The following is a 453,382-nucleotide window of genomic DNA, read 5'->3' on the forward strand; positions in this document are numbered from 1 at the left end:
AAGGAGTCTACGAATGAGCCGTTCGCGGATGAGGCGCCCCCGGCGCGGCTCAGCGCTCGATGTCGACCACCAGGCGGGTCGGGTTCTGCAGCAGGAAGGCGGAGAATGCCCGGTCCGAGCCCTCGAGGCCGATCACGGACTGCGCCTGCCCCTCGAACTGTCCCGTGAACGCCACGCCCGCCACCCCGGTCGCGTCGTCGCCGGCCACGGTGCCCACGGGGACCTCCTCCATGCCGGTCTGGGTGGGCAGGACCTGGCCGCCGATCGTCACCTGCAGGAAGGAGTCGCCCGGCACTTCCACCGGAAAGCCGCTGCCCTGCTGGGCCGGGCTGTCCACATAGTCCACGGAATAGCTCGGGGTCCCGCGGCCGTCGAGTTCGAAGACCACACGGTCCTTGCCCTGGAAATTGCCCATGCGGATCTCGGATACCACCAGTTCTGCGCGTCCGGCGGCAGCGTCCGCCTCCTCGCGCTTGGGGGCGGAGTCCGTCGGGCCGGCGGTGGGGTCGGCGGCCTCGGTCTCCTCCGGCGCCAGAGCCTGCGCCAGGGCGGCCGGGGAGGATCCCGCAGTGGTCGTCTGGCTGGTGGCGGGGGCGTCGGTCGAGGTGTCGGCCCCGCAGCCCGCCATGGCCAGGGACGCGGCGGCGGTCAGGGCGGCGGCCGCTGCGAGGCGGCGATGTCGGGTACGCATGGCCCCAGCTTAAGTCCCTCTCATCACTTTTGTCCCACGAGGTGGCTACAGTTACACCACGTCGCGCGGTGGGGCACCATGGGGGCGTGTCAGTCATCGATCCCACCCCACTCACTGCCTGGTGTTCCCTCCAGTCGGCCGATGAGCCGCCCGCCGGTACCGCGGCCCACGAGGAATCGTGGGTCCTGTTGGAGGTTCCCGCGCGCTGGGGACGCGATATCTTCGACGGCGAAGCCCTGGGCGAGGAGCTGTCCGAGCGACTCAAGGAACATGTCTCGGCCTGCGGATCCCGGATGCTCTTCATCCGGCGCCCGGGCCGCGAGGGCCAACGCATCGACCGTCACCGTTTCTACCTGTGCGACACCAGGCCCGGCCGGCGGAGTATCCGGGTCGGCCGTGTCGACCGTCCCGCGGACATGCTCGACCTGGACCTCTCGCCCGGTGGGCACGTGGCGGGTACCCGCGAGATCTCGGCCCCGGTGCCGCTGGTGTGCACCCACGCCAAGCGTGACCAGTGCTGTGCGGTCCGGGGGCGTCCGGTCGTGGCCGAACTGGATGAGCTGGTCGGAGCCCGCCTGTCCGCGCTCGATCCGGACGCCGCGGTGTGGGAGTGCTCCCACACCGGCGGGCACCGCTTCGCCCCGGTCCTGCTGCTCCCCGGCACCGGCTACACCTACGGACCCGCGGAGGCGGATCTCGCGGCCCGCATCGTCGAGGCCGAACTGGACGGTCGGGTCGTCACCGAGCACCTGCGGGGTCGCAGCACGTGGGCGCCGGCCGGGCAGGTGGCAGAGGTCGCCGTCCGGGAGTCCGGCGTGGAGGCGGGGATCGACGATCTCATCGTCGACGTCGACCCGGATGACCCGCTCGTGGTCGTCGTCCGGCACACCGACGGACGCGCCTGGCGGGTCGAGGCAGGGAAGCGACCGCTCCCGCCACGCCAGCAGAGTTGCCGCAAGCCCGCCGGCGAGGCCTCGGCGTGGGTCGTGGAGTCCCTCACCCTGCTCTGAATCGACCCACCGACACCGGGCGGGTGAGCACCGGTGAACTGGTACCACGGACCCAGGACGTGGTCGGAACTCGAACGGGTGCTCTCCGGACGACCGGGCCCGCGAGGGGCCGAGAACCCGCACCCCGGCGACGGCAGCGACGCCCCCGCCTGGTCACGCAAGCGTGGCGGGTACACGGCCCCTCCGCGGGCCCGCGCCCGGGGGCGAGTGCCGTACGCGGAGCTGCACGCCCACACCGCGTTCAGCTTCCTCGACGGGGCCTCCTCTCCCGAGGCCATGGCCGAGGCGGCGGCGGAACTGGGGCTCACGGCGCTCGCGATCACCGACCACGACGGGTTGTACGGGGTCGTGCGCTTCGCCGAGGCCGCCTCCGAGCTGGGACTGGCCACGGTGTTCGGGGCGGAACTCTCGCTACCGGGCGGCGAGCACCTGCTGGTCCTGGCCAGGGGTGAGGAGGGCTACCGGCGGTTGTCGCGCTCGATCGCCCACGCCCACCTGCGGGGTGGGGCAAAGGGCGAACCGCGGTACGAGATGACCGAGCTCGCGGAGGCGGCCGGCGGTCACTGGTATGTGCTCACCGGCTGTCGTCGAGGCCGGGTCCGTCGGTCCCTGGAGCGCGGCGGGACGGGGGCGTCCGACTTCGACATCCCCGCTGCCGGTGCGGCCCTGGACCAGCTCGTCGAGCTGTTCGGTCAGGACAGGGTGGTCGTGGAGCTGACCTGTCACGGGGTTCCCGAGGACACGGAACGATGCGACGCGTTGGCGGGTCTCGCCGCGCAGGCGGGCCTGCCCGTCGTCGCGACCACCGCTGCCCACTGCGCCGGGCCGGAGGACGCGCGACTGGCCTCGGTCATGGCGGCGCTCGGTGCGCGCGACGCACTGGAGACCCACGCAGCGCACCTGCCCGCCGCGGGCGGGGCGCACCTGCGCTCGGGCGAGGAGATGACGGAACTGTTCGACCGCTGGCCCGATGCCGTGGCCGGGGCGGACAGGCTGGGCCGGGAGTGCGCGTTCGACCTCCGGCTCATCGCCCCGCAGCTACCTCCGTTCGACGTCCCCGAGGGTTACACCGAGGACACGATGCTCGCCGAGCTCGCCTACGCCGGCGCCGCCCGTCGCTACGGGACACGCGAAGAGGCCCCGGAGGCGTATGCGCAGATCGACCGCGAACTACAGGTGATCGCCGAACTGGGCTTTCCCGGGTACTTCCTCGTCGTCCACGACATCGTCGAGTTCTGCCACCGCGAGGGCATCCTCTGCCAGGGCCGCGGCTCGGCCGCCAACTCGGCGGTCTGCTACTCGCTGGGGATCACCAACGTCGACCCGGTGGGCGCCCAGCTGTTGTTCGAGCGGTTCCTGGCGCCGGAGCGAGACGGTCCGCCGGACATCGACGTGGACATCGAGTCGGGCCGTCGGGAGGAGGCCATCCAGTACGTCTACTCCCGGTACGGCCGGAACCACGCCGCCCAGGTCGCCAACGTCATCACCTACCGCGGACGATCGGCCGTGCGGGACGTGGCCCGGGCCCTGGGCTACTCCCCGGGGCAACAGGACGCGTGGTCGAAGAGCGTCGACCGGTGGTCGGGGTTGAAGAACCACGAGAGGGAGGCCACCGAGCACACCGTCCCGCCCGATGTGCTCGCGCTGGCACGGCGGCTCGTCGGACTGCCCCGCCACCTGGGGATCCACTCGGGAGGCATGGTGATCTGCGACCGCCCGGTGGCGGACGTGGTACCCGTCGAGTGGGCACGCATGCCGGGACGGACGGTCCTGCAGTGGGACAAGGACGACTGCGCGGCGGTCGGGCTGGTCAAGTTCGACATGCTGGGCCTGGGCATGCTCACCGCACTGCATCACGCCATCGACCTCGCGGCGGAACACAAGGATCTCGACGTGGACCTGGCCCGGTTGGACCTCGCGGACCCGAAGGTCTACGAGATGCTGTGCCTGGGCGACTCGGTGGGTGTGTTCCAGGTGGAGTCCCGCGCACAGATGGCCACCCTGCCCCGGCTCCGACCGCGGACGTTCTACGACCTGGTGGTCGAGGTGGCGCTCATCCGTCCCGGCCCCATCCAGGGCGGGTCCGTGCACCCCTACATCCGTCGCCGCAACGGCCGGGAGAAGGTGGTGTTCGACCACCCCGCGCTGGAGGAGGTGCTGGGACGCACGCTGGGGATCCCGCTGTTCCAGGAGCAGCTCATGCAGATCGCCACCGTCATCGCGGGCTTCACCGGAGCGGAAGCCGACCAGTTGCGCCGCGCGATGGGGTCCAAGCGGTCACCCGAACGGATGGCCCGACTGAAGGAACGGTTCTTCGACGGGATGCGCGACCTGCACGGGATCGGCACCAGCCCGCCCGGGACCCCGGTCACCGGGCCGGAGGTGGGGGAGCGGATCTGGGAGAAGATGTGCGCCTTCGCCAACTACGGCTTCCCCGAGAGCCACTCCCAGTCCTTCGCCGCCATCGTCTACTACTCCGCATGGTTCAAGTGCCACCACCCGGCGATCTTCTGCGCGGCGCTGCTGCGCAGCCAGCCCATGGGCTTCTACTCGCCGCAGTCGCTCGTCGCCGACGCCCGCCGGCACGGTGTCACCGTGCACCGCCCGTGCGTCAACCGCTCACTCGGTGGGGCCACCTGCGAGAACGATGGTGCCGAGGTGCGCCTCGGACTGGAGTCGGTCCGGGCGATCGGTGAGGACCTGGCCACCGCGATCGCCGATGAACGCGACACCCACGGCCCGTACACCTCCGCCGCCGACCTCGCCGGCCGCACCGGCCTGTCCGTCCGGCAGATGGAGGCACTCGCCACCGCCGGGGCGCTCGACTCGCTCGGCACCGGGGGCCGTCGGTCCGCCCTGTGGTCGGCGGCCACCGCGGCCCGCGAGAAGCCCGGCATGCTGCCCGGGCTCAGCCAGGTCGACGCCCCGGCCCTGCCCGGCATGAGCGTCCTCGAACTCACCTCCGCCGACCTGTCGGCCACCGGGATCAGCCCCGAGGAATACCCGACCGTCCACGCCCGGCCGTGGCTCGACTCCCGCGGCGTATGCACCACCGCCGGGCTCGCCCACGTCCCCGACGGCAGCCGCGTCGAGGTCGCCGGAGCCGTCACCCACCGTCAGCGTCCCGCCACCGCGGAGGGCGTGACCTTCCTCAGCCTCGAGGACGAGACGGGCATGACCAACGTCGTGTGCTCGGTGGGACTGTGGGCGCGATACCGGCCGATCGTCTCCGCGTCCCCGGCGCTCATCGTCCGCGGCACCGTGGAGAACCGCTCCGGCGCGGTCAGCGTGGTGGCGGACAAGATCGAACGCCTGCACCTGGGTATGGCCATCGGTCGCAGTCGGGACTTCCGGTGAGCCGCCCCCGGTCAGGCGGCCCGCGCCCTCGCGATCGCCCGCACACTGGCGACCGCGCACAGCGACCAGATGACGATCAGCACCATCACCGTGAACACACTCGCCGCATCCCAATCCAGGTAGAACGACCCCAGGGCGCACGTCGACAGCGGGTACGCCATCGCCCACCACCCCGGATTGAACGGCATGCGCGCCAGGAAGCCCCTGATCGTGGAGAACACCGCGTAAGCGCCCAGCCCGGCCCCCGCCACCAGCACCGAGGCGGCATAGGCCCGGGCGACACCCCCCAGGGTCGCGCCGAACAGCACCTGCGCGGCGGCCGCGGACTGACCCACGATCCCCAACGGGATCCACGTCGTGGTCGCCAACTCCACCGGGACGGGAGTCCGAAACCAGGCGTGGTGATACGTCCTGGCGATCACCGCGCCGCCCAGCACCAGGGCCAACACGAAGCACACCGAGCACGCGCCCACCAGAACCGACCGGACAGCCTCCGAATCGACGTGCCTGGACATCAGGCCCCCCGCACCCGCGGACACCATCGGCGGCACCACCGGCAACGCCCACGTCGGCAACGGATGGTCGGGACGGGCGGTGACCAGCCACACGGTGAACCTCAGCGCGGTGGCCAACCCCAGCACGGTCCCCGCAGCCCACAACGCCGCGTCCACCCCGAACGCGATGGTCGACAGCGCCGGCGCGCGGGCATCGACCACCACAAAGGACGCGGAGCCCACCGCGAGCAACCCCATCGAGACCATGCCCCACAGCGGCAGCATCGCCGCATCCCGGACCGAGGACGTCCACATGTCCGGGGCGCGCGCCACCGATCGCGCGAACCCCGCGCCGAGCCCCAGCAACAGAACCCAGCCCAGGATCACCATGACCACCGCGGCCGGCGCGAAACCCGGAACCCGCACCGCGTGGATCTGCAGGAGCGTCGCCAGACCACCGGTGCCCATCACGGCACCGAACCAGGCGGGGCCGGGCCCCGGGACGGACGGGGCCGCGGGCGCTGATCGCGGTCCCCGGCTCGTGGTCACCAGGACACTATGCCCGCACCTCGTCGTTGCCCGAAAATCCGGGGGGGACAACGACATCCGCCGCTCCGTCGCGCCCCGGCGAGCGACTGCCCGGATCCCCGACGCCCACGGGCACGACACCGTACGTTCGATCCCATGAGCGCCCCGACCGCCTCCCGTGGCCCCGATCCCGCCGCCCCGCTGGATGAACTGCGAGCCCGACTCGACACCGCGCGGATACTCACCGACCCGGACCTTCTGGAGGGCTACCGCCAGGACTGGGCCAAGGCCCCCGACCCGGGCCTGCCCCTGGCGGTGGTCCGGGCCCGCACCACCGAGGACGTGCAGGAGGTCCTGCGCTGGGCGAGCGCGCACGGCGTCCCCGTGGTCCCGCGGGGTGCAGGATCCGGCCTGTCCGGCGGCGCGACGGCGGTCGACGGCGGGATCGTGCTGTCCACCGAACTCATGCGCGACATCGACGTCGACCCCGTCACCCGGACGGCCACCGTCCAACCGGGGCTTTACAACGCCGAGGTCAAGCAGGCCGTCGCAGAGCACGGTCTCTGGTACCCGCCGGACCCGTCGTCCTACGAGATCTGCTCGATCGGCGGCAACATCGCCACCAACGCCGGGGGCCTGTGCTGCGTGAAATACGGGGTGACCACCGACTACGTCCTGGGGATGACGGTCGTGCTCGCCGACGGTACGGCGGTGCGCCTGGGCGGGCCGCGCCTCAAGGACACCGCCGGGCTGAGCCTGACCAAACTGTTCGTCGGCAGCGAGGGGACGCTGGGGATCGTCACCGAGATCATCCTCCGGCTGATCCCGGAGCAGCCGCCGCGCTCGACGGTGGTGGGGATCTTCCCCGACGTGGTCGCCTGCAGCGAGGCCGTGCTGGCCATCACCCGGCGGATCCGCCCGGCGATGCTCGAATTCATGGACACCGTCTCCATCCGGGCCGTCGAGGCGGACCTGCGGATGGGCCTGGACACCACGGCGGGGGCGATGCTCCTGGCCCAGTCCGACCTCACCGGCCCCGACCGCGCGGCCGAGACCGGGTTCATGGCCGAGGCGTTCCGCACCCACGGTGCGACCGACGTGTTCGCCACCGACGACCCCGACGAGGGTGAGCAGTTCACCATGGCCCGCCGGGCCGCGTTCACCAGCCTCGGCAAGACCGGCACCCTGCTGCTCGAGGACGTGGGCGTGCCCCTGCCCTCGCTTCCCGACCTGGTGGCCGGGATCGAGGAGATCTCCGCCCGCCGTGACATCCCGATCGCGCTGGTCGCGCACGCCGGGGACGGCAACACCCACCCCATCATCGTGCTGGAGGACGGCGACCCGGACCGGGCCGAGCGTGCCCGGATCGCGTTCGGCGAGGTGATGGACCTGGCGATCGGGATGGGCGGGACGATCACCGGTGAACACGGTGTCGGTCGGCTCAAGGCGCCGTGGCTGCCCGCCCAGCTGGGGGAGGACGTCATGGAGCTGAGCCGGCGCATCAAGTCCGCCCTCGACCCGCAGGGCATCCTCAACCCCGGGACGATGCTGTAGCGGCCGGGCGGGTCGGGCGGCCGGGCCGCCCCGGCTGCGCGGGCGACGCGAGCCGCGGGAATCAGGTCCGATCCCGGGGATCTCCCCGATGTGCGGCCCTCACCGGTCGGCGAGTATCGGGTCCATGGCCACCGACCGACTCAGCCTCCTGCTCTATCGGGCGTTGCTCCTGTCGACCGCGGCGATGGCGCTGGGTCTGGGGGTCGCCGCCGGGCTCGAGGCACCCACCATCACCCCGGAGTACCAACTCACCGCCTACTGGCGGGCCTACGGCCTGCTCGTCTTCGCCGCCCTGACCGGCTACCTGGGTGCCACCCCGCCCGGGGCCACCGTGCTGTGGGTGGTCGTGATCTTCCACAAGGCGTCCATGACCATGACCGCTGTGCTCCTGCTGCGCCACGACGTGACCGGGGCACCGGCCGCCGCCGCGGTCGACGGGGCGATCGTCCTGGCCACCCTCGTCGCACTCGGCCTGCGGTGGCCGGCCTCGCGGGCGGCCCACCCTGACCGCTCGGCGAACGCCACTGCTACCCGCACGAGAGCACCGGCCACCGTCCCCGACGCGGCGTGAGCGACCGCGGGCGGTGGGTCCGCCGCGGACCTCGTCGTCGTGGTCGGCTCAACCGTCGTCGTCGGATCCCGTCCCGGCGGTGACCCGGACGCGCACCGCGGCGGCCACCGGCGTCCCCACCTGGACGATGCGCCCGCCCAGGGACACCCCGATGATCCCCAACTCCACCTGGCGCGAGACCACCTCGACGGGCGAATCGGGGCGCAGGCCGATCTCCGCGAGGTGGCGCAGGACGGCGTTGTCGCGATCGGAGACCCGGGTCACGACACCTGTAGCGCCTTCCGGGGCCTGATCCAGCGGCACGTCCCCGAGGGGGTCGACCCGCCCGTCGCGCGTGGGGATGGGGTCACCGTGCGGGTCGCGGCGCGGGTGGTCGAGGAACTCGTCCAGGGCGTCGACGAACCGGTCCGACACCACGTGTTCGAGCGCGTCGGCCTCGGCGTGGACCTCGTCCCACGGGTAATCCAGGCACCGGGCCAGGAACGTCTCGATGATCCGGTGGCGGCGCACCATCGCCACCGCGAACGACCGCCCGGCCTCGGTGAGCTCGACGGGCGCGTAGGGGCGGTGCTCGGCCAGGCCCAGCGCGACGAGTCTACGGACGCCCTCTGTGACCGAGGAGGGAGACGCTCCGAGGCGCTCGGCCAACGCCCCGGAGGTCACGGGGTCGCCGCCGGCTCCCAGTGCGTGCGCGGCCATGAGGTAGGACTGGGTTGTCGGGGTGAGATCTGCGAGGTCTCGGGGGGGATCGACGGTCATGCGGGCATCATCCCTGATCGTCGTGACCGCGCGCTCGCCGCGGCCCGGGGGATCACCCCGCGACCGGGCGCGAACAACTGTGCTGCCGCGAAGATCACCGCCTGGGTGAGGACCACGACGGGACCGGGCGGGAGGTCGGCGTAGTAACCGACGTACAGGCCGACCACGCCACCGAGAAGTGCGACGACGACGGAGAGGATCATGGTCCCCCGCATGGTGTCGGCCAGCAATTGTGCGGTCGCGCCCGGGATGATGAGGGTCGCCACCACCAGGATCACACCGACCGACTGGACTCCCGCCACGGTAGCCGTGGCGAGGGTGGCCAGGAGGAGTGCGGTGAGCGCGCCGGTCCGCAGTCCCAGGGTGTGGGCGTGGAGGCGGTCGAACGCCACCATGATGAGGTCGCGACGGAATGCCAGCAGCACGATCACGGTGAACACCGACACCGCCAGCACCTGGTAGAGGTCGGAGTCACGGACTCCGAGCACGCTGCCGAACAGGATCGAGTGGAGATCACGCTGACTGGGGAAGCGGGCGATCAGGACCAGGCCGAGGGAGAACAGGGCCGTGAAGACGATGCCCATCGCGGCGTCCTCCCGGACCGTCCCGCTCCCGCGCACCGCTCCGATGAGCGTGACCGCCACCAGCGCCGCGATGAGCGCTCCGGCGGCGAACGGGATGCCCGTCATGCCGGCGATCACCACACCCGGGAGAACGGCGTGTGAGACCGCGTCGCCCATGAGAGACCAGCCCATGTGCACCAGCCAGCAGCTCAGCAACGCCCCGGCGATCCCTGACGCCGTCACCACCAGGAGCGCGCGGCGCATGAACTCGTACGTCATTGGTTCGACGATCAGGTCGATCACGGTAGGGCCCCCTCAGTGGTCGCGACGCGCTCGGTGGGATCCGGCACGCGGGCGCCGAGCAGGGTGGTCAGTATCTGCGGAGTGGTGGTCTCGTCGACCGGGCCGTGCGCCACGAGCCGGACGTTGAGCAGTGCGACCGAGTCGGCGAGTTGTGCGATGGTACCCAGGTGGTGCGTGGAGACCAGTGCTGCCCGCCCTGAGGCGGCGAGTTGGCGCAGCACGTCGATGTACACCGACTCGCTGCCGGCGTCCATGCCGTTGAACGGCTCGTCGAGCAGGAGGAGTTCGGCCTCCTGGGCCAGGCAGCGCGCGAGCAGCACCCTGCGTCTCTGGCCGCCCGAGAGTTCGCCGATTCGCCGACCGGCGATCGCGGACAGTCCGACCCGGTCCAGCGCGTCGTCGACGGCCAGGCGGTCGACGGTGGACGGGCGGCGCCACGGACCGGTGAAGCGTCGGCGGCCCTGCATGACCACTTCTGCCCCGGTCACGGGGAAACGCTCGTCGATGCCGTCGGACTGGGGGACGGCCGCCACCCGCCCCGTGCGCAGGGCGAGCGCCACGGGGGCGTCCAGGATGCGGACCGTCCCGCTGCTCGGAGTGACCAGGCCCAGGATCGCCTGGATCAGGGTTGATTTTCCCGACCCGTTCGGGCCGAGCAACACGGTGATCTCCCCGCGGGGGACGGACAACGAGACCGAGTCGAGTGCGCGGACCTGGCCGCGATCGACGGTGAGGTCCGTGACCTCGATGGCCGGCGGGCCCGCGGACGTGGCCGAGGGCTGCGGCTGTACGGTCACGACGCCAACTCCCGGGTGATCGTCTCGAGGTTGTGGTCGAGCAGGTCCAGGTAGGTGGGCACCGGACCGGAGGGGGTGGAGAGGGAATCGACGTAGAGCATCCCGGCTAGTCGGCTGCCGGTCTCTGCCGCAACCTGTTCCATGGCTGCGCCGGAGACCGTCGACTCGCAGAAGACGGCGGGGATATCACGCCCGCGCACCTCCTCGATCATGCTCGTGACCTGCCGCGGCAGCCCCTGGTTCTCGCTGTTGACCGACCACAGATATAGCTCGTCCAGGCCTATGTCTCTGGTCAGATACGAGAACGCGCCCTCACAGGTCGTCAACACCCGGCGTTGCTCGGGCACGGAAACCACGGCCGTCCGGGCGCGGCTGGCCAGGTCGACGAGGTCGGCCACGTAGTCCTCGGCGCGGGCCGTGTAGGCGGCGGCACCGTCCGGGTCGAGGTCAGCGAGTGCCCGGGCGATCGCCCGGATGTATTTCGCGCCCTCGACGGGCGACATCCACGCGTGGGGATTGGGGCGTCCGGTGTACTTGCCGGAGCGGACGGGCAGGGGATCGACTTCGCTCGAGGTGATCACGTGCCGGGCGTCGGTCCCGTCGATGAACCGCAACAGCCAGTCGTCCATGCCAAGCCCGTTGCTCACGATGAGGTCGGCGTCCTCGACCCGCTTGAGGTCGTTGACTCCCGGCTCGTACAAGTGCACGTTCGCACCGGCGGTCGTCACGGACTCCACGCGGACCCGATCGCCTCCGATACGGCGCGCCATGTCGGCGAGGATCGTGAAGGTCGTGGCCACGACCACCCGGTCCCCCGGACCTGCGGACCGTCGGCCGTCGTCCGTGAATGCCACTTCGTCACTGGTGTCGGTCCTCACGGACGTACACGCGGACGTCGCGAGGACGACCAGCAGGGCGAGAGTGAAGACGGGAACGACGGCGGTGCGGCATGTGCGCGGGCCGCCCTCTTTACGGTTCACTGCTGGACAAAAGTTAAGCATGGCGAAATCTTAAATCATGGCGCCGGAAATACCACACTGTCGACGTAATCCTGTTGCCGCCACGCCTCGTAGACCACCACCGCGGCCGCGTTGGAGAGATTCATCGAGCGCCGGCCCGCCAGCATGGGGATGCGCACCCTCGCCGTCACCCGCGCGTCGGCCAGGACGTCGTCGGCCAAGCCGGTGGGCTCGGGACCGAAGAGCACCACGTCACCGGGCGTGAACCGCACCTCGGACAGCGAGAGTTCGGCATGAGCGGTGAACGCCCACACCCGGGCGGGGAGGAGTCGCGCATATGCGGCCTCCAGGTCCTCGTGGACCTCCACGTGGGCGAGGTCGTGGTAGTCGAGACCCGCTCGGCGCAGTTGCGGCTCGGACAGGTCGAAGCCCAGGGGGCCGGCCAGATGCAGTTCACAGCCCGCGCCCGCCGCCATCCGGATCGCGTTTCCGGTGTTGGGCGGGATGCGGGGCCGGTCGAACAACACGCGTACGCCCGCTCCGGTCATAGCGGACATTCTCGCAGTGCGCTGCGGCCGCGGCGACGCCGAGTGGGATACTGGCACCCGTGACCGCGATCAAGCTGGACGGCAAGCTCACCCGCGACGAGATCGTCGCCGACCTCACCACCCGCGTTGCTGCGCTGCGGGACAAGGGTGTCACCCCAGGACTGGGTACCGTCCTCGTCGGCGACGACCCGGGCAGCCGCTCCTACGTCAAGATGAAGCACCGCGACTGCGAACAGGTGGGCATCTCCTCCATCCGGCGTGATCTGCCCGTAGAGACCACGCAGGCGGAACTCGAGGCCGTGATCGACGAACTCAATGCCGACCCCGCGTGCACCGGCTACATCGTGCAGCTGCCGCTTCCCGAGCACCTGGACGAGAACGCGGTCCTCGAGCGGATCGACCCGGCCAAGGACGCGGACGGACTCCACCCGGTCAACCTCGGCCGGCTGGTCCTGGGCGAGCCGGCGCCGCTGCCGTGTACCCCCAACGGGTGCATCGCCCTGCTCCGCCGGTTCGGGGTCGAGTTGAACGGTGCGCACGTCGTGGTGATCGGCCGCGGCGTCACCGTCGGTCGGCCGATCGGGCTCATGCTCACCCGGCGCAGCGAGAACGCCACCGTCACCCTGTGCCACACCGGCACCCGCGACCTGGCCGCCGAGACCCGGCGCGCCGACGTGATCGTGGCCGCCGCCGGCGTGGCGCACATGCTCACCGCCGACATGGTCAAGCCCGGTTCGGCGATCCTTGACGTGGGCGTGTCCCGGCTCGACGGCAAACTCGCCGGCGACGTCCACCCCGACGTGTGGGACGTGGCGGGTGCCGTGTCGCCGAACCCGGGCGGAGTCGGCCCGCTGACCAGAGCGTTTCTTCTGACCAACGTGGTCGAGCGCTGCGAGCGGCTCGCCGCCGACGCCTGAGACGCCCGTGACCCATCCCGCCCCCGGCTGGTCCCGGCCCTCCGGTAGCCAGCCCGCCGGCAACGAGGCCACCGACACCCAAGCGACCGACGCCCGTCCGCGCCGGGCCCGCCCGGCGCGCCTGAGGTGGTCGCAGCTCCGGGCCCAGTGGCCACTCGCCCTGGTCGTGGTCGGGCTCGCGGTGGCGCTGGGGTTCGTGATGTTCGAGCGGTGGCGCCGCGGGGCCTTCCTGCTGGGGCTTGTGGCGCTGGCCGCGGCGGTCCTGCGCGGCGTGGTCCCGGAGCACCGCGCCCGCTTGCTCGGGGTCCGTGGGAAGGGCTTCGACGTGGCGTTCTACTCGGCGATCGGCGTGGTCGTGCTGTGGCTGTCGATCTCGATCGACGCCCTCGGGACTGGCTGAGGGCGAGTCCGCGCTCGATCGGGCTCGTCGCGCGGGGCCCCGCTGGGTCAGCGAAGCCGCAGAGGAACGCCCTCGCGGACGTGCTCCCGAATGCTGTCCGACGCGAGCAGATAGCCCATCGTCACCAGGACCAGCAGGGAGAAGATGCTTCCCACCACGGAGATGAACGTGAGGCTGTCCAGCACGACTCGTGCCAGTGAGTTCGCAGCCAGGAGCGCCACCGCCGCCCCGAGGACCACCCGGGACCAACGGTGGGCCCGCCACAGGAGCACGCCGCCGACGATCAGCAGTATGCCCAGGGCAGATGAGGACACGGCGGTCACAGCCATCGGCCGGTACCGGGTGATGTCGTTGCCGCCGCTGGCGGTTGCGGTGATACCCAGGAGGGTGGCGAACCCGACGGCCACCCCGATGGCCCCGAATCCCACGGCGAGACCCGCAAGTCCGAGGGCGGCAGGCCGGGGGGTGCGATCGAATTCGGTCATACGTGTCCTCGTGTCCGGTCCGTGGATCCCTGCTCGGCGAGTTCCAGGGTCCGCTGAAGCATCGGTCCCACCACGTCGGATTCGGTGAGGAACCCGTCGTGGCCGGCCGGGCTGTCGATCACCACGAGTGGGTCGGCAGCCGGGAGCAGCGCCGCCAACTCTCGCTGCTGCCGTAGGGGGTAGAGCCGGTCGGTGGTGACCCCGCCGATCACGCACGGGACCGGGCACGACCGCAGCGCTTCCTCGACGCCACCGCGGCCCAGGCCCACGTCGTGCCGGTTCAGGGCGTCGGTGAGCAGGACGTACGAGCAGGCGTCGAACCGTGAGACGAGCTTGCCGGCCTGATGGTCGAGGTAGGACTGGACGGCGAACCTTCCGGACATCGACAGGTCCTCACCGCGGGGATCCTCCCCGGGCTGCGGGCGGTTGGAGAACCGCTCGTCCAGTTCCTGCTCGCCCCGGTAGGACAGGTGAGCGATGCGCCGGGCGATGCCCAGCCCGGTGACCGGGGTGCGGCCGGTGCCGTGATAGCCGCCCTGCTGCCAGTGCGGGTCGGAGGTGACGGCCATGATCTGCGCGGTCTGCACCCCGATCTGGTCCGCGGAGGCGCGGGCGCCGACGGCCAGCACGCACGCCGCGCGCACGCGGTCAGGGTAGGAGACCATCCACTCCAGGGTCCGGGCGCCGCCCATGGACCCGCCGATCACGGCGGCCCACCGTTCGACGCCCAGCAGGTCGGCCATCACCCGCTCCGCCTCGACCATGTCGCGTACGGAGACGGCCGGGAACCGGGCACCCCAGTAGTGACCGTCGGGGTGGAGCGAGCTCGGGCCCGTCGAGCCGCGGCAGCCGCCCAGCACGTTGACGGACAGGACGCAGTAGCGGTCGGTGTCCAGCGGCAACCCGGGCCCGACGAGCCCGTTCCACCACCCTGGGGTGGGGTGCAGGGAGTCGACCGAACCCACGAGGTGGGAGTCCCCGGTGAGCGCGTGCTCGACCAGGACGATGTTGGACAGGTCGTCCGCGATCCTGCCCCACCGCTGCACGGCGAGCGTCACCCCCGGGATGACGACACCCGTGACCAGGGTCAGATCGCCGATGGCGAGGTGGCCGAGGGTGCCGTCGCCCGGGGGCAGCAGCGCGAGTGGATCGGAGGACCGGATCATGCGGACGGTCCCTCAGTCGAGCGCGGCGAAACCGAGCACGAGGTCGGCGAGGATGTCCTCGACGGCCTCGATGCCCACCGACAGGCGGACGGTCGCCAGGGTGACCCCGGCGATCGCGTTGCCCTCTGCGGTGCCCTGGGAGTGGGTGGTGGTGGCGGGGTGGGAGACCAGCGAGCGGACGTCGCCGATGTTGACCAGGCAGGAGTGCAGCTTGAGCGCGTCGATGAACTTCCACGACTGCGCCTTGACGTCCTCGTCGGACGCGCCCTCCGGGACCGCGAGGTCGAAGGTGACGATCGCGCCGGCACCCTTGGGCGACAGCTTCTTCTGCAGCTCCTTGTACGGTGACGAGGCCAGGCCCGCGTACTGCACCTTGGACACGTCCTGGCGAGCCTCGAGCCACTCGGCGATCCGCTGCGCGTTGGACACGTGCCGCTCGACCCGGAGGCTGAGGGTGTCGATGCCCTGGACCAGGGTCCACGCGTTGAACGGCGAGGCCGCGGCGCCGGTGTCGCGCAGGAGCGTGACGCGGGCCTTGAGCGCGAGGGCGGGTGCACCGAGGTCGGCGTAGACCAGGCCGTGGTAGGCCGGGTCGGGCGTCGTGAAGGACGGGAAGACGTCCTGACCGTCGCGCTGGACGCGCCAGTCGAACTTGCCGCCGTCGACCAGGACGCCGCCGAGCGAGGACCCGTGGCCGCCGAGGTACTTGGTGGCGGAGGAGACCACGACGTCCGCACCCAGCTCGAGCGGGCGGATGAGGTACGGGGTGGCCACGGTGTTGTCGATAACGAGCGGCACCTGGTTGCGGTGCGCGACCTCGGCGATGGCCGGGATGTCCAGGATGTCGTTGAGCGGGTTGGAGATGGACTCGCCGTAGAACAGCTTGGTGTTGGGCCGGACCGCCGCCTGCCAGGAGGCGGGGTCGTCCGGGTTCTCCACGAACGTGGTCTCGATGCCGTACTTGGGCAGCGTGTGCCGGAGCAGCGTGTCGGTGCCGCCGTAGAGGCGGGGGGAGGCCACCACGTGCCCGCCCGACTGGGCGATCGCCTGGATGGCGGCGGTCTCGGCCGCCTGGCCGGAGGCGAACAGCAGCCCGGCGACGCCACCCTCGAGGGAGGCGATCCGGTCCTCGGCCGCGGCGACCGTCGGGTTGGTGATCCGGGTGTAGATGGGACCCATCTCGGCGAGGGCGAACCGGTCGGCGGCCTGCTTGGCGTCGGCGAAGACGAACGAGGTGGTCTGGTAGATCGGCAGGTTGCGTGCCCCGGTGTCGGAGTCCACGGGCTGACCGGCGTGGACCTGGCGGGTCTCGAAGGCCCAGTCGGGGTTGGTGTTGTCGTAGGTCATAGGGGCGGAGCCCCTCCTCTCGTCAGAAGGGTCCGACCGCTTGACGACAGCGGACCCGCGCTTGCCTGCCACCCGAACGGGTGAGGGCCAGGTCGTCTCCCGGGGCACCCCACCGCGGTGGAGGGTTGCCGCCCAGCAAGCCGGGGCTCGATGCTGGGACTCATGACCTGGGGACAGGCTAGCCTAAGCCGCCGCTCGCCTGCAACGAGCGGAAACGGCTGGACAGGCCGCCTCTGAGCAGGCCACGCCGGTAAGATGAGGCCCACGTCACGATCGGTACCGGAGAAAGAGGGCCCGATGTCCAAGATCAAGGTCGAGGGGACGGTCGTCGAGCTCGACGGCGACGAGATGACCCGCATCATCTGGAAGTTCATCAAGGACGAGCTGATCCACCCCTACCTCGACGTGGACCTCGAGTACTACGACCTGGGCATCGAGAGTCGGGACGCCACGGACGACCAGATCACCGTCGACGCCGCCAACGCCATCAAGAAGCACGGCGTCGGCGTCAAGTGCGCGACCATCACCCCGGACGAGGCGCGGGTGGAGGAGTTCGGCCTCAAGCGGATGTACCGCTCGCCCAACGGCACGATCCGCAACATCCTCGGCGGGACGATCTTCCGCGCCCCGATCATTATCTCCAACGTGCCGCGCCTGGTTCCGGGCTGGACCAAGCCGATCATCGTCGGCCGCCACGCCTTCGGCGATCAGTACCGGGCCACCGACTTCACGGTTCCCGGAGCCGGCACGGTCACCATCACCTTCACGCCGGACGACGGCTCGGAGCCGATCGAACACGAGATGGTGACGTTCCCGGAAGACGGCGGCGTGGTGATGGGCATGTACAACTTCACCACGTCCATCGAGGACTTCGCGCGCGCCTCCTTCAACTACGGGCTGCAGCACGAGTACCCGGTGTACCTGTCCACCAAGAACACGATCCTCAAGGCCTACGACGGAGCCTTCAAGGACATCTTCCAGGACGTGTTCGAGCGCGAGTTCAAGGCCGAGTTCGACAAGGCCGGCCTGACCTACGAGCACCGGCTCATCGACGACATGGTGGCCTCCGCGCTCAAGTGGGAGGGCGGGTACGTGTGGGCCTGTAAGAACTACGACGGCGACGTGCAGTCCGACACCGTGGCCCAGGGCTTCGGCTCGCTCGGCCTCATGACCTCCGTGCTGCTCACCCCGGACGGGAAGACCTGCGAGGCCGAGGCCGCTCACGGCACCGTCACCCGCCACTTCCGCCAGCACCAGCAGGGCAAGCCCACCTCCACCAACCCGATCGCCTCGATCTTCGCGTGGACCCGTGGCCTGGAGCACCGCGGCAAGCTCGACAACACCCCCGAGGTCATCGAGTTCGCCCACCAGCTTGAGGACGTGGTCATCAAGACCGTCGAGGACGGCCAGATGACCAAGGACCTCGCCCTGCTCGTCGGCGAGGACCAGGAGTACCTCACCACCGAGGAGTTCCTCGCCGCGCTGGACCAGAACCTGAAGAAGGCCCGGGCCTGACCGGCACCCGGGGACCCACCGGCGGCGGGCGTAGCCTGCTTCGGTGACCACCAGCCCGGCTCCCGCGACCGAGCCCACGGAGCCGACTGAGCCCACCGCCCCCACCACCCGACGCGTGACGCTGGCGATCCTGGCCCTCGCGCTGGGCGGGTTCGGGATCGGGGTCACCGAGTTCGCTGCCATGGGGCTGCTGCGCTCGATCGCCGATGACTTCGGGCTCACCGAGCCGCAGGCCGGCCACGTCATCACGGCGTACGCGCTCGGGGTCGTCGTCGGCGCACCCCTTCTCACGGTGTGGACCTCGCGCTGGCGGCGGCGCACCCTGCTGCTGGTCCTCATGTTGCTGTTCACCGCGGGCAACGTGGCCGCCGCCTTCGCGCCCACTGCGGAGACGCTGATCGCGGCCCGGTTCGTCGCGGGCATCCCGCACGGGGCCTACTTCGGGGTCGCATCGCTGGTCGCGGCCTCGCTCGCGGGTCCGGGGCGACAGGCGCGGGCGGTGTCCCAGGTCCTGCTGGGGCTGTCCGTGGCGACCGTGATCGGCGTCCCGGCCGCCACCTGGATGGGCGAGGCGCTGGGCTGGGGGTCGGCGTTCCTCGCGGTCGGGGTGATCGGCGCCCTGACCGTGGTCGCCATCCTCGTCGTCGTCCCCGAACCGGCCGGCGGGGTGGTGGTCAGGGCCCGCGAGGAACTGGCCGCGCTGGCGCGGCCGCAGATCCTGGCCACCCTCGCGGTGGGGGCGGTGGGTTTTGGCGGCATGTTCGCGGTCTACACCTACGTCCAGTGGACGATGGTGGACGTCGCGGGGATCGATCGCGGGTGGATGCCGGCGGTGCTGGCCCTCTACGGGCTCGGCATGGTGGCGGGCAACCTGGTGGGCGGGGTGGTCGCCGACCGGGACCTCGACCGCGGGCTGGTGGTGATCGCCACGGCGATGACGCTGATCCTCACCCTGTTCGCGGTCGCCGCGTACCACCCCGTCACGGCGGTGGTGGGGCTGTTCCTGGTGGGGACGACCGGATCCGCGCTGGTCCCCGGCCTGCAGTCCCGGTTGATGCGGCACGCCGGCCGCGGCCAGACCCTCGCCGCGGCGCTCAACCACTCCGCGCTCAACGCCGCCAACGCGCTGGGGGCGTGGCTCGGCGGGGTGGTGATCGCGCTGGGCTTCGGCTACACGTCCCCGGCGCTCGCGGGCGCGGCCCTGGCGGCGGTCGGCCTGGCGATCCTGGTGTGCGCGGTCCGTGCCGCCCGGCGCGCCGAGGGTGGCTAGCCTGTACGGCGTGAGCCTCACCGTCAGCACCGTCAACGTCAACGGGATCCGCGCCGCCGTCAAGGAGCGTTCGGAGACCAACCTCGGATTCCTCCCCTGGCTGGAGAGCAGCGGGGCGGACGTGGTCGCGCTCCAGGAGGTGCGCGCCGACGAGGACCAGGCCCGCAAGGCGCTCGCCCCCGCCCTCGACGCCGGGTGGCACCTCATCGGCTCGGACTCCTCGCTCAAGGGCCGGGCGGGCGTGGCCATCCTGTCCAGGCAGGAACCCGCCGAGGTCCACATCGGCCACGGCGACCCGGAGTTCGCCGAATCCGGCCGCTACATCGAGGCCGTGTACCCGGGGGCGCTCGAGGGCGAGACCGTCACCGTCGCCAGCCTCTATCTCCCGTCGGGCACGGCGAACACGCCCAAGCAGGACGAGAAGGACCGCTTCATGGAGAGTTTCCGGGAGCATCTGGCCGAGCGGGCGGGCCTCGTCGCCGCCCGCGACGGCCACGAGATGATCGTCTGCGGCGACTGGAACATCGCCCACCACGAGGTCGACCTGAAGAACCACAAGGGCAACCACAAGAGCTCCGGCTTCCTGCCGCACGAGCGCGAGTGGCTGACCGACGTCTTTGCCGACGGCAGCGGCTGGACCGACATCGTCCGCCACCGCCGCCCCGACGAGGTCGGCCCGTACGCGTGGTGGTCCATGCGCGGGAAGGCGTTCGACACCGATGCGGGCTGGCGCATCGACCTGCAGGTGGTCAGCGACGGGCTCGTCGAGCGGGCCGTATCCGACCGCGTGGACCGCGCGTCCGCCTGGGACATGCGGTGGTCCGACCACGCGCCCGTCACGGTCGTCTACGAGTGAGGCGGGCGTCGTGAGGGGTCCCCTGTGAGCGGCACCGTGAAGGCCATCCTGGCCCTGGTCGCCGCGCTGCTCCTCGCCCTGGGCGTGGCCGCGTACACCGGCGGCGGGTCCGGGGACGCCGGCCTCGGGACCGTGGGGGACAGGGGGACGACGACGAGCTCGGCGACCTCGTCCGATCCCGCCGTGGACGAGTCGTCCGATCCGCCGGGAATGGTCAGGTCGGCTGCCGTTCCGGCGCACGTCCTGGACACTTTGGCCCTGATCGATGCCGGGGATTGGCCCGACGCCGCCGACGCCCCCGGCACGCAGGGCGGCGACCGCTTCGGCAACCGCGAACGCCTGCTCCCCGAGGTGGCCGCCGACGGCTCCCGGCCGGACTACCGCGAATGGGACGTCAACCCCAAGCAGCAGGGCAGTGGCCGGGACGCGGAGCGGATCGTCACCGGCAGCGACGGGTCGGCCTGGTACACCGGCGATCACTACTCCTCGTTCGTCCGCATCCGATGAGCCGACCTGTCGCGATCCACGCTGCCGTGATCCAACCCGAGAGGAGCGCATGATGCTCGACTTCCGGGCGCTCGTCGCCGAGGCCGACGCGGGCGGGTCCGTCGTCCACGAGACCGGTGAGCCGCTGCCCGAGGTGCCCGCCGACCTCGCCCCCGCGGCCGGCGTCCGGCGGCTAAGCGGCATCCGGATGGCCGACCTGGGCGGACTGTACGACGAGACCTCGGCGGCGCTGCAGTTCCCCGACCACTTCGGCCGCAACCTGGACGCGTTCGACGAGTGCCTCCGCGACCTGGACCTGCCCGAGGCGCCCGGCGGGATCGTGATCCTGGTGGTGACCGATGCCGCAACCATGCTGTCCGCGGAGCCGGGCCGGAGAGCCTGGTTCGGCGAAGCCGTCGCCGACGCCAACCAGATCCGCGCCGGGCGGGGGACAGGACCCCTCGTCGTCGTCTTCTCCGTCCCTTCCGGCACCGACCCCGTGGACCGCTGGTGGTGCTGACCCGGCGCCCGTTCGCCGCGCTGAGTCACTGCTGAACTAATTCGTTGCAGAGCCGTACCCTCGGGCCCATGACGAAGTTCGCGACCGCCGACCGACCTGACCGCGCCGGGCTCGATTCCTTCCTCCGACCCCGCCACCGCGCCGTACTGATCACCCGGCGGGGGTCCGGCGGTCTCCAGACCTCGCCCGTGACCTGCGGGATCGACGAGGCGGGCCGGCTGGTGGTGGCCACCTATCCGCAGCGGGCCAAGGTGAGCAACATCCGCCGCGACCCGGCCGTGAGCGTGTGCGTGCTCTCTGACGAGTTCAACGGCCCGTACGTGCACCTGGACGGCACGGCGGAGATCGTGGACCTGCCCGAGGCCGTCGAGCCGCTGGTCGAGTACTTCCGCTCGGTGGCCGGCGAGCACAGCGACTGGGACGAATACCGGGCGGCGATGACCCGCCAGGGCAAGTGCCTCATCCGGGTGACGATCGACGACTGGGGACCGGTCGCCACCGGAGGGTTCCCGCCGGAGAAGGCGCCGCCCGCCGACCGTTGAGGGCGTGACCGGTGGCTCGGCGGCATCGTGGGAGAATGGACGCCATGTCTGAGCAGTCCACCACCGCCGCCACCGCGACCTCCCCGACCGGGGCGCCCGCCAAGCGCCAGCGGGTCCTGTCCGGGATCCAGCCCACCGCCGACTCCTACCACCTCGGCAACTACCTGGGGGCCGTGCGACAGTGGGTCGACCTGCAGGACAACTACGACGCCTACTACTTCATCCCCGATTTGCACGCGATCACCGTCCGGCAGGATCCCAAGGAGCTGCGCGAGCGGGTGTTCCGCGGGTGCGCGCAGCTGCTCGCCCTGGGCGTGGACCCCGCGCGATCCGTGCTGTTCGTGCAGTCGCACGTGCCCGAGCACGCCGAGCTGTCCTGGGTGCTGGGCTGCATCACCGGTTACGGCGAGGCCGCGCGGATGACCCAGTTCAAGGACAAGGCCGCCAAGCAGGGAACCGACGGCACCACCGTGGGGCTGTTCACCTACCCGGTCCTCATGGCCGCCGACATCCTGCTCTACCGCCCGCACCTGGTGCCGGTGGGCGAGGACCAACGTCAGCACCTCGAGCTCACGCGGGACCTCGCGATGCGGTTCAACTCGCGCTACAAGAAGACCTTCGTGGTCCCGGAGGGCAAGATCCTCGAGGGCTCGGCCAAGATCTACGACCTGCAGGAACCCACGGCCAAGATGAGCAAGTCGGGCGAGAACCCCAAGGGCATCGTCAACCTGCTCGACGACCCCAAGGTGTCCGCCAAGCGCATCCGCAGCGCCGTGACCGACTCGGGCGGCGACATCCGCTACGACCGCGAGATGAAGCCCGGAGTGTCGAACCTGCTGACCATCCAGTCGGCGTTCACCGGGCGTCCGGTCGCCGACATCGTGGCCGACTACCAGTCCGCCGGCGCGGGCTACGGGGCGCTCAAGACCGACACGGCGGACGCGCTCGAGGCCTTTGTGACCCCGCTGCGGGGCCGGTTCGACGAGTACATGGCCGACAGGGGTGAGCTCGAGCGGATACTGGCCGACGGCGCGGACCGGGCCCGCGCGGTGGCCGGGCCGGTGCTCTCGCAGGTCTACTCGGCCGTCGGCTTCACCGCGCCCCGCCGAGGCTGACCCGACCCGGCCTGGCGGGGTCCGCGTCAGCGGAGTCGGTTGGCGGACACAGATCTCCAGTTGGCGACAGCGCTAGTTGGCTGGCGGACATCGCTGGTCGACTGGCGGACTCACCGTGCGATTCTGAGGCCCAGATCGAACCTGGTGCCCGCCAACCGGCATGCGATGTCCGCCAACCGGGTGGGGGTGTCCGCCAACGGGCAGGCGCTCAGGCTTCGCGAGTCCCCTGCTGGTAGACCTGTTTCCAGTCCGAGCCCGTCCGCTGCCAGATCGAACTGCGGAGCGAGGACACCCCGTCGGGGCCCGATGCCCGCCACAGCAACAGCACCACGTCGTCGCCGAGCCGCCGCGTCTCCAGCACCTCGAGGTCCACATCCTCGAGTGAGCCGCCCTCCTCAGAGCCGCCCTCCTCAGAGCCGCCCCCGTCGCCGAGTTCGCGGCGCGTCTGCACGCGGCCCGCGTTGTCGACCTGCCGCCACCGCACGTCCAGCAGGCGGGTGAGCTTCTTGCGGTCCCCGCGGACGGCGTCGGTGAGGAGGGACCGTTCGAGGTCGACGACGAGGTCCTCGATCGCGTGGCCGGCGGGTGAGGCCGCGGGCACGGAGTCCGCGGGACGGGCGGAGGAGTGCGCGTCCACCGAGAACAGGTCGGGCTCGTCGGCGGGGCCAGAACTCGTCGTCGTCGTCGACTTTCGCCCGTCGCCATCCCCGCCCGCGGCGGGCGGAACGGAGGGGTCGTCACCTGCGCCGACGGACCGCGCGCCGGGGAACCCCGGCCCGGGCGCCGGCTGCTGACGCGACGCGTGGGCCTTGGCCGCGCCGTTGGCGAGCACGTCCGCCTTCTCGTTGAGCTCATGCCCGGCGTGGCCCTTGACCCACTCGAAGGTGACCTCGCGACCGCGCATGGCCTCGTCGAGAGCCTTCATCATCTCGACGTTGAGCACCGGCTTGCCGTCGGCCTTCTTCCAACCCTTGCGCTTCCAGCCGGCCATCCACTTGGTCACCGAATTGATGACGTACTGGGAGTCGCAGAGAATGTGGAGGGGCTCGGGGGAGTGGGCGGTCTGCCGGAGCAGGTCCAGGACCGCGGCCAGTTCACCCTGGTTGTTGGTGCCGCGCTTCCAGCCGCCGCACCGCCACCGCTCGTCGTCGATGTACCAGGCCCAGCCGGCGGGGCCGGGGTTTCCGAGGGCGGAGCCGTCCGCGGCGGCGATGATCGTCACGGTAGGCGATCCTGCCACCGTGACGACCGCCACCGCCCACCGGACCCGCGCCGTGGCGGCGGGGGATCGGTGGGCGGCAGCCGGTGTTCGTCTATCCGTACAGCTCGTCCGGCTCGATGCCGTCGAGGTCGATCTCGGGGGAACGCTTGGCCTCGTCAAGCCGCGAGGCCCGGGCGGCCTCCCGCATCTCGATGCTGTCGGTGACGAAGTCGCCGATCTCCTTGGCGATCGAGCCGATCGCGTCCGTGATGATGACGGCGATACGTCCCACCAGCGACGCGCCCGCCTGGACACCTGCCTGGACCTGGTCCTTGTTGCGTTCGAAGTCGCTCATGGACCGCTCCCTTCGTCGGTGATGCCCTTAGACGGTACCCGCGGCTCAGGCGGCGACGGGAGTCTTCCTGCGCTCGATGATCACCGCCGGCGTGTCCGCCGCGGTGGGAGGCAGGGGCAGCGCGAGGCGGAACATCTTGGACCAGACATTCGCGACCTGCTTCCACAACGGGCCGGTCGTGTACGGCAGGCCGTGCTCCTCGCAGATCGCGCGCACCTCGTCCGCGATCTCCGGGTAGCGGTGCGCGGGAAGGTCCGGGAACAGGTGGTGCTCGATCTGGTGCGAGAGGTTGCCGGTCGCCAGATGCATGAACGGGCTGCCCGAGATGTTGGCCGACCCCAGCATCTGCCGGACGTACCACTCGCCGCGGGTCTCCTCGGCCGTCTCCTCCTGCGTGAACACCTGGGCGCCGGACGGGAAGTGGCCACAGAAGATCACCGAGAACGCCCAGATGTTGCGGACGACGTTCGCGGTGAGGTTGCCGGCGAACGTGAGCGGGAACAGCGGGCCGGTCAGCGCCGGGTGCACGATGTAGTCCTTGGCCACCTGGCCGCGGACCTTGTTCCACCAGCCGGCGAGCAGGCCCTTGACGTCGGACCACTTGCGCTTGCCCTTGAGGACGTTGTCGTACTCGAGGTCGTGCATCATCACGCCCCACTCGAACAGCATCATCAGCGCGAACGCGTACACGGGGTTGCCCAGACGCAGCGGGGTCCACTTCTGCTCGTACTCCATCCGCAGCAGGCCGTAACCGATGTCGCGGTCCAGGTCGAGGATATTGGTGTACGTGTGATGCATGTAGTTGTGCGAGTGCCGCCACTGGTCCGACGGGCACACGTTGTCCCACTCGAAGCTCGAGGAGTGGAGCATGTCGTCGCGCATCCAGTCGTACTGGCCGTGCATGACGTTGTGGCCGATCTCCATGTTGTCGAGGATCTTGGACGCGCTCAGCGCGGCGACGCCGGCCAGCCAGGCCGGGGGCAGGAAGCCGAGGAACATCAGCCCGCGGCCGGCCAACTCCAGGCGGCGTTGGGTGCGCACCACCCGCAGGATGTAGTCGCGGTCGGCGGTGCCGAGGTCGGCCCTCACGCGGTCGCGGATGGCATCGAGCTCGCGGCCGATGATCTCGACCGACTCGGCCGACAGCACGATCGGCTCGGGCCCGGGGGTCTTCGCGGTCTTCGCGTCGGCGGCCTTGCTGGCCGCCTTGCCGGCCGCCTTGCCGCTGGCCTTCGGCGGCTTCGCGGCCTTCGGCGCCTTCGGGGTGGTGGACTTCTTCGGGCGGAGGCCGGGCAGTTGCAGGAGGGTCATGATGGGGTCCTTCCGGGTCGTTCCGGGCGGGTGGTGGTGAAGGTGGTCAGAGCTCGATCTCGACATCGCCGACGGGCGCGTTGACGCAGATCTGGACGTGGCAGTCAGGAGTGGCGTCGATCTCGCCGGTGCGCAGATCCCGGGTGGTGCCGGAGACGCGCACGGCCGTGCAGGTGTGGCAGATGCCCATCCGGCAGCCGTGCTGGGGGCTCAGGCCGGCGGCCTCGGCGCCCTCGAGCAGGGTGGTTCCCTCGTTCCGGGCGGTGATGCCGCTGCGCAGGTGGGTCACGGTGCCGCCGTCCCCGTCGGGCACCGGCCCGGTCGCGGAGGTGAAACGCTCACGCAGGACGCCGGAGAACCGCTCGGCACCGAGGACCTCCTCGAGGCCCCGGGCCAGCGGCTCGGGGCCACAGAGGAACACCGCGGCGTCATCGTGCCAGGGGGCTGTCTCCTCGAGATGGTCGGCGGAGAGGTGACCGGCCAGGCCGCTCGGGGTCGTCCCCTCGGCGGTGGGGACCACCGTGACCGTCACCCCGGACCGGGCCAGCTCACGGAGCTGGTCCCGGAAGGGCACGTCCTCCACGCGGCGGGCGTAGTGCAGCCACGCCACGCGGCCCGGCGCCCCGTCGGCACAGTGGCCGTCCGAGGCGAGCGTCGAGGCGATCGCCAGCATCGGGGTGATGCCGCTGCCACCACTGACCAGCAGCACATCGGCGGGGCGGGCCTCGGGCAACGCCATCTCGCCGACCGGGTTACCCAGGAGAAGTCGCATCCCGGGCGCGGCCTCGTCCCAGAGATGGTTCGAGACCACGCCGTCCGGGTGCCTGCGGACGGCGATGGTCGCCAGCCCGTCACGGCGGGACGCCGGATCGACGGGGGAGTAGTGGCGGCGGTGGACGACGCCGTCCACCACGACCCCGATCTCGAGCGCGGCGCCGGGGGCGGGGCGGTCGACCCCGGCGGGCAACCGCAGGGTGAGGACCGTGACGTCGGGGACCGGCCGGTCGACTGTCGCGACGGTCGCCCCGGTGGGGTCGTCGGACCAGTCCACGCCCAGGGAGCGGACGTAGTGTTCGACCGGATGGGGAGTGAGTAGGGTGCGCGTGACCCTGCGGGAGAAGAGTCTGCGGATGGGCGGGGCGGTCATGTGGACCTCCGTCGAGGATATGGGTCGGTGTGGTCGGACGCCGTCGGATGCGGTCGCTCCCCGGCGGTCGTCGCGCCTCGCACCGGGTCGGTGCCGTCGCGGTCGGGGTGCGCATCCGTCCGGTTCGACCACCGGACGTTTTTGAGTGTACAGCCGTTCTCCGAAATGGGAAGAGGGTCGATTTGTGGCCCGGCCCACACCCTGCGCACGGGTGGTCTCCGGCGCGTCATCCCTGGCTGGCGATAGGATGGCGAATGTGACGACGCCCAGGACACGTGCGGATCAGAAGCGGCACACCCGTGCACTCATCGTCGAGGCGGGCCGGAACGGGGTGGCCACGCGCGGCTTCACCGGGCTCGTCGTCCGCGAACTCGCGCGCGAGGTCGGCATCGTCCCCACCGCCTTCTACCGGCACTTCGAGTCCGTCGACGACCTCGCATCGGAACTCGCGTCCGGCGCGGCCGACGCCCTCGGGACGTTCATCGACGAGCTGATCTCCACCGCGACCGACGACCCCGCGACCGACTGGCCCCGCCTGGCCTCTGCCGCCGCCACCCGGGATCCGCAGACCTGGGCCATTCTCGCCCGCGGCCTGGTCGACACCGCGCATCCAGACCACCGGATCCTCGCGGCCGCCGTCGATTCCGCCCGCCGCCGGCTGGGGATCACCCTGGGTCGGCTCGAGACGCTCTCCGGAGCGGACGACACCTCCATCGACATCGCGGCCGACCTCGTCGTCGTCGTCCTCCTCCGCGCCCTCGTCGAGATGGCCGACGATTCCGACGCCCGCACCACGGTCGACGAGTGCGCCGGGCGACTGCGGGTCATCCTCGCCGGCGCCGGCGCCGGCGCCGGCGCCGGCGCCGTCTCCTGACCGGCCGCTCCCCGGCCGTTCCCCGACCGTACGCACCGACGCGGCGGCCGCTACGGACGTGGGGCCGGGCCCCGGGCTAGTTCCGTGACCGCAGTGTGAGGACCGCCCCGGCCACCACGACGAGTCCCGCCGCGCCCAGCGCCAGCCACGTGCTGTAGCGCTCGAGCACCGAGCCGCCGACGATCGCCGTCTCCGGCGTGCCCGCCCCGCCGAGGCCGCCGGCCAGGTGTTCGGTCGCATGATCGGTCGAGTCCTGCGGCCCGGCCTCGAGCACGCCCACAGGGTCCGAGTCGCCCGCCGCGTACCCCGCGTCCAGGAGTGCGGCCGCCTGCTGCCACGGCGGGCTGGGCACACGCGTGCCGTCGAGCAGCACCACCGCGAGCCGCCGACCGTCCCGCTCGGCCGCCCCGATGAACGTGTGCCGGGCATCGTCGGTGAAACCGGTCTTGCCGCCGATCGCGCCCGGGTAGTTGTGGAGCAGCAGGTTGTCGTTGCCCAGCACGAAGCCGGGGTTGATCAGGACCCCGTCCGCGCCCATCGTCGGGCCGGTGTGCTCCGGTACCGCCGCCGGATCCGGTGGTTCGGTGCCCGGACCAGCGGGGTATCCGGGGAAGCCCGTGGACGGGGTGGCGACGATCTCCGCGAACGCCGGGCGGGCCATCGCGTCCCGAAAGATCAGCGACATGTCGTAGGCGGTGGACATCATGCCCGGGCCGTCGAGGCCGTTCACGGTGGCGACATGCGTACTGCGGGCCCCGAGCGCGACGGCGTGCGCGTTCATCGCGGCGCGCGTCTCTTCGATGCCTCCCAGCTGCCGCGCCAGGACGACCGCGGCGTCGTTGCCGGAGGCCATGAGCAGCCCGCTGAGGAGCCGTCCCACGGAGTACTCCCCGCCCGGCCCGATGCCCACGAGGCTGCCCTCGGCACCCTCAAGATCAGCGTCGGCGACCTCCACGACCCGGTCCAGGTCGAGCGAGTCCAGCGCGACGGAGGCGAGCAGTGTCTTGATCACGCTCGCGGGACGGTACCGGCCGTGCGGATCCTTGGCCGCCACGATCTCCCCGGTGTCCAGGTCGGAGACCAGCCATGCGCTGGCGGTGACGTCGCGTGGCACCTCGAATCCGTCGGTCGCCACGACCTCGCAGCCGGCGAGCCCATCCCCGCCCGGAGGGGTGTCGGGCACCGGGGGAGGGGTCGGGGACGTCTGCCCGGGGATCGGGACCTCGGACTCGTCGACGGGAGCGGGCGGGCTGGTGCGGTACGGGCACCCGGTGATGTCACGCGGGGTGTCGAAGTACGACGGCGACGTGGTCGACGGCAGCACGGCGGCCGGCGGCGGCTCCGTCAGCGGAACGTCGGGAGCCGGCTCCACTGCTGTCACGGGTGCCGCTGCCGCGAGCGGTACCAGTGCGACCAGGGCTGCGGTCACGAGGCCGGCGGCTCGCTGGACGGGCCGTCGTCGGGTGCTGGTCACGGGGGTCGAGTCTACGTCCGGTCGACGTCGTCTCGGGTCGGACCCGCTGGCCCGGGTCTGACCCGCGCTCGCCCCGCAGCCGCTCCCCGGGGTGGCGTCTCGCACCCGCTCCGGGGCAGGCGAGACGCCATCTCGGCGTGCGGCTGTGGCCCGGGCGTGCGGCTGGGGTCGCAGCGGGCAGGCGCGTGTGCGGATGCCGGGGGCGGCGGGGAGGGTCGGGGCCACGAGGGAAGGAAACGGCGGAGGGGCCGCATTCTCCGTCTGTGGAGAATGCGGCCCCGGCCGGTGCTGCGAGGCGACGTCGGAACGACGCGGGTCAGCGTGGTGGCTACCCGGTGATCAGCGCGCGAACAGCAGGGCGCGCTTGACCTCCTGGATCGCCTGGGTCACCTGGATGCCACGGGGGCACGCGTCGGTGCAGTTGAAGGTGGTGCGGCAGCGCCACACGCCCTCGGCGTCGTTGAGGATCTCGAGCCGCTCGGCGGCGCCCTCGTCACGCGAATCGAAGATGAACCGGTGCGCGTTGACGATCGCCGCCGGCCCGAAGTACGACCCGTCGGCCCAGAACACGGGGCAGGAGGTCGTGCAGCAGGCGCAGAGGATGCACTTGGTGGTGTCGTCGAAACGGGCGCGGTCCGTCGGCGACTGGATGCGCTCGGCGGTCGGCTGGTTGCCGGAGGTGATGAGGTACGGCATGACGTCACGGAACGACTTGAAGAACGGCTCCATGTCGACGTACAGGTCCTTCTCCACCGGCAGCCCGCGGATCGGGGCGACCGTGATGGTGATGGACTTGCCGTCCTTGGGCAGCATGTCCTTCATGAGGACCTTGCACGCCAGTCGGTTGACGCCGTTGATCAGCATGGCGTCCGAGCCGCAGACGCCGTGCGCGCACGAGCGACGGAACGCGAGCGAGCCGTCGATGTAGTTCTTGACGTACATCAGCAGGTTGAGCAGACGGTCGGACGGCAGTGCCGGGACCTCGTACTCCTTCCAGCCGGCCGAGTCCGGATCCTCCGGGTTGAACCGGGCGATTTTCAGCGTGACCATGGTCGAGCCGGGCGGCACCGGACGGTTGGCGCCGGGGTCCTTGCCGTCGTTGGCCTTGGTGGTGTCGACTGCGGTGCTCATCAGTACTTACGCTCCATCGGCTCGTAGCGGGTCTGCACAACCGGCTTCCAATCCAGCCGGATGTCGGAGAGCAGGTCGAGACCGCCCTCCTTGAACGCCATCGTGTGTTTCATGTACGTGGCGTCGTCGCGGTCCGGGAAGTCCTCGCGGGAGTGACCGCCGCGGGACTCCTTGCGGTTGAGGGCACAGACGACCGTGACCTCCGCCAGCTCCAGCAGGAAGCCCAGTTCGACGGCCTCCAAGAGCTCGGTGTTGAAGCGCTTGCCCTTGTCCGAGACGGTGACGTCGGCGTAGCGGGCCTTGAGGGCGCGGAGCTCGTCACGGGCCTCGGTGAGCGACTGCTCGGTGCGGAAGACCGACGCCTTGTCGTCCATCATGGCCTGCATCTCGCTGCGGATGTCCGCGGCGTTCTCGCTGCCGTGCGGGGCGAGCATGCGCTCCATCCAGTCACGGACCATCTGCTCGGGCTCGGCGGGCAGCTCGACGAAGTCATGGCCCGCGGCGTACTCGGCGGCGGCGATGCCGGCGCGGCGGCCGAACACGTTGATGTCCAGCAGCGAGTTGGTGCCCAGACGGTTGGAGCCGTGAACGGACACGCAGGCGCACTCGCCCGCGGCGTAGAGGCCGGGAACGACGTCCTCGGAGTTGCGCAGCACCTCGCCCTGCACGTTGGTCGGGATACCGCCCATGACGTAGTGGCAGGTGGGGAAGACCGGCACGAGCTCGGTCACCGGGTCCACACCGAGGTAGGTGCGCGAGAACTCGGTGATGTCGGGCAGCTTCTCCTCCAGCACGTCGGCACCGAGGTGGGTCACGTCGATGTAGACGTAGTCCTTCTCGGGGCCGGCGCCGCGGCCCTCGCGGACCTCCAGGACCATCGAGCGGGCGACGATGTCACGGGGCGCGAGGTCCTTGATGGTGGGGGCGTAGCGCTCCATGAAGCGCTCACCGTCCGCGTTGCGCAGGATGCCGCCCTCACCGCGGACGGCCTCGGAGATGAGGATGCCCAGGCCGGCGAGGCCGGTCGGGTGGAACTGGTGGAACTCCATGTCCTCCAGCGGCAGGCCCTTGCGGAACACCACGGCCATGCCGTCACCGGTGAGGGTGTGGGCGTTCGAGGTGGTCTTGTACATGCGGCCCGAGCCACCCGTGGCGAAGACCGTGGCCTTGGAGTGGAACACGTGCAGGTCGCCGGAGGCGAGCTCGTAGGCGACGCAGCCGGTGGCGACGGGGCCCTCGGCGGTCTCGGTGAGGCACAGGTCCAGGACGTAGAACTCGTTGAAGAACTCCACGTTGTGCTTGACGCAGTTCTGGTAGAGCGTCTGCAGGATCATGTGACCGGTGCGGTCGGCCGCGTAGCAGGCGCGACGCACGGGCGCCTTGCCGTGGTCACGGGTGTGGCCGCCGAAGCGCCGCTGGTCGATCTTGCCCTCGGGCGTGCGATTGAACGGCAGGCCCATGTTCTCCAGGTCGATGACGGCGGTGATGGCCTCCTTGGCCATGATCTCCGCGGCGTCCTGGTCGACGAGGTAGTCGCCGCCCTTGACCGTGTCGAACGTGTGCCACTCCCAGTTGTCCTCCTCGACGTTCGCGAGGGCGGCGCACATGCCGCCCTGGGCGGCGCCGGTGTGGGAGCGGGTGGGGTAGAGCTTGGTGAGGACCGCGGTGCGGGTACGCGGGCCCGACTCGATGGCCGCGCGCATACCTGCGCCGCCGGCGCCGACGATCACGACGTCGTACTGATGCTGGTGGACCTGACGATCGGTCATGGGTTACTCAGTGCTCGCTTTCGGAAAGGTGAAGTCCGCAGACGAAGACGGCCGCGGTCAGAGGTCGTAGGCGAGGCCGAAGATGGCGTAGGTGCCCAGGACGAGGACGAGGCCGGTGGCGACGAACAGGATCGAGTTGAGCCAGAACCGGGTCGAGTCCTTGCGCGAGTAGTCCGCGATGACGGTGCGGACACCGTTGCCGCCGTGGAGCATGGCCAGCCAGAGCATGAGGAGATCCCACACGGCCCAGAACGGGCTCTGCCAGCGATCCGCCACGTACGCCCAGTCGATGCGCTGGACGCCCTCGTCGATCATCAGACCGACGGTGAGGTGACCGATCGTGAGGATGACCAGCGCGACGCCCGAGTAGCGCATGAAGATCCACGCCGAGCGTTCGAAGTTGCCGCGCGAGCGCAGGCGGGGCGAGCGCGGCTGCGCCAGGGAGGCCGGCCGGTCGTAGGACGTCTGGAGAACAGGTGCGTCTGCCATGGTGATCGTTCCCCTTAGAGGTGCTGGAAGAGAAGGAAGAGGAGGCGGGCGGTGGCCGCGGCGAACACCACGACCCAGATCGCCAGGACGGCCCACAGCATCTGGCGCTGGTACTTGGCGCCCTTCGACCAGAAGTCGATGAGGACGATCCGGAGACCGTTGAGCGCGTGGAAGAGCACGAGCGCGACCAGACCGATCTCCATGAGGCCGACGATCGGGGTCTTGTACGTGTCGATGACCGCGTTGTAACTCTCCGGGCTCACCGTGACGAGCGCGGTGTCGAGCACGTGGACGAAGAGGAAGAAGAAGATCGCGACGCCCGAGATGCGGTGCGCGACCCAGGACCACATCCCCGGGTCACCCTTGTAGAGGTTGAGCTTCTTTGTGGGGGCCGGACGCGCCGGCGCCTGCGCAGTACTCATGGGCTTGTCGTGCCTCCGAATCGTCTGGGCCTGATGCCATCGGCGCGCGTTCCGGCCCGAGAGCACAGCGGGCGCCTACTAGGACTTTAGACCTGAGATCTGACTAGGCGAAAGCAGGGTGGGTACCGTGGACCGAGCGGGTTCTCCCAGTTAGGGAAGCCTAAAAGATGTTACCGAGGGGTAAGCCAGGTGTCCCAGGACGAAACCGCAGCACAACACAACGCGATCGTCGCCGGCCTCGCCGACGCCGCCCTCGCCGCCGCACGGGGTGCCTACCGTCCGTACTCCGGGCTGGGGGTGGGGGCCGCCGCGCTGGCCGTCGGCCCGGACGCGGATCCGCCCGCCGGCGACCCCGACGGGCGGGTGCGGATGGTCGTCGGGTGCAACGTCGAGAACGCCTCCTACGGCCTGACCCTGTGCGCCGAGTGCTCGCTCGTCTCCGACCTCTACCGCACCGGGGGTGGGAGACTGCTCGAGCTCGTCGTCGTCTCCCACACCGGGGAGCCCCTCGCGCCGTGCGGGCGCTGCCGACAACTCCTGCACGAACACGGCGGCCCCGGGCTGGTGGTCCACACCGCGCGAGGCGCGGTTCCCCTCGCCGAGCTCCTCCCGGACGCCTTCGGACCGGGGGACCTGCGGTGAGTGGATCTGGTGTGAGCGCGCGACACGACGCCGTGCGGATCATCGAGGCGAAGAGGGACGGGCGGGAGCTCGACGACGACGAGATCGACTGGATCGTCGACGGGTTCACCCGCGGGGTCGTCGCGCCCGAGCAGATGTCCGCGCTCGCGATGGCGATCTACTTCCGTGGGATGACCGAGCGGGAGATCTCCCGGTGGACCACGGCGATGGTGGGCTCCGGAACCCGGATGGACCTGTCCGGCCTGACCCGCGGCGGCAGGGTGGTGCCCACCGTCGACAAGCACTCCACCGGCGGCGTGGGCGACGCGATCACCCTCGTCCTGACACCGCTGTTGGCGACGTGGGAGGTGGCGGTGCCACAACTGTCGGGCCGGGGGCTCGGCCACACCGGCGGCACGCTCGACAAACTCGAGTCGATCCCCGGGTGGCGCGCGGACCTCGACGCCGACGAGATGCGGGCCGTCCTGACGCGGACCGGGGCCGTGATCTGCGCCGCCGGGGCGGACCTCGCCCCCGCCGACCGGGCCCTCTACGCGCTGCGGGACGTCACCGGCACCGTCCCGTCCATCCCGATGATCGCGGCGTCCATCATGAGCAAGAAGATCGCCGAGGGCACCGGTGCGCTGGTGCTGGACGTGAAGTTCGGTTCCGGCGCGTTCCTGGCCGACCCCGCCGACGCCGCCGAGTTGGCGCGGGTGATGGTCGGGATCGGCGCCGCCGCCGGTGTGCGGACCAGCGCCCTGGTGACCGCCAACCACACGCCCCTCGGTCGCGCCGTGGGCAACGCGCTCGAGGTGGCCGAGGCGCGGGAGATCCTCGCCGGCGGGGGGCCGGCCGACATGGTCGACCTGACCTGCGCGCTGGCGCTCGAGGCGCTCGCCGCGGTGGGGATCCCGGACGCCGACCCGCGTGCCCGGCTGGCGGACGGGCGGGCCATGGACTCCTACCGGGCGATGATCTCCGCGCAGGGCGGGGACCCGGACGCGGTCCTACCGCGGGCGGCGCACGTCGAGGAGGTGCGGGCCCCGGCGTCGGGTCCGATCAGGTGGGACGCGCTCGGGGTCGGTCGCGCGTCGTGGTTGTCCGGGGCGGGGCGTACCCGCCCCGGCGAGGCGGTCGACCCGGGCGCGGGCGTGATGCTGCACCGCGTCGAGGGCGAACACGTCCGCGTCGGCGAGGTGGTGGCCACCGTCCACGCGGGCGACACCGCACGGTTGCCGGCCGCACTCGACGAGGTGGCGGCCGCGTTCGGGACGGGCCCGGATCGCGGTCCTGCCGGCGTGGTGACCGAGCGACTGCGCGGCTGGTGACCGTCCGGGAACGGACGCCGGGGGCGACGCATCCCCGGATCAGGCGAGGTCGGGCGTGGTGACAAGCTTCTCGACGTCGTCGACCAGGTCACGCCACTCGGACGCCTCGTCGTCGTACGGTGCGGTCGGCTCGAGCAGCTTGGCGTCGTCGGGGTTGAGGACGTAGTGCAGGTAGCGCCGTAGCGCCGACCCGCGCCCGGTCACCGACGCCTCGAGTTCGGCGTCGCCGACGTAGTTGGCCAGGTCGGTGACGAACTCGACCGCCAGGCCGAGCTGGTCGGAGTCCACCATCTCCGGCCCGACCTCGATGTCGCGGTCGAGCCCGGCCAGGACGTACACGTTGTCGTCTGTGACGTGCACGTCCAGGCTGCCGTCGGTCGCGGCGATCTTGACGCGCTCGTAGGTGGCCACCCGGCTCAGGGTGTCGTCGTCGTTGTCGGCCAGGTAGCGGGACAGGCCGCGCGCACTGGTGAAGACGTACGCCTGGTCACCGTCGCCGAGGAACACCGGCCGGTCACCCAGGTAGCAGCGCAGACTCAGGTACTCCTGGTCGGCGAACACGATCCTGACGGGGTCGATCCCCACGCTCTCCCAGAGCGAGCCCTCCGGGTACCCGGTCGGGGCGGGCTCGGGCTCCGGCTCCGGCTCGGGGAGCGCGGCCTCGGCGGTCTCCAGGTCGTGGCGCGCACGCTCGACCTCGGCGCGGTCGATCTCCGGGGTGGTCATGACGTCCTGGATGGCGTCGAGGACGTCGTCCCAGCCCTTGGCGACCGTCTTGCGGATGGATTTCCACAGCTTGAGCCCGTCGCGGCCGTAGAACTCGTCCATGCCGTGCGTGACGGACGCGAGCACCGGGTTGCCGTTGAAGAACTTGGTGACGGTGTCCAGTTCGCACACCTCGCCGATCGAGCGGGCGATCGCGAAGGACTGATCGATCTCGTCGACCGACGACTCGGTCGGATCGTCCCCGAGGAGCTCGAGGACGCCGACGAGGTCGTAGCAGTTCTCCTCCGCGGCGCGGAAGGCGAGCACGTCCGATCCGGCGAACTCCTCCCACGAGGGGTGGTCCTGCAGATCGTGCTCCGCGCCGCTGCGGACCAGGGCGAGGAGTTCGGCCGTCGAGTCGAAGGCGTAGAGGTCCTCGTCCAGCCCGAGGAACGCCTCCCAGTCGTCGTTGTCCTCCCGCCAGCTGGGTGCCCAGAGGGTCGTGACGTCTCCCTCCGGGAGACCGAGCTCGATCGGGACGATGTCCTTGGCCATGCCGGTCAGCATATCCACGGCTCGTCAGGCGGTGCCACGGCCCGCCGGGGCGGGGTCGGTGTGATGACGGGCGGCGTTCTCGGCTGCCCGCCTCCGACCGCTCACGGCGAGGGCCACCGAGCCCGAGACCAGCTCCGCGCGACGGGTGTTGGCCTGCTCCACGGCAGCCGACGTGGCCTCGAGGATCGACGCCGCGACCACCTCGGACCCGTGCCTGCGCAACCCGGGCGCCAGCACGAGGTCCACCACGCTCCCGCCGGAGTCCGCGGTCGCGGTGGCGAGTCGGTCCCGGCTGGTCGTCGAAATGCGCAGGGTCTCCAGCTGGTCGTGTGCCGACTCCCACTCGGTCGCGATCCCGCGCAGACGATCGAGGAACGCCTCGACGTCCAGTCCTCCGGCGCTCACCTGACAGACCCGCCCGGCTCGTCGTCCCAGTCCCGCTCGTCCCAGTCCCGCTCGTCCCAGTCGTCGGCGGCGAGGCGTTCCAGCAGATCGCGGGCGTCGCCGGCGGCCGCGGTGAGGCTGCGCAGGACCGCGCGCGCCACCTCCGCGGGCGTGCGGTCGAGGAGGGCTTCCGGAAGGGCCAGGCCCACCGGGACGCCGTCGGTGCCGACCTCGGCGACCACCCCGGTCATCGGGTCGGTGTGCCGGCAGCTGTCGGGTGCCATCAGCCGGTCGGACGGTAGAAGCCGTGGAACGACATGCCGATATTGTCGGTGCGGAGCCCGGACACCGCTACAGGGTCCCCGGCCTCCACGATCTGACCGTTGCCGATGTACATGGCGACGTGGCCGTCCCACACGAGCAGGTCACCGGGCAGGACGTCCTGCGGGGACACCTGGACACCCACGCCCTGTTCCTGGGCCAGGCGGGGGATCTCCACACCGGCGTCCCCGTACGCCCACTGCGTCAGGCCACTGCAGTCCAGCCCCTGGCCGGGAGAGGTGCCGCCCCACACGTACGGCACACCCTGCTGACTGAGCGCGTTGCGGACAGCGCCGGCGGCCTGCTCGTTGGGGGCGGTGACGACCGAGCCGTCGGGCAGGGTCACCTCGGTTCCGCCGCCGATCACCCCGGACCCGGCGTCACCGAACCCCGCCGTCCCGGGCACGGACCCGGACCCGGCGGCGGACTCCGCCGCGACACCCGACGAGCCACTGTCGAACGAACCGCCGTCAAACGAGCCGCCGCCCGCGCCGCCCGCGCCGCCGCCCGCAAGGAAAGCCGCGCCGCCCGCGCCGTCCGCGCCGCCGCCCGCAGCCAAGACCGCGCCGCCCGCGTCGCCGCCCGCAGCGAAGACCGCGTCCGGACCGGACTCGGTGTAGGCGACCATGGTGGCGTCGATCGCGCCGCCGGTGCCGGAACCGGCCCCGACCGTGCCCGGCATGCGGGGGGCCGGGGGGATACCGGCGGCGATGGCCCGCATCTCCGCGGTCGGCACCCTCAGCTCGGTCTGGACCCGCTCGGCCACCTGGATCCCACGCGCGAGGTGCTCGGCGGCCAGCCCGAGGAGGCCGGCCTGTCCCGGCGGGGTGAGGAGGGCCGGCCCCATGGCGGCCGCACGGGCGAGGAACTGCTGCACGATCCCTATCACCTCGACAGTCCCCCGGACCACGATCTCAGCGGCCACGGCGGTGACCCGCGCGATCTCCGCGGCGGACTCGCCGAGCGCGCCCATCGTCCGGCCGACCTCGGCGATCGAGTGCGCGGCCCCCAGGGAGGCCAGGGAGTCCCACGACTCCGACAGCAGACGTTCCAGCGGCGGGCCGAGTTGCTGCGCGGCCTCGAGTCCGTCACTGACCGGCCGCATGATGTCCTGCGCCTCGGCGGGGACGAACTCCTCCGCGGACAGCAGATCGAGGATCTGTTTGATGGGGCCGGCGTAGGCCAGCGCGTCGGCGATCACCGGATCACACCCACTTCCCGGTGAGATCGGCGCCGGCGGCGCCGGCGGCGCCGGCGGCACCGGCGGCACCGGCGGCGCCGATCGCCGCAGCGCCGGCGGCGTCGGACTCGTCGAAGAGCCTGGCCGTCTCCAACACGAGCTCCCCGGCGGCGTCGGTGACCCGCGTGAGCCCGGCCAACACCTCGCGGTGCCGCGCGGTCGCCGCCATGAGCGCGGACATGAAGTCGGCGCCCACGGGCCCGACCACGGGCGTCACCGCCTCGATCGGCAGCCCGTCCACCGCCTCGAGCGCACCCCCCAGCGTGTCGGCCAGGGTGGTCAGCCCCGCTCCCAGTTCGCGTAAACCGTCGACATGGACGTCGATCGCCCCGTCCGTCATGTCCTGCGTCCCCTCGTCGTTCTCTCTTGTCCCGTCACAGGGTTCGACGCGTCGAGAAGACGATCCGGTTCCAGCCGGTCCGGGATTTCCTCCGTATGGAATCCTGACGGGCATGGACATCACCGTCGTGGATCACCCGCTGGTCGGGGACCGGCTCCGTACGCTGCGCGACTCCGCCACCGACACGGCCGGGTTCCGCGCCGCGATGGACGCCCTCGGCACCATGCTCTGCTACGAGGCCTTCCGGTCGGTACCGACCACCGAGGTCACCGTGAGCACCCCGATCACGGACACGACCGCGGTCGCGGTGGACGGCGTGCCGCTCGTGGTGCCGGTGCTGCGGGCGGGCCTGGGCCTGTTGGATCCGGCCACTCGTCTGATGCCGGGCGCGCAGGTCGGGTTCATCGGCCTCGCGCGCGACGAGGAGAGCCACCAGCCGGTGTCGTACCTGTGCTCGCTGCCCGAGGACCTGGCCGGACGTCACGTCGTGGTCCTGGACCCGATGCTCGCGACGGGCGGATCGCTGGTGTCGACGCTGGAGACGCTCGCGGCGCGCGGCGCGACCGGGGTCACCGTGGTGTGCGTCCTGTGTGCGCCGGAGGGGATCGAGGCGGTGCGCGCCTCCGGGCTGGCCGCGACCCTGGTCACCGCGACGATCGACGAGCGCCTCGACGAGAACGCCTTCATCGTCCCCGGCCTCGGCGACGCGGGCGACCGCCTCTTCGGCCCCCGCTAACCGGCAACCGCCAACCGCCCACCGGCAAGCGCTGAGCGCTAGCCGCCCACCGCGCCTGCGACCGCATCACCGAGCCGCGCGAGCCGGCGTGCGGCGTCGCGGCGGTCCGACGCGGAGGGCCCGGGCGGGGTCCACGCCTCGACGTACGTCTTGAGCAGCGGCTCCGTGCCCGAGGGCCGCACCACCGCGCGCGCACCATCCGAGTCCACGCGGATGCCGGCGGTCCCCTCCAGCGGTCGGACCTCGCCGACGGTGGTGAGAAGCCCGGCCGCCCGCCTCAGCGCCGCCGCCGGGTCCGCGTCGTCCGCCAGGGGCAGCGACACGTTGCGCCGGAGGTGCGCCCCGAACTCCGTGGCCAGTGCGTCGAGTCGCGCGCCGACCGTCGGTCCGCCTGATCCGACCATCGCGCACCACACCGCGGCCGCCGAGACCCCGTCCTTGTCGGCCACGACGTCCGGCAGGACACAGTGCCCGATGGCCTCCTCGTAGGCGTACCGCAGCGGCTCGCCGGCCCGCACGAGCCACTTGAACCCGGTCAGCGTCTCCACGTGCCGACCGCCGCGCGCCGGGACCAACAGCGACGGCACCCGCGAGGAGACGATCGTCGACGCGACGACCGGCACACCGAGCTCGTCGCCCGCGGCCGACCCCGGAAGCGGCGCGCGCAGCAGATGGTCGGCGAGCACCGCGCCCGTCTCGTCGCCGTCGAGCATCCGCCACCGCCCGTCCGGGTCGGCGAACCCCACGGCGCACCGGTCGGCGTCCGGGTCGAGCGCGATCGCGACGTCGGCATCGATCCGCGCCGCTAACGCCAGCAGCCGCGCGGTCGTCCCGGGCCGTTCGGGGTTCGGCGAGGCGACGGTGGGGAAGTCCGGGTCCGGGTCCGCCTGCTCGGCCACCAGCGTCACGTCGAGCACGCCGATCCCGGCCAGGACGCGGCGGCAGAGATCGCCTCCGACCCCGTGGACGGGGGTCAGTACCACGCGGGGCGGCCGGGCGGGCCGTGGCAGTGCCGTGACGACGGAGGCCACGTAGTCGTCGACGAGCACGGGGTCCACCCGCACCGATCCGGGTACGGCCGTGGGAACGGCGACCCCCTCCCGCGCTGCGGCGTGCAGGTGCCGCTCGATCCGGGAGTCGGTCGGCGGCACGATCTGCGCGCCGCCGCGTCCGTAGACCTTGATGCCGTTGTCGCTCGCGGGGTTGTGGGAGGCGGTCACGACGAGCCCGGCCACCGCGCCGCGCGCGCGGACCGCCGCGGCCACCACCGGGGTGGGGACGGGCGCGCCGGGGACGACGACGACGAGGTCGTGCGCCGCCAGCACCGCAGCCACCACGTCGACGAATCGGGCCGACCCGTGCCGGGCGTCCCCGCCCACGATGACCGTCGACCCGGCTGGTTCATGTTCCCGCAGGTACCGGGCGACGGCGGTGGCCACGAGGGTGACCGTCTCGTCGTTCATCCGGCCGGGCCCCGGCCCCAGGGGAGCGCGGACGCCCGCGGTGCCGAAGGTCAGCGGTGCGGGATCGGGAACGGGCGCGGTCACGGGTGTGCCCCTCAGCAGCGGGCGACGGCGGGGACGAGGGCGCGCAGGGCCCCGGTGAGGCGGGCGGATCCGGCGGCTCCGGCGGCGAGCACCTCCGAATGGTCCAGCGGCTGCCCGGTGACGCCGGCGGCGAGGTTGGTCACGAGCGACACCGCGACCACGTCGAGGCCCAGCCCGCGGGCGGTGATGGTCTCGGGCACCGTCGACATGCCCACGAGGTCGGCGCCGAGGGTGCGGAGCATGTTGATCTCGGCCGGGGTCTCGTACTGGGGGCCGGGCATGGCGGCGTAGACGCCCTCGGAGGGGCGGCCCACGTCCACCGCGGCCATCGCGTCGGCGGCCGCCGCGCGCAGGCGTGGGGAGTAGGCGTCGACCATGTCCACGAACAGCGGCCCGGTGAGCGGCGAGCGAGCGGTGAGGTTGAGGTGGTCGCGGATGAGGACGAGGTCACCGACGGCGAGGTCGTCCCGCAGCCCGCCGGCGGCGTTGGTGAGCACGAGCGCCCGCGCTCCGGCGGCGGCCGCGACGTGGGCGGGGTGCACGACGGGTCCGGTACCCCGGCCCTCGTAGAGGTGGGTGCGCCCGGCCACGGACAGCAGCGGCACCCCGTCGACGAGGCAACTGGTGACGGTCCCGCGGTGCCCGGCGACCGCGGGGGTGGCGAACCCGGGGAGGTCGGCGGAGGCGATGGTCACGGCGGAGCCCGGGTCGGCGAGTCCGGTCACGACCTCGGACCAGCCCGACCCCAGGACCAGGGCCACGTCGTGGTGCCCGCGGCCACTCAGGTCGGCGATCCGGGCGGCGGCCGCGCGGGCCTCGTCGGTGGGCGTCAGCAGGGGCGCCATCCGCGTCAGGCGCCGGGGCCGACGTTGCGCGACGGGCGGGTGCGCAATTCGTGCACGTACTTCTCGGGGGCCCCCGCGCACTCGGCGGCGTCCGCGAGCAGGCCGAGGTAGCGCGCGGACGGCAGACCTCCCTCGAAGGCGTCCATCACGTACAGCCATGCGAGCACGGTGTCGTCGGTGCCGGCCGGGGCGATGTCCACGGCGAACTCGGACTCCTGCGCGTCGACCGGGGGACCGTCGGGCACGGTGGGCCGGCGCGTGATGCGGACCCGGATCTTGCGGGCGGGCATCCGGTCCGTGCCCTCCCAGCGGTCGAGGGCGCGGACGTCCTCGTCGGGGACGTCGTAGAGCACCACGAACACCCTGGAGTCCGGGTCCTCGACGACGGTGGCGACGGCGCCCTCCCACGTGGGGTCGTCCCCGGCGAAGGTCAGGCGCCAGCCCTCGAGCCAGCCCGTCCCCGCGAAGGGCGAGTGCGGCGCGCGGGTGTTCATCTGATCGGGATACATGTTCGTCCCGTACGCGGCGTAGAGAGGCACGCCCACAACCCTAGCCCCTTCGGCGGTGGCGGCCAGATGTCCCGGCGTCCCCGATCGAGGCGTTCGACTACCGTGTACGGCGGACGTGACGCGATCCGCCACAGCGGGCTGCGGCGCCCGGCCCTTACCCCTGTGAGCCGTGGAGGACATGTGACGCAACGCATCATCATCATCGGCGGCGGCCCCGCCGGCTACGAGGCCGCGCTGGTCGCGGCCCAGTACGGTGCGGACGTCACGATCGTCGACTCCGACGGCATCGGCGGCAACTGTGTCCTGAGTGACTGCGTGCCGTCCAAGACGTTCATCGCCACCACCGGCGTGCGCACGGACATGCGCCGGGCCGAGGAGATGGGCGTCCAGGCGCACTTCGATCCCACCGCCTACAAGCTGGGTCAGGTCAACGGCCGGGTCAAGTCCCTGGCGCGCGCCCAGTCCGCGGACATCCGGTCGCAACTCCAGCGCGAGGGCGTGCGGCTGCTGTCCGGACGGGCCCGTCTGCACGACTCCCAGCCCGGCATGGCCTCCCACCGGGTGGCCGTGACGTTCGATGACGGCCAGGAGAAGATCTTCGACGCCGACGTGGTCCTGGTGGCCACCGGGTCCAGCCCCCGCGTGATCTCGGGCGCGGAGCCCGACGGCGAGCGGATCCTCAACTGGCGTCAGCTCTACGACCTCACCGTGCTCCCGACGCACCTCGTGGTGGTGGGATCGGGTGTGACCGGTGCCGAGTTCGTCTCGGCGTTCACGGAGATGGGTGTCAAGGTCACCATGGTCTCCAGCCGCGACCGTGTGCTGCCGCACGAGGACGCCGACGCCGCCCTGGTGCTGGAGGAGGCGCTCAGTGAGCGGGGCGTCTCGCTGGTCAAGCACGCGCGCGCCGACGCGGTCGAGCACTTCCAGGACGGCATCATCGTCCGCCTCGGGGACGGTCGCACGGTCAAGGGGTCCCACGCCCTCATCTGCGTCGGTTCCGTGCCCAACACCGAGGGCCTCGGACTGGAGAGCGCCGGTGTCGAGTTGCAGCGCAGCGGCCACATCAAGGTCGACCGCGTCTCGCGTACCACCGCGCCGGGCATCTACGCCGGCGGCGACTGCACCGACTTGTTCCCGCTCGCCTCCGTGGCCGCCATGCAGGGGCGCATCGCGATGTACCACGCGCTGGGCGAGGGCGTCAGCCCCATCAAGCTCAAGACCGTGGCCTCGGCGGTGTTCACCCGGCCGGAGATCGCCACCGTCGGCATCTCGCACGCGCAGATCGAGAGCGGCGAGGTGCCGGCGCGCGTGGAGGTCATGCCGCTGGCCGGCAACCCCCGGGCCAAGATGCGCAGCCTGCGCCGCGGGTTCGTCAAGCTCTTCTGTCGCCCGGCGTCGGGCGTGGTGGTCGGCGGCGTGGTCGTCGCCCCCACCGCCTCCGAGCTCATCCTGCCGATCTCGGTGGCGGTGCGGAACCAGCTCACGGTGGGCGATCTCGCGGGCTCGTTCTCGGTCTACCCGTCGATGACGGGCACGATCACCGAGGCGGCGCGCCAGCTCATGCGCCACGACGACCTCGACTGACAGGCATCCGGCGCCCCGGCATCCGGTGCGATGGAGACGATGTCGCGTGCCCTGCGCACTGTCCGGAAGGGTCGTTCAGGTTAGGCTAAGCTCCGTCGACGTCGACGACACGGCGTCGGGAACCGCTAAGGAGCCACAATGAAGCTGCGTCGTGTTGCAGCCCTGGCCGCCGCCGGATCCCTCGTACTCGGGCTGGCGGCCTGCACCTCGGACTCCGACGAATCGGACGCACTGGTGCTCTACTCCGGTCGCAGCGAGAGCCTCGTGGCCCCGCTGATCGAGCAGATCTCGGACTCCACCGGGGTGGACATCGAGGTGCGGTACGCCTCCACCCCGGAGATGGCGGCGCAGATCGCGGAGGAGGGGGAGGCCAGCCCCGCGGACGTGTTCTTCTCACAGGACGCCGGGGCCCTCGGTGCCCTCGACAACGCGGGCCTGCTGCAGCAGCTCGACGAGTCCGTGACAGAGGCCGTCCCCGCGGAATACCGCGCGGCGGACGGCACCTGGGTCGCGACCAGCCTGCGGGCGCGCGTCCTGATCTACGACTCCCGGACACTGGACGAGGCCGAGGTGCCCGACACCATCGACGCGGTCCTGGCCCCCGAGTGGAAGGGGCGCGTGGGCTACGCGCCCACCAACGCGTCGTTCCAGTCCTTCGTCACGGCGCTGCGGGTGGACCGGGGCGACGAGGCCGCCGAGCAGTGGCTGCGGGACTTCCTCGCCAACGACCCGCAGACCTTCGAGAACAACAACGCGCTCCTGCAGGCCGTCGACGCGGGCGCCGTCGAACTCGGTCTGACCAACCACTACTACTGGTACAACTCGGCCGCGGAGAAGGGTGCGGAGAACATGCGCGCCCGCGTGAAGTACATGGCGCAGGGCGATCCGGGTGCGCTGGTCAACGTGGCGGGCGTCGCGATCCTCGCCTCCACGGACCGCCCCGACGACGCCCGCCGCGTCGTCGAGGCGTTCCTGGCCGAGCCGGCCCAGACGTATTTCGTCGAGGAGACAAGCGAGTACCCCGTGGTCCCGGGGATCGCCACGGACGCGGCCGGCCTCCCTCCGCTGGACACGCTCGGCGGCCCGGACATCGACCTCGGTCAGCTGGACGGTCTCGAGCAGACGCAGGCCATGCTCGCCCGCGTCGGCATGATCTGACGGACCGGACATCGACCTGCTGACGCGACTGCGCGGCGGCCGGCCCCTCCTCGGGGCGGCCGCCGTGCTGGCGTGTGCGGCGACCCTCATCCCGCTGGTCTACCTGGTCATCCGGGCGGGCGAACGGGGCCCGGCGTCCGCCGCCGAGGTGCTCGGCTCCGGTCGGACGCTGACCCTCCTCGGCAACACCGTCGTGCTGGTCGTGTTGGTCACCACCGCCAGCGTGATCGTCGGGGTGGGGATGGCGTGGCTCGTGGTCCGCACCGACCTACCGGGGGCCCCGGTCATCGGTGCGCTCCTGTGCGTTCCGCTGGCCACGCCGTCGTATGTCCTCGGCTACCTCTGGGTGGCCGACTTCCCGGAGGTCCTCGGGTTGCCGGGGGCCGTCGCGGTGCTCACCATTTCCTGCTACCCGTACGTGTTCCTCCCCGCCTCCGCCGCCCTCCGGCGGGTGGACCCGGGGCTCGAGGAGGTCGCGCGCACCCTCGGGCACGGCACCACCCGCGCCGTGTTCGGGGTGACCTTCCGACAGATCCGACCGGCGGTCGCCGCGGGCGGACTCCTGGTGGCGCTGTACACGCTGTCCGACTTCGGGGCGGTCGCGATGCTCCGCTACGAGGCGTTCACACTGGGCATCTACCACTCCTACCGGGCGGCGTTCGACCGTGTCCCGGCGGCTGTCCTGGCGTGCGTCCTCATCGTGTTGGCCCTGGTCGTGATGGTCGGGGAGCGGCGGGCCCGACGCGGCGAGGTCGCGAGGGTCGGCGCCGGGGTCGACTCGGCGCCCACCCGGCTACCGCTGGGTCGCCTGAAGGGGCTCGCCCTCGTCGTCGTCGCCGTCATCCTCGCGGGCGGGGTGTTCGGCCCGCTCGCCGGCCTCGCCCGGTGGGTGCGCGCCGCGGCGAGCGTGGACGTCTCGTGGGCGCCGGTGTTCCAGGCCGCCGGCACCACCGCCGGGGTCTCGGCCGTGGCGGCGCTGGCCACCATCGTCCTGGCGCTGCCGATCGGGATCCTCGCGGCGCGCTCGGACGGGATCGTCGCGCGGTCCACCGAGACCATCGCCCAGGTCGGTTTCGCGCTCCCGGGCATCACGGTGGGCCTCGCGGTGGTGTTCGTGGGGATCCGGCTGGTGCCGGGGCTCTACCAGCAGACACCGATGCTGGTGTTCGCCTATGTGGTGCTGTTCCTGCCGCTCGCAGTGGGAGTGGTGCGCTCCTCGGTCAGCGCCATCCCGGTGAGCCTCGAGGACGTCTCGGCCGGCCTGGGCTCCGGGCGTCTGCGCACGTTCGCCCGGGTGGTCGCGCCACTGGCGATGCCGGGGATCCTCGCGGGCGCGAGCCTCGTGTTCCTCAGCGTGGCCAAGGAACTGCCCGCCACGTTGTTGTTGCGGCCCACGGGCACGGAGACCCTCGCCACCGCGATGTGGTCGCACACCGAGGTGGCGGCCTACTCGCAGGCGGCCCCGTACGCCGCCATGCTGGTCGTCGTGGCGGTCATCCCCGCGTTCGTGCTGAGTCGGTCGTTCGGCTGGGGCGCGGGCGGCCGACGCGACCCGGGCACGGCGACCGCGGCCCCGGGCCGGGCGAACGAGACCGAACGGAGCGCGACGTGACCTGGAAACCCAGCCCCGGCGGGGTACTCGAACTCGACTCCGTCTCGGGCGGCTACGACGGCTCCCCGGTGGTCCGCGGCGTCGCACTCCGGGTGGAGGCGGGAGAATCGGTGGCGGTCCTGGGCGCCTCCGGATCGGGGAAGACCACGATGCTGCGCATGATCGCGGGCCTGCACCCGGTGTCGTCCGGCCGGATCCTGCTGGACGGCCGCCGCATAGACCGGCTCAGTGCCCAGCGGCGCGGGATCGGGCTGGTCCCCCAGCAGGGTGCGCTGTTCCCCCACCTGGACGTGGCGCACAACGTGGGGTTCGGACTGGTGCCGCCGGGCCCCCTGGCGAGGTGGCGCGGCCGCGCCGAGCGTGCCGAGCGCGTCCGCGAGGTGCTCGACCTGGTCAGGCTGGCGGACCGGGCGGGTGACCGGCCGTCGCAGCTGTCGGGCGGTCAGCAGCAGCGGGTGGCGCTCGCGCGGGCACTCGCCCCCGGAGCCGGGCTGATCCTGCTCGACGAGCCCTTCAGCGCGCTCGACGCGGCCCTGCGCGGAGCGGTGAGAGCGGAGGTCGCGGCGTTGCTCGCCGAGGCCGGGGCCACCTCCATCCTCGTCACGCATGACCGTTCCGAGGCGATGGCGACGGCTGACCGCGTCGCGGTCCTCATCGACGGCGAGCTCGCCCAGGTCGACACCCCCGAGCGGCTTTACCACCATCCGGTCAGCCGCGGGGTCGCCGACCTCTCCGGCGAGACCGTCGCCCTGCCGGCCACCGCGACCGGCGCGACCGCGGAGACGGTCCTCGGCACCGTGCCGCTGGACTCGCCTGCCGAGGGACGGGGGACCGTCCTGTGGCGCCCCGAGAGCCTGGAGATGCGGGGAGTCGAGGCCGCCGGGCTCGATGTCGGGTACGACGACGAGGAGATCCGGGGTCACGCCGTGTGCACCGCCGTCGAGTTCGGGGGTGCCCGGACCCTGGTGCGGATGCGATTCGACGGCACCGACCAGATCTGCGCCGTGCCGGTACCCACGGGTCAGCGCGTCGGGACGGGCTCCCGACTGGCCGTGCGTCCGCTGCGGCCGGCGGTCTTCCACGCCGTCTGACACCCCGTCGACCGCACCCGCCGACCGCACCCGTCGACCGCACCGGTCGCCGCCGGGTCAGCCCTCGACGTCCGCCCAGCCCAGCGTCCGCTCGACCGCCTCGTCCCACCGGTTGATCAACCGCTGACGTTCCTCCTCGGGCATCTGCGGCGTCCAGCGGCAGTCCTCCCTCCACAGCTCACGGAGCCGGTCGGGGGAGTCCCACTGACCCACCGCCAGCCCGGCGGCGAACGCGGCACCCAGTGCGGTGGTCTCGGTGACCTCCGGCCGGATCACGTCCACCCCGAGGATGTCGGCCTGGAACTGCATGAGGAAGTCGTTGACCACCATCCCACCGTCCACCCGCAGCGAATCGGCGGACTCCCCGGCGTCGGCGACCATCGCGGCGGCCATCTCGCGACTCTGGAAGGCCGTGGCCTCGAGCGCGGCCCGCGCCAGGTGCGCCCGGGTGTGGAAGCGGGTCAGGCCCACCATCACGCCGCGGGCGTCCGGCCGCCACCGCGGGGCGAGCAGCCCGGAGAACGCCGGCACCAGGTAGCAGTCGCCGTTGTCCTCCACTGACATCGCGAGGTCCTCGGTCTCGTCGGCGGTGGAGATCACCCCGAGGTTGTCGCGCAGCCACTGCACCAGCGACCCGGCAACCGCCACCGAGCCCTCCAGGGCGTACACGGGATCCGCATCGCCCAGTTGGTAGCACACGGTGGTGAGCAGACCGTTCTCGCTGAACTGCGGCGTCGTGCCCGTATTGAGCAGCAGGAACGCGCCCGTGCCGTAGGTGTTCTTGGCCTCGCCCGGCTCGAAGCAGGTCTGCCCGAACATCGCGGCCTGCTGGTCGCCGAGGATCCCGGCGATGGGCGTGCCGCCGAACATCCGCCGTGTCGTCACGTGCCCCAGCACGCCGGAGGAGGGGACGATCCGCGGCAGCATCGCCCGCGGGACGCCGACCTCACGGCACAGCTCGTCACCCCACTCCAGGGACCGCAGATCCATGAGCAGGGTCCGCGACGCGTTGGTGACATCCGTGACGTGGAGGGCCGCCTCGCCGTCGTCGCCACCCCGGCGCCCACCCGTGAGGTTCCACACCAACCACGAGTCGATGGTCCCCGCCAGCAGTTCCCCGGCCTCGGCCCGCTCGGTCCCGCGTTCGCCCCGCTCGTCCAGGTGCTCGAGGATCCACCGGATCTTGGGGCCGGCGAAGTACGTCGACAGGGGCAGGCCGGTGGCGGCGCGGAACCGGTCGTCGCCGTCCGGGTGGGCCTCGGACAGTCGTGCGCAGATGCCGGAGGTTCGGGTGTCCTGCCACACGATCGCGTTGTAGACCGGATCGCCGGTCTCCCGGTCCCACACCACCACCGTCTCGCGCTGATTGGTGATGCCGATGGCGGTCACCGCCGCCGGTTCGAGGTCCACGCTGCTCGCGACCTGGGCCATGGCGGCGCGGACGTTCTGCCAGATCTCCAGCGGGTCGTGCTCGACCCAGCCCGCCCTCGGCAGGATCTGCCGGTGCTCGACCTGCGCAGTCGCCGCGGGCACCGGCATGCCCCGGTCGTCGAAGAGGATCGCCCGTGTCGAGGTGGTGCCCTGGTCGATCGCGAGGATGTAGGAGCTGCGAGTCACACGGCCAAGACTACGTCCGCGTTCGCGTGGACACGTCCGCCTCGCGCGTAGAGTCGTCGGCAACGGGCCGGAACCCGCGCACGGCCCCGGAGGGAGCGCCCATGCCCACGACCAGGTCCCGATCCGTCCTCGGCCCCGACCGCCGCGCCGAGGCCTGGCGCAGACTGTCGGAGGACACCTTCGACATAGTGATCGTGGGCGGCGGTGTGGTGGGCACCGGCAGCGCGCTCGACGCGGCCACCAGGGGGCTGAACGTGGCGCTCGTCGAGGCCCGCGACTTCGCCGCCGGCACGTCCTCCCGCAGTTCGAAGATGTTCCACGGCGGGTTGCGCTACCTCGAGCAGCTCGATTTCGGCCTGGTGGCCGAAGCCCTCCACGAGCGCGAACTCAGCATGACGCGCCTGGCCCCGCACCTGGTCACGCCGCTGAAGTTCCTCTTCCCGCTCACCCGTCGGTTCTGGGAACGCCCCTATATGGCCGCGGGATTCGTGCTCTACGACGTGATGGGCGGCTCCAAGAGCGTCCCGCCGCAGAAGCACTACAGCCGCGCGGGAGCGCGCCGCGTGGCCCCGGGGCTGCGCGAGGACGCCGTCGTGGGCGGGATCCGTTACTGGGACACCCTCGTCGACGATGCCCGCCACACCCTCACCCTGGCGCGCACCGCCGCTCACCACGGGGCGGTCGTGGCCAACTCCACCCAGGTGATCGGCTACCTCCGCGACGGCGACCGGGTCACCGGGGTGCGGGTGCGTGACGCCGAGACCGGTCGCGAGACCGACGTCCGGGCCAGGGCCGTGCTCAACGCCGCCGGCGTGTGGACCGACCAGCTGCAGAAGATGCTCGGCGAGGAGGGCGGCTTCACCGTGCGGGCGTCCAAGGGCGTGCACATCGTGGTGGACCGCGACAAGGTGGACTCCGAGGCCGCGCTCATCCTGCGCACCGAGAAATCCGTGCTGTTCGTCATCCCGTGGGGCGAGTACTGGATCATCGGCACCACCGACACCGACTGGCAGCTCGACCTGGCCCACCCGGCGGCCACCGGCGCGGACATCGACTACATCCTCGGCCACGTCAACTCGGTGCTCACCACCCCGATCCGGCGCGAGGACGTCCGCGGCGTGTACGCCGGCCTGCGCCCGCTGCTCTCCGGCGGCGCCGACTCCACCGCCAAGCTCTCCCGCGAACACGCCGTGATGACCGTGGCCCCCGGCGCGGTGGTCGTGGCGGGCGGCAAGTACACGACCTACCGCGTGATGGCCGCCGACGCGGTGGACGCCGCCGTGGCGGAACTGGGGGAGCGGGCCGCCGAGGTGCCGCCGTCGACGACAGAGCGGATCCCGCTGCTGGGCGCCGACGGTTACCCCGGGATGGTCAACCGCGCCGACCGGATCGCCGACCAGTACGAGATCCGCGACGACCAGATGCAGCACCTGCTCGGGCGGTACGGAACGCTCGCCGAGTACGTCCTCGAGCTCGCCGCCGACCGGCCCGACCTCCTCGATCCCGTCGGGGGAGCCGAGCGCTACCTGCGTGTGGAGATCGTGCACGCCGCGCTCGCGGAGGCCGCCCTGCACCTCGAGGACGTCCTCGTGCGCCGCACCCGGATCTCCATGGAGTACCAGCACGGTGGCGTCGACTGCGCCCGGGAGGTCGCCGAGTTGATGGCGGGCGTTCTCGGCTGGGACGACGACCGCATCGCCAGGGAGGTGGAGCTGTTCGAGCGGCGGGTCGCCGCCGAGGAGGCGAGCCAGGTGGCGGAGTCCGACGACGAGGCGGACGGATTCCTCCGGCGTGTGCCCGAGGTCCGGGAGTTCCTCGCGGACGCGACCTTCGATCCCGCCAGCGCCCAGCCCGTGGTCGACAGCTCGACCGGCTGACCCGGCCCCGTACGGGCGGGCCGGCCGGGTGGCCCGGCCGCGGTTGGAGTGGCCCGGCCGCGTCCGCGCAGGCCGGCCGGGTGGCCCGCCCGCGGGTGGAGTGGCCCGGCCGCGTCCGGACTCCCTGACGACGAATCCGCCCCTCGCATCTCGACTCGCTCCCGGGGGCCGGGGCGGAGATCGAGATCCGAGGGGCGGATTCGAGTTCGACGCAGATGCGCCAGGGATTCGGCACGTGGTGGGCGCGAGAACGCCCACTACGTCACGAGGTCACTTGATCTCGCAGAGGACCGTTCCCTGGGTGACGGCGGCACCGGCGTCGACGGCGAGGTCGGTGATGACGCCGTCCTTGTGCGCGGTGACCGGGTTCTCCATCTTCATGGCCTCGAGCACGGCCACCAGGTCGCCGGCGGAGACCTCCTGGCCCTCCTCGACGGCGACCTTCACGACCGTGCCCTGCATCGGAGCCGACACGGCGTCACCGGACGCGGCCGCACCTGCGGCGCCGCCACGGGTGCGGGACTTGGCCTTGCGGCGGACCGTGCCGCCGGCATGGGAGCCGCCGAAGGCCAGGTCACCGGGCAGGGAGACCTCGACGCGACGTCCGTCCACCTCGACGACGACCTTCTTGCGCTCGACGGGCTCGTCGTCGTCGGCCGGCGCACCGGTGGGCGACCACGGCTCGATCGGGTTGTCCCACTCCTCCTCGATCCACTTGGTGTAGATGTCGAAGCTCTTGCCGTCACCGACGTATGCCGGGTTGGTGACGATGTGCTGGTGGAACGGCAGGACCGTGGCCATGCCCTCGATCTTGTACTCGGCCAGGGCGCGGGCCGAGCGGGCGAGTGCCTGGTCGCGGTCCTCGCCCCACACGATCAGCTTGGCGAGCATGGAGTCGAACTGGCCGCCGATCGTGTCACCCTGCTCGACGCCCGAGTCCATGCGCACGCCCGGGCCGGTGGGCTCGTGGTAACCGGTGATGGTGCCGGGGGCGGGCAGGAAGCCGCGACCCGCGTCCTCGCCGTTGATGCGGAACTCGAAGGCGTGGCCACGCGGGGCGGGGTCCTCGGTGAACTCGAGCACCTCGCCCTCGGCGATCTTGAACTGCTGCAGGACGAGGTCGATGCCCGCGGTCTCCTCGGTGACCGGGTGCTCCACCTGGAGGCGGGTGTTGACCTCGAGGAAGGAGATCGTGTCGCCCTGGACCATGTACTCGACGGTGCCGGCGCCGTAGTAGCCGGCCTCCTTGCAGATGGCCTTGGCGGAGTCGTGGATCCGCTTGCGCTGGTCGTCGGTGAGGAACGGCGCGGGGGCCTCCTCGACGAGCTTCTGGAAGCGGCGCTGCAGGGTGCAGTCGCGGGTGCCGGCGACGATGACGTTGCCGTGCTGGTCGGCGAGGACCTGGGCCTCGACGTGGCGGGCCTTGTCGAGGTACTGCTCGACGAAGCACTCGCCGCGGCCGAACGCGGCGACGGCCTCACGGGTGGCCGACTCGAAGAGCTCGGCGACCTCCTCCATCCTGTGGGCGACCTTCATGCCGCGACCGCCACCACCGAAGGCGGCCTTGATCGCGATGGGCAGGCCGTACTGCTCGGCGAACTTCACGACCTCGTCGGCTCCCGCGACGGGGTCCTTGGTACCGGCGGCCATCGGGGCGTTGGCCCGCTCGGCGATGTGGCGGGCGGTGACCTTGTCGCCGAGGTCCCGGATGGCCTGCGGCGGGGGGCCGATCCAGATCAGGCCGGCGTCGATGACGGCCTGCGCGAAGTCGGCGTTCTCGGAGAGGAAGCCGTAGCCGGGGTGGATGGCGTCGGCGCCGGACTTGGCGGCGGCGTCGAGGATCTTGTCGAAGACCAGGTACGACTCCGCGGAGGTGGTTCCTCCGAGAGCGAAGGCCTCGTCGGCCAGCTTGACGAACAGTGCGTCGGCGTCGGGCTCGGCGTATACGGCCACGCTGGCCAGGCCGGCGTCCTTCGCCGCACGGATCACACGGACGGCGATCTCGCCGCGGTTGGCGACGAGGACCTTGGTGATGTGAGAGCTGGCATGACTGGGCACTCAGGGCCTCCTGGAGGTAAACGTCTCTACTGTCGATCGGCCGTGGGGCCCACCGAGTTCTTCCGCAGTCTAATGAGAGGCCCCCCTCATGTGTGGTGTTGGGGGTCCAAGGGCTGGCCCGCGGGGGCGGGCCCGCGAGGCGTCGGGCGGCCTGACCTGCGAGGTTGTTGTGGCCGTCACGTCCCCGGGTGGGGAAACCCGGGTGGATTCACGTCCGGAGCTCGGGTCGCCAGACGCGGTGGGCGTTGATTCCGGCACCCTCGAGGAGTCGTCTCAGCAGAGGCAGGCTGAGCCCGATCACGCTCGACGGGTCGCCCTCGATCCGGTCGATGAACCAGCCGCCGAGTGACTCGATCGTGAACGCGCCCGCGCACTCGAGCGGCTCCCCCGTGCGCAGGTACACGTCGAGGTCGGCGTCGGAAGGTGCGCCGAAGTGCACGGTCGTGTCGGACGTGTCGGTCTCGGAGAAGGTGACGGCGAGGGGGTCGTCGCCGGTGAGATCGGCCACGATCAGCGCGTGGCCGGTGAGCAGGACCCCGTGACGCCCGCGCATCCTCCGCCAGCGCTCCATGGCGCGCTCGTAGGTGTGGGGTTTGCCCTCGAGGTGGCCGTCGACCAACAGCATCGAGTCGCACCCGACCACCACGAGTGTGTCGGCACCGGCCGACCTCGGCTCGGTCGCGAGAGACTCGCCCTCGCGCTGCAGGACGTCCTCCGCCTTGGCGCGGGCCAGTTCCTCCACGACCCGCACGTGCGGGGTCCCCGGCGGCAGGGCGGCCTGCAGGGCGTCCTCGTCGACCTGAGGGTGGCGGATGAGCGGGTCCACCCCCGCCTGCTCGAGGATCCGCAGTCGGGACGGGGAGGCGGAGGCGAGGACGAGCGCGATCATGGGCCTCAGCGTAGCCACCGGGTCAGGACCGCGGCAGCAGCATCGTGATGGTCAGCGTGGTGGGTTCGAGTGCCCGGACCCGGTGACGGAGCTTGGCGGTGAGGTGGAGGATCTCGCCGGTACGCAGTTCGAGTGTGCGGTCCGGCAGGCCGAACTCCACGCGTCCCCGCAGCAGCTGGATCAGGATGGGGTGGAACGCGGCGTGGTCGGGCATCTCCTGGCCCTCGTCGAACTCGAACGCGACGATCTTGGCGGTCTCGTCCCGGTGGACGACCGTGGCCCCGGGGCGGGTGGCGGACGGCGCCGCCCTCCCGATGACGTCGGTGTGGTGCGTGGCGGTGCCCTCGTCGGTGCCGGCGCGGCGGCCGTGATCGCGATCCTCGGCCGCGGGGTCGCGGGTGGGACCGCCGGATGCCCCGGCGTCCCGCCCGTCGGAGGTGGCTTCCTCGGACATCGACGATCCTCCTCGAGAACTGCCCGCCGACCGGTCCGGCGGCGGTCCCACCACCCTACTTGTCCGGCACAACGGCCCTGATCCGACGCAGCCGCCCCCGTGCCCGTACTCCGGAGTGTGCATCGGCATACGCGGGGGACGGGGACGGGGGCGGCTCGTGGTGTGGTCGGTCCTCTGCGCTCAGTACTGGCGGCGGTTGAGGAACGAGCTAGGGCTGTATCCGAACGGCGGACGCAGGCGGTCCTCGTAGGATCCCCAGTCGTCCCGGACGCCGGTTTCGTGGTCGCTCGCGTGCGCGGCGTTCCCCTGCGCGGTCGCGAAGACCGCGGACAGGATGCCCACCTCCGTGGGAGTGGGGTTGCCGCCCACGATCTCGAAGAACGGCTTCTCCGGCTGCCCGGCGGGGTCCTGCTGCTGCTCGCCGGTCACAGCGGGATGTTCCCGTGCTTCTTGGCCGGAACCTCGACGACCTTGCGGTCGAGCAGTCGCAGTGCCTGGGCGACCTGCAGACGGGTGTGCGAGGGCGGGATGACCGCGTCGACGTAGCCACGCTCGGCGGCGACGTACGGGTTGACGAGGGTGTCCTCGTACTCGGCCTGGAGCTTGAGCCGGAGGGCGTCGACGTCCTCGCCGTTGGCCGCGGCCTGCTTGAGCTGGTCGCGGTAGACGAAGCCGACGGCTCCCGAGGCGCCCATGACGGCGATCTCGGCGGTCGGCCACGCGAGGTTGATGTCGGCACCCATGTGCTTGGACCCCATGACGTCGTATGCGCCACCGTAGGCCTTGCGGGTGATGACGGTGACCTTGCCGACGGTGGCCTCGCCGTAGGCGTAGAGCAGCTTGGCGCCGCGGCGGATGATCCCGTCGAACTCCTGGCCGGTCCCGGGCAGGAAGCCCGGGACGTCGACCAGCGTGAGGATGGGGATGTTGAACGCGTCGCAGGTGCGGACGAAGCGTGCGGCCTTCTCGGAGGCCTTGATGTCCAGGCAGCCGGCGAACTGGGTGGGCTGGTTGGCCACCACGCCCACGCTGCGGCCCTCGATGCGGCCGTAGCCGACGATGACGTTCATCGCGTACTGGCCCTGGATCTCCAGGAACTCGCCGTCGTCGACGATGTGCGAGATGACCTCGTGCATGTCGTACGGGCTGTTGGAGGAGTCGGGGATGATCGTGTCGAGATCGTGGTCCTCGAGCGTGAGGTTGTCCTCGATCGCACCCTCGGCGATGGGGAACGGGAACCGCGGGGCCTCGGCACGGTTGTTGCTCGGGAGGTAGGAGAGCAGGTCCTTGACGAAGTCCAGGGCGTCCTGCTCGTCACTGGCGGTGTAGTGGGACACGCCCGACTTGGTCATGTGCGTGGTGGCGCCGCCGAGTTCCTCCTGCGAGACCTCCTCGCCGGTGACGGTCTTGATGACGTCGGGGCCCGTCACGAACATCTGCGACGTCTTGTCGACCATCACGGTGAAGTCGGTGAGGGCGGGGGAGTAGACGTGGCCGCCGGCCGACGGGCCCATGATCAGGGAGACCTGCGGGATGACACCCGAGGAGAGCACGTTGCGGTGGAAGATCTCGCCGTACAGGCCGAGCGAGACGACGCCCTCCTGGATCCGGGCGCCGGCGCCGTGGTTGATGCCGATCATCGGACGGCCGGTCTTGAGGGCCAGATCCATGACCTTGACGATCTTCTCGCCGTAGACCTCGCCCAGCGACCCGCCGAAGACGGTGGCGTCCTGCGAGAAGACGCAGACGCTCCGGCCGTCGATAGTGCCGTAGCCGGTGATGACACCGTCGCCCAGCGGCCGGCGCTCGGCGAGACCGAACGTCGTGGCCCGGTGGCGGGCCAGCGCGTCGATCTCGACGAACGAGCCCGGGTCGAGAAGGTTCTCGACGCGCTCGCGGGCCGTCATCAGGCCCTTGTCGTGGGTTTTGTCCACCGCGGCCTGCCCCATCGGGGCCCGGGCCTCGTCGAGGCGCCGACGCAGCTCGGACAGCTTCCCGGCGGTCGTGTGGATGTCGGGGGTCGCGGATGCCGTCGGTACGTCGTTAGACAGAGCCGAGTTCACGTCCGGTTCTGAGGCAGTCGTCATGTTGCAAGACTCTAACCAGTGACCCGCCTCCGTGGCGACGTGACCCGGCGTACATCCCCCGGCGGCGACCCCGACCGATGTCCGAGCGGCGACATACGCTGGGGGTCGTGCACGCAGATCCAGGTATCGAGACCCCGCCCAGGTTGGACGCCGACGCGCTCCGTCGCGCTCTGGTGGAGGGCCCGGACGCGCCGTACTCGTCTCTCGACGTCGTCGACGACATCGGTTCGACGAACGCCGAGTTGATCTCCCGCGCGGCCGGGGGTGCGCCGGACCGCAGCGTGTTGCTGGCCGAGCACCAGGCGTCCGGTCGCGGTCGCCTCGGTCGCGTGTGGACCGCCCCGCCGCGCACGCAGGTCGCCGTGAGCGTCCTGTTGCGCCCGGGGGCGATCTCGCCGACCCTCTTCGGGTGGTTGCCCCTCGTCACCGGCCTCGCGGTGAGGGACGGGCTGCGGGAGGCCGGTGGCGTCGACGCGACGCTCAAGTGGCCCAACGACGTCCTGGTGGACGGGCGCAAGATCGCCGGCATCCTCGCCGAGATGACGACCGTCCCGGGCGGCGGGGACTTCCCCGTCCGCCTACCGGCCGTCGTGGTGGGGGTCGGGATCAACGTCTCGCTCACCGGCGAGCAGTTGCCGGTGCCCCACGCCACCTCCCTCGTGCTCTCTGGCGGGTCCGACGACCGGGACAGTGTGGCCCTCGCCGTTCTCGAGGCGTTGGCCCTGCGTCAACGCCAGTGGCGCGAGTGCGAGCGCGGGAGCGGATCGACCGTCTCGGACCTGCTCATGGCGACCTACACCGAGGCCTGCTCCACCGTTGGCACCGAGGTGAGGGTCGAACTGCCGGGGGGCGTCATCAGGACCGGGCGCGCGGACAGGGTCGACCGCGACGGCCGCCTCGTCGTCGTCGACCCCGACGGTGAGTTCGCCGTCGCCGCCGGCGACGTCACCCACGTCCGTGGCGCCGGCGGTCGGTGGGGCGGCTGAGCCGTGGGTTTCATCCGATCGGTCCTTGCGCCGGGGGAGACGCTCATCGTCCACACCCACCCACACTGGCGCGCCCTCGTCCGCCCGGCCCTGGTCACGGTGGTCGGGGCCGGTCTCGCGGGGATCGCCGGCGGCTTCATCGAGGTTCAGGTGGTCCACGCCGGGGACCGTACGGCGACCTGGGCCATGGTCGCGGTGCTGTACGCCCTGGTCGTCCTCCGGTTCGGCCTCTGGCCCCTGACCCGGTGGGCACGGACCGACCTCGTGGTCACCGACGAGAGGGTGCTCTACCGGCCGGCCGGGTCCGCGCGGCGGTGCGTGGACGTGCCGCTGCGCAGGATCAGCGCCGTCAGGTTCCGCCACACCCTCACCGACCGCGCCCTGGGCACGGGATGCCTGATCCTCGAGCTCGGTCACCTGCCGCCGGTGGAGATCGACCACGTCCCGGAGGTCGCCCGCGTCCACGCCGCCGTCTACGACGAGCTCATGCGGCTGCCACCCCCGCCCCCGCCCGCTCCGGTCGCCGCGGCGCCACGGTTCCGCTGGGGGCTCCCGGGGCGGCGGTGACGACCTCGCCCCGCGTGAGACCATGGGCGACGTGAACGACGACTCGCGCATCCGCCGCAATCCCCTCGGCACGCCCGTCGTGGCGATGATCGGCGGGGGACAACTCGCCCGCATGACCCACCAGGCGGCCGTCGCCCTCGGCCAGACGCTCCGCGTGCTCGCCGCCGACCCGCAGGACCCGGCCGCCCAGGTCACGCCGGATGTGGTGATCGGCGCGCACGATGATCCCGACGCCGTCCGCGCCGCCGCGGAGGGCGCCGACGTCATGACCTTCGACCACGAGCACGTGCCCCCGCAGATCCTGCTCGAGCTGGAATCCGCCGGGGTCGCCGTGCGTCCCCGTGCATCTGCGCTCATCCACGCCCAGGACAAGTTGGTCATGCGGCGCGCGCTCGCGGAGATCGGCGCCCCTGTCCCGCCGTTCACGGGCGTGGACTCGCTCGACGACGTCCGACGTTTCCACGACGAACAGGACGGGAACATCGTCCTCAAGGCCGCGCGGGGCGGGTACGACGGTCGGGGCGTCTGGATGCCGGGCTCGCTGGAGGAAGCCGAGCGGATCGCCGACGAGCAGCTCGCCGCCGGGGTGCCGATGATGGCCGAGGGCCGCGTCCCGTGGACCCGGGAGCTGTCCGCGATGGTGGCCCGGTCCCCGTTCGGGCAGGGGGCGGTGTGGCCGGTCGTCGAGACCGTCCAGCGTGACGGGATCTGCTCGGTGGCGATCGCGCCCGCCCCCGGGCTGCCCGACGACCTGCGCTCGGCCGTGCAGGCCACCGCGTTGCGATTGGCCGAGCACCTCGACGTGACCGGCGTGATGGCCGTGGAGCTGTTCGAGGTGATCGGCTCGGACGGTCGCCCGGGAGTACTGGTCAACGAGCTCGCGATGCGACCCCACAACTCCGGCCACTGGACGATGGACGGGGCCACCACCAGCCAGTTCGAGCAGCACCTGCGGGCGGTACTCGACTACCCGCTCGGCTCCACCGTCCCGACCGCGCCCCTCACCGTGATGGCCAACGTCCTCGGCGCTCCCGAGACGCCGGAGATGAGCATGGACGAGCGCGTCCACCACCTCGCCGCGCGGTTCCCGCACGCGAAGGTGCACCTCTACGGCAAGTCGGAGCGGCACGGCCGCAAGATCGGCCACGTCAACGTCCTGGCCGACCCGGGTGTCGACCCGGACGACGCGGACCAGGTGGCCTCCGTCCGCGCGGTCGCGGAACTCGCGGCCCACTGGCTCTCCCACGCGCAGTGGGCCGACGGCTGGGACCCCCACACGGGGGCTGCCGTCGGGGACTTCGAACGCTGAGTGCACCACCGCGACGTTGAGCGCACCACACCGAGGAAAGGCGACGAGATGACCGAGCGACAGGACGGGCCGCAGGTCGGTCTGATCATGGGCAGCGACTCCGACTGGCCCACCATGGAGGCCGCGGCGGAGGCGCTCGCCGAGTTCGGGATCACCTTCGAGGTCGGGGTGGTCTCGGCACACCGCACCCCGCAGAAGATGCTCGACTACGCCCGCTCGGCGGCCGGCCGGGGCGTCCGCGTGGTGATCGCGGGTGCGGGCGGCGCCGCGCACCTCCCGGGGATGGTCGCCTCGGCCACGCCGCTGCCGGTCATCGGTGTCCCCGTGCCGCTCAAGCACCTGGACGGCATGGATTCCCTGCTGTCGATCGTGCAGATGCCCGCCGGTGTCCCGGTGGCCACCGTGTCGATCGGCGGGGCGCGGAACGCGGGTCTGCTCGCGGTGCGGATCCTCGCCGCTTCCGACCCCGCCCTGCGCGAACGAATGGAGGCGTTCCAGGCCGAGCTGGAGGCGATGGTCGAGCGCAAGGACGAGGCCCTGCGCCGCCAACTGCTCGGCTGATCGCCATCGCGGGGGCGCGGCGGGGCCGACGGCGCCGACGGGGACCGACTTCCGACTGGTAATTTGAAGGGCCGGACGCGGCCTCGCGTCTCCCGCGGCGATACTGGCGGCCGACGAGCGTCAGTGGCCCCTCCGCGAGAACCTGGCCGGCGCCCGCCGCGCGATCAGCACCGACGAATCCCTCATGGAGGCCCGCATATGTCCGGTAACCCCGACTTCGACCTGTACCGCCCGGCGGAGGAGCACGAAGAGCTCCGGGCCGCGATCCGAGCCCTGTCGGAGAAGGAGATCGAGCCCCACGCCGCGGCCGTCGACGAGGACGAGCGGTTCCCCCAGGAGGCCCTCGACGCGCTCAACGCCTCGGGTTTCAACGCGGTCCACGTGCCGGAGGAGTACGGCGGGCAGGGTGCGGACTCCGTGGCGGCGTGCATCGTGATCGAGGAGGTCGCCCGCGTCTGTGGGTCGTCCTCGCTGATCCCCGCCGTCAACAAGCTCGGCACCATGGGCCTGATCCTGGCCGGTGGGGAGGATCTCAAGCAGAAGGTCCTTCCCGAGATCGCCGAGGGCAAGATGGCCTCCTACGCGCTGTCCGAGCGCGAGGCCGGCTCCGACGCGGCAGCCATGCGCACCCGCGCCCGCCAGGACGGCGACGACTGGATCCTCAACGGCAGCAAGGCGTGGATCACCAACGGCGGCAAGTCGACCTGGTACACCGTCATGGCCGTGACGGACCCCGAGAAGGGTGCCGGCGGGATCTCCGCGTTCATGGTCCACGCCGACGACGAGGGCTTCGGCGTGTCCAAGACCGAGAAGAAGCTCGGCATCAAGGGTTCGCCCACCGCGGAGCTGTACTTCGAGAACGTCCGCATCCCGGGCGACCGGATCATCGGCGCGCCGGGCACCGGCTTCAAGACCGCCCTGCAGACCCTCGATCACACCCGCCCGACCATCGGCGCGCAGGCCGTCGGTATCGCGCAGGGCGCCCTGGACGCGGCGATCGCCTACACCAAGGAGCGCAAGCAGTTCGGCCGCGCGATCTCGGACTTCCAGAACACTCAGTTCATGCTGGCCGACATGGCGATGAAGGTGCAGGCCTCGCGCCTGATGGTGTACACGGCCGCCGCCAACGCCGAGCGCGGCTCCGCGCCCGGTGGCGAGAAGCTGGGCTTCATGGCCGCCGCCTCCAAGACCTTCGCCTCGGATGTCGCGATGGAGGTCACCACCAACGTCGTGCAGCTGTTCGGCGGCGCCGGGTACACGCGTGACTTCCCGGTCGAGCGCATGATGCGCGACGCCAAGATCACCCAGATCTACGAGGGCACCAACCAGATTAACCGCATGGTCATGGCTCGCCAGCTCCTCGCCTGATGCCCGGGGCGCCGGCCCGCTGACCGGTACACCCTCTACGAATCCGCTACTCCGATTCCGAATCTGCTACCCGCATCAGGGGAGCGGATCCGGAATCGGAGTAGCGGATTTTCGCGTCGCTGGGGCGCTGGCGCGCTGGGGCGCGGCGTCGCTGGGGCGCGTGTCGCGGGCGCCGGGCGATCAGAGGGTGAGCGTGGTGCGTTCGGTGGCCGCCACGTCGGCGACCGCGGGATCGTCCGCGTCTGCTCCCGTGACGAGCACCGCCGTGCCACCGGAGGCGAACACCCGGGCCAGGACCTGCACCACGTCGTCGCGACCGGAGCCCGCCACGAGGGCGCGGCCCGCCAGGGCGGGATCGGCCAGCTCGGACAGCGGAGCGCCGTCGAGGGCGAGCGGACCCCCGCCGGAGGGCACGAACGCGTCCGGGTGGATGCGGCAGGCCTCGGCGAGGTCGGTGACGCCCGCGGGCACCTCGACGCCGGCGGCCGCCAGCGGGCGGCCCATCGGGTCGGTGGTCATGAGGAGGGTCTCGATGTCGGTGGGGTGGCGGTCGAGGCGGTCGGGGACGGTGACGACGGCGACGGCGTCGTCCGCGGCCCCTGTGCTCACCTCGGCGCCCGCCCACCAGGCGCCGAGGAGGACGCCCGCGGTGAGCCAGTGCGCGGGCAGGTCGCACACGATCACGTCGCCCGGCACCACCCCGAGTTCGTCGCGCAGGAGTCCGGCGATCTTCGCGGCCCAGTTGGCGGTGGAGGTGACAGACAGTTCCACTCGTGACGGGGCGGCCTGGTTGTAGTGGGTGACCATGGGGGTTCCCGGGTCGAGTGCGAGGAGCGGCTGCAGGACGGTGTCGGCGGCGGTGGTCACTCTGGGCCTCCCGGGTGGTGGTCGGTCAGTGGGCGCAGTCAGTCGGTGGGCGCAGTCGGTCAGTTGACGCAGGGCACGTCCGAGCCGGCGTCGAAGGTCGGGCGATCCGCGATGGACGGCGGCAGCGGCGCATAGGAGGAGGTGGTGGGGGAGTAGGACTCGGTGCCGGCGGCGTCGCCGGTGGGGCCACTGTAGTCCTCTGCCAGCACGACGCGGACGGAGCCGTCGGGCAGCGCGGGGTCGACCTGCACGGGCAGGCCGCCGAGGGCCTCCGACACGGCGAAGGCGGCGTCATCGTCGGCGGAGGCTGCGGCGACGTGCGAGGTGTACGCGGCGGCCGGGTCGGTGAGCAGGTCGCCTGCGGTGTAGCCGAGTTCGGTGAGGGCTCCGGAGACCTGCGCGGCCAGACCGTCGATCGCGGTGGTGTTGACCACGGAGACCGTCACCTCGGCGGGGTCCGGTCCCGGCGCGTCGGTGGGGGTCTGCTCCGGATCGGTGGTGGCGTCGGCGTCCGCTTCCCGATCCTCGGTGCTGGCGAAACCGGCCACGAACTCCGACACCTCGGCGGGGTCGGCGGTGACGATGGACTCGCCCCACTCGGTGAACGAGTCGATGCTGGTGACCGGGATGGTCTCGAATCGGACTTTGCCGCCGCTGATGTCCTGGAGCTTCATGGCGAAGTCGACGAAGTCCCAGTTCTCGTCGATGACGAAGGACCGCTTGGCGGCGTCGACCAGCGCACCGAGTTTCGAGGGGTCGGCCAGGGTGCCGGCGGAGAGGATCTTCTTGACCAGCTGGGACATGAACACCTGCTGACGGACGATCCGGTCGAGGTCGCCCGCGGGCAGGTCATGGCGTTGGCGCACGAAGCTCAGGGCGTCCGATCCGGAGACCGTCTGGACGCCGGCACGGAAGTTCGCGCCCGACAGCGGCTCGTCGACCGGCTCGTTGAGGCAGACGGGGACGCCGCCGACTGCGTCGGTGAGCAGCACGAACCCCAGGAGGCCGATCTCGGCGTAGTGGTCGGCCTGGACGCCGGTGAGATCCTCGACGGCGCCGATGAGGCCGTTGCGCCCGGCCTTGACCGCGGCGCGCTGGTCCTCCTCGGTCAGTTCACCGTCCGGGTCGGACGCGACGGCACGCTCGAGATGGGCCTCCTTGTTCGCGGCGTAGACGCCGTTGATCTTGCTCCCGCCGACCGAGCTGGTCTCCACGTAGACGTCGCGGGGGATGGAGATCGCGGTGGCGGAACTGCCGTCCTCGGGGATCCTGATGAGCAGGATCGTGTCGGTGTTCTCGCCCTCCTCCTCGCCGGTCCGGATCGTGGCCAGTTCCTCTTGGCTGAGGGGGTTGCCCTGCGCGTCGGTCCGGTTGTCCGTGCCCACCAGAAGGATGTCGACGGCGCCGTCGAGGCCACCGTCACCCACGTCGAGACCGCCGGCGGAGGTCAGGTCCGAGCTGAGTCCGTTGAACAGGGTCCACCCGACGCCGGTGACCAGGAGACACAGGGCGGAGACGAGGGCGGCCACGACGCGACCGACCCGGTACGCGACCGGGCGGGCCGGGGTGGCGTGACGCCGTCTCCGTGCCCGGCCGGAGGCACGACGGGGAGTCGCTGGCAGCTCGGCGCTCATCCACCGTCCTTGTCGTCGAGTAGGGCCGCTCGAGGCCGCCGATGATGATCAACGGTACCGCGCCGCGCGCCGGGCGTCGGAATCCGTGGGGTGCGTCGTAGGGTGTTTCGCGTGACGACCCGACTACCCGTCGTGACGGTGACGTACTCGCCGGGCGACCACCTCCGCAGCTTCGTCGAGACCCTCCCCGCGGCCACGACCCGGCAGGTCGGCCTGGTGATGGCGGACAACGGGTCGACGGACGGGGTGCCGGAGGCGGTCGCGGCGGAGTACGGGTTCGCCGAGTTCTTCCCCACGGGCGACAACCTGGGGTACGGCACCGCCATCAACCGGGCGGTGACGCAGATCGCTGGCCGGCCGGAGGATTTCGACCAGGAGTTCGTCCTGGTGGTCAACCCGGACGTGACCTTCGAACCCGGGTCGGTGGACGAGCTCCTCGCCGCCGCCGCACGCTGGCCGCGGGCCGCCGCGTTCGGCCCGCGGATCTCCGAGACCGACGGGTCCGTGTACCCGTCCGCCCGGGCGGTGCCACGTCTGGGCGCGGGGATCGGCCACGCCCTGCTCGGCCAGGTGTGGCCGCGGAACCCGTGGACGGCGGGGTACCTCGACGACGCGGACATGGAGACCGAGCGGGCCGCCGGGTGGCTGTCGGGTTCGTGCCTGCTGCTGCGCCGGGCGGCGTTCGATGCCCTGGGCGGGTTCGACGAGCGGTATTTCATGTACCTCGAGGACATCGACCTGGGCGACCGTCTCGGCAGGGCCGGGTGGCAGAACGTCTACGTGCCCGCCGCCGTCATCCACCACGACCAGGGTCACGCTGCGAACGCGGTGCCGGAGTTCACCCTCCGGGCGCACCACCGCAGCGCGTACCTGTTCCAGGCGGACAGGCACCCACACGCCTGGCAGGCACCGATACGCTGGGCGCTCAGAGCGGGCCTGGAGTTGCGGTGTCGCCTGGCGATCCGGTCCGCCCGGCGCGCCGCGGGCTGAGCCCGACACCCCGGAACCGAGACCCATCCACCGGCCACCGGAGCGGGGCGAGCGCGCCCCCGCCCGCGGCCCTTTCGACAGCAGGAGCCTTCACCGTGACCTCGACGACCCCCGGGAGTGCCACCGCCGACGACGACCTGATCGCGGACACCGAGGCGGTGGTGCTGGTCGGCGGCAAGGGCACCCGATTGCGGCCCCTGACGATCTCGGCGCCCAAGCCGATGCTGCCCACCGCGGGCCTGCCCTTCCTGACCCACCTGCTCTCCCGGATCCGGGCGGCCGGCATCCGGCGCGTCGTGCTGGGGACCTCCTTCAAGGCCGAGGTCTTCGAGGAGTACTTCGGCGACGGGTCGGCCCTGGACCTGGACATCTCCTACGTCGTGGAGACCGAACCCCTGGGCACCGGCGGCGGCATCCGCAACGTCCTGTCCGAGCTCACCGCCTCGACGGTCATGGTGTTCAACGGCGACGTCCTCGGCGGGACCGACCTGCGGGAGATCCTCGCCCTGCACCGCGAGAAGAACGCCGACCTGACGATGCACCTGGTCCGCGTCTCCGATCCGCGCGCGTTCGGCTGCGTCACCACCGACGACGACGGGCGCGTCCAGGACTTCCTGGAGAAGACCCAGGATCCGCCGACCGACCAGATCAACGCCGGCTGCTACGTGTTCCGCCGTGAGCTCATCGAGCAGATCCCCGAGGGCCAGCCGGTGTCGGTCGAGCGTGAGACCTTCCCCCAGTTGCTCAGTGAGGGCCGGCGCGTCTACGGGTTCGTCGACTCCGCCTACTGGCGGGACATGGGCACGCCGGAGGACTTCGTGCGCGGCTCGGCGGACCTGGTCCGCGGCATCGCCCCGTCGCCGGCGCTCGACGGCCACGCGGGGGAGTCCCTGGTCCACGAGGGTGCCGGGATCGGGGCGGGCGCCGTCCTGGTCGGCGGGACCGTCGTGGGGCGCGGCGCGGAGATCGGGGCCGGGGCCAGACTGGACGGCGCGGTCGTCTTCGACGGTGCCCGCATCGAGGCCGGGGCGACGGTCGAGCGTTCGATCGTCGGATTCGGCGCGAGAATTGGCCACCGGGCGCTCATCCGGGACGGCGTGATCGGTGACGGCGCCGACATCGGTGCCCGCTGCGAGCTCCTGCGCGGTGCCCGCGTGTGGCCGGGGGTGCAGATCCCCGACGGCGGGATCCGCTACTCCACCGACATGTAGGCCCGGCCGGCCTTCGCCACCCATCCGATGTCTCGCCACCCATCGGATCCGGCAGGTGGCGCGACATCGGATAGGTGTCGCTCATGGCCGCTACCGAGACTCACTCGACCGTCAGGTAGGCGTCGCCTGCCGGCCGCGGCTCCCGTGGCGGGACCGTCTCGGCGGGCACGCCCACCGCGACCGCACCGAGCGGCCGCCACGAGCCCGGCAGTCCGAGCTCGCGGCGGGTGGTGTCGGCGGCGAAGATCGTCGACCCCACCCAGCACGAGCCCAGGCCGCGCGCGGCGAGCGCCACCAGCAGCGACTGCACCGCGGCACCTCCGGCGACGGTGAACATGGTCTCCTCGCAGGCGGCGCGGCGGGCGTCCGGGTAGTCGTGTGCTCCGGCGTCGTCGTCGACGAACGGCAGGATCAGCTCGGGGCAGGTGCGCAGCAGGTCGCCGCGCCCGAGTCGACGGGCCAGGATCTCGCCGGTGTGCCCGTCGGCGCGCAGGTCGCGTTCCCAGTCCGCGCGCAGGGCGTCCAGCAGCCGCATGCGCGCGCGGCCCGCGACGCGCACGAACCGGACGGGCGTGGAGTGGTGCGGTGCGGGGGCGGTGAGCGCATCCGCCACGGCGCCGGCCAACAGGTCCGCGTCGACGGACTCGTCGGAGAACCGTCGCACCGAGCGACGGGCGGGAACGGCCTCCCGCCGCCCCAGCGCCACCGCTTCGGCGGTGCCCAACCGGAACAGGTCCGAGGACCCGTCCCTGACCAGGTCACGGGCCCGCCGGGGGACGTCCACCTCGTCGTCGTCGTTGTTGGTGTCGTCGTCGTCGCCGTTGTCGTGACCGTCGTCCAGCAGCAGGTGCCCGATCCCGCGCACCACGGCCACGGGCCGCGCCCCCAGCTTGCCCTTGACCAGGTCCGCCGCTGACGCGATCTCGTCGGCCACGGCGACGTCGGTCACCAACAGTTCGTTGCCCTGGCGGTCCACGGCGCCGTCGTACCCCACCGACACCCGCAGTCCGGCGGCGCCGATGGCCATGTCGATCTGGCCGGTGCGCCAGGCCCGCCCCATCGTGTCGGTGACGACGACGGCGACGCGCGCGCCGGTGAGGCGTCGGAGTTCGCGGGCGAGCGCGGCGGCGGAGGCGTCAGGATCCTCGGGGAGCAGCGCGAGCTCGCGGGCCTCGACGTTGGAGCCGTCGACCCCGGCGGCGGCCTGGACGATCCCCAGCCGGTTCTCCGTGATGAGCGTGCGGTTGACGCGCGCGACCACGCGGACCGACTCGGCGTCCACGAGCCGCCGGCGCAGGGCGTCGCGCTCGTCCGGGTCGGTGGGGGCGGGAACGATCCGCCCCTCGGTCTTGGACAGCACCTTGGAGGTCAGCACCACCACGTCGCCGTCGACGAGGCCGTGCCGGTCGGCGGTGAGCGCGTCGGCGAGGGCGCGCGCGAGGTCGTCACCGGGCCGGAACTCGGGCAGGCCGTCGGGTGCCCACATGACGACGTCCGCGGGCGCGGCGTGTTCGACGGTCCAGCGGCGGATCTCGGGGAGCGCGCCGTCGGTCATCGGTCGGTCCGGGCGGGGACCTCGAGGCCGGCCAGGTCGATCGCGGCGGCGACCATGTCCGCGGTGGCGTCGGGGTCGGTCATGAGCAGCGGGACCTCCCGGATCGCGACGCCGTCGACCGCGCCGGAGCCGTCGGCGGGCGCGTCGCCCGGGGCCACGAGCCAGCCGTCGAGCAGGCCGGTGCCGGAGCGGGCGCCGTAGTGGCGCGCCACGGCCGTCGCGGAGGTCTCGACTCCGATCGCCGTGAGGCACGTGTCGGCCATGCCGCGCAGCACCGCCCCGCCGATCACCGGGCTGATGCCCACCACGGGGGCGGGGGTGGACCGCAGCGCGGCGCGGATCCCGGGCACCGCGAGGATCGCGCCGACGGAGACCACGGGGTTGGAGGGGGCGACGACGACGAGGTCGGCCGTCTCGATCGCCTCGAGCGTCTCCGGGGTCGGCGTGGCGGCATCGGCGCCGACCTGCACGAAGCCGGAAGGCGTCAGTTGCGCCCGGTGCTTGACCCACCACTCCTGGAAGTGGATCGCCCGCGGGCCGGGGGCGTCCGCGTCAGGGCCGTCGCCGGGGGTCGCCGCGTCGCCCGCGCCGGTCCCGTCGTCGGCCGTGCCGCCGGTCACGACCACGTGCGTCTCGCAGCGGTCGTCGGTCACGGGCAGCAGGCGTACGCCGGGGGACCAGCGGGTCGACAGCGCCTCGGTGACGTGGGTGAGCCGGTAGCCGGCGTCGAGCATCTGCGTGCGCACCAGGTGGGTGGCCAGATCCTTGTCACCCAGCCCGAACCAGTCGGGCTGCACGCCGTATGCCGCGAGTTCGTCCCGGCAGTTCCACGTCTCCCCGGCGTGGCCCCAGCCGCGCTCGGGGTCGATGCCGCCGCCGAGGGTGTACATGCAGGTGTCGAGGTCGGGGCAGATGCGGACCCCGTGCATCCAGGCGTCGTCGCCGACGTTGACCACCGCGTCGATACGATGCGGCGAACCCGCTCGGGCGGACTCGGCGTCCAGTCCGAGTAGTCGGCGGGCGCCGAGCAGGAAACGGGCGCCACCGACGCCGCCGGCCAGAACACAGATCTTCACACGGACGAGAGTAGTGACGGTGCGTGCGACGCCGCGCCGGTGGGCCGGACAGGCCCGGCCCGGGAGGGTGGCGGGCGCGCCGGGGACGTGTCCCACGCCACAATCGGGGCGGCGTGTCACCGGCCGCGGCGGGTGGGGAAAATGGTAGGTATCCCCGATTTCGCTTGACCTACGCGGCTTGCATGTGTGTAATCACAGGTGTGTCATTCCCTGGTGGGTGACGGTAAACATCGCACAGACATCAGACAATCCGCGATCCGGCAGGGCTCCCTCGGCCGTGTCGGCGACGGGCACTCAGACGCGGACCATCGCGCACGAACATGCAACACGAAGGGATGACCGTGGATCGACAGTCACGCACCATCGCGGGACCCGAGCTGGCCCTGGTCGACCTCGGTGTCTCCGGCCTGTTCGTCGAGGACGAGCAGGAGAGCTGGCAGGAACGGGCTCTGTGCGCGCAGACCGATCCCGAGGCGTTCTTCCCGGAGAAGGGCGGGTCGACCCGCGAGGCCAAGAAGATCTGCACCGGCTGCGAGGTCAAGGCCGAGTGCCTCGAGTACGCGCTGGCCAATGACGAGCGCTTCGGCATCTGGGGCGGGCTGTCCGAGCGTGAGCGGCGGCGCATCAAGCGCGACGCCGTCATGTGAGCCGCGTGCGGGTCATCCCAGCCCGTCACCCGGCCCCGTCTTCCGGCGCCACCTCCCACCCCTGACCGCCCCGTACCGGGCGGTCAGTTCTCGTCGGGGCCGGCCTCGACCTCGTCGGGGGAGAGTTCCAAGTGCTGGGAGACCAGTTCGACCAGCACGGAGTAGATGAGGTCCCGCAGGTCATCGCTGTCCGGCGCGCGCCGGGACAGGGGCTTGCGGAACAACACCAGCCGCGCCCGGGTCGGCTGCCCCGAGCGGTCGACGCCCGCTGGCACCAGGCGGGCGAGCGGGACGTCGCCGTCGGCCACGACCTCCTCGGGCCACGTCTCGCCGGGACGCAGTCGCATGCGGGGCACCATGTCGACCGCGAGGTCCAGATGCACCAGTCGGGAGTGCCAGTGCTGGTCGATCTCCGCGAACGCCTCGAGCGCGGCGGCGTCGAACTCGGCCGACCGGCTGCGCCACCTCGGCACCTCCGGGGGCAGGATCGGGCCGCGGGGGCCGTGCCCGCGTCGGTCCGCCCGCCGGGAGGTGACCACACGCGGGCCGCGACGCCCCGGGTCCCCGGGGAAATCTCGGACCGAGATCCGGCTGCCGGCGCACACGTCGCTCTGGCCGGCACCGGGGATCGCGGTGCCGGTGGGCGGTCGGCCGGGTACCGGGGCGGTGGGGGTCATGGCGCGAGGATAACCCCGCTCGTGGCGGGTGCGTCGAACCGGCGTGGGCGGGTCGCGGCCCCTCCGCCCCGGGTGCGGGACTACCCTGGGGCCTCGTGAGTGAGAACCGTCGTTGCTGCCGTCCGGGATGTCCCAACCGCGCGGTCGCCACGCTCACCTACGTCTACGCCGACTCGACGGCCGTCATCGGCCCGCTGCCCGCGGTCCGCGAGCCGCACGCCTGGGATCTCTGCGCGGCCCACGCACTGCGCATCACCGCCCCCCGGGGCTGGGACCTGGTGCGCCACCCGGACATCGACACCTCGGCCGAGGACTCGGACCTCACGGCGTTGCTCGACGCGGTCACCGGCGGCCCGGTCGGCGGGCGCAGGACCGGCGCCGCACTGGTCGACGCCGATCGCCTGCGTCGTCTGGGTGTCTCCGATCCCGGGCCGGTCCTCGACGACGCACGGAGCCGCACGGAGGAAGGGTCCGGCCCCGCCACCGGCCCCTCCGGCGCGACCGGACGTCCCCACCTGCGGGTCGTGCCGGACATGGCCACCGCACCCGACACCGGTACCGGCGGGTCCGGCGACGGCCGACCGGAGCCGGGCCCCGCCCCCCGCTGAGCCGCGGCCCGCGAGGTCGGTCCGCCGCCAGTACGGCGCGGGTAGTGTCAGGCAGAACACCGACCGACCCGTCTCACACCCCTGGAGCAACACGTGGCACGTAGCGCCGAGTCCGTCCGAGCAGTCATCAAGGCGTACGACGTCCGTGGTGTCGTCGGCGAACAGATCGATGAGGACTTCGTCCGCGAGGTCGGGGCGTCGTTCGCCCGCCTCATGCGTTCGGAGGGTGCCCGCACCGTGGTGATCGGCCACGACATGCGGGACTCGTCCCCGGGCCTGTCCGCCGCCTTCGCCGACGGGGTGACCGCCCAGGGACTGGACGTGGTGACCATCGGCCTGGCCTCCACCGACCAGCTCTACTTCGCCTCCGGTTCACTCGACTGCCCCGGTGCCATGTTCACCGCCAGTCACAACCCCGCCGCCTACAACGGCATCAAACTGTGCCGCCCCGGCGCCAAGCCGGTCGGGCAGGAGTCCGGCCTGCGGACCATCGCGGACGAGGTCATCGAGGGGGTCCCCGCTCACGACGGCGAGGCCGGCACCGTCACCGAGCGGGACGTCCTGGACGGTTACGGCGAGTACCTGCGCGGACTGGTCGACCTGTCGGGCATCCGCCCGCTCACGGTGGCGGTGGACGCCGGCAACGGGATGGGTGGCCACACCGTGCCCGCCGTCCTGGGCGGGTTGCCGCTCGAGATCGTGCCGCTGTACTTCGAGCTCGACGGCAACTTCCCCAACCACGAGGCGAACCCGCTGGAACCGGCCAACATCGTCGACCTGCAGGCCCTCGTCAGGGAGAGCGGGGCCGACATCGGCCTGGCGTTCGACGGCGACGCCGACCGCTGCTTCGTGGTGGACGAGCGCGGCGAGCCGGTCGCGCCGTCGGCCATCACCGCCCTCGTCGCCGAGCGTGAGCTGGCCAAGGACCCGGGCGCCTCGATCATCTACAACCTCATCACCTCCCGGGCCGTCCCCGAGCTCGTCGAGGAGAAGGGCGGCGTCGCCGTCCGTACCCGGGTCGGGCACAGCTTCATCAAGGCGCAGATGGCCGACACCGGTGCCGTCTTCGGAGGGGAGCACTCGGCGCACTACTACTTCCGCGATTTCTGGGGCGCCGACTCGGGCATGCTCGCCGCGATGCACGTCCTGGCGGCGCTGGGCGGGCAGGACGGGACCCTGTCGGCGCTCATGGCCGAGTACACCCGGTACGCCGCCTCCGGCGAGATCAACTCCACTCTCGACTCCGCCGAGGCCCAGACCGAACGGATGGAGGAGGTCGTCACCGCGTTCTCGAAGCGCGCCGAGTCCATCGACCGGCTCGACGGCGTGACGGTGGACCTCGGCGACGGATCGTGGTTCAACCTGCGCGCCTCCAACACCGAGCCGCTGCTGCGTCTCAACGCCGAGGCGCCTACCAGGGAGGACGTCGCCGCCGTCGTCGACGAGGTCCTCGCGATCGTCCGTGCCTGACCTGACCAGCGACACCGGGGCCGGTCGGGTCGACCTCGACGACCCCGGGGCGTTGCGCGCCGCCGACGCCACGGGTGCGCTGCTCCACGCGTCGATGGCGGGAGCCCAGTTGCGCACCGTGGCCACCGCGGCGGGCGGTGGCGCGCTGGACTCGCTCGACCGATTCCGTCCGAGGGCGGTGGTCTGGGTGTCCGGGCGGTCGGACCGTGCGCGCCACGCGGCCGGCGTGGTGGCCGCACTGGCGGAGATCGGCGGCGGCCCCGCCGTCCCCCCGCTGGTGCTCGCGCGCACCCTGCCCGCGTGGGTCGGCGCTCTCGACGTGGTCCTCGTCTCCGGGGACGACGCCGGCGACCCTCGACTGGTGACCGCGATCGACTCCGCCGCCGGCCGCGGCGCGACCGTCATCGTGGACGTACCCCGGGAGGGCCCGGTCGCCGAGTCCGGCCGCGGCCGGGCCACGTGGCTCGAACCGCTCCCGTACGTGCCGCCCCACCGTGGTGTGCTGCGCCACCTGGCGGCCGGGATGGCCGTGCTCGCCGCGCTGGGCGCCCGGGGCCTGGACGTGGCCGCCGCGGCCGACGCCGTCGACATCGAACTCGAGGGGCTCGGCCCGGAACTGGCCACCCCGGTCAACCCGGCGAAGCTGCTCGCGACATCGGTGGCGGGCCGTGATCCTCTCGTGTGGATCCACTCGGACCCGGTGTCCGCGGCCTACTGTGACCGCGCGGTCGCCGCGTTCTGCGACGCCGGCAGGGTCACGGCCGCGTCCTCGGTCCCCGACGCGGTGCGTGCGCACGCCGAACGAGCCCAGGGTCGTCCGCCGACGGATCCGCTGGCGAGCCTGTTCCACGACGAGGAGTTGGACGGACCACGCGACGATCTGCCCGTCAGGTACGTCGGTATGGTGTTGGGCGCGGACGAGGAGATCGTCCGGCTGGCCGCGGGCCCGCTCGCGGATGTCGAGTGGATCACCGATCGCGGTCGGGACACGGCCGGCGACGCCCCGGCCCCGTTGAGCGGAAAGGTGGCAGCGCTCATGGCCCGCACGGAACTGGCCGCCGCCTACCTCCTCGTCGGAGGTCTGTAGGTCCGTGGTCGCACTCGAACCGGTGGTCCAGGCCTACGCCTGGGGCTCCCGGACCGCGCTTCCCGAGCTGTGCGGGATCACCTCGCCGGCGCCCCACCCCGTCGCCGAGCACTGGTTCGGCGCGCACGACTCCGGCTCCTCGCGGTGCTCCGACGGTCGCGGCCTCGACGCACGGATCGCCGCCGACCCCGAGCGCGAGCTGGGCCCGCGGGTGCTGGCCGAGCACGGCGGGGGACTGCCCTTCCTGGTCAAGCTGCTCTCCGCCGAACAGGCACTGTCGCTCCAGGCCCATCCGTCCCCGGAGAAGGCGCGTGAGGGTTTCGCGGCGGAGGACGCGCGCGGGATCGCCGTCGACGCGCCGGACCGCAACTACCGCGACGTCAACCACAAGCCCGAGATCCTCGTCGCGCTCACCGAGTTCCACGCCCTCGTGGGCTTCCGCCCGGTGGAGCGCACGGTGGCACTGCTCGACGCGCTGGGCGTCGCGTCCCTGAAGCCCTACCGGGACATGCTCGCCGGGCAGCCCGACGCCGAGGGTCTGCGCGCGGTCTTCACCACCTTCGTCACGATGCCGCACGTCGTACTGGCCGGCGTCGTGCCCGACCTGGTGACCTGTGCGGTGTCCTACCTCACCGACCACGGGGTCGAGGGGCCGTGGTCCCCGGTGGCCGCGACGATCACCGAACTCGCCGAGCGGTACCCGACCGATCCGGGGGTCCTGGGTGCGCTGCTGCTCAACCGGGTCGTCCTCCAGCCGGGCGAGGCCGTCTACCTGGGGCCCGGGCAACTCCACGCCTACCTACGGGGCGTCGGTGTGGAGGTCATGGCCAACTCGGACAACGTCCTGCGCGGCGGCCTGACCCCCAAGCACGTCGACGTCCCCGAACTGATGCGGGTGCTCGAGTTCAGCCCGCTCGCAGACCCCACCGTCCGGGCGGTCGAGGCCGACCGCGACATCCCCGGCGAGGTCGACTACCCCACGCCCGAACCCGATTTCGCGTTGTCGCGCATCGACGTGCCGGCCGACGGCGACCCGGCCGCCTGGCGACCGGAGGGCCCCGAGGTGCTGCTGTGCACCTCCGGCGAGGCGGTCGTGGACTCCGACGGGACGAGCGAGGCCCTCGCGCCCGGGCGGGCCGTGTGGGTACCGGCCTCGACCTCCCGGGTGTGTCTGCGCAGTACCGCCGGGGCCACCGTGTTCCGGACCCGCGTCGCCGGCGGGTGACGGGGCCGACACCCCGGCGGGCCGTCCCGCTAGTGTGGGGCGGAAGTCTTTCGCGAGTCAACGAGGAGCTGGTCGAGGAACATGTCCGCTGATCTGCAGGTTCAGTCCGTCAACGGTGTCGAGTTCAAGGTGGCGGATCTGTCGCTGGCGGAGGCGGGCCGCAAGCAGATCCGTCTGGCCGAGCACGAGATGCCGGGTCTGATGGCGCTGCGCGAGGAGTACGCGGCCGAGCAGCCGCTGGCCGGCGCCCGGATCGCGGGGTCGATCCACATGACGGTGCAGACAGCGGTGCTGATCGAGACGCTGACCGCGCTGGGTGCGGAGGTCCGGTGGGCCTCGTGCAACATCTTCTCCACGCAGGACGAGGCGGCCGCGGCGGTCGTGGTGGGCCCGGAGGGGACCCCGGAGGCTCCGCAGGGCGTGCCGGTGTTCGCGTGGAAGGGCGAGACCCTCACCGAGTACTGGTGGTGCACCGAGCAGATCATGACCTGGCCGGAGACCGAGCCGAACATGATCCTCGACGACGGTGGCGACGCCACGATGCTCGTGATCAAGGGCAAGGAGTTCGAGCAGGCCGGCGCCGTGCCCTCGGACGACTCGGCCTGGTCCGCGGAGGAGAAGGTCTTCCACGCGCTGCTGCGTGAGTCCGTTCCGGCCAACCCGGGCAAGTACACGGCGATCGCCGAGTCGGTCCAGGGCGTGACCGAGGAGACCACCACCGGCGTCCACCGCCTGTACCACTTCCACAACGAGGGCGTGCTGCCGTTCCCGGCGATGAACGTCAACGACGCGGTCACCAAGAGCAAGTTCGACAACAAGTACGGCACCCGCCACTCGCTGCTGGACGGCATCAACCGCGGCACCGATGCCCTCATCGGCGGCAAGAAGGCCCTGGTGTGCGGTTACGGCGACGTGGGCAAGGGCTGCGCGGAGGCGCTGGCCGGGCAGGGCGCGCGCGTGCAGGTCACCGAGATCGACCCGATCAACGCGCTGCAGGCGCTGATGGACGGCTTCGACGTGGTCACCGTGGACGAGGCCATCGCCGATGCGGACATCATCATCACCGCCACGGGCAACAAGGACATCATCACCTTCGAGCACATGACGCGGATGAAGAACAAGGCCATCCTGGGCAACATCGGCCACTTCGACAACGAGATCGACATGGCCGGGCTCGAGTCCGCCGAGGGCGTCACCCGCATCAACATCAAGCCGCAGGTCGACGAGTTCGTCTTCGACGACGACGGCCGCTCGATCATCGTGCTGTCCGAGGGGCGCCTGCTCAACCTGGGCAACGCCACCGGGCACCCGTCGTTCGTGATGTCGAACAGCTTCTCCGACCAGGTCATCGCCCAGATCGAGCTGTTCACCAAGGCCGACCAGTACCCGATCGGGGTGCACCTGCTGCCCAAGATCCTCGACGAGAAGGTCGCCCGCCTGCACGTGGAGGCGCTCGGAGGCTCCCTGACCACGCTGGCCAAGGACCAGGCCGAGTACATCGGCGTGGACGTCGAGGGCCCCTTCAAGCCCGACCACTACCGCTACTGAGCGACGCCGGGGATGGTCGCACGGCTGGTGGTCGTCGAGGGACTCGACGGCGCGGGGAAGAACACGCTGACGACGGCGCTCGTCGCCGAGCTCGCCTCCCGCAGTCTCTCGGTCGGCCGCCTGGCCTTCCCCCGGTACGGCACCCTGCACGCCGACCTGGCCGCCGACGCACTGCACGGTGGCCAGGCCGGCACCGCGGACTCGCCCCACGCGATGGCACTGCTGTTCGCGATGGACCGGCACGCCGCGCTGGGCGAGCTCGCGCAGCTGGGGTCCACCCACGACGTGGTGCTGCTCGACCGGTACGTGGCCTCCAACGCCGCGTACACCGCCGCCCGGCTCGGTCCGGACCGCGAGTCCGAGGTGGTCGAGTGGATCGGCACCCTCGAGTTCGACCGGCTCGGGCTGCCCGTCCCCGACCTGCAGATCCTGCTCGACACCCCGGTGGAGCTGGCGGCACGGCGCGCGGGCTCCCGGGAGGCCGCCGATCCGGCGCGCGTCCGCGACCGCTACGAACGCGACGCGGAGTTGCAGGCGGCGACCGGGCGGGTCTACCGTCGGCTCGCCGCCGCAGGGTGGCGTTCGCCCTGGCGCGTGATCGGGGCGGACCCCCACGTGCGGGAGTTGGCCGACCTCGTCGTCGTCCCCCCTCCGGCCGCCGCGCCGCACCCCGGTCCGTCGGGTCGGCCGGGTAAGGTCTGAGAGGGCAGGAACACGACCCGCGGTGCGTGCCCACGGGTGGTGAGCCTGACGACGCCTACACGACACGCCGACACAAGTGGTGACCATGACCCCGAAGATCCTCGTCGTCGACGACGACGCCGCACTGGCAGAGATGCTCACCATCGTCCTGCGGGGCGAGGGGTTCGAGACCGAGATCGTCGGCGACGGAGTCCGGGCCATCGAGACGTTCCGCGCGGTGCAGCCCGACCTGGTTCTGCTGGACCTCATGTTGCCGGGCAAGAGCGGGATCGACGTGTGCCGCGAGATCCGCGCCGAGTCCCGGGTGCCGATCGTCATGCTCACGGCCAAGACCGACACCGTCGACGTGGTGCTCGGCCTGGAGTCCGGCGCGGACGACTACATCATGAAGCCCTTCAAGCCGAAGGAACTGGTGGCCCGCATCCGGGCCCGCCTGCGTCGCGGCGAGGACGAGCCCAGCGAGGTCCTGCACATCGGCGACGTGACGATCGACGTCCCCGCGCACACGGTCACCCGCGAGGGCACGCCGATCCCGCTCACCCCGCTCGAGTTCGACCTCCTGGTGGAACTGGCCCGCAAGCCCCGCCAGGTGTTCACGCGTGAGGTCCTGCTCGAGCACGTGTGGGGCTACCGCCACTCGGCCGACACCCGGCTGGTCAACGTCCACGTCCAGCGCCTGCGGGCGAAGATCGAGAAGGACCCCGAGAACCCGGAGGTCGTCCTCACCGTGCGCGGTGTCGGCTACAAGGCCGGCCCGGTCTCGTGACCACCGCTCGTCCCGACGACGCGGTGGCGTCCACCGGGGACGAGCCCGACACCCGGGACGTGACCGACTCGTCACCGACCCTCCGGGAGCGACTGTCCGAACTCGACCCGGCCGCCATCGGCGGTCGGATCGCGCGGCTGTGGCGGCGGTCGCTGCAGCTGCGGGTCGTCACCTCCACGCTGGCGCTGTCGATGGGCGTGATCCTCACGATCGCGTTCATGTTGCAGAGCCAGATGGCAGCCCAGCTGCTGTCGACCAAACTCGACGCGGCCATAGAGCAGGCCAGCAGGCTCCGCCTCACGGTGCAGGCGCAGATCGCCGCCACCGACGAGGGCACGAGCGAGCAGTCCCGGATCGACCAGGCGCGCAGCGCCATCAGCGACCGCGGACTCGCCTCCGACGGGGACTCCGTCCACGCCGGCACCTTCGACCCGATCCTCGTGGTGCCGGACCAGACCGGCCGCGGCCAGGTGGTCAGCCCCTCCGGGGCGCAGGTGCCACCGGAGCTGCAGTCCCTGGTCCAGCGGGGCAGGATCGCCTCCCAGTACGTCACCGTCGACTTCCGCGGCGAGCAGGCCAAGGCGCTCATGCTCGGCACGCCGACGGACTCCTCCATCCCCGGACTCGAGCTGTACCTCGTCTACCCGCTCACCGCGGAGGAACAGACCCTCGGGATCATGCGGGGGATCGTCGCCACGGCGGGCCTGGCGATCATCGTCCTGTCCGCGGCGATCGCGTGGATAGTGGCCCGGCAGGTCGTCCTGCCCGTGCGGCAGGCGGCCTCCATCGCCCAGCGCTTCGCCAACGGCCACCTCAAGGAACGGATGGTCATCCGCGGCGAGGACGACGTCGCGCGCCTGGCCATGGCGTTCAACGACATGGCGCAGAGCCTGTCGGACCAGATCACCCAGCTCGAGGAGTTCGGTGACCTGCAGAAGCGGTTCACCTCAGATGTCTCCCACGAGCTACGCACCCCGCTGACCACCGTCCGGATGGCGGCGGACATCATCTCCGACTCCGCCGCCGACCTGGACGCCCCCGCCAAACGCGCGGTGGAGCTGCTCGAATCCGAACTCGACCGGTTCGAGAGCCTGCTCACCGACCTGCTCGAGGTCTCCCGCCACGACGCCGGCATGGCCGAGCTCGCGACGGCCGAGATGGACGTGCGTACCTCCGTCGCGGACTCGGTCGGCACCGTGGCCCACATCGCCGAGGCCGCCGGGGTGGAGGTCGAGGTCGACATGCCCGACGAGCCGGTCATGGCCGAGGTCGACTCGCGGCGCGTCGAGCGGATCCTGCGCAACCTCGTGGCGAACGCGCTCGACCACAGTGAGTCCAAGCCGGTGAAGGTCACCCTGCGGTGTTCGGACGCCGCCCTCGCCGTCTCGGTCCGCGACCACGGGGTGGGGCTCAAACCCGGGGAGGAGACCCGGGTGTTCAACCGCTTCTGGCGCGCCGACCCCTCACGGGTGCGACGTTCCGGCGGCACCGGGCTCGGCCTGGCGATCGCCCTCGAGGACGCCAAGCTCCACGGGGGCCGGCTGGACTGCTGGGGCAGCCCGGGGGAGGGGTCCTGCTTCCGTTTGACCATCCCGCGGCGCCGCGGCGGCACCCTCACCTCCAGCCCGCTGCCCCTCACCCCCGAGGACGAGGCCAGGCTCGTGCGTACCGGCTCGCCGACCCCCCTCGAGCGGGTCCCCGGGGCAGGGGAGAGCCGGCCATGACCCGGCCCCGGCCCCGGTCCCTGCTCGTGTCGGTGGCGCTGGCCTGCGCGACCGGGCTTGCGGCGACCGGGTGCGCCACGCTGCCCTCGTCGTCGTCCCCCCAGGTCATCGACACCTTCTCGCCGGAGGGCAGCGAACTGTCGGTCCCCACACCGGTACCGGACCAGGAACCGGACCTCCTGGTCCGCGACTTCCTCAAGGCCGCGGCGATCGCCGATCAGCGGCACGCCGCCGCCCGTCAGTTCCTCACCCCGGACGCCGCCGAGAACTGGGACGACCTCGCGGAGACCATCATCGTGCTGCGCGCCGACCTCAGCGCCGAGGGCGGCCGGTCGGCCGACCGCGCCGAGTACACGCTGCGTGCGGAGAAGGTCGGCACCCTCGACCCCGGCGGCATCTTCCGCGAGGACGTCGGCCAACTCGAGGTCACCATCGGCCTGACCCGCACCGACGGCCAGTGGCGCATCGACGAACTGCCGCCCGGGGTGGTGATCGAGAAGGCCGAGTTCTTGTCGACCTACGCGCAACGGGACCTGTTCTTCCTCTCCGGATCCGGTGACGCGCTCGTCCCGGACCCGCGCTGGACGGCCGCCGACCGCACCGATCTCGAGTACTCGCTCGTCAATCTGCTCGCCACCGGCCCCCGGCCCGGACTCACCGACGCGGTCCTGTCCCGCGTACCCGCCTCCGTCTCCGTCCGCCCCGACGAGGACGAGGACGGCGCCGACGCCGCGGGCACCACCATCGACTTCGCCGGATTGCCGGTCCTCAGCAGCCAGGCCACCACCCAGTTCGCCGCGCAGGTCGTGTGGACCCTCGCCCGCGCCGACGTCCCCGGCCCCTACCGCCTCGAGCGGGACGGCGCCCCCCTCGACGAGCGATACGCGACCGGGTGGACCACCGAGGACGTCCGTGACTTCGACCCCTACCCGCCGGCGGAGCCCATGCGATACGCCCTCACCGCCGCGGACGGGTTGGTGCGGCTCGAGGCCGGCGGCGCACGACCGGCCTCGGGGCCCTGGTCGGAGGTGCGCGGCGGCACCAACGCGGTGATCTCCCACGACGGACGCAACCTCGCCGTGGTGACCGGGGAGGGGGAGATCGGACCGCGCCGTGTCCTGGTGGGGCCGATCGACGGCGCGCCCGCCGAGGCCCTCACCGCCGGGACGGTGGCCGGCCCGACGTTCCACCCGGTGACCGGGCGGGCCTGGGTGCTGGTCGACGACGCGCGACTGCTCCGTATCGGGATGGGCGAGAACGCCCCCGCCGTCCAGGAGATGGACGCCGGGCCGCTGCTCGCCCTCGGGGCGAGGGTGACCGGCCTGCGTATCGACCAGTCCGGAACCCAACTGGCCGTGGTCGTCGACGGCAAGGTGTTCATCGGCGCGTTGTCCGCCGAGACCGGACAACCGCTGCCGGGCACGTTCCGCCAGGTCGGCCGCGCACTCGGGGAGACCGTCACCGCCGTGGCGTGGCGGGACCGGTCCACGATCGTCGTGGGTCGCGACACCACCGAGGCCCCCGTCGCGACCGTCTCCGTGGACGGGGCGATCGCCGAGCCGTTGTCCCAGCGCAACATCTCGGGGCCGGTGACCGCGGTCGCGGCGGCCGGGCGCGAGATCTACGTGGTGGACCGGCGGTCCCTGCTGCGACTCGACACCAGTGCCGACACCGGTGACAGGTACTGGCGGGAGATCGCCGGACTGGCCGCCATCCGCGCGGACCCGGTGGTGGCGGGCTGAGCCGGTGACCGCCGGGGACGAGGGTGCGCCGGCCCGGTGGCGCGGCGGGGAGACCTGGACCGCGGCTCTCGCCGACCTGGTCGTACCCGTGGAATGCGCCGGATGCGGCCGCCCCCGTCACCGGTGGTGCCCGGACTGCGCCGCCACACTCGCGGGCGCCCCGCTGGGAGTGCGGACCCGCGCCGACCTGCGGGTGCCGGTCTGGGCGCTGTCCCGGCACGCCGGCCCGGCCGCCCGGGCGGTGTCCGCCTACAAGGACCGCGGGCGGGCCGACCTGGCACGGCCACTCGGAGCGGCACTGGCCGCGGCCGTCGACGTGCTCCGGGCAGACGGGGAGATCGCGGAGGCGGGCGACCGCCCCACCGTGCTGGTGCCCGCGCCCGCGTCGGCGCGGGCCCGGCGGCGGCGGGGGTTCGACCACGTCCGTGGCGTGGTGGACGTCCTCGCCGCCGAGCTCGCCGGCTCGGTGCCGGGCGGGCCGGTGGTGGTGGCCCCGCTCCTCGAGGTCCGGGGACGGGTGCGGGATGCGGCCGGGCTCGGCGCGCAGGCCCGCGCGGACAATCTCTCGGGGCGGATCCGCCGCCGCCCGGTGGGCGCAGGGTTGCGGGCGACCCCGGGGGCGCCGGCGACCGTGCCCGCCCTGTTGGGGACACCGTCGACCGTGCTCCTCGTCGACGACGTGGTCACCACGGGCGCCACCGCCGCGCAGTGCGTCGCGGTCCTGGACGCGGGCGGGTTGCGCGTCACGGGTGTGCTCGCCGTGACCGCCGCCTGACGGCGGACGACTCCCCGTGGGGGAGGGGTCGACGCGACCTTCGCGGTCCGCGGGTCCGCGCCCACGCGAGGGGGTAGGGTGGGTTTTGGACGCGTTCACCAGCACGTTCGCCGCCTGGCGGCTCCGGTGGACAGCGTCTGCAGAGTATCCACTCAGCCATGTGGGTGGCCCCTTCGGCCGGGATTCCGGGCGGTTACCGGATCGGCCGCAGCGGTCCGCCGCAGGCCCGATGAGGAGGAGCTTCGATGGCGAAGACCCCCGCAGTCCTGCTTGATCCCGCCACCTTCGACGGTCCGTCGACGGACGACCCCGGTACGCCGGAGGCCCCGGTCACCATCCGTGGCCGCAATGTCGAGGTCCCCGAACACTTCGCGAGCCGCATCAACGCCAAGCTCGCGAAGATCGAGAAGATCTCGCCGGCCATCCAACGGTTCGACGTGATCCTGCTGCACGAGAACAACCCGCGGCTGTCCAAGGTGAGCCAGCGCATCGAGATCACCCTCAAGGGCAAGCCCGGCGTCGCTCGCGCGGAGGCGGCCGAGGACACCTTCTACGCGGCCCTCGAGTCGGCGGTCGCCAAGCTCGAGCGTCAGATGCGCAAGGCCCGCACGCGGCGCAAGATCAGCCACTCCGGCCACCGGCGCCCCCAGTCCGTCGCCGAGGCGACCGCCGAGCTGACGGCCGACGCCGCCCCGGCCGAGATGCTGGACGGGGTCGACGGCGCCGAGTACGACGACGGGGTCGACGAGCAGATGCCGGGACAGATCGTGCGGAAGAAGGAGCACGACGGCGCCCCGATGTCGGTCGACGAGGCACTCGAGAAGATGGAGCTGGTGGGCCACGACTTCTATCTCTTCCGGGATACCGAGACCGGACGCGCCACCGTCGTCTACCGCCGGCACGCGTTCGACTACGGGCTCATCACCCTGAGCGACGAGGGCTGACGGCCCCGTCCCGTAACCCCCGAGGGCGGTCCGGTCCCCCCTGACCGGACCGCCCTCGGCGTGTCACGACGGCCCACAGCGCCTAGGATGAGGACGGGCCCGCGTGTCGCCACGCAGGTCGCCGTATCCACGACCACTTCCCCGACCACGAGGACGTTCGAGACTGTGTCGATTCTTTCCAAGCTGCTCCGTGCCGGCGAGGGGCGAAAGCTCAAGAAGTACACCGCTCTCGCCGACTACGTGGACACACTCGCCGACGAGACGGAGAAGCTGAGCGACGACGAACTGCGGGCAAAGACCGACGAGTTCAGGCGTCGCGTCGCCGACGGGGAGACGTTGGACGAGCTCCTCCCGGAGGCCTTCGCGGTGGCCCGCGAGGCGGCCCACCGGGTCCTCGGTCAGAAGCCCTACAAGGTGCAGATCATCGGCGCCATCGTGCTGCACACCGGCTCGGTCGCCGAGATGAAGACCGGCGAGGGCAAGACCCTGACCTGTGTGTTGCCGGCCTACCTCAACGCCCTCGCCGGGAACGGCGTGCACGTGGTCACCGTCAACGACTACCTGGCCAAGCGCGACGCGGAATGGATGGGTCGCGTCCACCGCTTCCTGGGCCTGTCGGTGGGAGCGATCCTCGGCGGGATGACCCCGGCGCAGCGCCGCGAGGCCTACCACGCCGACATCACCTACGGCACCAACAACGAGTTCGGCTTCGACTACCTGCGCGACAACATGGCGCACGACACCGCCGACCTGGTCCAGCGCGGCCACAACTACGCGATCGTGGACGAGGTCGACTCGATCCTCATCGACGAGGCGCGGACCCCGCTCATCATCTCGGGACCCGCCGACGGTTCCAGCAAGTGGTACGGCGAGTTCGCACGCATCGCGCCGCTGCTGGAGGAGGGGACCCACTACGAGGTCGACCGCAAGAAGCGGACCATCGGCGTGACCGAGCAGGGCGTGGAGTTCGTCGAGGACCAGCTGGGGATCGACAACCTCTACGAGGCCGCGAACTCGCCCCTGGTGAGCTACCTGAACAACTCCATCAAGGCCAAGGAGCTGTTCACCAAGGACAAGGACTACATCGTCCGCGACGGTGACGTGATCATCGTCGACGAGTTCACCGGCCGAGTCCTCGACGGGCGTCGCTACAACGAGGGCATGCACCAGGCGATCGAGGCCAAGGAGCGGGTCGAGATCAAGGCCGAGAACCAGACGCTGGCCACCATCACCCTGCAGAACTACTTCCGGCTCTACGACAAGCTGGCGGGCATGACGGGCACGGCCGAGACCGAGGCCGCCGAGCTCTACTCGATCTACAAGCTCGAGGTCATGCCCATCCCGACCAACCGGCCGATGGCCCGCGAGGACCAGGCGGACCTCATCTACAAGACGGAGGAGGCGAAGTTCGCCGCCGTCGTGGAGGACATCGCCGAGCGGGTCGAGAAGAAGCAGCCGGTGCTCGTGGGCACCGCCTCGGTCGAGCGCAGTGAGCACCTGTCCAAGCTGCTCACGCGCAAGGGCATCAAGCACCACGTCCTCAACGCCAAGTTCCACGCCTCGGAGGCGCAGATCATCGCGCAGGCCGGACGGCCCGGTGCGGTCACGGTCGCCACGAACATGGCCGGCCGCGGCACCGACATCGTCCTCGGCGGCAACGCCGACATCATCGCCGACCTCAACCTGCGCGAGCGCGGACTCGACCCGGTCACCACCCCGGAGGAGTACGAGCAGGCCTGGGACACCGAGATCGAGCGGATGCGCACGCTCACCAAGGAGGAGGCGGAGCGGGTCCGCCAGGCCGGTGGCCTGTACGTGCTCGGCACCGAGCGGCACGACTCGCGGCGCATCGACAACCAGCTGCGCGGGCGCTCGGGACGTCAGGGCGACCCGGGCGAGTCACGCTTCTACCTCTCACTGGGTGACGAGCTCATGAGGCGCTTCAACGGTGCTGCCGTCGAGGCGATCATGAATCGCCTGAGCCTGCCCGACGACGTGCCGATCGAGGCCGGCATGGTCTCGCGGGCCGTGAAGAACGCCCAGACGCAGGTCGAGTCGCAGAACTTCGAGATCCGCAAGGACGTCCTCAAGTACGACGAGGTGATGAACCAGCAACGCACGGTGATCTACCGTGAGCGCAAGCGGATCCTCGAGGGCGAGGACATCACCGACCAGGTCGAGTCGATGATCTACCAGGTCGTCAGCGCCTACGTCGACGGTGCCACCGCCGAGGGGTACGTCGAGGACTGGGACCTGGACAAGCTGTGGGACGCGCTCCACCAGCTCTACCCGGTGACGATCGCGGCGCAGGACATCATCGACGGCGACGAGTACGGGTCGTCCGGCGACCTGTCCGCCAAGAACCTCAAGGACGCCGTCCTCGACGACGTCTTCGCCCGCTACGACGAGCGTGAGGCAGAGATCGAGGGCATCGGTGGCGAGGGTGCCATGCGTCAGCTCGAGCGGTCGGTCATGCTGCAGGTCCTCGACCGGAAGTGGCGCGAGCACCTCTACGAGATGGACTACCTCAAGGAGGGCATCGGCCTCCGCGCGATGGCCCAGCGTGACCCGCTCGTCGAGTACCAGCGCGAGGGCTACGACATGTTCTCGGTGATGATGGACGGCGTCCGTGAAGAGACGGTGGCGTTCCTCTTCAACGTCAAGGTCGAGGCCAACCAGCAGCAGAAGGCGATGGCCGGTCCCTCCGCGTCGCAGGCGGCGGCACTCGCCGGCGCCAACCCGATCCTCCGGGCCGCCGGTACCGGCCGGGATGTGAGTGCGGACCAGATGCAGTTCTCCGGCCCGTCGGAGAGTGGCGACCCGGAGCTGGTCGACGAGGGTGCCTCCGCGAACCGGGCGGAGCGGCGGTCTCAGGAGCGGCAGCAGCGCGCAGAGCGCCGCGAGAGGGCGGCCAAGGCCGCCACGAGGGGCCGCCGGGACTGACCCGGCACCCCCGCGCGGCCCGCGGGATGGTTCAGACCAACCTGAGGGCCACGCAGCCGGCACCGGTGGGGGTGACCCGAATGCGGGCCGCGACGGCGAACAGTCGCGGCCCGCGGGCGTACGTGGCGCAGACCTCGTAGTCCACCGCCTCCGCGTCCGGCGCTCGTCCGGGGTCGGCCGTGCGGCCTTCCGACCTGCCGGGCTCCGACCTGCCGGGCTCCGACCTGCCGGGCTCCGACCTGCCGGGCTCCGCCCGACCGGGGTCGGCGGCGTGGATGTGCAGCCGGTGAACCCTGGCCGGTCCCAGGTGCTGTCCGGGCACACCGTCACGCGCGAGCGTGCGCAGCATCTCTGCGAGATGGGGCGGGAACGCGCCCCTGGTGTGGTGCGGGGCCCGCCTGCGATCCACGACTTCCAGAGCCATGACGACCAGGGCGTGTGCGGCCCGCCGCGCGGGGACCGGGACGCCGCGTTCCGGAGCCGGCACCGGCCTGGCGGGCGGGGTGACGACGCACTCCCGATCCGTCGTCCCCGCGGCCCCCGGCACTCCCGGCGCGGGTTCGGTGGAGGGTAGGGGCCGGACGCGGCCGGCCTCCCGATCGGTTTCGGCCGACCGGTGAGGCCGCACCGTCGTGGGTGGCGAAACGGGCGTCGGTGCCATCTGGGGTCTGCTCCCTCCCGCGCCGGACCCGGGGTGGTCTGGCGTGCTCTACCCCTCATGACGCGCCGGAACGGGCGCCCGGTTCCACCTCGCCTACTGCACCGTGCCCGGGTGTTGCCTAGGCTGTCCCCATGCGTGGACTGATAGTCGACTACTTCGGGGTGCTGGACGGCACGGAGGAGGACCGTGAGAACTGGCGGTCGATCCTGACCGGTGCGAGGGCGAATGACGTCCGTCTCGCCGTGCTGAGCAATGAACCCGAGGGGCCGGGGGCGGACCGTGTCCGGGAGGACGCCCGCGATCTCGGGATCGAGCACGTGGTGCTCAGCGGTGTGACCGGGGTGGAGAAGCCCGAGCCCGAGGCGTTCCTGGAGGCGGCGCGCCGGCTCGAACTCGAGCCGCGGGAGTGCGTGATGGTCGACGACGCCATCGAGAACGTCCTCGGCGCCGTGCGGACCGGCATGATCGGCGTGTTCTACCAGGTGTTCGATCGTGCGGCCGTGGAGATCCGGGGACTCCTCGGGTTGGACGAGGTGGTCTGACACCGTGGCGACCAGGTTGGCCACCGCGGACGCGGATCTGCTCCTCGGTGACGCCGCGCGTTCCCGGAGCAGGCACTCGTGCTCGTTGGCGCTGGTCGCCAGGGACGAACCGTGGGACATCGACCGCGTCATGGAGTTCGTCGACGCCCGCCTGGCCGACGCGCCCCGGTACCGTCAACGGATCCGGCACATCCCCTTCTCCCTGGCCAGGGCCGTGTGGGTGGACGACCCGGACTTCGACCTCAGTTTCCACGTCCGGCGGTCGGCGCTCCCCGCTCCCGGCGGGATGCGGCAGCTGGCCGACCTCGTGGCGCGGCTCGTCGACAGGCCACTGGAGGCGGATCGCCCGCTGTGGGAGCTGTACCTCATCGAAGGGCTTCCGGATGGACGGTTGGCGATCCTCACCAAGACGCACCATGCGCTGCTGGGCGGTCCCCACGCCGTGGATCTCGCCCAGGTGCTCGTGACGGACGAGCGGGCCTCCGCGGATGTCGACGAGGTCGCCACGTGGACCCCGGTGCCGGCGCCCGGGGACGGGGTCCTCGTCCTGGACGCGCTCATGACCATCGCGACCGACCCCCTGGAGCTGGTGCGCCGCTCGGCCCGCCTGGCTCACGCGCTGGAGCGGGCCACCCGCGGACTGGTCGGCGCGGCGAATCTGTCGGTGCTCCGTCCCGCAGGCGGTCTGGCGGAGATGTTCCGCACCACCCGTCCCCGCGGGAGCCGGGTGGGGTTGGCGTCCTTCCCCCTCGCGCAGGCGCGGGAGATCGCGCGCGAGCACTCCTGCAAGGTGAATGACGTCGTGCTCGCCGTGCTCTGCGGGGCTCTGCGGTCCTGGATCCTGTCGTGCGGCCACCCCCTGTCCACCTCGGACACGCTCAGGGCGATCGTGCCGATGGCGGTGACCTCGGAGGCCGACGGGTCGGAGAACCAGAGCGAGGCCACCTCGGCGGAGATCGCCTCGGCGCTCATCGGCATGCCGGTCGGGGAGCCCAATCCCCGTATGCGTCTGGCGCAGATCGCCCGCGAGACGGCCACCCAGCGTCATCCGCGTGAGGCCGTGGGGGCCAAATCCCTGGCGCGGCTGTCCGGGTTCGCTCCGCCCACATTGCACGCGCTGGCCTCCCGGGCGGCGATCATGTTGCCGTCGGAGAGCTACGACCTGGTCGTCACCAACGCGCCCGGCCCCCAGCGCAAGGTGTTCTGGGGCGATGGCGAACTCGTCGAGGTCTACCCCGTCCCGGCCCTGCTCGAGGGGCAGGCGCTGGCCGTGTCGATGAGCAGCTATGCCGGGACCGTGTACTGCGGGTTCACCTCGGATCGCCAGGCCGTCCCGGACGTGGAGGAGATCGGAGAGCTCATCTCGTCCGCGTTGGACGAGCTCACCGGCACCGCCGGTTGAGCAGCACCGCCTGCTGACCATCACCCGCCCGAGGAGAGTCCATCATGCGTTTGTTCGTCCCCGCCACCATGGCGATGCTCGAGACCCTGCTCGAGGCAGGGGAGATGCCCGTGCGGAGCGGCACCGCGTTCGCGGCGACCCCCGCGCTCATCGAGTCCTACGCCGAGGGCGACATGGAGGAGATCGAACACGTGGCGTTCCTCGAGGCCGCGCGGGCGTCGCTCCGGCTGCTCGGCGGTGAACTCGACTCCGGCGCCGCGCACGAGGCCCACCCGTACCGGCGGGTCGTGGTGAGCGCGGACGTCCCCGACGGGCGGGTGCAGCCGCGGCCGGACCTGGACACCGCCGTGGTGCGGCTGGACGGTGCCACGGTGGGGACCGCGGAGATCGCCGCCGTCCACGTTGATCTGGCCGGGGCCGTGGACCTGGTGAAGGACGCGGTCGAGGTGGTGGACCGTGCGGATCTGGGGGACGAGGACGCCGAGCTCACCGTCGGTGACGCCCTCGACGTGGACCTGGCGTGGTACGACGCGGTGGAACTGCCGTTCCTGCTCACGCTGCTCTAGGGGTGCGGGCGCACCCGGGCCGGACACCGCCCGGATGCCGGGACTGCCCCGATCGCCTGCGGACCCGGGTCGACGGCGTGGAGAATCGGCCCGGGGGATCCCGCCGGACGGGAACCTACGCTACCGTAGGTTCATAGTCCGGAAGCGGCGGTCCGACCCCCGGGCCGCGGGGATCCGTTTTCAAGGAGGCACCAGTGTCCGAGTCGAGAAGTGGGCTCAATCGCGTCCTGCGTGCGGCGGCCGCGCGGGTTCCGGAGCCGCGGGGGGCGCGTACGTTCCTCAACCGCCTCACCCACCCGCTGCGGATGGATGACTACTCGTCGCTCATCTACCCGCTGTGGTCGTCCCGCGAGCTGCGCGGCGAGATCGTCTCCGTGCGCCGTGAGGCCGACGACGCGGTGACCCTCGTGATCAAGCCGGGCTGGGGCGCCACGCCCGAGTACCGCCCCGGTCAGTACCTGGGGATCGGCGTCCTGCTCAACGGCCGGTGGACCTGGCGCTCGTACTCGTTGACGTCGGCGCCCACGACGGGGCGTGGCGAGTACTCGGTGACGGTCAAGGCCCTGCCGGAGGGGCTGCTGAGCAACCATATCGTCGGAACGGTCGAGCCGGGGATGATCGTCCGGCTGCAGGCGCCGGCCGGTGATTTCCACCTGCCCTCGCCCACGCCCGAGAAGCTGATGTTCGTCACCGCCGGCTCGGGCATCACCCCGGTGATGGGCATGCTGCGGTCGCTGGACCGCCGCTCGGCCGACGAGGGGTTCCCCGACGTGGTGCACGTCCACTCGATCCGCGACCGTGATGACGCGCTGTTCCACGACGAGCTCCTCGCGCTGGAGCGCACCCAGCCGGGTTACACGCTGCACCTGCGGGTGACCAGCGAGGACGGCCGCATCGACTCCGAGCAGATGTCGGCGCTCGTGCCGGACTGGTCGGAGCGTCCCACCTGGGCGTGCGGGCCCTCGGCGATGCTCGACGAGCTGACCGAGCACTTCGAGGCAACGGGACGGGACGACCTCCACATGGAGCGTTTCACCGTGGACCGCAACGCGGGCGCGTCGGGCGGGACCGTCAAGTACGGCTCGACTGACAAGACGGTGGAGCTCGACGGGGCCACCACGATCCTCGAGGGCGGGGAGAGCGTGGGCGTGCAGATGCCGTTCGGCTGCCGGATGGGTATCTGCCAGACGTGCGTCGTGGGCCTGGAGGAGGGCCACGTCCGCGACCTGCGCAACGGCACCGACCACGGTCCGGGGGAGCGGATCCAGACCTGCGTCTCGGTGGCGCTGGGGGACGTCGAGATCAAGATCTGATCGGCCGCCCGGCCGGCGCCCCCGTGAGGCCCGGGTGCCGGCCGGGCCACACCCGGCCGCCGGGCCACGCCCCGCCGCAGTCCACCGGATCAGTCCTGGTCGAACCCCAGCGCCCACGGGTCGTTGGACTGTAGCGCCCCGAGGAGTTCCCGCACCGCGAGCGCCCGCCGGTGCACGGCGGGGTCGGTGACGGCGTCGAAGGCACACTCGGGGTCCGCGGGCGGGCCCTGGTGGGTGCATCCGCGCGGGCACGCGCCGGCGATCTCGTCGAGGTCGGAGAACGCGGCCACCACGTCGTCGGGGGAGACGTGGGCCAGCCCGAAACTGCGGATGCCGGGGGTGTCGACCACCCAGCCGCCCGTCGCCAGTTCGAGGGCGACCGATTGCGTGGAGGTGTGTCGCCCCTTTCCGACGCCGGAGACCACGCCCGTCGCCCGGTAGGCATCGGGGACCAGGCGGTTGACCAACGTCGATTTGCCGACGCCCGAGTGCCCGATCATCGCGGAGATTCGGCCGTCGATCAGGTCGTGGAGATCGTCCAGCTCGTCGTCGACCCCCACCCGCAGGACCGGCACGTCGAGTTCGGCGAACTCGGCGGCGAACACCGACGGGTCGTCCAGGTCGCCCTTGGTCAGGCACAGGACGGGGTCGAGCCCCCCGGTGTAGGCGGCGACGAGGGCGCGGGCGACGAACCCGGCGCGCGGCGGGGGGTCGGCGACGGCCACGACGATGAGCAGGAGCTCGGCGTTGGCCACCACGACCCGCTCGTAGGGGTCGGAGTCGTCGGCGGTCCGGCGCAGCACCGTCGAGCGTTCCTCGACGCGGACGATCCGGGCGAGGGTGTCGCGCGCGCCGGTGAGGTCGCCGACGACGCCCACGTGGTCACCCACCACCACGGGGGTCCGGCCGAGCTCGCGGGCCCGCATGGCGACGACGCGGGTCCCGGCGGTGTGGTCGGGGCCGTCGTCGAGCAGCACGCAGCCCCAGCGCCCGCGGTCCACGGCGACGATCATCGCGGCGGCGGCGTCGTCATGGCTGGGCCGACGTTTGGTCCTGGGGCGTGAGCCCTTCCCGGGCCGGACCCGGACGTCGGACTCGTCCCATCCTCGTGCGCTGCCCGCACCCCGTCCGCTCGGCATGGCCGCCCGTCAGCCCTGTCCGGCGAGCATGTCGGCCCACATCGCGGTGAAGCCGGGCATGGTCTTGGAGGTGGACTCGACGTCGTCGACCCCGACGCCCGGGGCCACGAGGCCGATGATGGCGCCGGCGGTGGCCATGCGGTGGTCGGCGTAGGCGCGCCACGGCGCGCCGTGCAGCGGGGCCGGGGTGATCTCGAGGCCGTCGGCGAGTTCGGTGACGCCGCAGCCCACGGCGCCGAGTTCCGCGGCGAGCGCGGCGAGGCGGTCGGTCTCGTGTCCGCGCAGGTGTGCGATGCCGGTGAGCCGGGAGGGGCCGTCGGCGAGCGCGCACAGCGCGGCGACGGTGGGGGTGAGCTCGCCGATGGCGGACAGGTCCAGGTCCACGGGGGACAGGCGTGAGGGGCCGACGACGACGAGGGTGCCGTGGCCCGCACCGTCGGCGTCCTCGAGGGTGACCGACGCACCCATGTCCCGCAGGATGCCGCGGATGGCGTCCCCGGGCTGGGTCGTCGTGGCGGGCCAGTGCGGGACGCGGACGGTCCCGCCGGTGACCGCGGCGGCGGCGAGGAACGGGGTGGCGTTGGACAGGTCCGGTTCGACGACCCTGTCGACGGCCGCGATCGCACCCGGCGCGACCCGCCACGAGGACGGGGTCGGCTGGTCGACGGCGACGCCGGACTCGCGGAGCATCTCCAGGGTCATCTCGATGTGCGGCCCGGAAGGGACCGGCGAGGCGCCGACGTGGACCAACTCCGCGCCCTCGTCGAACCGCGCGGCGGAGAGCAGCAGGCCGGAGACGAACTGCGAGGAGGCGGAGGCGTCCATCTCGACGCGGCCGCCCCGCAGAGAGCCGGTGCCGTCGACGGTGAACGGCAGGCTGCCCCCGGTGATGGCGGCGCCCAGTGCGCGCAGGGCGTCGAGCACGGTGGCCTGCGGGCGGACACGGGCCGCGGGGTCGCCGTCGAAGGTGGACCGGCCGGTCGCCAGGGCGGCGACCGACGGGACGAAGCGCATCACCGTGCCGGCCAGTCCACACTCGACGTCGGCGCCCCGCAGCTCACCGGGGGTGATGACGAGGTCGGTGTCACCCGGGCCGAGCGGTCCGGACGGTCCCTCGATGCGTGTCCCCAGCGCCTGCAGCGCGCCGATCATGAGATCGGTGTCCCGACTGCGCAGCGTGCCGACCAGGCGGGAGGGGCCGTCGGCCAGCGCCGCGAGCACCAGAGCACGGTTGGTCAGTGACTTGGACCCGGGGATGGTGACGTCCGCGTCGACGGGGCCGGCGGCGACGGGCGCGTTCCAATGACTCACCTGGTCATTGTCGCCCATCGCGGCGGCATCCGCCGGACCCGGGTGCGAGGATGTCGGCATGTGTGGACGGTTCTCCCTCTCCTCGGACCCGGCGCTGCTCGCGGTGGAGCTGGACGCGGTCGACGAGGCGACGTCCCCGCCTCCCGGCCTGTTCCCCGCCAGCGCGCCCCGGGCCCCGCGGTTCAACATCGCGCCCACCACCACGATCCCGGTTCTGGCACTGGACGTCCCGCGGTCCGAGAGGCTCGTCGAGCCGGCCGGAACGGCGGCGACGGCGGGTCAGGGCGCGACCCCGGGCCCGGGCGCGGCGGCGGGCACGGCGACGCCCCGGCGGGTGCTCCGGGCGATGCGGTGGGGGCTCGTTCCCTCGTGGGCGGGGGACTCACAGCGGCTGCCGAACCTGTTCAACGCCCGGGTGGAGACCGCGTACTCCAAGCCGTCGTTCCGGTCCGCGGTCGCCCGCCGGCACTGCGTGATTCCGATGGACGGCTGGTACGAGTGGGTGGCGGGCGAGCCCGCGACCCCCGGCGGGAAGGCGGGGCCCAAGCAGCCGTACTTCATGAGCCTGCCGGGGGACCGCGGCCTGCTCATGGCCGGGTTGTGGGAGGCCCGACGGGACCCGGTGGACGAGACGGTCACCCAACTGTCGTGCACGATCCTCACCACGGAGGCGCTCGGGTCGCTGCGCCGGGTGCACGACCGGATGCCGCTGGTGGTCCGCCCCGAGGTGCTCGGGGACTGGCTCGATACCGCCGTCATGCGTGACCCGCGTGCCCTGGTGGACGGCGCGGGCGGTGACCTGGGCGAGTGGGCCGAGTCGGTGGAGATCAGGCCGGTGTCGCGGGCGGTGTCCACTGTCCGCAACGACGGCCCGGAGCTGGTGCGGCCGGTCGACCCCGCCGAGGGGATGCTCTTCTAGGCGGTCGTGACCGGGCGGCCGTGTCCGGGCGGCCGTGACCGGGCGGTCGTGACCGGGCGGTCAGCCGGCCGTGATCGGGGCGGTCACCGCCCGGGTGATCGCCACCAGATCCACGGGGGCGAGCTCGATCTCCCACCCGCGTCTGCCGGCGCTGCACAGGATCGTGGGGTGGGCCAGGGCGGAGGCGTCCACCACCGTCGCCAGGGGGCGCCGCTGGCCGACGGGCGACACGCCCCCGACGACGTACCCGGTGCTCTTCTCCGCCACGTCGATCGGCGCCAGGGTGGCTTTGCCGCACCCCAGGGCGGCGGCCGCGGCCTTGAGGTCCAGCGAGGAGGTCACGGGCAGGACCGCCACCGCGTGCGGGACCCGTGACCCCTCGGGAGGTCTGCCGGTGGCCAGGACCAGTGTCTTGAACACCCTGTCCGCGGCCACCCCCAGTCGGTCGCCCATCACGCGGGCCGCCTCGTCGCCGTAGGCGGCGTCACCGGTCACCTCGTAGGTGTGCACGGTGTGGTCGATGTCGGCGTCGCGCAGCGCGACGATCGCCGGGGTCGCCGCGGCGCCGCCTCGTCCCTTCCTGCTGCCCACGGGACGGGAGCCTAGCGGGTGACGGGGTCCGGAATACCGCGGCGGTCCACCGCGTTGATTCCCAGCAGGTACCCGGGGTAGGTCCCGGGTCGGAAGGGAGGGTGCGATGCGGACCGCGGTCCTCGACGCCCCGGGCGTGCGGTTAGACTCCGGGACACCGACAGGTGAGGAGTTCCGGTTGCCGACCGAGTTGCAGCCCGACGAGGCCGACCAGCGCGCAGAGAAGTTCGAGGAGCTGGCGATGCCACTCCTCGACCAGCTCTACGGCGCGGCCTTGCGGATGACCCGGAATCCCGCCGATGCGGAGGACCTGGTGCAGGAGGCCTACGCCAAGGCCTTCGCGGGGTTCCACTCGTTCAAGCCGGGGACCAACTTCCGTGCGTGGATGCATCGCATCCTCACCAACGCCTACATCAACCACTACCGCAAGCGTCAGCGCCAGCCCGCGCAGTACCCGACCGATGAGATCACGGACTGGCAGTTGGCCGCCGCGGCCGAGCACACCTCGACGGGCCTCCGCTCGGCGGAGGTCGAGGCGATGGAACTGCTGCCGGACGACGAGATCCGGGCGGCCCTCGCCGAGCTGCCGGAGGAGTTCCGGATGGCGGTGTACTACGCCGACGTCCAGGACCTGCCGTACAAGGAGATCGCGGAGATCATGGACACCCCGCTGGGGACCGTGATGTCGCGTCTACACCGCGGTCGCAAGCAGCTGCGCGAGCTGCTGCGCGACGTGGCCACCGAGCGGGGTTTCGGCCGCGACCGCGAGGAGGGGGCGAAGTGATGAGGGAGCACGACCCACGACTCGACGAGATCGACTGCCGGTCGGCGAAGCGCGACCTGTCCCTGCTGGTGGACCTCGAGTGCGACGACGCCTGCCGCTCTCGACTCGAACATCATCTCGCGGGGTGCCCGGACTGCCGGGAGTTGTTCCTCTCGGAGCGCCGCCTCAAGGCGAAGCTCTCCAGTTCGTGCTGCGAGAAGGCTCCGACCGGGCTGCGGGAACGCCTGATGGTGGAGATCCGACGCACGACGGTGACCACGACGGATGCGGACGGCACCACCGTGGTTCACAGACACACGACCGTCGAGAGACGCGACTTCGGCTGATCCGCGGACGCGGTGACGGACGACGAGGGGGCGGGCACCGGTCAGGTGCCCGCCCCCTCGTCGTCCACGGCGTCCGGACTCAGCTGTTCGGACGCTTACCGTGGTTGGCGTTCTTCTTACGGCGATCCCGCCTCTTGCGGCCACGCTTGCTCATGGTCGCCTCCTTTCGTCGGTGTACAAGTCTTCCATGCGCGGGCCCGTGTGGTTGCATTGGAGGTGTCCGGGGGCCGTTGTCGAGGAAGCAGAGGAATAATCCATATGACTGAACAGGTCCGTGCCGAGATGGTCGCGAACGTCTTGGAGGTCGTCGCGGCGGTCGGCACCGAGGTCGCCGAGGGCGACACGATCGTTCTCCTGGAGTCGATGAAGATGGAGATCCCGGTGCTGTGTGAGGGCTCGGGAACCGTGACGGAGGTCGCGGTGAAGCCCGGCGACGTCATCCAGGCGGGCGATCTCATCGCCGTCATCGACTGACCGATCTGCCGCCACAACGGCGGGAGGCCGGTTCCCACCCTGATCGGGTTGGGAACCGGCCTCTCGTACGCTGGCCGTCCTGGGGTCGGACGACGGCCGCGTCAGACGGTCGGGGTCAGACCGTGGTCCGGGTGCGGGCGCGGCGACGCTTGAGGGCGCGACGCTCGTCCTCGCTCATGCCGCCCCACACGCCGGCGTCCTGGCCGGACTCGAGGGCCCAGGTCAGGCACTCGGCGGTGACGGGGCAGCGGTTGCAGACGATCTTCGCCTCGGCGATCTGCGCGAGGGCGGGGCCGGAATTGCCGACGGGGAAGAACAGCTCGGGATCCTCGTCGCGGCAGATGGCCTTGTGGCGCCAGTCCATGGGAACTCCTTCGTCGTGAGACCGAGGTCGGGTGCGCCGGGCAGCACGAAAACGCGCCGTTCAGGCGTGGACCTGTACGATCGACGTGAGAACGTGCGTATTCGGTGACACCCGACGGGGTGGTGGGGGTTGTACCCGCTCCGCGGGCTCGCTCCTGCTGGAGTGGCTCCCGGTTAAGGCAAGGCAAACACGGTGTGTCTGCGCTGTTACAACTGATCGTCCCACGATTCCCTGACAAGTCAACCCTCTTGAACCTCGATGTGGTAAACGTCACGCGCTTTGTCAAATCGGCGCGAAAGCGCACACCAGAGGCTGTTATCGACTAGGTGGAGCGCGCTCCACCAGGGGTGTGGGGCCCGGTGGATCCGGTGCCACATAGTCTTGAGAGGTGAACGTGAGACGACAGGACGAGCCCCGTGTTCCGGCAGACCCGCGGATCGCGATCCCCGGCCCGGTCCGCCTCGCCGGCTGGATCGCCTCTGCTCAGGGGCTCATCGGCGTGGGCATCGCGGTGGTCCTGTTGGTCCGTGCGATCGGCGGCCACCGCGAGGAGACCGTGGTCATCAGCGGGTACGGGACCGCCGTGTGGTTCGCGATCCTCGGGGGCGGGTTGTTGGCCGCCGGGCTGGGATTGCTGCGCGGTCGGCGGTGGGGCCGCGGTCTGGTGGTGATCGCCGAGCTGCTGCTGCTCTTCGTCGCGTGGTACGTGGGGGTGGGGTCGCACCAGTACCTGGCCGGGATCGCCCTGGCGGTGGTGTGTGCCTCCGCCCTGGTGGCGTTGTTCCGGCGCGACGCCGTGGAGTGGTACGCCGCCTGACCGACTGGTACGCCGCCTGACCGGCCGTCCGCGGCCCGGTCAGGCCAGCAGCTTGTAGGCGTGGATCGAGCCGCCGCGGCGTTCGTAGAGGATGTCGCCGATCTGCGCCAGCCCGGTGACGCCGTCGCCCTCCGCGGAGGTGGCACCCAGCCGGAGTGTCTCGACGCCCGAGTCGTGGTCGAGGAGACCGAAACCGCCGGCGACGGGGAGCAGTACCCAATCCCGCGCGGTGGTGACGTCGGGGTCGGGTGACCACCCGCCGGTCAGGCCCGGGCCGGTCGCCCCGCCGGCGGTCCAGGTGTGCTGGCCGGTATCGGTCCGGAAGGCGTGGGTGGCGCCGCCGTCGAACCACCGTGCCTGGGTGTCGTCGCCGGAGAGTGTGGTGGCGCCCGGTTTCGCCGCGGGTTCGGAGTCCAGTCGCAGGACGGGGGAGTACTGGCGCGGGGAGGTGAACCATTCGACGGCCCAGGCACCGTCGCGGTCGGTCAGTGCGAGGACGCCGTCGTCGGTGACGTCGATGATCCACAGGCCACGGGCGCCGGTGGTCTCCGAGGCGATCTCCTCGGGCTTGCGGCTGTCCTCGGGGACGGTCTCGGCGAGCGTGAGCCGTGTGGAGTCGTCGCCGGGGCAGCGTTCGGCGACGGCGAACCGGTCGTCGGTGAGGTCGGCCGTTCCGAGGGTGCAGCCGGTACGTGGTTGCATGTCGGCTTCCTGGGGCGCCTCGACGGCGCCGTACTCGACGGTGCGGACGAGGTCGTCGCGCCAGATCTCGAGCCGCTCGGGGCTGGAGGCCAGCGCGTGCCGCCAGGTCGAGGTCAGTTCCATCGCGTCGGGGAAGGCGCTCTGCCGGGTGCTCGTGTACTGCTGCGTCGTCGGATCGAGGGCGGTGACGTCACTGCACCCGGCGGCCCCGTCGAACGCCGCGGCGAGGATGTCGGCATAGAACGTGGCCGCGCAGGGACGTCCGGCGTGCGAGTAGGTCCACCGCGGCTCGCCCGAGCCCGCGTCGCGGCCCACGAGGGTCCCGTCGTCGTCGATGGTGACGAGGTTGCCCTTCGTGGTCAGTGGGGCGCCCGCGCCCCCCGACGCGTGGGACCACAGGGGCTGGAGGGAGGTGGGGCGTTCGACCGCGGGGCCGTAGACGGGCTGCTCGTCGTCGGCGGCGCGGAAGTGCGAGCGGTTCGCGCTTCCCGATAGCAGGACGGCGGCGGCCACCACCGCCATGACGAGGACGATGACGGCCGCGGTCGCCAGATCGCGGCGTGTCCCCCGTTCGGAGGGCACACCGGGGAACCGTCGGCCCGGGCCGCCGGTGGCGTGTCTGTCTGCGCGCACGTGCCGTGTGTGGGGAGGTGGTGGCCCGGTCAGTCCTGACCGGCCTGGTCGGGCGACGACGACGAGGGGCGCCGACGGCGACGGCGGCGCCGCGGGGGTGCGTCCCCGGGGGTCGCCGAACCGTCTGCGCTGTCGGTCCCGGGAGCGGGGTCACCGGACGTGGTGGGCGTCGAGGCCCCGTCAGCGCCGGAGGCCCCGGTCCGGGTACGCCGCCGACGGGGTCCCGATCCGGTCCCGGACTCCCGGGCGGGCCCGCGGGAGTCGCGGTCGGCCGGGCGGCGGCCGGAGCCGGTCCCGGTGGGGGCGCCGACGCGTCCGCCGGCGCTCTCCGGGATCCCGAGATCGGACCGCAGGTGCGGGGACGTCGAATAGGTCTCGGCGGGCTCACCGGACCCGAGTCCGAGGGCCTTGTCGATCAGGCCCCACCGGGGCAGGTCGTCCCAGTCCACGAGGGTGACGGCGACACCCGTGCGTCCGGCGCGGCCCGTGCGGCCGATCCGGTGCACGTAGGTCTTCTCGTCCTCCGGGCACTGGTAGTTGATGACGTGGGTGACATCGTCGACGTCGATCCCGCGGGCCGCGACATCGGTGGCGACGAGGACGTCGACGTCACCGGAGCGGAACGCCTTGAGGGACTTCTCACGCGCTCCCTGGCCGAGGTCGCCGTGGATGGCGCCCACCCGGAAGCCGCGCTCCGCGAGATCGTCGGCCAACTTCTGGGCGGTGCGCTTGGTGCGGCAGAAGATCATGGTGGCGCCACGGCCCTCGGCCTGGAGGATCCGGGAGACCACCTCGGGCTTGTCGAGCGAATGGGCCCGGTAGACGTACTGGGTGGTGTTCTCGTGCGTGGCGCCGGAGTCGGCGGCCTCGGCGCGGATGTGGGTGGGTTTGGTGAGGAAGGTGCGGGCCAGGGTGATGATCGGGCCGGGCATGGTGGCCGAGAACAGCATGGTCTGGCGCTTCTCCGGGACCATGCGCAGCAGCTTCTCGATGTCGGGCAGGAAGCCCAGGTCGAGCATCTCGTCGGCCTCGTCGAGGACGAGGGCCTCGACCTTGCCCAGCACGAGCTTCGACTGGTTCGCGAGGTCGAGCAGGCGGCCGGGGGTGCCGACGACCACGTCGACGCCCTTCTCCAGGGCCTCGGTCTGCTGCTCGTACGGCGTTCCGCCGTAGATCGCGAGGACCTTGAGCGGGCGGGTGCCGGACCCGGAGGCCGCCGGCGCGGTGAGGCCGGTCGCGGCGATCTTGAGGTCCTGGGTGACCTGGACGCACAGCTCGCGGGTGGGGACGATGATCAGCGCCCGGGGGGTGCCGTCGAGCGTCCTCGTCGCCTCGCCGGTGGCGATGCGGTGGAGGAGCGGGACGCCGAACCCGTAGGTCTTGCCCATTCCGGTCCGGGCCTGACCGATGAGGTCGGATCCGGCCAGTGCCAGCGGGAGGGTGAGTTCCTGGATGGCGAACGTGTGGGTGATCCCGCGCTCGGCGAGCGCGGTGACGATCTCCGGGCGGACGCCGAGTTCGGCGAAGCTGGGGGAGGAGTCGGAGGACGGGGCGTCGACGACGGCGGTCGTCGTGGCCATGCCGTCGACCTCTTCGGTGGTGACATCTGTGGTGGACAGGGCGGTGCCTTTCTCGTCTCGCGCGCGGATGGTTCGGGCCGCACAAGGTCCGGCCTCGCGAGCGGGGCGCGCGCACATTTCCACGGGACCTGTCACGCCCGGCGCCGGAGCGATCCGGACCCGGGGAGTGATCCACGTGCACACATCCTATCCCGTGCCGCCGCCTTTCGAGCGCGTCGGGCTAGCCTGGATCGCACGCACCGCCGATGACGGCGTGACATGCGCCTACGACGAGAAGGGCAGGCACCGTGGAGGTCAAGATCGGCATCGCCGACAGCAACCGTGAGCTCGTGTTCAAGACCGGGATGACGCCGGAGGACGTGTACAAGCGCGTCGAGGCGGCCCTGACCGCGGAGGCCAAGGCGGTACTCGAGCTCGAGGACGAGAAGGGGCGCCGTTACCTCGTGTCCACCGATCGGGTGGCGTACGTCGAGATCGGCGAGACCGCGCGCCGCGCGGTCGGGTTCCTCTCCTGAGGGAGTGAACCCCGGGCCGGGGGCCGCCCTCGCGGCCCCGACCCCCGGGGGTCAGACCTGGTTGTCCGGGTCGGTCCGGTCCCCTCCGTGACGCGGGATCTTGGACAGGCCGCCCCAGCACAGCGTGACCGTCGTCGAGACGGCGTCCGCGCGGGGGATCGGCCGGCCGGCGTCGAGCCAGTGCCCGGCGCTGACCCGGCTGGCCCCGACCAGTCCGACGGCCAGCAGTCGCGAGCGGTGGGCGTCGAGCCCGGAGTCCCCGCGGACGAGGTCGTGGACCGCGTCGATGCACCCGTCGGTGGCCCTGTCGAGTTCCCGCCGGACGTCCTCGTCACCGGACTCGGAGTAGAAGACCAACCGGAACCCGCGGGTGTCGGCGTCGGCGTACGCGAAGAACGTGTCGACGGCCGCCTCGACCCGGCGCCGGTTGTCGGAGGTCGAGTCCAGCGCGGCACGGATGCGCCCGAGCAGTTCGTCGACGTGGTGGCGCAGCACCTCGATGTACAGGTCACGTTTGGAATCGAAGTGCTGGTAGAGCACCGGCTTGGAGACGCCGGCCAGGACGGCGATGTCATCCATCCCGGAGGCGTGGAAGCCCTGGTCGACGAACACGGTCCCGGCGGCGTCGATCAGCTGGCTGCGCCGGGCCCCGCGGGGGAGCCGGGCCGCTCGGGTGCGGCCCGGTGCGGCCGGGAAGGGTCCGTCCGGGCTCGTCATCTGCTGGCTCCTTCTCCGCCCGGGCGGGAGTCGACAGGCGTCCGGGCCAGACGGACAATACCCGCAGCCGCGGAGTGCGGGAGGAGGCGCCTCACCCCTCATGTGGGATCGTGTAGGCCTTGACTTCAGGAGTGGACGTGGAGGTGTACGGATGAGCGACGGCCGTCGCCGGACGCCGGGCGGTGCGGACGCCGAGGGTCGTCAGCGACCCCCGTACTACCCTCCGCACGGCGAGCCGCTGCGCGCGCCGTGGGACCCGCAGGAGTCGACCCCGGGGCGCCGCCGGTCGGTGCCCGGATCCCGGGACCACCTGCGTCGGCAGACCCCGGTCGGCAGGTTCTTGGCCACCTGGGGCTGGCGCGCGTACGCGATCCCGGTGCTCGTGGTGCTCACCGCCCTGGTGATCGGGGACGCCATCGTCTCGCCGGGCGCGTCGGACGAGGACCGGGTGGTCCGGGCGGAAGAGACCCCGGCCGTGGTCGGGGTACCCGCGGCGGGTGAGGTCCCGCCCAGTGGTGAGTTACCGGAGGGCGGCTCCTTCATCGGGGCCGCGAGCGGGGAGTTCAGGATCGTGCCCGGCGGCACCGATCCGGTGGGACGCCCGACGGCCGAGCAGTTCAGCTACACGGTCGAGGTCGAGGACGGGATCGACACCGTCGACTTCGGCGGGGACGACTCGGTCGCCAGGATGGTCGACGCGACCCTGGCCAACCCCAAGAGCTGGACGGCCGACGGCGCAGTCGCGTTCCGGCGGATCGCCGGTGACGAGCCCGCGTTCCGGGTCTCGCTGGCGAGCCCCGTGACGGTCCGCGAGAACTGCGGGTACGACATCGAACTCGAGGCGAGTTGCTACAACTCGGCCACGGGTCGCGTCTACCTCAACCTCGCGCGCTGGGTGCGGGGAGCGAGGTCGTTCCAGGGCGACATCGGGTCCTACCGGCAATACCTGGTCAACCACGAGGTCGGCCACGCGATCGGCTACCCGGCCCACGAGCCGTGCCCCGCGGACGGCGCCCTGGCGCCGATCATGATGCAGCAGACGTTCGGCGTGAACAACGGCGACATCCACCAGTTGGATCCCGAGGGCGTGGTCCCGGACAACGACGACACGTGTCGATACAACGCGTGGCCGTTCCCCGACGGACCCCCGGTGGCGGGATGACCGCCGCGGGCGGACCGGGGGACCGCGGCCTTCCCCCGCTGGTGGAACCGGTACCGGAGCTCACGAGGGACGAGCGGGAACGGTACTCGCGGCACCTGTTGCTCGGCGCGATCGGCGACGAGGGGCAGCGTCGCCTGCGCGCCGCGTCGGTGTTCGTCGTGGGTGCCGGCGGCCTGGGCGCCCCGGTGCTCCTGTATCTCGCCGCGGCGGGTGTCGGGCGGATCACGGTCGTCGACGACGACGAGGTGGACCTCGGCAACCTGCACCGGCAGGTGATCCACTCCGTCGGGGCCGTGGGCCGACCCAAGGTGGACTCGGCGAGGGACCGTCTGGCCGAGTTGGCGCCCGGGGTCCGGGTCGACGCGATCCACGCCCGACTCGACGCCCTGAACATCGAGTCGCTTCTCGAGGGCCATGATCTGGTGATCGACGGCAGCGACAACTTCGCGACCAGGTACCTGGTCTCCGACGCCTGCGAGATCGCGGGGATCCCGCTCATCTGGGGGACCATCGACCGCTTCCGGGCGCAACTCGCCGTGTTCTGGTCGCGCCCACCGGCGCCCGCCGACCCGGTGACCCTGCGCGACCTCTACCCGTCCCCACCGCCTCCCGGGTCGGTGCCCAGCTGTGCCGAGGCCGGGGTCGTGGGTGCGTTGTGTGGCACGGTCGGGTCGATGATGGCAATGGAGGCGGTCAAGCTCGTCACGGGAGCGGGCCGGCCCCTACTCGGACGCCTGGTCCTGATGGATCTGCTCGAGTCGACCCACCGGGCGGTGACGATCCGACCGGACCCGTCGAGGGAGCCGGTCACCCGACTGCCCGACGGGGCCGACGACGTCTCCTGCGAGATGCCGGCGGCCGTGCCGGTCGTCACCGCCGCCGAGCTCGCGGAGGAGTTGACGCAGGCGGGGTCCCCCGGCGCTGCCGCCCCGGTCCTCGTGGACGTCCGCGGGGCGGGTGAGCGGTCCATCGCCCGGATCGAGCCGTCGGTGTGGGTGCCCCTGGACTCGGTCGCCGAGGACGCCGCGGACCCCACCGGTGTCCTCGGTCGCGCCGCCGCCCGGGGGCGCCTGGTCCTCTACTGCAAGTCCGGTGTGCGCTCCGCGCGCGCCGCCACGACCCTGTCCGGGGCCGGATTCACCGGCGTCCGGTCGTTGGCGGGCGGAATCGACGCGTGGACACGCGACGTCGACCCGTCCCTGCCCGGGTATTGACCGAGGAGGTGGGTAGCGTGGGCGGCGTGAACGATGCGAGGGTCCCCGAGCACGTCCGTGGCGCGTTCGGCGTGACGGACGGCCCGGCCGTCCCCGTGGTCGCCGGCTCCGGGACCGGCTGGCTGGTGTCCACCTCCGGTGCCGCCGTCGTGCTCCGCCCCGTCGCGGACACGGCGCTGGCGAACTGGTCCGCCCGGGTCCGGGAGGAACTGGACGTGACGGGGCTACGGGTGGCCCTCCCCGTCCGCTCGACCGATGGACGCCACGTCGTGTCCGGCTGGCGCGCCGACCGGGTGGTGTCCGGTCGCCCCGAGGCGCGCGCCGACGAGACCATCGCGTGGTCCGCGCGGATCAACGCGGCGCTCGCCGACGTGGAGCCCCCGCGGCCCGCCACCCGCCCGGCGAGGCGGCCGTGGGCCGAGACCGACCTGTTCGCGTTCGCCGAGGCGGCCGCCTGGGACGGTGACCCGGAGCACGACCTGGCGCCCGGGATGGAGGACCGCGGTACGCCCTTCGCGACCCACCGTGCGGCCGCTCTGCTCGGTGCGACGGGCCTCATCCGGCACCGCAGGCCGGTCGGGATCCCCGTGACCGGCGTCGTCCACGGGGATCTCGCCCGGGGTCTGCTCTTCGACTCGTCCGCCGAACCCGCACTGACCGACGTCGTGCCCTATGCCCGGCCGACCTCGTGGTCGGCCGCGGTCGTCGCCGTCGACCACCTGTCGTGGGGGACGGCCGACATCGGGGTCCTCGGCAGATGGCGCCATCTCGAGCAGTGGCCCCAGATGGTGTTGCGCGCTGCCGTGTTCCGGTTGGCGGTACACGCGCTGCACCCCGGTTCGCGGCCGCACGCGATGGACGGGTTGCAGTCCATGGCCCGCGAGGTCGGCGAGTTCGTGGGGGACACGTCGGCATGACCCCTCGTTCCCCGCGGGCATCGTCCCGCCAGGGTGCCCTCGCGTTTCCGCTCGTGGCCCTCGTCGGCGTCGTCCTCGTCTCGCTGAACCTCCGGACCGCCGTCACCTCCCTCAGCCCGCTGCTCGGGGTGATCGACGCCGAGATCGGCCTCGGCGCCGCCGGGATGGGGCTGCTCGGGATGGTCCCGACCGCCATGTTCGCCGTCTGGGGTGTGCTCACCCCGATCGTCCTACGCCGGGTGGGTCTGGAGATGCTCACGGTCCTGGCGATGGTCGCGGCGGCCGTCGGGCAGCTCATCCGGGCCGCCGCCCACGACCCCTGGGTGATGGGCGCGGGATCACTCATCGCGCTGGCGGGGATGGGGATCGGCAACGTCGTCGCCCCGCCCCTGGTCAAGAAGTACTTCCCCCGGCACGTGGCCGCGGTCAGCATGGCCTACATCACCGGTCTGCAGCTGGGCACCGTCGTCCCGGCGCTGGTGGCGGTGCCGGTCGAGGAGGCCGCCGGGTGGCGGGTCTCCATCGGGTGGTGGGCGGTCCTCGCCGTCGTCGCCGCGATCCCCTGGATCGTCGAGGTCGTGCGGCCGGGCGTCCCCACCGACTCCCCTCGTGCCACCGGGTCCCCCCGCCCCGCCGACGGCTCCACCGGCAGCGCCCCCACCAGCGCCCCCACCGGCGCCCCCGGCGGCTCCGCCGCGACCCCCACCCGGCGCATCCGCCCGTGGCGTTCGCCCGTCGGCGTGGCGCTGGCCCTGTTCTTCGGAACCAACTCCTTGTGCACGTACGCGTTCTTCACCTGGCTCCCGGCCGTGGCCGAATCGATCGGGATGACGCGCGCGGAGGGCGGGTTGGCGTTGGCGGTGTACTCGGCGATCGGCCTCGTCGCGGCGTTGGTGGTGCCGTGGGCGGCGGGCCGCTTCGAGGACCCGTACGCCGTCGTCGTCGTCTCCGTCGTGTCCTACCTGGCCGGGTTCGCCGGCCTGCTCTGGGCTCCCGGCGCGGCGTGGGTGTGGATCTGCCTGCTCGGCGTGGGACCCAGCACGTTCCCGCTCTGCCTCACGCTGATCAACCTCCGCACGCGCACCCAGGCCGGCTCCGCCGCGCTCTCCGGGTTCTCCCAGGGCGTGGGGTACACGGCCGCGTCCCTCGGGCCGCTCGTGTTCGGCATGCTGTTCGACGGCCCCGGGCTCGGGGCGGGCCTGGCGTTCCTCACGGTGGTGTTGGCGATCATGACGGTCGTCTCGCGGACCGCCTGCCGCCCGAACATGCTCGAGGACACCCTGCGCTGACCCTCGCGGCGGGGCGATGTCGTAGGCGTGTGGTCTCATCGAGCCGTGACAGAGCCCGTCGACACCCCGACCGCCAGCCGCGCCGCCCGCGCCGACCGCGCGGTCGGCCGTCCCGGGACATCCTGGCCGGCGGATCTCGACGACCTCCTCGGTCGTGACTGGTCGGGCGCCCGGACCGGTCGGCAGGATCGGTGGGTGGTCCGCGGGGGCCCGGGTAGCGGGAAGACCTCGCTGATCGTCGACGTGGTGCGTTCGGCGGTGGCCGGCGGGGTGGGCATGGACGGCGTCCTGGTCCTCACGGGTTCGGCGACGGCGGCGGCCGCCCTGCTCGAACAGTCCACTCGCGGCCTGCCTCCGGAGCTCGTGGTGGGCACCGATGCGCCGGTCCGTACCGTCCACTCCCTGGCCCACGCGGTCGTTCGGTTGGCGGCCGCGCGGGCCGACGCACCGCCCCCGCGGTTGCGCACCGGGGCCGAGCACGACGCGGTGGTGCGGGAGACCCTGTCGGGCGAACTGGCGGACGGGGCGCCGCACTGGCCGGAGCAGATGCGTCCGGCCCTGGCCACGGTCGGGTTCGCTCGCGAACTGCGCGACCTGCTCCTGCGCTCGCTGGAGAGGGGCATCGGACCACGCGAACTCGCCCGGTTGGGACGGACCGCGGGTCGGCCCGCGTGGGTCGCCGCCGCCGGGTTCTTCCGCCGCCACGAGGAGCAGATGGCATTGCGCTCCGGTGTGCGTTCCGGGCAGTCCGACATTCCGGAGGCGCTCAACGCCGCGGAACTGGTGGGGGCCGCCCTCGACGCGCTCACCGCCGATCCCGATCTCCGTGAGATCTTCCGGTCACGCCGGCTCGTCGCGGTGGACGACGCGCAACACCTCGATCCTCTCGCCGCCGAGTTCGTCGCGACGGTCGGTGGCGGCGCGGATGTGCTGCTGGTGGTCGAGGACGGCGACCAGTCGGTGTTCCGGTTCCGCGGGGCGGACGGCGGGCTCGCGCGGGCCGTGGTGGACCAGGGCGGCCGCGCCGTCGACCTCCACGCCGGACACCGCATGTCGCCGGCGATCACGGCGGTCGCGGCGCGTGTCGCGTCGCGGCTCCCCGGGGCCGCGCGCCACCGCCCCCGCGAATCGACCGGTGGTGCCGAGGGCTCGGTGGGGGTGACCGTCGCGGGCTCGGCCGCCGCGGAGGCGGCCGTCATCGCGGATTTCCTCCGCCGCCGCCACGTCCTGGACGGTATCGACTACGGGGAGATGGCCGTGGTGAGCCGCTCCCTGCCGCGGGTGGCGGATGCGGTCCTGGCAGCCCTTGACGCCGCGGACGTCCCCGTCGTCGACGCGGGTGCGGAGATCCCGCCGGCCCACGATCCCGTGGCGTCCGGGCTGCTTCTCCTGGTGCGCTCCGCGGTGGAGGGCGAGACCGGGACCGACGCCGAGCGGACCCTGGCCATGCTCTCGGGCCCGATCGGTCGCGCCGACGCGGTCGCGATGCGTCGTCTCCGGCGCGGCCTGCGGCGCTCCGGGATAGGCGGCACCGAACCGAGCGCGGACACGCTGCGTCGTCTGGTCCTCGCGGCGGAGGACCAGATCCCGCCGGGCCTCACCACCGTGGAGCTCGCGCCGGTGACGAGGATCCGACGGGCCCGGGCGGCTGTCCTTGCGGAGCTCGAGGCGGGCGGGACCGCGGAGGAGGCACTCTGGGCGGCGTGGTCGGCGTCCCGGCTGGAGCGGCGGCTCGTCCGTCAGGCGGTGGCCGCCGACCCGTGGTCCCGGTCAGCGGACCGCTCGCTCGACGCGGTCGTGTCGCTGTTCGACCACGCCGCCGACTTCGTCGACCGGGTGCCCGGCGGATCCGTGGCGCTCTTCTGCGACATCGTCTCCGGCGAGGACCTGCCCGCGCCCGGTCGTGCGGACACCAGGGCCCGCGGAGGGGCGGTCAGCGTGCTGTCTGCGCACGCCGCGGTGGGCAGACAGTGGCGGGCCGTGGCCGTGTGCGGCGTGCAGGACGGGGTGTGGCCCGCGCCCCGCCGGCGGTCCGGGCTGCTCGGGGTCGACGAACTGGTGGATCTGACCGAGATCGCCGGCGACGGTCCCGTGCCGTCCGAGGCCGAGCGGGCCGTGTCCTCCGCCGCCGCCCGCTCGGCCGAGGAACGGCGCCTGTTCTACGTCGCCTGTTCCCGCGCGAGCGATCATCTCCTGGTGACCGCGGTCGAGTCACCGGAGCAGGGGGATGTCGCCCCGTCCCGGTTCATCGACGAGATCTCCGACCTGGCCACCGTGGCCCCCACCACAGCCCCGACCGGGCAGGTGGCGGGCCTGCCCCCGCACGCGCCCACCGTGTTCACCCTGCCGCACCTGGCCGTCGATCTGCGGGCAGCTCTGCACGACCCGGCGACCGACCCGGAAGACGCCCGTCACGCGGCCGGGCTCCTCGCCGGCCTCCGCGACGCCGGGGTGGGGGTCGCCGATCCGCGGACCTGGTTCGGCGCCGCCGAGCCGTCCACGGCCGAGCCGGTGGTCACCGCGACGCCCGGAGTGCCCCTCGCGGTCCTCTCGCCGTCCGGTTTCGGCGCCCTGGAGGAGTGCCCCCTCCGGTGGTTTCTCCAGAAGGTGCGTGGCGACTCGTCGGACGCCGGATCGGCGGCGCCGCTCATCCGGGGCTCGGCGGTCCACGCGCTGACACAGGCGGTGGAGGGAGGGATCTCCGAGGACGCGGTACGCGCGGCCGTCCTGCGCCGAGCCGAGGCGCTCACGATGGCCCGCGGGTGGTTCGCCGAGCGGGGAGCGGAATCGATGGTCGAGATGGCCGAGACGTTCCGACTGTGGCGCTCCTCGACCCGCGACGAGTACTCCACGGCCGGGGTCGAGGAGCCGTTCGAGTTCGAGGTCGAGGGCCCCGTGCGCGTCCGGGGTCGGATCGACCGGCTCGAGGCGACCACGGCGGGGCAGGTGATCCCGGTCGACGTGAAGACCGGCGGTGCCGTGGCGAGCCAGGCCGATGCAGCGGTCCACCCGCAACTCGCCCTCTACCAACTCGCCCTGGCCAACGGGGCGGTCGACTCCGCCGCGGGGCGGGAACCGGGCGGAGGCCTCCTGCTCTATCTGGCGGGTCGGGAGGGTCGCATGCCGGCCGAACGGACCCAGGACCCGCTCGGTGCCGAGGCGGCCGAGGCGCTCACCCGGCGGGTGACGGAGGCGGGCCGCGCGACCGTCGGGCCGTCCTACTCGGCGAGAGCGGGCCGCTGGTGCGACCACTGCGACGTCAGATCCAGCTGCCCCGCGCAGCCCGAGGGAGAACAGGTGATCGGATGACCGCGACGATCGAGCCCGATGCCATCGCCGACGCGCTCGGGATCCACCGGCCGACCCGCGAGCAGGCCGAGGTGATCGCGGGTCCGGCGGAACCGACGCTGGTCCTGGCGGGAGCGGGTGCCGGAAAGACCGAGACGATGGCCGCCCGCGTGGTGTGGCTGGTGGCCAACGGGTACGCACGACCGGGGGAGATCCTCGGCCTGACCTTCACCCGTAAGGCCGCGCAGCAGTTGTCCCGCCGGATCCGCCGGCGACTCGACGCGCTCGCACGCAGTCCTCTGTGCACGGGCCCGGGAGCCGCCCCCGGGGTCGCCGAGGCGATCCGCACCGAGGATCCACAGATCTCGACCTACCACGCGTTCGCCGGGACACTGCTCGGGACGTACGGACTCCTCGTCCCCGTCGAACCGGACTCGCGGCTGCTCACCCCCACCGCCGCCTTCCAGCTCGCGCACGACGTGGTGTCGAGGTGGGAGAGCCCCCTGACGACCGGATCGACCCCCGGCCGGGTGACGCGCGACGTGCTCACGCTGGCAGGACAGCTGTCCGACCACCTCGTCACCACAGACGATCTGCGCACACACCCGGACCTGGTGACCACTCTCATCGCAACCCTGCCCCCCGGCCCGCGGCAACGCCAGACCCCCACGCTGTGGCTCCAGGAGACGGCCGACGTGCAGGGGCATCGCGACGAACTCGCGGACCTGGTGGACGCGGTCGCGGAACGCATGCGCGCCGAGTCGGCTCTCGACCACGGTTCGCAGATGGCCCTGTCGGCCACGGTCGCCCGCGACCACACCCAGGTCGGACAGGTCGAGCGCCGGGCGTTCCGGGTGGTCCTGCTGGACGAGTACCAGGACACCGGGCACTCGCAGCGCGTGCTGCTCGCGTCCCTGTTCGGAGGCGGGGCAGGGCCGGTGCCGGCGGTCACCGCAGTCGGGGACCCCATGCAGTCCATCTACGGTTGGCGCGGGGCCTCGGCCTCGAACCTCGACCGGTTCCGTGAGGACTTCCCCCTGGCCGGCGGTCAGCGCTCGCACCTCCGCGAACTCACCACCTCGTGGCGAAACCCCCCGGAAGTACTCACACTGGCCAACAGGATCACCGAGCCGCTGCGGGGCCGACCGGGGTCGATCCCCGTCCCCGAGCTGCGAGCCCGGCCCGGTGCCGAGCCTGCCGACCTCAAGGTCGCGGTCCTGGACACCGCGGCGGACGAACGGGAATGGCTGGCGGACGCGATTGCCGAGCGATACCGTGCGGCCGCCCGGGACGGGCACACACCGACCGCCGCGGTTCTGGTCAGGCGCAACGGGGACTCGGCGGCGATCGCCGACGCACTCGAAGCGCGCGGCCTGGCCGTCGAGGTCGTGGGCGTGGGAGGACTGCTCGACGTCCCCGAGGTCGCAGATGTGGTCTCACTGCTCACGGTGATCGCACGCCCGGGGGCCGGAGCCGCGCTGTTACGCCTGCTCACCGGCTCACGTTTCGCACTGGGAGCCGCCGACCTCGCCGCGCTCGCCCGGCGTGCCTCCCGCCTGTCGCTCCGTCGGACAGCGACCCCGAGGGGGGCGGTGACCGAACTGGATCAGTTGGAGGACATCCTCGACGCGATCGCCAGGGGAGAGGAGACCGACTCGGCCGGGCTGGCCGACGCCCTCGCGGACCCGGGTCCGGCGCGCGACTACAGCCCCGCCGGCACGGCGCGCATCGGCGAACTGGCGGGGATCATCTCGGGTCTGCGCGCCCGCTCCTCCGCACCCCCGCCCGCCTGGTCGCTGCCGCCGAGCAGGCGCTGGGACTCGACGCGGAGGTGCGTCTCCGCCAACGCGCCGGGGCCGGGGAGGCTCGCGAACAACTCGACGCGCTGCAGGAGGTGGCGGCGGGATTCCGACCGGACCGGGGAACGGGGTTGGATGCGTTCCTGGCCTACCTCGACCTCGCGCGCACGGTCGACAGCGGACTGGCGCGCGGTGAGGTCGCCGCGACCCCGGGGCGGGTGCAGATCCTCACCGTCCACTCCGCCAAGGGGCTCGAGTGGGAGATCGTGGCCGTTCCGCACCTGGTACACGGGGTATTCCCCTCCGACCAGGCACCCGAGACGTCGGTACGCACGGCGACCCAGTTGCCCGAGCAGTTGCGGGGGGACCGCGAGTCAGAGGACAACCCGGGCGGCGTCCCGGTGCCCCGGCTCGACGACGTGACCGACCGGAAACTCCTCCAGAACGCGCTGGAAAGCCACATCAAGCGGGTCAAGCGACGCTCCCTGGACGAGGACCGTAGGTTGTTCTACGTGGCGGTGACACGAGCGGAGCGGACGCTGCTGCTCTCCGGGTCGCACTGGATCGGAGCGACCGCGAAACCCAAGGGGCCCTCCGAATTCCTCGACGAGGTCGTCGAGGCGTGCGGGGGAGACGACCCACTAGGCGAGATCGACCACCTCGTCGTCACACCCTCGCCGATCAATCCCGCCACGGCGACTGCCGTGGAGGCCACGTGGCCGCGACCGGCCGCGCCGGACCGCGTCACCGTGGCCCGTGCGGTCGAAGCGGCCGCGCCGGTGGACCCGGAAAACGAGGACCCACCGGAAGCGGGACCGGCACGTCGCTGGCACCTGGCCGCGGCACCGTTGCTCGCCGACGCGCGGCGGGCGGCCGAACAGCGGGACGAGGTGGTGTTGCCCCGTCGGCTCACCGCGGGCCAGATCGTCGCCCTGGCGTCGGATCCCCAGGAGTTCGCGGACCGCCTGCGCAGGCCGGTCCCTTTCCGCCCCGACCGCTTCGCGCGGCGCGGCACCCGGTTCCACCTCTGGCTGGAGCACCGCTTCGGTGCCACCCACCTGTTGGACATCGACGACCTGCCCGGCGCCGGCGACCAGGGTGCTGTCGACGGGCTGTCCGAGGCGGACCTGACCGAACTGCAGGAGGCGTTCGAGTCGTCCCCGTGGGCACGGATGACTCCCGATGCGGTCGAGGTGCCCTTCGAGGTAGGACTCGGCGACCACCTGCTGCGCGGCAGGATGGATGCCGTGTTCGGGGCCGCCGGGGACGGCGACGGGTGGATCATCGTGGACTGGAAGACCGGACGCGTGCCTGCCGAACGCGACATGCCCGCTGTGGCCCTGCAGTTGGCGGTCTACCGCTACGCCTGGGCGAAGATCGCCACCGCCCGCCTGGGACGACCCGTGGAGCTCGAGAGTGTGCGCGCCGCGTTCCACTATGTGCGATCCGGGCGAACGATCGAACCAGCCGACCTGCCGGACGCCGACGAACTGCTCCGTATCCTCTCGGAGGGCCCCGGGCGGGGTCGGTTGTTGTCCCGGGGCGTGCGATAGGCGACTATTCATCTCGAAGATGGCAGGGTCCCCCGAGGGACACGTCGCGGAAACGGAGTCCCATGGTCAACAAGCGCGCACTGGCGTCGCGATTCCGTGGCCATGACCCGCTGGACGAGAGCCCCGACCACGCCCTCGTGGGCGTGGTGAGCATCCCGGAACACAGTGAGACGCCCTGGCGGCTGATCGGGAAACGCGTCGCGATGGCGCTCGCGGCGCTGTGTCTCGGGGTCCTCGTGGTGTGGCTCGACCGCGGTGGTTACACGGGTGGCGGCGGACCGGGCGGTGAGATGACGCTCGTCGACTGCTTCTACTACGCCACCGTCTCCCTCTCGACCACCGGGTACGGCGACATCACCCCGATCACCCAGCAGGCGCGGTTGATCAACACCATCGTCGTCACGCCGCTGCGCCTCGTGTTCCTCATCCTGCTCGTCGGCACCACATTGGCCGTGCTGACAGAGCAGTCCCGTCAGGCCTTCAAAATCCAGCGATGGAGGAGTCACGTGCGCAATCACACCGTCGTCGTCGGGTACGGCACCAAGGGCAGGTCCGCCATCGCGGCGATGCTCGCCGACGACACAGCCCCGGACGACATCGTCGTCGTCGACACCGACCCCCAGGCGCTCAAGGCAGCGGCCGCCCACGGATTGGTCACCGTCCACGGCTCGGCCACCCGATCCGATGTACTCAAACTGGCGGGACTCACGCGGGCCTCCGCGGTCGTGGTCGCCACCAACTCGGACGACACGGCCGTGCTGGTCACCCTCACCGCGCGAGAACTCGCGCCCAACGCCAAGATCGTCGCGACGGTCCGCGAGAGCGACAACAAACACCTGCTCAAGCAGTCCGGCGCGGACTCCGTGGTCGTCTCCGCCGAGACCACGGGACGGCTCCTCGGCCTGGCCACCATCACCCCGACCGTCGTGGGGATGATGGAGGACCTGCTGACCCCCGACGAGGGCTTCTCCATCGCGGAGCGGCGGGTCGAGGAGTCCGAGGTGGGCGGCTCGCCCCGACACCTCGCCGAACTCGTGCTCGGGGTGGTGCGCAAGGGGCAGCTCATCAAGGTCAACGAGTCCGAGGCGGACGCACTCGAGAGCGGCGACCGGTTGCTCTACATCCGGATGGTCTCCGGCTGAGGCACGGGCAGCGCGAGGATGCCGAGGGGACCGGGCTACGCTCGGTGGCGCCCGTCACGCCGCCGCGAAAAGGACCCCACACGATGCCGCTGGACTTCACCCTCGACTCCGACCCGGTGCTCGCGGTGGCGGCACCCGACAGGGCTGCGCCCCTGCGGCAGGACACCGACGAACTGACCAGGGGATGGGCGACGGCTCGCGTCATGAAGGTGGACCGACGCAACAGGTTCGCCGTCGAGCCGGCGCCAAGTGACCGGCAGCGGATCCGCCTGGAACCGGCCGTACATCTCGCCGACGCGCTCCCCGAGGAGGCCGTGTTCCTCGGGCGGACCGAGGACGCGCGGCACATCTGGGCGGTCCCGGTCGAGGAGCTCCCCGCCGACCCCGCGGTGACCTCGCTCCGATCCTGCGGGGCGGACCTGGTCGAGGGTGACGGGTCTCTGGCCGCCCAGGCCATGGCCCTGCTCGGATGGCATCGCGACAACGTGCGTGGGCGCGACCGCACCCACCACCCGCGCAGGGTGGACGCGGGATGGGCGATCGAGGACCCGTTCCACGGCGGCCTCGAGTACCCACGCACCGACCCGGCCGTGATCTGCCTGGTCCATGACGGGGGGCGCCGCGTCCTGCTGGCCCGCCAGCCGATCTGGCCCGCGGGCATGTACTCACACGTCGCCGGGTTCGTGGAGGCGGGCGAATCCCTCGAGGGCTGCGTCCGCCGCGAGGTCGCCGAGGAGGTGGGCGTGGTCGTCGACCGCGTGCGCTACCTGGGCAGTCAGCCCTGGCCGTTCCCCCGGTCCCTCATGGTCGGCTTCCACGCCATCGCGGACCCGGATGCGCCCATCGTGCTCGAGGACGAGGAGATCAGCGAGGCCGCCTGGTTCGACGTCGACCGGGTGCGTGACGCGCTGGCCGGCCGTGGCGACCTCATGGTGGCGCCGGCGGTCTCCATCGCGCACGTGATGCTGCGCTCCTGGGTCGCGGCGGTCGACGGGGACGGCGACGCCTGAGACCAGGGTCTCCGGCGTCGCCGTCGGGCCCGGGTGGGCGGGACGGTCCACGTGTCAGACCCCGGCGAGCTCCTCCAGCTTGGCGCGCACCTGCGACGCCGGGGGATTGGTGGCGGTGGTCCCGTCGGAGTACAGCGCCGTCGGGACGACCCGGTTGCCGCCGTTCACGCTCTCGACGAAGGCTGCGGCCTCGGCATCGGCCTCCACATCGATCTCGGTGTAGCCGATCTCCTTCTCGTCGAGCAGCTTCTTGAGCCGCGTGCAGAAGGGGCACCACGTGGTGGTGTACAGGGTCAGGGCGCCGGCATCGTCGTTCGTCGTCTCATCGCTCATGACGGGGTGTAACGCGCGCGACCGTGGGAATCATCCCGGGGGGAGGCCTCCGGCGCGTTGTCGGAGCCGGATGCCACGATGGGGGCGTGAGTGACATGCGGCGCGGCGCGGGGTCAGGCCCGACAACAGGCCCGACAGCAGGCCCGACAGCAGGCCCGGGTTCCGGTTGGGCTGTCGGACGGGGAGGCGGTGCGACGTCCGCGCTGGAGGGCCTCGACCCGCAGCAGCGGCACGCCGTGCTGGCGCCACGTGGACCCGTCTGCATCCTCGCCGGCGCCGGGACGGGGAAGACCCGCACGATCACCCGACGGATCGCCCACCTGGTGACCACCGGGCACGTCCGCGGCGACCAGGTGCTGGCGGTGACGTTCACCGCCCGCGCCGCCGGGGAGCTGCGCATGCGGTTGGCGGGGCTGGGAGTCGCGGACGCCGGGACGGGACCCGTACAGGCCCGGACCTTCCACTCGGCCGCCCTGCGGAACCTGTCGTACTTCTGGCCACGGGTGTACGGGGAGGAACCCTGGCAGCTGTTGGACGGGCAGTTCCGCGCGGTCGCCCAGGCGGTGCGCCGGGTCGGCCTGGACCCCGCCACGGAGACCATCCGCGACGTGCTGACCGAGATCGGCTGGGCCAAGTCCAGCCTGCTCACCCCGGACACGTACGCGGAGCAGGCCGTCGCACTGGGTCGCGACCTGCCGGTGCCGGCCCCCGAGGTCGCGCGCGCGTTCCGGGCATACGAGGACCTCAAGGTCTCCGGACCGGTCCGGATGCTCGATTTCGACGATCTCCTGAGCCACATGGCCGAACTCGTGGAAGAGGTCCCGGCGATCGCCGAGGAGTTCCGGGACCGCTACCGCTGCTTCGTCGTCGACGAGTTCCAGGACGTCACGCCGGCCCAACAACGGCTGCTCACCGCGTGGCTGGGCAGGAGGGACGACCTGACGGTGGTCGGTGACGTCAACCAGACCATCTATTCGTTCGCCGGCGCAGAACCGGACTTCCTGCTCGGCTTCGCGGACCGCTACCCGGGTGCCACCGTCGTGCGCCTGGAGTCCGACTACCGCTCCACGCCTCAGGTCGTGGACCTGGCCAACGCGGTGATCAGCGCCGGCAGCGGCCGGTTCCGCAGCGCCGGGCTCACCCTGCGGGGAATGCGGCCGCCGGGCCCCGAGCCGGTCCTCGCCGAGTACCCCGACGAGGACGCCGAGGCGGAGGCGGTGGCGGGGGCCGTCGCCGATCTCGTCCACGGCGGGATGGACCCCTCGGAGATCGCGGTGCTGTACCGCATCAACGCCCAGTCCGAGCGGGTCGAGGCGGCCCTGGACGAGGCCGGGATCGGATACCGGCTCAAAGGGGGAGAGGGCTTCTTCGAGAGGCCGGTGGTCCGTCGGGCCATGTCGGCGATCGACCGACTGATCGACGGCTCGGACGAGGCGCGGGCGCAGGCGTACTCCCAGCTGTCGGACCCCACGGAGATCGTCGCAGTCCTCAGGCAGGCGCTCGAGCCCCTCGGTCTCACCGCCGCCGAGCCGTCCGGTGCCCAGGCCAGGGAGACCTGGAACGCACTGAACTCGCTGGTGGGTCTCGCGGAGGAGATCGCCACGGCCGAGGCTCGCGAGGGCCTGCTACCGGTGGTCGCGGGGCTTCGAGAACGGGCGGCGGCACGTCACGCCCCGGACGAGCGGGGTGTGACGCTGGCGTCGTTCCACGCCGCCAAGGGGCTCGAATGGGACGCGGTGTTCCTCATCGGAGTCCACGAGGGGAGTCTGCCGATCAGCCACGCGATCAACGCCGGACCGGACGCGATCGAGGAGGAGCGGCGCCTGCTCTACGTGGGCGTCACCCGCGCCCGCGAGCACCTGACGGTGTCGTGGAGTCGGAGTCGACGCGCCGGTGGCCGGGCCAGCCGACGCCCCAGCCGCTTCCTCGACCCCGTTCGCCCGGCCCAGTCCCCGGTCGGACCGCGCGGGTCCACCGACACCTCGGACAAGGGACGGTGCCGCGGGTGCGGGGAGAAGCTCACCGGGCCCATGCACCGCGCGCTCGGGCTGTGCCCGGAATGCTCGGTGGAGGTCGATACCGGCCTGTTCGAACGACTGAGGGACTGGCGCAAGGAGACCTCGGAACGGATCGGCAAACCCGCCTACACGGTGTTCACCAACGACACGCTCGCCCAGATCGCCCGGGAGCGGCCCGCCGACACCCGCGCACTGGGCCGGATCGGCGGGATCGGGGCGCACAAGCTGAGCGAGTACGGCGACGACGTGCTGAAACTGATCCGCGCCACCTGAACCCGCCCCGCGCGGGAGGCTCCCCGAGCCCGGGGCTGGTCAGCCCTCGTCGGGGAAGATCTCCGGCATCCAGCGCTGCACGATCTCCCGGTACGGGGCGGACGCCTCGAGTTGGCACAGCATGCCCACCGACGCGGACAGCACCCGGTGGATCAGGACGTACTCGCGCGGAAGGGTGAACGAGCGGGAGGTCCGGAACTCCCGCCCCGACACGTCACCGTAGACGGACATGATGCTCTGCATCCACGCGCGGCTGAAGTGGAAAACAGGCTCGCGCATCGGCTCGATGAACGGGTTCAGGAACGCCATCGCGTCGGCGGGGTCGAGGCCGTTCCGGCCGACGTATCCGGCCCGGGTCATCAACCGCACCAGTTCATCGGAATCACCGGCCAGGGCGAGCCGCATCATGGAGGTGAGAACCTCCGGCACGCCCTCGGGCAGGGGGATCGACGCGCCGAAGTCCAGGACCACCAGTCGACCGTCATCGGCGAGCAGGAAATTTCCGGGGTGGGGATCGCCGTGCATCATCCGGGCACGGGTGGGTGAACTGAACTGGAACTCGGTGAGGAGCTCGCCGGCCCGGTTGCGCTCTGCGGGGGTGCCGTCGCTGGAGATCCGGCTCAGGGCCCGCCCGTCCACCCACTCGGTGACCAGCACCTTGGGCGACGAGGCCAGCACGGAGGGCACCCGGACGAGGCGATCGTCGCGATAGGCGGCCGAGAACACCCGCTGGGTGTCGGCCTCCGCGCGGTAGTCGAGTTCGCTCACGGTGCTGTCGTAGAGCTCGTCGATGATGCCCCTGATGTCGGTGCCAGGGTTGAGCGGCCGGAACAGGGGAGCCAGTCGCCGGAGTTGCCGCAGGTCCGAGCGGAGGGCCTCATCGGCGCCGGGATACTGGATCTTGACGGCCACCTCCCGACCGTCGGACCAGACGGCGCGGTGGACCTGCCCGATGGAGGCGGCCGCGGCGGCGTCACCGTCGAACTCGGCGAAGCGTTCACGCCAGCGCAGCCCGAGTTGGGTGTCGAGGACTCTCTCCACCTTGGCGGCGGGCATGGGGGGTGCCTCGGCCTGGAGCTTGGTGAGGGCCTCCCGGAACGGCTCGGCGTACTTGTCGGGCATCCCGGCCTCGAACACGCTGAGGGCCTGGCCGACCTTCATGGCGCCGCCCTTGAGTTCCCCGAGAACGGCGAAGACCTGCTCGGCGGCCTGATCGGCCAGTTCCTCGCTCAGATCCCCGTCCCCCCGCCCGAGGGCGCGTCGACCGAGTGAACCGGCGGCGCGACCGGCGATGCCCAGTGGGAGTCCCGCGAGGCGTGCTGCGCGGCGGGACGAGGTGCGGGGTAGGTCGGACACGCCTTCAATCATGACAGAGGACGGACATGCGGGGCGGCGCCACAGTCGCAGCCTGCGTCGGCCTGCCATTCGAGCCGGCGCCACAGTCCCTCGGACGGATTGATCTCCACGGTGGCACCGATGGTCTGGAGCCTGGTGCGGGGTTCGCGGCTGGCGGCGACCTCCGCCAGCACCAGGGCTGCGGCGGCGGTGAGGGCGGGAACGGCCGCGTCAGGGCTGTGTCCGATGAGTTGCGCGGCGACGAACGGCCACCGCGGGTCCCGGCGGGCGCGGTACAGGTCGGTGCAGCGCAGACACGGGGTGACACCCGGCACCACGGTCGGGCCCACCACCACACGGCCGTCCCGGCAGTACACGTGCATGTGCGCCTGCCCGGACCGGGCGAGTGCGGTGGTGACCACCGGATCCACCGAGACGGTGCCGGTGAGGATGACCAGGTCGGGGGCCCTGCCCCGGCGGAACCAGGGCGGCCGCTCGGCGTCGAGCGTCAAGCCCGGGCTGGGGCCGGTGGTCACACGACAGCCGTTGACCGACAGCGGCCCCCGAAGCACCTCCGAGATCTGGCCGACCCCCAGGATGTGGACCCGACGCACCGGCGCGGGCCTAGGAGTGGGGCCCGTCGTGTGCGCGTCTGCGTCCGTGTCTGCTCCCGGTTCCGTCGGGTCGAGTCGTAGATGACCGAGGTCGGCCAGGTGGACGAGGATCCGGGCCACGGTGGACATCCCCGACGCGTCGATCCCCGCGCGGGCGGCCACGTCGTCGAGATGGGCCCCGCCGTCGAGGCCGCGGAGTAGTGCAGTGAGGCGGCGGGCGCCCACAACGGCGGGGGCGTCGACCACCACCGCGCGGTCAGGTGCCAGTCCCACCTGGACGGTGTGGTCATCCCGCGCGACGACCACGGTGCCGGGACGCAGGGTGGCCCGGACCCGGGAGACCGGGGCCTCGGCCTGAGCGGCGATGACGGGGGCGGCGGTGCGCGGGGAGACGGGCGCCACCGCCGCGGTTCCGGTGCCGGCCTCGGTGGCGGCGCGTGGCGGGTCGTCGGCAGGAGCGGTCACTGGGGTCACGGGGCACATCGTGGCACGCGGCGGTCCTGCCCGGGCCCTGCTCGGGCGTCGTTGTCCACAGGCGCCGGTCTCGTCGGTGCCTGTGGATAACCGCGCCGTGTGGGGTGGTCTACCGTGGTCCGCGTGTCGCCAGCCCCACGCCCCGCCGCCGTGTCCGCGAGCCCACCGTCACCCGGCCCGGGCCCGGCACCGGCGCTGCCCACCGAGCCTGATGATCCTCGGATCGAGGTGCGCCGCTCCACACGCCGCAGGAGGACGGTGTCAGCGCGGGTGGAGGGCGAGACCGTGGTGGTCCTCATGCCGGCGGGGCTGCCACGCGCGGAGGAACGACGCCTCATCACCGACATGCTCGGCCGGCTCGCCCGGTCCGGTCGCCGCAAGGGTCACCGGGCGTCCGATGCGGACCTGATGAGGCGCGCCACGGAACTGTCGACGACGTGGCTGGAGGGTCGGGCGCGGCCGGCATCGGTGCGCTGGGTGCCGGCGATGACCACCCGCTGGGCGTCCTGCTCACCGGATTCCGGGGAGATCCGGATCAGCGAGACGTTGCGGGACGTGCCTGCCTACGTGCTGGACTACGTCGTGGTGCACGAGCTGGCCCACCTCGTCGTCCCCGGGGGTCACCCGCCCGAGTTCTGGGAGGCGGTGCGCGGGTATCCGCGCACCGAGCGGGCGATGGGGTATCTGGAGGCCTACTCGCGGGTGCTCCGGTCGGGGGCCGGGTCGGACGCCCCCGGTGGCGCGGGAGAACCGGGGGTCGGGGGCGAGGGCGTGGGCGACCTGGTCGAGGGCGACGACGACGAGACCGGCCAGTACTAGGTCGGCCCGCCCGTCACGACGCCCGCCGATCAGGCCCCGTCGTGCGGCCCCTCTGAGCCTGAACCCTCGGAGCCTGACCCCTCCGGAGTCTGAACCCTCGGAGCCTGACCCCTCGGAGCCTGACCCCTCGGAGCCGGAACCTTAGGAGCCGGAGCCGTCAGAGCCGGAACCCGGGCCATTCGGGCCTGAGGCCTCGGGTCCGCCGTCGCCTGTCCCGCCGGCCTCTCCGGTCCCGCCACCCGATTCGCGGAGAAAGCGCTCGATCTCGTCGACGCCGCTGGAGTCCCCGGTCGACTCGTCGAGGAGCCGGTCGATGACGGCGGCGGGGTTCTCGAGGTCCTCGCCGACGGGCAGCAGGTCGGGGTGGCTCCACAGCCCGTCGCGGCGTTCGGTGCCCACGGCCTCCCCGACCCGGCGCCACAACTCGGAGGCCTCACGCGCCTTGCGCGGACGCAGTTCGAGTCCGACGAGCGAGGCGAAGGCCTGTTCGGCGGCGCCGCCGGTCGCCCGGCGTCGCAGCCACATCTCGCGGAGCTTGTCGGCGCTGGGCAGCCGGTCGCCGACCGCCGCGGCGACGACGGCGTCGACCCAGCCCTCGACCAGCGCGAGCAGCGTCTCGAGCCGGCCGAGCGCGGCCTCGTTGACGTTGGTCACCTTGGGGCCGATCGCCCCGGCCCCGCCGGAGAGCAACTCCTGGAGCTTGGTGGGGTCCTGCAGGATGGACGGGTCGAGCCCGGAGGCGAGGTCGTCGAGCCCGGAGGTGTCCACGCGGATGCCGCGCGCGTACTCCTCCACGGTCGCCAGGAACCGGGCGCGCAGCCAGGGGGCGCCGGCGAACAGTCGCAGGTGTGCGGCCTCGCGTGCCGCGAGGAAGACCACGACCTCCTGCCGGGGCAGTTCCAGCTCGTCGGCGAACTCGTCGATCGCGGCCGGGCTGAGCGCGGCCACCCCGTCGTCGCCGAACGGGATCCCGACCTCGGAGGAGAAGAGCACGGCCGGCGCGAGCTTGCCCAGCCCCTGCCCGAGCTGCATGCCGAAGCCCATGCCGCCCATCTGGTCGAGCATGCCGAGCAGCGGGCCGGCGAGCTGGCGGGCCTCCTCGGGCATGGCGCCCTTGGTGGCCGAGTTCATCTGTTCGGCGACGGGCGTGCAGATCTTCTCCCAGGTGGGCAGGGAGTGCTCGACCCACTGCTGGGGCGTCCACACCTCGGTGCGGTGCACTCCGGAGGGGAACTGGGTGGTCTCGTCGAGCCACAGTTCCGCCAGGCGGACCGATTCCTGCGCGGCGGTGCGCGAGGCGTCGGTGATCACGGGCGTGCGACCGAGGGACTGGAGGGCGACCGTCCGCGCCAGTTGGTAGTTGACGGGCCCCGAGCTCCCCGGGCCGGACATGGCCGACCCCATGGAGCCGAGCATCTGTCCGAACTGGGAGAGCATCTGGCCGAAGTTGCCGAACTGCGAGGGGTCGAAGCCGCCGGGACCGCCGGGACCGCCCTGGCCGCGGTCGCGGTCGTCGTCGCGCCCGTCGTCGTCGGAAGCGGAGAAACCGAAGGGCTGGTTCATGCCACAACGGTACAGCGTGCAGGGGTGGGGGGTCCGGCCGCGACGCGGCCGGCAGCGGGTGCGGTCTACCCTTGCCCCGTGAGTCGTCGCCTGTTCACCGTTCTCGCCGCGCTGGTACCGGCGGTGCTGCTGCTCGTCCTGGCGACGTCGGCCACCGTCCCCCTGGTGTCGATGGGGCCCGGACCCACCTACGACACCTTCGGCACGGCCGAGGTGGAGACGGAGGACGGTGACACGGAGCGGGTTCCGGTGGTCGACGTAGCGGGCAGGGAGGCGGACGAGACCGCCGGCTCCCTGTTCATGACGACGGTGGCGGTCCGCGACCGGCTGACGCTGCTCGACGCGATGCGGTTCTGGGTGGATCCGGCGCAGGTGGTGGTACCGCGCGACCAGGTGTTCCCTCCGGACCGTTCACGCGACGAGGTGCGCGAGTCCAACGCCGCGGAGATGGTCGGTTCGGAGAACTCCGCCGAGGCCGCCGCCTACCGGTTCCTGGGGATCCCCATGCAGCCGCGCGTCGAGGGGGTGGAGCCGGACGGTGCCGCCGCCGGGCGCCTGCGCCCGGGCGACGTGTTGACCTCCATCGACGGGGAATCCGTCGACGACGCCACGGCCGTGGTGGAGCGGGTCGGTGAGCGCCGCGCGGGTGACGAGGTCCGCATCGGGTTCACCCGTGACGGGCGTGAGGAGACGACGACGGCGACGTTGCAGTCCGCCGGACCGGACGGCGATCCCGAACAGGGCCGACTGGGCATCCTGGTCGGCGACACCCCGGCGGACGGCACCGACGTCGACATCACGGTGGACCCCGCGGTGGGCGGCCCCTCGGCGGGCCTGGTGCTGGCCGTCGCGATCGTCGACAAGCTGTCGCCGGGTGAGGCGACCGGGGGGACGCGGGTGGCGGGGTCGGGCACCATCCGTCCCGACGGGACGGTGGGGCCCATCGGCGGTATCCGGCACAAGATCCGGGCGGCCCACGACGCGGGGGTGAGCGAGTTCCTGGTCCCCGCGGCCAACTGTGCGGAGGCTGTGCAGGGCCCGCCGGAGGGCGTCCGGCTGATCGAGGTGGAGACGCTGGAGGGCGCGCTGGAGGCGCTGGAGACGGCGGCCTCCGGGGGCCAGCCACCGACCTGCGGCTGAGGCACGGCTTTTCCGTAAGGTGGGGGTCACGAGCATGTCCGCCCCAGCAGTGCAGGAGCTTTCCAGGTGTCCGTCCGCCCACCCGGCAATTCCCCCGGTCGGCCGATCGCGATCTCTCGTCGCGGTCGGGCCGTCGCCGTCGCCGTCGTCGTCCTCATCCTCCTCATCCAGGTCCTGCCCAGACTGAACACCGCGTACACGGACTGGCTGTGGTTCGGCAGTGTCGATGCCACCAGCGTGTTCCGGACCGAGTTGCTGGCGCGGCTCGGTCTTTTCGTGGCGGTCGCCCTCCTGGTCGGCCTGGCGGTGGGCGCCGGCATTCTGCTGGCCTACCGGTATCGCCCGGTGTTCCTGGCGCAGGCGGGCATGCCGGACGCGCTGTCCCGCTACCGGGCGGCCATGGGGGCCTCGCCCGGCAGGACCGTGCTCTGGATCCCGGTCGTCCTGGCGATCCTGGCCGGGTCGGTCGCGCAGACCGGGTGGCAGACCGTGCTGGCGTTCTTCAACTCGACGCCGTTCGGTGAGACCGACCCCCAGTTCGGTCTGGACATCTCCTTCTACGCCTTCGAGCTCCCGATGTGGCGCGCGATCGTCACCTGGCTCATGGTGGCCGTCGTGCTGGCCCTCCTGGCCAACCTGTTCACCCACTACCTCTTCGGCGGACTGCGACCCGGCGCCCGCGAGGGCGCCCTCACCCGCGCCGCCCGGATCCAGCTGGTGACCCTCGCCGGGCTGTTCGTGCTGGCCAAGGCCGCCGCGTACTGGCTGGATCGCTACGAGCTGTTGTTCAGCGAGAACAGCACGTTCACCGGCGCCAGCTACACCGACGTCAACGCCCTGATGCCGGCGAAGATCTTCATGTTCTCGGTGGCGCTGGTGTGCGCGGCCGCGTTCTTCTCCGCCATCGTGATCAGGGATCTGCGGATCCCCGCGCTGGCCACCGTCCTGTTGCTGTTCTCCGCGCTCGTGGTGGGGTCGGCGTGGCCGCTGGCCGTCGAGCAGTTCTCGGTGAAGCCCAACCGTGCCGAGAAGGAACGGGAGTACATCGCGCGGAACATCGACGCGACACGCGCCGCGTACGACATCGGTGAGGAGCGGGTCACCTACATCGACAACTGGGGGGCGGCCGATCCGAACCCCCGCGAGGCGGCCTCGGATCTCACGACACTGTCCAACGTCCGCGTGCTCGACCCGAGCGTCCTGGCGCCGACGTTCACCCAGCTACACCAGTTGCGCAACTTCTACGGTTTCCCCGAGACGCTGGGCATCGACCGCTACACGATCGACGGCGAGATGCGGGACTTCCTCGTGGCCGCGCGTGAGCTCAACCCCGAGTCCCTGCAGGCCAACCAGCGGGACTGGATCAACCGCCACACGGTGTACACGCACGGCAACGGGTTCGTGGCCGCACCGGCCAACCGGGTCAACGAGATCGCCGACGACGCCGGCTCGGACCGCGGCGGCCTGCCGAATTTCCAGGTCTCCGACCTCGAGGCGATCTCCAGTGGTCAGGAGATGATGATCCCGGTGACCCAGCCGCGGACCTACTTCGGTCCGCTCATCGCGCAGGCGGACCCCGACTACGCCATCGTGGGGGACAACGGCGACGGGCCCCGTGAGTACGACACCGACACCGAGCAGTACACCTACACCGGCGAGGGCGGTGTCCCCGTCGGTGGCTGGGTCAACCGGATCGCCTACTCGCTCAAGTTCGCCGAGCGCAACATCCTGTTGTCCAGCATTCTCGGGGACGACTCGAAGATCATCTACGACCGCGACCCGCGGGACCGGGTGCAGAAGGTGGCCCCGTGGCTGACCACGGACACCAACACCTATCCGGCGGTGATCGACGGCCGTATCAAGTGGATCGTCGACGGGTACACGACGCTCAAGACCTACCCGTACGCCGAGCTCAGCTCGCTGGAGGCCATGACCTCGGACTCGCTCAACGACGCGAACGGCCGGGTCCTGCCGGACGAGGAGGTCTCCTACATCCGCAACTCGGTCAAGGCGACCGTCGACGCGTACGACGGCACCGTCGACCTGTACGCGTTCGACGAGTCGGACCCCGTGCTGCAGACGTGGATGAAGGCACTGCCGGACATCGTCCAGCCACGCGAGGCGATCTCCGAGGAGTTGGAGGAGCACCTGCGCTACCCGGAGGACCTGTTCAAGGTGCAGCGTGAGCTGCTGGCCAAGTACCAGGTCGACGACCCGGGTCAGTTCTTCACCAATGACGCCTTCTGGTCGGTGCCGTCCGATCCCACGGTGACCTCGTCGATCCAGAACCCGCAGGGTCCGCCCGTGGGCGGGCCCGCCGGTGGTCCGGCCGGCAGCCCCGCCGGTGGTCCCGCCGGCGCCCAGACCGTCGACCGTGACGGGCCGGCCCAGCCGCCGTACTACGTGGTGGCCTCCGATCCGACCGACCCGGAGTCCGACGAGCCGTCGTTCCAGCTCATCTCGGCGTTCCGCGGCTATGAGCGTGAGTTCCTCGCCGCGCACATGACGGCGAGCTCGGACCCCGAGACCTATGGGCAGATCACGGTGCGGGTCCAGAGGCCGACAGAGCCGCTGTCGCAGGGGCCCAACCAGGCGCAGGACATCATGATCGCCTCGCCGGCGATCGCCGAGGACCGGCGACTGTGGGGTGAGACCGCCGAGATCACTGAGGGCAACCTCCTGGCGCTGCCGTTGGCGGACGACTCGGTGCTCTACGTGGAGCCGATCTACACCCAGCGCAAGGACCAGGACTCCGCCTTCCCGAGGCTTCTGCGCGTGATGGTCTCGTACGACCGGGCGGTGGGTTACGCGCCCACGCTGTACGAGGCGCTGCGACAGGTCGGGATCGAGGCAGACCCGGACGTCGTGCGGATCGACGAGAGCGGGGAGGCGGAGGCCGAGGCAGAGGAAGGCGCCGCGCGGCCCGCCGAGGGCGCCGCCCCGCGACCGTCGTCGCCGGCCACTGGGGGAGGCGCTGACGACTCCGAGCGGGCGGCCGCCGTGCGCGAGCTCAACTCGGCGCTGAACGCGGTCCGCTCGGCCCAGAGCGGGGGAGACCTCTCCGATCTGGGGCAGGCGCTCGAGGACCTGCAGGCCGCCGTCGACGCTTATCAGGGCCTGGGGAACTGACGTGACCTGGGGCGATGGGTGCGGGGGTGTGAGTTACGTCATCTTCTAGTCGTCGAGCGTCCACCGATTTGCAATGTCCGGTGAATGGCACGTAGTGTCATAGACGCAAACGACGCGGGGTGGAGCAGCTCGGTAGCTCGCTGGGCTCATAACCCAGAGGTCGCAGGTTCAAATCCTGTCCCCGCTACCACGCACCAGGCCCGGTTCCCGAAAGGGAGCCGGGCCTGAGTTTATTTCTGGAGTTGTCTCGCTCGAGTATGCCGACGCCGTGGTCGGGAGTGCGGACGTCGTAGATGCCTCCGGAGCGATCGTCGCGCCTGTCCGTGTGTTCCGGCCCACACAGTGGTTCGGTCCTCGTATGGTGGACAGGTGTCTGTTCGCATGTCCGATGCGGCCACGACGACGCCCCGTGACGGCAGGAGAGCCACATGACCACCTCACTCGACCGCGATGCCCTGTTGATCGGCACCCAGTGGCGTTCCCCCGCCACCGATGACGTGATCGAGGTGATCAGCCCGCACACCGAGGAGGTCGTCGCCCGGGTACCCGAGGGATCGGTGGCGGACATGGATGCCGCGGTGGCTGCCGCGCGCGAGGCCTTCGACCACGGCCCGTGGCCCCGCATGAGCCCCGACGAGCGGATCGAGGTCGTCGCCAGGCTGTCCGCCCTGTACGCGGCGCGGCTCGACGACATGGCGACCGTCATCTCCACGGAGATGGGCTCCCCGATCTCGTTCAGCAAGCTCGCCCAGGCGCCCGCCCCGTGGATGCAGATCGAAGCCTTCCTCGCCATCGCGCGTGAATTCCCGTGGGAGGAGACCCGCCCCGGCGTCCTCGGCGGGGAGGTGCTGGTGCGACACGAGCCCGTGGGCGTGGTCGCGGCGATCCCGCCGTGGAACGTCCCCCAGTTCACGGTCCTGTCGAAGCTGATCCCGGCGCTGCTGACGGGGTGCACGATCGTGATCAAGCCGGCGCCGGAGACGCCGCTGGACACCTACCTGCTGGGCGAACTGCTCATCGAGGCGGGCGTGCCCGAGGGCGTCGTGAGCATCGTCGCCGGCGGCCGCGAGGTGGGCGAGCACCTGGTGCGGCACCCCGCGATCGACAAGGTGGCGTTCACCGGATCCACCGCGGCGGGCCGGAGAATCGGCGCGATCTGCGGCGAGCAGCTCAAGCGCTGCTCCCTCGAGCTGGGCGGCAAGTCCGCGGCGATCGTGCTCGACGACGCGGACCTGACGACCGTGGTCGAGGGGCTCAAGTTCGTGGGCGTGATGAACTCCGGCCAGGCGTGCGTGGCACAGACCAGGGTGCTGGTGAGTCGCGACCGCCACGACGAGGTGGCACAGGCGCTGGCCGACGGCATCGGGTCGATGGTGGTGGGGGACCCGCTCGACCCGGCCACGGAGATCGGGCCGATGGTCGCCCGTCGCCAGCAGGAGCGGGTGAACTCCTACATCGAGATCGGGCAGCAGGAGGGTGCGACGCTGCTCGCCGGGGGCTCCGACCGCCCCGACGGCCTGGACACCGGCTGGTACGTACGACCCACGGTCTTCGGTGGCGTCGACAACTCGATGCGCATCGCGCAGGAGGAGATCTTCGGTCCCGTCATCTCCGTGATCGCCTACGACGACGTCGACGACGCCGTCCGCATCGCCAACGACTCCGAGTACGGACTGGCGGGCACCGTGTGGACCGCCGACCGGGAGGCGGGGCTGGGCGTCGCGCGACGGGTCCGGACCGGCACCTACGGCGTGAACACCTACACGATGGATTTCTCCGCCCCGTTCGGCGGCTTCAAGGCCTCCGGGGTGGGTCGCGAGTTCGGCCCCGAGGGGTTGGCCCAGTACACCGAGCTCAAGTCCGTCTACCTGGAGCAGAGCTGACCATGGCGCGAGACGAGAGGACGACGGGCCTGTCAGTGTGCGATGCGGACCGGGTCCGCACCCTGACACTGGCGCGCACCGATGCCCTCAACGCCTTCAACGAGGCGCTGTACGACGCGGTCACCGAGGCGTTGCACGCCGCCGCGGCGGACCCCACGGTCGCGGTGGTCCTGCTCACCGGTGAGGGCCGGGCGTTCAGCGCGGGCACCGACCTGCTGGAGATGGGTGAGCGGATCACCAACCCCGATTTCGTCCCCGGCGAGCACGGATTCCTGGGTCTCGTGGACGCGCTCACCGGGTTCGACAAGCCGCTCGTCCTGGCGATCAACGGGCTCGGACTGGGTATCGGCATGTCGATCATCGGGTTCGCCGACCTGGTGTTCATGGCCGACGACGCCCGGCTCAAGTGCCCGTTCACCCGCCTGGGAGTGGCGCCCGAGGCGGCGTCGAGCTACCTGCTGCCCAGGCTGGTGGGTCGGCAGAACGCCGCGTGGGCCCTGCTGTCCTCGGAGTGGATCACGGCCCGCGAGGCCCACGAGATGGGACTGGTCTGGCGGCTGTGCGCCCCCGCTGAACTCCAGCAGGTCGCCGGCGAGCACGCCGCTCGGTTGGCGCGGCTCCCGATCTCGAGTCTGCGGGCGGTCAAGCGGACGATGACCGAACCGCTGGCGCGCCAGATCGCAGACGCCCGCGAACGGGAGAACCGGGCCTTCGCCGACCTCATGGGTGGACCGGCGAACGCGGAGGCGCTGGCGGCATTCGCCGAAGGGCGCACGCCGGACTTCGCCTCGTTGCCAGACGGGTGCTGACCCCGGCGTCTGCGACGATCCCGCGCCCGCCCGTCCTCGCCGGAGCCGCATGGCCCACCATGGTGGCGTGACGCCCGATCAGGAGAGCCCCACCCGTCCGGTCGACGTGGTGGTGATCGGCGCCGGCCAGGCCGGACTGTCGGCCGGCTACCACCTCAGGCGGCGGGGGTTCGCGCCGGTCGGCCGTGCCGAGGCGGGGGAGCGCAACTTCGTCATGCTCGACGCCGAGGACGCCCCCGGCGGGGCCTGGCGGCACCGCTGGGAATCCCTCACCATGAGCACGGTCAACGGCATCTTCGAACTGCCGGGCCGACCCGTCCCCGATGTCGACCGCACCGCCCCGAGTCGGGACGTCCTGCCGCCCTACTTCGCCGACTACGAGAACCGATTCGGGCTCGACGTCCGGCGGCCGGTCCGCGTGCGCTCGGTCCGCAGACCCACGCCCGGGCGGGACGGGCCGGAGTCCGACCACCTCGTCGTCGTCACCGATCCAGGCGGTGACACCCGCCCTGAGGCCTGGGCGGCGCGCTACGTCATCAACGCCACCGGCACCTGGACCCGACCGTTCTGGCCGTACTACCCCGGCCAGGAGACGTTCCGCGGCCGACAGCTCCACGTCCACGACTACGTCGACGCCGAGGAGTTCGCCGGACAGCGCGTCGTGATCGTCGGCGCCGGCATCTCCGCCACCCAGCTGCTCGAGGAGATCTCGCGCGTCGCCGACACCCTCTGGGTAACCAGGCGGGAGATCGAGTGGGAGACGGACCCCGCCCCGGAGAACTTCTCCGCCGCGATCGACCGGGTCGCCGATCGCACCGCGCAGGGACTTCCCCCGCAGAGCATCATCCGCGTCACCGGCATGTACCGCGCCCCGTGGATCGAGCGCGCCGACGAGCGCGGCGTCCTGGTCCGCCACCCCATGTTCACCCGCATCGAACCCGACGGGGTGCGGATGCCCGACGGGCGACTCGAACGCGCGGACGTCATCCTCTGGGCGACCGGGTTCCGACCCGCGGTCGCCCACCTCGCGCCCCTGGGCCTGCGCACCCCCGAGGGGGGCATCCGGGTGGCGGAGGGCCGGGCCCTCGACGAGCCGAGTCTGTTCCTCATCGGCTACGGCCCGTCCCAGTCGACCGTGGGGGCCAACCGGGCGGGCCGTGACGCCGTCCGGGCGATCGTCGCCGAGCTTTAGTTGTCGCCGACGAACTCTAGAGGGTCCGCGAGATGAGCTCCTTCATGATCTCGTTGGTGCCACCGTAGATCTTCTGCACGCGGGCCGAGGCGTACATGCGGGCGATCGGATACTCCGTCATGAAGCCGTAGCCACCGAAAACCTGCAGGCAACGGTCGATGATCTCGCACTGCTTGTCGGTGCAGAAGTACTTGGCCATCGACGCTGTCGACGGGTCCAGTTCACCCTTGAGATGCAGGCCGATGCAGTGATCCAGCAGGGTGCGCGAGGCGAGCGCCTCGGTCTTGCACTCGGCCAGCTCGAAACGCAGGTTCTGGAACTTGAGGATTGGCTTGCCGAACGCCTCGCGCTCCTTGGCGTAATCCGTCGCCAGCGTCACGGCGGTCTCGGCCGCCGCGACCGCCGTCACCGCGATGATGAGGCGCTCCTGCGGGAGCTGCTGCATGAGCTGGATGAACCCCTGGCCCACGCCCTCCTCGCCGCCCAGGATGTTCCCGGCGGGCACCCGCATGTCGTCGAAGAACAACTCCATCGTGTCCTGGTACTTCAGGCCGATCTTGTCGAGCTTGCGGCCCCGGTCGAAGCCGGGCAGGTCGGTGGTCTCCGCGACCAGCAGGGACAGGCCCTGCGCGCCCTCGCCACCCGTGCGGGTGACGATGACGAGCAGGTCGCAGTGCATACCGTTGGAGATGAAGGTCTTGGCACCGTTGACCACGAAGTCGTCACCGTCGCGCACCGCCGAGGTGCGCAGCGCCTGCAGGTCGGACCCGGCGCCCGGCTCGGTCATCGCGATGGCGCCGACCATCTCGCCGGTCGCGAGCTTCGGCAACCACCGCTGCTTCTGCTCCTCGGTGCCGTACTGGACGATGTAGTGGGCCACGATCGTGCTGTGCACCGAATTGCCCCAGCCGTCGTCGAGGGCGCGGGTCTGCTCCTCGGCGATCACGGCCTCGTGGGCGAACGTGCCGCCGCCCCCGCCGTACTCCTCCGGGATGGAGATGCACAGCAGGCCCGCGTCGCCGGCCTTGTTCCAGAACTCACGGTCGACGGCGCCCTGCTCGGCCCAGCGCTCGAGGTGCGGCACGGTCTCCTTCTCCAGGAACGCACGCGTGTGGGCGCGCAGTGCATCCAGATCGTCGGTCATCCACGGGGATCGGAAGGGGGCGGTCTCTAGCACGGGGGACTCCAGCGATGGGACGGGGCCGGTTGACGGCCATGACGATCCCCACCATACAACTGCATTGTCTGACATGCATGTGTATGGTCGACCTTCCGGCGGCGCCCTCGGGCGTCGCACGTCGCGGCGAGACGAGGTGGGGCGAGTGAGCGCAACGGAACCCGGGTCGGGGGACGGTGTCCCGCGCTCTGCTGACGGTGACCTCACCGCCCGCGCGCGAATCCGCTACGCGGCGCTGGAGCTCTACTCCGATCACGGCGAGGACCGGGTCTCGATGCGACGGGTCGCCGCCCGGGTGGGGGTCACCATCGGGTTGATCCAGCACCACTTCGGCACCAAGGAGGGGTTGCGCCGCGCTGTCGACGAGCTCGTGGTGGAGCAGGTGGTCGCCGCACTGGCGACGGTCGAGCACTCCGGATCAGCAGCGGAGGTCGTGGCGGCCCGCGACGCCGCGGTGCGGGAGATGCTCGAGCGCAACCCGATGTTGGTGAAGTACATCAACCGGGCCCTCCTCGAACCCGACGGCCGGGGTGTCCCGCTTCTCGAGGCGATCGTCGAGCTCACCACCAGGGAGGTCGACAGTCTGCGGCGCGGTGGCCACGCCTCGACGCGGGCCTCGGACAAGGTCCAGGTGGTCCGCACGCTCATGGGTCAGGTGGGCGAGCTGTTCCTCGAGCCCGTCGTCGCGGGGATCTGGGCACAGATCGGCGGAGACCCCGACGAGCGGCCCTCCATCCGCATCATCGTCGAAGGCCGCTGACCGGGGGATCGGCCGGGATCCGACGTGTCGGGGCCAGCGCCGCACGGGTGGTGGGGCTCCAGCCGGCCCGCGCGTGGTGCACCGGCGGCTGATCGCCGCTACGCTGTCGAGGGCGTATACCCGGGCAGTCCGCCCGGGGTGGGAAGGACACATTCATGAGGCTCACCCGTGTGGCGAAGCTCGCCGCGACGGCCGTGATGGCCGGTGCCGCCACGTTGATGGCGCCCGCAGCTGCCCAAGCCGCCGTGCCCGTCGGGGGTGCGACCCCTGTTCTGGTCGGGGGAGTGGCCGGATGCACCATTACCGCCGCCGGGTACGACGACTCCGGAGCGCCAGTCGCGTTCACCGCCGCCCATTGCAGTGAGCGGATCGACGCCCCGGTGATCCTCCGCGACGACCCGGGTGCCGGCGTGATCGGCACCATCGCCACCCGCAACGAGATCCTCGACTACTCCGTGATCCGTCTGGACCCGGGCGTCGCCGTCCCCGTCCGACAGGCGGGCATCGTGGGCCGCGGACCCGCGCCGCAGTTCGGTGACGTCGTCTGCAAGGACGGGCTGACCACCGGACACACCTGTGGCATCACGTGGCAGCGCGAGGGCGACCGGTTCTGGACCCACACCTGTGCCGGTTACGGCGACTCCGGTGGCCCCGTGATCCGCGAGGGGCGTCTCGTCGGGCTCCTCTCCGGCGGGCACATGCCGCCGGACGCGGGATCGGCCGGCAGCATCGGCCCCATCCTGCCCTCGTGTATCCACCCGGCGCAGACTCCGTTCTTCCTGCCGGCGGTGGCGTACTCGTTCGACGCGATCGTCGCCGACGCCACCGCGCGCGACTGGCCGGGGAGCGGCTTCCGGATGGCCTGACCGCCCGGCACCCCGCCCCGTGGGCGAGAGGCGGACGAGGGCCCGGTACCGACGCGGTCGGTACCGGGCCCTCGTCTGTGTCCGACCCCGTCGCTACCGTCCGCTCCATGTTCTGGACCGAGGACGCGCCTACCCACTGCCCGTATGGACATGAGCTCGGTCCCGACCGGGTCCTCGTCGGCTGGGATGCCGCTCGCAGCGGCAGTCTCGACCACGGCCACCGTGTCCACATCTGCCGGCAGTGCGGAACCATCATGTCGTGGGCACCGAACAGTAGACTGGAGTGAGTCAGCTGAAATGGGCGGCGCCCCGCGGACATCGGGTCCGCGGGGCGCCGCTCAAATCAGTGATCGCGTCAGTGATCGTGATCGCGCCGGGGTCGGCTCACTTCAGCTCGGCGCTTGACAGGTTCAGGATCCGGCGCGCGATCACCAGCTGCTGGATCTGCTGCGTGCCCTCGAAGATGTCGAGGATCTTGGAGTCGCGCGACCACTTCTCCAGGAAGCTGCGTTCGGAGTAGCCGTAGCTGCCGGCCAGCTCGACCGCGCCCAGGGTCACGGCGGAACCGGTGCGCCCGGCCTTGGCCTTGCACATCGATGCCTCCTTGGTGTTGGGCATCTTGTTGTCTGCCATCCACGCCGCGCGGAGCGTGAGCAGGTAGGAAGCCTCCCAGTCGGCTTCGAGGTCGAGGTACTTGGCGACGGCGGCCGGCTGGCTGGTGGCCGGACGGTCGTAGTCGATCTCCATGCCGGCCTCCTCGAGGAGGGTGCGGATCTCCTCGAGCGCGGCCCGGGCGACGCCCACGGCCATGCCGGCGACCAGCGGCCGGGTGTTGTCGAAAGTCTGCATGGCACCAGCGAAGCCCTTGTCCACGCGGACCTCCGGATCGCCCAGAAGATTCTCTTTGGGGACCCGGCAGTCGGTGAAGCTGATCTGCGCCGTGTCCGAGGCCCGGATGCCGAGCTTGTGCTCCAGCCGGTCGACGGAGACGCCGGGATGGTCCCGGGGCACGACGAAGGACTTGATCGCGGCGCGGCCCTTGCTCTTGTCCAGGGTCGCCCACACCACGATGTGATCCGCGCGCTGGCCCGAGGTCACGAAGATCTTGGTGCCGTTGATGACGTACTCGTCGCCGTCCAACCGCGCGGTGGCCGAGACGGCGGCCGAGTCGGAGCCGAATTCGGGCTCGGTGATGGCCATCGAGGCCCACACCCGGCCGAACTTCTGCATCTGCTCGTCGCTCGCCACGGCGGCGATGGCGGAGTTACCCAACCCCTGGCCGGGGACGGACAAGGTCAATCCCGCGTCGCCCCAGCAGGTCTCGATGGCATTGAGCAGCGACTTCATATTGCCGCCGTTGGACACGCCCTCGCGCCGGGGTGCGCGACCTGATCCCATGGTGGCGCCGGAGGCCGCCTGACCGGCGTCCTCCATGGCCTCCATCATGGCCTTGAGGGTGTCCAGCTCGACGGGGTACTCATGCTCGGCGAGGTCGTACTTGCGGGAGATGGGTCGGAAGATCTGCATGGCCACCTGGCGGGCCTGGTTTGCACCCGCCTGCAGCTTCTTGGGGATTTCGAGATTGATCATCGCTTCAGGTCCTTGGTCCGGTTCGGGAGTGTGGCGGAGCGGGCGGACGTCACAGGACCACCACGCCCTCGGCCACTCCCACGGCGCGCAGGTCGCGATACCACCGCTCGACCGGGTGTTCCTTGGTGAACCCGTGGCCACCGAGCAGCTGGACACCGTCGAGGCCGATCTTCATACCTTTGTCCGCGGCGATCTTGCGGGCCAGCGCGGCCTCGCGGGCGAAGGACAGTCCCTGTTCGGCGCGGGCGGCGCCGCGCCAGGTGACCAGGCGCATGCCGTCGAGTTCGGTGGCCATGTCGGCCACGGCGAACGCGACCGCCTGCCGGTGGGCGATGGGCTCGCCGAAGGCGTGACGCTCCTTGACGTACGGGGTCACGTAGTCCAGGACGGCGTGGGAGGTGCCCACGGCGAGGGAGGCCCAGCCCAGACGCGACAGGCGGATGACGTCGGCGTAGGCCGAGGACCGGTCCTCCGGCGAGACGTCAGCGCCACCGAGGATGGCGTCGGCGGGAAGGGAGACGTCGGTGAGGACGAGTCGGCCGAGGCCGGCGGCGCGCAGGCCCATGGACGGGTCGGCCTCCACCACGAGTCCGTCGGTGTCGGATTCCACGACGAAGAAGGTCGGCGCGCCGTCGAGGGAGGCGGCGACGACGAAGAGTTCCGCGCTGCCGGCCGTGGGCACCATCGACTTGACGCCGCTGAGCGTGAACCCGCCGACGGTGCGGGTGGCGGTGGTCTTGAGATTGAACGGGTCGAAGAGTGGCTGCGGCTCGGCCACCACGACGGCGGCGGCGGGGACCTGCTCGGAGGCGAACGCCGGGAGGTATGACTTCTGCTGGGTGTCCGAGCCGAACTGCGTCAGGGTGGTGGCCACGCCGGAGGGGGCCAGGATCGGCAGGGCCAGGCCCATGTCGCCGTAGGCCAGGGCCTCGGCGACCAGCGAGTTGGTCACCACACCGCGCTCGGACGCGATGCCCTCGAACTCCTCGGGCACGTTGAGCATGGTGGCGCCGATCTCGGCCGAGCGCTCGAGCAGCGACGCGGGTGCCTCGGCGGCGGCGTCGGCGTCGTGCGCGGCCGGCCGGATGACCTCGGCGGCGAACTCTCGCACGGTCTGCGAGATCATCTGCTGGTCCTCGTCCAGCGTGAGGTCGAACAGGTCGGGCCGGGCCTCGGAGTCGGGAAGACGCTTGGGTGCGCCGCCGCCGGAGACCTTCTTGAACGACTTGGTCGCTGCACCGAGGGTCTTGAAACCGGTCTTGGTGGCCTCGTAGGTGACCCGGTCGACCTTTTGCCGCAGGCCGAAGCGCTCGGCGAACTCCGACCCGGTAATGGTGGTCAGCGCGCGCATGGCGGCGCCGATGGCGTCGATGCGCGCGGGGTTCTTACCCGGTGTCGAGGTCTCCGCGCGTCCGGTCGTGGACGGGGCTGTGGGGTTCTTGCTCATCATCACCAGCTGTTCTCGTGACGGACGGTGGACGGTGCTGTCCCTGACACCTTACTTCGGAGTAAGTTCCGTGCGCCACTCTTTCCTCGAACCCGTCCGTCCCGCCGGTGGGTCGGACGGGTGTCAGCCGCGCAGGAGGTCGACCGTCTGCTCGACCGCACCCGGGCGGCCGGCCACGAACCAGTCGTAGCCGCCCACCTCGACGGTCGCGCACACCCCGCCCGCCCCCTCGACGAGTGCGCGGCCGGGTAGCCAGTCCCACTCGGGGCAGGAGTGCTGACACCACACCGTGTGGATCCCACACGCGACGGAGGCCAGGTCCACGGAACCGGACCCGAGCATTCGGATGGTCGCCGCGCCACGGCTCACGCGGTGGAAAGGCTCGGCGAGTTGGGGATCGTCGAAGAACGGCGGGTGCAGGTAGGTGGCGAGGCTGCCGGCGGCCAGGTCACCGGGGGCCAGGCGCGCGACGGGTACCCCGTTGCGGCGCGTCGGCACGTCCGAACCGCCGACGAAGGTCTCCCCGGTGACCGGTCGGTGGACCGCGCCGAGCAGATAGTCTTCCTCACCGGTGACCGCGACGGCCGAGCACCAGTAGTCGGAGCCGGAGACGAAGTTGTAGGTGCCGTCCACCGGGTCCACGACCCACCGTCGTTCGCCGTCGCCCGCGACGAGGGAGCCCTCCTCGCCCAGGACGCCGTCGGACGGACGGTGGGCGGCCAGGAGTGCGGTGATGTGCCGCTCGGCCGCATCGTCGGCCTCGGTGACCACGTCGGAGACGGAAGTCTTGCGCCGGACGTCGAGCCCGTGCTCGCGCAGTCGCCGCGCGAGGTTTCCGGCGTCGACGACGAGGCGGGCGGCCAGATCGGCGTCGGTCATCCCCCCGGTGGACTCGTCGTGCAGGGGGCCCGGTTGTCGGGTGTCCATGGACGTTCACTTCCTCCACTTGGTCGTAGCGGCTCACTGACCACGAGCGGTAGCGGGTCCGAGGCATCCGACGCTACCGGCGGGGGGTGACGATCGGAGGCGCGGCAGGCCACGCGGAAGGGGCGGGTGGGCAAACGCTGGAAGGCGCCCGGGCCGCGTAGAGTCGGATAACGTGCACCCTGACGTTTCTGCCGACATCGCTGCCCTCGACGCGACCCTGACCACGGTCGAGAAGGTCCTCGACATCGAGGAGCTGGCCCGACGCGTCGACGAGCTCGAGCAGATGGCCGCCGACCCGGACCTGTGGAACGACCAGGACCGGGCGCAGAAGGTCACCAGCGAGCTGTCCTACATCCAGGCCGACCTGCGCCGCTGCCGGGATCTGCGGCAGCGGATCGAGGACCTGCCCCTGATGTACGAGCTGGCGGAGGAGGAGGGCGACGGCGCCGTCGAGGAGGCGGACTCCGAACGCGCCAGCCTGCGTGAGGACGTCGAGGCCATGGAGGTCAAGACGATGCTCAGCGGTGAGTACGACCAGCGTGACGCCGTGGTCAACATCCGTGCCGGTGCCGGTGGCGTGGACGCCGCGGACTTCGCCGAGATGCTCATGCGCATGTACATCCGGTGGGCCGAGAAGGCCGGCCACAAGGTCGAGGTGTACGACACCTCGTACGCTGAGGAGGCGGGGATCAAGTCCGCCACCTTCGTGGTCAAGGACCCCTACATGTACGGGACGCTGTCCGTGGAGCAGGGAGCGCACCGGCTGGTGCGGATCTCCCCGTTCGACAACCAGGGCCGCCGCCAGACCTCCTTCGCCGAGGTCGAGGTGCTGCCGGTCGTGGAGACCGTCGACTCCATCGAGGTGCCGGAGAACGAGGTCCGGGTGGACGTCTACCGCTCCTCGGGTCCCGGTGGCCAGTCCGTCAACACCACCGACTCGGCCGTCCGCCTCACCCACGTCCCGACCGGGATCGTCGTGACCTGTCAGAACGAGAAGTCGCAGCTGCAGAACAAGGTCGCCGCCATGAAAGTGCTGCAGGCCAAACTGCTCGAGCGCAAGCGCCAGGAGGAGCGGGCCGCCATGGACGCGCTCGGTGCGGGTGGCAACGCCTCCTGGGGCAACCAGATGCGGTCCTACGTTCTGCACCCGTACCAGATGGTCAAGGACCTGCGCACCGAGTACGAGGTGAACAACCCGTCCGCGGTCCTCGACGGTGACATCGACGGGTTCATCGAGGCCGGTATCCGATGGCGCATGCGGGAGGGGGCGGACGCCTAGTGGCCTTCCGGACAGACTTCAGCGGAGTCCTGAACTGGCTCAGCAACGACGGCCTGGAGGTCGTCCTCCTCGTCCTGGGAGCCGCCCTGATGACCCGGGCGATCGGCAAGATCGCCCGGATGTGGACCGGCCGGATCGACGCGAGGAACGCCGACAAGGAGTTGTGGTCGGAGGAGTCCAAGCACCTCCACTCCCTCGTCCAGGTCGTCTCCTACGTAGCGGTGGGAATGCTGTACATCCTGTTCGGCATCCAGATCCTGCTGAGGTTCGGCGTGAACCTCGTCACGCTGGTGGCGCCGGCCACCGTCCTCGGCGCCGCGCTGGGTTTCGGCGCGCAGAAGATCGTCCAGGACTTCCTCGCTGGCTTCTTCGTGCTGGCCGAACGTCAGTACGGTTACGGTGACATCGTCGAACTCACCACCGCGACCGGCGTCGCCGCCGGGACGATCGAGGACGTCACGCTCCGGGTCACCCGGCTGCGCACCCTGGACGGCGAGGCGGTCATCGTCCCCAACGGTCAGATCGTCACCGCGATCAATCAGTCCCAGGACTGGGCTCGTGCGATCATCGACGTCCCCGTGCCCAACAATGCCGACATGGACAAGGCGCACGAGGTGCTCGCGGAGGTCTGTCGCGACATCGTCCACGACGATCGTGTGGGCGAGTACGTGCTCGACGAGCCGTCGGTCATGGGTGTGCAGTCGATCAGGCTCGAGCAGACCGTCATCCGACTGCTCGCCCGGACCAAGCCGGGAATGCAGTGGGAGGTGGGCCGTCGGATGCGTGCCGTCATCCTCCGCCGCTTCCGCCAGGAGGGGATCGTCCTGGAGCCGGAGGCGCTGGCCGCCATCCGCGCCGGGATGCTGCGACCGCAGACCGGAGAGGGGAGCGTCTGATGGCCCGGCACAGGGATGATGACACGGTCCGGCCCGACGAGACGTCCCCGCAGGGCGCCGCGATCGACGACGACCCGATCCTCGACCGGCCCGATCCGCTCGGGTTGGGGGGGACCCCACCACCGGACGCACCCTCGCGGCGTGCGAGACCGTGGATCGTCGCACTGCTCGTCGAGTTCTTCAGGATGTCTCGGACGACCGCGATCCTCCTCGGCGCGTTCGTCCTGGCAGGCGTGCTGTATCTGCTCGTCCGCGACGAGCCGGTGGTCGCTTTCGGGCCGCAACCCGCGCAGGACCCCACCGGGACCTCGGAACCGGCCGAACCGGCCGAACCGGCCGAACCGGTCGACCCGTCGTCCACGCCGACGGATCAGACCACCGAGACCACGGCCCCGACCCCGAGTTCGTCTCCGACTCCGACGGGAACGGGCTCCCGCACGACCAGCACCACGGTGACGGGAGGGACCGCGACGACGGGTCCCGATGCCGAGGGGTTCCCCGGTGGCGCCGATCCGCAGGCCCCGCAGCAACAACAGCCACAGCAGTCGCCGCAGCAGCAGCCTGACCAGCAGTCGCAACCGCAGCTGCAGCAGGAGGCCCCGGGCGCCGGGGAGACCTCGGTGCCCGGCGGCGCCCTCGAGGGGTAGCGCCACCGGGTGGCCGCGCCGCGGCCGCCGCCGCGTTGTTCGACCGCTCCCGTGCCTGTGGCCTGCGTGGCGTTAGGCTATCGGAGTGATCACTGGTTCCCGTGTGACGAAGTCGTACCCGTCCTCGACGCGTCCGGCGCTGTCCGACGTGAGCGTGGAGATCGGTGACGGCGAGTTCGCGTTCCTCATCGGTGCGTCGGGATCGGGCAAGTCCACGTTCCTGCGGCTCGTTCTCCGCGAGGACCGCCCGGATTCGGGCACCCTCACCGTCGCCGGCCACGACCTCACGCGCATGAAGGGCTCCGACGTGCCCGTGCTGCGACGCTCTCTCGGCTGCGTGTTCCAGGACTTCCGTCTGCTGGAGAACAAGACGGTCGCGGAGAACGTCGCGTTCGCGCTGCAGGTGATCGGCAAGTCCCGCCGGACCATCGACAAGGTGGTGCCGGAGACCCTGGACATGGTCGGGCTGGGCGGGAAGGCCGATCGCCGACCTCACGAACTCTCCGGTGGGGAACAGCAGCGGGTCGCGATCGCGCGGGCGTTCGTCAACCGCCCGGTGCTGCTGCTGGCGGACGAACCGACGGGCAACCTCGACCCCGAAACCAGCGAGGACATCATGCTCCTGCTCGACCGGATCAACAGGACGGGGACCACCGTGCTCATGGCGACCCACGACAGGCACATCGTGGACCGCTCGCGGCGCCGCGTGGTGGAACTGGTCGACGGCTCGGTCGTCCGCGACGACGCCCGCGGAACCTACGGGGTGGACCGCTGATGGCCGCTACGTTCGTCGCCTCCGAGGTCGGGCAGGGACTGCGCCGCAACCTGTCCATGACGTTGGCCATGATCATCACCACGGCGGTGGCCCTGGGCATGCTGGGGGCGGGCCTGCTCGTGGCCATGACCGCGTCCGCGAGTCAGGACAAGTACGACTATCTCAACGAGTTCCGCGTCTACGTGGACCGGTCGATCTCGCTGGAGGATCCGGACTGCGCGGCGGAATGCGGCCGGATCCTCCAGCGGCTCGAGACGACGCCGGGCGTGGCGTCGGTGGAGTACAAGAATCCCGAGCAGACCTACGCCGAGTTCGTCGACCTGTTCTCCTCGACAGACCCGGTGCTGGTGGAGTCGACCTCGCCGGACGCCCTCGGCTCGCGGTTCACCCTCACACTGACCGACCCCACGCGGGCCGAGGCGGTGGCGCGTGACCTGGCGGAGGTGGACGGCATCGAGATCGTCCAGGGGCAGGGCGAGCTCGTCGAACGGGTCTTCTCCGTCCTCGACGGCGTCCGCAACGCGGCCTTCGCGATCGCGGTCGTCCAGCTGCTGGCGACCGTCCTGCTCATCGCCAACATGACGCAGATCGCCGCGTTCACCCGGCGGACCGCCCTGGGGATCATGCGACTGGTGGGCGCGAGCCGCTGGTACACGGAGTTGCCGTTCGTCCTCGAGGCGGTGATCGCGGCGGTGGCCGGCGCCCTCCTCGCGGTGGGGGGCCTGCTGGTGGCCAAGAACGTCTTCCTCGACAGGGTGCTGGCGGAGGCCTACCGCGCGAACCTGGTCGAGCGGATCACCACCCCCGACATCCTCCTCCTCGCACCGGGGCTGGTCGTGGCGGGCGCGGTGGTCTCCGCGCTCACCGCCTGGATCGCCCTGAGGCTCACGGTTCGGCACTGAACGCGCCCTCCATCTAGACTCTGGGGGCTGCGGAACGGCGGCGAGGGCACGGCAATCAGGAGGTGACGCGACGTGGCCAAGAAGAACAAGAAGAAGGGCGCGTCGTCCCTCGGCTCCGACGGGAGCATCGTCGCGAGTAACCGCAAGGCCCGGCACGACTTCCAGATCCTGGAGACGCACGAGGCCGGCATCGCGCTGGTCGGGACCGAGATCAAGAGCATGCGTGAGGGCAAGACCTCGCTGGTCGACGCGTTCGCGACGGTCGACGACGGCGAGGTGTGGCTCCGCGGGCTACACATCCCCGAGTACTCGCACGGGAGCTGGACCAACCACGCCCCGAAGCGTGCCCGGAAGCTCCTGCTGCACCGCCGCGAGATCGACTCGCTCGTGGGCAAGGTGCGCGACGGCAACGCCACCCTCGTCCCGCTGTCCCTCTACTTCGTGGGTGGCCGGGTAAAGGTCGAACTGGCCGTCGCACGGGGCAAGCAGGCGCACGACAAGCGCCACGACATCGCCCGCCGGACCGCCGAGCGTGAGGCCGTGCGTGAACTCGGCAGGAAGATCAAGGGCATGCGGGCATGATGCCGGTCGCGCTGGCGTCGACTTCGGCGGTGGCGTACGGCATCAGCGACTACCTCGGCGGCGTGGCCTCCCGCCGCGCCCGCGTGCTGCGCGTGGTCAGCGTCTCCTATCCGCTGTCGATCGTGCTGGTGGGCGTCGCGGCCCTGGTCGCCGGTGGGTCGCCGACCGGGGTCGGTCTGGGGTGGGGCCTGGCCTCCGGGTTGGCCTCGGGTGTCGCGGTGTGGTCGTTCTACCTGGCGCTCTCCCGCGGGCCGATGAGTGTGATCTCGCCGATCACGGCGGTCCTGGCGGCGGCGGTTCCGCTGGCGTTCGGTCTGGCGGCGGGGGAGCGGCCCGCGCCCGCGGCGGGGGCGGGCATGGCGCTCGCGCTGGTGGCGACGGTGTTGGTCTCTATGGAGAGCCGGGACGGCTCGTCCGCCCTGCACGGGCGCCTCACCCGTCGTCTCCTGGTGCTCACGCTCTTCTCCGGGCTGGCGTTCGCCGCGTTCTTCGTGTTGTTGGCGCAGGTGCCGCCGGGCCAGGGCCTGTGGCCGGTCGCGGCCTCGCGGATCGGGGCGACGGTGATGCTGCTGGTCGCCGCGGTCGCAGCCCGTGAGTCGTTCCGTTTCTCCCGGCGTCTCATCGCGATCGGCGTGGTGATCGCCGTGTTCGACGCCGTCGCCAACGGTGCCTTCTACTTCGCCTCGCAGGCGGGGATGCTCTCCCTGGTCAGTGTGATCGCTGCGCTGTACCCCGCTTTCACCGTAGCGCTGGCGATCGCCCACGGCGGGGAGCGGATGCGTGCGGTCCAGATGGTCGGACTCGTCCTGGCGGGGGTGGCGATCTCCCTGCTCGCACTCGGCTGAACGGGGTGCTCGGCTGAACCGGGTGCTCGCCTGACCGGGGAGAGCGGGATCACCCTGGCGGGCGGCGTGTCACCGGGGTAGGGTGGGGAGTCCGTCGGCGGAAGTCGGCGGTCCTGACGGGGCTGACTTGGTTTCGACTACGTGAGTTGACGCAGGGGAAGCGTGCCGGTGCAGGCCAGAGACCACCGTAAGCGTCGTGGCAACCAATTACGCGCCGATACCAATCAGCGCGACTACGCCCTCGCTGCCTGATAGCGAGCCCGTAGTCTGTCGGCCCGGGGTCGCTCTCGCCCCGGTCACCGGCATCATTCAGAGAGATCACCGGCTCACCCGGTCACGGGGTGGGTCGGGACATCACACAGTGACTGGGATCGTCATCACCGACATGTCCGCATGAGGGTGAGATCCGAGTAGAGGCCAACGCGGACTGCGCACGGAGAAGCCCTGCCGATGCTGCGGAGGACCCGGGTTCAATTCCCGGCAGCTCCACCATTCGGGCCACACCCCCGGTCGACACCGACCGGGGGTGTGGTGCATTTGCATCGATGGTGCGCGCGCGGGGTCGCTCCCGCCGCTTCGGTACCCTTTGGCGTAGTGCCGGTCACCCGGAAGAGGTCGACGGTCTCCCAATAGAGAAAGGCCTGCGTACACGTGAACGCCAAGCCCAACAAGAACACCAAGGTCCTCCAGACCAAGTCCAACAACGGGATGATCATCACCGTGGTCGCGCTCATCGCGGTCGCCGTCGTGGTCCTCGGTGGCGTCGTCTGGATGGCCCAGCGGGGCGGAGAGGCCAACCCCATCACGTTCGGCGAGACCAACGACGAGCTGATCGACATCACCGAGGCCGGCGTGGTCGTCGTCGGCCCGGACGAGGCGCCGACCGTCCAGATCTGGGAGGACTACATGTGCCCCGCATGTGGCTCCTTCGAGGCGCAGTACGGTGAGTCCATCTCCGAGGCCGTCGAGGCCGGGGACCTGCAGGTCGAGTTCTACGCCCTGAACTTCCTCAACGGACAGTCCGGTTCCGGTGAGTACTCCACCCGCGCGCTCGCGGCCATCCAGTGTGTCGCGGCCAAGGACTCCCTGCCCGTGTTCTTCGACGTCAAGAATGCGTTCTTCGCCGAGCAGCCGGGGGAGGGCGGCGGCGACCTCTCGGCCCGCGAGCTGGCGGACATCGCGGAATCGGCCGGCGCGAACGCGGACTCGGTCGAGTGCATCGGCAACGTCGAGTCCAACGGCGGCATGGACAAGGCCTCCGACAGTGCGGACAACGCCCAGCAGAGCATCCGCGAGATCACCGATCGCGTGTCCACCCCGACTGTCGCCTACGAGGGCGAGGTCGTCGACATCGGCAACGCGGCCTGGCTCCAGGACATCATCGCGTAACTCGTCCGGCGAACCGCCCGGTGCTCGTGCCGGGTGCGCAACTGTGGCCCGGCCCCGCCCCTCCCGGCGGGGCCGGGCCCGATTTGGAGGCCCGAACCGTGGTGGTGTAACTTAGGTCGGGCCGGTCACCGAGAGGTGAGCGGCGGACAAATGGATACGGGGCTATGGCGCAGCTGGTAGCGCACCACACTGGCAGTGTGGGGGTCAGGGGTTCGAGTCCCCTTAGCTCCACCGAGGACGAGATCCCGGGACAACGGAAACGATGTCCCGGGATCTCGCCATGTGGCGCCTTCCGCCATCCGGTCCGCGGTCGTAGTGTCGGGGTATGGCGGGGCCAGGGGAGATCACGGACGTCGTCGACGTGCTCGACGCGCTCGTCGACCACGGTCGGCTGGTCGGGTACGTCTGTGGCGTCCGCGAGAGCGGGCGCTCCAGGATCGTCTCCGGCGGAGCCCGCATCGTGGGCGGACCCGCGCTGGGGGAGGACGCGGTGTTTCCACTGTCGTCCAACACCAAGCCGGTCGGCGGGATCCTGGCGATGCGTCTCGTGGAACGCGGTGTGCTGACCCTCGACGACCCGGTGGACACGTTCTTGCCCGAGCTGGCGGACCCTCCAGTGCTGGCCACGCCGGACGCCCCGCTGGACCGCACGGTCCCGGCCGAGCGGCCCCTCACACTGCGGCACCTGCTCACCATGACCGCGGGTGCCGGCTGGGTGGGGGAGAACCCCGCGTTGTCGGAGGCGATGTCCGACCGTGGGGTCGCCCCGGGGCCGTACGCCCCGGCCGTCGCGCCGGACGAGTATCTCCGTCGGCTGGCGGAGCTGCCCTTCGCGGGCCAGCCGGGCCAGCAATGGTGGTACCACACCAGCAGCGATGTCCTCGGGGTGCTCCTCGCCCGCGCCACCGGCTCGTCCGTGACCGAGTTGCTGGCCGAGTACGTCACCGGGCCACTGGGGCTGGCAGACACGGGGTTCACGGCCGACCTCTCCCGTCTCCCCACCTCGTACGGCCTCGGGCCCGACGGCAGGGTTTCGCCACTGGACACCGCGGGCAGGTTCGCGGTGCCGCCGGTCTTCGAGTCCCTCGCCTGCGGCCTCGCCGCGACGGTGGGCGATTATCTGGAGCTGTTGGGTGTGCTCGTCGACGGTGGCCCGGTGCTCGACCCGGAGAGTGCTCGGCTGATGGCCACCGACCACCTGACAGCGCGGCAGCGGGCGAGCGCGGAGGATTTCCTCGGGCCCGGCTGCGGCTACGGGTTCCAGGTGGAGGTGCGCCCGGGCGGCGTGGTCGGCTGGGCCGGGGGACTGGGGACGATCGGGTACGTCGACCGCGGCACCAGGCGGGCCGCGGCGGTCTTCACCACCCAGTCCTTCGACGTCCCCGGCACGACCGAGGCGCTCGAGACCGTCTGGTCGCTGCTGCGCTGACGACCCGTCCTCGCGGACCGGTCAGCGCCACCACGTGTCGAGCGGGGTGGCGGGCACCGTGCGCTTGTGGCGCGAGCCCAGGAACAGCTGCTCGATCCGCGCGGAGGCCTCGGGCGGGACGCCGTCGCGGCCCTCGAGGTAGTCGTCGATCTGGGCGTAGGTCACGCCGAGGGCGACCTCGTCGGGCAGGCCCGGCCGGTCGTCCTCGAGGTCGGCGGTGGGGACCTTGCGCCAGGTGGAGTCCGGCGCGCCGAGGTGGCGTAGCAGTGCCGCGCCCTGTCGTTTGGTGAGACCGGTCAGGGGGGTCAGGTCGACCCCGCCGTCGCCGTACTTGGTGAAGAAGCCGGTGACCGCCTCGGCGGCGTGGTCGGTGCCGACGACGAGGAGGTTCAGTTGCCCGGCCACGGCGTACTGGGCGATCATCCGCTCACGCGCCTTGACGTTGCCGCGGACGAAGTCACGGAGCGGCCCCGCCTCGTCGGGCAGAGCCGTGAGTGCGGCGGAGGCGGCCTCGGAGGCGGCGTCGGACGCGGGGCGGACATCCACCGTGAGACTCTCGTCCGGACGGATGAACTCCAGGGCCGCCTGCGCGTCGGCCTCGTCGGACTGTTCGCCGTAGGGCAGGCGCATCGCCACGAACCGGGCGCGCGACATCCCCTCGTCCCGCAGTCGCTCCGCGGCGAGCTGACAGAGCCGGCCGGTCAGGGTGGAGTCCTGCCCGCCGCTGATCCCCAGGACGAAGCCCGTGGCGGGGGTCGAACGGAGGTAGTCGGCCAGGAACGTGACCCGCGTTTCGACCTCCTCCGCGGGATCGATGTCGGGACGGACGCCGAGTTCGGCGATGATGGTGGCGCGCAGGGCGGCAGCGCGGTCTGTCGTGGTCTCGGTCATGGCGTCAGCATAGGAACCACGTGTGACGACCGCGTGACATCTCCGCCGGTGGCCGCGAGTACCCGGAGCGCGGTCGGGGTGCGGTCGGGGTGCGGGCGGGGCGCCCTCCGTCGCCGGTTGGAGTTCTGGTCGGGCAGTCCGTTACGATGGACCAGTTGTGTGTCGTACATCCGGCCTTTCGGGACGGACGTGTCGCACAGTGATCCCCAGTCGTGTCGGCGGCCATAGCGGCCGCCCCGAGAGCCTAAGGAGCGCCAGATGAAGGTCCGCAAGTCCCTTCGGTCGCTGAAGAACAAGCCGGGCGCCCAGGTTGTCCGTCGTCGCGGCAAGGTCTACGTGATCAACAAGAAGGACCCCCGTTTCAAGGCCCGCCAGGGCTGACATGTCCGCGTGAGTCCTCACGCACCCTCGAGGGCCCGCCACCGGTTCGCCGGCGGCGGGCCCTCGTCGTCGTCGTACTCTTCCCGGCGCCCACCACGGCCCCGTGGGGACGACTCGCGCCCGGCGGTGAACCGTCCCCGGCCCGCCACATCCGTCCACGCCCCGGGCGCACGATCATCCACGTGCTTGTGGAGGGCGTGGGGACAATCTGTGGGGTCCCTGGGGAGGTCCTGTGGGATGCCGACCCGCCGCTCCGGGACGGTGATCGGCGTGCGACCGTGGGTGTGCGCGGCGCCGGATCGACGGTCCGGGGACGGGGTTCCCACCGGGGGCCCACGGTGTCCACAAGGCGGGATCGCGACCTGGGAATACCAGCGATGTAAGACCAAAATGTTGTGGTCGATTGACTCGCTGGCCACTAGGGGTAGTGTCTAGAAGCGTTGCGGCCCCAATGAATGTCACTCGTGGGATTCGGACCGTGACCCCCGACAGACACCGCGGTCATCCACAGGCCGGGCGAGAGCCCGGGCCCGGGAGGCCGCTACGAGAAGAGTCCCTCGCGCCGTCCGGGCGCCGTGCCGAAAGAGGTCCTGAGACACATGGTCACCGTCTACACCAAGCCCGCCTGCGTCCAGTGCAACGCCACCTACAAGGCGCTCGACAAGCAGGGCATCGAGTACGAGATCATCGACATCTCGATGGACGACGAGGCTCGGGAGTACGTCATGGCGCTCGGGTACCTCCAGGCGCCCGTCGTGGTCGCGGGCTCCGACCACTGGTCCGGCTTCCGCCCGGACCGCATCAAGGCACTCGCCTCCGTGGCGGCCTGACTGCGCGGTCGTAGTCCGACGGCGCGGTAACACCAGGATTCCTTCGACAAGGGGGCGGCGATGGCGGCTCCGATACCGGCCGAGAAGCCGGTGAGGATCGTCTACTTCTCCAACATCTCCGAGAACACCAAACGATTCGTCGACCGGCTCGGTCTCCCCGCACTGCGTATCCCGGTGCGGAGGACCGAGCCCGTCCCGACGGTGTCGGACCCGTATGTTCTGATCGTTCCGACCTACGGGGGAAGCCTCGAGATCACAGGCAAGAACGGCGCCGCGGTCCCGCGGCAGGTGGTCGCGTTCCTCAACAACGCGCACAACAGAAGTCTCTGCCGGGGAGTCATCGCCGGCGGCAACACCAACTTCGGACGGGATTTCGGTCGCTCCGGCGACGTGATCGCCGAGAAGGTGGGGGTCCCGTACCTCTACCGCTTCGAGTTGATGGGCACACACGAGGACGTCATCCGCGTCCGAGAGGGATTGGAAGAGTTTTGGCAGCACCAACCGTGAACCCCGAGAGCATCACCGCGGGAGAGGCGGGCGACGGTCAGCGTCTCGACTACCACGCCCTCAACGCGATGCTCAACCTCTACGACGCGGACGGGAAGATCCAGTTCGACGCGGACCGCCGGGCGGCGCGGGAGTACTTCCTGCAGCACGTCAACCAGAACACGGTCTTCTTCCACAACCTGGACGAGAAGCTCGACTACCTGGTCGAGAAGGACTACTACGAGCGCGAGGTGCTGGACCAGTACGCGCGCAACTTCGTCCGCGAACTGTTCGACCACGCATACGCCAAGAAGTTCCGCTTCCCGACCTTCCTCGGCGCCTTCAAGTACTACACCTCGTACACGCTCAAGACCTTCGACGGGAAGCGCTACCTCGAGCGCTACGAGGACCGCGTGTGCATGGTGGCGCTCACCCTCGCCGCCGGCGACCAGGTGCTGGCCCGCCAGCTGGTGGACGAGATCATCGACGGTCGATTCCAGCCCGCCACGCCCACGTTCCTCAACTCCGGCAAGAAGCAGCGCGGGGAGCCCGTCTCGTGCTTCCTGCTGCGCATCGAGGACAACATGGAGTCCATCGGCCGCAGCATCAACTCCGCGCTGCAGCTGTCCAAGCGCGGCGGTGGCGTGGCATTGCTGCTGTCCAACCTCCGTGAGCACGGCGCGCCCATCAAGCACATCGAGAACCAGTCCTCGGGCGTCATCCCCGTGATGAAGCTGCTGGAAGACTCGTTCTCCTACGCCAACCAGCTCGGGGCCCGCCAGGGTGCCGGCGCCGTGTACCTGCACGCGCACCACCCGGACATCTTCAAGTTCCTCGACACCAAGCGTGAGAACGCGGACGAGAAGATCCGCATCAAGACGCTCTCCCTGGGCGTGGTGATCCCGGACATCACCTTCGAGCTCGCCAAGCGCAACGACGACATGTACCTGTTCTCGCCGTACGACGTCGAGCGGATCTACGGCAAGCCGTTCGCGGACGTCGACATCTCGGAGCACTACCACGAGATGGTCGAGGACAGCCGGATCAAGAAGACCAAGATCAACGCCCGGCACTTCTTCCAGACCGTCGCCGAGCTGCAGTTCGAGTCCGGCTACCCGTACATCATGTACGAGGACACCGTGAACCGGGCCAACCCGATCGCCGGCAAGATCACGCACTCCAACCTGTGCTCGGAGATCCTCCAGGTCTCCACGGCCTCGGAGTTCAACGAGGACCTGAGCTACTCCGAGGTGGGCAAGGACATCTCCTGCAACCTCGGTTCGCTCAACATCGCCAAGGCCATGGACTCGCCGGACTTCGGTCAGACCATCGAGACGGCGATCCGGGGACTGACCGCGGTCTCCGACCAGACCCACATCGACTCCGTGCCCTCGATCGAGCGGGGCAACTCGGAGTCGCACGCGATCGGCCTGGGGCAGATGAACCTCCACGGCTACCTCGCGCGTGAGCGGATCCACTACGGATCCGAGGAGGGTGTCGACTTCACCAACATCTACTTCTACACCGTGCTCTACCACGCGCTCCGGTCGTCCAACGCGATCGCGCGGGAGCGCGGGACCTGGTTCGCCGGGTTCCCGGAGTCGAAGTACGCCTCGGGTGAGTTCTTCGACAAGTACACCGACCAGGTGTGGGAGCCGGCCACCGACCGGGTCCGAACGCTGTTCTCCGAGGCCGAGGTGACCATCCCCACGCAGGAGGACTGGCGCGCGCTGAAGGCCGACGTGCAGAAGTACGGCATCTACAACCAGAACCTCCAGGCCGTGCCGCCGACGGGGTCGATCAGCTACATCAACAACTCGACCTCGTCGATCCACCCCGTGGCGTCGAAGATCGAGATCCGCAAGGAGGGCAAGATCGGGCGCGTCTACTACCCGGCGCCCTACCTGACCAACGACAACCTGGACTACTACCAGGACGCGTACGAGATCGGCTACGAGAAGATCATCGACACGTACGCGGCGGCTACCCAGCACGTCGACCAGGGCCTGTCGTTGACCCTGTTCTTCAAGGACACGGCCACCACCCGTGAGGTCAACCGAGCCCAGATCTACGCGTGGCGCAAGGGCATCAAGACCCTGTACTACATCCGCGTGCGTCAGCTCGCGCTCGAGGGCACCGAGGTCGAGGGCTGCGTCTCGTGCATGCTCTGACCGCCCGGCCGCAGGCCTGCGTCCCGAACCCCACACGTCCCCAGGAGGAGATCCGATGACCGCCGAGCTGCACGCTCCGGGATCCCACAGTCCCGCCGCCGGCATCCAGCCCAAGCTGGTCGACCGGGTGTCGGCCATCAACTGGAACCGCGTCCCCGACGAGGTCGACGATCAGGTGTGGGGCCGGCTCACCACCAACTTCTGGCTGCCGGAGAAGGTGCCGGTCTCCAACGACATCCCGTCGTGGCAGACCCTGACCGAGTACGAGCAGCAGCTCACCACCCGCGTCTTCACCGGCCTGACCCTGCTGGACACCCTGCAGGGCACGGTCGGCGCCGTCAGCATGATCCCCGACGCGTCGACCCCGCACGAGGAGGCGGTGCTCACCAACATCGCGTTCATGGAGTCGGTGCACGCCAAGAGCTACTCGACGATCTTCTCCACGCTGTGCTCGACGCCCCAGGTGGACGACGCGTTCCGCTGGGCGGAGGAGAACCCCTTCCTCCAGAAGAAGGCCAAGATCGTGCTCGGCTACTACGCGGGGGACGATCCGCTCAAGCGCAAGATCGCCTCGGTGATGCTCGAGTCGTTCATGTTCTACTCGGGCTTCTACCTGCCCATGCGGTGGTCCTCGCGGGCCAAGCTCACCAACACCGCCGACGTCATCCGGCTCATCATCCGCGACGAGGCGGTGCACGGCTACTACATCGGGTACAAGTACCAGCGCGCCCTCGAGCACGTCACCCAGTCAGAGCGGGACGAGCTCAAGGACTACACTTTCGAGCTGCTGTTCGAGCTGTACGACAACGAGGCGGACTACACCGAGGATCTCTACGATCCGGTGGGGTGGACTGAGGACGTCAAGAAGTTCCTGCGGTACAACGCCAACAAGGCGCTGATGAACATGGGCTACGAGGGCATGTTCCCGAAGGACGAGACCGACGTCGATCCGGCGATCCTGTCGGCCCTGAGCCCCAACGCCGACGAGAACCACGACTTCTTCTCCGGCTCCGGCAGCTCGTACGTCATGGGTAAGGCCGAGGCCACCGAGGACGAGGACTGGGACTTCTGACGCACCGGTTCTGACCCACGACGCCCCTGCGACCGAACACGGTCGCAGGGGCGTCGTCGTCTCACGGTCGTGGAGGGACTGCTGGCTACCCGTCCGGTGCGACCCCGTTGATCGATCCCCGGATGTCGTCGAGGACCGCCCGCGCCGCCACCGGGCCCGTGCCCTCCCACACGGCACGGTCCACCACGAACACGCGCTGCGATCCCACGGCGTCGAGGTCCGTCCACCTGTCCGAGGCGAAGACCTCCCGCGCCTCGTCCTCGGAGCCGGGCCCGCCTCCCACCACCGCGAAGATCACATCCCCGTCCAGTTCGTCACCCACGGCCGGGGACTGCGGCAGGGGCGGGAGGCGCTCGCCGTCGCGCGTGCGTTGCGCAGGGGGCGCTCGGCACCCACGGCCTCGAGCATCAGGGAGCCCAGCGTGTCCGGCCGCTGCACCTCCACGCCGTCACCGTCCCCTCCGGTCACCGACACCAGGGAGACCCGGGTGTCCGACGGGGTGGTCGCGTCGGCAGTGCGCTGCGCCCGCTCGATCACATCCAGCAGCAGATCGCCGCCGGCGCGGGGCCGACCGTAGGCGTCGGCGATCGCCTCGGTGGCCTCTGTCCAGGCGAGGACGTCGGCGTCGTAGACCACGGTGGGGGCGACATCAGTCATGGCGGCGACGACGGCCGGGTCCACCTCGTCCGACCCGGCCAGCACGATGAGGTCCGGACGCAGTTCCCGCGCGGCCCGCGCGACCTCGTCGGGGTCCGCGCCGATGAGGGGGCCGACCGTCGGGAGTCCGGTCAGTGAGTCGGGCAGGTAGACGTCCGCACCGTCGGGTAGGCCGGACGTGCCGACGACGAGGTCCTGCAGCCCGAGGGCACAGGCCGTGTCCACCGCACCTGTGCCGAGCGCCAAAATCCTCTCCGGCGACCGCGGAACCTCCACCCGGTCCGGACCCGGCCCCTCCGTGGGGACCCGGCGGTCACCCGACCCGGGGAACTCCCCGGGGACCGGTGCCGGGGCGCACGACTCCTCGGGCTCCGCCGAGCGCTGCAGCTCCTCACCGGCCATCCGCGACGGGGTCGTCGTCATCGGGTGCTCGACCATGTCGACGGGGGAGGGGCCACACGCCACGAGCGTCAGCCCGGCCGCCAGGGGGACCGCCGCCCTGACGGCGCGCCGGGCATACCCCCGCGCGGGGTGTCGGCGGGGGGCGGTCACGGAATCGGTCATGGGACAACAGCCTAGGAGATCGGCCGAGAAGGGCCGCTCATGCGGAGGTCGCGGGCGGGCGGCGGGTGCCCGTCCCGGCGTGCCGGACCACGGCGTGATTAGCGGGGGTGACCACCGGTGACGAGTTCGACGGGGCGGGTGGGCGTCTCTCTCAGGCGGGGGTTAGGATTGCGGTCACGCACTATTCCTATGCGTTCGACGTGGGGTCGGTGGTTCGACCCGCGACGTCGGGTGAGGCGTTCAGGAGGACCCTTATGACCGCAGTGGCCCCCAAGCCGGTCCACGAACTCGACCACCCGCCGGGTGAACCCACGGGTGATGCCCGGCCGGGCTCGTTCGTGTGGAAGATGCTGACGACGACCGACCACAAGTTGCTCGGCATCATGTACATCGTCACCTGCTTCATCTTCTTCTTCGCCGGCGGCCTCATGGCGCTGCTCATCCGGGCGGAGCTCTTCCTCCCGGGTATGCAGTTCCTGTCGAATGAGCAGTTCAACCAGCTGTTCACCATGCACGGCACGGTGATGCTGCTGCTCTACGGAACCCCGATCGTCGTCGGGTTCGCGAACTACATCATTCCGCTGCAGATCGGCGCCCCCGACGTGGCGTTTCCCCGGCTCAACGCGTTCGGCTTCTGGCTGTTCGCGGCGGGCGGCACGATCATGCTCTCCGGCTTCCTGACCCCCGGTGGCGCGGCGTCCTTCGGCTGGACCATGTACATGCCGCTGGCGGACAAGATCCACTCGCCGAACGTCGGCGCGGACCTCTGGATCCTCGGTGTCGGCATCGGCGGCATCGGCACCGTCCTCGGTGCCGTCAACTTCGTCACCACCATCATCTGCCTGCGCGCACCGGGTATGACCATGTTCCGGATGCCGATCTTCACGTGGAACATCCTCGTGGCGTCGGTCCTCATCCTCCTGATCTTCCCGCTGCTCACCGCGGCCGCGCTCGGCGTCTTCTACGACCGCACCTTCGGTGGTCGCATCTTCGATCCGGGCAACGGTGGCGCCATCCTGTGGCAGCACCTGTTCTGGTTCTTCGGTCACCCCGAGGTGTACGTCCTCGCGCTGCCGTTCTTCGGCATCGTCTCCGAGGTCTTCCCGGTCTTCTCTCGCAAGCCGCTGTTCGGCTACGCCGGCCTGGTCTTCGCGACCCTCGCGATCGCCGCACTGTCGACGGCCGTGTGGGCGCACCACATGTACGTCACCGGCGCGGTGCTGCTGCCGTTCTTCTCGTTCATGACGTTCCTCATCGCGGTCCCGACCGGTGTGAAGTTCTTCAACTGGATCGGCACGATGTGGCGCGGCAAGATGACCTTCGAGACGCCGATGCTGTTCGCCCTCGGCTTCATCATCACCTTCCTCTTCGGCGGTCTGACCGGCGTGATGATGGCCTCGGCGCCGATCGACTTCCACATCTCGGACACGTACTTCATCGTGGCGCACTTCCACTACACGCTCTTCGGCACCATCGTGTTCGCCACGTTCGCCGGCGTGTACTTCTGGTTCCCCAAGATGACGGGCCGGATGTACGACGAGCGGCTCGGCAAGATCCACTTCTGGTTGATCTTCATCGGTTTCCACACGACGTTCCTGGTACAGCACTGGCTGGGCAACCAGGGCATGCCGCGCCGGTACGCCGACTACCTGGATTCGGACAACTTCACGGTTCTCAACCAGATCTCCACGGTCGGTTCGTTCATCCTCGGCATCGCGATGCTGCCGTTCATCTGGAACATCATCAAGAGCTGGCGCTACGGGGAGATCGTCACGGTCGACGACCCGTGGGGCGCGGGCAACTCCCTCGAGTGGGCGACCTCGTGCCCGCCTCCGCGCCACAACTTCGTGACGCTGCCCCGGATCCGCTCCGAGCGCCCCGCGTTCGAGCTGCACTACCCGCACATGAGCGAGCGGATGCGGGCGGAGGCCCACGTCGGGGGCCGTCGCAAGGCACAGGACCCGGACTCGGCCAAGGATGTGGCCGACCGGGGACCATCCCCGCAGAAGGGCTGATCGCCCGCCCGTACTCACCCACGGGCGTAGGTCCCGGGAACCCCGTCGGCGGCTCGTCCACCGGCGGGGTTTCCGCTTGTCAGGCCCCGCAACATCAGCACCGCCCTCCCCGATCACCTGTCAGGAGTACATGTGAGCACCACCGGCACCCCGGCTCTCCTCACCGTCACCGGGCCCGACCGCCCGGGCGTAACCGCGCGGGTGATGTCCGTCCTCGCGTCCCACCACGCCGATCTGGTCGACGTGGAGCAGGTCGTCGTCAACGGCCATCTGTCCCTGGGGCTCATGGTCCGGGTGGACGACGGCGCCGATGTGGTCACCGTCGTGCGGGAGCTCACCGAGCAGGTCCACGACCTCGGGATGCAACTCGAGGTCCAGTTCGACGACATCGCCCCCGCGGCCCCGCCCTCGACGCACGCGGTCGTGATTCTCGGCAGCCCCGTCCCGGCCTCCGCGTTCTCGGCCGTCGCCGGCTCGCTGGCCTCCATCGGCGCGAACATCGACACGATCCGCGGGATCGCCGACTACCCGGTCACCGGTATCGAGTTGCACGTGTCCACCGCCGGCCGGGACTCGGCCGACGATGCCCGCCTGCGCGAGACCCTCGCCCCCCTCTCGGACGCCCACGGCGTCGACATCTCGGTGGACCGGGCCGGGCTCGGCCGTCGGTCCAAGCGACTGGTGGTGTTCGATGTGGACTCCACCCTCGTCCAGGGCGAGGTGATCGAGATGCTCGCCGCGCACGCGGGCAAGGAGGACGAGGTCCGGGCCGTCACGGAGCGTGCCATGCGCGGAGAGCTCGACTTCGCCCAGTCCCTGCACGAGCGTGTCGCGACGCTGGCAGGTCTGCCCGCCACCGTGCTGGACGAGGTCGCCTCGAGCATCGTGCTCACGCCCGGGGCCCGCACCACCATCCGCACGCTCAAGCGGCTGGGGATCCGCTGCGGGGTGGTCTCCGGCGGCTTCATCCAGGTGATCTCCGGCCTCGCCGAGGAGCTGGGACTCGACTTCGCCCGCGCCAACACCCTCGAGATCGTGGACGGCACGCTCACCGGCCGGGTGGTCGGCGAGGTGGTGGACCGCGAGGCGAAGGCCGCCTACCTCCGCGAGTTCGCCGACGAGGTCGGTATCTCGCTGAGCCAGACCGTCGCGGTCGGTGACGGTGCCAACGACATCGACATGCTCACCACCGCCGGGCTGGGAATCGCGTTCTGCGCCAAGCCCGCCCTCCGCGAGGTGGCGGACGCGTCATTGTCCAAGCCGTTCCTCGACACCGTTCTGTTCGTGCTGGGGATCACCCGCGACGAGATCGAGGCCGCGGACACCGCCGCCGGCACGTACCGCCGCGTCCCCCTGACGTGACCGGCACGCCCGGGGCGGGGGAGGGCGGTCCCGAGACCGGTGGGCCCGTGATCGGCGGCCCGGCGACCGGCGCCGCACTCGACTGGTGCCACGCCCGGCTCCGGGCGGGCTCGGCCGGCGCGGAGGACCCCGAGGATCGTGCGACCGTTCGGTCGATGCCGATCGTGCTGCACCTGCCCAAGGCGGACCCTCCGGCCCGGACCCCGCTGCTCGAGTCGGTGGCCGGCGCGGTCGCGGCGCTGTGCCTCGACGAACGGGTCGCGCCGGGAGGGCCGTGGCACGAGGCCTACGCCGCGTGGTTGGACGCCCGGATGCGCAAGATCGCCCGACGTGCCCGCGGCGCCCAGTGGCGGGCCTCGCTCGAGGTCCCCGGGGTGACCCGGGAGATCGACGGCGCCGCCGCGAGGGCGTTCGTCCCCGGCCCGGTGGACGAGGTGGACCCGCGGCTGGCCAGGCTGCAGATCGGCGGCACCGACCTTGAGCGTGACGAGCCCGGCGCGCCGCCCGAGGGGACGCCGGTGGTGTGGATCGACGGTGCGCTCGAGATGTCGACGGGAAAGGCGGCGGCGCAGGTCGGCCACGGGGTCATGCTGCTCATCGCCGCGATGGAACGCGATCGTCTCGATCGCTGGTTGGCCGACGGGCTCCCGGTCGCCGTCCGCGAAGCCGATCCCTCCCGGTGGCAGGACCTGGCCGAGGCGGTGGCCGCCGGGACACCGGGAGTCGCCGCGGTGGTGGACGCCGGCTACACCGAGGTGGCGCCGGGGTCGCTCACGGTCATCGCCGTCGACGCCTGAGCGGCGCCCCGGGGAGCGTTCAGGCGTCGCGCAAGCGCTCCAGGGCGCCGGTCACGACGTCCTTGTCGGTGGTCTGCCAGAACGGCGGCAGCGAAGCGCGTAGGTATCCGCCGTACCGCGCGGTGACCAGACGGGAGTCGAGCACCGCCACCACGCCGCGGTCCTCGGTGCGGCGGAGCAGCCGGCCCACGCCCTGTGCGAGCAGGAGGGCGGCGTGGTTACCGGCGACGGCGAGGAACCCGTTCCCCCCGCGGGCCGCCACCGCACGCTGACGCGCCGAGAGCAGCGGATCATCGGGACGGGGGAACGGGATGCGGTCGATCACGACCAGCGACAGGGTCCGTCCCGGGACGTCGACGCCCTGCCACAGCGACAGGGTGCCCACGAGGGTCGTCTCCTCGTCGTCGGCGAACGTCGCGACGAGGTTGGCCGTGGAGTCCTCGCCCTGGCAGAGGACGGGGGTGTCGAGTCGTTCGCGGAGCAGTTCGGCGGCGGCCTTCGCCGCGCGCATCGACGAGAACAGTCCGAGCGTGCGGCCCCCGGCGGCGGTGATGAGATCGACCAGTTCCTCCTCGGCCGCGGGCGACGGGCCCTCCCGGCCGGGCGCGGGGAGGTGAGCTGCCACGTAGAGGATGCCGTTGCGCCGGTAGTCGAACGGGGATCCCGCGTCGAGGCCCGTCCACCGCAGGGCGCTCGCGTCGTCGTCGGAGGGCGGTTCGAGCGACACCGCGCTCGCGGTGTCCGGGCGTGCCGACGAGGCGGGCGGCAGTCCCCAGGTGGCGGCGAGCCCGTCGAACTTCCCGCCCGTGGTGAGGGTCGCGGAGGTGAGGATCACCGTGGACTCGGCGAACAGGCGGGCACGCAGGAGCCCGGCGACGGACAGGGGAGCGACGCGCAGGATCCGTCCTCGTCGTTCCTCCACGCTCATCCATACGATCTCTAGGCGCTCGGTGACCGGCCGCTCGAACGAGGAGAGGATGCGGTCTGCGGCGTCGGCGATCTCGTCCAGCGCGGCGAGGGTCTTCTGACGGTCGGAGGCACCCTGTGGGTCACCGGCGGCCTCTCCGGGCTTGGGACCCGGGACCGCGCTGCGACAGTTCTCGGCGGTGTGGCGGACAGCGGCCAGCGCGAGGTCCGCGCCCTCGGGCATGAGGTCCCATCGCGCCTCGGGACAGATCTCCAGCAGCGTGGCGAGACCCTCCCCGGCGGCGACCATGCGGTCCGCGGTCTGCTGGTCGACGAGCTTCGCCGCCCGGCGCGCGGCCTGGATCACGGCCGCGCCGGTGAGTTCGGCGGTGGTCACGCCGGTCACCCGGTCGGACAGCTCGTGGGCCTCGTCGATCACCACCGCGTCGTGTTCGGGCAGCACGGAGACATCGGTCATGGCGTCGATCGCGAGCAGCGCGTGGTTGGTCACCACCACGTCGGCGCGGCCGGCCTCCTGGCGTGCCAGTTCGGCGAAGCATTCGGAGAACTCGGGGCAGACCTGCCCCAGACACTCGCGACTGGTCACCGACACCTGCCGCCACGCCGCGTCGGAGACACCGCGGGGCAGGTCGTCGCGGTCGCCGGTGTCGGTGTCCTGCGCCCAGTCGTGCAGGCGGGCGATCTCGCGGCCCAGCCACGAGCTCGGGCCGGTGTCCCGGGGGTGGCCTCACGTGGGGTGCGCGCGGCCGTGGACTCGCCGCCGAGGGGCAGGTCGAACAGTTCCTCGGTCTCCACCTCCTCCGGGTCGGCCTCGTCGACCGGCCCCGAGCTCACCCGGTGCAGGCACAGGTAGTTGCCCCGGCCCTTGAGGATCGCGTGGGAGGGACTCACGCCGAGTTCCGGGCGGAGCGCCTTGGACAGCCGCGGCAGGTCGCGGTCGACCAGCTGGTTCTGCAGCGCGATGGTCGCGGTGGAGACCACCACGGTGTTCCCGGTGGCCACGGCGTGGCGCAGCGCCGGCACCAGGTAGGCCAGGGACTTACCGGTGCCCGTCCCGGCCTGGACTGCGAGGTGTTCCCCCGTCGCCAGGGCGTTGCCCACGGCCTCGGCCATCGTCACCTGGCCCGTGCGTTCGCTGCCGCCCAGGCCCGCGACCGCGGTGGCGAGCAGGTCGGAGACGGGGGGGAGCGAGTCGGTCACGCGGATACCCTAGCGGCCGCACCGGACAGTGGCCCGGGCCGCCGGGCGGCTCGGGGGCAGACCTGGCCGGCTCGGGGGCAGACCCGGTCGGCTCGAGGCCCACCCGGATGCGTCGGCGGACGACCGACAGCTCCGCTCAGCGGGTGGCCGGGGGGATGACCCTCACGGGGATGGCGGGGTCGCCCTGACTCAGCGCGAGCCCCTCCCACGGCAGGGACACCATCACGGCGGCGTGGTGGGCGCGTGACTGCTCGAGGGTCGGGAGCCCGGGGACGGTCTCGCCGCCCCGGATCAGCGGGACCATGAGATCGCGCGTCTCGAGACCGGGCTCCTCGGGGGCGTCCCCGGACCACGGCAGCAGCAACTCCTCGACGGCGGTGCCCGAGCGGCGGTGGTGGCGGACCGCGCGCTTGGCTCCGGGCAGGGACTCCTTCTGTGCGGAGCGTTTGGCCACGGGGATCCCGTCGACCTCGACGAGTTTGTAGACCATGCCGGCGGTCGGGGCGCCCGAGCCGGTCACGAGCCGGGTGCCGACGCCGTACACGTCGACCGGCTCAGCGCGCAGAGCGGCGATCGCGTACTCGTCGAGGTCCCCGGAGACCACGATCCGGGTGTTGCGGGCGCCGAGGGCATCCAGCTGGCTGCGGACCTGCCGGGCGAGCACCCCCAGGTCGCCGGAGTCGATACGGACGCCGCCGAGTCCGTGCCCGGCGACCTCGATCGCCGTCGCCACGCCCGTCGCGATGTCGTAGGTGTCCACCAGGAGGGTGGTGTCCACACCGAGGGTCTTCACCTGCGAGCGGAAGGCGGCCGCCTCGTCCGGACCCTGCGGGCCGGTGTGCAGCAGGGTGAACGAGTGGGCGGACGTCCCGGCGGAGGGCACGCCGTGCCGGCGCGTCGCCTCCACGTTGGAGGTGGAGTCGAACCCGGTGAGGTAGGCGGCCCGGGCCGCGGCGACCGCTGCTTCCTCGTGTGTGCGGCGGGACCCCATCTCGATGATGGGGCGGCCGTACGCCGCGGAGGTCATCCGCGCGGCGGCGGAGGCGATCGCGCTGTCGTGGTTGAGCACGGACAGGACCAGGGTCTCGAGTACGACGCACTCCGCGAACCCGCCCCGGATGCTCAGCACGGGCGAGCCGGGGAAGAACAGTTCGCCCTCCGCGTAGCCGTCGACGTCACCCGTGAAGCGGAAGTCGCGGAGCCAGTCGGTGGTCCGCTCGTCGAGCGAATCCGACAGCGCCTCGATCTCCTCGTCGTCGAACCGGAAGTCCGCCACGCGTTCGAGGAGCCGACCGGTGCCTCCGACCACCCCGTACCGACGGCCGGAGGGCAGGCGTCGGGCGAAGACCTCGAACACACACGGCCGGTCGGCGGTGCCGTCCGCCAGGGCCGCCCGGATCATGGTGAGCTCGTACTTGTCCGTGAGCAGGGCGGTGGACGGTCGCCCGGTGGGGGGCGTGACATGGGAGGGAGTCGGCGGGGTCACGGGGGCGACTCTACGGCGTGGCCTACCCGGCGGGAATCCGTATCCTGGGTTCCATGCACCCTGTGACGACACCGCTTGCGGCCGTCCGGAGCACCGCCCCGGTGATGGCGATGCCGTCGGCCGCGCCCGTGGAGTCCACGGACGCGGACCTCGACGGTGGGGTGGACAGCCCCTGGCTCACCGTGGTCTGGGACGACCCGGTGAACCTGATGAGTTACGTGACGTACGTGTTCCAGCGGGTGTTCGGCTACAGCAGGGAGAAGGCGCATGGCCTGATGCTCAAGGTCCACAACGACGGTCGGGCGGTGGTGTCGTCCGGCAGCCGCGACAAGGTCGAGAACGACGTCCGCAAGCTGCAGGAGGCCGGACTGTGGGCCACGATGCAGCGGGATGCGTGAGGCGGTGAAGGCGTGGCAGCGCAAGGCGTCCCTCGGTGGGGCGCGCATCAAGTCGGTCATGGAGAACCATGAGGTGCAGATCCTGCACGCCCTGGTCTCCAACGTGGTGGACATGCTCGAACAGCGCCGGGACTCCGCCCCGCGCGATGAGCTGGCCGAGATCACGGGGATGCGCAGTGGCCACTCGCAGGTGCCCGCCGAGGCGCCCCTGGCGCGGTTGTTGCCGGACTTCCACCGCCCTGAGGCGGCCGACCGTGCGGACGGGTCCGACACGGACGGTGCGGCCGTCGCGCGGGCCCACAACTCGGGCATGCGGATGATCCACGAGCCGGCGATCATCGACGCGAAACTCGGCTGCGCGGGCGTGGTGTTGCGTTCGTTGCCGTCGCGGGGCGGGACGGTGTCGCTGACCCTCGAGCAGGCGAACTCGTGGATGCGGTGTCTCAATGATGTGCGACTGGGGCTGGGCGCGGTCCTGCTGGAGGCGGGCTCGTCCGACGGGGTCGCCGCCACCGATATCCCCGAGTACGTGCCCGACGATGACCCCCGGTCCGCCCAGTTGGACGTGTACCACTGGCTGACCTTCATGCAAGACTCCCTGTGCACGGCCCTCGACGGGCAGTGAGGAGAATATCGTGAACCGAGACCCCCGTTCGCCGTGGCCGGGGACCGGCGCCGGCCCGGTAGACCCGGGGCCGCGGCGCTGGCCGGCCCTGGTCCTGCTGTGGTCGTTCGTCGCCCTGATGTGGGTGGTCGAGGCGGCGGACCAGGTGATCATCGCGGCGATCGGACCCCAGCAGACCCTCGACGGCTACGGGGTCCAGCCGCTGGCGACGGACGGGCTGCTCGGCATCGTGTTCCAGCCGTTGCTGCACGGGGACTGGGCGCACCTGATCGGTAACTCGATCGCCCTGCTCGTGCTGGGGTCGATCATCGCCCTGTCCGGGATCCGGCCGCTGGTCACCGTCACCCTCGTGTCGTGGCTGATCTCGGGAGTGGTGTCCTGGTTGCTCGGCGGCACCGGGACCGTCCACATCGGGGCCTCCGGGATCGTGTTCGGCTACATCTTCTACGTCATCGTCCGGGGCTTCTTCTCCCGGCGCATCCTGCACCTGGTGATCGGACTGGTCATCGGCTTCTACTACGGGCTCGAGGCGCTGGCGGGCCTGTCGCCGATGCTGGACGGGGTGTCCTGGCAGGGCCATCTCGGGGGCGCGATCGGCGGCGTGGCGTCGGCGTACGGCCTCAAGCGCGACCGGAAACCGCAGCAGCAGCTCGCCACCCAGCCGCGGTGGTCCGCCGGACCGCGGAGGTGACGCGCCCCGACCCGCAGGCTCCCATCGGGGTGTTCGACTCCGGCGCCGGCGGTCTGACGGTGGCCCGGGCGATCGTGGACCAGTTACCCGATGAGTCGGTGGTCTACGTCGGTGACACCGCCAACGGGCCGTACGGTCCGTTGCCGCTGGCCGAGGTCCGGGCGCACGCCCTCGCGGTGGCGGACCAACTCGTCGACCGCGGGGTCAAGGTGTTGGTGATCGCGTGCAACACGGCGTCGGCGGCGATGCTCCGCGACGCCCGCGAGCGCTACCCGGTACCGGTCGTGGAGGTCATCCAGCCGGCGGCCCGGCGCGCGGTGGCCACCACCCGGTCGGGCCGGATCGGGGTCATCGCCACCCGCGCGACGGTGGCGTCGCGGGCGTACGACGACGCGGTGGCTGCGGCCGCCGGGATCGAGCTGACGTCGGTGGCGTGTCCGAAGTTCGTCGAGTTCGTCGAGCGCGGTATCACCAGTGGCCGTCAGGTGCTCGGGTTGGCGGAGGCGTATCTCGCTCCGATCCGCGACGCCGACGTCGACACCCTGGTGCTGGGGTGCACTCATTACCCGTTGCTGTCCGGTGTGGTGCAGTTGGCGGCGGGGGACCACGTCACGCTGGTCTCGAGCGCGGAGGAGACCGCCAAGGACGTGCTGCGGGTACTCACCGCGCAGGACCTGTTGCGGCCGCACGACGCGGCCGAGCCGGCGACCCACGAGTACCTCGTCACCGGTGATCCCGACGCCTTCCGCCGGGTGGCGTCACGGTTCCTCGGCCCCGGTCTGGTGACCGTCGGGCGGGCGGTGGCGGACTGATGGACGGTGACACGCATCGCGGGCACAGCCGCGAACACCACGACACGCGGTGCGACGTGGCACGATGGTGCCCATGTTTCTGACTGTCCTCGGGTGCTCGGGAAGTATCGGTGGACCCACCTCGCCGGCGTCCGGGTATCTGGTCGAGGTCGACGGTCTCGCCCCCGTGGTGATCGACATGGGGCCCGGTGTCCTCGGCGCGCTGCAACGACACGTGGCCCCCGAGGACGCGACCGTCCTGCTGTCCCACCTCCACGCCGACCACTGCCTGGATGTCCCGAGTCTGTTGGTCCTGCGGCGCTTCGGCCCCGGTGCGAAGGGCGCGGGCCGCGTGCCGCTGGTCGGGCCGTCCGGGACGGCCTACCGGATCGGGGTGGCGTCGGCGGAGGAGCCGGGGACGGTCGACGACCTATCGGACTCGTTCGACGTGGCCACGTGGGACGTCGCGCCCGAGGTGGAGATGAGGGGCGACGACGACGAGGTGGCCCTCAGGGTGCGGGCCGACCGGGTGGAGCATCCTCCGGAGTCGTACGGAATGCGCCTGACCTCCCGTAGCGGCCGGGTCCTGGCGTACAGCGGGGACACCGCCTATTGCGATGCCCTGGTCGAGCTGGCGGTCGGCGCGGACGTCCTGCTCTGTGAGGCGTCCTGGACGCACGAGGAGGGACGCCCGCCGGGCATCCACATGTCGGGGGCGGAGGCGGGCCTGACCGCTCACCGCGCCGGCGTGGGTCGTCTCGTGCTGACCCACATCCCGCCGTGGGTGGACCGCGAGGCGGTCCGCGCGGAGGCGGCCGCCGAGTTCGGCGGGGAGATCCTGCTGGCGGAGCCGGATCTGCGGATCACCGTCTAGGAGTCGGTCGACGGGGGCGCGGCGCGGCTAGGATCGGCGGTCGTGACCTCATCGAACAGCAGCAGAGCAGACGGACGCGGGGACGCCGACCTGCGTGACGTGACCATCACGCGGGGATTCACCTCGCACCCGGCTGGGTCTGTCCTCGTCACCTTCGGGCAGACCCGCGTCATGTGTACGGCCAGCGTCACCGAGGGCGTGCCGCGGTGGCGCAAGGGTTCGGGCCTGGGGTGGCTCACGGCGGAGTACGCGATGCTGCCGGCCGCGACCCACGAGCGCTCGGGCCGGGAGTCGGTCCGCGGCAAGGTGGGCGGACGCACCCACGAGATCAGCCGCCTGGTGGGCCGCTCCCTGCGGGCCTGTATCGACCTGTCCGCGCTGGGGGAGAACACGATCGCGCTGGATTGCGACGTCCTGCAGGCCGACGGCGGGACACGGACCGCGGCGATCACCGGCGCGTACGTGGCCCTGGCGGACGCGATCACGTGGCTGCAGGCCAAGGGCGCGGTCACCGGCAACCCGCTCACCGGGGCGGTCGCCGCGGTGAGCGTCGGCGTCGTCGACGGCCGCGTCCTGTGCGACCTGCCCTATGAGGAGGATTCGCGGGCCGAGGTGGACATGAACGTGGTGTGCACCGACGGCGGCAAGCTCATCGAGGTCCAGGGGACCGCCGAGGGCGCGGCGTTCGGCCGCGACCTGCTGGACGCGATGCTGGACTCGGCGCAGGCCGGCTGCGAGCGGCTGTTCGAGATGCAGCGCGAGGCCCTCGCGGCGCCGTACCCGGGCGAGTTGCCGTCGCCGCCGGCTGCACGGAACCGGGGGCGGTAGTCGTGACCGTTCGCCTGGTGGTCGCGAGCCGCAATGCCAAGAAGCTGGCCGAGCTGCGCCGGGTGCTGGAGTCGGCGGGGATCGTCGGCATCGAGCCGGTGGGACTGGACGAGGTGCCGGAGTACCCGGAGGAGCCCGAGGACGGCGCCACCTTCGCGGACAACGCGCTGATCAAGGCCCGATCCGGTGCGCAGGCGACCGGCCTGCCGTGCCTGGCGGACGACTCGGGACTGGCGGTGGACGCCCTCAACGGCATGCCCGGGGTCCTGTCGGCGCGCTGGGCCGGGCGGCACGGCGACGACGCCGCCAACAACGAACTCCTGCTCGCGCAGTTGTCCGACGTCCCGGACGAACGCCGGGGGGCGGCGTTCGTCTCGGCGTGCGCGCTGGTCGGACCGGGCGTGCCCGGCGAGGTCGTCGAGGAGGGGCGCTGGCCGGGGCGCGTGCTGCGGGAGCCGCGCGGGGAGGGCGGGTTCGGGTACGACCCGCTGTTCCTGCCCGAGGGGTCGGACCGTGCGGCAGCCGAGCTCAGCTCGCAGGAGAAGGACGCGGACTCACACCGCGGCCGTGCCCTGCGCGCCCTCGTTCCGGCCCTGCGCGTGCTCGCCGAACGCGGCTGACAGCACCGCGGCCTGACAGCACCCCGGCCGGACATCACTTCGACGAGAAGGACGTTCCGCCCACGTCGCCCGCGACGGGAGGGTGCGGAACGTCCTTGTCGATGAGGGGGTGGGTCAGACCGCGTACTCGGTGCGCACGTCGCGGGTCCGCCTGTGCTCGAACCAGAACGACAGGAACGGGATCGTCCCCGCCAGCGCGGTGAGCAGGGTCCGAGACGCGGGCCAGCGGGCCTTGATCGCCAGGTCGAGCGTCATGAACAGGTACAGGATGTAGAACACTCCGTGGGCCTGACCGATGTAGGTGAACCAGTCCGGGGCGTCGGACGAGTTCTCCAGGATCAGGTACTTGTAGATCATCTCCACGGTGAGCACGAGCAACCACACGCCGGTGATCCAGGCCAGGACCCGATAGCGCTTGAGCGCGCCGGCGATCCTGCCCCCCGGATCAGGCTTGCGGTTGTCGGTCTGCTGGGTGGCTGCGGCGGTCATGAAGCAGGCTTCTCCTGGTGGGTGCCGTCGGCCCGGTCTTTCCGGGCGAGTTCGGCGAGATAAGAGTTGTAGGCGTCCAGACCTTCGTCCCGGACCGCCTCGTCCCGGGCGGGTCGACGCGTCGGCAGCAGGTCCGAGGGGATCTCCGTCATGACGCCGAAGCGGTCCCGGCCCGTTCGGTTCTTCCCGGCGGCCGGATGGTCGGGCGCGCGGTGGTCGGCCTCGTCGTCGTCCTCGTTGTCGGTACCCGGTCCGTCCGCGGCACCCGCCGAGGCGGAGGCCCAGTCGTCCTCACGGGCCTCCATGCGCACGTACTTCAGGTACGCGTAGACGAGGAACCCGGCGAGGAACGGCCACATGAACGTGTACCCGAGGTTCTGCGCGGTCCCGGTGGCCTCCTGGTAGCGGGCGAGCTGCCACAGTCCCATGCCCATGCAGAAGATCGCGCCCAGGACGACGAACGCGATCCACCCCGGGCGGTGCTTGACCCTGGTCCGCGCCGGGTCGCCGGAAGCCGTTGCACTTCCGGTCGCGTGGGAGCCAAGGGTGTCGGACACGCCTCCACGGTACCTCTGACCACACGGTAAGCTCATCTCGCCCGGTACCCCCGGGTGACGCGCCCGTGGCGGAATTGGCAGACGCGCTGGATTTAGGTTCCAGTGTCTACGGACGTGGGAGTTCAAGTCTCCCCGGGCGCACAGGTCTTCCCTCGGATCGGGTGATCAGGATGAGGAACCGGATGGCCGCGAGAGCATCGGCCGCGTCGCTGATCCTCGCGGCCTCGACGATGGTGGCCGGCTGCGCGCAGGTGGATGTCGCGGTGGACCGGGGCCTCTCGTCGAAGGCCCCCGGGGGTCAGTCTGCGGTCGAGCCCCCGGCGGAGCCGTCCCCGGTCGAAGGGGAGACGAACGTACAGCGGAGCGAGAACGGCCTTCCGCCTCTGGACGCCAGCGAGAGGCTCCGCGACAGTGCCTGCGCGAAAGCGGACGACATGATCGCGAGGGACTACTGGGGGCACACCGCGCCTGACGGCAGCGGCGGCCCGTCCACGTTCATCCGGGAGGCCGGTGTCGACTACTCCAGGGCTGCCGAGAACCTGTTCTATTCGTCCACGGGCGGTCCGGATCCGGTCGCCAACTGGATGCAGAGCCCGGGCCACAGGGAGAACATCCTCGACCCGGACCTCACCCGCGTGGGTGTCTGCCTGCGGACGGCCGCGTACCAGGGTCTCCCGGAGGCTCATCTCTACGTCCAGCACTTCGCCACCCCGATGTCGGAGAGGTAGAAGGAACCGTCGTGGTCAGTACGGTTCGGGCATGTGGTTCGACAACTGGTCCGACATACTCCGGATACTCCTCGTGGGCACCGCGGCGTACATCTTCCTCGTGGTGGCGATCCGGGCGTTCGGCAAGCGCACCCTCGCGCAGCTCAACGCCTTCGACTTCATCGTCACCGTCGCGCTGGGTTCGACGCTGGCGACCATCATCCTCAGCTCCGACGTGTCGTGGACCGAGGGCGCGGTCGCCCTGGCGCTGCTCGTCCTCCTGCAGTACGTCGTCTCCCAGTTGAGGCGACTGCCGGGCGGGCGCAAGGCCCTCACCGCACAGCCGACTCTGCTCGTCCGCGACGGGATCATCCTCGACGACCAGCTGGCGCGGCACCGGCTCACGCACGCCGACATCCGCCAGACCCTCCGCTCCTCGGGTATCGGGGACCTCGGCGAGGCCGCCGCCGTCATCCTGGAGAGCGACGGGAGCAGGAGCGTCATCACCGGTTCGCAGCTGGGCAACGGCTCCGTTCTCGACGACGTCCCGGGGTGGCCGCGACGCGACGCGGACTGACCCGCCGGCGGGGCGCGGAGTGACCCCCCGGCGAGGGGGCGCGTCAGAGGGCGGCGAGAACAGGGTCAGAGAGCGGCGAGGACCTCGTCCGCGATCTCGGACGCCGGCAGCGTGATCGGGCAGACGATCCCGGTCTCGTCGGCCTCGAGCGGCTCCACTGTGCTCAGCTGGGACTCGAGGATCCGCTGGGACGCGAAGTGCCCCCGGCGGGCGGCGAGTCGGGCCGCGATGAGCTCGGGGTCGGTGCCGAGTTCGACGAAGAACACCGGGCGCTCCACCTGCCGCAGTATGTCGCGGTAGGCACGTCGCAGCGCCGAACACGCGACGACGAGCCCCGGGCCGCTGCCCGTCGACCGGTCGCGTTCCCGCATGCCGTCCCGGACCGCGGCCAGCCAGGGCGCGCGGTCATCGTCGGTCAGGGGCTCACCGGCGCTCAGCTTCCGGCGGTTGGCGGGCGGATGCACGTCATCGGCGTCGAGGAACGGCGCACCGAGGCGGACGGCGATCACACGGGCGACCGTCGATTTCCCGGCACCCGAGACGCCCATGACGACGATGTGGGGTCCGGACACGGGCGACGGCGGCGTCAGATGGTGAAGGCCAGCGACCCGAGGATCGTCCGGCCCAGGTCCTCGTCGCCACTGATCTCCACGCCGCTGCCCGGCTCGGCGACGATCCGGCCGGTCGCCGCGCGGACGAAGGTCGGGGTGTCGAAGACCAGCTCCACGGTGGGCTGCGCGGTGTCGTCGACGTCGGCGAGGGCTGCGCGTCCGTCCACGACGACATCGGTGGCCAGCGGCAGATCGGTGCCCGCATCACCCGTGACGCGGAACCGGACCCGGGAGCCGTCCGGCGCGGCGGCCTTCTTGCCGACGATGCGGGGCAGGGCGTTCACGATCTCCCCGACCGCGAACCGGCCGATGTCGCCGCCGAGGTGATGCTGCATCCCGATGGCCTGCCGGATGTCGTCCTCGTGGATCCAGCAGTCGAAGACCCGCACACCCATGAAGCGGCGGAACGGAACGCGGCCGACGGGGGAGTCGGTCTCGGCCTCGAGGTCTGCGGCGCTCATCTCGGAGAGCTGCTCCGTGCGCTCGGCGACGACGTCGCGGAAGTCCTCGAACGCGTCCTCGACAGCCAGCGGGCGCGCCTCCTGGACGAACTTCTCGTTGAGCTCCGCGATCGGGTTGAGCACGTACTCCCGGGCGGAGGCGGGCACCTCGATGTCCGGGACCTCCTCACCGGCGAGCAGGTGCTCGGTGCCCGCCACGTGCGCCACCACATCGCGGACGGTCCACCCCGGAAGAGGGGTCGGTGCGATCCAGTCGTCCCTCTTGAGCCCGGCGAGCAGTTCGTCGAGACGCTTCCACTGTTGGATGAGGTGACGGATCTCCGCGGGGGCCTGCCCGGCGGGCTCGGCGGCGGGGGCGTCGGTCGTGACATCGGGGCTGTTGGTGTCCATGGTCACACGCTACTGCGGCGCCGCCCCGCGGGTAGCGTCTGCGGCATGTCGCCGACCACGACCGACCGTCCCACCCTCGCGATCCTGGGAGCCGGTGGCGACCTCACCGAGCGACTCCTGCTCCCCGGGTTGGGGACCCTGCTCGCCACGGATCCCGACCGCGACGTCACCGTCATCGGCTCCGGGCGGTCCGGGATGGACGACGGCGACTGGCGCGACCTCGTCCGCAGTGCATTGCGCGCCGGGGACCGCTCCCCGGAGCAGATCGACGGGATCGTGGACTCGACCCGGTTCGTCGAACTGGACGTGACGGACGCCGACGCCTTCTCCGACTTCGTCGACGGGCTGGACGGACCGGTGGTGCTGTACTTCGCCCTCCCTCCGGCCGTCACGGCCGCAGCGTGCGAGGGCCTGCGCGGACTCCCACTGCGCGACGACGTGCGGTTCGCGCTGGAGAAACCGTTCGGCGACGACCTCGCCTCGGCGCGCAGGGTGAACGCTCTGCTCGCGGACCTCGTGCCCGAGGACCGCGTGTACCGGGTCGACCATTTCCTCGGGGAGGCGACCGTGCTCAACATCCTCGGCATGCGGTTCGCCAATCGCATCCTGGAGCCGGTGTGGACCGCGGAACACGTGGAGCGCATCGACGTCGTCGCCGACGAGACGCTCGCCCTCGAGGGCCGCGCCGGGTACTACGACTCCGCGGGCGCGCTCGTCGACATGCTCCAGTCCCACCTGCTGCTGGTGATGGCGCTGGCGACGATGGACGCACCCGCGCGCCTCGACGCCACCGAGCTCCACGACCTCATCGTCACCACGCTGCGTGCGACGCACGTGTGGGATGACGATCCGCTCGCCTCCTCGCGCCGGGCCCGCTACACCGCCGGGCGGACGGGCGGCAGGGACGTGGCGTCCTACGCGGAAGAGGACGGCGTCGACCCGGCTCGGGGGACCGAGACGTTCGCCGAGGTCGTCCTCGAGATACGGAACCAGCGGTGGGCCGGGGTACCGGTGCGCCTGCGGTCGGGCAAGGCGCTGGGCGAGGACTCGATGCGGGTGACGGTGACGTTCCGGCCGCCGCGCCACGTGCCCGGGGCGTTCTCGGGGGATGTTCCGCCGACCCGCCTGACGATCGGGATCGCGCCCGACCGGGTGTCCCTCGACCTGGCGACGAACGCGGCCGACGACCGTTTCACGCTCGGAAGGACCCGCCTGGCCGCTGACCTGGGGGACAGCGAGCTGCTGCCGTACGGGGAGGTCCTCGGACGCATCCTCGACGGCGACCGACTGCTGACGGTCCGCGGTGACGTGGCCGAGGAGTGCTGGCGGATCCTCACTCCGGTGATCGAGGCGTGGGAGGCCGGCGGGGTCCCGCTCGAGGAGTACGAGGCGGGTTCCGACGGCCCGGCGGTGGGCGACCGCCGGGAATGACCCGGCCCCGGGTCCGTGGGCGGAACCGGGGCCGGGAGCTGCGGTCGGGCGGGGTCAGCCCCTGCCGCGTTCCGCCGCTTCTCGGACGGCACCCTCGTCGACCCCGTCGGGGTGGCCCACGTAGTGGACGATGCTGGCGACGAGTCCGCCCCAGATCACGAGCAGGAACAGGACCATCATGATGATCGCGGGAGCATCCATTGCTCAGGCCTCCTTGGTCTTGCGCGGGGACGCCGTCGCACCGGACGGGCGGTCGGCGGCGGGAGGGGTGAGGCCCTCCTCGTAGGCGAAGTCGCTCGGGTCGTCGTCGACCGTCGGGGGGCCGTCGAGCTGACGGGACCCGCGCCACGGCAGGAGGGACAGGACCACCGACAGCACGAGGATCGTGGCGATCATGCCCCAACCCCAGACGCCTAGGACGGACGCCTCGTACCCCTCGTACGGTTCGGCGATCAGGGTCATGATCTCGCGGATGAGGGAGTAGCCGAGCACGAGCGGCGTGATGACGGCCAGGCACACGATCCAGAACGTGCCCACCCTCCACGAGGACACCGAGTTGAGGTGATCGCGCAACCGCGGGGCGAGGCGCATGCCGAAGATCACCACGACCAACGCGATGAGCGAGATGCCGACGATGCCCAGACTGTTGACGAACTTGTCGAGGATGTCGAGATTCTGCAGGCCGGTCTCGGTGGGCATGAGAAGCAGGGAGATGGCGGCCATCGGGACACCCACCGCCAGCGTGGCCGCGGTGCGCGAGGACCCGATCTTGTCCTGGAAGGACGAGATGACCACCTCGGTGATGGAGATCAGGGAGGTGAGGCCCGCCAGGATGAGGCAGACGAAGAACACGACGCCCCAGATCGGCCCGCCCGGCATCTGAGAGATGAGGGCGGGGAAGGCGATGAACGCCAGGCCCGGGCCGCCCCCGACATCGTCCCAGCCGGCTCCCGCCGACGTGGTCACCAGGAAGCCGAGGGTGGCGAAGACGCCGATGCCCGCGAGGACCTCGAACGCCGAGTTGGAGAAGCCCACGACCAGGCCGGAGCTGGTGAGGTTGGTCTTGCGCTTGAGGTAGGACGAGTAGGTCAGCATGATGCCGAAGCCGACCGACAGGGAGAAGAAGATCTGACCGTAGGCGGCGATCCACACGGACGGCTCCGTGAGGACGCCCCAGTCGGGCGTGAAGAAGTTGTTGAGACCCTCGAGCGCGCCGTCGAGGAAGAGGGAGCGGACCACCAGGGCCGCGAACAGAGCGACCAGGAGCGGGACGAAGAACATCGCGGTTCGTCCGATGCCCTTCTGGACGCCGGCGAGGAGGACGCCGAGGGTGGCGATCCAGACCACCGCGAGGACGATGGCGATGCCCGGCACAAAATCGATGCCGAACCCGCTGCCCGCGCGGAGGAAGTCCTCGGCGAAGAAGGTCGCGGACTCCTCGTAGGTCGAGCCCCACCGCTCATCGAGGGAGAACCAGGCGTAACTGGCAGCCCAGGCGATGATGACCGCGTAGTAGACCGCGATGACGAAGGAGACCAGGACCTGGATCCACCCGATGGGCTCGGCGAACCGGTTCATCCGCCGGAAGCTCAACGGGGCGGATCCGCGGAAGCGGTGACCGATGGCGTAGTCGAAGAACAACAGGGGGAGACCCGCGGTGAGAAGTGCCACCAGATAGGGCAGCAGGAAGGCGCCGCCACCGTTGTCGTAGGCGACGAAGGGGAAGCGCCAGATGTTGCCCAGGCCGACGGCGGAGCCGATGGCGGCGAAGACGAAGACGGAGCGACGGGAGAACGTCTCCCGGGGCTTCACCCCGCTCCGGGTGGTTGGTCGTGTCATGGGACGACTCCTTGTCGACGGGCGGGCCCGCGGGCCCGCGCGGTCCTGTCATGGGACGGTGCGTGCGTCCCCGGCGTGTACCAACTTCTAGCCCGGCCGTTGCGTGTTGGTGACCGGATCGACGCAATCTCTGCATCGAGATGTGTGACTCGTGGGAATACGGTAAGCCCATGAGGACCGATATCGGCACACGAAGCGCGGAGAATCGCACGTCTGCATTCCGCGCGGTGGTGTCGGCGGTCGTCGCCGGTGTCCTCGCCGTGGGGGCGGTGAATCCCGCGATCGCCTCCGCTCCGAGCACAGCAGGCCCGGCAGGCCCGGTCGGCTCACCGGCCCCCGTGGTGGCGCCGGTCCCGGTGGCGACGCCGGTCCCGGGGCCTGCGGACCTCGTGGGGGAGACGGGGTCGTGGTTCGCGCACGGATACACCCTGGATCTCCGCTCGGACGGGACGGGAACCTTCGCGGTGTGGGTCGGCGCCTTCGACGGGACCCGGATCGACGTGAGCCTCATCCCCGCTCCGGGACCCGCGACCGTCGCAGAGGTGGTGGGTGTCGAGACGGTCGGCGCCGGCGCCCTGGGGCCGGACGGGACACCGGGCATCGGGGGACTGGTGACCATCGCCTTCGGCGCTCCGGTGCGGACGGCGCACGTCGAGTGGACGTCGGGGCCGCGACGACTCTCCGCCGATCTGTGTCCCGCTGAAGGCCTCGACGCGGTCGCCATGGCGATCCTGCGCTGCGGCGCCTGACGCAGACGGGCCCGGGCCCGGCCCGCGACACACTGCGGGCCCGGCCGCGGCACGCTGCGGGGGTGTCCGCGACACGCCGTGGGGGGTCGGAGAACCCCTGAGAACGAGATAACGATCGGATAACGGGGGCGTTGGGAAACCTGAGGGGCCCCTCACCTGTCGATATGAGGTTCGCGTCATGTCTTGATGTGGTGCGGATCACTCGGCGCGCGGCGAAAGAGCCCCCTGTTCCGGTCGCGCGTACCCCCTCAAGCTGAGGAACCCCTCAAGTTCGTGTGGCAATCTGTGTCCTGCGCCGAAACCGCTGGCCGGTCGACGCGATGTCCCTGACGCAGTGCCCAAGGAGTTCCCCACGTGACGATCGATGACCGCGACCTCACCCCCCGCCCGCTCGAGACCGGCTTCGCCGCCCGCCGCGGCGCCCCCGCGCTCGCGGACGAGCTCCGTGAGGGCACGGCCTATGCGCTCGCCTTCGGCGGACAGGGCATCGCCTGGCGCGACGCGCTGAGCGACCTCATCGACGGCACGGGCATCGGCCCGGAGCTCCAGGACCTGGTCGACGCCTCCGTCGCGTTGACCGAGCCCGTCCACGACGAGATCGCCGTCGTCCGCACGCACGGTTTCCGGCCCATCGAGTGGGCCAACACCACCACCGGTGAGGACGAGGACGGCGCGGACCTGCCCGACGACGCCTCCCTCTCCGCTGCCGCGGTCTCGCTGCCCGCGGTGCTGCTCACGCAGATGGGTGCCCTGCGCGCTCTCGCCGCCGAGGGCTTCGACGTCAATGACACGACCCCGGCGGCCGTGGTCGGCCACTCCCAGGGCATCCTCGCCGTCGAGTCGGTGGAGACCTTCGGGTCCATCGACGACCGGCTGCTGGCCGTCGCCGAGCTCATCGGCGCCGCCGCCACCCTGGTCGGACGGCGCGTCGGTCTGTTCCGCCGCGGAGAGGCGAGCCCCATGATGGGCGTGTCGGGGATCGACGGCGAGGACCTGCGCACGCTGGTCGACGAGCTGTTCGCCGGCGTCGACGCCACGATCCGCCCCACCGTCTCCATCCGCAACGCGCAGCGCCGCCACGTCGTGGTCGGTCGACCGGATGATCTCGAGGAGCTGCGTCGCCACTGCGCCGACCTCGAGGCCGAGTCGCGTCGTCGTCGCGAGGCCAAGCTCACCGGCGGCGAGATCTTCGCCCCCGTCTTCGATCCGCTCGACGTCGAGGTCGGGTTCCACCACCCGGCGATGGCCCCGGCAGTCGACGTCGTCTCCCGCTGGGCGGAGCGCTGTGGCCTGGACGCCGACCGCGCCGCCCACCTCGCCCGCCAGGTCTTCGCCGAGCCGGTCGACTGGGTGGAGGAGATGGCCGAGACCCTGCACGCCGGGGCCCAGTGGATCCTCGACATGGGTCCGGGCGAGGCGCTGACCCGACTCAACCGCTCCGTGATCCGCGGCCAGGGCGTCGGCGTGGTCGCCGCCGCCACCCGCGGCGGCCTGCGCAACCTCTTCACCCCGGGTGCGACCCCGCCGATCGAGCGGCCGTGGACCGCGTTCCAGCCGCAGCTGGTCACCCTGCCCGACGGCAGCGTCCACGTGGAGACCTCCTTCACCCGCCTCACCGGTTGCTCGCCGATCCTTCTCGCCGGAATGACGCCCACCACCGTGGATCCCGCGATTGTCGCGGCCGCGGCCAACGCCGGCCACTGGGCCGAGCTCGCCGGCGGCGGCCAGGTCACCGAGGCGATCTTCGCCGAGAACACCCAGCGCCTCACCGAGCTCCTCGAGCCCGGACGCAGCGCCCAGTTCAACTCCCTGTTCCTCGACCCCTACCTGTGGAAGCTGCAGGTCGGCGGAAAGCGCCTCGTCCAGCGTGCCCGCGCCGCGGGCGTGCCGTTCGACGGCGTGATCGTCACCGCCGGCATCCCCGAGCTCGACGAGTCGGTCGCCCTCATCGAGGAGCTCACCGAGGCCGGACTGCGGCACGTGAGCTTCAAGCCGGGCACCGTCGCCCAGATCCGCCAGGTCGTGCGCATCGCCGCCGAGGTCCCCCACATGCCGGTGATCGTGCAGGTCGAGGGCGGCCGCGCCGGCGGACACCACTCGTGGGAGGACCTCGACGCCCTCCTGCTGGCCACCTACGCCATGCTGCGCGAGCGGCCCAACGTCGTCCTCTGCGTCGGCGGCGGCATCGGCACCCCCGAGCGGGCGGCCGACTACCTGACGGGGTCCTGGGCCAACGCCCACGGCTACCCGGCCATGCCCGTCGACGGCATCCTCGTCGGCACCGCCGCCATGGCCACCCTCGAGGCCACCACCAGCCCCCAGGTCAAGCAGATGCTCGTCGACACCGTCGGCGTCGACGCCTGGGTCGGTGCCGGCCAGGCCTACGGCGGCATGGCCTCCGGCCGCAGCCAGCTCGGTGCGGACATCCACGAGATCGACAACACCGCCGCGCGCACCGGGCGCCTCCTCGACGAGGTCGCCGGTGACGCCGACGCCGTCGCCGCCCGCCGCGACGAGATCATCGCCGCGATCAACGGCACCGCCAAGCCCTACTTCGGCGACCTCGACTCCATGACCTACGAGCAGTGGCTGCGCCGCTTCGTCGAGCTCTCCCTCGCCCCCGGCGCCTCCGTCGACGGGTCGAGCACCCACACCACGGACGACTTCGACCTGGGCGCCGACTTCGGCGGCGACGTGGCCGACGACACCCGCTCGGTGTGGCTCGACCCGACCATTCGCGAGCGCTTCCACCGCATGGTGCAGCGCACCGAGGCCCGCCTCGACGCCGCCGACACCGGTCGCATCGTCTCGGCGTTCCCTCGCGAGGAGTCCATGGAGCGCCCGGCCGAGGTGATCGCCGCCCTCGCCGCCCGGTACCCCGGGCTCGCCGACGCCGTGCTGCACCCGGCCGACGCCGCCGAGTTCTTCGACATCTGCCGTATGCCCGGCAAGCCCGTGCCGTTCGTGCCCGTCATCGACGGTGACGTGCGCCGCTGGTGGCGCTCGGACTCGCTGTGGCAGGCCCACGATCCGCGCTACGACGCCGACGCCGTGTGCATCATCCCCGGCACGACCGCCGTCGCCGGCATCACCCGCGCCGACGAGCCGGTGGGCGACCTCCTCGACCGCTTCGAGGCCGCGACCGCCGACCGGGTGTCCGGCTACCTCCCCTCCACCGAGGCCGTGAGCAGCCGCCGCCGCGGGATCGTCACCACCGCCAGCGGGCCCGTCGCCGACGTGCTCAACAGCCCCGACGTCACCTGGGCCGGCCGTCTCGTCATCAGCCCCGTCCACCGCCTCGGCGTGCTCCACGCCTGGGAGATCGACGCCGAGGGCGTCGGCCGCCACCCCGTCTCCGGCGCCGTGCTCACCCCGGCCGCCGACGGCCGGACCGTCGACCTGACGCTGCCCGTCGGCCCGACCGAGATGACCATCACCATCACCCTCGGCGACGCCGTGGCCACCGGTGCCGCGCCGGTCGTCACCGACGCCGCCGCCGAGGCCGCCATGCGCACCCTGCTCGCCACCGCCGCCGGCGTCGGCCGCGGCGGTGCGGGTGGCTCCGTGATCGATGCCCTCCCCGAGGTCGACGGCAACACCGCCACCGCGCGCTTCACCTTCGAGCCCACCCTCGTCGTCGACCACACGGGCGTGACCGCGGGCAGCCTGCCCACCTCGCTCGTGCCGTCCGCCGGCGTCCCGGACGCCCTCGTGGGCGCCGCCTGGCCCGCCGTGTTCGCCGTGCTCGGCGAGACGCGCCGCCCGAGTGGCACCGGCACCGTCGTCGAGGGACTGCTCGATCTGGTCCATCTGGACCACGGTGTCCGCATGCACGCGGCGCTGCCGCAGCAGGAGACCGACCTCGTCGTCGTCGCACGGTCCGGCGGCGTCCGCGACACCGACCTCGGCCGCGTGGTCGAGGTGTCGGTCGAGGTGGCCGCGGAGGAGTCCGACGGCACCCGCACCCCGCTGTGCACCCTGTCCGAGCGGTTCGCGATCCGCGGCCGCACGGGCCGCGCCGAGGTGGGCGACCCCCGCCCCGCCGGCGGCGCCCTCGTCACCCCGTCCGGTGGGGCCGCGGAGCCCGCCGAGACCTCCCGCCAGGCGCGCGTGTCCACCACGATCACGGCGCCGCACGACATGACCGCGTTCGCTCTGGTCTCGGGCGACCACAACCCGATCCACGTCTCCGACACCGCGGCCGAACTGGCCGGACTGGGCGGCGTGATCGTCCACGGCATGTGGCTCTCGGCCGCCGCGCAGCACGCGGTGCAGGCCTCGGACGGGAAGACCCCCGCCCTGCGGATCGCCGGCTGGACCGCCCGCATGCTCGCCCCGGTCCGTCCGGGCGACCACATCAAGGTCCGTGCCGTGCAGACCGGCCGCCACGCCGGCGGCCAGGTCCTCGAGGTCACGTGCACGGTCGACGGCGCCACCGTCATGGCCGCCACCGCGCTGACCGAGGCCCCGCGCACCGTCTACGCCTTCCCCGGCCAGGGCATCCAGGCCAAGGGGATGGGCATGGAGGGCCGCACCCGCTGCCCCGCCGCCCGCGAGATCTGGGACCGCGCCGACAAGCACACCCGCTCCGCGCTCGGCTTCTCGATCCTGGCGCTCGTCCGCGAGAACCCCACCGAGGTCACCGTCCGCGGTGAGGTCCACCGGCATCCCGACGGCGTGCTCTACCTGACGCAGTTCACCCAGGTCGCCATGGCCTGCCTGGCGGTGGCGCAGCGCGCCGAGCTCGAGGCCGACGGCCTGCTCATCGAGGACGCGTACTTCGCGGGTCACTCGATCGGCGAGTACGACGCCCTGGCCGCCATCTCCGGTGTGCTGGCGTTGGAGCCGCTGCTGGAGATCGTCTTCCAGCGCGGGTCGACCATGCACCAGCTGGTGCCGCGGGACGCCCAGGGCCGCTCGGACTACCGCATGGCCGCGATCCGTCCGTCCCAGATGGGGATCTCGGACGACGAGGTCGCCGACTGGGTGGCCGGCGTGTCCCGCGAGTCCGGCGAGTTCATCGAGATCGTCAACTACAACCTGGCGGGCTCGCAGTACGCGCTCGCCGGGACCGTCGCCGGGTGCAATGCACTGGAGAAGGCCGTGGAGCGGGAGCTCGCGGTCTCGGGCGGCAAGAACGCCTTCATCCTGGTGCCCGGCATCGACGTGCCGTTCCACTCCACCGTCCTGCGCGGCGGCGTCCCGGACTTCCGGGCCACCCTCGACGAGCTGATCCCGCACGACATCGACATCTCGGTGCTCGTGGGCCGCTACGTGCCGAACCTCGTGCCGCGCCTGTTCAGCCTCGAGCGCGGCTTCGTGCAGGAGATCGCCGATCTCGTGCCGGCCGACTCGCTGGCCGAGGTCCTCGCGAACTGGGACGAGTGGGCCGCCACCCCCACGCGACTGGGCCGCCTGCTGCTCGTGGAGCTGCTGGCCTGGCAGTTCGCCAGCCCGGTCCGGTGGATCGAGACCCAGGAGCTGTTCTTCACGCCCGTAGAGCGTGGCGGACTCGGTATCGAGCAGTTCATCGAGGTCGGTGTCTCCAACGCCCCGACCGTCGCGAACCTCGCCTCCAAGACCCTCGACCTGCCCACGCACCGCGGCCCCCGGGCCCAGGTGATCAACATCGAGCGCGACTCGGCGACGTTGTACGGCACCCTGCCGCCCAGCGTGGAGGTCGACGACGACGAGCTGGACGCCGGCGACGGCTCCGCCTCCACCGGCTCCACCACCACTGGTTCGACCAACACCGCGGCTGCCGACCAGGCAGCCCCCACAGACCCCGCACCGGCCGTCAACACCCCCGGCACGGCCGGTGCGGACCGATCAGACGCGGCTCCGGCCGCGACCGCCGCCCCCGGTGCACCCCGCCCGGACGACCTCGAGTTCGGCGCGCCCGCCGCCACCCGCATGCTGGTGGCGCTGCGCACCAAGGTCCGTCCCGAGCAGATCGCGTCCGGCGACTCCATCGAGACGCTGTGCGACGGCGTGTCCTCGCGGCGCAACCAGCTGCTGCTGGACCTGGGTACCGAGCTGAGCCTGGGCGCCATCGACGGCGCCGCCGAGGCGGACTTCCCGACCCTCGCCGACCAGGTCTCACGACTGGCGCGCGGGTACGCCCCGTTCGGCCCCGTCCTGTCCGACGCGGTCGGCGAGGCGCTGCGCGCGGTCCTCGGCCGCACCGGCAAGCGGGCCGCCTACATCACCGAGCGCGTGACCGGCCCCTGGGAGCTCGGCTCCGGCTGGGCCCAGCACGTGATCGCCGAGATCGCGCTGGGCACCCGTGACGGCGCCTCCATCCGTGGCGGCGACCTGGCCACCCTCGACGCCTCGGGCGTCAAGGACGTGGCCGGCCTGGACTCGCTCATCGACGCCGCCGTGTCGGCCGTCGGTGCCGCGCACGGTGTGGCCGTCGCGATGCCGTCGTCCGGCGCCGGAGGCGGCGGAGTCGTCGACTCCGCCGCGCTGACCGAGTTCGCCGACGAGATCACCGGCGCCGACGGTGTCCTGGCCCGCGCCGCACGCGGAGTGCTCACCCGCCTCGGACACCTCGAGCCCGAGACCGTCGACCTGCTCGCCGAGGCCGACCCGGACTCCGAGCTGGCCGACCTCGTGGCCGCCGAACTCGGCGCCGACTGGCGCCGCGTGGTGGCCCCGGCCTTCGACGCCGGCCGCGCCGTCCTCATGGACGACCGCTGGGCCTCGGCCCGCGAGGATCTGGCCCGCCTGTGGACCCGGTCCGACGTGCCCGCCGACGCTGCGGACGCCTTCCGCGGTGCCGGCGAGATCGTCGCCGAGCAGGCCCGCTGGTGGGCGGCCCGGGCGACCGATGCCCGCCGCGACGCCCTGGCGAGCGCCTACCGGGAGATCTCGGAGGTCGCCTCCGAGGAGTTCGTCGGCGAGTACGCGAACGACGTCGCCGTCGTCACCGGCGCCGGCAAGGGTTCCATCGCCGCCGCCGTCACCGGACGCCTCCTGGCGGGCGGGGCCACCGTGGTGGCCACCACCTCCAACCTGGACCAGTCCAAGCTGGCCTTCTTCAAGGACCTGTACCGCAGCAACGCCCGTGGCGGCGCGGCGCTGTGGGTCCTGCCGGCCAACCTGACCTCCTACTCGGACGTCGACGCGCTGGTCGAGTGGGTCGGGTCCGAGCACGCCGAGTCGGCCGGTGGCCAGACCACCGTGCTCAAGCCGGCCCTCACCCCGACGCTGCTGTTCCCGTTCGCGGCTCCCCGCGTCCAGGGCTCGATGGCCGACGCCGGCCCGCGCGCCGAGACCGAGATGCGCGTCCTGCTGTGGGGCGTGGAGAAGCTCGTCGCCGGACTCGGTGCGATCGGCGCCGACACCGACGTCGACTCCCGACTGCACGTGGTCCTGCCGGGCTCGCCCAACCGGGGCATGTTCGGCGGCGACGGCGCCTACGGCGAGGCCAAGGCCGCGCTCGACGCCATGATCGCCAAGTGGGGCTCGGAGAAGGCATGGTCGGAGCGCGTGACGTTCGTCCACGCCATCATCGGCTGGGTCCGCGGCACCGGACTCATGGGTCACAACGACCCGCTCGTCGAGGCCGTCGAGGCCGCGGGCGTGTCCACCTGGTCGACGGCCGAGATGGCCGCCGAGCTGCTGCGCTGGTGCACCCCGGACTCCCGTTCCGCGGCCGGTGACGCCCCCGTCACCGTCGACCTCACCGGCGGACTCGGCACGGCCGACCTGGACATGTCGGCCCTCGCGGCGGACCGTCCGGCCGCCCCCACCGAGGCCTCGACCGAGGACGCCGCGGGCACGATCGCCGCGCTGCCCTCGCTGCCGACGATCACCGCCGACGAGCGTCCCGAGTGGGGCGAGGTCACCCAGCAGCTCGAGGACATGGTCGTGATGGTGGGCGCCGGCGAGGTCGGCCCCTACGGCAGTGCCCGCACCCGCTTCGAGGTGGAGACCACCGGCGACCTCACCGCCGCCGGCGTGGTCGAGCTGGCCTGGTCGACCGGGCTCATCACCTGGGAGGACTCGCCGCGCGCCGGCTGGACGGTCACCTCCTCCGGTGACCCGATCGACGAGGCCGACATCGCCGAGCGTTTCCATGACGAGGTCCTCGCCCGGGTGGGCGTGCGCACCTACGCCGACGATTCGCGGGCGGAGATGTTCGACAACACCTCGCCGCAGCTCACCTCGGTGTTCCTGCCGGAGGATCTGTCCTTCGTGGTGGACGACGAGGCCCAGGCCCGCGCCTACCAGTCCGACGACCCGGAGAACACCGTCGTCACCCGCAGCGAGGACGGCGAGTGGACGGTCACCCGCAAGGCCGGCACCGAGATCCGGGTGCCGCGCCGCGCCACCCTGACCCGGGTGGTCGGTGGGCAGATCCCCACCGGCTTCGACCCCACGGCGTGGGGCATCCCCGCCGACATGGTCTCCGGTATCGACCGGGTGGCGGCGTGGAACCTGGTCGCCACCGTGGACGCCTTCATCTCCTCGGGCTTCACCCCGGCGGAGCTGCTGGCCCACGTCCACCCGGCCGACGTCGCCAACACGCAGGGCACCGGCATGGGCGGCATGACCAGCATGCGCTCGCTGTACATCGACGGCATCCTCGGCCGCAGCCGCGCCAACGACACGCTGCAGGAGGCGCTGCCGAACGTGGTGGCCGCGCACGTCATGCAGTCCTACGTCGGCGGCTACGGTTCGATGGTCCACCCGGTGGCGGCCTGCGCCACCACCGCGGTGAGCGTCGAGGAAGGGTTCGACAAGATCCGCGCCGGCAAGGCCGAGTTCGTGGTGGCCGGCGGGTTCGACGACCTGTCCACCGAGGGCATCCAGGGCTTCGCCGACATGTCCGCGACCGCCGACTCCGCGGCCATGGCGGCCAAGGGGATCGACGAGCGGCACTACAGCCGGGCCAACGACCGGCGGCGCGGCGGGTTCGTCGAGTCGCAGGGCGGCGGCACGATCCTGCTGGCGCGCGGCGACGTCGCGGCCCGCATGGGCCTGCCGGTCACGGGCGTCGTGGCCTGGGCCGGGTCGTACGCGGACGGTGCGCACACCTCCATCCCGGCCCCCGGCCTGGGTGCGCTCGGTGCCGGTCGCGGTGGGCAGCGCTCGCCGCTGGCCCGCGGGCTCGCACAGCTCGGCCTGACCGCAGACGACGTGGCCGTGGTGAGCAAGCACGACACCTCGACCAAGGCCAACGACCCCAACGAGTCCGACCTGCACGAGCGGCTCGCCGCCGCGATCGGTCGGTCGGAGGGCAACCCGCTGTTCGTGGTGTCGCAGAAGTCGCTCACCGGGCACGCCAAGGGTGGCGCCGCGGCATTCCAGCTCATCGGGCTGACCCAGATGCTGCGGTCGGGCACGCTGCCGCCGAACCGCGCCCTGGACTGCGTCGACGACGTCCTGGACCGCCACCGCCACCTGGTGTGGCTGCGGGAGACCCTGCAGCTTGGCGGTGACCTGCCGCTCAAGGCCGGTCTGCTGACCTCGCTGGGCTTCGGCCACGTCTCGGGCCTCATCGCCGTCGCCCACCCGGAGGCCTTCCACCGGGCGGTCGCCGCGGAGTACGGGCAGGACGAGTCCGAGCGCATCCGCGAGGCCGGCCTGCGGCGCGAGCGTGAGGGCGCCCGTCGCCTGACCGATGCCATCTACGGCGGAGAGGCGCTCTACGCCCGTCCCGAGGCGCGTCGCCTGGGCGAGGGGTCGGCCGACGAGGTCAAGGAGCGCGAGGCCGCGGTCCTGCTCGACCCGGCCGCGCGGCTCGACGCCGACGGCATCCTCGCCGCTGCCGGGTCCGCGGACACCGGGGCCGCGGGCACCGGGGCCGCGGAGACCGCCGGCCGGTGACGGCCGGGCAGTGACGGCCGGGCAGTGACGACCGGGGTGAGAGGCGTCGGGGTCGACATCGTCGACCTCGGCGCCTTCGCCGCTTCTCTGGCCGAACCCGGCACGCGGCTCACCAGGGCGTTCTCGGCCACCGAACGCAGGCAGTGTCGCGAGCGCGCCGAATCCCGCGGGGCGAGATCGGGGGAGGACCCGCTGGCGCGTCACCTCGCTGCCCGCTGGGCGGCGAAGGAGGCCGTGGTCAAGGCGTGGTCGGCGGCGCTGTATGGCGCGCCCCCGCCCATTGCGCCGGACCTGCTGCGGTGGTCCGAGATCGAGACCGTGTGCGACAACTGGGGTCGGCCCTCGGTGCGGCTCGGGGGCGAGGTGGACCGTCAGGTGGCCGCGACCATCGGCGAGGGCGCTCGTTGGAACGTCTCACTCAGCCACGACGGTGGATCGGCGATCGCGTTCGTGGTGCTCGAGGGCCCGGGCGTGCAGTAGCGGCCTCCAGCCGCAGTGCGAGCCGGGCCACCGCCTGCGCCCGGCCACCGCCTGCGCCCAGCCACCGTCCGTCCTGCGGCTCGCCGTCGTGCGGCCCTGAGGCCCGATCCGCCCCTCGGAATTTCATTCGCCCGCGGGAAGCGCCGCTCAGCGGGGCCCGCGACCCGATCCGCCCCTCGGCATTTCCTACGCACGCGGGGCCCCGAGGGCGGATCGAACTCTGAGGAGTGCCTCGGTCCGGTGGTCGGGACGGACCGGATTCCTCTGCACGTCCGACCTGCCGGGTGCGAGAGGTTCTCACCGTGGCTCGGGGCCGCAGCCGGGCACATCTCGCTTCGCTCGTCGACCTCGCCGGCTCGAGCCGAGGTCGGTGGGAGGCGCGATGTTGTCCACAGGTCCCGGCGCGTCCACAGCGGGCCGGCTCCGCCTACGCGATCCGGCGGACCCGGCGATGTTGCGCGAGAGTATCGCCGCATGACCAGCATCGATGAACTACGTTCCCGAATCCTGACCGCCGAAGGGTTGATCGCCGCCGGGCACAGCACGCAATCGCTCGCCCGGGCGGTGACGACAGGAGAGCTCGTGCGACTGCGGCCGGGTTTCTACGTGGAGGGCAGCGCCCGCGAACTCGAGAGGGGAGCACGTCATCTGCTGTCGGTTCTCGCCACGGACGCTGCACTGCACGGCCCCGTATTCACTCACTGGTCGGCCGCCATGATCCACTCGCTTCCGGATTGGGGGCTCCCACTTCGCAGAGTCGCGGTCTCCCGGCACGGACATGCGCAGCGGTCCAGGACCACCAGACTCCTGAGGCATGACCTGTGCCCGATCGCCCCGGACGAAATCGTCAATGTTGAAGGCATGTCCGTCACGTCTGCTGACCGGACGATCATCGACATCGCCCGGGGCTGTGATCCGGTTCCCGGCGTCGCGGTGGCTGACGCCGGACTGCAGCGGGAACTCGTCACAGAGGTCTCTTTGCAGGAGGCGCTGGACCGCGCCTCGGGACGGGCCGGTGTGAGGAGGGCTCGTACTGTGATCGGGATGACTGATCGGAGAAGCGAGAGCATCGCGGAGACGCGGAGTCGCCTCTACTTCGGTGAGTACGGGCTGCCGGAACCCGAGACACAGGTCGAGATCTTCGACGACAACGGCCGCTTCATCGGCCGGGTGGACTTCCTGTGGCGGGAGCTCGGGGTCATAGGAGAATGTGACGGGTTCGGGAAGTACTTCGACGGCGCCGACGAGATGGAAACCCGCCGCAGGCTCGGCGTGGAGAAGGACCGCGATGCGATCCTGACTGCCCTCGGGTACCGGGTGATCCACTGGCGATGGGCCGACTTCGAGCGACCTTGGCTACTTGTTCAGAGGATCCGGGCCGTCCTGCTCGCGGCAGAAGCCGCCTGAACTGGTCGCCGTCCACACCCGGGGGCGGGTTTCGGGTCAGTCGGACTGGGCTTCCTTCTCGGCCAGCCACAGGTAGGCGGTCATCATCCGCTTGAGCTCGGTGACGGTGGCGTCGTGGATGTCCTCGCCACCGGCCGAACCGGTGCTCGCGCCGCCGGAGACCCCGCCGTCGTCCCCGGGGTCCGCGCTGGCGTGGCCCGGGGCCACGTGGCCCGCGCTGACCGAGAAGTTGAGCATCGAGTACGCCACGTGGACCAGCACCTCGGCCATGAACGCGCGGCGCTCACGCTCGGTGGCGGGCATGAGCGGGGCCAGCACGCTGGCGATCATCCGGGCGATCTCGCGCTCGTTCACCGCCGCCGTCGCGCGGGTGGCGGGAGTGGCCTGCGTCGCGAGCCAGACCGCCCGACGGGAGGGGTCGCGCAGCCACAGGTCTGCCAGGTGGTCGAGGAAGTCGTTGAGCAGTTCGGGCCAGTCCAGCGCCGGGATCTTCTGGGCGAATCGCTCGACCTCCTCGATCACCCCGTGGGCGTCCTGGCGGTCGAGCTCGCACACCAGCACGTACTTGTTGGCGAAGAACTGGTAGAGCGTGCCGATCGGAACGCCTGCACGTGAGGCGACCTCCTCGCACGTGAACGAGTCGAACCCCACCTCGACCAGCACTTCCCGGGCCGAGGACAGTAGCGCCTGGAACTTCTTGCGGCTGCGCTCCTGGATGGGCCGACGGCGGGGGACGAGGATGTTCGGTTCGTCCTGGACGGCCTCGTCGGTGGGATCCTGCGGCGGCTCCTGCGCGCGTTCGGACGGGTCGGTGGTCATGGGTGGGTCAGCCCTCCGCGGGATCGGATTCGGGCAACTCGATCTCGAGCAGCTTGGCGACCATCGCGACGTGACCCTTGGCACGGACGTTGTACCGGGCCATCGACACGGTGCCGTCGGAGTCGACGACAAAGGTTGAGCGGATCACGCCCATCACCGTCTTGCCGTAGTTCTTCTTCTCGCCGAAGGCTCCCCACTCGGTGAGCATCGTCTTGTCGGGATCCGACAGGAGGGGGAACGTGATGCCGTACTTGTCGCGGAAACGGGCCAGCTTCTCGGGGGCGTCGGGGGAGACGCCGACCACGCCGAGGCCGGCGTCGTTCAACTGTTGCAGCGCGTTCTCGAAGTCCACGGTCTCAGTGGTGCAGCCCGGTGTCATCGCGGCCGGGTAGGCGTACACGAGGACCTTCCCGTGCTCGTCGAGGAGCTCCCGGAGCGACGTGGGTGTGCCGTCGGCGTCGGGGAGGGTGAAGGCGGGGGCCGTCTGGCCCACCTCGAGCCGTGGTGCGGTCACCGGTGCTCCTGGGGGTCGGGTCGGGGCGGCGGACCATCCCAACCTATCCGATGCTTCGGCGCACGGGCGCGGATCCACGCCGGGTGCAGTAGCGTGGGCGGGGTCAAGAACCCGCGGGGCGCCCGCGGACGAGCGATCGACGGAGGTCTCGTGTCCAGGAGTTACGACAGCATCGAAGGCGACATCGCCAAGGCGCGTGACGATCTCGCGACGACCTTGGACGAGATCATCGACCGGGTGAATCCGAAGAACCTCGCGTCCGAGGGCAAGGAGCGCGCCACCGCGGCACTCAAGGACCCGCGCGTCCTGGCGGTGCTCGGGGGCATCGCGACGCTGGTCGTCGGCGGGATCACCGTGTCAATGGTCAACAAGCGCAAGGAGCGCCAGCGCATCGAGGCCTACCTGGCGGCCCGTCGGGCCCTCTGAGGCGACCGGCCTCACGCGGGCGTCCGGAGCCCCGCCCGGGGATCCTGCCCGGCAGGGTCATCCCCGCCCGACTCCCGAGAGCGTTCCGCCCACCCCTGTCACCGGGGGCGTGTGCGGGACGCTCTCGTCGTTTCTGTTCGGCTTCCCGGGTCGCCCCGTCCGTTCGGCCACCCGCATCGCCCCGTCCGACCGGGCACCAGTCGAGCCCCGCTCTGACGAGGCGATCCGGCGCGCCTCAGGCGGCCCGGCACACGAAAAAGCCCCGGGTCGTGGACCCGGGGCTTTCTCTCTTGTGCGCCATCAGGGACTCGAACCCCGAACCCGCTGATTAAGGTTCACGACTTGCAACAATGGGTCAACTTTGCGCATCGTGGCCGTTTACCTGGCACTACGCGGGTGGTGTGATTGGTCTAGATTCGTCTGAAACTGTCGGCCTATCCGTCAATGTGTCGGGTAAGTGGTGGGTCGACAGTTCGCCAACAGAGCACAACGCCCCGACACCGTGATGGTGCCGGGGCGCTGCCCAGCTCAACTACTACTGGGCATCCGTGGCCGACCTGCGGCGACCACGGGGGTCTAGGGGTGGCGGGCTACGTTGCCCGTCCACGCAGGCGGTCGAGGTCCTGCCGACGCTTCGACCGATCCGAGTTGTGAGGCAGGCGCTCACCCTCCACCGCCATCGGTGAGTACTTGATCCCGTTCCACGTCGGCCACGCACGACCACCATCCGCCACGACCACGTGGTCACCCTCGGCGGCGCGAGCGTTGATCGGCTGGACAGTCGGTGCCCCGGCATCCCGGCAGGCGCGTGCCAGCTCGGACACGGCCTGGTTGTGGGGCCGACATTCGGCGGCGACCTCTTCGACAGTTCGCAAGTACTCCTCGTACGCCTCTCTCATCCGCGCGTATCCGTCAGCGAGCGCGTCCGGGTTGATCGTGGCGGCGATCTCGTCGGCGCGGGCGGCGGCGGCGTCCTGGGCCTTGCGAGTCCGGCGACTCTCATGGGCGGTACGGCGGGCGGTCTCGACCTCGGTCTCGGCGTCGGCCTTGGTCCGCACCTCGGCCAGCTCTTCGGCGTCCACGTCCTCACCACGACCAAGCGCGGCCATGATCTTGTCCAGGAGGTCACGCCAGAAGCGGCGCTCGGAGTACTCGTCGTCGGTGGTGGTGTCGGGGGTCGGGTTGGTCATGATTCCTCCGTGGTGGGGTTGGGGTCTTCGGTGAAAGCGGCTTCGAGGATCTGGGAGTCGATTGCTTGCATGAAGTCGTTGGCAACGGACATGCCGTGGTTCTCCACCTCGGTGGGAAGCGACGAGGACAACAGCACGCTCTTGTCGGTGGCAATACCTGCGGTGGTGGCAACAGCTCGGAGGACAACGGGGTCCAGTAGCTCGGCCTGGAGTTCGACGCGGACCCGCCGCACTGCCAGTTCGGCGATCTCCACCCATTCGACGGCGAGGCCAGCGCGTGCTTGTTCCGCCTGCCGTGCCCTGGCGGTGGTGGCCGCTTCCGTCACCGAGTTGTCGAACGTGACGCCCGCGATGCCGGCGGCTTTGGTGACGAGGGATGGTGCGACTTTGAGTCGGCGCGAGATTTCGTTTCTGCCGATTCCCTGCCCTGCCAGTCGTGCGACTTCGGGCGCGATGCGTTCTGCCAGGGGCGGAGGTTTTACCGGGTGCCCGGTCTCGTCGCTGTTCATGTGTCGGCGTCCGGGAGTGCGTCGAGTTCGGCGAGTGCGAGGACGATGGTGGCGGCCTGGGCTACGGCGCGGGAGAGGTCCGCGATTAGACGGGGCTGGTTGATCATCTGCTCGGTGATCCGGTCGATGATGTCGTCGTGCGACGGGGCCGGTTCGGGTGTCGGCTTGGTCATGACTTGTCCTGCCATTCAATCGAGAAGGTTTCGGCGATCGGTGCGGTACGTCGCCGGCGTCGCCGTAGGTGGTGGCGTTGGTCGGGTTCGTCGTCGGGCCGGTCGGGCGGGGTGGCTTTCATGGCGGCTCGCTCTTCGGCGGTCCATCGTTCACTGACGACGGCCACAATCAGCGCCGCTCGGGCTTGGTCGTCTGACAGTCCGCGAACGATGCGCAGGGCACGGCCGGGGTGGTCGCCTGCCACGGCGGCGCGGAGTTGGAACACGAGGTCGTGGACGCCGGCGGCGCGGGTGCCGGGTTCGGGGCGCGTCGAGGACGTCATGCGGCATCGCCTCGGAGCCAGGACGGGGCGGTGATGTCCACACGGACGCTGCTGCCGGGGTTGTAGTCGGAGCCTGTGACGAGGATGTGCCAGCCGGCCTTACGCAGGGTTGCGAGGTCATCCAGCGCTTCACCGTCGAGCCCGTACGGGTGCGCGCTGTACGTGGTGTTTCCGCTGACGCTCCACTTGTCGCCGTGGTCCGCCCATCGGCGTCGGATGCCCTCACCGTCGTTGTCAGGGTTGGCGTAGTGGTCCGGGTCGAGGGTGCGGAAGATGGGGTTATCCCATTCCCACTCGGTGCGGATGGCGGGGGCACCTGTATGTCCGGGGGTGCCAGCGTAGGAGGTGCTCATCGGGGGTCCTCTTCGATCATGTCTGCGATGGTGCGGAGGCTTGCGGCGAGTGCTGCGCGGTGCCTCTTCGGGTGTTCGATGTCGAGGCCCGCGAAGCTGTGGAGGATCTGTGTGGTGGCGGCGACGATGGCGCGGTCGCGGTAGTCCCAGCAGATTCCGCCGAGGGCTTCTTCGAGGATCGGTTCGCGGTGTGCGTAGTAGTCGGCCCAGTCGCTCGCCGGGTATGCGTAGCGGCGACCGGGGTGGGCACGGTTGCAGGCTTCGATGAAGCGCAGTTGCAGCTCGGGTTGTAGTCCGGTGGCTGGACGGCGACGCCTCGGGGTGCTGGCGGTCATGCTGCGGTCTCCTTGAGGGTGGCGGCGGCGCGGTCGTGGACGCACTCAACACACTTTCCGGTGGCGCCGATGATGGTTCGGTGGGTTGGGCATCGAGGCTCGTCGTCGTACGGGGCCGTAGGCGGTTCAGCTAATTCAGCAGAATCAGCAATATTCGGATTCTGCTGATTTCGCTTAATTTGCTGAGGGGGGTTGGCGTCGAACACGCTGTGGTGAACGCGGTACTTCTTTGCCGGTGGCCTGCCCGGTCCGGGCTTCCGTTCCGGCTCAATCTCGAAGAGGTAACCGAGGTCGACCAGGAGGTCCACGGCAGGCTGAGCGACTTCCCTGGTCGGTAGCCAAGTCGGTGCCGCGCCGATCAGGTCTCGGACGGAGAACCAGTCGAGTTCCTTGCGGCGGATGAGGCTGACGACGCGGCGTGCGAGTGCGTGGGATGCCGCCCCATCGGAGAGTCCGTCGAAGACTCTGGTGGCGTGGGCGGTGAAGTACTTGGCGAGGACGATCCCGGCGTCCATCGTGTCACCGGAGATGGTGGTCGAGTCCCGCTCGGTGGCTGCATGAAAGAGTCCGGCCATTCGCACGGCTGCGCCTACAACCTTGGAGGCCCACGCTTGCATGTGTGCCAGCGATCCACCTGGGCCTAGCTCGTGTTCGATCTGTTCGGCGTATACGAGCCGCGCCTCATCGGCTTCTGGGGACAAGTAGAGGGTTGTAGTGACCCCAGCCTTACGGGCGTCGCAGGCGAGCGAATAGAGGGCATCCCGGTAGCCCTGAGTGATGTGCGCAGATACCGGCTCGGGGTCGACGCTGCGGCGGCCCACCATTGACGGGGGCCACGAGTACATGAAGCGAGCCATAAGACCGGACCCCATAAAGGCGCGGTTGTTCATCGCCTCGGCGAGGATGGGCGGCTGAATCATGATCCCCACCGTCAACGCCGGGTCTTCAACGAACTCCGATGGGCGGCCTTTGCGGTCGACGCGGATCGGGTCGCCAGCGTGCGCCATCAACACGTTCGTGATGTCAGTGTTGGGTGAGTATCTGCCCGATAGTTCGGTGAACAGTCCACCCTCGGACGACAGGATGGCGAACCGCCCGCCCTGCTCTGCCATGAGCGAGTCGAGCGCTTCGACGGTTACGTCGTCGCCGATGATGCGGGGCGGGGCCATAATCTTCATGGCTTCGGCTTGGCCGGCTGCGGAGATGGCTGCCGACATGAGTTCGTCACGCTTCGCCGGGTCGGATGCGTTGCCCGCTTCCCGCTTGGCCTTCTCGGCATAACGCTCGGCGATGTCTCGCTGTGTGGCCTGTTCAAGGAGTCCTGGCGCTAGTTCCTGGTAGAGGTCTCGCTCTACCTCACGAACGGGCGCGGTGGCCGCCTTCATCACGGAGGACTTCCGTTCACCTGAGCCTGCGATCACGGCAATGAATAGGTTCACGGGCTCGCTGTATCCGGGGCGAACCTGGACCTGGTAGAAGCCTCCAGCGGCGGCGGATAGTGCGGCGAGGGCTGCGCCACCGGCTAATCCGGGTGCGGTTTGGGTGGACTCTGCGAGGGCGTGAACGAACGCGCCTACCGGCTTGGGTAGTGCGTAGAACGGAAAGTCGGGAGTGTCGACCTCACGCGCCAGCGGTGTCGGGACCCCTTCAGCAAATTCAGCGAAATCAGCATTATTCGGGTCAGTTCGATCTTCGAGCATGAGGTACGGTGCGGCCTCGCTCGGCACGTGGCCGTAGTCATCATCGGATCGGTTGCGGGTCACTGTGCGACCTTTCGGAGCCGTGTCCTGGTATGATGGACACAAGGTTTCGGAGAAGGTGCCCTCGCTACGACTGTCGGGTCAGCGGGGGCATCGCCCTTTTCATAGGGCGTAACCGAGGGGCGTAGTGGCCTCCAGAAGCGTCGTAGGCGGGCGTTATACGGGGCGGGGTACCAGGAGTTCTTGCAGCCGGTCCACGTCCACGTACGTCCGGTTCAGGGACTTGTACCGTGCGAGGTCACCACGGGCGAGCAGATACCAGACGTGGCGCGGGGAGCATCCGGCGCCGAGGGCGGCATCGGGGACCGGGGCGAGGTTCTTTGCGTCCATGTGCACATGGTTGCACCAGTTTTGGGGTACGGAACTTGTGCAGGTCAGGGCATGTTTTCCGCCGCGATCCGCAACGATTCCCCCAGCGCGCGGGCCTGCTCGGCGTCCAACTGGAGCGACCAGTTCTCCACCGCCCCGGTCATCGACGTCATCTCGATGAACGCCATGTCGCCGCGGTAGGCGATCACCCGGATGCGCGAGTCCGCCGGCCAGTCGGGGCGCACCACGTCGATGAGCGCGTGCCGGTAGCCGCTCATGCCGCACCGCCGGCGGTCTCCACCGTCTGCGCCTCGATCCACGCGTTCACGTCCTCGGGGCGATACCGGATGAGTCGGCCAGCGCGGATGAAGCGCGGCCCGGTCCCCTGGTGTCGCCACTCGGCGAGGCGCTGGACGGTGACGCCGATGTACTCGGCGAGCTGGGGTGGGGCGATCAGCCCGGTCGTCTCGGTCATGCTGTCCTCCCAATGGACTAGATACGGCTTGCTTGTCCATAATATGCACAGTAAGTTTGTGTTGGCTAGCGGCCAGCCGGAATACGCGTACATTCGCCACGTGGCGGACAATGACAACGGCTGGGCCGAACAACTCACGGCGAGAATCGGGGCAGGCGTGAAGCGGCGACGAACAGAACTCGGACTATCGGCGCAAGCGGTCGCGGACCGGACAAGCGAACTCGGGCATCCCATCGGCAGGGGAGCGATCGCACGGCTGGAGACCGGGGCGCGCGGCATGGTCGAGGTCGCGGAGCTGTTCGTCCTCAGCGAAGCACTGGAAACGTCGCCGGTAGCCCTGTTGTGGTTCGACGCGCCCGATACCCCCACCGCGTACCTGCCGGGGTACGAGTCCTACGCCGGCGACGGGTTCCTGTGGACCATCGGCGAACGACCTCCGAGTACCAACAGCGACCGAGGCACCCCCGGAGAGAGCGAGCGACAGTTCGCCCGGTTGGGTGCCCTGCGGCGACTCATCGACGCCAGGCGAGCGCTGGTACGACTTTCTCAGTCGCGGCATCCGTCGCGGTCGGGTCAGCAACGTGTCGAGGTCGACATGACCACGCTGTACACCGAGTTGGAGCGGGCCGAAGAAGAAGCCATCGCGCACGGCTGGACGGTGCGGCGCAATGGGTAGGCGCGCAACCCCGGTAGGCGAGCTGGGGCGGATCAACTTCACCAAACTCAACCGCGACAAGAAGGGCGACGGCATCGCGCGAGGTCGTGTGAAGGGCGCTGACGGGCGGCTACACGCCGTCGAGGCTTACGGCCCATCGCGCGACAAGGCGGAAGACAACCTGCGCGCCCGCGCTCGGGAAGTGACGGGAATCTACGCCACGGCGGAACTGTCACCAGCAACCCGGCTAAAAGATCTTGTCGCACAACATCTCGATGATCTGGACCGTGTAGGCGACCAACGACCGCAGACACGCGCCCTATACCGGCTCGTCCTCGATGACTTGGACTCCGATAAGGGCGGCCCCGGCGAGTTGCAGTTGGCCGATTGCACACGGGGCAGGATGCGGGCGTGGCTTGAGTCGGTCGAGCGTGAGCACCCGGCGAAGGCTCGGCGGATCCGCGTGGTCTTAGACGGGGCGTTCTCGCTCGCTGCCGACGCCGACGCGCTCGGCGGCAAGGCATCCCCACTCGCCGGCTACCGCATGGCGAAGCGTGACGCGGCGGCGGTACGTGCTGCTACCGAGGGCGAGATTCGGGAACTGCGCCAGCGGGCCGAAGATTGGGTGAACGATGTTGTCCGCGACGATGACGGCAACCCCGTGCCCACCGGACGGCCGGGTCGAGCGAGGACGGCGACGATCATCCCGATCATCGAGTTGCTCATCTCCACCGGGGCGAGGATCTCCGAGGTTCTCGCCATCCGCGCCGAAGACTTGGACCTTGATTCCGAACGGCCCACGGTGGCGATCCGAGGCACGCTGGTACCCATCGACAACAAGTGGGTTCGGCAACCGCTCACAAAGTCGGCACGTGGTCACCGCACCCTCACCCTTACCCGCCGTTGTGTCGACGCGCTAAGGGAGCATCTGGAGGCCAATCCGGCACGCCGTGGTGAGCTGGTGTTCAGAAGCGAGGCCGGAACGATTATCCCGCCGTCGAACGTGCGGCGACAGTGGCGCGCGATCCGGGGCGACGACATGGCCTGGTTGATCCCTCGGTCGCTACGCAAGACGGCCGCGACGATGATCGCTCGGGAGCACGGGGCAGAAGCGGCGGCGGCGCAACTCGGAAACACCAGATACGTGGCGGATCGGCACTACGTCGAGCGGGCCGATGTAGCCCCGGACCGAACCAACATTTTGGAGATGATTTAGGGGCAACTGTTGGGTATCTGTCGGATCGGCTGACGGTAGCCCGCCAATGAGAAACCCCCGGCAACCTGTTAATGCAGGTCACCGGGGGTTTTTATTGTGCGCCATCAGGGACTCGAACCCCGAACCCGCTGATTAAGAGTCAGCTGCTCTGCCAATTGAGCTAATGGCGCTTGCTTGGTGCGACAGAAACAGTAACAGCAGCCGGGCTGGTTCACGAAATCGCCTGGTCAGAAGGGGTGAGACGGGGTTGAGGTCCCTGCGGCCCCAGGAGTTTCGATATGGAGTGCGGCCATGTGACCAGGCATACTGGAGGGGACATCTTCTCGGCCGCGGCTGCGTCCGGGGGGAAGCGCACGTCGGAAGGGGCATCAGTGAACGTGAGCACAACGGATCGGACGGGGCGGCGAGCGACCGGAATCTGGTCGAAGGCCCGCCTCGGACTGGCCGTGGCGTTCACGGGGACGCTCCTGCTCACCGGCTGCACCATCGGCGACGGCGGTGCGCAGGACACCCAGGTTGCCGAGGCACCGGCGGAGCCCTCCGCCGTGATCGACCTGTCGGTGGCGGAGGGTTCCACCGACGCCAACCCGGTCGAGCCCATCGTGCTCACCGCGACGGACGGCCGGTTCGATTCGGTGGTGATGCGCAATCCCGAGGGCCTCCAGGTCGAGGGCGAGTTCAACCCCGAGTTCACCGAGTGGCGCACCACCGAGGAGCTCGGCTACGGCCGCCAGTACACGCTGGAGTCGACCGCCACGGACGAGGCTGGCCTGGTCACCCGGAGGAACGCCAGCTTCACCACGCTGACGCCCACCATCATGACGGCGGCCTACCTGACCACGGGTGAGGGATCCGTGGTGGGCATCGGACAGCCGGTCGCGGTGATGTTCGACGAGCCGATCGCGGACCGTCGGGCGGCTCAGGACAACATCCACATCACGACCGAGCCCGCGGTCGAGGGCGCGTTCTACTGGGTCTCCGACCAGGAGGTCCGCTGGCGTCCGGCCGAGTACTGGGCGCCCGGCACCAAGATCGACGTCCACGTCGACATCTACGGCCAGGACCTCGGCGGCGGGATGTACGGCCAGCAGGACGCCCAGAGCAGCTTCGAGATCGGCGACGCCGTGATCTCCCGGGTGGACGACTCCACCAAGCAGATCGTCATCGAGCGCAACGGCGAGGTCGTCAAGACCATGCCCACCTCGATGGGCAAGGCCGCCACCCCGACCCCCAACGGGGTCTACGTGATCGGTGAGAAGCACGCCTCGATGATCATGGACTCGTCGACGTACGGCGTGGCCGTGGACTCGGCCGAGGGGTATCGCACCCCGGTGCAGTACGCGACCCGGATGTCCTACAGCGGCATCTTCGTCCACGCCGCGCCGTGGTCGGTCTGGGCGCAGGGAAGCCAGAACACGAGCCACGGCTGCCTCAACGTCACCACGGCGGACGCGAAGTGGTTCTACGACAACGCCAAGCGCGGCGACGTCTTCGAGGTCACCGGCACGGTGGGCGACACGCTGCCGGGATGGGACGGCCTGGGCGACTGGAACGTCCCGTGGGAGACCTGGAAGGCCGGCAACGCCGATCAGGGCGCGGCCTGAGCCGATGGATTCCTCCCGGCTGGGCCTGTGGATCGGCATCGGGATGGGGATCGGCGTGGCGTTCGGTGCCGCGCTGGACAACATCGGGCTGGGCGTGGCCCTGGGCCCGTCGGTCGGTGTCATGATCTGGGCGGTGGAGGCCGCTCATCGCGAGTCGCGCGGCCGCGGTGGTGACGAGCTCGACGCGGGGACCGGCGACGGCCGGGACCTCGAGTAGAACCCCCGGGCGACCGGCGGGCCCCGAGTGCAGTGGTGAGAACCCCGTGGCGGGGTTCAGGACGACTTCAGGACGACGACGACGAGGTGGGCGACCGCGGATCGCGCTCTGCGGCCGCCCGGAACAGCGCGCGTCCGGGTGCGGCGGTGAGGCCGTGCGCGACGGTACTGGCCACGACGATCAACGTGCCCGCGCCGAGCAGTACCGGGTCCGCACCCGCGCGGGAGGCCTCCTCCGTCAGGTAGAAGACCGCCGCGACGCCGACGGGCCCGAACCAGCCGAGGTAGGCGGCGCCCCGAGGTTTCAGCCCCAGCGGCTTCATCACGGCGAGGATCAGCGGCGGCCTGCGTAGCAGCAGCACCGCGGCCGTGAGCCACACCGCCCCCCATCCGAGGCGGCCCCACTCGGTCCACGGGATCATCGCGCCGAGAGCGACGAAGAAGGGGATCACGGCGAACTGGTTGACGGCCTCGTCGATCTCCACCTCGGTCCGGCGTTCGCCGCCGGAGCTGGTGACGTTGAACGCGAGTCCGGCGACGAACGCGCCGAAGATGCCGTTGACCCCGATGATGCCCGCCACTCCCAGGACGAGCAGCGCCAGGAGGAGTGTGTACAGCAGAATCGGCCCGGTCTCGGTGACGTGGTGTCGTTCCGAGAAGTGCAGCGCCTTGGCGGCCGCCACGCCCGCGATGATCCCCACGACGAGGGCGCCCGCGATCTGCCAGGCGGCCTCACCGGCCGCCTGCCCGGCGGTGAGCGGGGTGGCGACCGCCAGGGCGACCAGGACGAGTGGGAGGGCGAGCCCGTCGTTCGCGCCCGATTCGAGCGACAGAAGCTGGCGGTCGTGCTCCGGCAGGTCCTCCTCGGCCTCCTCTCCGGTGACGACGCTCGACGCGAGGACGGGGTCGGTGGGGCAGATGGCGGTTCCGAACAGCAGGGCGAGTGCGAAGGGGATGCCGAGCACCCACATCGCCAGCCCGGTGGAGACGAGCGCCATCCCGGGCAGGACGAGCACCAGCAGCAACGCGAGTCGACGCCAGTGCGTCCTGATCGCTGAGAAGGGGTACCGCAGGGCCACGCCCATCACCGAGATGGCCAGGAGGATCTCCGCGCCGTGGTGGAGGGTCGAGTGCTCGGCCACGATGTCGGGCACGTCGAACACCCCGAGGACTGCCGGCCCCAGGACGATCCCGGCGACGAGCGCGAGCAGTGGCTCCGTCACGGGCCACTGGCGTAGTCGCGCGGAGAAGGCCACGATCACCACCCCGAGCGCCCCGACGATCGCCAGCAACACATCGAGCGTGGACAACGGTTCCTCCCCGGGTCAGTCGGATCACCCCGCACCATAGGAGAGCCCGGGCGTTTCCGCATCCGTGCCCTCCGCCCGTCGCCGCCCTCCGCCCGCCGCGGCGCGGGCACCTGCAAGAGTGATCCCATGACCGAGCGCGAGATCACCCGGCCCGTCGACCTGGCCCGCGGCCGCCGGCTCAACCCGGAGGCGGTGGGCTGGTCCCGGTCGCCCGTGCACCGCACGCGGATCGCCGGCTGGGGCCGCACCAAGCGCTGGGAGTACTGGGGGATCGTCACCGACCGTTTCGTGGTGGGACTGACGGTGGCGGGCCTGGACTACCTGGCCAACTGCGCGGTCTACGTCCTGGACCGCCGGACGGGCCAGGAGGCGACCCGCAGTGGCATCCGACCCCTGCACCGGCCCCGCTTCGGCGACGACCCCGGTGACGGGACCCTCCACGCGTCGGCCGGCGTGGGTGCCGGGCGCGTGGGGATCGGGATCGACGACGACGAGGGCCGCACCTCCATCCGTGTGCAGGCGCGGGAACTGCAGGTGAGCCTGGAGGTTTCCCGGCCGGGACATGACGGCCTCGCGGTGGTGGTGCCGTGGAGTGAGCGCCGGTTCCAGTACACGCTCAAGGATCTCGCCAATCCCGTCACCGGCACGGTGACCCTGGACGGCACGACGCACGACCTCGGCACGGGGTGGGCGGTCCTGGACCGTGGGCGGGGCCGCTGGCGCTACGCGACCACCTGGAACTGGGGGGCCGGCAGCGGGGTCGTGGAAGGCTCGACGCGCGCGATTCAGGTCGGCGGGAAGTGGACCGACGGCACCGGTTCGACCGAGAACGGGATCCTGATCGACGGCCGGTTGCACAAACTCGGAGAGGACCTGCGGTGGACCTACCACCTGACCGAGCCGGGGGGACCGTGGCGGGTGCGGGGTGAGCGCCTCGACGCCACGCTCACGCCGTTCCATCTGCGCCGCGACGTCACCGAGCTCGGTGTGCTGGCGGTGAAGACGCACCAGGCGTTCGGCGTCTGGCACGGCACCGGGGTGCTGGACGACGGGTCGGAGGTCTCGCTCGACGGGCTGGTCGGCTGGGCGGAGCAGTCCCGCAACCGCTGGTAGCCGCCGGAGCGGCGATGCCCGCGAGAACTGGAGGCGAATCGGGAGAAAGGGGCAGGGCCCGGACCGTGAGGTCCGGGCCCTGCGCTCGGGGTGGCTGACGGGGCTCGAACCCGCGACATCCAGAATCACAATCTGGTGCTCTACCAGCTGAACTACAGCCACCACCGCCGTCCTTGCGGACAGCGCTGACGACTTTACCCCGTGGGCCCCGTCGCCGAGAAATCCGCAGGTGGGGTCAGTAGCCGCGACCCGGGCGGGGGTCAGTCCACCGGGGGCATATCGGCGGCGGCCTGCTTCACCTCGTCGCTGGTCGGGCCGGGCTGGGGCACGAACGCGGTGGCCCGGTAGTACGCGAGCTCGCGGATGGATTCCTTGATGTCCGCCAGGGCCCGGTGCGACATGCCCTTCTCCGGCTGGCCGAAGTAGATGCGCGGGTACCAGCGGCGGCACAGTTCCTTGATGGAGCTGACGTCGATCATCCGGTAGTGCAGGTACGAGTTGAGCTCGGGCATGTCCCGGGCGAGGAACCCGCGGTCGGTGCCGATCGAGTTGCCCGCCAGGGGAGCGGACCCCGCCACCGGGACCCACTCGCGGATGTAGGCGAGAACCCGCTCCTCGGCCTCGGCGACCGTCACCGTGGACTCGCGGATCTCCTCGGTGAGGCCGGAGGAGGCGTGCATGTCGCGCACGACCGGCACCATCGCGTCGAGCTTGGCGTCGGGGGCGTGGATGACGATGTCGATCCCGTCGCCGAGCACGTTGAGCTCGGAGTCGGTCACCAGCGCGGCGATCTCCACGAGCGCGTCGGACTTGATGTCGAGGCCGGTCATCTCGCAGTCGATCCAGACGATGCGGTCGTTCTTGGACTCCTGGTGGGGCGTCGGCGAGGACGTGGGGGCAGGGGTCTCGGCGGAGGTCGGCTCTGGCATCACTCGACTATATCGCCGCAGGATCGCGGCCCCCGCGCGGGACGATCAGGCCCCGCCCTGCTGCCCTTCGCCGAGCTTGGCGTAGAACTTTCCGACGATCGGCGCCATGATCCCGCGCGGGGTGTAGTTCCCGGCCACGGACATCGCCTGGCTCAGCGGGCCGGGGACGATGCGCATCTTGTTGCGGGCGAGCGCGTCCAGTGAGACGCGGGCGGTGTACTCGGTGTCCACCCAGAGCCGGTCGGGGACGAGGCGGTCGACGAAGGTCTTCTCCTCCTCGGCGATCTCCTCGGTGCGCACCGGGCCGGGCGCGAGCAGCGTGACGGTGACGCCGGAGCCCTTGAGCTCGCCCCGCAGCGACTCGGAGAAGGTGTTGAGGAACGCCTTGGATGCGGCGTAGGTGGCGTTGTTGGGGATCGGCATGTTGCCAGCCGCCGAGCCGACGTTGAGGATCGCCCCGGAGCGCCGCTCGACCATCCCGGGCAGCACCGCCAGCACCAGGTCGTGGCACGCCACGGCGTTGACCTGCACCTGGTGCTTCTCGTACTGCGGGTCCAGCGAGGCGACGGGGCCAAAGGTGGCGATGCCGGCGTTGTTGCACAGGACCGAGATCTCGCGCCCGGCCAGCTCGTCCAGCAGCGGCTGCCGTGCGGCGGGGTCGGCGAGGTCGCACGCGCGGACCTCCACGGTCACGCCGAACTCGCCCTCGAGCCGGGCGGCCAGCTCCTGCAACACGGCCTCGCGTCGGGCCACCACGATCAGAGAGTGCCCACGCCGGGCGAGTTCGGTAGCCAGGGCCATGCCGATCCCCGAGGAGGCGCCGGTGACGACTGCTCGGTTCGACGCGGTGGGCGTGGGCAGGGACATAGGGCTCCTCGGGTCTTCCACTCGGCTCGCCCGCGTACGGCGGGTGTGGCAGCGCTGACCTTACCCGCGTGCCGCCCTCCGGAGCGTGGTGGAGGTCCTAGCCTGATCGGCGTGAGCAGCATCGGAACACCGCCCCCGTCAGCGACCACCTCGTCGTCACCATCGCGCCGTGGCGTCGCCCGCGGGCAGGTCCTGGCGTGGGGGATGTGGGACTGGGGGGTCGGCGGCGTTCAACGCGGTGATCGTCACCTTCGTCTTCTCCGTCTACCTGACCGACTCGGTGGGCGCGGATCTCGACGGGCCGTTCTCGGCGGCCACGTGGCTGTCGATCTCCATCGCCGTGGCCGGGCTGGTCATCGCGCTCACCGCGCCGGTGATGGGGCAGCGCGCCGACCGCGGGGGCCGGCGTCGCCGCGCGCTGGGCCTCTGGACGTATGCGACGGTCCTGCTCACGGCGCTGATGTTCCTCGTCGACGCCGACTCGCCGTACCCGTGGTTCTTCGTCGGCCTGGTGCTGCTGGCGGTCGGGTCGATCACGTTCGAATTCGCCGAGGTCGCGTACTTCGCGATGCTGCGGCAGGTCTCCACCCCGTCCACCGTCGGCCGCGTGTCCGGGTTCGGCTGGGCGATGGGGTACTTCGGCGGGATCTTCCTGCTGCTCGCGGCGTTCGTCGGCTTCATCTACGGTGACGGCCCTGTGCGCGGCGTATTCGGCGTCACCACCGACGGCGGACTCAACGTGCGACTGGTCTGCCTCGTCGCCGCCGTGTGGTTCGCACTCTTCGCGCTACCGGTGCTGCGGTCGGTGCCCGAGCACCGCCCGGGGGCGGGGAGGAGCGACGACGACGCCCTCGACAGCGACGACGACGAGCCCGGCTTCCTCGAGTCGTATCGCATCCTCTGGCGCGACCTCAAGGCTCTCTGGCGGCGGGATCCGCGGACGGTGAGGTTCCTCCTCGCGAGCGCGATCTTCCGGGACGGGCTGGCGGGGGTGTTCACCTTCGGGGCGATCCTGGCCGTGACGGTCTACGGACTCGCCCCGGGGGACGTCCTGATCTTCGGCGTCGCGGCCAACGTCGTCGCGGCGCTGGGGGCGGCTGTCGCGGGACTGATCGACGACACGGTGGGCCCCAAGGCGGTGATCATCGGGTCGCTGGTGGCGATGATCGCGACCATGACCGTCCTGCTGGTCGTGGACGGCACGGGCATGTTCTGGATCTTCGGGCTGCTGATGTGCCTGTTCGTGGGGCCCGCGCAGTCCGCGTCCCGGTCGTTCCTGGCCAGGCTCGCCCCGCCCGGCGGCGACGGCCAGATGTTCGGGCTCTACGCCACCACCGGGCGCGCGGTCTCGTTCCTCGCACCCGCCCTGTTCGGGCTGTTCACGTGGGCTTTCTCGGCCGACCGCGCGGGCATCGCGGGGATCGGGCTGGTACTGCTGGTGGGGCTACTCCTGCTGCTGCCGGTGCGCACCCCGAGCCGCGCCGAGGCGGAGAGCACCTGGGAGGACGCGGAGCCCGCACGCTGAAAGGGCCGGGGAGTGCGGTCAGAGCCGGCCGGCATTCAGCAGGTCCAGCACCGCGGCGGCGTCGTCGGCGATCTCCGAGAACCCGGCGGCGCGGAACTCGGAGTCGCCGATGCCGCCCGTGCGCACCGCGACCGAACGTATGCCCAGCTTGGTCGCCGCGATCGCGTCCCAGGTCGCGTCGCCGACCATGACGGCATCCGCGGCGTCGACACCGGAGCGCTCCAGGGCGATCTCGACGATCGTGGGATCGGGCTTGGCCCGGTCGACGTCCTCACCGGTCGTCACGGCGTCCACGTAGTCGTCGATGTCGAGCAACTCGCGGGCCTCGGCGAACTCCGACGGCGGCGCGGACGTGGCCAGCACAGTGATCCACCCCTGCTCCTTGGCGCCGCGTACGAGGTCGCGGGCACCGGGGAGCACCCGCAGCGACTCGGCCTGTTCGGCGTAGTACTCACCGTGCAGGTCCTTGGCCCGGCCCGCGATGCTCTCGCGCTCCTCGTCGTCGTCGATCCCCGCGATATCGAGCAGCTCCTCCACGATCGTCGAACCGTCCTTGCCGATCCGACGGTGGACGTCCACGAACGGCACCGGCGCACCGGCCTCGGCGAGAGCGCGGACCCAGGTCCAGACATGCACGTAGGTCGAATCCACGAGAGTGCCGTCGACGTCGAGGAGAAGAGCGCGCTGGGTAGTCATGTGTTCGACGGTGCCGCGCCCCGGGCCGGGCGGCAACCGCTTGGGGGTGTGGGGAGCCAGGCACGTGCGGCGGCGTCGATCCGACGCGGGGACCGGTGGCATCGCGGGACGGCCGCGCGCACGATCGATAGGCATGACGCGATTCGGATACACCCTCATGACCGAACAGTCCGGCCCCAAGGAACTCGTGCGCTACGCGGCCAAGGCCGAGCAGGCGGGGTTCGACTTCGAGGTGGCCTCGGACCACTACTTCCCCTGGCTCAGCTCGCAGGGGCACGCGCCGTACGTGTGGAGCGTGCTCGGAGCGGTCGCGCACGTCACCGAACGGGTCGACCTGTGCACCTACGTGACCTGCCCGATCCTGCGCTACCACCCGGCCGTGGTGGCGCAGAAGGCCGCGACGATGCAGATCATGTCCGACGGCCGGTTCATGCTCGGCATCGGCGCGGGGGAGAACCTCAACGAGCACGTCGTGGGGCAGCGCTGGCCGTCGGTGGACGAGCGCCACGAGATGACCGTCGAGGCGCTGGAGATCATCCGCGAACTGTTCGACGGCGGGTTGGTCACCTACTCGGGCGAGCACTTCCGCGTGGACTCCGCCCGACTGTGGGACCTACCCGATAAGCGCGTGCCGATCGGCGTGGCCGCCGGCGGCGAGAAGGCCCTCGCGCACCTCGGACCGCTGGGCGACCACCTCATCGCCACCGAGCCCGAGAGCAGCTACATCGAGAAGTGGAACGGCCTCGAGGGCCAGACCCGGATCGGTGACGGCGCCCGCGCGATCGCACAGATCCCCATCAGCTGGGACCCCGACTCGGAGTCCGCCGCCGTCGAGCGCGCGCACGACCAGTTCCGGTGGTTCGCCGGCGGGTGGGCCATGAACTCCGACCTGCCCACCACCGCCGGGTTCGCCGCCGCCACCCAGTTCATCCGCCCCGAGGACGTGGGGGAGCAGCTGGCGTGCGGGCCCGACCTCGACGCGATCGTCGAGAAGGTGCGGCCCTACTGGGAGGCCGGGTACACCGACATCGCGCTGATCCAGATCGGCGACTCCACCCTCGACCGGTTCCTCGAGGAGGCGGCCGAGCCGCTGCTGGCGCGGCTGCGGGAGGCCGCGGGCTGATCGCGGGGCCACGCAGTGGCTGTCCGGCCGGTCGGGGCGAGTACCTCGGTCGGCCGGGCCCTTCGCGACGTCCCGCGGTCAGTGCTCGGCGCGGCCCTGCATGGCGGAACTGCCCAGATCGCTGCCGGTGAGCTCGGCCCCCGACGAGACGGACTCGACCCAGGCGTCGGTCGTGGCGACCGCGGCGAGATTCGAGTTGAGCACTGCCATCAGCGTCTCGTGGACCTGCTGTGCCGGGACCGACCCGGCGGAGTTGGAGATGTGGATCGCACCGGTGGCGTCGGAGAGGACCTCCACGGCGATGCCCAGCGGTTCCGCGGTCACGGCGGTGCCGAGAATGCAGTTGTTGGTCATGTAGCCGACGAGCGTCACCCGGTCGACGCCCTGCTCCCGAAGCCAGTCGACCAGCCCGGTGCCGTCGAAGACGCTGGCATAACTCTTGGTCACGCGCTTCCACTGCGGCTGGAGGCGGCTCTCGAGGTCCGCGTGCAGGGACCACCCGGCGCTGCCGTTCGCGAACACCGGAGCGCCCTCCGGCAGGTCGTGCTGGACGACCACCACGGGCATGCCGGCCTCGCTCGCCGCGTCGACCGCACGGACGATCTGGGCGAGCGACTCGTCACGGGGTGGGTACTGGATCTCGAGCGGACCGTCGAAGTACTCCTGCTGTACGTCGACGACGATCAACGCGCGATTCTGCGAACTCATGTGGATCCTCCGGATAGGCGGTACGGCCGGGAACTCGGCCGTCACCCCGATCCTCGCGGGCCGACTGCGCTACCGTGAGTGGCAAAAAGGAACACTTTCGATGGAAATGGGCCAACCTGTGCGTATCGCCGTCCACGTCTTCGACGGCATCACGATGTTCCACCTCGCGGCGCCCCTCCTCGTCTTCGGCGAGGTGACCCGGCTCGGACTCGCGGACGGGTGGCAGGTCGACACCTGGAGCACAGACGGCGGAGACGTCAACACCGCCGAGGGGATCGTGCTCGGCGACCTCGACGGGCCCGCGACGGCGGAGCAGGCCGACATACTGGTTTTCCCCTCATGGTCTCCGGAACTCCCCGACCGGGATCCGTGCCTGTTATCGATCGTGCGTGGCGCCCATTCCCGGGGCAGCCTGGTGGCGGGGTTGTGCCTCGGTGCCTATCCCGTGGTCGCGAGCGGAGTGCTGGACGGTCGTACCGTCGTCACCCACTGGGAGGGTGCGGCGGAGCTCGCCCTGCGGTACCCGGCGGTCGACGTCCGCTCGTCCGACCTGTACATCGACCACGGGGATGTGATCACCTCCGCGGGGACGGCCGCCTCGCTCGACGCGTGCGTCCACATCGTCCGATCCCGGCTCGGTGCCGCGAAGGCCGCCGTGCTGGCCCGCAGGATCGTGGTGGCGCCGCACCGCGAGGGTGACCAGGCGCAGTACGTGGAACTGCCGGTGCCCGACGGGGGAGACGACGGGGAGATCGGGGAGACGATCGACTGGGCGCTGGCCAATCTCGACCGGCCGCTCTCGGTGGACGACCTCGCCGGACACGCCTGCATGAGCAGACGCAGCTTCGCCCGGAAGTTCCGGGCGACCACCGGCGCGAGCCCCGGGCGATGGGTGCTGTCGCGCCGGCTCGACCACGCGCGGACGCTGCTCGAGACCACGACCCGCTCGATCGAGGACATCGCCCGCGACTGTGGGTTCGGCAGCGCGGTGACGTTCCGGCAGAACTTCGACAGGAAGTACTCGACGACACCGTCGTCCTACCGCGCCCGGTTCGGGGAGGCGCAGGAGTGAGTTCCACCAGGCCCGTCGCCCCGGACCATGCGGACGCGTCCCGACTGGTAGGAACGGCGCCTGCCCGGTGCGGAACGCGGCCGCAGACGTCATGGCCACGATCTGCGTGACCAGACCATCTAGCCGCCGGACAGGGGCAGGTAGTCGTTGGTCATGGCTGCGGCGCCGTCGACCTCGGTCTCCAGCAGTCCGTTGTCATGCATCCACGACGCGTAGGCCGCCCAGTCCCGGGCTGTCTGCCGCCCGAAATCCTCCTCGGGTAGAAGCGCCAGCGTGGCGTCGATCATCTTCTCCAGCATGTCGGGCTCGTAGGAGCCCTCGGTCACCGGGGTGAGGGACTCGAGGGCAATCCGGCGGTCCGCCAACGCGGCCTGCTGCCCGGCCTCGGTTCCGGTGAGGAAGTCGCCCACGCGCTCGGCATAGTCGGCGTCGCCGGCGAGCCGATTCGGGTTCGCGATGATCACCAATTCCGCGTAGTCGGGCACCCCGAGTTCGGTGACCGGCATGATCTCGAAATCGTCCCGGGCGCCGAGTTCCACGCCTTCGATGTTGCGGAACGCCCCGAAGATCGCGTCCGCCTGGTCGGTGAGCAGCGACTGGTTGAGACTCTGCTGCACATTGGGGGTGGATATCGAGTCAGGATCGATTCCGGCCTCACGGGCGATGAAGTCGAGGGTCGGTTCCTGGGACGCCAGCCCCGACAACCCGACGGTCTTGCCCTCCAGATCGGCTGCGGAGGTGATGCCGGACTCCGTCCTGGCGATCAGGGAGGTCAAGGACGTCGGGATCAGTGCCGCGACCGAGATCACGTCGAGTCCCTGTTCGACGGCGATGAGCGTGTCGGGCTCGTAGGAGATGGCCAGGTCGACCCGCCCCAGGGACACCTCCCGGGCGGCGTCGGCCGTGTTGGACGGCGTCGTGAACGTCACGTCCACGCCGGCGTCGGCGTAGGTGCCGGTGTGCTGCGCGGTGTACAGCGCCACATGGTCGGGATTGGGGCTCCAGTCGAGCAGAACACTGACCGGGGCGTTGTCGGTGGCTCCCGACTCGGCGGCTCCGGGCGCGGCGGTGTCCGGGGCCGCCTGACACCCGGTCAGAGCCACCGTGGCTGCGGCCGCGATCGCGAGCACGCTCACCCCGGGTCGCGAGAGAGTCCGGCGTCGGATCCTGCTGGGTCGTGTGTCCGTCATGATGGGTTCCTTTCCCCGGTGGGTGTGTTCCACGGGCAGATCAGGCGTTCGAGGATGGTCACGCTGGCGAGGAGGACGCTGGACATGATCGTCAGCACCGCCACCTGGGCAAAGACGAAATCGGTCTGGAGCCGGGGGATCGCCTGGAGCATGAGGTAGCCCAGGCCGTTGGTGGAGCCGGTGTACTCGGCGAAGACGGCGGCCACCGGCGCGAAGGTGACCGAGACGCGCAGCCCGGCGAAGCCGCGAGGCGCGGCGAAGGGCAGACGCACCCGCCAGAAGAGCGACCACCTGGTGGCGTGCAGGCTCCGCAGGGTGTCGATCATTCGGGCGTCGACCGAGCGGATTCCGGAGAGGAGATTGAGGGCGACCGGGAAGAAGCACAGCAGGGCCACCACGATGACCTTCGGCGCCATGCCGTAGCCGAGGGAGATCGTCAACAGTGGGCCTATCACGATGACCGGGATGGCCTGGGAGGCGACCAGCAGGGGGGTCATGGCCTGACCGACGGCGGGCACGAATCCGCTGATGACGACCACGGTCACCGCGACGACCACTCCGAGGACCACCCCGACGACGGTCTCCGTGGCGGTCAGCAATGTGGCCGAGCCCAGCCGGTCGGGCCAGGTGGTCACGAGCGAGTCGAGCACGGCGCGGGGTGCGGGAATGACGTACTCGGGCACGAGCTCGAGCGAGGTGACCGTGATCCACGCGGCGAGGACCAGCAGGAGCGTGACGCAGGCAGGGGCGGCGGACCGAAGGAGTCGCACGGTCATCGGTCGGTCCCTCCCTCGGTGAGGTGCGATTCCCGGGCCAGGGCCTGGAGCACTTCCCGGCGAGCTGTGGCGAAGTCCTCGTCGCCGAGGAGGACCTCGCGGGGGCGGTCGTCACCGAACCATCCCGGCCAGGTGGAGACCACACGCGCCGGGGCGTCGGGCTCGTGTCGTGCGAGCAGGACCACGCGTTCGGCGAGGAGCAGCGCCTCATCGACGTCGTGCGTGACCATGACGAGGGTGGCCGAGGTGTGGGTGATGGTGTCGCGGAGCCACTGCTGGACCTCCGCACGGGTGATCGCGTCGAGCGCGCCGAGCGGCTCGTCGGCCAGCAGCACGGGTTTGCGCGCCAGCAGAGCCCGCGTGAGAGCGGCGCGCTGGCGCATGCCCGCGCTGAGAGCTGAGGGACGGGCATCGGACCAGGCGCCCAGTCCCACGCGGTCCAGCATGCGCTGGGCCTCGGATCGGGCCACGCGCCGGCGCACTCGTTGGTTGCGGAGACTGATCGCGACGTTGTCGAGCAGGGACAGCCAGGGCAACAGGCTGTCGCCCTGGGGCATCAACGCGCAGGACTCCAGGCGTCGTGCGGGCCGGCGTTCATCGAGGACGGCGGCGGTCCCGGTGGTCGGTTCGACGAGGCCGGCGATCACCGACAGCAGCGTCGACTTACCGCATCCGCTGCGTCCGACAACGGCGATGTGCTCGCCTACCGGAACGGACAGGTTGAGGTCTGCGAGAACCGGGCGGAGCGCGCCCGGATAGGTGTGTCCCAATCCATCCAACGCCACTGCCGTGGTTCCTGGGCGGCTCACGAAAGCGCATGCCAGCGCATCTGACATCCCTCCGCTCGTGTGAACGAGTTCAGGTTCAGCGGGTGTGATCTCAGCCCCGTTCGGTAGGGGCACCCCGTGTCATCGAAGCTGATCTTGCGAATCAGCTCGAAGTCCGAACGTACCATCGGCACATCTCGGGATCTGATGTGCGTCCATGGCTGGAGCGAGGAGCGGGCGGGCCGCCGTCAGTGGCGTGCGGACCGCCGGTGAGGATGACCGATGGATCGCCAGTGTGACGAGTGTTCGGCGGGGTTTATGGCCCGGTCGCCGCGGCAGCGGTTCTGTTCGGATCGGTGTCGGTACCGGGACAAGGACCGCGGTCGGATGCTCGCGTGTTCGGTGTGTGGCGAGCCGATGCACCGGGGGCCGACGGTTCGCACGGACGGACGGCACCGACACAACCGGTGCGTACACGAAGAGGTCTAGGGGTACCCCCGCTAGGTTGCTCGGGTTAGTCTTGGAACGCCCAGCAACACCGGATAACGCCAGACAACATCGACCAACGATGTGCTATCCGCGACGGAAGTGGCGTATACAAGAGGCAAGCCCGGTTGGGCAGGTTCTGGAGGTGGACTATGACAACGACGTTTGACAGCCGTAACGATTACGTGGACCTCACCGAGCCGTGCGCCCTAGCCGATATGGCCGGGGACACAAAGCGCTACGTAGCGCACAAGGACGCAGACGGAGTCATCACGTTGATCCCCTCAGGGAACCTTGGTGAGCGGGAGCTCTTCCTGCTTGAGAACCCTCAGTTGCTCGCTGCGGTCAACCGTGGAATCCAGGACATCCAGGACGGGCGCTACTCCGTCATCGAGTTCTGACAGCCGGTTTGTGGCGCCCCCGTTCGTCCTAGCGTTCTCTGTTGAGGCCCAGCAGACGCTGGTTGACCTGAAGAGGCCCCAGCACGGCAAAAAGAAGAAGAAGGTCGACAAGGCCCTGAAACTTCTTCAGGATGCTGGCCCGGGGTACCCGGGGCTCAACTCCCACAAGCTGAACGGCCTCACTGGCCCGGGTGGTGCAGACCTGTGGGACTCCTACGTCGAGAACAACACCCCCTCGGCATGGCGCATCTACTGGGTGTACGGGGACAACGACTACATTTTCGTGGTTGAGATCGGCCCTCATAAGTGACCGGTTGGGCCTACATGCCGCGCAACCAATCGAACCCCTACGGGGTGCTGGTGCTGATCCCCTTCCCCAGAGTTTGCCCGGTCACCATGTCGGCATAGACCATCTGCCCACGACGAGTAGCCCGCCCTGTGAAGGTGCGAGCTTTGTCGTGACCCCCTGGCATGTCCGGCCGGACACCATCCAGGGAGCGCCCACGCCGGTTCGTGGGTGTGCACACCGGAGACGGTTGGTTAGGGGCGGAACCGTCCTGAGAACGCCCTAGATCGCACGCTGAGCGATCACCGCGCCAACCGTGGACAACGTAGGGCCACGGTTGGACGGAAACGGCTCAGGGGCGCTGCTGGGCTGTCTTCACGGCGTCGATGATCGCCAGCGCGAACCGTTCCGCCTCGTCGGGCGTGAGGTCGCACTCAGGATCGAACACCCGAATGAAGGTGGGGCCGGCGTCGAGGCCGTCGAGGGACAGGCGATCTTCCGCGAAGACGCCCACGTCCCAGGTGACGCCCTTGGGGGTGAAGTACCGCGCCCAAGTGACGATCTGCGCGCCGGTGGCCGTCTCGATCATGGGCTCTTCCGGTTCGGATGCTTGGCACCATGCGGGCCGCTGGCCGGGCGCCCTCATCGCAGGGACTCCCAGTGAGCCTTGAGCGCCACGGCGTAGGCAGCGCGGGCCGCGGTGAGCGCGTCGGCGATCTCGACGGCTTGGTCGGTGCTCATGTCGAGCTCGCCGTGGACCGACAGGATCGGCGGGGATGCCTCGCCGTTATCGACCAGGCTGACGACCTCGACGGTGATCTTCTGCCGGTCGTTGCCCGGTCCGCCGGCGATGATGCGCCGGAAGTGAGTGATGTCGTCGCCTGTGAGCGGTGGCGGTGTGGGATGCTGGCTGTTGGCCATGACGCTTACCTCGTCTTGGTCGCTGGCCCCGAGCGTTCCCGCGCTACGGGGCCATTTCTATTGACCAACACAAGGCAACTTGTACGCCAGTTGCACGACCTGCGGACCGCACAGCATAAATGCCGCTTGAACTGCGTAAACCTTGCGCCCCCGAGAGGATTCGAACCCCTGACCAGCCGGGTAGAAACCGGTTCGAGGGATGATCTGGCCTGCGCGAAATCGGCCTTGGCCTGCGGTGGAGTCTGCCGGACTCAGTTTCGATCAGTCTCGAATCGCGGTAAGTGTGGGCAGAATGTGGGCAAAGGTTCTCGAATCCATGTTCTACACTTCGCCCATGCTCTGGACTGAGGATGCGCCCACCCATTGTCCCCACGGGCACGAACTCGGCCCCGACAGGGTCCTCGTCGGCTGGGACGCCGGCCGCGCCGGAAGCCTCGACCACGGCCGACGCATTTTCATCTGCCGCCAATGCGACACCATCATGCAGTGGAAGCCGAACTGTCGACTCAAGTGATCGTGCAACGCAGAAGGCCGCCCCCACCGATAAGGCGGGGGCGGCTCATTCGTGCGAGTGAGGCGGTTTGGCCTCACAGGTCTGGGCTGATTTCAGGTGGTGGGGTCTCGATGTCCTCCGGGTCGACGTGCAGCTGCAGTTGCCGGACGATCCTGCGGATGTAGGCGATCGCCGCCTTGTACTTCGCTTCCACGAGGTTCAGCCGTTCCTCGAGGCGGTCGATTCGGCGGTCCCGTTCGGCGAGCTGCTGCTCGGTGCGCTCGTCCTGCTCCTTGAGTTGGCGCTCGGTCCACTCCCGCTGTTCGGCCATGAACGCCGCCCAGTCCGCAGTCCTTGCCTGGGAGGCCGTGGTCTCGTTCGCCTCTTGCCCTGTCTTGCGCGTGAACCTAGCAGTGATCCAAGTGCCGATCACCAGGATTACGGCGCCGCCCAGCGTGACGACGGCCTCCCCCCACGTCACCCGTCGCCCCTCGGCTGAAGGATCACCGGCTCCCGCGACGGGCCCACGGTGTCCGCCAGGGCTGCGACGATGATCGTCAATCCCGCCACGTTCAGGATCAGCGCCCCAGTGACCCATCCCCGTGAGGCGTCACCGAACAGAGTGGCCGTCATGTAGGACAGTCCCCAGATGCCCCACAACATCGACACGAACGCCAGCGCGTACCTGGCGATGATGCGGTCCCACATGCCGACGAGGACGGTCACTCCGGATGCGATCCAGACGAACGCCCACACGTGCAGCGGCACCAGGGCGTCGATGAAGTGGGTCAACCCGCCAGTACTGGGCTGGTCGACGTAGGCCACCCCGCGAGCGATAGCCCCCGCCGAGACGATCGCGAGGGCCGCGACCCGCAGCCTGGGGTGGAGCGGCTCGAACGCCCGCATCACTCGACCAGCCGGTGCTCGCCGACGTAGGACTCGGGCAGCCACGGCGCCTGGTCCGGGACGTACTCGATCGTCCCGGTCGGCGTGTGGCCGGTGGCCTCGACGGCCTGGCCCTCAACGGTCTCGCGCAGACGGCGGAGCTCGTCGAGGATGACGGGGATGTTCTCGCGGCCGATCGCGGCCCACTCGAGGACCTCGGGCCCGTGGCCGCGGTCGGCCGGGGTGATATTGCGGACGGCGGTGACACCGCCACCGACTGCCAGGAGGCCGCCGACGGTCGGGAGGATCGCGTCGACGAGCTCCTGGGTGATCACGCCCCAGGCAGCGAGGATCGCGCCGACTGCGGCGACGCCGATGTACAGGGAGATGCGGACGCGGGAGTCGAGGTGCTTGGCGGTCATGTCGATCAGCCCTTCAGCTTCGGGTTGCGGGCCCCGGCCGGGAGCTCCGGCAGGGTGTCGGTCATGCGGGGGACGCCGAGCTGCGCGCCCACGGCGGCGACGGCGTCGATGAACGAACGGTGCCCGGTCTGCTTCCAGCCGGGGACCTTGCCGAACCCGGCGTCGTCGGCGTCCATGCCCATCTGCACGGCCAGGCGCTTGACGTCGTGCCCGATGGGTCCGCAGTACGCCGCGATCTCCTCGCGCACGATGCGCCTGAGGTCTGCTTCGGTTGCCATTGTCAACCAGTCCTTTCCTTGGCCGGCGGGGCCGGTCATGTGTTCGGTGACGTAGCGCAGGAACACGTCCCACGGGAAGTTCTTGCCGGGGTCGGTGTGGTCTGATTCGCGGAACGCGACGCTGATGTCGCCGTGCGTGCAGAAGCCGCGGACCCGCTTGGTCTGGACCTCGGGGATCGACAGGCGTCGCACCTCGTGCCCGTACTCCTGGCACCACTCGGCGCAGATCCGGGCGGCCTCGCGCAGCTGGTCGTCGTGGGCGAGCCACGTCTCGCGGGAGTCGGCCGCGTACCCGAGGAACCCGACGTGGAATCCGAGCCGGTCCCCGGTAGGCAGGGACGCGCACGGGATGTAGTTGTCGTCATTGGCGCGCAGGCTCTTGCCGTCAGCGGAGATGAGCACGGTGTACGAACCGGTGCCGCTGGTCTGCTGCCACTCGGCCCGTGCGCGCAGCGCGCGTTCGCCGGACTCGCGGGGGCACTCGTAGGTGTGGACCGCGATCAGCGGCACGGTCGACGGATCGCGTGGCCCACGGTCGACGGTGGTCAGCTGGGTGTAGGTGGTGGACGGCTGGCCGGCACCGCCCGGCGCCGGGGCAGGTGCGGGGGCCGGTGTCGCCCCGGGCCAGCGGGCGCCGGCCAGTAGCGGCATCGGGTCGAGGCGGTTCGGGCCCGGCGGGGACCACACGTAGCGGTGCCACTCGAGGTGCAGGTGTGGGGCGACGCCGCCGTTGGTGCGGGAGTCGGGGTTGATGCGCCCGATCCGCTGCCCCTCATGCACGGCCTGGCCGACGCTCACCTCGGGAATGATGTGGCCGTAGACGGTGAGGCCACCGCCGACGGATGCGGGGTGGTCGACGTTGATCCACTGACCGAACCCGGACGCCGGGCCCGCCGCGGTGACGGTGCCGTCCTTGACGGCGTAGATCGGGTGGCCGCCGGACCCGCCGTCGCGGCCGAAGTCGGTGCCGAAGTGGACAGTGCCCCAGCGAGGGCCGAAGCCAGAGGTGACGTAGAAGCCACGGTCGACGGGCATGGTGGGCATGGTCTCTCCTAGATGATCTGGCGGCGGTCGCCGCAGCGGCAGCGCAGGACGGTGCCGACCGGGGTGTCGTACGGGCGGCCGACGGTGACGCGGTGCCCGCGCGCGGCGTGCGTGAGGAGCCAGAGTGCGGCCCTCACCGATGGGACACCTTCCATGCGACGGTGTCGGCCAGACGATGCGCGAGCGACAGCCCGCCAGCGTGGGGCCGCGTGTAGGCCAGGGTGTGGGCGCCGGTGAGGTAGCCCTCGATGTCCCGGCGGGCGCGGTCGAGGCGCGGGCCCAGGCCGCGCAGGTATGCCAGCGGGTCGCGGCGCCACAGGCCCATGTAGGTGGCGAGCTGCCAGTCGCGCTGACGCAGGTGACCGGCGAGGTCGACGAGAAGTGCGCCGGGGATCTGGTCGGACAGGTCCGCCGCGGTGCGCAGCGGCGAGTCCGACAGGCAGGACGAGATGACGTCGCCGGGGGCGGAGGTCCAGAACGTGCGATCGCCGATCGGTCCGACACGACTGCCGGCGATGCCCGAGCCGCCCGGGTCGGGTAGGCCTCCCTTCCAGTTGTCCTGCCACCGGGTCGAGGGCCGGTACGGGTCGGACATCAGCCCGACCGCCGCCACGCGGTGGTGCTCCTGGGGACGGGTGGCGAGCCAGTCGTGGATCACGCGGCAGCCGCCGGAGTAGCCGAGCAGGACCAGGTCCTCGCCTGGGTGTTCGGCTGCGATGCGGTCCAGGTCGAGCACGCCGATGTGGGCGGACACGGCCCACGATGTACGGCCGCCGATGCCGACCATCGCCGCGGGCCAGTGCACCGGCACGACCTGGTGACGCGCGGTCTTCTGGGCAAGGCGGGCGGTGACGTTGCCGATGATCGACCGGGAGTCCCCGGGCACGATGCCGGCCGATCCGATCCCGTCCGCGGTGACGATGAGCATGGGGCCTCCCTGGACATGGGGAAGGCCCCCGTCGAGTGGCGGGGGCCGAGGGTTGTTCGAGTTGTTGGGGAGTTGTTTCAGGCGGGCTCGTACATCAGGTCGAACACCTCGGCCGCGCAGATCAACAGCTCCCCGCCGGTGGCGCGCAGGAGCCAGTCGCCGGGGCGGGCGGTGGTGGTGCCGCCCGACGGCGGGATCTCCAGGACGCCGGCCGGGTCGCACTGGCCGGGCGGGTGCAACTCGTGGCCGATGAACTCGCCGACCTCCGCGCAGTTCGTGCCGGGCAGGTACTGCACCGCCTCGAAGGTGGGGCGGCGCTGGTGGACGGTGATCGGCATGATGCCTCCTAGATGGGGAGCGGGCGGTCGGCGATCACGTGGCCGGCGAGCTCGTCGACGAGCATCCCGAGGAAGTGCACGAACGCCTCCTCGGCGTCGGTCATGTCGTCGTCGCCGTCGGGGATGGGCAGGCCGCGCCGCACGAAGGTGTCGATCGCGGCGTGGCCGGCCTCGTGGACGAGGATCGCCAGCTGCGGCGGTCCGCCGAAGTAGAACGTCCCGTCGTGCTGCCCGGCCGGGTCGGGGAAGAACGCCGAGTGCGGGGAATCGAGTTCGGCGCCCGGGTGGTCTGCGAGGATCGCCGCGGCCGTGGCATCCGGGTCCGGGCAGATGACCACCTCGTAGACCGTCGAGTCCGGCAGGGTGCCGGCATCGGCCTGGGGCCACGAGGTGGCCATCTGGAATCGCCGCACGATCGCTCCTTTCAGCCGCCCATAATCGGGAAGTACCAACCGTTCAGATGGCGGCTGCTACGGTTGGCCCCGCAATCTCTCGTGATCGGAAGCGGATAATCTATGGCCCAAGCGCCGGCAAACGTCCTCTGGACTGGTGGGTGGGATTCCACATTTCGCGTTGTCAGTTTGGTGCTGAACGACCAGCGGGAAGTCCAACCTTGGTATGTGGCCGACCCGAAGCGCGGCGGCACTGAGAAAGAAGTTCAGACCCAGGGCCGGATCAGATCTGAACTCGCGAGGTTCGATAGCGGTGTCGCTTCGCGCTTGCTTCCGACAATCACTCGCGAAGTGAGCACCATCGCCCAATCTGCCAAATACACGGAAGCTCGACGTCGACTTGCCAGCGGGCAGCACCTCGGCAGCCAATATGAATGGCTGGCCTCCTTTGCCGAGAACGAAGGAATCGAGCTGGAACTCTCGATTCACAAAGACGATAAGGCCCACGCAGTGATGCGAGGACACACCGTCACGGACCGTGACGGTGTCCACCGCGTACGTCCTGATGCGCCCTCCGATGTCGTGACCCTGTTCGGCCAGTTCGCATTCGGCTTATTCGACACGACCAAGCTGGAAATGCTCGAAGCCGCCCGCGATGCCGGTTTCGCCCCGCTGATGGAGATGACGTGGTTTTGTCACACTCCACTGTTCGATGGGAGACCTTGCGGGTTCTGCCCTCCATGCACCTATACGAGGGAAGAAGGGCTCGGTCGACGAGTCCCTCCTCCGACCCTGCGTCGCCGCGTGCACTACGACGGATTCCGAGCGGTCCGACGGCTCAGGAAGGCAATCTCACCTCGTAGATAGTGCCCCCGATCCGGGCTTTCATCGCTGTCACGAGGTGGGTTTCCCCGTCCAGTCGCACCTTCATCGCTACCGGTCGGCCACGGAACGGCGGCACTTTCGGAGGCGGGGGAGTCGGTGACACCCTCGTGGCCGCGACGACAGGCTCCGGCCCGTCCGGGTCGAACAGGAACGGCAAGAGCGCCCACTGGGCCTGCGCCATCGGTACTGTCACCTTGCCCGCCACATCGGTGTAGTCCAGGCCGAACACCTCTAGGTGGTCCGGCGCTTGCCCGTGGAACGTGTACGCCAGCGGCGGCGGGTTCAGGACCGTGGTGTTGAGGTTGAACGGCACGTCGCGGGCGGTGCCCCGCCGAACCATCTCGGCCTCGCCAGCACGTTTCGCGGCCCGCGCAGTCGCGATGTTCGCGCCCGACCACGCCAGCACCGCATCGCGGACGACCTTGTACCAGCGGAACCGCTCCCACTTGTGGATCGTGTCGTTCAGGGCCGGGGTCTCCACCAGCAGGAACGGAATGTTCCGCAGACCGCACATGCTACGCAACACCCACGGGTCGTCTGTCTCGACCGAGTACGGGCCGTGCTCGATGGACTGCGCATCCAGCGCCGACTGGACCGCCGCGTGGAGCGACAGGGACTGCTCGGTCACTACGGGCGCCGACATCGGGTGTCTGCCCGGCAGCATCTCCACGCGAAGCGTGGTCGGGGATGAGCCGAACTGCTCGTGGCAGTCCACCACCAGCGCCGGGTCGAGGTCCGTGATCGCCTGCTGGACGAACCTCGACTCGATCACCGACAGTGACAGATGCTCTCGGTTCATGTTCGCGCCACCCGAGGCGGGGATGGTGCGGTACAGCGGGAAGCCGCCAGGGTTCGCGGTGGGGATGAAGTAGAACCGACACGCCCCGAGCAGGGCGAGTGAGGCAGGGTCGGTGGCCTCGGCGAAGTCACGGATCGTAGACAGGAGCGTCTCGCGGCCGACAGGCTCGTTGCCGTGCTGCATCCCCACGAACAGCACGCACGGAGCGTCATGCGGGGTGGACGGCAGATCGACCGTCACCAGACGGACGGGAAGGTTCAAGTTGGTCGACAAGCCGAGGAGGGTCGTGGTGACTCTGCCTGTCCCGGCGAGTGCCGTGTACAGGTCGGCCTCATCAGCCAGCGTGGTCAGTTCCTCGCCGCTGGTGGACTCGAAGCGGGTCAGCATCTACACCGCCTCCGTCGGTGCGGGCACACCATCAACGCCGACACCCACCCAATCCACGTACTGCTCCCCGACGAGGGAGAACACGCGAAGCCCGACCCAGCCAGGGCCGGGGATGGCGGTGTCGGTGACCTGGAAATCCCACGCCGTCGGTTCAGGGGTGGAGTCCAGCCACGTTCGAGAAGATATGACGGACCCCTCCGCCCGGAGCCGGGTGATGTACCACGTGTTCGCGGAGAATGTGCGGGCGGCCGTTCCCAGCGTGGTGAGGGTGGCGCTTGCAGGATGCGACTGCAAGGAGTCCGTGGTCGCGTTCTGCGACCCGCCCACGTAGCCGGTCGGGGTGGCGGCGGTACCGGCCCCTCGCACAACCGGGCGCACCGGGACAGCGGCGCTGTTGCCGCTCCACCGCAGCACGACCTCCACGTTCGAGTGCCCGCTACCGATCGCGTCCCACGCCAGGACCCGGTTCGTTTCCCCCGTCGGGGCAGGTGCAGTGCTTTTCAGGATCACCCCACCCAGCCCTGCCGCGTCGGCCTGCACGGTCCACATGTTCGTGTCGCGCCACCGGGTCGACCAGCCTGCCGGGGGCTGGCCGATGGTGTTCTCAGAGAAGTCGGTGAAGAACTGGGTCTCCGGTGGCGGGGTGCCGCCGAGGATGAGCACCAGCGTGCCGTCTTCGGCGGGTTCGTAGGCGGCATCGAACGTGGCGACCGCCCGCTTGAGGGGGCCGCCGTCGAACACGTCGGACAGGCTCGCGTAGGTCGCGGATGCCTCGATCTTGTCGAGCTTCGCAGAATCCAGGTCTTCCACCTCAGCCTTGGTCCCATAGGTGGCATTAAGTTCCGACTGGGTGAGGTACGGCGCGACGTTCGACTGAGCCGCCTCGTCGAGCGTCTGGCGGATCGCATCGACGTGGGTGCGGTGCCCCTCGGCGACCGATGCCGCGCCCTCGGCGTCGGACTTCGCGGTCTGCGCATCGCCCGCCGCGGTGACCGTCTGGCTCCGCAGCTGCACCATCTGCGACTCCACCCAGGATCGGGTCGGAGACATTTCCTGCAACGCCTCGGTCAGCAGGGTCATGTCGGCGGTGACACCGAGCTCGTACACGTCGCGCAGGCCCTCGCCCTCCACGAGCATGACCGCCGGCCCCGGCTCGAGCTCGACGGAAATCTCCCCGGTGGGGGAGACCTCCACGGGGACCGGGACCGACGCCACGAGGCGCACCTGCTCGGTCAGCGACGAGCGGCGCGAGGGGGCGCGGACCGTGACGCGCAGCGTGGCCAGCGGGACCCGATCGGGCAGCGGGGAGCCCGTGACGTCGTCGATGGTGCCGGTAAGGATGGGCACAAGAGCCTCCAGAGGTTTCAGGGCCCGGTACGAGCGGGCGAGGAAGGAGAGGGCCAGGCAGGGCGGCTGGTCAAGCGGTGTCGTCGATCGTGCCGCCGGGGTCGTCGCTGGTCGCCGCGTTCTCGATGTCGTCGGACCACTGCACCACCGAGAACTGCGACAGGCGAGCGCCACCCTTGACCGTGCGGATACCGACCAGCACGTTGAACTTCCACCGCACCTGCACGTAGTAACCCGGCGCCGGGGTGACGAAGAACTTCGACAGCGACACCGGCACACCGACGTTCACGTCGGAGACAGTGCCGCCGTCGGCGTGCGCCCTTGGGGCAGGCAGAGTCGTGTACGAGTACGGGGTCAGGTCCGGCTTGAGCACCACGATCTCGCCCTGCGCACGGTCGAATCCATCGCCGGCGTGGACGAACGAGGCGTTGGCGTGCCACAGGCCGGCCCGGTCCAGGCGGATGCACCATTCGCTGAGGACGGTCGACGGGTTGGTCGCCTCCGGGTGAGGACGGGACACCTGCACCAGCTCGGCGTCGTTGTTCGGGCCGATCTGCGAATCGAACGGCAACGCCCGGTTCCGGCCCGGGCCCAGCCGCAGATTGTTGTACATGTACGCCGCGCAGTACGCGGAGGTACCCAGCAACTCGAACCGCTCGTTCAGCTCGAGCTGCCCATCGACCAGCGCCGGAATGTCACCGTCGTAGCGGCCCAGGACCATGTCGACGATTCCCGAGATGATGCCGTTCAGCCCGTTGGCGAGCGCCTCACCGATCCCGCCGACGGATTCGACGGCGTCTCGGATCGCCTGCAGGATCCCGCCCGGCGCGCCCGGCGTCGTCGGTGCGGTCCCACTGAGGTTGACTCCCACCGGTCACGCCTCCTTCGCGGTGCCGGCACGCTTGGCCACCAAGGCGGCCTTCGCGTGGGTGATGTACTCAGCGAGCTCCGCCTCGTCCATCTCGGTGAGATCCTTCTCCGGGGTCGTCACCTGGACCGTCATCCGGTCGTCCTCGGCCTTGATCCACACCCCGAACTCGTGCGGAGCCCCGGACCCGCCGAGAGCGTCGTACTTCACCGTCGGCGGCGCCGACGTGCCTGGGCCGGCGCAACCGAGATGGTCGAACACCCACTTCGCCATCGCGTGCGCGCCGTCGGCGTCCACCGCGAGGTGCGGCATGTTGAAGAACAAGCACGCCAACGGGTGAAACTTCGGGTCGCGCGGATACGGGTACAGCTCGTCGAGCACCTTGTCGTCGGGCATGGTCTCTCCTCACATGATGAAGGTCTTGACGCGGTCGACCGAGTTCTGGATCGTCTTGATCGACCGGGCGAACAGGGCGGTCGGGTTCTCCCGGACACGCGGGTCGCCGAGCTCGATCGCCGAGCGGAGCCGCTTGTCGCCCTTCTTCTGACTGATCACCGTCTTGGAGGCGTAAGTGGCGAAGATGATCCCGCGGTGCACCACGCCCTGTTGGTCGCCGGCGCGGTAGTCGATGCCCCACTGGAACGGGGCGCCGCCGTCGACGGTGAACCCGATCGAGATGCCGCCGGCGCCCTGGGCGAGCATCTGGTACGCCTGCTGGTACGCCTCGATCGTCCAGCCGTCACCGGCCCCGACCGAGTCGCGGTTCGCGAACCGACCGTGCCACTCCCTGCGCTTGAGGTCAGCAGCCTCGGACCAAGCGAACAGCTTGTCCTTGAGCCCTTCGCCGACCACGTCGCCAAGGAAGTCCGCCGCCGCGACGATGACCGGACCGAACACCGGGATCGCCATCGCCAGCGCCGCACCCAGCCCGCCGAAGACGGCCTTAGCGCCGAGACCGAGCATGTTGTTGATCGCCTCGGGAGAGCGGCCACCGACCGTGACGTGCCAGACGTCCGACTTCGCGATCGTCAGCTCCGAGGTCACCGCCTCCATGTGCTCGGGCTGCCACAGCACCCACGCCGGCACTCCGGCCGCGGTGGACGGGGTGTCGGCCAGGCCGATGCGCGGGGCGTTGGCCTCGGTGTCGAACGTGCGGATGAGGCCCTTGAGCAGGTCCCCGGCATGTCCGGTGGTGGAGGTGTCCCACTGTCGGGGCACGATGTCGAGGACGATGGTCGGCTTGGTCAGGATCGTGTGATCCGGGAACGGTTGCGGATCGCCCTCGAGCCACACGTCCAGGGTCAGCAACAGGCCGGCGGCGTCCAAGGTCTCCTTCACCGCCGCGAGGCCGGAGTCGAACCGCATGTCGAGGATCGTCATGGCGGTGGTGACCGGGGCGTTGATCGGGTTGACGATGCACGCCCATTGGTCGGCCACGACGTTCTCCCACGACTCGGGGGCCCACAGGTCCCAGCCGTCGATCGCGCCCGGCTGGAACTCGCGCATCGTGTTGACCAAGAAGTACTCCTTGACCACCTTCAAGCTCTGCCCGGCGCGGATGTCGCGGTACTTCGGCTGGGCGATGATCGGGAATCCGGGACTAGCCTGGAAGGTGATGTGCGCGGCGTACCGATGCAGGCTGACGGCCTCGATCTTCACCCGCGCGCGCTTGGAACCGTGGCCGTCGGTGATCCGCATGACCCGGTAGAACAGCCGATGCGGCTTGCCCGTGACGGGATCCTGCCCGGTCTCGATGAGCACCCACTGCGCCGCGTGGATCAGCTCGGTCCACGTGTCCTCCGGCTTGGAGGGGTCCAGCGACCCGAGCGGGATGAGCGTGTCGACCACGGGGTGGTTCACCGGATAGGAGCCGACCCACGTCGCCTCCTCGTTCGGCACCTCCGGGCCTTCCCACTCGATGAACCCGTGCAGGTCGTCGACCGGTTCGATGTGCCGGTCGAGGAGCTTCATCACCACGCCACCCGCGGCGGTGGTGGCCAGACGTTCAGCGGACCAGTCCGACACGACTCACCTCCCCCACGGGTTGAGGAACAACGGCTGCACCACTGCGGTGCAACCGGTGAACGTCCACGGCGCGGTCGTGCCGGGCTCGATCGGGACCGGGGCGACCCGGCCCCGCATCTGCTGACGCAACGCCGTGGCGGGCTGGCCGTCGATCGTCACCATCCCGCCGGTCGCAGGATCGGTGTCCCACACCGCCGGCACCGCAGTGGTCGGCAGAGTGAACTCCGGGATCCCCGGCCCGGACACCGTCGCGCCCGACCCGACCCACTCGATACGCGGGTAGTCGTCCAGATCCCCGGCATTGAGCACCTGCACGGCGCCGGTGTACGGCGCCGACTGCGGTCCGATCCACAGCCCGTCGAGGCACTGCACCGACATCGACAGCGCCACCCGCCGCACCGGCTGACCCGGCGCCCGCTCGGTCGGGGACCGATCAGGCATCGGGAACCCACCCGAGGCGAGCCGCGCCCGCGTGCGCATCAGCACGCCGCGGTCCGAGACCCACGTCAGCTCCCCGTCGACGAGAGGCGACCACGCGCGCGCGAGCGCGTCGAAGATCTCGTCGAGCTCACGAGTCTCGCCGTCGACCAACTGCGAGGACACCGTCAGGTCGAGGGTGCCGGTCATCGGCGGCACCGTGAACCCCGACACCACGTGCCCGGTGCGGGCAGGGCGCGCCTCCACCGTCGTGTCGGGGGAGGCGATGAAGCCGGACACCTTCGCCGCCTCCGCGCCCTGAGCGCCCTGCCTCTCACCGACGAGAGTCCATTCCGAGGAGTCGACTCCCACGTATGCCAGGGTGATCACAGGCAGCCCCCTTCCACGGTCAGACGATCCCGGACACGCCCGCACCGAGCGGAGCGGGCGCGTTGTCGGAATCGGTCACACGGATCTCCAGGTCGTCGACGCGCTGGTCGAGCTCGTCGAGCATCTGCTTGACCTCCTCGTCCGTGTACGCCGTCTTGCCGGCGGGCAGCGCCACGGTCACCGAGGTGCCCGCGGGTAGCTGCTCGGCCGAGATGTCGGCCTCACCGTCGACCGACGGCACCACCGGCGCCGACAGGTCGAGGCCGCTGAGGTCGTTCGGCACGGCGGCGGCGGGGTCGTCGAGCTTCGTTCCGATGACCCGGCCGTCGTCGTCAAGGATCGCGGCCTCGCCACCGATAGGCCCGTCGACGATCGCGTGCAGCAGATTCCGGGTGGACTCATTGAGCTGACCGCCCAGGATCCCGCCGAGACCGACCATGCCCAGGGCACTGTCGGCCACGTCGAGACCGAGTGCGGTACCGAAGTGCTGCGCGAACTCCTCCGCCGACCCCATGCGGCCCTGCTCCGTGCTCGCGGACGCCCACGCGGTGAAGCCCTTCTCCGCCGCATTGGCAAACCGCTCGAGCTCGACCAGGCCCTCGTCGACCCACCGCTTCATCTCGGGGGTGAGGAACTGCAGCTCGTGCACCAGCGCCGAAACGTCCCTCCACTGCTGGTTGGTCAGGATCGCCTCCGGCTTGCCGGAGGCGTTGACCGCCATGGTGATGCCCTCCTCGAGGACACCGCCCTGGTCGTAGCCACCCGCCCGGTCGTACGCGGCCGAGATGGACCCGTACTTGTCCAGGGCGTAGTTCATCGACGCACGCAGGTTGGCCTCGGGGTCCCAGATGTTGTCGAACCCGGGATCCTTGTACGACTGGAACGTGGGGTCGATGGTCTGCATGAGACCCTTCGACGGGATTCCCGCCGCAGCGTTGGAGTCCCACAGGTTGATCGCGTTCGGATCGCCCCCCGACTCCTGCTGCATACGCCGCAGCACCGACCCGACGAGCGCCTGCGACTGGCCCTTCTCCGCCAATAGCCGCTCCACCAGACCGCGGAACTGCTCCACACCGGGGGTGCCGACCCAGTCGCCGTGCGGCGACGACCCGCCCGACTGGCCCATCAGGAACTCCTTAACGGAGTCGACCAGCTTTGTCGCCATACCCTTCGCAACCCCACCGAACAGGCCCGGCCCCTCCGGGATCATGCCCATGATCGGATCCATGATCGACGAGAACGCCTTCGCGACCAGAGACCGCACCGGGGACACCCCGCCGCCGCCCGGCCCGTCCATCGAGATGACGTCGCCGGTGTAGGGGTCGATGATCTCGGCCATTGCCCAGTGCACGTGATTGGAGTGTCCACCGATCGCGCCGGTCGGGGCGCCGCCGACCATGTTCGGTCCCGGATCCCAGAACAGCTCGAGGACAGACGGCCCGTACTCTCGGGCGATCCACGACGCGAGCGGGCCACCGGGGAGGTCGAAGTCGACGGCCCGCTGAGCCATGTGATTGTCGAACCCGGAGCCGACGTCCTCGTAGCGGGTGCCGGACGTGATTCGCTGGTTCGGGAACGCCTGCGCCACCGACGCAGCCATAGCGCGCTGAATGTCGGAGGTCAGCATCTCCCAGCCCGGCAGCACACCACCGGCCGCGTAGCGCCCGGCGTGACCGAGGGGGAGCCCCTTGCGAGCGCGGGCGTTGAGCTCGTCAATCCCCTTCGGTCCACCGACGGCGTCGACGAACTCCGGGCGCATGATGCCCTCGCCGCCGCCCAGATCGACGCGCACGCCGGTCTTGGGGTCCACGAAGTTGTAGATGTCACGGCCCGGCGTGTACCCGGGCAGCACACCGCCGCCTGCGTATGCGCCGAGCCACTCGGGGTTGTACGGGTCGAGCGTGCCCAGACCAAGCCATCCGGCGACCTTGTTCCACACCTCACGGATGCCGTTGTTGTAGACGGTGTCGATGACGAACTTCACCGGCTTGGCGGTGATGCCCTTGATGCGGTCCCACATCTGGCCGATGAAATCGACGGCCTTCTGGAACGCGGTCTCAACGAATCCGAGGCCGGTCTTGAGACCGTCGAACACGGGGTGCACGACGTTGTCGGCGACCCAGGCGATCCCCGCGCCGAGGGCATCCCAAGCCGGCCTGATGACGCTATTCCACACCCAGGAGAAGAAGTCACCGACCGCGCCGAGGGCCCACTTAAGCGCGTCCCAGTTGGGGCGGATAACGTTCTGCCACACCCACGCGATGCCCGCGCCGAGAGCGTCCCAAGTCGGCTTGATCACCGAGTTCCACACCCAGCCGAAGAACGCGCCAACCGCGCCGAGCGCGGCCTTCAGCGCGTCCCAGGCGGGCCGGATAATCGCGTTCCAGACCCACGCGATCCCGGCACCTAAGGCGTCCCATGCAGGCTTGATCAGGGAGGTCCACACCCAGCCGAAGAAGGCGCCCAGGGCGGACAGGGCGGCCTTCATCGCATCCCACACGGGCTTGATGACGTTCTGCCACGCCCAGGCCGCCGCGTTCTTGATCGAGTCCCACAGGCCGATCCAGAAGCCGCGGAAGGCCTCGGACTTGTTCCACAGGATGACGAACGCGGCGACCAGTCCGGCGATGGCTAGAACTACCCACGTCCACGGGTTCGCGAGCATCGCGGAGTTGAGAAGCCACTGCGCGATCGTCAGGTTTCGGACCCATGTCAGAAGCGAACCGGCAGTGAGGATGCCGGAGGCGATCGCTACCCCGCCGAGCGCGATGGCGGTCACCCCGAGGACGATGCCCAGGTCCTTCAGCAGGTCGATGTTCTCCGACACCCAGCCGATGAACCCGCCCGCACTGTCGATTGCGAACTGCTGCGCCGAGCGCTTGAATGCCTCAAGCCGGGTCGCGGCATTGTCGTTGAGGGTGTCGCCCATTTCTGCGGCCGCGCCGCCGACGTCACCGAGCGCCTGGACCGCTGTAGACGGGTCCAGATCGAACAGGGCCCCGCCCAGGTCCTCGGCCTGGGTGCCGAACAGTCCGACGGCGGCGGCGTTGCGCTCGACTGGATCTTCCATCGCCCGCAGGCCATCGAGGACCTGATCGAGGCCCTCGCGGGCCCCCTCGCCGCCGGCTGCGATCTTCGCGGTCATCTCCTCGGCATTGAGGCCGATGGCCCCGTATGCCTCCGCCGACGCCTTCGACCCGTCGATCGCACGGATCTGAAACTCCTTCAGGGCATCCGCGACCAGGTCTGCGCTACGGGCGCCGCCAGCCATGCCCTGAGCGATGAGCCCCGTCGCGGTCTGCCCGTCGATACCGAGCGCCTGGAACAGCGCCGGGTACTCCGTCATGGTGTCGAGGAGGTCGCCCGCCTTATCGGCCCCCTGCTGGAAGCCGCGGGTAAGGATGTCCATGGCCGCGTCGGCGTCGGGCGCGAGCCCGGTCTTGAGCATGGTGCCAACCGCACCCGTGGCGCCCGCGAGATCCTGATCGAACGCCGTGGTCAGGTCCAGCACCTTGGCGGTGATCGACTCGATCTGCGCGTTCGTCGCGTCCTCGTCGACCAACCCCTGCTGCCACACGCCGCGCAGTGCGTCGTTGACGTCCTCGAACGAATCGCCGTACGCCTGCGCGTACAGGCTGCCCGCCATGTCGCCGAACTCTGCGGCCATCTCGGGGGTCGCCCCGAGCTGCGCTGCGAGCTTGTCGCCCAGGCGGTCCTGGTCGAGACCTTCCATCATGGCGTCGGCCGAGGCGACGATGCCGCCCAGTCCGGCAGCGAGGCCGCCGAGCTTGCCGACCAGGCCGTCGATACCGCCGCCGAAGCTCGACATCGACCCTTCGCCCATCTCGAACGCGTCGGCCTGCTCACGGGCCGCGCGCGCTGAGTCGTCAGTCGCCCGGGCCAGCTTGTCCCGCTTCGACGTCAGGGACTTATCCGCGTTCTCAGCCGCGGTCGTCGCCTCGGACACGCGTCGCTGGGCAGTCGCCAGCTGCTCCTGCGCACGCGCGATCTTCAGCGTGTCGCCAGAATCGCGGGCCCGGGCAAGCTGCTCCTCGGCGATGCGCACCTTGCCTGCTGCGTCCGCAACCTTGTTGTGCGCCTTTTCCGCGACCTCAGAGGCCTTGTCGACCGCGGCCTTCGATCGCTCGACACCGGAAGCGATCTCCTTGCCGACACGCTCGCCGACCTTGGTGCCCGCGCCCTTGGTGCCCTTGTCGAGCTCCTTCGCGAAGTCCGACAAAGAGGGCAGCGTCGGAACCCATACGACGTCACTGTCCACAGCCACCAACGCCACCCCCTTGCTAGTCGGTTGACACCTTCACGCCCGCCGCCGGGGCATCTCGCCCGGCGCCACCACCGGGGCGTAGCGACCGCAGCACTTCCAGCGCCTTGCTGGCCGATTTGCCGCCGAGGTTGCCGAGCTTCTTCTCGTCCTTCGACCACGGGTACGGACGGAACTTCGGCATCTTCGGCTTCTTGCGCTTCTGCCAGACCAGGCGCTGGTCGATCACCTTGAGCAGGTGGATCTGCTGCCACTGCAGCGCCTCGTTCCACGTCCACAACTGGCCGTCGTTCTGAGCCCGATGCAGCGCCGACGTAGGTGGCAGGCCATTGATCAGAGAGACGAGCATCCGCACGGTGATCTCGCCGCGCCAGAAGGCGGCGACGGGATCACCGAGCGACGGATACTGAGCGATCAGCGCCGATTCGCACGCCTCCGGGTAGCGCGCGAGGACCTCCGGGTAGGGTCCGCCTGCGTATCCGCGTAGGCCTCGAGAGCGGCGTTGATGTGCTTCATCTGGCCGCCGGTGGCACGGAACTTCTCGCCCTGCTCGTCGCCGAGGTACAGGTCAATCAGCGCGGTCCGGAACTCCGAGGAATCGATCTCCCCGTCGTCCAGATCGTCGCGCAGATCCTCCAGGTCGTACTGGAGAGAGTCGTCCGCGAGACGCGGGTCGATGCACCACCACGTCTCACCGAGGGCGATGAACGGGAACCGGTCGGCGCTTCCGACAACCTCCTCACGCTTGGCGAGCATCGCGTCGATGTCGATGGGCTTGTCGGAGAACTTGTCCATGGCCACGGTGGGCCTCCTTCATGTCGGGCTGTCGGGCATGAGGTGGCCCCGGTCGCGCGTGCCCGACAAGGCGCACGACCGGGGCCGTCAGTGGGGCCGCCCGAGGGCGGCCGAATGGGGAGGACGGATCAGGGGGTGGCCGGGGTCGGCAGGTCCCAGCCCTCGAGGAACTTGCGCTTGCAGGACCAGCCCTGCGCCGTGAGGTAGCCCTTGATCGTGATGGGGTACCCGATCAGCGAGCCCTTCGTGTACGTCTGGCCGCCCCGCTCGGAAATGCCGCCGTTGGGGATCTCGATGCGGCGCCGGTACGGGTCGTCGATGACGTCGATCCCGAAGAACACGCGGTGCTTCTTCGGGATGTTGCCGTCGACGAACTCGATCGAGCCGTCCGCGTTGCGGGTCATGTCCGCTTCCTGCTTGCGGAAGTACAGCGCGATAGTGTCGTACGACGTGGTCCACAGGGTGGTCTCCCACGTGATCAGCACGCTGGTGATGTCCTCGCGGACCTCTGCCGTGGCCTGCCACGGGGTGAAGCCCTCGGAGGACTCGTCGACCGACTCGGTGATCCCCTCGTCGGAGATCCAGCCCAGGTCGATGAACTCCTCGGCCCACTCGGCCATCCCGTCGGGGGCGATCGTGCCCAGGGGTGCGTACATCAGCTGCCCGGTCACGCCCATGCGGACCAGTTCGTCGTCGTAGTTGTCGCCAATCGGGGTGCTCATAGCGTTCCTTCCTGAAATGCGTGAAGCCCCCGAGGACTCGGGGGCTTCGTCGGTGGTGGGTCCCGCTACGAGCGGGCGAGGAAACTCACGGCCGCGCCGTAGCGGCGGACGTTCTCGTTCCTGTCGGGGCGGGGTGTCAGGGCCGGACGACGGCTAATCGTCGCGGCGCGCGAGGCCAGCGGCACCGCCAGCCGCTCGCGCACGGCCTGCCCCACGTCCCGGGCCGTGACCTTCTTGGCCGCGTAGACGTCGACGTCGGCGTCCAGGCGGTCGAGGGACAGCCGCCCGTCCCACGACTGGAGCTCCTGGGTAGCCGGCAGCGCGGTCACCTGAATGAACGGGAGCGGACTGTCCGGGCGCATCTCGGGGCCCACCCCGGCCGCCCCCAGCTCATCGAGGACCGGCTTGAAGTGGGCGACGAGCTCGGACTCGATGTCGACGTCAGCCATGGCCTACCGCTTCCGGGGAGCCTTCGCGGCCGGCTGCGCAGAGTCGGCCGCGGCGACCGCGTCGTCCAGGGCCGCCCCATCAGCGTCAGTGTCGGCGGCGGTCTGCGGCCGCTCGGCTTGGGCGGACTCGTCGCCGTCCTTACTCTTGGCCTTCTCCAGCGATGCCGCGCGGGTGTTCATCGACGGCCGGGCCGGAGGTACGTCCTTCTCGCTGACGTACTGCGCCTGCCCGGTGCGGACCGCGGCGCGTGCCTCCCGCGGCCGCAGTTCCTCGGTCTTGCCGACCTTGCTCGGGTCCGAGTGGGCCGCCCACTTGACCTTGATCGTCTCTTCCTTCGTTGCCATGGTCATGCCTCTCTGATTGCGCGCCCCAGGGCGCGGATTCTGGGGGTCGACTCCGAGCCGTACTCCTCGATGGGGGAGTCCGACACGATGTTCACGTAAGCGCGGCCACCGGGCCGGATGCCCGACTTGACCGTGATGCGGGCCTTGCCGCCCTCAGCGTTGGTGATCGCCTGAGCCCGTGCCGCCTTCGCCCGCGCCACCTTCATCAGGTGGGCGCGGACCTGCCGGTTGCGGTTGATCTGGTCGAACATCTTCTTCGACATCGCCATCAGCCGGACACCCTCTCGAGCATCGCCTCGACGTGATGGACCCCGTTCGGCTTCATCGGATGGGGGAACCGCAGGATGTCGCCGATGACCGCGAACACGAGCCCCGAGGGGATGCGGATCCGGTCGATCGGCCGCAGCGGTAGGTCCCTGCCGGGTGGCGAGATGAGCTGCCACCCGGTGACGACCTGCGGCCGCTCCGCCGGCCCCTCGGACGAGCTGAGCGGCTGCACCGACACCATGAAGTCGACCGGCACGGGCTCCGGATCGGACCAGTCCAGGACGTCCGTCCCGAACTCGTCCTCTTCGACCGTCGGCCGCAGGATCGTGATCGTCGTCGTGAACCCCGGCCTCATCCGACCTCATCTCCAAAGTGCCACGACGGGGAGAGCGCACTGGGCGCCCCGAACATGGCCAGATGCCAGTCCAGGAGCCGCAGCGCGCCCGCCGTGGCGACGAGCGTGCCCGAGCCCGCGAGTGCCCCGTTGCGCCACGAGTAGGACTGGTGGCCCCGGTACTCGCCCGGGGCGAGCGCCTCGGCCACCATGTCGACCACGACGATCTTCGCGAGACCCATCTGCTCGGGGTCTGAACGGTCGATCGTCACGTACTGATCCAGTAGCCGCGACGCCGCAACGATCAGAGACCCGGCCCGGTGGGTGTCCACATCCGAGAACGGGCGCTCCACCTCGTACCCGACGTCATGCGCCTCGGCGTACATGCGCGGCTCCTTCCTGTGCCAGCCTCCGGCGCACCACTACGAGGTGATGCGCCGGAGGGGCGCCCGGGGTCACCCGTACAGGGCGATCAGATCGGCGCGAGTGGCGTCGTCCGCCTCGGCGGGGTCGTGCCCCTGGGCGACCGCGTACTCGCGCCAGGCGGCCACGGGGCCGGTCTTGGCCGGCTTCTCGACCGTCTCCTGAGTGGAGTCGTCGGGATTCTGGTCGCCGGCCTCGTCGGCCGGGTTCTGGTCCCCCTGGCCGTCACCGTTGTCGCCGCCTCCGTCGCCGTTGCCCTCGTCGGTCTTCGGCTTCTCCGGGGGCGGCTTCTGCTCGGTCTTGGTCGACTTCGCAGCCGCGCGCTTGATCGGCTCGACGGCCCCGATGCGCAGGAGCCGGGCCTCGTCCGCTCCGGTGATCTCGACGGTGGCCCCCTTGCGGTGCCGGACGAACCGGAACTGCTCGGTGGGCTTGGAGATCACCTGGTCCCACTGGTCAGCGAGGAGCTTGTACTTCGCCATCGGATCAGCCCCCCTGCACGCCGGTGATCCAGCACGCCGCGAGCGGCTGGTCGACGCCCTTGACCCGCTTGCGGGAGGTGTCCGAGCGCCACGACTCGGTCGGGCCGCCGTTGGGTCCACCGCCCTCGGGGTACATGTTCGTCGACTGCAGCACGCGGGTGTCGGAGTAGAACCCGACCGTGCGGCGCTCGACGACCAGGACCCGGTCCAGCGGCCACGAGCGCGACTGCAGCGCAGCCATGCCCATGATCTGGTTGGGGAGCTTGCCGGTGTAGCGGATGTCCTCGGCGGCGAGGGTGTCCTTGTACACGTCGATGAACTTGTCGTTGTCCATCAGGACCGGGGTGATCGAGGCCGGCAGAACGACGGTGTCGGCCACGAACCCCATGGTGTCGTCCCCGTCGGTGTCGCCGGACAGGGACGCCGAGCCGATCTTCTCCATCGCCGCGGCGATGTCGTGACGCGGGTTGCCGGCACCGTCGGTCCAGGCGGCCGACGCGGGGATCTCGGGGATCGCCGAGTTCGACAGCAGGTGACGCAGCGCCCGGTCGTCGTTGCGGATGAACGTGTTGACGAGCTGCGTGATCTGCATCTGCGCCAGATCGAGCCGACCCTCGTCGATCATCTCCTTCGAGACTCGGATGCCGCGCGCGATCTTCTGCGAGACCGCGATCTTGGGCAGGCCGATCGCGCCGGCGGTCACCGGGATCTCGGCGAACTCGGCGACCGGCTCCGGGCCCTCCTCGAGGTACAGCGGCGTGGACTCGTTGTAGGAGACCAGGCCGTTGACGTTGGGGCCCGCGTCGCGCAGCAGCGACTCGGAGAGGAACTGGTTGGCGAGCAGTTCGATGATCTTCGTCGGGACCAGCTTGGGGTTCCCGACGAGATCGTTGATCGTGATGCGGGGACCGTCGTTGACGCTCACCACTCCTGTGGGTGCCATGATGGCGATTCCTTTCTGGGGGTCAGAGGGTCCGGACGAGCCCGGACTGATCGGCCGCCGTGACACCAGCGGGTTCGGTGACGTAGCCGAGGATCCGGCCAGTGGGGGACGCGCCGGCGGGCTTGACCTTGCCGTCGCCAGCGGAGACCACCGCCTCGCCGAACGCGGCGGCCGCGGAGAACACGCACCGCACTTCGATGCCGCCGTAGGCCACGGCCGTGTACTCGGGAACCGAGACAGCCGAGACGAGCGGGTTGCCGAACGCGTCAGCGCTCGAGGCGGAGCTCGGCGGTGAGGCATCGCCGATCGACACACCGAGGACGGTGCCCGAGTCGGCGGCGGCGACACCGACCTTGCCGCCGGTGCGCGCCTCGACGACCTGTCCGCCGCGGACGGTCTCGGTGACGTGGAAGGTCTTGGGGCCGTGCTTGGTGACCATGGGGATCGCGGACATCAGAAGCTCCAGTTCTTGAAGAGGTCGGACTCGGTGACGTCGGCGGAGGCGCCGACCTCGTCGCCGTTGTGGCCGATCTCAGCGACCGGCACCATGTTGTCGGGCAGGGACGCCAGCACGTCGGCCATGCCGGCGTCGTGCTCGATGACCGAGCACCAGTGGTCCTTGCGAGAGGGCGGGATCTTCCCGGCGCGAATGGCGGCATCGACCTTGCCTTCTCGGTCCTGGAGCTCGAGCTTCTTCTGCGCGGCGGCACCCGCCGCGGCCTGAGCCTTGATGCTCTCCAGCGTGGAGGCGTCGACCATGGTGAGACCCTTCTTTTCGGCTGCTGCGCGGATCTGCTCGACCCCCAGAGCGGCGGCGGAGACCGGCGCGGCGTCTTCGCCCTCGCCGGCGGCCGCCGCGGTGGAGGTGTCCACGAGCGCAGTCAGCGCTTCGAGAACATCCTGAGCTGTGGCTTCTTCTCCCAGGCTGAGCAGGCTGAGCAGCTCCGCGGCCTGGGTGTCGTCGAATTCCATCGACGTTCCTTCCTCTTCGGTATCACCGACCGCGGCGGCCGGAGCGTTGGGGCGGGACTCCTCACGGGAGGCCCACGCAATGGCGGGGGTCCGGCCGGACGCTGCGACGTACTCGCGCTTGACCAACTCGGCTTCCCCCCACGTGATGCCGGTGTCGGCGGCGGTGAACGGGACCCGGTACAGGTCCCCGGTCTCGTCGTCGACCGCAATGACTTCGCCCGGGTCGACGTAGATCTCTTCGATCCACCACCAGTTATCGGCGGCGGGTCCCTCGTAGAAGCTGCGCCGCACGTCCTCCACCGACTGCGACGCGGCGACCTTGATCGCCTGTGGCATGGGGGTTCCTTCCCTCGTGACCGGCATGGTGAACTCCGCCCCGGTCGGATCGGCGGATTCTGCGGCGGACACCCCGTACAGGGCCGCGATGTCCTGGAGACTGCCGAGCGTGCCGACGCCCGGCGCCGTCACTCCCAGCAGGGCTACGGCGGTCAGGACGAACGGGTGCTCGCGTCCGGTCTGATCGGTGAACCCGTACTGGCCCTCGATGGACCGGTCGGGGAACGCGGACGCCAGGACCGTGGCCAGCCACTCGGGGACGCCCTTGTAGTCGCCGACGAGAGTCGACCCGTCATCGGAGACCCGCATGTTGTCGACCCACCCGACCGCAGGTTCGCCGTCGAACCGCGAGTCACTGTGGCCCAGCTTGAGCACCGGCCGGCGGATCGCCGGGGAGTCGAGCGCGGACACCGCGGCGTACAGGTCGTCGGAGGTGACCGTCCACATCCCCGTCGAGATCGGCCACGTGCCGACCTTGATCAGCTCGACGTTCGGGATCGTCTTGAGCACCGGCCGCGGTGGCACCACCACCTCAACCATCGCCGCCACCCCCGTCCGTCTCGCTCGCCCCGGACCGAGAGCCCGGGTCGGGTGCGCCGAGCGCCCGGCGCAGCCACACCTCAAGGTCGTCGTCGACCGTGATCGCGCCCGAGTCGATGAGCGTGCGGACCGCCTGAGCGACCGCCATGTCGGTAGAGCCGATCGTGTCGAACGTCAGCGTCGGGGCGAGTACGTCGGTGCCGAACTGCCAGTCGACGAGATCGTCGATCACGTGCTGGTTCGTCGTGTCGGCGACCATCTGGGCGATCGCGTTCAGCGACGTGATGAACAGGTCCGCCTGCGTGGAGGCCAGCGCGTACGAGCCTCCCTTGCCGTCGAGGTTCAGGAAGTGCGCGAGCGCGGTGCGGGCGATCTGCGCGTCGTGGTACTCGATGACGGTCCTCGCCGGGACCAGCATGCCGTTCACACCCTTGAGGTCCAGCTTGGCACCGAACGGCAGTCCCGCACCGGCGGAGTCGCCTGCGCGGTACTCGTTGGCCATCTTGCGGCCCTTGGCGATGTCCTCGGAGCTCGCCCCGTCGGGTGCGGTGTAAACCGGAACGCCGACACCGTTGCGGCGCACCGAGATCGCCTCGATGCGCAACAGCTGGTCCTTGAGGAGCCAGTGCTTGTAGGCGCCCCGTAGGAGCGAGGTGCCAGCCCAGTCCGCTCCCTCCCGCTCGTTGACGTACGCGACCAGGCGGTCGACCGGGATGAACCGCCGGCCGCCGTCGCGGGCCTTGACGGTCCGGCCCGCAGGGGATGCCTGCTCGATGCCGACCAGGCCGCCGTCGTCGGCGACCTTGATGTCGGTCAGCGTGGACGGCATCCGGGGGGCCAGCTTGCGCAGCTCGACGTCCCCGGTGACCGGGTCAACGGTGACGACCTGCTCGAAGAACATGTGTCCCAGCGGCAGCGACAGCAGCGCCAGCCGCAGATGCTCGGTCCACGAGAACCGCGACTTCCGGCGCCGGGGGGCCGGGTTGTCGCCCGTGGTGAGCGGTAGCCCGAGCTGCTCCGCGACATACGCGGCCACCTCGGGTTCGGCGTCGCCCGGGTCGATCCGCCACTTCGTGGACCGGATCGGCAGCGTGACGGCCTTGAGCACCGAGATCGTCTGAGCATCCGCCCGGCGCATCCGGTTGAACACCGTGACCGACTGGGGCCACCGCAGCTCGGGGACTTCCTCAATGTCGGCGTCGATGGACCAGTAGCTGCCCGGGCCCGTCAGCATCGGCGACTGGGCCGACACCACGTACCCGACCTCGCCCACGGGCGCCGCAGCGGGCGCGGCGGCCTTCACAGTCTCGGTCATCAGCGCCCCCTTCCTCGTCTAGAAATTCGCGGTCATGAAGTCGATCCCCTCGCCCGGACCCGACGGCGAGTCCGCCGACGTCGGAACATGCTCGGGCGCCGGCGGCGGCGCATCGGCCGCGACGTCGAACTTGTCCAGCCCCCAGGCCGCGTTCGTCAGCACGATCAGCGGAGAGATGTCGTCGTTCTTCAGCCGCTCCCACGCCGCCCCGCCGGACTGCCCCACGTCGCGCAGCTGCGCGTGTTCGAGCAGCGGCGCAACGCGCGGGTCGCCGTCGTGGGTGAGCGTCTGGTTGTCGACCGCCTGGAGGAACCCGTTGGTCGCCTCGGAGAGCTGACCGGACTTGACGAACTCCGGCTCGATCTCCAGATCGGTGAGCGGCTTGGTCAGCAGGTCCTTGGCGATGCTCTTGTCGTCGAGCACGACCGCGACCGGATCGTTGGCGGCCACGGCCGCCGCGACCTTCGCCGCGATCTCGGTGGGCGAGCCCGGGCCGCGGTAGCCGATCTGCACGTGCTTGCCGGTCGCGGTGCGTACCGCCGCGCCGATCGTCCACCGCCGCGACTTGCGCATCGCCGGGTCGCGGATCGGTTCGCACTCCACCGCCAGGCAGACCGCGCCGGTCGCGACCGCGGCGAGGTCCTTGAGGGCGCTCCACGCGTCGGGGTCGATCACCGGGGGCAGGTCCTCCGGGCCCTCCGTCGGCCAGTCGCCGATCCCGAGGTATTCGCAGGCGAACGACTTCCGGCCCGCCTCAGTCTTGCGGAACGTGCGCCACTCCGCGCCGAGCTTGGCGTCGGTCTGGATCACTCCGTAGGACGGATTGGCCTGCCTCCACGTGGACGGCTGGTCGAGCTGGACATCATCCGGCGCCCGCCACTCCGCGTAAAAAAGCCGGTCCTCGCGTTCTCGGCCTCGAGCGCGCACCGACGCCAACTGCATCCCGTTCGGGTGCTGATCAGCGTTGACCGCGCTCGAGGTGTAGATCTTCTGCGGATCGGCGGCCGCCATCTGCGTCGGCGACAGCGCGGCGAGGTCAGCGAGGTCCAGGTCGTACGCTTCGTCGTAGATCGTCAGGTCGATCCGGTCCAAGCCGCGGGCCGCGTTCGGCGATCGCGTGGTGAACACGACTTGCGCCCCGGTCTTGAGGACGATCGTGCCGCGACCCTGCGAGCAGGTCTTCGACTCGACCAGTGCGAGGAGGTCACCGTGCGCTTGCACCATGTTCCAGGTGCGCTTCCACAGCGACTTCGCGGTCTCCCACTGCTGCGCCGAGAAGATGATCTGCTCGCCGAGCTTGAACATGCGGTAGATGACCAGCAGCGACAGGATCAGCGACTTGCCGTTCTGCCGCGGGACGATCAGACAGCACTCCGGATGGGTCCACGTGCCGTCGGGTTCCTTGGCCATGATCTTCTCGATCGACCATGTCTGCCACGGCATCGTGCGGACCTTCATCCGGCGCGCGAGGGTGACGACCTTCTCGCCGAGCTCCCAGAGCCCGATCTGGAACGACTGCTCGAACGGCGTCTGCCGGCCGGTGAGTTTGGGGAACTCTTCCGCGATGATCTCGGCGAACCGGGCGTCGATGTCCTCGTCAGAGGTCGTCGAGGATGTTGCCGATCTTGGCGCCGAAGCTACTGCCTCCATCACGCCTCCTCCGGATCTCCGCGAGCGTCTGCCTGAACACCGTCGTGAGCTGACGGGCCTCCTGCATCACCGAGTCGACCCGGACCTCCAGCACCGTTCCGGTGCGCCCCTCGGTCAGCTGCGCCCACAAGTCGGTGTCGCCGCGCAGGATCGCGTCGAGCTGGTCGAGGCGATCCTTCGTTCGGCCGGCCTCTTCGATCAGCGCCACCAGGTCCGCCGGGTCGTCGTCCTCGGCCAGCGCCGCGCGCAGTCGATCGCCGCCCGACCGTTCGTCGGCGGCCCGGTCCTCGTCGGCCACCGCCGCCACCTCCTGCACGTGAGTTTCGAGCCCGGCAAAAACTCCTGACTGGCACCGGCGCAGGGAGTCAGGAGGGCGGGGGTCCGGATATTTTCGGGGTGGGGGTCCTATCCCCAGTACAGGACGTGGGCGCGCGGCTCCGGCGGCCCGGTCAGCTCGACCATGGCCACCGCGGGAGCGCCAGCCGGGGGCGGCCACACTCCGGTCACTGCCGGGCGGAGCTCGTCCTTCGATCCGTCCCCACGCTGACGGTTGCAGGTAGAGTGCATCAGCCGGTCAGCCTTGCGGCCGCCGCGGCTGCGGGCCTCCGAGTGGTCGCCCTCCAGGGTCTTGCCATCGAAGTTGCGAGCTGGATCCTTGAACATCGGACGCTCACACCACCAGCACGCGGTTCCTTCCACGTGACGACGACGCAGGCTCTCGACGTCCTGCTGGTGCCTCCACCCGAGACCGCGCTCGGTCGTCGAGCCTGACATCAGGTGAGCCGGTCGAGGATCTGTGCCTTCGCGAGGTCCAGCATCCCGAGCATCGTCGTCGCGGCCAGGTCGTCGTCCGCCTCGACGAGGACGTACTCGGTGCCGCCGTCGGTCGAGAGGGTGATCGTCAACGCTGCGAGATGCAGCCCGTCGGGTGCGGCGTCCATGAGGGCCTCCCGGTGGTTGAGCCCGGCCGTGCGCCACGCGGGGGATGCGCGCCCTCGCATCGAAGCGGGGCCAGTTGGGAGATGCGCGCGGGCGGCTACGGCCGGGAGACTAGATCCACGCTCGATGCCGCGGCGTGGGCTCACGGGTTCCGCACGCCGACCACAGGGCGGGAACGACGAAGCGCGGCGGTCCAGTGGACCCACCGCGCTCGCAAGGCGAAGCCTAGCACGTCGTGCTGGACAAGCCAGTCACATCTTCCGTTTCGCGTGTCGCACGTGATCGAGCACCTCGCTCACCGCGTACATGCGGCAGCGAGGCGGCCCGTACACCGACACCTTCCCTCGCTGGCCCCACTTGCGGATCTGCTCGGCCGTCGGCTGGTGCTGGCCTTCGGTGTACTCGTCGACCAGCTGCGCGCACATCTCGGCCGACACCTGCGCAGTCGCGAGCCCCTGGGCGCGCTCGGCGGTGGAGTACTCGTCCAGGCGCCGAGCCGGCGGCGGGGTAGTGATCCCGAGGATCGTGGCGGCCCACGTGCCGATCTCATCCGCGCAGTCCTGGCCCCATGGCTGCTGGGCGATCCGGTGGGCATGGACCCGGAGGTGGAGTGCGAGGGACCGGTCGTCGTCGTGATCGGGGAGATGCACGCCGGTGTTGTCGCGCAGGTTCTCGGCCCACAGCTTCAGGCAGGTGTGGATCTCGAGGGACGCGGACAGGGCGGTCAGGTTGAGGGGCGGCCGGGAGTCGGGCACCCGCGGGTTGCGGGCAGACCTGCCACCGGGCGGGCTGGTCTCCCGGCGAGCGATGCGCAGCAGCTCGGCGGACGAGTCGGCGATGATCTTGCAGTCGGTCGCCAGCGTGCGCACGGTGTGCCGGTCGAGGAACGTCTCGGTCACGAAGTCTCCTGGGATGCGGGGTCGGACGGGTCGAGCAGGATCAGCGGCATCAGCCCGCCTCGCTCTCGGTCTTGCACTTGCGGCAGGGCTCCGGCAGACCATGGCGATCACAGTCCGAGCCCTCTACCAACAGCGGAGGCCCGGCATGGCCGTAGTAGGGAGATCCCCACCTGCCAGCCACCTCCACCTCCGGACAGGCCCCAGCAGACGGGACACCTTCACCAGCGGCCGCAGGACGACCACCACCACGACCACGCCGCCGCCGCTTCCTGGAACCGGACGGCTTACCCGAACCCTGGCCCTCGCCCTGGCCCTTCCCCACACCCCTACCCACTCCCTGCCCTGACCCTGCCCGGCCCGGGTGCGCGCGCGTCGCGCGTACGGGGACACAATCTTCTTCGGGTTCTGGGTGGGTTACCCGATGGGTTTGTGATCGGGTCGGTGGCGGGTCGGCTGGTCGTTCGGCGGCGGGTACACGCGGCCCCTGTGCGTCCTGCGGTCCGTTGTCGACGGCGCCGGGCGTCCCGGTCACGGCGGCCTCGTGTGGCGATCCCTGGGGTTCTGCGGCGCGGTGCGGCGACCGGGTGTGGCCTGCGGCGCGGTGCGGCGATCCGGTGGGGTCAGCGGTCACGTGGGGGCGTCGTGCCGGGCCTGCGGCCGGCGGCGTCTGGTCGGGTCCAGCGGAGGACGGGCGGGTGGGGCCTGCGGGCGTGCCCGGCGTACGGCCGGCGCTGTGGGCAGGGGGCGGGGCCAGGGTCATCCCGGCTTGGGCGGGGGTGCGTTGTCCCTTGCGGCGGTTGCAGTCCCCGCATGCGAGGACGACGTTCTCCGGGCCTGCGGCCTTGGTGGGGTCGACGTGGTCGAGGTGCGCCTTCTTGGCTCCGCGGTGGTCGTACTTCTTGAGTTCGCATCCGCAGTACCGGCATGCCGCGACCGTCGGATCGGACGGGTCGAGGCAGTCGCGCGCCCACACCTGGGCATGCAGCTTGGAGTCCTTGAGTTCGCGCCGCTTGCGGCGGGTGGTCTTCACCTGGTCGGCCCGGTCGTAGCCGAGGTCCCACCAGTCGTGGAAGATCCAGCCCTTCTCCGGCGGCTGTTCGCAGCGTGGGCAGTCGTGGCCGGGCTCGTGCCATAGGCCAACCCCGACGAGGATGCCGGCGAGCTCGATCGCCAGTCCAGCGTCCGGCAGGAGCCGGGCGATCTGGGAGCGAGTCACCATTCCGTCGGACAGGGTTGCTTGGCAGTCGGCGCCGGCCATGGTCCACAGGAACCCGGCCGCGGGGCCGCGGAGGTCACCGTCCAGAACGGAGTCGGCCAGGTCCCGGTGCTTCTGGGAGTTGGGGAGCTGGTCGTCGATCTGGAAGAACACGGGTGGCCTCTCGGGTCAGGGGTACGCAGGACGGGACAGGGGTCGGGTGGTGGCGAGCGCGGGAGCGGGCGACGGGTCATGAAGGCTCCCTCGGGGTGGTCTTGCCGTGACGCTCGTCGTGGTCCGGGCGTAGGCAGACGTGGGGCCGATCAGTGCGCATCACGCACGGATCCGGGTCCGGGTATGGGCGGACGGTCTGGCGCTCGTCATTCGTCATCGCTGCGCGCCTTGCGCGTGTTGACGCAATCCGTGAACCCGGCCACGAACACAGCTATGCCGAGAACGACCAGCGCCACGTACCAGCCGAGGTTGGAGGCAGCGAAGAACGCGGTCACCAGGTACGTGCCCAGGACGGTCTTGACGAGGATGTCGCCGCGCCGCTTCTGGGCGGCGGTCGGAGCGCGTTGGTCACTCATCGCCCGTCACCCGTCGTAGTCCGCGGCGATATGCACGGCCGTGGTCATTGGGGCGTTGTCTCGCCAGACGACTCCCGTTTCGACGCTGACGGCCCTGGTGTCGCGCCATTCGCCGAGTTCCTCGTCCAGCACCAGGACGTCGAGGTCTCCATGCTCATCCGCAGCGTTGTGAAGGGCTGCTATGAGTTCGCTGATCTTCATGCCTTCTCCTTGGGTGTTGGTCGGGCGTGCCGCTGCTCGTGATCCGGCCTCAGGCACACGCTTGGACGGTCGGGGCGGACTACACACTCGTCGGGGTGGAGTTGCCGGAGCTCTGGCGGGAAAGTGGCAGGATCCGCCGGCCCGGGGATGTAGCCGCCTTGGGCGAACTCCGTCACGTTGTCTCCTTGGGGGTTGGTCGGCCGTGCCGCTGATCGTGGTCGGGGCGTAGGCAGACGTGCGGGTGCTGGGGGCGCATGACGCACGGGTCCGGGTCGGGGTGCGGGCGGGCTGCGGGCGGCCACTGACGGACACCTGTGCCGCCTTCCCTGAATGTGATGGTCACAAAGTCGGTGGCCCACTTCGCGTTGTGCTCGCCGTCGTGCCCCTCGTCGAGGAAGCACTTGTCCGGGCCGAGCCACCACGTGCAGCTCCCCATCCCGCTCATCGCTGTCCCCATTCGTAGCCGCAGCTGGTGCAGGTGCGGATGACGTCGTACGGCCGTTCGTCCCAGCGGTCGTAGATGTCGGGGTCGACCCACTCGCGGACCACGCCGCCGCCGAACCTGAGCACCTGGTGCACGGTGCCGTCGGACGGCTGGACGATCCGCGGGGCGGCCGGGTTCGGGACGCGCATCGGGTGCACGTCGCAGACGTGGCAGTGGGGGCACATGGCGCCGGCGGTGAACGGGCCACCGTCACGCTGACGATCCGGCGCGCTCACGGCGCGTACTCCAGGAGAGCGACCCCGACCACGAAGAACACGCCGAGCAGCGGTGCAACGATCCAGAAGCGCTTCGTGGACAGTTCGCCGTCGAACCTTTGAGCCATGAGGATGACGGTTAGGGAGACAGCCACCACCAGGGCGGCTCGTCCCGCACCGGTGATTGACGCGGTCACTGGACTGCCCCTCTGTCGTCCCACTCCGGGGTGGCGTGCTGGACGGTCCAGTCGGCCAGCCCGCCGTCGGTGGTGGCGGCTTGGTTGAGGGCGTGGGCGCGGCCCTGCGCGTGATCCCGGCGGGTGGTGACGAGGACAGTGCGGCGGCGGGACGGCGAATGCACCCGATACACGTCGGTCACAGGACGGCCCTCCCGTCACCCTCGGCGGGGTCCATGGCGTAGACGTCGAGGTCGTCGCGGGCGATCCGGTCGAGGAACCCCTGCACGCCTTCGAGGGCCACGACGTCCACCAACGATCTGCGATAGTCTCGGCAGCTGATTCGGTCCCCGATCCGCTGCACCTTGCGAGCGAAGTAGGCGGCAGTCTCTCGGACGGTGTGCTCGCTCTGCCGGCCCTCGCGTAGTGGCGCGGGGGCGAGGAGGCCAGCCTCGGCTAGGGCGAGTGCCATGTGGCGAATGCCGAGGCTCATCGCGTACTTGCGATCCCCGCCGGAGATTCCGAGGCGCGCCCCGCAGGAGCATTCGCACCAGGCGACGCCCGCAGTTCCGCCACGCGGCCCGCCGAGTTGATGCGCGGCCAGCACCCGCGCCGCTTGTTCGATCGCGTGCTTCATGCCGGTCACCGCGTGGCCTCCTCGAACCCGAGGGGGTTACCCTTCTGGTCCCAAACGGCCCGGCAGGACTGGCACTGCAACACGAACTCGTTGGCCTCGCCTGAGACGCTCATCATCGTCATGGCCACCCGGCCGTCACACTCGGGCTGCGGGCAGTCGTATGTGGTCTCAAGGGCCGCGATAATCCGGTTCGCGTCACTCATCACTGGTCGCCTCCGAGGGGAACAGCATCCCGGCCCGCACGACACGCTCGAGCACGCCGCGCATCTGGTCGGTGACCATCTCGTCGCCGTACAGGATGTCGGCGAGGGCATCCGTCTGCTCCTCGACCGGGTCGGCGGTCTGCTCAGCCTCGATGCCCAGCAGGTTGCACACCTCCCGGGTCTGCGCATGGGCAGTAGCGGCCCACATGCCGTCGGGGTCCGACATTGGCAGCGTGTCCCGGATCGTCTTCTTGATGTCGGCGCGTGTCACGGCGGACTTGCGTGCCTTCACCGCTTCGGCGACGATCTCGGCGCGGAAGGTGGCGAACTGGTCCGCGATCTCCTCACGTTCCTGTTCGGCGCGGACGGCCCGGTCGACCATCTCGCCCTTCTTCCGCAACGCCTCATCACGCTCACGACGCCAGCGGGCCGCCTCCGTGCCCATCGGGTGCCCTGGCTTGGGGTGGTGCGCGTTCAGGTGGGCCAGCGCCGCCGTGCGGTACGCGGCTGCGCCCTCGCCACGCTCGTGGGTCGTGATCTCGCCCAGTACGTTGGGCAGGCTCGGCAGGTCGTCGCGGGTCCACTGCCCGCCGGCGGCCGTGGGGTTGGCGAGGGTGGCGCGGAGCCGCGCAAGGTCAGCGAGAGTCCACCCCTGACGGCCAGGGGCGAGGGCGTCAGCCAGTGCGGACCGCTGCTCGTGGGACAGGCGCGCCCAGATCGACGCGATCCCCTCAGGGTGGTCGACGGTGATGCCGAGCTGGCCAACCTGGATCTCGGCCCCGTTGTCGGCGGTGATCTTCGTGCTCATGGTCGGAGAACCCTTCCGGTCTGGTAATTCCACGTGCGGTTCATGTGGTCGCGCTCCCGGTTGAGCTTCTGCTCGGCGATGCGGAGAGCTCGGGTGGCGCGGAGGTAGCGGACGACCGCCACCACGGCGGCGGCTGCGGCGCCGAGGACAACGAGTACGGTCATGCCGCCACCTCGCCGATGACGTCGATCTCGGCAGACGTCGACAGGCGGCGGTGCCAGACACCGCCCACCATCAGCGAGTACGACCCGGTGTGCCGGCAGTAGTCGTCGAGCCGCCCACAGACGCGCTTGCCGGCGGCGTAGAAGGCGACGGACCGGCCGATGTGGTCGACGGTGAGGTGACAGGCCAGGATGCTGTTCATCGGAGAGCCCCGTTCGTCCAGGCTTGCTGGGCGAGGTGCCGCATGGTGGCCCAGCCGGACCACGCGGGCAGGTACGGGATGTGGGAGAGCCAGTGCGTCATGCCGGTTCCTTCCGTGCGGTGGTCGCGTCTGCGGCGTTCTGGAGGCGGTTGCGGATCTCGTCCCGGACCGCCGGCAGGAGTGGGGAGTCGGGACCGAGGGCGGTGATCGCGTCGATCAGGTCGATGTCGCTCATGTCGGCCGCGGCTTTCGCGCACGCCTTCATGGCGCCCATGGCGCTACCGCGCCTTCGCTTGGGAGTGCAGGAGGCGGGACGCCTCCGCGGTGGCGCGGGCGTCTCCGAGCGCGGAGTGTGCTTCGGCGTTCGTGACGCCGAGGGAGGCGAAGAGTTCGGCGGACGACGTCGGTTCGGCCGGGTCGATGTCGAGAACGCCGGCGGCGTAGGTGGCGAGGTCGCGGAGCTGGTACCGGCGGCGGCACTCCACCTTGTGGTACTCCATCGCCGCGTCGATGAAGCGGGCGTCGAACGCCGGGTTGACCCCGGCGAGGATGTTGCCGTCGAGCATCGTGCCGAGGTCTTCCCACCGCTTTCGGGTCGTCTCGAGGTCGACCTGGTGGGCGTAGATGCCGCGCTCGAAGTAGCGGTTGACCTTCATCGCGCCCGGGTGAGCGTCCTGGAGCCAGGTTGCGCGGATCGGGGCGGGGACGAAGTACAGCTCGTCGCCGGCGGTGAGGTCGATGGCGGCGACCTCGAGGACGTCGTGGACGTTCGGGTCGAGGCCGGAGGTCTCGACGTCGACGACGATCAGGTGCGGCAGGGTGCTGGTCACGGGGCGTGCTCCTTCAGGGTGGGGACGAGCGGTCATGACGCCTTCTTGGCGGGGGAGTAGACCGCGGTGATCTCGTCGCGGACGGCGCGCGCGGCGAGGCGGAGGACGTCGCCGACGGTCTTGTTCTGGGACATCGCCTGCTGCTCCATGCGGACGGCGAGCGCCTCGAACACTTTGCGGTCCCGGTTGCGGGCGTCGTCGCCGGCGTGGGCGGTGGCGTGGCCGACGGTGTCGAGCTTGCGGCGCAGCTCGCGGACGTCGCGCTGGGACTGGTTGAGGGCGTCTTTCTCGGCGGCGAGGGTCTCGCGGGTGTTCTCGAGGTCGCGGGTGGTCTCGGCGATCTCGGTCTCGAGTTCGACGACGCGGGCTGTGGTGTGGTCGTGCTTCTCACGCTCGGCGGCGAGGGCGGTGGTCGACTTGGCGAGGAGGTCCTGGGTCTGGCCCAGGTCGGACTCGAGGTGGCTGATGCGCTGCTCGGCGTCGCGGGCCTTGCGGCGCTCGCGCGGCGAGGGGGCGGTGTCGGTCTGGTGCGGGGTGAGGATCTCGGCGAGCTGGTCGCGCACCGCGGGGTCCTTGACGATGTAGGTGCTCATGGTCTGGTCCTGTCGAGTTCGGCGAGGAGGTCGGTCTGCCCGGGGATGGGCGGGTGGTCGAGGGCGGCTTCGCGGCCGGCTATCCAGCGGAAGATCTGGGCCTGCCGGTCGGGCGGGAGGGAGGCCCACCAGGCGTCGGCGAGACGGGCCTGCGGGTCAGTCATCCTCTGCGGACTGGTCGGCGTCGGCCATGAAGGCCTCGTACTCGTCGATGTGGGCTTCCTCGACGGTGGAGAGCGGGTAGTCGTAGTCGTCGACGAGACCCTGGAGGTAGGCCACGGTCCCGTCGTCCCACGACTGGGCGACTCCGAGCGCGTCGTGGTCGCGGTCGTGGCCGATGTGGATCCACCAGGCGGCAAAGATCAGACGGTCGAGAGACCAGCCGGCGGGGTCGAGGGCCGGGTCGTCGCCGTCGAGCTCGGCGTCGGGGCCGGCGATGATCGGCGCCAGGCGTTGCCGGTTGCTGGCCATCCTGTACCCGTCGGGGTCCTCGGCGACGAGGTCGCGCAGCTGCCGCTCTCGTACTCCCGGCTCGGCGCGCATTCCCTCGCGCCACTTCTCGTGCAGCCACCGGAAGCGGGTGGCCTGCGCGGTCTCCCGGTCGCGGCGCTCCTGCCGGTACTTGTCGTTCTGCTCCTCGCGGACAGCGCGGGCCGCGGCCTCGCGCGCCTCCTCGGCGGCAGTGTCCTCTTCGTTGTCCTCCGGGACCTTCTCGGCGCTGACGAACGTGGTGCCCTCGGTGGGGTCTTCCTCGGCGCGGGGGCGGATCTGCACCCACTGGACGCGCGGTGCGGAGTTGCCGCCCCACGGTTGGTACTCGGCGACGTACACGCTGACCGTCGGGTCTGTGACGTCGTCGGGGCGCTGGGCGAGGAACAGGCGGACCTCGTCGGGTCCGGCGGCCGCGGGCCCGTCGGTGATGGTGGCGCCGGTCTCGGTGAGTTCGGCGAGGATGGTGTCGCGCTTGCGGTTGAACTCGGCCTCGGCGAGGGCCTTCTCCAGGGTGTAGCGGAAGTTCGGGGTCCCGATGAACCTCTCGACGCGCTCGGCGAGCTCGTGGTCGCCGTCGAGCTTGGACAGGTGCAGCGCGTCGGAGATGGTGATCTGCCCGTCGTCGACGGCGGTGCGGGCCTTCTCTGTGAGGCCGGCGATCTGGGCGCGGTCCTTGACGTGCTTGGAGGTGCGGCCGATGGCCTTGGCGATCTTCGCGGGGGTGACGTCGAGGTCGAGCAGTGCCTGGACGGCGTCGCCTTCCTCTGTGGGGGTGAGGTCGGTGCGGGCCATGTTCTCGGCGAGCATCGCCTCGAGGACTGCGGCTTCGGTGTCGAGGTCGTAGCGGATCACGCACGGCACCTCGGCCCAGCCGAGGGACTGGACGGCGGCGAGGCGGCGGTGCCCCATGACGAGGGTGTAGCCGGCCGCATCGTCGGCGGCGGCTGGTGCGACGACGAGGCGGCGGTGCCCCATGACGAGGGTGTAGCCGGCCGCATCGTCGGCGGCGGCTGGTGCGACGACGAGGGGCTGGTGCAGGCCTCCGGACTTGATCGAGGCGGCGAGCTCGTCGACGCCCGTGACGGTGCGGCGGACGTTGCGCGGATGCGGATGGACGTGGTCGATGTCGACAAGCGCGAACTCGGACGTGGTCGGAGTGGTGGTCATCGGGTGGTCTCCGTCAGGTGTGGTCGGCGAGCCGGGCAGGTCGCGAAGTGCGGCACCCACAAGCGGCTGGCGCGGTCGGCGGGGTAACGGCGGGCCCGGTCGCGGGCCTCGTCCAGGTCATGGCCGGACAGTTGCACCACAGTCGAGGTGCGGCGCCCGGTCGGTTCGGTGATGAAGCGGCGGTGATAGATGCCCAGCTCCGGGTCCGGAGACACGTCGAGCGGCACGGCCTTCCCCGAGGGGATGAGCGTGGCCCACGCGATCTCGTGGCCGCATTCGCGGCACCAGGCTGGGCGACCCATCAGGCGCCCTTGGCCAGTTCGGGGTGGACAGGCCACCAGGCCTGCACCGGGAACTCGATCGTCGAGGTGTCGCACAGGCCGCCGTGCCCGGCCCAGTACACGCCGCCCGCGAGGGGCGACGACGCGCGCTGCGCGAGGGTGCCGATCTGGCCCCGGGCGTCAGCGATCACCGTGTGCGGCGGGCAGTCGCGCAGCTCCACGAGCGTGTCCACGGTGCGGACCTCTCCCTCGGTCATGACGCCACCCCCATGAGGGAGAACCCGAACTCGATAGCGAAGAACAAGACCGTCCCGGCGACACTCATGAGGAGGGCATGCCAGAACGCTCCGGCCATTGCCTCGCGCAGCGAGAAGCCGAACGAAAGCCCCAGCCCGGCACTGAACGCGAAGAGGGCGCAGAACGCGACGGCGAACCAGTAGAGGACGATGAGCACACTCACAGCAGGTCCTCGATTGGGAGCTGGGACAGGTTGACCGCGTCGCGGCGGGCGTCGAGCTCCTCGTACAGCTCGTGCAGGGTCTCGTCGACCTCCTGGTAGGAGGTGACCGGCTGCCAGTCGCGGCCGTCGATGTGCAGCTCGACGGTCTCGCCCCGGTCCAGCGCGCTGCGGGCGACGCTCTCGAGGTAGGCGAGATCGCCGTTGCCGATGGTGAAGCCGCTGCCGGAGCGTCGTAGGTAGATCATCGGATTCCCTCCTTGTGCTCGGCGAGCAGGGCGAGGGCCTGCTCGGTTTCGGCGCGGAGTTGGTTGACGTCGATCACGGCGAGGACCTCGCGCGCCTCGGGCACGGTGCGGGCGTAGGAGGGGGCGGCGGTGATCGGGGTGGGGGCCGCGACGGCCGGCATCCCCTCGGCGCGGGGGCCACGTGCGGCCTGTCGCTCCGTTCCGGCCGTCGCGGGGTTCTGGAGCGCGTCGGCGGCGGCGGCCCACAGGGCGGCGCGCATCCGGGCCTCGCGCGGGGTGGTGCCGGCGGGGGCGACGATGCGGTCTGATCCTGCGGAGCGGACGTCGCCGGCGGCGTCGATGTAGACGGCGACCATCACAGACCCCCGCGTGAGGCGATGATCATCATGATGAGCACGTAGATCACGATGATGCTGAGGGTGACGTACAGGCTGTACTCGTCCTCGCGCAGAAGCGGCCCGTCCGGGACCTCGGGCGTGGCGGGCGGCGCCGGGCGCGGGGCGGGGATCTCGCCGCGCCCGGCCTCGGTCGCGTACGGGAGCGGGGCCGGCAACGGCCGGTCTGGGCGGGTGTCGGTGCTCATCGGATCCTCCGGGGCAGGTGGCGGGACGGCTTGACGCCGGTCGCGCGTTCGATCTCGCAATGGTTGTGGCCCGCCGCGACCAGGGCCGGGATGTAGTCGGCGATGTCGTCGGGGCCGCAGATGTCGTCGGGGACGGGCAGCCCGGCGACGATCAGTTCGCGGATCCGGCCGAGGACCACCCAGTCCGGCACGTCGGCGGTGAGGTCCCAGTGGATCGAGTTGGACGGGGCGAGACTGGTGACCGTGGTGGCGGTGGTCATGACGTCCTCCCGGGGAAGAGCTGGATGTCGTCCAGCGCGACGGGCGCCAGAATCGTGCGGTGGTTGTGGTCGCGGATCCACACCATCGCCGCCCGTTCACGGGTCGGCAGGTGGGTGAACCGGTCGATGCCGCGCACCACGTGGTAGCGGCCGTAGGCGCGCGCGTAGGCGTGGTCACCGGTGGTGATCTCGGTGGCGGGACGCATGTCGGGGGTCATCACTGCTCACCGCCTTCGGGGTTGAGCGCGGTGGCGGCCACGACCCAGTGCCACGACCCGGCGCGGATGCAGGCCACGCGGTGCTGGTCGTCGCCGTCGCCGTCGTAGAACCGGAGTTCGGTGCCTTCGGGGCGGGCGTAGGTGGTGTGCCGCTCGGCCAGGACGCGGATGTCGGAGCCGTTGGAGCAGCGCACGATCCACGCGGTCTTGCCGCGATCGGTGTGGGCGGGCATCGCCGCCGGCGACGGCAGGTTCTCACCGAACGAGGGGACGGAGCAGTCGCGGTGCTCGGCGGTGAAGTCCTCGAGCATCCGGTGCTCGGCGTCCAGGGCGTCGGTGTCGACATCGTCGTCCGCGGCAGGCGCACCGGCCGCACCGCAGCCGGCGCCGCACTGCGTGCAGTCGGCGTGCCAGTCGCCGTTCGACTTGGAGACGACGACGACACTGCCGGTCTTGGTCATCTGGGACGGCACGGGCAGGACCATCGGTCCGCCGGCGAACTCCTCGGCCTCCACGACCGCGGCGAGGGTGTCGGGTGTGGTCATGACGAGACCTCCAGAATGTGAGTGAGGGAGCGGCGTATTTCGCGAGAGTCGCTGTCGGTGGTGTCCTCGTCGGACAGGATCGAGGCGATAGCGGTGAGCAGGCCGACGGCCTTGATGCGGGTGGGGGCGTGGCCGCCGACGACGACCTTGAGGGCCTTGCCGGTCTCGCGGCCGCAGGTGCAGTCCGCGGGGTGATCGACGGCGGGCAGGTCCTCCAGCGTGGCCACGAGTACGAGCGGATGCTCGGCGGTGTCGAGGAGTTCGTAGAGCATCACGCCGCCGCCAATGGCTGGCCCGCCGCGATCCACGCGTCCAGCGAGGACCTCGGAATCCGCCACAATCCGCCAGGCCTGTCACGCCTGGCCGAGATGACGCCCAGCTCGCACAGCCCAGCGATCGTGTTGTGGTCCCGGCCCACGAGAGCGCCGGCTTCTCGGGACGTCAGCACCAACTTGAACGCCGCCCGAGCCACATCAACCGGGGCGCTCACGACGCCACCGCCTCAGACATCGGCAGTGGATCGATCGCCAGGAGCCCGAGCTTGCGCTGGATGAACGCGATCCCCGACGGCTGCACGTACGTCGTGTACGACGTGCCCTGCTCGCCGTTCGAACGTTCGAACGTGTGGGCCTTCACCTCGAAGTGGTGCATGTACTTCTGGTAAGGCGTGTTCCGCATCGGTCCCTTCGCGATGAACACCCCGGCGTTCCTCAGATCGCGGAACAGTTTGTTCTGCGACGAGCCGAGCATCTTCGCCACCGCGCCGACGCCGTACTTGCCGGTCGCGTCGAGGAAGTCGTCGTACGCCTCAGCCTTCGGCGCCAGGGCCTTGTTCTCGGCCTCGAGCGCGAGCCGCTCCTCCTCAGCGTTGAGAGCGAGCCGCAGGATCTCCTGCCGCGACAACGACGCCGGATCGAACGCCGGAGCGCCGTAGCTGCCAGTGCGGCGGATCTCCGGCAGGACGGTCCCGGTGATCCAGCGGCGGAACGCCGCCGCCTCCGGCTTATCGGACCGGATCACCACCTCGTACATGCCCGGCTCGGACACGACGGTCGCGTTCTGGTGGCGACCGAGGGCGTCACGGATGGGGTACGTCTGGCGTACCCCATCCTCGAGTCGCTCCGCGATCTGCGAGGGCCCCCGGGTGAGACCGAGCACTCGGCAGAGGTCGGCGAGCACGAACCACGGCTCGCCCTCGATCGAGACGACACGTACCTGCGCGTCGCCGTAGTTGAACGGGACCAGCGTCCCGGTAGCATGGTGTTCGGACATTGTCTCTCCTACGAGTTGGTGTCATGCCCGCCGCGAGTACCAGTCGCGGCGGGCTTCTCGTTTCCGGAGGCGGTCGGGACCGATGAAGCGGCCCCGACCGCCGGGGACTCTCCTACGCTCGAAGCACCACACACCGAGCAAGGAGAAGACTGATGGGGAACTGGGACGAGCTTCGCGAGCAGGTCGCGGAGACTGCGGAGAAGTTCCTGCAGAAGGCCGACACTTTCCCCTACGAGGCGACGGCGTCGAAGGCGCTGATGTCCCGCCAGGCCGCGATCCTGTATGACCTGGTCGACGGAGAGGGTGCGCCGAATTCGCTCCTCAAGTCGGTCCTTGACCTGTCGATCGCGCAGCTTCACGCGGTCACGGACCTCGAAGGACGCCTGATCTCCGTCGAGCGGCATCTCAAGAGACTCGACTTCGGAATCGATCCGGCCGAGTAGAGCTTCGACCTCGGCGGACGCGACGGCAGCTCCGCCGATTAACTGGCCGTCCCACTTCAGCCACGTCATGACGCCACCGCTGTCTCGCTAGCGCTGCCGATTGCCACATCGGGCATGGCGACGACCTCGTGGGCGACGAACAATTCCTCCCAGTCGCGACCGAGCCGCGCGGCGATTGCGCACGCCAGGTCCTCGCTGATGTTCTTCAGTCGGCCGGACTCTAGCGCGTAGATCGTCGTGTGTGAGCGGCGCACCAGGAAGGCGAGCTCGCGTTGCGTGTAGCCCTTGGACTTGCGGCACCGGCGCAGGGTGCCCGGGTCCTTGACTTCCATCCAGCACTCCAATCGTCGTCCGCGCCGTCTGGCGCGCTGCTGCGTCCTCATGTCTACTCCTCGGTCCACTGGTTGGCAACTGCTAGCGCTAACGGTAGGCGTGCGGTTGCCAGGGTGTCAATAGGCATTTATCGACGTCATGCGGCTAGCGTCGTAAACCTGGTTGACAGCGCACTCGCTGAGGCGCTGGCGCAAGGAAGTCGTGACGAAGGAGAGTTCAGGCCGTGAACGCACCCCGCACCCTTCGTGAGCTGCTCGAGGAGGCCTCCGGATACGGAGAGCTCTCCACGCGGCAGCTCGAGGCGAAGGTGCACAGCGCTGTCGAGAAGGGCGACCTTCGCGGCAAGCTGAACCGGGCGACGATCGCGCAGATCCTCAACGGCAGCTATCGAAAGCGCCCGACAGACGACACGATCCGCGCCATCGCCTACCTCGCCGGCGTCAACGACGAGGTCGCGTTCACAGCAGCAGGACGACGCACCCCAGGAAGGCCCTTCGCAGAAGACCTCCCCGACGGTGTCGACGACCTGACCCCAAAGGAACGCGAGGCCGCCGTGTACATGCTGCGCGTCCTCGTCCAACAGCGACGGGAGCTCAACCAGAATGAAGACCAGGACACGCAGGACCCGCAGGGCGATCCGAAGGCTGATGGAGAAGCTGGGACTCGCGGAGCCCCCATGAAGCCCGTCTTCTACCTCGAGGACCGCCGCGCCCCCGACGTCGACGACATGCTCGACCGAGTCACCGCGGAAGCCCGCCGGCAGGAAGAGGGGGAGCAGGAGTCTGAGGAGCCGCTGCCGTTCGACCCGACCGCAGTGCACGCAGCACGCGACGTCGACGGACCGTCCCAGGGCGAGCTCCGCCGCCGGCCTGGGAAGAACGCCGGCGAAGAGAACCAAGAGCCAGGCGACGACTGGGAAGGTGCGTGATGACGACATACGGGTTTCGACTTTTTCGGTTCACCGTTCATCAAGGACAGAAGCGCAAAGAGCAGGACCTCGTGGTGCACGAGGACGGTAAGGCGCCCTGGAGGTATGTGGACCACTTGCACTCGGCGGCTGCGGCGCGTGAGGGCACCTCCAATTCGGGGCACCCGCCCAAGCCAGACGGCAGTCCTTACAAGTCCTACGGCGAAAGTCCAGTATTCGAGCTTCGCAAGGTCATCCGCGGTGGCGGTCACCTGGCTGGTGCGTTCAGATTCGGGCGGGACGGAGGGCACGAATGGGCCTACCCGATTAAAGCGGACGATGACCGCGATCCAGTCGACATCGAGGGGATGGCGCCAGCGCGGAGATACAGGTTCGCGATGCTGTTTCCCGATTCGGGCAACGAGGGCGTGCTTATGCTCGAGTCCGTCGGCGGGGCTTGCCCCTACCAGTCGTTCATGCGGTGGGTTCGATACTGGTCGCAGCAGGCGACGGCCGGGACCGATGATGCGTGGTACCGCATGAAGGTGACTCCGATAGCCGACAAGGACCAGGTCGACGAGTTTCTCAAGGGCGCGAGGGTCGACGAGTTGGTTCTGTCCAGCGAAAAGGCAAGTAGGTCTCGTCGAATTTCGGAGAAGGGCTTCAAGCTCACGACGAAACTCGACGCGAGTTCGAAGCGAGCCGCGCTCAGCAAGCTGACCACGGCGATCACCGCCGGTAAGCCGGAAGATGAGCTCGCCGATGACTTCGCCAAGCTTGTCGGGGGAGGGGTCGACGCGCTCGACTTCGAGGACGCGTGGCTGCATGTGGACTCGCCGACCTTCGGCTCGCAGACGATCAGTCCCAGCCGGCTCCCCGAAGTCTTCACCTACCGGATCGGCACCGAACGACCGGACGAGGATGTACTGCATCAGGAGGTGAAATCACGCCTACGTAAGCTCGACAAGGTGCCAGCGGTGACTACTATCAAGCACACAGGCTGGCCGACTGGAGTTGACGATGTTTGATCGGTTCGATCTACGTTCCATTTTCCGGGCTCAGTGGCGGTCTTTGTCCTACTTCGGCGATCGCGGGGCGGACGGCACGAGGGCGGTTCACCCAGACATAGTGGCTCGAGTAGTCCTACTCGCGGTGCCGATCGCAGTCTGCGGGGCAATGTGGATCTTCGACGGCGTACTCCGAAACGCGGCCGTGTTCCTCACCGCATCAACGCTTTTCTCGGCAGTTCTGCTGGGCGTCTTCGCCCAGCTAGCCTCGCTCCGTTCACGCTTCACCGTGGACGAGCCAACACCGCAAGACCAAGACCAGCGAGACGTCTTGGATGAGAGCGTAAACCACGTCATGGCGGCAGAGATTGGGGCCATCGCCGCGTCGATCTTGTTGGCGGTAGGGCTAGGGACTTCGGGCTCGTCCACGATCTGCGGCCCACTGGCGTGGGTAGTCAGTGGCACGTTGGCTTACGTCGCCGTTGTTATCCTGATGCTTCTGCCGAACCTGCTCTACGCCTACACCAGGACGAACAACGTCGACAGCGCCCTGAGTGGGTTCGGGCGGTAATCACACGACTGTAATCCCAGCTCAGGTGGGGTGCATGTCGTACCTGCGTGGTCCTATTCGGTTCATGCGTGAACACCGATACCATCCGTGGCGAGTCCTCCGAGACCTGCCACACATCACCCTCCGGTGGTCCGCGGCCGTCGCCAGGGGAAGGGTCGATGGCCACACGATCATCCTGCATCCGCTACTCACTCAGGCCGAACGACGCTCCACGCTGGCGCACGAACTGGTGCACCTCGAGCGCGGCCCGGCACCACCACACCTGACCGCCCGCGAGGAACTGCTCGTCGAGGAGATCGCAGCCCGTCGTCTCGTCGACCTGGACGACCTTGCCGACGCGATCGTGTGGCACGACGGTCACGCCCATGACGAGATGGCGGACGACCTGTGGGTCGACCGGGCCATCCTCGTCGCCCGCATCCGGGCCCTCGACCCCGGGGAACGCGCCTACATTGAGCAGATCCTCGCCAGACGAGAGGGGAGCGCATGACCGAAGACGAGCACCGCATCATGCGGTTCGAGTCCCGCTGGTGGCGGCTGGCCGGATCCAAGGACACCGCGATCCGCGACGAGCTCGACCTCGCCCCGACCCGCTACTACCAACGGCTGCACCAGCTCATCGCCCGACCAGACGTCCACGCCGCCTACCCGGTCCTCGTGAACCGACTCAGGCGCCGCACCACCCGCCGACCCGCACGCCCCGCCGTGGGCACCCTCAACCTCGACTAGGAGACCGCGTGGCGACCATCAAGCCCTACGACACCGCGTCCGGGCGCCGGTACAGGGTCCGCTACCGGCGCCCCGACGGCCGGCAGACCGACAAGCGCGGCTTCACCACCAAGAAGGCCGCCGAACTGTGGGCCGCCGAGAACACCGTCGACCTCGCCACCGGGGCGTGGCTGTCACCCGAGGCAGGCAAGACCCCCCTCAGCGCCGTGGCGGACGCGTGGCTGGCGTCTAAGAACCGCGTCACCCCGAAGACCCGCGCCGGCTACACCACCACCGTGAAGATCCACCTCGGACCCTTGCGGGCCCTGCCCGTCGTCAAGGTCACCCCGGCCGTCGTGCAGGACTGGGTCGACACCCTCGAAGGGTCGCCGAAGACTGTCCGCAACGCGGCGTCCATCCTCCACTCGATCATGGGCCGAGCTGTCCGTGACCGACTGGTGCAGGCCAACCCGTGCGACGGCATCGACCTGCCGAAGGTGTCGGCCGGGACACGTAACTACCTCACCGCCGCCCAAGTCGAATCCCTCGCCCAGGTGTCGAAACGGCCCACCCTTGTGAACACGCTCGCCTACGCCGGGGTCCGCTGGGGGGAGCTCGCCGCCCTCCACGCATCCGACATCGACCCCGCGGCCCGGCGGATCCTCGTCCGCCGGTCCGTCACCGAGGTGTCCGGCACCCTGCACTGGGGTGAGACGAAGAACCGCACCGTCCGCGAGGTGCCGATCCCGACGTTCCTCGCCGACCAACTCCGCTTCGCCATCAAGGACAAGGACCCGGACGAGTTGGTGTTCACCGCGCCGCAGGGGGGAGTGCTGCGGTACCGCAACGCACGCCGCTGGTGGGATCCCGCGGTGGTCAAGGCGGACGTCCCCGCCGGGCTCACGCCGCACGAGCTCCGGCACACGTGCGCGTCGCTGGCGATCCGGTCGGGGGCGAACGTGAAGGTCGTGCAGCGGATGCTCGGCCACTCGTCCGCGGCGCTGACGTTGGATCGGTATGGGCATCTGTTCGATGACGACTTGGACGCGGTGGCGGACGCGCTCGAGGGTTTGCGTTCGCGGGAGTGTGGGCAAAATGTGGGCACGGCGACCGGATAGGGACCGGTCGCCGTGCCGGAAATATGCCCTGACCTGGGCGCCCCCGAGAGGATTCGAACCCCTGACCAGCCGGGTAGAAACCGGATGCTCTATCCACTGAGCTACGGAGGCCTGCGACGCGCGCGTGGGGCGTCGCCGGGAGAATGGTAACCGATCCGGGGGGTGGGTCCGACAGTGGCGAATCGGCCCGGGGGCGCCGCGGTTCCTACGATGGTGGTCATGACGTCGTCGAAGACCGCCCCCGCCACCGCCGGGCGGTTCGGAACCCGCAACATCGTCGCCCTGGTACTGCTCCTGGCGGCGGTGGCGGCCGCGGTGGTCATCCCACTGTCGGCCATGTCCGCCGAGGTGGCGCTCGAGCTGGTGGGCGTGCCCGATCCGGGTCCGCTCACCACGGCCGGCCTCCCGGCGCTCCGGTCGATCGCCGAGCTCCTCGCCGCCGTGGCCGTGGGGGCGGCGCTGTTCGCGGCGTTCTTCACCCCGCCGCAGAAGGACAAGACCCTCGACGTCGACGGCTACCGCATGCAGCAGATCTCGTCGTGGGCGAACATCGCCTGGGCGATCGCCGCGGCACTGCTCATCCCGCTGACCCTGTCGGACGTCTCCGGGCGCACCTTCCTCCAGTCGCTCCCGCCGGACCAGTGGTTGGTCGCGATCAACCAGATCGACATCGCGTCCTCGTGGCGCTGGGCGGCGATCATCGCGCTGGTCGCCGGGATCGGGCAGCGGCTCACGCTGAGCTGGCGATGGTCGGTCATCTGGCTGGCCGTCTCCCTGCTGTCGCTGCTTCCGGTGGCGGCCACGGGCCACGCGTCCGGCAGCACCGCGCACGACCTAGCCACCAATTCGCTGATGATCCACCTGTTCGGCGCCGCGTTCTACGTGGGTGGGCTCGTCGCGCTGATCATCCACACGTGGCGCGGCGGCTCGCGCGTCGCCCTGGCCCTGCGCCGCTACTCGGTGGTGGCGACGGTCGCGATCGTCGCCCTCGGGTTCACGGGCGTGATCAACGCGCTCGTCCGCCTGCACCCGGGTGACCTTCTCACCTCCACCTACGGACTGTTGGTGGTGTCCAAGGCTCTCCTGCTGTGCCTGTTGGCTCTGTTCGGTCTGGCGATCCGCCGCCGGATCATCGCCAAGATCGAGTCGACGGGGGCCAACGCGCCGGTCGACCGGCCCACGCTGCTGCGGATCATCGTGGTGGAGGCCGTCGTCATGGCCGGCACCCTGGGGCTGTCGGTCTCGCTCGGCCGCACCCCGCCGCCGGCGCCGCTGTACGTGCCCACGAGGCAGGAGGCGCTACTGGGCTTCGAGCTGCCCGGGCCCTTCGCGTTCGGAACGGTCTTCGGCACCTGGCGCTTCGACCTGGTCCTGGGGCTGGCCGCGGTGGTCCTGCTCGGCCTGTACCTCTGGGGCCTGGTGCGGCTGCGCCGCCGTGGGGATGCCTGGCCGCTGAGCCGCACCGCGTTCTGGGTGGCGGGCTGCGTGATCCTGTTCCTCACCACCAGTTCCGGCATGGGGATGTACATGATGGCCGACTTCGCCAGCCACATGGTGGGCCACATGCTCATCTCGATGCTGGTGCCGGTCCTCCTGGCGCTCGGTGGCCCGTTCACGCTGGCCCTGCGCGCGCTCCCGGCCGCCGGTCGCGGCAACCCTCCCGGGCCCCGCGAGTGGCTGGTGGAGTTCATCAACAACCCGCTCTCGCACTTCCTCACCCACCCGATCGTGGCGTCGGTGCAGTTCGTGGCCGGTTTCTACCTCATCTACTTCGGCGGGTTCTATCAGACGTTGGCCTCGGAGCACCTGGGCCACATGTTCATGAACGTGCACTTCCTCATCAGCGGCTACCTGTTCTACTGGGTGATCATCGGCGTGGACGCCGCGCCGCGGCACTTCTCGCCGATGTACAAGCTCATGGTCCTGCTGAGTTCGCTGCCGTTCCACGCGTTCTTCGGCATCCTGCTCATGAACACCAAGACCGTGCTGGCCGAGCCCTGGTATTCGGGCATCGGCCTGCCGTGGATCCCGGATCTGCTGCAGAGCCAGCAGGTCGGCGGTGGCGTCGCGTGGGCGGCGGGGGAGATCCCGCTGGTGATCGTCATGCTGGCCCTGGCGTGGCAGTGGTACCAGAGCGACATGCGCGAGGCGCGGCGCGGCGAGCGGCAGGCCGACCGCGACGACGATGCCGAGCTCAAGGCCTACAACGAGATGCTCCGGGAGATGTCCCGCGCCGACCGCCGGCCCTGAGACCGAACACCTCGTCGTCGTCACAGGCGCCGGTTCTCCACACCCCCCGCCCCCCTCCACAGGGCGGCCACCGCGGGCGGTGGGAACGAGGGGTGACGACGACGAGGTGGGGCACGCTGCAAGTCACGAGGCCGACGCACGGTCGGCCGAACGTGACAGGAGTGACCCCATGAACGAGACCCACACGACCGTCCGCGGAACCGTGATCACCGACCCCACCACCCGGCGGGTGGGCGACGACCAGGTGTTCACCTTCCGGGTGGCCAGCAACAGCCGCTACCAGGACCGGCTCACCGGCGAATGGAAGACCGGCGGCACTCTGTACTTCTCGGCCAACTGCTGGGGACGCCTCGGGCAACGGGCGTCCGGCGCACTGTGCAAGGGCGACGGCGTGATCCTGCACGGTCGGCTGCTCACCAACGAGTACGAACGCGACGGTCGAATCATGCGCGACCTGGAGATGCGGGTTAGCGCCGTGGGGCCCGACCTGTCCCGCATGGACGTCACCGTGCGCCGCGCCAGGACGGACGCCCCGGTCGAGGGGGCCGGTGTCGACGGGGCGGGCGTCGACGAGGGCGGCCTGCGGGGAGCTGCCGAGGACTCCGACGCCATGGCGCTCGGGTCGCTGGACCCGGATGAGCCGGGGTCCGAGCAGAGCGAGGCGGGCGAGTTCGTGGGGGCGGCCGGCGCCTGATGCTCCCGGGGGTGGGGCCGGCGTCCGCCGCGGACGCCGGGGCCGCGGGCGGACACGTAACATGGGGGTCGTGCCCGCGGCCGACCCGCGGTGAAGTGAACTATATGCGCAGGTGAGAGGGTAGAATGGCCGAGTTTATCTACACGATGAAGAAGGTACGCAAGGCGCACGGGGACAAGGTGATCCTCGACGACGTCACGATGTCCTTCTACCCCGGTGCGAAGATCGGCGTCGTGGGCCCCAACGGCGCCGGCAAGTCCTCCATCCTCAAGATCATGGCCGGGATCGACCAGCCCTCCAACGGCGAGGCGTTCCTCGATCCCGAGGCGACCGTCGGCATCCTGCTGCAGGAGCCGGAGCTCGACCAGTCCAAGACCGTCAAGGAGAACGTCGAGGACGGCCTCGGCGAGACGATGGTGCAGCTGCGTCGGTACAACGAGGTCGCCGAGGAGATGGCGACCGACTACACCGACGAGCTCATGGAGGAGATGGGTCGGCTGCAGGAGCAGCTCGACGCCGTGGACGCCTGGGACGTGGACTCCCAGATCGAGCAGGCCATGGACGCCCTGCGCTGCCCGCCGGGCGACTCGCCGGTGACGAACCTGTCCGGTGGCGAGGCGCGTCGGGTGGCGCTGTGCAAGCTGCTGCTGAGCAAGCCCGACCTGCTGCTGCTCGACGAGCCCACCAACCACCTGGACGCCGAGTCCGTCCTGTGGTTGGAGCAGCACCTGGCCGCCTACCCCGGCGCCGTCCTGGCCGTCACACACGACCGGTACTTCCTCGACCACGTCGCGCAGTGGATCTGTGAGGTCGACCGCGGTCAGTTGCACCCCTACGAGGGCAACTACTCCACCTACCTGGAGAAGAAGGCCGAGCGCCTCGAGGTCCAGGGCAAGAAGGACCAGAAGCTGCAGAAGCGGCTCAAGGCCGAGCTCGAGTGGGTGCGCTCCGGTGCCAAGGCGCGCCAGTCCAAGTCCAAGGCCCGTCTGGCCAAGTACGAGGAGATGGCCGCGGAGGCGGAGAAGCACCGCAAGCTCGACTTCGAGGAGATCCAGATCCCCACGCCGCCGCGGCTCGGCAACGTGGTGGTGGACGTCGACAAGCTGACCAAGGGCTTCGACGACCGGGTCCTCATCAAGGACCTGTCGTTCACGCTGCCGCGCAACGGCATCGTCGGCGTGATCGGCCCCAACGGCGTCGGTAAGACGACGCTGTTCAAGACCATCGTGGGCCTGGAGGAGCCGGACTCCGGCACCGTCAAGGTGGGCGACACGGTGAAGCTGAGCTACGTCGACCAGAACCGCGCCAACATCGACCCGGAGAAGTCGGTGTGGGAGGTCGTCTCCGAGGGCAACGACTACATCGAGGTCGGCCAGAACGAGATGCCCTCGCGTGCCTACGTCAGCGCCTTCGGCTTCAAGGGCCCGGACCAGCAGAAGAAGTCCGGCGTCCTGTCCGGTGGTGAGCGCAACCGCCTCAACCTGGCGCTGACGCTCAAGGTCGGCGGCAACCTGATCCTCCTCGATGAGCCCACCAACGACCTCGACACCGAGACGCTGGGCAGCCTGGAGAACGCACTCGAGGACTTCCCGGGCTGCGCCGTGGTCATCTCGCACGACCGCTGGTTCCTGGACCGCACCTGTACCCACATCCTCGCCTGGGAGGGCAACGTGGACGAGGGGCAGTGGTACTGGTTCGAGGGCAACTTCGAGGGCTACGAGAAGAACAAGGTCGAGCGTCTCGGCCCCGACGCGGCGCGCCCGCACCGGGTCACGCACCGCAAGCTCACCAGGGACTGACCGCAGATGGCCACGCCGACCACCCAGGGCTCGGACGCCCCGACCACCGGAACCTCACCCGGGGCCGCCACCGTGGCGGGGGCCGTGCACCGGGTCCGGATCCCGTTGCGCATCTCCGACTTCGTGGGCATGCACGTCAACAACGTGCGGTTCCAGGAGTTCTCGCAGGACGCCCGCCTGATGTGGTTCCGCGAGAAGTTCGGGGTGCCGGGCTCCCGGGTGCCGAGCGCGCTGGCGCGGTGGATGGAGATCGACTTCCGTCGCACCATCGCCATGGGCGTGCCCGAGGTGTGGGTGGACGTGCAGGTGGTGCGGGTGGGCCGCACCTCGTTCACGATGCGGACCTCGATCGGCTCCGAGTCGACCGGTGCCGAGCCCTGCGCGGTGGTCGACACCGTGATGGTGGTGACCGCGGATGACGAGACCACGACACTGGAGATCACCCCCGTGGAGCGCGCGGCGCTGCTCGGGGACCGGGAGGAGGCGGGATGACCATGCGCGACGCCGTGGACGCCGGGACGTTCCGTTGCACCCTGCAGGTGCGGTGGGCGGACTTCGACCAGTACGGCCACGTCAACAACATCAAGTACCTCGAGTACGCGCAGGAGGCGCGGATCCTGTTCATCCGCAGCCGGTTCGGGCCGTTCGGCCTGGGCAACCTGCCACAGGTCGTGCGGCGCACCGAGATCGACCACCTGCGGCCCGTCCTGCGTGACTCGACCTCGGTGGACGTGGAGATCGACGTCGAACACGTAGGGACCACGTCGTACCAGATCCGCCAGACCATCCTGGACGCGGCGGGCGAGATCTGTTGCACGCTGCGGGTGGTCATGGTCGCCTACGACTCCTCCACCTCGACCGCGGTGGAGATTCCCTCCGGTGTCCGCAACGTGCTGGAGGCGGCCTCACAGCCGGCGGCGATCACCGACCAGGGGCCCGCCACGTGACCGACCAGCTCGTCTACGAGACCGGCGGCCCCCTGGGCGTGTCCGGAGAGCCGGGCCGCAGGGTGTTCACCTCGGCGATGCCGGTCCGGTGGTCGGACCAGGACCTCTACCACCACGTCAACCACGCCCGGATGATCACGCTCATCGAGGAGGCGCGGATCCCGTGGCTCTTCTCCGAGGGCATGCCCACCGCGACGCTCACCGCGGGTGCGGTGATGACCGACCTGGCGGTGAAGTACCGGGGCCAGGTCAAGCACGCAGACGGCCCCATCCGCGTGCGCATGTGGTGCGAGAAGGTCGGCGGGGCGATGTTCGTGGCCCGGCACGAGGTCCGCGGCCGCATGACGCCGGACTCGGCGCCGCCCGCGGTGGACTGCACGGCCACCATCGCCGCGTTCGACTTGGCAACCCAGCGCCCGCGCCGGTTCACCCGCGCCGAGCGCGACTACCTGCTGGAGTTCCGGCACGAGGACCCGGCGTGATGGCACCCGGACCGGACGCCGGGATGATCCGCGTGCCCGACCCCGCCGACCGCGACGACCTGCGCACCCTCCTCCGGCGCATCCTCCGCCTCGACGAGGCCGCCGTGGTGCGGCTGACCTCCGGGGCCGGGGGCCGGATGCGCGTGTGGGCCCGCACCCCCTTCGGGGCACTGGTCGTCCGCGGACTCGGCGGCGACTGCCCCGGCGGCGACGTCGTGGCAGGTGCGGACCACCTGCTCACCGAACTCGACGTCCTGCCGCGCGGAGACATCGACGGTCGGATCGACCCCGGCATGCCGCTCCTCTCGGCATGGCAGGGACTGCTGCCGCCCGCCGACGGGTTCCAGCCCGTCGAGGACGTGCCGGCCCAGGTGCTGCTCGACCTCACCCGGTCGGGCCGGGAGGCCGCGCGGGAGAACGCCGGGCCCGCCGGCTTGCCGCCGTCGCTGCTCGACCAGGTGGCCCTCACCGTCCGAGCGGACACCGCCCACCCCGTCGGCGTGGACATGCGGACGGTGTTCTCCATGGTGATGTGCGGGTTCGTGCCGGAGAAGGCCGGTTCCGCCCCGGAGGGCGAGCCGGTCCGCGTGAGCGAACGCGGCGCCTGGCTCCGCCTGGACGCCCGGTACGGCACGGTGTTCCGCCGGACCGACTCCCTCACCCTCGAACCACTGCGGTGACCGCTCCCGACTTCTCGATCTCCTGGCCCGGGCGGGGCCGCGCCGCGGCCTCGGGTGCCGACGGACCGGTCCCGCGGATCGAGGCCCTCGTCACCGGCGACGCGGATCGCGCTGACGGGGCCGGGGTCGTCACCGAGGGGGCCGTGCTGGTCGGCGACGGCGCGCGCATCGCCGAGGCCCACGACGCGCTGGACGCGCACGGCCTCGCGCCCTGCGGCGCCGCGCAGGTGGTCTACCTCGACCCGCCGTACAACCGCGGGGGCCGGTTCGACGCCTACCACGACAACATGCCGCGCCACGAGTGGCTCGACTACATCGAGACCCGGCTCGTGGTGGCCCGCGACCTGCTCGCCGAGACCGGAACCGTGTGGGTACACCTCGACGACGCCGAAGCCCACCGGGTGCGTTGCCTGCTCGACGAGATCTTCGGCGCCGACGCGTTCATCGCGGACCTCACGGTGGAGAGCAACCCCAAGGGACGGCAACTGGACCGCTTCTTCGCCGGTTCGCACGACCGTCTGATGGTGTACGCCCGTGACCCCGAGCACGTGCGGCTGGCGGGCGGGGTGGCCTCGGCGGTCGATCCGGCGGACTTCCCGCACCGGGGCGTCGACGGGGTCAGCTTCCGGCTCCTACCGCTGCGCAACACCAACAAGCGTTTCAACCCGCGGACCACGCCCACCATGACGTACCCGCTCTACGGCGACCCGGTCACCGGCGAGGTGTCGGTGGAACCGGGCGGGGGACTGGAGGAGATCCTCCCGGTCTTCGGCGATCTCACCCCTGCGGTGTGGCGGTGGTCGCGAGAGCGGGCGCGGGAACGCGTCGGCGACCTGGTGTGCCGGACGGTGAAGGGTCGCTCGGGACCCCGGGTCGACATCTACCAACGGGACCGGTTCGAGGCGGGTCGGATCAAGAAGCTCAAGACCATCTGGCTGTCCCAGGAGGTCGGCTCGACGGACACCGCGCGAGCCGAACTGAGGGCGGCCGGGGTCGACGGGTTCCGCACCCCCAAGCCGGAAGCGCTGATGCGGCGGGTCGTCGAACTGGCCACCGACCCCGGCGAACTGGTCGTGGACCTGTTCGCCGGGTCCGGGACCACGGCGGTCGCGGCCCGTGCACTGGGCCGGCGCTGGGTGGTGGTCGAACGCAACCCCGAGACGGTCCGCGACGTGCTGGTGCCGAGGTTGCGCGTCGGCTCCGACGACGGTTAGCGGAGCATGAGCCCGCCGCCGTCGACCATCATCGTCTGGCCGGTCATGTACGACGCGTCGTCGCTGGCCAGGAAGACCGCGACCCGGCCGATGTCGGACTCGGGATCCCCGAAACGGCGCATCGGGGTGCCGGACAGGAGCCGCTTCTCGATCCCCGGGTTCGCCTCGATGTAGGCTTCCACGCCCTCGGTGAGCGCGAGGGGGGAGATGACGTTGACGTTGATCCCGTCGCGCGCCCACTCGTTGGCGGCCACCCGGCTGATCGCGCGGATCGCCTCCTTCGCCGCGGCGTACGACGCCTGGGTGGGGCTGCCGTCGATGCCGGCGCCGGAGGCGAAGTTGATCACCGACCCGTCCCGCCTTGCCAGATGCGGGTGCGCGGCCTTCATCAGCCAGAACGTCGGGTAGAAGCCGGTGGAGAAGGACAGGTCCATCATGTCGCCGGTGGTCTCGAGCAGTGGTGCCTGTCGGGACGCGTGGGCGTTGTTGACCAGGACGTCGAGGTGCCCGAACGCCTCCACGGCGGCCGCGACGATCGATGCGGCGTTGGCCTCGACCGAGATGTCCGAGTGGAGGTAGCGCACCTGCTCACCGAGCTCGGCGGCGAGCGCGTCCCCGGCGTCGTCGTTGATGTCCACCACGAGGACGTTGGCGCCCTCCTTGACGAACGCACGGGTGATGCCGCGGCCGATCCCGCCGGCACCGCCGGTGACGATCGCGGTCTTGTCGGAAAGTCGCACGTCGAAGCCCTTCAGGAGTCCTGCAGCCACACGGCGGTGTCCGGTGGCAGATCCCTCCCGTCGAGTGGGCCGGAGGCGAGGATGATCTCGCCGTCGGGCAGGGGCACCGTCCGAGGGGATGTATTGATCATGCACAGGATTCCGCCGCCGTCGCGCCGAAATGCCTGACACCCGTCAAGTTCACTTTCCCAGACGATCGCTTCCGTGTCCGCCGTCGGCCAGGATTGCCTGATCCCGATCGCCGTCCGGTACAGCGACAGCACGGAGTCGGGGTCCTCCCGCTGGGCGGCGACCGTGAGGTGCGACCATCCCTCGGGCATCGGCAACCAGGTGTCGTCGGCGGTCGAGAACCCGTACGGGGGCCGGTCGCCCTCCCACGGGATCGGCACGCGGCAGTGGTCACGGCCCATCTCAGCGTGGCCGGTCCGTTCCCAGGTGGGGTCGGTGAGTCGATGGTGGGGGATCGCAAAATCGCTGGGCAGGCCGAGCTCGGCACCGTTGTAGACGAACGCGATCCCCGGCAGCGCCAGCGTCACCAGGAGCATGGCGCGGGCCCGGGCCGTACCGACGGCCCCGTTGCCGTAGCGGGTCACCTCGCGGACGACGTCGTGGTTCGACAGCGCCCACGTGGGTGCCGCCCGCGAGACCCGTGCGGCCTCGAGCGTGGAGTCGATCGCCTCGCGCAGGGCGCGCGCGTCGAACGGGGCGCCGGTGAGGGCGAAGTGGAACGCGAAGTGCAGTTCGTCGGGCCGGAGGTAGCGCGCGAACCGCTCGGTCGGTCCCACCCACACCTCGCCGAAGGCGGCGGCGCCCGGGTAGTCGTCGAGGACGCGGCGGATCCGTCGGTGGATGTCGTGGACGCCGGGTCGGTCCCAGCGCGCGTCGCGGGGGTCGACGACGAGCTGGGCGATCTCCACGTCGTCGGGTAGATCCGCCAGGTCGTCGGGTTTGGCCAGCCCGTGGGCCACGTCGATCCGGAAGCCGTCGACCCCCAGGTCCAGCCAGAACCGCAGGGTCCGCTCGAGATCGTCGGCGACCTCGGGATTCGTCCAGTCCAGGTCCGGCTGTTCGGGGGCGAAGAGGTGGAGGTACCACTGGCCGGGCGTGCCGTCGGGCTCGGTGACGCGGGTCCAGGCGGGTCCGCCGAACACCGACGGCCAGTTGTTCGGCGGTTCGGAGCCGTCCTCGCCGCGGCCGTCCCGGAAGAGATAGCGCGCGCGTTCCGGGCTGCCCGGTCCGGCGGCGACCGCGGCGGCGAACCAGGGGTGCTCGATGCTGGTGTGATTGGGCACCAGGTCCATGATGAGCACCTTGCGGGCGGCGTGGAGCCGCCCGAGGAGCTCACGCAGCGTGTCGACGCTGCCGAACAGCGGATCCACGTCCCGCGGGTCGGACACGTCGTATCCGTGGTCGGCGCCGGGGGAGCGCATGATCGGGGAGAACCACACCCCGTCGACGCCCAGATGGTCCAGGTGGTCGAGGCGGTCGATCACGCCCTGCAGGTCACCGACGCCGTCGCCGTCGGAGTCGGCGAACGACCGCGGGTAGATCTGGTAGAGGACCATGTCCTCCCACCGGCGCATCGCGTGGGAGGGAGGCCTCACCCGATCTCCGCGGAGTTGACCATCATTGCCGCGGCGCGGGTGAGGTAGTCGACGAGCGCCGCCCGGTGTTCGTCGTCCAGCGTCTCGCGGTCGATCGTGTCCACGGCGGCGAGCATGTGGGTGAGCCAGGCGTCGTGGGCGGCGCGGTCGACGACGTACGGGTTGTGCCGCATCCGCAGCCTCGGGTGCCCGCGCTGCTCGGAGTAGGTGGTGGGCCCTCCCCAGTACTGCTCGAGGAACATCCGCAGGCGGTCCTCGGCCGGCCCCAGGTCCTCCTCGGGGTACATCGGGCGCAGCACGGGGTCGCCCGCCACCCGGCGGTAGAACTCGTGGACGATCTTCCGGAACGTCGCCGCTCCACCGATCTCGTCATAAAAGGTGCTGCTGCTCATGCCTCCCATCATGCCTGCCCAGGCGCTCGTGGGGCCCCTGGGCAGGTGGTGACGGGTGGGCGGTGGTGGCCGGACCCCCCGGGGACGACGACGAGATCCCGCGACGGCGACCCGGATCCGCCCGCCCGCCGGGCCGAACCGGCGGGGTCGGCCACCTTCTGCTACGCGTTAGCCGCACGAAGTGTTCACCGAAGGTGCATCATCGTGGCAGGCGAGGTTCACGACGAGCCCGGACACGGCTGATGCACTGGGCTCGGGGCAGACGAGCGGAGACCGACCATGGGCACTGCAGTGCGCGAGAACGCGGAGTACCGACAACGGGGTTCACGATCCCCCTCCCGGCTGGAACCGGTCCCGGACCGGCACGTCCCGCTGTCTTCCGCCCCGCGCGTCCTGCTGCTCAACGCCAGCTACGAGGCCCTGACGGCCCTGCCCGCCCGCCGCGCGGTGGTGATGTTGATCGGCGGTAAGGCCGACGTGGTCCATGACCACCCGGTCGAGCTCCTGGTCCGCTCGGTGGACACCGCGATCCGCGTGCCGTCGGTGATCCGACTGCGCGAATACGTCCGGATCCCGTACCGCTCGCAGGTCCCCATGACCCGCGCGGCGCTCATGCACCGCGACGGACACAGGTGCGGCTATTGCAGCGCCAAGGCCACCACCGTCGACCACGTCATCCCGCGCAGCCGCGGGGGAGCGCACGGGTGGGAGAACTGCGTGGCCTCCTGTGCGCCGTGCAACCACCGCAAGGCCGACAAGCTGCTCTCCGAGCTCGGCTGGGAGCTGCGGGTGCCCCTCGCCGCGCCGCGGGGCCGGACCTGGCGGTTGGTCTCCCAGTTGCGGGAGATCGGCCCGCACTGGGAGGACTACCTCTACCTCGACGCCGCCTGACCGACCGGTGTGGCCGCCCGGCCGACCGGACGGTCAGCCGGCCTCGGCCGCGTCGACGGCCCGGGCGTCCAGAGCCCGGACCATGTCGGCGGTCTGCTCGGCGATGATCCGCCGGAGGGCCGACGGGTGGGTCTCGTCCGCGACGACCTGCTCGAAACGCTCGACGGTGTCGCGGTCCACCGCCCAGGACGGGAAGAGCCCCTCGGCGACGGTCTGGGCGAGATCGCCGGGTCGTGCCCTCCACAGCGAAGTGACGTCGTCCAGGTAGCGCTCGCAGAGGCCGGTGAGCAGGTGCTCCTGACCGGGCAGGTCGACACCCAGGAGCGTGGCGCGCACGATCGCGTTGGTGGGGGCGTCGGCACCGGTCTCCAGCAGCAGCTGCTCGGCCTCCTCCTTGGCTCCGACGGTGGGGCGGGCGGCACGCGCGGTGGCGGCCCGCCGGGCTCCGCCGGCGGTGTCGTCGGTGGCCAGTTCCGCCTCGATGCGGTCGGTGTCCGCGGCGCCGGCGGCGACCAGCGCGGTGAGCACGGTCCAGAGTAGGTCCGTGTCGACGACGAGGCCGGGCAGTCCCGCCTCGTCGGCTCCGGCGTCGAGGAGCGTGGCGAGCACGCGCCCCTGATCGACACCGATGGGGCAGGCGCACAGGGCGGTGAGGAACGCCAGCTGGTGATCGGACCCCGCCTCGGCGTCGCGGGCCGCGGTGAGCATGGCCGCGGAGAACGTCTTCCAGCCGGTGGCGGCGGCCCAGTCCGGGTCGGCGTACCGGGCCAGGGCTGTCTGGGCCTGGGTGAGCACCCTCTGCACCACGCCGATGTGGGACTCACGCGGCACGGCCCGGGCCACGACCTCGACGAACCGGCGGGCCGGCAGGCGCCCCTCCCGCGTCATCTCCCACAGTGCGGACCAACACAGCGTCCGCGCCAGCGGGTCCGCGACGTCCTCGAGCGACTCCAGGACGGTGGCCAGGGACCGCTCGTCGAGCCGGACCGAGCAGTAGGTCAGGTCGTCGTCGTTGGGCAGGATCAGATCGGGCACGTGCTGCCCGGCGAGCGAGGCGACGGGCGTCCGCTCGCCGGAGATGTCCAGCTCGGCCCGTTCGGTGCGCACGATCGCACCGGACCCGTCGCGGCTGTACAGGCCCACGCCGAGCCGGTGGGTGCGCAGCTCGCCGGCGCCCGGGGACGCCGGGCCCTGGACCACGGTGAGGTCGTCGATCGTGCGGGAGTCGCCACCGGTCGTGACCTCGACGGAGATCGGGTTGATGCCGGTCGTGCGCAGCCACTGGTCGGCCCAGCCCGACAGGTCGCGCCCCGACGATGCCTCCAGTGCGGAGAGCAGGTCGTCGAACCGGGCGTTACCGAAGGCGTGGTCGGCGAAGTACGCGCGCAGACCGGCCAGGAACGGCTCGCGACCGACATAGGCTACGAGCTGCTTGAGTACCGAGGCGCCCTTGGCGTAGGTGATCCCGTCGAAGTTCGTCTCCACCGTCTCCAGGTCGGTCATGTCCGCGGCGACGGGGTGTGTGGAGGGCAGCTGGTCCTGGCGGTACGCCCACGACTTCTCCACGATCGCGAAGGTCGTCCAGGCGTCCGTGTACTGCGTCGCGTCGACCTGGGCCAGCACCGAGGCGAACGTGGCGAAGGATTCGTTGAGCCACAGGTCGTCCCACCAGAACATGGTCACCAGATCGCCGAACCACATGTGGGCCATCTCGTGCAGGATCGTCTCGTTGCGCCGTTCGTAGCGGTAGCCGGTGGCCCGGGAGCGGAAGACGTAGTCCTCGAGGAACGTCACGGCACCGGCGTTCTCCATGGCACCGGCGTTGAACTCTGGGACGAATATCTGGTCGTACTTGCCGAACGCGTACGGCAGGCCGAACTCACGGTGGTAGAAGCCGAAGCCCTCCTTGGTCTCGGCGAACAGGCGTTCCGAGTCGAGGAACTCCGCCAGCGACGCCCGGCACAGCAGGCGTAGAGGAATGGTGCCGTGCTCGTCGGTGTAGGCGTCCTCCACCACGTGGTACGGGCCCGCGATGAGGGCGACGAGGTACGTCGACATGATCTCGGTGGGGGCGAAGCGGTGCACCACGCCACCGCCGGGGGCCGGGGACTCCTGGGCCGGGGTGTTGGCCACCACCACCCACTGCTCGGGCGCGGTCACCGTCAGGGTGTAGCGGGCTTTGAGGTCGGGCTGGTCGAAGCAGGCAAACACCCGCTTGGCGTCCGCCGTCTCGAACTGCGAGTAGAGATAGACCTCCCCGTCGGCCGGGTCGACCATCCGGTGCAGGCCCTCACCGGTGGTGGTGTACGCCAGATCGGCGTCCACGATCAGCTCATTGTTCTCCTGCAGGTCGGGCAGGGTGATGCCGTCCTCGTCGTCGTACCGCTCGTCGCCGGGGGCCGGGAACAGTTTCCGGCCGTTCAGGGTCGCCGACCGGATCACGGCCGCGCGGAGGTCGATGAAGGTCTCCGCACCCGGACGCGAGCAGGAGAACCGCACCACGGTGCGCGAACGGAAGGTGTCGGTCCCGGGCCCGCCGTGGCCGTCGGTGAGATCGATCTCCACGTCGTACGACTCGACGGCGAGCAGTTCCGACCGGGCGGCGGCGTCGGCGCGGGTGAGGTTGAGCGAGCGCATCGGTGAGGACCTCGGTTCGGTGGGGGGTTCGGCTACCGCACCAGTCCTACCACCCGGCGGGGAGCCGAGGCGGCCGCAGTGGCGGCGGCCGCCGGAGACGGGGAGGATGGGGTCATGACATCAACTACCCGGTCCGCCACCCGCTCCGTCGACTTCTGGTTCGACCCGCTGTGTCCGTTCGCGTGGGTCACCAGCCGCTGGATCCTCGAGGTGGAGAAGGTCCGCGACATCTCTCTGACGTGGAACGTCATGAGCCTGTCCGTGCTCAACGAGGGCCGCGACCTGCCCGAGGACTACACGGCACTGATGCAGCGCGGCTGGGGGCCGGTGCGCGTGGCCATCGCCGCGGCGAAGCTCCACGGTCCGGAGGTCCTCGGGACGCTGTACACCGAGTTGGGCACCCGCATCCACGACCAGGGCCGCGGCATCGAGGACCCCACCGTGATCACCGAGGCGCTCCAGGCTGCAGGCCTGGACGCCGACCTCGCCGCCGCCGCGGGGACCGACGAGTACGACGACGAGCTGCGCGCCTCCCACCACCGCGGCATGGACCCGGTGGGCGACGAGGTCGGGACCCCGGTCCTCCACGTCGACGGCACCGCGTTCTTCGGTCCCGTCCTCACCCGCATCCCGCGAGGCGAGGACGCCGGCAAGGTCTTCGACGGCGCCGCCATGCTCGCCGACTACCCGTACTTCTTCGAGCTCAAGCGAAGCCGTACCGAGGACCCGCAGTTCGACTGAGACCCGGGGGTGGGGTCGCGGTCGCGCGTGGCAGAATCTCCGTCATGCGCATCTACCTGGGGGCGGACCACGCCGGCTTCGAGACCAAGAACGCCATCGCCGAGCACCTGAAGGCCTCCGGGCACGAGGTGGTCGACTGCGGCGCCCACACCTACGACGCCGAGGACGACTACCCGGCCTTCTGCATCGACGCGGCAGCCAAGGTCGTCGCGGACCCGGGCAGCCTCGGGATCGTGCTCGGCGGCTCCGGCAACGGCGAGCAGATCGCGGCCAACAAGGTCCCCGGCGCCCGCTGCGCCCTGGCGTGGAGCGTCGAGACCGCGCGGCTGGCGCGTGAGCACAACAACGCCCAGCTCATCGGCATCGGGGGCCGCATGCACTCGGAGGAGGAGGCGCTCGCGATCGTCGACGCCTTCCTCGACCAGGAGTGGTCGGGGGTCGAGCGTCATCAGCGGCGCATCGACATCCTCGCCGAGTACGAGGCCACCCACGAGGCCCCGCCCGTCCCCGGCGCCTGAGACCCCGTGCCTGAAGGGCACACCCTTCACCGGCTGGCCCGCCTGCACACCGAGTACTTCGCAGGCGGGCCCGTTCGTGTGTCCAGCCCGCAGGGGCGGTTCGCCGACCACGTCAGCGTCGACGGCCGGTACTTCGACCGCGCGACGGCCGTCGGCAAGCACCTCTTCCACCACTACGAGGGCGGCCTCGCGGTCCACGTCCACCTGGGGTTGTACGGGTTCTTCGACACGCACCTCGTCCCCGAGGGGCAGGACCCGCCCGCCCCGGTCGGGCAGGTGCGGATGCGGGTGGGCGCGACGGCGGGGGACGGGCCCGCCCACGTCGTCGACCTGCGCGGCCCGACCCGCTGCGAGGTGATCGCCGAGACGGGCGTCGCAGACGTACGAGATCGGCTGGGCCCGGACCCGCTGGACCCCGCGGCCGATCCCGATCGGGCGTGGGCGCGGATCAGTCGTAGCGCGCGGACGATCGGTGCGCTGCTCATGGACCAGAAGGTGCTGGCCGGCGTCGGCAACGTCTACCGCGCCGAGGTGCTCTTCCGGCACGGGATCAGCCCGTTCCTCCCCGGGGTGGAGCTGCGCGAGGGGGAGTTCCGGGCGCTCTGGGACGACCTCGTGACGCTGATGGAGGTCGGGGTGGAGACCGGCGCCATCCACACGATCCGTCCCGAGCACGACCACGGCGACGTACCCCGCCGGGGAGCCGATCGACCGCGCAATTACGTCTACCAGCGCGACGGCTGGGCGTGCCGGGTGTGCGGGGGCGAGATCGCCCTGCAGACGATGGACGCCCGGACGCTCTTCTGGTGCCCGACGTGCCAGGCGGGCCGACCGCGCTGAGGCCGCGCAGGCGGCAATTCGCAGCCGCCCGCCGCCATGGCGTCTCGCGCGCACCGCGGTGCGGGCAGGGCGCCGGGCCGAGGAGCGGCTGTGGGAGGTGCGGGCATGCGCTCGCGCGAGACGCCATCCGCGGGAGCGCCTGCGGGGCGGAGGTGGGGACTTCGCGGGGATGCACCGCGTGGGACCTCCGGCCGGGAAATCGACGATGCCCTGCCTCGTCAGTGTCTGACGGGACAGGGCATCCGGTGGAGCGGGTGACGGGAATCGAACCCGCGTAGCCTGCTTGGAAGGCAGGGGCTTTACCATTAAGCTACACCCGCATCGGCAGCCTGACCTGGCGTTTCATCCACGGTCACGCTCACGCCCGGATAACACTACCGGACCGTGGCGACGCTCCCAACTCCCGGCCCGACAAGTCGGAATCGGCGGGCGGATGGCCCTGTCGTACACTGGGCGAGTTGGTTTGCGGCCCGGCGGATGTCCTGTGCATGATCGCGGGATGGTCGGCCGCGCGACTCACCGGGATGTGGCGCAGCTTGGTAGCGCATCCGCTTTGGGAGCGGAGGGTCGCAGGTTCGAATCCTGTCATCCCGACCAGCGGAGCCGAAAGACACGAACCCCACATGACTTCCTAGGAGAACATCACCGTGAAGAGCACTGTCGAGCAGCTCAACCCGACCCGGGTCAAGATCACCGTGGAGGTGCCGTTCGCGGAGCTCGAGCCGGATTTCGCCAAGGCCTACAAGTCGCTCGCCGGCCAGGTCAACATCCCGGGCTTCCGCCCGGGTAAGGCCCCGGCCAAGCTCCTCGAGTCGCGGATCGGTCGCCCGGCGGTCCTCGAGCAGGTCATCAACGACATGATCCCGTCGCGCTACAGCCAGGCCGTCGACGAGCACGAGCTCGTCGTGCTGGGCCAGCCCGAGATCGAGGTGACCAAGCTGGAGGACAACGACGTCGTCGAGTTCACCGCCGAGGTCGACATCCGCCCGGAGATCACCCTGCCGACCTTCGAGGACCTCGAGGTCACCGTCGAGGCCCCCGAGACCGACGAGGCCGCCGTCGACGCGGAGCTGGACAACCTGCGAGCCCGCTTCGGCACCCTCAAGGGCGTCGAGCGCGGCGCCACCACGGGCGACTTCCTCTCGGTGGACCTGGCCGCGACCGTCGACGGCGAGCCCGTCGACGAAGCCTCCACCGAGGGACTGTCCTACGAGCTCGGCTCGGGCACCCTCGTCGAGGGCCTGGACGACGCGGCGGCGGGTCTCAAGGCCGGCGAGTCCAAGGAGTTCACCTCCTCGCTCGTCGCCGGTGACCACGCCGGCAAGGAGGCGGTCATCACCGTCACCGTTCAGTCCGTCAAGGAGCGCGAGCTGCCCGAGGCCGACGACGAGTTCGCGCAGATGGCCAGCGAGTTCGACACCCTCGACGAGCTCAAGGCCGATCTGACCGAGAAGGTCGCGCAGCAGGCCAAGGCCGGCCTCGCGGGCGAGATCCGCGACAAGGTCCTCGACGCGCTGATGGAGGCCACCGACGTCCCCACCCCGGAGGCGGTCGTCGAGTCCGAGGCCCACGCCCAGATGCACCAGCTCATCGACCAGTTCGGTGGCGACGCGTCCATCCTGGACCAGGCGCTGGCCGCCGAGGGCACCGACCGCGAGACCTTCGAGGCCGAGACCCGTGAGGGTGCCGCCCGCGCCATCCGCAGCCAGCTGCTGCTGGATGCCGTCGCCGAGCAGAACTCGACCGATGTCTCGCAGGAAGAGCTCACCCAGCACATCCTGTTCCAGGCCCAGCGCTACGGCATGGACCCCAACCAGTTCGTGCAGCAGATCCAGCAGGCCGGTCAGCTCGGCTCGCTGTTCTCCGACGTCCGCCGGTCCAAGGCTCTGGCCGACGTGATCGGCAAGGTCACTGTCAAGGACACCGAGGGCAACGTCGTCGACACCAGCGAGTTCTTCGGCACCGTCGAGGCCGACTCCGCCGACGGCGCCGATGACGCCGAGGCGACTGCGTCCGACGCCGACGAGACGGCAGCGGACGAGAAGGACTCCGACGCCTGATCGTCCCCCGAATGACCCCCGACAGGGCCGGGACCGCACCACGCGGCCCCGGCCCTGTCGTCGTGGCCCCCGCGGACGATGCTGGTGGCCCGACGCTGAGAGCGAACACCCGCCCCGGCGGGACGGTTCCGTCGTCGGTGTTGGTTAGTGTTTGACGTAACGGTTCCCCGGCCACCGGTCGGCCGGGCGCCGCGCTAGCGGTGAAGACGATGAGCGAAGGTAGGTTCCCCGTGGCCCAGAACGGTTCAGCGGCTCAGCCCGGTTCGACGCAGCCCGCACTCAGCTCGCCGGGGTCGCACGGACTCACCCTCGGCGACTCCGTATACGAGCGCCTCCTGCAGGAGCGGATCATCTTCCTGGGCTCCCAGGTCGACGACGACATCTCCAACCGCCTCTGCGCGCAGATCCTGCTGCTCGCGGCGGAGGACCCCACCCGCGACATCGCGCTGTACATCAACTCGCCCGGTGGTTCCGTGACGGCCGGCATGGCGATCTACGACACGATGCAGTTCGTCGAGTGCGACGTGGCCACCTACGGCATGGGCCTGGCCGCCTCGATGGGTCAGTTTCTGCTGACCGCGGGCACCAAGGGCAAGCGCTACGCCCTGCCGCACGCGAAGATCATGATGCACCAGCCGTCGGCCGGTGTCGGTGGTTCGGCCGCCGACATCGCCATCCAGGCCGAGCAGTACGCCGCCACCAAGCGTGAGATGGCCGAGCTCATCGCCTTCCACACGGGCCAGTCGTTCGAGCAGGTCACCGAGGACTCCGACCGTGACCGCTGGTTCTCCGCGGAGGAGGCCAAGGAGTACGGGTTCGTCGACCACGTGATCTCGCGTGCGTCCCAGACGGGCGGGACCTCGCCGTCGTGATCGAGCCCTCCGCCCACGGGAGCGCTCCCGCAGCCCACCCAGCCCCGCACACCACCACGGAGTCACCGATGACCTCAATGCCGACCTCCCGATACATCCTGCCGTCCTTCGTCGAGCACTCCAGCTACGGCGTCAAGGAGTCCAACCCCTACAACAAGCTCTTCGAGGAGCGCATTATCTTCCTGGGCACCCAGGTCGACGACGCCTCGGCGAACGACATCATGGCCCAGCTGCTGGTCCTGGAGGGTCAGGACCCGGACCGCGACATCACCATGTACATCAACTCGCCGGGTGGCTCGTTCACCTCGCTCATGGCGATCTACGACACCATGCAGTACGTGCGGCCGGACATCGTGACGGTCTGCCTCGGCCAGGCCGCGTCGGCCGCCGCGGTCCTGCTCGCGGCGGGCACCAAGGGGAAGCGGGCCGCGCTGCCCAACGCCCGCGTGCTCATCCACCAGCCGGCCACCGGCGGCATCCAGGGCCAGGTCTCCGACCTCGAGATTCAGGCCGCGGAGATCGAGCGGATGCGTCGCCTCATGGAGACCACGCTGGCCCAGCACACCGGGCGCACCGCCGATCAGGTCCGCAAGGACACCGATCGCGACAAGATTCTCACGGCCGCGGAGGCCAAGGACTACGGCATCATCGACACCGTGTTCGACTACCGCAAACTGTCGACGAGCAACTGAGCCGACGGCGGCGCGCCGCTGGGGGCAGCGGTGCGCCGTCGGGTGCAATGAACTGATCTCGCGGGGTCGGCTTTACGGCCGTCACCGCGTACCGTCGACTACGGGGCGTGACATCGGCGCCCCCGGAATGCGAGGACGTAGAACTCATGGCGCGTGTAGGTGAGAGCGGCGACCTGTTGAAGTGTTCCTTCTGTGGGAAGAGCCAGAAGCAGGTCAAGAAGCTGATCGCCGGTCCCGGCGTCTACATCTGCGACGAGTGCATCGAGCTGTGCAACGAGATCATCGAGTCCGAGGTCGACGATGCGCAGGAGACGGGTCCGGACACGCTGCCCAAGCCGTCCGAGATCCACGCGTTCCTGGACGAGTATGTGGTGGGGCAGGACGCCGCCAAGCGGAACCTGGCGGTGGCCGTCTACAACCACTACAAGCGCATCCGGGTGGGGGCCTCCCTCGGCCGCGGCGACGGTGTCGAGTTGGCCAAGTCCAACATCCTCATGCTGGGACCCACCGGCTGTGGCAAGACGTACCTCGCCCAGACGTTGGCCAAGATGCTCAACGTGCCCTTCGCGATCGCGGACGCCACCGCGTTGACCGAGGCCGGTTACGTGGGCGAGGACGTGGAGAACATCCTCCTCAAGCTCATCCAGGCTGCGGACTTCGACACCAAGCGTGCCGAGATGGGCATCATCTACATCGACGAGGTCGACAAGATCGCCCGCAAGGCCGAGAACCCGTCGATCACCCGGGACGTCTCCGGTGAGGGCGTCCAGCAGGCGCTGCTGAAGATCCTCGAGGGCACGCAGGCGTCGGTGCCGCCGCAGGGCGGCCGCAAGCACCCGCACCAGGAGTTCATCCAGATCGACACGTCCAACGTGTTGTTCATCGTGGCCGGTGCCTTCCAGGGTCTGGAGAAGATCGTCGGCGACCGCGTGGGTCGCAAGGGGATGGGTTTCGGGTCCGAGGTCGCCAGCAAGAAGGACCTCGACACGACCGACAACTTCAGCGAGGTCATGCCGGAGGACCTGGTGAAGTACGGGTTGATCCCCGAGTTCATCGGCCGCCTGCCCGTCGTGGCGACCGTGACGAGCCTGGACCGCGAGGCCCTGGTCAACATCCTCTCCGAGCCCAAGAACGCACTGGTCAAGCAGTACGCCCGGCTGTTCGAGATGGACGGTGTCGAGCTGGAGTTCACCGAGGACGCGCTCGAGGCCGTGGCCGACCAGGCGATTCTGCGGGGGACCGGTGCCCGTGGCCTGCGCGCCATCATGGAGGAGGTCCTCCTGCCGGTCATGTACGACATCCCCGGGCGCGATGACGTCGCCCGCGTAGTGGTCACCGGTGAGACGGTCCGCGACAACGTCCTGCCGACGATCGTCCCCTTCTCCGACGAGGAGCTGCGCGAGCGTTCCGCCTGACACCGGACCCGCGAGAAGGCCCCCGCCACTCGGCGGGGGCCTTCCTTCGGCTCCGGCCCGGGCGGGCGCCGGGTCAGGCCGCCGCGCGCCGCTCCAGCAGCGCCGAGACGGCCATCCCCAGCACGATGCCCCAGAACGGCGCCGAGATCCCGAGCAACGACACGTCCGCGACGGTGACGAGCAGGCACACGAGCGGTCCGAGTGCCCGGTCGGTCCGGAACGCGGTGACGAACGCCGACTGCAGCGGCGCGAGCATCGCCAACCCGCCCAGGGCCGCGATGAACGCCGCGGGCATGCCGAGGATGAGCCCGACGAAGGCCGGGGAGAAGACGCCGACCACCAGGGCCAGGCCGCCGTTGCCGATCGCGGCGGCGTAGTGGCGGTCGCGCTCACCGGAGGAGACGAGCAGGGCGTTCGTCGGTCCGGTCAGGCACGTCGCGACCGCGCCGACCGCCGAGACCAGCAGGGACCAGACGCCGCACGCCACCGCGCATGCCGAGACCGGGGGGTGGTGGCCCTTCGCGCGCAGGACCGCGATGCCCTGACCGTTCTGCACCACGAGGACGGTGATGGCCAGTGGCACGACCAGCTCGGCGATCGCCCGGAGGGTGAACTCCGGGGCCTGCAGCATGGGGGCGGCGATCAGCCCGTCGTCGAGGACGCCGCGCGACAGCCCGCCGGACAGGACCACGGCGACGATCCCCACGACCATCGCGGCCAGGATGGGCGGTACCACCCTGGCCAGGCGGGGGACGGCGCCGACGACGAGGAACGCGATCGCCATCGGTAGGGCCACCGCGACGGAGGCCCACACGGCCTCGACCAGTCCCAGCCCGAACCGGAGGAACACCCCGGCGACCATCGCCATGATGATCGGCATGGGGATCCAGTCCATGAGCCGGCGGGCCAGGCCGGTCAGCCCGACCAGCAGGATCAGCACCCCGGTCACGACGTAGGCCCCCAGGACCTCCGACCACCGCAGGTGCCCGAGCGAGTTGCCGACGATCACGGTGCCCGGGATGGTCCAGAAGAACGCCAGCGGCGTGCGGTAGACCCAGCTCATGAGGATGGTGAGCAGTCCGTTGGCGAAGAACACGCCGAAGATCCACGAGGACAACTGTGCGGGGGACAGGTCGCCCTGCCCGCCGGCGGCGAGGATGACGGCAACGGGGCCGGTCGCAGAGAACACGAGCGCGATCAGCGCGTTGGCGAACTCGCGGGGGCCGAGGTCGGCGAGGACCCGGCGGGGCGAGGGGCGCGCCACCGGGGCGGAATCGCGTCGGCGGCCGCGCGCGGACGGTTGGCCGGTCGCGGTCGGGTCGGCGGGGCGGTCGGCGGGGCGGACGGTGGTGTCGTCCGGGGTTCCGTTGCTCACAGGTCTCCCGTGGGGTCGGGGTCGGTACGCGCTGAATCGATACGGGGCGAGTCGGTACGGAAGGGCTCGCTGCTGCGGGAGACGTGTGCGGCCAGCTCGGTGCGACCGCTCACTCCGAGCTTCGAGTAGATGCGGGTCAGGTGGTACTGGACGGTCTTGACCGACAGGAACAACTCCTCGGCCGCCTGGGCGTTGGTCCGGCCCGCGGCGACGAGCGTCGCGACCGCACTCTCCTGAGGCGTCAGGGTGCTGTTGCCCCCCGTCCTGGCCACGTCCACACCGCCCGCGCGTCGTTCGCGATCGCACCGCTCCACGTAGGCGCGGGCGCCCAGTTGCTCGTAGATGTCGCGGGCGGTGCCCAGCGCGAGGTGCGCCTCCCGGCGTCGGCCGGCCCTGCGCAGGGTCTGCCCGTAGCCGAAGTGCATGCGCGCGGAGTAGTAGGGCATGGCCAGGCCGTCGAGGTGGTCGAGACTGCGCCGGAAAATCCGGTTGCACTCGTCGACGTCCCCGCGCACCGCGGCGATACGGGCGCGCACCGCTCCGAGCCGGGCGAGGGTGGAACGGTGGCCCCGGCGCTCGGCGCGGGCCTCGGCGGGACCGATGAGGTCCTCCGCCTCGTCGAGCCGACCCGCGAGGACGAGTGCGTGGGAGTACAGGTCGTGCCACGGCCAGTACCCGGGCTGATCGATGTCGAGTTCACGGGACAGGGCCACCAGGGGCTCGGCGGCCAGACGCACGGACGTGTAGTCACCGGACGAGGCCGCCACCTGCATCCGCGCCATCGCCGACGGGATGACCTGGACCGGGTAGGCGTCGGTGCTGGTCGTGAGATTGCGCAGGTGGGCGGCCGCCCCGAGGTGGTCTCCCCGCATCGACCGGATGACGGCGCCGGGCCAGTGGACGACCGGGGCGAGCAGGTCCAGTTCGAGGTCGTCGACCCTGCGGGCGGCGGTGTCGACCACCCGCAGGGCGTCATCCCAGTCGCCGCGCAGCAGGAGCGTGCGGGCGAGCCACGCCTGGGCCCAGATGGAGATGCGTGCGGAGCCCGAGACGTCCGCCGTGGGGACCGCGGACCCCAGGTGCCGGCGGGCGGTCTCCAGGTCGTCGCGAGCCAGGGCGATCCACCCCGATGCCATCTCGAAGCGCTGGGCCACGGCCGGCGCGAGACCGGTGAGCCGGTCCTCGACGGCGGGGGACGCGTCGGGGCCGCCCTCGATCGCGCGGCCCAGCATCTCGATGGCCCGGGCCTCCTCGACCTCGGGTTGGTCCGGGCGCCCGCTGCCGGTGACCACCCGTGTCCAGTGGCGGATGCGGGTCGGCCGCCACTCGCACAGGGAGTGGACGACGAACTTCTGGGCCAGGGCGACCGGGTCCGCGGCGGGAGAACCCGGGACGCCGCCCTCGCGGGCGGCGAGAGCGCGGTCGAGCAGGACCTGGGCCTCTCCGGCGTGCCCGAGGTGCACCGCGAGGGATCCCAGTACGGCGTCCCGCCGGGGATCCGACCGCACCCGCTCCAGCCCCTGGGCCAGTGATCGGGCCTCACTGATGCGGCCCGCGTTGATGAGTGCGTCGACCCCGTCGATGTGCAGGTCGCGGGCGCGGTCGCCGTCAGGGGTGAGCGCCGCCGCGGTGAGGTAGGCGTGGCCGGCCGAGCTCCATCGACCGGCGCGGGCGTGCACGAGCGCGCGGGCGCGCAGCGTCTCGGACAGGTCCGCATCGGGCCCCGTCGACGCGGAGGCGCGGTGGTCGAGCGCGCCGTCGACGTCGTCGGCGGCCTCGGCGACGCGGCCGGCCAGCGTATGCAGGTGGAGCAGTTCGCTGGGCGGTACCCCGCGAAGGACCGCCGTCCGCAACAGTGGGGAGCGGAACCGGACGGTCGCGGCGCCGGGGGAGAGGTCCACCTGGGCCAGGTCCGCCGTGTGGGCGGCGTCCAGGGCGGCGGACACGAGCGCGGGGCCGGGTACGACCCCGCCCCGCGCGGAGATGAGCGCGGTCAGCGACTCGAGCGTGACCGGTGGGGACAGGACGGCGGCAGCCTCGATGACCTCCCGCTGCCCGGGCTCCATCGCGTCGAGCAGCGCCGCCGTCTCCCGCTCGACGGAGGCGGGCAGCGGCGGGACGGAGAAGGGGGCGATCCACCACGAGCCGGGCGCCTGATCGGCCACCGTCGCGACGGCACCCGCCTCGCCGCCGGTGTAGTCCAGTAGACGCCGGGCCGCCGCCGCGGACGGTTCGCGCCCGGTCCGGGTCGCGACGAGCGTCCGGATCTCGGACTGGTCCAGGGCTCCCAGCCGCACGGTCTCGCGGGCCAACTCCGCGCACAGTTCGGCGGAGGGGCCGTGCGCGGGGCTGCCGAGGGTCAGCACGAGCATGACGGAGGCCCGGCCGGCCGCCTCCACGGCGGAGGCCAGGACACGCAGGGAGTCGGGATCGGAGTACTCCGCGTCGTCGATCACCACCACCGCGCCGGGGCCGGCGGTGACGAACGCCCGGGCCAGGGCCTCGACGAGCACGACGTCACCGACCGGCCCGGCCGTCTCTGCGACCCCCGCGACCCCGGCCGTCTCTGCGGCCGCGGCGCGACGTGGTGGTTCGGCGTCGGGCCGGGGCAGGCGCTCGAGGACCCGGGCGGCCACGACGAGCTTCGTGTCCTTCTCCCACGGCAGCGCCCGCACGAGCACCGAGGTGACCCCGGCGAGTTCGGCGACCACGGAATCGACGAGGTGGCTCTTGCCCCCACCGTCGGCGGCGGTGACCAGCACGGTCGTCGACCGCTTGCCCGCCACCGCGTCGTGGATCGAATGGAGACGATCCGCGGCGCGGTGGTGACCGTAGCGGGGGACGGGATGGGCGAAGGTCATGCGGTCAGCGTAGATCCGACCCGGCGTGCTCGACCGGTTCCGCGGCGACGGGCTCCCCGGCCACCGCGGCGGCCGGCGGGTCGAAGTCCAGCGGCGTGACCTCGTCGGGGACCGCGACGGGCTCGGACTGGGCGGGCGAGCGGGGCACGGCCAGGGTCAGGGCGGCGCCGGCGAGGGCGATCCCGCCGAACACGAGGAAGGAAGTGTCCGCCTCCAGTCCGGCCGCGACGAGGAAGCCGCCGATCACGGGACCGAGGATGCCGCCGAGGCGTCCGAACCCCGCGCACCACGCCACACCCGCGGCGCGTGCGCCCGTCTCGTAGTAGTTGGAGACGAACCCGTACAGCAGGACCTGCGTGCCGATCGTGCCCATGCCGGCAGCCGCGACGAGGGCGACGACCAGGACGAACGGCGGGGACACGGTGATGGCGACCAGGGCCAGGGTGGCCAGGACGAACGAGCAGGCGACGATCACGCGCGGCCCGTGCCGGTCGGCGAGCCACGAGGCCGCGAGACCGCCCACGATCGCGCCGCCGTTGAGGACGAGCAGGAAGCCGAGGGAGCTCTTGGCGTCGATGCCGTAGTTCTCCATGATCGTCGGCAGCCAGGTGTTGAGGCCGTAGGTGAGCAGCAGGCCGGCGAAGCTCATGAACCCCAGGAGCAGGGTGCCGAGGCGGTAGGCGGGGGACAGCAGGGCGGCGAAGCCGGTGCGGGCGGCCACCTTGTCGTCGTCGCGGTCATCGCGAGGCGTCGTGTCGGCGGTGCGGGGCGCGCCCGGCGCCGCGGCCATCTCGAGCGGCAGGCCCCTGCTGGCGCACACCTCGGCGGCCTGGCGGATGCGGCCGCGGGAGGCCAGCCACCGCGGGGACTCGGGGAGCGCGAACCAGGCGTAGGGGAGGACCAGCACCAGTGGGACGGCGCCGATGAGGAACAGGCCGCGCCATCCGATGTGGTCCCGCAGCACCATGGCCAGCGCGGAGGCCAGGACACCGCCGGCGGGGATCCCGCTGTAGACGACCGCGTTGAACAGGTTGCGACGCCCGGCGGGAGCGAACTCGGCGATGATCGCACCGGCCGTGGCGACGATGGCGCCGATCCCCAGCCCGGTGAGCAGGCGAAGGACGCCGAACGTGGTGATGTCGCGGGCGAACGCGGTGGCGGCCATCCCGACGGAGAACCAGGCGATGGCGCCGAGCATGATCCGGCGTCGGCCGATGCGGTCACCGACGGAGCCGGCGGTGAGGGCGCCGATCATCACGCCGACGAGGGCGTACGAGCCGAGCGCACCGGCCTGGGCCGCGCCGAGGGCGCCGATCTGGGTGGGGTCGGCCATGAGGGTGGGCAGGACGGCGCCGTAGATGACGAGGTCGTATCCGTCGAAGAGGATGGCGAGCGCCACCACGGCGAGGACACCGTAGACCGTGCGGCGGTGGGCGGGGGACTCCCACACCTCGGGGGCGGGGATGGTTCTCCCGGGTGGGCTGGAGGGGACGGAGCGGCTGGAGGGCGCAGGGGTGCTCGAGGACACGGAAGGGCTCCGTTCGGTGGGGGGTGGGGAGAGGTGTGGGCGTTCAGCACGGGGTGGCAGGCGGTTCAGCCCGGGGTGGCAGGCGGTTCAGCCCTGGTCGCCGCCGGCGACGGGGAGGACGGATCCGGTGATGTAGGAGGCCTCGTCGGAGGCGAGGAAGCAGATCGGCGCGGCCTGCTCGTGGAGGGTGCCGTAGCGGCCCATCACGGTGGAGTCGACGGTCTGCTCGACGATCTCCGAGTACCAGGTCTTCTCCTGGTCGGTGCGGGCGTCGCCGCCACGGGAGATCCGTCGTTCGGGGGCGAGGGTGCCGCCGGGGGCGGTGGCCACCACCCGCACCCCGTGCGGCGCGGCTTCCAGCGCCAACGCCGAGGTGAGGCCGTTGACGCCGCCCTTGGACGCGGCGTAGGGGACGCGGTTGACCCCGCGGGTGGCGACGGAGGAGACGTTGACGATCGTGCCCGCGCCCGCCGAGACCATGGACGGCAGGACCGCCCGGCACATCCACAGCGTGGGGAACAGGGAGCGGCGGACCTCGGCCTCGATCTGCTCGGCCGAGTACTCGTGGTACGGGCGGGCCCAGATGGTGCCACCGACGTTGTTGATGAGCACGTCGATCCGGCCGTGGGCGTCCAGCGCCGCACGGGCCGACGCCTCGGCACCCTCGAACGTCTCCAGGTCGGCCTCGACGGGTACGACCCGGTGACCGTCCGGGGACACCGCGGTCAGCTCGTCGGCGACCGTCCTGATGAGGTCGGCCCGGTCCACCACGGTGACCAGCCCGCCCTCGCGGACCACCCGGTCGGCGACGGTGCGGCCGATCCCCTGGACAGCGCCGGTGATGAGCACCGACCGGCCGGCGAAGCGACCGGGGGAGACGACGGGCGGGACGGGGTCGTACTCGCCGACGGGCGCGCTCACGACGCCGCCTCCACGGCCTGCTGGTCCAGTGCGGTGCGCATGGTGGCCTTGGCGTGTTCGCTGTGCCGGCGGATGAGGTATCGGGCGGCGTCGCGGTCGCCCGTCTCGAAGGCCGCGACGATCTCCAGGTGCTCGGGGACGATGTCCTCGGACACCCAGCGGGCGTCGGGCAGGACGCTGTTCATCACCTGGGTCACCTCCAGCATGCGGTAGGCCTGCAGCAGCGAGTCGTTGCCGGTGCAGCGGAACAGGAATTCGTGGAACTGGGCGTTCGCGGCGGTGAACCGTTCGGGGTCGAGGAAACGATCGCCCTCGATGTACTGGTTGGCCGACTCGGCGAGCATCCGGAACTCGGCGAGCCGGGCGTCGGCGAGGCGTCCCATGGTCAGCTCGATCACGCCGAGCTCGAGCGCCATGCGGGCGTCGAACTGGGCGTCGGAGTGGCGGATCGCGGGGTGCACCTCGCCACTGACGACGCCGGGGGCCGACGTGATGGTCTCGGAGCGGTTCCCGCCGGCCAGGGACACCGTGGTAGTGGTGCCGGCGGTGGGCGCGGGTGACCTGGGCGCGAGCGTGACCTGCGGCGGGACGTAGCCGGCCGGGCGTGCGGCGATGGGCGCGGGGGATTCGGTCGCGCGGTCGGCGGGCGCGGCGTGCCCGCCCGGGGTCGGCGGGGTGAAACCGACCGGGCGCGCGGCGATGTTCGCCACCGGCTCGGCGGTCCGGGTGCCGGGCGCGGTGTGACCGCCGGGGGCGGGCGGGGTGTAGCCGACCGGTCGGGCCTCGATTGCCGGAACGGGGTCCCCGGGGCCGCGCGAGATGATCCGGGCCGGCCCGTGTGGTGCGGCCGGAGCCGTGGTGGCCGCGGCGGGTGCCGCGGGCTCCGTCTCCGGGGTGGAGGGGGAGGTGTCGACGACGAGGGCGGCCTCCTCCGTCGGCTCCGCCGATTCCGCGGCGGGCTCGGCGGACCGGTCGGGCACCGCGGTCGCGGGAGTGAACTTCTCGTAGTAGAAGTGCGTCACCTGCAGACCATCGTCGTCGAGGAATCCACGCACCGCCTCGACCATCGGGGGAGGCCCACACAGGTAGATGTCGGTCGTCCCGTCATGCAGGTACTCCGGGCGGATCAGCCCCGTGACGTACCCGCTGTTCGGGTGGGTCGTGGCCGGATCGGCGACGACCAGATCCCAGGTCATGCCCGGGATCCGGGTGGTGAACTCGTCCAGCAGGTCCGTGTAGACCACGTCGGTGTCGAACGAGGTGCCGTAGATGAGGTGGACCGGCCGGTCGGTGGTGCCGGCGGCGGCGAGGGTCTCCAGGATCGACAGCACGGGCGCCAGGCCGGTGCCGCCCGCCAGGAGTAGCAGGGGGCGGCTGGACTCGCGGAGGAAGAAGCTGCCCATCGGACCGGTCAGCTCGAGGCGGTCGCCCACCGCGCAGCGCTGGGCCAGGTACTCCGACATCGCCCCGCCGGAGGCGTACTTGATGAGGAACGACAGGTGCCGCGAGTCCGCTCCGGTGGAGAACGAGTACGACCGCGTCTGGTCGGTACCCGGAACCGAGATGTTGACGTACTGGCCAGGCAGGAACGCCAGGGCGTCGCGGTCGTCCAACTCGACCGACAGCGCGAACGCACCCTCGGCCAGGCGCTCGACGGCCGTGACCGTCGCCGGGTGCGCCGCGGCGGCCGTCTTGGCCACGTCGGAGGTGGTGGGGATCTGCACGACCAGGTCGGATCGCGGGACCATCTGGCAGGGCAGGCAGTATCCGGCCGCGGCCTCGTCCTCGGTGAGGGCGTCGTCGATGTAGTCGCCGCCGTCGAAGTCGCCGGACTCGCACAGGGACTTGCACGTCCCGCACGCTCCGTCGCGGCAGTCGAGGGGGATGTTGATCCGGGCCTTGTACGAGGCGTCGGCGACGGTCTCCATCGGACCGCAGTTGACGAAGCGCGTCACGCCGTCCTCGAAGGCCAGGGCCACTGAATAGCTCATGGGGTCTCACTCCAGGTCGCTGGCGATGTCGGCCGCGCACGCGACCGGGTGGGTGCCGGCGCCCTGGGCGGGCGCCGGCGCGGGTGTGGGATCACACCATGTAGACGTCCACGATGTGGTGGATGTAGTCGTTCTTCAGGACCACCTTCTTGTAGGTGATCAGCGGGGACTCACCGGTGACGTCGAGGGTGTAGAAGGACGTGCCGAAATACTGGTCGGTGGTGTTGTACCGGAAGTACGACGACAACCAGTTGAAGCGGACGTCGACCTCTCCGGGCCGGCGGTCGAGCACCTCGATGTTGCTGATGAGGTGGTTCGTCCGCGGTTCCGGCAGTGACGTCGAGGAGGAGCGCTCGGTCCGGATGCGGAACACCCGGTCCTCGATACCGGCCCGGTTCGGGTAGAAGATCAACGAGATCTCCGAGTACGGGTCGGTCGTGAGCTCACCGTCGTCGTCCCAGGCGGGCATCCAGTACATCGCGTCCTCGCGGTAGCACTCGATCCACTGCTCGAACTGGCGGTCGTCGAGCAGTCGTGCCTCGCGGAACAGGAAAGTGGAGATCTCGTCGACGGAGATCGACGCCACGGCGGGTGCGGTCATGGTCAGGCCTTTCGTGGGGCGGGGGTGGGGCGTGCGGTCGACTCGGGCCGGGTCAGGCGTCGGCCGGGACGGTCGTGCGCTGCCGGGCCCGACGCTCGTCGTCCTCGCGGGCGCGGGCCTCGGCGGCATCACGGGCGGCGGTCTCGGCCTCAAGCGCGCGCTGCATGGTCTCGAGCCAGTAGGCGTGCTGGATCGGGTACAGCCCCTCGTCCTCGGTCTTGGCCCCGGAGGACAGCACGTTCTCCATGCCCAGACCGCGGGCGGTCTCGTCCGGGCCGGTGATCTGGTGGGTGCTGCCGCGGGTCATGTCGTTCCACGGCGCGACGTCCGCCAGGTAGGTCTTCTGGCAGGACCGGAACTCCTCCAGGTCGTCCGGGGTCGCCATCCCGGTGGCGTTGAAGAAGTCCTCGTACTGACGGATCCGGGCCGCGCGGTTCTCGGCGCTCTCGCCCTTGGGGGCGATGCAGTAGATCGTCACCTCGGTCTTGTCCACCGAGACGGGCTTGAAGTGCCGGATCTGACTCGAGAACTGGTCCATCAGGTACACGTTCGGGTACAGGCACAGGTTGCGGGAGGCTCCCACCATGAACTCGGCCTTCTTGGTGCCGATCTGGTCGGCGAGCTCCTGGCGGCGGTCCCACAGCGGCCGGTCCTCGGGGTTGCCCCACCACATCCACAGGAGCAGGTGGCCGTGCTCGAACGACCAGTAGCCGCCGCCCTGCTTGCCCCAGGTGCCGGCGTCCATCGCCTTGGTCTCGTTCTTGGACTCACCCGACGAGCGGCGCGCGGTGGTCGCCGCGTAGTTCCAGTGGGTGGCCGACACGTGGTAACCGTCGGCCCCGTTCTCGGCCTGGAGCTTCCAGTTGCCGTCGAAGGTGTAGGTGGACGAGCCGCGCAGGACCTCCAGTCCCTCGGGGGACTGGTCGACCAGCATGTCGATGATGGTGCGACTGTCACCGAGGTGCTCCTCCAGCGGGAGCACGTCCGGGTTGAGGCTGCCGAACAGGAACCCGCGGTAGCTCTCGAAGCGTGCCACGCGACGCAGGTCGTGCGAGCCGTCGGTGTTGAACTGCTCGGGGTACCCGGCGTCCCGCGGGTCCTTGACCTTCAGCAGCTCCCCGGAGTTGGAGAACGTCCAGCCGTGGAACGGGCAGGTCAGGGTGGTGCGGTTGTCGGTCTTGCGCCGGCAGAGCATAGCGCCGCGGTGGGAGCAGGCGTTGATCAGGCAGTTGAGCTGCCCGTCCTTGCCGCGGGTGATCACGACGGGCTGGCGGCCGATGTCGGTGGTGAAGTAGTCGCCGACCTCCGGGATTTGGCTCTCGTGCGCCAGGTAGACCCAGTTGCCCTCGAAGATGTGCTTCATCTCGAGTTCGAAGATCTCCTCGTCCGTGAAGATGCGACGGTTGGCGCGGATGATGCCGTCCGCGGGCCGGTCCTCGAGTGCGGTCTCGAGGGTGGCCTGGACGTGGTCGAGTCGATCTGACATCGAGGGCTCCTAGCGTGGGTCGGTTCCTGCCGCGACGTTGCGGCCTGCTGCCGGTGTTCCTCCACGGTGCCCTACTGTGTCTTCGATCACACTAGGGCTCTTCCTAGTCATACCTAGGTGTGCCGCGTTCGCAATGCGAACACTTTGCACGCCTCAGGCGCGAGACCTGCGCTATTGCCTGAAAAGTGTTCGCTTCGCGCACGAGATGTCCTCTACATATGTTGTAGGCGGTGATTGACGACACATCGAATGCGGCGCACAGTAGGGACATCGACCGGGCCCCACCGGTCCGATCCGACCCCCACCCCGACCCCACCAGAGGGAGCGTCATGACCAGCACCGCAGTGCCCACCGCCGCCGGCTCCGGCTCCGCCGCGACGGACAAGTTCAAGGGCAGCCGCTTCACGTCCGACACGAGCACCGAGCGTGCGGCCGCCATCTACAAGGACGTGCTCACCAAGCTGTCCGAGGTGATCTTCGAGCACGAGGTCACCTACGACGAGTACCGCGTCCTCAAGCAGTGGCTCATCGAGGTCGGCGAGGGTGGCGAATGGCCGCTCTGGCTGGACGTCTTCCTGGAGCACTTCATCGAGGACTCCAACAGCCGCATCTTCAACGGGACCAAGGGTTCCATCGAGGGCCCCTACTACGTGCCGAACGCCCCGGACCTCGGTGCCAAGGGCGTCATGCCGATGCGCGAGGACGAGAAGGGCACGCAGTTCGTGTTCAAGGGCCAGGTCCGCGACCTGGACGGCACGGGCATCGAGGGCGCGTCCGTCGAGCTGTGGCACGCCGACGCCGACGGCTACTACTCGCAGTTCGACGACGGCATGGGCATCCCGGAGTGGAACCTGCGCGGAACCTTCACCACGGACGCCGAGGGCAACTTCCACATCACCACGGTCCAGCCGGCCCCGTACCAGATCCCGCACGACGGACCGACCGGCGAGTTCATCGCCAGCTACGGTGGCCACCCGTGGCGTCCGGCGCACCTGCACCTGAAGGTCACCGCCCCGGGCAAGCGCCTCATCACCACCCAGCTGTACTTCCAGGGTGGAAAGTGGGTCGAGGACGACGTGGCCGGTGCCGTCAAGCCCGAGCTGATCCTGGACCCGAAGCCCAACGCGGACGGGATCGACGAGGTCGTCTACGACTTCGTCCTGGACCCCGTCTCCGAGAAGCGTTTCGTGGCCTGACCGGCGACGACCTCGTCTGCAATCCCCGCCCGCCCCGGCCGCCACGAGCGGCCGGGGCGTCGGCGGTCGATCCGGCCGGACCACCAACACGAAGGGCTCGACGATGTCTGACCTGACCATCCGTTCCGTGGAGACACGGATCCTCGACGTGCCGCTCATCAGGCCGCACAAGTTCGCCACCACCACCGCCACCGCCCAGTCGATCCTGCTCGTGGCGGTCACCACCGAGTCCGGGGTCGTGGGCTACGGCGAAGGCGTCACACCGGGCGGCCCCTGGTGGGGAGGCGAGTCCGCCGAGACCATGCAGGTCCTGGTGGAGAAGTATCTGGCCCCCGTGGCCGTCGGTCGGCGGGTCGACGAGATCCCCGCCGTCCTCGAGGCGATGGAGGGCGTGGTGGCCCGCGGCCGTTTCGCCAAGGCCTCCCTCGAGATCGCCATGTTCGACGCGTGGGCCCGGTCGCTTGACGTACCCGTGCGCTCGCTGCTCGGCGGAGCGGTCCGCGACTCGATCGAGTGCACGTGGGCCCTGGGCGCGATGCCGCTCGAGGAGATGGTCGAGGAGATCGACGAGCTCCTCGCCGCGGACCGTCACCGCACGTTCAAGCTGAAGATGGGCGCCCTGGACCCGGCCGAGGACGTCGCCCGCATCGCGGCGCTGGCCGAGCGCCTCGACGGGCGGGCGGGCCTTCGGGTGGACATCAACGCACGCTGGGACCGGTTCACCGCGAACGTCCACCTCCCGGCGCTCGTCGAGGCCGGCATCGAGCTGATCGAGCAGCCGACCCCCACCGAGCAGATCGAGGTGCTGGCCGAGCTCAACCGCTCGCTGCCGGTGCAGTTCATGGCCGACGAGTCGGTCCAGTCCCCGCACGACGCCCTCGAGGTGGCACGCCGGGACGCGGCCGGGGTGATCGCGGTGAAGACCACCAAGCTCGGTGGACTGACCCGGGGCAAGGAGGTCGTGGCGATCGCCCGCGCGGCCGGGATCGCCTGCCACGCCGCCACGTCGCTCGAGGGGCCGATCGGGACCGTCGCCTCACTGCATCTCGCGTGCGCCGAGCCCGGTTTCAACTACGGCTCGGAGCTCTTCGGGCCGCTGCTGCTCGCCGAGACCTACGTGACCACCCCGATCCGCTACGAGGCCGGCCGGGTCCACCTGCCGTCCGGGCCCGGGCTGGGCGTCGAGCTCGACCACGACGCCGTCGACAAGTTCACCCGCCGCTGACCGCTGCACCACACGAGAAGGAGAGCCCGACGATGGCACTGTTCCACGTCCGCATGGACGTCAACATCCCCAATGACCTGGACCCCGAGGTCCGCGCCGACACCCTGGCCCGTGAGAAGGCCTACAGCCAGGAGCTGCAGCGCTCCGGAACGTGGCGGGAGCTGTGGCGCATCGTGGGCCGGTACTCGAACATCAGCATCTTCGATGTCGAGTCCGGCGACGAACTGCACGAGATCCTCCAGGGGCTGCCGCTGTTCCCGTACATGGACATCGAGGTCATGGCCCTGACGCGGCACCCGTCGCGAATCGAGTGATCGCGCCGGGCTGACCGCCCGGGAACTCCCGTCCCGCGGAAGACGACGAGGCCGCCCGCCCCGAAAGGGGCGGGCGGCCTCGTCGCGCGGGAGGTGTGTCGGTCAGACGCGCTCGAACACCGCCGCGAGCCCCTGGCCGCCTCCGATGCACATGGTCTCCAGGCCCCACTGCGCGTCGCGGCGCACCATCTCGCGCGACAGGGTGGCGAGCATGCGCGCCCCGGTGGCGCCGACGGGGTGGCCCAGGGAGATGCCGGAGCCGTGCGGGTTGAGGTGCTCGGAGGTGGGGTCGAGGTCCCACTCGCGCATCACGGACAGGGCCTGCGCGGCGAACGCCTCGTTGAGCTCGATGACATCCATGTCGGCGAGCGTGAGGCCGAGTCGGTCGAGCGCCTTGGCGGTGGCGGGGACCGGCCCGATGCCCATCGTCTCCGGTGCCACGCCCGCGACGGCCCACGAGGCAAGGCGGACCAGGGGGGTCAGTCCGAGGGAGGCGGCCCTGTCCGCGGTAGTGACGATGCACATCGCGGCACCGTCGTTCTGGCCGGAGGCGTTCCCGGCGGTCACGGTGGCCTCCGGGTCGGTGCGGCCCATGATGGGCCGCAGGCGCGCCAGCGCCTCGACGGAACTGTCGGCACGGGGATGCTCGTCGGTGTCGACGACGAGGTCGTCACCCTTGCGCTGCGGAACGGTCACCGGGACGATCTCCTCGGCGAACGCCCCGGACTCCTGCGCGGCCACGGCCCGCTGGTGGGACTGCACGGCCAACCGGTCCTGCTCGTCCCGGCTGATGCCGTACTCACGACGGAGGTTCTCGGCGGTCTCGATCATCCCGCCGTCGATGATGTGCGAGCGTCCGCCGACGGTCGTGCGAGCCCGGCCGAGACGGTCGACCAGCGAGATCCCGTCCCCGCGGATGCCCCAGCGGGGGCTCGGGGAAGCGTAGAACTCCACCTGGCTCATCGACTCGACGCCGCCGGCGACCACGAGGTCCATGCCGCCGGAGGCGACCTGGAGTGCGCCGGTGATGATCGCCTGGAGTCCGGAGCCGCAGCGCCGGTCGAGTTGCATGCCCGGCACGTCGATCCCCAGGGGGGAGTCGAGTGCGGCGATGCGGCCGATGGCGGGCCCCTCGCCGTTCGGGGAGCCCTGTCCCAGCACCACGTCGTCGACGTCGGCTCCGGTCAGGCCGGTGCGCTCGACGAGGGCGGTGAGCAGGCCGGTGGCCAGGGTGTTCGCGTCCAGGTCGCGGAACACCCCGCCAAAGCGTCCCACGGGGGTGCGCAGGGGTTGGCAGATGACGACGTCACGCATGGATTTTCCTCAGTTCGGGTTCAGCGGTTGACGATGGCGAGGTCGGCCGACAGTGCGCGGGCGGTGGCCAGCAGTTCGGGGATGACCTCGCCTGTGAGCTGGTCGGGGGAGTAGCGGGCGGCGTGGGTGGAGACGTTGAGGGCCGCGCTGACCGCGCCGTGGCGGTCGTGGACCGGTGCGGCCACCGAGCGCAGGCCGGGCTCGAGTTCCTGGTCGACGACGCACCACCCGCGCTCGGCCACCCGCGCCAGCTCCGCGCGGAGCGCTGACTCGTCGGCGAGGCCGTGGGGGGTGAGCGCCCGCAGGTCCGTCGCGGCGAGGTAGGCGTCGAGGTCCTCGGCGGGGAGCGAGGCGAGCAGGACCCGCCCCATCGACGTGGCGTAGGCGGGGAACCGGGTTCCGATGGTGATGCCGATGGTCATGATGCGACGCACCTGGACGCGCCCCACGTAGACGATGTCGGGGCCGTCGAGCACCGCCACGGACGAGGATTCGCCGAGTCGCGAGCTGAGCTTCTCCAGGTGCGGTTGGGCGAGATCGGTCAGCGGGAGCGCCGACAGGTAGCTGTACCCGAGGTCGAGGACCCGGGGGGTGAGCCAGAAGACCGAGTCGGCCGTGTCCACGTAGCCCAGTTCGACGAGGGTGTGGAGGAAGCGGCGGGCGGTCGCCCGGGTCAGTCCGGTGTTGCGCGCGACGTCACTGAGGGTCTGGCGTGGCTGGCGGGCGTCGAATGCCCGGATGACCGCCAGGCCGCGCGCGAGCGACTGGACGAAGTCGGGGGAGGCCGGGCGGTCGCCGCCGTCGTCCACGGACCCGGCCGGGGTCGACACCACGTCGGGGCGGGTCACGCCGCGCCCGTGTTCCGTGCGGCGTCGAGGTGTCGGCGGAGCACGTCGGTGATGCGGTCAGGGATCTCGACGGTGGGCACGTGGGCCGCCGGGGAGACGACGACGAAGTCCGCTCCGGGCACCCCGTCGGCGATCTCGCGCAGTACCTCCGGGGGAGTGGAGGGGTCCTCGTCCCCCGCGAGCACGAGGGTGGGGCAGGAGATCCGACCCAGCTCGGCGCGGTTGTCCCAGCCGGCCAGCGCGTCGCAGCAGGAGGCGTATCCCTCGGCCGGGGTGCCCAGGACCATCTCGCGGAGCCCGGCGACCAGCTCGGGCTCGGCCTCGGCCCGCGCGGCGGTGATCCACCGTGCGACGACGGCGTCGGCGACCGCGGCCGTCCCGCCCTCGCGGACCGCGGTGGCGCGATCGGCCCAGCCGGACGGTTCACCGAACTTCGCGGCGGTGCACAGGAGGGCGGTGGAGAGCACGCGGGTGGGTTCGTGGACGGCGAGCCACTGGGCCACCGCGCCACCGAGCGAGAGTCCGGCCACGTGGAACCGGTCCACGTCGATCGAGTCGAGCAGGGCCAGAACGTCGGCGGCCAGGTCGGCGATCGTGCAGGGGCCGGGGACGACCTCGGACGTGCCGTGGCCCCGGTGGTCCACCGCGACCACGGTGTGGTCGCGGGACAGGTCCCGGGCCTGCGCGTCCCACATCGAACGGTCGGACCCGAGTGATCCGAGGAGGACGAGGACGGGGGTGTCGGCGGACCGGGGTCCGCTGACCTCGTGGGACAGGGTGGCGGGCATGGTGTCGGTCCTCTCGTGCGTCTGGTCGCGGGCGGTGCGTTGCGTGGTGTGTGGTGCGCTCGGGCGCAGGCGCTCCACGTCGGTACCTGACCCACGATACCCGCATATCGTACGAGGAGCGAACACTTGTACAATATGCGAACACTGGATAGGGTTCGTGACATGACCAACAAGATCTTCTCGTCGGCCGCGGACGCGGTCGCGGACATCCCCGACGGTGCCTCCCTGGCCGTGGGCGGGTTCGGTCTGGTCGGCATCCCCGCCGTCCTCATCGACGCGCTCCTCGAGCAGGGCGCCACCGACCTGAGCACGGTGAGCAACAACTGCGGCACCGACGGTTTCGGCCTGGGCAAGCTTCTGGAATCGCACCGGATCACCCGGACCACGGCCTCGTATGTCGGCGCCAACAAGGAGTTCGCCCGCCAGTACCTCTCCGGCGAGCTCGAGGTGGAGCTCACGCCGCAGGGCACGCTCGCCGAGCGCATGCGGGCCGGAGGCGCCGGCATCCCCGCCTTCTACACCCCGGCCGGCGTCGGCACGATGGTCGCCGACGGGGGCCTGCCGCTGCGTTATGACGGCGAGGGGGGCGTCGCCAAGGCGTCCGAGCCCAAGGAGGTCCGGGTCTTCGACGGCGAACAGTACGTCCTCGAGCGCGGGATCGTCACCGACTTCGCCCTGGTCCACGCCCACAGGGCCGACACCGTGGGCAACCTGCAGTTCCGTGGGACGGCTCGCAACTTCAACCCGGACGTGGCCATGGCCGGTCGGATCACGATCGTGCAGGCCGAGGAGGTCGTCGAGCCGGGCGGGATCGACCCGGCCAACGTCCACATCCCCGGCATCTTCGTCCAACGGATCGTCGAGGTCGGCCGCCAGGAGACCGGCGTCGAGATCCGCACCACCAGGGAGGCCTGAGCCATGAGCTGGACCCACGAGCAGATGGCGGCTCGCATCGCCGCGGATTTCACCGACGGCCAGTACGTCAACCTCGGTATCGGTATGCCCACCCTCATCCCCGGATATCTTCCCGAGAGTGTGCAGGTGACCCTCCACTCGGAGAACGGCATCCTCGGCGTCGGGCCGTACCCGACGGACGACGAGCTCGACCCCGAGATGATCAACGCAGGCAAGGAGACCATCACCGCCGAGGCGGGGGCGGCGTTCTTCTCGTCGTCGGAGTCCTTCGCCATGATCCGCGGCGGTCACGTCGACGTCGCCGTCCTCGGCGCTATGCAGGTCTCGCAGTCCGGCGACCTGTCCAACTGGATGGTCCCCGGCGCCATGGTCAAGGGCATGGGCGGTGCGATGGACCTCGTCCACGGCGCCGACCGCGTGATCGTGATGATGGACCACGTCACCCGCAAGGGCGACCTCAAGCTCATGCAGGAGAACACGCTCCCGTACACGGGCAAGGGCTGCGTCCAGCGGGTCGTCACCGACCTGTGCGTCCTCGACATCGCGCCGGAGGGCTTCCGACTCGTCGAACTGGCGCCGGACGTGACCATCGACGAGGTCCGCCGGAAGACGGGCGCCGAGATCCACGCCTGAGTCGACGCTCGGGTGGACGTCAGGTGTACACCGCCCGCGGAGGCGGGAGGCGGGGTCGGATTCTCACTACTGTGGGAACCGACCCCGTCGTCGTCCCCGGAAGGTCCGTCCCACATGAGCACCTCCACCCCGGTCACCGCCACCCCGGCCACCGTGACCGTCACCGGCGCCGCCGGAAAGATCGCCTACTCGTTGCTGTTCCGTCTCGCCTCCGGGCTGGTGTTCGGGCCCGGGACCCCGGTCCGCCTGCGTCTGCTCGACATCCCGTCGGCCGTGGTCGCGGCGGAGGGCGTCGCGATGGAGATCGAGGACTGCGCTCTCCCGCTGGTCGAGTCGATCGAGATCACCGACGACGTGGACACCGCGTTCGACGGCGCCAACGCGGCATTCCTGGTGGGCGCCAGGCCGCGCGGCAAGGGGATGGAGCGCGCCGACCTGCTCACCGCCAACGGGGCGATCTTCCGGGAACAGGGCCGCGCCATCAACGCCCACGCCGCCGACGACGTGCGGGTGGTGGTGGTGGGCAACCCCGCCAACACCAACGCCTACATCGCCCACCGACACGCGCCCGACGTCCCCGCCGGTCGCTTCACCGCCCTGATGCGGCTCGACCACAACCGCGCGCTCAGCCAGCTCGCCACCCGGCTGGGAGCGCCGGTCGCCGACCTGGACGGGGTGGTGGTCTGGGGCAACCACTCGGCCACCCAGTTCCCCGACGTGTCGTACCTGACGCGACGGGGCGAGCCGGTCACTTCCGGGCTCGACGAGGAGTGGTTGGCTGACACGTTCATCCCGCGGGTCGCGAACCGGGGAGCCGAGATCATCTCGGTGCGCGGATCGTCGTCGGCCGCCTCGGCCGCCGGCGCGGCGGTCGACCAGATGCGCGACTGGGTGCACGGCACCAGTGGGGAGAGCTGGACCACGGTCGCACTGCCGTCGGAGGGGCAGTACGGGACCGTGCCGGGTGTGGTGACGGGGTTGCCCTGCCGCAGCCGCGGCGCGGAGTGGGAGGTCGTCGAAGGACTGGCGATCGGGGACTTCCAACGAGCCCGCATCGACGCGTCGGTGGCGGAACTGGTCTCGGAGCGTGACGCCGTTCACGGACTGGGACTGGCCGACTGACCTCGGGTGCACCGGGGCTGACGGCGTGTGCCGGGCCCCGGCGTCCACGGCCTAGGATGGTCGGGTGACGACTCCAGCTTCTGCCTCCCCGAACACCGACCGCGCGGACGCCCTGCCCGCCTCCTGGAACCCAGGTGAGGTGGAAGGCGGGCTGTACCAGCGCTGGGTGGAGGCCGGCTACTTCGAGGCCGACCCGTCCAGCGACAAGCCCGCCTACTCGGTGGTGTTGCCGCCGCCCAACGTCACGGGCAGCCTGCACATGGGCCACGCGCTCGACCACACCCTCATGGACGTGCTCACGCGGCGCAAGCGCATGCAGGGCTTCGAGGTCCTGTGGCTGCCCGGCATGGACCATGCCGGGATCGCCACGCAGACCCTCGTGGACCGCAAGCTCCGCGACGAGGGGATCGACCGCCACGAGATCGGCCGCGAGGCGTTCATCGAGAAGGTCTGGGAATGGAAGCGCGAGTCCGGTGGGACCATCGGGGAGCAGATGCGTCGCCTCGGCGACGGTGTCGACTGGTCGCGTGAGCGGTTCACCCTCGACGACGGACTGTCGCGCGCGGTGCAGACCATCTTCAAGGAGCTGTACGACAACGGTCTGATCTACCGCGCCGAGCGACTGGTCAACTGGTCGCCCACCCTGCAGACCGCGATCTCGGACATCGAGGTCAAGTACGCGGACGTCGAGGGCGAGCTGGTGAGCTTCCGCTACGGCTCGATGGACGATTCCGAGCCGCACCTGGTCGTGGCCACGACCCGGCTCGAGACGATGCTCGGTGACACCGCGATCGCCGTCCATCCCTCCGACGAGCGCTACGCGCACCTGGTGGGCACCGAGATCCCGCACCCGTTCCGCGACGGGTGGACCATGCGCGTGGTCGCGGACGACTACGTCGATCCCGAGTTCGGGACCGGCGCCGTGAAGGTCACGCCCGCGCACGACCCCAACGACTTCGCGATCGGCCAGCGTCACGGCCTCGAGATGCCCACGATCATGGACGCCACCGGCCACATCACCGGGACCGGGACCCGCTACGACGGGATGGACCGTTTCGACGCCCGCAAGGCCGTCCGGGAGGACCTCGCAGAACAGGGACGCATCGTCAAGGAGGTGCGTCCGTACCTGCACTCGGTGGGCCACTCCGAACGGTCCGGTGAGCCGATCGAGCCGCGGCTGTCGCTCCAGTGGTGGGTGCGGGTCGAGGAACTGGCGAGGATGGCCGGGGACGCCGTGCGCGACGGTGACACGGTGATCCACCCGACGAGCCAGGAACCGCGCTGGTTCGACTGGGTCGACGACATGCACGACTGGTGCATCTCCCGACAGTTGTGGTGGGGTCACCGCATCCCGATCTGGTACGGCCCCGACGGCGAGGTGGTCTGCGTGGGACCCGGCGAGGAGCCGCCCGCCGGATACTCCCAGGACACCGACGTGCTCGACACGTGGTTCTCCTCCGGACTGTGGCCGTTCTCCACCATGGGCTGGCCCGATCGCACCGCCGACCTCGAGCGGTTCTACCCCACGTCCGTCCTGGTCACCGGGTACGACATCCTCTTCTTCTGGGTGGCGCGGATGATGATGTTCGGCACCTTCGTGGGCCGGACCCTCACCGGCGACACGGCCGCTCCGGGGAAGGTTCCGTTCACCGACGTCTTCCTCCACGGCCTCGTGCGCGACGAGCACGGCCAGAAGATGTCCAAGTCCAAGGGCAACGGGATCGACCCCTTGGACTGGGTGGACCGCTTCGGCGCCGACGCGCTGCGCTTCACCCTGGCCCGCGGGGCCAACCCGGGCGGCGACCTGTCGGTCGGGGACGACGCCGCCCAGGCGTCCCGCAATTTCGCCACCAAGCTGTTCAACGCCACCCGCTTCGCGCTGATGAACGGGGCGAAGGTGGGCGAACTGCCCGCCGCGTCCGCGCTCACCGACGCCGACCGGTGGATCCTGCACCGCCTCGGGGAGGTGCGGGTGGGCGTCGACGACGCGCTGGACCGCTACGAGTTCTCCAAGGCGTGCGAGGCCCTGTACCACTTCGCCTGGGACGAGGTGTGCGACTGGTACCTCGAGCTCGCGAAGGTCCAGTTCGGGTCGGACGACGACGCGCGCGCCTCCGAGCGGGCCGAGAACACGAGACTCGTCCTCGGACACGTGTTGGACGTCCTCATGCGGATGCTGCACCCGGTCATCCCGTTCGTCACGGAGACGCTGTGGACGGCACTGACCGGGCGGGAGTCCGTGGTGGTCGCGGACTGGCCCACCGACGTGGCGCCCGCCGATGACGCCACGGAGCCGGTCCGCCGCGTGGCCGACGCCCAGACCCTCGTCACCGAGATCCGGCGGTTCCGCTCCGACCAGGGCCTCAAGCCCGGTCAGCGGGTGCCGGCACGGATCTCCGGCGTGGACGCCGCCGACCTGCCGGCGGACCTGCTCGCCCAGGTGTGCGCGCTCGCCCGGCTGACCCCGGCCGCCGAGGACTTCACCGCGACGGCCTCGCTCGAGGTCCGGCTCGGGTTGTCGACGGTGGACGTGGAGATCGACACCTCCGGGACGATCGACCTCGCCGCCGAGCGACGCCGGTTGGAGAAGGATCTCGCCGCCGCACGCAAGGAACTCGAGACCACCGGTGCCAAACTCGGCAACGAGGCGTTCCTGGGCAAGGCGCCCGACCATGTCGTCGACAAGATCCGCGGCCGCCGCGACCTCGCGGAGGCCGAGGTCGCCCGGATCACCGCCCGCCTCGAGTCGATGCCGGCAGGAAGTGACCCCGCGTGAGCGATCGACAGTGGCTCCCGCCGCACGACCCGAGCGAGGGGTGGGACACCCCGACCGAGGAGGATGTCGCCGAGATGCTCGGCGAGGACGGCCTCGTCTCGGGCGTCCCGCTCGGTGGTCCGATCCCGGGTGACGAGGACGGCGACGGCGATGATCACCTGCCGCCGCGCCCGGTCCCCGAGGTCGGCAGCCCCGAATGGCAGGCCGACGCGGCCGACCTGGCCGCGGTCGAGGAGGAACTGGCGACCCGCTGGCCGGAATCCCGCCTCGAGCCGAGCCTGGACCGGATCGCCGAGCTGATGTCCGTGCTCGGCGATCCGCAGCACGCGTACCCCGTGGTCCACGTGGCGGGCACCAACGGCAAGACATCGGTCACGCGGATGGTCGACGCGCTGCTGCGGGCCCTGCACCAGCGCACCGGACGCAACTCCAGCCCCCACCTGCAGAGCGTCACCGAGCGCATCGCGCTCGACGGGGAGCCGGTCACCGCCCGCACCTTCGTGGACACCTACCGCGAACTCCAGCCCTATCTCGAGCTCGTCGACCAGCGGTCCGAGGAGGCCGGCGGCCCACGGATGAGCTACTTCGAGGTGCTGACCGCGATGGCGTTCGCCGCGTTCGCCGACGCACCGGTCGAGGTGGCGGTCGTGGAGACGGGGATGGGCGGGACGTGGGACGCCACGAACGTGGTCCGGCCCGCCGTCGCCGTGATCACCCCCGTCGGCCTGGACCACACCGACTACCTGGGCGAGGACCTCGCGACGATCGCGGGGGAGAAGGCCGGGATCATCCAGCCGGGCCCGGAGGACGATCTGCTGCCGCGGGACCCGATCGCCGTGATCGGGCGCCAGGAGCCCGAGGCCATGGACGTCCTGTTGCGTCGCGCCGTGGAGGTGGGCGCGGTCGTCGCCCGCCTCGGTTCGGAGTTCGACGTGGTCGAACGGCGGGTCGCCGTCGGTGGCCAGCAGCTCACCCTGCGAGGCCTCGGGGGCGAGTACCCCGAGGTGTTCCTCCCGCTGTTCGGGGAGCACCAGGCCGAGAACGCCGCGACCGCGCTCGCGGCCGTCGAGGCGTTCTTCGGCGCGGGACCGGACAGGGCCCTGGACCCGGAACTCATCCGTGCCGGCTTCGCGGCGGTCGACAATCCCGGGCGCCTCGAGCGGCTCAGCTCCAGCCCCACCGTCCTGGTGGACGCCGCCCACAACGGACACGGCGGACGCGCACTCGCCGAGGCGGTCACCTCGGAGTTCGACTTCAAGCGGCTGGTCGCCGTGGTCGCGATGCTCGACGGCAAGGACGCCGACGCGTTCCTCGCCGCACTCGAGCCGGTGGTGGAGGAGGTCGTCGTCACCCGGGCCGCCTCACCGCGCGCGATGGACCCGGGCGACCTTGCTCGCATCGCCGAGGAGCGGTTCACCGCCCAGCGCGTCCACGTCGTGGACACCCTGCCCGACGCGGTCAGCGCGGCCCTCGACCTGGTCGGGGTCCCGGATCCGACCGCGGACGACGACGTCTCGGGCGTCGGCGTGCTCATCACGGGTTCCGTGGTGACCGCCGGGGCCGCCCGCAGCCTGTTCGGAAAGGACGCACAGTGACCGACCCGACCCCCGGCCCCCGGGGCGCCGCGCACGAGCCCTCGGTGGACCCGTGGAAGGGGCTGCGGGGCATCATGGCCGGCACCCTCGTGCTCGAGGCGATCGTGATCGGTCTGGTGCTGACGGTCATCGCCCGGCTCGACGGCGGCGCCCACTTCCAACCGTGGAAGGTGTGGTTCGTCAGCCTCCTCGCAGTCGCGATGCTCGTGGCCAGTGGACTCCAGCGCAAGCCCTGGGCGATCCCGCTGAACCTCACGCTCGCGGGTCTGGCCGTCGCCGGCTGGGCCGTGCACTGGTCGATGGGGGTCTGCGGGCTCATGTTCGCCGCGGTCTGGGCGTACATCCTGTACCTGCGCCGGGACCTGACCCGCCGGATGGCCGGCGGCTATCTGCCCAGCCAGCACGACTGACGGCTCCGGACGGTCGGCGTGGACACCGGGCTTGTAGGATCGCCCTCGTGACCGAGAGAACTTTCTTCCTCATCAAGCCCGACGGTGTCGAGCGCGCGCTGACCGGGACCATCCTGGCCCGTATCGAGGCCAAGGGCCTCAAGATCGTCGCCATGGACATGCGTCAGGTGTCCCGGGAGACGGCGGCCGAGCACTACGCCGAGCACTCCGAGCGTCCGTTCTACGGGGACCTGCTCGAGTTCATCACCTCCGGTCCGGTCGTCGCCGGCGTGCTCGAGGGCCCCCGGGCGATCGCCGCGTGGCGTCAGCTCGCCGGGGGCACCGACCCTGTGGAGAAGGCCGCGCCCGGCTCCATCCGTGGCGACTTCGGTCTCGAGACCCAGTTCAACCTCGTCCACGGCTCGGACTCCGAGGAGTCCGCCGCCAGTGAGATCGCGCTCTGGTTCCCCGGTCTGTAGATCCCCGTCCTCCCGCAGTGATCGAGCTGCGCGCGCCCGTCGGCCCCGAGGCCCGGCGGGCGCGTTTGCGTTCGGTGGTGCCGGGCGACGACGTTTCGGCGGCGGGTGTGGGAGAATGGTCGAAGCCCATCCTGGCGAGTGGACCACCAGTCCGCCCCGGAACGGGCGCCCGCCACCCGTGGCCCGGTTCGTCCCGGTGCCGCGGACCACAAGACGTCGTCCCACCCAGGTGGGGCCCAGACAAGAAGACGCCCGACCCCGTGCGGCGGCGTGGGTCACCGGTATCCGGTGACGTGATCGCGCCCGGAGTCCGGCCGGAGGAGACACGTGTCGGATCCGAACCTGACAATCGACGACATCAACGCGCTTCCCGAGAGGATGCGCGCGCACGCGGCAGCCAGGGCCGTGGGCATGAGCAGCAGGGAATTCTTGACCGCCATGGCCGGGATCGGCGTGGAGATCAAGAGCGCCCAGTCCGGGGTGACCCGGGAGGTGCTGCTCGACTGGTTCACCAGCCGCGGGCAGGACACGGGGACGGCGCCCGGTGCCGCGCCGGCAGGGGACACCGGTGCCCAGGCGCCGGCGGCCGAGGCGTCCGCGACCGACGCCCCCGCCCGGAAGGCCCCGGCGGACAAGGCGCCTGTGGAAAAGGCCCCCACGAAGAAGGCTGCCGCCAAGAGGGCGGCCAAGGCTCCCGCCGGTAAGACCGCCGAGAAGACCCCCACCGCAGAGATGCCCGCCGACCCGGCGTCGGCTGAGGCGACTGCCGCTGAGACGTCGCCGGCCGAGACTCCGGCCGAGACGCCTGCTGCAGAGTCGGCGACGGGCGGGACGGCGGCGACGGAGACCGCTCCCGCGAAGAAGGCGTCCGGCAGGAAGAGCCCGGCGCGCAAGACCACAGCCGAGAAGACCGCCGAGAAGGCCACGGATGCGGAGAAGTCCGCCTCCAGGTCCGCGGAGAAGTCCGGCACGAGGACCGGGAAGAAGTCCGTGCAGGGCTCCGCGGACGACTCCGCAGGGACCGGGGGAGCCGGGACGAGCGGCCGGAACCGCCCGGCGCTGCCCGAGATCGCGATCGTCACCGGCGAGGTGGGGTCGGAGGAGTCGGGCAACCGTCGGCGTCGGTCCACCGCGACCCCGTCGTTCTCTCCGCTGTTCCTCTCGCCCGACGAGGCTCCCGCGCAGACGCAGGCGGACACCCGCTCGGGCGACGAGCCCCGCGGCCGCCGCGGCCAGGGCCAGACCCAGGGCCGGGCCCGCACCGAGACCGCCCCCGACACCGCCCCCACCCCTCCCGCCGAGGACACGCAGGTCGAGCAGGACGGGCAGGAGCAGGGATCCGACGACGGCCGCGCCACGGACCAGTCCGACTCCGGTGACGGCGGGACCCGTCGTCGCCGTCGGGGCCGTCGCGGACGTGGGCGCGGGCGCGGCGAGGCCGGCGACGACCAGAACGGTGAGAACACCGGGACCGAGTCGTCGGACGACGGAGACCAGCGCGACAGCGACCAGCGCGACGACGCCCCGGACGAGACCTCCGGCAGCGATGACGGGAGCTCCGACGCCCGTCCCGATTCCGCCGCCGAGACCGACGACCGGTCCGCCGACGACTCCGACGGGCAGTCCGGTCCGGGTGACGCCGACGGTGACGATTCGGACGACTCGGGGAACGGTCCGTCGGGTTCGAGGCGCCGTCGCCGTCGTCGTCGTCGCAGTGGGAGCTCCGGCTCCGACGACACCCAGACGTCCAACGATGACCCGCCCCAGACCGAGGTCCACGAACGCGAGGCCCGCCGTCGCTCCGGACGCGGGGGACAGGGCTCGGGTACGTCGTCCGACGAGGTCCAGGGCATCACCGGCTCCACGCGGCTCGAGGCCAAGCGCCAGCGCCGCCGCGACGGCCGCGAGGCCGGTCGTCGTCGCCAGCCGATCCTCTCCGAGTCCGAGTTCCTCGCCCGCCGCGAGGCCGTGGACCGCGTCATGGTGGTCCGCGAGAAGCAGCGCGGCGACGGCAAGGGCGTCATGACCCAGGTGGGCGTGCTCGAGGACAAGGTCCTCGTGGAGCATTTCGTCACCACCGAATCGGCGCGTTCGATGGTCGGTAACGTCTACCTCGGCCGTGTGCAGAACGTGCTGCCAAGCATGGAGGCGGCGTTCGTCGACATCGGGCGCGGCCGCAACGGCGTCCTGTACGCCGGCGAGGTCAACTGGGAGGCCGCCGGGCTCGGCGGCAAGGCCCGGCGGATCGAGCAGGCACTCAAGTCCGGCGACATGGTGCTGGTGCAGGTCACCAAGGACCCGATCGGGCAGAAGGGTGCCCGCCTGTCCACGCAGATCTCGCTGGCCGGGCGCTTCCTCGTGTACGTACCGGACGGCAACTCCACCGGCATCTCGCGCAAGTTGCCCGACACCGAGCGTCGCCGCCTCAAGGCGATCCTCAAGGAGGTCGTGCCGGAGGGCTCCGGCGTGATCATCCGCACCGCCGCCGAGGGCGTCAGCGCGGAGGAGATCGGCCGCGACGTCGAGCGCCTGGCCGCCCAGTGGACCGAGATCTCGGAGGCGGCCGCCAAGCGCACCGGCTCCGGGGCCGGCACGCCCGTGGCGCTGTACGAGGAGCCGGACCTGCTGGTCAAGGTCGTCCGCGACCTGTTCAACGAGGACTTCTCCAAGCTCGTCATCCAGGGCGAGACGTCCTGGGACACGGTGCACGACTACGTCTCGCGGGTCGCGCCCGAGATGACGGAGCGCGTGGAGCGGTACGACAACCCGGATGTGGACGTGTTCGCCACCTACCGTGTGGACGAGCAGCTGGCCAAGGCGCTCGACCGCAAGGTGTGGCTGCCCTCCGGCGGCTCGCTGGTGATCGACCGCACCGAGGCGATGACCGTCATCGACGTCAACACCGGCAAGTACACCGGCTCCGGCGGCAACCTCGAGGAGACCGTCACCAAGAACAACCTCGAGGCCGCCGAGGAGATTGTCCGCCAGTTGCGCCTGCGCGACGTCGGCGGGATGGTGATCATCGACTTCATCGACATGGTGCTCGAGTCCAACCGCGACCTCGTGCTGCGGCGCCTCACCGAGGCGCTGGGGCGCGACCGCACCCGGCACCAGGTCTCCGAGGTCACGTCGCTGGGGCTGGTGCAGCTCACCCGCAAGAAGCTCGGTACCGGGCTGGTCGAGGCGTTCTCCACCCCGTGCGAGCACTGCCAGGGCCGCGGGCTGATCGTGCACGCGGACCCGCTGCACACCGAGTCGCACAACGCCGATGAGCCCGGTGGCCGCCGCGGCCGTCGCAAGGGTGGCAACGGCAAGGGCTCAGGGGAGTCCGAGGCGCCCGCGCCCAAGCAGGCCCCGCGCAAGGACGGCCCCGCGCCGGCCGCGCACCCGGCCGCGCTCGCGATCTCACGGCAGAACGGCGAGGCCGACGCCGACGCGGACAGCGCGGCCGGGTCGCACGCCGAGGGTGGCACCCGCACCGACGGGGGCCGTGGCGCGGCGCCCGAGACCCGGGCAGCCGAGACCCCGGCAGCCGGGACCGAGGCAGCCGATGCCAGGGGGGCCGCGACCCCCGAGGTCGTGACCGCGCCCACCGCGGAGACGCCGACCGCTCCCACCGCGGAGCAGACCGCCGAGCCGACACCGACGCCGGGCACGGCCGAGCCCGACTCGGCGGACGCCGCCGGGACCACGCGGCCGGCGCGTCGCCGCCGGGCAGCGAGGCGGGCCACGAGCAGTGCTCCGGCGCCGACGACCGCGGCCGAGGACGCCGCTGCGGCCGAGGTGACCGACACCCCGCAGTCCGAGGCCGCCGTGGTGGCCGAGGCGGAGACCGTCGTGGAGCAGGTCTCCACCCCGGGTCCGGACACGGCGGGTCCGGACTCCGGGCCCACGGGTCAGGCCCCGGGCGGGCGTCGCCCCCGCCGGCGGTCCACCCGCCGCGAGGCGGGCGCCGCCGGGACCGACACCGCGCCGCAGACCGCACCGGCCGATCCGGTCGCGAAGGTCGAGGCCGCGCCCCTGGCGGAAGCGCCCACCACGGTGGTCGCCGAGCCGCGCACGCGGCCCGCGAGGCGACGTGCCACCAGGACGACGACCGCCCCCGCGGGCGACTGACGCACCTGGCCGCGGGCCGGCGGCACGGTCGGTTTGACCTGCTGTGCCGCCGGACCGTAACCTTGACAGGTCGCTCGTCGCGGCGCTATGTCGTGGCGCGAGGAGTCGCGCGACGGGACCGGGAACGGTTCCGGGGCCCGCGACCCTCGACCGACGCGAGTCGGCGAGCAAGAGAGAACACCGCACACCAGGTGTGGTCGCCCCAGGCGGCCGCACACCCGAGAAGCAAGGGGAAGCCCTCGATGTACGCGATCGTCAAGACCGGCGGCAAGCAGTACAAGGTCGCCGAAGGGGACCACGTCAAGGTCGAGAAGATCGAGGGCGAGGCCGGAACCTCCGTGTCGCTGTCCCCGATCCTCGTGGTCGACGGTTCGGCCGTCACCTCCGACGCCGACGCCCTGGCCAAGGTCACCGTCTCCGGCGAGATCGTCGAGCAGACCAAAGGACCGAAGATCCGGATCCACAAGTTCAAGAACAAGACCGGGTACCACAAGCGTCAGGGCCACCGTCAGAAGCTGACGGTCGTCAAGATCACCGGTATCAAGTAATCCATCTCCGGCCGCTCAGGCCACCAGCTCAGCGCCCTCGGGCGTGCTCCCTGAAGGAGGGACTCGGACATGGCAAGTAAGAAGGGCGCATCCAGCACCCGTAACGGTCGTGACTCCAACGCACAGCGCCTCGGCGTCAAGCGGTTCGGCGGCCAGGAGGTCAACGCCGGTGAGATCCTGGTGCGCCAGCGCGGCACCAAGTTCCACCCGGGCGTCAACGTCGGCCGTGGTGGCGACGACACCCTGTTCGCCCTCTCCGCCGGTGCGGTGGAGTTCGGCACCAAGCGCGGTCGCAAGACCGTGAACATCGTGCCGGCCGGCGCCGAGGCCTGAGCCTCCCAGCCGACCACTTTCATGAACAGCCCTCGGGGGCCGGGCGGGGTCGTCAAGACCCCACACCCGGCCCCCGAGAGTATTTGCACCACCCCGCCCGTCATCGCCCGTCACCCGGAGGAGTCCCCACCATGTCGAGATTCATCGACCGCGTAGTGCTCCACCTCGCGGCGGGGGACGGCGGCCGCGGCTGCACCTCGGTGCACCGCGAGAAGTTCAAGCCCCTCGGCGGCCCCGACGGCGGCAACGGCGGGCACGGCGGCGACGTCGTCCTCGTCGTGGACCCCCAGGTCCACACCCTGCTCGACTTCCACTTCCGGCCCCACGCCCGCGCGGGCCGGGGCCAGCCGGGTATGGGCGCCAACCGCAACGGTGCCCAGGGCGCCGACCTCGTGTTGTCGGTGCCGCCCGGCACCGTCGTGCTCGACGAGGACGGCGAGGTGCTGGCCGACCTCACCGGCGTCGGCACCCGCTTCGTCGCCGCCGAGGGTGGCAAGGGCGGTCTGGGCAACGCCGCCCTGGCATCCCGGGCCCGCAAGGCCCCCGGCTTCGCGCTGCTCGGCGAGCCCGGCGAGGTCCGCGACCTCACGCTCGAGCTCAAGTCCATGGCCGACGTCGGACTGGTCGGCTTCCCGTCCGCCGGGAAGTCCTCCCTGGTCTCAGTTCTCTCGGCGGCCAAGCCCAAGATCGCCGACTACCCCTTCACCACCCTGGCACCCAACCTCGGCGTGGTCTCGGTCGGCGACGACACCTTCACCATCGCCGACGTCCCCGGCCTCATCCCCGGCGCCAGCGAGGGCCGGGGCCTGGGTCTGGACTTCCTGCGTCACATCGAGCGCACCGCCGTGCTGGCCCACGTGGTGGACTGCGCGAACCTCGAGTCCGACCGGGACCCGATCTCCGACGTGGACGCCCTCGAGGCCGAACTCGCCGCCTACCGGTCCGAACTCACCGACGCCGGGATCGGCGACCTGGCAGACCGCCCCCGCGTGGTCGTGCTCAACAAGATCGACGTGCCCGACGCCGCCGACATGGCGGAGATGGTGCGCGAGCACTTCGAGGCCAAGGGGTGGCCCGTCTACGCGATCTCCGCGGTGGCCCACAAGGGGCTCGACGAGCTGCGGTACGGCCTGTACGAGCTGATCAAGGCACACCGTAAAGCCAACCCGCCCGCCGCGCCCGAACGGATCGTCATCCGCCCCAAGGCGGTGGACGTCGAGGAGTTCCGCGTCCGCCCGGATCCCGCCGACCGCGGCGCGTTCATCGTCACCGGGGCCAAGCCCGAGCGGTGGATCCGCCAGACCGAGTTCGACAACGACGAGGCCGTGGGCTTCCTCGCCGACCGGCTGGCCCGGATCGGGGTCGAGGAGGCGCTCATCAAGGCCGGCGCCACGGAGGGCTGCACCGTCACCATCGGTGACGTCTCGTTCGAGTGGGAGCCGCAGACCCCGGCCGGCGTCGACCTCATGCGCACCGGGCGTGGGACCGACATCCGGCTGGAGTCCGACGAGCGGATCGGCGCCACCGAGCGCAAGTACCGCAAGCGGGTGCGCCGCGGCCTGATCGACCCGGACGAGGAGATCCTGGAGTGACCACGGAGCGGGAGTTGCGCCGCCGTATCGGCGCGGCCCGCCGCGTGGTGGTCAAGATCGGCTCGTCGGCCATCACCAGCTTCCACGGCGGGATCCGGCGGGCCGAACTCGACGCACTCGCCGACGTCTGCCAGTCGCGGATGGCCGCGGGGTCGGACGTCTTCGTCGTCTCCTCCGGTGCAATCGGCGCCGGCATGGCGCCACTGGGGATGACCACCCGCCCCGGCACCCTGTCCGCGAAGCAGGCCGCGGCCAGCGTCGGCCAGCTCGAGCTGGCGCGCGCATGGGGCGACTCGTTCGCCCGCTTCGACCGGGTGGTGGGCCAGGTCCTGCTCACGGCCGCCGACATCGGCCGGCGGGACAGCGCCGCCAACGCCCAGCGGACCCTCGACCGCCTCCGCACCCTGCACGCGGTGCCGGTGATCAACGAGAACGACACCGTGGCCACCAACGAGATCCGGTTCGGCGACAACGACCGGCTCGCCGCGTTGGTCGCGCACCTCATCAGCGCCGACGCCCTCATCCTGCTCTCGGACGTCGACGCCCTGTACGACTCCGACCCGCGCAAGGGCGGGGCCAGCGCGGTGACCATGGTCGGCGGCGAGGGCGACCTCGACGGCGTGATCGCCGGTGCCGGCGGGGCCCTGGGGACCGGCGGCATGGCCTCCAAGCTCGCCGCCGCCCGTCTGGCCGCGGACGCGGGTATCCCGGTCCTGCTCACGGCCGCGGAGCTGGCGCCGCAGGCCCTCGCCACCGACCCGACGGTGGGCACGGTCTTCGCGGCCCGGCCCGAGCGGATGACCGCCCGGCGCTTCTGGGTCCGGCACGCCGCGGACGCCCGCGGGGCGGTCCTGCTGGACGACGGAGCGGTCCGGGCGGTGACCGGCTCGCGGCGCTCCCTGCTGCTGGCCGGGGTGACCGGGGTGGACGGGCTGTTCCACTTCGGCGACGTCATCGAGATGCACGACGTCGATGGCCGCGTGGTGGCCCGCGGGATCGCCCAGTACGACTCGGTCGAGGTCCGCGCCCGGTTGGCCGACCGGGCGGCGGGCGGCACCGGCTCCGGTCAGGGGCGCCCGTTGGTGCACGCCGACGACCTCGTCCCGGTCTGACCAGCGACCCCGGTCGGCCCGCGCTCAGCCGTCCGTGACGGTCCCCTCGGTGTGGACCGGGGTGACGGTCCCCTCCTCGAGGTTGTAGATCGCGCCGACGATCGCGGTGCGGCCCTCGGTGATCGCGCGGTCGACGGCGGCCGACTTCTGCCGGATCGCGGTGACGGTGTGGCGGACGTTCTCCACCACCACGTCGTCGTACCCGGCGTCCGGGTCGCGCCGCGCCTCGAACACGGCCGGCGAGATCCGCTCGACCACGTCGCGCAGGTAACCGGACGGGGTGGAGTGCGTGTCGATGGCGGTGATCGTGGCGCCCACCGCACCGCACGAGGTGTGGCCCAGCACGAGGGTCAGCGGGATGTTCAGGGCCTCGATCCCGAACTCGATCGACCCGAGCACCGACGAGTCCACGATGTGGCCGGCGTTGCGGATCACGAACAGGTCGCCGAGCCCCTGGTCGAAGACGACCTCGGCGGGGACGCGGGAGTCCGCGCAGCCGAACACCTGCGCGAACGGATTCTGCTGGCCGGCGAGCTCGGTGCGCCGAGAGGGGTCTTTGTGCTCGTTGAGGTTCTCCCCGGCCACGTAGCGGGCGTTGCCGCGGAGTAGTCGGGCCAGCGCGGTCTCTGGTGTCTTTGCGATCTGCATGGCCCTATTTTGCTCCTCGACGCTCACCCGTGGTGCGGCAGGGCCGCATCTGCCAGCTCGAGGACCTCCACGCAGTCGCCGTCGATCGTCAGGGTGGCCTCGTCGTGCGCGCGGGTGCGGCCGCGGTTGACCACCGCGACGGGCGTGCCGGTGGTCACCGCACGCCGTACGAACCGGTATCCGGAGCGGACGGTCAGGGAGGAGCCGACGACGACGACGAGGTCCGACCCGTCGACGAGCGCGTTGGCCTCCTGCACGCGATGCGCGGGGACGTTCTCGCCGAAGTAGACGATGTCCGGTTTGAGGACTCCCGAGCAGGCCCGACAATCGACCATGCGGAAGTCGGAGGTCTCGGCCAGGACGGCGTCGGCATCCGGCGCCACCTCGATCGCCCCGCGGGAGGTCACGCGTTCGATGAAGCCGGGGTTGAGGCGTTCGAGCTGTTCGTGCAGAGCCCACCGGCTCTGTCGCAGGCCGCAGTCCAGGCAGATGACCACGGCGTAGGTCCCGTGCAGGTCCACGAGCCGGCGGTTGCCCGCCTTGAGGTGCAACAGGTCCACGTTCTGGGTGATCACCCCGGTGACCAGGCCGCGACGCTCCCAGTCGGCGAGCAGGAGGTGCGCGGCGTTGGGCCGCGCGGCCTCCATGTGCCGCCAACCGAGGTGGTTGCGCGCCCAGTAGTGCCGGCGGTACGTGGGGTCGCCCACGAACTGTTGGAACGTCATCGGGGTCCGGCCGGGCGAATCGGGCCCGCGGTAGTCGGGGATGCCCGACGGGGTCGAGATGCCGGCGCCGGTGAGCACCACCGCCCGCCGGCCCCGGAGGAGTTCGGCGAGTGCGGCCGCGCGGTCGGGCAGGTCCGGGTCCGCCTCCGTGCGCTCGGCCGGCGTCCAGGCGGTCTCACGGATCCTGACCATCTAGAGGCCCCCGGGCCCCGAGGGGTCGTGCGCGCACACCACGTCGAGGGTGTCGTGGCGACGCCGGGCCAACCCGGCGAGCCTGGCGTGCGTCAGGGACACCGCGCCCGGTTCCAGGGCCAGGGCGCGTTCCAGGACGGGGATCGACCGCGGCACGCGACCCGTCTGACCGATCTGCCCCCGGTGGTAGAAGGCGTCCCCGGCGTGGAGGAGGTCCTTGTCGTCGTCGTCACCGCCGCCGGGCACCAACACCCCGGCGTGACCCACCGCGTGGCCCGGCAGGTCCACCAGCATCATCCCCTCGGCGACATGGTCCAGGGGGTGCGCCCGGAAGCCCTCCCACCGGTCGGTCCCGTAGGAGTACTCGACGAACCGCGGCCCGTGCGACCACTGGGGGCGGCGGTACCGGCGGCGCTCGACAAACCGCGGCGTGCGCACCGCCCACGTCAGCGCCTGGGCAGCGACGTGCACCTGTGCCTCCGGGAAGTCGGCGAGCCCACCGATGTGGTCGGCGTCCATGTGGGTCAGCACGATGTGCCGCACGTCCCGCGGATCCAGGCCCAGCGCCTCGATGCGGCGGACCGCGGTCTCGCCGGTGCGCAGCGCCGGGCGCAGCGCGTGACGCATCGTCCCGAGGCGGCCGGCCGGGTCGGCGATGTCCTGCAACCCGATCCCGGAATCCACCAGCACGAGCCCGTCCGGGGCCTCCACGAGCAGCACGCGCGTCGGAACGAGGCCCCCCATCGTGCCGCAGTTGAGCTGGTGGATCCGCATGGGAGAAACGGTACCGACCGACGGTAGGGTGCGTGGCATGGCCGCAGGTGGAGTGCTCGATCCACGACCGGTGGTACGCGTCGAGCGGCAGCGCGACGGGGGCGTGGACGAGCGGGCCGAGCCCGTGTCGGCCGGGGCGGGGCGGTGGCCGTACTCGATCCCGGCGGTGGCCCAGCTGTTGCGCGAGGGACTCGAACTCGACGACCTCACCGTGCTCGTGGGGGAGAACGGCGCCGGCAAGTCGACGATCGTCGAGGCCGTCGCCATGGCGTACGGGCTCGGCGCCGAGGGCGGGTCGGTCAACGGCCGTGACGTCACCTGGGAGTCGGAGTCCCCGCTGCACGACTCACTGCGGCTGGTCCGGGGCGGGGGCGCGCCGAAGTGGGGGTATTTCCTGCGCGCCGAGACCATGCACGGCATGTTCACCTACCTCCAGTCCTCCGGCCCGGAGCAGGACTTCCACTCCCGCAGCCACGGTGAGGCGTTCTGGGACATCGTCACCACCTCGCGGTTCTCCGGCGGCGGGTTGTTCGTGCTGGACGAGCCCGAGGCCGGACTGTCCTTCGACGCCCAACTCCGACTGGTCGCCCTGCTGCTCGAGCTGGCCGACCGGCGCGGGGCGCAGGTGCTCATGGCCACCCACTCGCCGATCCTCGCTTCGGTGCCCGGCGCCGCGGTGTACGAGCTCTCCGACGCCGGGATGCACCGCACCCGGTGGGAGGATCTGGCGATGGTCGACCACCACCGGCGCTATCTCGACGCGCCGGAACGGTATCTGCGCCACCTGCTGGAGTGACCGGGCACACTGGGGCGCATGAGCCGCTCTGAGTCCCGAACGCACCGCACCACCGGCGAGGCCCGGCCCGTCCACCCCGTCTACCCGGAGTGGCAGCCGCCGTCGGCGTCACGGGCGGCCAACACCGGACCGCTTCCCGCGCCGGAGCCGGGCTTCACCCCGGACGTGATCGTCGTGGGGCACGGTCTGTCCGGACTGGTCGCCACCCACGAGGCGACCCACGCGGGCAAGAAGGTGCTCGTGGTGGACCAGGAGAACGAGAAGAACCTCGGCGGTCAGGCGTTCTGGTCGCTGGGCGGCCTCTTCCTGGTCGACACACCCGAGCAGAAGCGGATCGGGATTTCCGATTCGCTCGAGTTGGCGTGGCGGGACTGGCTCGGCTCCGCCGGCTTCGACCGGCCGGAGGACCACTGGCCGCGGCAGTGGGCGCGTGCCTATGTCGAGTTCGCCGCGGGGGAGAAGCGGCGGTACCTCCACGACCTGGGCCTGCGGATCATCCCCACCGTCGGCTGGGCCGAGCGCGGCGGCGGCGACGTGGCCGGGCACGGCAACTCCGTCCCGCGCTTCCACGTGACCTGGGGGACCGGGCCCGAGGTGGTGCGGGTGTTCGAGGAACCCGTCCTGGAGGCCGCCCGGGCCGGGCTCGTGCGCTTCGCCATACGTCACCGGGTCGACGAGATCGTGGTCGAGGACGGTCGCGCCGTCGGCGTGCGAGGAGCGACCCTCGTGCCCTGCGACCACGACCGGGGTGTGGCCTCCCCGCGCGAGGAGACCGGCGCGTTCGAGTTCCGGGCCGGGGCGGTGCTCCTCGCCTCCGGCGGTATCGGCGGCAACCCCGACCTCGTTCGTCGGTACTGGCCCGCGGACCGGCTCGGCGACGCTCCCGAGCGCCTGATCCTGGGGGTGCCCGAGCACGTGGACGGCCGGATCCTGGAGATCTCCGCGGTGGCCGGGGCCAACCTCATCAACCGGGACAGGATGTGGCACTACACCGAGGGCGTCGAGCACTACGCGCCCGTGTGGCCCTCGCACGCGATCCGCATCATCCCCGGGCCGTCCACCCTGTGGCTGGACGCGAACGGCGACCGGATGCCGGTACCGCTGTTCCCGGGGTTCCACACCACGGCGTCCATCGAGGCCATCCGCCGCACCGGCCGGGACTACTCCTGGTTCATCCTCGACTCCGCCATCGCCGGCAAGGAGTTCATCCTCTCCGGGTCCGAGCAGAACCCGGAGCTCACGGACAAGAGCATCAAGAAGTTCGCCTCCAAGGCCGGAAGCGGACTGCCGCCGTCGATCGCCGAGTTCGCCGAGAAGGGCGTCGACTGGGTGGTCGCGGACACCCTCGAGGAGATGGTCGCCGGCATGAACTCGCTGCTGCGTGACGGGGAGCCGGAGCTCGACGTGGAGCGGGTGCGCGAGTTCGTCCTGGCGATGGACGGGCAGATGGACAACCCGTTCGCCAAGGACGCGCAGGTGCAGGCCATCCACAACGCGCGGCGCGTCCTCACCGACAAGCTCACCCGGTTGGCCAAGCCGCACCGGCTGCTCAGGGACTCGGGGCAGGGCACGGGCTCGGCGGCCGGCTCCGGCGGCCCGCTCATCGCGGTCAAGGTGCACCTCATGACCCGCAAGACGCTCGGCGGCATCGAGACGACCCTCGACTCCCAGTGCCTGACCCCCGGCGGCGAGCCCTTCCCGGGGCTGTACGCGGCGGGCGAGGTCGCCGGCTTCGGCGGCGGCGGCGTGCACGGGTACAACTCGCTGGAGGGCACGTTCCTCGGCGGGTGCATCTTCTCGGGGCTCAAGGCGGGCCGGGCGATGGCGCGGGAGGCCTGATCGGCGCGGGCGGCCGCGAGGAGCGCACTCTTTCCGCGGCGAGGATCGGTATCGCCGGCGCGGCGGTCGTCGGCGTCGCCTTCGGCATGGCGCGGTACGTCTACGGGCTCACCCTGCCGGACATCCGCCGGGACCTCGGTCTGCCGGAGCTGGTGCTCGGGCTCGTCGCCAGCGCCACGTTCGTCGGCTACCTGGCCGGCCTGCTGCTCGCGGGACCCCTGTCGGCCCGGCGTGGACCGCGCGCACCGACCACCGTGGGCGGGGTCTGCGGCGCGCTCGGTGCCGCCATCGTGGTGACCGCGCAGTCGCCGTGGCTGCTCGCCGTGGGCGCGGTGCTTGCCGGCAGCGCGGGTGGCTGGGTCTGGGCGCCTTACTCGGACATCGTCACCCGGACGGTGACCGCCCGACACCAGCCCAGCGCGCTGGCGATGATCACCACCGGTACGGGCCTCGGGCTGATCGCCCTGGGCGGGCTGGCCGTCCTCGCCGTCCAGGGATCCTGGCGTCTGGTGTGGGCGATTGCGAGAACTGTGGGCGGACGGCTGGCGAGACGGCGGGATCGACTGGGTGAGGGACATCGCCGAGCGTCTCCCGCCCGCCGTCGTCGCGAAGCTCATGGGGCTGCCGCCACAGGATGCCGACCGACTGTGGGAATGGGCGTTCGCCAGTACCAGGATGTTGGACGGGATGGTCACGGCCGACGAGTTCGACGACTCGCTCCGGTCGGCCGGGGAGCTGGTCGACTACCTCTCGGCCGCGGTGACCGGGGCGGAGGCCGGACAGGGCGCCTCGGTGCTCGGGGCACTCGCCCGTAAGCTGGAGCGTGGCGAGATCTCCCACGACGCCGCGGTGCAGGTCCTGGTCCAGCTCGTGGCGGCGGGTATCGAATCCACCGTGGGCCACCTGGGCACGCTGGTGTGGCGCCTGGGGCAGCACCCCGAGCACCTCGACACACTCCGGTCGGACCCGGGGCGCCGCTCGCCGTTCATCGAGGAGACACTGAGAACGGATGCGCCCTTCCGGGGGTATTACCGCCACGTCACCACGGACACCGAACTCGGCGGGACCGCTCTCCCCGCGGGCACCCACCTCTTCCTCCTGTGGGGTAGCTCCAACCGGGACCCCCACCGGTTCGGGGATCCGGACCGGTTCGGACCGGACCGGATGAGGGCTCGCACCTGTCGTTCGGGCGCGGCATCCACTTCTGCCTGGGTGCGGCCCTGGCGCGCATGGAATCCCGCGCCGCACTCGACTTCCTCCTCGATCTCGGCGGGGACCTCGAGATCGACGTCTCGCGGACCGAATGGCACCAGAGTCTTCTGGTCCGTCGCCTCCGGAGCCTCCGACTCACAGTGTGAACCGGACGTCGGCGAACGGGCCCGGCGAGGGCGCTCAGTCGTCGCCGGTCGTCACCTCCGTGGGGCCCTCCTCGTCCGCTCCGCGCGCCCCCGCCTCGACTCGCCGCTCCCGCGCCTGTCTGCGCCCCCGCAGTACGCCGAGTTCATAGGTGGCCAGGACGATCAGCCACAGGGCCGTGATTGGGATGACGAACCAGAGCATGGCGGCGCTGAACGGATCCAACGCGTCGTGGTCGGCAGCCTGCAGCACCACGTAGACGACATACGCGGCGTAGAAGCCGGTGAAGAGCAGTCCCTCCCACCGCTTGATCGCCATACCGGTGAAGGCGACCGGGAGCAGGGCCAGCGAGACGGCGAGCATGATCGGCAGGTCGAAGCGGACGGCCCCGGGGGCGACGTCGATGGGCGTGATGAGCGAGGTCATCCCGAGAACGGCACCGATGTTGAACATGTTGCTACCGACGATGTTGCCGATGGCCAGGTCCCGTTCGCCGCGGATCGCCGCCACCACGCTCGTGGCGAGCTCCGGCAGCGACGTCCCGACCGCCACCACCGTGAGGCCGATGACCAGGTCACTCATCCCCCATGCCGATGCGAGATCACTCGCCGCCGCGACGAGTAGTCGCGCGCCGACCACCAGCAGGGCCACTCCGACGACCACGAAGACGCTGCTGACCAGAACCGGGTGTGACGACGCGACGCCGGACGACCGCGTCTCGCCCGCGCTGGCGCCACCCGCGTCGCCATCACCCGCGCCGTCGACGGCGGCGTCGCCACCACCGGGGCCGTCAGCGACCGGGTCCTCCGGTGCCGCGGCGACCCGGCCTCCATCCTGCTTGCGCGAGATGACGATCGTCGCCACCACATACGCCACGAGGCCGGCGAACAACAGCAGACCGTCGAGGAAGCTGATCGTGCCGTCGAGTGCCACCAGCAGCGCGACCACCGAGAACAGCACCATGATGGGGATGTCGACCCGCACGATGCGGGACGTCGCCACCAGCGGGGCAACGATCGCTGTCAGACCCAGGATGAGCAGGATGTTCGCGATGTTGCTGCCCACCACGTTGCCGACGGCCAACCCCGGGTACCCGCTCAGCGCGGCGTCGACGCTCACCGCGAACTCCGGCGCGGAGGTCGCGAAGGCGACGACGGTGAGTCCCACCACCAGCGGGGAGATCCCGAGGGTCGTGGCCAGACCGCCGGCGCCTCGCACCAGCACTTCGCCGCCGCCGATGAGCAGGACGAATCCCACCGCGAGGGCGAGCACCGTGAGGGCGCTCATGACGGGTCCGACCGGATCGTGGTGAACCCCGGCCCGGCCGACGGTGACGGTCTCGTTGCATTACCCATGGGTCGATGATCCCGTGCCGGACTCCGGTCTGTCGATGCGCGGGCGGCGACCCAGCCGGACATCACACCCAGCCGGACATCACACCTAGCCGGATGTGGCCACGGCCAGGGGCAGGACGGCGGGGACCCCGGAGGAGCGGAGATGCCGGGCCGCCTCGGTGATCGTCCACCCCGTCCCGAGCAGGTCGGTGACCAGGAGGACGGGGCCCTCGGACGGCGTCGACGGGCCGGAGAACGTGCCCCACAACTGAGCCACGCGGTACGCGGAGTTCTGGGCCGTCACCGCGGGCAGGGCCGGATCGCGGGAGATCTCCCCGAGGTGTTCCATGCGACCCATCTGAGCCAGGGCATGCGCGAGAGTGGTGACCAGCTGCGGGTGCTCGCCGGTGAGGAGGGCGGCCACGCCGGTGGGCCGGTCGGCCCAGCCCCACTCGCGGAGGACGGGAATACACGCGCGTGCGAGCCATTCCGGAGCGTCCTGGTCGGGCTCGGCGAGCAGGGCGCGCAGCTTCTGGCCCAGGCCGAGATCGGTCAGACGGGCCAGAGCCCGGCCCTCGGCGGGGCCGTCGGCGATCTTGCCCTTGAGCGGGACATCGAGCTTGGCGAGGCCGGTGGGCCACTGGCGGCGGGGCGGCAGGACCACGCCGGGCCGTTCGAGGGCCTCGCGGGCGCGGGTCAGGGCCCCGGAGTCGACGTCCGTGGTGCGGCGCTGACCCGTGCAGTTGTCGCAGCGACCGCAGCCGTCGGAGGCCGGGTCGAGGGTGGGGTCGTCGAGCTGGCCGCGGAGGAACTCCATGCGGCAGGACCCGGTGCGCTGGTACTCCAGCATCGCCTGCTGCTCGGACTGCCGTGCCTCCGCCAGCCACGCGTACCGCTCGGCGTCGTAGTGCCACGGCCGACCGGTGGCCACCCAGCCACCCCGGACGCGCTGGACCGCGCCGTCGACGTCGAGGACCTTGAGCACCATCTCGAGCCGGTTGCGGCCGAGGTCGACGGCGGGTTCGAGCGCCTGCGTGCTCTGCGGTCGGTCGGGCTCCAGCGCGTCGAGGACCCGCCGCACCACGTCCTCGGGCGGGAACGCCAGGGAGGCGAAGTGATTCCAGATCGCGCGGTCCTCGGGCCCGGGCAGCAGGACCACCTCGGCGCGGTCGGCGGCACGCCCGGCGCGGCCGATCTGCTGGTAATAGGAGATGGGGGAGGGTGGGGCACCCAGGTGGACCACGAAGCCCAGGTCCGGCTTGTCGAAGCCCATGCCCAGCGCGGAGGTGGCGACCAGGGCCTTGACCTCGTTGTCGAGCAGCGCGCGCTCCAGCTCCTCGCGTTCACCGGCGTCGGTGCGGCCGGTGTAGGAGCTGACCCGGTGCCCGGCCGAGGTGAGTAGTTCGGCCATGTCCTCGGCCGCCGCGACGGTGAGGCTGTAGATGATGCCGCTGCCCGGCAGCGACTCGAGGTTCTCCACGAGCCAGGCGGCGCGCTTCTCCGAGTCGTCGATAGCCACCACCGACAGCCGCAGCGACTCGCGGTCCAGTCCGCCTCGCAGGACGAGGGTGTCCTCCGAGGCGGACTCACCGACCCCGAGCTGCTGCGCGACATCGCGGACCACCCGGTCGTTGGCCGTGGCCGTGGTGGCCAGGACCGGCACGCCGTGGGGCAGATCGGCGAGCAGGGTGCGGATACGCCGGTAGTCCGGCCGGAAGTCGTGACCCCAGTCCGAGACGCAGTGGGCCTCGTCCACCACCACGAGGCCGGCGTCCGCTGCGAGCGCGGGCAGGACCGTGTCCCGGAAGTCGGGGTTGTTGAGACGCTCCGGGCTCACCAGCAGCACGTCGACCTCACCGGCCCGGACCGCCGAGCGGACCTCGTCCCACTCGGTCATGTTGGCCGAGTTGATGGTGGCCGCCCGCACCCCGGCCCGGGCGGCGGACTCGACCTGGTTCCGCATGAGTGCGAGCAACGGCGAGACGATCACGGTGGGGCCCGACCCCAGCTCGCGGAGCAACCGGGCGGCGATGAAGTACACCGCCGACTTGCCCCAGCCGGTGCGCTGGACCACCAGCGCGCGTCGCCGGTCCGCCACCAGGGCCTCGATGGCGACCCACTGGTCCTCGCGCAGGACGGCGCCCGGGCCGGCGAGGGCGCTGAGCAGTTCGTCGGCGCGGGCCCGGAGGGCGGCCCGGTCCCCGGTGGCCGGGTCGTCGGAAGTGGGACGGTCCGCTGTCGAGGTCATGGGCCCATCGTGCCCCACCGCTCCGACAGCTCACCTGCGGAGCGGAGCCCGGGAGCGTTTACTCGGCCCCGTGACCAGTGGTGGGCAGGGAATCGCGGGGCAGGTCGAGCGGGCGACGGACCGACTGTCGCGGCGGCGGGTCGGGGTCGTGATGGCTGCCGGGCCACCGGGCGGCGTCCACACCGCTGCACGCGGGGACACCGGTCGGGGCGCCACGCCGGACGCCCACACGCTCTTCGAGATCGGCTCCGTCACGAAGGTGTTCACCGCCCTGTTGCTGGCCGACGGTGTCGTCCGGGGGCAGTGGCGCTTGGACACCCCGGTCCGGGACCTGCTCCCCACCGGCACGGACCTGCCGGGTGGCGACGACGACCCGATCACGTTGCAGCACCTCGCGACCCACACCTCCGGGCTCCCCAGGACGCCCGGCCGGCTGGGGCTCCGGGAGAACCTCGCCTACGTGCGCACGGGTGCGGATCCCTATGTGGACCTCACGGAATCGGACGTCCTCGCCGGACTCCGTGGCCTCCGCCCGCGTCGGCACCCGGGGCAGGACACGCCGAGGTACTCGAATCTCGGCTTCGGCCTTCTCGGCATCGCGATGACCAGCGCGACCGGGGCCGACTTCGGGGCGCTCGTCCGCGACCGGATCTGCGGACCACTGGGCATGCCCGACACCGTGACCGAGGATGAGATGACCGACGAGCAGCGGCGGCGAACGGCCCTCGGGCACCGCAGCCGCCGCCGCGGCGCCGAGCCGTGGCCGCTGCGCGGCATGCCGGGCGCCGGAGCACTGCGCTCCACGGCGGCCGACATGACGCGGTTCCTCGCCGCGCATCTCGATCCGTCGACCACCGACCTCGAGGCCGCCGTCCGACTCACGCAGGCCACGCCGCCGTCGGGTCCGGGACGGATGGGGCTCGGGTGGCATCGCGCCGGCCCGGGCACCCTGTGGCACAACGGCGGGACCGGCGGATTCCGGTCGATCGCCGTCGTCGAGACCGTCGGCGGGACCCTCGCGGTCACCCTCGTCAACCAGACCAGGGAAGCCGATCTGCCCACCTTCCGACTCCTCCGCGCCATCGGCTCGTGACCACCGCGTTCCGCCGGCCCTGCTGCGGCCGCGCTCGTCGTCGTCGTCCTCCGCGACGCATGTCGCTCCCTGCGGCCATACTGGGCCGCATGGCTCAGACATGGAAGCAGATCGTGGAGGCCGACCCCGAGCACTCCCGGCGGTACGCCCGACGGTGGGACGACATGGTCGCCGAGGGAGTGGACATCGACGGCGAGGCGCGGCTGATCGACGCGATGGCCCCGCGCGGTGCCCGGATCCTCGATGTGGGCTGTGGTCAGGGGCGCACCGGCGCCTACCTGCACTCGGCCGGACACCAGGTCACCGGCGTCGACCTCGACCCGCACCTGATCGAGCGGGCGCGGGAGCTGTGCCCGGAGGCGTCGTGGGAGGTCGCGGACCTGGCGGACGAAGGCTGGCCCCGCGGGCCGTTCGACCTCGCCGTGTCGGCGGGCAACGTCCTGGCCTTCGTCGACCCCGCCGACCGCGGCGCCGTGCTCACCAACCTCGCCGCCCGCCTCGCCACGGCGGACGAGGGCACCGAGGGTAGGGCCGGCCGCCTGGTCGTGGGCTTCGGGCTCGACCGGGGCTGGACCCGGGAGGAGTTCGACCGCGACGCCGACCGCGCCGGGCTGCGGGTGCAGCAGCGCTGGTCGACGTGGGATCTGTTGCCGTTCGACGACGACAGCGGCTTCATGGTCACCGTCCTCGTGCGCAGCGACGGGGCCGCCTCGTGACCTCCGCGGCGTGGACCGTCGACGACCTGCCCGACCTGACCGGGAAGACCATCGTGGTCACGGGCGGCACCAGCGGCATCGGGAAGGAAGCCGCGCGTGAACTCGCGCGTCGGGGCGCCCACGTCGTGCTCCCGTCCATCACCCGCGCCGAGGGGGAGGCGGCGGCCGCGGAGATCGACGGCTCCACCGAGGTCCACGAGTTGGACCTGAGTGACCTGCACGCCGTGCGGGAGTTCGCGACCTCGTACACGGACCCCGTCGACATCCTGATGGACAACGCCGGTCTGATGAGCAAGACCAGGCGGGAGACCGCCGACGGCTTCGAGCTGCACCTGGGGGTCAACGTCCTCGCGCCGTTCCTGCTCACCGAACTCCTGCTGCCCCGGATCCGGGAGCGGGTGGTGATCACGGCCTCGATGGCCCACGCCAAGGGGCGGCTCGACTTCGCCGACCCCCACTTCCGACAGCGCCCCTACTCGATGGCGGCGGCGTACGCCCAGTCGAAGCTGGCGTGCATGCTCTGGGGCCTCGACCTGCAGAACCGGCTCGCCGCCGCGGGTTCCGAGGTGGACGTGCAGCTCGCCCACCCCGGGTTCGCCGCCACCTCGATCCTCGACCCGACCCCGTTCCCGCCGGTCAATGCCGTGCTCAACCTGCTCGGCCGGCGGATCGTCCCCACGGCGGCCGACGGGGCTCGCCCGCTGCTGTACGCGGCGACGGAGGATCTGCCGCCGGCGTCGTACATCGGACCGACGGGCTTCCGACAGATCGCGGGCCCGCCCGGACCCGGTGAGCGATCGGGCCCTGCCGGCGACCCGGACCTGGCCCGCCGATTCCGGGAGTTCGCCGTGCGCGAGACCGGAGCCGTCCCGACGGTCTGACTCGTCGGAGGTGGCTCCGCCGGCCGCATCGGTAAGCTGGAACGTATGACAGCCAGCCACCTCGACGCTTCCGACCTCACTGGCCAGACGGACGCCGGGCCCGCCGCGGACCCGACCCGCGACGCCGTCCACGACGCCGCCCGCCGGGCCCGGTCCGCCTCGCGCGAGCTGGCCCTGCTCACCGCGGACCGCAAGAACGCACTGCTGCAGGCCGCCGCCGACGCCCTCGTGGTGGCGGAGTCGACGATCCTCGAGGCCAACGCCCGGGACCTCGCCGAGCAGTCCGAGGCCGGAATGGGCGAGGCCATGCTCGACCGGCTGCGGCTCACCGCCGAGCGGATCGAGGGCATCGCCGGCGGTCTGCGCCAGGTGGCCGGCCTGGCGGACCCGGTCGGCACCGTCACGCGTGGCTCGACCCGCCCCAATGGGCTGCAGTTGCGACAGGTCCGGGTCCCGCTCGGCGTGGTCGGGATGATCTACGAAGGTCGCCCCAACGTCACCGTCGACGCGTTCGGGCTCGCCTTCAAATCGGGCAACGCCGCACTGCTGCGGGGGTCGCGCTCGGCCCGCAACTCCAATGAGGCGCTGGTCGAGGTGCTCCGCGGTGTCCTCGCGGAGCACGGCCTGCCCGTCGATGCGGTCCAGCTCCTGCCGTCCGAGGACCGGTCGTCGGTCACCCACCTCATCCAGGCGCGCGGTCTGGTGGATGTCGTCATACCCCGCGGTGGTGCGGGGCTGATCCAGACCGTGGTGGAGAACGCCAAGGTCCCGGCCATCGAGACCGGCACCGGCAACTGTCACCTCTACATCCATGGAGACGCGGACCTGGACGAGGCCATCAGCCTGCTGCTCAACGGGAAGACCCGTCGCTGTAGCGTCTGCAACGCCACCGAGACGGTGTTGCTCGATTCCGCCCTCGGCGACGCGGCCGTGGACCGCGTCGTGGGGGCGTTGAGGACGGCCGGCGTCACCGTCCACGGCGACCGCGAGGGCCTCGTCCCCGCCGACGACGTCGACTGGGGCGAGGAATACCTCAGCATGGACATCGCGCTCAAGGTGGTCGACGGGGTGGACGAGGCGATCGAGCACATCGACCGCTGGTCCTCCGGACACACCGAGGCCATCTCCACCCGCAGCATCGACGTGGCAGACCGGTTCTGCGCCCGCGTCGACGCGGCGGCGGTGATGGTCAACGCCTCCACCGCCTGGACCGACGGGGAGATGTTCGGCTTCGGCGCCGAGATCGGTATCTCCACCCAGAAACTCCACGCCCGCGGCCCGATGGGGCTCGAGGAACTGACCAGCACGAAGTGGATCGCCCACGGCAAGGGGCACGTGCGGCCGTAGAGGCACTCGCGCCCGCGCCGCCCGCCGGCCCGCCACCGACGACCCCGAACCGAAAAGGACCCACCCGATGGACCGAGCCCGCACCGCCCAGCGACCCGCATTCGAGAGCATCGACCACGTCATCGAGGCCCTCGGTGGACAGGGGTACCTGGCCGACCGATCGACCGCGACGGTGGTCTACCTCGCCGACCGGTTGGGCAAGCCGCTGCTCATCGAGGGCCCGGCCGGTGTCGGCAAGACGGAGTTGTCGAAGGCCGTCGCCGCCGCCACGGAGGCCGAACTCATCCGCCTGCAGTGCTACGAGGGCGTGGACGAGGCCCGTGCGCTCTACGAGTGGAACCACGCCAAGCAGATCCTGCGGATCCAGGCCGGGCAGGGCGAGGGGTGGGACTCCACGCGCGACGACGTGTTCGCCGAGGAGTTCCTGCTGTCCCGGCCGTTGCTCACCGCCATCCGGCGCAGCGAGCCCACCGTCCTGCTCGTCGACGAGGTCGACAAGGCCGACATCGAGATCGAGGGCCTGCTGCTGGAGGTCCTCAGCGACTTCGCGGTGACCATCCCCGAACTCGGGACCATAGAGGCCACCCGACGCCCGTTCGTGGTGCTCACCTCCAACGCGGCCCGCGAGCTGTCCGAGGCGCTCAAGCGACGTTGCCTCTACCTGCACCTCGACTTCCCGACGCCCGAGCTGGAGCGCAAGATCCTCGCCTCCCGGGTGCCGGAACTCGACGACCGGTTGGCCGAGCAGCTCGTACGCGTGGTGGGCGTCCTGCGCGCGATGGCGCTGAAGAAGGTGCCGAGCGTGTCGGAGACGATCGACTGGGGTCGCACCCTCGTGGCGCTGGGCCTGGACAGCATCGACGACGAGGTGGTCCTGCAGACGCTCGGCGTGGTGCTCAAGCACCAGTCCGACCAGCTGCGCGCGGCCGCCGAGCTCCGGCTCAACTAGGGCCGTGGGGGACAGGGAGGTGGGTGGAATGACCGAGAGGGCCCCGGGTGGGATGTCCGGCCACCTCGTCGACTTCGTCGACGCACTGCGCCGCAAGGGCATCCCCGTCGGTCCGAGCGAGGCCGTGGACGCCGCCGCGGCGATGGTGCACGTCGACCTGCTCGACCGCGCCGCGCTGCGCGAGGCGCTGGCCTCGACGATCCTGCACAAGTCCACGCACCGTGGGGTGTTCGACCAGCTCTTCGACCTGTGGTTCCCGGCCGCCGTGGGGTCCCACACCGCGGGCGACGCGGTGACGCTCGAGGTGGAGATCCCGACCGACGACGACGGCAAGGTGGATCCGGACGCCCTGAACGAACTCATCGCATCGCTCCTGCTCGAGGACACCGAGGAGTCGCGGGCCAAGGCCCGGGCGTTGGCGGAACTCCTTGTCGAGCAGCTGGGCTCGTACGACTCGGTGAACGGACCGCGCTACTCCGCCTACCAGGCACTGAGCCCGCTCGACACCAACTCGATCATGCAGCGGATCCTGGACGGGCTGCTCGGCGCCGACCCCTTCGACCCGGACGGTTCCCAGCGGCACGCCGAGAAGACGGCGGCCGCCAACTCGGCCGCCGACCTGGTCCGCGGCTTCCTGCGGGAGGTCGCCGACGAGACCCGCCGCCGTACCGCCGAGACCGTGGGCCGCGACCGCGTCGCACAGTACGCGGTGGGGCCCGCGGCCGAACAGGTCGACTTCCTGCGGGCCAACGACCAGGACCTGCAGGCACTGCGCCGCAGGGTGGGTCCGCTGGCCAGGCAACTGGGCAGCCGACTTGCGGCCCGCCGGCGTCGTCACCGGCACGGTGCGATCGACATGCGCAAGACCATGCGCCGGTCCATGTCCACCGGCGGCGTGCCCGTGGAACTGGTGCTGCGCAAGCCCCGCCCGGCCCGTCCGGAGCTGGTCGTGTTGTGCGACGTGTCCGGCTCGGTGGCCGGGTTCAGCCACTTCACCCTCCAGCTGGTGCACTCGCTCCGGGAGCAGTTCTCCCGGGTGCGGGTGTTCGCGTTCGTCGACACCACCGACGAGGTGACCTCGTTCTTCGAGACCGGGTCGGACCTCGGATCCGCGATGAGCCGGATGGTCCGCGAGGCCGAGATCGTCACCTACGACGGTCACTCCGACTACGGCCACGCACTGGCGGGCTTCGCGGACAGGTACGCTCACACCCTGACCAGGACGGGGTCGCTGCTCATCCTGGGAGACGGCCGCAACAACTACCGGGATCCGTCCGTCGAGGCACTCGAGTTCGTCAGCGAGCGGGTCGGACACACCCACTGGCTCAACCCGGAGCCCAAGCGGCAGTGGGGGACCGGCGATTCGGCCGCCAGGCTGTACTCCCAGTACGTCCCCATGCACGAGTGCCGCAACGTCGAACAGCTCACGACGGTCGTCGCGAGCCTGCTCCCCGTGTGAGCGATCGCGGCGGCGGGGCGCGGCAGACGACTGGGCGTCACCCCCGACCGATAGACTCACCGACCATGACCACGACGGGGACCACCGACGGCGCTCGACGCCGTATCGGAGTGATGGGCGGGACCTTCGACCCCATCCATCACGGTCACCTCGTCGCGGCCAGCGAGGTCGCTCACCGGTTCGGTCTCGACGACGTGGTGTTCGTCCCCACCGGCGAGCCGTGGCAGAAACGGGGCCGGGAGGTGTCCCCGGCCGAGGACCGGTACCTGATGACGGTCATCGCCACGGCCTCCAACCCGCGATTCTCGGTGAGTCGCGTCGACATCGACCGCGACGGGCCGACCTACACGCTCGATACGCTCAAGGACCTGCTGCGCCAGCACCCGGACACCGATCTGTACTTCATCACGGGCGCCGACGCGCTGGAGAAGATCCTCACGTGGCGCGGGTGGGAGGAGATGTTCGACTTCGCCACGTTCGTCGGGGTCTCCCGGCCCGGGTTCGAACTGTCCGACACGCACCTCACCGAGATCCGGGACGGGCGGGTCCACCTGCTCGAGATCCCCGCGCTGGCCATCTCGTCCACGGAGTGCCGCCGCCGGGCGGCCGAGGACGCGCCCGTGTGGTATCTCGTGCCGGACGGTGTCGTGCAGTACATCGCGAAACGCAATCTCTACCGGCCCGAGGGCTCGACCCGCCTGGACGGCACCCCCGCAGCGACGGCCCCGGTACACCGGGTGCCCGTCCCCACCGATCCCCACCCCGAGGAGAATCCCCAGTGACCGCAAGCCCCGAGGCCCTTGAGATGGCCGCCATCGCGGCCCGCGCCGCCGACGACAAACTGGCGACCGACATCGTCGTCATCGACGTCTCCGGCCAGCTCATCATCACCGACTGTTTCGTCCTGGCGTCCGCCGACACGGAGCGGCAGGTCAACTCCGTCGTCGACGAGATCGAGGACAAGCTGCGCGAGGCCGGCCACAAGCCGCTGCGTCGTGAGGGCACCCGTGAGGGCCGGTGGGCGCTGCTCGACTACAACGAGCTGGTCGTGCACGTCCAGCACGTCGACGAGCGCGACTACTACTCGCTCGACCGCCTGTGGAAGGACTGCCCGGTCGTCGAGATCGAGGGCGTCGAGACGTCGCGACGGTCCGCTGACGACGCCGGCAACGCCGACGACTCGCTCGCGCCGGAGGAGCCACAGCGGGATCAGGAGCTCTGAACCACCCGGTGACCCGACGTCTCATCCTCCTGCGTCACGGCCAGACGCACTACAACGCCTCGTTGCGGATGCAGGGACAGCTGGACACCGAGCTCAGTGAGCTGGGTGAGCGGCAGGCCCACGCCGTCGGCCGCGTGCTGGCACCGCGTCGCCCGTGGACGATCCTGTCCTCGGACCTGCAGCGGGCGCACGAGACGGCGAAGGCGTTGGCGACCGAGGTGGGATTGGACGTCCGGACCGACCGGCGGCTGCGGGAGACGCACCTGGGGACCTGGCAGGGCATGAGCCACTCCGAGGTCGACGGGCAGTGGCCCGACGCCCGGGTCCGGTGGCGCAGCAGTCCCCGGTGGTCACCGCCGGAGGGCGAGAGCCGTCTGGACGTGGCGCGGCGGACCCGAGAGGTCGTCGACGAGTTGGTCGAGGCGTCGCCCGACTGGAGCGAGCACCCCGCCGTGATCGTCGCCCACGGCGGCGCGATAGCGGCCCTGACCGCGTCGCTGCTCGAGCTGCCGGTGGAGCAGTACTCGGTGTTCAACGGACTGGGCAACACCTGCTGGGTGCAGCTGTCGGCGCACGTCCGCCCCGAGGGCACGGCCGCGCAGCTTCCCGAGCCCGAGGTCGGCCCCACCACCGAGGCCGCCCGAGGTGTGCTGTGGCGCCTGGACCAGTGGAACGCCGGCATCACGCCCCCGGTGGGCTCGTCATGACGATCCGCCTGGTCACCGACTCGAGCGCCGACCTGCCGGCCGAGTGGGTCCGCGAGTTCGGCATCACGGTAGTGGGTCTGCACGTCGTGGAGGAGAACGACCGGGCGGTGTCCACGGCCGCGGTCACGCCCGACGAACTGGCGGAGATCTACGAGGAACTGCTCGCGGATCCCGACTGCACCGGCGTGGTGTCGGTGCACCTGTCCCGCGAGCTCTCGCGTACCTGGCAGTCGGCGGCCGATGCCGCGACCAGATTCGGGGGCCGGGTGCTGGTCTCGGACTCCCGCGGGGCGGGCATGGCGTTCGGGGCCGCTGTCGCGCAGTGCGCGTGGGCGGCGGGAAACGGGCTCGGTCTGTCCGCGACCTACGAACTCGCCGAGCGGCTCTGCCGGGGCGCCTCGACGTACGCCGCCCTGGAGTCACTCGAGAGTCTGCGCAGAGGCGGCCGGATCAGTGCGCTCGCCGCGCTCTTCGGTAGCGCCCTGGCCATGCGCCCGGTGATCGTGTTGCGTAACGGATCGGTGGACCTGGCGGCCAAGGCCCGCACCACCACCAAGGCGCATGCGCGGCTGCGGTCCCTGCTGCGCGACGACGTGGCGCGCGGCGACGTGCTGGTGGTGGTCCACCACCACCAGGCGCGCGAGCGGGCCGAGGAGATGGCCACCGAGATCCGCAAGGAGACCCAGTTCCCGGAGCGGGTCATGATCGTCGAGTTCGACGAGGTCCTCGCCTGGCACCTGGGGCCGGGAACAGTGGGTGTCTCGGTGACGGACCTGGTCGACACCGGATTCCCCACCCTTCCCCCCTCTCCACAGCCGGCGGACTGACGGCCGCGATCGGGGCCGCCGCGGGAGCCGTGCCGGGCTAGCTTCGCGCCATGCGAACCGAGACCCCGGCACGATCCGGCGGCCCCGTCGACTCCCACCGGGACCCTGCGCGGGCGGCCGCCTTGCACCGACTCGCCAGCGCACTCTCGCCGCCGGATTCCGACCGCCCTGCCGCGGTCGATCAACGTCCGGCCCCGGGCGACGCCCCTCCGGCAACCGGTGGTGGGCCCGGCCGGCCGGCCGCGGTGCCGTGGGCCGACCTCGACCCCGCAGGTGACCGGCCGGAGCGGATCCCGCCGCAGTACCCGGATGCGGCCGCCTGGGCCGACCCGCCGTGGTGGGGTCGCATCCGGTGGGCGCCCGACCGGCTCGCCGGGATCGCCCTGGTGATGCTCGTGCTGGGTCTCGGCGCGTTCTCCGTGCACCGTCTGATCTCGTCCGTCCCCGAGGGGCCTGCGGTGCCCGACCTCCCGTTGGCGCAGGTGGGGGAGCCTGTCGCCGATCCCGCCGATCCCGCCGATCCCGCCGACGCGGCCACTGACGAGGCCGGCGCCTCGCCCCGGCCCGCCCCGCCGACCCCGGGGTCGGTGGGCGGGGAACCGGTTCCCGCCGGGGAACCGCTCGTCGTCTCCGTCGTGGGGCTGGTCGGCCGCAGCGGACTGGTCACCCTCGCGCCCGGCGCGCGCGTCGCCGACGCGCTCGACAGCGCGGGGGTGTCCTGGAGGGCGGGGACCGGGACGGGCTCAACCTGGCGCGCAAGGTCTCCGACGGCGAACAGATCCTCGTCGGGTCGGCCCCCGGCCCGGACGGGTCGGGAGGCCCGCGCAGCGACATCATCGGACCGGGCCCCGGCCCGGGGCAGGCGGCACCGGGGACCGGAGCGCCCGCGGCGGGTTCACCGGATCCGGGAGGAGGTGGGGGTCTGGTCGATCTCAACGCCGCCGACGCGGCGGCACTCGAGTCGTTGCCCGGCGTGGGGCCGGTGACCGCGTCGTCGATCCTGGCGTGGCGGGCCGCGAACGGGTCGTTTACCAGCGTCGACCAGCTGGTGGAGGTCGACGGTATCGGGCCGGCGACCCTGGCACGGCTCCGGCCGCTGGTCACGGTGTGAGCCACCCGGTCGACACGTCACGGCGCCGGATCCCTGCGGCGCGGGATCTGCGGTTGGTCGTGCCGACGCTCGCGGTGTTCGCGGCCACGGCCGCGACGGGCGTGGTCCGCCCGGCTCTCGCCGCCGCCGTCGCGGTGGTGTTGGCGGCGGCCGCGGTGGTCGCCGCGCTGTGGTCTGTCGGCGGGTCGACCGGTTCCGGGCACGGGGTGCGTGAGCGACTCGACCGCGCCGCGCTGGGCGTCCTCGCGGTGGTGTGCGCGACGGGCGCGGTTGCGGCGGGGGTACAGGCCGCCCGGGTGCACGCCCTGTCCGCGCACCCGCTGAACGATCTGGTGGGCGCGCGGACAGGGGTACAGGCGGTGGTGACCGGGTTCGACCGGCCGATCCGCGGCGGCGGGGTGATGGTGCCGGTCCGGGTGGAGTCCACCGGGTCGGGGAGCTCGGCGCGCGAGGCCGAACTCGACGTGGTGCTGCTGGCCCGCGACGGCTGGCGGGGGCTCCCGCCGGGGACCCGGGTGGAGGCATCGGTGGCGGTGGTGGAGCCGCGATCCGCGGGAGAACCACCTGCACTCCGGGCGCTGTCCCCGCCCCGCGTGACGGGCCCACCCGGATGGTCCGGACGGATCCCGGCGGCGGTGCGGGAGCGGCTCCGGCAGGTCTCCGGCCGCGCACTCGAGGGAGAGGCCGCCGGGCTGCTCCCCTCCTTCGTCCTGGGCGACGAGGGAGGGGTCTCCGCCCGGACCCGGGACGAGTTCCGAGCGGCGGGGCTGGCGCATCTCGCGGCGGTCTCGGGCGCCAACACCGCCTACGTCGTGGGGGCGGTCCTGCTCGCCGCGGCGGCCCTCGGGGTGGGGCGACGCGGGCGGATCGTGGCGGCAGGACTCGCCCTGGGCGGGTTCGTGGCCGTGGTCGGCCCGGAGCCGGCCGTTCTGCGGGCCGCCGGCACCGGGGCCATCGGTCTGGCGGCGCTGGGCGCCCACCGCACCGGCCGCCCGCTGGCCGCCCTGGCGGCGGTGGTCCTCGTCGTCGCCCTCCTCGATCCCGCCACCGCCACCGGGACGGGCTTCGTCCTGTCCGTCACCGCGACCGCCGCTCTTGTACTGGCCGCGAGGCCGGTGGCCCTGCGGATCCGTCGACCGTGGATGCCCGGCCCGGTCGCCGACATCCTGGCGGTCTGCGTCGTCGCCCACCTGGCGACGCTTCCGGTGCTCGTGGCCTCGGGGCTGGGTCAGGGGCCGTGGGCCCTGCCAGCGAACATCGCCGTCGCTCCGGCCGTCCCGTTAATCACCGTGCTCGGTACGGCGGCGGCCACGCTCGGTCCGGTGTGGGAGGGCGGTGCGGTCCTGCTCGCCGCGGCCTGCGCCCCCGCACTGTGGTGGCTCGAGACCGTCGCCGACATCGCTGCCGGGCTGCCGGGCTCGCCACCCGTCATGCCCGGGTGAGAAGCTCCTGGTCGCGCACCAGGTCGAGCGACAGCGTTCGGTAGCCCTGTTCCTCGAAGAACACGGTGAGCCGGTCGTCGTCGACGCTCATGACGATCCCGGATCCCCACTCGCGGTGCACGACCGCGGACTGCAGGGGGAAGTCCGCAGCGTCGTGGGTGAGGTCGACCGCGGTGCCGGCGTCGCAGGTGTCGCAGTTCCCGCACGGGTCCGCGAGCTCCTCGCCGAAGTAGCCGAGCAGGAACTGGCGCCGGCACCCGTCGGTCTCGGCGTATCCGCGCATCATCCCGATCCGCGAGCGATCGATCCGCTCGAACATCTCCGAGGTCTCCTCGGCCCGCCGGACCGCCTCCTTGGGCCGCACGTCCTCGACGAGTTCCAGCCCTTTCCGGCCGGACTCGACGAGGGCCGCCGCCTCGAGCAGATTGACCGCGCCCGTGACACGCCTCGGGCCGAAGTCGAGGGACTTCTTCAACCGGCTCAGCCGTACCGGGCCGTCGGCGCGACGCAGGTGCTTGATGACCGCGCGGATGACCTCCTCGTCGGCACTGTGCGACGAGAAGAAGCTGCGCAGACCGAGGTCCTCGCTGCGGTAGTGGAGTTCGATGGTCGCCGGCTCGCGGTCGCGTCCGGCCCGTCCCGCCTCCTGGTAGTACGTGTCGAGCGAGTCGGGGATGTCGGCGTGCAGGACGAACCGCACGTCCTCCTTGTCGATCCCCAGCCCGAACGCGCTCGTCGCCACCACCACGTCGAGGTCACCGTCGAGGAAGGAGCCCAGCGTCTCCTCACGGTCGGCCGACTTCTGCCCGGCGTGGTAGGCACGGACCCTCAGTGGGCGATCCGAGTCGGCCGCTCGTGCGGCGATCCGCTCGGCGTACTCCTCGGTGGACCGGCGGGTGGCGGTGTAGACCAGGCCGGGGCCGGCGAATTCGACGGCCCGCTCCACGACCGCGTCCTTTTTGCCGTCGTCCTCGACGTGCCTTCTCACCGCGAGGTGCAGCTCCGACCGGTCGAACCCGCCGGCCAGCACCAGGGCGTCGGTCATGGCGAGTCGGTCGACGATCTCCTCGCGGACCGGGGTCGAGGCGGTGGCGGTGAGCGCGATGACGGTGGGGGACCCCATCCGGTGGCGGGCGGCGTCCAGCCGCAGGTAGTCGGGCCGGAAGTCGTGGCCCCAGGCGGAGACGCAGTGCGCCTCGTCGACCACGAGGAAGCTCGGCCCGGCCGCACGGATCCGTTCGAGGACCTCGCGTTTGGCCAGCTGCTCGGGGGTGAGGAACACGAAGTGGACGCGCCCCGCGACGACCTCGTCCCAGGCCTCCGCCTGCTGTCGCACGCCCATCGAGGAGTTGATCGCCAGCGACCGGGTGGGCGCGGAGTCCGCCATCGAGTTCAGCCCCTCGCACTGGTCGCTCTGCAACGCGATGAGCGGAGAGACCACCACACACGGCCCGTCCGCCATGATCCCGGCGAGCTGGTAGATGGCCGATTTGCCGTAGCCGGTGGGCAGCACCGCCAGCACGTCGCGACCACCCACCGCCGCCTCGATCGCCTCGGCCTGCAGCGGGCGCAGGTCGTCCCAGCCGAAGACGCGGCGCGCCACCTCGTGGGGATCGGTGGCCTCGGCCCGGGTCGTCGTCACGTGTGCGTCCTCTCGAGTCGCGGTCGGGCTGCCCGCGGTGGGATGGTCCCGGATCGTCGAGCGTAAGCGCACCAGGCGGGGTGGTCCCACCGGACGCGCCCCCGGCTGGTCGTGCTCGCACCCACCGGCCGCTCAACCGTCCCGGGGTGGGCCGTCGGGGGCATCCAGGTCGCCGGGGTGGTCGATGTCGCGCGGTGACCCGGTGTCGTCGCACGGCACCTCGGCCACGAGGTGGGGGTGTGCCCGCAGGTAGTGGCGGGCGCCCGCGTCTCCGGCCGCCGTGGCGATGATCCGGGGGAGGTGTGGCGCACCGAGGAGGACCGGGTGCGCACGGGTCCCGCCGTAGGTGGCCACCGCCAGTGACGCCTCGGCGGCGAGGACCCGGCGGACCGACTCCGCGCCCAGCCACGGCATGTCGACGGGGACCACCACCACGTCCTCGTCCCCGACCGCGGTGAGCCCGACGCGCAGGGAGGAGCCCATGCCCGTGTGCCAGTTCGGGTTGTGCACCACCTCGGCGCCGGGCACCTCCAGTTCGACCGCGCCGCTGACCACCACAACCCGGTCGCAACCGCCCGCGTGGAGAAGGCCCACCGCGCGGTCCACCAGGCGGGCACCGCGGAAGTCGACGAGGGCTTTGGGGCCGCCGAACCGTCTGCCGGCGCCCGCTGCCAGGACCAGCCCGGTCATCGGGGCACGGACGCGTCGAGGCCGGTACCGGGCTCACCGTCCCGGCGCCGACGGCATTCGACCTCGAGCAGCGGATCCACGTGTCCAGTATCCCCCGACGGCTAGGGCGTGGGCATGCCTCCGGTCACCGCGAGTGTCTCGCCGATCACGTAGCTGGACTCGGGCGAGGCGAGGAACACGTAGGCGGGCGCCAACTCGGTGGGTTGCCCGGCGCGGCCGAGCGGGGTGGACGTGCCGAACTCGGGCAACTCCTCCTTGGGCTGCCCGTCCGACACCTGTAGAGGAGTCCAGATGGGGCCGGGCGCCACGGCGTTGACCCGGATACCCTTGGGGGCGAGCTGTTGCGCCAGCCCCTTGGTGAAGTTGTTGATCGCGGCCTTGGTGGACGCGTAGTCCAGCAGGTTCGGCGGCGCCATGTAGGCCACCACGGACGTGGTGTTGATGATCGTGGACCCGGGTTCCAGATGGCGCAACGCGGCCCTGGTCACCCGGAACATCCCGACGATGTTGACCCCGAAGGTGTCGGTGAGCTGCTCGTCGGGCAGATCCTCGAGCGCGGGTGCGACGACCTGCTTGCCGGCGTTGTTGACGAGGATGTCGAGGCCTCCGAGCCGCTCGACGGCGGTGTCGGCGAGGCTCTCGCAGAACGCGCGGTCGGTGAGATCGCCGGGGATGAGCACGGCCGTGCGGCCTTCGCGCTCGATGATCTCGGCGACCGCGCGGGCGTCGGGTTCCTCCTCGGGCAGGTGGTGGATGGCCACGTCGGCGCCCTCGCGGGCGAAGGCGATCGCCACCGCGGCCCCGATGCCCGAGTCGCCGCCGGTGATGAGCGCCCTGCGGCCGGTGAGCCGGCCGGTGCCACGGTAGGAGTGCTCGCCGAGGTCCGCCTTCGGCTCCAGGTCGGCGTCGAGGCCCGGCTCGTCCTGGTGTTGGACCGGCGGCTCGATGGCGGGGTAGCGGGTCGCCGGGTTCTGGAACGTCAGCTGGTCCGTCGTCTCGGTGTTAACGTCCTGGTTCTCGCTCATGTCGTTCCTTTCGATGCTGGGACACCGCGCATCGTGGCGCTCCGCGTCGGCGTCGCACGGTCGGACTGGCTCGTGGCCCCGAAAATACGTGGGGGAGCGGGCCGGGTCGACCGGTCGGTGCGCGGTGGTGGTGCGGGCCTGTCGGCGGGGCGTGGCACGATGACTGGGAGAGATGACGACGACAACCACAACGACGACGAGGAGCGCAGATGGCATCGGGGTCGGCACCGGCTGTGTTGCACCTGGTGTTGGGCGAGGACGAGTTCCTCACCGAACGCGCCACCACGGGCGTCGTCTCGGCGGTGCGTGCGGCGACCCCCGCCGGGCAGGACGCGCCGGTCGTCTCGAGGCTCGGCGGGCCCGAGGTCACGGCTCCGCAGCTGTTCGAGCTGCTCTCGCCGTCCCTGTTCGGTGAGGCCCGCATCGTGGTGATCACCGGCGCGGCGGAGCTGGGCAAGGACGCCCAGTCCGCGGTGCTCGGCGCGGCCCGTGACCTGCCCCCCGAGACGGTTCTGGTCGTCCAGCACACCGGTGGCGGTCGCGCCAAGGCCCTGGTGGCGGACCTGCGCAAGGCGGGGGCCGAGGAACACGCGGCGGGCAAGATCACCCGGCACACGGACGTGGTCGGCTTCGTCCGGTCCGAGTTCCGGACACAGGACGTGAGGGTCGCGCCCGAGGCCTGCGAGGCACTCGTGGAGGCGGTGGGGACGGACCTGCGGCAGTTGGCGTCGGCGTGCGGTCAGCTCGTGGCCGACACCGGCGGCAAGGTCGACGTGGAGGCGGTGCGGCGGTACCACTCGGGGGTCGTGGGGGTCAGCGGGTTCACCGTGGCCGAACGCGCGGTCACCGGGGACGTGGCCGGCGCGATCGAGGCACTCGAGTGGGCCATGCACACCGGGGTCCCGCACGTCGTGCTCGCCGACGCCCTGGCCGACGCGGTGAACTCCATCGCCCTGGTCGGCACCCAGCGGGGCGTGCCGCCGGCCGACCTGGCCCGGCAGGGCCTGCCGCCGTGGAAGGTCAAGAAGGTCACCGCGCAGACCCGCTACTGGTCCATCGAGACCCTGGGCAGCGCGCTGCAGGTCGTCGCCACGCTCAACGGCGAGGTCAAGGGCGGGGCGGAGGACACGTCCTACGCCCTCGAGCGCGCTGTCCGCGCGGTCGGATCGCTCGCGTCTGCCGGCTGACCGGACCCGCGCGGCAGGGACGCGGGCGGGCCCGAATCGGGGAATCGACGGCCAGACACATGGCGGCCAGGCACACGACGGCCATACATACGACGAGGGCCCACCTCACGCACGTGGTGCGGGGTGGGCCCTCGGAGCCTCGTCACGTCAGGCGAGCAGACGTGGGGCTGGGTGCCTCCCGGTCAGGGGAGGGACCGGGGTGCTCAGAGGCTGTTGACAGCCTTGGTGAGCGCCGACTTCTTGTTGGCGGCCTGGTTCGGGTGGATGACACCCTTGCTGGCGGCCTTGTCGAGCTGACGGGAGGTGGCGACGAGCAGGGCGCCGGCCTTCTCCTTGTCACCGGCCGCGGTGGCCTCACGCAGGCTGCGGATGGCGGTACGCAGGCCCGACTTGGTCGACTGGTTGCGGAGGCGGTTGCGCTCGTTGGTGAGGTTCCGCTTGATCTGGGACTTGATGTTGGCCACTCGTCACACCTTTTTGTCGTGTGTCGACGGCTCCACGAGGGGATCCCGCCGATCGGATGTCTTGTCGTCTCGTCCGCGCGGACACGTGCACAACGTGCTCCGGTGGACACCGACGGCCCACTTTACCAGCGGGGGTGTCACCGGCCAAAACGTGCGACGACGCCTCCGTCGATCCCCGGCCCCGGAGGGGTCGGCCGTCTCAGCGCCAGCCGTAGTCGGCGCGGAGCCGATCGGCGACCGCCTCGAACCTCGGCCGCGGGCAGATCGCGCCCTCGCGGCGGATGCCCTGTTCGGGAACGTCCAGCACGCGGTCGAGGCGCACCCAGCTCGGTCGGCCCTCGGGGTCCCAGGGGCCCGATCCGAGCCCGAGCCACCCCTCGTCGTCGTCCCTGGAGTGCTGCGACGAGAGCTGGAGGCCGAGCAGACGGTCCCCGTCGCGCCCGACCACCAGGACCGGGCGGTCCTTGCCGCGGCCGTCGTTCTCCTCGAACTCGACCCAGGTCCAGACGATCTCGCCGGGGTCGGCGTGGCCGTCGAGGTCGGGCGCGTAGGCGATCCGGCGGGCCCGGCTCGAGGTGGGGGCGGTGCCGGTGGTGGCGGGCCGTCCCCCGCCGCCGACCTCCGGGGACAGGGCGGGGGAGACCCCACGGTCGTCCAGCCGCCTGCGTACCTCGCGTGCGACGGTCGGTCCGTACCTGCGACCCACGCGGACCGCCGTTCGACCCACCCGGGCCCAGTCGATAGCCATGAGCGTCAGCGTAACCGTCCTATGATCTCGACATGGACATGCTGTTGGCAGTGGTGTGGGCGGACGACGACGCCCCGGTGGATCCTGCGGACGCGGCGGGCCTGCGGGCACGGATCGCGGACGCCGTCGAGGGGTCGCTGTCCGCCCTCGGGGTGGAGGAGTACCTGCTCAACGTGCGCGACGAGGCGGTCGCGGGCGCGATGATCGACGTCCGGGTCACGCCGCGGCCGGTGCTGGCGGCGCTGCGCGCCCGCGTGCCGGTCGCCTCGGCTTCCGCGTGCGCCGACCTGCTGGAGGCACTGCGTGACCTGGGGCCGGTGTCGGCCTGGTCGGTCACCGCCTCCGAGCCGCTGCCCGCGCCCGGACCGGGGCCGGACGGCCGGTGCGAGGGGATGGCCAACCTGGCGTTCCTGCGGCGGCCCGAGCGCATCGGCCGGGAGGAGTGGCTGCGCACGTGGCTCGAGGAGCACACGCAGGTCGCCATCGACACCCAGTCCACCACCGCCTACACCCAGCACGTGGTGGTCCGTGCGCTGACCGCCGACGCTCCGGTGATCGACGGGATCGTGGAGGAGGTCTTCCCCGTCGAGGCCGCGACGGACCTGGGGGTGTTCTTCGACGCCCGCGGCGACGACGCGCGCATGGCGGCCAACATCGAGGCCATGACCGCCTCGACCGGACGGTTCCTCGACGACGGCACGGTGGACGCCGTCCCTACGGGGCGGTACGTGATGGGAGTTCCCGGCGCGGGCGTGTGACAATGGGGTGATCGCCCGGTCGGACCGCACCCAGCCACGCCCGGGCCCGCCCGAGGAGTGATCGAGATTCCCAACTTCGCAGAGACGACGTTCACCGATCCCGCCAGGATCAGGAACTTCTGCATCATTGCCCACATCGACCACGGCAAGTCGACGCTCGCCGACCGCATGCTGCAACTCACCGGCGTGGTCGAGGAGCGGCTCATGCGCGCCCAGTACCTCGACCGGATGGACATCGAGCGCGAGCGCGGCATCACCATCAAGGCGCAGAACGTCCGCCTGCCGTGGGTGCCGCGTTCCGGCCCCCACCAGGGCGAGGAGATCGTCCTGCACATGATCGACACCCCGGGCCACGTGGACTTCACCTACGAGGTCTCCCGCGCGCTCGAGGCGTGCGAAGGTGCGATCCTGCTGGTCGACGCCGCGCAGGGCATCGAGGCCCAGACGCTGGCCAACCTCTACCTGGCCATGGAGAACGACCTCGAGATCATCCCGGTGCTCAACAAGATCGACCTGCCGGCGGCGGACCCGGACCGGTTCGCCGAGGAGATCTCCCACATCGTCGGGTGCGAGCCGGACGACGTGCTGCGGGTCTCCGGCAAGACGGGCATGGGCGTCGAGGCGCTGCTGGACAAGGTGTGCGAGAAGGTCCCCGCGCCCGTGGGCGATCCGGACGCCCCGGCCCGCGCGATGATCTTCGACTCGGTGTACGACACCTACCGCGGTGTGGTCACCTACGTCCGGGTGTTCGACGGCTCGCTCAACCCGCGCGAGAAGGTCAGGATGATGTCCACGGGCAGCACCCACGAGGCGCTCGAGGTCGGCATCATCTCGCCGGAGCCCAAAGCGACGAAGGGGCTCGGGCCCGGCGAGGTCGGTTATCTCATCACCGGCGTCAAGGACGTCCGCCAGTCCAAGGTCGGCGACACCATCACCACCGCCCGCGGCGGGGCGGAGGAGCCGCTCGCGGGGTACGCCGAGCCCAACCCGATGGTCTTCTCCGGGCTGTACCCGATTGACGGCTCCGACTACCCGGTCCTGCGCGACGCCCTGGACAAACTCCAGCTCAACGACGCCTCGCTGGACTACGAGCCGGAGACCTCGGTCGCGCTCGGGTTCGGCTTCCGCTGCGGCTTCCTCGGACTGTTGCACATGGAGATCACCCGGGACCGGCTGGAGCGCGAGTTCAACCTCGACCTCATCTCCACCGCCCCGAACGTGGTGTACCGCGTGGTCGCGGAGGACGGCAGCGAGCACCAGGTCACCAACCCGTCGTACTGGCCCGAGGGCAAGCATCGCGAGATCTTCGAGCCGATCGTCAAGTGCACGATCATCGTGCCCAGCGAGTACGTGGGCACGGTCATGGAGCTGTGCCAGTCCAAGCGCGGCGAGATGAAGGGCATGGACTACCTGTCCGAGACCCGCGTCGAGCTCCGGTACGTCATGCCGATGGGCGAGATCATCTTCGACTTCTTCGACTCGCTCAAGTCCCGCACCAAGGGTTACGCGTCGATGGACTACGAGGAGGCCGGCGAGCAGGTCTCCGATCTGGTCAAGGTCGACATCCTGCTTCAGGGCGAGGCCGTGGACGCGTTCAGCGCGATCGTGCACCGCGACTACGCCCAGGCCTACGGCAACAAGATGACGGGCAAGCTCAAGGAGCTCATCCCGCGTCAGCAGTACGAGGTGCCGATCCAGGCGGCGATCGGCGCGAAGATCATCTCCCGCGAGAACATCCGCGCGATCCGCAAGGACGTGCTCTCCAAGTGCTACGGCGGCGATATCAGCCGTAAGCGCAAGCTGCTGGAGAAGCAGAAGGAGGGCAAGAAGCGGATGAAGTCCATCGGGCGGGTGGACGTGCCGCAGGAGGCCTTCGTCGCGGCACTGTCGGCGGATTCGAGCGCGGACAAGAAGTAGGTCCCCGCACCGTGCGCGTGACTCACGCCCGCGCGCGGTGTCGGCGGACGGCGCACCGGTTGGTGCACCGCGTCGAGCAGTAGGTCTTGCGTCCGTTGCGGGTGGTGTCGGCGAAGACGGCGTCGCAGTCGTCGGCGGCGCACCGCGCGAGCCGGTCGATGCCTCGCGAGGTCAGGTGGAGTGCGGTGCCCACTGCGAACATGGCGGTGAGCAGGCGGGCGAAGGAGACGTCGTCGGCGCGGTAGTGCACGTGCCAGTGGCCGTCGTGGTCGGTCAGGCGCGGCGGTGCCGAGTGCTCGGCCAGGAGGGCGTTGAGGGCGTCGGCGCGCCCGTGCGGCGCGGTGGTGTCGACGACGACGAGCCACGCGTCCAGAAAGGCGTCGACCTCGTCCAGGTCCGCGTCCGAGGCGCTCCGGTCGATGGTCACCCCCGCCTCGCGACAGCGGTCCACCAGTTCGCGGGTCGTGCGGGGGCGGCGATTGGCCAGGTCGGCGGCCAGCGTGACCGGATCGGCCCCGTAAGGGTTGATATACACAAACCAATTACAGCACAGTGATCGCCATGCCCTCATCGTTCGCGGCCGTCGCCGCGTCCCCCGCACTCGGTGTGTCCGTCTGGGTGCTCGCCGCGCTCGTCCTGGCGGCGTTCGTCGCCGGGTGGGTGGACTCGGTGGTCGGCGGGGGAGGGCTCATCCAGCTGCCGGCGCTCGTCATCGCGCTGCCGGCGGAGGCCTCGACGCCGGAGATCCTCGGCACCAACAAGCTGTCCTCGGTCGCCGGCACCCTGGTCGCGACCCTGACCTATCTCCGGAAGATCCGCGTGCCGGTGGCGATGGTGTTCCCCCTGGTGGTGGCGGCCTTCGCGGGGTCCGCGGCCGGGTCCTCGGTGGCCCGGTTCATCCCCAAGGAGCTCCTCACGCCGATCGTCCTGGTGGCCGTCGTGGCGGTGGGCGCCTACACCTACTTCACGCCGACCATGGGGCGGGTCCACGAGGAACGGCACACCGGCTGGTCGCGGACGTGGCGCTCGGCGCTGATCGGTGGGGTGATCGGGTTCTACGACGGGGTGCTCGGCCCGGGGACGGGGTCGTTCTTCGTCATCGCGATCGTCGCGTTCCTGGGGTTCGGGTTCCTCCAGGGCACCGTGGCGGCCAAGCTCGCCAATCTCACCACGAACATCGCCTCGATCCTGGTGTTCGGCCTCCACGGTGAACTGCTGTGGATCATCGGCGGGTGCATGGCGGTGGCCAACCTGGCCGGCGGGTTCCTGGGGGCGCGGATGGCGATGCGGCACGGCAACGAGTTCATCCGCACCGTGTTCCTCGTGGTCATCAGCATCCTGGCGGTGAGACTGGCCTGGGAGACCGCCACGCAGTGGCTGTGACCCCGGGGGCCCGCCGCGGCGTGCACCGACGCGAGCGCCGGCGGACGTAGACTCCCGCACATGACCCTTCCGAGCCCCGAGGCCTCCCGTCATCCGCTGCTCGACGAGTCGCCGTTGCCGTACGGCCTGCCGGACTTCGCCGCCATCCGGGAGGAGGATCTGGAGCCGGCCATCCGGACCGCGATCGACGACCACGCGGCCGAGGTCGCCGCGATCGTCGCCAACCCGGAGTCGGCGACCGTGGACAACACCGTGGTCGCCCTCGAGCGCTCGGGCCTGGCCCTGGACCGGGTGCTGGCGGTGTTCTACGGCCTGCTCGGCCCGGACGCCACCAAGGCCCGCCTCGACGTGGACCGGGTCGTCTCGCCGCTGCTGGCCGCGCACCATTCCGCGGTGATGACCAACCCGGTTCTGTTCGGCCGGGTGGACGCGGTGCTCTCCGCTCTGGAGGCGGGGGAGTTGGAGGTCGACGACGAGACGGAGCGGCTCGTGCGCCGCCACCACCGCGACCTGCTGCGCGCGGGCGCCGCCCTCGACGACGCCGGCCGGGCCCGACTCACCGCCATCGACACCAGGCTGGCCGAGTTGACCACCGAGTTCGGCGAGAACCTGCTGGCCTCGACCGCCGAGCTGGCCGTGCCGGTCACCGACGAGGCCGAACTCGCGGGCCTGTCGGAGTCCATGCGGTCCACGCTCGCCGCGGTCGCCGCCGAGTCGGGGCGAGAGGGGTGGCTGATCCCACTGGGGCTTCCCACCGTGCAGCCGATCAGCGCCCTGCTCGACGACGCCGGTCTGCGCCACCGCGTCATGGAGGCCTCACTCGGTCGGGGCGCGACGCCGGGCCACGACAACACCCCGGTCGTGCTGGAGATCGTCCGCCTACGCGCCGAGCGGGCGCGGCTGCTCGGGCTGGGATGCCACGCGGAGCACGTCATTGCGGTAGAGACCGCCGGATCGCCCGAGGCGGCTCGCGGGCTGCTGCTCGACGTGGTCGACGCGGCCGTGACCAACGCCCGCAACGAGGCCAAGGACCTGCTCGGCGGCGACGACCGTGAACTGAACCCGGCCGACTGGGCCTGGGCGTCCGAGCGGCTGCGGGCCGAGCGGTTCCAGGTCGACGACGCGACCGTCCGTCCCTACTTCGAGCTCGAGCGGGTGCTGCGTGACGGGGTGATGCACGCGGCATCCGAGCTGTACGGGCTGCGCTTCGCCGAGCGGAACGACCTGCGCGGGTTCCTCCCCGACGTCCGGGTCATCGAGGTGTTCGACGACGAGCGGGCCGAGCCCGACGCCGGCGTGGGGCTCCTGCTGTTGGACTACTACGCCCGCCCGACCAAGCGCGGCGGGGCGTGGATGAGCTCGTTCCGCGACCAGTCCCGGCTCCTGGATTCGCGGCCCGTCGTCGTCAACGTCATGAACCTGGCCCGTCCCGCGGCGGGGCAGCCCACGCTGCTCACGATGGACGAGGTCACCACGATGTTCCACGAGTTCGGGCACGCCCTGCACGGGCTGCTGTCGGACGTGGAGTACCCGGTGTTCTCCGGCACCTCCGTGCCCCGGGACTTCGTCGAGTTCCCCTCCCAGGTCAACGAGATGTGGGCGCGTCGACCAGAGATGCTCGCGCACTATGCCCGGCACGTGGAGACGGGGGCGCCGATCGTCGAGGACCTCGTCGAGCGAATGCGGGAGGCCGAGCGCTTCGGTGAGGGGCAGGCGACCGTGGAGTACCTCGGGGCGGCACTGCTCGACCTGGCCTGGCACTCCCTGTCGCCGGAGGAGGCCGACGCCGTCACCGACGTCGACGAGTTCGAGGCCCGCGTCCTCGCCGAGGCAGGTCTCGACGTCCCCGGCATAGAGCCGCGTTACCGGTCCCGGTACTTCCAGCACATCTTCGCGGGCGGGTACTCCGCCGCGTACTACTCCTACTTCTGGGCCGAGGTGCTCGACGCCGACGCCACCGAGTGGTTCGTCGAGAGCGGGGGCCTGACGCGGTCCTCGGGCGAGCGGATGCGGCGCGAGGTGCTGTCCCGGGGCGGGGCCATCGACTTCCTCGACGCCTACCGCCGCATGCGGGGGTCGGAGCCGAGCACCGCCGCGCTGCTGCGTCGGCGTGGGCTCGACTCCTCGGTGGTGGGAGGCCACGGGGTCGCCACCGCCGGGCGGTCGTAGGATCGGGACGTGACGGCGTTCCTGCAGTTCTGGGACAGAGTCGAGCTCTGGCTCGCCACCCTGCCGTTCCCGTTGCAGGTGATGCTCCTGCTCGTGATGGGGCTCCCGCTGTTCTTCCTCGTCGCGGTGGCGGTCGAGAAGGGCGCGGATGTCCTCGTCCACCGGTTCCGGGCGCTCGTCGCCCCGAGGACCGTCGAGACCCGGAAGGAGGTCCGTTGATGCCCCGGTCGCGTGTGACACTCGCCCTGGTCCTGCTGATCGCGCTCGTCGTGATCGCATGGGTCCTCGTCGAGGTGCTCTGACCCCCGTTCCACGGCAGGAATTCCGCGATCGCCGCGGAATTCCAACCACCGCCACGCGGCGCCGTCCGGCCGTACACTCCTCGACATGCAGCGCTTGAGTGGGCTCGATGCCAGCTTCCTCTACTTCGAGACCAGGTCCCAGCTCCTGCACGTGTGCGGGCTGATCGTCCTGGACGTCTCCGGGATGGAGGACGGGTACTCCTTCGAGGCCCTGCGAGCCGAGCTCCGACGTCGGATCACCGCGATGCCGCCGTTCCGGCGCAAGTTGCACGACTCGCTGCTCAACGTGGACCATCCGGTGTGGGTCGAGGCCGAGGACTTCGACATCGACCACCACCTCCACCGCGTCGGTATACCGGAGCCCGGCGGGGACCACGAGCTCGCCGAACTGTGCGCCCACCTGGGCAGTCAGCCGATCGACCGGTCCATGCCGCTGTGGCAGATGTACGTCATCGAGGGACTGCCGGACGGCCGGGTCGCGGTCTTCGCCAAGATGCACCACTCGACCGTCGACGGCGTCACCGGCGCCAACATGCTCTCGCAGCTGTGCACCCTCTCCCCGGACGAGCCGGAGCTCGACGAGGAGCTGGTCGAGGAGACCGCCGGTGGATCCGGCGCCCTGGAGCTCGCCGTCGGTGGTGCCCTGTCGCGCCTGGCCACGCCGTGGCGACTCGCCTCCCTGTTGCCGGGGACGGTCGGGGTGCTCCCGTCCTGGATCAACCGCGCCCGCAAGGGACTGGCGATGCCCGCGCCGTTCACCGCCCCGCGCACCCCGTTCAACCGCACGATCACCGGACACCGGTCGATCTCCTACGCGAGTGTGGACCTGGCGGACATCAAGCGGGTCAAGAACGCGTTCGGCACCACGGTCAACGACGTGGTGCTCGCCGTCTGTTCGACCGCTCTGCGCAAGTACCTCGACGACCGCGACGCACTGCCGCGCAAGCCGCTCATCGCCATGGTCCCCATGTCGGTGCACGCCGCGGAGTCGCGCCCCGGCACCAATCGTGTCTCGGGCATGTTCATGTCCCTGGCCACCGACATCGACGACCCGGTCGGTCGGCTCGAGGCGATCCGCGACGCCAACACCGTCGCCAAGGACCACACCGACGCGCTGGACGCCAACCTGCTCACCGACTGGGCGCAGTTCGCGGCGCCCTCGGTGTTCGGTTCCGCGGTCCGCATGTACTCGCGACTCCGGCTGTCCGAGCGCCACCCCGTGGTGCACAACCTCGTCATCTCGAACGTGCCCGGCCCCAACTTCCCGCTGTACTTCCTCGGCGCGAAGATCGAGAAGATGCTGCCCCTGGGCCCGGTCTTCCACGGCGCGGGCCTCAACTGCACCGTGATGTCGCTGGACGGCAGTCTGCACTTCGGGTTCATCGGGTGTCGTGACCTCGTCCCGGATCCCTGGCCGTTGGCGAACGCGGTCGAGGACGCCCTGGCGGAGTTCGTCGTCGCGGCGGAGGAGCGGGAGAAGAGCGGCACCCCCACCGCCGCGCGCAAATCGGCGGGCGAGTTGGCGCAGGAGCGCAAGGAGCAGCGCAGTGCTGCCCGCCAGGCGTCCAAGGAGTCCGCGAAATCGGGGTCCAAGGCCACGGCGGAGATCGGACGCGAGCGCGCTTCGACCCGGGAGGCCACGCAGGACGAGTCCGGCGCGGACGCGGCCTCGCGGCCCGCCGCCGGAGAGGCGGGTGCCACGACGGCGCCCGCGAAGAAGGCGCCTGCGAAGAAGGCGCCTGCGAAGAAGGCTCCGGCCAAGAAGGCGCCCGCGAAGAAGGCCCCGGCCAAGAAGGCTCCGGCGAAGAAGGCGGCCGCGAAGCAGACCTCGGCGACGAAGACCCGGGCCGAGAAGGCGCCTGCGAAGAAGGCCTCGGCAAGAAAGACCCCGGCCACGAGGAGTTCACGTCAGAAGCGGGCGGCGAAACCGACGGGGTCCAAGCCCGCAGGCACCACACCGGCGGGATCCGAGCCCACCGAGCAGGCGGGGGCGGGCCCGACGACCGGGACGCCGACATACAGCGCACCGGCCGCGACCACGCAGACCGCGCCCACGCAGACCGCGGCCGGGCCCGATCGTCGGACAACCGCGCCGGAGGCTCCCGCGGGACCGGGTACCCCCGACGATGCCGCCCAGGCACCGACCTACAGCGCGCCCGCGGCTACAGTCCTTGGCGACGACGAGATCTCGGCGACACCGACCCCGCCGATCGAGACCCTGCCCGCCCCGGACCCGACTGGAGATGAGACCTCATCGGACACCCAGACCGGTCAGGTGTGACCGCCGCGCCCCACGACCCCGCCACACTGGCGAGTGCGCCCCCGACCCGCGATCCGCGGGCGCCCTTCGGCATCTACCTCCACGTGCCGTTCTGCTCCACCCGGTGCGGATACTGCGATTTCAACACCTACACCGCCGGCGAACTCGGCTCGGCGACCTCCCCGGTCGATTGGGAACGGGCCGCGGCTATCGAGATCGACCGGGCCGCGCAGGCCCTGGCCGCGACGGGCACGCCCCCGCAGGTCGACACGGTCTTCATCGGCGGCGGCACCCCGTCGCTGGTCGGCGCGGACGTCCTCGTGGGCCTGCTCGAGCGCATCGACTCGACCTTCGGGCTGGCGCCCGGCGCGGAGGTCACCACCGAGAGCAACCCGGAGTCCACCTCGCCGGAGTTCTTCGCCCGACTGCGCGAGGGCGGATTCACCCGCATCTCCCTGGGCATGCAGTCGACGGCCGCCCACGTTCTGCGCGTCCTCGACCGGACCCACACCCCCGGACGACCGCAGGAGGCGGTGGCCGAGGCCCTGCGGGCCGGGTTCGAGCACGTCAACCTCGACGTCATCTACGGCACCCCGGGGGAGACGGACGACGACCTGGCGCGGACGCTCGACGCGGTCGTCGACGCCGGGGTCGACCACGTCTCCGCCTACTCGCTGATCGTGGAGGACGGTACCGCGCTGGCCCGCCGCATCCGCCGCGGTGAGATGCCGGGCACGGTCGACGACGTCCTGGCCGACCGTTACGAGCAGGTGGCCGAGCGTCTGGCCCGCGCCGGGTTCCACTGGTACGAGGTCTCCAACTTCGCCACCGATTCCTCGGGATACTGCCGCCACAACATGGGCTACTGGCGCGGCGGCGACTGGTGGGGCATCGGGCCGGGCGCGCACTCGCACGTCGCCGGGGCCCGGTGGTGGAACGTCAAGCATCCCGCCCGCTACGCCGCCGAGTGCGACGCGGGCCGGCTGCCCGTGGACGGCGGGGAACTCCTCACCGACACCGACCGCCACATCGAGCGCATCATGACCGGGCTCCGCCTGGCCGAGGGGCTCGGCGACGGCGCCTTCACCGCCGACGAGCGGACCCGCGCCGACACCCAGGTGGCGGCCGGGCTGCTCCGGCGACGGCCGGCCGGCGATCCCGCGGGCCCCGGTTACGCGCTCACCGAGGCGGGCCGGTTGTTGGCCGACGGGGTCGTGCGCGACGTCCTCGTCTGAACCGTCGGCCCGGGAAGTGGCATAGAATCGCCACGACGAGGACAGGGAGGAGCGAGCATGTCGAGTACGGCCGATCGTAGGACCGACGTCTTACGCGCGATCGTCTCAGACTACATCGCCTCCCACGAACCGGTCGGGTCCAAGGCCCTCGTCGACCGGCACTCACTGGGCGTGTCCAGCGCCACCATCCGCAACGACATGGCCGTGCTCGAGGCCGAGGGGTTCATCGTCCAACCCCACACCAGTTCCGGTCGGGTCCCCACGGAGAAGGGCTACCGGCACTTCGTCGACTCCATCGAGGAGATCACCCCGCTGTCGCGCGCGGAACGCCGGGCGATCCAGGCCTTCCTCGAGGGCGCCGTCGACCTGGACGACGTCCTCCGGCGGGCCGCACGGCTGCTGTCCCAGCTCACCCGTCAGGTCGCCGTCGTCCAGTACCCGGTCCTCGGTCGCTCCACGGTGCGCCACCTCGAGGTGGTGAGCCTGAGCCCCACCCGCCTGCTGCTCGTCCTCATCACCGACACCGGCCGCGTCGATCAACGGACGGTGGAGCTGGCCGCGCCGTTGACCGACGAGCTCCTCGGGGAACTGCGGACCCTGCTGTCCGAGGCCGTCGCCGACAAACGCCTGCCCGACGCCTCCGAGGCCCTGACCTCCACGGGCGACCGGGCCCGTCCCGAGATCCGCGACGCGGTCGAGCGCTGCGTCGCGGTCCTGGTCGGCACGCTCGTCGAACATCCCGACGACCGGATCGTCCTCGGCGGCACGGCCAACCTCACCCGCAGCGCCGCCGACTTCGACGGCTCCCTGCGCTCGGTCCTCGAGGCGCTCGAGGAGCAGGTCGTGATCCTGCGACTGCTCACCGCGGCCCACTCGGTGGGCCGGGGAGGGCCGGGGGGTGTCACCGTCCAGATCGGGGCGGAGACCCAGGCCGCCGAGATCCGCGGCGCCTCCGTGGTGTCCTCGCAGTACGGGGCGGAGGGCCAGACATTCGGTGGGATGGGGGTGCTCGGGCCCACACGGATGGACTACCCGGGAACAATCGCCTCGGTCGCCGCTGTTGCCCACTACGTGGGCGAGCTCATCACCGGGCGCTGACGTCCGTACGCTCCTTCCCGGAGCCAGAACTTCCTCTCGACGAAAGGCCACACGTGTCACGCGACTACTACGGGACCCTCGGGGTCGATAGGGGCGCCTCGGAATCCGAGATCAAGCGCGCCTACCGCAAGCTCGCCCGGGAGCTCCACCCCGACGTCAACCCGTCGGACGAGGCGCGTGAGAAGTTCAGTGAGATCACCGCGATCTACGAGGTGCTCACCGACCCCGAGAAGCGCCGGGTCGTCGACATGGGCGGCGACCCGCTGGACTCCTCGCCCGGCGCCGGTTACGGCGGCGGCGGCTTCGGTGGTGGCTTCGGCAGCGGCGGCCTCGGTGACGTGTTCGAGGCCTTCTTCGGCGGCGGCGGGGGAGGCGGCGGCGGCCGCGGTCCGCGCAGCCGCGTGCAGCCCGGCTCGGACGCCCTCATCCGCGTGACCCTGGGCCTGGACGAGTGCGCCACCGGAGTCACCAAGGAGATCCAGGTCGACACCGCCGTGCTGTGCGAGAAGTGCCACGGCAAGGGGTCGGCCACGGACACGCCGCCAGCCACGTGTGGCATGTGTCAGGGCCAGGGCGAGATCCAGTCCGTCCAGCGGTCGCTGCTCGGCAACATCATGACCAGCCGCCCGTGCCCCACCTGCGCGGGCACCGGCGAGATCATCACCGACCCGTGCGGTGAGTGCACCGGCCAGGGCCGCGTCCGCAAGCGCCGCACCGTCTCGGCCAAGATCCCCGCCGGCGTCGGCGGCGGCATGCGCATCCGCCTGTCCGGGCAGGGTGAGGTCGGTCCCGGTGGCGGTCCCGCCGGCGACCTGTACATCGAGGTCAACGAGCGCAACCACCCGGTGTTCGTCCGCGACGGCGAGGACCTGCACTGCACCGTCCGCGTGCCCGTCGTCGACGCCATGCTGGGCGGCGAGGTCGAACTCGAGACCGTCGTGGGCGAGCCCCTGACGATCGACATCCCGTCCGGTACCCAGCCCGGTCACACCGTCACGCTGACCGGCCGTGGGATGCCCCGCGTGCGCGGCGGCGGCGCCGGCGACCTCACGGTCCACATGGAGGTCGTGGTCCCGGAGAAGCTGGACCGCAAGCGCCGCGACCTGGTCGAGCAGCTGCGCCGCCTCGACGGCGACTCGGCCGAGGTCGTCAACGAGGACACCGCCCGCCGCGGTGGCCTGTTCTCCCGCCTGCGCGACGCCGTCGCGGGGCACTGAGGCGCCCGTGACCCCGTCGTTGTTCCGGGCCGGGACGGTCCCCGGTGTCGGCGAGACACTGGTGCTCGACGGGCCGGAGGGCCGGCACGCCGGATCCGCGCTCCGCGTCCGGGTGGGGGAGGCCGTCCGGGTCGGTGACGGTCGGGGAGTGGTGGCGGACTGTGTGGTGATGACGACGAGTTCCGGCAGGGTCGAGGCGGAGGTCGTCACCCGGGTCGACGTCCCACGCCCCACCCCGGAGGTCACCGTCGTGCAGGCCCTGCCCAAGTCCGAGCGGTCCGAGCTGGCTGTCGAGCTGGCCACCGAGGCCGGAGCCGACCGGATCGTGCCGTGGCAGGCCGACCGCTGCGTGAGCCGCTGGACCGGCCCCAAGGTCGACAAGGGCCGCACCAAGTGGACCAACGCCGCCCGCGCCGCAGCCAAGCAGTCGCGGCGGGCGTGGGAGCCCGAGATCGGCGACCTCGTCGACTCGACCGCCCTCGCCGCCCTGGTCGCCTCCGAGGTCGACGCAGGTGCCCGCGTACTCGTCCTGCACGAGGACGGCGCCGCCGGTTTCGCCGACGCGGTCACCGCGGGCCCGCCGGCGACGCGGGTCCTCGTCGTCGTCGGCCCCGAGGGCGGGGTCTCCGACGCCGAACTCGACGCACTGACCGCGGCAGGCGCCCGGCCCGTCGTCCTGGGCCCGGAGGTGCTCCGCACCTCCACCGCCGCCACCGTGGCGCTGGCCGCACTCGGCGTTCTCACACCGAGATGGTCGCCCGCGGGGTCTACACTCGATCCAACCTCACCATGACACGGGAAGTGATCCACGTAAGCACCGCAGGAAGCGACAGCGCCACCGGAAACGACCGTCCCACCGGGAACGACCGGGATCCCGCCACGGCCACCGACACCGGTGGCGTCCGACGCGACACCGGCGACTCCTCCGCCCGCACGGCCGTCCAGCTGGACCCGGACCTGGCGATGGCGGTGCTCGGCACCGCCGACGCCAACCTCCGCGCCCTCGAGGACCTGCTCGACGCGGACCTGCACGTGCGGGGTGGCACCATGACCATCTCGGGCGATCCGCCCCACGTGGACCGTGCCTCCCGGGTCGTGTCCGACCTGCTGCGGCAGGCCCGCAGGGGAGTGGAGATCACCCCCGCCTCGGTGCGCCGCTCGGTGGAGATCCTCGCCGACTCGGGGCCGCTCACGCCCGAGGAGGTGCTCGGCACCGACGTCCTGTCGCGCCGCGGCGGCATGATCCGGCCCAAGACCCTCGGCCAGAAGCGATACGTCGACGCCATCGACGACCACACGATCGTGTTCGGACTGGGCCCCGCCGGCACCGGCAAGACCTACCTCGCCATGGCCAAGGCCGTCGCCGCGCTGCGCGCCAAGGAGGTCAGCCGCATCATCCTCACCCGGCCCGCGGTCGAGGCCGGTGAACGCCTGGGCTACCTGCCCGGCACCCTGCACGAGAAGATCGACCCGTACCTGCGGCCGCTGTACGACTCGCTGCACGACATGATGGACCCCGAGGCCATCCCGAAGCTCATGGCGGCCGGGGTGATCGAGGTGGCGCCGCTGGCGTACATGCGCGGGCGGACGCTCAACGACTCGTTCATCATCCTCGACGAGGCGCAGAACACCACGCCCGAGCAGATGAAGATGTTCCTCACCCGACTCGGCTTCGGCTCGAAGATCGTCGTGACCGGGGACATCACGCAGATCGACCTCCCCGGCGGGCAGCGCTCGGGCCTGAAGGTCGTCCGCGACATCCTCACCGGGGTCGACGACATCCACTTCTCCGAACTCACCTCCCGCGACGTCATCCGTCACGCGCTGGTCGGGCGGATCGTCGACGCCTACGCCAAGCACGAAGCGCGTCTCGAACGAGGCGAGCGACCCACCATCCACAAGAACAGGGAGCAGCGCCGCCGATGAGCATCGAGGTCGCCAACGAGTCGGGCGTGGAGGTCGACGAGGCAGAACTCATCGACGTGGCCGCGTTCGTGATCGCCCGGATGGACGTCCACCCGGCCGCCGAACTGTCGATCACCCTCGTCGACAAGGACACGATGGCCGATCTCCACGTGACGTGGATGAACCTGCCCGGCCCCACCGACGTCATGAGCTTCCCCATGGATGAGCTCACGCCCGGAGGCCGCCCCGACCTGCCCGAACCCGGACCGGCCATGCTCGGCGACATCGTCCTGTGCCCGGCGTTCGCCGCCGACCAGGCCGCCAGCTCCGGCCATCCCCTCGCGCACGAGCTCGCGCTGCTCACCGTCCACGGGTGCCTGCACCTGCTGGGGTACGACCACGCGGAGCCCGCCGAGGAGCGGGAGATGTTCGGCCTCCAGAACGAACTGCTGGGCGAGTGGTACGACCACCGAGACGAGTCCCCGAGAGTGGACGCCTGAGACGTGGACACCACCATCCTCACGGCCATCGCGGCCGTGGTGCTCATCCCCGTCGCCGGACTGTTCGCCGCCCTCGACGCCGCCCTGAGCACGGTCTCGGTGGCCCGCGTCGAGGAGATGGCCAAGGAGAACCGTCACGGCGCGACGCGGCTGTCGAAGATGCTCGCCACCCGGCCGCGGTACATCAACGTCACCGTCCTGCTCCACATGCTGAGCCTGGTGGCCGCGGCGGTGTTGTTCACCGTCGTGTTCAACGATCTCATCGACTCCACGGGCTGGGCGCTGGCCGTCGCCGTCGTGGTGACCACCGTCGCCGCCTACATCGTGGCCGGGGTCGGACCCCGCACCCTCGGCCGACAACACGCCTACTCTCTCGCCCTGGGCGCCGCGACCCCGCTGACCGTGACCGGGTTCGTCCTGGGCCCCGTCGCCACCCTGCTCGTCGGCCTGGGCAACGCCGTCACCCCCGGCGGCGGTTTCCGCAACGGTCCCTTCGCCTCCGAGATCGAGCTGCTCGAGATCGTCGACATGGCCCGCGAACGCGGGGTCGTGGCCGACGACGAATCCCGAATGATCCAGTCGGTGTTCGAACTCGGCGACACCACCGCGCGCGAGGTGATGACCCCGCGCACCGAGATGGTGTGGATCGAGTCGGACAAGACGGTCGGCCAGGCCGCGCGACTCACCGTGAAGTCCGGGTACTCGCGTATCCCGGTGGTCGACGGGGACAACTCCGACGACGTGGTGGGCGTCGTCTACCTGCGCGACATCGTCGCCCGGCTCGACGACCCGGACGGGCGCGCCGCCCCGGTGGCCGACGTGATGCGCCCCGCGGTGTTCGTGCCCGACGCCAAGCGGATCGACGACCTGCTGAGCGAGATGCAGCGGGACCACAACCACCTGGCGATCCTCGTCGACGAGTACGGCGGGACCGCCGGGCTGGTCTCCATCGAGGACATCCTCGAGGAGATCGTCGGGGAGATCGTCGACGAGTACGACACCACCGAGGTGCCGCCCGTCGAGGACCTCGGCGACGGACGCTACCGCCTGTCCGCCCGGCTCGGGCTGGACGAGGTGGCCGAGCTGTTGGACGTCGAGTTCGCCGACGAGGTGACCGAGGAGGTCGAGACCCTGGGCGGGTTGCTCGCCCTGGAGCTCGGGCGCGTCCCGCTGCCCGGCGCGCACGTCGTGTCCACCGGGCTCGACCTGCGCGCCGAGGGCGGCCACGACCGGCGCGGACGGGTCAAGGTGGTCACCGTCGTGGCCGCACCTGTCGAGACGAACGAGCACGACACCCAGGATCACGACGAGGAGAACAGATGAGCACCCCCGAGGGCTACCGGAGCGGGTTCGTCAGCTTCGTGGGCCGCCCCAACACGGGCAAGTCCACGCTGACCAACGCGCTCGTGGGGGAGAAGATCGCCATCACCTCCTCGCGGCCCCAGACCACCCGGCACGCGATCCGCGGGATCGTGCACCGACCGGACGCCCAGATCATCCTGGTCGACACCCCCGGACTGCACCGGCCCCGGACCCTGCTCGGCGAGCGGCTCAACGCGCTGGTCGAGGACACCTACTCCGATGTCGACCTCATCGGCCTGTGCATCCCCGCCGGGGAGCGCATCGGCCCCGGGGACCGCTGGATCCTCGAGCAGGTCCGCAAGCTGTGCCCCACCACGCCGGTGCTCGGGCTGGTGACCAAGATCGACACCGTCTCCAAGAAGAAGGTCATGGAGCAGCTCGTGGCCGTGTCGACGTTCCTCGGACCGGACTCCGAGGTCGTCCCGGTGTCGGCCGCATCCGGGGAGCAGGTCGACGTGGTGGCCGACGTCATCGCCACCCTGCTGCCCGAGGGCCCCCAGTTCTACCCCGACGACATCATCACCGAGGAGTCCGACGAGAGCCGCATGGCCGAGCTCATCCGCGAGGCGGCCCTCGAGGGCGTCCGCGACGAGCTGCCCCATTCGATCGCCGTGTCGATCGAGGAGATCCTGCCGCACGAGGGCCGCGACGACATGGTGGACGTCCACGCCACCGTGTACGTGGAACGGCAGAGCCAGAAGTCGATCGTGCTGGGCAAGGGCGGCTCGCGCATGCGCGAGGTCGGCACCACCGCCCGGGCCGGCATCGAGAAGCTGCTCGGCACCAAGGTGTACCTCGACCTGCACGTCAAGGTCCTCAAGGAGTGGCAGCGCGACCCCAAGATGCTGGGACGCCTGGGATTCTAGCCTCTCCACGGCTCGTGGCCCGTGGGACAATGGACACCTGAGCGCGCATGCACCCGCGTGCGCGCCCGCCCGGACATCGCCCCGGAAGGAGGCCCGGATGCATCCCTTCACCGACACGGGCCTCGTCGTGCGCACCTACGACCTCGGTGAGGCCGACCGGATCGTCACCCTGCTGACCGAGCGGCACGGGCTCGTCCGCGCCGTCGCCCGGGCCGTGCGCCGCACCCGGTCCCGGATGGGCGCGAGCCTCGAGCCGTTCGCGGTGGTGGAGGTGCAGATCGCCCCGGGCCGCGGTCGCAGTGGGCTCGGGACCGTCCGCCAGGCCAGCAGCCGTGAGTCCCTGGCTCATCCGCTCGTGGCGGACTACCCGGCGTACACCTCCGGGTGCGTGGTCCTGGAAACCGCCGAGCGCCTCGCGGGCGAGGAGGGGGCGCCCACCCCGCGGCTGCTCGGCCTCGCCGTGAACGCCCTGCGCTCCCTGGCCGAGCACCGCCGCGAGCCCGGACTGGTCGCCGACGCGTTCCTCCTGCGTGCCATGTCCGCCTCCGGCTGGGAGCCCGTCCTGGACTGCTGCGTGCGCTGCGGCGTGGTGGGCCCGCACCGGGCCTTCCACGTCGCGTCCGGCGGGACCGTGTGCGTGCACTGCCGCCCGCAGGGATGCGCGATGCTCTCACCCGGTGTCGCCGAGCACCTGTCCGCGCTGCTGGCGGGGGAGTGGGACGCCGTCGGGGTGTCCTCGCCCGCCGTCGTGCGCCAGGCCTCCGGCATCGCCGCCGCACACCTGCAGTGGCATCTCGAACGAGACCTGCGCAGCCTGCCCCTGGTCGACCGCGGCACGGTCGGCCCCGTCGAGCCAGTAGAGGAGTCCCGTGCCCGGACTACCCAGATTTCGTAAGCGTCCCGCCCCGCGGGCGACCACGGTCCGGCCACCCACCCCGCACGAGTCGGGTGCCCGCCCGCCGGCCATGCCGGCCGAGTTCGTGCCCCGCCACGTCGCGCTGGTCATGGACGGCAACGGCCGCTGGGCACAGGAGCGCGGTCTGCCCCGCACCGAGGGGCACAAGCGCGGCGAGGCCGTGCTCATGGACGTCGTGCAGGGCTGCATCGAGATGGGCATCCCGTACCTGTCCGCCTATGCCTTCTCGACCGAGAACTGGAAGCGCAGTCCCGAGGAGGTCCGGTTCCTCATGGGCTTCAACCGGGACGTCCTGCGCCGCCGCCGGGACGAGATGCACTCGCTGGGCGTGCGGGTCCGGTGGGCGGGGCAGCGGCCCCGGCTGTGGCGGTCGGTCATCTCGGAACTCGAGGAGGCCGAGGAGCTCACCCGCGACAACACGGTCATGACCCTGGCCATGTGCGTGAACTACGGGGGCCGCGCCGAGATCGTCGACGCCGCCCGGGACTTCGCCCGCCGCGTGGCCGCCGGCGAGCTCTCGCCCGACGACCTGACGGAGGACAACTTCTCCCAGTTCCTCGACGAGCCGGACATGCCGGACGTCGACCTCTTCCTGCGGCCGTCCGGGGAGCTGCGCACGTCCAACTTCATGCTGTGGCAGGCCGCCTACGCCGAGTTCGTCTTCCAGGACACGCTGTTCCCGGACTTCGACCGCCGCGACCTGTGGGCGGCGTGCCTGGAGTACGCCGAGCGTGACCGGCGCTTCGGCGGCGTCACCAGCCCCTGACACTCGGACGCCCGGTCAGTCAGCCCGCCTGGCCCGCCGCGCACTCCGCGCACAGGCCGAACAGTTCGACGGTGTGGCTGACGTCGGTGAACCCGTGTGCCCGGCCCGCGCGGTGGGCCCACACCTCGACCCCCGGCTCCTCCACCTCCACGGTGAACCCGCATACGCGGCACACCAGGTGATGGTGGTGCGAGTCGGAGCACTTGCGGAAGATCAGTTCCCCGGAGTCGGTCCGCAGCACGTCGACGGCCTCCGCGTCGGCCATCGACTGCAGGGTCCGGTACACGGTGGTCAGCCCGATCGTGTCCCCGCGCTCACGGAGTTCGGCGTGCAGGTCTTGGGCGGAACGGAAGCCCTTGGACTCGTCGAGCAGAGCGGAGATCGCGCTGCGCTGTCGGGTCGACCGCACGCCGATCGGCTTGTCCGGTGTCGTCATGGATCTACTGCTCCCCGGCGTGCCCGACGGCCGCCTCGACGATGTCGAGCAGATGCTCGTCCAATAGTTCGTAGCGCATCTCCCGACCCTGCCGGTGGGAGGAGACCACGCCGGAGGACTTGAGGATGCGCAGGTGCTGACTGACCAGCGGCTGGGTGACGCCGAGTGCGTCGACCAACTCGTGCACGCACCGGGGACCGTCCCGGAGTTGCAGCACGATCGCGATACGCAGCGGGGCGGACAGGGCCCGGAGCAGTTCCCCGGCCGCGGACACCACCCGCTCGGGCGGCAGGGGGACCGGGGAGGCCCGGTGGTCGGCGTCGTGGACGTCCGTGACCGGGTCGGATCCGGTCGATCGGGGTCCGCTGTGCATCGTCTCCACCTTCCGGGCTCGCTCCCGGGCTCGGTCGCCGCCGGCGTCGTATCGGGTAGGGGACCCCAGTATCCCAGACCCGGGGGCCCGACCGGATACCCTGGTGAAAGTGCCCGGGCGCCGGCCCGCGCCGAGGTGGTCCATCCGACGCCTCCGCCAACCGACTCACCAAGGGAGAACCCCCGACGTGGCAGCCTCAGCTTCCGTCATCGACACCGTCGTCAACCTCTGCAAGCGCCGAGGACTGGTGTACCAGTGTGGCGAGATCTACGGCGGTACGCGCTCGGCGTGGGACTACGGCCCCCTGGGTGTGGAGCTCAAGGACAACATCAAGAAGCAGTGGTGGCGCACCTTCGTCACCGGCCGGGACGACGTGGTGGGCCTGGACTCGTCGATCATCCTGCCCCGCCAGGTGTGGCAGGCCTCCGGCCACGTCGAGACGTTCACCGACCCCCTGGTCGAGTGCAGGTCCTGCCACACCCGGCTGCGTCAGGACCATCTCCAGGAGGCGTACGCCGCCAAGAAGAAGCTGGATCACCCGTCCGAGGCCCCGATGTCGGAGATCGCCTGCCCCAACTGCGGGAACAAGGGCCAGTGGACCGAGCCCCAGCTGTTCTCGGGCCTGATGAAGACCTTCCTCGGCCCCGTGGACAACGAGACCGGCCTGCACTACCTGCGTCCGGAGACCGCGCAGGGCATCTTCATCAACTACAAGAACGTCATGACCACCGCGCGTCGCAAGCCGCCGTTCGGTATCGGCCAGATCGGCAAGGCGTTCCGCAACGAGATCACCCCCGGCAACTTCATCTTCCGCACCCGCGAGTTCGAGCAGATGGAGATCGAGTACTTCGTCAAGCCCGACGAGGCGGACGAGTACTTCACGACGTGGGTCGAGGACTGCTGGGACTGGTTCGTGGACCTGGGGATCGACCCGCAGAACCTGCGTCGCTTCGACGTCCCCGAGGACGAGCGCGCCCACTACTCGGCGGGCACGATCGACTTCGAGTACAAGTTCGGGTTCTCCGGCAACGAGTGGGGCGAGCTCATGGGTATCGCCAACCGCACGGACTACGACCTCACGCAGCACCAGACCCACTCCGGTGAGGACCTGCAGTACTTCGACCAGGCCTCGGGCGAGAAGTACATCCCCTACGTCATCGAGCCGAGCTTCGGCCTGACCCGCTCGCTCATGGCGTTCCTCGTGGACGCCTACACGGAGGACGAGGCGCCCAACGCCAAGGGCGGAGTGGACACCCGGACGGTGCTCAAGCTCGACCGCCGGCTCGCGCCGGTCAAGGCCGCGGTGCTGCCGCTGTCGCGCAACGCGGACCTGTCGCCCAAGGCCCGTGATCTGGCGGCCCAGCTGCGCAAGAACTGGAACGTCGACTTCGACGACGCCCAGGCCATCGGTCGCCGCTACCGCCGCCACGACGAGATCGGCACCCCGTTCTGCATCACGGTCGACTTCGACACCCTGGAGGACCAGGCCGTGACCATCCGTGAGCGAGACACCATGGCGCAGGAGCGCGTGGCGATCGACCAGGTCGAGGGGTACCTCGCCCAGCGCCTGATCGGGTGCTGACGGACTCCCCTGGCACACTGGTCGGGTGAGAAGAACAACCCGGTCCCCGCTCCGTGCGGTGTCCAGGGCCGTCGGCTGGCTCCTGGCCATCGCACTGCTGTTGTGCCTGGTCATACCCGGATTCATCTCGTTCCGGGTGTGGTCCGTGGCGCGTGTCGACGATCGATCTCCGGCCGACGCGATCGTGGTGCTGGGCGCGGCGCAGTACAACGGCATCCCCACCCCCGTGTTCCAGGCCCGGCTGGAGCACGCGGCCCTGCTCTTCGAGGAGGGGGTCGCGCCCCAGGTCATCACGGTCGGTGGTAGCCAGCCGGGTGACCTGTACACGGAGGCCGGGTCGGGGCGGGCCTATCTGACCCGCCTCGGCGTGCCCCCGGAGGTGATCCTGGCGGTGGAGACCGGGACCAACACCGAGGGCAGTCTGGACGCCGCGGCCCAGACCGTGCGCGACCAGGGCGGGCAGTCGGTGGTGCTGGTCAGCGACCCCACGCACTCGTATCGCTCGCGCATGATGGCGCGGGACGCGGGGCTGGACGCGTGGACCTCGCCGACCCGCCACGGGCCGGCGGTGTGGACCCGGGAGAACCAGATCATGGGGATCATCCGGGAGACGGGCGCGGTGCTCTGGTACCAGTACCACCGGCTCGCCGGGAGCAGTGTGGACTTCCCGGACTGAACCGCCGGGGCGGGTCGCGCGTGCGGATGCGGCCTGCCGCAGGGATGACGGGGCGGTGACGCCCGGAGGAGAAGTGGATGACGGGATACGCGTACGACGCCGCGGACGCCGAGCGCCGGGTCGACGAGGGTTCCGGCCGCGCCCGCGGGAAGGCGAGCGAACGCAGCCCGTTCGACCGGGACCGCGCCCGCGTCCTGCATTCGGCCGCATTGCGCCGACTCGCCGACAAGACCCAGGTGGCCGGCCCCGGGGACGGCGACACCCCGCGGACCCGCCTCACCCATTCGCTCGAGGTCGCCCAGATCTCCCGCAGTATCGCGGCCGGGCTGGGGAGCGACCCGGACCTGGCGGACCTGGCGGGCCTGAGCCACGACATCGGACACCCGCCCTACGGCCACAACGGCGAGCGGGCGCTGGACGAGGTCGCGCGCGGGTTCGGCGGCTACGAGGGCAACGCTCAGACCGTACGGATCCTGTCGCGGCTCGAGCCCAAGGTCGTCGACGCCTCCGGCCGTGGGGTGGGGTTGAACCTCACCCGCGCCGCGCTGGACGCGGCCACCAAGTACCCGTGGCTGCCGCGGGAGGGGACGCGGAAGTTCGGCGCCTACGCCGATGACGCGGACACCCTCGCGTGGATCCGGCAGGGCGCTCCCGGGGACACCCGGTGCCTCGAGGCCCAGATCATGGACTTCTCCGACGACGTTGCCTATTCGGTCCACGATGTCGAAGACGCGATCGTCGCCGGCCGGCTGGACCTGCGCTCGCTGTCCGACCGGTCGGAGGTCGCGGCGCTCGCGGAACTGGGCGCGGAGGAGTTCCGCGGTCCGGACGCCGATCAGCTGGAGCAGGCCGCCGGGCGTCTCGGTGCGCTCGAGGTGGTCCGCGCCGTGCAGCCGTTCTCCGAGAGCTTCACCGGGTTCGTGGCGCTCAAGGCCCTGACCAGTGAGCTGGTGGGCCGGTTCGTCATGCCCGCCATCCACGCCACCCGCGAGGTGCACGGGGCCAGGCCGCACGGCCGCTACAGCGCGGGTCTCGAGGTGCCGGTGGAAGTCGAGGCCGAGGTGGTGATGCTCAAGACGATGGCGGTGCGCTACGTCATGAGCGACCCCGGCCACCGCCTCCGGCAGGACCGCCAGCGGGACCGGATCCATCGGGTGGCGGAGTTCCTCGCCCAGTCCGCGCCCGCGGGCCTCGACCCGGTCCTCCGCCCGCTGTGGGATTCGGCGCCGGACGACGCCGCGCGGATGCGGGTGATCGTCGACCAGATCGCCCTGTACACCGAGAGCCGGCTCGAGCGGGTCGACCGGGCGAGCGCCGGCATCCAGGCCGCCTGGGGCTGAGCCGCCCGCCCTCGGCGCCCGTCAACCGACCGCGCGCACGACCTCGCCGACCAGCCGGTCCACGCCCACCGCGTCGAGGGTCGAGCCGGGGGAGAAGCCGGTGCGGACCACCACGAGATCGGCCGAGGGGACCACCACGACGTACTGCCCGTCGTGCCCGGAGGCCCAGAACGCGTCGGTCGGCATGTCCGTGAACCGGAGCGGGGTCCCGTCACCGGCCGTGTTCAGCCACCACTGGGCGCCGTACGGTTCGGGCTCGCCGCCCGCCGGGACCCCGGTCGTCGCGTAATCCATCCACCCCGCGGGCAGCAGCCGCTGTCCGTCCACCTCGCCGTCGTCGAGCACGAACTGACCGAACCGCGCCCAGTCGCGCGGGCTCGCCCACAGGTACGAACTACACACCGACCCGCCCGAGGCGTCGGCCTCGAGGACGGCGCTGCGCATCCCGAGCGGGCGGAAGAGCAGTTCCGCGGCCATCTCCGGCCCCAGCCCGGTGCGTTCGTGCAGCAGGTCGCAGACGATGTTGCTCGTGCCGGACGAGTACTGGCGGAACTCGCCGGGGGCGTGGGCGGCCGGTTGGGAGGCGGCGAAGGCGGCCATGTCGGGTTCGAGGAACAGCATCCGGGTGATGGGTGTGCCCAGGTCGTACTCCTCGTCCCAGTCGAGGCCGGAGGTCATGCGCAGCAGGTGGTCCAGCGAGATCTGCGACCGCTCGTCGGTCCATTCGGGGCGCAGGCCGGTGGTGGCGGGGTCGAGGTCGGCGTCGCGGAACTCGACCTGCGCGCGCCCCACCAGGGTGGCGGCGACGCTCTTGGCCATGGACCAGCCGAGCTGGCGGGTGTCGGGGCCGAAACCGTCGGCGTACCGCTCGCCGAGGATCTCGCCGCGATGGACGACGACGAGGCCCCGCGTCCTCTCCTGCGCCGCGGCCTCATCCAGTGCCGACGAGACCTCGTCCGGTGCGTCGGACGCCTCTGCCAGGCGGATGCCCTGAGGGCCATCCCCGCGCAGCGGCGGGGGCGGCTCACTGCCCTGCGATCCCGCCGCGCGGTCACCGAGGGCACAGCCGTGCTCGGAGACGTGGGCGGTCTGCCGGAAGCCCACCCCCAGCACCGAGGCGGTCGCGGTCCCGGCCTCCTCGTCGACCGATGTCCGCATGACGGGCACCAGCGGATTGGGCGGGAGGTCGGTGTCGTAGTCCTCGCGGCCCACGAGGTAGTGCAGGGCGCAGGCGTTGTGGGCGGCGTACCCGGTGCCGGTGAGCAGCATCGGCCGGTACCAGACGCCCACCGCGACCACGGCTGCGACGAGGAGCGCGACCACCGTGACCACCGCGATGAGAACTTTCCGACGACGTGTCATGGGGTCAGAACCGCCCGCCCGCGCCGCCACCGCCGAAGCCGCCGCCACCGCCTCCGAAGCCACCGCCGAATCCGCCACCGAGGCCGCCGCCGCCGAAGCCGCGGGCGGATCCGAAACCGCCACCGCCGCCGCGGAGCATCCCCTGGATGAGCGCGCCGGCGACCATGCCGCCGACCATCGCGCCGGTGTTGGACCCGCGCCGTCCGCCGCGTCCGTACGGGCCGCCCCGGCCGCCGTACCCGCCGTAGCCGCCGGAGTACTGGGGCCGGGAGGCGTCGCTCTGCGCGAGACGGAGCGCCTCGCGGGCGAGGTTGAGCGCGCGCTCGGCGGCAGGGAACGCGGCCGGGCCGACCGTGCCCTCGGCGGTCGCCAGCGAGCTCTTCGCGGCCGCGAGGCGCGTGCGGGCGGCCTGGCCGATCACGTACGAGCGGCTGCCGATGAAGTCGTCGGCCTCGCGGACCGCCCCCGCGGCGCGGGTGATCGCGGCCCGGCGGGCGGCACGGGCGCGGTTGGCGGCCTCGGCCTCGTGCCCGGCGGCGGCCAGGGCCTCGTCGAGGTCGCGGTCCACGTCGATGAGGTGGGAGAAGGTCCCCAGCGGATCGGTCTGACCGTCGCGGCGGGCCGCGTCGACCGCCTCGCGCGCCGCGGCGGCCACCTGCGTGAGGGTCTGGCTGGAGGTGTCACTGACGTCGGTCGACGCCAGCAGCCGCGAGGCCATGGTCAGTTCCTCCTCGACCTCCTCGATCAGCGGGTCGAGGTCGCGGCGCGCGGTCGCGATGTCGTCGGCGGCGTGTTCGACGCCGTTGACCAGCTTCTCGGCCCGGGACAGCTCGCCTTCGGCGGAGGTGATGGCGTCCACGGCCTCGCCCTGTTCGCCCACCGGCCGGGCCAGTGCCGCGCGGGCGCGGACGGTCTCGCCTTCCGCGGCGTCGAGCAGTTCACCGGCCAGCGAGAGGTTGTCGGAGATGGAGGAGAGCACGGCCGACGGGAACCGCTCGCGCAGGTCCGCCATGGTCTTCTCGGCCTCGGGGAGCCGGGCGCGCAGGGAGACCGCGCGGCGGGTGAGCGTGTCGACGGAGGCGGCGCCGTTGATGAGCAGGTCGCGCATCTCGGCGAAGGCCGTGGCCTGTCCCTCGAGGCCGCGTTCGGCGCGTTCGGCGCGGGCGGCCACCTCGAGCAGCATGGCCTTGCGCTGGTCGGGCGTCTCGGGGATGTCGTCGTCGAGCCGCTGGACGAGTGCGTGCGCGGCGGCGACCTCGGCTCGTGCCGAGTCGAGCGCGGAGCGGAACGGCCGGGTACGCAGCTCGCCGAACTCGCCTGCGGCGGTCTCGAGGGCGTCCGTGGAGGCGTCCACCGACTGGTCGGCATCGGCCAACCCGGAGCGGGCGCGCGCGTCGAGGACCTCCACCGGCAGGGCGGACATTCGGGCGGTGTCGTCGCCGGGGATGTCGCGGGCGTCCTCGGCCTGCCTGGCCGTCCGCGTGGCGCGGCGCCGGCGGGCGAACAGGACCACGGCCGCGACGAGGGCGATGATCACCACGATGATGGCCAGGATGGCGAACGGCGAGATCTCCGAGCCGGAGCCCTGGCGTTCGAGCCCGTCGGCCGCGCCGGTGACGGCGCCGGCCCAGTCGCCGGCGGCGAGGCGCGGTTCGATGTCGCGGTCGGCGATCTCTTGCGCGGTCAGCTGATCGGCAGTGGGCGAGGCCTCGGGGTCGTCGAACTCGAACCAGTACCTGCCCTCGTCCACGGCCACCACGAGCAGTGCGTCGGACGCGCCCAGGTCGGACAGTTCCCGGGTCTGCTGCGTCCACTGCTCGACCGGGATTCCGTCGAGGGTGTCGACGAACGTCACCCACAGCTGGATCTGGTCGGTCGAGCGCAGTTCGGCCAGTCTGCTCTCCACCTCGGGGGTGTCGCCGCCGAGGACCCCCGCGGAGTCGGTGAGCTGCTGCTGCAGGTTCGACGGGGGCTCGGCGGAGGCGCCGGGGGCGGCCCACACCAGCGCGAAGGCCAGGAACTCGACCACCGTCGCGAGCGCTGTCACCGGGGCCTGGCTGAACCGGGAACGGGGTCGCCGGGCGGCGGCGGGCGGGAGTTGGGCGGCGATCATGGCCCCAGCGTATCGGCCCCGAACAGGGGGCACGCCGGTCCTCGCCGGAGGCGGCTACTCTGGGCGTCATGGCAGGGCGGATTCCGGAGCAGGACATCGCCGCGATCCGCGAACGCACCCGTATCGAGGAGATCGTCGGCGAGTACGTCGCGCTCAAACCAGGTGGCGCGGACTCGCTCAAGGGGCTGTCCCCGTTCAAGGACGAGAAGACCCCCTCGTTCCACGTGCGTCCGCAGCACGGCTACTTCCACTGTTTCTCGACGGGTGAGGGTGGCGACGTCTTCGCGTTCCTCATGAAGATGGAGCACATCAGCTTCGTCGAGGCGGTGGAGCAGCTGGCCGACCGGCTGGGCTACCGCATCTCCTACGAGGGTGGCGGGCAGGTCATCCAGCGCGATCGCGGCACGCGGTCCCGGCTGGCGCAGGCCAACGCGGCCGCGCAGAAGTTCTACGCCGAGCGGTTGGCGCAGGACCCGGAGGCGGAGACGGCGCGCACCTTCCTCACCGACCGCGGGTTCGACATGACCCAGGCCCAGCACTTCGGCTGTGGATACGCGCCCGCCGGCTGGGACACCATGAGCAAGCACCTCATGCGCCAGGGGTTCGAGCCCAAGGAGCTGGAGGCGGCCGGGCTGTCCAAGACGAGTTCGCGTGGCACCCTCATCGACCGTTTCCACCGCCGGTTGCTGTGGCCCATCCGCAATCTCGGCGGTGAGGTGATCGGGTTCGGCGCGCGCAAGCTGTTCGAGGACGACACGCTGGGCAAGTACATGAACACGCCCGAGACGATGCTCTACAAGAAGTCGCAGGTGCTTTTCGGTCTGGACCTGTCCAAGCGGGAGATCGCCTCGCAGCGCCGCGCGGTCGTGGTCGAGGGGTACACTGACGTCATGGCCATGCACGCGGCCGGCGTCACGACCGCGGTCGCCGCGTGTGGCACCGCGTTCGGCGAGGACCACCTGTCGACGCTGAGGCGCCTGATGTTGGACGACAACTACTTCCGCGGCGAGATCATCTACACCTTCGACGGTGACGAGGCCGGCAAGAAGGCCGCGCTCCGGGCGTTCTCGGGGGATCAGCAGTTCTCCGGCCGGACGTTCGTGGCGGTGGCCCCGCCGGGGACGGATCCGTGCGACCTGCGTCAGAACAAGGGCGACGCGGCGGTGCGGGATCTCGTGTCCGCGCGGGTGCCGATGTTCGAGTTCGCGATCCGCTCGATGCTCGAGGACTACGACCTCGACCACGCCGAGGGGCGTGTGGAGGCACTGCGTCGCACGGTGCCGGTGGTGGCGGACATCCGCGATTCGACGCTGCGTGACGAGTACGCTCGCCAGCTCGCCGGCTGGGTCGGCTGGGACGACCCGGCGACGGTGGTGCGCCGCGTCCGCGAGGAGGCGCGCAAGAAGGGCCGCGCGCGGTCGGCAGGGTCGGGTCCCGGGTTGCGCAAGCGTGCCCCCGGTGGACCGGGCGGGGGAGCCCGACCGGGGTGGGACACCGCCGAGCGTGGGGGCGGCGCGGGTCGTGGACGTGGGGGATACGACGACGACGAGGCCGGCGGCCGCGCAGCTCCGCAGACGCCGGAGGTGCCGGCGGGCGTGCCCATCCCCGCCGCCGCGGACCCGGTGCTGTGGCCCCAGCGGGAGGCCGTGAAGGCGGCCCTGCAGTACCCGGGGCTGGCCGGGCCGCTCTTCGACTCGCTGCCGGAGGAGTGCTACACTCACCCCGCCTATGCCACGATCGCGCAGGCGCTGTCGAAGGCTGGGGGGTGCGCGGCCGGCAAGAGCGGCGCGAACTGGGTCTCCGAGGTCTCCGAGGGGCTGGGCGACGACGGGCTGCGCCGACTGGTCGGGAGCCTCGCGGTGGAGACGCTGCGCGTGTCCGAGGAGGCGTTGCCCCGCTACATCTCCGGTGTCCTGGCGCGTCTGCAGGAGGTGTGGGTCTCGGGTCAGATCGCGGACCTCAAGTCCAAGGTGCAGCGGATGAGCCCCGCCGAGGACCCGGAGGGTTATTCCGCGTTGTTCGGTGATCTGGTGGCTCTGGAGGAGTACCGGCGCGGCCTGTTGAACCAGGCGGTCGGCGCTACTCCGGATATCGCCTGACCAGCCGATTTGGTTCGTCGGCCTGCGGCGCACTAAGGTGAGTTCTCGGTATCCGGCATCACCGCCGGGCGCCAGCAGTGATCCCCCATAGCTCAATTGGCAGAGCATTCGACTGTTAATCGAAGGGTTATTGGTTCGAGTCCAATTGGGGGAGCTCAGCAACCAGGTCAGTGGCTTCCGAGCCACTGACCTGGTCTGCATTTCAGGGTGGTCAGCCGGGTGGGGCGTGCAGGGTGGGCCGGTAGATCAGCTCCTGGATCCGGCCGTCGAGGGTACGGCTCTCGAGCAGCTCGAGGTCACACTCCGCTCCCCCCACGGCCCGGGACACTCTCGCCCGGCTCTGCGACGAGGTCGCGGTCGAGCACACCTCGGCGTCCGATTCCGGGCGTACGGTCCGCGTCTCGGCCGTCCACCGCGTGGGCGTTCTGCCGGTGGGCGAGGTCGCGGTGGTGGTGGTCGCCGTGGCGCCGCATCGGGCCGAGGCGTTCGCGGCGTGTTCGGAGCTCATCGAGCGTCTCAAGCACGGGGTGCCCATCTGGAAGCGGCAGCGCTTCACCGACGGCGTCTCCGAATGGGTGGGCGTCGGCGACTGCTGAGTTGGTCAGGCCGGCCGTCTGCGGGGTCGGTACCTGTCCTGACCCGGCGGATTGATGAGTGTGCCGTCGTCGGCGACGATGCGGTCGGCGAAGGCGTTCCACTCGCGTTCCCAGATGGCGTCACGGGCACGGGCCAAGGGGCCCTTGGGTCGGGTGCGGTGTTCGTGTCCGGTGTCGGTGATGATGACGAGTTCACCCAACGGCCCGGACCGGTAGGCGTTGGTCCCGAACGTCTTCTCCCGGTGGTGTTTGCGGCACAGGCAGACGAGGTTCCACTCGGTGGTCGGCCCGCCGAGCTCGGGGTCCTTCGTGTTGAACGCGATCACATGGTCCACGTCGCAGGCCTCGGCGGGAACCGAGCACCCGGGGTGCCGGCAGGTGCCGTCGCGCATGCGGATTCGCTCGGCCATCGCGGGGGTGATCATGTACCGCAGGGCGTGCTCGGGGGAGTCGAGCACGCCGGGGGCGGGGTCGATGAGCTCGAACCGCACGCTCGCGTCGTCGCCCTCGAGCAGTTCCGTGCAGAGCCATTCGACGCTGCTGTAGGTGCCGTGGACGAACTCGACACGGTTGGGCAGGCCCCGGGCCGCGGAGGCGATCACGCTGATGCGGATCGGCTGACCGGCCCGCGCGGCGTTACCCAGCGTGGGCCGGGGGAGGTCCGCCCCGAGCCTGACGTCGCCGAGTGCGATGCCGTCGTGCTCGGACGCGGAGTCAGTGTCGGAGCCGGGGCCGGGGCTGGTCGTGGACGGGTCACCAGCAGGCGGATAGACGGCGAGCGCGGCGAGGGCGTCGGCGCGGAGCTGGTCCAGGGAACCGTCCAGTCCGTCCGCCGAGGCGGCCGACGCATCGGTCTCGATGCGACGACGGAGGAGTTCGGCATCGGCGGCGGTGAGCCTGGCCCACATCGTGGCCATGCCGTTCCGGTCGCCGCGGAATCGGACCGAGCGGGTGGCGGCCGCCGCGGCGGCGGCGTCCTGCGCGGCAGCCGGGTCGTGTCGCTCCACGGCGTCATCGATCGCCGAGTCCACCGCGTTGCGGGTCGGCCGGTCGCCACCGTCGAGATCGTCCGTGAAGCGCGCGACCACCTCGTCCTCCACGATCGACACGATCGCGTCGGACACCTCCGCCAGGCGACACGCGATATCGACCGCCAACTGCTCGGGCAGTAGCCCGCGGTCGACCGTGGATCGCAGACGGGGCAGCCGTCGGTGGATCTGCGTCCCGGCCGTCACCAACCGCGCGGCGTGCCAGCACGTGAGCTGGCACGCCGCCACGAGGTGATCGCGGGCCCGGGCCTCCGGATCCAGCCGGGCGTACGCGGGCCGACGCGAACCGGCGCCGGCCTCGTCGGCCTGCTCCGCCTGTGCCTGGGCGGCCCGGGCGAACTGGTCGACCAGGACATGCGCCGCCTCCAGCCGCGTGGCCCCGGCGCGGTTCTGCGCCAACGTCGCGGCACGGGCCGCCTCGCTGACGGCCTCCATGTCGACCATGCCGAGGGGCTCGGGTACGGCGAACAGTGCACTCGTCGTCGTCACCATTCCACCCCCTCCGCCACCGACATCGAACCTACATTCGACAATACCCGCACCGGCGCACTAGCACAAGGGTTCGATCATTTTCGATCACTCACCCCAACCTGGTACCCACCCACTGCGCCAGGGAAACACCGTCACCTGCACCCGATCGACCAGATCGGCGGCCATCAGCGCCCGGTTCATCGACAAGCTGCCGTGCGAGCGCAACGACACGTCGGATTGCTGCTTCAAGCGAGCGACCACCTCGACGGCGTTTCCGCTGACGATGGCCGCGTCCGGCCAGTCGAGGGGACCATCCAGCGTCGTTGACACCACCGTGGTCAGCAGCGTGGTCATCTGGGTGACCCAGGGGTCGAACACGCCGGAATCGTCAGTAGCCGCCCCAATCACCGTTGTCGTTGTACGACCCGAAGCCGCCTCCCATGGGAGGCAGTCGGCGATCAGCCCGGTTGGAGTGTCCGGAAATCGCCTCGGTCGAAGCTGATGTGGAACCTCCTCGAGTCGATCCGCCAGCCCTCCGGCGTGCGGGTCCACAGGTCCGAGTACTCGCCGAGGCACTCGTAGGACAGATCGGACTGGTCCCCGGCACCGAGGTGGAGGACCCGCGCGTACGTGAGGCTTCGTGCCCGGTCCTCGTCTCCGTGGAAGGCGAGCTGGACCCGATGGTTGCCCAACAGGTGCTGGGACGGTCCGCAGCCCCCGAGGTGCTCCCTGACCCTCTCGATGATCGCCTGCCGACCGGTCGCGCCGTACCCGGTGGCGGACTCGGTGAACAGCTCGCCCAGCCCGTCCCAGTCACGTGAGTCCAACGCTGAGGCCACGTCGGCCAGACGCTCAATGATCAGGTCCCTATCACTTGTCATCTCCCCTTGGTAGCAGTGATCGCCGGGGGATCTCAGCTGTCGTCGCTAATCTGGCCGCCATGACCGACGTCGAGATCGCGCTGTCCACCGGCCGCGTCAAGGGCACCGATCTGGGGGATGTGGTCCGCTACTACGGCATTCCGTACGCCGAGGACCCCGTCGGCGACCTGCGGTTCGCCGCCCCGGTCCGCCGCGAACCGTGGCCGGGCGTCCGCGACGCCACCCGGCCGGCGGCCACCGCGCAGCGGCTGCGCTTCGACCCCGATCCGGCGATCCCCGAGCCGATCGTCGCCGGCACGGACATCCTGCACGTCGACGTGTGGGCTCCCACCGAGGGCACGGGCCACCCGGTTCTGGTGTGGATCCACGGCGGCGGCTGGGAGTCCGGGTCGTCGCACCAGCCCTGGTTCGACGGGACCGCCTTCGCGCGCGCCGGGATCGTCGTGGTCTCGGTGGGCTACCGCCTGGGCGTCGAGGGGTTCACCGCGTTCCCCGACGCCCCGGACAACCGCGGGGTGCGGGACTGGATCATGGCCCTGGAGTGGGTCCGCGACGAGATCGCGGCGTTCGGCGGCGACCCCGGGCAGGTCACGGTGTCGGGTCAGTCGGCGGGCGGCGGGGCGGTGCTCTGCCTGCTCGCCTCGCCGTTGTCGGTCGGCCTGTTCCACCGGGGGATCGCCTCGTCGCCCGCGGTGCTGCGATCGCCTGCCGCTCAGGCCCCCAAGGGCACGACCGCGGCGGAACTGGCCGCCGGCGGGCGGGGCGCCGTCGACGAATTCCACCGGCGCCTGCGCAAGGACAATCCCTTCCTCATGCCGTTCCGGCCGACGGTCGGCGACGACACCGTCCCGGTCCCGCCCCTGGAGGGCATCGGGAGCGGTCCCGGGCTCGCCCTGCCCCTGCTCATCGGCTCCACGGCCACGGAGTTCGAGGGGGTCGTCCGGGCCCTCCCCGGTCCGGCGCTGGTGCCGGGTGCCGCGATGATCCTGCGGTCCCAGGAACTGCCCACCACCGGACTGCGCGCGCTGGCCAGACAGTCGGCGGGCAAGTCGCTGCGCCGGGCGGTGGGGGCGGTGGTCGACGCCGCGACCATCCACTCGACCGTTGTGCGGGCGGCAGAGACCCGGGTGGCGGCCGGCGCGCCCACCTGGGTGTACGACTTCCGCTGGGCCGAGGGCCGCGGCGCCGTGCACTGCGCGGACCTGCCGTTCTTCTGGTCGGTGCCGGAAGCCGCGAACGTGCGGGCCTACCTCGGAGCGGATGCGCCTCCGGATCTGGTCGACGCGATGCACCGGTCGTGGGTCGACTTCGTCCGCTCCGGGGACCCTGGGTCCCCGCCCTATGCGCCTCCCGGGAGACGGGTGCAGGTGTGGGATGACCCTCCCGCCGTCGTCGAGGACGGACTGGCCGACGTCCGCGCGGTCTGGTGGCCCGCCGGAGACTCCTGACGTCTTGCTACGATTGCGCGGCGCGTGCCGGTGACATACCCGGCGCGTGCGGGGGGCTATAGCTCAGTTGGTTAGAGCCGCGGACTCATAATCCGCTGGTCGCGGGTTCGAGCCCCGCTGGCCCCACCACAGCTGGCCCCACCACCACGCCGCGACCCCACCGCGGACGCGGGTCGGCCCGGTCAGGCGGGCCCGGAGCGCCCGACTAGAATCGATCTCCATGGTCGACTCACTGCTCGTCGCCGGTACGACCTCCGATTCCGGAAAGAGCGTCGTGACCACCGCACTGTGTCGGGCGTTCGCCCGACGCGGCATCGACGTGGCCCCGTTCAAGGCCCAGAACATGTCCAACAACTCGATGGTGGTCGCCGCCCCCCACAGCACAGGTCCGCACAGCACAAGCCCGGACGGCACCGCCGAGATCGGGCGCGCGCAGTGGATCCAGGCGCTGGCCGCGGGCGTGGCCCCGGAGCCCGCGATGAACCCGGTGCTCCTCAAACCCGGCGGCGACCGGCGTAGTCACGTGGTGGTGATGGGACAGCCGGCCGGGTCGGTGTCCTCCCGCGACTTCGTCGACGGACGGGCCCACCTTGCCGAGGCCGCGTACGCCGCCTACGACGACCTCGCCTCCCGTCACGAGCTCGTCATCTGCGAGGGGGCCGGCAGCCCCACCGAGATCAACCTGCGTTCCAGCGACTACGTCAACATGGGCCTGGCCCGGCACGCGGACATGCCGGTCGTCGTGGTGGGGGACATCGACCGCGGCGGGGTCTTCGCCGCCCTCTACGGCACGGTCGCACTGCTCGAGCCCGCCGATCAGCGGCTGGTCGCGGGGTTCGTCATCAACAAGTTTCGCGGCGACCCGACGCTGCTGGCCCCCGGGCTGCGGCAGATCGAGGACCTCACCGGCCGGCCGGTCCACGGGGTGCTGCCCTGGAATCCCGACCTCTGGCTGGACTCGGAGGACGCCCTCGCGGTGGGTCCCCGCGCCGCCGACGCCGCCGCCACCCTGCGGGTGGCCGTGATCCGTCTGCCGCGGATCAGCAACTTCACCGACGTCGACGCCCTCGGCCTGGAAGCGGACGTGGAGCTGGAGTACGTCACGGAGCCCCGCGACCTCGCGGGGGCGGACCTAGTCGTCGTCCCCGGGACCCGCGCCACCCTCGACGACCTCGCCTGGCTCCGCGCCCGGCGCCTCGACCGGGCGCTCACCTCCCACGTCGAGCGCGGCGGCGCGGTGCTGGGGATCTGCGGCGGCTTCCAGATGCTCGGCGGGGAGATCTCCGACCCGGACGGCATCGAGGGCGAGCCCGGTGCGCGGGTGACCGGCCTCGGACTGCTTCCCGCCACCACTCGCTTCGGCGCCGAGAAGGTCCTGCGACTGCCGACCGGACGCGCGCTGGGTCAGGACGTGGGCGGGTATGAGATCCACCACGGCAGGGTGAGCGTCGGCGGCGGGGCCGAGCGGGTCGACGACGACGAGGAGTTCCCCGGCGGAGCCCGGCGGGGCCGCGTGTTCGGCACCATGTGGCACGGAACCCTCGAATCGGACGGCTTCCGGTCGGCGCTGCTGGCCGAGGTCGTCGGCGGCTCCGGCGGCGTGGGGGAGGGCTCCGGCGGCGCGGGTCGTGTGCGTCCGGCCTCCGGGGTGAGTTTCGCGCGGGCCCGCGAGGCGCGGCTCGACCTGCTCGCCGACCTCGCCGAGGAGCACCTCGACCTGGACGCGCTGCTCGAGCTGGCCCGCTCGGGCGCTCCGGAACTGCCGCTGCTGCCGCCGGGGGCGGACCGATGAGCGTGCTGATCCTGGGCGGCACCGCCGAGGCCCGCGACCTCGCCGTCCTGCTGCAGGAGCGCGGCCTGCGGTTCTCCTCGTCTCTGGCGGGCCGGGTCGCGCGGCCGCGGTTGCCGGTGGGGGAGGTGCGCGTCGGCGGGTTCGGCGGCATCGACGGGCTCCGGCGGCACCTCACGGAGGCCGGCGTGACCGCGGTCGTGGACGCCACCCACCCCTTCGCCGCCGGCATCTCGGCCAATGCCGCCGCCGCCTGCGCCGCCGCGGAGGTGCCGCTGCTGCGGCTCGAGCGGCCGGGCTGGGCCGCCGCCGCGGGGGCCGATCGCTGGCACTGGGTGGACGACCACGACGAGGCCGCCGCTACTGCGTCCCGCGTGGGCCGGCGGCCGTTCCTCACCATCGGCCGGCAGTCGCTGGACAGGTTCGTCGGCCCGCTCGCCGAGCACCACGCGCTCGTCAGGGTGGTGGACCCGCCGGAGGTGGAGCTGCCCGCGTCGTGGCGACTGCTGCTGAACCGCGGCCCCTACTCGGTGGCGGGTGAGCGTGAGCTCTTCGCCGACCACGGCGTGGACGTGCTGGTCACCAAGGACTCGGGCGGCGGTCACACGTGGTCGAAGATGGCGGTGGCCGACGAGCTCGACGTGCCGGTCGTGGTGGTGCGACGGCCCGGACCCGCACCGGGCGTGCCCGTGGTGGACAGTGCAGCAGCCGCCGCGGAGTGGGCCGGCGCCGCTGACTGACCAGGCCGGCGCCCCGAGGACCGCGGTTAGAGCAACTTGATGTGGATCTCCCGGATCCGGTCGTCGTCCACCGTGTAGCGGCCGCGCAAAGTCAACGTCATGGTCTGCCCCTCGTCCAGCGACATCCCCATGAAGTCCTTCACGTCGGCGCGTGCGGTGAGCGTGTTGATCACCGTGACTATGGCCGTGTCGCCGTCGACCTCGATCTCCTCGGGGGTCATGCGGTCGACAAACGTACTGGTCATCGCGCGGTAGGTGTCGAGGTAGGCGGAGATCCCGTGCTGGGTGCCGGCGGCGGAGTGCAGGACGACGTCCTCGTGCAACACCGCGGCCAGGTGGTGGGGGTCCTCGCTGTTGTAGGCCTCGTAGTAGGCGGTGATGACGTCGCGCACGGTCATGAGGTCTCCTCGGTGGTCGTTCCGACCCGGGCGGTCAGCGAACCGGATGCCGGGTCTACGCCTATTCGGCCAGAACGCGCCCGCGACCGCAAGGGGCCCGGTTAGCCGAGTCGGGCGGGCCGACGCGCGGTGGCGAAGCGCCGCGCGTGCGCTGCGAACCGGGCCGCCATCGCCGGATGCCCCGCCCAGTGCGTGTGTAGGTAGGACGCGTGGACCGACCCGCTGACGAACCCCTCTGGTCCGGCGCTGCTGGTCCAGGCGGGAGCCGCGCCCGGTTCGTCCGCGCGCGAGCCCGCCGCGCCGGCGGGCGGGTTCACGGCCGTGCGGTGGAACTCGTGGCCGGTGACCTCGGTGCCGGCGGTCGCCAGGACACTGTCGGCACCTGCGGTCGAGCGGCGATAGGCCAGGGTGAGCCGCGGGGCCATGGCCGCGTCGGCGTCAACAGCACCGACCATGGGGACACCGTCGAGGGTGCGACAGAGATAGAGCAGGCCCGCGCACTCGGCGACCGTTGGCGTCCCGGCCATCGTCGCCGCCCGCAGTGCGCGAAGCATCTGCTCGTTGGCGGCGAGGTCCGCGGCGTGGACCTCGGGGAACCCGCCCCCGCGGTAGATTCCCGCGGCGGTGTCGGGCAGTGCCTCGTCGGCCAGCGGGTCGAACGGCACCACCGAGCAGCCGGCCGCCTCGAGCAACTCGACCGTCTCGGCGTAGCGGAAGGTGAAGGCCCGGCCACCGGCCACGGCGATGAGGGGGCGTGCCTCGTCGTCGTCGACCCCAGGCGCCCGGCCATCACCCGGGGCGTCACGACAGGCGCCCCCGTGATCAGCGCCGACGCCCCCCAACGCCGCGCGCGCCGACCACGCCCCGCCCGCCAGCGGCGGCGCCTCACGCGCGATCCGCATGACGGCCTCCAGGTCGATCGACGCGGCCACCTTCCCGGCCAGGTGGTCGAGCGACCGCGCGGCCTCCGGGCGTTCGGCGGCGGGGACCAGGCCGAGGTGTCGGGAGGGGGCGGTGACGTCGTCGTCGCGCTGGAGGACACCCAGGACCGGGATGCCGAGTGGGGCCAGCGCGCGGCGGACCTCGTCGGAGTGGCGGACGGAGCCGGCCTTGTTGAGCACCACCCCGGCGATGTGCACGGCCGGGTCGTAGGAGGCCATCCCCAGCACCACCGCGGCGATGCTGCGGGAGGCGTGGGAGATGTCCACGACCAGCACGACGGGGGCCCCGGTGAGCGCGGCGACGTGGGCGGTGGAGGCGAACCCGTCGCCGCCGATGTGCCCGTCGTACAGGCCCATCACGCCCTCGATCACCGCGACGTCGGCGGGCCGCCCGGCGCCGGCGCCGGCGCCGTGCAGCAGCAGCGGCACGATTCGCTCCTCGCCCACCAGGTGCGGGTCGAGGTTGCGGCCCGGCCGCCCGGTGGCCAGGGCGTGGTAGCCGGGGTCGATGTAGTCGGGGCCCACCTTGTGCCCCGAGACCTCCAGCCCGGTGCGGCACAGCGCGGCCATGAGGCCGGTCGCGACGGTGGTCTTGCCGTGCCCGGACGCCGGCGCGGCCACGACGATCCGCGGGAGGTCGGTCACCATTCGATGCCCCGCTGACCCTTCTGCCCGGCGTCCATCGGGTGTTTGACCTTGGTCATCTCGGTAACCAGGTCGGCGACCTCGAGCAGCCGGGGGTCGGCGTCGCGGCCGGTGATCACCACGTGCTGCCGGCCGGGGCGGCTGGCGAGGGTGGCGACCACGTCGTCGACGTCCACCCAGCCCCATTTCATGGGATAGGTGAACTCGTCGAGCAGGTAGAGGTCGTGCCGCTCGTCGGCGAGGCGCCGCTTGATCTCGGCCCATCCTTCGGCGGCGTCGGCGGCGTGGTCGTCCTCGGTGCCGTCCTTGCGCGACCACGACCAGCCCGAGCCCATCTTGTGCCACTCGACGGGCCCGCCCTCGCCGGTCTCGGCGTGCAGGCGGGCGAGGCGTTCCATGACGGTCTGCTCGCCGATGCGCCACTTGGCGGATTTGACGAACTGGAACACACCGATGTCCCAGCCCTGGTTCCAGGCGCGCATCGCCAGGCCGAACGCGGCGGTGGACTTCCCCTTGCCGGGCCCGGTGTGGACCATGACCAGCGGCCGGTTGCGGCGTTGGCGGGTGCTGAGCCCGTCGTCGGGCACGATCTCCGGCTGTCCCTGGGGCATCAGGCCACCTCACCTTCGGTGCGCGGATGGCCGGGTCGTGTGTGGCCGGGTCGCGTGCGGTCGTCCGGGGTCGGGCCGCGGTCGGCGGAACCGGGGCGCGCGGTGCGGGCGCGGACGGTATCGGCGAGTCCCTCGGCGGTGACCTCGCCCAGTGGCACGTGCTCAGCGCCCAGGTGCCCGGCGAGCTCGGAGGCCAGGCCCATCCGGAAGCGGCCGGTCTCGCAGTCCACCACCACCGAGGCCACGCCGAGGGAGGCCAGCCCGGTCGCCGCGGTGCGGGACCTGGCGAGGGCGTCCGGGCCGTGGGTGGCGCGGCCGTCGGTGACGACGACGAGGAGGGCCCGCCGCCGCGGATCGCGGACGCCCTCGATGCGCAGGACTTCGGCGGCGGTGATCAGTCCCTCGGCCAGTGGGGTCCGGCCGCCCGCCGGGAGTTCCGCGAGGCGGGTGGCCGCGATGTCGACCGACGACGTGGGCGGCAGGGCCACGTGGGCCGCGGCCCCGCGGAAGGTCACCAGTCCCACCTTGTCGCGGCGTCGGTAGGCGTCCAGCAGTAGGGAGAGGATCGCGGTCTTGACCTGCTCCATCCGGGTGCGGGCGGCCATGGAGCCGGAGGCGTCCACGCAGAACAGCACGAGGTTGGACTCGCGGCCCTCGCGGACGGACGAGCGCAGGTCCTCGGCGGCCAGCCGGAGTCGGCCACCGTTTGGGCCGGCTCCGCGACCGCGGGCGGATTGCTGCGGCGCGGCGGACCGGATCGTGGCGGGCAGGTGCAGGTCGGAGCCGGTGAACGCGCGCGCGCCGATGCGGCGGCCGCTGGTGGTGAGGGCCCTCGACCGGCGGCCGGCCGCGCCCTGGCCGGTACCGGCGACGGCGAGCAGGCGGGTGCGGTACGGCGCCGCGGCCGCGGTGACCGTGCCTGGCTCGGGCGGGGTGGGCCCGGGAGCGTCGGACCGCGAGGCGTCGGCGGGGGTGTCCTCCGCGGCGTGTCCGCCGGGCTGCTCGTCGGCTCGGCCGTCGGCGTCGTCGTCCGATCGCCCGCCCGCCTGGGCGGGGCCCGCGGTGCTGGAGGCGTTGCCGGCGCCGGGGCCGTCCTCGTTCTGCTCGGTCTGCTCGGGCGAGTGCTCGTGCCCGGCGTGCTCGGCCGAGGCCCGCGCCGGGGCGGACTCTGCATCCGAGGTGTCTGCCGACGCGGACTCGTCTGCGGACTCCGACTGTTCGGCGTCGTCGGCCGGCGCGGTCTCGTCCCGGGGGTCGGGATCGGGCTCGTCGTCGTCGCCCAGGAGCCGTTCCAACAGGTCCTCGTCGAGGCCCGGCGCATCGAACGGGGCACGACGGCGGCGGTGGGGCAGCGCCATGCGCGCGGCGACGCGGATGTCCTCGCGGGTGATCCGGGTCCGGCCCTGCCATGCGGCGTGGGCGGCGGCGGTGCGGGCGGTGACGATGTCGGCGCGCATGCCGTCCACGTCGAAGCCCGCACAGACCCGGGCGATGGTGGTCAGCGCCCAGGGGGTCAGTCTCACCCGGTCGAGTACGCGCCGCGCGGCGGCGATCCGTTCGCGCACGGCGGCCTCGTCGGCGGCGTGGGCGGCGACGAATCCCGCCGGGTCGGCCTCGAACGCGATCCGGCGGCGCACCACCTCGGCGCGCAGCTCCGGGTCCCGGGGCGCGGCCACCTCCACGGTGAGGCCGAAGCGGTCAAGCAGCTGGGGCCGGAGCTCACCCTCTTCGGGGTTCATGGTGCCGATCAGCACGAAGCGCGCGGCGTGCTCCACCGAGATGCCGTCGCGCTCCACGGTCACCCGGCCCATCGCGGCGGCGTCGAGCAGCAGGTCCACCACGTGGTCGTGGAGCAGGTTGACCTCGTCCACGTAGAGCAGTCCGCGGTGTGCGCGGGCGAGTAGGCCAGGTTGGAACACGGTCACACCGTCGGCGAGCGCACTCTCCAGGTGTAGTGATCCGGTGATGCGGTCCTCGGACACCCCGATTGGTAGCTCGACCAGGCGGACGGGCCGCCGCTCGGTGGGCGCGTCGTGGGGGATACGCCCGTCCGGGGTCTCGGAGCCGCGGTCCTCGGGTGCGGAGGTGAAGCGGTCGCCGGTGACGACCTCGACCTCCGGCAGGATCCCGGTGAGGGCGCGGACCATCGTGGACTTGGCCGTGCCCTTCTCACCGCGGATCAGCACGCCGCCGACCGCCGGGGACACCGCGGTCAGGGTCAGGGCCAGCGCCATGTCGTCGGAACCGACGACAGCGCTGAAGGGGTAGTGCAGTGGCATGGGGGCTCCCGCTCTCGTCTGCCAGGCTGGTCAGCGCGAGGCCGGTCTCCGGACTTCCCGGCTCATCTCGGATGTGCGCGCGGGGCGCGATCGCCTGAGAGGCCGGGTTACCGTAGCGGGCCCTGTGCCGGATTCTCACCGGCTTCCCTGATTCTCCCCTCCGCCCCGCCTGTGGCGGGTCGTGGGGCACCTCGTGCTGTGGGGTCTGTTCGGTTGTGTGGTCCCGAGGCTAGCCCAACGGCCTGTCCCGGGGCGCCTCAGGTGTCGCGGTAGGGTTCCGCGTCATGAATGCACGGGTGGTGGTCGTCGGCATCGGCGGCGACGGGTGGGCGGGGCTCGACGAGGCCCGCCGTCGCGCCGTCCTGGGCGCCGAGGTGGTGCTCGGCGGTGAGCGTCATCTGGCGATGATTCCGGGCGACGTGCCGGCCGAACGAGTGCCGTGGCCGCGGCCACTGAGGGACGGGTTGCCGGAGCTGCTCGAGCAGTTCCGCGGGCGGTCGATCGTGGCCCTGGCCTCGGGCGATCCGCTGGTCGCCGGGATCGGCACCACCCTGATCGATGTGCTGAGCGCGGACGCGGTGGAGGTGCTCCCGGCGGTGTCCTCGGTCGCGCTGGCCCGCGCCCGGATGCGGTGGCCGGCCGAGTCCGTGGCGGTGCTGCGCGACCACCGCGCGCTCGGTCGTGAACTGGCACCGGGGCGACGTCTGCTGGTGCTCTCGGCCGATCGGAATACGCCGGGAGAGGTCGTCGCGATGCTTGTTGGCGCCGGCTTCGGGGGGAGCGCGATGACCGTTCTGTCCGATCTCGGGGGCCCGGCCGAAGCGCGATTCAGCTGCCCGGCGCGCGACTGGGTTGTCGACCACGGGGCCCCCGCCCTGCACGTGTTGGCCGTCGAGTGCGTGGCCGACGCGTCCGCCCGGCCGCTTGGGCTGGCGCAGGGATTGCCCGACGACGTCTTTGAGAACGACGGCCAGCTCACCCGCCGCGACCTGCGAGCCTCTGCCCTCTCCCGGCTCGCGCCCTCGGCCGGAGAGCTGCTGTGGGACGTGGGTGCCGGCGCCGGGTCGGTGGGCATCGAGTGGATGCGCGCTCACCCGTCCTGCCGGACTATCGCCATCGAGGCTGATCTCGGGCGGGCCGCGCGAATCGAGCGCAACGCGACCGCGCTCGGCGTGCCCGGGTTGGAGGTCGTCCACGGTCGTGCGCCGGAGGTCTTGGAGGGTTTTCCGCGGCCGGATGCGGTGTTCGTCGGAGGGGGCGGCACGGCCCCTGGCCTGCTCAGACAGTGCTGGGACGCGCTTCGTCCCGGCGGACGGCTGGTCGCGCATGCGGTGACCCTGGAGACCGAGCGCGTGGTGGTCGACGCCCGCGCCGAATTCGGCGGGGAGCTGACCAGGATCCAGGTCGAGCACGCGGACTCGATCGGCCGGTTCACTGGCTGGGCGCCAGCTCGGGCTGTGGTGCAGTGGGCGGCCGTGAAGCCCTTCGTCGCTGCGGCTGATACTTCGGAGACAGGGGAGAGCTCGTGACCGTTCACTTCGTGGGAGCCGGCCCCGGCGCCGCCGACCTGCTGACGCTGCGCGCGGCTGCGGCGCTTGCCGCCGCCGACGTGTGCCTGTACGCGGGGACGTATCTCGACGACGGTGTGCTCGACCACTGCCGACCCGAGGCCCGGTTGGTGGACACCCAACATCTGGACTTGGATGGGATCATCGGCGAGATCGTCGCCGCTCACGCAGAGGGTCTCGAGGTGGTCCGGCTGTGCTCGGGTGACCCGTCGCTGTACTCGGCGCTCGCCGAGCAAACTCGCCGACTCGACGCGGCGGGCGTTCCGTGGGATGTAGTTCCTGGTGTTCCCGCCTATGCCGCCGCGGCCGCCGAGCTGGGCGTGGAGCTCACGGTTCCCGAAGTGGTTCAGTCGGTGGTGCTCACCCGTGTTCAGGCGCGATCGACGGCGATGCCGTCGACTGAGTCGTTGGAGAATTTCGCCGCCACCGGCGCGACGCTTGTGTTGCACCTGGCGATCACCCGTACCCGCGAACTCGCTGAGCGGCTGATCCCCACGCACGGCGCCGACTGCCCGGTGGCCGTGGTGGCCAACGCGAGCCGCCCGCACCGCGTGGAGCTGCGCGGCACTCTCGCTGACATCGCGGACGCGGTCGAGGCTGCCGGACTGAGGCAGGCTGCTGTGATCATGGTCGGCCGCGCGCTGGTCAGGCCGGGCGAAGCGGAATCGTGGCTGTACGCCTCGAATCCCGAGCGTGAGTCGAAGCGGCGGAGTGTCGCCGATACGCTCGGAGGGGATTGAACGCGGCCGGCGCCCGAGCGCTGACCAGGGAATTTCACATAACCCAACATTATCGGCACATCCGTAGGGCGGGTGCTGGGGGGACCGACGAAAACCAGTCCGACGTTTAGTTTAACCAACGACGACGCCCCCGCAGTCGTCAGACCGCAGGGGCGCCCCTTGGGTGACTCAGCCGAACTGCGACAGGAATGTCGCCGTGTAGCTGGTCGCGAACGCGACCAGGCTCGCGGCCGCGATGATGCCTGCGACACGAACGGCCCCGACTGCCAGCTCACCACTGGACGCGGTGCCGTTCGCCGCCTTGTGCACGGTCACTCCTCCGTAAACAGCGGCGACGACCACGAGCATCAACGCGAGTGCGATGAACGAATAAACGATGGTCTCCATTTCACCTCCTTTCGTTGTAGGTCGGTGACCCTATCGGCGACTCATGCCGGTGCAGCACGCCAACGAAAGTGCAGGTAGAAACCCTCTAGGTCGAGGAAGTCGTAAATGAGGGACCGATCGCGGCCAGGGAGTGGCAGATAGGGCTTGTCGGTACCGCGGGTCCGGCGAGTTGGTGTGTTATCTCGCAACATCGTGGACACCGGATCTCGACTCTTCGGTGACAGCCGATCTCACGACTTCGTGTGTCCTGTCTCATCACTTCGAGGACACACGATCTCATGACATCGTGGACACGCTGTCTCACCACATCGTGCACAGGAATCGGCGTGGGCTGGGCGAGTGTGGCGGTCATGTCCAATTCACTGTCGCCGCGCACGCGGGCCTCGATCATCAACTACGACCCGACCCAACCGCACGCCTTGTCCGTGACCGAGTTCTGCCGGTCCTTGAAGATCTCGCGCAGCGTGTTCTACAAGGTGCGCACCCGCGCGGCCCAGGAGTCGACGGCGGCGTTGCATCCTCGCTCTCGAGCGCCACGGTCACCGGCTCGGCGGTACGGCCCAGACGTGGTCAACGAGATCGTCGGGATCCGCAAGCGTCTCAAGAAGGATGGATGGGATTACGGCCCACGCTCGATCCACTACGAGGCCGCGATGCAAGACGCCTTCCCCGGGGACTTCATTCCGTCGGTGGCGACCATCGGCCGGTTGCTGTCCGCAGTCGGGCAAGTCGACCCGGCCCCGAAGAAGCGACCGAAGTCGTCTTACATCCCGTTCGTCCGCGCCACAGCGATGGCGCTGTGGCAGCTGGACGCGTTCGAGTATCGCCTCGCTGACGGCACAACTGCGACCGTCTATCAGGTGCTCGACGACGCGACCCGCTACGACGTCGGATCGTGGGCCCATAGCCGGCACGAGAACAGCATCGACGCTAAACGTGTACTCGAGGACGCGATTGAGCGGCACGGCGCTCCTCAGGAGTTGCTGTCAGACAACTCGTCTGCGTTCAACCAGCTACGCGGTGGCAGGATCGGCAACGTGGAGGTGTTCCTCGCCTCGAGAGGCACCATGCCCATCACGGGCCTGCCGGGAAGGCCCACCACGCAGGGCAAGAATGAACGCTCACACCAGACGATGACCCGGTTTCTCAATGCGAACCGTCCAGGCACGCTGGAGCAGTTGCGCGAGCGGATCACCAGGTTCCGCGAGCACTACAACCACCGCCGCCCGCACCAGGCTCTGGACCAGGCCACGCCACGGACTGCGTGGGATCTACTCGACCACACCCCTGCGGTCGAACCGATTCGCATGGAGGTGCTCCAAGCAAAGGCCTCCCAGTATCGGCAGGCTCGACGCTTGAGCCAACGACAGATCGGGCGTGCAACGGTAACGGTCTCCAAGTCAGGGCAAGTGCTGCCTGAACCGCCCAGCGTCGACGCGATGGAGCAGGCCGCAGACCAAACGGTCGTTGAGGTCACGGCAGCGAACCGGCAGGTCTACTACCACGGGTACGCCGTGCGTCTTCCGACCACGTTCGGCGGACGCGAGTTCTACCGGACCATCACCGACGACGAATTTCTCCTGTCCGACATCACCACCGGCGAGGTCGTCATGTCTTTCCCGCTGCCAATGGTGGCGCTGCGGGTCCGCGGCCGGCACGTCGCCTCCTACGCCATCCGAGGCGTTCACGTGGCCAACCCGACCGCACAGTGGGCGCGGAAGATTGCCGAACATGAAGCAGAGTTCGCTCGGCGTCAGGAGGCTGTCCCCGAAGTCTTTGGGGACGGTCGATGACACCGGCCACCAACTCCAACGGGGCAACGCGCGATGCCTGGTAGACGTGCACGAAGTCGTGAGATCGGCTGTCACCGAAGAGTCGAGATCCGGTGTCCACGATGTTGCGAGATAACACACCGGATCGCCGGACTAGGCGTACCCACTGGCCCTATCTGCCAAGGGAGCCCCGAACCTAGGTCACTAGCTACCTAGCCCACAGTGTCCTAATGCCCTAGGGGCCTAGTGGGCTAGTGGGTGAGCTCGGCGTACCGGGCAAACAAGAGTTCCAACCGCTGCCGTTCGTTGCTGAGTTTCCGAGACGCACCGAAAACTCGGTCAACCTCCCGGTCCAAAGCATCGTGCGCCTTCACGAGCACCGGGTCCATCGCCAACGGGTTGTAGGCATCCGCCAGACTTCGGTCTGGATGCTGCGCTCGAGCATCCAGAACTTTTTGGCCGCCCTCGATGATTCGTTTCCTGTCCCTGTCCGTGAGTTCAGGCACGGGGAAGGTGTACCAAGTCAGCGTGCTTCCGAAGCGCAAATCAGACTTGATTCGCCCACCGATAGTTCGCTGCCAAGTAATGAACATCGACGATGAGATCAGGGCGAACTGGAGGTTGTCCGGGTCCTTGAGAGTGAAGTTTGCGTCGCCAGCGATCACCTCTGGACCGAACTTTGCCACCGGAAAGTAGCGCCGGTTTTCACTAACGTGCCTGGGGATGCACACATAGGGAAGATCCTGCTTGGCACGCTGACGGAACAGATGGGGGAACTGCGCGAAGTCACGAGTACTAGCTGCTCGCGATGCCGATCTGAAGTCGCGTACCCGCTCGATACGCGTCTTCAAGATCTGAGACCGACTTGCGTCGGCCGGGTTCATTCCGTCGAGCCACAGACACCAGCGGTCTTCTCCACGCAACAACTCACGCGCTCCGACGAATTGATGCACGTATTTCGCTGCAATGGGGTCAGCCATGACCTCGTCATACTCGTCGACCTCCACGATCAGATTCCCGTCATCGGTCGGCTTCGACCCGTAAACAGTCCTGCCGACCTCCGGTGAAATCGGTGCAGCAGCCTTCGTGACTAGAACGTTGGGGCCGTCCACTAGGTACGCATTGATTCCCGTTGAGACGCTGCGCGGTGTGGGCCTGCCCCTCACATCGGGATAGTCCCAGAGCTCAGGCTTGGCACTACGGTCTCGGGTGAAACCGACGATGACACAGTGCACAGCTGCTTTGCCTGGCGCTTCAGAGTCCCAGGCGAAAGTGCGGTGCGCGAACTTGATCCGCCAACCAGCGTCGAAGATCGGTTCAAATAGGCGCGGAACCTGGTCCCCTTGGCTGATCGAGTTCGTCGTGACAAACGCCCACTCGCCGTGGGCCCGGCTGGCGTACAACTGGAGAGTTTTCGCGTGCCACCCAGTCACGAAGTCCATGCGAGAGAGCTGCTTGTCCTCGCCCCACGCAGCTTGTAGATCGCGCAGCTGGTCCTGCTCCCGACCGTCCCCACGGAACGGCGGGTTACCGAATACGTAGGTGTTTCCGGCTGGTACGGGAAGGAGGTCCTTCCAGTCGATTTGGAGAGCGTTGGTGTGGTGAATGTGGGCAGTAATCGCGATCGGTAGGCGTTCGGGAGCTTGGCCGACGGCGGCGGCGAGTTCACGGTTGGCTTGGTGATCGACGAGGAACATGGCGGTTTCGGCGATCTTGGCCGGCCACCAGTTGATCTCAATGCCGTGGAACTGACCGATGGTGACCTTGGTTTCCAGCGTGGCGTCCAGTGCCATACCGGTTTGCCCCTCGCGGGTGCGGATTTCGCGGATGATCTGGGTTTCGATCCGTCGCAGGTCGCGGTAGGCGACCACCAGGAAGTTCCCGCATCCGCAGGCCGGGTCGACGAACACGTGGGTAGCGAGACTGTCGCGGAACTCGCGTAGTGCTTTGACGCTGGTGGACTTGTTATCGCAGAGTCGGTTGGCCTCGGCCTGTAGGTCGTCGAGGAACAGCGGCCCGATGGTCTTGAGGATGTTCGTCTCGGAGGTGTAGTGCTCCCCGGCCTCGCGTCGCGCTTCTTTGCTTTTGACGAGCTGAAACATCGCGCCGAACACGGCTGGGGAGATCCGGGTCCACCTGAACCGGCACGCTTTTAGGAGCGCGTCGCGCATGGCGGGGGTGAAGTACTCCAGCGGCAGAGCATCGGCGAACAGGGCACCGTTGACGTAAGGGAAACGGGCAAGCAGGTCACCGAGATTTTTGTTGCGTTTGCTGGTCGGGGTGTTGAGCACACCGAACAGGGAGTGCAGTTGTGCGCCGAGGTTGTCGGCGTCGGTGCGTTGCTCGACCCACCGGTGGAACAGGTCCGCTTCCCAGAGCCCGGCGTCGTCGCCGTAAAGCAGGAACAGGATGCGGGTCAGCATCATCGAGGCCCGCTGCACACTGGCGTCCTCATCGGCGGGATCTCCGGTGAGAACTAAATCGACGTCGATGTCTTGATCGGCCTCGTCACCGACCATCGCTTCGTAGAGCTGGGCCATCAGTTGCGCGGCATGGATGGAGGCGTCCTGCTCCTCGCGCCGCGTGACGGTTTCGTGCCCTGCAAGGAACAGCATCTCATCGAGGTGTGCGGGCACCTGGTCGATAGTGAACTCGACGTGACTCTCGCCCTCTCCGAGCTGGTCGATGCGGATGCGCTCGAAGTCGGTGACGACCACGTACTTGGGGAACTCGTGCTGTCCAATGGAACCGCCCGCGAGGTAATCCTGGGCCTGGGCTTGGGCCTTGTCCAGGTCGACGCCGAGAGACTTGGCTTCGCCGATGAACACCCCGGACTGGAAGACGTCGATCGAGCCCTTGTTTCCAGTACTGGCACGGGTAGCTTCCCGCTCGAACAAGTCGATGCGAGCGGCGTTAATGCCGAAGCAGGCGAGAAGGTCAGACCAAAATGATTGGGCGAAGCTCGACTCGGTCCCAGTGACTTTGTCGCTGCGCCACTGAGCAATGCGTTCAGACCAGTGGGTCGAGAAGATTTGCAGTTGTTGACGAATCTGGCCGCGGTCCAACGTCGTCGCCGACACTCACACACTCCTGATCTACATGGGCCGATTCACTGTTCCGACACACAAATGCTTGATCGGAACGGTGCGGACCGTGAACGCTCCTAGACATACGGTAGAGCGCCCTTGGAATACCGCTTAGGTCGGTGGTCGAACTAAAACGAGCGTTTCCAGATCTACGTCGTCCCTGCTTCGAGCTTCGGGGACGTGCGATCCATCCAACGAAGCAGCTTCCATCGCTACCTTCGCCTGTTCCAGTGCACTTGCAACGGACTGGGCGGATGCAACTCCTGAATAGAACCTTGCTGCGAAGACAACTGCGCTGGCGTCGTCGATTGCCTCCGACATCGCAATCACGGTAGGGATCGTTTGAAGTAGATCCTCAGCTCCGGCCAAGCTCTCGCAGGCGTTGAGGACTACTAGACGCGGAGGCTCGTCGGTGGCGCCGAGCAGACGTGCGAGCAAACTGAAGTCCAGCCCGTCTCCCACTTGAGTCCCAGCGTCGTTCTCCATGAGCAAGCCGAGACTATTGGCATGTCCGGAGAAGTGCACGACGTGGGGCCGGTGTTCGTTGAGGCCTTCAAGGAGGTCATACGTGGTCGCGGCGGGTAGGTGTTGGGCGTGTCAGATGGTCTGTGTGAGTTGAGCCGGAGGAGGAATCATGAACGCTATGGCTGTTGACGACCACGACGCTACGGATGTATCAGATGCTGCTGGGCTTCGCCGGGAGGTGTTCTCGGATGCGCTGATTGATCACGTACTCGCCGAGACCCGTTCGCGAGGGTTGGAGTTGACTGGCAAGGACGGCTTTTTGAACGAGATGCTCAAGGCCGTCCTTGAGCGGGGCATGGGCGCCGAGCTGACCGAGCATCTGGGCCGCGATGCCCACGCCCGTGGCGGGGACGGAAACCACCGCAACGGCACTTCGCGCAAGACCGTGGCCACCGAGGTCGGCCCGGTGGAACTGGATCAGCCCCGCGATCGGCAGGGCTCGTTCGCCTCCCAGCTCGTCCCGAAGGGCGCCCGCCGGCTCGGCGGGCTGGAGGACCAGATCATCTCGCTGTACGCCGGCGGAATGACCGTCCGGGAGATCGAGCACCACCTCGCGCGGACCCTGGGGGTGGAGCTGTCGCACGAGTCCATCGCCAACGTCACCGACGCGGTCCTGGACGAAGTCGCCGCCTGGCAGCACCGCCCGTTGGAGGCGTTCTACCCGGTGGTGTTCCTGGACGCGATCCACATCAAGATCCGCGATGGAGCCCACGTGAAGACCCGCGCTGCCCACATCGCGGTCGGGGTCGATCTTGAGGGCGTCAAGCACGTGCTCGGCATCTGGGTGCAGGCCAAGGAAGGCGCGGCGTTCTGGGCCAGCGTGTGCGCCGAACTGGCCAATCGCGGCGTCAAAGACGTCCTGATCGTGGCCTGCGACGGGCTGACCGGACTGTCCGAGGCGATTGCCGCGACCTGGCCTTTCGCCGAGGTGCAGACCTGCGTGGTGCACCTGATCCGGGCCTCGATGCGGTTCGTGTCCTACAGCGACCGCAAGAACGTGGCCAAGGCACTCAAGCCGATCTACACCGCCGCCAACGCCGAGGCCGCCAGAGCCGCACTGGAGGCCTTCGCCGAATCGCCGCTGGGCGCCAAGTACCCCACCGCCGTCAGGTCGTGGGAGGCCGCCTGGGAGCGGTTCATCCCGTTCCTGGCCTTCGGCCCAGCCACACGCAAGCTGATCTACACCACGAACTCGATCGAGTCGCTGAACTACCAGCTGCGCAAGATCACCAAGAACCGCGGGCACTTCCCCAGCGATGCCGCCGCGATCAAGCTGCTATGGCTAGCCATACGCAACATCGAGGACCGACGAGACCGAGAACGCGCCAAGGACGCTCAACGCCGAGCAGACGGCCACGCAGGCCCCCGGAAATCGATCCCCAGACTCGTCGAAGGCGCCACCATCCACGGTTGGCGAGCCGCACTGGCCGAACTCGCACTGGCCTACCCGGAACGCTTCGACCCCCACATGTGACAGACATCACTAACCAAAACTCACACAATTATCTTGACAGGCTCTAGGTGTTCGATCGTGACCAGCTCACGATACTTCGACTTCTTCAGCATCTCTCGGACCTGCCGCACCTCGTAGTCCACGCGGAGCCATACGCCAGTGGTCTCAACCGATCCGTCCGGATGCTCGACGGTTCTCTCAACTGCCTCGGGGTTCGCGGTCACGAACAGCACGCGCAGGATTTCTGGCTGGGGCGGGGCAACCTGGACATACCGGATCGCACTGGTAGGACGAGAGGCTTGCACGACCTGACGAGCATGCTGCAGCTCGGTCCTGCGGCGCTTGTCGGCAGCTCGGTCCTGCACGGTCTGTTCGGACTTCAACGCACCGGTCAGCGCGGTACTTTTTTGGCCAATGGCCCTGTTATTGGCCGCGATCTTTTTCTCGACCTCCGCCGCTTTTCTCAGCGCATCGACCTTCTTTCTATCTTCTCGCTCCGCTGCCGCGACCGCTGATCTGCGAGTGGGTTCGGACTTCGTTCGAGCCGCCTCCGCGCGCTTCTTGCTAGCCGCAGCGTCTGCTTTTACTGCTGCGTCCTGGTGCTTGGCTAAGTCACGTGAGAGTGTGGCCCCTTTGGTCTCCAGCCGACTGATGTCTGACCGGATGGTGTCACTTCTGCTCATCGCGTCCTCTCGCTGCTACCTGCCTGAAACGAGAGTACGAGATGCCTCTGACACGCACTCTGTACAAGCTGCGGCAGGACTGCCGCAGCTTGAGATGACAGCGGGGTTTAGTTCGGCAACAGGCTGCGGTGATAGTGCCCCGTGGGGTAGCCGTACTGTGACTCGCAACTTCATTTGGCGGGTTTTCACAGCTCCTGAAGACGCAAATACTGTCGCTCTGGGGTACACCCGTGCGGGACGATAAGCCTCCGACCATCGCTGCTGTGCCACAGGGTCTAGTTTGTGGCTTTCGCCGTTATATGGCGGGGTTCTGTCGACGCTCTGTGGCGGCATCTGCTCATGGCGATACACGCGAGCACCGGTCTGGTCACAGATAGCGGCAGACAGTCGTGGTGTCGCATTTGGTGGGGTCGCTGGAGGTGGCACTGTGGTGAAGGTGCGCGACGGTGTGTCGCAGTGCTTGCAGGTCGGCGATTTGGCGGTCCAGGTCGCCCAGGTGGGCTTCGAGCAGGGCGTGCACGTGCTGGCAGGGTGCGACTCCGGCGTCGCGGATGTCGAGGATCTCGCGAATCTGGGCCAGGGTGAGCCCAGCGGTGCGGCCGCGGCGAACGAAGTCCAGGCGCGCCAGGGCCGCAGGGGTGTAGTCGCGGTATCCGTTGGCGGTGCGCTCAGGCGCAGGTAGTAGGCCGGCTTCTTCGTAGAAGCGCAGCGTCTTGGTTGTGGTGCCGCTGGCCACGGCCAACTCACCGATGCGCACAGTGGCCCCTTTCTCGGCTCTCGTCCATGTTCGCCTTGACCTTCCCCTGCGCTGGAACGTCCACTATGGACGCTGAAGAGGGGTCACGCGAAGGAAGGTGGGCAAATGGGTGTGGACTACGACGTCGATCTGGCCGTGATCGGCTCAGGAGGCGCGGCGATGTCCGCCGCCATCGCGGCCAGCCAGGCCGGTAAGAGCGTCGTGCTGGTTGAGCGCGGTGTTCTGGGCGGGACGTGCGTGAACATCGGCTGCGTGCCGTCCAAGACGCTCCTGGCGGCCGCCGGGGCCCGGCACGCCGCGCTCACCAATCCCTTCAAAGGTGCCCCAACGTCAGCCGCACCGGTGAACCTCGGCGATCTGGTGGCCCAGAAGGACGCACTCATCGAGCGCCTGCGTGATGCGAAGTACGCCGATGTGGCCGCTGCCTACGGCTTCCAGGTCCGCCCAGGCCAGGCCAGCTTCCTGGACGGGGACACCCTGGCCGTCGACGGCCAGGCGCTGCGGGCCCGGGCCTATCTGGTCGCCACCGGTGCCACCCCCGCCATCCCGGAGGTGGTCGGTCTCGACTCTGTGGACCGGCTGACGTCCACCACCGCGATGCAGCTGACCGAGCTGCCTGAGTCCCTGGTCGTTATCGGTGGCGGGTACGTCGGGATGGAGCAGGCCCAGCTGTTCGCTCACCTCGGCACCCGGGTCTCTGTGGTCGGGCGTCTGGCGCCGCACGCCGAGCCGGAGCTGGCCCAGAAACTTCGGGAAGTCTTCACCGACGACGGCATCACCGTGGTCGAAGAGCGCGCGACCACTGTGGCCCGCGAACTAGGCCCCGCAGGAGAGGTGGTGGTGACCACGGACTCGGGCGAACAGGTGCGCGGCGCGCAGGTCCTGGTGGCCACCGGACGCCTGCCCCGCACCGACGGCCTGAACCTGGCCGCTGCCGGTGTGGACGTGGACGAGCGCGGCTTCGTCGTGGTCGACCAGACCCAGCGCACCTCCAACCCGCGCGTCTGGGCCGCCGGTGACGTCTCGGGGGCTCCCCAGTACGTCTACGCCGCCGCCGCCGGCGGTCGGGCCGCCGCGCTCAACGCCCTGACCGAGGACAGGTACCCGCCGGCAGCTCGGGTCGACTACGCCGGCTTTCCTGCGGTCGTGTTCACCCGGCCCCAGCTGGCCTCGGCGGGGTTGACCGAGGACGAGGCCCTCACCCGAGGGCACGCGTGCGACTGCCGCGTCCTGGACCTGTCCGATGTCCCCCGGGCGCTCGTCCAGCACGACACCCGCGGGGCGGTGAAGCTCGTCGCCGACGCCGTGAGCGGCAAGGTTCTGGGCGTGCACGCTCTGGCGGACGGGGCCGGGGAGATCATGCTGGCGGCCACCTACGCCATCAAAAGCGGCATGACCGTCGACGATCTGGCCGGGGCGTGTCAGATGGTCTGTGTGAGTTGATCCGGAGGAGGAATCATGAACGCTATGGCTGTTGACGACCACGACGCTACGGATGTATCAGATGCTGCTGGGCTTCGCCGGGAGGTGTTCTCGGATGCGCTGATTGATCACGTACTCGCCGAGACCCGTTCGCGAGGGTTGGAGTTGACTGGCAAGGACGGCTTTTTGAACGAGATGCTCAAGGCCGTCCTTGAGCGGGGCATGGGCGCCGAGCTGACCGAGCATCTGGGCCGCGATGCCCACGCCCGTGGCGGGGACGGAAACCACCGCAACGGCACTTCGCGCAAGACCGTGGCCACCGAGGTCGGCCCGGTGGAACTGGATCAGCCCCGCGATCGGCAGGGCTCGTTCGCCTCCCAGCTCGTCCCGAAGGGCGCCCGCCGGCTCGGCGGGCTGGAGGACCAGATCATCTCGCTGTACGCCGGCGGAATGACCGTCCGGGAGATCGAGCACCACCTCGCGCGGACCCTGGGGGTGGAGCTGTCGCACGAGTCCATCGCCAACGTCACCGACGCGGTCCTGGACGAAGTCGCCGCCTGGCAGCACCGCCCGTTGGAGGCGTTCTACCCGGTGGTGTTCCTGGACGCGATCCACATCAAGATCCGCGATGGAGCCCACGTGAAGACCCGCGCTGCCCACATCGCGGTCGGGGTCGATCTTGAGGGCGTCAAGCACGTGCTCGGCATCTGGGTGCAGGCCAAGGAAGGCGCGGCGTTCTGGGCCAGCGTGTGCGCCGAACTGGCCAATCGCGGCGTCAAAGACGTCCTGATCGTGGCCTGCGACGGGCTGACCGGACTGTCCGAGGCGATTGCCGCGACCTGGCCTTTCGCCGAGGTGCAGACCTGCGTGGTGCACCTGATCCGGGCCTCGATGCGGTTCGTGTCCTACAGCGACCGCAAGAACGTGGCCAAGGCACTCAAGCCGATCTACACCGCCGCCAACGCCGAGGCCGCCAGAGCCGCACTGGAGGCCTTCGCCGAATCGCCGCTGGGCGCCAAGTACCCCACCGCCGTCAGGTCGTGGGAGGCCGCCTGGGAGCGGTTCATCCCGTTCCTGGCCTTCGGCCCAGCCACACGCAAGCTGATCTACACCACGAACTCGATCGAGTCGCTGAACTACCAGCTGCGCAAGATCACCAAGAACCGCGGGCACTTCCCCAGCGATGCCGCCGCGATCAAGCTGCTATGGCTAGCCATACGCAACATCGAGGACCGACGAGACCGAGAACGCGCCAAGGACGCTCAACGCCGAGCAGACGGCCACGCAGGCCCCCGGAAATCGATCCCCAGACTCGTCGAAGGCGCCACCATCCACGGTTGGCGAGCCGCACTGGCCGAACTCGCACTGGCCTACCCGGAACGCTTCGACCCCCACATGTGACAGACATCACTAACCAAAACTCACACAATTATCTTGACAGGCTCTCTGGCCGACACCTGGGCGCCGTACCTGACCATGAGCGAAAGCCTGCGCATCGTGGCCGGCCTCTTCCGAAACCAGATGCCGACGTCATGCTGCGCCTGAAACCCGCGGCCCCAGCGGGGTGGACGAGGGCTCCCGCGGCGGCCCGCCTGGCGCCGTGAATGTGCCTTAAAAACCTACAGTCTTATGAGACACCAGGCGGGGACCGGACGCCGAGACCGCTTCATGGGCCGATGGGCACCTTCTGCCTCTCGCGAAGTCGTCTCACCGTGAACTGTCGCAGGGTGGTGCTCGGTAGGGGTTTGTGAGTCATAATCATGTCATGAGCCCCGGTGATTCACGGGGATCTGCGGATCGCTGGGCGAAAATAGACCGAAGTGCTTCCTGAACAGGGGAAACTGGGACTTGTCTAAGGTTCCATGTTCTCCAGCAGAAAGCACTCGGTAGGTGAAGCGTACTTCGTGGTCGGCCGGTCTGTCCGTTACTGCTGATGGTGTCGGGGTGATCGCCCACGCCGGGGCCATCGCGCCTCGACTTCTGGCTGATCAGGTCGGTCTGACCGCCGAGCTGTCAGGGGCCATGGCTCGCCGACAATTTATCCCGATCCACGACCGCGGCCGTGTGCTGATCGATACCGCGGTGATGCTCGCCGATGGCGGCGAGTCCATCTCCGACATCGGCGTCCTGCGCCACCAGTCCGGGGCCCTGGGCCCAGTGGCGTCGGCGCCGACGGTGTGGCGCACGCTCGATGAGGTCACTGCCGGCAAGCGCAAGAAGATCCAGGTCGCGCGTGCCCGCACCCGGCGGCACGTGTGGTCGCACCTGCCCGGCGGGGTGCCCGCATCGGCGTGTGCGGGGCGGGATCTGGGATCGACGGTCGTGCTCGATGTGGATGCCACCATCGTGGTCACCCACAGCGAGAAGGAACATGCAGCTCCGACGTATAAGCGCACGTTCGGCTACCACCCGATCGGCGTGTGGTGCGACAACACAGAAGAGTTTCTCGCCGCGAGCTTGCGCCCGGGCAATGCTGGCTCCAACACCGCTGCCGACCACATCGACGTCCTGGGCCAGGCAATCGCGCAGATCCCCGCTGCTCACCGGCGTGACCTGCTGATCCGCTCGGACGGCGCCGGCGCCTCTCACGACCTGTTGGATTGGATCACCGAGCAGAACCGCGTCCGTGGTCGACGGGTGGAGTACTCGGTCGGGTTCTCCATCACCGCCCCGATTCGCCGGGCCATCGTGACCTGCCCCGAGGCCGCGTGGGGACCAGCGCTCAATCCCTCCGGTGACATCCGGGACGGGGCCGAGGTTGCCGAGCTGACCGGATTTCTCGCTCCCGGGATGCTCGCCAAGTGGCCAGACGGGATGCGGGTCATCGTCCGCCGCGAACGACCCCACCCCGGCGCCCAGTTGTCGATGTTCGAGGAGATCGACGGGTGGCGCTACCAGGCGTTTGCCACCAACACCACCACCGGGCAACTGCAGTTTCTTGAAGCACGGCATCGGGCGCACGCCCGGGTAGAGGACCGGATCCGTCACGCCAAGGACACCGGTCTTGGCCGTCTGCCCTCACGCGAGTTCGCGCTCAACCAGGCCTGGTTGGTGGCGGTGATGCTCGCCGCAGATCTGGTGGCGTGGACACGGATGCTGGCCTGTACCGGCGAGGCTGCGGTTCTGGCCTTGTGCGAGCCCAAAGCGCTGCGCTACCGCTTCCTGCACGTCGCAGCCCGGCTGACCCGTAGCGGCCGGCGACGCCGGGTGAAGATCCCCGAAACGTGGCCCTGGGCCACCGCCATCGTCGCCGCGTTCAACAAGATCGCCGCGATCCCCAAACCAGCCTGATCTCACCTGCCCGCCCTCGACATCACCACCCGGAGACCCGCCCACCGGCAGCGCCAGCCGGCACCCCCGCACGCCCTTACGCGAAAACAAGCCCGCCGTCACCCGACAGCAGCAGTCACACCGGCCCGTGAATCAGCGGGGTGAGGCTCTTGGGGTACACCCGCGTGAGCACTGCGAGTCAGGACGCGCAGTTGCAGTTGGATGCACTCGTGGATTCCGGGGTGCAGAAGCGGGATGTGTTCGCGGATGTGACCTCGGGTAGCCGGACCGCGATCGAACGCCCGGGGATGAAGCGGCTATTGGACTACGTCGAGTCCGGCGACACGGTCGTGGTGTACCCCAGATGCCTCATAGCCCGATTCTGCCCCACAAATCCCTACCGAAGCCGGCTCTGAAACAAATTACGTCAAGACGACTTAGTGAGACTCCGGTGGGTGCCTGTAGCGCCAGGAAACCTGTTCAAAACTGGCCGTAGTCCTGGACGAGATTAAGTGTCTTGACAACCTTTAGGTTTTCAAGGCGTTCGCAGTAGTTCAGTAGACGCTGTATAGTTCAGCAAGTGCTGACTATTGCTTCTCGTGTGGATGTAATGAACCGGTTAGGACGGGCGATGGCCGACCCGACACGGTCCCGGATACTGCTGATCCTGCTCGAGCGGTCGGCCTATCCGGCAGAGCTGGCCCGCATCTTGGAGCTGACGCGGTCGAACGTGTCGAACCATCTAGCATGCCTGCGCGACTGCGGGATCGTTGTCGCAGTGCCCGAAGGACGCCAGACCCGGTATGAGATCGCAGACCCGCACTTGGCGCGGTCGCTATCCTCCTTGGTCGAGGTCACCCTCGCCGTCAACGAAGATGCCCCCTGCTTGGAGCCCGACTGCTCAGTGCCGGGTTGTCACGCCACGGAGGTCCAGGCGTGATCCTGTCCTCGGCCCTGCAGGCGATCGGCCTGTTCGTTGCCACCAATATCGACGACATCATCGTCCTGTCGCTATTTTTCGCCCGCGGAGCAGGCCAACGCGGAACCACCGCACGCATCTTGGTCGGCCAATACCTTGGATTCGCCGGCATCCTTGGCGCCGCTGTGCTCGTCTCCCTGGGCGCGGGAGCCTTCCTGCCCCCGGAGGCCATCCCTTACTTCGGCCTGATCCCACTTGGCTTGGGACTGTGGGCCGCGTGGCATGCCTGGCGCGGGGACGATGATGACGACGACGAAAAGATCGAGGGCAAGAACGTCGCCGTGTGGACCGTGGCCGGCGTAACCTTCGCCAACGGTGGAGACAACATCGGCGTCTACGTCCCCGTCTTTCTCAACGTGGGCCCAGGAGCCGTGGTCGCCTATTGCATCGTGTTCCTAGTGCTGGTGGCGGGACTGGTGGGCATAGCCAAATTCGTCGCCACCCGCCGACCTATCGCCGAAGTCCTAGAGCGCTGGGAACACATCCTGTTCCCGATAGTCCTGATCGGCCTAGGTGCCTTCATCCTGATCAGCGGCGGAGCATTCGGACTCTGACAAAACCGACTCAAACCCCACCGCACACTCGTGAGCCGCCGACTCGCTCTAACCCTTCCGACAGAACGCCCGATTGGTACGTCGCCGCCAAAAAGTAGCCGACAGAAGACCGCCACAAAGCGATCAAGTCCACAGGGTTCGGTTCGATACTTATGAAACGGCGTCCCGCCGGGTCTAGTATGTATTGACACGCAGACCGGGCGAAAGGGTCTTCTGATGGCTGATCGGATCGGGACGTTGCGGGGCCGCTCGGGTGACGGTGACGAGGAGGTGCTCATCGTCAGCCGCGGGAGCGTGCGCACTCGGTTCCGTCGCCGGGATGAGTTGGGTTGGAACTTCCGGGTGGAGTCGACGGACTCGGAGAACGTCATCGAGCGGAATGCGAAGCCAAAGCCGGCTCCGAAGTCGGCTCGCCGGGCCTCGCGTCCGCGTGGGCAGCGAGTGGCGTACGTGCGGGTGTCGGCCGCCGATCAGAACGAGGCGCGTCAGCTCGAGGCAGTGGGGGAGTGCGACCGGGTCTATGTCGAAAAGCAGTCGGCTCGCTCGCGTGCTGATCGGGTGAAGCTCGCCGAATGCATCAGGTATCTGCGAGATGGTGACGAGCTGGTTGTCGCCTCGATGGACCGGCTCGCCCGATCCCTGGTCGACCTCAAACAGATCGTCGGCGAGATCACCGGAAAAGGCGCGAGTGTGGAGTTCGTCCACGAGCGGGCCACCTACGCAGCTGGCGCCCAGGATCCTCGCGCCGACCTGATGCTCTCTCTTCTCGGGGCGTTCGCCAAGTTCGAACGCGCCATCATCCGTGAACGCCAGGCCGAGGGCATCGCCATCGCCAAGGCGAAGGGCAAGTACAAAGGCCGCAAACGCGTCCTGACCGAGGAGCAGATCGACAAGGCCCGCGCCCACATCCAGGCGGGGGAGGGGCCATCGGCCATTGCCCGGGACCTCGGAGTGGGCCGTTCCACGCTCTATCGCGCACTTCAGCGCCCGCAGTCGTAGATAGCTGATGTGTAGCGGTAGCCCGTCCCCAGCATGACGAAGCCGGACCTACACGTGAACGAGACAGCGCGGATAAGTCAGACGTCGTCCTGAGCCGCGCGAGTCCTCAAGTTTCCGCTCAGCGAGTGCCGGTTGAGCGCAGACCGTAATTGGTGGTAGCACCCCAACGATAGAATCGAAGATTACGCCAGAGACGGAGAGACAAATGGTCAAGAACTTCCTTCGCAAGCTAGTTGAGCCCGAGACGCGGGCCCTCTATCACTGGAGGTGCCCCTGCGGGGCACACTCACGCGGAGGCCATCCCTCCGAGTATGACGCCGAGCGCAGAGCCGAGCGACACCAATTGGAAGCCGGGGTCGAACTCAATGCTCACCTCGCCGGGGAGCGTCACCCCATTCCCGAGGTGTACGCCACGGAAGACGTGATCGAATAGTTCGATCGTGCAGTTGTCGGAACTGACGCTGGGAAGGCGCAACACGTACCGCATTTGGTGATCGTCAATCGCGACACCTGCGTGGGGTCCGGTCCCTTGGCATGAGGTCACCGGGCCTCCCGAGCAAACGTTTCATCCATGGAAGATGATCCAGGCCGGACTGTCACGGTCGTGGGGAGAACGCTAGTTGACGTCGCCGGCTCTTGAGCTTTCCCCGCAGCGCGCTTCTTCCGCGACTAGGCGAAGGGAAGCTAAAGCCACTCTATATTTCTGTTTTCTCTGAGTGACCACACGAAACGAGTACTATTCGCCTGAGTGACTATAAGACGGTCGCCCGTGTCCAACTCGAACGAATCGTCGTCGAATCGATTGTACGTATAGGCCATCCCAGTGCTTTTCTCGATGAAATTCCACTGATTGTTCCAGTCGCCCCTGTACTCGAAGTCACTCATGTGGGCACCATACAAGCCGATGGAAGAGACGGCTACCACTTGTGTACCGTTAGGTTCCTCCGATCGACTTCCCTAGTGGTGTTCACTCCAAACTCGCGCGACACGTTCACGGGACGCCCTGACTCGCCGCGCCCCTTTCAATGCGTGGGGTGCTGCGGGCGGGTCAAACTCGGTGGCCTCCTGGATATGCCCGTGGTGGGCAGTCGGCCCGGCAAGGGGCCGACCTATCCCGGGACGTTCTGGTGAAGCGCCATCTACCAGGTTCACCTACGGGGAGGAGGCTGACTTGACATAAGGTCTGGATATCGGCGGGTGACCCAGCCTGGTCGATTGTCGTACGACCGACCAGGCCGGGCATTGATCGTTAGCTGATCGCGGACAGGAGTTCGGTGCAGGCCTGTTCGCATTTGCGGCAGGCTTCGGCGCAGACGCGACAATGCTCGTGCATGTCCTCGTGCTTCTTACACTCGGTGGCACATTCTGCGCATGCTGTCCGGCATGCCTCGAGCGTGGTCTTGACCGTGGCGAGGTTCTGCCCGGTGCGACGGCTGAGGATTTTGCCAGTGGTTGCGCAGAGATCGGCGCAGTCAAGGTTGAGGCGAATGCAGTTCCGTAGGTCTGCGACCATCTCTTCGGCCAGGCAGGCGTCAGCGCACGAGGTGCAAGTCTGTGCGCATTCGAGACACGCGGCGATGCAGTCGGCAAGCTTCTGCACGTCTATGCCGGAAGCGTCGTTGGGGTGGGTTTCGATCATTGAAGTGATGTGAGACATCGATGTGCTCCCTTCTTCTCCGAGTCGTCGCTGGAGGCGCCCAGCTAACGCCGACGCTACTGATGCGCAGAACTGGCTACAGTCCCTCGGTTCGACCTTCGCAGAATCTTTGTAATAACAAGCGTCCAATACCCGTTGTAGCGGCTTTTCGCAGAAGGGCGGATCATTGTGCGGAGCGGTGACGCACGGTGATCCACTGCGCTGTGATGATGACTAGGGCCACGATCGCGGTGATGCCCAGCGTGAGTGGGTCGGACTGCGCCTTGAGCAGGAGGAAGGGTACGAGCACTGCGACGTCGAGGACGATCGCGACCCACGGGATCCACGCCTTGGCATTGACGTCGTCCTTGAGGCGTCGGACGATCCCGTAATGGATGGCGATGTCCATTGCCAGGTACAAGATCGCCCCCAGGGAGGCGATCTGTGACAGGTCGAAGAAGGCTGCCATGAGGATCGCCAGGCCGGCTGTGATGTAGAGCGACTGGTGTCCGCCAGCCCCGGGTAGGCCCGGCACCTGGCCCATGTCGCGGAGCATGTCGTAGAGCTTGGAGACAGAGAACAAGCTCGCGATGAGTCCTGACAGCGTCGCCACCACCGCGATGATCACGGTCAGCGTGACGCCCCAGGATCCGAACATCGGCTTGGCAGCCTCGGCGAGGGCGTAGTCGCGGGCCCCGATGATCTGCGGAACGGTCAGGCTGGCGGTTACTGCGACGGTGATCAACAGGTAGAGGACGGTGCACAGGGCGATGGAGATCATGATGGAGCGGCCGATGTTGCGCTCCGGGTCCCGTAGGTCCGCGCCCTGGTTGGTGATCGTGGTGAAGCCCTTGTAGGCCAGGATGCACAGGGTCACCCCGGCCAGAAAGCCCATCCAGCCGTGCTCCGGTGGGGTGCGTTCGGCGACGGTGAACAGTCGGCCCAGCGAGGACACGCCCGCGGCCAGGATGCCGGCGATCGCCAGCACCGCGATGCCCACGATCTTGAGCGCCGCGGTAGCGGTGGCTGACCGCTCGACCCACTGGTTGCCCACCAGGTTGACCAGCGCGGCGGCGGCGATGGCGAACACTGCCAGCACCGGCACCCACAGGGAGGAGTCCTGCATGCCGAACGGCCGCAGCACGTAGGTGCCGAAGGTCCGCCCCAGCAGGGACTCGGCGAGGATCATCGACACGTACATGAACAGGGAGAACGTGCCGGCCGCCACCCCGGGCCCGTAGGCGGCTTTGAGCAGCATCGCGATCCCGCCCGAGGACGGGTTGGTGGCCGAGTACCGGATGTAGGAGTAGGAACTGAACGCCACCACCACCGCGCCGGCGAGGAACGCCCACGGCACCCAGCCGCCGGCCAATTCCGCGACCTGGCCCACCAGGGCGAAGATGCCGGCTCCGATCATTACCCCGGTTCCCAGCGCGACGGATCCGGTGAGAGTGAGCTTGTCTTGGGACTGTGTGCTGTGGTCCATGCTGACCGCACTACCTTCCTGCCGGTGGGTGGCCGCGTCGGTGGCGATATCGGCGCGAGTGGGGATGTCAGGCGAGTTGCATAGTGGTCAGGCAGGTGAGGTCGTCGTCGCCCGTGGAGATCGGAGCGGTGGCCGTTCTGCCGTCGTGGTCGATGGTGAGCGTGGCCGTGATGCCTCGCGGTAGCCAGAGCCCGAGGAAGCCGTTGTCGTAGGTGGTGAGCGGTTCGTCGATGAGGGTGTCACCGGAGGCGTTATCGGTGACTGTGACGTGCACCTGTTCGTTGGCGATCTCGCCGAGGCAAGTGGTCAGGCTGTGGAATCGGCAGGGGTGGGTGCTCGTGTAATACGGAGCCACTGACAGATAGAACTGGTCCTCTGGAATAGGAATCGTCTCGAGGCTCTCATCGCCACTGGTCAAGACCAGCTCTGTCGGCTGCACCGAGGCGATCAGATCGTTCGGCCTGTCGGCCACCGGCATGGTGTCGAGCGTGTTGATGATCTGGGGTGCGTCGAGGCCGGCGAGGTCGTAGTGCTCCAACGACGCGGGAGGCCAGTTGGGTACTGCATTTTCGGCGGGCCCGGGCGAGCAGCCGGTCAGGGTCAGGGCAGCGGCGGCAACGAGCGCGATCGCGGCTCGTCTCCGAGTGGAGTGGGTGGTGTTCATCGGATTCATCCTCGTTGCATCGCTGTGGTGACGGTGTCCGGGCGGAGGTCGAGACGGCGCAGCAGCTGCGCGTTGAGAGCAACGACGACGGTGGAGGCGGACATGAGGATGGCGCCGACGCCCATGGGCAGTACGAATCCGATCGGGGCCAGGACACCTGCGGCCAGGGGCACGGCGGCGAGGTTGTAGCCGGCGGCCCACCACAGGTTCTGCTTCATCTTGCGGTAGCTCGCCCGGGAGAGTTCGATGACCGAGAGCACAGAGCGGGGATCCGATGAGGCCAGGATGACGCCGGCGGAGCCGATCGCCACGTCGGTCCCGGCGCCGATGGCGATGCCGACGTCGGCTTGGGCCAGTGCGGGCGCGTCGTTGACCCCGTCGCCGACCATGGCGACCTTCTTGCCTTCGGACTGCAGTTCGGCGACTTTGGCGGCCTTGTCTTCTGGCCGGACCCCGGCGAAGACCCGGTCGATGCCGAGTTCGGCGGCGACGGTGTCGGCCACGGCGCGAGCATCGCCGGTGATCATGACGACTTGGGCTCCGGCGGCATGCAGGGCGTCGACGGCGTCCCGGGATTCCGGCCGGATCTCGTCGGCCAGCCGCAGCGCGCCGATCACCCGGCCCTCGGCGAGGATGTGCAGGATGATCGCGCCCTCGCCTCGCCACTGGTCGGCGATGGGGAGTTCATTGCGTCCGTGCTGATCGAGCAGGTGGGGGCCGCCGACTTCGACCACGGTGCCGTTCACCGTGGCCTTGACGCCCACGGCCGGGGAGGAGGAGAAGTCGGTCGCCTTCGACACGGTCAGGTCGCGGGTCTGTGCGGCCCCGACCACGGCTCTGGCCAGCGGGTGCTCACTGTCGGACTCGGCGGCTGCAGCCAGGGCAAGCACCTCGTTGGCGGTGTGCCCGTCTATTGATTCGATTCCGGTGACGGTGGGTTCGCCCTTGGTCAGGGTGCCGGTCTTGTCGAACAGGACGGCGTCGACGGTGCGCATCGACTCGAGCGCGAGGCGGTCCTTGATCAGTACGCCGCCGCGGGCGGCGCGTTCGGTGGCGATGGAGACCACCAGCGGGATCGCCAATCCCAGCGCGTGGGGGCAGGCGATGACCAGCACGGTGATCGTGCGCACCACACCCGCGTCCGGCAACCCGAGAGCGCTCCAGATGATCGCGGTGATCACGGCCGATGCGAGGGCGAACCAGAACAACCAGCCGGCCGCGGTGTCGGCGATGCGCTGGGCCCGCGAGGAGGATGCCTGTGCGTCGGCCACCAGCTTCTGAATTCCGGCCAGAGCGGTGTCGTCCCCTGTCGCCGAGACCTTCACGCGCAGGCCGGAGTCAGTGGCCACGGTGCCTGCGACGACCTGCTCGCCGATGCCGCGGCGGACCGCCTTGGATTCGCCGGTGACCATGGATTCGTCCATGCTGGCCGAGCCGTCGATGATCGTGCCGTCGGCGGGCACAGAAGCACCGGGGCGGACGATCACCACGTCGCCGACCACCAGGTCGGCCGGGGAGACGATGACGACGTCGTCATCGTCGACCTTCTCGGCCTCATCCGGCAGCAGCGCCGCCAGGGAGTCGAGCGCGGAGGTGGTCTGCGCCAGGGAGCGCATTTCGATCCAGTGGCCCAGCAGCATGATCACCACCAGCAGGGCCAGTTCCCACCAGAAGTTCAGCTCATGATCCAGGATGCGCAGGGTAGCGCCCCAGGAGGCGATGAACGCCACCGTGATCGCCAGGCCGATCAGGAGCATCATGCCGGGCTGGCGAGCGCGGAGCTCGGACAGCGCGCCGGTCAGGAACGGCCGACCGCCCCAGAGATAAATCACCGTGCCCAGGGCGGGGGAGACCCACCACACCCAGCCGGCCTCCGGCAGCTGGTAGCCGATGAGGTCGGCGAACATGTCATTGAAGCCGACCACCGGCACTGCCAAAACGAGCATGATCCAGAACAGCCGCCGGAACTGCCCGACGTGGTCTGCGTGCCCCGCATGACCGCCGTGGTCTTCATGACCGGAGTGATGCTGTCCGGTGTGGCCGTGGCCCGCCGCGTCGTCAGCTGCGCCCGGGTGATGATGTTCGGCTACCGAGGTGGCCATCTCGTCGGGGCGGCCGGCCGAACCGTCACCGGGTCCGCCGCGGCGATCATGGTGGTGGTGATCGTGTGGCTGACTCATTTGGCTACTTTCGTGTGAGCGCCGGCGGCCAGGGCGGCGTCATCGTCAGCCTGCGGACGGCCGGTGGCGGCGATTCGTTCTAGGTCCGTGGGCGTGGAGCAGCACGAACACGCTTCCTTGACGGCCGTGAGCGGGAGCGCAGAGCGCGTTGTGGAGAACATGGATTTTCCTCTCCGCGTGGTGTGGTGTCTCGGGTGTCGTGCCGGGCCGGTGTGGCCCATGGCGATCGGGTGGTTAGAGCGAGGTGAGCAGGTCGCGCATGGTGTCGATCTCCTGCTGCTGGGTGTCGATGATGGTCTGGGCCAACTCGACCGCAGGCTGGTAGCGGCCACCTTCGACCTCCTCCTCGGCCATGGCGATGGCGCCCTGGTGATGGGCGATCATCTGCTCCAAAAACATCCGGGCGGCGTCGGCTCCCTGTGCGTCGGACAGCTGTTCTAGTTCGTCGTCGGAGAGCATTCCCTCCATCATGGACATGTCGTGACCGCCGTGACCATCCTGCGGTTCGGTCGCCTCGCCCCACTGCTCCAGCCAGTCGGTCAGCTGCGCGATCTCGGGGCCCTGGGCAGCCTTGATCTCCTCGGCGAGCGCCGCGACGTCGGCGGGGATGTCGTCCTTGGCCAGGATGATGTCGCTCATCTCGATCGCCTGCTGGTGGTGCGGGAGCATCATCTGCGCGAACATCACGTCGGCCTGCGAATGCTCCTCGTCCTGGCCAGAGGCAACGGTGCCGGCCACGGGTGTGGTGGCGCCGGCCGCGGTGGTGGGCGCGGCGGGCGAGGCTTCGGTGCTGTCGGTGCTGTCGGTGCAGGCGGACAGCGTCAGGGCAACGGCGGTCAGGGCTGCGGGCAGGAGCAGAGTGGTGCGGGTCATCGTGGTCGATGTCCTTTCGGGTCGGCGTCAAGATCGGGTGGTGTGTCGATCGGGTGGTGGTCAGGCGAGGTAGGACAAGGTGGTCATCATTCCGGCTTCCTGGTGGTAGGCGTTGTGGCAGTGGAAGGCCCATTGGCCGGGGTTGTTCGCGTCGAACTCGATCTCGATAGTCCGCATGGGGCGGATCGTGACGGTGTCTTTGCGCAGCCCGCTGTCGGCGAGGGCGAAGGTGTGACCGTGAAGGTGCATCGGGTGGGCCATGTCGGACATGTTGCGCAGCCGCATCCGGACCCGGTCGTCGCGGGAGACCTCCAACGGCGTGGTGTCGGGGTGGGTTTGCCCGTTGAGTGTCCAGCGATACGGCATCATGCTGCCGCCCATGTCGACGCTGAGGTAGCGGTCGTGCCCCCGGTCCGGCAATCGTGAGTCCGGCGCTGGGGTCAGATCCGCGGCCAGCAGCACCGGTCCGTCGAGTTCGCCGGGGCGCGGGTCGGCGGGTAGCTCGCCGGCCCCGGTGCGCACGAGGGCGTACCCGTACCCGTTCTTGCCTTCTGCTTCGGCGAAGAGGGGAAACACCCCGTCTGTCAGCGTGACCACGGCGTCGACCCTCTCGCCCATCCCGAGCAGGATCGCCTCCGTCTCCTGGGGAGCGGTGGGAAAGCCGTCGGTGTCGGTGACGGTCATCGTGTGTCCGCCGAGGGCGACGCGGAAGAACGTGTCCGCCCCGGCGTTGATGATCCGGATCTTCGCGCGTTGGCCCGGGCTGGCAGTCCATGAGATCGGATCGGCCGGGACTCGGCCGTTGACCAGGTAGTGCGGATAGTGGACGTCCCCGGCGACACCGAGCAACCGGGAGGTCATCATCGGGTTGCTGGACCGTGCGCCCCCCATCTGGCCGTGCCCCATTCCGGCCATCGGCCGGCCCTGAGCGCCGGGGGCATCCATGCCCACTCGCCCGGCGGCGTCCTCGGGCGTGCCGTCGATGCCGTCGATCCAGTCGTCGAGGACGACGATCCATTCGTGGTCATAGTCCCCGGGGTCGGCGGGATCGTCGATGATCAGCGGACCGTACAGGCCCCGGTCGAGCTGTAGCCCGGAGTGTGAGTGGTACCAATGAGTCCCGGCGTGGGGGACTGTGAAGTCGTAGGTGAACCGGGCGCCCGGATGGATCGGGTCCTGGGTCAGACCGGGCACTCCGTCCATATCGTTGCGCAGGGCGATGCCGTGCCAGTGCACGCTCGTCTCCTGGTCGAGCTGGTTATCCACCTCGACTTGCAGCAGATCTCCTGCCCGGGCCCGCAGGACCGGACCCGGAACAGTGTCAGCAAATGCCCAGGTCGACACCACGAGACCACCGAGATCGACCTCCACCGGGCGCGGGGACAGCCGAGCGTTCACCACCTGCTGGCCTGGTCGCTGCCGCTCGGCCTCCAGGTCCCGGATCGCCGGATCCGACGCCGACACCGGCACCCCCGAGGGCGCCGGCTCGCTGCAGGCGGTCACCGCACCCGCGCCGGCCAGGACCGAACCGATGAGAAATGCCCGCCGCGACAACTCCTTCATCGGTCGCCCTCCGAGGGCGACGGCCCGAACAGGGCAGTGACCAGGAGCAAGGTTGACGCCCACAGTGCGGTGACGACCACGGCGCCGACGGTCAATGCGACCCATCCGAGCATGAGGTACCTCCCGTGTCCGACTCGACCGCCCATGGTGACCGGCCACCCGAGCGTTCTGGATGGAGATCGTGTGAAGATTCGGTCAAGGCGCCCACTCGGGTGAAGGATTTCCAGGAGTTGCGGCGAAGATGGCCTGCATGCCCCCTTCCGTTTCTGGCGCTCGCCGTTCGAATCCCCAGCAGCACGCCGGTCCGCGGGCGCTGGTGGTCGATGACGAGGAGCCCCTCGCCGACCTGGTCGGGTCCTATCTCGAGCGCGACGGGTTCGATGTCACGATCACCGGGGACGGACAGGAGGCGGTGGGTCTGGCTCGTCGAATCGATCCCGATGTCATCGTTCTCGACCTGGGGCTGCCCGGGCTGGACGGGATCGAGGTATGCCGTCAGGTCAGGACGCACTCCGACGCCTACATCGTCATGCTTACGGCCCGGACCGAGGAGGTCGACACGCTGATCGGCCTGTCCGTCGGCGCGGATGACTACATGACCAAACCGTTCAGCCCGCGCGAGCTCTCGGCCAGGATCCAGGCGATGATGCGCAGACCTCGAACCGGCGCCACCGAAATCGACCACGGCAGGTCGCCGGAGCAGGTACGGACCGTCGGCGACCTGACTATTGACACCGCGGGCCGAGAGGTCACCGTCGGCGGCGCCGATGTCGCGCTGACCCGCACCGAGTTCGACATCCTCGCCGCGCTCGCCCGCGACCCTGGGGTCGTCTTCAGCCGAGCCCAGCTGATGGCCGCCGTGTGGGGCCCGAACTGGGTGGGTGATGACCACTTGGTAGACGTCCACATCGGTCACCTTCGCCGCAAGCTGGGCGACGATGCCTCCCGAGGCCGTTTCGTACGCACGGTCAGAGGAGTTGGTTACCGCATGGGAACCGGCCAGTGAACGACATACCATCGCCGGACGCGACTGAAACTCGGCCCCGCACCAGCCGACGCGTCGCTGGGTTCAGCTTCGGAACCCGCCTGCTTCTGGCCATGTCCAGTGTGGTCGTCGGGTGCGCGGTCAGCGCGTGGCTCGTCGCCTCCGCCCTGGCCCCGGGCATTTTCCACGACCACCTCGGTCAAGCCGGCATCGACCACGATTCGAACGAAGCAGCCCACGTCGAAGAAGCCTTCACGGTCGCCATAGTCCTTGCTTGGGGGCTGGCGGTGGCCATCGCGGTCCTGGTGGCCTTGCTCACCAGTTGGTACCTCACCCGCCGGGTCCAGCGCTCGGTCACCATGGTTACCACTTCGACGGCAGACATAGCGCGTGGGCACTACGAGACCCGGATGGCGAGTCCGAAACTTGGCCGGGAGTTCGACGATCTGGCGACCAGCGTCAACGAACTGGCCAGGCGTCTCGATGCGACAGACGCCACCAGGCGAAGGATGCTCGCGGATCTGGGCCACGAGCTGCGCACCCCGCTGGCCACCATCGACTCCTACCTCGAGGCCGTGGACGACGGAGTCCGTACCTTCGACGACTCCACAAGGCAGGTGTTGTGGGCGGCCACCCGGCGGCTCGAACGCCTCGCGTCGGACATTGTCGACGTCTCCGATGCAGAAGAACACCTCACACGACTGCAACCAGCCCGAACCACCACTAAAGCCCTGGTGGAAACGGCAGTCAACGCAGCACGCGAACGCTACTCGGACAAAGGTGTCCAGCTGCACATGGGTGAGATCGAACCAACCGACGTCACCGTGGACGTCGAGCGAATAGGACAGGTACTGGGAAACCTCCTCGACAACGCCCTACGACACACACCGACCGGAGGGACCGTCACCCTCAGCGCTGTTCGTTCGAGAAACGAACACAACCGCGATCACCGTCTCCGACACCGGGGAAGGGATCGCCGCACAGCACCTAGATCATCTCTTCGACCGCTTCTACCGAGCCGATCCCGCCCGAGGCCGAAACGCAGGCGGCACCGGAATCGGCCTGGCGATCACCCGAGCACTGGTCGAAGCACACGGAGGACGAATCCGAGTAAGCAGCCGCGGCACAGGCCACGGAGCACAATTCACCCTCGAACTCCCCTGCACGGCAGAGACGCCAGGAACGAAACTGCTTTAGCAAACTTGCACCTCCCCGTCATCTGTCCGCCCAACCCCGCTGCACTCCCCGCGCACGTCAGTGCTTGAGTGGTCGGTCTAGTCCCAGGGTGTCAGTCTCGCGGCCGCGGACAGCGATTCTCCGGTGTGGTGGCAGCAATCAAGCTGAGCCTGCGGCGGCGCTGCGGAGCGGGAGTACGGAATGGTTGGTCAGCTCGAGAACGGTCTCGCCGCTGGTGTCGGCGAGTTCTGCGGTTATGGTCACTTTCGCATCGCCGCGTTCGGGTCGTGGAGTCATCACTTGCACTGTCAGGTGTCCGGTCAATGTGGTGTCCGGCCGCACCGGCCGACGGAACTGAATCTCGAAACTGCGTCCCACCCCTCCCGTGAAACGGGACCAGAAGGCGGGCACGGCCAAGCGCTGGTAGATCGCCAAGGTGTGTAGTCCACTGGCGATGACGCCACCGAGCGGGGTTGTCGCGGCCGCGGTCGGGTCGGTGTGGATGAACACCGGATCCCACTGTCGTGCGTAGGTGACGATCTCCTCCTCGGTGATGGTGTAGCTCCCGAGTGGGATTAGTTGGCCGGGTTCGAGATCGTCCGCGTAGTAGATGTCGGTCATGTCGCCCTCCCAAGTAGTCGGCCCAAACCGGCCTCAGATCGCGGGAGGCCTCCATGACTTCCGAGCTTTGGCGAGCCAATACTGGCTTCGGGTCTAGCCGATGCCCGAGTGATCAGAGTTCACGACGTCACAAACCTCGGACTCCACACGCGTCCCGACTCCGTGACCCGGGTCCCAGAGGCGCCCACGATGAGCAGGCACTTCATGTCGACGGAGTCGCAGTCGAGGTCGGCGAGAGTCGTCACGGTGAGGGATTCCTCGGTTCGCCCAACATCACGGCCCACGACCACTGGCGTCGTCGGGCAGCGGTGGCGGAGTAGGACCTCGCGGGCGTCGGAGACCTGGTGGGTGCGCGAGCGGGAGGCGGGGTTGTAGACCGCCAGGACCAGATCCGCGGCGGCGATCGCGTCCAGCCGCTGGTCGATCACGTCCCACGGCTTGAGCCGGTCCGACAGGCTCATCACTGCGAAGTCGGCGCCGATGGGAGCGCCCGCGCGCGCGGCGACCGCCTGCACGGCCGAGACGCCGGGAGCGACGCGGACGTCGATGCCGGTGAAGCGCGGATCCTCCGCGGCCTCGAACACCGCCGAGGCCATGCCGAACACGCCCGCGTCGCCGCCGGAGACCACGGCCACTTGCTCGCCCGCGCCGGCCAACTCCAGGGCGAGTGCTGCGCGGTCGACCTCGACGGTGTTGCCCGAGCAATGGCGACGCAGCCCGGGCCGCTGGGGAACCCTGTCGACGTACGGGGCGTACCCCACCACGTGGTCGACCTCGGACAGGATCCGCGAGGCCTCCGGGGTGAGCCAGTCCTGCGGCCCCGGGCCCAGGCCGACGACGTGCACGACGCCGCGCGATGCTGGGGACTGCTCGTCGGCAGAGTTGGCCGAGCCGGCGGTAAGCGCCGGGGAGGGCTCCCCGGGTGCAGAGAGCTGCGCGGGCCGGCGGCCGGTGGGGTCGGAGTGCTGAGAGTCGCCGGGGACGACGATGAGCGAGAAGTACGGCACGGAGTCCGGGTCGACCTCGCTGACCGGGTGATGTGCCTCCGCGTCGGTCGACGCCCGCTCCACATAGACCGCGCCGTCGAGCCGACCAGCCGCCTCGAGGGCCCGCCGGACGGCGGGGAAGTTGCGGCCGAGCTTCATAATGATTGCGCCGTCGGTGTCTGCAAGCCGCCGCGCGAGCTCGGGCTCGGGCAGAGTGCCCGGCAGGACGGTGAGGACGTCGGTTTGCCGGACCAGGGGAGTGGCGGCCGCGGCGGTGGCGGCGGCGAACGCGGGAATGCCCGGCACGATCTCGGTGTCGAACCGAGGGGCGAGCTTGTCGTGCATGTACATGAAGGAGCCGTAGAACAGCGGGTCCCCCTCGGACAGCAGCACCACGTCGCGGCCGGCGGCGAGGTGTGCGGCCAGCCGCTGCGCGCTGCGCTCGTAGAAGTCCGCGATCGCGCCCGCGTATCCGCCCGGGTGGTCGGTGACGCCCGTGGTCACGGGGTACTCCAGTCGCTCCTCGATCGCGCCAGAAGGGATGAGGTCGGCGGCAATGCGGCGGGCGTTGGACTCCTTGCCGCGCCCGGCGTGAAAGGCCACGACGTCGGCCGCGCCGATGAGCCGGGCGGCCTTGAGGGTGAGCAGCTCGGGATCGCCGGGTCCCACGCCGACGCCGTACAGCCGGCCGGTCACTCCGCCTCCTGCGCCAGGGCGTTTACGGCAGAGGCGGTCATCGCGGACCCGCCGCGCCGCCCGTGCACTGTGACAAAGGGGATGTCGATGCCGTGGTCGTCGGCGAACTCGGCGAGCGCTGCCTTGGACTCGGCGGCTCCGATGAAACCCACGGGGCAGCCGACGATCGCGGCGGGTCGGGGAGCGCCGTCGAGAAGCATCTCCAACAGGTGGAACAGGGCGGTGGGGGCGTTGCCGATCGCGACGACGGCGCCGTCGAGGCGATCGCCCCACAACGCCAGCGCGGCGGCGGAGCGGGTCGTGCCCATCCGCGCGGCCAGGTCGCGGACGCCGGGATCGGCCAGGGTGCACACCACGTCGTTGGCGCGGGGGAGCCGGGCCCGGGTGATCCCGGAGGCGACCATGTGGGCGTCGCAGAGGATCGGCGCGCCGGCGTCGAGCGCGGACCTGGCCGCGCTGACCAGGCCGGGGTGCACCTGCAGGTCACGGGGCAGGTCGGTCTGACCGGTGCCGTGCACCATCCGCACGGCGAGTCGCTCGGCGTCCGCCGGAACGCGGGACAGGTCGGTCTCGCGGCGGATGGTCGCGAAGGAGTCGACGTAGATGGCGGGCCCGTCGTCGAGGTAGTCGTAGCGACGCGGCGGCCTCAAGGCAGCACTCATGGGGTCCTCCTCGGGGTTCTCGCCCCGGTGTGAGAAGTCGCAGCGACGCGGTGGGAGCGCGCTGATCCCCGGTGAGTATCTGGCTGGGCCCATCGGCTCGACGGGCCTCACAGTGGCGGAACCGCCCCGGACTTGCACCGGGTTCCTCGCCGTGGGACAGCCCGCAGCCTACTCGCGGACGACCAGCACCCCGCGCCACGGGGTCACGATGAGCTCGGCGACGTCGCCGCCGGTGAGCCGGGCGATGAGGGTGCGGCCGAGGATCCCGTCCGGCGCCGCGACGTGCTCGATCCGCCCCGCCGACCCCGCGACCGGCCCGTACGGCAGCGCCGGGGCCGGGCTCGGGAGCCGGTCGTCCACGGGGTGGGCCGCGACGAGGGGGTTGGCAGTTCCCGCACGTGCCACGGGGCGTCCGGCCCGACGCCGCGGGCGTCGACGAACTCGCGGGCCAGCTCGACCAGCCGCTCGGCGGCGTCAGTCAGCGGCACGACGTCCGACCACTGCTCACCCACCCGCAGCTGCGCGATGTCGGCATCCAAGGCGACCAGGCCCAGATCGCAGGAGCGCTCGAGCAGGTCCCCGCGGCCGTCGTCCAGGACGAACAAGAACCGGCCCGGCAAGCCGCCGAGCGCGGGATCGGCCAGCAGCCCGGCGTCCAGCGCCTCGGTCACCGGCCGCAGGTCCGCGCGGCCCCGGGCCTGCCCGCCGAACGACTCGCCCAGGCCCGTCAGCGGCGAGACGAGGACGTTGCGCACCAGCTCGTGCCCGGGCGCGGGGAGCAGGCCCGTCTCCGCGATCGCCGCCACCACCTCGCCGGGCAGCTGCCCGTCCGGACCGATCGGCAGAGCCCGCAGTTGCAGGTTCGCGCGTGTCGTGACGTGCACGTTGTCGTCGTCGCCGTATCTCACGGCGACCCCGTGCAGGCCGGCCAGTGCCGCCGGTGACACGCGGCCGCCCGGCACGCGCAGCCGGACCAGGGCGCCGTCGGAGGCCGGCCACGGCCGCAGGACGCCCGGGCACATGTCGCCACGGGTCCGGCGGGTGGGTTCGGCGATGCTCACGGGGGCCATTGTGGCAGCCCGACGCGCGCGTTCATTTTCCCGATCCCCGGTGGTAAGTTTCTCTTCACAACTGAAGAAACGGAGCTCCACCGTGACACCTCGCCGCGTACCCACCCTTCTCGCCTCCGTCCTCACCGCAGTCGCACTGGTCGCGGCCGGGTGTTCGTCGGACGCCGCCACCGAACCCGCCGCCGCCGAAGCGGCCACCACCACCACGGCATCACCGGCCGCCGGGTCCGTCGCTGGGGTGACCGTCCCGGACGCGTTCACCGCGATCACCGTGGTCCCCATCGGGAGCCCGCCGCTGCCGTTCAAGGGCACCGACGGCAAGTACCACGTGGCCTACGACCTGCAGCTCACCAACGCCACCAAGGTGCCGGCGAGCGTGGACAAGATCGATGTGGTGGACGGCGCCGATCCCTCCAAGGTCATCGCCAGCTTCTCCGCCAACGAGCTGGTGGATCCGGACTGCGTCTTCGGCGACTGCAACCGCCTGCGGGACCTGCCCGCCGGGTACGTCGACACCGCGCAGATCCCGCCGCAGGAGAGCCGGGTCGTGTTCATCGACTTCACCCTCGACTCGCTCGACCAGGCCCCGGACGCGGTGCTGCACCACCTCTACGGGACCGGCGCCGCCTCGCCGGCGTTCGGGGAGCCGGGGCCCATCGACTACCTCACGACACCGGTCGTCTTCTCCACCCGGACCGTTCCGGTCATCGCACCGCCCGTGCGGGGCGAGAACTGGGTGGCCCTCAACGGGTGTTGCGAACCGGGGTTCCCGCACCGCAGCTCGGTGATGTCGGTCAACGGCAAGCTCAACAACAGCCAGCGCTTCGCGATCGACTGGAAGCGCACCAACGACCAGGGCGAGTTCTATACCGGCGACAGGAACCACAACGAGAGCTACGTGGACTACGGCGCCGAGATCCTCGCCGTCGCCGACGCCACCGTCGTCTCGGTCCTCGACGGGATGGACGCCAACGCGCCGGGGGTCCTGCCCGCGAGCAACCCGGAACTGGCCTCCAAGCTCACCGTCGAGAACGTGGACGGCAACCACGTGGTGCTCGACCTCGGTGACGGCGTGTACGCGATGTACGCACACATGATCTCCGGCTCGGTCACGGTGAAACCCGGCGACACGGTGACCGAGGGCCAGGTGCTGGGCAAGCTCGGGAACACCGGCAACGCCAACGCCTCGCACCTGCACTTCCAGCTCATGGACGGGCCGAGCCTGCTCGAGGCCGACTCGCTGCCGTACGAGCTGAAGGGGTTCGACTACGCCGGGCAGGTCCCGCCGCAGCGGATCGCCGACGCCGACGACTTCCTGTCCGGCACCTTCGTCGACGGGGCGACCCTCTCGCCGGAGCCGCGGATGAACGAGCTGCCCCTCAACCTCGCGGTGGTGGACTTCCCCTGACCGGGACGGCCGTCCCCGGCTGACGCGAGGCAGCCAGGTAAGTCGCTCCTGACCCTCGCGCGACGGCCGGGCGGCCACTGGCGGGGTCCGCCGGATAGGCTCGCCGGTGCCGTGGTGTTCGGGAAGCCGGAGGAAAAGCCGGCGCGGCCCTCGCCACTGTAGTCGCGGAGTCACGCGGCCCTCGTCCGTCCCTCACGGGTCGGAGACCACTGGATCCACGGGTCCGGGAAGGTCGGTCGCACGGCGTTGATGCGGAAGCCAGGAGACCGGCCACGGCGACATGTTCCACGAGGGTTTGGAGAAGAACATGCGCCCCACCCGGCGTTTGGCGTCCCCTGATGGCGCCTCGGCACAGCACGACGTGCCCCGCATCACCCTGTTGTCCACCTCCGACACGGACCTGCTCTCCGCGCGCGAATCCGGCGCGGCGTTCACGCTCGGCAACCCGTCTCGACTCGACGTCGAGGCGAATCTGCCCGAACTGCTCGACGGCGCCGACCTGGTGGTGGTCCGCATCCTCGGCTCGCGGCGATCGTGGGACGCCGGGTTCGCCGCCGTGCTCGGCGCGGGCGTTCCGGTGGTGGTCCTGGGTGGCGAGCAGACCCCCGACGCCGACCTTATGGAGCTGTCCACCGTCCCGATCGGCACCGCGGCCGAGGCACACCGCTATCTCGCCGAGGGCGGCCCGGGCAACCTGGCGCAGCTGCACGCGTTCCTGGCCGACACCGTGTTGCTCACCGGCGCCGGGTTCGAGCCGCCGGAGAACGTGCCGGTGTGGGGTATGCCGCCGCGGCCGGACACGACGGAAGCCCCCGGCCTGCCCCGCGTGGGCGTGCTCTACTACCGCGCCCACGAGGTGAGCGGGAACTCCGGGTTCGCCCACGCGCTGGCCGACGCGATCGACGCCGCTGGCGCGGTGGGTGTGCCGGTCTTCGCCGGCTCCCTGCGCTCGGCCCCCGACGAGTTGTTCGACGCCCTTGGCACTCTCGATGCGCTGGTCGTGACGGTTCTCGCCGCCGGCGGCACCACTCCCGGCACGGTGAGCGCGGGCGGCGAGGACGAGACGTGGGACGTCGAGCGCATCGCCGCGCTCGACATTCCCGTATTGCAGGGCCTGTGCCTGACGTGGAGCCGCGAGGACTGGGCGGCCTCCGACGACGGCGTCAACCCGCTGGACTCCGCCAACCAGATCGCGATCCCCGAGTTCGACGGCCGGATCATCACTGCGCCGTTCTCGTTCAAGGAGATCGACGCCGACGGACTGCCCCGCTACGTGGCCGATCCCGAGCGGTGCGCGCGTGTCGCCGGGATCGCCGTGGCCCACGCGCGGCTGCGCCATGTGGCGCCCGCCGACCGCAAGGTCGCGCTGGTCCTGTCGGCCTATCCGACCAAGCACTCCCGCATCGGCAACGCCGTCGGTCTGGACACCCCGGTCTCGACCATCCGCCTGCTGCGCCGGATGCGCGACGAGGGTTACGACCTGGGCCCGGACGACGGCCCCATCGCGCGCTTTCTCGATCGACCGGGCCTCGACCTCACCGAGCCGGGGGCGGATGGCACCGTCGCGGAGGGCGGTTTCCCCGACGACACCGCCGCCGGCGACGCTCTCATTCACGCGCTTATCGCCGCGGGCGGGCAGGACGAGGAGTGGCTCACCAGCGCCCAGCTCACCGACAGCCACGTCCGGATCTCCACCGATGACTACCTGCGCTGGACCGCGGGTCTGCCCGAGACGCTGCGCGCGGAGATGGTCGAGGCGTGGGGGCCCGCGCCGGGCGAGCTGTTCGTCAACGACGCCGGCGAGATCGTCCTGGCCACCATCCAGGCCGGCAACGTCGTCCTGTTGATCCAGCCGCCCCGCGGATTCGGCGAGAACCCGGTCGCCATCTATCACGACCCCGAGCTCGCGCCCTCCCACCACTACCTGGCCGCCTACCGCTGGCTCGCCCACGGCTTCGGCGCGCACGCGCTGGTGCACATCGGCAAGCACGGCTCGCTGGAGTGGCTGCCGGGCAAGAACGCCGCGCTCTCGGCGGACTGTGCCACCGACGCGGCGATCGCCGACCTGCCGCTGATCTACCCCTTCCTCGTCAACGACCCCGGCGAGGGCGCCCAGGCCAAGCGCCGCGCGCACGCGACGATCGTCGACCACCTGGTCCCGCCCATGGCGCGTGCCGAGTCGTACGGGGACATCGCCCGCCTGGAGCAGCTGCTCGACGAGTACGGGAACATCGCGTCGATGGACCCGGCCAAGCTCCCGGCCATCCGCGCGCAGATCTGGACCCTCATGCAGTCCGCGCACATGCACGAGGACCTGGGCCTCGAGCAGCGGCCCGACGACGAGGAGTTCGACGACTTCCTCCTCCACGTCGACGGCTGGCTGTGCGAGATCAAGGACGTCCAGATCCGCGACGGCCTGCACGTCCTGGGCCAGGCGCCCGCGGGCGAGGCGCGCGTCAACCTGGTGCTGGCGATCCTGCGGGCCTCGCAGGTGTGGGGCGGCGAGTCCGGCGCGGTTCCGGGCCTGCGCCGCGCACTCGGGCTGGCCGAGGGCGCGCCGACCGAGGAGGTCGACCGGGTTGAGGCGCTGGCCAAGGCGCTGGTCGAGGGCATGGACGCGCGGGAGTGGGACGTCGCCGCGGTGCCCGACGTCCTCGCCGCCGCGGGCCTCACCGCGGGTGGGGCGGGTGACGGCGGCGCGGGTGACGGCGCGCCAGAGGGCGACGACGACAACGACGACGGCGACAACGACGACGAGGTCGCGCAGGTGCTCGAGTTCGCCGCCCGCGAGGTGGTGCCGCGACTGGCCGCCACTGTCGATGAGCTGGACGCCGTCATGCACGCCCTGGACGGCGGGTTCATCCCGGCCGGGCCCTCGGGATCCCCGCTGCGGGGTCTGGTCAACGTGCTGCCCACGGGCCGGAATTTCTACACGGTGGACCCGCGCGCCGTCCCGTCGCGGCTGGCGTGGGAGACCGGTCAGGCCATGGCCGACTCGCTGCTGGACCGGCACGTCGCCGAGACCGGTGAGTACCCGAGCTCGGTGGGGCTGTCGATCTGGGGCACCTCGGCCATGCGCACCTCCGGGGACGACATCGCCGAGGTCCTGGCCCTGCTGGGCGTCCGCCCCGAGTGGGACGAGGCCTCCCGCCGGGTCACGGGCCTGGAGGTGGTCCCGTCCGAGGAACTGGGCCGCCCGCGCGTCGACGTGACCGTGCGCATCTCGGGCTTCTTCCGCGATGCGTTCCCGCACGTCATCGGGATGCTCGACGACGCCGTGCGGATGGTCGCCGAGCTGGACGAGCCCGACGAACACAACTTCGTCGCCGCCCACACGCGTGCCGATCTGGCCGAGCACTCCGACCACCGCCGGGCCACCACCCGCATCTTCGGCTCCGCACCCGGCTCGTACGGCGCCGGGATCCTGCAGACCATAGAGGCGGGCAACTGGCGCGACGACCGAGACCTGGCCGAGGTCTACACCCGCTGGGGCGGGTACGCCTACGGCCGCGACCTCGACGGAGTCCCCGCGGCCGACGACATGCGCACCAACTACCGGCGCATCGCGGTGGCGGCCAAGAACATCGACACGCGAGAGCACGACATCGCCGACTCGGACGACTACTTCCAGTACCACGGCGGGATGATCGCCACCGTCCGCGCGCTCACCGGCGCCGAGCCGCGTGCCTATGTGGGCGACTCGACCACGCCCGACGCCGTCCGCACCCGGTCGCTGGCGGAGGAGACCACGCGGGTGTTCCGCGCGCGAGTGGTGAACCCGCGGTGGATCGCGGCCATGCAGCGGCACGGCTACAAGGGGGCGTTCGAGCTGGCGGCCACGGTGGACTACCTCTTCGGGTTCGATGCGACCGCCGGCGTGGTCCACGACTGGATGTACGACTCGCTCGCCCGCGAGTACGTCCTGGACGAGACCAACCAGGAGTTCCTGCGCCGGTCCAACCCGTGGGCGCTGCGCGGGATGATCGAGCGGCTCTCCGAGGCCGCCGACCGCGGGATGTGGGCCGAGCCCGACGCGGGCATCATGGACCGGATGCGGCAGATCTACCTCGACGTGGAGGGCGATCTTGAGGAGTCCCACGGTGACTGAGTTCCCCACCGGCCGCAGGCGGGTGCGGGTCGTGGGCATCGGCTCGGGCGGGCTCGACCAGATCACGGTCGAGGCCGCCCGGGCCCTGCGCGCCAGCGGCTACGCCCTCGCGGCGGTGAAAGGCCCGGCCGACCCGTTGGTCGATCTCCGCGCGCAGGTGCTCGCCCGCCACGCGCCGGGCGTCGAGTTGGTGGGTGTGCCCGATCCGGAGCGGGACCGCTCGTCGTCGTCGACCTCCTCCGACGCCGGGTATCGCGGCGTGGTGGCGGACTGGCACGAGGCCCGCTCCCTGGCCTGGGAGCGCGCGATGGCCGCGAGGCCCGGCGACGTGGCGATCCCCGTGTGGGGCGATCCGGCGTTCTACGACTCCACGCTGAGGATCCTCGACCGGATCGCCGAGCGCGGTGCGCTGGACCTGGAGGTGGAGGTCGTGCCCGGGATCTCCGCGCTCCAGGTTCTGGCCGCGCGCCACCGTCTGGTCCTGCACGAGATCGGCGGCACGGTCACCGTGACCACCGGCCGCCGGCTGCGCGAGGTCGTGGCCGCCGGCGCCGACAACGTGGTGGTGATGCTCAACGCCGACCTGCCGCTCGATGACCTGGCCGACTGGCACATCTGGTGGGGCGGCAACCTCGGTAACGCTGGCGAAACGCTCGTGGCGGGCCGGGTCGGCGACGTCCTGCCGGACCTGCGCGCGCACCGCGAGCGGCTGCGCGACGAGCACGGCTGGGTGATGGACGTGTATCTACTGCGACGCGGAGAAGGGACCACGGCCCGATGACGGCTGAGAAGGACACCGCCGGGGCGACGGCCGGGACGACCGGCGGGAAGGACAGCGCCGGCGCCACGGCCGCGCGGGACTGCGCGGGCCGGGTCGTGCTGGTCGGCGGCGGGCCGGGGAACCCGGGGCTGATGACCGTGGCCGGCCTCGACGCCGTCCGCACCGCCGACGTGGTGGTGAGCGACCGCCTGGGACCGGTGTCGATCCTCGACGAGCTCGACCCCGGCATCGAGGTGATCGACGTGGGCAAGGTGCCCTTCGGTCCGGCGACCCCGCAGGAGGAGATCAACCGGATCCTCGTCGAGCACGCGCGGCGCGGGCGCACCGTCGTCCGACTCAAGGGCGGCGACAGCTTCCTGTTCGGCCGCGGCGGCGAGGAGCACCTGGCGTGCACCGCGGCCGGGGTGCCCGTCACCGTGATCCCGGGCGTCACCTCGGCGCTGTCGGTGCCGACCCTCGCGGGCGTCCCGGCCACCCACCGCGGGCTCTCGCAGGGCGTGTCGGTGATCTCCGGCCATGTCCCGCCGGGCGACCCGCAGTCGACCCTCGACTACGGCGCGCTCGCCAGGTCCGGGACCACGCTGGTGTTGCTCATGGCGGTCACGACCCTGCCCGCCATCACTGCGGAACTCCTGGCCGAGGGGATGCCCGGGGACACCCCGGCTGTGCTGGTCGAGAGCGGCTCCACCCCGGCGCAGCGCGTCCTGCGTGGGACGCTGGCGACGATCGCGCGGCAGGCGGCCGAAGCGGAGGTCGAGCCTCCCGCGATCACGGTTATCGGGGCGGTCGCCGGGCTGGCAGGGCAGCTGTCCGCCGGAGCGAGCTGTGGGTAGTCGGCCGGCCGGGTCCGCCCTCGACGAGTGGTCGCGGATGCGCGGATCGCGAAACTACGTCCGACGGACGAGCTCGGCTCGGCGGTCCTCCGGGGCACGGCGCGGGCAGCTCGCGCACGTGCCGCCGTCGGTGGCCAGATAGATGAGGCAGCAGGAGCTGCGGCGGACGAACCGGCGGGTCCGCTCGGGGCCCTCCACATCGATGTACCGAGCCGGTAGCAGCGGCGGGCGGCACACGGCGTGTGCGAGCTCGGAGCCGCGATTCGGGTCGCCCGCCGCGCGGCCCGCCTCGAGCGCACGGTTCGCGATGGAGTCGGTCGCGATCGCCCACAGCGCCCGCGGTGCCGCGCCCGAGACCTCCGCGAGGGCGGCGATCACCTCGCCGTGGGCCTCCAGCAGCGCGTCGGAGTAGGCCGCGGTCGACGGCAGGAGGTGTTCCGACAGCGCCGAGTGGAGATAGCCGTTCGGCTGCAGCGAGACGGAGAGCCGCTGCGGTCGGGGATCGGGCACGCGGCCGATCGCGAGCAGCATGACCAGCGGCGCGGCCACCAGCGTCGAGCTGGCCGAGTACCACCACAGCGTGCCATTCACCCGCGGATCGCCATGGTTCCAGCGGCGGCCGGTGTTCTCCACCCGCCGGGCCAGCCACCGCGGGTCCGTCAGCACCGATCCGGGCAGGACCTCCGGGCCGTGTTCGATGGTGCGGACGAAGTCGCCGAGGAGGTCCGAGACGCCCGAGTACGCGGCTGTCACGGTCTCGGGGGCGCGGAGCTCGTCGTCGTCGCCGTCGTCACCCACGGTCCCGTCACTCATCGGCGAGCCCCGCCACGTCGAGCGTGCGGCGGCCGTCCGGCCCCGCCCGCACCTCGCCACGCACCCCGAACACCTCCCGCAGCACCGCGGCGTCCAGGACCTCCTCCGGCGCGCCGGTCGCGACGAGGTGACCGCGGTGCAGGACCGCGATGACATCGCAGTACTCGGTGGCCATCCGCAGATCGTGGATCGTGAGCAGCACCGCCAGCCCGTCGGCCGCCAACTCGCGGAGCAGGAGGAGAACCGACAATTGCTGGTGCAGGTCGAGGTGATTGGTCGGCTCGTCCAGCAGGAGCACCTCGGGCCGCTGGGCGAGGGTGCGCGCGATCGACACGCGTTGCTTCTCGCCGCCGGACAATGCCACCACGTCTCGCTCGGCCAGCTCGGTCAGCCCGACCCGGGCGAGGACATCCTCCACGACCGCCGAGTCGTCGGCGCCGAAGGGCTCGAGAAGTCCCCGTGTGACCGTCCGGCCCAGGCGAACCGATTCGCGGACCGTGATGCCGCCCAACGAGACCGGTTCCTGCGTACTGGCCCCCACCGCGCGGGCCAGCGTGCGGCGGCGCAGCGCGGCGATGTCGCCGTCGTCGAGCGTCACCATCCCCGCCGACACCGGCAGGGCGCGATAACAGGTGCGCAGCAGCGTCGTCTTGCCGCTGCCGTTCGGGCCGACGAGTGCGGTGACCCGTCCGGGTGCGACCGTGAGGTCCACGCCGTGGAGGATCCGCCGACCGCCGAGGTGGGCGGAGACGCCGTGCGCGGTAAGGCTGCTCATCGCGACGCCTTCCCGTAGCGGTGCCACAACATCAGCAGGAACACCGGGCCGCCCACGACGCCGGTCACCACGCCCACCGGTAACTCGGTGCCCTCGCTCACCGCGCGGGCGGCGAGGTCGGCCAGCACCAACGCGACCGCGCCGAGCAGGGCCGCCGCGGGAAGCAGGCGCGCCGCGGTGCGGCCCGTGAAGAACCCCGCGAGGTGGGGGATGAGCAGGCCGACGAAGCCGATCGTTCCCGACACCGCCACCGCGCCCGCGGTGAGCAACGAGACGAGCAGCAGCATGAGTACCCGGAACCGGGGCACGTTCACGCCCATCGCGGTGGCGCCGTCGTCACCGGTGAGAAGCAGGTCGAGGTGGCGGCTGCACAGGATCACCACCGTGCCGGCGACGGCGAGGATAGCCACGGGCGCCCACAGCATCGTCCACCCGGCGTCACCGAACCCGCCCGCCAGCCAGCGCATGACCGTGCCCAGCTGGTGGTCGTCGCCGAGGACCAGCAACGTGAACGTGTTGAGCGCACCGAACACCATCGTCATGGCCGCCCCGACCAGCACGATGGCGGTCGTGTCATGGGCGCGGCGGGCCACCAGGACGACGCCCGCCAGCGGGAGCAGCGCGCCGAGGAACGCCGCGATCGGCAGGGTGAACACGCCCCACATCCCGGCGCCCACGCTGAGGACCGTGAGCACCACGACGCCGAAGCCCGCGCCCGAGGAGACGCCGAGCAGATACGGGTCGGCGAGAGGATTTCGGGTGACCGCCTGGGCGACGCCACCCGCCACGGCCAGCGACGCGCCCACGGCCGCCGCCATGAGCGCCCGGGGCAGTCGCGACTCGAGGACGATCGCCTCGCGGGCGTCGGTCCACCACGGGTCGAAGACCCCCGGCGCCAGGCGGTGCGCGACGATCGCCCACACGTCCCCGATCGGGATGGACACCGAGCCCAGGGAGACCCCGGCCGCGATCGTCATCGCGAGCACCGCCACGAGCGGGAGGCAGATGAGCCACAGCGACCGCCGCCCGGTGGGCGGGGCATCGGCGATGCGCCCGGAGCCGGGGCGGGGATCGATGCCCGTGCCGGCGCGGTCAACGCGCCCGCTGGCCTTCTCGGCGACGGTCGTCATGTCACTGCCCGAACGCGTGCGGGTGCAGCTCACGGGCGATGGTCTCGGTGGAGGTCGTCATCCGCGAGCTCTCGAAGAAGTCGGACAGCGGGACCACCACGATGCGGTTCTCACGGATCGCCGGCGTCGTGGACATGATGGGCTGCGCGCGCAGGTAGGCGATCTTGTCCTCCGCGCTGGTGGCGCCGTAGTCGAGTACCACGATCGCCTCGGGCTGACGCTCGCCCAGGATCTCCCATGTGGACGTGAGATAGGGGCGGTCGCCCTCGGAGAAGATGTTGTCCGCGCCCGCATACTCGCCGATCAGTTGTCCGATTCCCACGCCGCCGATCGTCGTCGGTTCTGATTCGCCGCCGTCGTAGAAGAACGTGGGGGTGCCGGTGACACCCGACGCATCGAGTGTCTCTCGGACCTCCCTCATCTCGCCGGTAATCCGGTCCGTCAGGTCCCGTGCCCCCGGCTCGACGTCGAGGATCCGGCCGAGTTGGGAGAAGTCGGTCTCGAGCATCGACAGGTCACCGAAGCCTTCTCCGCAATACTCGGAGAACAGGAAGGTGTTGATCCCCGCGGCCTCGAGGGCATCGCGGCTGCGGCCCTCCTTGTCGTCGAAGGCGCTGCGCATCCCGGCCACCACGAGGTCCGGCTCGAGGTCCACGATCTGCTCCCAGGTGGGGTACTCCTCGGCCAGCGAGGGGATGGTGTGGAACTGGTCGGCGACCTCCGGCAGGACGTCGTCCTGCTCGCCGTATCCCATGCCCACGATCCGGTCGCCGGCACCCAGCTGGATGAGGGTCTCGGTGACGTGGTCGTTCATCGAGACGATGCGCTGGGGTGGGGCGTCGTAGGTGGCCTCGCGGTCGCAGTTGGTGATGGTCACCGGGTCGGCGAAGGGTTCGGTTGAGCCCGCGGCCTCCTGCGCCTCGCCGCGGGAGCAACCGGTGAGGGCGATCCCCGCGACGAGCAGGGTGGCGAGCGTGATTCTGGGGTGGCGACGGAACATGATCAGTCCTCGGATCGTGTCGTGCGGTCGACGACACGTGAGACCCGCAGGAGGGTAGGAGTCGACGACGACACCACGTCACCTGACAGGACCCCGGATCGCAGACCACGGCGATGTACTCGGAGTCGCGAACATCCGGGCAGGTAATCGGGCTCGCGGTCACCAAAGTGGCCACACACCGTTGCGGGTCAGCGCCGGATTCCCACCGGTCTTCCCCTGCTCGTTCCGGATGTCAGCAGTACGCCCTCAGGATAGGCACACCGCGTCCGCGAGCGGTGCAGGCACCCCGGCTCGGCGGAGCCGACCACCCGCGCTTCGTGGCCCGGCGACGCCCGAGGACGGCGCGACGCACGACCACACCCAGCACGGCCAGCGCGGCGGTGGCCAGCTGGACGCGGTCGTGCAGCAGAACCGCGCGGCGGATGTCGTCGGCCCGGACCGACCGGCCGTCACCGAGGACCGCCCGGTCCTCCACGCCGTACGGGTACGGCGTGGGCCCGCCGAGCCTGACCCCGAGCGCGCCCGCGCACACGGCCTCGACGACCCCGGCGTTCGGGCTCGGGTGCGCCCGCGCATCACGGAGCCACGCCCGCAGGGCCCCGGCGGGACTCCCGCCCACGGTCGGGGCGCAGACCACCCCGAGCGCGCCGGCCCCCCGGGCCGGCAGGAACCCCAGCACATCGTCGAGCCGCGCCGCAGCGGTGCCGAAGTGGCGGTACCGCTCCGAACGGTGACCCACCATCGCGTCGAGCGTGTTGGTCGCGCGGTGGACGGCGGCGCCGGGCGAACCCGCCACCGCGGCCCAGAACAGCGTCGCCACCGCCGCATCGGAGGTGTTCTCCGCGACCGACTCGACGACCGCTCGCGCGAGATCCTCCGGGCCGAGCGCGGCCGGATCCCGTCCGCACAACCACGGCAACAGGTCCCGGGAACCCTCGTGATCGCCCCGGGCGAGCAGGTCACCCTGCCGCCGCGCGACCTCGAGCAGCGACGACCCGCCCAGGCACGACCACACCACGGCCGCGTCCCACACCACGGCCGCCGCGAGGTTCCTCCCGGCCAGACGGCAGACGACCGTCACCGTCGCAGCCGTGCCCCCCACGAGGACGCCGGTGAACAGCAGGCCCGCCGCCCGCTGCGCGTTGGGCGTCCGGCCGGGCCGCAGCAGGCGCGGCTCCACGGCGAGCGCGACCCGGCCGAAGCCCGCGACGGGGTGAAACCGCCCCGGGTCGCCGACGAGGCGGTCGAGGGCGAACCCGGCCGCGATGCCTGCCGCGCGGGTCGCGAGTGCGGTCCCGTCAGCGCGCGAGATAGCGGACATGCGCCCCCCGCCCGTCATGGGTCACCTCGGCCTCCACTCCGTACACCTCCCGGATCAGGTCGGCGGTGAGCACCTCGTGGGGCGCGCCGCCGGTCACGAGCCGCCCGCCGGACAACACGATCAGATGGTCGCAGAACGTGGCCGCCAGGGTGAGATCGTGCAGGGCCGCGATCACCGTGGTGTCGGTGGAGCGGACCAGGGCCAGCAGGTCGAGCTGGTGGCGGATGTCGAGGTGGTTGGTCGGTTCGTCGAGGACCAGCACACCGGGCTCCTGGGCCAGCGCCCGCGCGATCTGCACCCGCTGCCGCTCGCCGCCGGACAGCGTCGCGTACCGCTGGTCCAGGCGGTCGCCGAGGCCGGTCGTGGCCGCCGCGCGCCGCACCACCCCGTCGTCCCCGGGACCCGGACCCGACCAGGCCGCGCGATGGGGGATGCGGCCGAGTTCGATGACCTCCCGGACCGTGGGGTTCTGGTCGGTGGTCGCCTCCTGCGCCACCAGGGCCACGCGCCGGGACAGGCGTTTGCGGGGGAGTGATCGGATGTCCGTGCCGTCGAGGTGCACCGATCCGGTGTCGGGCCGGAGCAGGCCCGTCAGGATGCGCAGGAGCGTCGACTTGCCGGATCCGTTCGGCCCCAGCACCCCGACCATCGTGCCGGGGGCGGGAGCTACGGTGACGTCGTCGAGGATGGTCCGGCCGCGCACGGACCACGAGACGCCTCGAGCCTCGAGGGTCGACGGGGCGGCGGTCATCGGCCGTGTCCCCGGCGGAGGAGGAGCCCGACGAAGGCCGGGACGCCGATGAGCGCGGTGGCCACCCCGATCGGCAACTCCTGGGGCGCGATCACGGTGCGGGAGACGGCGTCGATCCACACGACGAAGACGGCGCCCATTAACGCCGCGGTCGGGACGAGGACCCGGTGCCGGCCCCCGACCAGGGCCCGCGCGGCGTGCGGGAGTACCAGCCCCACGAAACCGATCGCGCCGCAGGTGCTCACGATGACGGCCGTGACGAGCGCCGTCACCACCATGAGCACCAGCCGCGTGCGGGCCACGTTGACGCCGAGGGCGGCCGCGGCGTCCTGGCCGAAGGTGAACGCGTCGAGGCTGGAGGTGTGCAGCAGGCACGCCACCAGTCCGAGCAGGACCACGACGCCGCACACCGCCACGTCCGACCAGCGGACGGAGGCCAGCGAGCCGAGCAGCCAGAACAGCACGCCGCGGGTCTGTTCCGCGTCGGCGGCGATGTAGACGACGAACGAGGTCACCGCGGAGAACAGCTGGGTCGCCGCGACCCCGGCCAGCACCACCCGGTCGGTGGTGCCGCCGGACGCGAAGGCCAGGACCAGGACGAAGCCGAACGCGGTGAGCGCCCCGACGAACGCCCCCGTGGTGAGCCCGACCGCGCCCGCGCCGACCCCGAGCACCACCACGAGGACCGCCCCGGTGGAGGCGCCCGAGGAGATGCCGAGGATGTACGGGTCGGCCAGCGGGTTGCGCAGCAGCGACTGCAGGATGACGCCGCACAGTGCGAGCCCCGCCCCGGCCAGGGCCGCCATGAGGGTGCGCGGCAGCCGCAGGTTCCAGATGATCCCCTCCTGGATCCGCGTGAGCCCGGAGTCGGCTCCCGTGAGGCGGGCCAGCGCGGACTGGACGACGTCGGCGGCGGTGAGTCCGGACGGGCCGATGGTGATGACGAGCGCCGTCGACACCGCCAGCAGCCCCAGGCCGCCGAGCCATAGGGTGGCCAGCGCGGACGGTCGCCGCAGGGGCGGCCGCCGACGCGGTGGCGCCGGGACCACCGGGGCGGTGGTCCTCTCGGGTGCGAGGGTCATCGGGTCAGTTGGCCGGGTCCGGCTCGGCGAGACCCGGCGTGGTGAGTCCAAGAGCGGTGAGCCCCGCCGCGACGGTCTCCACCCCGTAGATCGTGCGCAGCGACGGGTTCATCTCGGCACCGGTGATGTCGATGAACCGCTTCTCCCGGACCGCCGCCATCTCCCGGGTGACGGGGTTGGACTCGAGGTAGGCGATCTTGGCCTCCGCGGTCTCGGCGGTCTGGCTCTTGCGGGTCAGGTCGCCCACGACGATCACGTCCGGGTCGCGCTCGGCCACGACCTCCCAGCTGATCTGCGGCCACTCCTGGGTGGTGTCGTCGAAAACGTTCTCCAGGCCGAGGGTGGTCGAGATGAGGCCGGGGGCACCGCAGCAGCCGGCCAGGTACGGGGACTCGGAGTTGGCGAACCAGTACATCGCGGAGATCCCGCGGGCGTCGACGCTCTCGGCGGCCTCATCGAGTCGGCGCTGCAGGTCCGCCACCAGCTCGTCACCGGCCTGCTCCACGTCGAAGATCGTCGCGAGATCGGTGATCTCGCGGTAGAGCAGGTCCGGGGTGAGCGGGGTCTCGCGGACGCCGTCCCCGGAGTCGGCGACCTTGCCCACGCAGTCGGTGGGGGAGAGGTACGTACCCACGCCGAGTTCGTGGAACTGCTCGCGGGCGGCGACCCCGCCCTCGCCGAGGGTGCTGCCGAAGGAGGCGGTGACGAAGTCCGGCTCCACGTCCAGGACGGCCTCCATCGACGGCGCGTTGTCGGCCAGGCGGGGGACAGACCTGTTCACCTCGGAGAACTCGGGTAGGACCGGGTCTGTCCAGGTGGCGGTGCCGACCATCCGGTCGCCGAGGCCGAGGGCGTACAGGATCTCGGTGGAGCCCTGGTTGAGCGAGACGACCCGTTCGGGCGGGGCGTCGAGCTGCACCTGCTCCCCGCAGTTCTCGATCGGATCGGTGCCCGGGCCGGCGATCGCGGCCGGGTCGTGGGCGGTGCAGGAGGTCAGGGTGAGAAGGGTGACGCCGGCGAGGGCGACCAGGGTGGACGAACGCATGGGTGTGCTCCGAGGTCGCGGGCCTGCAACGCGAAGCCCGGTGATGACCTGGCGGTTGTCACCGCGAGGGCCAGCCGGTATTCGGACTCGGGATCACCTGGACGGAGCGCCTTCCCAGACCGTGCGGCCCAGTGGCATCGTGCCCCGCCATCACCCTCACCGCTGCGCGTCAGTTCCGGATTCGCACCGGATTCCCGCGACCGATCGGTCTCGCTGGCGATCACAAGGTAACACGCGCTCCAGGGTCAGTACGCCAGCCCCATCCGCATCGCGCCCACCGCCTCGGACAGCGCCGAGCGCGCGAGCGGGGTGGCCCCGACGGCGTTGACGAACGGGTGGACCAGTGTCTCGTGGCGGCGCAGCGAGACCGGGACACCGGCATCGGCCATCTTCCGGGCGTAGGCCTCGCCCTCGTCGCGCAGCGGGTCGAACCCGCCCGTGGCCACGTGGGCGGGCGGCAGTCCCGAGAAGTCCTCCGCAAGCAGGGGGGAGGCGCGGGGGTCGAGCCGGTCCTCGTCGGACCGGATGTAGGTCTCCTCGTACCAGTCCATGTTGGCCCGGGTGAGGAAGAAGCCGTCGCCGAACAGCTCGTACGAGCGGGTCCGCGCGGACATGTTGGTGGCGGGGACGAACAGCAGTTGGAAGTCCGGCATCTTCTCTCCGGCGTCGCGCGTCTGCTGGCAGACCACCGCCGCCAGGTTGCCGCCGGCGCTGTCACCGCCCACCGCGATGCGCGTCGGGTCCACGCCGAGTTCGTCGGCGTGGTCGCGGACGTACCGGAACGCGGCGATCGCGTCCTCGACCGCGGTGGGGAACCGGAACTCGGGTGCCAGCCGGTAGTCCACGCTGATCACCTTGAGCCGGCCCGTCTCGGCGATGTAGCGGCAGGTCGCGTCGTGCGAGTCGACGCTGCCGAGCACCCAGCCGCCGCCGTGGAAGAACACGAGTGCGGGCAGCGTTTCGTCACCGTGGACCGGCGAGTACAGGCGCGCGGGCAGGTCGGCCCGGTCCGGGTCGGTGCCGCCGAGCGGGAGGACGATGTCGGTGACGACGGCGAGGTCGATCTTCTTCCCCGAGACGGTGAACGCCGACCGCTCGACGGCCGAACGTGCCTTCTCGACGGTCAGATCCTCGTATTCGCCCTCGGATGTCATCGAGATGACCCGGAGCCCGGCCTGGAAGTGCGGGTCGAGGACCTGGCCGTCCATCCGTCGCGGGGTCCCGCCCACGAGTCGGAGGAGCGGGCCGGGCAGGAACCCGGCAGCGGTCATGACGGCCTTGGTCAGGCGATCCGGGATCGACGGGGAAAAGTCACGGTGGCCGGACATGGGAGAGCGCATGGGCACATTGTGACGCGGATCCCTGGGATGATCGGGGTAATCGGACGAAGGAGCTGATCATGCGTTCAGAACACGACAGCGTGGTGCGGGTCGAGGGCCTGGTCAAGACCTTCGGCCGCGCCCGGGCCCTGGACGAGTTGGACCTCGACGTGCGCCGCGGCGAGGTCCACGGGTTCCTCGGACCCAACGGGTCGGGCAAGTCCACCACCATCCGAATCCTGCTCGGGCTCATGCGCGCCGACTCCGGGCGGGCGACGGTGTTCGGCGGCGACCCGTGGCGCGACGCGGTCGAACTCCACGCCCGGCTCGCCTACGTCCCCGGCGAGGTGACCCTGTGGCCGCGGCTGACGGGCGGCCAGTGCATCGACCTGCTCGGCCGGGCGCTCGGGGGACTGGACCCGGGCCGTCGGGACGAGCTGATCGAGCGTTTCCGGTTGGACCCGACCAAACGCACGCGTGACTACTCTAAGGGCAACCGACAGAAGGTGTCGCTGATCGCCGCACTGGCCTCCGACGCCGAACTGCTCGTGCTGGACGAGCCCACGTCCGGCCTGGACCCGCTCATGGAGCAGACGTTCCAGGAGTGCGTCCGCGAGGCCGTCGACGGCGGCGCCACCGTACTGCTGTCCAGCCACATCATGGGCGAGGTCGAGACCCTCGCCGACCGCGTGAGCATCATCCGCGACGGCCGCACCGTCACCTCGGGGACGCTGGCCGATCTGCGGCGTCACACGACGACCGAGGTCCACGCCGTCACCGACGCCGATCCGGGTTCACTCGGGCGCGTGACGGGGGTCGACGGCCTGCGGATCGAGCAGGCCGCCGACGGTCGGTTCGAGGTCCGCTGCCATGTGCCGGCCCCGCAGCTGGGGGAGGTCACCGGCCTCCTTCACGCGGCCGGCATCCACACGCTCACCGCGACCCCGCCCAGCCTGGACGACCTGTTCCTCAACGCCTACTCCGGTGCCGGTGCGGCGACCGGAGACGATGGCCGGACAGGGGACCGGCGATGACCTCGCCGTTCTCCGGCACCGGCCTGCTGGCACGCATCGCCCTGCGCACCGGGTGGCGGGCCGCGGCCGCCTGGGTCCTCGGCCTGGCCGCGCTGTACCTCGTCACCGGGCTGTCGATCGCAGCCCTGTACGACACCCCGCAGGAACTCGCCACGTACGGCGCCTCGGTCGGCGAGTCGATGATCATGCTCACCGGCCGGGTGGCCGGGCTCGACACCCTCGGCGGCGTGATGATGAACGAGTACTCGTTCATGGTCGCCTTCGGCATCCCCGTCATGGCGATCGCCCTGACCGCGCGCGCCACCCGCAAGGAGGAGGAGTCCGGACGGTCCGAACTGCTCCTGGCGGGCCGGGTCGGCCGGCTCGCCCCGACGGCGGCCGCCCTCGTCGTCGTCACCGGGGTCTTCACCGTCCTCGGCCTGGCGCTGTGGGCGGCGACCCTCACCGTCAACCTCGACCGCGCGGGCGCGGCGCTGTACGTGGCCTCCATCGTCGCCGCCGGCTGGGTGTACGCGGCCGGCACCGCCGTGCTCGCGCAGGTGTTCGCGCACAGCCGGACCGTGTGGGCGGCGGCGATGACCGTGGCCGGACTGACCTTGATCACACGCGGGATCGGCGACGTCAACCGCAACTGGCTGAGCTGGACCTCCCCGCTGGGCTGGCACGGCCTGACCCGGCCGTTCGGCGAGTCCTCCGTGGTGCCCCTGATCGTCGCCGTCGTCGCCGCGGCCGGGCTCGCCGCGGTCGCACTGTGGCTCGCCGCGCGCCGCGACGTGGGCCAGGGGATGGTCCCCGCCCGGACAGGCCCCGCCACCGCGTCCCGGTGGCGGGCGTCCCGGACCGGGACCGCCGTACACCAGCACCTGGGCGCACTGACGGGTTGGACGATCGGCGTGGTGGCACTGATGGCCATGTACGGCGCGCTGATGAACGTGGTGGTCGAGACGATGATGTCCAACCCCGACCTCGCCGTGTTCCTCGGCGATTCGGGCACCGTGGTCGACTCCATCGTGCAGATGCTGGTGGCGTTCACCGGATTCCTCGGGGCCGGGTTCGCGTTGCAGACCCTCTCCGGGTTGCGCGGGGAGGAGACCGCCGGGCGACTCGAGATGGAACTGTCCACGGGGCGCTCGCGGTGGTCGTGGCTCGCCGCCCACACCGCGGTCGTCGCCGCCGGCACCGTCGTCGTGGTCCTCGCCGGCGCCGCCGCGTTCGGGATCTCCGCTGCCGCCGTGCTCGACGACCCGGACCTGGCGGGACGCATCATCGGCGCCGGGGCGTGGTACGTCCCCGCCGCGCTGGTGTTCGTCGCGATCTCGATCGGTCTGTTCGGCGCATCCCCGAGACTGCAGGTCCTGGGCTGGGCGCCGTTCGCCCTCGCCGTCGTCGTCACCCTCATGGGACCCACGCTCCGGCTCGACGAGGACCAGATGCGCCTGTCCCCGTTCGGCGCGGTGGGCACCGCGCCCGTCGGCCCCGTCAACGCGATCGGCGTGGCCGCGCTCCTCACGGTGACGGTCCTGCTGATCGCGGTGGGCCTGGCCACCTTCCGGCGCCGCGACGTGCCGCGGACCTGACCGCGACACCCGAGCCGACCTGACAGACTGGCTCGCACGGCCGCCACGCCTCACCGGCGCGGCCGTCACGGACACCGGCGCCGCCGGTCGCACGCGAACCAGGGAGGAACCGATGTCGGACGAGTTCGATCGAGACAGGCTCTCCACCGCGCTGTCGGTGGTCACGGACTGGCCGGTGGACACCGTCTCGGCCGCGGTGGTCGGCCCCGACGGCGCCCTCGCGGTCCACGGCGACGACACCCGCGTGTACCGCCTGGCCTCGGTGACCAAGCCCCTCGTCGCGATGGCCGCGCTCCTGGCCGTCGAGGAGGAGGCCATCGGCCTCGATGACACCGCAGGGCCCGAGGGGTCCACGGTGCGTCACCTGCTCGCCCACGCCTCGGGGCTGGACTTCGCCGACCGCGACAAGGTCCGCGCCGAGCCGGGGGAACGGCGGATCTACTCCTCGGCCGGGTTCGAGGTGCTGGCCGACCACATCGCCGACGCCACCGGGATCGCCTTCGGCGACTACCTCCACGAGGCGGTGTGTCTGCCGCTGGGCATGGAGTCCACCACGCTCGAGGGCTCCGCCGGGCACGGGGCCTCTGCCAGCCTGGCCGACCTCATCGCGTTCGCCCGCGAACTCGTGGCCCCGCGGCTGCTCGCGCCCGAGACCCTCGAGGAGGCCGTGACCGAACAGTTCCGCGGCCTCGACGGGATCGTGCCCGGGTACGGCATGCACAAGCCGTGCCCCTGGGGGCTGGGCTTCGAACTCCGCGACGCCAAGCATCCCCACTGGACCGGGCAGCACAACTCGCCCGCGACCTTCGGGCACTTCGGGCAGTCCGGGACCCTGCTGTGGGTCGAACCGGAGATCTCCACGGCGCTGATCGTGCTCACCGACCGCGACTTCGGCGACTGGGCCAAGCCGCTGTGGCCGGAACTGTCCGACAGGGTGGTCGATGCGGCAACCCGGCGTTCGCGCGAAGAGGACTCGCTCGGGGGGTGAGTCCGCCACCCGCGACACGCCCGCACTCGTGCCGGGCGCGGGAATCACCGTGCTGTAACTTTGCTGAGAGTCGAGAAGTGTCGCTGGTGTAATTCGATCACTTCAGGCACAGTGTTAACCACAAGCAACAGAAGCAACATCATTCACACGATTTCGTGAGGTCGTTGGGGAAGACGTCCCTCAGTGAGTCGGGAGTGAAGTGATGTCTGACCATAACTATCTCGCGGATACGACGACCGGCGTGGTGTTCATCCATGCCGCGCCTACCGCGTTATGCCCTCACGTCGAGTGGGCTCTCGCAGCCACGCTCGACGCCAACTCAGCCATGCGCTGGGAAGACCAGCCGGCCCAGCCGGGCGCTCGCAAAGCGATCGTCGACTGGATCGGCCCGGTCGGCACCGGCGCGCGTCTGGCCGATTCGCTGGCCAAGTGGTCGATGCTGTCTTTCGAGGTCACCGAGGACCCGAGCGACCTCGTCGACGGCGAACGCTTCTCCCACACACCCGAACTCGGGATGTGGCGGGGGCAGACGGGCGCCAGCGGCGACGTGGTGCTCAGCGAGAACCGTCTTCGCCATCTAATGAAGGCCGGGCCCGCCGCCTTCCACGCTTCGGTGGAGGACGAGCTCGGCACCGCATGGGACCGCGCCCTCGAACCGCTGCGCGGCCACCCGGCCGCCGCCGAGGTCACCTGGCTCTCCCGGGTCGGCTGACCCGCCGGACCTCCGCACTCCCGCGCTCACTCCGGACAGCGCCCGCCCAGCTCTCGGGGCGGGCGCTGACTCGTGTGCGCGACACGCTGGCGGCGGGCGGCACCCGGCACCCGGCACGCATGCGGCACCCGACACCGGCTGCGGGTGGCCCCCGCGCCCTTCCGGGACACGACTGCGCCCCCTCCCGTCAGATCGGGGAGGGGGCGCAGTCGTCGGGTGCGGATCCTGCCGGAGGTATTCCGGCCGGATTCAGGTCACAGCGGGATGTTCTTGTGCTGGCCGCGGGTGTGCGCGGCCGCGTCCAGCGCCTCGGCGATCCGTCGGCGGGTGTCGGTGGGCTCGATGACCTCGTCGACCACACCGATGGAGACCGCGCGACCCACGCCACCGGCGATGGCCGCGTGCTCATCGGCCAGACGGTCGTGCAGGGCCTCCCGCTCGTCCTCGGGAGCCGCCGCGAGGGTGCGCTTGTGGAGGATGCCGACGGCGGCCTTGGCGCCCATCACCGCGACCTCGGCGTCGGGCCAGGCGAACACGGCGGAGGCTCCGAGAGCGCGCGAGTTCATCGCGATATAGGCACCGCCGTAGATCTTGCGGGTGACGAGCGTGACCCGGGCGACCGAGGCCTCGGCGAACGCGTGCAGCAGCTTGGCGCCGCGGCGCACCACGCCGTCCCACTCCTGCGAGACGCCGGGCAGGTAACCGGGGACGTCCACGATCACGACCAGCGGCACGCCGAAGGCGTTGCAGAGCCGGACGAACCGCGAGGCCTTCTCCGCGGACTCCGAGTTGAGGCAACCGCCCAACCGCAGCGGATTGTTGGCGATGACACCCACGGTGCGGCCGGACATCCGGCCGAAGCCCACCACGATGCTGGGCGCCCACTTGGCCTGCAGCTCCTCGAAGGTGGTGCTGCCATCGAGCTCCGAGGAGTCGAGCAGCCCGTGGACGAGAGGACGGACGTCATACGCGCGCTTCGGTGAGTCGGGGAGCAGGCCCGCAAGATCGGTGTGATCGCCCTCGAGGGCACGCGGGTCGAACTCGCCCTGCGCGGACAGCAGGGTCACCAGACGACGCGCCCGGTGCAGGGCATCACGCTCGTCGGTCGCGGCGATGTGACACACCCCCGACTTGCGGTGGTGCACGTCCTGGCCGCCCAGGCCCTCCATGTCGACCTGCTCGCCGGTGACGGAGCGGACCACGTCGGGACCGGTGACGAAGATCTTGCCGGCCGGCGCCATGATGACGACGTCGGTCAGCGCGGGGCCGTAGGCGGCGCCGCCGGCGGCGGGCCCGAGCACGACGGAGATCTGGGGCACGTGGCCCGACGCGCGGACCATGGCCTCGAATACGAGGCCGACCGCGTGCAGCGCCTCGACGCCCTCCGCGAGTCGCGCCCCACCCGAGTGCCAGACGCCGACGACGGGCAGATGCTCGTCGATCGCCACGTCGATGGCACGCACGATGTGCCGGCACCCGTCCAGGCCCATGGCACCACCCATGACGGTGGCGTCCGTCGCGTACGCGATGGTGGGTTCGCCGTCGATCAGGCCGCGCGCGGCCATGGCGCCGGAGGCGTCGGGCTCGGTGATGAACTCGAGCGAAGCCGGGTCGAAGAGGTTCTCGAGCCGGACGACGGGATCTCGAGGGTCGATCTGGGTGTTCTGGTCAACAGGGCTGGTGATGGTCATATGTGCAGTCCTTTCCTCGGCGCGTGTCCCTGGAAGGGAGAGCGCGCCTGCGATGGACCCCCGGACTGGCTTGTGGGCGATCGGCGTTCGGATCGGGACCCCCGTCCCGGTCCGGACCTCTCGCCCGGCACCCCGCCGTGAGCGGGGTGATCATTGTTGGGCCCTGTGTGGGGGCGGGGACGCGGGCTCGACGTGGTGCACCGACCGCACCTTCGGCCCTGACTGCGTCCCCGCCCCGGCACACGGGGCCGGATGTCAGCTCTGGTCGAGCTTCTGGATGTAGTCGACCGCATCCTGAACAGTACGCAACTTGGCGAGGTCTTCGTCGGGGATCTCAACCCCGTAGCGGTCCTCGGTCTGCACGGCGATCTCCACCATGGAGAGCGAATCGATGTCGAGATCGTCGACGAAGGACTTCTCCGGGGTCACCTCGGAGGGTTCGATCCCGGTGACCTCCTCGACGATCTCCGCCAGTCCTGCGATGATCTCGGCCTCGGTGCGTGCCATGTGGTGTCCCTTTCTGATGGGTGGTGCCGTGCCCGGCGGGCGCGACGGATGGTCTGGTCGCGATCGCCGGCCGGGGCCGACGATCGGGGGTGGGAGGAGCGGTCAGGCGCCGCTGAGTGCGGGGACCGACTCGAGGGCGAGTTCGAGGTCCTCGGGGGTGGTCACGCCGTACCGGGGAACGTCACGCATCATGCGCTTGGCCAACCCGACGAGTGAGCCGGAGGGCGGCAGCTCGATGAACGCATCGACGCCCAACTTGAGCATCGTCTGCGTACAGAGGTCCCACCGGACGGGATGAGTGATCTGGGAGACGACCCTGTCGAGGGCGTCGCGACCGGAGGTGACGACCATGCCGTCGGCGTTGGAGACCAGCGTCAGCTCCGGGTCGTTGACCTCTATCGTGTCGGCCAGGTCGCGGACCTCGTCGACGGCGGAGGCCATGTGGTGGGTGTGGAACGCCCCGGCGACCTCCAGTCGACGCAGGCGGGCCCGGCTCGGTGGATTCTGCTCCAGGGCGTCGCAGGCCTCGAGCGGGCCGGCGGCCACGATCTGGCCCGCGCCGTTACGGTTGGCCGGCTGCAGCCCGGCGGTGTCCAGCGACAGCAGGACATCGGCCTCGACCCCGCCCAGCACCGCGATCATGCCGGTGGGGCGCTCGGCACACGCCCGGGACATCGCGGCACCGCGGACGGACGCCAGACGCAGGGCGTCGGCTTCCGACACCACCCCGGCGATCGCCAGCGCGGCGATCTCGCCGATCGAATGGCCGGCCACCATCGTGTCGCAGGGCACCTGGCCGCGACGGCGCAACTCGGCGGCACCGAGCAGGGCCGAGGCGACGACGAGTGGCTGGGTCACCGCGGTGTCGGTGATCTCCTGCAGGGTCGCGGTCGTGCCGAGACGCTCGAGGTCGAGTCCGCTCGATGCGGACCACTCGTCGAGACGGTCCGAGGCACCGGGCAACTCGAGCCAGGGCGCGAGCATCCCGGCTTTCTGAGACCCTTGTCCAGGGGCAGTAAGGCAAAGCACGGGTATCAGAGAACACGCCCCGCCCCTCTTAGGATGATGTTCCCCAAGCCAGAAACACAGCCGGGATTTTGTGCGCTTCCCACAAATGACGAGCTGGCTGGTCGTCCATCTCCGGTCGGTTCGGTTTCGTTACACCTTGTTACGGGAGTGATTTATCACGACTCCTGAGTGCTTCGGTCGGCGAACTTCCCGAGGACGAGGGCGATTCTCAGGACAAAAGCGTCCCTCGCGTTAAGTGGGTCGAATTTGGTGATTTGACTCACTCTCTTGAGGCGGTACCGCACGGTGTTGGGATGGACGTACAACTCGCGGGCACACGCCTCGACGTGCCCACCGGAGTCCAGATAGGCCCGGAGGGTGTTCTCGACCGAGGTGTCTGCGCCCCTCAGCGGTGTGACGACCCGGTCGACCAACATCGTCGCCGCGCCCCGGTCGCCGGCGAGGACCCGCTCGGGCAGGAGGTCGATCGCCGCGACCGGTCGGGGGGCGCCGGGCCAGCCACAGACCGCCGCCACGCCGGAGAGCGCCTCGGTCGCGCTGTCCGGGGCCTCGGCGAGGGAGCTCACCGTGTGCCCGACGACGACCGGCGCGTCGGGTGAGAAGGAGTCGAGGACCTCGGCCGGGACGGCGGAGGAGGACTCGAGCTCCCCGGAGAGGATGACGACGAGGCGCGCGCCCTGCACCACGGCCAGTGCGTGGCGGCCGGCCGCGACCGCGGCTTTGTGCGCGGCGGGCACCGACGCCAGTCCGAGTTCCTCACGGGGCCTGCCGACGATCACCGTCGCCGCGGTGGTCGGGTCCCAGTTCAGGGCCGAGGCACCGGAGGCGAGGTCGGCATGACGATCACCGCGGACCACGGCGTCGACCAGCATCGCCTCCATTCGGGTGTCCCAGGCTCCCCGGTTCTCCGCGGCGGCGGCGTAGACCGCCGCCGCGGTGAAGCCGAGTTCACGGCCGAACTTGAGCACCGCGGTGATCATGAGTCCGCGTTGGCGCTCGTTGTGGGTGATCCGTGGCATCACCAGCTCGAAGTACTCACACGTCGACCGGACGAGCTGGACCGTCTGCTGCAGGGTCAGCCCCTGGCCGAGCCCCTTGGGGAGCAACTTGAACCCCGCGATGGTGTCCGTGTGCGGGGCCTCGGGGTTGCGCATCCAGGTGACGAAGTCGCGCACCGCGCTCTGGATGATCAGCTGGATCTCGGCCCGCTGGTCGGCGGACAACTCGGCGAAGAACGCCAGATCCTGTTCCAACGCGCGGACCGCCTCGGTCGACAGGGTCCCCGAGTACCGGGTGATGCGCTTGAGCAGGGCATCGGAGACGGGACGATCGTCCGGCGGCGTCGCGGAGCGCCGCCGGACGGGATGTGCGTCCCTCTCTCCGGTCCCGGGGTCGGCCATGTCTGTCACGCCACTCCGGGGTCCGTCGTCGGCTCGGGGGCGGCCATGACGTCGTCGATCCGGTACAGACGCGCCGCCTCGAGCAGGGTGGTCTTGTCGATGGCACCCTCACGGGCCAGGCCCGCGAGCACGGCCACGACGATCGACTCGGCGTCCGTGTTGAAGAAGCGGCGGGCCGCGGGCCGGGTGTCGGAGAACCCGAAGCCGTCACATCCGAGCACGGTGAAGTCACCGGGGACCCAGGCGCGGATCTGGTCCGGGACCGCCTTCTGGAAGTCGCTCACCGCGACCTTCGGACCCTCGGCCGAGGCCAGGGCCGCGGTGACGAACGGGATGCGCGGCTGCTGATCGGGGTGGCGGAGCTCGTGGCGTTCGCACTCGAACCCGTCACGGGCGAGCTCCGTCCATGAGGTCGCCGACCACAGGTCGGCCGCGACGTCCCACTTGTCGGCGAGCATCTTCTGCGCCTCGACCGCCGCATACATCGCCACGCCGGACGCGAGGATGGAGGCCTTGTGGCTCCCGGCCTCCGCCGCGCGGAAGCGGTACAGACCGCGCAGGAGGGCGTCGACGTCCAGGTCCTCGGGCTCCGCGGGCTGCGGGACGGGCTCGTTGTACAGGGTGATGTAGTACGACACGTTGCGGTCGATGCCGTCGGTCTCGGTCTCGTGGGCCGCGCCGGGGCCGTACATGCGCTCGATGCCCGCGCGCATGATGTGGGCGACCTCGTACGCCCATGCCGGGTCGTAGGAGATGATCCCCGGGTTGGTCGCGGCCAACAGCGGGGAGTGGCCGTCCATGTGCTGAAGGCCCTCGCCGGTGAGCGTGGTGCGGCCGGCGGTGGCGCCCAGCAGGAAGCCGCGGGCGAGCTGGTCGGCGGCGGCCCAGATGCCGTCGCCGGTGCGCTGGAACCCGAACATGGAATAGAAGATGTACAGAGGGATCATCGGCTGGCCGTGGGTCGCGTACGCGGTCCCGGCGGCGGTGAACTCGGCGACGGACCCCGCCTCGCTGATGCCCTCGTGCATGATCTGGCCGTCCTTGGCCTCCTTGTAGCTCAGCATGAGGTCGTGGTCCACCGAGGTGTAGTTCTGCCCGTGCGGGTTGTAGATCTTCAGGGTGGGGAACCACGAGTCCATGCCGAAGGTGCGGGCCTCGTCGGGGATGATCGGCACGAAACGGTCGCGCAGGGACTCGTCGCGCATGAGCTCCTTGGCCGTCCGCACGAGCGCCATGGTGGTGGCGACGGCCTGCTTACCCGACCCCTTGCGGAGTGACTTCAGGGCGTCGATGCCCGGCACGGCCAGGGGGGTGAAGGTCTGGCGCCGCTCGGGGACGTGCCCGCCGAGGGCGGACCTGCGGTCCAGCATGTAGCGGATCTCCGGCGAGTTCGGCCCCGGGTTGTAGTAGGGCGGCTGGGTCGGATCGGCCTCCAGCTCCTCGTCGGTGATGGGGATCTGCTGCTTGTCGCGGAACAGTTTGAGGTCGTCGAGCGTCAGCTTCTTCATCTGGTGGGTCGCGTTGCGGCCCTCGAAGTTCTGGCCCAGTCCGAAGCCCTTGATGGTGTGGGCCAGGATGACCGTCGGCCGGCCGGTGTGCTCGAGCGATGCCTTGTACGCGGCGTGGATCTTGCGGTAGTCGTGACCGCCGCGGCGCAGCGCCCAGATCTCGTCGTCCGTCATGTCCTCGACGAGCTTGGCGGTGCGGGGGTCGCGGCCGAAGAAGTGCTCGCGGATCCAGGCGCCGTCGTTGGCGCGGAAGGTCTGGTAGTCGCCGTCGGAGACCGAGTTCATCAGCGAGACGAGCGCGCCCTCGGTGTCCTTGTCGAACAGGGCGTCCCATTCGCGACCCCAGACCACCTTGATGACGTTCCAGCCGGCGCCGCTGAAGTACGACTCCAGCTCCTGGACGATCTGGCCGTTCCCTCGGACCGGCCCGTCGAGACGCTGGAGGTTGCAGTTGATGACGAAGGTGAGGTTGTCGAGGGCGTCGTTCGCGGCGATCTGCAGCGCGCCGCGCGACTCGACCTCGTCCATCTCACCGTCACCGAGGAACGCCCACACGTGCTGCTGCGATGTGTCCTTGATGCCGCGGTTGTGGAGGTAGCGGTTGAACCGTGCCTGGTAGATGGCGTTGATCGGCCCCAGACCCATCGAGACCGTGGGGAACTCCCAGAACTCGGGCAGCGAGCGGGGGTGGGGGTAGGAGGGGAGTGAACGCCCCGGATGGCTCTTCTCCTGCCGGAACCCGTCGAGGTCCTGCTCCCGCAACCGGCCCTCGAGGTAGGCCCGGGCGTACATGCCCGGGGAGGCGTGGCCCTGGAAGTAGATGTGGTCGCCGCCGCCGGGATGGTCCTTGCCGCGGAAGAAATGGTTGTACCCCACCTCGTAGAGCGGGGCCGCCCCGGCGTAGGTGGAGATGTGACCGCCCACGCCGATCCCGGGCCGCTGGGCGCGGTGGACCATGATGGCGGCGTTCCACCGGATCCATCGACGGTAGGTCCGCTCCACCGCCTCGTCGCCGGGGAACTCCGGCTCGAGGCTCGTGGGGATGGTGTTGACATAGTCGGTGGACGTAAGGGCGGGCAGCGGAACACGCTGCTTGGAGGCCCGCTCGAGGAGACGCAGCATGAGGTAACGGGCGCGCTCGGGCCCGGCCTCGGCGAGCAGGCCGTCGAGCGAGTCCATCCACTCCTGGGTCTCCTCGGGGTCGGAGTCCGCCAGGTAGGAGGCGACCCCTTCCCGGAGAATCGGCACGTTGGTGGGGGCGGTCCCGTCCCGTGGGCCTTCGTTTCCGCTCATGCGTATCGTCCTCACTTCTGTGATTCGTACCGTGGCCGCCCGGTGGGGCCACCACATGTCGTGGTACATCGTCGGGCCCGGGCCGCGGCCCGCAGGTGTGGGCGGATCGCGTCGGGCTCGGGGCGGGCCACCGTAGGCCCACCGGTTCCGATTGTGCCCCAAAGCGTGACGCGCGACACCGTCGCCTGAGCCGACACACCGACAAATGGGCGGTAGTCGTTTCCCCGGCGGGTGTGCGCGGGTAGTGTTCCTGGTCAGCGAAAGACCCGAGAAGTAGCACGACGGAGTAGAGGGAGGAACACCACGGTGGTCGCCGCGGCGAACCAGCAGGACGGAGCGGACCAGGTAGCTGGTCAGCTCGAACTGACGGAGGGCATGCTCGTTCAGGAGGTCGGATGGGATTCCGACTGTGACGAGTCGATCAGCGAGGCCGTCGAGGACGCCGTCGGATCAGAGCTGCTGGAGGAGGACACCGATGAGGTGGTCGACGCGGTACTGCTCTGGTGGAGGGACGGTGACGGCGACCTGGTCGACCGACTCATGGACGTCATGACCCCCCTGGCGGACGACGGCTCGGTGTGGGTCCTCACCCCCAAGACGGGGCTCGACGGGCATGTGGTGCCCGCAGTGATCGCGGAGTCCGCCCAGACCGCGGGGATGCTGCAGACGCGCACCGCCGCGCTCGGGGACTGGGCCGGAAGCCGGCTCGCCCTGCGGAAGAACAGCATGCCCCGCAAGTGATCGCGGCACCCCGGACCCCTCGTGCGCCCCGGGGTGGGGCGCTGTCCCGGGTGGGATAATCTGACCGCACCGGCGCGATCGACGCGTCGGTGCGCACGCGCGCGTAGCTCAGCGGTTAGAGCTCTGGTCTTACACACCAGCGGTCGGGGGTTCGATTCCCTCCGCGCGCACCGATGACGAAGACCGACCGATGACAACCGGCCTATGACAACCGGCCTATGACAACCGGCCGCACCCGGTGCCGAGGGCTCGGCGCGGGTCAGGTCCGGAGGCGGTCCGCTCGGCGGAAGGCCCTGCGCTGCTCGGCGTCGTTGCGGTCGCCGTAACGGGCCCGCATCGCGCGTTCACGGGCGGACGCCTCGTCGAGCTCGGTGGCTCCCCGGCCGCCGCCGTCCGAGCCGCCGCCGTCCGAGCCGCCGCCCGACGCGTCACCGTTCGCGGGATCGTCGCCGCTGTCGCGGCCGAGGTCGTCGGTGCCGCCGCCCCGGGCGTCGACCCCCGCGGTGGGCGTGGTGCCGTCATCCGGCGTCCCCGCCCCCTGATCGGCGTCGGCGTCGGCGGCCGCGACCTCGGCGTCGCGACGCCGGGCCCGGATCTCCGCCCAGGCGAAGTAGATGAGCGCGGCCGGGGCGAGCACGCCGAAGGCCAGCCACTGCAGTCCGTAGGACAGGTACGGGCCGTTCTCGATGCCGGGGATCGGGGCGGGGGAGAGCGATCCTGGCTGGCCCCCGGCCAGCTGCAGGTAGCCCTCCGACACGAGGTCGTGCCCGAGGGTGTCGCCGATGACGACCGGGTCCACCACGCGCACCGCGGGCAGTCCGGCCATCGGGACGGGCTCGGCCTCGCCCGGCTCGGTGACCCGCAACCGGGCGGTGATCTCGACCTCGCCGGCGGGGGCGGCGGGATAGTCCGGGACCGCGTTGTTCTCCCCGACGAGCACGTATCCGCGGTTGACCAGCATGTCCGCGCCGTCCACGGGGTCGAACACCGTGAGAACCTGGTAGACCAGCTCGCCGTCCACCGACCGGAGTCGCAGCAGCGCCTCGGAGTCCGGTCGCCACTCCCCGGTGAGGGTGACCAGGCGCCATTCGCGCTCGGCGAAGGCCTGCGGGCCGTCCACCACCTGCGCCAGCGGCGCGGGCTCGGCCTCGACGGATTCGGCCAGGCGGGCGTTGCGGGCGTCGAGATCGTCGCTCTTGCCCAGCTGCCACGGGGCCAGCAGCGCGAAGCACGCCCAGGCGAACAGGGCCGCGGCGAGGACGCCGATCACCCATCCCGGGGTCAGGAAACGCCGCAGTATCCGCATGCTCCCAGGGTATCCGTCCCGGCGCGGCGGGTCCCGTGGCAGGTGTGCCCGCTACCCCGTGAGCTCGCGCACCTCGGCGACCAGCCCGGGCAGGGCCGCGGTGATCTGCAGGCGGGTGCGGGTGAAGCCGCTGTCGTCTCCGTAGTAGGGGTCGGCCACGTCCGCGCCGTCAGCGCCGTGCTCGTGTGCACGGGGGTCGTAGGAGCGCAGCAGCCGGATCCGGCCCGGGTCGACACCCGCCCGACGCAGGTGGTCGCGGTGGCCGGTGTCGAGGGCCACCACCAGGTCGGCGTCGTGGTCGCCTGGGGACAGCTGCGAGGCCACGTGCCCGGTGTCGTAGCCGTGGGCTGCGAGTTCGGCGGCGGCGCGCGCGTCCATGCCGTTGCCGACGTGCCAGTCGCCGGTGCCGACGCTGGAGACGGTCACCCGGTCGCCGAGTCCGGCGTCGTGGAACGCCCGGCGGGCAATGACCTCGGCCATGGGGGACCGGCAGATGTTCCCGGTGCAGACGAACACCACCCGCACCCGCGACTCACCACCCACGGATGATCTCCTCCAGCGCCGCGGTGTCGACGGCCGACCAGTGGGCGCGGTCCCACTCGTCGGGCCGCCCGTAGCCCCAGCGCACGATCGCGGTCGGGACGCCGTAGCGGGCGGCGCCCTCGATGTCGTGTTCGCGGTCGCCGATCATGAGCACCTGCCCGGTCCCGCCGCCGTCGACGGGCGTCGGGTCGATCCCCATCGCCGAGAGGGAGTGCGCGATGACGTCGGCCTTGGCCATCCGGCCGACGGAGATGTCCGCCCCACCGATGAACTCGAAGGGGGCGGCCAGGTCGAAGTGCCCGAGGATCCGGCGCGCGGCGACCTCGTCCTTGCTCGTGGCGACCGCCATCCGGTAGCCGTCCACGGCGAGCCGGTCGAGCAGCGCGTCCATCCCCGTGAAGACGGCGTTCTCCAGCCACCCCACCTCGTCGTAGCGCTCGCGGTAGGCCGCCACCGCCCGGTCCAGGTCGGACCCGGCGAGGCCGAGCGAGGTCAACGTGTCGACCATGGGCGGGCCGGCGATGGAACGGATGTCGCGGTCGGAGTCCCAGCGCGCGCCCACCACGCCGAGCGCGTGGTGGAGGGACTTGGCGATGCCGTCGAGGGAGTCGGTGATGGTGCCGTCGAGGTCCACGAGGAGGATCGGGCGGTCGGTCATGCCGCCATCCTCCCAGAGTCCGCCGGGCGGGTTCCCCCGCCGGTCCGGGGCCGCGCGCCGTTCGTGGTCGTCCTACGCTTCCGGGAATGAGCGAGAAACCCGGAGAGCGTCCCGACCAGGCGTCGTGGGCGGCGCTGCGACACCACGGTGACGCCGAGCTGGTCCCCGGCGCCCTGGACTTCGCCGTCAACGTGCGCGGATCGGGGCCGCCGGGGTGGCTCCGCGACAGGTTGGCGGCCCGCCTCGCCGACCTGGGGGGATACCCCGGGGGCGACGACGACGAGGCCGCCCTCTCCGCCGTGGCCGCCCGTCACGGGGTCGGACGCGACCGCGTCCTGCTGCTGGGCGGGGCCTCGGAGGGATTCCACCTGCTCGCCGCCCACGCGGCCCGGAACCTGCTGCGAGCGGCGGTGGTGCATCCGTCCTTCACCGAACCGGAGCTCGAGCTGCGACGGGCCGGCGTGCCGGTGGAGCGGGTCCTCCTGCCGGTTCCGTTCGACCTCGACCCCGGCCTCGTCCCCGAGGAGGCGGACCTCGTCGTCGTCGGCAATCCCACCAACCCCACCTCGGTGGCGCACCCCCGGTCCACCGTGGCGGCGCTGTGCCGGCCCGGACGGGTGACGGTCGTCGACGAGGCGTTCTGCGACATCCTCGCGGACGAGGCGGCCCGCACCCTGGCCGGTGCCGACCTGCCGGGCCTCGTGGTGCTGCGGTCGCTGACCAAGACGTGGGCGCTGGCCGGCCTGCGCGTGGGGTACGCCGTCGGGGACCCGTCGGTGTTGGCCGATCTCGCCGCGCGCCGTCCGCACTGGCCCCTGGGCACTCTCCAACTGGAGGCCATCCGGGCGTGCGTCGGTCCGGCGGCCGATCCGGAACTCGAGGCCGCGCGGGCGCAGGTCGTCTCCGAGCGGGACACCATGGTCCGCGCCCTCGACGCCGCCGGGATCGAGGTGGCGGTGCCCCCGTCCGCGCCGTTCGTCCTGGTCCGCACTCCGGCCGGGATCGACCCGGTCGCGTTCCGGACCGGACTCGTGCGCCGGGGGATCGTCACCCGCCGCTGCGACACGTTCCCCGGCCTCGATGCCACCTACCTGCGACTGGCGGTGCGGCCGGGCACGATGGTGGACGAACTCGTCGGAGCCTGGCTCGGGGAGGTCGCGGCACGGACTGATCGCGGCACGGACAGGTCCCGCCGCGGCGGGTGAACAGGAAGGGGAGCGACCATGACCACCGGCAGGCCCACCCTGGCCGACGTCATCGACCTGTTGGAGCACGCCTACCCGCCGCGGCTGGCCGAGTCGTGGGACCGCGTGGGGCTGGTCGCCGGGGACCCGGCGGCCGAGGTCGGACGGGTCGTCGTGGCGGTGGACGCCACCGACGCCGTGGTCGACCACGCGCTCGCCGAGGGCGCCGACCTGCTGCTGGTCCACCACCCGCCGCTCATGCGCGGCGTGCACTCCGTGGCCGCCGACACCCCCAAGGGCCGGCTGCTGCACAAGCTCATCGCCGGCGGGTGCGCGCTGTACTCCGCGCACACCAACGCCGACTCCGCACGGCCCGGCGTCAACGATGCCCTCGCCGACGTGCTCGGCCTGGTCCCCGGCCGCCCCCTGGCCCCCACCGGTGACGGCACCGTCGACCGGTGGGTGGTGACCGTGCCCGACGACGACCTCGACGACCTGCTGAACGCGGTGTTCGCCGCCGGGGCCGGACGGATGAGCGGCTACACCGAGTGCTCGTTCTCCGTCCAGGGCACCGGGCGGTTCCGTCCCGGCGTCGGCACCGACCCGACGATCGGCACCGTCGGCGAGCCCGAGCGGGTCTCCGAGACGCGGGTGGAGTTCGTGGCGCCGCCCGGGCTGCGGTCCGCGGTGCGGCGAGCCGTCCTGGCCGGGCACCCCTACGAGGTGCCCGCCATGGACGTGTTCGTCAACCACGCCGGACCCGGGCCGGGGCCCGAGGACACCGGGCTCGGGCGGATCTGCGAACTCGACGCACCGATGACGCTTGCGCAGTTCACCGAGCTCGTGGCCGAGCGTCTGCCCACCACCGAGTGGGGGGTCCGCGCCGCGGGCGACCCCGACGCCGAGATCAGGCGCGTCGCGCTGTGTGGCGGATCCGGCGACTCACTGTTGGGTGCGGCCCGCGCGGCGGGCGCCGACGTCTACCTCACCGGGGACCTGCGCCATCACGTTGTGGACGAGCACCTTCGCTCGGGCGGACCCTTGCTCGTCGACGCCGCGCACTGGGCGCTGGAGTTCCCGTGGTGCGCCCAGGCCGCGGCCCTGCTCGAGGAGGGGGCGGACCTCACCGCGACGGTGTGCGATCAACGGACGGACCCCTGGACGGTGGCCGCCGGGGGAGGGCGCGTGCAGCGGTAGTCTTGGCACCCATGAAGGCCGATCCCCACGACCAGCGTCGACTCGTCGACATCGCCGACCTCGACCTGCGCCTGGCGAGTCTCGAGCACCGGCGGTCGCAGCTACCCGAGCAGACGACCCTGGACGAGCTGGAGGCCGAGCGGCGGGCCGCCACCGAGTCCGTCGCCCGTGCCCGGATCCACCTGGAGGATCTCGACCGCGCACTCGCCAAGCTGCGGTCCGATCTGGAGGCCGTGCGCCGGCGCCGGGCGGCCGACTCCGATCTGCTGGCCAAGGGCGGCCTGTCCGAGCGGCAGGCCACCGAACTGGACTACGAGCTGCGTTCGCTGGCCCGCCGCCAGGAGGCCCTCGAGGGCGAGCTGGGTGAGCTGGGCGAACGTCACGAGGCCATGGAGGCCGACGTCCGCCACTCCGGGGCGATCGTCACCGACCTGGACGCGCGGATCGGGATGGCCGTGACGCTGCGCGACACCGCCCTCGCCGAGCTCGAAGACGCGGTCACCGAGACGATGGCCGAACGGGCCCGCGACGCGGAGACCGTCCCCGCCGACCTCCTCGATCACTACACCCGTAGCGCCGCGGAGGCGGGCCGAGGGGCGGCGATCCTCAACGGAGGCCGCTGCTCGGCCTGCGCCATGGACCTGGACCGGAGCACCGTCTCGGCGTTTCGGTCCGCCCCCGCGGACGAGGTCCTGAACTGCCCCGAGTGCGGCGTGCTCGTGGTCCGCACCGACAACTCGTGAGCAGCGGACCGGGCTCCACCGGCGGGCCGGGCTGGACCGGCGCCACCGGGCGCCCCACCCGGATCGTCCTGGCCCGTCACGGCCAGACCCCGCTGTCGGTGGACCGGCGCTATTCGGGCCAGGGCGACCCCGAGCTCACCGAGTTGGGCGTCACCCAGGCCGAGCGCACCGCAGCCCGGCTCGCGGCACTGCCGGATCTCGCCGCGGTGGTCTCCTCCCCGCTGCGCCGGTGCCTGGGCACCGCCGAGCGGGCCGCCGACGCCACCGGCGTGCCCCTGGTGGTGGACGAGGACCTCATCGAGACCGACTTCGGGGGGTGGGAGGGGCTCACCTTCCGGGAGGCCGCCGAGCAGGATCCAGACCTCCACTCGCAGTGGCTGAGCGACACCGCCGTCGCGCCCCCGGGCGGCGAGAGCTTCGCCGTGGTGCGGGCGCGCGTCGAGCGGGGACTGCGGCGCATCGTCGCCGACCGCCCCGGCGGCGTGGTCGCCGTCGTCAGCCACGTCACCCCCATCAAACTGGCGATCCGGGCGGGCCTGGGCGCCGGTGACGAGCTGCTGTTCCGGCTGCACCTGGATCTCGCCTCCGTCTCCGACGTGCGTTTCTACTCCGACGGGCCCACCTCGGTGCACCTGGTCAACGACACCTCCCACCTCGTCTGAGCCCGCACCCCGACCGGCCCGCGCGGGCGACTAGACTCCCTGGGGCGAACGAGTCGGCCGGACGGCCGCGGACAGGGGAACCGGCGCTATCGGCGGCCAGGCCCCGGCCCGAGGAAAGTCCGGACTCCACAGAGCAGGGCGGTTGCTAACGGCAACCCGGGGTGACCCGCGGGACAGTGCCACAGAAAACAGACCGCCGCGCCTGCGGGCGCGGTAAGGGTGAAACGGTGCGGTAAGAGCGCACCAGCGCCCCGGGTGACCGGGGCGGCTTGGTAAACCCCGCCCGGAGCAAGGTCGAAGGTCGCACCGCTCGCGGTGCGGCTGCGCGGATGGTGTGCAGCGATGCACGGGAGGGCTGCTCGCCCGAGTCCGCGGGTGGACCGCTCGAGGTACCCGGTGACGGAGTGCCCAGATGGATGGTCGTCGCCCTCCGCCCGCGGAGGGCACAGGATCCGGCTTACAGGCCGGCTCGTTCGCCCCGTTCCCGGCAGGCGCCACCGCGGCGCGCGGTGGCGGGTCCGGACCCGGATAGTAGGGTCCGAGGTGACAAGCCCGTCGCGTCGAACCGAGGAGGCCCACCGTGTCGGACGAACAGTGGTACTACGACATCGCCACAGGTCAGGCGCAGCAAGGCAAGGTGACCAACTGGGACAACCGGATGGGCCCCTATGCCACGCGCGGCGAGGCCGAGGCGGCGCTGGTCAAGGCGAAGGCCCGCAACGAGGCCTGGGACGCCCAGGACGACTAGTACGAGCCCGGGAGGTCGAGCCGGGCTGTCCTACTTCTTCCCGCCCTTCTTCTTGCCGCTCTTCTTCTTGTCCTTCTTCTTCCGGCGCCGCCGTGCCGCACGCCGTGACTCGGACAGTTCGCGATAGGCGGCCGTGACCGCCGCGGCGTCGCTCTCGAACCCCTCGAGGGTGCGCTCGGAGAACGCCCGCTCGTGCTCGAAGAGCACGCCGAGGCCGAACGTCGACTCACCGGCGAACTCGGCCCGCCGCGCGATGCGCCGGATCCACTGCCGGGTGGTGACGCTGTCCTGGACCTCCCCGAGCACCGTGTGCAGCCGGTCGCAGGCCGTACGCAGCGGGGCCACCGTGAGGTCCTCCGTGTTCGGGACCGCACTGACGTTGCGGCGCAGTGCCTTGGCGCGCTTGCGCACGACGTGGGTGAGTTCCTCCCGCTGGGCCAGCGTCAGATCGAGGGAGTCCAGGTCGCGCTCGGTGCGAGTGCGGACCTTGGTGAACTTGGAGAACTGCCGGTCCACCCCGCGCAGCAGTGTCTCCTCGGCCTCGCGCCGCTTCCTACCGCCCTTCGACGGAGCACCGCCCTTCGACGACGCCCCGCCCCCCACTGCGGCAGGGCCGGTGCCGGCGACGCGGACCAGCTCGTGGAGTCGGTCGACCACGTCGAGGTACCGGTCGGAGAGCAGCGCCGCGGTGACGCGTTCGCCCGCGCGCTGCTCCTCGAAGTCCAACTCGGTGCGCAGGAGATGCCGGGTCCGCGCGGTCACCACGTCCTCGGGGTAGTCGGCTGCCAGCTCCCCGAGCCGTTGGTCGACCACCTGGATGTCCCGGGCCTTGCCCAGCACCGCGGCGAGCTCCTTGAGCTCGGCGAGGAGCGCGGCCGGGTCGATGTCGGTGCCGGCGGTCTCCGCCCCGAGCTCGTCGGCGTACGAGCTGATGGTGCTCCGCAGGCCACGGACCGCGACGCGCATCTGGTGGACGCCCACCACGGTGACGCGCCGGGCCGCCGGATCGTGGTCGAGGAGTTGCTGCAGGTCCTGGACAAGGGCGTCGCGCACGGGCGAGACGCCGCGCTCGTAGAGGTCGGGGAGTGGGCCGATGGTGCGGGCGAGTTTGGACGACGACGACGAGGCGTGAGCCCCGGCGTCCGCGCAGGCGGCGGCGACGGTCGCGAGGAGATCGTGTGCATCGGGTCGCGCCGGATCGACCAGTTCGGTCTCCCATTCCCGCCATCCCGCCGTTGATCCGCCGGCGACGAACGACTCGGTGGAGACACGGTCGTCGCAGAACTCGATCACCGCGGCCCCGTCGGGGTCCCGCAGCGTGAGGACCTGCCGGCGGTTGGCGATGCGGGCGACGGGCTCGAGGGGCCGACGGCGGACCAGCCCGGCGACGGCCGAGACGAGCTCCGCGGGGACGACGTCGTCACGGGGGTCGCCGTCGCCGAGCGGGGCCTGCAGTTCGACGCGTCCCGCCCGGTCGGGCAGTTTGAGGTGCCAACCCTCGTCGTCCCCGCCGGTGCGGCGCCGGAGTGTGACCTTGTGCCGGGTGAGCGAGAGGTCCGCGGTGTCGTAGTAGGTGGCGGAGAGCTGGTGCTCCACCGGGACGTCCGCGACGAGAGGCGCCAGGGCGTCGACAGTGGGCAGCGGGGTGTGCTCGTCGACCTCGAACTTGCTCTCGACCTCGACGGTCTCGTTGATCGTCATGGTCCGGTTGTATCAGTAAAGGATGAACACCGGCAGTGAGCGCCGCCCCTTCCGGACTTACCGGCGGGTAAGGTCAGTGGCTACGGTCACACGTTCGTCGTAAGGGAGAGACTGTGGATCAGCCGAAAATCGTCGACGTCCTGGTGGTGGGGGCGGGGTTCTCCGGACTCGGTGCCGCCATCCGGCTCGCGCAGGAGGGCTTCGACGACCTCGTCGTCCTCGAACGCGGCCCCGACGTCGGCGGGACGTGGCGCGACAACAGCTATCCGGGCGCGGCGTGCGACGTCCCGTCCCACCTGTACTCGTACTCGTTCGCCCTCAACCCCGACTGGTCACGGGCCTTCTCGCCGCAGGGCGAGATCTACGACTACATCCGGAAGGTCACGCACGAGGCCGGGGTGCGCGAGAAGATCCGCTTCGGCGTCGACGTCACCTCGGTGGACTACGACGAGTCCCGCGGCCGGTGGACGGTGCGCACCAGCGAGGGGGAGTACGACGCCCGCGTGGTGGTGCTGGGCGTCGGCGCACTGTGCGAGCCCAGGCTCCCGGAGATCGACGGCGTCGGCGACTTCGCCGGGCCCGTCTTCCACACCGCCCGCTGGGATCACTCGGTGACGCTGGCCGACAAGCGAGTCGCGGTGATCGGCACGGGCGCCTCGGCGATCCAGGTGGTGCCGTCCATCGCCCCGACCGTGGCGCACCTCGACGTCTACCAGCGCACCGCGCCCTGGGTCCTGCCCCGGATGGACCGGCAGTACCCCCGGTTCGAGCGGTCGCTGTACCGCCGGGTGCCCGGGTTGCAGCGCGCGGTGCGGGCCCTGCAGTACGCCAGCCGCGAGTTCCAGGTGGTGGGCCTGACCCGCACCCGCGCCGCGCTGGCGCCCATCAAGGCGCTCGGACGTGCGCACCTGGCGATGCAGGTGCGCGACCGTGCCCTGCGCGCGCGGCTCACCCCGCACTTCGAGATCGGGTGCAAGCGCATCCTGCTGTCCAACACCTGGTACCCGGCACTGTCCCGGGACAACGTCGACGTGGTCACCGAGCCGATCACCCGCGTCACCGAGGGCGGGATCGTCACCGGTGACGGGACCGAGCACCCCGCCGACGTCCTGGTGGTGGCCACCGGCTTCCACGTCACTGATTCACCGTTCTTCGAGCGCGTCCGCGGAACGGACGGGCGCACCCTGGCGGACAAGTGGCAGAGCGAGGGGATGGAGGCCTACAAGGGGACCACGGTCGCCGGCTACCCCAACCTGTTCGTCCTGGTGGGCCCCGCGACCGGACTCGGGCACTCGTCGATGATCTACATGATCGAGTCCCAGCTCAACTACCTCGTGGACGCGCTGCGCACCATGCGCGACCGCGGCCTGCAGACCGTCGAGGTGCGTGCGGCCGTCCAGGACGCGTACAACCGCGAACTGCGCGACAGCACCGGCGAGACCGTGTGGGTGACCGGCTGTAGGAGCTGGTACCTCGACGACAAGGGCAACGCGCCGGCCGTGTGGCCGGACTACACCTTCACCTTCCGCAACCAGACCCGGGAGTTCGACCTGAGCGCCTACCGGCGGACCGCGGCCGACGCCACGGCCGCGACGCGTACCGGGCAGGAGGCCCTCCGGTGAGCGCCCCGATCGGCAGACTGTTCGGCTCGGTCGGGTCGCTGGCCCGCCGCCCCCGCTGGCGGATGGACGGCAAGGTCGTCGTCGTCACCGGCGCCGGCTCGGGGATCGGGCGCGAACTGGCGCGCGAGGCCGCGCGGCGCGGCGCCCGGTTGGCACTGAGCGACATCGACGCAGACGGACTGGCCCGGACCGTCGAACTCGCGCGCGGTGACGGCGCCACCGACGTGCACTCGCAGCGTCTCGACGTCACAGAACAGGCGATGGTCGCCGAGTACGCGGGGGCGGTCGCCGAGCACTTCGGCGTGGTCCACCTGGTCGTCAACAACGCCGGCATCGCGTTCACCGGGGCGGTCGAGCAGTCCGGCTACAAGGACATCGCCCGCGTGATGGACGTCGACTACTGGGGCGTCGTGCACGGCACCAAGGAGTTCCTCCCGCACCTCATCGCCTCCGGCGACGGCCACCTGGTCAACATCTCCAGCATCTTCGCGTTCCTGTCCGTGCCCACCCAGAACGCCTACAACGCGGCCAAGGCGGCGGTCCAGCAGTTCACCGAGTCCCTGCGGATGGAGATGATGGCGGCCGGGCACCCCGTCGACGTCACCTGCGTCCACCCGGGCGGGATCAAGACCGCCGTCGCCCGGAGCGCCGGCGCGGCCGAGGGGCTGGACAGCGCGAACTTCGCCGCGATCTTCGACGCGAAGTTCGCGCGCACCGAGGCGTCGACGGCCGCGCGGGTGATCCTCGACGGCGTCGAGCGACGTAGGGCGCGCGTGCTGGTGGGGGTCGACGCCCACCTGCTCGACGCCCTGGTCCGGCTGTTCCCGACCGGCTACCAGAAGGGAACGGTCGCGATGACGCGCCGCTTCGGGGTGGTCTGAGACGGGGGCGCGCCCGGCCCGGGCGCCTCAGGGCCGGAAGCGGTCCGTGGCCTCCAGCAGGTGGTGCGTCGTGCCGGGTTCGGCCATCGCGTGCCCCGCGTCGGGGACGATGTGCAGCTCCGAACCCGGCCACGCCGCGTGCAGTTCCCACGCGCTGGCGACCGGGCACACCACGTCGTAGCGGCCGTGGACGATCACGGCGGGCAGGTGGGCGATCCGGTCCATGCGGTCCAGGATCGCCCGGCCCCGCAGGAACGCGTCGTGGACGAAGTAGTGGTTCTCGATCCGGGCAAAGGCCAGGGCGAAGCGATCGGGGTCGCCGCCGGTGCCGGCGGGTCGGGGGAGCAGGGTCGAGGTGGACGTCTCCCACGTGGTCCACGCGCGGGCCGCCTCGAGTTCGACCTGCGGATCCCCGCAGTGCAGGAGCCGGTGGTAGGTCGCGACGTGGTCGTAGCCCGGCTGATGGACGGCGTCGGGGCCGTCCGCGGCGAGCAACGGCGCGAGGTAGCCCTCCCACACGTCCGGGAACAGGTGCGCGGCCCCACCGCGGTAGAACCAGTCGATCTCGCTCGGGCGGCACAGGAAGACGCCGCGCAGGATCAGACCGCGGACCCTGGAGGGATGCTCCTGGGCGTACGCCAACGCCAGGGTGGAGCCCCACGAGCCGCCGAAGACCAGCCACTCCTCGACCCCGAGGTGCTCCCGCAGGCGCTCGAGATCGTCGACCAGGTGCCAGGTGGTGTTGACCGTCAGGTCCGCGCCGTCGGCGACGTGCGGGGTGCTCCGCCCGCACCCCCGCTGGTCGAGAAGGATGATCCGGTAGGCCGCCGGGTCGAACATGCGTCGGTGCTCGGGCGTCGTCCCGCCACCGGGTCCGCCGTGGACGAACAGGACGGGGGCGCCGTCCGGGTTGCCGGAGCACTCCCAGTACACGTGCTGCCCGTCGCCCACGTCGAGCATCCCGCTGTCGTGGGGCTCGATCGCCGGGTACGGGGCACGGCGGGCGGCCCCGTGTCCGCTGTCGGTCGTCGGTGCCATCACGGTCAGAAGGAGTGTTCGGCGCCGGGGAAGGCGCGCGAGCGGACCTCGGTGCCGTACTCGCGGGCGGCGTCACGCAGCGTGTCGGCCAGCTCGGCGTACCGCTTGACGAACTTCGCGGTGCGGCCCGTGCTGTGCCCGGCCATGTCCTGCCAGACCAGCACCTGGGCGTCGCACCCGTTGCCGGCCCCGATGCCCACGGTGGAGATCTCCAGTTCCGCGGTCACCTCCCGCGCCAGGTCGGCGGGCACCATCTCCATCACCACGGAGAACGCCCCGGCCTCCTGGACGGCGCGGGCGTCGGCGCGCAGCTGATCCGCCGCGTCGCCGCGACCCTGGACCCGGAACCCGCCCAGCCCGTTGACCGACTGCGGCGTGAAGCCGATGTGCGCCATCACGGGGATCCCGGCGTCGACGATCGCCTTGATCTGCGGGACCATCCGCACGCCGCCCTCGAGCTTGACGGCCTGGGCTCCGCCCTCCTTCATCATGCGGGTGGCCGCGGCCACGGCCTGCGTCGGCGAGGCCTCGTAGCTGCCGAACACCAGGTCCGCGACGACCAGTGCCTTCGGGGCGCCGCGGGTGACGGCCCGCACCAGCGGGATCATCTCGTCCTCGGTCACCGGGACCGTCGTGTCGTAGCCGTAGACCACGTTGGCGGCCGAGTCGCCGACGAGCAGCACCGGGATCCCGGCCTCCTGGAACAACCGCGCGGAGACGAAGTCGTAGGCGGTGAGCATCGGCCACGGCTCGCCGGCGGCCTTGAGCTCGGCGAGGTGGTGCAGACGGGTGACCCGGGTCAGGCCCTGCGGCCCGTCGCCCTTCGGCGTCTGGTCCGGTGCGCCGCCGGCGCCGTAGACCGGGGAGTCGGGGGTGTCGCTCATGGGAGTGTGGCCTTCCTTCGGTGACCTCGAGGCCGGCTGGAGCGCCGGTACCCGGGTGGACAGGGGGCGGTGACGTGCGCGGCGGGATCCGTGCGCTGTCGCGGACGAGTCTGCCACGACCGGCACGGAGGGGTCCGGTGGGCGTCGGGGCGGGCGGATGTCACACGCTCGTAACACGACAGGCACTAGGTTGGACCGCATGAACCGCCAGCAGGAGTACGTTCTCAGGACCTTGGAAGAGCGCGACATCCGGTTCGTCCGGCTCTGGTTCACCGACGTCCTCGGCACCCTCAAGTCGGTCGCCGTGGCGCCGGCCGAACTCGAGGGCGCCTTCGGGGAGGGGATCGGCTTCGACGGCTCCGCCATCGAGGGCTTCTCCCGGGTCTCGGAGGCGGACACCGTCGCCAAGCCCGACCCGTCGACCTTCCAGGTGCTCCCGTGGGCCCACGCCGACGGCAAACAGCACTCCGCGCGCATCTTCTGCGACATCTTCAACCCGGACGGCAGCCCCAGCTGGGCCGACCCCCGGCACGTCCTGCGGCGTCAGCTCAGCAAGGCCGCCGACCTCGGGTTCTCGTGCTACGTGCACCCCGAGATCGAGTTCTTCCTGTTCAAGGACCTGGACACGGACGGCGCGGAGCCGGTGCCCACCGACAACGGCGGTTACTTCGACCAGGCCGTGCACGACTCCGCCCCGCACTTCCGGCGCCACGCGATCGAGGCGCTCGAGGCGATGGGCATCTCGGTGGAGTTCTCCCACCACGAGGGCGCGCCGGGCCAGCAGGAGATCGACCTCCGCTACGCCGACGCCCTGAGCATGGCGGACAACATCATGACGTTCCGCTACGTGGTCAAGGAGGTGGCCATGAACAACGGGGTGTGGGCGTCGTTCATGCCCAAGCCCCTGCGTGACCACCCGGGCTCGGCCATGCACACCCACATGAGCCTGTTCGAAGGCGACGCCAACGCGTTCCACGACCCGGACGACGAGTACCAGCTGTCCGATACCGCGAAGTCGTTCGTGGCGGGCATCCTCACCCACGCGCCCGAGTTCTCGGCGGTGACCAACCAGTGGGTCAACTCCTACAAGCGACTCATCGGCGGAGGCGAGGCCCCCACCGCGGCCACCTGGGGCCGGGCCAACCGGTCGGCGCTCGTCCGTGTGCCCATGTACACGCCCAACAAGGCGTCCTCGCGCCGCATCGAGGTGCGTAGCCCGGACTCGGCCTGCAACCCGTACCTGGCCTACGCGGTGATGTTCGCCGCCGGGATCAAGGGCGTCCAGGAGGGGTACGAGCTGCCGCCGGAGTCCGAGGACGACGTGTGGACCATGAGCCGGCGCGAGCGGCGGGCGATGGGATACACCGACCTCCCGGGCAGCCTCGAGCAGGCGCTGGACGCGATGGAGGAGTCCGAGCTCGTCGCCGAGGCGCTGGGCGAGCACGTGTTCGAGTTCTTCCTGCGCAACAAGCGGCGCGAGTGGCGCGAGTACCGCAACGACGTGACCCCGTACGAGCTGCGGCACTACCTCAACTTGTGACCGGGGGCGGCATCGTGAGCAGGGACTCCTCGCGCCCTCGGTTACCGAGCCCGGGTCGCCTCGGGCTGCTCGACGACCGGGCCGCGGACTGGCTCGACTACCTGGGGTGGACCGACGACGACGCGGTCCCGGTGCTGTGGTCGCTGTCCCGGGCTCCGGACCCCGACCTCGCTCTGGGAGCCCTGGTGCGGCTCCACGAATCACTCGCCGCCGGGTCCCACGATGAGAGTGGCTCTGCCCGCGCCCGCGCCGGTGCCGACGTCGCGGCGCTGGACGACGCGCTGCGATCCGACTCGCGGCTCCGGGCGCGGCTGCTGGGGCTGCTCGGATCCTCGAGCGCGTTGGGCGACCACCTCGTCGCCGAGCCCACTCGGTGGGCGCTGCTGCGCGGAGGACTGCCGACGTTCGAGGACGTTCTGGCCGACATGCTCGGGGCGGTCGAGGCCGTGCCCGAGCAGGCGGTGGAGGGCGCGCCGCCGCCGTCCCAGAGGGAGGACCTGCGCAGCGTCGGGACGTACCGCGCCGGGGTCATCGGCGGCGCCGCCGTCAGCGTGCTGCGCTCGACCTACCGCGACCACGTGGCGCTGCTCGCCGCGCACGACGTGGCCGGGTCGGTCGAGGACGACGAGCCCGTCCTGCCGTTCACCGAGGTGGGCCGGCGCCTGTCCGACCTCGCGGACGCCGCGTTGACCGCCGCTCTCGCGGTCGCGGTGGCCACCGTCCACCCGGACTCGCCGATGCCGGCGCGGTTGGGCGTGGTGGCCATGGGCAAGGGCGGGGCGCGCGAACTCAATTACATCTCGGACGTCGACGTGATCTTCGTGGCCGAGCCGGCCGACGCCAGGACCGGTCGCGTGGCGGGGGAGCTGATGCGCATCGGGTCCATGGCCTTCTTCGAGGTCGACGCGGCGCTGCGCCCGGAGGGCAAGTCGGGCGAACTGGTGCGCACCCTCGAGTCCCACACGGCCTACTACAAGCGTTGGGCCAAGACGTGGGAGTTCCAGGCCCAGCTCAAGGCGCGCCCCATGACCGGCGACCTGGCCCTGGCGGAGGAGTACCACGACACCGTCCACCCGATGGTGTGGACCGCCGCCGAGCGGGACGACTTCGTGCACGACGTGCAGGCGATGCGCCGGCGCGTGGAGGAGAACGTGCCCGAGGCCCTGCGCGAGCGCGAACTCAAGCTCGGACGCGGGGGTCTGCGCGATGTCGAGTTCGCCGTGCAGCTGCTGCAGATGGTCCACGGCCGCACCGACGAGGACCTCCGCGTCACCAGCACCGTCGAGGCGCTCGGCGCGCTGCGCGACGGCGGGTACATCGCCCGCGAGGACGGCGCGGAACTGCTCGCCGCCTACGAGTTCCTCCGCCTGCTCGAGCACCGCCTGCAACTGCAGCGCTACAAGCGCACCCACCTGCTACCGGAGGACGACGACGAGGAGGCCTACCGCTGGCTGGCCCGCGCGGCGCACATCCGGCCGGACGGGCCCAACGACGCCGCGCAGGTGCTGCGGCAGAGCCTGCGCGAGCTGCGCCGCCGCGTTCGCCGCCTGCACTCCAAGCTGTTC

Annotated in this window: 437 protein-coding genes, 11 tRNA genes, 2 other RNA genes, 12 pseudogenes and 7 riboswitches (2 of these 469 cut by a window edge); of the genes and pseudogenes, 236 read left to right on the forward strand and 226 right to left on the reverse strand. The window is 70.7% G+C overall.

The genetic code is table 11. The features are described 5' to 3' along the window. Positions 1 to 17 (forward strand): annotated as a pseudogene (locus OVA21_RS02805) (DNA polymerase Y family protein); it begins 1,635 nt to the left of the window's first position. Between the two features lie 32 nt (positions 18 to 49). Here the strand turns inward: OVA21_RS02805 and OVA21_RS02810 are convergent. Continuing rightward, a complete protein-coding gene (locus OVA21_RS02810; protein WP_067712563.1) occupies positions 50 to 691 on the reverse strand; it encodes an AMIN-like domain-containing (lipo)protein in 642 nt (213 codons plus the stop codon). Positions 692 to 777: 86 nt separating this feature from the next. Here OVA21_RS02810 and OVA21_RS02815 point away from each other — a divergent pair, with 86 nt between their 5' ends. Continuing rightward, positions 778 to 1,701 carry a sucrase ferredoxin gene (locus OVA21_RS02815; protein ID WP_067712561.1) on the forward strand — a complete coding sequence of 308 codons (924 nt, stop codon included), beginning with the start codon at positions 778 to 780 and terminating at the stop codon, positions 1,699 to 1,701. Between the two features lie 33 nt (positions 1,702 to 1,734). Then, positions 1,735 to 5,058: an error-prone DNA polymerase gene (locus OVA21_RS02820; RefSeq protein ID WP_181694303.1), complete on the forward strand. Its 3,324-nt coding sequence runs from the start codon at positions 1,735 to 1,737 to the stop codon at positions 5,056 to 5,058. 11 nt (positions 5,059 to 5,069) lie between these two features. On the opposite strand, the gene OVA21_RS02825 is transcribed toward OVA21_RS02820, so the two are convergent. Beyond that, positions 5,070 to 6,101: a C4-dicarboxylate ABC transporter gene (locus tag OVA21_RS02825; protein WP_200841548.1), complete on the reverse strand. Its 1,032-nt coding sequence runs from the start codon at positions 6,099 to 6,101 to the stop codon at positions 5,070 to 5,072. Between the two features lie 135 nt (positions 6,102 to 6,236). Here OVA21_RS02825 and OVA21_RS02830 point away from each other — a divergent pair, with 135 nt between their 5' ends. Together OVA21_RS02830 and OVA21_RS02835 are read left to right on the forward strand one after the other, a co-directional pair. After that, entirely contained in the window at positions 6,237 to 7,634 is a 1,398-nt protein-coding gene (locus tag OVA21_RS02830) for an FAD-binding oxidoreductase (RefSeq protein WP_181694304.1), read from the forward strand. Between the two features lie 124 nt (positions 7,635 to 7,758). Then, positions 7,759 to 8,205, forward strand: coding sequence for a hypothetical protein (locus OVA21_RS02835; protein ID WP_119192265.1), 447 nt, complete (start codon positions 7,759 to 7,761; stop codon positions 8,203 to 8,205). Between the two features lie 48 nt (positions 8,206 to 8,253). Here the strand turns inward: OVA21_RS02835 and OVA21_RS02840 are convergent, their stop codons facing one another. From OVA21_RS02840 to OVA21_RS02860, 5 genes are all read right to left on the reverse strand, one after another. Next, on the reverse strand, positions 8,254 to 8,964 hold the full coding sequence (locus OVA21_RS02840; protein ID WP_119192266.1) for a metal-dependent transcriptional regulator: 711 nt from the start codon (positions 8,962 to 8,964) through the stop codon (positions 8,254 to 8,256). Further along, positions 8,961 to 9,830: a metal ABC transporter permease gene (locus tag OVA21_RS02845; protein WP_067712535.1), complete on the reverse strand. Its 870-nt coding sequence runs from the start codon at positions 9,828 to 9,830 to the stop codon at positions 8,961 to 8,963. Before OVA21_RS02845 ends, OVA21_RS02840 begins: the two co-directional genes overlap by 4 nt. Continuing rightward, positions 9,827 to 10,627: a metal ABC transporter ATP-binding protein gene (locus OVA21_RS02850; RefSeq protein ID WP_067712533.1), complete on the reverse strand. Its 801-nt coding sequence runs from the start codon at positions 10,625 to 10,627 to the stop codon at positions 9,827 to 9,829. Before OVA21_RS02850 ends, OVA21_RS02845 begins: the two co-directional genes overlap by 4 nt. After that, entirely contained in the window at positions 10,624 to 11,481 is an 858-nt protein-coding gene (locus OVA21_RS02855) for a metal ABC transporter solute-binding protein, Zn/Mn family (RefSeq protein WP_253695953.1), read from the reverse strand. The genes OVA21_RS02850 and OVA21_RS02855 overlap by 4 nt, the downstream gene beginning before the upstream one ends. Before the next feature lie 161 nt (positions 11,482 to 11,642). Beyond that, positions 11,643 to 12,134, reverse strand: coding sequence for a tRNA (cytidine(34)-2'-O)-methyltransferase (locus tag OVA21_RS02860; RefSeq protein WP_067712531.1), 492 nt, complete (start codon positions 12,132 to 12,134; stop codon positions 11,643 to 11,645). A gap of 59 nt (positions 12,135 to 12,193) precedes the next feature. On the opposite strand from OVA21_RS02860, the gene OVA21_RS02865 reads away from it, so the two are divergent. Both OVA21_RS02865 and OVA21_RS02870 read left to right on the forward strand, forming a co-directional pair. Beyond that, positions 12,194 to 13,051 (forward strand): bifunctional methylenetetrahydrofolate dehydrogenase/methenyltetrahydrofolate cyclohydrolase, encoded by an 858-nt coding sequence (locus tag OVA21_RS02865; protein ID WP_067712529.1) that lies wholly within the window; start codon positions 12,194 to 12,196, stop codon positions 13,049 to 13,051. Between the two features lie 7 nt (positions 13,052 to 13,058). After that, positions 13,059 to 13,451 carry a DUF3017 domain-containing protein gene (locus tag OVA21_RS02870; RefSeq protein WP_082923698.1) on the forward strand — a complete coding sequence of 131 codons (393 nt, stop codon included), beginning with the start codon at positions 13,059 to 13,061 and terminating at the stop codon, positions 13,449 to 13,451. 47 nt (positions 13,452 to 13,498) lie between these two features. On the opposite strand, the gene OVA21_RS02875 is transcribed toward OVA21_RS02870, so the two are convergent. Genes OVA21_RS02875 through OVA21_RS02885 form a run of 3 tightly spaced genes read right to left on the reverse strand, consistent with a single transcriptional unit; the run spans position 13,499 to position 16,449 of the window. Further along, a complete protein-coding gene (locus OVA21_RS02875; protein WP_119192267.1) occupies positions 13,499 to 13,936 on the reverse strand; it encodes a hypothetical protein in 438 nt (145 codons plus the stop codon). Further along, the gene (gene metX / locus OVA21_RS02880; protein ID WP_067712524.1) at positions 13,933 to 15,102 is read right to left on the reverse strand and encodes a homoserine O-acetyltransferase MetX; all 1,170 of its coding nucleotides are present in this window, start codon (positions 15,100 to 15,102) and stop codon (positions 13,933 to 13,935) included. Before metX ends, OVA21_RS02875 begins: the two co-directional genes overlap by 4 nt. Before the next feature lie 12 nt (positions 15,103 to 15,114). Next, positions 15,115 to 16,449, reverse strand: a complete 1,335-nt coding sequence (locus tag OVA21_RS02885) for an O-acetylhomoserine aminocarboxypropyltransferase/cysteine synthase family protein (RefSeq protein WP_067712522.1) — start codon at positions 16,447 to 16,449, stop codon at positions 15,115 to 15,117. Positions 16,450 to 16,501: 52 nt separating this feature from the next. Beyond that, a riboswitch (SAM riboswitch) is annotated at positions 16,502 to 16,617 on the reverse strand. Positions 16,618 to 16,746: 129 nt separating this feature from the next. On the opposite strand from OVA21_RS02885, the gene OVA21_RS02890 reads away from it, so the two are divergent. The 7 genes from OVA21_RS02890 (at position 16,747) to trpS (ending at position 22,753) form a co-directional block, all read left to right on the forward strand. Then, positions 16,747 to 17,964 (forward strand): NADP-dependent isocitrate dehydrogenase, encoded by a 1,218-nt coding sequence (locus OVA21_RS02890; RefSeq protein ID WP_119192268.1) that lies wholly within the window; start codon positions 16,747 to 16,749, stop codon positions 17,962 to 17,964. A gap of 43 nt (positions 17,965 to 18,007) precedes the next feature. Next, a complete protein-coding gene (locus OVA21_RS02895) occupies positions 18,008 to 19,234 on the forward strand; it encodes an MFS transporter (protein ID WP_376780897.1) in 1,227 nt (408 codons plus the stop codon). Between the two features lie 10 nt (positions 19,235 to 19,244). After that, positions 19,245 to 20,090, forward strand: coding sequence for an exodeoxyribonuclease III (locus OVA21_RS02900; RefSeq protein WP_119192289.1), 846 nt, complete (start codon positions 19,245 to 19,247; stop codon positions 20,088 to 20,090). Between the two features lie 24 nt (positions 20,091 to 20,114). Continuing rightward, positions 20,115 to 20,597: a ribonuclease domain-containing protein gene (locus OVA21_RS02905; protein WP_268091730.1), complete on the forward strand. Its 483-nt coding sequence runs from the start codon at positions 20,115 to 20,117 to the stop codon at positions 20,595 to 20,597. Positions 20,598 to 20,646: 49 nt separating this feature from the next. Continuing rightward, entirely contained in the window at positions 20,647 to 21,096 is a 450-nt protein-coding gene (locus tag OVA21_RS02910; protein WP_119192269.1) for a barstar family protein, read from the forward strand. 68 nt (positions 21,097 to 21,164) lie between these two features. Further along, positions 21,165 to 21,638: a PPOX class F420-dependent oxidoreductase gene (locus OVA21_RS02915; protein WP_119192270.1), complete on the forward strand. Its 474-nt coding sequence runs from the start codon at positions 21,165 to 21,167 to the stop codon at positions 21,636 to 21,638. 44 nt (positions 21,639 to 21,682) lie between these two features. Then, positions 21,683 to 22,753, forward strand: coding sequence for a tryptophan--tRNA ligase (gene trpS, locus OVA21_RS02920; protein WP_119192290.1), 1,071 nt, complete (start codon positions 21,683 to 21,685; stop codon positions 22,751 to 22,753). 208 nt (positions 22,754 to 22,961) lie between these two features. Here trpS and OVA21_RS02925 read toward each other — a convergent pair whose 3' ends face one another. The 4 genes from OVA21_RS02925 to OVA21_RS02940 all read right to left on the reverse strand — a co-directional run bounded on the left by OVA21_RS02925 (position 22,962) and on the right by OVA21_RS02940 (position 26,767). Beyond that, complete coding sequence (locus OVA21_RS02925) at positions 22,962 to 23,975, reverse strand: ribonuclease HI family protein (RefSeq protein WP_119192271.1); 1,014 nt, start codon at positions 23,973 to 23,975, stop codon at positions 22,962 to 22,964. Positions 23,976 to 24,066: 91 nt separating this feature from the next. Further along, positions 24,067 to 24,309 (reverse strand): hypothetical protein, encoded by a 243-nt coding sequence (locus tag OVA21_RS02930; RefSeq protein ID WP_268091731.1) that lies wholly within the window; start codon positions 24,307 to 24,309, stop codon positions 24,067 to 24,069. Between the two features lie 45 nt (positions 24,310 to 24,354). Then, complete coding sequence (locus OVA21_RS02935; protein WP_132063523.1) at positions 24,355 to 25,620, reverse strand: fatty acid desaturase family protein; 1,266 nt, start codon at positions 25,618 to 25,620, stop codon at positions 24,355 to 24,357. A gap of 46 nt (positions 25,621 to 25,666) precedes the next feature. Then, positions 25,667 to 26,767, reverse strand: coding sequence for a flavin reductase family protein (locus OVA21_RS02940; RefSeq protein ID WP_268091732.1), 1,101 nt, complete (start codon positions 26,765 to 26,767; stop codon positions 25,667 to 25,669). A gap of 256 nt (positions 26,768 to 27,023) precedes the next feature. On the opposite strand from OVA21_RS02940, the gene OVA21_RS02945 reads away from it, so the two are divergent. Next, a complete protein-coding gene (locus tag OVA21_RS02945; protein ID WP_268091733.1) occupies positions 27,024 to 27,641 on the forward strand; it encodes a TetR/AcrR family transcriptional regulator in 618 nt (205 codons plus the stop codon). Between the two features lie 76 nt (positions 27,642 to 27,717). Here OVA21_RS02945 and OVA21_RS02950 read toward each other — a convergent pair whose 3' ends face one another. From OVA21_RS02950 to sdhC, 5 genes are all read right to left on the reverse strand, one after another. Further along, on the reverse strand, positions 27,718 to 29,115 hold the full coding sequence (locus OVA21_RS02950; protein WP_268091734.1) for a D-alanyl-D-alanine carboxypeptidase family protein: 1,398 nt from the start codon (positions 29,113 to 29,115) through the stop codon (positions 27,718 to 27,720). A gap of 339 nt (positions 29,116 to 29,454) precedes the next feature. Continuing rightward, positions 29,455 to 30,246, reverse strand: a complete 792-nt coding sequence (locus tag OVA21_RS02955) for a succinate dehydrogenase iron-sulfur subunit (RefSeq protein ID WP_119192275.1) — start codon at positions 30,244 to 30,246, stop codon at positions 29,455 to 29,457. After that, complete coding sequence (gene sdhA, locus OVA21_RS02960) at positions 30,246 to 32,015, reverse strand: succinate dehydrogenase flavoprotein subunit (RefSeq protein ID WP_253003299.1); 1,770 nt, start codon at positions 32,013 to 32,015, stop codon at positions 30,246 to 30,248. Before sdhA ends, OVA21_RS02955 begins: the two co-directional genes overlap by 1 nt. A gap of 57 nt (positions 32,016 to 32,072) precedes the next feature. Beyond that, a complete protein-coding gene (locus OVA21_RS02965; protein WP_067712174.1) occupies positions 32,073 to 32,504 on the reverse strand; it encodes a succinate dehydrogenase hydrophobic membrane anchor subunit in 432 nt (143 codons plus the stop codon). A 14-nt stretch (positions 32,505 to 32,518) separates the two neighbouring features. Further along, positions 32,519 to 32,926: a succinate dehydrogenase, cytochrome b556 subunit gene (gene sdhC / locus OVA21_RS02970; RefSeq protein WP_082923680.1), complete on the reverse strand. Its 408-nt coding sequence runs from the start codon at positions 32,924 to 32,926 to the stop codon at positions 32,519 to 32,521. A gap of 189 nt (positions 32,927 to 33,115) precedes the next feature. Between sdhC and OVA21_RS02975 the strand changes: the two genes are divergently transcribed. Both OVA21_RS02975 and OVA21_RS02980 read left to right on the forward strand, forming a co-directional pair. Beyond that, a complete protein-coding gene (locus OVA21_RS02975; protein ID WP_442778915.1) occupies positions 33,116 to 33,568 on the forward strand; it encodes a cytidine deaminase in 453 nt (150 codons plus the stop codon). Positions 33,569 to 33,579: 11 nt separating this feature from the next. After that, complete coding sequence (locus OVA21_RS02980) at positions 33,580 to 34,878, forward strand: thymidine phosphorylase (RefSeq protein ID WP_268091735.1); 1,299 nt, start codon at positions 33,580 to 33,582, stop codon at positions 34,876 to 34,878. A gap of 39 nt (positions 34,879 to 34,917) precedes the next feature. On the opposite strand, the gene OVA21_RS02985 is transcribed toward OVA21_RS02980, so the two are convergent. From OVA21_RS02985 to OVA21_RS03005, 5 genes are read right to left on the reverse strand one after another with little or no spacing between them, the layout of a single operon-like run. After that, positions 34,918 to 36,138, reverse strand: a complete 1,221-nt coding sequence (locus OVA21_RS02985) for a primosomal protein (protein WP_182640371.1) — start codon at positions 36,136 to 36,138, stop codon at positions 34,918 to 34,920. 24 nt (positions 36,139 to 36,162) lie between these two features. Continuing rightward, positions 36,163 to 36,543 (reverse strand): YbaB/EbfC family nucleoid-associated protein, encoded by a 381-nt coding sequence (locus OVA21_RS02990; protein WP_163376640.1) that lies wholly within the window; start codon positions 36,541 to 36,543, stop codon positions 36,163 to 36,165. After that, a complete protein-coding gene (locus OVA21_RS02995; protein WP_163376641.1) occupies positions 36,540 to 36,806 on the reverse strand; it encodes a hypothetical protein in 267 nt (88 codons plus the stop codon). The genes OVA21_RS02990 and OVA21_RS02995 overlap by 4 nt, the downstream gene beginning before the upstream one ends. Then, positions 36,806 to 38,044, reverse strand: coding sequence for a C40 family peptidase (locus OVA21_RS03000; protein ID WP_268091736.1), 1,239 nt, complete (start codon positions 38,042 to 38,044; stop codon positions 36,806 to 36,808). Before OVA21_RS03000 ends, OVA21_RS02995 begins: the two co-directional genes overlap by 1 nt. Positions 38,045 to 38,048: 4 nt before the next feature. After that, a complete protein-coding gene (locus OVA21_RS03005) occupies positions 38,049 to 38,423 on the reverse strand; it encodes a type VII secretion target (RefSeq protein ID WP_163376643.1) in 375 nt (124 codons plus the stop codon). Between the two features lie 112 nt (positions 38,424 to 38,535). On the opposite strand from OVA21_RS03005, the gene upp reads away from it, so the two are divergent. After that, on the forward strand, positions 38,536 to 39,159 hold the full coding sequence (gene upp / locus OVA21_RS03010; protein WP_069388394.1) for a uracil phosphoribosyltransferase: 624 nt from the start codon (positions 38,536 to 38,538) through the stop codon (positions 39,157 to 39,159). Positions 39,160 to 39,197: 38 nt separating this feature from the next. Here the strand turns inward: upp and OVA21_RS03015 are convergent, their stop codons facing one another. The 3 genes from OVA21_RS03015 to OVA21_RS03025 are packed head-to-tail and all read right to left on the reverse strand — an operon-like array spanning position 39,198 to position 42,090. Then, positions 39,198 to 40,706, reverse strand: coding sequence for a phospho-sugar mutase (locus tag OVA21_RS03015; protein WP_268091737.1), 1,509 nt, complete (start codon positions 40,704 to 40,706; stop codon positions 39,198 to 39,200). Positions 40,707 to 40,717: 11 nt separating this feature from the next. Further along, on the reverse strand, positions 40,718 to 41,551 hold the full coding sequence (locus OVA21_RS03020; protein WP_268091739.1) for a purine-nucleoside phosphorylase: 834 nt from the start codon (positions 41,549 to 41,551) through the stop codon (positions 40,718 to 40,720). 5 nt (positions 41,552 to 41,556) lie between these two features. After that, positions 41,557 to 42,090, reverse strand: coding sequence for a gamma-glutamylcyclotransferase family protein (locus OVA21_RS03025; protein WP_067712430.1), 534 nt, complete (start codon positions 42,088 to 42,090; stop codon positions 41,557 to 41,559). Between the two features lie 150 nt (positions 42,091 to 42,240). Here OVA21_RS03025 and OVA21_RS03030 point away from each other — a divergent pair, with 150 nt between their 5' ends. The 4 genes from OVA21_RS03030 (at position 42,241) to OVA21_RS03045 (ending at position 47,508) form a co-directional block, all read left to right on the forward strand. Continuing rightward, on the forward strand, positions 42,241 to 43,647 hold the full coding sequence (locus tag OVA21_RS03030) for an NAD(P)H-quinone dehydrogenase (RefSeq protein ID WP_067712206.1): 1,407 nt from the start codon (positions 42,241 to 42,243) through the stop codon (positions 43,645 to 43,647). A 138-nt stretch (positions 43,648 to 43,785) separates the two neighbouring features. Further along, positions 43,786 to 44,805 (forward strand): iron ABC transporter substrate-binding protein, encoded by a 1,020-nt coding sequence (locus tag OVA21_RS03035; RefSeq protein WP_069389278.1) that lies wholly within the window; start codon positions 43,786 to 43,788, stop codon positions 44,803 to 44,805. Positions 44,806 to 44,869: 64 nt separating this feature from the next. Continuing rightward, the gene (locus tag OVA21_RS03040; protein ID WP_308202545.1) at positions 44,870 to 46,417 is read left to right on the forward strand and encodes an ABC transporter permease; all 1,548 of its coding nucleotides are present in this window, start codon (positions 44,870 to 44,872) and stop codon (positions 46,415 to 46,417) included. Beyond that, the gene (locus OVA21_RS03045; protein WP_268091741.1) at positions 46,414 to 47,508 is read left to right on the forward strand and encodes an ABC transporter ATP-binding protein; all 1,095 of its coding nucleotides are present in this window, start codon (positions 46,414 to 46,416) and stop codon (positions 47,506 to 47,508) included. Before OVA21_RS03040 ends, OVA21_RS03045 begins: the two co-directional genes overlap by 4 nt. Before the next feature lie 57 nt (positions 47,509 to 47,565). On the opposite strand, the gene glpK is transcribed toward OVA21_RS03045, so the two are convergent. Then, on the reverse strand, positions 47,566 to 49,125 hold the full coding sequence (gene glpK / locus OVA21_RS03050; RefSeq protein ID WP_163376647.1) for a glycerol kinase GlpK: 1,560 nt from the start codon (positions 49,123 to 49,125) through the stop codon (positions 47,566 to 47,568). Between the two features lie 101 nt (positions 49,126 to 49,226). Between glpK and OVA21_RS03055 the strand changes: the two genes are divergently transcribed. Continuing rightward, positions 49,227 to 51,002, forward strand: a complete 1,776-nt coding sequence (locus OVA21_RS03055) for a glycerol-3-phosphate dehydrogenase/oxidase (RefSeq protein ID WP_268091742.1) — start codon at positions 49,227 to 49,229, stop codon at positions 51,000 to 51,002. Positions 51,003 to 51,272: 270 nt separating this feature from the next. Here OVA21_RS03055 and OVA21_RS03060 read toward each other — a convergent pair whose 3' ends face one another. The 5 genes from OVA21_RS03060 to OVA21_RS03080 form a co-directional block, all read right to left on the reverse strand. Next, positions 51,273 to 53,060, reverse strand: coding sequence for an acetyl/propionyl/methylcrotonyl-CoA carboxylase subunit alpha (locus OVA21_RS03060; RefSeq protein WP_067712221.1), 1,788 nt, complete (start codon positions 53,058 to 53,060; stop codon positions 51,273 to 51,275). A gap of 208 nt (positions 53,061 to 53,268) precedes the next feature. After that, positions 53,269 to 53,949, reverse strand: a complete 681-nt coding sequence (locus OVA21_RS03065; protein WP_069389751.1) for a Maf family protein — start codon at positions 53,947 to 53,949, stop codon at positions 53,269 to 53,271. Between the two features lie 22 nt (positions 53,950 to 53,971). Continuing rightward, positions 53,972 to 54,403 (reverse strand): cupin domain-containing protein, encoded by a 432-nt coding sequence (locus OVA21_RS03070; RefSeq protein ID WP_268091743.1) that lies wholly within the window; start codon positions 54,401 to 54,403, stop codon positions 53,972 to 53,974. Positions 54,404 to 54,583: 180 nt separating this feature from the next. Beyond that, complete coding sequence (locus OVA21_RS03075) at positions 54,584 to 54,832, reverse strand: acyl-CoA carboxylase subunit epsilon (RefSeq protein WP_069389749.1); 249 nt, start codon at positions 54,830 to 54,832, stop codon at positions 54,584 to 54,586. After that, complete coding sequence (locus OVA21_RS03080; RefSeq protein WP_069389748.1) at positions 54,829 to 56,490, reverse strand: acyl-CoA carboxylase subunit beta; 1,662 nt, start codon at positions 56,488 to 56,490, stop codon at positions 54,829 to 54,831. Before OVA21_RS03080 ends, OVA21_RS03075 begins: the two co-directional genes overlap by 4 nt. A 77-nt stretch (positions 56,491 to 56,567) precedes the next feature. Between OVA21_RS03080 and OVA21_RS03085 the strand changes: the two genes are divergently transcribed. The 5 genes from OVA21_RS03085 (at position 56,568) to OVA21_RS03105 (ending at position 61,281) form a co-directional block, all read left to right on the forward strand. Further along, the gene (locus tag OVA21_RS03085; RefSeq protein WP_069389747.1) at positions 56,568 to 57,476 is read left to right on the forward strand and encodes a biotin--[acetyl-CoA-carboxylase] ligase; all 909 of its coding nucleotides are present in this window, start codon (positions 56,568 to 56,570) and stop codon (positions 57,474 to 57,476) included. 3 nt (positions 57,477 to 57,479) lie between these two features. Beyond that, positions 57,480 to 58,043: a PH domain-containing protein gene (locus tag OVA21_RS03090; RefSeq protein ID WP_067712239.1), complete on the forward strand. Its 564-nt coding sequence runs from the start codon at positions 57,480 to 57,482 to the stop codon at positions 58,041 to 58,043. A 22-nt stretch (positions 58,044 to 58,065) separates the two neighbouring features. Beyond that, positions 58,066 to 59,352 carry a 5-(carboxyamino)imidazole ribonucleotide synthase gene (locus OVA21_RS03095; RefSeq protein ID WP_069389746.1) on the forward strand — a complete coding sequence of 429 codons (1,287 nt, stop codon included), beginning with the start codon at positions 58,066 to 58,068 and terminating at the stop codon, positions 59,350 to 59,352. 48 nt (positions 59,353 to 59,400) lie between these two features. Then, positions 59,401 to 59,913 carry a 5-(carboxyamino)imidazole ribonucleotide mutase gene (purE, locus tag OVA21_RS03100; protein WP_069389745.1) on the forward strand — a complete coding sequence of 171 codons (513 nt, stop codon included), beginning with the start codon at positions 59,401 to 59,403 and terminating at the stop codon, positions 59,911 to 59,913. A gap of 198 nt (positions 59,914 to 60,111) precedes the next feature. After that, the gene (locus OVA21_RS03105; RefSeq protein WP_268091744.1) at positions 60,112 to 61,281 is read left to right on the forward strand and encodes an acyl-CoA dehydrogenase family protein; all 1,170 of its coding nucleotides are present in this window, start codon (positions 60,112 to 60,114) and stop codon (positions 61,279 to 61,281) included. Between the two features lie 180 nt (positions 61,282 to 61,461). Here OVA21_RS03105 and OVA21_RS03110 read toward each other — a convergent pair whose 3' ends face one another. Continuing rightward, entirely contained in the window at positions 61,462 to 62,148 is a 687-nt protein-coding gene (locus OVA21_RS03110; protein ID WP_268091745.1) for a TIGR03089 family protein, read from the reverse strand. 59 nt (positions 62,149 to 62,207) lie between these two features. Then, the gene (locus OVA21_RS03115; protein WP_268091746.1) at positions 62,208 to 63,782 is read right to left on the reverse strand and encodes an LCP family protein; all 1,575 of its coding nucleotides are present in this window, start codon (positions 63,780 to 63,782) and stop codon (positions 62,208 to 62,210) included. A gap of 111 nt (positions 63,783 to 63,893) precedes the next feature. Here OVA21_RS03115 and OVA21_RS03120 point away from each other — a divergent pair, with 111 nt between their 5' ends. Together OVA21_RS03120 and OVA21_RS03125 are read left to right on the forward strand one after the other, a co-directional pair. Next, positions 63,894 to 64,772, forward strand: a complete 879-nt coding sequence (locus OVA21_RS03120; protein WP_268091747.1) for a glycosyltransferase family 2 protein — start codon at positions 63,894 to 63,896, stop codon at positions 64,770 to 64,772. Between the two features lie 95 nt (positions 64,773 to 64,867). Next, the gene (locus OVA21_RS03125; protein WP_227022368.1) at positions 64,868 to 65,983 is read left to right on the forward strand and encodes a sugar phosphate nucleotidyltransferase; all 1,116 of its coding nucleotides are present in this window, start codon (positions 64,868 to 64,870) and stop codon (positions 65,981 to 65,983) included. 100 nt (positions 65,984 to 66,083) lie between these two features. On the opposite strand, the gene OVA21_RS03130 is transcribed toward OVA21_RS03125, so the two are convergent. Then, positions 66,084 to 67,538 (reverse strand): coenzyme F420-0:L-glutamate ligase, encoded by a 1,455-nt coding sequence (locus OVA21_RS03130; protein WP_256819903.1) that lies wholly within the window; start codon positions 67,536 to 67,538, stop codon positions 66,084 to 66,086. After that, the gene (locus OVA21_RS03135) at positions 67,535 to 68,614 is read right to left on the reverse strand and encodes a 2-phospho-L-lactate transferase CofD family protein (protein WP_067712261.1); all 1,080 of its coding nucleotides are present in this window, start codon (positions 68,612 to 68,614) and stop codon (positions 67,535 to 67,537) included. The genes OVA21_RS03130 and OVA21_RS03135 overlap by 4 nt, the downstream gene beginning before the upstream one ends. A 335-nt stretch (positions 68,615 to 68,949) precedes the next feature. Between OVA21_RS03135 and OVA21_RS03140 the strand changes: the two genes are divergently transcribed. Next, positions 68,950 to 69,261 carry a WhiB family transcriptional regulator gene (locus tag OVA21_RS03140; RefSeq protein ID WP_120286168.1) on the forward strand — a complete coding sequence of 104 codons (312 nt, stop codon included), beginning with the start codon at positions 68,950 to 68,952 and terminating at the stop codon, positions 69,259 to 69,261. 83 nt (positions 69,262 to 69,344) lie between these two features. On the opposite strand, the gene OVA21_RS03145 is transcribed toward OVA21_RS03140, so the two are convergent. After that, positions 69,345 to 69,866, reverse strand: coding sequence for a metallopeptidase family protein (locus OVA21_RS03145; RefSeq protein WP_307872458.1), 522 nt, complete (start codon positions 69,864 to 69,866; stop codon positions 69,345 to 69,347). A gap of 167 nt (positions 69,867 to 70,033) precedes the next feature. Between OVA21_RS03145 and OVA21_RS03150 the strand changes: the two genes are divergently transcribed. From OVA21_RS03150 to secA, 12 genes are all read left to right on the forward strand, one after another. Beyond that, complete coding sequence (locus OVA21_RS03150; RefSeq protein ID WP_069389313.1) at positions 70,034 to 70,546, forward strand: DUF3499 domain-containing protein; 513 nt, start codon at positions 70,034 to 70,036, stop codon at positions 70,544 to 70,546. A gap of 93 nt (positions 70,547 to 70,639) precedes the next feature. Then, a complete protein-coding gene (locus tag OVA21_RS03155; RefSeq protein WP_069389314.1) occupies positions 70,640 to 72,016 on the forward strand; it encodes a phosphomannomutase/phosphoglucomutase in 1,377 nt (458 codons plus the stop codon). After that, positions 72,009 to 73,103: a hypothetical protein gene (locus OVA21_RS03160; RefSeq protein WP_120286166.1), complete on the forward strand. Its 1,095-nt coding sequence runs from the start codon at positions 72,009 to 72,011 to the stop codon at positions 73,101 to 73,103. Before OVA21_RS03155 ends, OVA21_RS03160 begins: the two co-directional genes overlap by 8 nt. 4 nt (positions 73,104 to 73,107) lie before the next feature. Then, entirely contained in the window at positions 73,108 to 74,328 is a 1,221-nt protein-coding gene (manA, locus tag OVA21_RS03165) for a mannose-6-phosphate isomerase, class I (RefSeq protein ID WP_067712274.1), read from the forward strand. A gap of 81 nt (positions 74,329 to 74,409) precedes the next feature. Continuing rightward, positions 74,410 to 75,876 (forward strand): adenosylhomocysteinase, encoded by a 1,467-nt coding sequence (gene ahcY, locus OVA21_RS03170; RefSeq protein ID WP_067712277.1) that lies wholly within the window; start codon positions 74,410 to 74,412, stop codon positions 75,874 to 75,876. 12 nt (positions 75,877 to 75,888) lie between these two features. After that, complete coding sequence (locus OVA21_RS03175; protein ID WP_163376652.1) at positions 75,889 to 76,578, forward strand: dTMP kinase; 690 nt, start codon at positions 75,889 to 75,891, stop codon at positions 76,576 to 76,578. Between the two features lie 85 nt (positions 76,579 to 76,663). Further along, positions 76,664 to 77,344, forward strand: a complete 681-nt coding sequence (gene mtrA, locus OVA21_RS03180; RefSeq protein ID WP_069388702.1) for an MtrAB system response regulator MtrA — start codon at positions 76,664 to 76,666, stop codon at positions 77,342 to 77,344. Next, complete coding sequence (mtrB, locus tag OVA21_RS03185; RefSeq protein WP_259821136.1) at positions 77,341 to 79,068, forward strand: MtrAB system histidine kinase MtrB; 1,728 nt, start codon at positions 77,341 to 77,343, stop codon at positions 79,066 to 79,068. The genes mtrA and mtrB overlap by 4 nt, the downstream gene beginning before the upstream one ends. Further along, positions 79,065 to 80,810 carry an LpqB family beta-propeller domain-containing protein gene (locus OVA21_RS03190; protein WP_163376653.1) on the forward strand — a complete coding sequence of 582 codons (1,746 nt, stop codon included), beginning with the start codon at positions 79,065 to 79,067 and terminating at the stop codon, positions 80,808 to 80,810. Before mtrB ends, OVA21_RS03190 begins: the two co-directional genes overlap by 4 nt. 4 nt (positions 80,811 to 80,814) lie before the next feature. Beyond that, complete coding sequence (locus OVA21_RS03195; protein WP_167457921.1) at positions 80,815 to 81,585, forward strand: ComF family protein; 771 nt, start codon at positions 80,815 to 80,817, stop codon at positions 81,583 to 81,585. A gap of 245 nt (positions 81,586 to 81,830) precedes the next feature. Then, positions 81,831 to 82,529, forward strand: coding sequence for a ribosome hibernation-promoting factor, HPF/YfiA family (gene hpf, locus OVA21_RS03200; protein ID WP_069388695.1), 699 nt, complete (start codon positions 81,831 to 81,833; stop codon positions 82,527 to 82,529). A 165-nt stretch (positions 82,530 to 82,694) separates the two neighbouring features. Further along, positions 82,695 to 85,472, forward strand: coding sequence for a preprotein translocase subunit SecA (gene secA / locus OVA21_RS03205; RefSeq protein ID WP_067712293.1), 2,778 nt, complete (start codon positions 82,695 to 82,697; stop codon positions 85,470 to 85,472). Between the two features lie 31 nt (positions 85,473 to 85,503). Here secA and OVA21_RS03210 read toward each other — a convergent pair whose 3' ends face one another. Then, a complete protein-coding gene (locus OVA21_RS03210; protein ID WP_240341453.1) occupies positions 85,504 to 85,896 on the reverse strand; it encodes a hypothetical protein in 393 nt (130 codons plus the stop codon). A gap of 368 nt (positions 85,897 to 86,264) precedes the next feature. Here OVA21_RS03210 and OVA21_RS03215 point away from each other — a divergent pair, with 368 nt between their 5' ends. From OVA21_RS03215 to OVA21_RS03230, 4 genes are all read left to right on the forward strand, one after another. After that, complete coding sequence (locus OVA21_RS03215; protein ID WP_067712297.1) at positions 86,265 to 86,675, forward strand: HAD family hydrolase; 411 nt, start codon at positions 86,265 to 86,267, stop codon at positions 86,673 to 86,675. A gap of 4 nt (positions 86,676 to 86,679) precedes the next feature. Further along, positions 86,680 to 88,077: a wax ester/triacylglycerol synthase family O-acyltransferase gene (locus tag OVA21_RS03220; protein WP_069388692.1), complete on the forward strand. Its 1,398-nt coding sequence runs from the start codon at positions 86,680 to 86,682 to the stop codon at positions 88,075 to 88,077. Positions 88,078 to 88,121: 44 nt separating this feature from the next. Then, the gene (locus OVA21_RS03225) at positions 88,122 to 88,643 is read left to right on the forward strand and encodes a DUF6912 family protein (RefSeq protein WP_067712302.1); all 522 of its coding nucleotides are present in this window, start codon (positions 88,122 to 88,124) and stop codon (positions 88,641 to 88,643) included. A 194-nt stretch (positions 88,644 to 88,837) separates the two neighbouring features. Then, complete coding sequence (locus OVA21_RS03230; protein WP_067712304.1) at positions 88,838 to 89,956, forward strand: ferredoxin reductase; 1,119 nt, start codon at positions 88,838 to 88,840, stop codon at positions 89,954 to 89,956. Between the two features lie 89 nt (positions 89,957 to 90,045). On the opposite strand, the gene rsgA is transcribed toward OVA21_RS03230, so the two are convergent. Then, positions 90,046 to 91,095 (reverse strand): ribosome small subunit-dependent GTPase A, encoded by a 1,050-nt coding sequence (gene rsgA / locus OVA21_RS03235; protein WP_268091749.1) that lies wholly within the window; start codon positions 91,093 to 91,095, stop codon positions 90,046 to 90,048. A gap of 9 nt (positions 91,096 to 91,104) precedes the next feature. Next, positions 91,105 to 92,424 carry a 3-phosphoshikimate 1-carboxyvinyltransferase gene (gene aroA, locus OVA21_RS03240; protein ID WP_268093104.1) on the reverse strand — a complete coding sequence of 440 codons (1,320 nt, stop codon included), beginning with the start codon at positions 92,422 to 92,424 and terminating at the stop codon, positions 91,105 to 91,107. Between the two features lie 40 nt (positions 92,425 to 92,464). Between aroA and OVA21_RS03245 the strand changes: the two genes are divergently transcribed. Beyond that, positions 92,465 to 93,325 (forward strand): SOS response-associated peptidase, encoded by an 861-nt coding sequence (locus OVA21_RS03245; RefSeq protein WP_268091750.1) that lies wholly within the window; start codon positions 92,465 to 92,467, stop codon positions 93,323 to 93,325. Between the two features lie 60 nt (positions 93,326 to 93,385). Here the strand turns inward: OVA21_RS03245 and OVA21_RS03250 are convergent, their stop codons facing one another. After that, positions 93,386 to 93,916, reverse strand: a complete 531-nt coding sequence (locus tag OVA21_RS03250; RefSeq protein WP_268091751.1) for an aminoacyl-tRNA deacylase — start codon at positions 93,914 to 93,916, stop codon at positions 93,386 to 93,388. A gap of 106 nt (positions 93,917 to 94,022) precedes the next feature. Here OVA21_RS03250 and OVA21_RS03255 point away from each other — a divergent pair, with 106 nt between their 5' ends. Both OVA21_RS03255 and OVA21_RS03260 read left to right on the forward strand, forming a co-directional pair. Then, entirely contained in the window at positions 94,023 to 94,700 is a 678-nt protein-coding gene (locus OVA21_RS03255) for a sigma-70 family RNA polymerase sigma factor (protein WP_067712319.1), read from the forward strand. Further along, the gene (locus OVA21_RS03260; RefSeq protein ID WP_067712322.1) at positions 94,700 to 95,026 is read left to right on the forward strand and encodes a zf-HC2 domain-containing protein; all 327 of its coding nucleotides are present in this window, start codon (positions 94,700 to 94,702) and stop codon (positions 95,024 to 95,026) included. The genes OVA21_RS03255 and OVA21_RS03260 overlap by 1 nt, the downstream gene beginning before the upstream one ends. Positions 95,027 to 95,105: 79 nt before the next feature. On the opposite strand, the gene OVA21_RS19310 is transcribed toward OVA21_RS03260, so the two are convergent. Continuing rightward, positions 95,106 to 95,180, reverse strand: a complete 75-nt coding sequence (locus OVA21_RS19310) for a 50S ribosomal protein bL37 (protein ID WP_370452405.1) — start codon at positions 95,178 to 95,180, stop codon at positions 95,106 to 95,108. A gap of 104 nt (positions 95,181 to 95,284) precedes the next feature. On the opposite strand from OVA21_RS19310, the gene OVA21_RS03265 reads away from it, so the two are divergent. Beyond that, positions 95,285 to 95,500: a biotin/lipoyl-binding carrier protein gene (locus tag OVA21_RS03265; RefSeq protein WP_067712324.1), complete on the forward strand. Its 216-nt coding sequence runs from the start codon at positions 95,285 to 95,287 to the stop codon at positions 95,498 to 95,500. Between the two features lie 115 nt (positions 95,501 to 95,615). On the opposite strand, the gene OVA21_RS03270 is transcribed toward OVA21_RS03265, so the two are convergent. Beyond that, positions 95,616 to 95,864, reverse strand: a complete 249-nt coding sequence (locus OVA21_RS03270; RefSeq protein ID WP_067712327.1) for a WhiB family transcriptional regulator — start codon at positions 95,862 to 95,864, stop codon at positions 95,616 to 95,618. A gap of 388 nt (positions 95,865 to 96,252) precedes the next feature. Between OVA21_RS03270 and OVA21_RS03275 the strand changes: the two genes are divergently transcribed. Continuing rightward, a complete protein-coding gene (locus OVA21_RS03275) occupies positions 96,253 to 96,681 on the forward strand; it encodes a hypothetical protein (protein WP_096905877.1) in 429 nt (142 codons plus the stop codon). Positions 96,682 to 96,720: 39 nt separating this feature from the next. On the opposite strand, the gene OVA21_RS03280 is transcribed toward OVA21_RS03275, so the two are convergent. Next, complete coding sequence (locus OVA21_RS03280) at positions 96,721 to 98,016, reverse strand: Rv3212 family protein (protein ID WP_268091752.1); 1,296 nt, start codon at positions 98,014 to 98,016, stop codon at positions 96,721 to 96,723. A gap of 29 nt (positions 98,017 to 98,045) precedes the next feature. Further along, positions 98,046 to 99,596 (reverse strand): DEAD/DEAH box helicase, encoded by a 1,551-nt coding sequence (locus OVA21_RS03285; RefSeq protein ID WP_268091753.1) that lies wholly within the window; start codon positions 99,594 to 99,596, stop codon positions 98,046 to 98,048. 287 nt (positions 99,597 to 99,883) lie between these two features. Here OVA21_RS03285 and OVA21_RS03290 point away from each other — a divergent pair, with 287 nt between their 5' ends. Beyond that, a complete protein-coding gene (locus OVA21_RS03290) occupies positions 99,884 to 100,111 on the forward strand; it encodes a DUF3107 domain-containing protein (RefSeq protein ID WP_067712332.1) in 228 nt (75 codons plus the stop codon). Positions 100,112 to 100,162: 51 nt separating this feature from the next. Here the strand turns inward: OVA21_RS03290 and OVA21_RS03295 are convergent, their stop codons facing one another. Next, a complete protein-coding gene (locus OVA21_RS03295; RefSeq protein WP_268091755.1) occupies positions 100,163 to 100,828 on the reverse strand; it encodes a TetR/AcrR family transcriptional regulator in 666 nt (221 codons plus the stop codon). A gap of 151 nt (positions 100,829 to 100,979) precedes the next feature. On the opposite strand from OVA21_RS03295, the gene OVA21_RS03300 reads away from it, so the two are divergent. From OVA21_RS03300 to nudC, 9 genes and pseudogenes are all read left to right on the forward strand, one after another. Next, positions 100,980 to 101,990, forward strand: coding sequence for a DUF3152 domain-containing protein (locus OVA21_RS03300; protein WP_268091756.1), 1,011 nt, complete (start codon positions 100,980 to 100,982; stop codon positions 101,988 to 101,990). Beyond that, entirely contained in the window at positions 101,987 to 103,204 is a 1,218-nt protein-coding gene (locus OVA21_RS03305; protein ID WP_268093105.1) for a ThiF family adenylyltransferase, read from the forward strand. Before OVA21_RS03300 ends, OVA21_RS03305 begins: the two co-directional genes overlap by 4 nt. Before the next feature lie 26 nt (positions 103,205 to 103,230). Then, positions 103,231 to 104,121, forward strand: a complete 891-nt coding sequence (locus tag OVA21_RS03310) for a TIGR02569 family protein (RefSeq protein WP_167457919.1) — start codon at positions 103,231 to 103,233, stop codon at positions 104,119 to 104,121. After that, positions 104,118 to 105,410 carry an MFS transporter gene (locus tag OVA21_RS03315; RefSeq protein WP_268091757.1) on the forward strand — a complete coding sequence of 431 codons (1,293 nt, stop codon included), beginning with the start codon at positions 104,118 to 104,120 and terminating at the stop codon, positions 105,408 to 105,410. Before OVA21_RS03310 ends, OVA21_RS03315 begins: the two co-directional genes overlap by 4 nt. A 45-nt stretch (positions 105,411 to 105,455) precedes the next feature. After that, complete coding sequence (locus OVA21_RS03320) at positions 105,456 to 108,719, forward strand: UrvD/REP family ATP-dependent DNA helicase (protein WP_268091758.1); 3,264 nt, start codon at positions 105,456 to 105,458, stop codon at positions 108,717 to 108,719. Further along, positions 108,716 to 110,206: pseudogene (locus OVA21_RS19235) on the forward strand (ATP-dependent helicase); the annotation flags it as partial. The gene OVA21_RS03320 and the pseudogene OVA21_RS19235, both read left to right, overlap by 4 nt. Positions 110,207 to 110,715: 509 nt before the next feature. Then, positions 110,716 to 112,050, forward strand: coding sequence for a 3'-5' exonuclease (locus OVA21_RS19240; protein ID WP_326493461.1), 1,335 nt, complete (start codon positions 110,716 to 110,718; stop codon positions 112,048 to 112,050). 62 nt (positions 112,051 to 112,112) lie between these two features. Next, positions 112,113 to 113,192, forward strand: a complete 1,080-nt coding sequence (locus OVA21_RS03330) for a potassium channel family protein (RefSeq protein WP_268091759.1) — start codon at positions 112,113 to 112,115, stop codon at positions 113,190 to 113,192. Between the two features lie 83 nt (positions 113,193 to 113,275). Further along, positions 113,276 to 114,202, forward strand: a complete 927-nt coding sequence (gene nudC, locus OVA21_RS03335) for an NAD(+) diphosphatase (RefSeq protein WP_268091760.1) — start codon at positions 113,276 to 113,278, stop codon at positions 114,200 to 114,202. A 54-nt stretch (positions 114,203 to 114,256) separates the two neighbouring features. Here the strand turns inward: nudC and OVA21_RS03340 are convergent, their stop codons facing one another. Further along, positions 114,257 to 114,535, reverse strand: coding sequence for a mycoredoxin (locus OVA21_RS03340; protein WP_268091761.1), 279 nt, complete (start codon positions 114,533 to 114,535; stop codon positions 114,257 to 114,259). Positions 114,536 to 114,738: 203 nt separating this feature from the next. Here OVA21_RS03340 and OVA21_RS03345 point away from each other — a divergent pair, with 203 nt between their 5' ends. Further along, entirely contained in the window at positions 114,739 to 116,826 is a 2,088-nt protein-coding gene (locus OVA21_RS03345) for an ATP-dependent DNA helicase UvrD2 (protein WP_268093107.1), read from the forward strand. A 39-nt stretch (positions 116,827 to 116,865) separates the two neighbouring features. Here the strand turns inward: OVA21_RS03345 and OVA21_RS03350 are convergent, their stop codons facing one another. Both OVA21_RS03350 and OVA21_RS03355 read right to left on the reverse strand, forming a co-directional pair. Continuing rightward, positions 116,866 to 118,182: an ABC1 kinase family protein gene (locus OVA21_RS03350; protein ID WP_268091762.1), complete on the reverse strand. Its 1,317-nt coding sequence runs from the start codon at positions 118,180 to 118,182 to the stop codon at positions 116,866 to 116,868. Between the two features lie 8 nt (positions 118,183 to 118,190). Next, positions 118,191 to 119,249, reverse strand: coding sequence for a hypothetical protein (locus tag OVA21_RS03355; RefSeq protein ID WP_268091763.1), 1,059 nt, complete (start codon positions 119,247 to 119,249; stop codon positions 118,191 to 118,193). A 258-nt stretch (positions 119,250 to 119,507) separates the two neighbouring features. Between OVA21_RS03355 and OVA21_RS03360 the strand changes: the two genes are divergently transcribed. Continuing rightward, complete coding sequence (locus tag OVA21_RS03360) at positions 119,508 to 120,068, forward strand: M48 metallopeptidase family protein (RefSeq protein ID WP_268091764.1); 561 nt, start codon at positions 119,508 to 119,510, stop codon at positions 120,066 to 120,068. A 141-nt stretch (positions 120,069 to 120,209) separates the two neighbouring features. Here OVA21_RS03360 and OVA21_RS03365 read toward each other — a convergent pair whose 3' ends face one another. Beyond that, on the reverse strand, positions 120,210 to 121,631 hold the full coding sequence (locus OVA21_RS03365; RefSeq protein WP_163376664.1) for a zinc-dependent metalloprotease: 1,422 nt from the start codon (positions 121,629 to 121,631) through the stop codon (positions 120,210 to 120,212). Positions 121,632 to 121,709: 78 nt separating this feature from the next. Here OVA21_RS03365 and OVA21_RS03370 point away from each other — a divergent pair, with 78 nt between their 5' ends. From OVA21_RS03370 to OVA21_RS03395, 6 genes are all read left to right on the forward strand, one after another. Continuing rightward, entirely contained in the window at positions 121,710 to 122,771 is a 1,062-nt protein-coding gene (locus OVA21_RS03370) for a YlbL family protein (protein ID WP_082923688.1), read from the forward strand. A 66-nt stretch (positions 122,772 to 122,837) separates the two neighbouring features. Continuing rightward, a complete protein-coding gene (locus OVA21_RS03375) occupies positions 122,838 to 125,900 on the forward strand; it encodes a UPF0182 family protein (RefSeq protein ID WP_268091765.1) in 3,063 nt (1,020 codons plus the stop codon). A gap of 113 nt (positions 125,901 to 126,013) precedes the next feature. Continuing rightward, positions 126,014 to 126,090: transfer RNA gene (locus OVA21_RS03380), tRNA-Met, on the forward strand. 238 nt (positions 126,091 to 126,328) lie between these two features. Beyond that, positions 126,329 to 127,783, forward strand: coding sequence for an aldehyde dehydrogenase (locus tag OVA21_RS03385; RefSeq protein ID WP_268091766.1), 1,455 nt, complete (start codon positions 126,329 to 126,331; stop codon positions 127,781 to 127,783). Positions 127,784 to 127,785: 2 nt separating this feature from the next. After that, positions 127,786 to 128,592, forward strand: a complete 807-nt coding sequence (locus OVA21_RS03390; protein ID WP_268091767.1) for an enoyl-CoA hydratase/isomerase family protein — start codon at positions 127,786 to 127,788, stop codon at positions 128,590 to 128,592. 49 nt (positions 128,593 to 128,641) lie between these two features. After that, positions 128,642 to 129,784 (forward strand): FAD-dependent oxidoreductase, encoded by a 1,143-nt coding sequence (locus tag OVA21_RS03395; protein WP_268091768.1) that lies wholly within the window; start codon positions 128,642 to 128,644, stop codon positions 129,782 to 129,784. Between the two features lie 16 nt (positions 129,785 to 129,800). Here the strand turns inward: OVA21_RS03395 and OVA21_RS03400 are convergent, their stop codons facing one another. Next, positions 129,801 to 130,928, reverse strand: coding sequence for an acyl-CoA dehydrogenase family protein (locus tag OVA21_RS03400; protein ID WP_069388464.1), 1,128 nt, complete (start codon positions 130,926 to 130,928; stop codon positions 129,801 to 129,803). Positions 130,929 to 131,106: 178 nt separating this feature from the next. Between OVA21_RS03400 and OVA21_RS03405 the strand changes: the two genes are divergently transcribed. Then, positions 131,107 to 131,721, forward strand: coding sequence for a TetR/AcrR family transcriptional regulator (locus tag OVA21_RS03405; protein ID WP_069388446.1), 615 nt, complete (start codon positions 131,107 to 131,109; stop codon positions 131,719 to 131,721). 155 nt (positions 131,722 to 131,876) lie between these two features. After that, positions 131,877 to 132,587, forward strand: a complete 711-nt coding sequence (locus tag OVA21_RS03410; protein WP_069388447.1) for a peptidase S1 — start codon at positions 131,877 to 131,879, stop codon at positions 132,585 to 132,587. Positions 132,588 to 132,971: 384 nt separating this feature from the next. On the opposite strand, the gene OVA21_RS03415 is transcribed toward OVA21_RS03410, so the two are convergent. The 3 genes from OVA21_RS03415 to OVA21_RS03425 all read right to left on the reverse strand — a co-directional run bounded on the left by OVA21_RS03415 (position 132,972) and on the right by OVA21_RS03425 (position 136,551). Then, positions 132,972 to 134,177: an acyl-CoA dehydrogenase family protein gene (locus OVA21_RS03415; protein ID WP_069388448.1), complete on the reverse strand. Its 1,206-nt coding sequence runs from the start codon at positions 134,175 to 134,177 to the stop codon at positions 132,972 to 132,974. 49 nt (positions 134,178 to 134,226) lie between these two features. Further along, positions 134,227 to 135,627, reverse strand: a complete 1,401-nt coding sequence (locus tag OVA21_RS03420) for an acyl-CoA dehydrogenase family protein (RefSeq protein WP_069388449.1) — start codon at positions 135,625 to 135,627, stop codon at positions 134,227 to 134,229. A 120-nt stretch (positions 135,628 to 135,747) separates the two neighbouring features. Continuing rightward, on the reverse strand, positions 135,748 to 136,551 hold the full coding sequence (locus tag OVA21_RS03425; RefSeq protein ID WP_069388450.1) for an inositol monophosphatase family protein: 804 nt from the start codon (positions 136,549 to 136,551) through the stop codon (positions 135,748 to 135,750). A 172-nt stretch (positions 136,552 to 136,723) separates the two neighbouring features. Here OVA21_RS03425 and prfB point away from each other — a divergent pair, with 172 nt between their 5' ends. The 11 genes from prfB (at position 136,724) to OVA21_RS03480 (ending at position 145,295) form a co-directional block, all read left to right on the forward strand. After that, positions 136,724 to 137,830 (forward strand): peptide chain release factor 2, encoded by a 1,107-nt coding sequence (gene prfB / locus OVA21_RS03430; protein WP_069388451.1) that lies wholly within the window; start codon positions 136,724 to 136,726, stop codon positions 137,828 to 137,830. After that, complete coding sequence (locus OVA21_RS03435) at positions 137,830 to 138,726, forward strand: mechanosensitive ion channel family protein (protein ID WP_069388452.1); 897 nt, start codon at positions 137,830 to 137,832, stop codon at positions 138,724 to 138,726. Before prfB ends, OVA21_RS03435 begins: the two co-directional genes overlap by 1 nt. Beyond that, positions 138,726 to 139,373 carry a hypothetical protein gene (locus OVA21_RS03440; RefSeq protein WP_069388453.1) on the forward strand — a complete coding sequence of 216 codons (648 nt, stop codon included), beginning with the start codon at positions 138,726 to 138,728 and terminating at the stop codon, positions 139,371 to 139,373. The genes OVA21_RS03435 and OVA21_RS03440 overlap by 1 nt, the downstream gene beginning before the upstream one ends. Before the next feature lie 85 nt (positions 139,374 to 139,458). Next, positions 139,459 to 140,148: a cell division ATP-binding protein FtsE gene (gene ftsE, locus OVA21_RS03445; RefSeq protein ID WP_069388454.1), complete on the forward strand. Its 690-nt coding sequence runs from the start codon at positions 139,459 to 139,461 to the stop codon at positions 140,146 to 140,148. Continuing rightward, positions 140,148 to 141,050 (forward strand): permease-like cell division protein FtsX, encoded by a 903-nt coding sequence (ftsX, locus tag OVA21_RS03450; RefSeq protein ID WP_067712390.1) that lies wholly within the window; start codon positions 140,148 to 140,150, stop codon positions 141,048 to 141,050. Before ftsE ends, ftsX begins: the two co-directional genes overlap by 1 nt. Before the next feature lie 72 nt (positions 141,051 to 141,122). Further along, the gene (gene smpB, locus OVA21_RS03455) at positions 141,123 to 141,632 is read left to right on the forward strand and encodes an SsrA-binding protein SmpB (protein WP_067712405.1); all 510 of its coding nucleotides are present in this window, start codon (positions 141,123 to 141,125) and stop codon (positions 141,630 to 141,632) included. Then, a complete protein-coding gene (locus OVA21_RS03460) occupies positions 141,629 to 142,477 on the forward strand; it encodes an EamA family transporter (protein ID WP_167492441.1) in 849 nt (282 codons plus the stop codon). Before smpB ends, OVA21_RS03460 begins: the two co-directional genes overlap by 4 nt. Before the next feature lie 118 nt (positions 142,478 to 142,595). After that, positions 142,596 to 142,969: a transfer-messenger RNA gene (gene ssrA, locus OVA21_RS03465) on the forward strand. 159 nt (positions 142,970 to 143,128) lie between these two features. Further along, complete coding sequence (locus tag OVA21_RS03470) at positions 143,129 to 143,866, forward strand: DsbA family protein (RefSeq protein ID WP_240341458.1); 738 nt, start codon at positions 143,129 to 143,131, stop codon at positions 143,864 to 143,866. A gap of 158 nt (positions 143,867 to 144,024) precedes the next feature. Further along, positions 144,025 to 144,097 (forward strand) — tRNA-Ala (locus OVA21_RS03475). Between the two features lie 94 nt (positions 144,098 to 144,191). Beyond that, positions 144,192 to 145,295 carry a serine hydrolase domain-containing protein gene (locus tag OVA21_RS03480; protein WP_067712414.1) on the forward strand — a complete coding sequence of 368 codons (1,104 nt, stop codon included), beginning with the start codon at positions 144,192 to 144,194 and terminating at the stop codon, positions 145,293 to 145,295. A 21-nt stretch (positions 145,296 to 145,316) separates the two neighbouring features. On the opposite strand, the gene nadE is transcribed toward OVA21_RS03480, so the two are convergent. Then, complete coding sequence (nadE, locus tag OVA21_RS03485; RefSeq protein WP_268091770.1) at positions 145,317 to 146,186, reverse strand: ammonia-dependent NAD(+) synthetase; 870 nt, start codon at positions 146,184 to 146,186, stop codon at positions 145,317 to 145,319. A gap of 258 nt (positions 146,187 to 146,444) precedes the next feature. Here nadE and ykgO point away from each other — a divergent pair, with 258 nt between their 5' ends. From ykgO to nrdF, 5 genes are all read left to right on the forward strand, one after another. Next, positions 146,445 to 146,567 (forward strand): type B 50S ribosomal protein L36, encoded by a 123-nt coding sequence (ykgO, locus tag OVA21_RS03490; protein WP_003852698.1) that lies wholly within the window; start codon positions 146,445 to 146,447, stop codon positions 146,565 to 146,567. A gap of 599 nt (positions 146,568 to 147,166) precedes the next feature. Continuing rightward, positions 147,167 to 147,397 (forward strand): redoxin NrdH, encoded by a 231-nt coding sequence (locus OVA21_RS03495; RefSeq protein ID WP_096905853.1) that lies wholly within the window; start codon positions 147,167 to 147,169, stop codon positions 147,395 to 147,397. Between the two features lie 60 nt (positions 147,398 to 147,457). Then, on the forward strand, positions 147,458 to 147,904 hold the full coding sequence (nrdI, locus tag OVA21_RS03500; protein WP_067712422.1) for a class Ib ribonucleoside-diphosphate reductase assembly flavoprotein NrdI: 447 nt from the start codon (positions 147,458 to 147,460) through the stop codon (positions 147,902 to 147,904). Positions 147,905 to 147,972: 68 nt separating this feature from the next. After that, positions 147,973 to 150,054 (forward strand): class 1b ribonucleoside-diphosphate reductase subunit alpha, encoded by a 2,082-nt coding sequence (gene nrdE / locus OVA21_RS03505; protein WP_067712491.1) that lies wholly within the window; start codon positions 147,973 to 147,975, stop codon positions 150,052 to 150,054. Positions 150,055 to 150,109: 55 nt separating this feature from the next. Then, positions 150,110 to 151,126 carry a class 1b ribonucleoside-diphosphate reductase subunit beta gene (nrdF, locus tag OVA21_RS03510; protein WP_069388457.1) on the forward strand — a complete coding sequence of 339 codons (1,017 nt, stop codon included), beginning with the start codon at positions 150,110 to 150,112 and terminating at the stop codon, positions 151,124 to 151,126. A gap of 85 nt (positions 151,127 to 151,211) precedes the next feature. On the opposite strand, the gene OVA21_RS03515 is transcribed toward nrdF, so the two are convergent. Together OVA21_RS03515 and OVA21_RS03520 are read right to left on the reverse strand one after the other, a co-directional pair. Beyond that, entirely contained in the window at positions 151,212 to 151,448 is a 237-nt protein-coding gene (locus OVA21_RS03515; protein WP_268091772.1) for a hypothetical protein, read from the reverse strand. Then, entirely contained in the window at positions 151,421 to 152,347 is a 927-nt protein-coding gene (locus OVA21_RS03520) for an ABC transporter substrate-binding protein (protein WP_268091773.1), read from the reverse strand. Before OVA21_RS03520 ends, OVA21_RS03515 begins: the two co-directional genes overlap by 28 nt. A 254-nt stretch (positions 152,348 to 152,601) precedes the next feature. Here OVA21_RS03520 and ctaD point away from each other — a divergent pair, with 254 nt between their 5' ends. The 3 genes from ctaD to OVA21_RS03535 all read left to right on the forward strand — a co-directional run bounded on the left by ctaD (position 152,602) and on the right by OVA21_RS03535 (position 156,521). Next, a complete protein-coding gene (ctaD, locus tag OVA21_RS03525) occupies positions 152,602 to 154,362 on the forward strand; it encodes an aa3-type cytochrome oxidase subunit I (protein ID WP_268091774.1) in 1,761 nt (586 codons plus the stop codon). Positions 154,363 to 154,494: 132 nt separating this feature from the next. Further along, positions 154,495 to 155,724 carry a phosphoserine phosphatase SerB gene (gene serB, locus OVA21_RS03530; RefSeq protein WP_067719911.1) on the forward strand — a complete coding sequence of 410 codons (1,230 nt, stop codon included), beginning with the start codon at positions 154,495 to 154,497 and terminating at the stop codon, positions 155,722 to 155,724. 47 nt (positions 155,725 to 155,771) lie between these two features. Continuing rightward, positions 155,772 to 156,521 (forward strand): peptidyl-tRNA hydrolase, encoded by a 750-nt coding sequence (locus OVA21_RS03535; RefSeq protein ID WP_067719974.1) that lies wholly within the window; start codon positions 155,772 to 155,774, stop codon positions 156,519 to 156,521. A gap of 19 nt (positions 156,522 to 156,540) precedes the next feature. Here OVA21_RS03535 and OVA21_RS03540 read toward each other — a convergent pair. Together OVA21_RS03540 and OVA21_RS03545 are read right to left on the reverse strand one after the other, a co-directional pair. Continuing rightward, positions 156,541 to 158,648 (reverse strand): annotated as a pseudogene (locus tag OVA21_RS03540) (ATP-dependent DNA helicase). A gap of 136 nt (positions 158,649 to 158,784) precedes the next feature. Beyond that, positions 158,785 to 160,134, reverse strand: coding sequence for a nicotinate phosphoribosyltransferase (locus OVA21_RS03545; protein ID WP_067719906.1), 1,350 nt, complete (start codon positions 160,132 to 160,134; stop codon positions 158,785 to 158,787). 53 nt (positions 160,135 to 160,187) lie between these two features. Between OVA21_RS03545 and clpS the strand changes: the two genes are divergently transcribed. From clpS to rdgB, 7 genes are all read left to right on the forward strand, one after another. Then, the gene (gene clpS / locus OVA21_RS03550; RefSeq protein ID WP_067719971.1) at positions 160,188 to 160,532 is read left to right on the forward strand and encodes an ATP-dependent Clp protease adapter ClpS; all 345 of its coding nucleotides are present in this window, start codon (positions 160,188 to 160,190) and stop codon (positions 160,530 to 160,532) included. A gap of 4 nt (positions 160,533 to 160,536) precedes the next feature. After that, a complete protein-coding gene (locus OVA21_RS03555) occupies positions 160,537 to 161,157 on the forward strand; it encodes a DUF2017 domain-containing protein (RefSeq protein ID WP_120286378.1) in 621 nt (206 codons plus the stop codon). Between the two features lie 10 nt (positions 161,158 to 161,167). Further along, entirely contained in the window at positions 161,168 to 161,848 is a 681-nt protein-coding gene (locus OVA21_RS03560) for a rhomboid family intramembrane serine protease (RefSeq protein ID WP_268091775.1), read from the forward strand. Continuing rightward, positions 161,845 to 162,660, forward strand: a complete 816-nt coding sequence (gene murI, locus OVA21_RS03565) for a glutamate racemase (protein WP_120286392.1) — start codon at positions 161,845 to 161,847, stop codon at positions 162,658 to 162,660. The genes OVA21_RS03560 and murI overlap by 4 nt, the downstream gene beginning before the upstream one ends. Positions 162,661 to 162,733: 73 nt before the next feature. Beyond that, positions 162,734 to 163,513: an MBL fold metallo-hydrolase gene (locus OVA21_RS03570; RefSeq protein ID WP_268091776.1), complete on the forward strand. Its 780-nt coding sequence runs from the start codon at positions 162,734 to 162,736 to the stop codon at positions 163,511 to 163,513. Between the two features lie 42 nt (positions 163,514 to 163,555). After that, on the forward strand, positions 163,556 to 164,341 hold the full coding sequence (rph, locus tag OVA21_RS03575; protein WP_096905846.1) for a ribonuclease PH: 786 nt from the start codon (positions 163,556 to 163,558) through the stop codon (positions 164,339 to 164,341). A gap of 2 nt (positions 164,342 to 164,343) precedes the next feature. Further along, positions 164,344 to 164,961, forward strand: a complete 618-nt coding sequence (gene rdgB, locus OVA21_RS03580) for an RdgB/HAM1 family non-canonical purine NTP pyrophosphatase (protein ID WP_119192375.1) — start codon at positions 164,344 to 164,346, stop codon at positions 164,959 to 164,961. 114 nt (positions 164,962 to 165,075) lie between these two features. On the opposite strand, the gene OVA21_RS03585 is transcribed toward rdgB, so the two are convergent. Beyond that, positions 165,076 to 165,450, reverse strand: a complete 375-nt coding sequence (locus OVA21_RS03585; protein WP_069389765.1) for a DUF3817 domain-containing protein — start codon at positions 165,448 to 165,450, stop codon at positions 165,076 to 165,078. Further along, on the reverse strand, positions 165,447 to 166,007 hold the full coding sequence (locus OVA21_RS03590; RefSeq protein ID WP_096905842.1) for a hypothetical protein: 561 nt from the start codon (positions 166,005 to 166,007) through the stop codon (positions 165,447 to 165,449). The genes OVA21_RS03585 and OVA21_RS03590 overlap by 4 nt, the downstream gene beginning before the upstream one ends. 59 nt (positions 166,008 to 166,066) lie before the next feature. Here OVA21_RS03590 and OVA21_RS03595 point away from each other — a divergent pair. From OVA21_RS03595 to OVA21_RS03605, 3 genes are all read left to right on the forward strand, one after another. Then, positions 166,067 to 166,148, forward strand: a tRNA-Leu gene (locus OVA21_RS03595). A gap of 41 nt (positions 166,149 to 166,189) precedes the next feature. Next, positions 166,190 to 166,735 (forward strand): CAP domain-containing protein, encoded by a 546-nt coding sequence (locus OVA21_RS03600; protein ID WP_159981080.1) that lies wholly within the window; start codon positions 166,190 to 166,192, stop codon positions 166,733 to 166,735. Between the two features lie 31 nt (positions 166,736 to 166,766). Further along, positions 166,767 to 167,291, forward strand: coding sequence for a DUF421 domain-containing protein (locus OVA21_RS03605; RefSeq protein WP_096905825.1), 525 nt, complete (start codon positions 166,767 to 166,769; stop codon positions 167,289 to 167,291). A gap of 65 nt (positions 167,292 to 167,356) precedes the next feature. Here OVA21_RS03605 and OVA21_RS03610 read toward each other — a convergent pair whose 3' ends face one another. Continuing rightward, complete coding sequence (locus tag OVA21_RS03610; RefSeq protein WP_240341489.1) at positions 167,357 to 167,863, reverse strand: gluconokinase; 507 nt, start codon at positions 167,861 to 167,863, stop codon at positions 167,357 to 167,359. 14 nt (positions 167,864 to 167,877) lie between these two features. Next, positions 167,878 to 168,753 (reverse strand): maleylpyruvate isomerase family mycothiol-dependent enzyme, encoded by an 876-nt coding sequence (locus OVA21_RS03615; RefSeq protein WP_268091777.1) that lies wholly within the window; start codon positions 168,751 to 168,753, stop codon positions 167,878 to 167,880. 45 nt (positions 168,754 to 168,798) lie between these two features. Here OVA21_RS03615 and OVA21_RS03620 point away from each other — a divergent pair, with 45 nt between their 5' ends. After that, positions 168,799 to 170,184, forward strand: a complete 1,386-nt coding sequence (locus OVA21_RS03620) for a glucose-6-phosphate dehydrogenase (RefSeq protein ID WP_119192378.1) — start codon at positions 168,799 to 168,801, stop codon at positions 170,182 to 170,184. A 54-nt stretch (positions 170,185 to 170,238) separates the two neighbouring features. On the opposite strand, the gene OVA21_RS03625 is transcribed toward OVA21_RS03620, so the two are convergent. Then, positions 170,239 to 170,385: a methionine/alanine import family NSS transporter small subunit gene (locus OVA21_RS03625; RefSeq protein WP_096905822.1), complete on the reverse strand. Its 147-nt coding sequence runs from the start codon at positions 170,383 to 170,385 to the stop codon at positions 170,239 to 170,241. Positions 170,386 to 170,388: 3 nt separating this feature from the next. Beyond that, positions 170,389 to 172,023, reverse strand: coding sequence for a sodium-dependent transporter (locus tag OVA21_RS03630; protein WP_119192379.1), 1,635 nt, complete (start codon positions 172,021 to 172,023; stop codon positions 170,389 to 170,391). Between the two features lie 170 nt (positions 172,024 to 172,193). Between OVA21_RS03630 and OVA21_RS03635 the strand changes: the two genes are divergently transcribed. The 4 genes from OVA21_RS03635 (at position 172,194) to OVA21_RS03650 (ending at position 184,496) form a co-directional block, all read left to right on the forward strand. Beyond that, positions 172,194 to 172,772 carry a hypothetical protein gene (locus tag OVA21_RS03635; RefSeq protein WP_240341490.1) on the forward strand — a complete coding sequence of 193 codons (579 nt, stop codon included), beginning with the start codon at positions 172,194 to 172,196 and terminating at the stop codon, positions 172,770 to 172,772. A 354-nt stretch (positions 172,773 to 173,126) separates the two neighbouring features. Then, entirely contained in the window at positions 173,127 to 182,609 is a 9,483-nt protein-coding gene (locus OVA21_RS03640; protein WP_268091778.1) for a type I polyketide synthase, read from the forward strand. 24 nt (positions 182,610 to 182,633) lie between these two features. Beyond that, a complete protein-coding gene (acpS, locus tag OVA21_RS03645) occupies positions 182,634 to 183,089 on the forward strand; it encodes a holo-ACP synthase AcpS (protein WP_163376808.1) in 456 nt (151 codons plus the stop codon). 474 nt (positions 183,090 to 183,563) lie between these two features. Beyond that, a complete protein-coding gene (locus OVA21_RS03650; RefSeq protein ID WP_119192380.1) occupies positions 183,564 to 184,496 on the forward strand; it encodes a type IV toxin-antitoxin system AbiEi family antitoxin domain-containing protein in 933 nt (310 codons plus the stop codon). A 36-nt stretch (positions 184,497 to 184,532) separates the two neighbouring features. Here OVA21_RS03650 and OVA21_RS03655 read toward each other — a convergent pair whose 3' ends face one another. After that, positions 184,533 to 185,315 carry a TetR/AcrR family transcriptional regulator gene (locus tag OVA21_RS03655; protein WP_119192381.1) on the reverse strand — a complete coding sequence of 261 codons (783 nt, stop codon included), beginning with the start codon at positions 185,313 to 185,315 and terminating at the stop codon, positions 184,533 to 184,535. Between the two features lie 7 nt (positions 185,316 to 185,322). Beyond that, entirely contained in the window at positions 185,323 to 185,829 is a 507-nt protein-coding gene (locus OVA21_RS03660) for a peroxiredoxin (protein ID WP_083249479.1), read from the reverse strand. Between the two features lie 150 nt (positions 185,830 to 185,979). Here OVA21_RS03660 and OVA21_RS03665 point away from each other — a divergent pair, with 150 nt between their 5' ends. Beyond that, entirely contained in the window at positions 185,980 to 186,255 is a 276-nt protein-coding gene (locus tag OVA21_RS03665) for a DUF3618 domain-containing protein (protein WP_067719851.1), read from the forward strand. Between the two features lie 590 nt (positions 186,256 to 186,845). Here OVA21_RS03665 and OVA21_RS03670 read toward each other — a convergent pair. From OVA21_RS03670 to OVA21_RS03715, 10 genes are all read right to left on the reverse strand, one after another. Continuing rightward, positions 186,846 to 187,445: a hypothetical protein gene (locus OVA21_RS03670; protein WP_268091780.1), complete on the reverse strand. Its 600-nt coding sequence runs from the start codon at positions 187,443 to 187,445 to the stop codon at positions 186,846 to 186,848. Beyond that, positions 187,442 to 187,954, reverse strand: a complete 513-nt coding sequence (locus OVA21_RS03675) for a hypothetical protein (RefSeq protein WP_268091782.1) — start codon at positions 187,952 to 187,954, stop codon at positions 187,442 to 187,444. The genes OVA21_RS03670 and OVA21_RS03675 overlap by 4 nt, the downstream gene beginning before the upstream one ends. Next, entirely contained in the window at positions 187,951 to 188,127 is a 177-nt protein-coding gene (locus OVA21_RS03680) for a hypothetical protein (RefSeq protein ID WP_268091783.1), read from the reverse strand. Before OVA21_RS03680 ends, OVA21_RS03675 begins: the two co-directional genes overlap by 4 nt. Then, positions 188,124 to 188,450: a hypothetical protein gene (locus OVA21_RS03685; RefSeq protein WP_268091784.1), complete on the reverse strand. Its 327-nt coding sequence runs from the start codon at positions 188,448 to 188,450 to the stop codon at positions 188,124 to 188,126. The genes OVA21_RS03680 and OVA21_RS03685 overlap by 4 nt, the downstream gene beginning before the upstream one ends. Then, on the reverse strand, positions 188,447 to 188,803 hold the full coding sequence (locus OVA21_RS03690) for a hypothetical protein (protein ID WP_268091785.1): 357 nt from the start codon (positions 188,801 to 188,803) through the stop codon (positions 188,447 to 188,449). Before OVA21_RS03690 ends, OVA21_RS03685 begins: the two co-directional genes overlap by 4 nt. Further along, complete coding sequence (locus OVA21_RS03695; protein WP_268091786.1) at positions 188,800 to 189,138, reverse strand: hypothetical protein; 339 nt, start codon at positions 189,136 to 189,138, stop codon at positions 188,800 to 188,802. The genes OVA21_RS03690 and OVA21_RS03695 overlap by 4 nt, the downstream gene beginning before the upstream one ends. After that, positions 189,135 to 190,901 carry a YfjI family protein gene (locus tag OVA21_RS03700; protein ID WP_268091787.1) on the reverse strand — a complete coding sequence of 589 codons (1,767 nt, stop codon included), beginning with the start codon at positions 190,899 to 190,901 and terminating at the stop codon, positions 189,135 to 189,137. The genes OVA21_RS03695 and OVA21_RS03700 overlap by 4 nt, the downstream gene beginning before the upstream one ends. A gap of 153 nt (positions 190,902 to 191,054) precedes the next feature. Then, positions 191,055 to 191,228, reverse strand: a complete 174-nt coding sequence (locus tag OVA21_RS03705) for a hypothetical protein (protein ID WP_268091789.1) — start codon at positions 191,226 to 191,228, stop codon at positions 191,055 to 191,057. A 44-nt stretch (positions 191,229 to 191,272) separates the two neighbouring features. Next, entirely contained in the window at positions 191,273 to 191,485 is a 213-nt protein-coding gene (locus OVA21_RS03710; protein ID WP_268091790.1) for a hypothetical protein, read from the reverse strand. Beyond that, positions 191,482 to 191,682 (reverse strand): helix-turn-helix transcriptional regulator, encoded by a 201-nt coding sequence (locus OVA21_RS03715; protein ID WP_268091791.1) that lies wholly within the window; start codon positions 191,680 to 191,682, stop codon positions 191,482 to 191,484. Before OVA21_RS03715 ends, OVA21_RS03710 begins: the two co-directional genes overlap by 4 nt. On the opposite strand from OVA21_RS03715, the gene OVA21_RS03720 reads away from it, so the two are divergent. Together OVA21_RS03720 and OVA21_RS03725 are read left to right on the forward strand one after the other, a co-directional pair. After that, the gene (locus OVA21_RS03720; protein WP_268091792.1) at positions 191,681 to 192,358 is read left to right on the forward strand and encodes a helix-turn-helix domain-containing protein; all 678 of its coding nucleotides are present in this window, start codon (positions 191,681 to 191,683) and stop codon (positions 192,356 to 192,358) included. The two genes, OVA21_RS03715 and OVA21_RS03720, sit on opposite strands and share 2 nt — an antisense overlap. Beyond that, a complete protein-coding gene (locus OVA21_RS03725) occupies positions 192,351 to 193,553 on the forward strand; it encodes a tyrosine-type recombinase/integrase (protein WP_268091793.1) in 1,203 nt (400 codons plus the stop codon). Before OVA21_RS03720 ends, OVA21_RS03725 begins: the two co-directional genes overlap by 8 nt. A 97-nt stretch (positions 193,554 to 193,650) precedes the next feature. Here OVA21_RS03725 and OVA21_RS03730 read toward each other — a convergent pair. After that, positions 193,651 to 193,723 (reverse strand) — tRNA-Lys (locus OVA21_RS03730). 201 nt (positions 193,724 to 193,924) lie between these two features. Here OVA21_RS03730 and OVA21_RS03735 point away from each other — a divergent pair. Both OVA21_RS03735 and OVA21_RS03740 read left to right on the forward strand, forming a co-directional pair. Continuing rightward, on the forward strand, positions 193,925 to 195,157 hold the full coding sequence (locus OVA21_RS03735; protein ID WP_163376809.1) for a L,D-transpeptidase: 1,233 nt from the start codon (positions 193,925 to 193,927) through the stop codon (positions 195,155 to 195,157). A 4-nt stretch (positions 195,158 to 195,161) separates the two neighbouring features. After that, a complete protein-coding gene (locus OVA21_RS03740) occupies positions 195,162 to 195,374 on the forward strand; it encodes a hypothetical protein (protein ID WP_163376793.1) in 213 nt (70 codons plus the stop codon). Between the two features lie 67 nt (positions 195,375 to 195,441). On the opposite strand, the gene OVA21_RS03745 is transcribed toward OVA21_RS03740, so the two are convergent. Then, positions 195,442 to 196,683, reverse strand: coding sequence for a cation:proton antiporter domain-containing protein (locus tag OVA21_RS03745; protein WP_163376810.1), 1,242 nt, complete (start codon positions 196,681 to 196,683; stop codon positions 195,442 to 195,444). 126 nt (positions 196,684 to 196,809) lie between these two features. Between OVA21_RS03745 and OVA21_RS03750 the strand changes: the two genes are divergently transcribed. Continuing rightward, positions 196,810 to 197,796 (forward strand): DUF2804 domain-containing protein, encoded by a 987-nt coding sequence (locus OVA21_RS03750; RefSeq protein ID WP_119192382.1) that lies wholly within the window; start codon positions 196,810 to 196,812, stop codon positions 197,794 to 197,796. Between the two features lie 89 nt (positions 197,797 to 197,885). Here the strand turns inward: OVA21_RS03750 and OVA21_RS03755 are convergent. The 3 genes from OVA21_RS03755 to cmrA all read right to left on the reverse strand — a co-directional run bounded on the left by OVA21_RS03755 (position 197,886) and on the right by cmrA (position 199,592). Continuing rightward, positions 197,886 to 197,958: transfer RNA gene (locus OVA21_RS03755), tRNA-His, on the reverse strand. A 98-nt stretch (positions 197,959 to 198,056) separates the two neighbouring features. Further along, a complete protein-coding gene (gene orn / locus OVA21_RS03760) occupies positions 198,057 to 198,725 on the reverse strand; it encodes an oligoribonuclease (RefSeq protein WP_119192383.1) in 669 nt (222 codons plus the stop codon). Positions 198,726 to 198,770: 45 nt separating this feature from the next. Beyond that, positions 198,771 to 199,592, reverse strand: coding sequence for a mycolate reductase (gene cmrA / locus OVA21_RS03765; protein ID WP_163376811.1), 822 nt, complete (start codon positions 199,590 to 199,592; stop codon positions 198,771 to 198,773). A 204-nt stretch (positions 199,593 to 199,796) separates the two neighbouring features. On the opposite strand from cmrA, the pseudogene OVA21_RS03770 reads away from it, so the two are divergent. Beyond that, positions 199,797 to 201,117, forward strand: a pseudogene (locus OVA21_RS03770) (MFS transporter). A gap of 18 nt (positions 201,118 to 201,135) precedes the next feature. On the opposite strand, the gene OVA21_RS03775 reads toward OVA21_RS03770, so the two are convergent. Continuing rightward, positions 201,136 to 201,813, reverse strand: coding sequence for an HAD family hydrolase (locus OVA21_RS03775; RefSeq protein WP_163376812.1), 678 nt, complete (start codon positions 201,811 to 201,813; stop codon positions 201,136 to 201,138). A gap of 133 nt (positions 201,814 to 201,946) precedes the next feature. Here OVA21_RS03775 and OVA21_RS03780 point away from each other — a divergent pair, with 133 nt between their 5' ends. After that, entirely contained in the window at positions 201,947 to 202,936 is a 990-nt protein-coding gene (locus OVA21_RS03780) for a TIGR03557 family F420-dependent LLM class oxidoreductase (RefSeq protein ID WP_067719842.1), read from the forward strand. Between the two features lie 78 nt (positions 202,937 to 203,014). On the opposite strand, the gene OVA21_RS03785 is transcribed toward OVA21_RS03780, so the two are convergent. Continuing rightward, positions 203,015 to 203,644 carry a cysteine hydrolase family protein gene (locus tag OVA21_RS03785; protein WP_119192386.1) on the reverse strand — a complete coding sequence of 210 codons (630 nt, stop codon included), beginning with the start codon at positions 203,642 to 203,644 and terminating at the stop codon, positions 203,015 to 203,017. Positions 203,645 to 203,750: 106 nt separating this feature from the next. Here OVA21_RS03785 and OVA21_RS03790 point away from each other — a divergent pair, with 106 nt between their 5' ends. Continuing rightward, entirely contained in the window at positions 203,751 to 204,716 is a 966-nt protein-coding gene (locus tag OVA21_RS03790; protein ID WP_240341492.1) for a GlxA family transcriptional regulator, read from the forward strand. Between the two features lie 119 nt (positions 204,717 to 204,835). Here OVA21_RS03790 and OVA21_RS03795 read toward each other — a convergent pair whose 3' ends face one another. Genes OVA21_RS03795 through OVA21_RS03805 form a run of 3 tightly spaced genes read right to left on the reverse strand, consistent with a single transcriptional unit; the run spans position 204,836 to position 207,491 of the window. Further along, positions 204,836 to 205,906: an ABC transporter substrate-binding protein gene (locus OVA21_RS03795; RefSeq protein WP_163376813.1), complete on the reverse strand. Its 1,071-nt coding sequence runs from the start codon at positions 205,904 to 205,906 to the stop codon at positions 204,836 to 204,838. Next, the gene (locus OVA21_RS03800; RefSeq protein ID WP_119192389.1) at positions 205,903 to 206,682 is read right to left on the reverse strand and encodes an ABC transporter permease; all 780 of its coding nucleotides are present in this window, start codon (positions 206,680 to 206,682) and stop codon (positions 205,903 to 205,905) included. Before OVA21_RS03800 ends, OVA21_RS03795 begins: the two co-directional genes overlap by 4 nt. Further along, positions 206,679 to 207,491, reverse strand: a complete 813-nt coding sequence (locus OVA21_RS03805) for an ABC transporter ATP-binding protein (RefSeq protein ID WP_240341493.1) — start codon at positions 207,489 to 207,491, stop codon at positions 206,679 to 206,681. Before OVA21_RS03805 ends, OVA21_RS03800 begins: the two co-directional genes overlap by 4 nt. A 9-nt stretch (positions 207,492 to 207,500) precedes the next feature. After that, a riboswitch (TPP riboswitch) is annotated at positions 207,501 to 207,598 on the reverse strand. A gap of 489 nt (positions 207,599 to 208,087) precedes the next feature. On the opposite strand from OVA21_RS03805, the gene OVA21_RS03810 reads away from it, so the two are divergent. Both OVA21_RS03810 and OVA21_RS03815 read left to right on the forward strand, forming a co-directional pair. Beyond that, positions 208,088 to 208,336: a hypothetical protein gene (locus OVA21_RS03810; protein ID WP_119192391.1), complete on the forward strand. Its 249-nt coding sequence runs from the start codon at positions 208,088 to 208,090 to the stop codon at positions 208,334 to 208,336. A 10-nt stretch (positions 208,337 to 208,346) separates the two neighbouring features. Next, positions 208,347 to 208,646, forward strand: coding sequence for a hypothetical protein (locus tag OVA21_RS03815; RefSeq protein ID WP_119192392.1), 300 nt, complete (start codon positions 208,347 to 208,349; stop codon positions 208,644 to 208,646). Between the two features lie 328 nt (positions 208,647 to 208,974). Here the strand turns inward: OVA21_RS03815 and OVA21_RS03820 are convergent, their stop codons facing one another. Together OVA21_RS03820 and OVA21_RS03825 are read right to left on the reverse strand one after the other, a co-directional pair. After that, positions 208,975 to 209,211 (reverse strand): hypothetical protein, encoded by a 237-nt coding sequence (locus tag OVA21_RS03820; protein ID WP_119192393.1) that lies wholly within the window; start codon positions 209,209 to 209,211, stop codon positions 208,975 to 208,977. 53 nt (positions 209,212 to 209,264) lie between these two features. Beyond that, positions 209,265 to 209,543: a hypothetical protein gene (locus tag OVA21_RS03825; protein WP_119192394.1), complete on the reverse strand. Its 279-nt coding sequence runs from the start codon at positions 209,541 to 209,543 to the stop codon at positions 209,265 to 209,267. Between the two features lie 334 nt (positions 209,544 to 209,877). Between OVA21_RS03825 and OVA21_RS03830 the strand changes: the two genes are divergently transcribed. Then, positions 209,878 to 210,057: a hypothetical protein gene (locus tag OVA21_RS03830; RefSeq protein ID WP_268091795.1), complete on the forward strand. Its 180-nt coding sequence runs from the start codon at positions 209,878 to 209,880 to the stop codon at positions 210,055 to 210,057. Between the two features lie 73 nt (positions 210,058 to 210,130). Here the strand turns inward: OVA21_RS03830 and OVA21_RS03835 are convergent, their stop codons facing one another. The 8 genes from OVA21_RS03835 to OVA21_RS03870 form a co-directional block, all read right to left on the reverse strand. After that, complete coding sequence (locus OVA21_RS03835; protein ID WP_268091796.1) at positions 210,131 to 210,517, reverse strand: hypothetical protein; 387 nt, start codon at positions 210,515 to 210,517, stop codon at positions 210,131 to 210,133. Further along, a complete protein-coding gene (locus OVA21_RS03840; protein ID WP_268091797.1) occupies positions 210,514 to 210,942 on the reverse strand; it encodes a hypothetical protein in 429 nt (142 codons plus the stop codon). Before OVA21_RS03840 ends, OVA21_RS03835 begins: the two co-directional genes overlap by 4 nt. Further along, positions 210,942 to 211,343, reverse strand: coding sequence for a hypothetical protein (locus OVA21_RS03845; protein ID WP_268091798.1), 402 nt, complete (start codon positions 211,341 to 211,343; stop codon positions 210,942 to 210,944). Before OVA21_RS03845 ends, OVA21_RS03840 begins: the two co-directional genes overlap by 1 nt. A gap of 5 nt (positions 211,344 to 211,348) precedes the next feature. Continuing rightward, positions 211,349 to 212,665: a M23 family metallopeptidase gene (locus OVA21_RS03850; RefSeq protein ID WP_268091799.1), complete on the reverse strand. Its 1,317-nt coding sequence runs from the start codon at positions 212,663 to 212,665 to the stop codon at positions 211,349 to 211,351. Between the two features lie 8 nt (positions 212,666 to 212,673). After that, complete coding sequence (locus OVA21_RS03855) at positions 212,674 to 212,802, reverse strand: hypothetical protein (RefSeq protein ID WP_268091800.1); 129 nt, start codon at positions 212,800 to 212,802, stop codon at positions 212,674 to 212,676. Further along, positions 212,799 to 213,593 carry a hypothetical protein gene (locus tag OVA21_RS03860; protein WP_268091801.1) on the reverse strand — a complete coding sequence of 265 codons (795 nt, stop codon included), beginning with the start codon at positions 213,591 to 213,593 and terminating at the stop codon, positions 212,799 to 212,801. Before OVA21_RS03860 ends, OVA21_RS03855 begins: the two co-directional genes overlap by 4 nt. A gap of 77 nt (positions 213,594 to 213,670) precedes the next feature. Further along, positions 213,671 to 213,931 (reverse strand): hypothetical protein, encoded by a 261-nt coding sequence (locus OVA21_RS03865; protein ID WP_268091802.1) that lies wholly within the window; start codon positions 213,929 to 213,931, stop codon positions 213,671 to 213,673. An 8-nt stretch (positions 213,932 to 213,939) separates the two neighbouring features. Beyond that, positions 213,940 to 214,344 (reverse strand): hypothetical protein, encoded by a 405-nt coding sequence (locus OVA21_RS03870; RefSeq protein WP_268091803.1) that lies wholly within the window; start codon positions 214,342 to 214,344, stop codon positions 213,940 to 213,942. Positions 214,345 to 214,551: 207 nt separating this feature from the next. Here OVA21_RS03870 and OVA21_RS03875 point away from each other — a divergent pair, with 207 nt between their 5' ends. Then, complete coding sequence (locus OVA21_RS03875; protein ID WP_268091804.1) at positions 214,552 to 215,190, forward strand: hypothetical protein; 639 nt, start codon at positions 214,552 to 214,554, stop codon at positions 215,188 to 215,190. On the opposite strand, the gene OVA21_RS03880 is transcribed toward OVA21_RS03875, so the two are convergent. The 53 genes from OVA21_RS03880 to OVA21_RS04135 form a co-directional block, all read right to left on the reverse strand. Next, a complete protein-coding gene (locus OVA21_RS03880; protein WP_268091805.1) occupies positions 215,162 to 216,394 on the reverse strand; it encodes a M14 family zinc carboxypeptidase in 1,233 nt (410 codons plus the stop codon). The genes OVA21_RS03875 and OVA21_RS03880 overlap by 29 nt on opposite strands. Next, positions 216,395 to 217,741: a hypothetical protein gene (locus OVA21_RS03885; protein WP_268091806.1), complete on the reverse strand. Its 1,347-nt coding sequence runs from the start codon at positions 217,739 to 217,741 to the stop codon at positions 216,395 to 216,397. It abuts the gene before it with no gap. A 70-nt stretch (positions 217,742 to 217,811) separates the two neighbouring features. Further along, positions 217,812 to 218,612, reverse strand: a complete 801-nt coding sequence (locus OVA21_RS03890; protein WP_268091807.1) for a hypothetical protein — start codon at positions 218,610 to 218,612, stop codon at positions 217,812 to 217,814. 3 nt (positions 218,613 to 218,615) lie between these two features. Further along, positions 218,616 to 219,005, reverse strand: a complete 390-nt coding sequence (locus OVA21_RS03895) for a hypothetical protein (RefSeq protein WP_268091808.1) — start codon at positions 219,003 to 219,005, stop codon at positions 218,616 to 218,618. Positions 219,006 to 219,014: 9 nt separating this feature from the next. After that, the gene (locus OVA21_RS03900) at positions 219,015 to 220,634 is read right to left on the reverse strand and encodes a Gp37-like protein (protein WP_268091809.1); all 1,620 of its coding nucleotides are present in this window, start codon (positions 220,632 to 220,634) and stop codon (positions 219,015 to 219,017) included. Between the two features lie 3 nt (positions 220,635 to 220,637). Next, positions 220,638 to 221,441: a hypothetical protein gene (locus OVA21_RS03905; protein WP_268091810.1), complete on the reverse strand. Its 804-nt coding sequence runs from the start codon at positions 221,439 to 221,441 to the stop codon at positions 220,638 to 220,640. A 19-nt stretch (positions 221,442 to 221,460) separates the two neighbouring features. Continuing rightward, complete coding sequence (locus OVA21_RS03910) at positions 221,461 to 225,726, reverse strand: phage tail tape measure protein (RefSeq protein ID WP_268091811.1); 4,266 nt, start codon at positions 225,724 to 225,726, stop codon at positions 221,461 to 221,463. A 16-nt stretch (positions 225,727 to 225,742) separates the two neighbouring features. Then, on the reverse strand, positions 225,743 to 226,072 hold the full coding sequence (locus OVA21_RS03915; RefSeq protein WP_156775996.1) for a hypothetical protein: 330 nt from the start codon (positions 226,070 to 226,072) through the stop codon (positions 225,743 to 225,745). Between the two features lie 65 nt (positions 226,073 to 226,137). Continuing rightward, positions 226,138 to 226,524, reverse strand: a complete 387-nt coding sequence (locus tag OVA21_RS03920) for a hypothetical protein (protein ID WP_268091812.1) — start codon at positions 226,522 to 226,524, stop codon at positions 226,138 to 226,140. Between the two features lie 122 nt (positions 226,525 to 226,646). Beyond that, positions 226,647 to 227,240, reverse strand: a complete 594-nt coding sequence (locus OVA21_RS03925; RefSeq protein ID WP_268091813.1) for a phage tail tube protein — start codon at positions 227,238 to 227,240, stop codon at positions 226,647 to 226,649. A gap of 65 nt (positions 227,241 to 227,305) precedes the next feature. After that, the gene (locus OVA21_RS03930) at positions 227,306 to 227,689 is read right to left on the reverse strand and encodes a hypothetical protein (RefSeq protein WP_268091814.1); all 384 of its coding nucleotides are present in this window, start codon (positions 227,687 to 227,689) and stop codon (positions 227,306 to 227,308) included. A 3-nt stretch (positions 227,690 to 227,692) separates the two neighbouring features. After that, complete coding sequence (locus OVA21_RS03935) at positions 227,693 to 228,040, reverse strand: hypothetical protein (RefSeq protein WP_268091815.1); 348 nt, start codon at positions 228,038 to 228,040, stop codon at positions 227,693 to 227,695. Beyond that, on the reverse strand, positions 228,037 to 228,303 hold the full coding sequence (locus OVA21_RS03940; RefSeq protein ID WP_069388564.1) for a hypothetical protein: 267 nt from the start codon (positions 228,301 to 228,303) through the stop codon (positions 228,037 to 228,039). Before OVA21_RS03940 ends, OVA21_RS03935 begins: the two co-directional genes overlap by 4 nt. Then, the gene (locus OVA21_RS03945) at positions 228,303 to 228,656 is read right to left on the reverse strand and encodes a hypothetical protein (protein ID WP_268091816.1); all 354 of its coding nucleotides are present in this window, start codon (positions 228,654 to 228,656) and stop codon (positions 228,303 to 228,305) included. The genes OVA21_RS03940 and OVA21_RS03945 overlap by 1 nt, the downstream gene beginning before the upstream one ends. Further along, positions 228,653 to 229,021, reverse strand: coding sequence for a hypothetical protein (locus OVA21_RS03950; protein WP_268091817.1), 369 nt, complete (start codon positions 229,019 to 229,021; stop codon positions 228,653 to 228,655). Before OVA21_RS03950 ends, OVA21_RS03945 begins: the two co-directional genes overlap by 4 nt. Before the next feature lie 69 nt (positions 229,022 to 229,090). Continuing rightward, complete coding sequence (locus OVA21_RS03955; protein WP_268091818.1) at positions 229,091 to 229,540, reverse strand: hypothetical protein; 450 nt, start codon at positions 229,538 to 229,540, stop codon at positions 229,091 to 229,093. Positions 229,541 to 229,544: 4 nt separating this feature from the next. Then, positions 229,545 to 230,483 (reverse strand): phage major capsid protein, encoded by a 939-nt coding sequence (locus tag OVA21_RS03960; protein WP_182657800.1) that lies wholly within the window; start codon positions 230,481 to 230,483, stop codon positions 229,545 to 229,547. A gap of 22 nt (positions 230,484 to 230,505) precedes the next feature. Beyond that, on the reverse strand, positions 230,506 to 230,937 hold the full coding sequence (locus OVA21_RS03965; protein WP_268091819.1) for a hypothetical protein: 432 nt from the start codon (positions 230,935 to 230,937) through the stop codon (positions 230,506 to 230,508). After that, positions 230,937 to 232,331 (reverse strand): phage protease, encoded by a 1,395-nt coding sequence (locus tag OVA21_RS03970; protein WP_268091820.1) that lies wholly within the window; start codon positions 232,329 to 232,331, stop codon positions 230,937 to 230,939. Before OVA21_RS03970 ends, OVA21_RS03965 begins: the two co-directional genes overlap by 1 nt. Next, a complete protein-coding gene (locus tag OVA21_RS03975) occupies positions 232,324 to 233,646 on the reverse strand; it encodes a phage portal protein family protein (protein WP_268091821.1) in 1,323 nt (440 codons plus the stop codon). Before OVA21_RS03975 ends, OVA21_RS03970 begins: the two co-directional genes overlap by 8 nt. Before the next feature lie 18 nt (positions 233,647 to 233,664). Next, complete coding sequence (locus tag OVA21_RS03980) at positions 233,665 to 235,296, reverse strand: hypothetical protein (RefSeq protein WP_268091822.1); 1,632 nt, start codon at positions 235,294 to 235,296, stop codon at positions 233,665 to 233,667. Further along, a complete protein-coding gene (locus OVA21_RS03985; RefSeq protein WP_268091823.1) occupies positions 235,244 to 235,594 on the reverse strand; it encodes a hypothetical protein in 351 nt (116 codons plus the stop codon). Before OVA21_RS03985 ends, OVA21_RS03980 begins: the two co-directional genes overlap by 53 nt. Positions 235,595 to 235,701: 107 nt before the next feature. Further along, a complete protein-coding gene (locus tag OVA21_RS03990) occupies positions 235,702 to 236,070 on the reverse strand; it encodes a hypothetical protein (RefSeq protein WP_268091824.1) in 369 nt (122 codons plus the stop codon). After that, positions 236,070 to 236,237 (reverse strand): hypothetical protein, encoded by a 168-nt coding sequence (locus tag OVA21_RS03995; RefSeq protein ID WP_156776000.1) that lies wholly within the window; start codon positions 236,235 to 236,237, stop codon positions 236,070 to 236,072. The genes OVA21_RS03990 and OVA21_RS03995 overlap by 1 nt, the downstream gene beginning before the upstream one ends. 249 nt (positions 236,238 to 236,486) lie before the next feature. Further along, entirely contained in the window at positions 236,487 to 237,134 is a 648-nt protein-coding gene (locus OVA21_RS04000; RefSeq protein ID WP_268091825.1) for a hypothetical protein, read from the reverse strand. 49 nt (positions 237,135 to 237,183) lie between these two features. After that, positions 237,184 to 238,503 (reverse strand): HNH endonuclease, encoded by a 1,320-nt coding sequence (locus OVA21_RS04005; protein WP_268091826.1) that lies wholly within the window; start codon positions 238,501 to 238,503, stop codon positions 237,184 to 237,186. A gap of 206 nt (positions 238,504 to 238,709) precedes the next feature. Next, complete coding sequence (locus OVA21_RS04010; protein WP_268091827.1) at positions 238,710 to 238,919, reverse strand: hypothetical protein; 210 nt, start codon at positions 238,917 to 238,919, stop codon at positions 238,710 to 238,712. 6 nt (positions 238,920 to 238,925) lie between these two features. Beyond that, on the reverse strand, positions 238,926 to 239,120 hold the full coding sequence (locus OVA21_RS04015) for a hypothetical protein (protein ID WP_268091828.1): 195 nt from the start codon (positions 239,118 to 239,120) through the stop codon (positions 238,926 to 238,928). A gap of 172 nt (positions 239,121 to 239,292) precedes the next feature. Further along, on the reverse strand, positions 239,293 to 239,565 hold the full coding sequence (locus OVA21_RS04020; protein ID WP_268091829.1) for a hypothetical protein: 273 nt from the start codon (positions 239,563 to 239,565) through the stop codon (positions 239,293 to 239,295). Continuing rightward, positions 239,562 to 239,840 carry a hypothetical protein gene (locus OVA21_RS04025; RefSeq protein WP_268091830.1) on the reverse strand — a complete coding sequence of 93 codons (279 nt, stop codon included), beginning with the start codon at positions 239,838 to 239,840 and terminating at the stop codon, positions 239,562 to 239,564. The genes OVA21_RS04020 and OVA21_RS04025 overlap by 4 nt, the downstream gene beginning before the upstream one ends. A 172-nt stretch (positions 239,841 to 240,012) precedes the next feature. Beyond that, complete coding sequence (locus OVA21_RS04030; protein ID WP_268091831.1) at positions 240,013 to 240,198, reverse strand: hypothetical protein; 186 nt, start codon at positions 240,196 to 240,198, stop codon at positions 240,013 to 240,015. Continuing rightward, the gene (locus tag OVA21_RS04035) at positions 240,195 to 240,641 is read right to left on the reverse strand and encodes a hypothetical protein (protein WP_268091832.1); all 447 of its coding nucleotides are present in this window, start codon (positions 240,639 to 240,641) and stop codon (positions 240,195 to 240,197) included. Before OVA21_RS04035 ends, OVA21_RS04030 begins: the two co-directional genes overlap by 4 nt. Further along, positions 240,638 to 240,835, reverse strand: coding sequence for a hypothetical protein (locus OVA21_RS04040; RefSeq protein ID WP_268091833.1), 198 nt, complete (start codon positions 240,833 to 240,835; stop codon positions 240,638 to 240,640). The genes OVA21_RS04035 and OVA21_RS04040 overlap by 4 nt, the downstream gene beginning before the upstream one ends. Beyond that, positions 240,828 to 241,643, reverse strand: a complete 816-nt coding sequence (locus OVA21_RS04045; RefSeq protein WP_268091834.1) for a hypothetical protein — start codon at positions 241,641 to 241,643, stop codon at positions 240,828 to 240,830. Before OVA21_RS04045 ends, OVA21_RS04040 begins: the two co-directional genes overlap by 8 nt. Then, a complete protein-coding gene (locus OVA21_RS04050; protein WP_268091835.1) occupies positions 241,640 to 241,807 on the reverse strand; it encodes a hypothetical protein in 168 nt (55 codons plus the stop codon). Before OVA21_RS04050 ends, OVA21_RS04045 begins: the two co-directional genes overlap by 4 nt. Further along, positions 241,804 to 242,007, reverse strand: coding sequence for a hypothetical protein (locus OVA21_RS04055; RefSeq protein ID WP_268091836.1), 204 nt, complete (start codon positions 242,005 to 242,007; stop codon positions 241,804 to 241,806). The genes OVA21_RS04050 and OVA21_RS04055 overlap by 4 nt, the downstream gene beginning before the upstream one ends. Before the next feature lie 97 nt (positions 242,008 to 242,104). Further along, the gene (locus OVA21_RS04060; RefSeq protein ID WP_268091838.1) at positions 242,105 to 242,281 is read right to left on the reverse strand and encodes a hypothetical protein; all 177 of its coding nucleotides are present in this window, start codon (positions 242,279 to 242,281) and stop codon (positions 242,105 to 242,107) included. A gap of 4 nt (positions 242,282 to 242,285) precedes the next feature. After that, positions 242,286 to 242,837: a 3'-5' exonuclease gene (locus OVA21_RS04065; RefSeq protein ID WP_268091839.1), complete on the reverse strand. Its 552-nt coding sequence runs from the start codon at positions 242,835 to 242,837 to the stop codon at positions 242,286 to 242,288. Positions 242,838 to 242,869: 32 nt separating this feature from the next. Beyond that, on the reverse strand, positions 242,870 to 243,430 hold the full coding sequence (locus OVA21_RS04070) for a hypothetical protein (protein WP_268091840.1): 561 nt from the start codon (positions 243,428 to 243,430) through the stop codon (positions 242,870 to 242,872). Beyond that, positions 243,427 to 243,594: a hypothetical protein gene (locus OVA21_RS04075; protein ID WP_268091841.1), complete on the reverse strand. Its 168-nt coding sequence runs from the start codon at positions 243,592 to 243,594 to the stop codon at positions 243,427 to 243,429. Before OVA21_RS04075 ends, OVA21_RS04070 begins: the two co-directional genes overlap by 4 nt. Beyond that, positions 243,587 to 245,089 carry a ParB/RepB/Spo0J family partition protein gene (locus OVA21_RS04080; RefSeq protein ID WP_268091842.1) on the reverse strand — a complete coding sequence of 501 codons (1,503 nt, stop codon included), beginning with the start codon at positions 245,087 to 245,089 and terminating at the stop codon, positions 243,587 to 243,589. Before OVA21_RS04080 ends, OVA21_RS04075 begins: the two co-directional genes overlap by 8 nt. Further along, the gene (locus OVA21_RS04085; RefSeq protein ID WP_206474718.1) at positions 245,086 to 245,391 is read right to left on the reverse strand and encodes a hypothetical protein; all 306 of its coding nucleotides are present in this window, start codon (positions 245,389 to 245,391) and stop codon (positions 245,086 to 245,088) included. The genes OVA21_RS04080 and OVA21_RS04085 overlap by 4 nt, the downstream gene beginning before the upstream one ends. Continuing rightward, positions 245,391 to 245,627 (reverse strand): hypothetical protein, encoded by a 237-nt coding sequence (locus tag OVA21_RS04090; protein WP_268091844.1) that lies wholly within the window; start codon positions 245,625 to 245,627, stop codon positions 245,391 to 245,393. The genes OVA21_RS04085 and OVA21_RS04090 overlap by 1 nt, the downstream gene beginning before the upstream one ends. Next, complete coding sequence (locus OVA21_RS04095; RefSeq protein WP_268091845.1) at positions 245,624 to 245,830, reverse strand: hypothetical protein; 207 nt, start codon at positions 245,828 to 245,830, stop codon at positions 245,624 to 245,626. Before OVA21_RS04095 ends, OVA21_RS04090 begins: the two co-directional genes overlap by 4 nt. Next, the gene (locus OVA21_RS04100) at positions 245,827 to 246,075 is read right to left on the reverse strand and encodes a hypothetical protein (RefSeq protein WP_069388722.1); all 249 of its coding nucleotides are present in this window, start codon (positions 246,073 to 246,075) and stop codon (positions 245,827 to 245,829) included. Before OVA21_RS04100 ends, OVA21_RS04095 begins: the two co-directional genes overlap by 4 nt. Beyond that, positions 246,072 to 246,431, reverse strand: a complete 360-nt coding sequence (locus OVA21_RS04105; RefSeq protein WP_268091846.1) for a hypothetical protein — start codon at positions 246,429 to 246,431, stop codon at positions 246,072 to 246,074. Before OVA21_RS04105 ends, OVA21_RS04100 begins: the two co-directional genes overlap by 4 nt. After that, positions 246,431 to 246,658 (reverse strand): hypothetical protein, encoded by a 228-nt coding sequence (locus tag OVA21_RS04110; RefSeq protein ID WP_268091847.1) that lies wholly within the window; start codon positions 246,656 to 246,658, stop codon positions 246,431 to 246,433. Before OVA21_RS04110 ends, OVA21_RS04105 begins: the two co-directional genes overlap by 1 nt. Beyond that, positions 246,655 to 246,918 carry a hypothetical protein gene (locus OVA21_RS04115; protein ID WP_268091848.1) on the reverse strand — a complete coding sequence of 88 codons (264 nt, stop codon included), beginning with the start codon at positions 246,916 to 246,918 and terminating at the stop codon, positions 246,655 to 246,657. The genes OVA21_RS04110 and OVA21_RS04115 overlap by 4 nt, the downstream gene beginning before the upstream one ends. Next, the gene (locus OVA21_RS04120) at positions 246,915 to 247,136 is read right to left on the reverse strand and encodes a hypothetical protein (RefSeq protein WP_268091849.1); all 222 of its coding nucleotides are present in this window, start codon (positions 247,134 to 247,136) and stop codon (positions 246,915 to 246,917) included. Before OVA21_RS04120 ends, OVA21_RS04115 begins: the two co-directional genes overlap by 4 nt. Beyond that, positions 247,136 to 247,681, reverse strand: a complete 546-nt coding sequence (locus tag OVA21_RS04125) for a hypothetical protein (RefSeq protein WP_268091851.1) — start codon at positions 247,679 to 247,681, stop codon at positions 247,136 to 247,138. The genes OVA21_RS04120 and OVA21_RS04125 overlap by 1 nt, the downstream gene beginning before the upstream one ends. Further along, the gene (locus OVA21_RS04130) at positions 247,678 to 248,019 is read right to left on the reverse strand and encodes a hypothetical protein (protein WP_268091853.1); all 342 of its coding nucleotides are present in this window, start codon (positions 248,017 to 248,019) and stop codon (positions 247,678 to 247,680) included. Before OVA21_RS04130 ends, OVA21_RS04125 begins: the two co-directional genes overlap by 4 nt. Further along, positions 247,953 to 248,171, reverse strand: a complete 219-nt coding sequence (locus OVA21_RS19315; protein WP_069388478.1) for a helix-turn-helix domain-containing protein — start codon at positions 248,169 to 248,171, stop codon at positions 247,953 to 247,955. Before OVA21_RS19315 ends, OVA21_RS04130 begins: the two co-directional genes overlap by 67 nt. After that, a complete protein-coding gene (locus OVA21_RS04135) occupies positions 248,168 to 248,953 on the reverse strand; it encodes a phage antirepressor (RefSeq protein WP_268091854.1) in 786 nt (261 codons plus the stop codon). The genes OVA21_RS19315 and OVA21_RS04135 overlap by 4 nt, the downstream gene beginning before the upstream one ends. 152 nt (positions 248,954 to 249,105) lie before the next feature. On the opposite strand from OVA21_RS04135, the gene OVA21_RS04140 reads away from it, so the two are divergent. Beyond that, on the forward strand, positions 249,106 to 249,396 hold the full coding sequence (locus tag OVA21_RS04140; protein ID WP_268091855.1) for a hypothetical protein: 291 nt from the start codon (positions 249,106 to 249,108) through the stop codon (positions 249,394 to 249,396). A 65-nt stretch (positions 249,397 to 249,461) separates the two neighbouring features. Here the strand turns inward: OVA21_RS04140 and OVA21_RS04145 are convergent, their stop codons facing one another. Beyond that, a complete protein-coding gene (locus OVA21_RS04145; protein WP_268091856.1) occupies positions 249,462 to 249,779 on the reverse strand; it encodes a helix-turn-helix transcriptional regulator in 318 nt (105 codons plus the stop codon). Between the two features lie 173 nt (positions 249,780 to 249,952). Between OVA21_RS04145 and OVA21_RS04150 the strand changes: the two genes are divergently transcribed. From OVA21_RS04150 to OVA21_RS04175, 6 genes are all read left to right on the forward strand, one after another. Then, on the forward strand, positions 249,953 to 250,657 hold the full coding sequence (locus tag OVA21_RS04150) for a hypothetical protein (RefSeq protein WP_268091857.1): 705 nt from the start codon (positions 249,953 to 249,955) through the stop codon (positions 250,655 to 250,657). After that, entirely contained in the window at positions 250,657 to 251,664 is a 1,008-nt protein-coding gene (locus OVA21_RS04155) for a hypothetical protein (RefSeq protein WP_268091858.1), read from the forward strand. Before OVA21_RS04150 ends, OVA21_RS04155 begins: the two co-directional genes overlap by 1 nt. A 148-nt stretch (positions 251,665 to 251,812) precedes the next feature. Beyond that, positions 251,813 to 252,214, forward strand: a complete 402-nt coding sequence (locus tag OVA21_RS04160) for a hypothetical protein (protein ID WP_268091859.1) — start codon at positions 251,813 to 251,815, stop codon at positions 252,212 to 252,214. Between the two features lie 64 nt (positions 252,215 to 252,278). Then, positions 252,279 to 252,704: an ImmA/IrrE family metallo-endopeptidase gene (locus tag OVA21_RS04165; protein WP_268091860.1), complete on the forward strand. Its 426-nt coding sequence runs from the start codon at positions 252,279 to 252,281 to the stop codon at positions 252,702 to 252,704. Next, positions 252,701 to 252,943: a DUF3263 domain-containing protein gene (locus OVA21_RS04170; RefSeq protein ID WP_268091861.1), complete on the forward strand. Its 243-nt coding sequence runs from the start codon at positions 252,701 to 252,703 to the stop codon at positions 252,941 to 252,943. Before OVA21_RS04165 ends, OVA21_RS04170 begins: the two co-directional genes overlap by 4 nt. A gap of 8 nt (positions 252,944 to 252,951) precedes the next feature. Continuing rightward, positions 252,952 to 254,040, forward strand: coding sequence for a tyrosine-type recombinase/integrase (locus OVA21_RS04175; protein WP_268091862.1), 1,089 nt, complete (start codon positions 252,952 to 252,954; stop codon positions 254,038 to 254,040). Between the two features lie 38 nt (positions 254,041 to 254,078). Here OVA21_RS04175 and OVA21_RS04180 read toward each other — a convergent pair. After that, positions 254,079 to 254,151 (reverse strand) — tRNA-Arg (locus OVA21_RS04180). Between the two features lie 108 nt (positions 254,152 to 254,259). On the opposite strand from OVA21_RS04180, the gene OVA21_RS04185 reads away from it, so the two are divergent. The 8 genes from OVA21_RS04185 to OVA21_RS04220 all read left to right on the forward strand — a co-directional run bounded on the left by OVA21_RS04185 (position 254,260) and on the right by OVA21_RS04220 (position 262,106). Beyond that, a complete protein-coding gene (locus OVA21_RS04185; protein ID WP_119192408.1) occupies positions 254,260 to 256,290 on the forward strand; it encodes a cytochrome c oxidase assembly protein in 2,031 nt (676 codons plus the stop codon). A gap of 169 nt (positions 256,291 to 256,459) precedes the next feature. Next, positions 256,460 to 256,984, forward strand: a complete 525-nt coding sequence (locus OVA21_RS04190; protein ID WP_119192395.1) for a single-stranded DNA-binding protein — start codon at positions 256,460 to 256,462, stop codon at positions 256,982 to 256,984. 125 nt (positions 256,985 to 257,109) lie between these two features. Then, positions 257,110 to 258,783 (forward strand): energy-dependent translational throttle protein EttA, encoded by a 1,674-nt coding sequence (ettA, locus tag OVA21_RS04195; protein ID WP_067719805.1) that lies wholly within the window; start codon positions 257,110 to 257,112, stop codon positions 258,781 to 258,783. Positions 258,784 to 258,789: 6 nt separating this feature from the next. Then, positions 258,790 to 259,275 carry an acyl-CoA thioesterase gene (locus OVA21_RS04200; protein WP_119192396.1) on the forward strand — a complete coding sequence of 162 codons (486 nt, stop codon included), beginning with the start codon at positions 258,790 to 258,792 and terminating at the stop codon, positions 259,273 to 259,275. After that, complete coding sequence (locus OVA21_RS04205) at positions 259,272 to 259,730, forward strand: acyl-CoA thioesterase (protein ID WP_069389358.1); 459 nt, start codon at positions 259,272 to 259,274, stop codon at positions 259,728 to 259,730. Before OVA21_RS04200 ends, OVA21_RS04205 begins: the two co-directional genes overlap by 4 nt. Further along, positions 259,727 to 260,212 (forward strand): acyl-CoA thioesterase, encoded by a 486-nt coding sequence (locus OVA21_RS04210; RefSeq protein ID WP_082924106.1) that lies wholly within the window; start codon positions 259,727 to 259,729, stop codon positions 260,210 to 260,212. The genes OVA21_RS04205 and OVA21_RS04210 overlap by 4 nt, the downstream gene beginning before the upstream one ends. Then, on the forward strand, positions 260,212 to 260,892 hold the full coding sequence (locus tag OVA21_RS04215; protein WP_082924105.1) for a hypothetical protein: 681 nt from the start codon (positions 260,212 to 260,214) through the stop codon (positions 260,890 to 260,892). Before OVA21_RS04210 ends, OVA21_RS04215 begins: the two co-directional genes overlap by 1 nt. Then, the gene (locus tag OVA21_RS04220) at positions 260,889 to 262,106 is read left to right on the forward strand and encodes a site-specific DNA-methyltransferase (RefSeq protein ID WP_067719799.1); all 1,218 of its coding nucleotides are present in this window, start codon (positions 260,889 to 260,891) and stop codon (positions 262,104 to 262,106) included. The genes OVA21_RS04215 and OVA21_RS04220 overlap by 4 nt, the downstream gene beginning before the upstream one ends. On the opposite strand, the gene OVA21_RS04225 is transcribed toward OVA21_RS04220, so the two are convergent. The 3 genes from OVA21_RS04225 to OVA21_RS04235 are packed head-to-tail and all read right to left on the reverse strand — an operon-like array spanning position 262,103 to position 264,842. Beyond that, positions 262,103 to 262,846 (reverse strand): SDR family NAD(P)-dependent oxidoreductase, encoded by a 744-nt coding sequence (locus OVA21_RS04225; protein ID WP_067719946.1) that lies wholly within the window; start codon positions 262,844 to 262,846, stop codon positions 262,103 to 262,105. The genes OVA21_RS04220 and OVA21_RS04225 overlap by 4 nt on opposite strands. A gap of 11 nt (positions 262,847 to 262,857) precedes the next feature. Continuing rightward, a complete protein-coding gene (locus OVA21_RS04230; RefSeq protein WP_268093108.1) occupies positions 262,858 to 264,429 on the reverse strand; it encodes a glycoside hydrolase family 13 protein in 1,572 nt (523 codons plus the stop codon). Between the two features lie 17 nt (positions 264,430 to 264,446). Next, positions 264,447 to 264,842, reverse strand: a complete 396-nt coding sequence (locus tag OVA21_RS04235; RefSeq protein WP_268091864.1) for a globin — start codon at positions 264,840 to 264,842, stop codon at positions 264,447 to 264,449. A 279-nt stretch (positions 264,843 to 265,121) separates the two neighbouring features. Between OVA21_RS04235 and OVA21_RS04240 the strand changes: the two genes are divergently transcribed. Further along, positions 265,122 to 265,733 (forward strand): HNH endonuclease, encoded by a 612-nt coding sequence (locus OVA21_RS04240; protein ID WP_268091865.1) that lies wholly within the window; start codon positions 265,122 to 265,124, stop codon positions 265,731 to 265,733. A 33-nt stretch (positions 265,734 to 265,766) separates the two neighbouring features. On the opposite strand, the gene pepN is transcribed toward OVA21_RS04240, so the two are convergent. Further along, positions 265,767 to 268,370 (reverse strand): aminopeptidase N, encoded by a 2,604-nt coding sequence (pepN, locus tag OVA21_RS04245; RefSeq protein ID WP_268091866.1) that lies wholly within the window; start codon positions 268,368 to 268,370, stop codon positions 265,767 to 265,769. A gap of 114 nt (positions 268,371 to 268,484) precedes the next feature. Here pepN and OVA21_RS04250 point away from each other — a divergent pair, with 114 nt between their 5' ends. The 3 genes from OVA21_RS04250 to OVA21_RS04260 are packed head-to-tail and all read left to right on the forward strand — an operon-like array spanning position 268,485 to position 270,469. Continuing rightward, positions 268,485 to 269,111, forward strand: coding sequence for a mycothiol-dependent nitroreductase Rv2466c family protein (locus OVA21_RS04250; RefSeq protein WP_067719785.1), 627 nt, complete (start codon positions 268,485 to 268,487; stop codon positions 269,109 to 269,111). 44 nt (positions 269,112 to 269,155) lie between these two features. Then, positions 269,156 to 269,629, forward strand: a complete 474-nt coding sequence (locus OVA21_RS04255) for a ribose-5-phosphate isomerase (protein WP_096905799.1) — start codon at positions 269,156 to 269,158, stop codon at positions 269,627 to 269,629. Between the two features lie 6 nt (positions 269,630 to 269,635). After that, positions 269,636 to 270,469 carry an Fpg/Nei family DNA glycosylase gene (locus tag OVA21_RS04260; RefSeq protein ID WP_268091868.1) on the forward strand — a complete coding sequence of 278 codons (834 nt, stop codon included), beginning with the start codon at positions 269,636 to 269,638 and terminating at the stop codon, positions 270,467 to 270,469. Between the two features lie 246 nt (positions 270,470 to 270,715). Here the strand turns inward: OVA21_RS04260 and OVA21_RS04265 are convergent. Beyond that, positions 270,716 to 270,789, reverse strand: a tRNA-Gly gene (locus OVA21_RS04265). A 200-nt stretch (positions 270,790 to 270,989) separates the two neighbouring features. On the opposite strand from OVA21_RS04265, the gene OVA21_RS04270 reads away from it, so the two are divergent. From OVA21_RS04270 to clpX, 5 genes are all read left to right on the forward strand, one after another. Next, positions 270,990 to 271,066, forward strand: a tRNA-Pro gene (locus tag OVA21_RS04270). 50 nt (positions 271,067 to 271,116) lie between these two features. Next, complete coding sequence (gene tig / locus OVA21_RS04275; protein ID WP_268091869.1) at positions 271,117 to 272,529, forward strand: trigger factor; 1,413 nt, start codon at positions 271,117 to 271,119, stop codon at positions 272,527 to 272,529. A 209-nt stretch (positions 272,530 to 272,738) separates the two neighbouring features. After that, on the forward strand, positions 272,739 to 273,401 hold the full coding sequence (locus OVA21_RS04280; protein ID WP_096905796.1) for an ATP-dependent Clp protease proteolytic subunit: 663 nt from the start codon (positions 272,739 to 272,741) through the stop codon (positions 273,399 to 273,401). Positions 273,402 to 273,469: 68 nt separating this feature from the next. Continuing rightward, positions 273,470 to 274,093 (forward strand): ATP-dependent Clp protease proteolytic subunit, encoded by a 624-nt coding sequence (locus tag OVA21_RS04285; RefSeq protein WP_119192402.1) that lies wholly within the window; start codon positions 273,470 to 273,472, stop codon positions 274,091 to 274,093. A gap of 146 nt (positions 274,094 to 274,239) precedes the next feature. Continuing rightward, complete coding sequence (gene clpX, locus OVA21_RS04290; protein ID WP_096905794.1) at positions 274,240 to 275,508, forward strand: ATP-dependent Clp protease ATP-binding subunit ClpX; 1,269 nt, start codon at positions 274,240 to 274,242, stop codon at positions 275,506 to 275,508. 73 nt (positions 275,509 to 275,581) lie between these two features. Here clpX and OVA21_RS04295 read toward each other — a convergent pair whose 3' ends face one another. The 7 genes from OVA21_RS04295 to benA form a co-directional block, all read right to left on the reverse strand. After that, positions 275,582 to 276,883 (reverse strand): benzoate/H(+) symporter BenE family transporter, encoded by a 1,302-nt coding sequence (locus tag OVA21_RS04295; RefSeq protein WP_442778918.1) that lies wholly within the window; start codon positions 276,881 to 276,883, stop codon positions 275,582 to 275,584. Continuing rightward, a complete protein-coding gene (locus tag OVA21_RS04300; protein ID WP_268091870.1) occupies positions 276,880 to 279,744 on the reverse strand; it encodes a helix-turn-helix transcriptional regulator in 2,865 nt (954 codons plus the stop codon). Before OVA21_RS04300 ends, OVA21_RS04295 begins: the two co-directional genes overlap by 4 nt. A gap of 4 nt (positions 279,745 to 279,748) precedes the next feature. Beyond that, positions 279,749 to 281,209 carry an MFS transporter gene (locus tag OVA21_RS04305; protein ID WP_268093110.1) on the reverse strand — a complete coding sequence of 487 codons (1,461 nt, stop codon included), beginning with the start codon at positions 281,207 to 281,209 and terminating at the stop codon, positions 279,749 to 279,751. A 150-nt stretch (positions 281,210 to 281,359) separates the two neighbouring features. Then, positions 281,360 to 282,193, reverse strand: a complete 834-nt coding sequence (locus OVA21_RS04310) for a 1,6-dihydroxycyclohexa-2,4-diene-1-carboxylate dehydrogenase (RefSeq protein ID WP_268091871.1) — start codon at positions 282,191 to 282,193, stop codon at positions 281,360 to 281,362. Next, on the reverse strand, positions 282,190 to 284,184 hold the full coding sequence (gene benC, locus OVA21_RS04315; protein ID WP_268091872.1) for a benzoate 1,2-dioxygenase electron transfer component BenC: 1,995 nt from the start codon (positions 284,182 to 284,184) through the stop codon (positions 282,190 to 282,192). Before benC ends, OVA21_RS04310 begins: the two co-directional genes overlap by 4 nt. 91 nt (positions 284,185 to 284,275) lie before the next feature. Beyond that, on the reverse strand, positions 284,276 to 284,785 hold the full coding sequence (gene benB / locus OVA21_RS04320; protein ID WP_268091873.1) for a benzoate 1,2-dioxygenase small subunit: 510 nt from the start codon (positions 284,783 to 284,785) through the stop codon (positions 284,276 to 284,278). Positions 284,786 to 284,837: 52 nt separating this feature from the next. Further along, a complete protein-coding gene (gene benA, locus OVA21_RS04325) occupies positions 284,838 to 286,271 on the reverse strand; it encodes a benzoate 1,2-dioxygenase large subunit (RefSeq protein ID WP_206474238.1) in 1,434 nt (477 codons plus the stop codon). A gap of 329 nt (positions 286,272 to 286,600) precedes the next feature. Between benA and catA the strand changes: the two genes are divergently transcribed. From catA to catC, 3 genes are all read left to right on the forward strand, one after another. Further along, positions 286,601 to 287,467: a catechol 1,2-dioxygenase gene (gene catA, locus OVA21_RS04330; RefSeq protein ID WP_268091874.1), complete on the forward strand. Its 867-nt coding sequence runs from the start codon at positions 286,601 to 286,603 to the stop codon at positions 287,465 to 287,467. Between the two features lie 103 nt (positions 287,468 to 287,570). Continuing rightward, a complete protein-coding gene (locus OVA21_RS04335; RefSeq protein WP_159148430.1) occupies positions 287,571 to 288,692 on the forward strand; it encodes a muconate/chloromuconate family cycloisomerase in 1,122 nt (373 codons plus the stop codon). A gap of 32 nt (positions 288,693 to 288,724) precedes the next feature. Continuing rightward, positions 288,725 to 289,006 carry a muconolactone Delta-isomerase gene (catC, locus tag OVA21_RS04340; protein ID WP_119193192.1) on the forward strand — a complete coding sequence of 94 codons (282 nt, stop codon included), beginning with the start codon at positions 288,725 to 288,727 and terminating at the stop codon, positions 289,004 to 289,006. A 102-nt stretch (positions 289,007 to 289,108) separates the two neighbouring features. On the opposite strand, the gene OVA21_RS04345 is transcribed toward catC, so the two are convergent. The 3 genes from OVA21_RS04345 to pcaD are packed head-to-tail and all read right to left on the reverse strand — an operon-like array spanning position 289,109 to position 291,956. Then, entirely contained in the window at positions 289,109 to 290,320 is a 1,212-nt protein-coding gene (locus tag OVA21_RS04345) for an acetyl-CoA C-acetyltransferase (RefSeq protein WP_268091875.1), read from the reverse strand. A gap of 20 nt (positions 290,321 to 290,340) precedes the next feature. Next, on the reverse strand, positions 290,341 to 291,129 hold the full coding sequence (locus tag OVA21_RS04350; protein WP_096907296.1) for an IclR family transcriptional regulator: 789 nt from the start codon (positions 291,127 to 291,129) through the stop codon (positions 290,341 to 290,343). Between the two features lie 35 nt (positions 291,130 to 291,164). Further along, positions 291,165 to 291,956 carry a 3-oxoadipate enol-lactonase gene (gene pcaD / locus OVA21_RS04355; RefSeq protein WP_120286385.1) on the reverse strand — a complete coding sequence of 264 codons (792 nt, stop codon included), beginning with the start codon at positions 291,954 to 291,956 and terminating at the stop codon, positions 291,165 to 291,167. Between the two features lie 162 nt (positions 291,957 to 292,118). Here pcaD and OVA21_RS04360 point away from each other — a divergent pair, with 162 nt between their 5' ends. The 12 genes from OVA21_RS04360 to proB all read left to right on the forward strand — a co-directional run bounded on the left by OVA21_RS04360 (position 292,119) and on the right by proB (position 307,566). Further along, positions 292,119 to 292,871, forward strand: a complete 753-nt coding sequence (locus OVA21_RS04360; RefSeq protein ID WP_067719751.1) for a CoA transferase subunit A — start codon at positions 292,119 to 292,121, stop codon at positions 292,869 to 292,871. Between the two features lie 3 nt (positions 292,872 to 292,874). Continuing rightward, positions 292,875 to 293,504, forward strand: a complete 630-nt coding sequence (locus OVA21_RS04365) for a 3-oxoacid CoA-transferase subunit B (RefSeq protein WP_067719746.1) — start codon at positions 292,875 to 292,877, stop codon at positions 293,502 to 293,504. Positions 293,505 to 293,618: 114 nt separating this feature from the next. After that, entirely contained in the window at positions 293,619 to 294,626 is a 1,008-nt protein-coding gene (locus tag OVA21_RS04370; RefSeq protein WP_067719743.1) for a malate dehydrogenase, read from the forward strand. Between the two features lie 64 nt (positions 294,627 to 294,690). Beyond that, a complete protein-coding gene (locus tag OVA21_RS04375) occupies positions 294,691 to 297,402 on the forward strand; it encodes a valine--tRNA ligase (RefSeq protein WP_268091876.1) in 2,712 nt (903 codons plus the stop codon). Beyond that, positions 297,399 to 298,997, forward strand: coding sequence for a bifunctional tetrahydrofolate synthase/dihydrofolate synthase (gene folC, locus OVA21_RS04380; protein ID WP_268091877.1), 1,599 nt, complete (start codon positions 297,399 to 297,401; stop codon positions 298,995 to 298,997). Before OVA21_RS04375 ends, folC begins: the two co-directional genes overlap by 4 nt. After that, positions 298,994 to 299,407, forward strand: coding sequence for a DUF4233 domain-containing protein (locus OVA21_RS04385; protein ID WP_067719739.1), 414 nt, complete (start codon positions 298,994 to 298,996; stop codon positions 299,405 to 299,407). The genes folC and OVA21_RS04385 overlap by 4 nt, the downstream gene beginning before the upstream one ends. Positions 299,408 to 299,454: 47 nt before the next feature. Then, positions 299,455 to 299,865, forward strand: coding sequence for a nucleoside-diphosphate kinase (gene ndk / locus OVA21_RS04390; RefSeq protein WP_067719736.1), 411 nt, complete (start codon positions 299,455 to 299,457; stop codon positions 299,863 to 299,865). A 327-nt stretch (positions 299,866 to 300,192) separates the two neighbouring features. Beyond that, positions 300,193 to 303,981 (forward strand): Rne/Rng family ribonuclease, encoded by a 3,789-nt coding sequence (locus tag OVA21_RS04395; RefSeq protein ID WP_268091878.1) that lies wholly within the window; start codon positions 300,193 to 300,195, stop codon positions 303,979 to 303,981. A gap of 242 nt (positions 303,982 to 304,223) precedes the next feature. Continuing rightward, positions 304,224 to 304,529: a 50S ribosomal protein L21 gene (gene rplU, locus OVA21_RS04400; RefSeq protein ID WP_067719729.1), complete on the forward strand. Its 306-nt coding sequence runs from the start codon at positions 304,224 to 304,226 to the stop codon at positions 304,527 to 304,529. A 69-nt stretch (positions 304,530 to 304,598) separates the two neighbouring features. After that, the gene (gene rpmA, locus OVA21_RS04405) at positions 304,599 to 304,862 is read left to right on the forward strand and encodes a 50S ribosomal protein L27 (RefSeq protein WP_007626965.1); all 264 of its coding nucleotides are present in this window, start codon (positions 304,599 to 304,601) and stop codon (positions 304,860 to 304,862) included. A gap of 131 nt (positions 304,863 to 304,993) precedes the next feature. Further along, positions 304,994 to 306,454 (forward strand): GTPase ObgE, encoded by a 1,461-nt coding sequence (gene obgE, locus OVA21_RS04410; RefSeq protein WP_067719726.1) that lies wholly within the window; start codon positions 304,994 to 304,996, stop codon positions 306,452 to 306,454. Further along, the gene (proB, locus tag OVA21_RS04415) at positions 306,451 to 307,566 is read left to right on the forward strand and encodes a glutamate 5-kinase (RefSeq protein WP_256820704.1); all 1,116 of its coding nucleotides are present in this window, start codon (positions 306,451 to 306,453) and stop codon (positions 307,564 to 307,566) included. The genes obgE and proB overlap by 4 nt, the downstream gene beginning before the upstream one ends. Before the next feature lie 24 nt (positions 307,567 to 307,590). Here the strand turns inward: proB and OVA21_RS04420 are convergent, their stop codons facing one another. From OVA21_RS04420 to OVA21_RS04430, 3 genes are read right to left on the reverse strand one after another with little or no spacing between them, the layout of a single operon-like run. Then, complete coding sequence (locus tag OVA21_RS04420) at positions 307,591 to 308,214, reverse strand: carbonic anhydrase (protein ID WP_067719720.1); 624 nt, start codon at positions 308,212 to 308,214, stop codon at positions 307,591 to 307,593. A 23-nt stretch (positions 308,215 to 308,237) separates the two neighbouring features. Beyond that, complete coding sequence (locus OVA21_RS04425) at positions 308,238 to 309,131, reverse strand: Sir2 family NAD-dependent protein deacetylase (RefSeq protein ID WP_069389184.1); 894 nt, start codon at positions 309,129 to 309,131, stop codon at positions 308,238 to 308,240. Then, positions 309,132 to 309,905 carry an MBL fold metallo-hydrolase gene (locus tag OVA21_RS04430; RefSeq protein ID WP_069389185.1) on the reverse strand — a complete coding sequence of 258 codons (774 nt, stop codon included), beginning with the start codon at positions 309,903 to 309,905 and terminating at the stop codon, positions 309,132 to 309,134. Positions 309,906 to 309,942: 37 nt separating this feature from the next. Between OVA21_RS04430 and OVA21_RS04435 the strand changes: the two genes are divergently transcribed. The 5 genes and pseudogenes from OVA21_RS04435 to OVA21_RS04450 all read left to right on the forward strand — a co-directional run bounded on the left by OVA21_RS04435 (position 309,943) and on the right by OVA21_RS04450 (position 313,898). Next, positions 309,943 to 310,701: an AAA family ATPase gene (locus tag OVA21_RS04435; protein ID WP_268091879.1), complete on the forward strand. Its 759-nt coding sequence runs from the start codon at positions 309,943 to 309,945 to the stop codon at positions 310,699 to 310,701. 18 nt (positions 310,702 to 310,719) lie between these two features. Then, positions 310,720 to 312,540, forward strand: coding sequence for an FAD-binding dehydrogenase (locus tag OVA21_RS04440; RefSeq protein ID WP_268091880.1), 1,821 nt, complete (start codon positions 310,720 to 310,722; stop codon positions 312,538 to 312,540). Beyond that, entirely contained in the window at positions 312,489 to 313,355 is an 867-nt protein-coding gene (locus tag OVA21_RS04445; RefSeq protein WP_268091881.1) for an MFS transporter, read from the forward strand. The genes OVA21_RS04440 and OVA21_RS04445 overlap by 52 nt, the downstream gene beginning before the upstream one ends. A gap of 100 nt (positions 313,356 to 313,455) precedes the next feature. Continuing rightward, positions 313,456 to 313,692: pseudogene (locus tag OVA21_RS19320) on the forward strand (cytochrome P450); the annotation flags it as partial. Positions 313,693 to 313,769: 77 nt separating this feature from the next. Beyond that, positions 313,770 to 313,898, forward strand: coding sequence for a hypothetical protein (locus OVA21_RS04450; protein ID WP_268091882.1), 129 nt, complete (start codon positions 313,770 to 313,772; stop codon positions 313,896 to 313,898). A gap of 34 nt (positions 313,899 to 313,932) precedes the next feature. Here the strand turns inward: OVA21_RS04450 and OVA21_RS04455 are convergent, their stop codons facing one another. Continuing rightward, a complete protein-coding gene (locus OVA21_RS04455; RefSeq protein ID WP_268091883.1) occupies positions 313,933 to 315,183 on the reverse strand; it encodes a calcium/sodium antiporter in 1,251 nt (416 codons plus the stop codon). 153 nt (positions 315,184 to 315,336) lie between these two features. Further along, complete coding sequence (locus tag OVA21_RS04460) at positions 315,337 to 317,478, reverse strand: RecQ family ATP-dependent DNA helicase (protein ID WP_268091884.1); 2,142 nt, start codon at positions 317,476 to 317,478, stop codon at positions 315,337 to 315,339. A gap of 70 nt (positions 317,479 to 317,548) precedes the next feature. Here OVA21_RS04460 and OVA21_RS04465 point away from each other — a divergent pair, with 70 nt between their 5' ends. The 12 genes and pseudogenes from OVA21_RS04465 (at position 317,549) to OVA21_RS04520 (ending at position 329,232) form a co-directional block, all read left to right on the forward strand. Next, positions 317,549 to 318,571: a serine hydrolase domain-containing protein gene (locus OVA21_RS04465; protein ID WP_268091885.1), complete on the forward strand. Its 1,023-nt coding sequence runs from the start codon at positions 317,549 to 317,551 to the stop codon at positions 318,569 to 318,571. A gap of 89 nt (positions 318,572 to 318,660) precedes the next feature. Then, the gene (locus tag OVA21_RS04470) at positions 318,661 to 319,287 is read left to right on the forward strand and encodes a class I SAM-dependent methyltransferase (RefSeq protein ID WP_268091886.1); all 627 of its coding nucleotides are present in this window, start codon (positions 318,661 to 318,663) and stop codon (positions 319,285 to 319,287) included. Further along, a complete protein-coding gene (locus OVA21_RS04475) occupies positions 319,284 to 320,168 on the forward strand; it encodes an SDR family NAD(P)-dependent oxidoreductase (protein WP_253003391.1) in 885 nt (294 codons plus the stop codon). The genes OVA21_RS04470 and OVA21_RS04475 overlap by 4 nt, the downstream gene beginning before the upstream one ends. Positions 320,169 to 320,213: 45 nt before the next feature. Then, positions 320,214 to 321,515 carry a glutamate-5-semialdehyde dehydrogenase gene (locus OVA21_RS04480; RefSeq protein ID WP_268091887.1) on the forward strand — a complete coding sequence of 434 codons (1,302 nt, stop codon included), beginning with the start codon at positions 320,214 to 320,216 and terminating at the stop codon, positions 321,513 to 321,515. Between the two features lie 67 nt (positions 321,516 to 321,582). Continuing rightward, positions 321,583 to 322,464, forward strand: a complete 882-nt coding sequence (locus tag OVA21_RS04485; protein ID WP_268091888.1) for an AAA family ATPase — start codon at positions 321,583 to 321,585, stop codon at positions 322,462 to 322,464. Between the two features lie 28 nt (positions 322,465 to 322,492). Beyond that, a complete protein-coding gene (locus OVA21_RS04490; RefSeq protein WP_256820692.1) occupies positions 322,493 to 323,923 on the forward strand; it encodes a vWA domain-containing protein in 1,431 nt (476 codons plus the stop codon). 65 nt (positions 323,924 to 323,988) lie between these two features. Then, positions 323,989 to 324,705: a nicotinate-nucleotide adenylyltransferase gene (nadD, locus tag OVA21_RS04495; RefSeq protein ID WP_067719687.1), complete on the forward strand. Its 717-nt coding sequence runs from the start codon at positions 323,989 to 323,991 to the stop codon at positions 324,703 to 324,705. Further along, entirely contained in the window at positions 324,702 to 325,145 is a 444-nt protein-coding gene (rsfS, locus tag OVA21_RS04500) for a ribosome silencing factor (protein WP_120286302.1), read from the forward strand. The genes nadD and rsfS overlap by 4 nt, the downstream gene beginning before the upstream one ends. 8 nt (positions 325,146 to 325,153) lie before the next feature. Next, positions 325,154 to 325,852, forward strand: a complete 699-nt coding sequence (locus tag OVA21_RS04505; RefSeq protein WP_268091889.1) for a histidine phosphatase family protein — start codon at positions 325,154 to 325,156, stop codon at positions 325,850 to 325,852. Further along, positions 325,849 to 326,679 (forward strand): DegV family protein, encoded by an 831-nt coding sequence (locus OVA21_RS04510; protein WP_268091890.1) that lies wholly within the window; start codon positions 325,849 to 325,851, stop codon positions 326,677 to 326,679. The genes OVA21_RS04505 and OVA21_RS04510 overlap by 4 nt, the downstream gene beginning before the upstream one ends. A gap of 50 nt (positions 326,680 to 326,729) precedes the next feature. Continuing rightward, positions 326,730 to 327,790 (forward strand): annotated as a pseudogene (locus OVA21_RS04515) (ComEA family DNA-binding protein). Next, positions 327,787 to 329,232 (forward strand): ComEC/Rec2 family competence protein, encoded by a 1,446-nt coding sequence (locus OVA21_RS04520; protein ID WP_268091891.1) that lies wholly within the window; start codon positions 327,787 to 327,789, stop codon positions 329,230 to 329,232. Before OVA21_RS04515 ends, OVA21_RS04520 begins: the two are co-directional and overlap by 4 nt. Here OVA21_RS04520 and OVA21_RS04525 read toward each other — a convergent pair. The 3 genes from OVA21_RS04525 to OVA21_RS04535 form a co-directional block, all read right to left on the reverse strand. Beyond that, positions 329,219 to 330,874, reverse strand: a complete 1,656-nt coding sequence (locus OVA21_RS04525; RefSeq protein ID WP_268091892.1) for a RecQ family ATP-dependent DNA helicase — start codon at positions 330,872 to 330,874, stop codon at positions 329,219 to 329,221. The two genes, OVA21_RS04520 and OVA21_RS04525, sit on opposite strands and share 14 nt — an antisense overlap. A gap of 132 nt (positions 330,875 to 331,006) precedes the next feature. Further along, positions 331,007 to 331,564 (reverse strand): nucleotidyltransferase family protein, encoded by a 558-nt coding sequence (locus tag OVA21_RS04530; RefSeq protein WP_268091893.1) that lies wholly within the window; start codon positions 331,562 to 331,564, stop codon positions 331,007 to 331,009. A 101-nt stretch (positions 331,565 to 331,665) separates the two neighbouring features. Continuing rightward, the gene (locus OVA21_RS04535) at positions 331,666 to 332,589 is read right to left on the reverse strand and encodes an SDR family oxidoreductase (RefSeq protein ID WP_069389691.1); all 924 of its coding nucleotides are present in this window, start codon (positions 332,587 to 332,589) and stop codon (positions 331,666 to 331,668) included. Positions 332,590 to 332,798: 209 nt separating this feature from the next. Between OVA21_RS04535 and holA the strand changes: the two genes are divergently transcribed. Then, positions 332,799 to 333,776, forward strand: a complete 978-nt coding sequence (holA, locus tag OVA21_RS04540) for a DNA polymerase III subunit delta (RefSeq protein WP_159148320.1) — start codon at positions 332,799 to 332,801, stop codon at positions 333,774 to 333,776. Between the two features lie 203 nt (positions 333,777 to 333,979). On the opposite strand, the gene rpsT is transcribed toward holA, so the two are convergent. Beyond that, on the reverse strand, positions 333,980 to 334,240 hold the full coding sequence (gene rpsT, locus OVA21_RS04545) for a 30S ribosomal protein S20 (RefSeq protein ID WP_067719663.1): 261 nt from the start codon (positions 334,238 to 334,240) through the stop codon (positions 333,980 to 333,982). A 199-nt stretch (positions 334,241 to 334,439) separates the two neighbouring features. Further along, positions 334,440 to 334,988: a type II toxin-antitoxin system PemK/MazF family toxin gene (locus OVA21_RS04550; RefSeq protein ID WP_069389692.1), complete on the reverse strand. Its 549-nt coding sequence runs from the start codon at positions 334,986 to 334,988 to the stop codon at positions 334,440 to 334,442. Between the two features lie 32 nt (positions 334,989 to 335,020). Here OVA21_RS04550 and OVA21_RS04555 point away from each other — a divergent pair, with 32 nt between their 5' ends. Further along, positions 335,021 to 335,746 carry an EthD domain-containing protein gene (locus OVA21_RS04555; RefSeq protein WP_119192823.1) on the forward strand — a complete coding sequence of 242 codons (726 nt, stop codon included), beginning with the start codon at positions 335,021 to 335,023 and terminating at the stop codon, positions 335,744 to 335,746. A 57-nt stretch (positions 335,747 to 335,803) separates the two neighbouring features. Then, positions 335,804 to 337,663: a translation elongation factor 4 gene (gene lepA, locus OVA21_RS04560; RefSeq protein WP_069389693.1), complete on the forward strand. Its 1,860-nt coding sequence runs from the start codon at positions 335,804 to 335,806 to the stop codon at positions 337,661 to 337,663. 22 nt (positions 337,664 to 337,685) lie between these two features. On the opposite strand, the gene OVA21_RS04565 is transcribed toward lepA, so the two are convergent. Next, on the reverse strand, positions 337,686 to 338,198 hold the full coding sequence (locus OVA21_RS04565) for a CGNR zinc finger domain-containing protein (protein ID WP_069389694.1): 513 nt from the start codon (positions 338,196 to 338,198) through the stop codon (positions 337,686 to 337,688). 26 nt (positions 338,199 to 338,224) lie between these two features. Between OVA21_RS04565 and OVA21_RS04570 the strand changes: the two genes are divergently transcribed. The 14 genes and pseudogenes from OVA21_RS04570 (at position 338,225) to OVA21_RS04635 (ending at position 353,642) form a co-directional block, all read left to right on the forward strand. After that, positions 338,225 to 339,046, forward strand: coding sequence for a TSUP family transporter (locus OVA21_RS04570; RefSeq protein WP_083249741.1), 822 nt, complete (start codon positions 338,225 to 338,227; stop codon positions 339,044 to 339,046). Between the two features lie 60 nt (positions 339,047 to 339,106). Continuing rightward, positions 339,107 to 341,215, forward strand: coding sequence for a M3 family metallopeptidase (locus tag OVA21_RS04575; protein WP_069389695.1), 2,109 nt, complete (start codon positions 339,107 to 339,109; stop codon positions 341,213 to 341,215). A 9-nt stretch (positions 341,216 to 341,224) separates the two neighbouring features. Next, positions 341,225 to 341,434, forward strand: coding sequence for a hypothetical protein (locus OVA21_RS04580; RefSeq protein ID WP_069389696.1), 210 nt, complete (start codon positions 341,225 to 341,227; stop codon positions 341,432 to 341,434). Between the two features lie 168 nt (positions 341,435 to 341,602). Continuing rightward, a pseudogene (locus OVA21_RS04585) lies at positions 341,603 to 342,991 on the forward strand (WS/DGAT/MGAT family O-acyltransferase); the annotation flags it as partial. An 833-nt stretch (positions 342,992 to 343,824) separates the two neighbouring features. Next, entirely contained in the window at positions 343,825 to 345,012 is a 1,188-nt protein-coding gene (gene hemW, locus OVA21_RS04590; protein ID WP_268093111.1) for a radical SAM family heme chaperone HemW, read from the forward strand. A gap of 57 nt (positions 345,013 to 345,069) precedes the next feature. Next, positions 345,070 to 346,110 carry a heat-inducible transcriptional repressor HrcA gene (hrcA, locus tag OVA21_RS04595; RefSeq protein WP_132061978.1) on the forward strand — a complete coding sequence of 347 codons (1,041 nt, stop codon included), beginning with the start codon at positions 345,070 to 345,072 and terminating at the stop codon, positions 346,108 to 346,110. A gap of 53 nt (positions 346,111 to 346,163) precedes the next feature. Further along, a complete protein-coding gene (gene dnaJ / locus OVA21_RS04600; protein WP_119192828.1) occupies positions 346,164 to 347,327 on the forward strand; it encodes a molecular chaperone DnaJ in 1,164 nt (387 codons plus the stop codon). Between the two features lie 7 nt (positions 347,328 to 347,334). Beyond that, positions 347,335 to 348,120: a 16S rRNA (uracil(1498)-N(3))-methyltransferase gene (locus OVA21_RS04605; protein WP_256820676.1), complete on the forward strand. Its 786-nt coding sequence runs from the start codon at positions 347,335 to 347,337 to the stop codon at positions 348,118 to 348,120. Beyond that, positions 348,117 to 349,253, forward strand: a complete 1,137-nt coding sequence (locus tag OVA21_RS04610) for a PhoH family protein (protein ID WP_268091896.1) — start codon at positions 348,117 to 348,119, stop codon at positions 349,251 to 349,253. Before OVA21_RS04605 ends, OVA21_RS04610 begins: the two co-directional genes overlap by 4 nt. Continuing rightward, on the forward strand, positions 349,250 to 349,732 hold the full coding sequence (gene ybeY, locus OVA21_RS04615; RefSeq protein WP_007626431.1) for an rRNA maturation RNase YbeY: 483 nt from the start codon (positions 349,250 to 349,252) through the stop codon (positions 349,730 to 349,732). The genes OVA21_RS04610 and ybeY overlap by 4 nt, the downstream gene beginning before the upstream one ends. A 3-nt stretch (positions 349,733 to 349,735) precedes the next feature. Next, the gene (locus OVA21_RS04620; protein ID WP_268091897.1) at positions 349,736 to 351,055 is read left to right on the forward strand and encodes a hemolysin family protein; all 1,320 of its coding nucleotides are present in this window, start codon (positions 349,736 to 349,738) and stop codon (positions 351,053 to 351,055) included. After that, positions 351,052 to 351,960, forward strand: a complete 909-nt coding sequence (gene era, locus OVA21_RS04625; RefSeq protein WP_268091898.1) for a GTPase Era — start codon at positions 351,052 to 351,054, stop codon at positions 351,958 to 351,960. The genes OVA21_RS04620 and era overlap by 4 nt, the downstream gene beginning before the upstream one ends. Before the next feature lie 97 nt (positions 351,961 to 352,057). Further along, positions 352,058 to 352,855: a DNA repair protein RecO gene (gene recO, locus OVA21_RS04630; RefSeq protein WP_268091899.1), complete on the forward strand. Its 798-nt coding sequence runs from the start codon at positions 352,058 to 352,060 to the stop codon at positions 352,853 to 352,855. Then, positions 352,830 to 353,642: an isoprenyl transferase gene (locus OVA21_RS04635; RefSeq protein WP_268091900.1), complete on the forward strand. Its 813-nt coding sequence runs from the start codon at positions 352,830 to 352,832 to the stop codon at positions 353,640 to 353,642. The genes recO and OVA21_RS04635 overlap by 26 nt, the downstream gene beginning before the upstream one ends. Before the next feature lie 19 nt (positions 353,643 to 353,661). Here the strand turns inward: OVA21_RS04635 and OVA21_RS04640 are convergent, their stop codons facing one another. Continuing rightward, a complete protein-coding gene (locus OVA21_RS04640; RefSeq protein WP_067719609.1) occupies positions 353,662 to 354,078 on the reverse strand; it encodes a Fur family transcriptional regulator in 417 nt (138 codons plus the stop codon). Between the two features lie 4 nt (positions 354,079 to 354,082). Beyond that, complete coding sequence (locus OVA21_RS04645; protein WP_067719606.1) at positions 354,083 to 354,451, reverse strand: ArsR/SmtB family transcription factor; 369 nt, start codon at positions 354,449 to 354,451, stop codon at positions 354,083 to 354,085. Between the two features lie 187 nt (positions 354,452 to 354,638). Here OVA21_RS04645 and OVA21_RS04650 point away from each other — a divergent pair, with 187 nt between their 5' ends. The 3 genes from OVA21_RS04650 (at position 354,639) to OVA21_RS04660 (ending at position 358,049) form a co-directional block, all read left to right on the forward strand. Further along, the gene (locus OVA21_RS04650; protein ID WP_268091901.1) at positions 354,639 to 356,033 is read left to right on the forward strand and encodes a glycine--tRNA ligase; all 1,395 of its coding nucleotides are present in this window, start codon (positions 354,639 to 354,641) and stop codon (positions 356,031 to 356,033) included. Positions 356,034 to 356,091: 58 nt separating this feature from the next. Further along, positions 356,092 to 356,709 carry a YdcF family protein gene (locus OVA21_RS04655; protein WP_256820742.1) on the forward strand — a complete coding sequence of 206 codons (618 nt, stop codon included), beginning with the start codon at positions 356,092 to 356,094 and terminating at the stop codon, positions 356,707 to 356,709. Between the two features lie 77 nt (positions 356,710 to 356,786). After that, complete coding sequence (locus OVA21_RS04660) at positions 356,787 to 358,049, forward strand: deoxyguanosinetriphosphate triphosphohydrolase (RefSeq protein WP_268091902.1); 1,263 nt, start codon at positions 356,787 to 356,789, stop codon at positions 358,047 to 358,049. 21 nt (positions 358,050 to 358,070) lie between these two features. Here OVA21_RS04660 and OVA21_RS04665 read toward each other — a convergent pair whose 3' ends face one another. Further along, on the reverse strand, positions 358,071 to 359,411 hold the full coding sequence (locus OVA21_RS04665) for a serine hydrolase domain-containing protein (protein ID WP_268091903.1): 1,341 nt from the start codon (positions 359,409 to 359,411) through the stop codon (positions 358,071 to 358,073). A 4-nt stretch (positions 359,412 to 359,415) separates the two neighbouring features. Continuing rightward, positions 359,416 to 361,524, reverse strand: coding sequence for a TPM domain-containing protein (locus OVA21_RS04670; protein WP_268091904.1), 2,109 nt, complete (start codon positions 361,522 to 361,524; stop codon positions 359,416 to 359,418). Positions 361,525 to 361,592: 68 nt separating this feature from the next. Here OVA21_RS04670 and dnaG point away from each other — a divergent pair, with 68 nt between their 5' ends. After that, on the forward strand, positions 361,593 to 363,623 hold the full coding sequence (gene dnaG / locus OVA21_RS04675; RefSeq protein WP_067719591.1) for a DNA primase: 2,031 nt from the start codon (positions 361,593 to 361,595) through the stop codon (positions 363,621 to 363,623). An 81-nt stretch (positions 363,624 to 363,704) separates the two neighbouring features. Then, positions 363,705 to 363,777: transfer RNA gene (locus tag OVA21_RS04680), tRNA-Asn, on the forward strand. A 57-nt stretch (positions 363,778 to 363,834) separates the two neighbouring features. Here OVA21_RS04680 and OVA21_RS04685 read toward each other — a convergent pair. Further along, a pseudogene (locus OVA21_RS04685) lies at positions 363,835 to 363,936 on the reverse strand (dihydrofolate reductase family protein); the annotation flags it as partial. Between the two features lie 52 nt (positions 363,937 to 363,988). Here OVA21_RS04685 and OVA21_RS04690 point away from each other — a divergent pair. After that, positions 363,989 to 364,219 (forward strand): annotated as a pseudogene (locus OVA21_RS04690) (molybdenum cofactor biosynthesis protein MoaE); the annotation flags it as partial. 5 nt (positions 364,220 to 364,224) lie between these two features. On the opposite strand, the gene OVA21_RS04695 reads toward OVA21_RS04690, so the two are convergent. The 3 genes and pseudogenes from OVA21_RS04695 to OVA21_RS04705 form a co-directional block, all read right to left on the reverse strand. Then, positions 364,225 to 365,760 carry an HNH endonuclease signature motif containing protein gene (locus OVA21_RS04695; RefSeq protein WP_096905739.1) on the reverse strand — a complete coding sequence of 512 codons (1,536 nt, stop codon included), beginning with the start codon at positions 365,758 to 365,760 and terminating at the stop codon, positions 364,225 to 364,227. A gap of 108 nt (positions 365,761 to 365,868) precedes the next feature. Beyond that, positions 365,869 to 366,126: pseudogene (locus OVA21_RS04700) on the reverse strand (dihydrofolate reductase family protein); the annotation flags it as partial. Between the two features lie 71 nt (positions 366,127 to 366,197). Continuing rightward, on the reverse strand, positions 366,198 to 366,620 hold the full coding sequence (locus tag OVA21_RS04705; RefSeq protein WP_096905738.1) for a nuclear transport factor 2 family protein: 423 nt from the start codon (positions 366,618 to 366,620) through the stop codon (positions 366,198 to 366,200). A 59-nt stretch (positions 366,621 to 366,679) separates the two neighbouring features. Here OVA21_RS04705 and OVA21_RS04710 point away from each other — a divergent pair, with 59 nt between their 5' ends. The 4 genes from OVA21_RS04710 (at position 366,680) to OVA21_RS04725 (ending at position 370,597) form a co-directional block, all read left to right on the forward strand. Next, the gene (locus tag OVA21_RS04710; protein WP_254050481.1) at positions 366,680 to 368,068 is read left to right on the forward strand and encodes a carboxylesterase/lipase family protein; all 1,389 of its coding nucleotides are present in this window, start codon (positions 366,680 to 366,682) and stop codon (positions 368,066 to 368,068) included. 52 nt (positions 368,069 to 368,120) lie between these two features. Further along, positions 368,121 to 368,197: transfer RNA gene (locus OVA21_RS04715), tRNA-Ile, on the forward strand. Positions 368,198 to 368,288: 91 nt separating this feature from the next. After that, positions 368,289 to 369,860: a cobyric acid synthase gene (locus OVA21_RS04720; RefSeq protein ID WP_268091906.1), complete on the forward strand. Its 1,572-nt coding sequence runs from the start codon at positions 368,289 to 368,291 to the stop codon at positions 369,858 to 369,860. Next, positions 369,857 to 370,597, forward strand: a complete 741-nt coding sequence (locus OVA21_RS04725) for a cobalt-precorrin-6A reductase (protein WP_163377201.1) — start codon at positions 369,857 to 369,859, stop codon at positions 370,595 to 370,597. Before OVA21_RS04720 ends, OVA21_RS04725 begins: the two co-directional genes overlap by 4 nt. A 26-nt stretch (positions 370,598 to 370,623) precedes the next feature. Here OVA21_RS04725 and OVA21_RS04730 read toward each other — a convergent pair whose 3' ends face one another. The 4 genes from OVA21_RS04730 to OVA21_RS04745 form a co-directional block, all read right to left on the reverse strand. Beyond that, entirely contained in the window at positions 370,624 to 370,995 is a 372-nt protein-coding gene (locus OVA21_RS04730) for a nuclear transport factor 2 family protein (protein WP_163377200.1), read from the reverse strand. Between the two features lie 101 nt (positions 370,996 to 371,096). Beyond that, positions 371,097 to 372,584, reverse strand: coding sequence for a cobyrinate a,c-diamide synthase (locus OVA21_RS04735; RefSeq protein WP_268091907.1), 1,488 nt, complete (start codon positions 372,582 to 372,584; stop codon positions 371,097 to 371,099). Continuing rightward, complete coding sequence (gene cobO / locus OVA21_RS04740; RefSeq protein WP_268091908.1) at positions 372,578 to 373,192, reverse strand: cob(I)yrinic acid a,c-diamide adenosyltransferase; 615 nt, start codon at positions 373,190 to 373,192, stop codon at positions 372,578 to 372,580. Before cobO ends, OVA21_RS04735 begins: the two co-directional genes overlap by 7 nt. Continuing rightward, positions 373,192 to 375,471: a VWA domain-containing protein gene (locus OVA21_RS04745; protein WP_268091909.1), complete on the reverse strand. Its 2,280-nt coding sequence runs from the start codon at positions 375,469 to 375,471 to the stop codon at positions 373,192 to 373,194. Before OVA21_RS04745 ends, cobO begins: the two co-directional genes overlap by 1 nt. 22 nt (positions 375,472 to 375,493) lie before the next feature. Continuing rightward, positions 375,494 to 375,680: riboswitch (cobalamin riboswitch) on the reverse strand. Between the two features lie 75 nt (positions 375,681 to 375,755). Here OVA21_RS04745 and cbiE point away from each other — a divergent pair. After that, the gene (gene cbiE, locus OVA21_RS04750; protein WP_268091910.1) at positions 375,756 to 377,000 is read left to right on the forward strand and encodes a precorrin-6y C5,15-methyltransferase (decarboxylating) subunit CbiE; all 1,245 of its coding nucleotides are present in this window, start codon (positions 375,756 to 375,758) and stop codon (positions 376,998 to 377,000) included. Then, positions 376,997 to 377,779 (forward strand): cobalt-precorrin-4/precorrin-4 C(11)-methyltransferase, encoded by a 783-nt coding sequence (locus OVA21_RS04755; protein WP_096905731.1) that lies wholly within the window; start codon positions 376,997 to 376,999, stop codon positions 377,777 to 377,779. Before cbiE ends, OVA21_RS04755 begins: the two co-directional genes overlap by 4 nt. A 168-nt stretch (positions 377,780 to 377,947) precedes the next feature. Here OVA21_RS04755 and OVA21_RS04760 read toward each other — a convergent pair whose 3' ends face one another. Next, positions 377,948 to 378,166 (reverse strand): hypothetical protein, encoded by a 219-nt coding sequence (locus OVA21_RS04760; RefSeq protein WP_096905730.1) that lies wholly within the window; start codon positions 378,164 to 378,166, stop codon positions 377,948 to 377,950. A 350-nt stretch (positions 378,167 to 378,516) separates the two neighbouring features. On the opposite strand from OVA21_RS04760, the gene OVA21_RS04765 reads away from it, so the two are divergent. Then, positions 378,517 to 379,959, forward strand: coding sequence for an IS481 family transposase (locus OVA21_RS04765; protein WP_069390199.1), 1,443 nt, complete (start codon positions 378,517 to 378,519; stop codon positions 379,957 to 379,959). Positions 379,960 to 380,189: 230 nt separating this feature from the next. Here the strand turns inward: OVA21_RS04765 and OVA21_RS04770 are convergent, their stop codons facing one another. Beyond that, positions 380,190 to 383,018 (reverse strand): DNA methyltransferase, encoded by a 2,829-nt coding sequence (locus tag OVA21_RS04770; protein WP_096905729.1) that lies wholly within the window; start codon positions 383,016 to 383,018, stop codon positions 380,190 to 380,192. Positions 383,019 to 383,135: 117 nt separating this feature from the next. After that, positions 383,136 to 383,600 (reverse strand): annotated as a pseudogene (locus OVA21_RS04775) (CHAT domain-containing protein); the annotation flags it as partial. A gap of 67 nt (positions 383,601 to 383,667) precedes the next feature. Here OVA21_RS04775 and OVA21_RS04780 point away from each other — a divergent pair. After that, positions 383,668 to 385,023: an IS256 family transposase gene (locus tag OVA21_RS04780; protein ID WP_069388925.1), complete on the forward strand. Its 1,356-nt coding sequence runs from the start codon at positions 383,668 to 383,670 to the stop codon at positions 385,021 to 385,023. Positions 385,024 to 385,043: 20 nt separating this feature from the next. Here the strand turns inward: OVA21_RS04780 and OVA21_RS04785 are convergent, their stop codons facing one another. Both OVA21_RS04785 and OVA21_RS04790 read right to left on the reverse strand, forming a co-directional pair. Beyond that, positions 385,044 to 385,685: a hypothetical protein gene (locus OVA21_RS04785; protein WP_143337691.1), complete on the reverse strand. Its 642-nt coding sequence runs from the start codon at positions 385,683 to 385,685 to the stop codon at positions 385,044 to 385,046. Between the two features lie 367 nt (positions 385,686 to 386,052). After that, positions 386,053 to 386,442, reverse strand: coding sequence for a heavy metal-responsive transcriptional regulator (locus tag OVA21_RS04790; protein WP_096905725.1), 390 nt, complete (start codon positions 386,440 to 386,442; stop codon positions 386,053 to 386,055). Positions 386,443 to 386,547: 105 nt separating this feature from the next. Between OVA21_RS04790 and merA the strand changes: the two genes are divergently transcribed. From merA to OVA21_RS04825, 7 genes are all read left to right on the forward strand, one after another. Further along, on the forward strand, positions 386,548 to 387,885 hold the full coding sequence (gene merA, locus OVA21_RS04795) for a mercury(II) reductase (protein WP_268091911.1): 1,338 nt from the start codon (positions 386,548 to 386,550) through the stop codon (positions 387,883 to 387,885). A gap of 24 nt (positions 387,886 to 387,909) precedes the next feature. Beyond that, positions 387,910 to 389,265 carry an IS256 family transposase gene (locus OVA21_RS04800; protein WP_069388925.1) on the forward strand — a complete coding sequence of 452 codons (1,356 nt, stop codon included), beginning with the start codon at positions 387,910 to 387,912 and terminating at the stop codon, positions 389,263 to 389,265. A gap of 489 nt (positions 389,266 to 389,754) precedes the next feature. After that, on the forward strand, positions 389,755 to 391,155 hold the full coding sequence (locus OVA21_RS04805) for an IS1380 family transposase (protein ID WP_096905723.1): 1,401 nt from the start codon (positions 389,755 to 389,757) through the stop codon (positions 391,153 to 391,155). A 140-nt stretch (positions 391,156 to 391,295) separates the two neighbouring features. After that, entirely contained in the window at positions 391,296 to 391,550 is a 255-nt protein-coding gene (locus OVA21_RS04810; RefSeq protein WP_241728303.1) for a recombinase family protein, read from the forward strand. A gap of 164 nt (positions 391,551 to 391,714) precedes the next feature. Beyond that, entirely contained in the window at positions 391,715 to 392,074 is a 360-nt protein-coding gene (gene cmtR, locus OVA21_RS04815) for a Cd(II)/Pb(II)-sensing metalloregulatory transcriptional regulator CmtR (RefSeq protein WP_096905722.1), read from the forward strand. Beyond that, positions 392,071 to 392,667, forward strand: coding sequence for a cadmium resistance transporter (locus tag OVA21_RS04820; RefSeq protein WP_096905721.1), 597 nt, complete (start codon positions 392,071 to 392,073; stop codon positions 392,665 to 392,667). The genes cmtR and OVA21_RS04820 overlap by 4 nt, the downstream gene beginning before the upstream one ends. A 216-nt stretch (positions 392,668 to 392,883) precedes the next feature. Continuing rightward, positions 392,884 to 393,666: a recombinase family protein gene (locus OVA21_RS04825; protein ID WP_096905720.1), complete on the forward strand. Its 783-nt coding sequence runs from the start codon at positions 392,884 to 392,886 to the stop codon at positions 393,664 to 393,666. A 1,249-nt stretch (positions 393,667 to 394,915) separates the two neighbouring features. Here OVA21_RS04825 and OVA21_RS04830 read toward each other — a convergent pair. The 4 genes from OVA21_RS04830 to OVA21_RS04845 all read right to left on the reverse strand — a co-directional run bounded on the left by OVA21_RS04830 (position 394,916) and on the right by OVA21_RS04845 (position 399,398). Beyond that, positions 394,916 to 395,323 (reverse strand): four-helix bundle copper-binding protein, encoded by a 408-nt coding sequence (locus OVA21_RS04830; protein ID WP_063973295.1) that lies wholly within the window; start codon positions 395,321 to 395,323, stop codon positions 394,916 to 394,918. A 163-nt stretch (positions 395,324 to 395,486) separates the two neighbouring features. After that, positions 395,487 to 396,788, reverse strand: a complete 1,302-nt coding sequence (locus tag OVA21_RS04835; protein ID WP_096905718.1) for an APC family permease — start codon at positions 396,786 to 396,788, stop codon at positions 395,487 to 395,489. Positions 396,789 to 396,855: 67 nt separating this feature from the next. After that, positions 396,856 to 397,452 carry a CueP family metal-binding protein gene (locus tag OVA21_RS04840; protein ID WP_173674769.1) on the reverse strand — a complete coding sequence of 199 codons (597 nt, stop codon included), beginning with the start codon at positions 397,450 to 397,452 and terminating at the stop codon, positions 396,856 to 396,858. Between the two features lie 5 nt (positions 397,453 to 397,457). Then, positions 397,458 to 399,398, reverse strand: a complete 1,941-nt coding sequence (locus OVA21_RS04845; RefSeq protein ID WP_096905717.1) for a heavy metal translocating P-type ATPase — start codon at positions 399,396 to 399,398, stop codon at positions 397,458 to 397,460. Between the two features lie 39 nt (positions 399,399 to 399,437). Here OVA21_RS04845 and OVA21_RS19250 point away from each other — a divergent pair, with 39 nt between their 5' ends. Beyond that, positions 399,438 to 399,650 (forward strand): hypothetical protein, encoded by a 213-nt coding sequence (locus tag OVA21_RS19250; RefSeq protein WP_143337690.1) that lies wholly within the window; start codon positions 399,438 to 399,440, stop codon positions 399,648 to 399,650. Between the two features lie 216 nt (positions 399,651 to 399,866). Here OVA21_RS19250 and OVA21_RS04850 read toward each other — a convergent pair whose 3' ends face one another. Beyond that, positions 399,867 to 400,505, reverse strand: coding sequence for a DUF305 domain-containing protein (locus tag OVA21_RS04850; RefSeq protein WP_096905715.1), 639 nt, complete (start codon positions 400,503 to 400,505; stop codon positions 399,867 to 399,869). A gap of 60 nt (positions 400,506 to 400,565) precedes the next feature. Continuing rightward, positions 400,566 to 402,068 (reverse strand): multicopper oxidase family protein, encoded by a 1,503-nt coding sequence (locus OVA21_RS04855; RefSeq protein WP_096905714.1) that lies wholly within the window; start codon positions 402,066 to 402,068, stop codon positions 400,566 to 400,568. Between the two features lie 313 nt (positions 402,069 to 402,381). Between OVA21_RS04855 and OVA21_RS04860 the strand changes: the two genes are divergently transcribed. Both OVA21_RS04860 and OVA21_RS04865 read left to right on the forward strand, forming a co-directional pair. After that, entirely contained in the window at positions 402,382 to 403,074 is a 693-nt protein-coding gene (locus OVA21_RS04860; RefSeq protein ID WP_096907287.1) for a response regulator transcription factor, read from the forward strand. 92 nt (positions 403,075 to 403,166) lie between these two features. Further along, a pseudogene (locus tag OVA21_RS04865) lies at positions 403,167 to 404,250 on the forward strand (sensor histidine kinase). A 138-nt stretch (positions 404,251 to 404,388) separates the two neighbouring features. Here OVA21_RS04865 and OVA21_RS04870 read toward each other — a convergent pair. The 4 genes from OVA21_RS04870 to OVA21_RS04885 form a co-directional block, all read right to left on the reverse strand. Continuing rightward, on the reverse strand, positions 404,389 to 404,850 hold the full coding sequence (locus OVA21_RS04870) for a MaoC/PaaZ C-terminal domain-containing protein (RefSeq protein ID WP_096905712.1): 462 nt from the start codon (positions 404,848 to 404,850) through the stop codon (positions 404,389 to 404,391). 119 nt (positions 404,851 to 404,969) lie between these two features. Beyond that, positions 404,970 to 406,532 (reverse strand): precorrin-2 C(20)-methyltransferase, encoded by a 1,563-nt coding sequence (locus OVA21_RS04875; RefSeq protein ID WP_096905711.1) that lies wholly within the window; start codon positions 406,530 to 406,532, stop codon positions 404,970 to 404,972. After that, entirely contained in the window at positions 406,529 to 407,194 is a 666-nt protein-coding gene (locus tag OVA21_RS04880; RefSeq protein ID WP_096905710.1) for a precorrin-8X methylmutase, read from the reverse strand. The genes OVA21_RS04875 and OVA21_RS04880 overlap by 4 nt, the downstream gene beginning before the upstream one ends. A gap of 53 nt (positions 407,195 to 407,247) precedes the next feature. Next, positions 407,248 to 407,396, reverse strand: a riboswitch (cobalamin riboswitch). A gap of 1 nt (position 407,397) precedes the next feature. Continuing rightward, entirely contained in the window at positions 407,398 to 408,255 is an 858-nt protein-coding gene (locus tag OVA21_RS04885; protein ID WP_268091914.1) for a nitrite reductase, read from the reverse strand. A gap of 91 nt (positions 408,256 to 408,346) precedes the next feature. Here OVA21_RS04885 and OVA21_RS04890 point away from each other — a divergent pair, with 91 nt between their 5' ends. The 4 genes from OVA21_RS04890 to cobA all read left to right on the forward strand — a co-directional run bounded on the left by OVA21_RS04890 (position 408,347) and on the right by cobA (position 415,394). Then, on the forward strand, positions 408,347 to 409,672 hold the full coding sequence (locus OVA21_RS04890) for a M23 family metallopeptidase (RefSeq protein ID WP_254050480.1): 1,326 nt from the start codon (positions 408,347 to 408,349) through the stop codon (positions 409,670 to 409,672). Positions 409,673 to 409,767: 95 nt separating this feature from the next. Then, a riboswitch (cobalamin riboswitch) is annotated at positions 409,768 to 409,961 on the forward strand. 18 nt (positions 409,962 to 409,979) lie between these two features. After that, on the forward strand, positions 409,980 to 413,780 hold the full coding sequence (gene cobN, locus OVA21_RS04895; protein ID WP_268091915.1) for a cobaltochelatase subunit CobN: 3,801 nt from the start codon (positions 409,980 to 409,982) through the stop codon (positions 413,778 to 413,780). After that, the gene (gene cobF, locus OVA21_RS04900) at positions 413,773 to 414,561 is read left to right on the forward strand and encodes a precorrin-6A synthase (deacetylating) (RefSeq protein WP_096905707.1); all 789 of its coding nucleotides are present in this window, start codon (positions 413,773 to 413,775) and stop codon (positions 414,559 to 414,561) included. Before cobN ends, cobF begins: the two co-directional genes overlap by 8 nt. After that, the gene (gene cobA / locus OVA21_RS04905) at positions 414,558 to 415,394 is read left to right on the forward strand and encodes a uroporphyrinogen-III C-methyltransferase (RefSeq protein ID WP_254050479.1); all 837 of its coding nucleotides are present in this window, start codon (positions 414,558 to 414,560) and stop codon (positions 415,392 to 415,394) included. The genes cobF and cobA overlap by 4 nt, the downstream gene beginning before the upstream one ends. Before the next feature lie 54 nt (positions 415,395 to 415,448). On the opposite strand, the gene OVA21_RS04910 is transcribed toward cobA, so the two are convergent. From OVA21_RS04910 to OVA21_RS04950, 9 genes are all read right to left on the reverse strand, one after another. After that, a complete protein-coding gene (locus tag OVA21_RS04910) occupies positions 415,449 to 416,207 on the reverse strand; it encodes a (2Fe-2S)-binding protein (protein ID WP_096905706.1) in 759 nt (252 codons plus the stop codon). Beyond that, positions 416,200 to 416,982, reverse strand: coding sequence for an ABC transporter ATP-binding protein (locus tag OVA21_RS04915; RefSeq protein ID WP_096905705.1), 783 nt, complete (start codon positions 416,980 to 416,982; stop codon positions 416,200 to 416,202). The genes OVA21_RS04910 and OVA21_RS04915 overlap by 8 nt, the downstream gene beginning before the upstream one ends. Further along, complete coding sequence (locus tag OVA21_RS04920) at positions 416,979 to 418,112, reverse strand: FecCD family ABC transporter permease (protein ID WP_371606846.1); 1,134 nt, start codon at positions 418,110 to 418,112, stop codon at positions 416,979 to 416,981. The genes OVA21_RS04915 and OVA21_RS04920 overlap by 4 nt, the downstream gene beginning before the upstream one ends. A 1-nt stretch (position 418,113) precedes the next feature. Next, entirely contained in the window at positions 418,114 to 419,112 is a 999-nt protein-coding gene (locus OVA21_RS04925) for an ABC transporter substrate-binding protein (protein ID WP_096905704.1), read from the reverse strand. Positions 419,113 to 419,233: 121 nt separating this feature from the next. After that, positions 419,234 to 419,375, reverse strand: a riboswitch (cobalamin riboswitch). After that, positions 419,345 to 420,433 carry a cobalamin biosynthesis protein gene (locus tag OVA21_RS04930; RefSeq protein WP_173674766.1) on the reverse strand — a complete coding sequence of 363 codons (1,089 nt, stop codon included), beginning with the start codon at positions 420,431 to 420,433 and terminating at the stop codon, positions 419,345 to 419,347. Its footprint overlaps the riboswitch before it by 31 nt. Continuing rightward, complete coding sequence (locus tag OVA21_RS04935; RefSeq protein ID WP_096905703.1) at positions 420,411 to 421,184, reverse strand: ABC transporter ATP-binding protein; 774 nt, start codon at positions 421,182 to 421,184, stop codon at positions 420,411 to 420,413. The genes OVA21_RS04930 and OVA21_RS04935 overlap by 23 nt, the downstream gene beginning before the upstream one ends. After that, entirely contained in the window at positions 421,181 to 422,266 is a 1,086-nt protein-coding gene (locus OVA21_RS04940; RefSeq protein WP_096905702.1) for a FecCD family ABC transporter permease, read from the reverse strand. Before OVA21_RS04940 ends, OVA21_RS04935 begins: the two co-directional genes overlap by 4 nt. Positions 422,267 to 422,270: 4 nt before the next feature. Next, entirely contained in the window at positions 422,271 to 423,311 is a 1,041-nt protein-coding gene (locus OVA21_RS04945) for an ABC transporter substrate-binding protein (protein ID WP_096905701.1), read from the reverse strand. Between the two features lie 55 nt (positions 423,312 to 423,366). Next, positions 423,367 to 423,544: riboswitch (cobalamin riboswitch) on the reverse strand. A 12-nt stretch (positions 423,545 to 423,556) separates the two neighbouring features. After that, positions 423,557 to 424,651 (reverse strand): alpha/beta hydrolase, encoded by a 1,095-nt coding sequence (locus OVA21_RS04950; RefSeq protein ID WP_254050478.1) that lies wholly within the window; start codon positions 424,649 to 424,651, stop codon positions 423,557 to 423,559. 59 nt (positions 424,652 to 424,710) lie between these two features. Between OVA21_RS04950 and OVA21_RS04955 the strand changes: the two genes are divergently transcribed. The 4 genes from OVA21_RS04955 to OVA21_RS04970 all read left to right on the forward strand — a co-directional run bounded on the left by OVA21_RS04955 (position 424,711) and on the right by OVA21_RS04970 (position 428,941). Then, on the forward strand, positions 424,711 to 425,664 hold the full coding sequence (locus OVA21_RS04955) for an ABC transporter ATP-binding protein (RefSeq protein ID WP_096905699.1): 954 nt from the start codon (positions 424,711 to 424,713) through the stop codon (positions 425,662 to 425,664). Beyond that, entirely contained in the window at positions 425,661 to 427,241 is a 1,581-nt protein-coding gene (locus OVA21_RS04960) for an ABC transporter permease (protein ID WP_096905698.1), read from the forward strand. The genes OVA21_RS04955 and OVA21_RS04960 overlap by 4 nt, the downstream gene beginning before the upstream one ends. Positions 427,242 to 427,353: 112 nt before the next feature. Continuing rightward, the gene (locus OVA21_RS04965; RefSeq protein WP_096905697.1) at positions 427,354 to 428,229 is read left to right on the forward strand and encodes a serine hydrolase domain-containing protein; all 876 of its coding nucleotides are present in this window, start codon (positions 427,354 to 427,356) and stop codon (positions 428,227 to 428,229) included. A 202-nt stretch (positions 428,230 to 428,431) separates the two neighbouring features. Then, positions 428,432 to 428,941, forward strand: a complete 510-nt coding sequence (locus OVA21_RS04970) for a DUF3145 domain-containing protein (protein WP_096905696.1) — start codon at positions 428,432 to 428,434, stop codon at positions 428,939 to 428,941. A gap of 254 nt (positions 428,942 to 429,195) precedes the next feature. On the opposite strand, the gene OVA21_RS04975 is transcribed toward OVA21_RS04970, so the two are convergent. The 5 genes from OVA21_RS04975 to aceE form a co-directional block, all read right to left on the reverse strand. Next, the gene (locus OVA21_RS04975; RefSeq protein ID WP_096905695.1) at positions 429,196 to 430,632 is read right to left on the reverse strand and encodes an acyl-CoA carboxylase subunit beta; all 1,437 of its coding nucleotides are present in this window, start codon (positions 430,630 to 430,632) and stop codon (positions 429,196 to 429,198) included. 255 nt (positions 430,633 to 430,887) lie between these two features. Further along, positions 430,888 to 431,139: a meromycolate extension acyl carrier protein AcpM gene (acpM, locus tag OVA21_RS04980; RefSeq protein WP_067714230.1), complete on the reverse strand. Its 252-nt coding sequence runs from the start codon at positions 431,137 to 431,139 to the stop codon at positions 430,888 to 430,890. Between the two features lie 102 nt (positions 431,140 to 431,241). Continuing rightward, entirely contained in the window at positions 431,242 to 432,168 is a 927-nt protein-coding gene (locus OVA21_RS04985; protein ID WP_096905694.1) for an ACP S-malonyltransferase, read from the reverse strand. Positions 432,169 to 432,323: 155 nt separating this feature from the next. Beyond that, complete coding sequence (locus tag OVA21_RS04990) at positions 432,324 to 433,568, reverse strand: PucR family transcriptional regulator (RefSeq protein ID WP_096905693.1); 1,245 nt, start codon at positions 433,566 to 433,568, stop codon at positions 432,324 to 432,326. 5 nt (positions 433,569 to 433,573) lie between these two features. Further along, the gene (gene aceE / locus OVA21_RS04995) at positions 433,574 to 436,369 is read right to left on the reverse strand and encodes a pyruvate dehydrogenase (acetyl-transferring), homodimeric type (protein WP_096905692.1); all 2,796 of its coding nucleotides are present in this window, start codon (positions 436,367 to 436,369) and stop codon (positions 433,574 to 433,576) included. A gap of 306 nt (positions 436,370 to 436,675) precedes the next feature. Between aceE and OVA21_RS05000 the strand changes: the two genes are divergently transcribed. Then, on the forward strand, positions 436,676 to 437,110 hold the full coding sequence (locus OVA21_RS05000; RefSeq protein ID WP_096905691.1) for a DUF3052 domain-containing protein: 435 nt from the start codon (positions 436,676 to 436,678) through the stop codon (positions 437,108 to 437,110). A 97-nt stretch (positions 437,111 to 437,207) separates the two neighbouring features. Beyond that, positions 437,208 to 437,280: transfer RNA gene (locus tag OVA21_RS05005), tRNA-Val, on the forward strand. Between the two features lie 89 nt (positions 437,281 to 437,369). Here OVA21_RS05005 and OVA21_RS05010 read toward each other — a convergent pair. The 3 genes from OVA21_RS05010 to OVA21_RS05020 are packed head-to-tail and all read right to left on the reverse strand — an operon-like array spanning position 437,370 to position 439,617. Then, positions 437,370 to 438,416 carry an SURF1 family cytochrome oxidase biogenesis protein gene (locus OVA21_RS05010; protein ID WP_268091917.1) on the reverse strand — a complete coding sequence of 349 codons (1,047 nt, stop codon included), beginning with the start codon at positions 438,414 to 438,416 and terminating at the stop codon, positions 437,370 to 437,372. Positions 438,417 to 438,467: 51 nt separating this feature from the next. Beyond that, complete coding sequence (locus tag OVA21_RS05015; protein ID WP_268091918.1) at positions 438,468 to 438,959, reverse strand: low molecular weight protein-tyrosine-phosphatase; 492 nt, start codon at positions 438,957 to 438,959, stop codon at positions 438,468 to 438,470. Then, positions 438,949 to 439,617 carry an HAD hydrolase-like protein gene (locus OVA21_RS05020; RefSeq protein ID WP_069389227.1) on the reverse strand — a complete coding sequence of 223 codons (669 nt, stop codon included), beginning with the start codon at positions 439,615 to 439,617 and terminating at the stop codon, positions 438,949 to 438,951. The genes OVA21_RS05015 and OVA21_RS05020 overlap by 11 nt, the downstream gene beginning before the upstream one ends. 86 nt (positions 439,618 to 439,703) lie before the next feature. Here OVA21_RS05020 and cobC point away from each other — a divergent pair, with 86 nt between their 5' ends. From cobC to OVA21_RS05050, 6 genes are all read left to right on the forward strand, one after another. After that, the gene (cobC, locus tag OVA21_RS05025) at positions 439,704 to 440,822 is read left to right on the forward strand and encodes an Rv2231c family pyridoxal phosphate-dependent protein CobC (protein ID WP_268091919.1); all 1,119 of its coding nucleotides are present in this window, start codon (positions 439,704 to 439,706) and stop codon (positions 440,820 to 440,822) included. An 18-nt stretch (positions 440,823 to 440,840) separates the two neighbouring features. After that, a complete protein-coding gene (locus tag OVA21_RS05030; RefSeq protein WP_268091920.1) occupies positions 440,841 to 441,998 on the forward strand; it encodes a Nif3-like dinuclear metal center hexameric protein in 1,158 nt (385 codons plus the stop codon). A gap of 11 nt (positions 441,999 to 442,009) precedes the next feature. Next, positions 442,010 to 442,741 (forward strand): zinc ribbon domain-containing protein, encoded by a 732-nt coding sequence (locus OVA21_RS05035; RefSeq protein ID WP_268091921.1) that lies wholly within the window; start codon positions 442,010 to 442,012, stop codon positions 442,739 to 442,741. After that, positions 442,738 to 443,403 carry a histidine phosphatase family protein gene (locus OVA21_RS05040; RefSeq protein WP_096905684.1) on the forward strand — a complete coding sequence of 222 codons (666 nt, stop codon included), beginning with the start codon at positions 442,738 to 442,740 and terminating at the stop codon, positions 443,401 to 443,403. Before OVA21_RS05035 ends, OVA21_RS05040 begins: the two co-directional genes overlap by 4 nt. A gap of 49 nt (positions 443,404 to 443,452) precedes the next feature. Further along, positions 443,453 to 443,879, forward strand: an RNA gene (gene rnpB / locus OVA21_RS05045) — RNase P RNA component class A. Between the two features lie 104 nt (positions 443,880 to 443,983). Next, a complete protein-coding gene (locus tag OVA21_RS05050) occupies positions 443,984 to 444,151 on the forward strand; it encodes a hypothetical protein (RefSeq protein ID WP_096905683.1) in 168 nt (55 codons plus the stop codon). A 30-nt stretch (positions 444,152 to 444,181) separates the two neighbouring features. Here OVA21_RS05050 and OVA21_RS05055 read toward each other — a convergent pair whose 3' ends face one another. Further along, positions 444,182 to 445,852, reverse strand: a complete 1,671-nt coding sequence (locus OVA21_RS05055; protein ID WP_268091922.1) for a CYTH and CHAD domain-containing protein — start codon at positions 445,850 to 445,852, stop codon at positions 444,182 to 444,184. A 113-nt stretch (positions 445,853 to 445,965) separates the two neighbouring features. Here OVA21_RS05055 and OVA21_RS05060 point away from each other — a divergent pair, with 113 nt between their 5' ends. Next, positions 445,966 to 447,474 (forward strand): flavin-containing monooxygenase, encoded by a 1,509-nt coding sequence (locus OVA21_RS05060; RefSeq protein WP_096905681.1) that lies wholly within the window; start codon positions 445,966 to 445,968, stop codon positions 447,472 to 447,474. A 62-nt stretch (positions 447,475 to 447,536) separates the two neighbouring features. Next, positions 447,537 to 448,355, forward strand: a complete 819-nt coding sequence (locus tag OVA21_RS05065; RefSeq protein ID WP_067714319.1) for an SDR family NAD(P)-dependent oxidoreductase — start codon at positions 447,537 to 447,539, stop codon at positions 448,353 to 448,355. A gap of 27 nt (positions 448,356 to 448,382) precedes the next feature. Here OVA21_RS05065 and pip read toward each other — a convergent pair whose 3' ends face one another. Together pip and panB are read right to left on the reverse strand one after the other, a co-directional pair. Next, positions 448,383 to 449,393 carry a prolyl aminopeptidase gene (gene pip / locus OVA21_RS05070; protein ID WP_096907283.1) on the reverse strand — a complete coding sequence of 337 codons (1,011 nt, stop codon included), beginning with the start codon at positions 449,391 to 449,393 and terminating at the stop codon, positions 448,383 to 448,385. Between the two features lie 5 nt (positions 449,394 to 449,398). Further along, positions 449,399 to 450,277 (reverse strand): 3-methyl-2-oxobutanoate hydroxymethyltransferase, encoded by an 879-nt coding sequence (gene panB, locus OVA21_RS05075; protein WP_067714199.1) that lies wholly within the window; start codon positions 450,275 to 450,277, stop codon positions 449,399 to 449,401. Positions 450,278 to 450,476: 199 nt separating this feature from the next. Between panB and glnA the strand changes: the two genes are divergently transcribed. Both glnA and OVA21_RS05085 read left to right on the forward strand, forming a co-directional pair. Continuing rightward, the gene (gene glnA, locus OVA21_RS05080; protein ID WP_067714196.1) at positions 450,477 to 451,817 is read left to right on the forward strand and encodes a type I glutamate--ammonia ligase; all 1,341 of its coding nucleotides are present in this window, start codon (positions 450,477 to 450,479) and stop codon (positions 451,815 to 451,817) included. A gap of 11 nt (positions 451,818 to 451,828) precedes the next feature. Further along, a protein-coding gene (locus OVA21_RS05085) for a bifunctional [glutamine synthetase] adenylyltransferase/[glutamine synthetase]-adenylyl-L-tyrosine phosphorylase (protein ID WP_268093112.1) crosses the window boundary here: on the forward strand, positions 451,829 to 453,382 show its 5' portion. Its footprint extends 1,536 nt past the window's final position; 1,554 of the gene's 3,090 nt are visible here — the first part of the coding sequence; its start codon is at positions 451,829 to 451,831; its stop codon lies beyond the right edge, outside the window.

It is taken from the genome of Dietzia sp. SL131, from assembly GCF_026672565.1.
GTDB lineage: Bacteria > Actinomycetota > Actinomycetes > Mycobacteriales > Mycobacteriaceae > Dietzia > Dietzia kunjamensis.

Bases quoted from the DNA above. Each gene is read 5' to 3' on its own strand.
- OVA21_RS04185 (WP_119192408.1), top strand. From the start codon at position 254,260: ATGACGTCGTCGAAGACCGCCCCCGCCACCGCCGGGCGGTTCGGAACC.
- OVA21_RS04080 (WP_268091842.1), bottom strand. From the start codon at position 245,089: ATGACCACCACTCCGACCACGTCCGAGTTCGCGCTTGTCGACATCGAC.
- OVA21_RS04105 (WP_268091846.1), bottom strand. From the start codon at position 246,431: ATGGTCGCCGTCTACATCGACGCCGCCGGCGACGTCCGCTCCGCAGGA.
- OVA21_RS04660 (WP_268091902.1), top strand. From the start codon at position 356,787: ATGACGGGATACGCGTACGACGCCGCGGACGCCGAGCGCCGGGTCGAC.
- OVA21_RS03780 (WP_067719842.1), top strand. From the start codon at position 201,947: ATGACGCGATTCGGATACACCCTCATGACCGAACAGTCCGGCCCCAAG.
- OVA21_RS03620 (WP_119192378.1), top strand. From the start codon at position 168,799: ATGTCGCCGACCACGACCGACCGTCCCACCCTCGCGATCCTGGGAGCC.
- OVA21_RS04190 (WP_119192395.1), top strand. From the start codon at position 256,460: ATGAACGAGACCCACACGACCGTCCGCGGAACCGTGATCACCGACCCC.
- OVA21_RS03655 (WP_119192381.1), bottom strand. From the start codon at position 185,315: ATGACCACCGACCCGTCCGAACGCGCGCAGGAGCCGCCGCAGGATCCC.
- OVA21_RS04645 (WP_067719606.1), bottom strand. From the start codon at position 354,451: ATGCACAGCGGACCCCGATCGACCGGATCCGACCCGGTCACGGACGTC.
- OVA21_RS04100 (WP_069388722.1), bottom strand. From the start codon at position 246,075: ATGATCTACCTACGACGCTCCGGCAGCGGCTTCACCATCGGCAACGGC.
- OVA21_RS02840 (WP_119192266.1), bottom strand. From the start codon at position 8,964: ATGACCGTCGATCCCCCCCGAGACCTCGCAGATCTCACCCCGACAACC.
- OVA21_RS03970 (WP_268091820.1), bottom strand. From the start codon at position 232,331: ATGGTTGAGGTGGTGGTGCCACCGCGGCCGGTGCTCAAGACGATCCCG.
- metX (WP_067712524.1), bottom strand. From the start codon at position 15,102: ATGATCCGGTCCTCCGATCCACTCGCGCTGCTGCCCCCGGGCGACGGC.
- OVA21_RS04610 (WP_268091896.1), top strand. From the start codon at position 348,117: ATGACACGGGAAGTGATCCACGTAAGCACCGCAGGAAGCGACAGCGCC.
- cobC (WP_268091919.1), top strand. From the start codon at position 439,704: ATGAGCGAGAAACCCGGAGAGCGTCCCGACCAGGCGTCGTGGGCGGCG.
- OVA21_RS04710 (WP_254050481.1), top strand. From the start codon at position 366,680: ATGACCGACGTCGAGATCGCGCTGTCCACCGGCCGCGTCAAGGGCACC.
- OVA21_RS03415 (WP_069388448.1), bottom strand. From the start codon at position 134,177: ATGATCAATCTCGAAATCCCCAAGAAGCTGCAGGCGGGTGCAAACCAG.
- OVA21_RS03245 (WP_268091750.1), top strand. From the start codon at position 92,465: ATGTGTGGACGGTTCTCCCTCTCCTCGGACCCGGCGCTGCTCGCGGTG.
- OVA21_RS03630 (WP_119192379.1), bottom strand. From the start codon at position 172,023: ATGACACGACCAACCACCCGGAGCGGGGTGAAGCCCCGGGAGACGTTC.
- OVA21_RS03520 (WP_268091773.1), bottom strand. From the start codon at position 152,347: ATGACCGATTCCGTGACCGCCCCCCGCCGACACCCCGCGCGGGGGTAT.
- OVA21_RS03605 (WP_096905825.1), top strand. From the start codon at position 166,767: ATGTGGTTCGACAACTGGTCCGACATACTCCGGATACTCCTCGTGGGC.
- OVA21_RS03115 (WP_268091746.1), bottom strand. From the start codon at position 63,782: ATGAGCGCCGAGCTGCCAGCGACTCCCCGTCGTGCCTCCGGCCGGGCA.
- OVA21_RS04960 (WP_096905698.1), top strand. From the start codon at position 425,661: ATGACCTCGCCGTTCTCCGGCACCGGCCTGCTGGCACGCATCGCCCTG.
- OVA21_RS03980 (WP_268091822.1), bottom strand. From the start codon at position 235,296: ATGGAGGCAGTAGCTTCGGCGCCAAGATCGGCAACATCCTCGACGACC.
- OVA21_RS04825 (WP_096905720.1), top strand. From the start codon at position 392,884: ATGGCTGATCGGATCGGGACGTTGCGGGGCCGCTCGGGTGACGGTGAC.
- OVA21_RS04170 (WP_268091861.1), top strand. From the start codon at position 252,701: ATGACCGAAGACGAGCACCGCATCATGCGGTTCGAGTCCCGCTGGTGG.
- pepN (WP_268091866.1), bottom strand. From the start codon at position 268,370: ATGCGCTCGCTCAACCTCACCCGCGCCGACGCCGCCGCCCGGTCGGAA.
- OVA21_RS02915 (WP_119192270.1), top strand. From the start codon at position 21,165: ATGACGAAGTTCGCGACCGCCGACCGACCTGACCGCGCCGGGCTCGAT.
- OVA21_RS03930 (WP_268091814.1), bottom strand. From the start codon at position 227,689: ATGGCTGACGTCGACATCGAGTCCGAGCTCGTCGCCCACTTCAAGCCG.
- OVA21_RS03845 (WP_268091798.1), bottom strand. From the start codon at position 211,343: ATGACCGCCAAGCACCTCGACTCCCGCGTCCGCATCTCCCTGTACATC.
- OVA21_RS03255 (WP_067712319.1), top strand. From the start codon at position 94,023: ATGCGGACCGCGGTCCTCGACGCCCCGGGCGTGCGGTTAGACTCCGGG.
- OVA21_RS03915 (WP_156775996.1), bottom strand. From the start codon at position 226,072: ATGCTCGTCTCTCTGATCAATGGCCTGCCACCTACGTCGGCGCTGCAT.
- trpS (WP_119192290.1), top strand. From the start codon at position 21,683: ATGTCTGAGCAGTCCACCACCGCCGCCACCGCGACCTCCCCGACCGGG.
- nadD (WP_067719687.1), top strand. From the start codon at position 323,989: ATGACCACGACGGGGACCACCGACGGCGCTCGACGCCGTATCGGAGTG.
- OVA21_RS03790 (WP_240341492.1), top strand. From the start codon at position 203,751: ATGGGCCAACCTGTGCGTATCGCCGTCCACGTCTTCGACGGCATCACG.
- OVA21_RS03810 (WP_119192391.1), top strand. From the start codon at position 208,088: ATGACAACGACGTTTGACAGCCGTAACGATTACGTGGACCTCACCGAG.
- OVA21_RS03270 (WP_067712327.1), bottom strand. From the start codon at position 95,864: ATGGACTGGCGCCACAAGGCCATCTGCCGCGACGAGGATCCCGAGCTG.
- OVA21_RS03175 (WP_163376652.1), top strand. From the start codon at position 75,889: ATGGTCGCACGGCTGGTGGTCGTCGAGGGACTCGACGGCGCGGGGAAG.
- acpM (WP_067714230.1), bottom strand. From the start codon at position 431,139: ATGGCACGCACCGAGGCCGAGATCATCGCAGGACTGGCGGAGATCGTC.
- OVA21_RS03055 (WP_268091742.1), top strand. From the start codon at position 49,227: ATGCCCACGACCAGGTCCCGATCCGTCCTCGGCCCCGACCGCCGCGCC.
- OVA21_RS04975 (WP_096905695.1), bottom strand. From the start codon at position 430,632: ATGACCATCACCAGCCCTGTTGACCAGAACACCCAGATCGACCCTCGA.
- OVA21_RS03215 (WP_067712297.1), top strand. From the start codon at position 86,265: ATGCGTGGACTGATAGTCGACTACTTCGGGGTGCTGGACGGCACGGAG.
- rsgA (WP_268091749.1), bottom strand. From the start codon at position 91,095: ATGCCGAGCGGACGGGGTGCGGGCAGCGCACGAGGATGGGACGAGTCC.
- clpS (WP_067719971.1), top strand. From the start codon at position 160,188: ATGCACCCTGTGACGACACCGCTTGCGGCCGTCCGGAGCACCGCCCCG.
- OVA21_RS04070 (WP_268091840.1), bottom strand. From the start codon at position 243,430: ATGAGCACCTACATCGTCAAGGACCCCGCGGTGCGCGACCAGCTCGCC.
- OVA21_RS04695 (WP_096905739.1), bottom strand. From the start codon at position 365,760: ATGGTGACGACGACGAGTGCACTGTTCGCCGTACCCGAGCCCCTCGGC.
- OVA21_RS02965 (WP_067712174.1), bottom strand. From the start codon at position 32,504: ATGGCAGACGCACCTGTTCTCCAGACGTCCTACGACCGGCCGGCCTCC.
- OVA21_RS03365 (WP_163376664.1), bottom strand. From the start codon at position 121,631: ATGAACCAGCCCTTCGGTTTCTCCGCTTCCGACGACGACGGGCGCGAC.
- OVA21_RS03750 (WP_119192382.1), top strand. From the start codon at position 196,810: ATGACCGAGCGCGAGATCACCCGGCCCGTCGACCTGGCCCGCGGCCGC.
- OVA21_RS04230 (WP_268093108.1), bottom strand. From the start codon at position 264,429: ATGCGCCGGTGGGAGGACATGGTCCTCTACCAGATCTACCCGCGGTCG.
- OVA21_RS03725 (WP_268091793.1), top strand. From the start codon at position 192,351: ATGGGTAGGCGCGCAACCCCGGTAGGCGAGCTGGGGCGGATCAACTTC.
- OVA21_RS03210 (WP_240341453.1), bottom strand. From the start codon at position 85,896: ATGGCTCTGGAAGTCGTGGATCGCAGGCGGGCCCCGCACCACACCAGG.
- OVA21_RS05020 (WP_069389227.1), bottom strand. From the start codon at position 439,617: ATGACCGACCGCCCGATCCTCCTCGTGGACCTCGACGGCACCATCACC.
- OVA21_RS04925 (WP_096905704.1), bottom strand. From the start codon at position 419,112: ATGTTCCGTCGCCACCCCAGAATCACGCTCGCCACCCTGCTCGTCGCG.
- OVA21_RS02995 (WP_163376641.1), bottom strand. From the start codon at position 36,806: ATGGCACCCGACAGCTGCCGGCACACCGACCCGATGACCGGGGTGGTC.
- OVA21_RS04460 (WP_268091884.1), bottom strand. From the start codon at position 317,478: ATGACCTCGACAGCGGACCGTCCCACTTCCGACGACCCGGCCACCGGG.
- OVA21_RS03800 (WP_119192389.1), bottom strand. From the start codon at position 206,682: ATGACCGTGCGACTCCTTCGGTCCGCCGCCCCTGCCTGCGTCACGCTC.
- benB (WP_268091873.1), bottom strand. From the start codon at position 284,785: ATGACCGCACCCGCCGTGGCGTCGATCTCCGTCGACGAGATCTCCACT.
- OVA21_RS04015 (WP_268091828.1), bottom strand. From the start codon at position 239,120: ATGAAGATCAGCGAACTCATAGCAGCCCTTCACAACGCTGCGGATGAG.
- OVA21_RS04735 (WP_268091907.1), bottom strand. From the start codon at position 372,584: ATGGTGACCGACCTCCCGCGGATCGTCGTGGCCGCGCCGGCGTCCGGG.
- OVA21_RS04720 (WP_268091906.1), top strand. From the start codon at position 368,289: ATGGTCGACTCACTGCTCGTCGCCGGTACGACCTCCGATTCCGGAAAG.
- OVA21_RS04850 (WP_096905715.1), bottom strand. From the start codon at position 400,505: ATGACCCGCACCACTCTGCTCCTGCCCGCAGCCCTGACCGCCGTTGCC.
- OVA21_RS03130 (WP_256819903.1), bottom strand. From the start codon at position 67,538: ATGACCGACGGCGCGCTCCCCGAGATCCGCCGCTGGACCGTCGAACAC.
- hrcA (WP_132061978.1), top strand. From the start codon at position 345,070: ATGTCGAGTACGGCCGATCGTAGGACCGACGTCTTACGCGCGATCGTC.
- OVA21_RS04780 (WP_069388925.1), top strand. From the start codon at position 383,668: ATGGCTGTTGACGACCACGACGCTACGGATGTATCAGATGCTGCTGGG.
- OVA21_RS04420 (WP_067719720.1), bottom strand. From the start codon at position 308,214: ATGCAGATCGCAAAGACACCAGAGACCGCGCTGGCCCGACTACTCCGC.
- obgE (WP_067719726.1), top strand. From the start codon at position 304,994: ATGTCGAGATTCATCGACCGCGTAGTGCTCCACCTCGCGGCGGGGGAC.
- OVA21_RS03860 (WP_268091801.1), bottom strand. From the start codon at position 213,593: ATGCTCATCGTCACCGCGGACGGGATCGGATCGGCCGGCATCGTGCCC.
- cmrA (WP_163376811.1), bottom strand. From the start codon at position 199,592: ATGTCCCTGCCCACGCCCACCGCGTCGAACCGAGCAGTCGTCACCGGC.
- benA (WP_206474238.1), bottom strand. From the start codon at position 286,271: ATGTCAGATCGACTCGACCACGTCCAGGCCACCCTCGAGACCGCACTC.
- OVA21_RS04060 (WP_268091838.1), bottom strand. From the start codon at position 242,281: ATGGGCGCCATGAAGGCGTGCGCGAAAGCCGCGGCCGACATGAGCGAC.
- hpf (WP_069388695.1), top strand. From the start codon at position 81,831: ATGGCGAAGACCCCCGCAGTCCTGCTTGATCCCGCCACCTTCGACGGT.
- OVA21_RS03795 (WP_163376813.1), bottom strand. From the start codon at position 205,906: ATGACGGACACACGACCCAGCAGGATCCGACGCCGGACTCTCTCGCGA.
- catA (WP_268091874.1), top strand. From the start codon at position 286,601: ATGACCAGCACCGCAGTGCCCACCGCCGCCGGCTCCGGCTCCGCCGCG.
- OVA21_RS03710 (WP_268091790.1), bottom strand. From the start codon at position 191,485: ATGAGCGGCTACCGGCACGCGCTCATCGACGTGGTGCGCCCCGACTGG.
- upp (WP_069388394.1), top strand. From the start codon at position 38,536: ATGGACATCACCGTCGTGGATCACCCGCTGGTCGGGGACCGGCTCCGT.
- OVA21_RS03880 (WP_268091805.1), bottom strand. From the start codon at position 216,394: ATGCTGACCCGCTTCGAGTCCACCAGCGGCGAGGAACTGACCACGCTG.
- ctaD (WP_268091774.1), top strand. From the start codon at position 152,602: ATGACCGCAGTGGCCCCCAAGCCGGTCCACGAACTCGACCACCCGCCG.
- OVA21_RS04020 (WP_268091829.1), bottom strand. From the start codon at position 239,565: ATGAGCGGGATGGGGAGCTGCACGTGGTGGCTCGGCCCGGACAAGTGC.
- sdhA (WP_253003299.1), bottom strand. From the start codon at position 32,015: ATGACCGATCGTCAGGTCCACCAGCATCAGTACGACGTCGTGATCGTC.
- OVA21_RS03925 (WP_268091813.1), bottom strand. From the start codon at position 227,240: ATGAGCACCCCGATTGGCGACAACTACGACGACGAACTGGTCCGCATG.
- OVA21_RS03830 (WP_268091795.1), top strand. From the start codon at position 209,878: ATGCTCTGGACTGAGGATGCGCCCACCCATTGTCCCCACGGGCACGAA.
- OVA21_RS04640 (WP_067719609.1), bottom strand. From the start codon at position 354,078: ATGACGACACCGGACAAGCCGATCGGCGTGCGGTCGACCCGACAGCGC.
- OVA21_RS04855 (WP_096905714.1), bottom strand. From the start codon at position 402,068: ATGAAGGAGTTGTCGCGGCGGGCATTTCTCATCGGTTCGGTCCTGGCC.
- OVA21_RS04760 (WP_096905730.1), bottom strand. From the start codon at position 378,166: ATGGAGACCATCGTTTATTCGTTCATCGCACTCGCGTTGATGCTCGTG.
- panB (WP_067714199.1), bottom strand. From the start codon at position 450,277: ATGAGCGACACCCCCGACTCCCCGGTCTACGGCGCCGGCGGCGCACCG.
- OVA21_RS04575 (WP_069389695.1), top strand. From the start codon at position 339,107: ATGACCCTTCCGAGCCCCGAGGCCTCCCGTCATCCGCTGCTCGACGAG.
- OVA21_RS03265 (WP_067712324.1), top strand. From the start codon at position 95,285: ATGACTGAACAGGTCCGTGCCGAGATGGTCGCGAACGTCTTGGAGGTC.
- OVA21_RS04050 (WP_268091835.1), bottom strand. From the start codon at position 241,807: ATGACCGTACTCGTTGTCCTCGGCGCCGCAGCCGCCGCCGTGGTGGCG.
- OVA21_RS04835 (WP_096905718.1), bottom strand. From the start codon at position 396,788: ATGGACCACAGCACACAGTCCCAAGACAAGCTCACTCTCACCGGATCC.
- OVA21_RS04085 (WP_206474718.1), bottom strand. From the start codon at position 245,391: ATGGGTCGCCCAGCCTGGTGCCGCGAATGCGGCCACGAGATCGCGTGG.
- OVA21_RS04550 (WP_069389692.1), bottom strand. From the start codon at position 334,988: ATGGCTATCGACTGGGCCCGGGTGGGTCGAACGGCGGTCCGCGTGGGT.
- purE (WP_069389745.1), top strand. From the start codon at position 59,401: ATGACCGAGCGACAGGACGGGCCGCAGGTCGGTCTGATCATGGGCAGC.
- OVA21_RS04915 (WP_096905705.1), bottom strand. From the start codon at position 416,982: ATGAGCAGCCTTACCGCGCACGGCGTCTCCGCCCACCTCGGCGGTCGG.
- nadE (WP_268091770.1), bottom strand. From the start codon at position 146,186: ATGACCGAGACCACGACAGACCGCGCTGCCGCCCTGCGCGCCACCATC.
- era (WP_268091898.1), top strand. From the start codon at position 351,052: ATGAGCACCCCCGAGGGCTACCGGAGCGGGTTCGTCAGCTTCGTGGGC.
- nrdE (WP_067712491.1), top strand. From the start codon at position 147,973: ATGCTCAACCTCTACGACGCGGACGGGAAGATCCAGTTCGACGCGGAC.
- OVA21_RS04255 (WP_096905799.1), top strand. From the start codon at position 269,156: ATGCGCATCTACCTGGGGGCGGACCACGCCGGCTTCGAGACCAAGAAC.
- OVA21_RS04670 (WP_268091904.1), bottom strand. From the start codon at position 361,524: ATGATCGCCGCCCAACTCCCGCCCGCCGCCGCCCGGCGACCCCGTTCC.
- OVA21_RS03305 (WP_268093105.1), top strand. From the start codon at position 101,987: ATGACCGCCGCGGGCGGACCGGGGGACCGCGGCCTTCCCCCGCTGGTG.
- OVA21_RS03070 (WP_268091743.1), bottom strand. From the start codon at position 54,403: ATGTCCGAGGAAGCCACCTCCGACGGGCGGGACGCCGGGGCATCCGGC.
- OVA21_RS02875 (WP_119192267.1), bottom strand. From the start codon at position 13,936: ATGACCGAATTCGATCGCACCCCCCGGCCTGCCGCCCTCGGACTTGCG.
- nudC (WP_268091760.1), top strand. From the start codon at position 113,276: ATGCCGCTGGACTTCACCCTCGACTCCGACCCGGTGCTCGCGGTGGCG.
- OVA21_RS04440 (WP_268091880.1), top strand. From the start codon at position 310,720: ATGAGCCGCTCTGAGTCCCGAACGCACCGCACCACCGGCGAGGCCCGG.
- OVA21_RS04200 (WP_119192396.1), top strand. From the start codon at position 258,790: ATGGCCACGCCGACCACCCAGGGCTCGGACGCCCCGACCACCGGAACC.
- OVA21_RS04010 (WP_268091827.1), bottom strand. From the start codon at position 238,919: ATGAGTGACCAACGCGCTCCGACCGCCGCCCAGAAGCGGCGCGGCGAC.
- OVA21_RS03425 (WP_069388450.1), bottom strand. From the start codon at position 136,551: ATGGACACCCGACAACCGGGCCCCCTGCACGACGAGTCCACCGGGGGG.
- OVA21_RS03315 (WP_268091757.1), top strand. From the start codon at position 104,118: ATGACCCCTCGTTCCCCGCGGGCATCGTCCCGCCAGGGTGCCCTCGCG.
- OVA21_RS02835 (WP_119192265.1), top strand. From the start codon at position 7,759: ATGGCCACCGACCGACTCAGCCTCCTGCTCTATCGGGCGTTGCTCCTG.
- OVA21_RS03715 (WP_268091791.1), bottom strand. From the start codon at position 191,682: ATGACCGAGACGACCGGGCTGATCGCCCCACCCCAGCTCGCCGAGTAC.
- OVA21_RS03950 (WP_268091817.1), bottom strand. From the start codon at position 229,021: ATGTACGCCGAGGCGCATGACGTCGGGTACGAGGTGGAGCGCCCGTTC.
- OVA21_RS04300 (WP_268091870.1), bottom strand. From the start codon at position 279,744: ATGACCTTCGCCCATCCCGTCCCCCGCTACGGTCACCACCGCGCCGCG.
- OVA21_RS04165 (WP_268091860.1), top strand. From the start codon at position 252,279: ATGCGTGAACACCGATACCATCCGTGGCGAGTCCTCCGAGACCTGCCA.
- OVA21_RS03680 (WP_268091783.1), bottom strand. From the start codon at position 188,127: ATGACCAAGCCGACACCCGAACCGGCCCCGTCGCACGACGACATCATC.
- OVA21_RS04910 (WP_096905706.1), bottom strand. From the start codon at position 416,207: ATGAGTGACGGGACCGTGGGTGACGACGGCGACGACGACGAGCTCCGC.
- OVA21_RS02930 (WP_268091731.1), bottom strand. From the start codon at position 24,309: ATGAGCGACTTCGAACGCAACAAGGACCAGGTCCAGGCAGGTGTCCAG.
- OVA21_RS03020 (WP_268091739.1), bottom strand. From the start codon at position 41,551: ATGGCGCCCCTGCTGACGCCCACCGACGAGGCCCGCGCGGCCGCCGCC.
- OVA21_RS05030 (WP_268091920.1), top strand. From the start codon at position 440,841: ATGACCACCGGCAGGCCCACCCTGGCCGACGTCATCGACCTGTTGGAG.
- OVA21_RS03740 (WP_163376793.1), top strand. From the start codon at position 195,162: ATGGATTCCTCCCGGCTGGGCCTGTGGATCGGCATCGGGATGGGGATC.
- OVA21_RS03600 (WP_159981080.1), top strand. From the start codon at position 166,190: ATGGCCGCGAGAGCATCGGCCGCGTCGCTGATCCTCGCGGCCTCGACG.
- OVA21_RS03960 (WP_182657800.1), bottom strand. From the start codon at position 230,483: ATGGCACCCACAGGAGTGGTGAGCGTCAACGACGGTCCCCGCATCACG.
- aroA (WP_268093104.1), bottom strand. From the start codon at position 92,424: ATGGGCGACAATGACCAGGTGAGTCATTGGAACGCGCCCGTCGCCGCC.
- OVA21_RS04155 (WP_268091858.1), top strand. From the start codon at position 250,657: ATGACGACATACGGGTTTCGACTTTTTCGGTTCACCGTTCATCAAGGA.
- OVA21_RS02810 (WP_067712563.1), bottom strand. From the start codon at position 691: ATGCGTACCCGACATCGCCGCCTCGCAGCGGCCGCCGCCCTGACCGCC.
- OVA21_RS03295 (WP_268091755.1), bottom strand. From the start codon at position 100,828: ATGACGAGCCCGGACGGACCCTTCCCGGCCGCACCGGGCCGCACCCGA.
- OVA21_RS04840 (WP_173674769.1), bottom strand. From the start codon at position 397,452: ATGAACACCACCCACTCCACTCGGAGACGAGCCGCGATCGCGCTCGTT.
- OVA21_RS04870 (WP_096905712.1), bottom strand. From the start codon at position 404,850: ATGACCGACATCTACTACGCGGACGATCTCGAACCCGGCCAACTAATC.
- OVA21_RS04930 (WP_173674766.1), bottom strand. From the start codon at position 420,433: ATGTCCGCTATCTCGCGCGCTGACGGGACCGCACTCGCGACCCGCGCG.
- benC (WP_268091872.1), bottom strand. From the start codon at position 284,184: ATGAGCTATTCAGTGGCCCTGGCCTTCGAGGACGGCGTGACGCGCTTC.
- OVA21_RS04510 (WP_268091890.1), top strand. From the start codon at position 325,849: ATGACGATCCGCCTGGTCACCGACTCGAGCGCCGACCTGCCGGCCGAG.
- OVA21_RS04360 (WP_067719751.1), top strand. From the start codon at position 292,119: ATGACCAACAAGATCTTCTCGTCGGCCGCGGACGCGGTCGCGGACATC.
- OVA21_RS04530 (WP_268091893.1), bottom strand. From the start codon at position 331,564: ATGACCGGGCTGGTCCTGGCAGCGGGCGCCGGCAGACGGTTCGGCGGC.
- OVA21_RS04455 (WP_268091883.1), bottom strand. From the start codon at position 315,183: ATGAGCGCCCTCACGGTGCTCGCCCTCGCGGTGGGATTCGTCCTGCTC.
- mtrA (WP_069388702.1), top strand. From the start codon at position 76,664: ATGACCCCGAAGATCCTCGTCGTCGACGACGACGCCGCACTGGCAGAG.
- glnA (WP_067714196.1), top strand. From the start codon at position 450,477: ATGAACCGCCAGCAGGAGTACGTTCTCAGGACCTTGGAAGAGCGCGAC.
- OVA21_RS04345 (WP_268091875.1), bottom strand. From the start codon at position 290,320: ATGCGTGACGTCGTCATCTGCCAACCCCTGCGCACCCCCGTGGGACGC.
- clpX (WP_096905794.1), top strand. From the start codon at position 274,240: ATGGCGCGTGTAGGTGAGAGCGGCGACCTGTTGAAGTGTTCCTTCTGT.
- OVA21_RS03635 (WP_240341490.1), top strand. From the start codon at position 172,194: ATGAGGACCGATATCGGCACACGAAGCGCGGAGAATCGCACGTCTGCA.
- OVA21_RS03285 (WP_268091753.1), bottom strand. From the start codon at position 99,596: ATGGCCACGACGACCGCCGTCGTCGACGCCCCGTCCTCCGACTCCTCC.
- OVA21_RS04135 (WP_268091854.1), bottom strand. From the start codon at position 248,953: ATGTCCGAACACCATGCTACCGGGACGCTGGTCCCGTTCAACTACGGC.
- OVA21_RS03330 (WP_268091759.1), top strand. From the start codon at position 112,113: ATGGTCAACAAGCGCGCACTGGCGTCGCGATTCCGTGGCCATGACCCG.
- OVA21_RS04240 (WP_268091865.1), top strand. From the start codon at position 265,122: ATGGGCACTGCAGTGCGCGAGAACGCGGAGTACCGACAACGGGGTTCA.
- OVA21_RS04935 (WP_096905703.1), bottom strand. From the start codon at position 421,184: ATGACCGCCGCCCCGTCGACCCTCGAGGCTCGAGGCGTCTCGTGGTCC.
- OVA21_RS03705 (WP_268091789.1), bottom strand. From the start codon at position 191,228: ATGGACGCAAAGAACCTCGCCCCGGTCCCCGATGCCGCCCTCGGCGCC.
- OVA21_RS02935 (WP_132063523.1), bottom strand. From the start codon at position 25,620: ATGACCCTCCTGCAACTGCCCGGCCTCCGCCCGAAGAAGTCCACCACC.
- OVA21_RS03440 (WP_069388453.1), top strand. From the start codon at position 138,726: ATGGCCCGGCACAGGGATGATGACACGGTCCGGCCCGACGAGACGTCC.
- OVA21_RS03775 (WP_163376812.1), bottom strand. From the start codon at position 201,813: ATGACTACCCAGCGCGCTCTTCTCCTCGACGTCGACGGCACTCTCGTG.
- OVA21_RS04110 (WP_268091847.1), bottom strand. From the start codon at position 246,658: ATGAGCACCGACACCCGCCCAGACCGGCCGTTGCCGGCCCCGCTCCCG.
- OVA21_RS04535 (WP_069389691.1), bottom strand. From the start codon at position 332,589: ATGAGCGAGAACCAGGACGTTAACACCGAGACGACGGACCAGCTGACG.
- OVA21_RS03400 (WP_069388464.1), bottom strand. From the start codon at position 130,928: ATGACCGACGATCTGGATGCACTGCGCGCCCACACGCGTGCGTTCCTG.
- rpmA (WP_007626965.1), top strand. From the start codon at position 304,599: ATGGCAAGTAAGAAGGGCGCATCCAGCACCCGTAACGGTCGTGACTCC.
- OVA21_RS04450 (WP_268091882.1), top strand. From the start codon at position 313,770: ATGGAATCCCGCGCCGCACTCGACTTCCTCCTCGATCTCGGCGGGGAC.
- ftsX (WP_067712390.1), top strand. From the start codon at position 140,148: ATGGCCGCTACGTTCGTCGCCTCCGAGGTCGGGCAGGGACTGCGCCGC.
- ettA (WP_067719805.1), top strand. From the start codon at position 257,110: ATGGCCGAGTTTATCTACACGATGAAGAAGGTACGCAAGGCGCACGGG.
- OVA21_RS03965 (WP_268091819.1), bottom strand. From the start codon at position 230,937: ATGTCCGCGATCCCCATGGTCACCAAGCACGGCCCCAAGACCTTCCAC.
- OVA21_RS03495 (WP_096905853.1), top strand. From the start codon at position 147,167: ATGGTCACCGTCTACACCAAGCCCGCCTGCGTCCAGTGCAACGCCACC.
- OVA21_RS03385 (WP_268091766.1), top strand. From the start codon at position 126,329: ATGACCACCTCACTCGACCGCGATGCCCTGTTGATCGGCACCCAGTGG.
- OVA21_RS03460 (WP_167492441.1), top strand. From the start codon at position 141,629: ATGATGCCGGTCGCGCTGGCGTCGACTTCGGCGGTGGCGTACGGCATC.
- OVA21_RS03140 (WP_120286168.1), top strand. From the start codon at position 68,950: ATGACCGTGGATCGACAGTCACGCACCATCGCGGGACCCGAGCTGGCC.
- OVA21_RS04945 (WP_096905701.1), bottom strand. From the start codon at position 423,311: ATGCGTTCGTCCACCCTGGTCGCCCTCGCCGGCGTCACCCTTCTCACC.
- OVA21_RS04335 (WP_159148430.1), top strand. From the start codon at position 287,571: ATGTCTGACCTGACCATCCGTTCCGTGGAGACACGGATCCTCGACGTG.
- nrdI (WP_067712422.1), top strand. From the start codon at position 147,458: ATGGCGGCTCCGATACCGGCCGAGAAGCCGGTGAGGATCGTCTACTTC.
- OVA21_RS02830 (WP_181694304.1), top strand. From the start codon at position 6,237: ATGAGCGCCCCGACCGCCTCCCGTGGCCCCGATCCCGCCGCCCCGCTG.
- OVA21_RS04285 (WP_119192402.1), top strand. From the start codon at position 273,470: ATGACCTCAATGCCGACCTCCCGATACATCCTGCCGTCCTTCGTCGAG.
- OVA21_RS04370 (WP_067719743.1), top strand. From the start codon at position 293,619: ATGAGCACCTCCACCCCGGTCACCGCCACCCCGGCCACCGTGACCGTC.
- OVA21_RS03085 (WP_069389747.1), top strand. From the start codon at position 56,568: ATGTCCGAGCGGCGACATACGCTGGGGGTCGTGCACGCAGATCCAGGT.
- OVA21_RS03945 (WP_268091816.1), bottom strand. From the start codon at position 228,656: ATGAGGCCGGGGTTCACGACGACGATCACGATCCTGCGGCCGACGGTC.
- OVA21_RS03625 (WP_096905822.1), bottom strand. From the start codon at position 170,385: ATGGATGCTCCCGCGATCATCATGATGGTCCTGTTCCTGCTCGTGATC.
- OVA21_RS03190 (WP_163376653.1), top strand. From the start codon at position 79,065: ATGACCCGGCCCCGGCCCCGGTCCCTGCTCGTGTCGGTGGCGCTGGCC.
- OVA21_RS03865 (WP_268091802.1), bottom strand. From the start codon at position 213,931: ATGCCGATCACCGTCCACCAGCGCCGCCCCACCTTCGAGGCGGTGCAG.
- OVA21_RS03585 (WP_069389765.1), bottom strand. From the start codon at position 165,450: ATGACCGCCGCAGCCACCCAGCAGACCGACAACCGCAAGCCTGATCCG.
- holA (WP_159148320.1), top strand. From the start codon at position 332,799: ATGGCATCGGGGTCGGCACCGGCTGTGTTGCACCTGGTGTTGGGCGAG.
- OVA21_RS03955 (WP_268091818.1), bottom strand. From the start codon at position 229,540: ATGGCGAAGTACAAGCTCCTCGCTGACCAGTGGGACCAGGTGATCTCC.
- OVA21_RS03260 (WP_067712322.1), top strand. From the start codon at position 94,700: ATGAGGGAGCACGACCCACGACTCGACGAGATCGACTGCCGGTCGGCG.
- OVA21_RS03080 (WP_069389748.1), bottom strand. From the start codon at position 56,490: ATGACGACTGCCTCAGAACCGGACGTGAACTCGGCTCTGTCTAACGAC.
- OVA21_RS04940 (WP_096905702.1), bottom strand. From the start codon at position 422,266: ATGACCCTCGCACCCGAGAGGACCACCGCCCCGGTGGTCCCGGCGCCA.
- OVA21_RS02955 (WP_119192275.1), bottom strand. From the start codon at position 30,246: ATGAGCACCGCAGTCGACACCACCAAGGCCAACGACGGCAAGGACCCC.
- OVA21_RS04845 (WP_096905717.1), bottom strand. From the start codon at position 399,398: ATGCTCGTTTTGGCAGTGCCGGTGGTCGGCTTCAATGACATGTTCGCC.
- OVA21_RS04730 (WP_163377200.1), bottom strand. From the start codon at position 370,995: ATGACCGTGCGCGACGTCATCACCGCCTACTACGAGGCCTACAACAGC.
- OVA21_RS04470 (WP_268091886.1), top strand. From the start codon at position 318,661: ATGGCTCAGACATGGAAGCAGATCGTGGAGGCCGACCCCGAGCACTCC.
- OVA21_RS03675 (WP_268091782.1), bottom strand. From the start codon at position 187,954: ATGAACAGCGACGAGACCGGGCACCCGGTAAAACCTCCGCCCCTGGCA.
- ykgO (WP_003852698.1), top strand. From the start codon at position 146,445: ATGAAGGTCCGCAAGTCCCTTCGGTCGCTGAAGAACAAGCCGGGCGCC.
- ybeY (WP_007626431.1), top strand. From the start codon at position 349,250: ATGAGCATCGAGGTCGCCAACGAGTCGGGCGTGGAGGTCGACGAGGCA.
- OVA21_RS04880 (WP_096905710.1), bottom strand. From the start codon at position 407,194: ATGAGTGCTGCCTTGAGGCCGCCGCGTCGCTACGACTACCTCGACGAC.
- OVA21_RS04140 (WP_268091855.1), top strand. From the start codon at position 249,106: ATGGGGAACTGGGACGAGCTTCGCGAGCAGGTCGCGGAGACTGCGGAG.
- OVA21_RS03940 (WP_069388564.1), bottom strand. From the start codon at position 228,303: ATGGCGATGTCGAAGAAGATGTTCGACCAGATCAACCGCAACCGGCAG.
- OVA21_RS03340 (WP_268091761.1), bottom strand. From the start codon at position 114,535: ATGAGCGATGAGACGACGAACGACGATGCCGGCGCCCTGACCCTGTAC.
- OVA21_RS03300 (WP_268091756.1), top strand. From the start codon at position 100,980: ATGAGCGACGGCCGTCGCCGGACGCCGGGCGGTGCGGACGCCGAGGGT.
- OVA21_RS03005 (WP_163376643.1), bottom strand. From the start codon at position 38,423: ATGACGGACGGGGCGATCGACGTCCATGTCGACGGTTTACGCGAACTG.
- recO (WP_268091899.1), top strand. From the start codon at position 352,058: ATGCATCCCTTCACCGACACGGGCCTCGTCGTGCGCACCTACGACCTC.
- OVA21_RS04955 (WP_096905699.1), top strand. From the start codon at position 424,711: ATGCGTTCAGAACACGACAGCGTGGTGCGGGTCGAGGGCCTGGTCAAG.
- OVA21_RS03785 (WP_119192386.1), bottom strand. From the start codon at position 203,644: ATGAGTTCGCAGAATCGCGCGTTGATCGTCGTCGACGTACAGCAGGAG.
- OVA21_RS04365 (WP_067719746.1), top strand. From the start codon at position 292,875: ATGAGCTGGACCCACGAGCAGATGGCGGCTCGCATCGCCGCGGATTTC.
- cobA (WP_254050479.1), top strand. From the start codon at position 414,558: ATGACGGCTGAGAAGGACACCGCCGGGGCGACGGCCGGGACGACCGGC.
- OVA21_RS04425 (WP_069389184.1), bottom strand. From the start codon at position 309,131: ATGGTCAGGATCCGTGAGACCGCCTGGACGCCGGCCGAGCGCACGGAG.
- merA (WP_268091911.1), top strand. From the start codon at position 386,548: ATGGGTGTGGACTACGACGTCGATCTGGCCGTGATCGGCTCAGGAGGC.
- OVA21_RS05055 (WP_268091922.1), bottom strand. From the start codon at position 445,852: ATGACGATCAACGAGACCGTCGAGGTCGAGAGCAAGTTCGAGGTCGAC.
- OVA21_RS04665 (WP_268091903.1), bottom strand. From the start codon at position 359,411: ATGACACGTCGTCGGAAAGTTCTCATCGCGGTGGTCACGGTGGTCGCG.
- nrdF (WP_069388457.1), top strand. From the start codon at position 150,110: ATGACCGCCGAGCTGCACGCTCCGGGATCCCACAGTCCCGCCGCCGGC.
- cobO (WP_268091908.1), bottom strand. From the start codon at position 373,192: ATGCCCCAGGGACAGCCGGAGATCGTGCCCGACGACGGGCTCAGCACC.
- OVA21_RS03420 (WP_069388449.1), bottom strand. From the start codon at position 135,627: ATGATGAGCAAGAACCCCACAGCCCCGTCCACGACCGGACGCGCGGAG.
- OVA21_RS04205 (WP_069389358.1), top strand. From the start codon at position 259,272: ATGACCATGCGCGACGCCGTGGACGCCGGGACGTTCCGTTGCACCCTG.
- OVA21_RS04965 (WP_096905697.1), top strand. From the start codon at position 427,354: ATGTCGGACGAGTTCGATCGAGACAGGCTCTCCACCGCGCTGTCGGTG.
- OVA21_RS03850 (WP_268091799.1), bottom strand. From the start codon at position 212,665: ATGCCCACCATGCCCGTCGACCGTGGCTTCTACGTCACCTCTGGCTTC.
- OVA21_RS04435 (WP_268091879.1), top strand. From the start codon at position 309,943: ATGGCCGCAGGTGGAGTGCTCGATCCACGACCGGTGGTACGCGTCGAG.
- OVA21_RS03615 (WP_268091777.1), bottom strand. From the start codon at position 168,753: ATGGACACCAACAGCCCCGATGTCACGACCGACGCCCCCGCCGCCGAG.
- OVA21_RS05065 (WP_067714319.1), top strand. From the start codon at position 447,537: ATGGACGGCAAGGTCGTCGTCGTCACCGGCGCCGGCTCGGGGATCGGG.
- OVA21_RS05010 (WP_268091917.1), bottom strand. From the start codon at position 438,416: ATGCGGATACTGCGGCGTTTCCTGACCCCGGGATGGGTGATCGGCGTC.
- OVA21_RS03410 (WP_069388447.1), top strand. From the start codon at position 131,877: ATGAGGCTCACCCGTGTGGCGAAGCTCGCCGCGACGGCCGTGATGGCC.
- catC (WP_119193192.1), top strand. From the start codon at position 288,725: ATGGCACTGTTCCACGTCCGCATGGACGTCAACATCCCCAATGACCTG.
- OVA21_RS04555 (WP_119192823.1), top strand. From the start codon at position 335,021: ATGGACATGCTGTTGGCAGTGGTGTGGGCGGACGACGACGCCCCGGTG.
- ahcY (WP_067712277.1), top strand. From the start codon at position 74,410: ATGTCCGCTGATCTGCAGGTTCAGTCCGTCAACGGTGTCGAGTTCAAG.
- OVA21_RS03825 (WP_119192394.1), bottom strand. From the start codon at position 209,543: ATGGCCAACAGCCAGCATCCCACACCGCCACCGCTCACAGGCGACGAC.
- OVA21_RS04705 (WP_096905738.1), bottom strand. From the start codon at position 366,620: ATGACAAGTGATAGGGACCTGATCATTGAGCGTCTGGCCGACGTGGCC.
- OVA21_RS04765 (WP_069390199.1), top strand. From the start codon at position 378,517: ATGTCCAATTCACTGTCGCCGCGCACGCGGGCCTCGATCATCAACTAC.
- pcaD (WP_120286385.1), bottom strand. From the start codon at position 291,956: ATGCCCGCCACCCTGTCCCACGAGGTCAGCGGACCCCGGTCCGCCGAC.
- OVA21_RS03035 (WP_069389278.1), top strand. From the start codon at position 43,786: ATGAAGCTGCGTCGTGTTGCAGCCCTGGCCGCCGCCGGATCCCTCGTA.
- OVA21_RS02885 (WP_067712522.1), bottom strand. From the start codon at position 16,449: ATGACCTACGACAACACCAACCCCGACTGGGCCTTCGAGACCCGCCAG.
- OVA21_RS04970 (WP_096905696.1), top strand. From the start codon at position 428,432: ATGTCTGACCATAACTATCTCGCGGATACGACGACCGGCGTGGTGTTC.
- dnaG (WP_067719591.1), top strand. From the start codon at position 361,593: ATGGCAGGGCGGATTCCGGAGCAGGACATCGCCGCGATCCGCGAACGC.
- OVA21_RS03690 (WP_268091785.1), bottom strand. From the start codon at position 188,803: ATGAGCACCTCCTACGCTGGCACCCCCGGACATACAGGTGCCCCCGCC.
- orn (WP_119192383.1), bottom strand. From the start codon at position 198,725: ATGCCAGAGCCGACCTCCGCCGAGACCCCTGCCCCCACGTCCTCGCCG.
- OVA21_RS03990 (WP_268091824.1), bottom strand. From the start codon at position 236,070: ATGTCAGGCTCGACGACCGAGCGCGGTCTCGGGTGGAGGCACCAGCAG.
- OVA21_RS04090 (WP_268091844.1), bottom strand. From the start codon at position 245,627: ATGACCGAGGGAGAGGTCCGCACCGTGGACACGCTCGTGGAGCTGCGC.
- OVA21_RS03695 (WP_268091786.1), bottom strand. From the start codon at position 189,138: ATGACCGCCAGCACCCCGAGGCGTCGCCGTCCAGCCACCGGACTACAA.
- OVA21_RS02940 (WP_268091732.1), bottom strand. From the start codon at position 26,767: ATGACCGCCCCGCCCATCCGCAGACTCTTCTCCCGCAGGGTCACGCGC.
- OVA21_RS03480 (WP_067712414.1), top strand. From the start codon at position 144,192: ATGGCGGGGCCAGGGGAGATCACGGACGTCGTCGACGTGCTCGACGCG.
- OVA21_RS04250 (WP_067719785.1), top strand. From the start codon at position 268,485: ATGACATCAACTACCCGGTCCGCCACCCGCTCCGTCGACTTCTGGTTC.
- OVA21_RS03570 (WP_268091776.1), top strand. From the start codon at position 162,734: ATGTTTCTGACTGTCCTCGGGTGCTCGGGAAGTATCGGTGGACCCACC.
- OVA21_RS03685 (WP_268091784.1), bottom strand. From the start codon at position 188,450: ATGACGTCCTCGACGCGCCCCGAACCCGGCACCCGCGCCGCCGGCGTC.
- OVA21_RS04280 (WP_096905796.1), top strand. From the start codon at position 272,739: ATGAGCGAAGGTAGGTTCCCCGTGGCCCAGAACGGTTCAGCGGCTCAG.
- OVA21_RS03395 (WP_268091768.1), top strand. From the start codon at position 128,642: ATGGCCCACCATGGTGGCGTGACGCCCGATCAGGAGAGCCCCACCCGT.
- OVA21_RS03390 (WP_268091767.1), top strand. From the start codon at position 127,786: ATGGCGCGAGACGAGAGGACGACGGGCCTGTCAGTGTGCGATGCGGAC.
- OVA21_RS04235 (WP_268091864.1), bottom strand. From the start codon at position 264,842: ATGAGCAGCAGCACCTTTTATGACGAGATCGGTGGAGCGGCGACGTTC.
- OVA21_RS03975 (WP_268091821.1), bottom strand. From the start codon at position 233,646: ATGACCGAGACTGTGAAGGCCGCCGCGCCCGCTGCGGCGCCCGTGGGC.
- OVA21_RS02910 (WP_119192269.1), top strand. From the start codon at position 20,647: ATGATGCTCGACTTCCGGGCGCTCGTCGCCGAGGCCGACGCGGGCGGG.
- sdhC (WP_082923680.1), bottom strand. From the start codon at position 32,926: ATGAGTACTGCGCAGGCGCCGGCGCGTCCGGCCCCCACAAAGAAGCTC.
- OVA21_RS03095 (WP_069389746.1), top strand. From the start codon at position 58,066: ATGGGCGACGTGAACGACGACTCGCGCATCCGCCGCAATCCCCTCGGC.
- OVA21_RS04160 (WP_268091859.1), top strand. From the start codon at position 251,813: ATGTGGATCTTCGACGGCGTACTCCGAAACGCGGCCGTGTTCCTCACC.
- OVA21_RS02985 (WP_182640371.1), bottom strand. From the start codon at position 36,138: ATGGCCAAGGACATCGTCCCGATCGAGCTCGGTCTCCCGGAGGGAGAC.
- OVA21_RS04145 (WP_268091856.1), bottom strand. From the start codon at position 249,779: ATGAGGACGCAGCAGCGCGCCAGACGGCGCGGACGACGATTGGAGTGC.
- OVA21_RS04120 (WP_268091849.1), bottom strand. From the start codon at position 247,136: ATGACCCCCGACATGCGTCCCGCCACCGAGATCACCACCGGTGACCAC.
- OVA21_RS03935 (WP_268091815.1), bottom strand. From the start codon at position 228,040: ATGACCATGGCAACGAAGGAAGAGACGATCAAGGTCAAGTGGGCGGCC.
- cbiE (WP_268091910.1), top strand. From the start codon at position 375,756: ATGAATGCACGGGTGGTGGTCGTCGGCATCGGCGGCGACGGGTGGGCG.
- OVA21_RS04125 (WP_268091851.1), bottom strand. From the start codon at position 247,681: ATGACCACACCCGACACCCTCGCCGCGGTCGTGGAGGCCGAGGAGTTC.
- OVA21_RS03225 (WP_067712302.1), top strand. From the start codon at position 88,122: ATGCGTTTGTTCGTCCCCGCCACCATGGCGATGCTCGAGACCCTGCTC.
- OVA21_RS04215 (WP_082924105.1), top strand. From the start codon at position 260,212: ATGGCACCCGGACCGGACGCCGGGATGATCCGCGTGCCCGACCCCGCC.
- OVA21_RS04040 (WP_268091833.1), bottom strand. From the start codon at position 240,835: ATGAGTGACGCGAACCGGATTATCGCGGCCCTTGAGACCACATACGAC.
- cobN (WP_268091915.1), top strand. From the start codon at position 409,980: ATGCGCCCCACCCGGCGTTTGGCGTCCCCTGATGGCGCCTCGGCACAG.
- OVA21_RS03820 (WP_119192393.1), bottom strand. From the start codon at position 209,211: ATGATCGAGACGGCCACCGGCGCGCAGATCGTCACTTGGGCGCGGTAC.
- OVA21_RS04490 (WP_256820692.1), top strand. From the start codon at position 322,493: ATGACCGAGAGGGCCCCGGGTGGGATGTCCGGCCACCTCGTCGACTTC.
- OVA21_RS04115 (WP_268091848.1), bottom strand. From the start codon at position 246,918: ATGACCACCGCCACCACGGTCACCAGTCTCGCCCCGTCCAACTCGATC.
- OVA21_RS04785 (WP_143337691.1), bottom strand. From the start codon at position 385,685: ATGAGCAGAAGTGACACCATCCGGTCAGACATCAGTCGGCTGGAGACC.
- OVA21_RS02860 (WP_067712531.1), bottom strand. From the start codon at position 12,134: ATGACCGGAGCGGGCGTACGCGTGTTGTTCGACCGGCCCCGCATCCCG.
- aceE (WP_096905692.1), bottom strand. From the start codon at position 436,369: ATGAGCGGAAACGAAGGCCCACGGGACGGGACCGCCCCCACCAACGTG.
- OVA21_RS04055 (WP_268091836.1), bottom strand. From the start codon at position 242,007: ATGAACAGCATCCTGGCCTGTCACCTCACCGTCGACCACATCGGCCGG.
- OVA21_RS04075 (WP_268091841.1), bottom strand. From the start codon at position 243,594: ATGACTGACCCGCAGGCCCGTCTCGCCGACGCCTGGTGGGCCTCCCTC.
- OVA21_RS04480 (WP_268091887.1), top strand. From the start codon at position 320,214: ATGACAGCCAGCCACCTCGACGCTTCCGACCTCACTGGCCAGACGGAC.
- OVA21_RS04045 (WP_268091834.1), bottom strand. From the start codon at position 241,643: ATGAGCACGAAGATCACCGCCGACAACGGGGCCGAGATCCAGGTTGGC.
- OVA21_RS03105 (WP_268091744.1), top strand. From the start codon at position 60,112: ATGTCCGGTAACCCCGACTTCGACCTGTACCGCCCGGCGGAGGAGCAC.
- OVA21_RS03995 (WP_156776000.1), bottom strand. From the start codon at position 236,237: ATGGACGCCGCACCCGACGGGCTGCATCTCGCAGCGTTGACGATCACC.
- OVA21_RS04830 (WP_063973295.1), bottom strand. From the start codon at position 395,323: ATGTCTCACATCACTTCAATGATCGAAACCCACCCCAACGACGCTTCC.
- OVA21_RS03650 (WP_119192380.1), top strand. From the start codon at position 183,564: ATGACCAGCATCGATGAACTACGTTCCCGAATCCTGACCGCCGAAGGG.
- OVA21_RS04745 (WP_268091909.1), bottom strand. From the start codon at position 375,471: ATGCCACTGCACTACCCCTTCAGCGCTGTCGTCGGTTCCGACGACATG.
- OVA21_RS04725 (WP_163377201.1), top strand. From the start codon at position 369,857: ATGAGCGTGCTGATCCTGGGCGGCACCGCCGAGGCCCGCGACCTCGCC.
- OVA21_RS03065 (WP_069389751.1), bottom strand. From the start codon at position 53,949: ATGATCGCGCTCGTCCTCGCCTCCGCCTCCCCGTCCCGACTGCGGATC.
- OVA21_RS03670 (WP_268091780.1), bottom strand. From the start codon at position 187,445: ATGACCAACCCGACCCCCGACACCACCACCGACGACGAGTACTCCGAG.
- OVA21_RS04800 (WP_069388925.1), top strand. From the start codon at position 387,910: ATGGCTGTTGACGACCACGACGCTACGGATGTATCAGATGCTGCTGGG.
- OVA21_RS05035 (WP_268091921.1), top strand. From the start codon at position 442,010: ATGAAGGCCGATCCCCACGACCAGCGTCGACTCGTCGACATCGCCGAC.
- OVA21_RS03840 (WP_268091797.1), bottom strand. From the start codon at position 210,942: ATGCGGGCGTTCGAGCCGCTCCACCCCAGGCTGCGGGTCGCGGCCCTC.
- OVA21_RS04920 (WP_371606846.1), bottom strand. From the start codon at position 418,112: ATGACGACCGTCGCCGAGAAGGCCAGCGGGCGCGTTGACCGCGCCGGC.
- rplU (WP_067719729.1), top strand. From the start codon at position 304,224: ATGTACGCGATCGTCAAGACCGGCGGCAAGCAGTACAAGGTCGCCGAA.
- OVA21_RS04990 (WP_096905693.1), bottom strand. From the start codon at position 433,568: ATGGCCGACCCCGGGACCGGAGAGAGGGACGCACATCCCGTCCGGCGG.
- OVA21_RS04485 (WP_268091888.1), top strand. From the start codon at position 321,583: ATGGACCGAGCCCGCACCGCCCAGCGACCCGCATTCGAGAGCATCGAC.
- OVA21_RS04950 (WP_254050478.1), bottom strand. From the start codon at position 424,651: ATGCGCTCTCCCATGTCCGGCCACCGTGACTTTTCCCCGTCGATCCCG.
- OVA21_RS04430 (WP_069389185.1), bottom strand. From the start codon at position 309,905: ATGCGGATCCACCAGCTCAACTGCGGCACGATGGGGGGCCTCGTTCCG.
- OVA21_RS03895 (WP_268091808.1), bottom strand. From the start codon at position 219,005: ATGCCCGACGACAAGGTGCTCGACGAGCTGTACCCGTATCCGCGCGAC.
- OVA21_RS02890 (WP_119192268.1), top strand. From the start codon at position 16,747: ATGTCCAAGATCAAGGTCGAGGGGACGGTCGTCGAGCTCGACGGCGAC.
- OVA21_RS03720 (WP_268091792.1), top strand. From the start codon at position 191,681: ATGCTGTCCTCCCAATGGACTAGATACGGCTTGCTTGTCCATAATATG.
- pip (WP_096907283.1), bottom strand. From the start codon at position 449,393: ATGGCACCGACGACCGACAGCGGACACGGGGCCGCCCGCCGTGCCCCG.
- OVA21_RS04570 (WP_083249741.1), top strand. From the start codon at position 338,225: ATGCCCTCATCGTTCGCGGCCGTCGCCGCGTCCCCCGCACTCGGTGTG.